General features: G+C 62.8%; 392 protein-coding genes, 22 tRNA genes, 5 pseudogenes and 1 riboswitch (2 of these 420 cut by a window edge). Of the genes and pseudogenes, 167 read left to right on the plus strand and 252 right to left on the minus strand.

Going from position 1 to position 459,230, the window contains the following annotated elements; genetic code table 11:
• The 3 genes from fadA to ACQKPS_RS12695 all read right to left on the minus strand — a co-directional run.
• Positions 1 to 190 carry the 5' end (the start) of an acetyl-CoA C-acyltransferase FadA gene (fadA, locus tag ACQKPS_RS12685; protein ID WP_003248768.1) on the minus strand. Its footprint begins 986 nt before the window's first position, so the window shows 190 of its 1,176 coding nt (coding positions 1-190); its start codon is at positions 188 to 190; the stop codon falls past the left edge of the window.
• Positions 191 to 221: 31 nt separating this feature from the next.
• Positions 222 to 2,369, minus strand: coding sequence for a fatty acid oxidation complex subunit alpha FadB (gene fadB, locus ACQKPS_RS12690; protein WP_176506123.1), 2,148 nt, complete (start codon positions 2,367 to 2,369; stop codon positions 222 to 224).
• 471 nt (positions 2,370 to 2,840) lie between these two features.
• Positions 2,841 to 3,278: a hypothetical protein gene (locus tag ACQKPS_RS12695; RefSeq protein ID WP_254480805.1), complete on the minus strand. Its 438-nt coding sequence runs from the start codon at positions 3,276 to 3,278 to the stop codon at positions 2,841 to 2,843.
• Positions 3,279 to 3,388: 110 nt separating this feature from the next.
• Between ACQKPS_RS12695 and ACQKPS_RS12700 the strand changes: the two genes are divergently transcribed.
• Entirely contained in the window at positions 3,389 to 3,829 is a 441-nt protein-coding gene (locus tag ACQKPS_RS12700) for a universal stress protein (protein ID WP_065862000.1), read from the plus strand.
• Positions 3,830 to 3,885: 56 nt separating this feature from the next.
• Here the strand turns inward: ACQKPS_RS12700 and ACQKPS_RS12705 are convergent, their stop codons facing one another.
• Complete coding sequence (locus ACQKPS_RS12705) at positions 3,886 to 5,814, minus strand: ATP-binding cassette domain-containing protein (protein ID WP_313202136.1); 1,929 nt, start codon at positions 5,812 to 5,814, stop codon at positions 3,886 to 3,888.
• Between the two features lie 222 nt (positions 5,815 to 6,036).
• Between ACQKPS_RS12705 and ACQKPS_RS12710 the strand changes: the two genes are divergently transcribed.
• Positions 6,037 to 7,965, plus strand: a complete 1,929-nt coding sequence (locus tag ACQKPS_RS12710) for a transglycosylase SLT domain-containing protein (protein WP_427604318.1) — start codon at positions 6,037 to 6,039, stop codon at positions 7,963 to 7,965.
• Between the two features lie 63 nt (positions 7,966 to 8,028).
• On the opposite strand, the gene ACQKPS_RS12715 is transcribed toward ACQKPS_RS12710, so the two are convergent.
• A complete protein-coding gene (locus ACQKPS_RS12715; protein ID WP_427604320.1) occupies positions 8,029 to 8,832 on the minus strand; it encodes an MOSC domain-containing protein in 804 nt (267 codons plus the stop codon).
• 56 nt (positions 8,833 to 8,888) lie between these two features.
• On the minus strand, positions 8,889 to 9,824 hold the full coding sequence (locus tag ACQKPS_RS12720; RefSeq protein WP_254480809.1) for a chemotaxis protein CheV: 936 nt from the start codon (positions 9,822 to 9,824) through the stop codon (positions 8,889 to 8,891).
• Between the two features lie 350 nt (positions 9,825 to 10,174).
• Here ACQKPS_RS12720 and ACQKPS_RS12725 point away from each other — a divergent pair, with 350 nt between their 5' ends.
• The 3 genes from ACQKPS_RS12725 (at position 10,175) to ACQKPS_RS12735 (ending at position 12,600) form a co-directional block, all read left to right on the plus strand.
• Positions 10,175 to 10,684, plus strand: coding sequence for a histidine kinase (locus tag ACQKPS_RS12725; RefSeq protein WP_427604322.1), 510 nt, complete (start codon positions 10,175 to 10,177; stop codon positions 10,682 to 10,684).
• Positions 10,685 to 11,053: 369 nt separating this feature from the next.
• Positions 11,054 to 11,944 (plus strand): sensor histidine kinase, encoded by an 891-nt coding sequence (locus tag ACQKPS_RS12730; protein WP_427604324.1) that lies wholly within the window; start codon positions 11,054 to 11,056, stop codon positions 11,942 to 11,944.
• Positions 11,941 to 12,600 carry a response regulator gene (locus ACQKPS_RS12735; RefSeq protein WP_254480812.1) on the plus strand — a complete coding sequence of 220 codons (660 nt, stop codon included), beginning with the start codon at positions 11,941 to 11,943 and terminating at the stop codon, positions 12,598 to 12,600. Before ACQKPS_RS12730 ends, ACQKPS_RS12735 begins: the two co-directional genes overlap by 4 nt.
• Here ACQKPS_RS12735 and yegS read toward each other — a convergent pair.
• The gene (yegS, locus tag ACQKPS_RS12740) at positions 12,584 to 13,471 is read right to left on the minus strand and encodes a lipid kinase YegS (RefSeq protein WP_254480813.1); all 888 of its coding nucleotides are present in this window, start codon (positions 13,469 to 13,471) and stop codon (positions 12,584 to 12,586) included. The two genes, ACQKPS_RS12735 and yegS, sit on opposite strands and share 17 nt — an antisense overlap.
• Positions 13,472 to 13,777: 306 nt before the next feature.
• Between yegS and ACQKPS_RS12745 the strand changes: the two genes are divergently transcribed.
• Positions 13,778 to 15,232, plus strand: a complete 1,455-nt coding sequence (locus ACQKPS_RS12745; protein WP_254480814.1) for a mannose-1-phosphate guanylyltransferase/mannose-6-phosphate isomerase — start codon at positions 13,778 to 13,780, stop codon at positions 15,230 to 15,232.
• 51 nt (positions 15,233 to 15,283) lie between these two features.
• Positions 15,284 to 16,531, plus strand: a complete 1,248-nt coding sequence (locus tag ACQKPS_RS12750) for a glycosyltransferase family 4 protein (protein ID WP_427604327.1) — start codon at positions 15,284 to 15,286, stop codon at positions 16,529 to 16,531.
• Here the strand turns inward: ACQKPS_RS12750 and ACQKPS_RS12755 are convergent.
• Together ACQKPS_RS12755 and moaB are read right to left on the minus strand one after the other, a co-directional pair.
• Complete coding sequence (locus ACQKPS_RS12755; RefSeq protein ID WP_283724097.1) at positions 16,520 to 17,746, minus strand: molybdopterin molybdotransferase MoeA; 1,227 nt, start codon at positions 17,744 to 17,746, stop codon at positions 16,520 to 16,522. The two genes, ACQKPS_RS12750 and ACQKPS_RS12755, sit on opposite strands and share 12 nt — an antisense overlap.
• Positions 17,730 to 18,269, minus strand: a complete 540-nt coding sequence (gene moaB / locus ACQKPS_RS12760) for a molybdenum cofactor biosynthesis protein B (protein WP_054883470.1) — start codon at positions 18,267 to 18,269, stop codon at positions 17,730 to 17,732. The genes ACQKPS_RS12755 and moaB overlap by 17 nt, the downstream gene beginning before the upstream one ends.
• A 168-nt stretch (positions 18,270 to 18,437) precedes the next feature.
• Here moaB and ACQKPS_RS12765 point away from each other — a divergent pair, with 168 nt between their 5' ends.
• Together ACQKPS_RS12765 and ACQKPS_RS12770 are read left to right on the plus strand one after the other, a co-directional pair.
• Positions 18,438 to 18,659 carry a YgdI/YgdR family lipoprotein gene (locus ACQKPS_RS12765; protein ID WP_027596642.1) on the plus strand — a complete coding sequence of 74 codons (222 nt, stop codon included), beginning with the start codon at positions 18,438 to 18,440 and terminating at the stop codon, positions 18,657 to 18,659.
• Between the two features lie 81 nt (positions 18,660 to 18,740).
• Positions 18,741 to 18,817: transfer RNA gene (locus tag ACQKPS_RS12770), tRNA-Pro, on the plus strand.
• A gap of 65 nt (positions 18,818 to 18,882) precedes the next feature.
• Here ACQKPS_RS12770 and ACQKPS_RS12775 read toward each other — a convergent pair.
• The 3 genes and pseudogenes from ACQKPS_RS12775 to ACQKPS_RS12785 form a co-directional block, all read right to left on the minus strand.
• Positions 18,883 to 19,650 (minus strand): methyl-accepting chemotaxis protein, encoded by a 768-nt coding sequence (locus tag ACQKPS_RS12775; RefSeq protein ID WP_409520109.1) that lies wholly within the window; start codon positions 19,648 to 19,650, stop codon positions 18,883 to 18,885.
• A 165-nt stretch (positions 19,651 to 19,815) separates the two neighbouring features.
• Positions 19,816 to 20,499: pseudogene (locus ACQKPS_RS12780) on the minus strand (methyl-accepting chemotaxis protein); the annotation flags it as partial.
• Between the two features lie 189 nt (positions 20,500 to 20,688).
• Positions 20,689 to 22,452 carry an ABC transporter transmembrane domain-containing protein gene (locus ACQKPS_RS12785; protein WP_427604330.1) on the minus strand — a complete coding sequence of 588 codons (1,764 nt, stop codon included), beginning with the start codon at positions 22,450 to 22,452 and terminating at the stop codon, positions 20,689 to 20,691.
• A 203-nt stretch (positions 22,453 to 22,655) separates the two neighbouring features.
• Here ACQKPS_RS12785 and ACQKPS_RS12790 point away from each other — a divergent pair, with 203 nt between their 5' ends.
• Positions 22,656 to 22,829, plus strand: coding sequence for a PA1571 family protein (locus tag ACQKPS_RS12790; protein ID WP_254480820.1), 174 nt, complete (start codon positions 22,656 to 22,658; stop codon positions 22,827 to 22,829).
• 56 nt (positions 22,830 to 22,885) lie between these two features.
• Here the strand turns inward: ACQKPS_RS12790 and pdxB are convergent, their stop codons facing one another.
• From pdxB to rlmM, 3 genes are all read right to left on the minus strand, one after another.
• Positions 22,886 to 24,028 (minus strand): 4-phosphoerythronate dehydrogenase PdxB, encoded by a 1,143-nt coding sequence (pdxB, locus tag ACQKPS_RS12795; protein ID WP_427604332.1) that lies wholly within the window; start codon positions 24,026 to 24,028, stop codon positions 22,886 to 22,888.
• Positions 24,029 to 24,088: 60 nt separating this feature from the next.
• Positions 24,089 to 24,331 carry a sulfurtransferase TusA gene (tusA, locus tag ACQKPS_RS12800; RefSeq protein WP_054883466.1) on the minus strand — a complete coding sequence of 81 codons (243 nt, stop codon included), beginning with the start codon at positions 24,329 to 24,331 and terminating at the stop codon, positions 24,089 to 24,091.
• Positions 24,332 to 24,716: 385 nt separating this feature from the next.
• A complete protein-coding gene (rlmM, locus tag ACQKPS_RS12805; protein WP_427604334.1) occupies positions 24,717 to 25,781 on the minus strand; it encodes a 23S rRNA (cytidine(2498)-2'-O)-methyltransferase RlmM in 1,065 nt (354 codons plus the stop codon).
• Between the two features lie 220 nt (positions 25,782 to 26,001).
• Here rlmM and acnA point away from each other — a divergent pair, with 220 nt between their 5' ends.
• Complete coding sequence (acnA, locus tag ACQKPS_RS12810) at positions 26,002 to 28,743, plus strand: aconitate hydratase AcnA (protein WP_427604336.1); 2,742 nt, start codon at positions 26,002 to 26,004, stop codon at positions 28,741 to 28,743.
• 294 nt (positions 28,744 to 29,037) lie between these two features.
• Positions 29,038 to 30,603, plus strand: coding sequence for a methyl-accepting chemotaxis protein (locus ACQKPS_RS12815; RefSeq protein ID WP_254480824.1), 1,566 nt, complete (start codon positions 29,038 to 29,040; stop codon positions 30,601 to 30,603).
• 135 nt (positions 30,604 to 30,738) lie between these two features.
• On the opposite strand, the gene ACQKPS_RS12820 is transcribed toward ACQKPS_RS12815, so the two are convergent.
• The 5 genes from ACQKPS_RS12820 to ACQKPS_RS12840 form a co-directional block, all read right to left on the minus strand.
• Positions 30,739 to 31,623: a pseudouridine synthase gene (locus ACQKPS_RS12820; protein ID WP_313203108.1), complete on the minus strand. Its 885-nt coding sequence runs from the start codon at positions 31,621 to 31,623 to the stop codon at positions 30,739 to 30,741.
• Between the two features lie 50 nt (positions 31,624 to 31,673).
• The gene (locus tag ACQKPS_RS12825) at positions 31,674 to 31,982 is read right to left on the minus strand and encodes a transcriptional regulator (protein WP_254480826.1); all 309 of its coding nucleotides are present in this window, start codon (positions 31,980 to 31,982) and stop codon (positions 31,674 to 31,676) included.
• Between the two features lie 70 nt (positions 31,983 to 32,052).
• Positions 32,053 to 32,484, minus strand: a complete 432-nt coding sequence (locus ACQKPS_RS12830) for a D-Ala-D-Ala carboxypeptidase family metallohydrolase (RefSeq protein WP_254480827.1) — start codon at positions 32,482 to 32,484, stop codon at positions 32,053 to 32,055.
• A 107-nt stretch (positions 32,485 to 32,591) separates the two neighbouring features.
• The gene (locus tag ACQKPS_RS12835; RefSeq protein WP_254480828.1) at positions 32,592 to 32,831 is read right to left on the minus strand and encodes a glutaredoxin family protein; all 240 of its coding nucleotides are present in this window, start codon (positions 32,829 to 32,831) and stop codon (positions 32,592 to 32,594) included.
• A 76-nt stretch (positions 32,832 to 32,907) separates the two neighbouring features.
• The gene (locus ACQKPS_RS12840; RefSeq protein ID WP_176507776.1) at positions 32,908 to 34,116 is read right to left on the minus strand and encodes an ammonium transporter; all 1,209 of its coding nucleotides are present in this window, start codon (positions 34,114 to 34,116) and stop codon (positions 32,908 to 32,910) included.
• A gap of 323 nt (positions 34,117 to 34,439) precedes the next feature.
• Between ACQKPS_RS12840 and ACQKPS_RS12845 the strand changes: the two genes are divergently transcribed.
• From ACQKPS_RS12845 to ACQKPS_RS12870, 6 genes are all read left to right on the plus strand, one after another.
• Complete coding sequence (locus ACQKPS_RS12845) at positions 34,440 to 34,754, plus strand: DUF883 family protein (RefSeq protein ID WP_254480830.1); 315 nt, start codon at positions 34,440 to 34,442, stop codon at positions 34,752 to 34,754.
• Between the two features lie 9 nt (positions 34,755 to 34,763).
• Positions 34,764 to 35,138, plus strand: a complete 375-nt coding sequence (locus ACQKPS_RS12850; protein WP_152955821.1) for a phage holin family protein — start codon at positions 34,764 to 34,766, stop codon at positions 35,136 to 35,138.
• On the plus strand, positions 35,135 to 35,464 hold the full coding sequence (locus ACQKPS_RS12855) for a hypothetical protein (protein ID WP_254480831.1): 330 nt from the start codon (positions 35,135 to 35,137) through the stop codon (positions 35,462 to 35,464). Before ACQKPS_RS12850 ends, ACQKPS_RS12855 begins: the two co-directional genes overlap by 4 nt.
• Positions 35,465 to 35,567: 103 nt before the next feature.
• Positions 35,568 to 36,899 carry a deoxyguanosinetriphosphate triphosphohydrolase gene (locus ACQKPS_RS12860; protein WP_254480832.1) on the plus strand — a complete coding sequence of 444 codons (1,332 nt, stop codon included), beginning with the start codon at positions 35,568 to 35,570 and terminating at the stop codon, positions 36,897 to 36,899.
• Positions 36,900 to 37,176: 277 nt separating this feature from the next.
• Complete coding sequence (locus ACQKPS_RS12865) at positions 37,177 to 37,797, plus strand: response regulator transcription factor (RefSeq protein WP_313203104.1); 621 nt, start codon at positions 37,177 to 37,179, stop codon at positions 37,795 to 37,797.
• An 8-nt stretch (positions 37,798 to 37,805) separates the two neighbouring features.
• Complete coding sequence (locus ACQKPS_RS12870) at positions 37,806 to 41,405, plus strand: transporter substrate-binding domain-containing protein (protein ID WP_427604342.1); 3,600 nt, start codon at positions 37,806 to 37,808, stop codon at positions 41,403 to 41,405.
• Positions 41,406 to 41,443: 38 nt separating this feature from the next.
• Here the strand turns inward: ACQKPS_RS12870 and ACQKPS_RS12875 are convergent, their stop codons facing one another.
• Positions 41,444 to 41,788 (minus strand): YggL family protein, encoded by a 345-nt coding sequence (locus ACQKPS_RS12875; protein ID WP_054883451.1) that lies wholly within the window; start codon positions 41,786 to 41,788, stop codon positions 41,444 to 41,446.
• A gap of 187 nt (positions 41,789 to 41,975) precedes the next feature.
• Here ACQKPS_RS12875 and dacB point away from each other — a divergent pair, with 187 nt between their 5' ends.
• Positions 41,976 to 43,439, plus strand: coding sequence for a D-alanyl-D-alanine carboxypeptidase/D-alanyl-D-alanine endopeptidase (gene dacB / locus ACQKPS_RS12880; protein ID WP_254480835.1), 1,464 nt, complete (start codon positions 41,976 to 41,978; stop codon positions 43,437 to 43,439).
• Between the two features lie 134 nt (positions 43,440 to 43,573).
• Here the strand turns inward: dacB and ACQKPS_RS12885 are convergent, their stop codons facing one another.
• Together ACQKPS_RS12885 and rlmKL are read right to left on the minus strand one after the other, a co-directional pair.
• A complete protein-coding gene (locus ACQKPS_RS12885; RefSeq protein ID WP_254480836.1) occupies positions 43,574 to 45,967 on the minus strand; it encodes a sensor domain-containing diguanylate cyclase in 2,394 nt (797 codons plus the stop codon).
• A gap of 94 nt (positions 45,968 to 46,061) precedes the next feature.
• The gene (rlmKL, locus tag ACQKPS_RS12890; RefSeq protein WP_254480837.1) at positions 46,062 to 48,254 is read right to left on the minus strand and encodes a bifunctional 23S rRNA (guanine(2069)-N(7))-methyltransferase RlmK/23S rRNA (guanine(2445)-N(2))-methyltransferase RlmL; all 2,193 of its coding nucleotides are present in this window, start codon (positions 48,252 to 48,254) and stop codon (positions 46,062 to 46,064) included.
• Between the two features lie 562 nt (positions 48,255 to 48,816).
• On the opposite strand from rlmKL, the gene rmf reads away from it, so the two are divergent.
• Positions 48,817 to 49,032 (plus strand): ribosome modulation factor, encoded by a 216-nt coding sequence (gene rmf / locus ACQKPS_RS12895; RefSeq protein ID WP_079227119.1) that lies wholly within the window; start codon positions 48,817 to 48,819, stop codon positions 49,030 to 49,032.
• A gap of 153 nt (positions 49,033 to 49,185) precedes the next feature.
• On the opposite strand, the gene ACQKPS_RS12900 is transcribed toward rmf, so the two are convergent.
• On the minus strand, positions 49,186 to 50,208 hold the full coding sequence (locus tag ACQKPS_RS12900; protein WP_427604346.1) for a quinone-dependent dihydroorotate dehydrogenase: 1,023 nt from the start codon (positions 50,206 to 50,208) through the stop codon (positions 49,186 to 49,188).
• A 127-nt stretch (positions 50,209 to 50,335) separates the two neighbouring features.
• On the opposite strand from ACQKPS_RS12900, the gene ACQKPS_RS12905 reads away from it, so the two are divergent.
• The 4 genes from ACQKPS_RS12905 to ACQKPS_RS12920 all read left to right on the plus strand — a co-directional run bounded on the left by ACQKPS_RS12905 (position 50,336) and on the right by ACQKPS_RS12920 (position 55,216).
• Entirely contained in the window at positions 50,336 to 51,538 is a 1,203-nt protein-coding gene (locus tag ACQKPS_RS12905) for a CmpA/NrtA family ABC transporter substrate-binding protein (protein ID WP_427604348.1), read from the plus strand.
• An 11-nt stretch (positions 51,539 to 51,549) separates the two neighbouring features.
• Entirely contained in the window at positions 51,550 to 52,125 is a 576-nt protein-coding gene (locus tag ACQKPS_RS12910) for an ANTAR domain-containing response regulator (RefSeq protein ID WP_254480840.1), read from the plus strand.
• Positions 52,126 to 52,328: 203 nt separating this feature from the next.
• Positions 52,329 to 53,540 (plus strand): nitrate/nitrite transporter, encoded by a 1,212-nt coding sequence (locus tag ACQKPS_RS12915; RefSeq protein WP_427604351.1) that lies wholly within the window; start codon positions 52,329 to 52,331, stop codon positions 53,538 to 53,540.
• 8 nt (positions 53,541 to 53,548) lie between these two features.
• Positions 53,549 to 55,216: a protein kinase domain-containing protein gene (locus tag ACQKPS_RS12920; RefSeq protein WP_427604353.1), complete on the plus strand. Its 1,668-nt coding sequence runs from the start codon at positions 53,549 to 53,551 to the stop codon at positions 55,214 to 55,216.
• A gap of 92 nt (positions 55,217 to 55,308) precedes the next feature.
• On the opposite strand, the gene ACQKPS_RS12925 is transcribed toward ACQKPS_RS12920, so the two are convergent.
• From ACQKPS_RS12925 to ppsA, 8 genes are all read right to left on the minus strand, one after another.
• Positions 55,309 to 56,346, minus strand: coding sequence for an OmpA family protein (locus ACQKPS_RS12925; protein WP_054883443.1), 1,038 nt, complete (start codon positions 56,344 to 56,346; stop codon positions 55,309 to 55,311).
• Between the two features lie 110 nt (positions 56,347 to 56,456).
• Complete coding sequence (gene sigX, locus ACQKPS_RS12930) at positions 56,457 to 57,023, minus strand: RNA polymerase sigma factor SigX (protein ID WP_033696348.1); 567 nt, start codon at positions 57,021 to 57,023, stop codon at positions 56,457 to 56,459.
• A gap of 112 nt (positions 57,024 to 57,135) precedes the next feature.
• The gene (locus ACQKPS_RS12935) at positions 57,136 to 57,960 is read right to left on the minus strand and encodes a mechanosensitive ion channel family protein (RefSeq protein ID WP_054883442.1); all 825 of its coding nucleotides are present in this window, start codon (positions 57,958 to 57,960) and stop codon (positions 57,136 to 57,138) included.
• 2 nt (positions 57,961 to 57,962) lie between these two features.
• A complete protein-coding gene (locus tag ACQKPS_RS12940) occupies positions 57,963 to 58,226 on the minus strand; it encodes a CrfX protein (protein WP_427604356.1) in 264 nt (87 codons plus the stop codon).
• A gap of 93 nt (positions 58,227 to 58,319) precedes the next feature.
• A complete protein-coding gene (locus tag ACQKPS_RS12945) occupies positions 58,320 to 59,315 on the minus strand; it encodes a zinc transporter ZntB (RefSeq protein ID WP_254480844.1) in 996 nt (331 codons plus the stop codon).
• Between the two features lie 27 nt (positions 59,316 to 59,342).
• On the minus strand, positions 59,343 to 59,834 hold the full coding sequence (rraA, locus tag ACQKPS_RS12950) for a ribonuclease E activity regulator RraA (RefSeq protein ID WP_254480845.1): 492 nt from the start codon (positions 59,832 to 59,834) through the stop codon (positions 59,343 to 59,345).
• A gap of 115 nt (positions 59,835 to 59,949) precedes the next feature.
• Complete coding sequence (locus ACQKPS_RS12955) at positions 59,950 to 60,942, minus strand: alpha/beta fold hydrolase (protein WP_254480846.1); 993 nt, start codon at positions 60,940 to 60,942, stop codon at positions 59,950 to 59,952.
• A 102-nt stretch (positions 60,943 to 61,044) separates the two neighbouring features.
• The gene (gene ppsA, locus ACQKPS_RS12960) at positions 61,045 to 63,420 is read right to left on the minus strand and encodes a phosphoenolpyruvate synthase (RefSeq protein ID WP_283725084.1); all 2,376 of its coding nucleotides are present in this window, start codon (positions 63,418 to 63,420) and stop codon (positions 61,045 to 61,047) included.
• Between the two features lie 191 nt (positions 63,421 to 63,611).
• Between ppsA and ppsR the strand changes: the two genes are divergently transcribed.
• Positions 63,612 to 64,430, plus strand: coding sequence for a posphoenolpyruvate synthetase regulatory kinase/phosphorylase PpsR (gene ppsR / locus ACQKPS_RS12965; RefSeq protein ID WP_054885785.1), 819 nt, complete (start codon positions 63,612 to 63,614; stop codon positions 64,428 to 64,430).
• Between the two features lie 90 nt (positions 64,431 to 64,520).
• Here ppsR and ACQKPS_RS12970 read toward each other — a convergent pair whose 3' ends face one another.
• Positions 64,521 to 69,386: an NAD-glutamate dehydrogenase gene (locus ACQKPS_RS12970; protein ID WP_427604359.1), complete on the minus strand. Its 4,866-nt coding sequence runs from the start codon at positions 69,384 to 69,386 to the stop codon at positions 64,521 to 64,523.
• Between the two features lie 274 nt (positions 69,387 to 69,660).
• On the opposite strand from ACQKPS_RS12970, the gene ACQKPS_RS12975 reads away from it, so the two are divergent.
• From ACQKPS_RS12975 to ACQKPS_RS12990, 4 genes are all read left to right on the plus strand, one after another.
• Positions 69,661 to 70,014 (plus strand): hypothetical protein, encoded by a 354-nt coding sequence (locus tag ACQKPS_RS12975; protein WP_400730198.1) that lies wholly within the window; start codon positions 69,661 to 69,663, stop codon positions 70,012 to 70,014.
• Between the two features lie 130 nt (positions 70,015 to 70,144).
• Positions 70,145 to 70,855, plus strand: a complete 711-nt coding sequence (locus ACQKPS_RS12980) for a FadR/GntR family transcriptional regulator (RefSeq protein ID WP_283725087.1) — start codon at positions 70,145 to 70,147, stop codon at positions 70,853 to 70,855.
• A gap of 104 nt (positions 70,856 to 70,959) precedes the next feature.
• Positions 70,960 to 72,153, plus strand: coding sequence for an L-2-hydroxyglutarate oxidase (gene lhgO, locus ACQKPS_RS12985; RefSeq protein ID WP_427604362.1), 1,194 nt, complete (start codon positions 70,960 to 70,962; stop codon positions 72,151 to 72,153).
• Positions 72,154 to 72,196: 43 nt separating this feature from the next.
• Positions 72,197 to 73,528, plus strand: coding sequence for an MFS transporter (locus ACQKPS_RS12990; protein WP_427604363.1), 1,332 nt, complete (start codon positions 72,197 to 72,199; stop codon positions 73,526 to 73,528).
• Between the two features lie 58 nt (positions 73,529 to 73,586).
• Here ACQKPS_RS12990 and ACQKPS_RS12995 read toward each other — a convergent pair whose 3' ends face one another.
• A complete protein-coding gene (locus tag ACQKPS_RS12995; protein WP_427604365.1) occupies positions 73,587 to 74,792 on the minus strand; it encodes a phospholipase effector Tle1 domain-containing protein in 1,206 nt (401 codons plus the stop codon).
• A 174-nt stretch (positions 74,793 to 74,966) separates the two neighbouring features.
• Here ACQKPS_RS12995 and ACQKPS_RS13000 point away from each other — a divergent pair, with 174 nt between their 5' ends.
• From ACQKPS_RS13000 to ACQKPS_RS13040, 9 genes are all read left to right on the plus strand, one after another.
• Complete coding sequence (locus tag ACQKPS_RS13000; RefSeq protein ID WP_027919334.1) at positions 74,967 to 75,926, plus strand: AAA family ATPase; 960 nt, start codon at positions 74,967 to 74,969, stop codon at positions 75,924 to 75,926.
• Positions 75,927 to 75,929: 3 nt separating this feature from the next.
• Complete coding sequence (locus tag ACQKPS_RS13005) at positions 75,930 to 76,874, plus strand: DUF58 domain-containing protein (RefSeq protein WP_254480853.1); 945 nt, start codon at positions 75,930 to 75,932, stop codon at positions 76,872 to 76,874.
• Positions 76,875 to 76,887: 13 nt separating this feature from the next.
• Positions 76,888 to 77,382 (plus strand): DUF4381 domain-containing protein, encoded by a 495-nt coding sequence (locus tag ACQKPS_RS13010; RefSeq protein ID WP_027919336.1) that lies wholly within the window; start codon positions 76,888 to 76,890, stop codon positions 77,380 to 77,382.
• Positions 77,375 to 78,451 carry a vWA domain-containing protein gene (locus tag ACQKPS_RS13015; protein WP_283725092.1) on the plus strand — a complete coding sequence of 359 codons (1,077 nt, stop codon included), beginning with the start codon at positions 77,375 to 77,377 and terminating at the stop codon, positions 78,449 to 78,451. The genes ACQKPS_RS13010 and ACQKPS_RS13015 overlap by 8 nt, the downstream gene beginning before the upstream one ends.
• Positions 78,448 to 80,166: a tetratricopeptide repeat protein gene (locus tag ACQKPS_RS13020; RefSeq protein ID WP_427604369.1), complete on the plus strand. Its 1,719-nt coding sequence runs from the start codon at positions 78,448 to 78,450 to the stop codon at positions 80,164 to 80,166. The genes ACQKPS_RS13015 and ACQKPS_RS13020 overlap by 4 nt, the downstream gene beginning before the upstream one ends.
• Entirely contained in the window at positions 80,163 to 81,788 is a 1,626-nt protein-coding gene (locus ACQKPS_RS13025) for a BatD family protein (RefSeq protein WP_254480856.1), read from the plus strand. Before ACQKPS_RS13020 ends, ACQKPS_RS13025 begins: the two co-directional genes overlap by 4 nt.
• Before the next feature lie 408 nt (positions 81,789 to 82,196).
• Positions 82,197 to 83,435, plus strand: coding sequence for an exonuclease SbcCD subunit D C-terminal domain-containing protein (locus ACQKPS_RS13030; protein WP_254480857.1), 1,239 nt, complete (start codon positions 82,197 to 82,199; stop codon positions 83,433 to 83,435).
• The gene (locus ACQKPS_RS13035; RefSeq protein WP_427604372.1) at positions 83,432 to 87,076 is read left to right on the plus strand and encodes an SbcC/MukB-like Walker B domain-containing protein; all 3,645 of its coding nucleotides are present in this window, start codon (positions 83,432 to 83,434) and stop codon (positions 87,074 to 87,076) included. The genes ACQKPS_RS13030 and ACQKPS_RS13035 overlap by 4 nt, the downstream gene beginning before the upstream one ends.
• Positions 87,073 to 87,666, plus strand: coding sequence for a glutathione S-transferase (locus tag ACQKPS_RS13040; RefSeq protein WP_254480859.1), 594 nt, complete (start codon positions 87,073 to 87,075; stop codon positions 87,664 to 87,666). The genes ACQKPS_RS13035 and ACQKPS_RS13040 overlap by 4 nt, the downstream gene beginning before the upstream one ends.
• Positions 87,667 to 87,704: 38 nt before the next feature.
• Here ACQKPS_RS13040 and ACQKPS_RS13045 read toward each other — a convergent pair whose 3' ends face one another.
• From ACQKPS_RS13045 to ACQKPS_RS13095, 11 genes are all read right to left on the minus strand, one after another.
• On the minus strand, positions 87,705 to 87,881 hold the full coding sequence (locus tag ACQKPS_RS13045) for a hypothetical protein (RefSeq protein WP_176510170.1): 177 nt from the start codon (positions 87,879 to 87,881) through the stop codon (positions 87,705 to 87,707).
• Between the two features lie 123 nt (positions 87,882 to 88,004).
• Complete coding sequence (locus tag ACQKPS_RS13050; protein ID WP_254480861.1) at positions 88,005 to 89,135, minus strand: lactonase family protein; 1,131 nt, start codon at positions 89,133 to 89,135, stop codon at positions 88,005 to 88,007.
• On the minus strand, positions 89,101 to 89,391 hold the full coding sequence (locus ACQKPS_RS13055) for a DUF5629 family protein (RefSeq protein ID WP_254480862.1): 291 nt from the start codon (positions 89,389 to 89,391) through the stop codon (positions 89,101 to 89,103). The genes ACQKPS_RS13050 and ACQKPS_RS13055 overlap by 35 nt, the downstream gene beginning before the upstream one ends.
• Positions 89,392 to 89,458: 67 nt before the next feature.
• Positions 89,459 to 91,834: an efflux RND transporter permease subunit gene (locus ACQKPS_RS13060; protein WP_427604627.1), complete on the minus strand. Its 2,376-nt coding sequence runs from the start codon at positions 91,832 to 91,834 to the stop codon at positions 89,459 to 89,461.
• Between the two features lie 20 nt (positions 91,835 to 91,854).
• Entirely contained in the window at positions 91,855 to 92,895 is a 1,041-nt protein-coding gene (locus ACQKPS_RS13065) for a WD40/YVTN/BNR-like repeat-containing protein (protein ID WP_427604375.1), read from the minus strand.
• Positions 92,896 to 93,064: 169 nt separating this feature from the next.
• Positions 93,065 to 95,722: an aminopeptidase N gene (gene pepN / locus ACQKPS_RS13070; RefSeq protein ID WP_427604377.1), complete on the minus strand. Its 2,658-nt coding sequence runs from the start codon at positions 95,720 to 95,722 to the stop codon at positions 93,065 to 93,067.
• Positions 95,723 to 95,735: 13 nt separating this feature from the next.
• Positions 95,736 to 96,566, minus strand: coding sequence for a DUF2797 domain-containing protein (locus ACQKPS_RS13075; protein ID WP_427604379.1), 831 nt, complete (start codon positions 96,564 to 96,566; stop codon positions 95,736 to 95,738).
• A complete protein-coding gene (locus tag ACQKPS_RS13080) occupies positions 96,563 to 96,823 on the minus strand; it encodes a YeaC family protein (protein ID WP_054885767.1) in 261 nt (86 codons plus the stop codon). The genes ACQKPS_RS13075 and ACQKPS_RS13080 overlap by 4 nt, the downstream gene beginning before the upstream one ends.
• 13 nt (positions 96,824 to 96,836) lie before the next feature.
• On the minus strand, positions 96,837 to 97,703 hold the full coding sequence (locus ACQKPS_RS13085) for a rhomboid family intramembrane serine protease (protein ID WP_313203084.1): 867 nt from the start codon (positions 97,701 to 97,703) through the stop codon (positions 96,837 to 96,839).
• Complete coding sequence (locus tag ACQKPS_RS13090; RefSeq protein ID WP_427604381.1) at positions 97,700 to 98,671, minus strand: metallophosphoesterase; 972 nt, start codon at positions 98,669 to 98,671, stop codon at positions 97,700 to 97,702. Before ACQKPS_RS13090 ends, ACQKPS_RS13085 begins: the two co-directional genes overlap by 4 nt.
• A complete protein-coding gene (locus ACQKPS_RS13095) occupies positions 98,671 to 99,561 on the minus strand; it encodes an NAD(+) kinase (protein WP_054885764.1) in 891 nt (296 codons plus the stop codon). The genes ACQKPS_RS13090 and ACQKPS_RS13095 overlap by 1 nt, the downstream gene beginning before the upstream one ends.
• Positions 99,562 to 99,649: 88 nt before the next feature.
• Here ACQKPS_RS13095 and ACQKPS_RS13100 point away from each other — a divergent pair, with 88 nt between their 5' ends.
• Both ACQKPS_RS13100 and cybB read left to right on the plus strand, forming a co-directional pair.
• Positions 99,650 to 100,585 carry a DUF1853 family protein gene (locus ACQKPS_RS13100; protein ID WP_427604383.1) on the plus strand — a complete coding sequence of 312 codons (936 nt, stop codon included), beginning with the start codon at positions 99,650 to 99,652 and terminating at the stop codon, positions 100,583 to 100,585.
• A 142-nt stretch (positions 100,586 to 100,727) separates the two neighbouring features.
• Positions 100,728 to 101,273 (plus strand): cytochrome b561, encoded by a 546-nt coding sequence (gene cybB, locus ACQKPS_RS13105; protein ID WP_427604385.1) that lies wholly within the window; start codon positions 100,728 to 100,730, stop codon positions 101,271 to 101,273.
• Here the strand turns inward: cybB and ACQKPS_RS13110 are convergent.
• Positions 101,264 to 102,154: a 1-aminocyclopropane-1-carboxylate deaminase/D-cysteine desulfhydrase gene (locus ACQKPS_RS13110; protein WP_254480870.1), complete on the minus strand. Its 891-nt coding sequence runs from the start codon at positions 102,152 to 102,154 to the stop codon at positions 101,264 to 101,266. The genes cybB and ACQKPS_RS13110 overlap by 10 nt on opposite strands.
• Positions 102,155 to 102,207: 53 nt before the next feature.
• Positions 102,208 to 104,244, minus strand: a complete 2,037-nt coding sequence (locus ACQKPS_RS13115; protein ID WP_427604386.1) for an FAD-dependent oxidoreductase — start codon at positions 104,242 to 104,244, stop codon at positions 102,208 to 102,210.
• A gap of 185 nt (positions 104,245 to 104,429) precedes the next feature.
• On the opposite strand from ACQKPS_RS13115, the gene ACQKPS_RS13120 reads away from it, so the two are divergent.
• Positions 104,430 to 105,548 carry a nitrilase-related carbon-nitrogen hydrolase gene (locus tag ACQKPS_RS13120; protein ID WP_254480872.1) on the plus strand — a complete coding sequence of 373 codons (1,119 nt, stop codon included), beginning with the start codon at positions 104,430 to 104,432 and terminating at the stop codon, positions 105,546 to 105,548.
• A gap of 4 nt (positions 105,549 to 105,552) precedes the next feature.
• Positions 105,553 to 106,593 (plus strand): AraC family transcriptional regulator, encoded by a 1,041-nt coding sequence (locus tag ACQKPS_RS13125; protein ID WP_254480873.1) that lies wholly within the window; start codon positions 105,553 to 105,555, stop codon positions 106,591 to 106,593.
• Positions 106,594 to 106,817: 224 nt separating this feature from the next.
• On the opposite strand, the gene ACQKPS_RS13130 is transcribed toward ACQKPS_RS13125, so the two are convergent.
• The 21 genes from ACQKPS_RS13130 to leuC form a co-directional block, all read right to left on the minus strand.
• The gene (locus tag ACQKPS_RS13130) at positions 106,818 to 107,642 is read right to left on the minus strand and encodes a DUF2242 domain-containing protein (protein WP_254480874.1); all 825 of its coding nucleotides are present in this window, start codon (positions 107,640 to 107,642) and stop codon (positions 106,818 to 106,820) included.
• A gap of 188 nt (positions 107,643 to 107,830) precedes the next feature.
• Positions 107,831 to 107,907, minus strand: a tRNA-Asp gene (locus ACQKPS_RS13135).
• Positions 107,908 to 108,047: 140 nt separating this feature from the next.
• Positions 108,048 to 108,124 (minus strand) — tRNA-Asp (locus ACQKPS_RS13140).
• Positions 108,125 to 108,224: 100 nt separating this feature from the next.
• Positions 108,225 to 108,301, minus strand: a tRNA-Asp gene (locus ACQKPS_RS13145).
• A gap of 67 nt (positions 108,302 to 108,368) precedes the next feature.
• A tRNA-Val gene (locus ACQKPS_RS13150) sits at positions 108,369 to 108,444 on the minus strand.
• A gap of 148 nt (positions 108,445 to 108,592) precedes the next feature.
• Positions 108,593 to 109,363: an SDR family oxidoreductase gene (locus tag ACQKPS_RS13155; RefSeq protein ID WP_165837365.1), complete on the minus strand. Its 771-nt coding sequence runs from the start codon at positions 109,361 to 109,363 to the stop codon at positions 108,593 to 108,595.
• The gene (locus tag ACQKPS_RS13160) at positions 109,363 to 110,574 is read right to left on the minus strand and encodes an O-succinylhomoserine sulfhydrylase (RefSeq protein WP_197894945.1); all 1,212 of its coding nucleotides are present in this window, start codon (positions 110,572 to 110,574) and stop codon (positions 109,363 to 109,365) included. Before ACQKPS_RS13160 ends, ACQKPS_RS13155 begins: the two co-directional genes overlap by 1 nt.
• 15 nt (positions 110,575 to 110,589) lie before the next feature.
• Positions 110,590 to 112,095, minus strand: a complete 1,506-nt coding sequence (gene purF / locus ACQKPS_RS13165) for an amidophosphoribosyltransferase (RefSeq protein ID WP_054885754.1) — start codon at positions 112,093 to 112,095, stop codon at positions 110,590 to 110,592.
• 42 nt (positions 112,096 to 112,137) lie between these two features.
• On the minus strand, positions 112,138 to 112,695 hold the full coding sequence (locus ACQKPS_RS13170) for a CvpA family protein (RefSeq protein ID WP_054885753.1): 558 nt from the start codon (positions 112,693 to 112,695) through the stop codon (positions 112,138 to 112,140).
• A gap of 130 nt (positions 112,696 to 112,825) precedes the next feature.
• Positions 112,826 to 113,497 (minus strand): SPOR domain-containing protein, encoded by a 672-nt coding sequence (locus ACQKPS_RS13175; RefSeq protein ID WP_254480875.1) that lies wholly within the window; start codon positions 113,495 to 113,497, stop codon positions 112,826 to 112,828.
• 4 nt (positions 113,498 to 113,501) lie between these two features.
• Entirely contained in the window at positions 113,502 to 114,788 is a 1,287-nt protein-coding gene (folC, locus tag ACQKPS_RS13180; protein WP_254480876.1) for a bifunctional tetrahydrofolate synthase/dihydrofolate synthase, read from the minus strand.
• Entirely contained in the window at positions 114,788 to 115,681 is an 894-nt protein-coding gene (gene accD / locus ACQKPS_RS13185; RefSeq protein ID WP_054885750.1) for an acetyl-CoA carboxylase, carboxyltransferase subunit beta, read from the minus strand. The genes folC and accD overlap by 1 nt, the downstream gene beginning before the upstream one ends.
• A 222-nt stretch (positions 115,682 to 115,903) precedes the next feature.
• Positions 115,904 to 116,524, minus strand: coding sequence for a phosphoribosylanthranilate isomerase (locus tag ACQKPS_RS13190; protein ID WP_254480877.1), 621 nt, complete (start codon positions 116,522 to 116,524; stop codon positions 115,904 to 115,906).
• A 60-nt stretch (positions 116,525 to 116,584) separates the two neighbouring features.
• Entirely contained in the window at positions 116,585 to 117,439 is an 855-nt protein-coding gene (gene truA / locus ACQKPS_RS13195; RefSeq protein ID WP_254480878.1) for a tRNA pseudouridine(38-40) synthase TruA, read from the minus strand.
• A 97-nt stretch (positions 117,440 to 117,536) separates the two neighbouring features.
• Positions 117,537 to 120,239 (minus strand): FimV/HubP family polar landmark protein, encoded by a 2,703-nt coding sequence (locus ACQKPS_RS13200; protein WP_254480879.1) that lies wholly within the window; start codon positions 120,237 to 120,239, stop codon positions 117,537 to 117,539.
• A 72-nt stretch (positions 120,240 to 120,311) separates the two neighbouring features.
• On the minus strand, positions 120,312 to 121,316 hold the full coding sequence (locus ACQKPS_RS13205; protein ID WP_254480880.1) for an aspartate-semialdehyde dehydrogenase: 1,005 nt from the start codon (positions 121,314 to 121,316) through the stop codon (positions 120,312 to 120,314).
• A 161-nt stretch (positions 121,317 to 121,477) separates the two neighbouring features.
• Complete coding sequence (gene asd / locus ACQKPS_RS13210) at positions 121,478 to 122,590, minus strand: aspartate-semialdehyde dehydrogenase (RefSeq protein WP_254480881.1); 1,113 nt, start codon at positions 122,588 to 122,590, stop codon at positions 121,478 to 121,480.
• 63 nt (positions 122,591 to 122,653) lie between these two features.
• A complete protein-coding gene (leuB, locus tag ACQKPS_RS13215; protein WP_254480882.1) occupies positions 122,654 to 123,736 on the minus strand; it encodes a 3-isopropylmalate dehydrogenase in 1,083 nt (360 codons plus the stop codon).
• Positions 123,737 to 123,790: 54 nt separating this feature from the next.
• The gene (locus tag ACQKPS_RS13220) at positions 123,791 to 124,555 is read right to left on the minus strand and encodes a class I SAM-dependent methyltransferase (RefSeq protein ID WP_254480883.1); all 765 of its coding nucleotides are present in this window, start codon (positions 124,553 to 124,555) and stop codon (positions 123,791 to 123,793) included.
• Positions 124,556 to 124,675: 120 nt separating this feature from the next.
• Positions 124,676 to 125,320, minus strand: coding sequence for a 3-isopropylmalate dehydratase small subunit (gene leuD / locus ACQKPS_RS13225; RefSeq protein WP_254480884.1), 645 nt, complete (start codon positions 125,318 to 125,320; stop codon positions 124,676 to 124,678).
• A complete protein-coding gene (gene leuC, locus ACQKPS_RS13230) occupies positions 125,317 to 126,750 on the minus strand; it encodes a 3-isopropylmalate dehydratase large subunit (RefSeq protein WP_254480885.1) in 1,434 nt (477 codons plus the stop codon). Before leuC ends, leuD begins: the two co-directional genes overlap by 4 nt.
• A gap of 131 nt (positions 126,751 to 126,881) precedes the next feature.
• Here leuC and ACQKPS_RS13235 point away from each other — a divergent pair, with 131 nt between their 5' ends.
• Both ACQKPS_RS13235 and ACQKPS_RS13240 read left to right on the plus strand, forming a co-directional pair.
• Positions 126,882 to 127,760: a LysR family transcriptional regulator gene (locus ACQKPS_RS13235; RefSeq protein ID WP_254480886.1), complete on the plus strand. Its 879-nt coding sequence runs from the start codon at positions 126,882 to 126,884 to the stop codon at positions 127,758 to 127,760.
• 62 nt (positions 127,761 to 127,822) lie between these two features.
• Positions 127,823 to 131,119 (plus strand): PAS domain S-box protein, encoded by a 3,297-nt coding sequence (locus tag ACQKPS_RS13240; RefSeq protein ID WP_254480887.1) that lies wholly within the window; start codon positions 127,823 to 127,825, stop codon positions 131,117 to 131,119.
• A 44-nt stretch (positions 131,120 to 131,163) separates the two neighbouring features.
• On the opposite strand, the gene ACQKPS_RS13245 is transcribed toward ACQKPS_RS13240, so the two are convergent.
• From ACQKPS_RS13245 to gltX, 12 genes are all read right to left on the minus strand, one after another.
• On the minus strand, positions 131,164 to 131,607 hold the full coding sequence (locus ACQKPS_RS13245) for an Hsp20 family protein (protein ID WP_176510198.1): 444 nt from the start codon (positions 131,605 to 131,607) through the stop codon (positions 131,164 to 131,166).
• Between the two features lie 222 nt (positions 131,608 to 131,829).
• Positions 131,830 to 132,801 carry a tRNA dihydrouridine synthase gene (locus ACQKPS_RS13250; RefSeq protein ID WP_254480888.1) on the minus strand — a complete coding sequence of 324 codons (972 nt, stop codon included), beginning with the start codon at positions 132,799 to 132,801 and terminating at the stop codon, positions 131,830 to 131,832.
• 51 nt (positions 132,802 to 132,852) lie between these two features.
• Complete coding sequence (locus ACQKPS_RS13255) at positions 132,853 to 133,287, minus strand: acyl-CoA thioesterase (protein WP_176510200.1); 435 nt, start codon at positions 133,285 to 133,287, stop codon at positions 132,853 to 132,855.
• 43 nt (positions 133,288 to 133,330) lie between these two features.
• The gene (locus ACQKPS_RS13260; protein ID WP_254480889.1) at positions 133,331 to 134,158 is read right to left on the minus strand and encodes an alpha/beta hydrolase; all 828 of its coding nucleotides are present in this window, start codon (positions 134,156 to 134,158) and stop codon (positions 133,331 to 133,333) included.
• A gap of 24 nt (positions 134,159 to 134,182) precedes the next feature.
• Positions 134,183 to 134,722, minus strand: coding sequence for a TetR/AcrR family transcriptional regulator (locus ACQKPS_RS13265; protein WP_254480890.1), 540 nt, complete (start codon positions 134,720 to 134,722; stop codon positions 134,183 to 134,185).
• A gap of 172 nt (positions 134,723 to 134,894) precedes the next feature.
• Positions 134,895 to 134,970: transfer RNA gene (locus ACQKPS_RS13270), tRNA-Glu, on the minus strand.
• A gap of 42 nt (positions 134,971 to 135,012) precedes the next feature.
• A tRNA-Ala gene (locus ACQKPS_RS13275) sits at positions 135,013 to 135,088 on the minus strand.
• A 64-nt stretch (positions 135,089 to 135,152) separates the two neighbouring features.
• Positions 135,153 to 135,228: transfer RNA gene (locus ACQKPS_RS13280), tRNA-Glu, on the minus strand.
• Between the two features lie 42 nt (positions 135,229 to 135,270).
• Positions 135,271 to 135,346, minus strand: a tRNA-Ala gene (locus ACQKPS_RS13285).
• 53 nt (positions 135,347 to 135,399) lie between these two features.
• Positions 135,400 to 135,475 (minus strand) — tRNA-Glu (locus ACQKPS_RS13290).
• A 72-nt stretch (positions 135,476 to 135,547) separates the two neighbouring features.
• Positions 135,548 to 135,623: transfer RNA gene (locus ACQKPS_RS13295), tRNA-Ala, on the minus strand.
• A gap of 287 nt (positions 135,624 to 135,910) precedes the next feature.
• A complete protein-coding gene (gene gltX, locus ACQKPS_RS13300; RefSeq protein ID WP_254480891.1) occupies positions 135,911 to 137,392 on the minus strand; it encodes a glutamate--tRNA ligase in 1,482 nt (493 codons plus the stop codon).
• Positions 137,393 to 137,534: 142 nt separating this feature from the next.
• On the opposite strand from gltX, the gene ACQKPS_RS13305 reads away from it, so the two are divergent.
• Positions 137,535 to 138,590, plus strand: coding sequence for an HlyD family secretion protein (locus ACQKPS_RS13305; protein WP_427604397.1), 1,056 nt, complete (start codon positions 137,535 to 137,537; stop codon positions 138,588 to 138,590).
• A 49-nt stretch (positions 138,591 to 138,639) separates the two neighbouring features.
• Positions 138,640 to 140,130 carry an MDR family MFS transporter gene (locus tag ACQKPS_RS13310; protein WP_427604629.1) on the plus strand — a complete coding sequence of 497 codons (1,491 nt, stop codon included), beginning with the start codon at positions 138,640 to 138,642 and terminating at the stop codon, positions 140,128 to 140,130.
• Between the two features lie 132 nt (positions 140,131 to 140,262).
• Here ACQKPS_RS13310 and uvrB read toward each other — a convergent pair whose 3' ends face one another.
• Positions 140,263 to 142,278: an excinuclease ABC subunit UvrB gene (gene uvrB, locus ACQKPS_RS13315; RefSeq protein WP_176510205.1), complete on the minus strand. Its 2,016-nt coding sequence runs from the start codon at positions 142,276 to 142,278 to the stop codon at positions 140,263 to 140,265.
• 287 nt (positions 142,279 to 142,565) lie between these two features.
• On the opposite strand from uvrB, the gene ACQKPS_RS13320 reads away from it, so the two are divergent.
• Together ACQKPS_RS13320 and ACQKPS_RS13325 are read left to right on the plus strand one after the other, a co-directional pair.
• Positions 142,566 to 143,762 carry an amino acid aminotransferase gene (locus ACQKPS_RS13320; protein WP_283725120.1) on the plus strand — a complete coding sequence of 399 codons (1,197 nt, stop codon included), beginning with the start codon at positions 142,566 to 142,568 and terminating at the stop codon, positions 143,760 to 143,762.
• Positions 143,763 to 143,824: 62 nt separating this feature from the next.
• Positions 143,825 to 143,900 (plus strand) — tRNA-Asn (locus tag ACQKPS_RS13325).
• A 171-nt stretch (positions 143,901 to 144,071) separates the two neighbouring features.
• Here ACQKPS_RS13325 and ACQKPS_RS13330 read toward each other — a convergent pair.
• From ACQKPS_RS13330 to ACQKPS_RS13345, 4 genes are all read right to left on the minus strand, one after another.
• Complete coding sequence (locus tag ACQKPS_RS13330; protein WP_427604400.1) at positions 144,072 to 144,632, minus strand: DUF1285 domain-containing protein; 561 nt, start codon at positions 144,630 to 144,632, stop codon at positions 144,072 to 144,074.
• 10 nt (positions 144,633 to 144,642) lie between these two features.
• A complete protein-coding gene (locus ACQKPS_RS13335; protein WP_254480895.1) occupies positions 144,643 to 145,248 on the minus strand; it encodes a DUF4823 domain-containing protein in 606 nt (201 codons plus the stop codon).
• Positions 145,249 to 145,314: 66 nt separating this feature from the next.
• Positions 145,315 to 146,283, minus strand: coding sequence for a GTP 3',8-cyclase MoaA (locus ACQKPS_RS13340; protein ID WP_427604402.1), 969 nt, complete (start codon positions 146,281 to 146,283; stop codon positions 145,315 to 145,317).
• Positions 146,284 to 146,391: 108 nt separating this feature from the next.
• Positions 146,392 to 147,027 carry a TetR/AcrR family transcriptional regulator gene (locus ACQKPS_RS13345; RefSeq protein ID WP_110638337.1) on the minus strand — a complete coding sequence of 212 codons (636 nt, stop codon included), beginning with the start codon at positions 147,025 to 147,027 and terminating at the stop codon, positions 146,392 to 146,394.
• Positions 147,028 to 147,098: 71 nt separating this feature from the next.
• Between ACQKPS_RS13345 and ACQKPS_RS13350 the strand changes: the two genes are divergently transcribed.
• The gene (locus ACQKPS_RS13350; protein ID WP_427604403.1) at positions 147,099 to 148,232 is read left to right on the plus strand and encodes an aminotransferase class V-fold PLP-dependent enzyme; all 1,134 of its coding nucleotides are present in this window, start codon (positions 147,099 to 147,101) and stop codon (positions 148,230 to 148,232) included.
• Positions 148,233 to 148,757: 525 nt separating this feature from the next.
• Here the strand turns inward: ACQKPS_RS13350 and ACQKPS_RS13355 are convergent.
• The 12 genes from ACQKPS_RS13355 to ACQKPS_RS13410 all read right to left on the minus strand — a co-directional run bounded on the left by ACQKPS_RS13355 (position 148,758) and on the right by ACQKPS_RS13410 (position 158,554).
• Positions 148,758 to 149,540: a TatD family hydrolase gene (locus ACQKPS_RS13355; protein ID WP_427604405.1), complete on the minus strand. Its 783-nt coding sequence runs from the start codon at positions 149,538 to 149,540 to the stop codon at positions 148,758 to 148,760.
• 29 nt (positions 149,541 to 149,569) lie between these two features.
• The gene (locus tag ACQKPS_RS13360; protein WP_427604407.1) at positions 149,570 to 150,556 is read right to left on the minus strand and encodes a DNA polymerase III subunit delta'; all 987 of its coding nucleotides are present in this window, start codon (positions 150,554 to 150,556) and stop codon (positions 149,570 to 149,572) included.
• Positions 150,549 to 151,181 carry a dTMP kinase gene (gene tmk, locus ACQKPS_RS13365; RefSeq protein ID WP_254480900.1) on the minus strand — a complete coding sequence of 211 codons (633 nt, stop codon included), beginning with the start codon at positions 151,179 to 151,181 and terminating at the stop codon, positions 150,549 to 150,551. The genes ACQKPS_RS13360 and tmk overlap by 8 nt, the downstream gene beginning before the upstream one ends.
• A 9-nt stretch (positions 151,182 to 151,190) precedes the next feature.
• Positions 151,191 to 152,318: an endolytic transglycosylase MltG gene (gene mltG, locus ACQKPS_RS13370; protein WP_427604409.1), complete on the minus strand. Its 1,128-nt coding sequence runs from the start codon at positions 152,316 to 152,318 to the stop codon at positions 151,191 to 151,193.
• Positions 152,319 to 152,322: 4 nt separating this feature from the next.
• Positions 152,323 to 153,138 (minus strand): aminodeoxychorismate lyase, encoded by an 816-nt coding sequence (gene pabC / locus ACQKPS_RS13375; protein ID WP_427604410.1) that lies wholly within the window; start codon positions 153,136 to 153,138, stop codon positions 152,323 to 152,325.
• The gene (fabF, locus tag ACQKPS_RS13380) at positions 153,138 to 154,382 is read right to left on the minus strand and encodes a beta-ketoacyl-ACP synthase II (protein ID WP_176507626.1); all 1,245 of its coding nucleotides are present in this window, start codon (positions 154,380 to 154,382) and stop codon (positions 153,138 to 153,140) included. Before fabF ends, pabC begins: the two co-directional genes overlap by 1 nt.
• Positions 154,383 to 154,555: 173 nt before the next feature.
• Positions 154,556 to 154,792 (minus strand): acyl carrier protein, encoded by a 237-nt coding sequence (gene acpP, locus ACQKPS_RS13385; protein WP_016391229.1) that lies wholly within the window; start codon positions 154,790 to 154,792, stop codon positions 154,556 to 154,558.
• Between the two features lie 203 nt (positions 154,793 to 154,995).
• Entirely contained in the window at positions 154,996 to 155,736 is a 741-nt protein-coding gene (fabG, locus tag ACQKPS_RS13390) for a 3-oxoacyl-ACP reductase FabG (RefSeq protein ID WP_054883751.1), read from the minus strand.
• Positions 155,737 to 155,751: 15 nt separating this feature from the next.
• Entirely contained in the window at positions 155,752 to 156,690 is a 939-nt protein-coding gene (gene fabD / locus ACQKPS_RS13395; protein ID WP_427604413.1) for an ACP S-malonyltransferase, read from the minus strand.
• 126 nt (positions 156,691 to 156,816) lie between these two features.
• Positions 156,817 to 157,827, minus strand: coding sequence for a phosphate acyltransferase PlsX (gene plsX / locus ACQKPS_RS13400; protein ID WP_186604072.1), 1,011 nt, complete (start codon positions 157,825 to 157,827; stop codon positions 156,817 to 156,819).
• 3 nt (positions 157,828 to 157,830) lie between these two features.
• Positions 157,831 to 158,013: a 50S ribosomal protein L32 gene (gene rpmF / locus ACQKPS_RS13405; protein ID WP_003247154.1), complete on the minus strand. Its 183-nt coding sequence runs from the start codon at positions 158,011 to 158,013 to the stop codon at positions 157,831 to 157,833.
• 13 nt (positions 158,014 to 158,026) lie between these two features.
• Positions 158,027 to 158,554: a YceD family protein gene (locus ACQKPS_RS13410; RefSeq protein WP_027919446.1), complete on the minus strand. Its 528-nt coding sequence runs from the start codon at positions 158,552 to 158,554 to the stop codon at positions 158,027 to 158,029.
• A 96-nt stretch (positions 158,555 to 158,650) separates the two neighbouring features.
• On the opposite strand from ACQKPS_RS13410, the gene ACQKPS_RS13415 reads away from it, so the two are divergent.
• On the plus strand, positions 158,651 to 159,229 hold the full coding sequence (locus tag ACQKPS_RS13415) for a Maf family protein (protein ID WP_254480904.1): 579 nt from the start codon (positions 158,651 to 158,653) through the stop codon (positions 159,227 to 159,229).
• A gap of 39 nt (positions 159,230 to 159,268) precedes the next feature.
• Here the strand turns inward: ACQKPS_RS13415 and ACQKPS_RS13420 are convergent, their stop codons facing one another.
• From ACQKPS_RS13420 to rluC, 3 genes are read right to left on the minus strand one after another with little or no spacing between them, the layout of a single operon-like run.
• Complete coding sequence (locus tag ACQKPS_RS13420) at positions 159,269 to 160,303, minus strand: S49 family peptidase (RefSeq protein WP_254480905.1); 1,035 nt, start codon at positions 160,301 to 160,303, stop codon at positions 159,269 to 159,271.
• 2 nt (positions 160,304 to 160,305) lie between these two features.
• Entirely contained in the window at positions 160,306 to 160,986 is a 681-nt protein-coding gene (locus ACQKPS_RS13425) for an HAD family hydrolase (protein ID WP_313203198.1), read from the minus strand.
• Positions 160,976 to 161,932 carry a 23S rRNA pseudouridine(955/2504/2580) synthase RluC gene (gene rluC, locus ACQKPS_RS13430; RefSeq protein ID WP_103449704.1) on the minus strand — a complete coding sequence of 319 codons (957 nt, stop codon included), beginning with the start codon at positions 161,930 to 161,932 and terminating at the stop codon, positions 160,976 to 160,978. The genes ACQKPS_RS13425 and rluC overlap by 11 nt, the downstream gene beginning before the upstream one ends.
• 801 nt (positions 161,933 to 162,733) lie before the next feature.
• On the opposite strand from rluC, the gene rne reads away from it, so the two are divergent.
• Positions 162,734 to 165,979 (plus strand): ribonuclease E, encoded by a 3,246-nt coding sequence (rne, locus tag ACQKPS_RS13435; protein WP_427604417.1) that lies wholly within the window; start codon positions 162,734 to 162,736, stop codon positions 165,977 to 165,979.
• Between the two features lie 186 nt (positions 165,980 to 166,165).
• On the opposite strand, the gene murB is transcribed toward rne, so the two are convergent.
• The 8 genes from murB to ACQKPS_RS13475 form a co-directional block, all read right to left on the minus strand.
• Positions 166,166 to 167,185, minus strand: a complete 1,020-nt coding sequence (gene murB, locus ACQKPS_RS13440; RefSeq protein ID WP_427604419.1) for a UDP-N-acetylmuramate dehydrogenase — start codon at positions 167,183 to 167,185, stop codon at positions 166,166 to 166,168.
• Positions 167,182 to 167,646, minus strand: coding sequence for a low molecular weight protein-tyrosine-phosphatase (locus tag ACQKPS_RS13445; RefSeq protein ID WP_427604421.1), 465 nt, complete (start codon positions 167,644 to 167,646; stop codon positions 167,182 to 167,184). The genes murB and ACQKPS_RS13445 overlap by 4 nt, the downstream gene beginning before the upstream one ends.
• Positions 167,646 to 168,410 (minus strand): 3-deoxy-manno-octulosonate cytidylyltransferase, encoded by a 765-nt coding sequence (kdsB, locus tag ACQKPS_RS13450; RefSeq protein WP_313203193.1) that lies wholly within the window; start codon positions 168,408 to 168,410, stop codon positions 167,646 to 167,648. The genes ACQKPS_RS13445 and kdsB overlap by 1 nt, the downstream gene beginning before the upstream one ends.
• Positions 168,407 to 168,592 carry a Trm112 family protein gene (locus tag ACQKPS_RS13455; protein ID WP_003247142.1) on the minus strand — a complete coding sequence of 62 codons (186 nt, stop codon included), beginning with the start codon at positions 168,590 to 168,592 and terminating at the stop codon, positions 168,407 to 168,409. The genes kdsB and ACQKPS_RS13455 overlap by 4 nt, the downstream gene beginning before the upstream one ends.
• 43 nt (positions 168,593 to 168,635) lie before the next feature.
• The gene (gene lpxK, locus ACQKPS_RS13460; protein ID WP_427604424.1) at positions 168,636 to 169,637 is read right to left on the minus strand and encodes a tetraacyldisaccharide 4'-kinase; all 1,002 of its coding nucleotides are present in this window, start codon (positions 169,635 to 169,637) and stop codon (positions 168,636 to 168,638) included.
• Positions 169,637 to 170,071: an ExbD/TolR family protein gene (locus tag ACQKPS_RS13465; protein ID WP_085675533.1), complete on the minus strand. Its 435-nt coding sequence runs from the start codon at positions 170,069 to 170,071 to the stop codon at positions 169,637 to 169,639. Before ACQKPS_RS13465 ends, lpxK begins: the two co-directional genes overlap by 1 nt.
• Complete coding sequence (locus tag ACQKPS_RS13470) at positions 170,068 to 170,703, minus strand: MotA/TolQ/ExbB proton channel family protein (RefSeq protein WP_016391244.1); 636 nt, start codon at positions 170,701 to 170,703, stop codon at positions 170,068 to 170,070. The genes ACQKPS_RS13465 and ACQKPS_RS13470 overlap by 4 nt, the downstream gene beginning before the upstream one ends.
• Before the next feature lie 220 nt (positions 170,704 to 170,923).
• Positions 170,924 to 173,140, minus strand: coding sequence for a DNA internalization-related competence protein ComEC/Rec2 (locus tag ACQKPS_RS13475; RefSeq protein WP_427604426.1), 2,217 nt, complete (start codon positions 173,138 to 173,140; stop codon positions 170,924 to 170,926).
• Between the two features lie 142 nt (positions 173,141 to 173,282).
• On the opposite strand from ACQKPS_RS13475, the gene ACQKPS_RS13480 reads away from it, so the two are divergent.
• Complete coding sequence (locus ACQKPS_RS13480; protein ID WP_427604428.1) at positions 173,283 to 173,909, plus strand: DUF2062 domain-containing protein; 627 nt, start codon at positions 173,283 to 173,285, stop codon at positions 173,907 to 173,909.
• Here the strand turns inward: ACQKPS_RS13480 and ACQKPS_RS13485 are convergent.
• From ACQKPS_RS13485 to ACQKPS_RS13495, 3 genes are all read right to left on the minus strand, one after another.
• On the minus strand, positions 173,793 to 174,572 hold the full coding sequence (locus ACQKPS_RS13485) for an ABC transporter permease (protein WP_176507639.1): 780 nt from the start codon (positions 174,570 to 174,572) through the stop codon (positions 173,793 to 173,795). The two genes, ACQKPS_RS13480 and ACQKPS_RS13485, sit on opposite strands and share 117 nt — an antisense overlap.
• A complete protein-coding gene (locus ACQKPS_RS13490) occupies positions 174,569 to 175,501 on the minus strand; it encodes an ABC transporter ATP-binding protein (protein WP_254480915.1) in 933 nt (310 codons plus the stop codon). The genes ACQKPS_RS13485 and ACQKPS_RS13490 overlap by 4 nt, the downstream gene beginning before the upstream one ends.
• A 144-nt stretch (positions 175,502 to 175,645) precedes the next feature.
• Positions 175,646 to 176,269, minus strand: coding sequence for a glutathione S-transferase (locus tag ACQKPS_RS13495; protein ID WP_254480916.1), 624 nt, complete (start codon positions 176,267 to 176,269; stop codon positions 175,646 to 175,648).
• A gap of 203 nt (positions 176,270 to 176,472) precedes the next feature.
• Between ACQKPS_RS13495 and ACQKPS_RS13500 the strand changes: the two genes are divergently transcribed.
• The 6 genes from ACQKPS_RS13500 to ACQKPS_RS13525 all read left to right on the plus strand — a co-directional run bounded on the left by ACQKPS_RS13500 (position 176,473) and on the right by ACQKPS_RS13525 (position 184,606).
• A complete protein-coding gene (locus tag ACQKPS_RS13500; RefSeq protein ID WP_254480917.1) occupies positions 176,473 to 178,920 on the plus strand; it encodes an acyl-CoA dehydrogenase in 2,448 nt (815 codons plus the stop codon).
• A 78-nt stretch (positions 178,921 to 178,998) separates the two neighbouring features.
• On the plus strand, positions 178,999 to 179,409 hold the full coding sequence (locus tag ACQKPS_RS13505) for a PA2817 family protein (RefSeq protein ID WP_254480918.1): 411 nt from the start codon (positions 178,999 to 179,001) through the stop codon (positions 179,407 to 179,409).
• 186 nt (positions 179,410 to 179,595) lie between these two features.
• Entirely contained in the window at positions 179,596 to 180,147 is a 552-nt protein-coding gene (locus tag ACQKPS_RS13510; protein ID WP_427604431.1) for a fimbrial protein, read from the plus strand.
• Between the two features lie 63 nt (positions 180,148 to 180,210).
• On the plus strand, positions 180,211 to 180,933 hold the full coding sequence (locus ACQKPS_RS13515) for a fimbrial biogenesis chaperone (RefSeq protein WP_427604433.1): 723 nt from the start codon (positions 180,211 to 180,213) through the stop codon (positions 180,931 to 180,933).
• 30 nt (positions 180,934 to 180,963) lie between these two features.
• Positions 180,964 to 183,465, plus strand: a complete 2,502-nt coding sequence (locus ACQKPS_RS13520) for a fimbria/pilus outer membrane usher protein (protein ID WP_427604435.1) — start codon at positions 180,964 to 180,966, stop codon at positions 183,463 to 183,465.
• Positions 183,466 to 183,529: 64 nt separating this feature from the next.
• Complete coding sequence (locus ACQKPS_RS13525; RefSeq protein WP_427604437.1) at positions 183,530 to 184,606, plus strand: fimbrial protein; 1,077 nt, start codon at positions 183,530 to 183,532, stop codon at positions 184,604 to 184,606.
• 46 nt (positions 184,607 to 184,652) lie between these two features.
• Here ACQKPS_RS13525 and ACQKPS_RS13530 read toward each other — a convergent pair whose 3' ends face one another.
• The 5 genes from ACQKPS_RS13530 to ACQKPS_RS13550 all read right to left on the minus strand — a co-directional run bounded on the left by ACQKPS_RS13530 (position 184,653) and on the right by ACQKPS_RS13550 (position 196,493).
• Positions 184,653 to 188,627 carry a sugar-binding protein gene (locus ACQKPS_RS13530; protein ID WP_427604439.1) on the minus strand — a complete coding sequence of 1,325 codons (3,975 nt, stop codon included), beginning with the start codon at positions 188,625 to 188,627 and terminating at the stop codon, positions 184,653 to 184,655.
• Between the two features lie 14 nt (positions 188,628 to 188,641).
• Positions 188,642 to 189,154 carry a hypothetical protein gene (locus ACQKPS_RS13535; RefSeq protein ID WP_254480924.1) on the minus strand — a complete coding sequence of 171 codons (513 nt, stop codon included), beginning with the start codon at positions 189,152 to 189,154 and terminating at the stop codon, positions 188,642 to 188,644.
• Between the two features lie 146 nt (positions 189,155 to 189,300).
• Positions 189,301 to 192,216, minus strand: a complete 2,916-nt coding sequence (locus ACQKPS_RS13540; RefSeq protein ID WP_254480925.1) for a hypothetical protein — start codon at positions 192,214 to 192,216, stop codon at positions 189,301 to 189,303.
• A 31-nt stretch (positions 192,217 to 192,247) separates the two neighbouring features.
• Positions 192,248 to 194,551 carry a hypothetical protein gene (locus tag ACQKPS_RS13545; RefSeq protein ID WP_427604442.1) on the minus strand — a complete coding sequence of 768 codons (2,304 nt, stop codon included), beginning with the start codon at positions 194,549 to 194,551 and terminating at the stop codon, positions 192,248 to 192,250.
• Between the two features lie 136 nt (positions 194,552 to 194,687).
• On the minus strand, positions 194,688 to 196,493 hold the full coding sequence (locus ACQKPS_RS13550; protein ID WP_427604444.1) for a hypothetical protein: 1,806 nt from the start codon (positions 196,491 to 196,493) through the stop codon (positions 194,688 to 194,690).
• Between the two features lie 210 nt (positions 196,494 to 196,703).
• Here ACQKPS_RS13550 and ACQKPS_RS13555 point away from each other — a divergent pair, with 210 nt between their 5' ends.
• The 4 genes from ACQKPS_RS13555 to ACQKPS_RS13570 all read left to right on the plus strand — a co-directional run bounded on the left by ACQKPS_RS13555 (position 196,704) and on the right by ACQKPS_RS13570 (position 207,692).
• Entirely contained in the window at positions 196,704 to 201,692 is a 4,989-nt protein-coding gene (locus ACQKPS_RS13555) for an RHS repeat-associated core domain-containing protein (RefSeq protein ID WP_427604446.1), read from the plus strand.
• A 153-nt stretch (positions 201,693 to 201,845) separates the two neighbouring features.
• Positions 201,846 to 203,810 (plus strand): hypothetical protein, encoded by a 1,965-nt coding sequence (locus ACQKPS_RS13560; protein ID WP_427604448.1) that lies wholly within the window; start codon positions 201,846 to 201,848, stop codon positions 203,808 to 203,810.
• A gap of 155 nt (positions 203,811 to 203,965) precedes the next feature.
• Positions 203,966 to 206,158 carry an autotransporter outer membrane beta-barrel domain-containing protein gene (locus ACQKPS_RS13565; protein ID WP_254480930.1) on the plus strand — a complete coding sequence of 731 codons (2,193 nt, stop codon included), beginning with the start codon at positions 203,966 to 203,968 and terminating at the stop codon, positions 206,156 to 206,158.
• Positions 206,159 to 206,312: 154 nt separating this feature from the next.
• Positions 206,313 to 207,692, plus strand: a complete 1,380-nt coding sequence (locus tag ACQKPS_RS13570) for a hypothetical protein (protein ID WP_427604450.1) — start codon at positions 206,313 to 206,315, stop codon at positions 207,690 to 207,692.
• 53 nt (positions 207,693 to 207,745) lie between these two features.
• Here the strand turns inward: ACQKPS_RS13570 and ACQKPS_RS13575 are convergent, their stop codons facing one another.
• The 6 genes from ACQKPS_RS13575 to ACQKPS_RS13600 all read right to left on the minus strand — a co-directional run bounded on the left by ACQKPS_RS13575 (position 207,746) and on the right by ACQKPS_RS13600 (position 211,039).
• A complete protein-coding gene (locus ACQKPS_RS13575; RefSeq protein WP_427604452.1) occupies positions 207,746 to 210,184 on the minus strand; it encodes a hypothetical protein in 2,439 nt (812 codons plus the stop codon).
• Positions 210,185 to 210,474: 290 nt separating this feature from the next.
• A tRNA-Gly gene (locus ACQKPS_RS13580) sits at positions 210,475 to 210,550 on the minus strand.
• A gap of 86 nt (positions 210,551 to 210,636) precedes the next feature.
• Positions 210,637 to 210,712: transfer RNA gene (locus ACQKPS_RS13585), tRNA-Gly, on the minus strand.
• Positions 210,713 to 210,715: 3 nt separating this feature from the next.
• Positions 210,716 to 210,791, minus strand: a tRNA-Glu gene (locus ACQKPS_RS13590).
• A 92-nt stretch (positions 210,792 to 210,883) separates the two neighbouring features.
• Positions 210,884 to 210,959 (minus strand) — tRNA-Gly (locus tag ACQKPS_RS13595).
• A gap of 4 nt (positions 210,960 to 210,963) precedes the next feature.
• Positions 210,964 to 211,039, minus strand: a tRNA-Glu gene (locus ACQKPS_RS13600).
• 267 nt (positions 211,040 to 211,306) lie between these two features.
• Here ACQKPS_RS13600 and ACQKPS_RS13605 point away from each other — a divergent pair.
• Complete coding sequence (locus ACQKPS_RS13605; protein WP_427604454.1) at positions 211,307 to 212,074, plus strand: hypothetical protein; 768 nt, start codon at positions 211,307 to 211,309, stop codon at positions 212,072 to 212,074.
• Positions 212,075 to 212,201: 127 nt separating this feature from the next.
• On the opposite strand, the gene ACQKPS_RS13610 is transcribed toward ACQKPS_RS13605, so the two are convergent.
• On the minus strand, positions 212,202 to 212,684 hold the full coding sequence (locus tag ACQKPS_RS13610; protein WP_254480934.1) for a GAF domain-containing protein: 483 nt from the start codon (positions 212,682 to 212,684) through the stop codon (positions 212,202 to 212,204).
• Positions 212,685 to 212,686: 2 nt separating this feature from the next.
• The gene (locus ACQKPS_RS13615) at positions 212,687 to 213,574 is read right to left on the minus strand and encodes an ATP-binding protein (protein WP_254480935.1); all 888 of its coding nucleotides are present in this window, start codon (positions 213,572 to 213,574) and stop codon (positions 212,687 to 212,689) included.
• A 76-nt stretch (positions 213,575 to 213,650) separates the two neighbouring features.
• Here ACQKPS_RS13615 and ACQKPS_RS13620 point away from each other — a divergent pair.
• Positions 213,651 to 216,004 (plus strand): annotated as a pseudogene (locus ACQKPS_RS13620) (response regulator).
• Here the strand turns inward: ACQKPS_RS13620 and ACQKPS_RS13625 are convergent.
• Both ACQKPS_RS13625 and msrB read right to left on the minus strand, forming a co-directional pair.
• Entirely contained in the window at positions 215,994 to 216,482 is a 489-nt protein-coding gene (locus ACQKPS_RS13625; protein ID WP_427604457.1) for a glutathione peroxidase, read from the minus strand. The pseudogene ACQKPS_RS13620 and the gene ACQKPS_RS13625 overlap by 11 nt on opposite strands.
• A 2-nt stretch (positions 216,483 to 216,484) precedes the next feature.
• Entirely contained in the window at positions 216,485 to 216,886 is a 402-nt protein-coding gene (gene msrB / locus ACQKPS_RS13630) for a peptide-methionine (R)-S-oxide reductase MsrB (protein WP_313201725.1), read from the minus strand.
• Between the two features lie 165 nt (positions 216,887 to 217,051).
• On the opposite strand from msrB, the gene ACQKPS_RS13635 reads away from it, so the two are divergent.
• Positions 217,052 to 218,263 (plus strand): pyridoxal phosphate-dependent aminotransferase, encoded by a 1,212-nt coding sequence (locus ACQKPS_RS13635; protein ID WP_012313392.1) that lies wholly within the window; start codon positions 217,052 to 217,054, stop codon positions 218,261 to 218,263.
• 246 nt (positions 218,264 to 218,509) lie between these two features.
• Positions 218,510 to 219,397 (plus strand): protease HtpX, encoded by an 888-nt coding sequence (gene htpX / locus ACQKPS_RS13640; protein ID WP_003259721.1) that lies wholly within the window; start codon positions 218,510 to 218,512, stop codon positions 219,395 to 219,397.
• 50 nt (positions 219,398 to 219,447) lie between these two features.
• Here the strand turns inward: htpX and ACQKPS_RS13645 are convergent, their stop codons facing one another.
• The gene (locus ACQKPS_RS13645) at positions 219,448 to 220,095 is read right to left on the minus strand and encodes a thiopurine S-methyltransferase (protein WP_427604460.1); all 648 of its coding nucleotides are present in this window, start codon (positions 220,093 to 220,095) and stop codon (positions 219,448 to 219,450) included.
• A 101-nt stretch (positions 220,096 to 220,196) separates the two neighbouring features.
• Between ACQKPS_RS13645 and ACQKPS_RS13650 the strand changes: the two genes are divergently transcribed.
• A complete protein-coding gene (locus tag ACQKPS_RS13650; RefSeq protein ID WP_427604462.1) occupies positions 220,197 to 220,949 on the plus strand; it encodes a DODA-type extradiol aromatic ring-opening family dioxygenase in 753 nt (250 codons plus the stop codon).
• Positions 220,950 to 221,037: 88 nt separating this feature from the next.
• Here ACQKPS_RS13650 and ACQKPS_RS13655 read toward each other — a convergent pair.
• Positions 221,038 to 222,754 (minus strand): annotated as a pseudogene (locus tag ACQKPS_RS13655) (DEAD/DEAH box helicase).
• A gap of 336 nt (positions 222,755 to 223,090) precedes the next feature.
• Entirely contained in the window at positions 223,091 to 223,846 is a 756-nt protein-coding gene (locus ACQKPS_RS13660) for a spermidine synthase (RefSeq protein ID WP_254480941.1), read from the minus strand.
• Between the two features lie 116 nt (positions 223,847 to 223,962).
• Here ACQKPS_RS13660 and ACQKPS_RS13665 point away from each other — a divergent pair, with 116 nt between their 5' ends.
• Positions 223,963 to 225,309, plus strand: coding sequence for a class II 3-deoxy-7-phosphoheptulonate synthase (locus tag ACQKPS_RS13665; RefSeq protein WP_254480942.1), 1,347 nt, complete (start codon positions 223,963 to 223,965; stop codon positions 225,307 to 225,309).
• On the opposite strand, the gene ACQKPS_RS13670 is transcribed toward ACQKPS_RS13665, so the two are convergent.
• Entirely contained in the window at positions 225,290 to 226,510 is a 1,221-nt protein-coding gene (locus tag ACQKPS_RS13670; RefSeq protein ID WP_254480943.1) for a winged helix-turn-helix domain-containing protein, read from the minus strand. The genes ACQKPS_RS13665 and ACQKPS_RS13670 overlap by 20 nt on opposite strands.
• Before the next feature lie 84 nt (positions 226,511 to 226,594).
• Complete coding sequence (locus ACQKPS_RS13675; RefSeq protein ID WP_027919490.1) at positions 226,595 to 226,813, minus strand: DUF1127 domain-containing protein; 219 nt, start codon at positions 226,811 to 226,813, stop codon at positions 226,595 to 226,597.
• 96 nt (positions 226,814 to 226,909) lie between these two features.
• Between ACQKPS_RS13675 and ACQKPS_RS13680 the strand changes: the two genes are divergently transcribed.
• Entirely contained in the window at positions 226,910 to 227,761 is an 852-nt protein-coding gene (locus ACQKPS_RS13680; RefSeq protein WP_254480944.1) for a LysR substrate-binding domain-containing protein, read from the plus strand.
• A gap of 3 nt (positions 227,762 to 227,764) precedes the next feature.
• Here the strand turns inward: ACQKPS_RS13680 and ACQKPS_RS13685 are convergent, their stop codons facing one another.
• Positions 227,765 to 228,514, minus strand: a complete 750-nt coding sequence (locus ACQKPS_RS13685; RefSeq protein WP_186602221.1) for a sulfite exporter TauE/SafE family protein — start codon at positions 228,512 to 228,514, stop codon at positions 227,765 to 227,767.
• Positions 228,515 to 228,627: 113 nt separating this feature from the next.
• On the opposite strand from ACQKPS_RS13685, the gene ACQKPS_RS13690 reads away from it, so the two are divergent.
• The 3 genes from ACQKPS_RS13690 (at position 228,628) to ACQKPS_RS13700 (ending at position 230,665) form a co-directional block, all read left to right on the plus strand.
• On the plus strand, positions 228,628 to 229,584 hold the full coding sequence (locus ACQKPS_RS13690) for a LysR family transcriptional regulator (protein WP_254480945.1): 957 nt from the start codon (positions 228,628 to 228,630) through the stop codon (positions 229,582 to 229,584).
• A 55-nt stretch (positions 229,585 to 229,639) separates the two neighbouring features.
• Complete coding sequence (locus ACQKPS_RS13695; RefSeq protein ID WP_054883704.1) at positions 229,640 to 230,095, plus strand: MarR family winged helix-turn-helix transcriptional regulator; 456 nt, start codon at positions 229,640 to 229,642, stop codon at positions 230,093 to 230,095.
• A gap of 141 nt (positions 230,096 to 230,236) precedes the next feature.
• Positions 230,237 to 230,665, plus strand: coding sequence for an organic hydroperoxide resistance protein (locus ACQKPS_RS13700; protein WP_152958037.1), 429 nt, complete (start codon positions 230,237 to 230,239; stop codon positions 230,663 to 230,665).
• Between the two features lie 74 nt (positions 230,666 to 230,739).
• Here ACQKPS_RS13700 and efp read toward each other — a convergent pair whose 3' ends face one another.
• Together efp and earP are read right to left on the minus strand one after the other, a co-directional pair.
• Positions 230,740 to 231,309, minus strand: a complete 570-nt coding sequence (gene efp / locus ACQKPS_RS13705) for an elongation factor P (protein WP_054883702.1) — start codon at positions 231,307 to 231,309, stop codon at positions 230,740 to 230,742.
• Between the two features lie 48 nt (positions 231,310 to 231,357).
• Entirely contained in the window at positions 231,358 to 232,491 is a 1,134-nt protein-coding gene (gene earP / locus ACQKPS_RS13710) for an elongation factor P maturation arginine rhamnosyltransferase EarP (RefSeq protein WP_254480946.1), read from the minus strand.
• 131 nt (positions 232,492 to 232,622) lie between these two features.
• Here earP and ACQKPS_RS13715 point away from each other — a divergent pair, with 131 nt between their 5' ends.
• A complete protein-coding gene (locus ACQKPS_RS13715; protein WP_254480947.1) occupies positions 232,623 to 233,009 on the plus strand; it encodes a hypothetical protein in 387 nt (128 codons plus the stop codon).
• Positions 233,010 to 233,011: 2 nt separating this feature from the next.
• Positions 233,012 to 233,482 (plus strand): GreA/GreB family elongation factor, encoded by a 471-nt coding sequence (locus ACQKPS_RS13720; RefSeq protein ID WP_254480948.1) that lies wholly within the window; start codon positions 233,012 to 233,014, stop codon positions 233,480 to 233,482.
• Between the two features lie 67 nt (positions 233,483 to 233,549).
• On the opposite strand, the gene ACQKPS_RS13725 is transcribed toward ACQKPS_RS13720, so the two are convergent.
• Positions 233,550 to 234,482: a LysR family transcriptional regulator gene (locus ACQKPS_RS13725; RefSeq protein ID WP_254480949.1), complete on the minus strand. Its 933-nt coding sequence runs from the start codon at positions 234,480 to 234,482 to the stop codon at positions 233,550 to 233,552.
• A gap of 118 nt (positions 234,483 to 234,600) precedes the next feature.
• On the opposite strand from ACQKPS_RS13725, the gene ACQKPS_RS13730 reads away from it, so the two are divergent.
• From ACQKPS_RS13730 to ACQKPS_RS13740, 3 genes are all read left to right on the plus strand, one after another.
• Complete coding sequence (locus ACQKPS_RS13730; protein ID WP_254480950.1) at positions 234,601 to 235,350, plus strand: 3-oxoacyl-ACP reductase family protein; 750 nt, start codon at positions 234,601 to 234,603, stop codon at positions 235,348 to 235,350.
• Between the two features lie 49 nt (positions 235,351 to 235,399).
• Positions 235,400 to 236,581 (plus strand): MFS transporter, encoded by a 1,182-nt coding sequence (locus ACQKPS_RS13735; RefSeq protein ID WP_254480951.1) that lies wholly within the window; start codon positions 235,400 to 235,402, stop codon positions 236,579 to 236,581.
• A gap of 118 nt (positions 236,582 to 236,699) precedes the next feature.
• On the plus strand, positions 236,700 to 237,080 hold the full coding sequence (locus ACQKPS_RS13740) for a hypothetical protein (protein ID WP_054883694.1): 381 nt from the start codon (positions 236,700 to 236,702) through the stop codon (positions 237,078 to 237,080).
• 60 nt (positions 237,081 to 237,140) lie between these two features.
• Here ACQKPS_RS13740 and ACQKPS_RS13745 read toward each other — a convergent pair.
• A tRNA-Ser gene (locus ACQKPS_RS13745) sits at positions 237,141 to 237,230 on the minus strand.
• Between the two features lie 290 nt (positions 237,231 to 237,520).
• On the opposite strand from ACQKPS_RS13745, the gene ACQKPS_RS13750 reads away from it, so the two are divergent.
• From ACQKPS_RS13750 to ACQKPS_RS13760, 3 genes are all read left to right on the plus strand, one after another.
• Complete coding sequence (locus ACQKPS_RS13750) at positions 237,521 to 238,210, plus strand: crotonase/enoyl-CoA hydratase family protein (protein ID WP_254480952.1); 690 nt, start codon at positions 237,521 to 237,523, stop codon at positions 238,208 to 238,210.
• Positions 238,211 to 238,310: 100 nt separating this feature from the next.
• A complete protein-coding gene (locus ACQKPS_RS13755) occupies positions 238,311 to 239,030 on the plus strand; it encodes a lysophospholipid acyltransferase family protein (protein WP_254480953.1) in 720 nt (239 codons plus the stop codon).
• A gap of 96 nt (positions 239,031 to 239,126) precedes the next feature.
• Positions 239,127 to 240,098 (plus strand): magnesium and cobalt transport protein CorA, encoded by a 972-nt coding sequence (locus ACQKPS_RS13760; protein ID WP_254480954.1) that lies wholly within the window; start codon positions 239,127 to 239,129, stop codon positions 240,096 to 240,098.
• A gap of 32 nt (positions 240,099 to 240,130) precedes the next feature.
• Here ACQKPS_RS13760 and ACQKPS_RS13765 read toward each other — a convergent pair whose 3' ends face one another.
• On the minus strand, positions 240,131 to 240,865 hold the full coding sequence (locus ACQKPS_RS13765) for an amidotransferase (RefSeq protein ID WP_283724431.1): 735 nt from the start codon (positions 240,863 to 240,865) through the stop codon (positions 240,131 to 240,133).
• Positions 240,866 to 241,343: 478 nt separating this feature from the next.
• On the opposite strand from ACQKPS_RS13765, the gene ACQKPS_RS13770 reads away from it, so the two are divergent.
• Positions 241,344 to 242,144: a c-type cytochrome gene (locus ACQKPS_RS13770; RefSeq protein WP_254480955.1), complete on the plus strand. Its 801-nt coding sequence runs from the start codon at positions 241,344 to 241,346 to the stop codon at positions 242,142 to 242,144.
• A gap of 115 nt (positions 242,145 to 242,259) precedes the next feature.
• Here ACQKPS_RS13770 and ACQKPS_RS13775 read toward each other — a convergent pair whose 3' ends face one another.
• The 4 genes from ACQKPS_RS13775 to ACQKPS_RS13790 all read right to left on the minus strand — a co-directional run bounded on the left by ACQKPS_RS13775 (position 242,260) and on the right by ACQKPS_RS13790 (position 245,528).
• Positions 242,260 to 242,592 (minus strand): ribonuclease E inhibitor RraB, encoded by a 333-nt coding sequence (locus ACQKPS_RS13775; protein ID WP_085675483.1) that lies wholly within the window; start codon positions 242,590 to 242,592, stop codon positions 242,260 to 242,262.
• A 174-nt stretch (positions 242,593 to 242,766) separates the two neighbouring features.
• Entirely contained in the window at positions 242,767 to 243,003 is a 237-nt protein-coding gene (locus tag ACQKPS_RS13780) for a hypothetical protein (protein WP_054883686.1), read from the minus strand.
• A gap of 131 nt (positions 243,004 to 243,134) precedes the next feature.
• Complete coding sequence (locus ACQKPS_RS13785) at positions 243,135 to 245,192, minus strand: LTA synthase family protein (protein ID WP_254480956.1); 2,058 nt, start codon at positions 245,190 to 245,192, stop codon at positions 243,135 to 243,137.
• A gap of 144 nt (positions 245,193 to 245,336) precedes the next feature.
• Positions 245,337 to 245,528, minus strand: coding sequence for a PLDc N-terminal domain-containing protein (locus tag ACQKPS_RS13790; protein ID WP_176507326.1), 192 nt, complete (start codon positions 245,526 to 245,528; stop codon positions 245,337 to 245,339).
• A gap of 123 nt (positions 245,529 to 245,651) precedes the next feature.
• Between ACQKPS_RS13790 and ACQKPS_RS13795 the strand changes: the two genes are divergently transcribed.
• Entirely contained in the window at positions 245,652 to 246,590 is a 939-nt protein-coding gene (locus tag ACQKPS_RS13795; protein WP_254480957.1) for a ZIP family metal transporter, read from the plus strand.
• Between the two features lie 55 nt (positions 246,591 to 246,645).
• On the opposite strand, the gene ACQKPS_RS13800 is transcribed toward ACQKPS_RS13795, so the two are convergent.
• Together ACQKPS_RS13800 and ACQKPS_RS13805 are read right to left on the minus strand one after the other, a co-directional pair.
• Positions 246,646 to 247,176, minus strand: a complete 531-nt coding sequence (locus ACQKPS_RS13800) for a hypothetical protein (RefSeq protein WP_254480958.1) — start codon at positions 247,174 to 247,176, stop codon at positions 246,646 to 246,648.
• 60 nt (positions 247,177 to 247,236) lie between these two features.
• Positions 247,237 to 247,767, minus strand: coding sequence for an ankyrin repeat domain-containing protein (locus ACQKPS_RS13805; protein ID WP_427604473.1), 531 nt, complete (start codon positions 247,765 to 247,767; stop codon positions 247,237 to 247,239).
• A gap of 268 nt (positions 247,768 to 248,035) precedes the next feature.
• Between ACQKPS_RS13805 and ACQKPS_RS13810 the strand changes: the two genes are divergently transcribed.
• Positions 248,036 to 248,308, plus strand: coding sequence for a DUF3509 domain-containing protein (locus ACQKPS_RS13810; protein WP_054883680.1), 273 nt, complete (start codon positions 248,036 to 248,038; stop codon positions 248,306 to 248,308).
• 125 nt (positions 248,309 to 248,433) lie between these two features.
• On the opposite strand, the gene ACQKPS_RS13815 is transcribed toward ACQKPS_RS13810, so the two are convergent.
• The 3 genes from ACQKPS_RS13815 to aroC all read right to left on the minus strand — a co-directional run bounded on the left by ACQKPS_RS13815 (position 248,434) and on the right by aroC (position 251,288).
• Positions 248,434 to 248,970: an oxidase gene (locus ACQKPS_RS13815; RefSeq protein WP_254480960.1), complete on the minus strand. Its 537-nt coding sequence runs from the start codon at positions 248,968 to 248,970 to the stop codon at positions 248,434 to 248,436.
• Positions 248,967 to 250,124: an MFS transporter gene (locus ACQKPS_RS13820; protein WP_427604475.1), complete on the minus strand. Its 1,158-nt coding sequence runs from the start codon at positions 250,122 to 250,124 to the stop codon at positions 248,967 to 248,969. The genes ACQKPS_RS13815 and ACQKPS_RS13820 overlap by 4 nt, the downstream gene beginning before the upstream one ends.
• Positions 250,125 to 250,196: 72 nt before the next feature.
• Positions 250,197 to 251,288, minus strand: coding sequence for a chorismate synthase (gene aroC, locus ACQKPS_RS13825; RefSeq protein WP_283724439.1), 1,092 nt, complete (start codon positions 251,286 to 251,288; stop codon positions 250,197 to 250,199).
• 160 nt (positions 251,289 to 251,448) lie between these two features.
• On the opposite strand from aroC, the gene ACQKPS_RS13830 reads away from it, so the two are divergent.
• Together ACQKPS_RS13830 and ACQKPS_RS13835 are read left to right on the plus strand one after the other, a co-directional pair.
• Complete coding sequence (locus tag ACQKPS_RS13830) at positions 251,449 to 252,411, plus strand: alpha/beta hydrolase (protein WP_427604478.1); 963 nt, start codon at positions 251,449 to 251,451, stop codon at positions 252,409 to 252,411.
• Positions 252,412 to 252,514: 103 nt separating this feature from the next.
• The gene (locus tag ACQKPS_RS13835; protein WP_254480964.1) at positions 252,515 to 253,303 is read left to right on the plus strand and encodes a hypothetical protein; all 789 of its coding nucleotides are present in this window, start codon (positions 252,515 to 252,517) and stop codon (positions 253,301 to 253,303) included.
• Positions 253,304 to 253,340: 37 nt separating this feature from the next.
• Here ACQKPS_RS13835 and prmB read toward each other — a convergent pair whose 3' ends face one another.
• A complete protein-coding gene (gene prmB, locus ACQKPS_RS13840) occupies positions 253,341 to 254,249 on the minus strand; it encodes a 50S ribosomal protein L3 N(5)-glutamine methyltransferase (protein WP_254480965.1) in 909 nt (302 codons plus the stop codon).
• Positions 254,250 to 254,430: 181 nt separating this feature from the next.
• On the opposite strand from prmB, the gene ACQKPS_RS13845 reads away from it, so the two are divergent.
• From ACQKPS_RS13845 to ACQKPS_RS13865, 5 genes are all read left to right on the plus strand, one after another.
• Positions 254,431 to 255,021 (plus strand): cysteine hydrolase family protein, encoded by a 591-nt coding sequence (locus ACQKPS_RS13845; RefSeq protein WP_054883673.1) that lies wholly within the window; start codon positions 254,431 to 254,433, stop codon positions 255,019 to 255,021.
• 88 nt (positions 255,022 to 255,109) lie between these two features.
• Complete coding sequence (locus tag ACQKPS_RS13850) at positions 255,110 to 255,430, plus strand: hypothetical protein (RefSeq protein ID WP_254480966.1); 321 nt, start codon at positions 255,110 to 255,112, stop codon at positions 255,428 to 255,430.
• A 100-nt stretch (positions 255,431 to 255,530) separates the two neighbouring features.
• Complete coding sequence (locus tag ACQKPS_RS13855) at positions 255,531 to 256,091, plus strand: Smr/MutS family protein (protein WP_254480967.1); 561 nt, start codon at positions 255,531 to 255,533, stop codon at positions 256,089 to 256,091.
• A gap of 69 nt (positions 256,092 to 256,160) precedes the next feature.
• Entirely contained in the window at positions 256,161 to 256,706 is a 546-nt protein-coding gene (gene folE / locus ACQKPS_RS13860; protein WP_103449647.1) for a GTP cyclohydrolase I FolE, read from the plus strand.
• Positions 256,707 to 256,764: 58 nt separating this feature from the next.
• Positions 256,765 to 257,130: a glutaredoxin domain-containing protein gene (locus ACQKPS_RS13865; protein ID WP_427604482.1), complete on the plus strand. Its 366-nt coding sequence runs from the start codon at positions 256,765 to 256,767 to the stop codon at positions 257,128 to 257,130.
• Between the two features lie 122 nt (positions 257,131 to 257,252).
• On the opposite strand, the gene ACQKPS_RS13870 is transcribed toward ACQKPS_RS13865, so the two are convergent.
• Positions 257,253 to 257,855: a glutathione S-transferase family protein gene (locus ACQKPS_RS13870; protein WP_254480969.1), complete on the minus strand. Its 603-nt coding sequence runs from the start codon at positions 257,853 to 257,855 to the stop codon at positions 257,253 to 257,255.
• Between the two features lie 147 nt (positions 257,856 to 258,002).
• On the opposite strand from ACQKPS_RS13870, the gene ACQKPS_RS13875 reads away from it, so the two are divergent.
• Positions 258,003 to 259,193, plus strand: coding sequence for a benzoate/H(+) symporter BenE family transporter (locus ACQKPS_RS13875; RefSeq protein WP_254480970.1), 1,191 nt, complete (start codon positions 258,003 to 258,005; stop codon positions 259,191 to 259,193).
• A 106-nt stretch (positions 259,194 to 259,299) separates the two neighbouring features.
• Here the strand turns inward: ACQKPS_RS13875 and ACQKPS_RS13880 are convergent, their stop codons facing one another.
• From ACQKPS_RS13880 to ACQKPS_RS13890, 3 genes and pseudogenes are all read right to left on the minus strand, one after another.
• Positions 259,300 to 260,181 carry a methyl-accepting chemotaxis protein gene (locus ACQKPS_RS13880; protein ID WP_409519864.1) on the minus strand — a complete coding sequence of 294 codons (882 nt, stop codon included), beginning with the start codon at positions 260,179 to 260,181 and terminating at the stop codon, positions 259,300 to 259,302.
• Positions 260,161 to 261,237, minus strand: a pseudogene (locus ACQKPS_RS13885) (HAMP domain-containing protein); the annotation flags it as partial. The gene ACQKPS_RS13880 and the pseudogene ACQKPS_RS13885, both read right to left, overlap by 21 nt.
• Positions 261,238 to 261,354: 117 nt before the next feature.
• Positions 261,355 to 262,752 (minus strand): PLP-dependent aminotransferase family protein, encoded by a 1,398-nt coding sequence (locus ACQKPS_RS13890; RefSeq protein WP_427604484.1) that lies wholly within the window; start codon positions 262,750 to 262,752, stop codon positions 261,355 to 261,357.
• A 164-nt stretch (positions 262,753 to 262,916) separates the two neighbouring features.
• On the opposite strand from ACQKPS_RS13890, the gene ACQKPS_RS13895 reads away from it, so the two are divergent.
• A complete protein-coding gene (locus tag ACQKPS_RS13895) occupies positions 262,917 to 264,077 on the plus strand; it encodes an MFS transporter (protein ID WP_427604485.1) in 1,161 nt (386 codons plus the stop codon).
• Between the two features lie 19 nt (positions 264,078 to 264,096).
• On the opposite strand, the gene ACQKPS_RS13900 is transcribed toward ACQKPS_RS13895, so the two are convergent.
• Positions 264,097 to 264,858 carry an SDR family oxidoreductase gene (locus tag ACQKPS_RS13900; RefSeq protein ID WP_254480974.1) on the minus strand — a complete coding sequence of 254 codons (762 nt, stop codon included), beginning with the start codon at positions 264,856 to 264,858 and terminating at the stop codon, positions 264,097 to 264,099.
• Between the two features lie 173 nt (positions 264,859 to 265,031).
• Here ACQKPS_RS13900 and ACQKPS_RS13905 point away from each other — a divergent pair, with 173 nt between their 5' ends.
• The 3 genes from ACQKPS_RS13905 (at position 265,032) to ACQKPS_RS13915 (ending at position 267,614) form a co-directional block, all read left to right on the plus strand.
• Positions 265,032 to 266,033, plus strand: coding sequence for an NADP-dependent oxidoreductase (locus ACQKPS_RS13905; protein WP_254480975.1), 1,002 nt, complete (start codon positions 265,032 to 265,034; stop codon positions 266,031 to 266,033).
• Positions 266,034 to 266,223: 190 nt separating this feature from the next.
• Positions 266,224 to 267,066 carry a 3-deoxy-8-phosphooctulonate synthase gene (kdsA, locus tag ACQKPS_RS13910; protein WP_212632639.1) on the plus strand — a complete coding sequence of 281 codons (843 nt, stop codon included), beginning with the start codon at positions 266,224 to 266,226 and terminating at the stop codon, positions 267,064 to 267,066.
• A 158-nt stretch (positions 267,067 to 267,224) separates the two neighbouring features.
• Positions 267,225 to 267,614, plus strand: a complete 390-nt coding sequence (locus ACQKPS_RS13915) for a hypothetical protein (protein ID WP_283724448.1) — start codon at positions 267,225 to 267,227, stop codon at positions 267,612 to 267,614.
• Positions 267,615 to 267,650: 36 nt separating this feature from the next.
• Here the strand turns inward: ACQKPS_RS13915 and pyrF are convergent, their stop codons facing one another.
• Complete coding sequence (gene pyrF / locus ACQKPS_RS13920) at positions 267,651 to 268,352, minus strand: orotidine-5'-phosphate decarboxylase (protein ID WP_313201749.1); 702 nt, start codon at positions 268,350 to 268,352, stop codon at positions 267,651 to 267,653.
• 185 nt (positions 268,353 to 268,537) lie between these two features.
• Between pyrF and ACQKPS_RS13925 the strand changes: the two genes are divergently transcribed.
• Positions 268,538 to 268,705, plus strand: a complete 168-nt coding sequence (locus ACQKPS_RS13925) for a DUF2897 family protein (protein WP_254480977.1) — start codon at positions 268,538 to 268,540, stop codon at positions 268,703 to 268,705.
• 73 nt (positions 268,706 to 268,778) lie between these two features.
• Here the strand turns inward: ACQKPS_RS13925 and ACQKPS_RS13930 are convergent, their stop codons facing one another.
• The 11 genes from ACQKPS_RS13930 to ACQKPS_RS13980 all read right to left on the minus strand — a co-directional run bounded on the left by ACQKPS_RS13930 (position 268,779) and on the right by ACQKPS_RS13980 (position 282,187).
• A complete protein-coding gene (locus tag ACQKPS_RS13930; RefSeq protein ID WP_254480978.1) occupies positions 268,779 to 269,108 on the minus strand; it encodes a ComEA family DNA-binding protein in 330 nt (109 codons plus the stop codon).
• A gap of 117 nt (positions 269,109 to 269,225) precedes the next feature.
• Positions 269,226 to 271,235 (minus strand): polysaccharide biosynthesis protein, encoded by a 2,010-nt coding sequence (locus tag ACQKPS_RS13935; RefSeq protein WP_254480979.1) that lies wholly within the window; start codon positions 271,233 to 271,235, stop codon positions 269,226 to 269,228.
• Positions 271,236 to 271,276: 41 nt separating this feature from the next.
• Positions 271,277 to 272,281: an MraY family glycosyltransferase gene (locus ACQKPS_RS13940; protein ID WP_254480980.1), complete on the minus strand. Its 1,005-nt coding sequence runs from the start codon at positions 272,279 to 272,281 to the stop codon at positions 271,277 to 271,279.
• The gene (locus ACQKPS_RS13945; protein WP_254480981.1) at positions 272,281 to 273,210 is read right to left on the minus strand and encodes a UDP-glucose 4-epimerase family protein; all 930 of its coding nucleotides are present in this window, start codon (positions 273,208 to 273,210) and stop codon (positions 272,281 to 272,283) included. The genes ACQKPS_RS13940 and ACQKPS_RS13945 overlap by 1 nt, the downstream gene beginning before the upstream one ends.
• Positions 273,211 to 273,254: 44 nt before the next feature.
• A complete protein-coding gene (locus tag ACQKPS_RS13950; protein ID WP_302329824.1) occupies positions 273,255 to 274,364 on the minus strand; it encodes a glycosyltransferase family 4 protein in 1,110 nt (369 codons plus the stop codon).
• Positions 274,361 to 275,506: a glycosyltransferase family 4 protein gene (locus ACQKPS_RS13955; RefSeq protein ID WP_254480982.1), complete on the minus strand. Its 1,146-nt coding sequence runs from the start codon at positions 275,504 to 275,506 to the stop codon at positions 274,361 to 274,363. Before ACQKPS_RS13955 ends, ACQKPS_RS13950 begins: the two co-directional genes overlap by 4 nt.
• Positions 275,503 to 276,399 carry a GDP-mannose 4,6-dehydratase gene (locus tag ACQKPS_RS13960; protein ID WP_254480983.1) on the minus strand — a complete coding sequence of 299 codons (897 nt, stop codon included), beginning with the start codon at positions 276,397 to 276,399 and terminating at the stop codon, positions 275,503 to 275,505. The genes ACQKPS_RS13955 and ACQKPS_RS13960 overlap by 4 nt, the downstream gene beginning before the upstream one ends.
• The gene (gene gmd / locus ACQKPS_RS13965) at positions 276,399 to 277,430 is read right to left on the minus strand and encodes a GDP-mannose 4,6-dehydratase (protein ID WP_254480984.1); all 1,032 of its coding nucleotides are present in this window, start codon (positions 277,428 to 277,430) and stop codon (positions 276,399 to 276,401) included. The genes ACQKPS_RS13960 and gmd overlap by 1 nt, the downstream gene beginning before the upstream one ends.
• A gap of 245 nt (positions 277,431 to 277,675) precedes the next feature.
• Positions 277,676 to 279,076, minus strand: coding sequence for a TolC family outer membrane protein (locus ACQKPS_RS13970; protein ID WP_254480985.1), 1,401 nt, complete (start codon positions 279,074 to 279,076; stop codon positions 277,676 to 277,678).
• Positions 279,073 to 280,398: an HlyD family type I secretion periplasmic adaptor subunit gene (locus ACQKPS_RS13975; protein WP_283724454.1), complete on the minus strand. Its 1,326-nt coding sequence runs from the start codon at positions 280,396 to 280,398 to the stop codon at positions 279,073 to 279,075. Before ACQKPS_RS13975 ends, ACQKPS_RS13970 begins: the two co-directional genes overlap by 4 nt.
• A gap of 13 nt (positions 280,399 to 280,411) precedes the next feature.
• Entirely contained in the window at positions 280,412 to 282,187 is a 1,776-nt protein-coding gene (locus ACQKPS_RS13980; protein WP_254480987.1) for a type I secretion system permease/ATPase, read from the minus strand.
• Between the two features lie 566 nt (positions 282,188 to 282,753).
• Between ACQKPS_RS13980 and ACQKPS_RS13985 the strand changes: the two genes are divergently transcribed.
• The 16 genes from ACQKPS_RS13985 to ACQKPS_RS14060 all read left to right on the plus strand — a co-directional run bounded on the left by ACQKPS_RS13985 (position 282,754) and on the right by ACQKPS_RS14060 (position 303,909).
• A complete protein-coding gene (locus ACQKPS_RS13985) occupies positions 282,754 to 283,635 on the plus strand; it encodes a hypothetical protein (protein WP_427604632.1) in 882 nt (293 codons plus the stop codon).
• A 17-nt stretch (positions 283,636 to 283,652) separates the two neighbouring features.
• Entirely contained in the window at positions 283,653 to 285,101 is a 1,449-nt protein-coding gene (locus ACQKPS_RS13990) for a DUF4214 domain-containing protein (RefSeq protein WP_427604492.1), read from the plus strand.
• A gap of 144 nt (positions 285,102 to 285,245) precedes the next feature.
• The gene (locus tag ACQKPS_RS13995; RefSeq protein ID WP_427604634.1) at positions 285,246 to 287,705 is read left to right on the plus strand and encodes a glycosyltransferase family 2 protein; all 2,460 of its coding nucleotides are present in this window, start codon (positions 285,246 to 285,248) and stop codon (positions 287,703 to 287,705) included.
• Entirely contained in the window at positions 287,705 to 290,155 is a 2,451-nt protein-coding gene (locus ACQKPS_RS14000) for a glycosyltransferase family 2 protein (RefSeq protein ID WP_427604494.1), read from the plus strand. Before ACQKPS_RS13995 ends, ACQKPS_RS14000 begins: the two co-directional genes overlap by 1 nt.
• A gap of 3 nt (positions 290,156 to 290,158) precedes the next feature.
• Positions 290,159 to 291,202, plus strand: a complete 1,044-nt coding sequence (gene galE, locus ACQKPS_RS14005; RefSeq protein WP_283724456.1) for a UDP-glucose 4-epimerase GalE — start codon at positions 290,159 to 290,161, stop codon at positions 291,200 to 291,202.
• A 23-nt stretch (positions 291,203 to 291,225) separates the two neighbouring features.
• Entirely contained in the window at positions 291,226 to 293,010 is a 1,785-nt protein-coding gene (locus tag ACQKPS_RS14010; protein ID WP_427604496.1) for a glycosyltransferase family 2 protein, read from the plus strand.
• A gap of 5 nt (positions 293,011 to 293,015) precedes the next feature.
• Positions 293,016 to 294,302 (plus strand): glycosyltransferase family 4 protein, encoded by a 1,287-nt coding sequence (locus ACQKPS_RS14015; RefSeq protein WP_283724458.1) that lies wholly within the window; start codon positions 293,016 to 293,018, stop codon positions 294,300 to 294,302.
• Between the two features lie 109 nt (positions 294,303 to 294,411).
• Positions 294,412 to 295,548, plus strand: a complete 1,137-nt coding sequence (locus tag ACQKPS_RS14020) for a polysaccharide pyruvyl transferase family protein (RefSeq protein ID WP_427604498.1) — start codon at positions 294,412 to 294,414, stop codon at positions 295,546 to 295,548.
• A 117-nt stretch (positions 295,549 to 295,665) separates the two neighbouring features.
• The gene (locus ACQKPS_RS14025) at positions 295,666 to 296,847 is read left to right on the plus strand and encodes a hypothetical protein (RefSeq protein WP_427604500.1); all 1,182 of its coding nucleotides are present in this window, start codon (positions 295,666 to 295,668) and stop codon (positions 296,845 to 296,847) included.
• Positions 296,848 to 296,881: 34 nt separating this feature from the next.
• Positions 296,882 to 297,982: a dTDP-glucose 4,6-dehydratase gene (gene rfbB, locus ACQKPS_RS14030; protein ID WP_283724461.1), complete on the plus strand. Its 1,101-nt coding sequence runs from the start codon at positions 296,882 to 296,884 to the stop codon at positions 297,980 to 297,982.
• Positions 297,979 to 298,881 (plus strand): dTDP-4-dehydrorhamnose reductase, encoded by a 903-nt coding sequence (gene rfbD / locus ACQKPS_RS14035; protein ID WP_283724462.1) that lies wholly within the window; start codon positions 297,979 to 297,981, stop codon positions 298,879 to 298,881. The genes rfbB and rfbD overlap by 4 nt, the downstream gene beginning before the upstream one ends.
• 11 nt (positions 298,882 to 298,892) lie before the next feature.
• On the plus strand, positions 298,893 to 299,774 hold the full coding sequence (rfbA, locus tag ACQKPS_RS14040; protein ID WP_283724463.1) for a glucose-1-phosphate thymidylyltransferase RfbA: 882 nt from the start codon (positions 298,893 to 298,895) through the stop codon (positions 299,772 to 299,774).
• Positions 299,774 to 300,322 (plus strand): dTDP-4-dehydrorhamnose 3,5-epimerase, encoded by a 549-nt coding sequence (gene rfbC / locus ACQKPS_RS14045; RefSeq protein ID WP_283724464.1) that lies wholly within the window; start codon positions 299,774 to 299,776, stop codon positions 300,320 to 300,322. The genes rfbA and rfbC overlap by 1 nt, the downstream gene beginning before the upstream one ends.
• Positions 300,323 to 300,409: 87 nt before the next feature.
• Positions 300,410 to 301,342 (plus strand): GSCFA domain-containing protein, encoded by a 933-nt coding sequence (locus tag ACQKPS_RS14050; RefSeq protein ID WP_427604503.1) that lies wholly within the window; start codon positions 300,410 to 300,412, stop codon positions 301,340 to 301,342.
• A 456-nt stretch (positions 301,343 to 301,798) separates the two neighbouring features.
• Positions 301,799 to 302,911, plus strand: coding sequence for an acyltransferase family protein (locus ACQKPS_RS14055; protein WP_427604505.1), 1,113 nt, complete (start codon positions 301,799 to 301,801; stop codon positions 302,909 to 302,911).
• Positions 302,912 to 302,964: 53 nt separating this feature from the next.
• Entirely contained in the window at positions 302,965 to 303,909 is a 945-nt protein-coding gene (locus ACQKPS_RS14060) for an NAD-dependent epimerase/dehydratase family protein (protein WP_254480999.1), read from the plus strand.
• A 41-nt stretch (positions 303,910 to 303,950) separates the two neighbouring features.
• Here the strand turns inward: ACQKPS_RS14060 and ACQKPS_RS14065 are convergent, their stop codons facing one another.
• From ACQKPS_RS14065 to mtnA, 18 genes are all read right to left on the minus strand, one after another.
• On the minus strand, positions 303,951 to 305,570 hold the full coding sequence (locus ACQKPS_RS14065) for a glycosyltransferase family 4 protein (RefSeq protein WP_427604507.1): 1,620 nt from the start codon (positions 305,568 to 305,570) through the stop codon (positions 303,951 to 303,953).
• Positions 305,567 to 308,452 carry a glycosyltransferase family 4 protein gene (locus ACQKPS_RS14070; RefSeq protein ID WP_427604509.1) on the minus strand — a complete coding sequence of 962 codons (2,886 nt, stop codon included), beginning with the start codon at positions 308,450 to 308,452 and terminating at the stop codon, positions 305,567 to 305,569. The genes ACQKPS_RS14065 and ACQKPS_RS14070 overlap by 4 nt, the downstream gene beginning before the upstream one ends.
• Positions 308,453 to 308,470: 18 nt before the next feature.
• Positions 308,471 to 309,856 carry a class I SAM-dependent methyltransferase gene (locus ACQKPS_RS14075; RefSeq protein WP_427604511.1) on the minus strand — a complete coding sequence of 462 codons (1,386 nt, stop codon included), beginning with the start codon at positions 309,854 to 309,856 and terminating at the stop codon, positions 308,471 to 308,473.
• A 174-nt stretch (positions 309,857 to 310,030) separates the two neighbouring features.
• Positions 310,031 to 311,239 (minus strand): ABC transporter ATP-binding protein, encoded by a 1,209-nt coding sequence (locus tag ACQKPS_RS14080; RefSeq protein WP_283724469.1) that lies wholly within the window; start codon positions 311,237 to 311,239, stop codon positions 310,031 to 310,033.
• 1 nt (position 311,240) lies between these two features.
• A complete protein-coding gene (locus ACQKPS_RS14085; protein WP_254481004.1) occupies positions 311,241 to 312,041 on the minus strand; it encodes an ABC transporter permease in 801 nt (266 codons plus the stop codon).
• Between the two features lie 105 nt (positions 312,042 to 312,146).
• A complete protein-coding gene (locus ACQKPS_RS14090) occupies positions 312,147 to 313,343 on the minus strand; it encodes a glycosyltransferase family 4 protein (RefSeq protein ID WP_254481005.1) in 1,197 nt (398 codons plus the stop codon).
• Between the two features lie 21 nt (positions 313,344 to 313,364).
• Positions 313,365 to 314,729: a phosphomannomutase gene (locus tag ACQKPS_RS14095; protein ID WP_427604515.1), complete on the minus strand. Its 1,365-nt coding sequence runs from the start codon at positions 314,727 to 314,729 to the stop codon at positions 313,365 to 313,367.
• Between the two features lie 138 nt (positions 314,730 to 314,867).
• Positions 314,868 to 316,310, minus strand: coding sequence for a mannose-1-phosphate guanylyltransferase/mannose-6-phosphate isomerase (locus ACQKPS_RS14100; RefSeq protein ID WP_427604517.1), 1,443 nt, complete (start codon positions 316,308 to 316,310; stop codon positions 314,868 to 314,870).
• Positions 316,311 to 316,632: 322 nt separating this feature from the next.
• Positions 316,633 to 318,078 carry an MBL fold metallo-hydrolase RNA specificity domain-containing protein gene (locus ACQKPS_RS14105; RefSeq protein ID WP_427604519.1) on the minus strand — a complete coding sequence of 482 codons (1,446 nt, stop codon included), beginning with the start codon at positions 318,076 to 318,078 and terminating at the stop codon, positions 316,633 to 316,635.
• 101 nt (positions 318,079 to 318,179) lie between these two features.
• On the minus strand, positions 318,180 to 318,443 hold the full coding sequence (locus ACQKPS_RS14110; protein WP_254481009.1) for a lipopolysaccharide assembly protein LapA domain-containing protein: 264 nt from the start codon (positions 318,441 to 318,443) through the stop codon (positions 318,180 to 318,182).
• Positions 318,444 to 318,465: 22 nt separating this feature from the next.
• Positions 318,466 to 318,762, minus strand: a complete 297-nt coding sequence (ihfB, locus tag ACQKPS_RS14115) for an integration host factor subunit beta (protein ID WP_167058638.1) — start codon at positions 318,760 to 318,762, stop codon at positions 318,466 to 318,468.
• 315 nt (positions 318,763 to 319,077) lie between these two features.
• A complete protein-coding gene (rpsA, locus tag ACQKPS_RS14120; protein ID WP_012313291.1) occupies positions 319,078 to 320,754 on the minus strand; it encodes a 30S ribosomal protein S1 in 1,677 nt (558 codons plus the stop codon).
• 124 nt (positions 320,755 to 320,878) lie between these two features.
• Positions 320,879 to 321,565, minus strand: a complete 687-nt coding sequence (gene cmk, locus ACQKPS_RS14125) for a (d)CMP kinase (RefSeq protein WP_054886603.1) — start codon at positions 321,563 to 321,565, stop codon at positions 320,879 to 320,881.
• Positions 321,562 to 323,769, minus strand: a complete 2,208-nt coding sequence (locus ACQKPS_RS14130) for a bifunctional prephenate dehydrogenase/3-phosphoshikimate 1-carboxyvinyltransferase (protein WP_254485609.1) — start codon at positions 323,767 to 323,769, stop codon at positions 321,562 to 321,564. Before ACQKPS_RS14130 ends, cmk begins: the two co-directional genes overlap by 4 nt.
• 169 nt (positions 323,770 to 323,938) lie before the next feature.
• A complete protein-coding gene (pheA, locus tag ACQKPS_RS14135) occupies positions 323,939 to 325,033 on the minus strand; it encodes a prephenate dehydratase (RefSeq protein WP_254481010.1) in 1,095 nt (364 codons plus the stop codon).
• On the minus strand, positions 325,033 to 326,118 hold the full coding sequence (gene serC, locus ACQKPS_RS14140; protein ID WP_283724473.1) for a 3-phosphoserine/phosphohydroxythreonine transaminase: 1,086 nt from the start codon (positions 326,116 to 326,118) through the stop codon (positions 325,033 to 325,035). The genes pheA and serC overlap by 1 nt, the downstream gene beginning before the upstream one ends.
• A gap of 260 nt (positions 326,119 to 326,378) precedes the next feature.
• Entirely contained in the window at positions 326,379 to 329,141 is a 2,763-nt protein-coding gene (gene gyrA / locus ACQKPS_RS14145; protein ID WP_254481012.1) for a DNA gyrase subunit A, read from the minus strand.
• A 299-nt stretch (positions 329,142 to 329,440) separates the two neighbouring features.
• Entirely contained in the window at positions 329,441 to 330,517 is a 1,077-nt protein-coding gene (mtnA, locus tag ACQKPS_RS14150; RefSeq protein WP_254481013.1) for an S-methyl-5-thioribose-1-phosphate isomerase, read from the minus strand.
• A gap of 112 nt (positions 330,518 to 330,629) precedes the next feature.
• On the opposite strand from mtnA, the gene ubiG reads away from it, so the two are divergent.
• The 3 genes from ubiG (at position 330,630) to ACQKPS_RS14165 (ending at position 332,890) form a co-directional block, all read left to right on the plus strand.
• A complete protein-coding gene (gene ubiG / locus ACQKPS_RS14155) occupies positions 330,630 to 331,328 on the plus strand; it encodes a bifunctional 2-polyprenyl-6-hydroxyphenol methylase/3-demethylubiquinol 3-O-methyltransferase UbiG (RefSeq protein ID WP_085675431.1) in 699 nt (232 codons plus the stop codon).
• A gap of 2 nt (positions 331,329 to 331,330) precedes the next feature.
• Positions 331,331 to 332,002, plus strand: coding sequence for an N-acetylmuramic acid 6-phosphate phosphatase MupP (gene mupP, locus ACQKPS_RS14160; RefSeq protein WP_054887174.1), 672 nt, complete (start codon positions 331,331 to 331,333; stop codon positions 332,000 to 332,002).
• Positions 332,003 to 332,149: 147 nt separating this feature from the next.
• The gene (locus ACQKPS_RS14165) at positions 332,150 to 332,890 is read left to right on the plus strand and encodes a YciK family oxidoreductase (RefSeq protein ID WP_427604526.1); all 741 of its coding nucleotides are present in this window, start codon (positions 332,150 to 332,152) and stop codon (positions 332,888 to 332,890) included.
• A 144-nt stretch (positions 332,891 to 333,034) separates the two neighbouring features.
• On the opposite strand, the gene ACQKPS_RS14170 is transcribed toward ACQKPS_RS14165, so the two are convergent.
• The 7 genes from ACQKPS_RS14170 to ACQKPS_RS14200 all read right to left on the minus strand — a co-directional run bounded on the left by ACQKPS_RS14170 (position 333,035) and on the right by ACQKPS_RS14200 (position 340,805).
• Positions 333,035 to 333,820 carry a TenA family transcriptional regulator gene (locus tag ACQKPS_RS14170; RefSeq protein WP_313201775.1) on the minus strand — a complete coding sequence of 262 codons (786 nt, stop codon included), beginning with the start codon at positions 333,818 to 333,820 and terminating at the stop codon, positions 333,035 to 333,037.
• Positions 333,821 to 333,857: 37 nt separating this feature from the next.
• Positions 333,858 to 336,314 (minus strand): EAL domain-containing protein, encoded by a 2,457-nt coding sequence (locus ACQKPS_RS14175; RefSeq protein WP_427604528.1) that lies wholly within the window; start codon positions 336,312 to 336,314, stop codon positions 333,858 to 333,860.
• A 156-nt stretch (positions 336,315 to 336,470) separates the two neighbouring features.
• Positions 336,471 to 338,303, minus strand: coding sequence for an ABC transporter ATP-binding protein (locus tag ACQKPS_RS14180; protein WP_427604530.1), 1,833 nt, complete (start codon positions 338,301 to 338,303; stop codon positions 336,471 to 336,473).
• A complete protein-coding gene (locus ACQKPS_RS14185) occupies positions 338,296 to 338,928 on the minus strand; it encodes a DsbA family protein (RefSeq protein WP_176507388.1) in 633 nt (210 codons plus the stop codon). Before ACQKPS_RS14185 ends, ACQKPS_RS14180 begins: the two co-directional genes overlap by 8 nt.
• A 3-nt stretch (positions 338,929 to 338,931) precedes the next feature.
• Positions 338,932 to 339,864, minus strand: a complete 933-nt coding sequence (locus ACQKPS_RS14190) for a rhodanese-related sulfurtransferase (RefSeq protein ID WP_054886396.1) — start codon at positions 339,862 to 339,864, stop codon at positions 338,932 to 338,934.
• A 109-nt stretch (positions 339,865 to 339,973) separates the two neighbouring features.
• Entirely contained in the window at positions 339,974 to 340,270 is a 297-nt protein-coding gene (locus ACQKPS_RS14195) for a BolA family protein (protein WP_176507390.1), read from the minus strand.
• 10 nt (positions 340,271 to 340,280) lie between these two features.
• Positions 340,281 to 340,805 (minus strand): DUF2059 domain-containing protein, encoded by a 525-nt coding sequence (locus ACQKPS_RS14200; RefSeq protein WP_027918170.1) that lies wholly within the window; start codon positions 340,803 to 340,805, stop codon positions 340,281 to 340,283.
• Positions 340,806 to 340,958: 153 nt separating this feature from the next.
• Between ACQKPS_RS14200 and ACQKPS_RS14205 the strand changes: the two genes are divergently transcribed.
• Positions 340,959 to 342,353 (plus strand): class II fumarate hydratase, encoded by a 1,395-nt coding sequence (locus ACQKPS_RS14205; protein WP_254481019.1) that lies wholly within the window; start codon positions 340,959 to 340,961, stop codon positions 342,351 to 342,353.
• A gap of 72 nt (positions 342,354 to 342,425) precedes the next feature.
• Here the strand turns inward: ACQKPS_RS14205 and ACQKPS_RS14210 are convergent, their stop codons facing one another.
• Together ACQKPS_RS14210 and pap are read right to left on the minus strand one after the other, a co-directional pair.
• Complete coding sequence (locus ACQKPS_RS14210) at positions 342,426 to 343,379, minus strand: DMT family transporter (RefSeq protein WP_427604533.1); 954 nt, start codon at positions 343,377 to 343,379, stop codon at positions 342,426 to 342,428.
• A gap of 117 nt (positions 343,380 to 343,496) precedes the next feature.
• The gene (gene pap, locus ACQKPS_RS14215) at positions 343,497 to 344,990 is read right to left on the minus strand and encodes a polyphosphate:AMP phosphotransferase (protein ID WP_254481021.1); all 1,494 of its coding nucleotides are present in this window, start codon (positions 344,988 to 344,990) and stop codon (positions 343,497 to 343,499) included.
• A gap of 106 nt (positions 344,991 to 345,096) precedes the next feature.
• Between pap and mnmC the strand changes: the two genes are divergently transcribed.
• The 5 genes from mnmC (at position 345,097) to ACQKPS_RS14240 (ending at position 352,328) form a co-directional block, all read left to right on the plus strand.
• Positions 345,097 to 347,064: a bifunctional tRNA (5-methylaminomethyl-2-thiouridine)(34)-methyltransferase MnmD/FAD-dependent 5-carboxymethylaminomethyl-2-thiouridine(34) oxidoreductase MnmC gene (gene mnmC / locus ACQKPS_RS14220; protein WP_254481022.1), complete on the plus strand. Its 1,968-nt coding sequence runs from the start codon at positions 345,097 to 345,099 to the stop codon at positions 347,062 to 347,064.
• Positions 347,065 to 347,199: 135 nt separating this feature from the next.
• Positions 347,200 to 348,987, plus strand: a complete 1,788-nt coding sequence (locus tag ACQKPS_RS14225) for an N-acetylglutaminylglutamine amidotransferase (RefSeq protein WP_254481023.1) — start codon at positions 347,200 to 347,202, stop codon at positions 348,985 to 348,987.
• Positions 348,988 to 348,990: 3 nt separating this feature from the next.
• The gene (gene ngg, locus ACQKPS_RS14230; protein ID WP_427604536.1) at positions 348,991 to 350,736 is read left to right on the plus strand and encodes an N-acetylglutaminylglutamine synthetase; all 1,746 of its coding nucleotides are present in this window, start codon (positions 348,991 to 348,993) and stop codon (positions 350,734 to 350,736) included.
• A gap of 124 nt (positions 350,737 to 350,860) precedes the next feature.
• The gene (locus ACQKPS_RS14235; RefSeq protein ID WP_254481025.1) at positions 350,861 to 352,045 is read left to right on the plus strand and encodes an osmoprotectant NAGGN system M42 family peptidase; all 1,185 of its coding nucleotides are present in this window, start codon (positions 350,861 to 350,863) and stop codon (positions 352,043 to 352,045) included.
• 55 nt (positions 352,046 to 352,100) lie between these two features.
• The gene (locus ACQKPS_RS14240) at positions 352,101 to 352,328 is read left to right on the plus strand and encodes a YheU family protein (protein WP_013971435.1); all 228 of its coding nucleotides are present in this window, start codon (positions 352,101 to 352,103) and stop codon (positions 352,326 to 352,328) included.
• Positions 352,329 to 352,379: 51 nt separating this feature from the next.
• Here the strand turns inward: ACQKPS_RS14240 and csrA are convergent, their stop codons facing one another.
• Together csrA and ACQKPS_RS14250 are read right to left on the minus strand one after the other, a co-directional pair.
• Positions 352,380 to 352,568 (minus strand): carbon storage regulator CsrA, encoded by a 189-nt coding sequence (csrA, locus tag ACQKPS_RS14245; protein ID WP_254481026.1) that lies wholly within the window; start codon positions 352,566 to 352,568, stop codon positions 352,380 to 352,382.
• Between the two features lie 128 nt (positions 352,569 to 352,696).
• A complete protein-coding gene (locus ACQKPS_RS14250; RefSeq protein ID WP_427604539.1) occupies positions 352,697 to 353,506 on the minus strand; it encodes an SDR family oxidoreductase in 810 nt (269 codons plus the stop codon).
• Between the two features lie 203 nt (positions 353,507 to 353,709).
• On the opposite strand from ACQKPS_RS14250, the gene ACQKPS_RS14255 reads away from it, so the two are divergent.
• Positions 353,710 to 353,862, plus strand: coding sequence for a DUF3309 family protein (locus ACQKPS_RS14255; RefSeq protein WP_012271016.1), 153 nt, complete (start codon positions 353,710 to 353,712; stop codon positions 353,860 to 353,862).
• A 53-nt stretch (positions 353,863 to 353,915) separates the two neighbouring features.
• On the opposite strand, the gene ACQKPS_RS14260 is transcribed toward ACQKPS_RS14255, so the two are convergent.
• The 3 genes from ACQKPS_RS14260 to ACQKPS_RS14270 form a co-directional block, all read right to left on the minus strand.
• Positions 353,916 to 355,580, minus strand: coding sequence for a cation acetate symporter (locus tag ACQKPS_RS14260; RefSeq protein ID WP_254481029.1), 1,665 nt, complete (start codon positions 355,578 to 355,580; stop codon positions 353,916 to 353,918).
• Positions 355,577 to 355,888, minus strand: a complete 312-nt coding sequence (locus tag ACQKPS_RS14265) for a DUF485 domain-containing protein (protein ID WP_054886409.1) — start codon at positions 355,886 to 355,888, stop codon at positions 355,577 to 355,579. The genes ACQKPS_RS14260 and ACQKPS_RS14265 overlap by 4 nt, the downstream gene beginning before the upstream one ends.
• A 215-nt stretch (positions 355,889 to 356,103) precedes the next feature.
• On the minus strand, positions 356,104 to 356,964 hold the full coding sequence (locus tag ACQKPS_RS14270) for a glycine betaine ABC transporter substrate-binding protein (protein ID WP_254481030.1): 861 nt from the start codon (positions 356,962 to 356,964) through the stop codon (positions 356,104 to 356,106).
• Positions 356,965 to 357,161: 197 nt separating this feature from the next.
• Between ACQKPS_RS14270 and ACQKPS_RS14275 the strand changes: the two genes are divergently transcribed.
• The gene (locus ACQKPS_RS14275) at positions 357,162 to 358,724 is read left to right on the plus strand and encodes a beta (1-6) glucans synthase (RefSeq protein ID WP_254481031.1); all 1,563 of its coding nucleotides are present in this window, start codon (positions 357,162 to 357,164) and stop codon (positions 358,722 to 358,724) included.
• Positions 358,725 to 358,766: 42 nt separating this feature from the next.
• Here ACQKPS_RS14275 and ACQKPS_RS14280 read toward each other — a convergent pair whose 3' ends face one another.
• Complete coding sequence (locus tag ACQKPS_RS14280; RefSeq protein WP_254481032.1) at positions 358,767 to 359,120, minus strand: hypothetical protein; 354 nt, start codon at positions 359,118 to 359,120, stop codon at positions 358,767 to 358,769.
• Between the two features lie 189 nt (positions 359,121 to 359,309).
• On the opposite strand from ACQKPS_RS14280, the gene ACQKPS_RS14285 reads away from it, so the two are divergent.
• Both ACQKPS_RS14285 and ACQKPS_RS14290 read left to right on the plus strand, forming a co-directional pair.
• Complete coding sequence (locus tag ACQKPS_RS14285) at positions 359,310 to 360,608, plus strand: serine/threonine protein kinase (protein ID WP_254481033.1); 1,299 nt, start codon at positions 359,310 to 359,312, stop codon at positions 360,606 to 360,608.
• Positions 360,609 to 360,684: 76 nt separating this feature from the next.
• A complete protein-coding gene (locus ACQKPS_RS14290) occupies positions 360,685 to 361,428 on the plus strand; it encodes an MlaA family lipoprotein (protein ID WP_409519865.1) in 744 nt (247 codons plus the stop codon).
• Positions 361,429 to 361,447: 19 nt separating this feature from the next.
• On the opposite strand, the gene ACQKPS_RS14295 is transcribed toward ACQKPS_RS14290, so the two are convergent.
• Positions 361,448 to 362,596, minus strand: a complete 1,149-nt coding sequence (locus tag ACQKPS_RS14295; protein WP_313201784.1) for a patatin-like phospholipase family protein — start codon at positions 362,594 to 362,596, stop codon at positions 361,448 to 361,450.
• A gap of 63 nt (positions 362,597 to 362,659) precedes the next feature.
• Positions 362,660 to 363,595 carry a lipid A biosynthesis lauroyl acyltransferase gene (locus ACQKPS_RS14300; RefSeq protein WP_427604542.1) on the minus strand — a complete coding sequence of 312 codons (936 nt, stop codon included), beginning with the start codon at positions 363,593 to 363,595 and terminating at the stop codon, positions 362,660 to 362,662.
• A gap of 111 nt (positions 363,596 to 363,706) precedes the next feature.
• Between ACQKPS_RS14300 and minC the strand changes: the two genes are divergently transcribed.
• From minC to ACQKPS_RS14335, 7 genes are all read left to right on the plus strand, one after another.
• Positions 363,707 to 364,471, plus strand: coding sequence for a septum site-determining protein MinC (gene minC / locus ACQKPS_RS14305; RefSeq protein ID WP_254481037.1), 765 nt, complete (start codon positions 363,707 to 363,709; stop codon positions 364,469 to 364,471).
• A gap of 100 nt (positions 364,472 to 364,571) precedes the next feature.
• Positions 364,572 to 365,384, plus strand: coding sequence for a septum site-determining protein MinD (minD, locus tag ACQKPS_RS14310; protein ID WP_054886417.1), 813 nt, complete (start codon positions 364,572 to 364,574; stop codon positions 365,382 to 365,384).
• A 3-nt stretch (positions 365,385 to 365,387) separates the two neighbouring features.
• Positions 365,388 to 365,642, plus strand: coding sequence for a cell division topological specificity factor MinE (gene minE, locus ACQKPS_RS14315; RefSeq protein WP_003252572.1), 255 nt, complete (start codon positions 365,388 to 365,390; stop codon positions 365,640 to 365,642).
• A 151-nt stretch (positions 365,643 to 365,793) separates the two neighbouring features.
• Positions 365,794 to 366,429: an RluA family pseudouridine synthase gene (locus tag ACQKPS_RS14320; RefSeq protein ID WP_019472567.1), complete on the plus strand. Its 636-nt coding sequence runs from the start codon at positions 365,794 to 365,796 to the stop codon at positions 366,427 to 366,429.
• A 44-nt stretch (positions 366,430 to 366,473) separates the two neighbouring features.
• On the plus strand, positions 366,474 to 367,763 hold the full coding sequence (locus tag ACQKPS_RS14325) for a M18 family aminopeptidase (protein ID WP_254481038.1): 1,290 nt from the start codon (positions 366,474 to 366,476) through the stop codon (positions 367,761 to 367,763).
• A gap of 186 nt (positions 367,764 to 367,949) precedes the next feature.
• Entirely contained in the window at positions 367,950 to 368,117 is a 168-nt protein-coding gene (locus ACQKPS_RS14330) for a hypothetical protein (RefSeq protein WP_165837385.1), read from the plus strand.
• A 44-nt stretch (positions 368,118 to 368,161) separates the two neighbouring features.
• On the plus strand, positions 368,162 to 370,315 hold the full coding sequence (locus ACQKPS_RS14335; RefSeq protein ID WP_254481039.1) for a mechanosensitive ion channel family protein: 2,154 nt from the start codon (positions 368,162 to 368,164) through the stop codon (positions 370,313 to 370,315).
• 4 nt (positions 370,316 to 370,319) lie between these two features.
• Here ACQKPS_RS14335 and ACQKPS_RS14340 read toward each other — a convergent pair whose 3' ends face one another.
• A complete protein-coding gene (locus tag ACQKPS_RS14340; protein ID WP_254481040.1) occupies positions 370,320 to 371,033 on the minus strand; it encodes a UTRA domain-containing protein in 714 nt (237 codons plus the stop codon).
• A gap of 318 nt (positions 371,034 to 371,351) precedes the next feature.
• Here ACQKPS_RS14340 and ACQKPS_RS14345 point away from each other — a divergent pair, with 318 nt between their 5' ends.
• The 6 genes from ACQKPS_RS14345 to ACQKPS_RS14370 all read left to right on the plus strand — a co-directional run bounded on the left by ACQKPS_RS14345 (position 371,352) and on the right by ACQKPS_RS14370 (position 376,638).
• Entirely contained in the window at positions 371,352 to 372,416 is a 1,065-nt protein-coding gene (locus ACQKPS_RS14345; RefSeq protein WP_254481041.1) for an ABC transporter substrate-binding protein, read from the plus strand.
• 145 nt (positions 372,417 to 372,561) lie between these two features.
• Complete coding sequence (locus ACQKPS_RS14350; RefSeq protein ID WP_254481042.1) at positions 372,562 to 373,368, plus strand: alkaline phosphatase family protein; 807 nt, start codon at positions 372,562 to 372,564, stop codon at positions 373,366 to 373,368.
• Positions 373,365 to 374,195: an ABC transporter permease gene (locus ACQKPS_RS14355; protein WP_313201788.1), complete on the plus strand. Its 831-nt coding sequence runs from the start codon at positions 373,365 to 373,367 to the stop codon at positions 374,193 to 374,195. The genes ACQKPS_RS14350 and ACQKPS_RS14355 overlap by 4 nt, the downstream gene beginning before the upstream one ends.
• The gene (locus tag ACQKPS_RS14360; protein ID WP_103449557.1) at positions 374,185 to 374,979 is read left to right on the plus strand and encodes an ABC transporter permease; all 795 of its coding nucleotides are present in this window, start codon (positions 374,185 to 374,187) and stop codon (positions 374,977 to 374,979) included. Before ACQKPS_RS14355 ends, ACQKPS_RS14360 begins: the two co-directional genes overlap by 11 nt.
• A 1-nt stretch (position 374,980) precedes the next feature.
• Positions 374,981 to 375,970 (plus strand): ABC transporter ATP-binding protein, encoded by a 990-nt coding sequence (locus ACQKPS_RS14365; protein WP_254481044.1) that lies wholly within the window; start codon positions 374,981 to 374,983, stop codon positions 375,968 to 375,970.
• Positions 375,971 to 375,984: 14 nt separating this feature from the next.
• On the plus strand, positions 375,985 to 376,638 hold the full coding sequence (locus ACQKPS_RS14370) for an HAD family hydrolase (protein WP_254481045.1): 654 nt from the start codon (positions 375,985 to 375,987) through the stop codon (positions 376,636 to 376,638).
• A 66-nt stretch (positions 376,639 to 376,704) separates the two neighbouring features.
• Here ACQKPS_RS14370 and ACQKPS_RS14375 read toward each other — a convergent pair whose 3' ends face one another.
• On the minus strand, positions 376,705 to 377,667 hold the full coding sequence (locus ACQKPS_RS14375; protein ID WP_254481046.1) for an NAD(P)H-quinone oxidoreductase: 963 nt from the start codon (positions 377,665 to 377,667) through the stop codon (positions 376,705 to 376,707).
• Between the two features lie 144 nt (positions 377,668 to 377,811).
• On the opposite strand from ACQKPS_RS14375, the gene ACQKPS_RS14380 reads away from it, so the two are divergent.
• Positions 377,812 to 379,893: a carboxy terminal-processing peptidase gene (locus ACQKPS_RS14380; protein WP_313201791.1), complete on the plus strand. Its 2,082-nt coding sequence runs from the start codon at positions 377,812 to 377,814 to the stop codon at positions 379,891 to 379,893.
• A 113-nt stretch (positions 379,894 to 380,006) separates the two neighbouring features.
• A complete protein-coding gene (locus ACQKPS_RS14385; RefSeq protein ID WP_254481048.1) occupies positions 380,007 to 380,942 on the plus strand; it encodes an EAL domain-containing protein in 936 nt (311 codons plus the stop codon).
• 3 nt (positions 380,943 to 380,945) lie between these two features.
• Here ACQKPS_RS14385 and ACQKPS_RS14390 read toward each other — a convergent pair whose 3' ends face one another.
• The 8 genes from ACQKPS_RS14390 to ACQKPS_RS14425 all read right to left on the minus strand — a co-directional run bounded on the left by ACQKPS_RS14390 (position 380,946) and on the right by ACQKPS_RS14425 (position 386,302).
• A complete protein-coding gene (locus ACQKPS_RS14390) occupies positions 380,946 to 381,314 on the minus strand; it encodes a hypothetical protein (protein WP_254481049.1) in 369 nt (122 codons plus the stop codon).
• Positions 381,311 to 381,649, minus strand: coding sequence for a helix-turn-helix domain-containing protein (locus tag ACQKPS_RS14395; RefSeq protein ID WP_254481050.1), 339 nt, complete (start codon positions 381,647 to 381,649; stop codon positions 381,311 to 381,313). The genes ACQKPS_RS14390 and ACQKPS_RS14395 overlap by 4 nt, the downstream gene beginning before the upstream one ends.
• A 185-nt stretch (positions 381,650 to 381,834) precedes the next feature.
• Entirely contained in the window at positions 381,835 to 382,455 is a 621-nt protein-coding gene (locus ACQKPS_RS14400) for a Fic/DOC family protein (protein WP_427604549.1), read from the minus strand.
• The gene (locus tag ACQKPS_RS14405) at positions 382,452 to 382,622 is read right to left on the minus strand and encodes a YhfG family protein (protein WP_254481052.1); all 171 of its coding nucleotides are present in this window, start codon (positions 382,620 to 382,622) and stop codon (positions 382,452 to 382,454) included. The genes ACQKPS_RS14400 and ACQKPS_RS14405 overlap by 4 nt, the downstream gene beginning before the upstream one ends.
• Before the next feature lie 79 nt (positions 382,623 to 382,701).
• Positions 382,702 to 383,142 (minus strand): YkvA family protein, encoded by a 441-nt coding sequence (locus ACQKPS_RS14410; protein WP_054886433.1) that lies wholly within the window; start codon positions 383,140 to 383,142, stop codon positions 382,702 to 382,704.
• Positions 383,143 to 383,422: 280 nt separating this feature from the next.
• Positions 383,423 to 384,178, minus strand: coding sequence for an FKBP-type peptidyl-prolyl cis-trans isomerase (locus ACQKPS_RS14415; protein ID WP_027918134.1), 756 nt, complete (start codon positions 384,176 to 384,178; stop codon positions 383,423 to 383,425).
• Between the two features lie 251 nt (positions 384,179 to 384,429).
• Entirely contained in the window at positions 384,430 to 385,362 is a 933-nt protein-coding gene (gene pcaQ, locus ACQKPS_RS14420; protein ID WP_054887254.1) for a pca operon transcription factor PcaQ, read from the minus strand.
• A 10-nt stretch (positions 385,363 to 385,372) separates the two neighbouring features.
• Entirely contained in the window at positions 385,373 to 386,302 is a 930-nt protein-coding gene (locus tag ACQKPS_RS14425; protein WP_254481053.1) for a helix-turn-helix transcriptional regulator, read from the minus strand.
• Between the two features lie 294 nt (positions 386,303 to 386,596).
• On the opposite strand from ACQKPS_RS14425, the gene ACQKPS_RS14430 reads away from it, so the two are divergent.
• The 4 genes from ACQKPS_RS14430 to ACQKPS_RS14445 all read left to right on the plus strand — a co-directional run bounded on the left by ACQKPS_RS14430 (position 386,597) and on the right by ACQKPS_RS14445 (position 390,556).
• On the plus strand, positions 386,597 to 387,937 hold the full coding sequence (locus tag ACQKPS_RS14430; protein WP_254481054.1) for an MFS transporter: 1,341 nt from the start codon (positions 386,597 to 386,599) through the stop codon (positions 387,935 to 387,937).
• A gap of 157 nt (positions 387,938 to 388,094) precedes the next feature.
• Positions 388,095 to 388,805: a fumarylacetoacetate hydrolase family protein gene (locus ACQKPS_RS14435; protein WP_427604553.1), complete on the plus strand. Its 711-nt coding sequence runs from the start codon at positions 388,095 to 388,097 to the stop codon at positions 388,803 to 388,805.
• Between the two features lie 17 nt (positions 388,806 to 388,822).
• On the plus strand, positions 388,823 to 389,581 hold the full coding sequence (locus ACQKPS_RS14440) for an SDR family oxidoreductase (protein WP_427604555.1): 759 nt from the start codon (positions 388,823 to 388,825) through the stop codon (positions 389,579 to 389,581).
• Positions 389,582 to 389,605: 24 nt separating this feature from the next.
• Positions 389,606 to 390,556: a 2-hydroxyacid dehydrogenase gene (locus tag ACQKPS_RS14445; protein ID WP_427604557.1), complete on the plus strand. Its 951-nt coding sequence runs from the start codon at positions 389,606 to 389,608 to the stop codon at positions 390,554 to 390,556.
• A gap of 56 nt (positions 390,557 to 390,612) precedes the next feature.
• On the opposite strand, the gene nirD is transcribed toward ACQKPS_RS14445, so the two are convergent.
• The 3 genes from nirD to ACQKPS_RS14460 all read right to left on the minus strand — a co-directional run bounded on the left by nirD (position 390,613) and on the right by ACQKPS_RS14460 (position 397,630).
• The gene (gene nirD, locus ACQKPS_RS14450; protein WP_427604559.1) at positions 390,613 to 390,975 is read right to left on the minus strand and encodes a nitrite reductase small subunit NirD; all 363 of its coding nucleotides are present in this window, start codon (positions 390,973 to 390,975) and stop codon (positions 390,613 to 390,615) included.
• A complete protein-coding gene (gene nirB / locus ACQKPS_RS14455; RefSeq protein ID WP_427604561.1) occupies positions 390,975 to 393,524 on the minus strand; it encodes a nitrite reductase large subunit NirB in 2,550 nt (849 codons plus the stop codon). Before nirB ends, nirD begins: the two co-directional genes overlap by 1 nt.
• Positions 393,525 to 393,829: 305 nt before the next feature.
• Complete coding sequence (locus ACQKPS_RS14460; RefSeq protein ID WP_254481060.1) at positions 393,830 to 397,630, minus strand: bifunctional nitrate reductase/sulfite reductase flavoprotein subunit alpha; 3,801 nt, start codon at positions 397,628 to 397,630, stop codon at positions 393,830 to 393,832.
• A gap of 338 nt (positions 397,631 to 397,968) precedes the next feature.
• Between ACQKPS_RS14460 and map the strand changes: the two genes are divergently transcribed.
• Complete coding sequence (gene map / locus ACQKPS_RS14465) at positions 397,969 to 398,745, plus strand: type I methionyl aminopeptidase (protein ID WP_254481061.1); 777 nt, start codon at positions 397,969 to 397,971, stop codon at positions 398,743 to 398,745.
• Between the two features lie 79 nt (positions 398,746 to 398,824).
• On the opposite strand, the gene ACQKPS_RS14470 is transcribed toward map, so the two are convergent.
• The 4 genes from ACQKPS_RS14470 to ACQKPS_RS14485 all read right to left on the minus strand — a co-directional run bounded on the left by ACQKPS_RS14470 (position 398,825) and on the right by ACQKPS_RS14485 (position 399,325).
• Positions 398,825 to 398,901 (minus strand) — tRNA-Asp (locus ACQKPS_RS14470).
• Between the two features lie 13 nt (positions 398,902 to 398,914).
• Positions 398,915 to 398,990, minus strand: a tRNA-Val gene (locus ACQKPS_RS14475).
• Positions 398,991 to 399,159: 169 nt separating this feature from the next.
• Positions 399,160 to 399,236 (minus strand) — tRNA-Asp (locus ACQKPS_RS14480).
• 13 nt (positions 399,237 to 399,249) lie between these two features.
• Positions 399,250 to 399,325 (minus strand) — tRNA-Val (locus tag ACQKPS_RS14485).
• Between the two features lie 216 nt (positions 399,326 to 399,541).
• Between ACQKPS_RS14485 and rdgC the strand changes: the two genes are divergently transcribed.
• The 3 genes from rdgC (at position 399,542) to sugE (ending at position 401,926) form a co-directional block, all read left to right on the plus strand.
• The gene (gene rdgC, locus ACQKPS_RS14490; RefSeq protein ID WP_099815954.1) at positions 399,542 to 400,462 is read left to right on the plus strand and encodes a recombination-associated protein RdgC; all 921 of its coding nucleotides are present in this window, start codon (positions 399,542 to 399,544) and stop codon (positions 400,460 to 400,462) included.
• An 85-nt stretch (positions 400,463 to 400,547) separates the two neighbouring features.
• Positions 400,548 to 401,513 carry a bile acid:sodium symporter family protein gene (locus tag ACQKPS_RS14495; RefSeq protein WP_254481062.1) on the plus strand — a complete coding sequence of 322 codons (966 nt, stop codon included), beginning with the start codon at positions 400,548 to 400,550 and terminating at the stop codon, positions 401,511 to 401,513.
• A 95-nt stretch (positions 401,514 to 401,608) separates the two neighbouring features.
• Positions 401,609 to 401,926 (plus strand): quaternary ammonium compound efflux SMR transporter SugE, encoded by a 318-nt coding sequence (sugE, locus tag ACQKPS_RS14500; RefSeq protein ID WP_254481063.1) that lies wholly within the window; start codon positions 401,609 to 401,611, stop codon positions 401,924 to 401,926.
• A 9-nt stretch (positions 401,927 to 401,935) separates the two neighbouring features.
• Here the strand turns inward: sugE and ACQKPS_RS14505 are convergent, their stop codons facing one another.
• The gene (locus ACQKPS_RS14505; RefSeq protein ID WP_427604565.1) at positions 401,936 to 403,813 is read right to left on the minus strand and encodes a 1-acyl-sn-glycerol-3-phosphate acyltransferase; all 1,878 of its coding nucleotides are present in this window, start codon (positions 403,811 to 403,813) and stop codon (positions 401,936 to 401,938) included.
• A gap of 266 nt (positions 403,814 to 404,079) precedes the next feature.
• Between ACQKPS_RS14505 and ACQKPS_RS14510 the strand changes: the two are divergent.
• Together ACQKPS_RS14510 and ACQKPS_RS14515 are read left to right on the plus strand one after the other, a co-directional pair.
• Positions 404,080 to 405,144 (plus strand): annotated as a pseudogene (locus tag ACQKPS_RS14510) (methyl-accepting chemotaxis protein); the annotation flags it as partial.
• Positions 405,136 to 405,999 (plus strand): methyl-accepting chemotaxis protein, encoded by an 864-nt coding sequence (locus ACQKPS_RS14515; RefSeq protein WP_409520094.1) that lies wholly within the window; start codon positions 405,136 to 405,138, stop codon positions 405,997 to 405,999. The pseudogene ACQKPS_RS14510 and the gene ACQKPS_RS14515, both read left to right, overlap by 9 nt.
• Before the next feature lie 174 nt (positions 406,000 to 406,173).
• On the opposite strand, the gene ACQKPS_RS14520 is transcribed toward ACQKPS_RS14515, so the two are convergent.
• From ACQKPS_RS14520 to ACQKPS_RS14530, 3 genes are all read right to left on the minus strand, one after another.
• On the minus strand, positions 406,174 to 407,007 hold the full coding sequence (locus tag ACQKPS_RS14520) for an amidohydrolase family protein (protein ID WP_427604567.1): 834 nt from the start codon (positions 407,005 to 407,007) through the stop codon (positions 406,174 to 406,176).
• Positions 407,008 to 407,028: 21 nt separating this feature from the next.
• Positions 407,029 to 408,303, minus strand: coding sequence for an MFS transporter (locus ACQKPS_RS14525; RefSeq protein ID WP_254481067.1), 1,275 nt, complete (start codon positions 408,301 to 408,303; stop codon positions 407,029 to 407,031).
• A 139-nt stretch (positions 408,304 to 408,442) separates the two neighbouring features.
• Positions 408,443 to 409,174 (minus strand): GntR family transcriptional regulator, encoded by a 732-nt coding sequence (locus ACQKPS_RS14530; RefSeq protein ID WP_254481068.1) that lies wholly within the window; start codon positions 409,172 to 409,174, stop codon positions 408,443 to 408,445.
• 149 nt (positions 409,175 to 409,323) lie between these two features.
• Here ACQKPS_RS14530 and ACQKPS_RS14535 point away from each other — a divergent pair, with 149 nt between their 5' ends.
• Complete coding sequence (locus ACQKPS_RS14535; RefSeq protein WP_427604569.1) at positions 409,324 to 410,502, plus strand: MFS transporter; 1,179 nt, start codon at positions 409,324 to 409,326, stop codon at positions 410,500 to 410,502.
• 214 nt (positions 410,503 to 410,716) lie between these two features.
• Positions 410,717 to 414,193, plus strand: a complete 3,477-nt coding sequence (locus ACQKPS_RS14540) for a hybrid sensor histidine kinase/response regulator (protein ID WP_427604571.1) — start codon at positions 410,717 to 410,719, stop codon at positions 414,191 to 414,193.
• Here the strand turns inward: ACQKPS_RS14540 and rmuC are convergent.
• Both rmuC and ACQKPS_RS14550 read right to left on the minus strand, forming a co-directional pair.
• Positions 414,165 to 415,538 (minus strand): DNA recombination protein RmuC, encoded by a 1,374-nt coding sequence (gene rmuC / locus ACQKPS_RS14545; RefSeq protein WP_427604637.1) that lies wholly within the window; start codon positions 415,536 to 415,538, stop codon positions 414,165 to 414,167. The two genes, ACQKPS_RS14540 and rmuC, sit on opposite strands and share 29 nt — an antisense overlap.
• Positions 415,539 to 415,689: 151 nt before the next feature.
• Entirely contained in the window at positions 415,690 to 416,052 is a 363-nt protein-coding gene (locus tag ACQKPS_RS14550) for a sel1 repeat family protein (protein ID WP_427604573.1), read from the minus strand.
• Positions 416,053 to 417,008: 956 nt separating this feature from the next.
• Here ACQKPS_RS14550 and ACQKPS_RS14555 point away from each other — a divergent pair.
• The 3 genes from ACQKPS_RS14555 (at position 417,009) to ACQKPS_RS14565 (ending at position 419,376) form a co-directional block, all read left to right on the plus strand.
• The gene (locus tag ACQKPS_RS14555) at positions 417,009 to 417,233 is read left to right on the plus strand and encodes a hypothetical protein (RefSeq protein WP_254481071.1); all 225 of its coding nucleotides are present in this window, start codon (positions 417,009 to 417,011) and stop codon (positions 417,231 to 417,233) included.
• Between the two features lie 248 nt (positions 417,234 to 417,481).
• Positions 417,482 to 417,964, plus strand: coding sequence for a hypothetical protein (locus ACQKPS_RS14560; protein ID WP_254481072.1), 483 nt, complete (start codon positions 417,482 to 417,484; stop codon positions 417,962 to 417,964).
• 146 nt (positions 417,965 to 418,110) lie between these two features.
• Complete coding sequence (locus ACQKPS_RS14565; RefSeq protein ID WP_254481073.1) at positions 418,111 to 419,376, plus strand: OmpP1/FadL family transporter; 1,266 nt, start codon at positions 418,111 to 418,113, stop codon at positions 419,374 to 419,376.
• Positions 419,377 to 419,418: 42 nt separating this feature from the next.
• On the opposite strand, the gene ACQKPS_RS14570 is transcribed toward ACQKPS_RS14565, so the two are convergent.
• Positions 419,419 to 420,348 (minus strand): LysR family transcriptional regulator, encoded by a 930-nt coding sequence (locus ACQKPS_RS14570; RefSeq protein WP_254481074.1) that lies wholly within the window; start codon positions 420,346 to 420,348, stop codon positions 419,419 to 419,421.
• A 114-nt stretch (positions 420,349 to 420,462) separates the two neighbouring features.
• On the opposite strand from ACQKPS_RS14570, the gene ACQKPS_RS14575 reads away from it, so the two are divergent.
• On the plus strand, positions 420,463 to 420,723 hold the full coding sequence (locus ACQKPS_RS14575) for a DUF2798 domain-containing protein (protein ID WP_254481075.1): 261 nt from the start codon (positions 420,463 to 420,465) through the stop codon (positions 420,721 to 420,723).
• A 385-nt stretch (positions 420,724 to 421,108) separates the two neighbouring features.
• Here ACQKPS_RS14575 and ACQKPS_RS14580 read toward each other — a convergent pair whose 3' ends face one another.
• From ACQKPS_RS14580 to cobO, 15 genes are all read right to left on the minus strand, one after another.
• Positions 421,109 to 421,660 (minus strand): glutathione peroxidase, encoded by a 552-nt coding sequence (locus tag ACQKPS_RS14580; protein WP_254485611.1) that lies wholly within the window; start codon positions 421,658 to 421,660, stop codon positions 421,109 to 421,111.
• A gap of 46 nt (positions 421,661 to 421,706) precedes the next feature.
• Positions 421,707 to 421,829 (minus strand): hypothetical protein, encoded by a 123-nt coding sequence (locus tag ACQKPS_RS14585; RefSeq protein ID WP_302329825.1) that lies wholly within the window; start codon positions 421,827 to 421,829, stop codon positions 421,707 to 421,709.
• A complete protein-coding gene (locus ACQKPS_RS14590) occupies positions 421,826 to 423,028 on the minus strand; it encodes an MFS transporter (RefSeq protein ID WP_427604577.1) in 1,203 nt (400 codons plus the stop codon). The genes ACQKPS_RS14585 and ACQKPS_RS14590 overlap by 4 nt, the downstream gene beginning before the upstream one ends.
• Positions 423,029 to 423,091: 63 nt before the next feature.
• Positions 423,092 to 423,496 carry a MarR family winged helix-turn-helix transcriptional regulator gene (locus ACQKPS_RS14595; protein ID WP_254481076.1) on the minus strand — a complete coding sequence of 135 codons (405 nt, stop codon included), beginning with the start codon at positions 423,494 to 423,496 and terminating at the stop codon, positions 423,092 to 423,094.
• Between the two features lie 42 nt (positions 423,497 to 423,538).
• Complete coding sequence (locus ACQKPS_RS14600) at positions 423,539 to 424,651, minus strand: glycoside hydrolase family 5 protein (protein WP_427604639.1); 1,113 nt, start codon at positions 424,649 to 424,651, stop codon at positions 423,539 to 423,541.
• 210 nt (positions 424,652 to 424,861) lie between these two features.
• The gene (locus ACQKPS_RS14605; protein WP_254481077.1) at positions 424,862 to 425,590 is read right to left on the minus strand and encodes an adenosylcobinamide-GDP ribazoletransferase; all 729 of its coding nucleotides are present in this window, start codon (positions 425,588 to 425,590) and stop codon (positions 424,862 to 424,864) included.
• Position 425,591: 1 nt separating this feature from the next.
• A complete protein-coding gene (locus tag ACQKPS_RS14610; protein WP_427604580.1) occupies positions 425,592 to 426,149 on the minus strand; it encodes a histidine phosphatase family protein in 558 nt (185 codons plus the stop codon).
• A complete protein-coding gene (gene cobT / locus ACQKPS_RS14615) occupies positions 426,146 to 427,201 on the minus strand; it encodes a nicotinate-nucleotide--dimethylbenzimidazole phosphoribosyltransferase (RefSeq protein WP_427604582.1) in 1,056 nt (351 codons plus the stop codon). The genes ACQKPS_RS14610 and cobT overlap by 4 nt, the downstream gene beginning before the upstream one ends.
• On the minus strand, positions 427,198 to 427,719 hold the full coding sequence (gene cobU, locus ACQKPS_RS14620) for a bifunctional adenosylcobinamide kinase/adenosylcobinamide-phosphate guanylyltransferase (RefSeq protein WP_254481080.1): 522 nt from the start codon (positions 427,717 to 427,719) through the stop codon (positions 427,198 to 427,200). Before cobU ends, cobT begins: the two co-directional genes overlap by 4 nt.
• Position 427,720: 1 nt before the next feature.
• Positions 427,721 to 429,175 (minus strand): cobyric acid synthase, encoded by a 1,455-nt coding sequence (locus ACQKPS_RS14625; protein ID WP_254481081.1) that lies wholly within the window; start codon positions 429,173 to 429,175, stop codon positions 427,721 to 427,723.
• The gene (gene cobD, locus ACQKPS_RS14630; RefSeq protein WP_427604585.1) at positions 429,172 to 430,164 is read right to left on the minus strand and encodes a threonine-phosphate decarboxylase CobD; all 993 of its coding nucleotides are present in this window, start codon (positions 430,162 to 430,164) and stop codon (positions 429,172 to 429,174) included. Before cobD ends, ACQKPS_RS14625 begins: the two co-directional genes overlap by 4 nt.
• A complete protein-coding gene (gene cbiB / locus ACQKPS_RS14635; protein WP_427604587.1) occupies positions 430,157 to 431,065 on the minus strand; it encodes an adenosylcobinamide-phosphate synthase CbiB in 909 nt (302 codons plus the stop codon). The genes cobD and cbiB overlap by 8 nt, the downstream gene beginning before the upstream one ends.
• Positions 431,062 to 431,712, minus strand: coding sequence for a 5,6-dimethylbenzimidazole synthase (gene bluB, locus ACQKPS_RS14640; protein ID WP_254481084.1), 651 nt, complete (start codon positions 431,710 to 431,712; stop codon positions 431,062 to 431,064). Before bluB ends, cbiB begins: the two co-directional genes overlap by 4 nt.
• On the minus strand, positions 431,709 to 433,004 hold the full coding sequence (locus tag ACQKPS_RS14645) for a cobyrinate a,c-diamide synthase (RefSeq protein ID WP_427604589.1): 1,296 nt from the start codon (positions 433,002 to 433,004) through the stop codon (positions 431,709 to 431,711). The genes bluB and ACQKPS_RS14645 overlap by 4 nt, the downstream gene beginning before the upstream one ends.
• Positions 433,001 to 433,612: a cob(I)yrinic acid a,c-diamide adenosyltransferase gene (cobO, locus tag ACQKPS_RS14650; protein WP_254481086.1), complete on the minus strand. Its 612-nt coding sequence runs from the start codon at positions 433,610 to 433,612 to the stop codon at positions 433,001 to 433,003. The genes ACQKPS_RS14645 and cobO overlap by 4 nt, the downstream gene beginning before the upstream one ends.
• A gap of 118 nt (positions 433,613 to 433,730) precedes the next feature.
• A riboswitch (cobalamin riboswitch) is annotated at positions 433,731 to 433,949 on the minus strand.
• A 166-nt stretch (positions 433,950 to 434,115) separates the two neighbouring features.
• Here cobO and ACQKPS_RS14655 point away from each other — a divergent pair.
• Positions 434,116 to 434,694: a hypothetical protein gene (locus tag ACQKPS_RS14655; protein WP_313202698.1), complete on the plus strand. Its 579-nt coding sequence runs from the start codon at positions 434,116 to 434,118 to the stop codon at positions 434,692 to 434,694.
• A 78-nt stretch (positions 434,695 to 434,772) separates the two neighbouring features.
• Here the strand turns inward: ACQKPS_RS14655 and ACQKPS_RS14660 are convergent, their stop codons facing one another.
• From ACQKPS_RS14660 to ACQKPS_RS14685, 6 genes are all read right to left on the minus strand, one after another.
• Entirely contained in the window at positions 434,773 to 437,316 is a 2,544-nt protein-coding gene (locus tag ACQKPS_RS14660; protein WP_427604592.1) for a dermonecrotic toxin domain-containing protein, read from the minus strand.
• A 119-nt stretch (positions 437,317 to 437,435) separates the two neighbouring features.
• Complete coding sequence (locus ACQKPS_RS14665; RefSeq protein WP_254481089.1) at positions 437,436 to 437,969, minus strand: C40 family peptidase; 534 nt, start codon at positions 437,967 to 437,969, stop codon at positions 437,436 to 437,438.
• A 135-nt stretch (positions 437,970 to 438,104) separates the two neighbouring features.
• Positions 438,105 to 438,743 carry a C40 family peptidase gene (locus ACQKPS_RS14670; RefSeq protein WP_313202701.1) on the minus strand — a complete coding sequence of 213 codons (639 nt, stop codon included), beginning with the start codon at positions 438,741 to 438,743 and terminating at the stop codon, positions 438,105 to 438,107.
• Between the two features lie 127 nt (positions 438,744 to 438,870).
• Positions 438,871 to 439,578 carry a DnaA regulatory inactivator Hda gene (gene hda, locus ACQKPS_RS14675; RefSeq protein ID WP_003252443.1) on the minus strand — a complete coding sequence of 236 codons (708 nt, stop codon included), beginning with the start codon at positions 439,576 to 439,578 and terminating at the stop codon, positions 438,871 to 438,873.
• Positions 439,579 to 439,731: 153 nt separating this feature from the next.
• Positions 439,732 to 440,805 carry an AI-2E family transporter gene (locus ACQKPS_RS14680; RefSeq protein WP_254481091.1) on the minus strand — a complete coding sequence of 358 codons (1,074 nt, stop codon included), beginning with the start codon at positions 440,803 to 440,805 and terminating at the stop codon, positions 439,732 to 439,734.
• Between the two features lie 12 nt (positions 440,806 to 440,817).
• Positions 440,818 to 441,888 (minus strand): DUF2066 domain-containing protein, encoded by a 1,071-nt coding sequence (locus ACQKPS_RS14685; protein WP_254481092.1) that lies wholly within the window; start codon positions 441,886 to 441,888, stop codon positions 440,818 to 440,820.
• A 255-nt stretch (positions 441,889 to 442,143) separates the two neighbouring features.
• On the opposite strand from ACQKPS_RS14685, the gene purM reads away from it, so the two are divergent.
• The 4 genes from purM (at position 442,144) to ACQKPS_RS14705 (ending at position 444,926) form a co-directional block, all read left to right on the plus strand.
• On the plus strand, positions 442,144 to 443,202 hold the full coding sequence (gene purM, locus ACQKPS_RS14690) for a phosphoribosylformylglycinamidine cyclo-ligase (protein WP_254481093.1): 1,059 nt from the start codon (positions 442,144 to 442,146) through the stop codon (positions 443,200 to 443,202).
• Complete coding sequence (gene purN, locus ACQKPS_RS14695; protein ID WP_254481094.1) at positions 443,202 to 443,855, plus strand: phosphoribosylglycinamide formyltransferase; 654 nt, start codon at positions 443,202 to 443,204, stop codon at positions 443,853 to 443,855. The genes purM and purN overlap by 1 nt, the downstream gene beginning before the upstream one ends.
• Before the next feature lie 8 nt (positions 443,856 to 443,863).
• Positions 443,864 to 444,574 carry a DUF3108 domain-containing protein gene (locus tag ACQKPS_RS14700; protein WP_176509897.1) on the plus strand — a complete coding sequence of 237 codons (711 nt, stop codon included), beginning with the start codon at positions 443,864 to 443,866 and terminating at the stop codon, positions 444,572 to 444,574.
• 169 nt (positions 444,575 to 444,743) lie between these two features.
• A complete protein-coding gene (locus ACQKPS_RS14705) occupies positions 444,744 to 444,926 on the plus strand; it encodes a hypothetical protein (RefSeq protein ID WP_427604597.1) in 183 nt (60 codons plus the stop codon).
• 46 nt (positions 444,927 to 444,972) lie between these two features.
• On the opposite strand, the gene ACQKPS_RS14710 is transcribed toward ACQKPS_RS14705, so the two are convergent.
• The 7 genes from ACQKPS_RS14710 to ACQKPS_RS14740 form a co-directional block, all read right to left on the minus strand.
• Positions 444,973 to 445,512 (minus strand): DUF2058 domain-containing protein, encoded by a 540-nt coding sequence (locus tag ACQKPS_RS14710; protein ID WP_054885556.1) that lies wholly within the window; start codon positions 445,510 to 445,512, stop codon positions 444,973 to 444,975.
• Positions 445,513 to 445,538: 26 nt separating this feature from the next.
• On the minus strand, positions 445,539 to 446,372 hold the full coding sequence (gene mazG, locus ACQKPS_RS14715; RefSeq protein ID WP_427604599.1) for a nucleoside triphosphate pyrophosphohydrolase: 834 nt from the start codon (positions 446,370 to 446,372) through the stop codon (positions 445,539 to 445,541).
• 106 nt (positions 446,373 to 446,478) lie between these two features.
• A complete protein-coding gene (relA, locus tag ACQKPS_RS14720) occupies positions 446,479 to 448,719 on the minus strand; it encodes a GTP diphosphokinase (protein ID WP_054885558.1) in 2,241 nt (746 codons plus the stop codon).
• A gap of 96 nt (positions 448,720 to 448,815) precedes the next feature.
• Positions 448,816 to 450,174, minus strand: coding sequence for a 23S rRNA (uracil(1939)-C(5))-methyltransferase RlmD (rlmD, locus tag ACQKPS_RS14725; protein WP_254481097.1), 1,359 nt, complete (start codon positions 450,172 to 450,174; stop codon positions 448,816 to 448,818).
• Positions 450,175 to 451,074, minus strand: a complete 900-nt coding sequence (gene cysM / locus ACQKPS_RS14730) for a cysteine synthase CysM (RefSeq protein ID WP_427604602.1) — start codon at positions 451,072 to 451,074, stop codon at positions 450,175 to 450,177. It abuts the gene before it with no gap.
• A gap of 86 nt (positions 451,075 to 451,160) precedes the next feature.
• The gene (locus ACQKPS_RS14735; RefSeq protein WP_427604603.1) at positions 451,161 to 452,552 is read right to left on the minus strand and encodes a histidine kinase sensor domain-containing protein; all 1,392 of its coding nucleotides are present in this window, start codon (positions 452,550 to 452,552) and stop codon (positions 451,161 to 451,163) included.
• A 3-nt stretch (positions 452,553 to 452,555) separates the two neighbouring features.
• The gene (locus ACQKPS_RS14740; RefSeq protein ID WP_427604605.1) at positions 452,556 to 453,272 is read right to left on the minus strand and encodes a response regulator transcription factor; all 717 of its coding nucleotides are present in this window, start codon (positions 453,270 to 453,272) and stop codon (positions 452,556 to 452,558) included.
• A 193-nt stretch (positions 453,273 to 453,465) separates the two neighbouring features.
• On the opposite strand from ACQKPS_RS14740, the gene ACQKPS_RS14745 reads away from it, so the two are divergent.
• The 4 genes from ACQKPS_RS14745 (at position 453,466) to ACQKPS_RS14760 (ending at position 458,187) form a co-directional block, all read left to right on the plus strand.
• Positions 453,466 to 456,225 carry a response regulator gene (locus ACQKPS_RS14745; RefSeq protein WP_254481101.1) on the plus strand — a complete coding sequence of 920 codons (2,760 nt, stop codon included), beginning with the start codon at positions 453,466 to 453,468 and terminating at the stop codon, positions 456,223 to 456,225.
• Positions 456,226 to 456,327: 102 nt separating this feature from the next.
• Positions 456,328 to 457,317, plus strand: coding sequence for a 2-hydroxyacid dehydrogenase (locus ACQKPS_RS14750; protein WP_427604608.1), 990 nt, complete (start codon positions 456,328 to 456,330; stop codon positions 457,315 to 457,317).
• A 31-nt stretch (positions 457,318 to 457,348) separates the two neighbouring features.
• Complete coding sequence (locus tag ACQKPS_RS14755) at positions 457,349 to 457,786, plus strand: hypothetical protein (RefSeq protein ID WP_254481103.1); 438 nt, start codon at positions 457,349 to 457,351, stop codon at positions 457,784 to 457,786.
• On the plus strand, positions 457,783 to 458,187 hold the full coding sequence (locus ACQKPS_RS14760) for an META domain-containing protein (protein ID WP_054885566.1): 405 nt from the start codon (positions 457,783 to 457,785) through the stop codon (positions 458,185 to 458,187). Before ACQKPS_RS14755 ends, ACQKPS_RS14760 begins: the two co-directional genes overlap by 4 nt.
• A 33-nt stretch (positions 458,188 to 458,220) precedes the next feature.
• Here ACQKPS_RS14760 and ACQKPS_RS14765 read toward each other — a convergent pair whose 3' ends face one another.
• Positions 458,221 to 458,685 carry a TlpA disulfide reductase family protein gene (locus ACQKPS_RS14765; protein WP_254481104.1) on the minus strand — a complete coding sequence of 155 codons (465 nt, stop codon included), beginning with the start codon at positions 458,683 to 458,685 and terminating at the stop codon, positions 458,221 to 458,223.
• Positions 458,686 to 458,770: 85 nt separating this feature from the next.
• Here ACQKPS_RS14765 and arsC point away from each other — a divergent pair, with 85 nt between their 5' ends.
• On the plus strand, positions 458,771 to 459,124 hold the full coding sequence (gene arsC, locus ACQKPS_RS14770; protein WP_283723627.1) for an arsenate reductase (glutaredoxin): 354 nt from the start codon (positions 458,771 to 458,773) through the stop codon (positions 459,122 to 459,124).
• Positions 459,121 to 459,230, plus strand: partial view of an NAD(P)H:quinone oxidoreductase gene (gene wrbA, locus ACQKPS_RS14775; RefSeq protein ID WP_283723626.1) — the 5' portion only. It continues 496 nt past the right edge of the window; 110 of the gene's 606 nt are visible here — the first part of the coding sequence; it begins with the start codon at positions 459,121 to 459,123; its stop codon lies beyond the right edge, outside the window. The genes arsC and wrbA overlap by 4 nt, the downstream gene beginning before the upstream one ends.

Raw genomic sequence — 459,230 nt, forward strand, 5'->3', positions numbered from 1 at the left:
GGTTGACACAGCCCCAGATCACATCTTCGACTTCTTTCGGGTCGACCTTGCCGTTGCGTTCCAGCAGCTTGCTGATCAGGTGCGCAGACATGTCTTCGGCGCGGGTGTTGCGGTGCATGCCACCCTTGGAGCGGCCCATGGGGGTGCGACCGAAGTCGACAATCACCACGTCTCTTGGATTCAGGCTCATATCAAATCTCTCGCTCTAGCTCGTTGACCACTCAGTTGAAGAAGCGCTGGCCGTTCTTGGCCATTTCACGCAGCTTCGCGGTCGGGTGGTACAGCGGCCCAAGGTCGGCGTACTGGTCGGCCAGGGCAACGAATTCAGCCACACCGATCGAGTCGATGTAGCGCAGCGCACCACCTCGGAAGGGAGGGAAACCGATGCCGTAGACCAAGCCCATGTCGGCTTCGGCGGCGGTCTCGACGATGCCGTCTTCCAGGCAACGCACGGTCTCCAGGCACAACGGCACCATCATCCAGTTGATGATGTCTTCGTCGCTCACTTCACGCTGCTCGAAGACGATCGGCTTGAGCACATCCAGCACGGTCGCATCGAAGACTTTCTTCGGCTTGCCGCGTTTGTCGGTCTCGTAGGCATAGAAGCCCTTGCCGTTCTTCTGGCCCAGACGGTTGGCCTCGTAAAGGGCGTCGACGGCCGAGCGGCGCTCGTCCTTCATGCGGTCGGGGAAGCCTTCGGCCATCACGTCGCGGCCATGGTGGCCGGTGTCGATGCCGACCACGTCCATCAGGTAGGCCGGGCCCATCGGCCAGCCGAACTTCTCCATGACCTTGTCGATGCGCACGAAGTCGACGCCAGCGCTGACCAACTTGGCGAAACCGCCGAAGTACGGGAACAGCACACGGTTGACCAGGAAGCCCGGGCAGTCGTTGACCACGATCGGGTTCTTGCCCATCTTCTTGGCGTAGGCCACGGTGGTCGCGACTGCTACTTCACTGGACTTCTCGCCACGGATCACTTCCACCAGCGGCATCATGTGCACCGGGTTGAAGAAGTGCATGCCAACGAAGTTTTCCGGGCGCTTGAGCGCCTTGGCCAGCAGGTTGATGGAAATGGTCGAGGTGTTCGAGGCGAGAATCGCGTCCTCTTTCACCTGGCCCTCCACTTCGGCCAGTACCGCCTGCTTGACCTTCGGGTTCTCGACCACGGCTTCGACGACGATGTCGACGTTGGCGAAGTCGCCATACGACAGGGTCGGGCGAATGGCGTTGAGCGCCTCGGCCATTTTTGCCGGGGTCAGGCGGCCTTTCTCGACGCGATTGCCGAGCAGCTTGGAGGCCTCGTTCAGGCCCAGCTGGATGGCTTCCTCGCGGATGTCCTTCATCAGGATCGGGGTGCCCTTGACCGCCGACTGGTAGGCAATGCCGCCACCCATGATGCCGGCGCCGAGCACGGCAGCCTGCTTCACGTCGTGGGCGATTTCGTCATGGGCCTTGGCCTTGCGCTTGAGTTCCTGGTCATTCAGGAACAGGCCGATCAGGCTTTCGGCAACCGAGGTCTTGGCCAGCTTGGCGAAGCCCGCGGCCTCGACTTCCAGGGCCTTGTCACGGCCGAAGTTGGCGGCCTTCTGGATGGTCTTGATGGCCTCGACCGGCGCCGGGTAGTTCGGGCCGGCCTGGCCAGCGACGAAGCCCTTGGCGGTCTCGAAGGCCATCATCTGCTCGATGGCGTTGAGCTTGAGCTTTTCCAGCTTGGGCTGGCGCTTGGCCTTGTAGTCCAGCTCGCCACTGATGGCTCGCTTGATCAGGTCCAGCGCACCGGGCAGCAGCAGCTCAGGGGCGACCACGGCATCGACGGCGCCCACTTTCAGGGCGTCTTCGGCACGGTTTTCCTTGCCGGCGGCGATCCACTCGATGGCGTTGTCCGAGCCGATCAGGCGCGGCAGGCGCACGGTACCGCCGAAGCCTGGGTAGATGCCCAGCTTGACTTCGGGCAGGCCGATCTTGGCGCTGCTGGACATGACCCGATAGTCTGCTGCCAGGCACATTTCCAGGCCGCCGCCCAGGGCGATGCCGTTGATGGCCGCCACGGTCGGCACTTCGAGGTCTTCGAAGGCGTTGAAGATGCGGTTGGCTTCCAGGTTGCCGGCAACCAGTTCGGCCTCGGGCAGCTTGAAGTTGTCGACGAATTCGGTGATGTCGGCGCCGACGATGAACACGTCCTTGCCACTGCTGACGATCACACCTTTCACCGAGGCGTCGGCCTTGATGGCGTCGACGGCCTGGCGCAGCTCGTCCAGGGTCAGGCGATTGAACTTGTTGACGGACTCACCCTTGAGGTCGAACTTCAGTTCGACGATGCCGCTTTCAAGAGCCTTAACCGTGATGGCTTTACCTTCGTAAATCATCAACTGATCTCCACGATATGGAAGCTGAACTGTACACGCCGATCGCTGGTGGAAGAGTAGGTCTTGCCGCCCTTGCCCCAGGCACACCCGTCAGCGCGCTAGTCGGGATTCTGTATGAGCGGTATGACATACAAACGCTCAATTCATACGCCCGTTTGATTTGGGTATGCACACATTCACCGAAAAGATCGGCGTTGTCAAATGCTCAGGAACAGGGTGAAAACGCGACTTTGCGGTCATTTTGTATCGCCGATGGGTAAAACATGATGACAGTGATTACCGATCATTCATGTGAGCGATTGACCACAAGCAAACTACGGGCGCTGCATTTATTTCATGCACACGGCCAGGGAATGGCTACACTGCCACTGGATTCAGGAATTTCCCGGCCTGCCTGGCCTTTTCTGCGTGGCAGAAACGACAAAGCGGCAACCTGTTAGCTACCGGGTTGCCGCTTTGTCGTTGTGGCTATCAAGCCAGGGTGTCGAAGGCGTGGGCAATATCCTGCAATACAGATTTATCCCCGCGCTCGCTCCAGTACAGGGCAAGCATGCGCTTGTCAGCCTCGACCTTGTAGACGGTTGCCGGCAGGCGCATGAACACTTCGTTAAGGCGCGGCTCTTCGCAGGCTTCCTTCCACTGGTTCCACCAGACACCAGGGCTGACCTGCCAGTAGCACCAGCTGTCTTCACGCCCGCGACTGCGCCCACGGTGATATTGCGGGCACGGGCTCGGCGGCGCCTGCTCGAACCAGTGTGGCCACTGCTGGGGGGCCAGCTGCATGGCCAGGCCCATGCGCCGCGCCTCCAGGCGCAGGCTCATCTGCTGCCCCTGTTTGCGCGACAGGCGCAGCCAGGACAGCGGACTGAGAATCAGCGCAAGGATTGACACCACTAGCCATACCGTCATATCAGTAGATTCCATAAAGCGTTGCAAAAGAGCGGGTTAGTCGGTATTCACGGATGACCTGCCGGAAAGCGACCATACTTCTACTATCGCGATTGTCAGGAGTGCAGCCCATGTCCTACGAACATCTTCTGGTCGCCGTCGACCTCACCGAGGAATGCGACCCGGTGATCAAGCGTGCCATGAAGCTCGCCGAGCCCACAGGCGCCAAGGTGTCGCTGGTGCATATCGTCGAACCGATGGCCATGGCCTTTGGCGGCGATGTACCGATGGACCTGTCGCAACTGCAACAGCAGCAGTTCGACCAGGCCAAGGAGCGCATGGACCGCCTGTTCAACAAGTATCCCGACATCAATCGTGGCGACTCGCACCTGACCTACGGCCAGCCGCGCCAGGAAATCCACCAGCTGGCCAAGGAGCAGAAGTGCGACCTGATCGTGGTCGGCAGCCACGGCCGGCATGGCCTGGCCTTGCTGCTGGGTTCCACTGCCAATGACGTGCTGCATGGGGCGCCATGCGATGTGCTGGCGGTGCGTTTGCAGAAAAAAGAATGATTTAGCCTGTACCGGCCCCTTCGCGGGTTTACCGCGAAGGGGCCAATGAAGGCTGATCAGCCTTCCAGCTCAGCCCACCGCTCCACCAGCGCATCCAGCTCAGCTTGAAGCTTCTCGATCCTGGCCAGCACTGCCGAGGTCTCGGCAATCGGCCGCTGATAGAAGCCAGCAGCGTTCACCTCTTCCTGCGCCTCGGCCATGCGTTGTTCGACCTCATCGATCTGCCCCGGCAGCATTTCAAGCTCGCGTTGCAGCTTGTAGCTGAGCTTTTTCTTCGACGTATCGGCAACCGGCGCAGCTGGCGCAGGCGCAGCCACTTCCACCGGCTTTTCGACCACGGCACTGTTGAGCTCGGACTTGCCGCCCTTGCTCTCGGTCACGCCGAGCAGCTTCGCCGAGCCGCCCTGGCGGATCCAGTCCTCATAGCCACCAACATACTCGCGCACCTTGCCCTCACCTTCGAATACCAACGTACTGGTGACGACGTTGTCGAGGAAGGCCCGGTCGTGGCTGACCATCAGCACGGTACCCTTGTAGTTGGACAGCACCTCTTCCAGCAACTCGAGGGTTTCCACATCCAGGTCGTTGGTCGGTTCGTCGAGCACCAGCAGGTTGGCCGGCTTGCTGAACAGCTTGGCCAGTAGCAGGCGCGCCCGCTCGCCTCCGGACAGCGCCTTGACCGGCGTACGCGCGCGCTGCGGGCTGAACAGGAAATCGCCCAGGTAACTCAGCACATGGCGGTTCTGACCATCGATCTCGATGAAGTCACGGCCTTCGGCGAGGTTGTCGATGACGGTCTTTTCCAGGTCGAGCTGGTGGCGCATCTGGTCAAAGTAAGCCACTTCCAGCTTGGTGCCGCGCTCGACCTTGCCTGCGGTGGGCTCCAGGTCACCGAGCATCATCTTCAACAGGGTGGTCTTGCCGGTACCGTTGGCACCCAGCAGGCCGATACGGTCCTGGCGCTGCAGGACCATGGAGAAGTCCTTGACCAGCAGCGGGCCATCGGGATGACGGAAGCTGACGTTCTCCAGCACCATCACCTGCTTGCCGGATTTGTCCGCCGCTTCGATCTGGATGTTCGCCTTGCCCTGGCGTTCGCGGCGCTCGCTGCGCTCGACGCGCAGGGCCTTGAGTGCACGCACACGGCCTTCGTTACGGGTACGACGGGCCTTGATGCCCTGGCGAATCCACACCTCTTCCTGGGCCAGGCGCTTGTCGAACAGCGCATTGGCGGTTTCTTCGGCGGCCAGCGCGGCCTCCTTGTGCACCAGGAAGCTGGCGTAGTCGCCGTTCCAGTCGATCAGGCCGCCGCGGTCCAGTTCGAGAATGCGCGTGGCAAGGTTCTGCAGGAAGGAACGGTCGTGGGTGATGAACAGTACAGCACCGTTGAAACCGCGCAGGGCTTCTTCGAGCCAGGCGATGGCCCCGATGTCCAGGTGGTTGGTCGGCTCGTCGAGCAGCAGCAGATCGGGCTCGGACACCAGCGCCTGGGCCAGCAGCACGCGGCGGCGCCAGCCACCGGAGAGCTCGGCGAGGGTCTTGTCGGCGGGCAACTGCAGGCGGCTCAGGGTGCTTTCCACCACTTGCTGCAGGCGCCAGCCGTCGCGGGCTTCCAGCTCGTGCTGAACGTGCATGAGCTTTTCCAGATCTTCATCGTTCTGGATGTTCTGGCTCAGGTGATGAAACTCGGCGAGCAACTCGCCGACGCCATCCAGGCCTGCCGCGACCACATCGAACACCGTACGCTCGTCGGCAACCGGCAGCTCCTGTGGCAGCTCGCCGATCTTCAAGCCAGGGGCGCGCCAGATCTCGCCATCGTCGCCCTTCTGCTCGCCCTTGACCAGGCGCAGCATGCTCGACTTGCCGGTGCCGTTACGGCCGATGATGCACACCCGCTCGCCACGGGCGATCTGCCAGGACACTTTGTCCAGCAGCGGCATCGCGCCGAATGCGAGGGACACATCGCTGAATTTGAGCAGGGTCATGTTCGTCTCCAGAAAGCGGGCGCGCATTCTACCTGACTTGGCCCTTGCCGGCATTAAGTACACTGCCGTACAGGGGCTTGGCGACGCCCGGTCAGTGTTAATGCCTGGTTACAAGCACAGCGCTATCACCCGCCGCCGGCAAACGGCTAAGCTAAGGCAATCAGATTTCAACAGTGCTGGCTTCGCCGTCACTTCCCCATGGTTCAACTGCCCGGACGTATCATGCGCAGCCGCCTGTTACAGATTGCTTCCTGCCTGCTGCTCACTGCCGCCACCGCCAATGCGGCGCAGGCCATCGACCTTTCTTTGCAACGCCAATATTACGACGAGGCCAAACGTGCGCTGGCCAAGGGTGACAAGGGGCCCTACCTGCGCTACGCCGAACAGCTGCGGGACTACCCGCTCACGCCGTACCTGGCGTATGACGAACTGACTGCGCGCCTGAAGACTGCCAGCAACGAGGAAATCGAGGGTTTCCTGGCCAAGCACGGCGACCTGCCCCAGGCCAACTGGATGAAACTGCGCTGGCTGCGCTGGCTGGCCGAACGCGGCGAGTGGAACACGTTCGTCAAGTACTACGACCCCAAGCTCAACTTCACCGAGCTGGACTGCCTCAACGGCCAGTACCAGTTGAGCCACGGCCAGCGCGCCGAAGGCTTCGCCAGTGCGGAAAAGCTGTGGAACGTCGGCAAGACGCAACCGGCTGCCTGCGACACCTTGTTCGGCATGTGGGCCGCGGAAGGCCAGCTGACCGAGGCCAAGCGCTGGAACCGCGCCAAGCTTGCAGCCCAGGCGCGCAACTACGCACTGGCCAACAACATGGTGCAAGGCCTGACCACGCTCGGGCCTCAGGGCCGGCTGCTGATCGACGTGGCACAGAAGCCGGAACTGCTCAACCAGCCGTCGCGCTTCATGCCGGCCACCGAGGCCATGTCCGACGTGGTCAGCCTCGGCCTGCGCCGCCTGGCCCGGCAAGACCCTGACCGGGCCATGGCGCTGCTCGACGACTACGCCCAACGCATGCATTTCTCTCGTGACGAGAAGGTCGCCATCGCCCGCGAGATCGGCCTGACCCTGGCGCGCCGCTACGACCCGCGCGCGCTCGACCTGATGACCCGCTACGACCCCGAACTGCGCGACAACACGGTGAGTGAATGGCGCCTGCGCCTGCTGCTGCGCCTCGGCCGTTGGGAAGACGCCTACGAGCTGACCCGGCGTCTGCCGCAGGACCTGGCCGGCAGCAACCGCTGGAAATACTGGCAGGCCCGCACCCTGGAGCTGGCCCAGCCGAACAACCCGCAGGTTCCATTGCTGTACAAGAACGTGGCACGCGAGCGTGACTTCTATGGTTTCCTCGCGGCTGACCGGGCCAAAACGCCTTATCAGCTGAACAACCGGCCACTGCTGCTGAGCCCGCAACTGGTCAACAAGGTGCGCAACACCCCCGGCATCCAGCGTGCCCTGGAGTTCCACGCGCGTGGCCAGGTAGTCGAAGGCCGCCGCGAGTGGTACCACGTCAGCCGTCACTTCAACCGCGACGAGATGGTCGCCCAGGCACGCCTGGCCTACGACATGCGCTGGTACTTCCCGGCCATCCGCACCATCAGCCAGGCGCAGTACTGGGACGACCTGGATGTCCGCTTCCCCATGGCCTACCGCGATACCCTGGTGCGTGAAGCCAAGGTGCGTGGGCTGCATTCGAGCTGGGTGTTCGCCATCACTCGCCAGGAAAGCGCCTTCATGGAGGATGCCCGTTCCAGCGTCGGTGCCAGCGGCCTGATGCAGGTGATGCCGGCCACCGCCAAGGAAACCGCACGCAAGTTCAGCATCCCGCTGGCCTCGCCGCAGCAGATGTTCAACCCGGAGAAGAACATTCAGGTCGGTGCGGCCTACCTGAGCCAGGTGCACGGCCAGTTCAACGGCAACCGGGTGCTGGCGTCGGCGGCCTACAACGCCGGTCCGGGGCGTGTGCGACAGTGGCTCAAGGGCGCCAAGCACCTGAGCTTCGACGTGTGGGTGGAATCGATCCCGTTCGACGAAACCCGCCAATATGTGCAGAACGTGCTGTCGTATTCGGTGATCTACGGGCAGAAGCTCAACGTGCCACAGCCGCTGGTGGACTGGCATGAGCGGTACTTTGATGACATGTGATCAGTGCTGAACCTTCACCGGCCTCTTCGCGGCGGTTCGGCGCCGCGAAGAGGCCAGGACAGGTTATTCGAGCACTTCGACTTCCATTCCCACTTCAAGCCAGCCACTGCCATCCACGGCCAGGTTCTGCCCGAACAGGATGTCGCCTTCCTTCTCGCGGAAAGTCTTCAGGGTCGTCAACGGCTCACGGTCAGCACTGCGTTCCCCGGTCGCCGGGTCGAGGGTGGTGAAGATGCACCGGACACTGGGTTTGAGCACTCGAAACTCCAGCTCGCCAATGCGGATCCGCTTCCAGCCGTCCTCGGCAAACGGCTCAGCCCCCTGCACCACCAGGTTTGGCCGAAAACGCAGCATTTCCATGGGCCGGCCAATCCGCCGGTTCAAGTCATCCAGCGAGCCTTGCCCGATCAGCAACAATGGAAAGCCATCAGGGAACGCCGCACGGTCGCTGTTCAGGCCGTAACCATTGGGCAGGTAGCGTGCCCGCTGCTCTGGGCAATGCACCAGGCGCACCGACTTGCCAAGCCATTGCGACAGCCAGGCAGCCACCTCGTCACCTGCGTCCGGCACACGCAAGGTATCGCGCCAGATGGTCACACCGCGCAGCGAATCGTCGGCGGCAGGTACCGCCACTGGCAACGGCGCCTGCCCGGGCAGCTCAAGCAGCAACTCACCCGTCTGGCTCGCGCTGGCCTTCAGCTGGCCCAGTTGGGGCCAGGCACGCTGAGTGAGGAAGCGTCCATTCTCTTCCTCGACTATCATCCAGCGTCGGTCGCCCTGCAGCCCTAGCAGCCCCACCGGTGAACCCTGCAAGCATTGCGCCTGGCCCGACTTCACCGGGTATCGATACAACTCACTGAGAAACATCCCTGCCCGCCTCATGCCTTGTCAAAAGCCAAGCTTATACCTGGCTGGCCGTGGGATCACGCGTGGCCGCCATCCAGCAGCAGGCGCTGCTTGACCACATCGACCAGGCGATCGGGCTGGAACTTGGAGAGGAAATTGTCACAACCGACCTTTTTCACCATCGACTCGTTGAAACTGCCCGACAAGGAAGTGTGCAGCACCACGTAGAGCTTGCGCAGGCGCGCATCGCTGCGAATCTCGGTGGTCAGCCGATAGCCGTCCATCTCGGGCATTTCCGCATCGGTGAAGACCATCAACAGCTTCTCGCAGACGTCCTCCCCCGCGTCGGCCCAGCCCTTGAGCAGGCGCAAGGCTTTCAGGCCATCACTGGCCACGTGCAGCTTCACCCCGAGTTGCGACAGGGTATCGCGCAGTTGCGCCAGGGCCACGCTGGAGTCATCCACCAGCAGCACTTCACGGCCACGGGCGCGCGCCAGCACCGGGTCGGCCAGTTTGTCGCCGGAGACCCGGGCGTTGTAAGGGACGATCTCGGCCAGCACTTTCTCCACATCGATCACTTCGACCAGCTTGTCATCCACTTTGGTGATGGCGGTCAGGTAGTGCTGGCGCCCGGCACTTGAAGGCGGCGGCATGATGGATTCCCAGTTCATGTTGACGATGCGATCGACGCCACCCACCAGGAACGCCTGCACCGAGCGGTTGTACTCGGTGACGATGATGGTGCTGTCCGGCCCTGGCTGCAGCGGGCGCATGCCGATCGCCTGGGACAGGTCGATCACCGGCAGGGTCTGCCCACGCAGGTTGACCACCCCACAGACGAAGGCGTGGCGCTGCGGCATCAGGGTCAGCTTTGGCAGTTGCAGTACTTCCTGCACCTTGAACACGTTGATTGCGAACAACTGGCGACCGGCAAGGCGGAACATCAGGATTTCCAGACGGTTCTCACCCACCAGCTGCGTGCGTTGGTCTACCGTGTCGAGAATGCCAGCCATTGGAAAACCCCCAGGTTTATGTCGAAAAATAGGAAATGATCCGTCCTGTATCGGCGCTTTTCTGCGTATCTTGACCCCGGCGAAAAAATGCCCTGCAGGGCGATTGATATCACATTAGCATCATGCTTTACTGCGGCGTGTCCTGCTTGGATCCATTTCAACGCAACCTGTCGCACCCTAGGCGCCATCAGGGAAACCCCTAGTAGCAATCAGGTGCAACCTGATGTTCGCGATATCCTTTAGCCATTAATGTGACGCCATTCTCACTGCATGAATGGAGTCAGGCTTTTGCTAGCGATCGATATGGCGTGGCCATCCCCTGCTCCAGCCCAACGCGCCGGAGTGACTTGATGGACAGCAGCGTCTCCAACTTCGACACCCTGCAGGACTTCCTGCTGGATGCCCAGGTCTTGCTGACCCAGTCCCAGGAATGCCTGCAGCATCTGGAACTGATCAGCAATGACCCGGACGCCTGTCAATGCCTGAACAGCACCCTCCAGACCCTGGCCCGACGCGCCAGCGCCCTGGGCCTGCTAGAAGTCGCCCACTACGCCAGCGTCCTGCACCGACTGCTGGCGCCGGCGTGCAAGCAGCAGTGCCTGGACCACGCCGTTCTGCCAGCGCTCAATGCCTGCCTGACCTTGCTGGCCTGGCAACTGGAACTGATCGATGTGCGCACCGGCCGCCTCGCGCTCGATGCCTGCGAGCAGGTAACGTTGCTGAGCGAACTGGCAGTTGCCCTGAATCAGCCGTTGCCGCAAACGTGTGCGTCCTGCAACGAAAACGCCAGTAACTGCTTGCATCCGCGCACCACCGTTTCGGGCAGGTCATCAGCCAACGGCCCCGCGCAGCACCACTAGGCAGCTGGTTCAACCCGCCCAAAGAGGCATGACTTGCGGGGGTTAATTCTTGCGTTCATCCCGGTGCACTTGCGCCGTCTGTTGCTGGTTGAACCTGTGGTGGTCATCACAGGACCGGGAGGTGGCATTTTGATACTCAATTTGCCTGCCCCGCACCGCTCCCGAGCCCGGAAATGCTTAGGTTTCAAAGCATTGCCCAGCGCGACCAAATTGAACCGAAGTGTTAAGATGCGCGCACACAAATGCTGGCCGGCTCCCCCTGTTTCGCATCAGGCCGCCCTCGCCATTTGTTGCAAGCACAGTTCCAGAACCTCTGCCAAGAGGTGTGCACAGCCCCCATCAGCAAGACTTCAGTGGCTTCTCAACTCTATGTCCCCACGCTTGAAGATATCTCTGCGTTGCCGTTCACGCACCACATTGCTGCGCTGGGTGACGGCAATGCTGTGCGTGGTGTCCCTGCTTGCCAACCTGGCGCTGTATGCTGGCGGGCAAGGCATGCCGGCCAGCCTGTTGTTGCTGCAGCTGGTGGCCACGCTTGGCGTCTGCTGGCACCTGAGCCACGGTGCCAAGTCGATCAGCCTGCGCCCGGCGGAGCTGGCCGGGCGCATGCTTCAGGTCCAGGAGACAGAGCGCCAGCACCTGAGCCGCGAACTGCACGACGACATCGGGCAGCTGCTGACTGCTGCCAAGATGCAGCTGGATTGGCTGCAACGCCGTGTACCGAGCGACTTGCAGGCGCACTGTGGCAGCTTGCGCAGCACCCTCGAAGACACCTTGAGCAAAGTGCGCGACGTTTCCGCCCTGCTCAACCCGCGGCAACTGGCCAGCCTCGGTCTTGAGGCCAGCCTGCGGGCACACCTGGTACGCACCTTGGCAAACACCGAAGTGCACTGGAGCCTGGAATGCCATCAACGCCTGGGCGGCATTTCCGAAGAAGTCGCCATGGCGGCGTTTCGCATCACCCAGGAGGCAGTCACCAACATGCTGCGCCATGCCCGGGCTCGCAACCTGACCATCCGCCTGCAGCGCAGTGCTGCAGGGCTTGCCCTGTCGATCCAGGATGACGGCCAGGGCTTCGTCCCGGTTGCCAATCCGGCCGAGGCCGGCCAGCGCGGCATGGCCGGCATGCAGGAACGCGCCACCGCCCTCAACGGCAGCATCGCGATCACCAGCCAGCTCGGCCTGGGCACGACGATCGACGTGCTGTTCCCGTGGCCACCCCGTATTCATGAACGCGCCAGGACTACCGCTTCAACATGACCTGTAGATTGCTGCTGGTGGATGACCACTCGCTGATCCGTGCCGGGGTTCGCGCCCTGGTATCCGACATCCCAGGCTACACCGTGGCTGGCGAAGCCGATGATGGCGACCAGTTGCTCGAGCAGGTTCGGCAACTGGCACCCGACATCGTCCTGCTGGACATTTCCATGCGCTCGACCAGCGGCCTCGATGCCCTCACCCAACTTCGCGCCACGGGTAACCCCTGCAAGGTACTGATCCTGTCCATGCACACCGACCCGGACCTGATCATGCGGGCGCTGGAAGGTGGTGCCCACGGTTACCTGCTCAAGGATGCCACGGCGACCGAGCTGGAGCAGGCCTTGGCCGCGCTGCGCAATGGCGAGCGCTACCTCAGCCCGGCCATCGCCCATACGGTGATCAACCAGGCGCTGATGCGCGCGCAACACGGCAAGCAACCCGGCCTCGACCGCCACAACCTCACCGCACGGCAACTGGAGATCCTGCGCCTGATCGTACGCGGCAAGTCCACCCGCGAAATCGCCGCTGGCCTGGGCCTGTCGATCAAGACCGTGGAAACCCACCGCTCGCAGATCATGAAGCGCCTGCAGATCTACGACGTGGCCGGCCTGGTACTGTTCGCCGTGCGCGAGAAAATCATCAGCCTGGACGACTGATCAGCGGTGAATTCAACGGCAGGTGCAGGCGCAGCGCACCTGGCAACGCCGCAAAGCGCAGGCTGTCGGCCTGCAGCGGCTCGCCATCGAGGTTGATGTCCAGCCCCTGCGAACAGGTGATCTCGACCCAGGGCAAACGCGCCCGCACGAACAAACCTTCACCCGCCAGCAAATCACGAAGGGCGCCTACCATTTCCTGGGGTGCTGGCAGGATGGCGATATCGAGCAGGCCATCATCGACTTGCGCTTCCGGGCACAATACTTGTCCGCCACCGGCCTGGCGACCGTTGCCGATCCCCAACGCCAGCAGGTCGCCCTGCCACTCGAAGCCCGGCCCTGACAGCTCGACCGAAGCGGCTTGCAGCTCGCTGAAGCGCGACAGCCCGGTGAACAGATAGGCCGCAGCGCCGAGCATTTTCTTCAGGTCTTCAGAAGTATTGGCGGTCACCTGGCTGCCGAAACCGCCTGTGGCCATGTTCAGGAACAATTGATCGCCCACTTGGCCCAAGTCGATCGGCCGTGGCGGCAGCTCCAGCAGCGCCAAGGCCTCGGATGGCTCAAGGGAAATGCCGGCGGCCCTGGCGAAGTCGTTGGCCGTTCCCAGCGGCAGCAGCGCCAGGCTGGCTTCGCTGCGTGCCCGGCCCATGGCTTCGGCGACGTCGCGCAAGGTGCCGTCACCCCCGCCAGCGATCACATGGCTGTACCCGGCCGCCAGCGCTTCGCCTACCAGCCGCTGGGCATCGCCACCTTCCCAGGTCACCCGCACATCCAGCGTCCAGCCACGTTCGCGCAGGGCGCTCACGGCGTGGCGCACCGCTTCGTTCATGGCCTGCTTGCCATGCAGGATCAAGATTGCCTTGCGCTGTGGCATGACGCGTCTCCAGGGGGTTGGCTCAGTCCAGATCTCGACCACAAAGTCTGCCCAAATACTTCATGCCACCGCTAAAACAGCTCTGTATCGGGGATGACATTGCGCATGGTCGAACAAAAAACGACCAGAGTCACATAAATATCATTGAAAGCTTTTTCCATGAGGCGCATGATCGACAAAAATTTGGCCTTCATGGACGAAGCTGTAGTGAAAAGTCGTTTTTTTGACTTTTCCGCCAAAACCGTGACAGGTCGCAACGTTTCCCTTCACTGCGCTGCACCCAGCGCCCAGAGTCGAGGCTGTGAAATGAGCGTTCTGATCCCCTGCATCATCGCCGGTGGTGCCGGCACCCGCCTGTGGCCGGTTTCGCGCGAAGCCATGCCCAAACCCTTCATGCGTCTGCCCGACGGCCAGAGCCTGCTGCAGAAGACCTTTGCCCGCGCTGCGGCGTTACCGGGCGTCGAACGGGTACTGACGGTGACCAACCGCGAAGTGTTCTTCCGCACCCAGGACGAATACCGCCAGGTCAACACGGACAACCTCGCCCTCGATTACCTGCTGGAAACCAACGGCCGCAACACCGCTCCCGCCATCGCTGCAGCCGCGCTGCATTGTGCCAGGCACTATGGCCAGGACAGCGTGCTGCTGGTGTTGCCAGCCGACCACCTGATCCAGGATGCCGACGCCTTCGCCAACGCCGTCGAACACGCCCGGCTATTGGCTGACGATGGCTGGCTGGCCACCTTCGGCCTGCTGCCCAGCCGCGCCGAAACCGGCTTTGGTTACATCGAGCAAGGCGAGGCGATCGGCAAGCATGCGCATCAGGTCACCTGCTTCGTGGAGAAGCCCGATGCGCTCACCGCCCGCGAATACCTCGAAGGCGGCCGTCACTTGTGGAATGCCGGCATGTTCTGTCTGCGTGCGGGCACCGTGCTTGCCGAATTGCAGGCGCATGCCCCGGACCTGCTGGCCTGCGTGGCCTGCTGCCTGGAACAGAGCGCGACCAAGCAGGGCGACAAGGCACTGCAGGTGGAATTGGACCCGAACAGCTTTGCCCTGGCCGAGGACATCTCCATCGACTACGCCTTGATGGAGCGCTCCGACAAGGTTGCCGTGGTGCCTTGCGAACTGGGCTGGAGCGATATCGGCAGCTGGGAAGCAGTGCGCGACCTGCGCCACACCGACGACGACGGCAACCACTGCAATGGTGAAGCCGTGCTGCACGATGTGACCAACTGCTACATCGACTCGCCAAAGCGCCTGGTCGGCGCGGTCGGCCTGGATAACCTGATCGTCATCGACACCCCCGACGCCCTGCTGATCGCCGACGCAGCGCGCAGCCAGGAGGTCAAGCTGATTGCCCAGCAGCTCAAGCACCAAGGGCATGAGACCTATCGCTTGCACCGCACCGTCATTCGCCCCTGGGGCATGTACACCGTGCTCGAGGAAGGCCCGCGCTTCAAGATCAAGCGGATCATGGTGCGCCCTGGCGAATCGCTGTCGCTGCAGATGCATCATCACCGCAGCGAGCATTGGATCATTGTCAGCGGCATGGCCTGCGTGACCAACGGCGAAGAAGAATTTCTGCTCGACACCAACGAGTCGACCTTCATCAAGCCAGGCCGCACCCACCGCCTGACCAACCCCGGTGTCATCGACCTGGTGATGATCGAAGTCCAGAGCGGCGAGTATCTGGGCGAAGACGACATCGTGCGCTTTACTGATATTTACGGACGCGTCCCGGCGGCAGCCATCGGCTGAAAGCTGGCGGGCGCGTTTTTTGTCCGCAGCCTTCAGCGAGGTTTCCGCTTCATGCGCATTCTCTGGACTCTGCCCTACCTGCCGTGGCCTACCACCAGTGGCAGCAAGACCCGGCAATATCACCTGCTGCGCGCCCTGGCGCAGCAAGGCCACCGGATCACCTTGCTGGTGCAGTCGAAAATCCCTTTGTGCGATGCCGCCCGCGAAGCCCTGGAACCCTTGCTCGAGCGCCTGATCGTGCTGCCCCGGCGTCCCTTGCACAGCCCGCTGAACCTGCTCGCCTCGCCGATCATCGACTACCCGATGCGGGCCATCATCAATGGCCTGTCGCCTGGCTTGCGGCGCCAGTTCGAGCAGCTGCTGGACGAACCCTGGGACGTTATCCAGATCGAGCACAGCTACAGTTTCCAGCCTTTCGAAAAAGCACTGCAGGCCCGCGAGCTGCCCTACATGCTCTGCGAGCACAACCTGGAATCAGTCACCGGCGCCGCCTGCCACGACCGCCTGCCGCTGTGGCTGCGCCCGCTCAATGCCTTCGACCGTTGGCGCTACCGGCGCTGGGAGCAGCGCGTGCTGCGCCAACCCACCGAGGTGGTGGCCGTGAGCCCGCATGATGCCGAGTTGATCAGCCAGGTCAGCGGCCGCCCGGTAAAGGTGGTGGTCAACGGCGTCGATTGCGACTATTACCAGAACGTCCACCCGGCCCTGCACAGCCAGCGCCTGCTGTTCGTTGGCAACTTCGAGTACGCCGCCAACGTGGAGGCGATCGAATGGGCCCTGGAAGAAATCCTGCCCCAAGTGTGGCTGAGCAATCCGGCGGTACGCCTGGCCATCGCCGGGCATGCCCTGCCAGCAAGCTGGAAACTGCGCTGGAACGATCCACGTATCGAATGGGTCGGCTATCGCCCGGACCTGCGCGAATTGCAACGCCGCTCCGCGCTGTTCTTCGCCCCCTTGCGCTATGCCGGGGGCTCCAAGGTGAAGATCCTCGAAGCCATGGCCGCCGGGCTGCCGGTGATCAGCACAGGCAAAGGCGTCTCAGGGCTGGTCGCCAACAACGGCGAGCATTACCTGGGCAGTGACGACGGCGACCAATTGGCGCTGCTGGTTACGCAATTGCTCAACCAGCCATGGCGCATGTGCCAATTGAGCGAGGCCGGCCGACAGTTCGCGCGCAATCGCCACGACTGGAGCGTGGCCGCCCAGCAACTGGAAACGGTGCACATGCGCCTTACCCAGGCAGCGACGGCCGACGCCACTCAAGGTGCTGGCGCCTGGCTGGGTCGCTCAACCGAGTAGTTCGCTCAGCGGGATGAACGGCACGTTATCGCCAGGCTTCGGCGTGCTGCCTTCACGCACCTCCACCAACCCCTCTGCCCAGGCCGCACTGCGCAGCACACCGGAGCTCTGGTTCTTGTAGATGCGCACCTGGCCTTGGTCGATGCGCGCACGCAAGTATTCGCGGCGCGTGCCGGCCTTGGTCCATTCGAACCCGGCCGGTACCTCGAAGCGCAGCGGCGTGACATCAGCCACACCCTGGCGGCGCAGCAGGTAGGGCCGCGTCAACAGGCCGAAGGTGACCAGGGTCGACGCCGGGTTGCCGGGCAGGCCGAGCACCGGCACACCGCGGTAATGGCCGAATGTCAGCGGCTTGCCAGGCTTGATCGCCAGCTTCCACAACGCCAGTTCCCCCGCTTCGCGCAGTGCGGCACCGAGGTAGTCGGCCTCGCCCACAGAAACCCCGCCAGTGGAGAGGATCAGGTCGACATCGCCCAAGGCACCCAGGCACTCGCGGGTACGTTCCAGGTTGTCGGGGACAATGCCCATGTCGCGCACTTCGCAGCCCAGCCGCTGCAGCCAGCTGACCAGCAGACGCCGGTTGCTGTTGTAGATCTGCCCTGGGCCCAGCGGCAGGCCAGGCTCGACCAGCTCGTCGCCAGTGGACAGCACCGCCACCCGCACCCGTCGCACCACCTGCAGCTCAGCATGGCCCAGGGTCGCCGCCAGGCCCAGTTCTATCGGCCCGAGCCGTGTACCGGCGACCATCACCTGCTCGCCCTTGCGGGTTTCCTGGCCCTGCGGGCGAACGTTCTGGTCAAGCGTCAGCGCTTCGAGGAAGCGCACCCGGCCGTCTTCCAGCACCTCGGTGTTTTCCTGCATTTCGACGCAGTCGGCACCCGCCGGCATCGGCGCACCGGTGAAGATCCGTGCGCATGTGCCGGGCTGCAAAGGTTCAGGCGCGTGCCCGGCGAAGATTCGCTGGCTGACCGGCAAAGGCTCGCCCTGCAGGTCGGCCAGGCGCAAGGCGTAACCGTCCATGGCACTGTTCGGCCACGGTGGCAGGTCAAGCGTGGCCACCAGCTCGGTGGCCAGCACGCGGCCTTCGGCTTCGGCCAGCGGGACGCGTTCGGTTTGCGTGATTGGCGCAGCCTCGGCCAGCGCCAGCAGGCGCTCCAGGGCTTGCTCCACCGGCATCAGTGGCCGGGCAGCGGGTGCATCAGCCACGGCTGTCACAGGCCGCTGCCTGTTTCAGGTGGGCGACGAAATTGCACGGACGATGGCGGGCATCCAGCTGCTCGGCGAGGATGCCGTCCCAACCGGTGCGTACGGCATTGGTCGAACCCGGCAGGCAGCACACCAGGGTGCCATTGGCCAGGCCGGCCAGGGCCCGCGACTGAATGGTGGAGGTGCCGATATCGGCCACGGAAATCTGCCGGAACAGCTCGCCAAAACCTTCAACCTGCTTGTCCAGCAGGCAGGTGACAGCCTCCGGTGTACTGTCACGGCCGGTAAAGCCGGTACCACCGGTAATCAGCACCACCTGCACGCTGTCGTCGGCGATCCAGGTGGCGACCTGGGCGCGGATCTTGTACAGGTCATCCTTGAGCAGCACGCGCGCGGCCAGGTTGTGGCCCGCGGCGGTAAGGCGCTCGACGAAGGTTTGCCCGGAGGTGTCGGTTTCGAACGTGCGGGTGTCGCTGACCGTCAGCACGGCAATGTTCAGCGCCACGAAGGGGGTATCTGCCTTGGCTTTCATGTGTGTCCGTCGCAGGGGAAAATGATGCGCGCAGTTATATCACAGGCGGCCGTGCAAGCAGGCACAGGTCAATAACCCTGGCTTGTCGCTATGCTGGAATGTAAAAGGAACTTGCGTGGACGCCCTGCGTCATAAAGTCATCTTGCACCATCGCACTGGAGAAACACGATGATTCAACGGACCCTTCCCGCCTTCTTGCTCGCCCTGGGCCTTGGCGCCCTCGCCGGCTGTGCGTCGCCGACCGTGATCACCCTGAACGACGGCCGTGAAATCCAGGCAGTGGATACCCCCTCCTTTGACGAGGACTCCGGTTTCTACGAATTCGAACAGCTCGACGGCAAGCGCACGCGCCTGAACAAGGACCAGATCCGTACCGTCAAGGAACTCTGATCCACGTGCCGTTTTTGGCATAAGCCCTTTGAACTACAAGGGCTTGCACGCCAAAATGCTATGCAGTAGGATTTTGTTCATCGGAGTGTAGCGCAGCCAGGTAGCGCGTCTCGTTCGGGACGAGAAGGCCGCAGGTTCGAATCCTGTCTCTCCGACCAGATCCGCAACAAATAGCCCGCCTCGCGCGGGCTTTTTGTTGCGCGTTGTTCGCCCCCGGCAACCATCAGGCGGTCAGACGCGAAGTAACTTCACCCAGCTGCCCCGACAAACCATGCAGGCGTTGCCCCGCCTGTTCGGTATGCTGCACGGCCTCTTGGTTGGCCGTGGCAATCCGGGTGATTTCGATCAGGTTGCGCGAAATATCCTCGGCCACGCTGGTCTGCTCCTCGGCCGCCGTGGCGATCTGCCGGTTCATGTCGCGGATCGCCTCCACCGCCATGGTGATGCGCTGCAGCATCTGCCCGGCCTGCTGCACCTGCTCGGCGCCCTCCTCGCTGCGTTGCTGGCCGCTTTCGATGGCCTTTACTGCCTCGACCGCACCCGACTGCACGGCTTCGATAATCTGATGAATTTCGGCGATCGACGCCGCAGTACGCTGGGCCAGGCTGCGCACCTCGTCGGCGACCACGGCAAAGCCACGCCCGGCCTCACCCGCACGGGCCGCCTCGATGGCGGCATTGAGCGCCAGCAAGTTGGTCTGTTCGGCGATGCCACGGATCACCTCCAGCACTTTGCCGATGCGTGAGCTGTCGTTCTCCAGATTGCGGATGACGGCGGCGGTTCCGGCGATCTCACGATTGACCACACCAATGGTGTCGATGGTCTGCTGCATCACCTGCTCGCCCGCCTGGGCGCTGTGGTCGGCCTCGTCAGCGGCACGAGCAGCATCCGCGGCGTGGCGGGCCACTTCCTGGGCGGTGGCAGACATCTCGTGCATGGCGGTGGCTACCTGATCGGTGCGTTGGAACTGGTCGTGGGTGCCACGGGCCATGTCACCGGCAATGTTACGCAGCTGGCCACTGGCGCCCTCCAGCTCCTGGGCATTGTCCTTGAGGCGGCCAACGGTGTCGGCCAGGAAGTCGCGCAGGGTATTGGCAGCACGCGCCAAGCGGCCCAGTTCGTCTTCGCGACGGCTGTCAACGCGGGCGGCGAAGTGGCCCTGGCTGAGTTGCGCCACGTATTCGATCAGTTGGCGGATCGGCTCGATCAGGCTGCGGTTCAGCAACCACAGGCTGAGCAGGCCGACCAGTAATGCCGACCCCAGCATTACCAACACGCCCAGCCACACGGTGCGTTCGGCACTGGCATTGATCTTGGCAGCGCGGTCACGGGCCTCGGCGCGCAACTGCTCGACCAGCGCGCTCATCTGCTCACTGGCCGCCCGGTCGACCCCCTTCACCGCCTGGTCACCGGCTACTGGGTCGCCACCGGCGGCCAGGAAGGCCTGACGCCCTTGTGCGTAGGCCTGGCCGAGCTGGCGATGGCTATCACGCAACTGCTGCAGCGGTGCCTTCAGCTTATCCTCGCTGCTGTCGATCAGTTGCCCGAGCAATTGCTGAACCTGCTGCTCACGGGCCTGGAACTGCTGCCAGTACTTGTCCAGCTCGGCAGGCTGGCGGCCGCGCAGCAGTACGTTTTTCCATTCCTGCACCTGGATCTTGAACTGCAGGTTGGCTTCATCGATCAATTGCGAAGCCCGCAGCGGCCCGTCCACCAGTTCGCCATAGCCACGCACGCTGGAGGACAGGAACTGGAAGCACACCAGGGCGATCAGCAGCATCGCCGCCAGGCTGCTGCCCAGCAGGGTAAGAATTTGCACTCGGAGTGATTTACGCAACATCGCGGATCTCGGGAACAAGGAATAAGGAAACGGCGCGCCGTTGCAGCGCCGCGACAGACATCCTTGTCCTCGTTCGCAGGCCAAAAAAAAGCTGCCATCAATCGATAGCAGCCAGGTCGAGCACTTACGCAACAGTTGCGATCCATACTCTCAGGCAATTGCTACAGAAATGTTACAGCTACACGACACCTAGCCCGTGGTGAACTGCAACTCGGCCAGGCGAGCGTACAACGGGCTTTGCTCGATCAGCTGCCGGTGGGTGCCGACCGCGACCACGCGACCCTTGTCGATCACCGCGATGCGGTCGGCGTGCTGCACCGTGGCCAGGCGATGCGCGATGACCAGCGTGGTACGCCCGGCCATCAGGCTCGGCAGGGCTTGCTGGATCAAGTGTTCGCTTTGCGCATCGAGGGCGCTGGTGGCTTCGTCGAGCAGCAGGATCGGCGCATCCACCAGCAGCGCCCGGGCAATTGCCAGGCGTTGCTTCTGGCCACCGGAAAGGCCAACGCCGCCCTCGCCCAGCAGCGTCTGGTAACCCTGCGGCAGTTGCCGGATGAACTCGTCGGCATGGGCGCCATGGGCCGCCGCCTCGACCTCGGCCAGTGTCGCCTCGGGCCGGCCGTAGCGGATGTTGGCCTCGACCGTGCCGCGGAACAGCGACGGGTTCTGCGCCACCAGGGCGAACTGGCGGCGCAGGTCGTCCGGGGCCAGCGCCGTGATGGGTTGGCCATCGAGGACGATGCGCCCCTGTTGTGGGTCGTAGAAGCGCAAAAGCAGGTCGAACAAGGTCGACTTGCCCGCCCCCGACGGCCCCACCAGCGCCACGGTCTGGCCGGGTTCGATGGTCAGGCTGAGCCGGTCGATGGCCGCAACCGAGGGTCGCGAGGGATAGGCAAAGCTCACGTGCTGCAGTTCGATGCGTCCATTGGCACGCTGCTGTGCCAGCGTTACGGGAACTTCTGGGGCCAGGATCGTGCTGCTCGCCGCCAGCAGCTCGGCGATGCGCTCGGCAGCCCCTGCGGCGCGCTGCAGCTCGCCGATCACTTCACTGAGCGTACCAACGGCACTGCCGACAATCAGGCTATAGAACACGAACGCCGCCAACTCGCCTGCGGAAATGCGCCCGGCGATCACATCCATGCCGCCTACCCACAGCATCACGCCTACCGCCCCCAACACCAGCACGATCACCAGCGTGATCAGCCAGGCACGTTGGGCAATACGTTGCCGGGCCACGGCAAACGCAGCCTCCACCGTACCGGCAAACAGTTCTCGGTCGCGTGCCTGGTGGTTGTATGCCTGCACGGTCTTGATCTGCCCCAGGGTCTCTGCCACATAGCTGCCTACATCGGCCACCCGGTCCTGGCTCTGCCGCGACAGGCTGCGCACCCGCCGGCCAAACAACAGGATCGGTGCCAGCACCAGCGGCAGTGCCACCACCACGATGCTGGTGAGCTTGGGGTTGGTGATGAACAGCAGGACCACGCCACCGATCACCATCAGCGCATTGCGCAGGAACATCGACAGCGACGAGCCGATGACCGACTGCAACAAGGTCGTGTCGGCAGTCAGCCGCGACTGGATTTCAGCGCTGCGGTTGTCTTCGAAAAAGCCCGGATGCAAACCCACCAGATGGTCGAAGACCGCGCGGCGGATGTCGGCAACGCAGCGCTCGCCGATCCACGACACCAGATAGAAGCGGCTGAACGTACCTGCCGCCAAAGCCAGCACCAGCACCAGGAACAGGCCGATGGTCTGGTTCAACTGGTGTGCTGAACGGGTCATGAAACCCTGGTCGACCAGCAGGCGGATACCCTGGCCCATGGACAGGGTGATGCCGGCGGTGACGATGAGCGCCAGCAGGGCCAACAGCGCCTGGCCACGGTAGGGACGCATGAACTGCCAAGCCATGCGCAGGGCACGGCGTTGGCGAAAGGAAGCCGAATCGGGCATGACAGGAACCACGAAAGCAGGAATAGGAAGACTACCACTCATCCACGCATGCAGTGCCTATAGCCCATCGTTCTAACAGGCCTCTGGAGCTTTGCTGCGCTTTCTGCTGGACTGTGCAGGCCTTGGTGCACACGATAACTTTTGTAACAGGCCAGTCACGGCGCAGGTTTAACCTGGGCCTGAACCTGATGAGGAGATATTCAATGAGCTTGCAACATGGCAGCGACACCGTGAAACCGCAGAACAAGCCACAACCCAAGGCCTGTGGTTCGATCATCGACGCCCAGGGCCGCGAGATCGAGATCACCGAGCAGATGATCCAGCAGGCCTGCAAGGCCCTGGAAGAAAGCCGCGTGAAGAAACGTCACCACGGCTGAAGCGCGGACTTTTTGAAACCCGGCTTGATGCCGGGTTTTTTATGGGTTGGCCGTGCTCAGGCCAGCACGCCACCCAGGGCATTGACCACCTGCGCCAGCTGCGGCGCTTCGCCCCGCACGCGCACCGCCAGCCCTTCGATCTCCCGGCGCGGTGGATACTGCTTGCGCAGCTGGTCGAACGCCGCCCGTTGCTCGGCCACATCGTCACTCAAGCTGCGACGGAAGTCGGCATCGTCACGTCGCGGGTCATATACCGCCCGGCACAGCGTCGCCAGGGCCCAGGCAGGCTCTGCAGTGCCGTCCAGCTCGATTTGCGCCAACGGCGCAGGTGGCAGCAGGTCGGCCAGCTGGACCTTTTCCGCCTCGCCCAGGTGACGGCACAGGGCCTGATAGATCTGCGCCGTGCCACGCTGGCGGCCATCCAGGCTATAACCGGCAATATGTGGCGTGGCCAGGGTGCACAGGTCTGCCAGTTGCAGGTCGACCTGCGGCTCGCCTTCCCAGACATCGAGCACTGCGTGCACGTCTTCGCGATCCAGCAGCAGCTCGCGCAGCGCTGCATTGTCCACCACAGGCCCGCGGCTGGCGTTGATCAACCACGCACCGGGGCGCAGCTGCGCCAGCTGCGCTGCACCGAGCAGGTGCCAGGTTGGATATTCACCGCCGCGCTGCAACGGGGTGTGCAGGCTGATCACGTCGCACTGCTCAAGGATCGTCGCGAGGCTGACGAAGTCGCCGCCCTCGGTGGCCTGGCGCAACGGGTCACAGACCAGTACCTTCCAGCCCAGGCCATGCAACACGCGCACCAGGCGGCCACCGACTTCGCCGGCGCCGACCACCCCATAGGTGCGTTGCGCCAGTACCGCGCCGTCCAGGTCGGCCAGGGTCAGCAGGCTGCCGAGGACGTAGTCGACCACCCCACGGGCATTGCAGCCCGGCGCGCTGCTCCAGTGGATACCGGCTTCGGCGAAGTAGTCGAGGTCCAGGTGGTCGGTACCGATGGTGCAGGTGCCAACGAAGCGCACCTTGCTGCCTTCGAGCAGCTGCCGGTCGACCTTGGTCACCGAGCGCACCAGCAGCACATCGGCGTCCTTGACGCTGGCGGCGTCGAGGCTGCGGCCGGGGTAACGGCGGATCTCGCCGAAACCTGCGAAAAAGGCATCGAGCAGCGGGATATTCTCGTCGGCAACTATCAGCATGGCGCTCTCCTGTCTGGGGAGCGCAGTGTAGGCGCTACGCGAGGCGTGTTCCAGCGCGGTTCAGTCGGCTTTCTTGCGGATCCAGTACAGGTAGGTGCCGGCTTCTTCCTGCTGCCCGAGCAATTCGTGGCCGAGGAAGTTGCAGAACTTGGGGATGTCGCGGCGGGTCGACGGGTCGGTGGCGATGACCTTCAGCAGGCCGCCGGCAGCCAGGTTGCGTACGTGCTGGTGCAGCATCATCACCGGCTCCGGGCAGTTCAGGCCGGTCGCGTCGAGAATGGCATCGGGGGTGAAATCAGTCATGGGGGGCTCCGCAAATGATCGCTATTGTGGCGCATCTGGATGGGCTGACCAAGAGGTGGGCGCTGGTGCATGCCTTGAGTGGTGCGTGGGCGTTGAGATCGAGCGCCGCCCGCGCGGCGCATCGCGGATAAATCCGCTCCTACATTTGTTGCAACGTGGCCATGTCTGTGAGGCCATGGTTGTCAGCCTTGTTGGCATCACGGGATATTGAGGCGGGCATTGATGCCGCCTCGCATGTCCTGAGGCATGTACCAAGGCGGGCAACCATGGCCTGTCAGGTTCGGCACGTTGCAACAAATGTAGGAGCGGATTTATCCGCGATGCGCCGCGCGGGCGGCGCTCGATCTCCGAGGCACTGCACCACTCAAGGCATGCACCTGACACCTCAACGCGGTTTCAGATCCAACCTACGCAGGTGGCAAGTCACTTCCTCACGGTCGTGATACAGCTGCTTGCAGGCAATCGATACCCTGATCTTGCGCGCCTTGAACGTCGCCTCCATACGGTCCAGCAACCGACGCACCTCGGCATAACGCTGCTTCATCGGCAACTTCAGGTTGACCACCGCCTCACGGCACAACCCCTCCCCCAGCCAAGTCTCGATCAGCGAGGTGGTCCGCGCCGGCTTCTCGACGATGTCGCAGACCATCCAGTCCACCGGATGCTTTGGCTGCCAGGTGAAACCGTCCGCCATCAAGTGCTCTACCAGCCCGGTCTCCATCAGGCTTTCAGCCATCGGCCCATTGTCGATGGCCGTGACCAGCATGCCGCGACGCACCAATTGGTAAGTCCAGCCGCCCGGCGAAGCGCCCAGGTCGACACCCTTCATGTCGTCACCAAGGCGCTCATCCCACTGCTCACGCGGAATGAACTGGTGCCACGCCTCTTCCAGCTTGAGGGTCGAACGGCTCGGCGCCTCACGCGGAAACTTCAGCCGCGGGATGCCCATCGGCCATAACGCGCTGTTGTTCGCCTCGGCCACGCCGACGAACACCCGCCGGCCGCTGATGAAGGTCAGCAGCAGACGCGGCAGCCCGGCGTTGTCCGCCAGGCGACCTGCTTTTTCCAGGGCCTTGCGCAGCGGTACTTCGAACTTACGGCAAAAGGTCGACAGTTCCTTGCCTTCGTTACTGTCCAGCACTTCCAGCCACAGGCTACCGAAAACCGGCTGTTCGGCCAGATGTGTCAACAGCACGCTGATGCGATCGGTCTCCGGCAGTTCGATATAGGTGCCTCGCGCCCACTGGCGCGGGAAGATCAGTTGCGTAAAGCGCAGCTGTGCCATCAGGCGTTCGGCACCTTCGGCCTCGGCGCAGACGAACTCGGCACAAGCGCTCTGCGGTTTGCCCTTGGCATAACCGGCCACACCCAGCCGGGCGGCGTGTTCGCTGATCTCGGCGCAGACCTCACCCTCGAAACCGGGCCGGCAATGCATGAACAGGGTATTCATCTCTCACTCCACTACGGCTGACGCACCACGGGCGCCGGCAGGGCGGCGATGATAAAGGAAGATCGGAACCTGCGACATGCCCCGCCGGTCCAGAAAAGAGTCAGGGGCAGCAAACAGAGCTAACCTGACCCTTCAGCCAGGCCCGTGCCGTGCGGGCCGAAACAGCGCGGTGGCACCGGCCATCCAGCCGTGCCGGGCCCCGCCGCACAAGGAGTTGGCAATGCCCTCGCTCGATAGCCTGAACACCCTCAAGACCCTCCAGGTGGCTGACCGCACCTACCATTATTACAGCCTTGCCGAAGCCGGCCGGCAGCTGGGCGACCTGCAGCGCCTGCCCATGTCGCTCAAGGTGCTGCTGGAAAACCTGCTGCGCTGGGAAGACGGCAAGACCGTCGGCACCGAAGACCTGCGCGCCCTCGCCGGCTGGCTGCTGAACCGCCGCTCCGACCGCGAAATCCAGTACCGCCCGGCGCGGGTGCTGATGCAGGACTTCACGGGCGTGCCAGCAGTCGTCGACCTGGCCGCCATGCGCGCCGCCATGGCCAAGGCCGGCGGTGATCCTCAGCGGATCAACCCGCTGTCGCCGGTGGACTTGGTCATCGACCACTCGGTGATGGTCGACCGCTATGCCACGCCACAGGCCTTCACCCAGAACGTCGACATCGAAATGCAGCGCAACGGCGAGCGTTATGCCTTCCTGCGCTGGGGCCAAAGTGCATTCGACAATTTCCGTGTGGTACCGCCGGGTACTGGCATTTGCCACCAGGTCAACCTGGAATACCTCGGGCGCACGGTATGGACCCGCGACGACGATGGCCGCACCTATGCCTTCCCCGACACGCTGGTTGGCACCGACTCGCACACCACCATGATCAACGGCCTTGGCGTACTTGGCTGGGGCGTCGGTGGCATCGAGGCGGAAGCGGCCATGCTCGGCCAGCCGGTGTCGATGCTGATCCCGGAAGTGATCGGCTTCAAGCTCACCGGCAAGCTGCGCGAAGGCATCACCGCCACCGACCTGGTGCTGACCGTGACGCAGATGCTGCGCAAGAAAGGCGTCGTGGGCAAGTTCGTCGAGTTCTACGGCGACGGCCTGGCCGACCTGCCGTTGGCCGACCGTGCGACCATCGCCAACATGGCACCTGAGTATGGCGCTACCTGCGGCTTCTTCCCGGTCGATGAGGTGACACTGGACTACTTGCGTCTCTCCGGTCGCCCAAGCGAGACGGTGCAGCTGGTCGAACAGTATTGCAAGGCCCAGGGCCTGTGGCGCCTGGCGGGGCAGGAACCGCTGTTCAGCGACACGCTGGCCCTGGACATGCATGACGTCGAGGCCAGCCTGGCCGGGCCCAAGCGGCCACAGGACCGGGTTGCCCTGGGGCAAGTAAACCAGGCCTTCGACCACTTCATCGAGCTGCAACCCAAACCGCTGGCCAAAGAGGTTGGGCGCCTGGAGAGTGAAGGAGGTGGCGGTGTGGCGGTCGGCAACGCCGATCAGGCCGGCGAAATCGCCTACAGCCATAAAGGCCAGACCTACACCCTGCGTGACGGCGCCGTGGTCATCGCCGCGATTACTTCGTGCACCAACACGTCCAACCCCAGCGTGATGATGGCGGCCGGCCTGGTGGCGAAAAAGGCCTTGGAAAAAGGCCTGCAACGCAAGCCATGGGTCAAGAGTTCACTGGCCCCTGGCTCCAAAGTGGTGACCGATTATTACCAGGCGGCGGGGCTCACCCCTTACCTCGACCAGCTTGGCTTCGACCTGGTCGGCTACGGCTGCACCACTTGCATCGGCAACTCAGGGCCATTGGACGAAGCCATCGAAAAAGCCATCGCCAGCGCCGACCTCACGGTCGCTTCGGTCCTCTCGGGCAACCGCAACTTCGAAGGCCGCGTGCACCCGCTGGTCAAGACCAACTGGCTGGCCTCGCCTCCGCTGGTGGTGGCCTACGCCCTGGCCGGCAGCGTGCGCGTCGACCTTACCCAGGATGCGCTGGGGACGGGCAACGACGGCAAGCCCGTCTACCTGCGCGATATCTGGCCCAGCCAGCAGGAAATCGCCGACGCCGTGGCCAAGGTCGACACGGCCATGTTCCACAAGGAATACGCCGAAGTCTTCGCCGGCGATGCGCAATGGCAGGCCATTGATGTACCGCAGGCGGCGACTTACGTCTGGCAGGACAGTTCTACCTACATCCAGCACCCACCGTTCTTCAACGATATTGGCGGGCCGCTGCCCGAGATCAAGGACATCCACGGTGCACGCATCCTCGCCCTGCTCGGCGACTCGGTGACCACCGACCACATCTCCCCGGCCGGCAACATCAAGGCCGACAGCCCCGCCGGGCGTTATCTGCGCAGCAAGGGGGTGGAGCCTCGGGACTTCAATTCCTACGGCTCACGGCGCGGCAACCACGAAGTGATGATGCGCGGCACCTTCGCCAATATCCGCATCCGCAACGAGATGCTGGCTGGCGAGGAAGGTGGCAACACCGTGCATGTGCCCAGCGGTGAGAAGCTCTCGATCTATGACGCCGCCATGCGTTATCAGGCCGAGGGGACGCCGCTGGTGGTCATCGCCGGCCAGGAATATGGCACTGGCTCCAGCCGTGACTGGGCCGCCAAGGGCACCAACCTGCTGGGGGTCAAGGCGGTGCTGGCGGAAAGCTTCGAACGCATCCATCGCTCCAACCTGGTGGGCATGGGCGTGCTGCCACTGCAGTTCAAGGCCGGGCAGGATCGCAAGCAATTGGCGCTGACGGGCAAGGAACAGATCGACCTGCTGGGGCTGGACGGCGCACAGATCAGACCAGGCATGAGCCTGCCCCTGCGCATTACCCGTGAGGATGGGCAACAGCAGCAAATCGAAGTGCTGTGCCGGATCGACACGCTCAACGAAGTGGAATACTTCAAGTCAGGCGGGATCCTGCACTATGTGCTGCGGCAGATGATTCGCAGCTGATCGTCTCAGGGAAATGCAGCGCCTGTGAGAAGAGCGCCGCCCGTGCGGCGCTCGTTCTACGCTGCAAAAACAACGTTCCCCACCGGGCAGTAGCACTTTGATGGCCGGTCAGTCATCATGTCGGCAAATTGTCACCAAATGGTCACAAAAACCGGCAACTGCGGCGAACACCACCGACCGCCTAGCGCACCCGCGCGTGCAGCCAATTGCCCCAGATCAAGTAAATTAAATATCCATTCAACAAAACCAATGGCTTGCCGATATCTGTCGAAAGCCTTACGGACTATTCAGCTCATGCGTAACAACCAGCCGATTACCCAAAGGGAACGGACCTTCCCTGCCCAACAACGGTTGATCTCTACCACCAATGCCAAGGGTGTGATCACCTACTGCAACGATGCATTCGTCGAGATCAGCGGTTTCACCCGCGAGGAGCTGAATGGCGCACCCCACAACCTGGTGCGCCACCCGGACGTGCCGACGGCGGTGTTTGCCCACATGTGGCAAACCCTCAAGCAAGGCTTGCCGTGGATGGGCATCGTCAAGAACCGTTGCAAGTCCGGCGATCACTACTGGGTAAACGCCTACGTCACGCCGATTTTCGAGAACAACCAGGTCGTTGGCTTCGAGTCGGTGCGGGTCAAGCCTAGCGCCGAGCAAATCCGCCGTGCCGAAGCCCTGTACCAGCGCATCAACGACGGCAAGTCTGCCATCCCGCGCCGCGATCGCTGGCTGCCGGTGCTGCAGGACTGGCTGCCGTTCATCCTGGTCAGCCAGGTCGGTTTCCTGATTGGCAACTGGCTCGGTCACTCGTGGGGCTTCGCATTGGCCGCCGGCCTGTCGGTACCGCTCGGCCTGCTCGGCCTGAGCTGGCAACAGCGTGGCCTGAAGCGCCTGCTGCGCCTGGCCGAACAGACCACCTCCGACCCGCTGATCGCTCAGATGTATACCGACAGCCGTGGGGTACAGGCACGCCTGGAGATGGCCATGCTCAGCCAGGACGCGCGCATGAAGACCTGCCTGACCCGCCTGCAGGACAGCGCCGAGCACCTCAGCGACCAGGCGCGCCAGTCCGACGCCTTGGCCCACAAGAGCTCCTCGGGCCTGGAGCGCCAGCGCGTGGAGACCGAACAGGTCGCCGCCGCCGTCAACCAGATGGCTGCCACCACGCAGGAAGTGGCCAACCACGTGCAACGCACCGCAGACGCCACCCAAGAAGCCAACCGTCTGACCAGCCAAGGTCGGCAGATCGCCGGGGAAACCCGCGATGCCATCGAACGCCTGTCGACCGCCGTCGGCGAAACCGGCCAGACCGTGACCCAGCTGGCCAAGGACAGCGACGAGATCGGTGGCGTGGTCGATGTGATCAAGGGCATCGCCGACCAGACCAACCTGCTGGCGCTCAACGCTGCAATCGAAGCGGCCCGTGCCGGCGAGATGGGCCGCGGTTTCGCCGTGGTCGCCGACGAGGTACGCCAGCTGGCCCAACGCACCGCCGAATCGACCGGGCAGATCCACGGCCTGATCGCCAAGCTGCAACAGACCGCCAACAACGCCGTACTGACCATGGAAACCGGCCACCGCCAGGCCCAGGAAGGCGTTGATCGCGTCATGCAGGCCGACCAGGCACTGGTCGGCATCAGCGAAGCCGTGGCCAATATCACTGACATGGCAACCCAGATCGCCGCCGCTACCGAAGAGCAGACGGCAGTGGCCGACGAGATCAGCCGCAACATCAGCACCATCGCCGAACTGGCCGACCAGACAGCCGAGCAGGCGCAGCATTCGGCGCTGCTCAGCGAAGAGCTGACCACCACTGCCGGCAGCCAGTACTCGTTGGTCGAGCGCTTCAACCGCTAGTTCCGGCCTGCGCGGCTACTGTGGGGGCAACCTGTGGGAGCGGGCTTGTCCCGCGAACACCGGCAAAGCCGGTGCCATGCAACGCGCCGACTGCTTCGCGGGACAAGCCCGCTCCCACAAAAATGGCCGCGAGAGCTACCAGTCCAGCGTCAGCCGGCTTTCGAAGCAGCGCTCCTCACCGGTCAACGGGTCGGCAAACCGCAAGCGCTGCGCCAGCAGCTTCAACGGCCGCTGATAGTCGTCCTCTTCATCGAGCAATTCGGGATAGAACGGGTCGTTGCAGATCCCCGCCCCCAACGCCGCCATGTGCACACGCAGCTGATGCGTCTTGCCCGTTATCGGCGACAGGCCGTAGCGCCACCACTCACCATTGGTCTCCAGCACATCGGCGAAGGTCTCGCTATTGGCCTCCCCTGGTACTTCCTGCATGCGAAAGAACGGCTCGCCATGCACCAGCCGACTCTTGTGCACCAAGGGGAATGCATGCTGCGGCAAGGCGGCAGCGATGGCCTGATAGTGCTTGTCGATCCGCCGCTCCGGGAACAACCGTTGATACGCGCTACGCGTCTGTGGATTGGCGGAAAACAGCACCAACCCGGCAGTGTGCCGATCGATGCGGTGCAGGGGCACCAGATGCGGGTTGTCCAGGCGTCGGATCAGGCGCCGCAAAAGGGTCTGCTCGACGTATTCCCCGGTGGGCGTCACCGGCAGAAAGTGCGGTTTGTCGGCCACCACCAGGTGTTCATCGACATGCAGGATGGTCTCCTGCACCGGAATCGGTCGCTCGTTGGGCACCTCACGGAAATAGTGAACGCGCATGCCGCGACGGTAGGGCAAGTCGGCGGCAATTGCCCTGCCTTGGGCATCGAGCACCCGCCCCCGAGCGAAGCGGTCAAGCCACTGCGCACGCTCGATCGCCTTGAAATGGTCGCACAGGCAATCGAGTACCGTGGCCCAGTTGCCGGGTGGCAGGCAGACCGTGCTGGCTTGCTGGTGGGCGGGGTCGAAAGGCGTGATCATGGCAGGGCTCGGGCAATCAAAGCCGCACATTATCCCCCAAGCCCGGCGCCTCAACCAGCCTCGACCATCCCCTCGCTGTGGGCCTTCAACCAGCGCAATACCTGCACCGGCTCCCAACGCCCGGGGTCATAGAGCGCATAGACCAGGCCCTGGTAACCCACCACATCCAGCCCGCGATGGTAACCGGCACGCTGGAACAAGGCTTCGATTTCTGCAAAGCAGGTATTGAAATGCACCTTTGCGAAGGGCGTGCGGTCATCGGTGACCAGGCCTTCGAGGCGCAATTCCAGCACGGCGTCGCACACCCGTTCCACCGGCATGCGGTTGACGCTGTACTTGAGTTGCTCGACATTGAGCATGATCCACCTCGATACTGTATTTATATACAGCATACGAAGAGTGGCACCGCTGCGTCAATCGGTTGCAACGCTACTGCAAGCCTGGGAGGTAGCCCGTACCCTTGCGAATGGTCAGCACCTGACGGCGCGGCACGGCCGCCGATACCGACAGGTGAACCCAGCTGTCGAACTCCAGAATCAACTGGTCGAACGCCAAGTCAGTCTGGCTGACCTGCCTGACCACTTCCCGGCTGTCGATGCCCAGCACCGTGAAATCCGCAGCCAGGCCTTTAACGTGCTGGCTGCCTGGCGCCCCGCCGACGCGCATATTGACCGCCTCGCTGCGGTATCCGCTGCTGACGATGACGGGGCGCCCGAAAATTCCCCGGACCTGCTCAAGCACCTGGCAAAGCAGGCGCAGATTACCCAGGACTTCAGGCGTAGGGGTATTGTCCAGCCCCGCTCTCGCGGCAATTTGCGAAGTAATCAGTTCTTCCAGGGCGAAATGTGGCGTGATCAGCATGACGAGGCTCTCGATGACAATGCAAAAGTACCGATGACCATTCAACGGTGCGGCATCATCATTTCTGGCCTGAGGCCATGCACGAGGGCAAAGATTCCCCCTGCCCGTCATGGGTGGAGAAAAGCCACTACCTGTTCGGCATCGAAGGGCCAAGGCAGCTCTGCCGAAGTGTCGCTGCGCCGCAACACCGGAATGATCAAACCGTACCGTTCGAACAACGCCTGGTCATCGGCGATATCGACCAACTCGATCAGCAAGCCGTGTTCAACAAAGGGCATCAGCACGGCTTCGGCCACTTCGCACAAGTGGCACCCGACGGTACCGAAGAGCTGGCATTCAGGCAGCATGGGGGGCAAGACCCGATTTGGCTGTAGGAAGAAACTTATTCTAAGTCCGTCCTGCCCCCTCTGCACCTGACCCCGCTCAATCCTGGCTGGTGGCGCCGATCCGGTGCAGCGACAAGTCTGCGCCCTGGAACTCCTGTTCATGGCTCAGCCGCAGGCCATGCACCTGGCGAATCAGGCCGTACACGGCAAAACCACCGATCAGTGCGACCAGGACGCCTGCCAGGCTGCCCAGCAGCTGGCTGACCAGGCTGACCCCGCCCATGCCACCCAATGCCACCTGGCCAAACACACCGCAGGCAATGCCGCCCCACAGGCCGCAAAGGCCGTGCAGCGGCCAGACACCAAGGACATCGTCGACCTTCCAGCGATTCTGCGCAGCGGTGAAACTCCAGACAAACAGTACGCCCGCCACCAGCCCGGTAGCCAACGCGCCAACGGGGTGCATCAGGTCAGAGCCGGCACAGATCGCCACCAGCCCGGCCAGCGGCCCGTTATGCAGGAAGCCCGGGTCGTTGCGCCCGGCCAGCAAGGCTGCCAGGGTGCCGCCGACCATGGCCATCAGCGAATTGATCGCTACCAGGCCACTGACACCTTGCAAGGTCTGGGCACTCATCACGTTGAAGCCGAACCAGCCGATGATCAGGATCCACGAGCCCAGCGCCAGGAAGGGAATGCTCGACGGTGCGAAGGCCACCAGGCGGCCGTCGCGGTAGCGCCCCCGCCGAGCGCCCAGCAACAGCACCGCCGCCAGCGCCAGCCAGCCGCCCATGGCATGCACGACCACCGAGCCGGCAAAATCATGGAACGGCGCCCCAAAGCGGGCCTGCAGCCAGGCCTGCACGCCGAAGTTGCCATTCCACACTACGCCCTCGAAAAAGGGGTAGATGAACGCAACGATCAACGCCGTGGCGCATAGCTGCGGCGCGAAGCGCGCACGTTCGGCGATCCCCCCCGAGATGATCGCGGGAATCGCGGCGGCGAAGGTCAGCAGGAAGAAGCATTTGACCAGTGCATAGCCGTGGTCGGTAGCCAGTTGCGACGCCGGCTGCAGGAAATTCACGCCATAGGCGATCCAGTAGCCGATGAAGAAATACACCAACGCGGAGATGGCGAAATCGCTGAGGATCTTCGACAGCGCGTTGACCTGGTTCTTGTGGCGCACGGTGCCCACTTCGAGAAAGGCGAAGCCGGCGTGCATGGCGAGCACCAGAATGGCGCCCATCAGGATGAACAGGGTGTTGGAGCCGTGGACCAGGGAGTCCATCGCGCTGTGCATGTTTTCCATGAAAGAGGCAGACCTGCTGAAAAAAAGCACCAGGACAGTTCAAGAACCTGCATCCCTGCACCGAATCGGTGCCAGCTTTTGCCCTGTTTTGCCGAACCGGGCGCGGCCTGCGTGGTTTTTTCTTGGGTTTGTCGTGGATTGGGTTAAGGTTTATCGGTATCCGCCCAGGGTCGACGCCCTGGTTCGGCGCACCGCTGCGGGCGACGCCCCGCGTTGTGGCAAATTTCAATAGCAAGGCCCATACCAGCGGCGCTACTGAACCTTCCAGACACCCGGTCACTCGAATGACCTACATACCTGCACACCTTCATAGGGAGAGCCCCATGGCCAGCAAATCGGCAAAGACTGCACAAGAGATATTGATGGCTGACTTCCAGGCCTTGGTTCGCGATACCGAGCGCTTGCTGGCCGATACCGCCAACCTGGCGGGCGACCAGGCCGATGAACTGCGCGAGCAGATCCACGAGCGCCTGACCCAAGCCCGTGAAACCTTGCAACTGACCCAGGATTCAGTGCGTGAGCGCGGCCAGGCAGCGCTCGGTAGCGCCGAACAGTACGTCCAGGAGAACCCCTGGCAGGCCATTGGTATTGCCGCAGGCGTCGGCCTGCTGATCGGCCTGCTGGCCAACCGGCGCTGAGGAGTACCCATGGAGAATGACAGCATTGGCACCAGCGCTTCCGGCAAACGCCTGGGCGCGGCACTGCTGGGGCTGCTGCACAGCCACATCGAACTGTTCGGCATCGAACTGCAGGAGCAGAAAGCACGCACCCTGAGCCTGCTGCTGTTCGCCGGCCTGGCACTGGTGTTCGCACTACTGCTGCTGACGGCCTTGTCCGGCTTGCTGCTGGTGCTGCTGTGGGACAGCTATCGGCTGGCTGGCATCATTGGTTTGTGCGTCTTCTATGGCGCGGCTGCGCTGTATTGCGGCCTGCGCCTCAAAGCGGCTGTGTTCGATGAGTCTTCACCCTTTGGTGCGACCCTCGACGAACTGGCCAAGGACCGGGAGCGCCTGTTGCCATGAGCCTGCCTGAACTACCAAACACCCGTAATCCAAGGGAGCTGCGCAAGGCGCTGCTACGCCTGCGCATGGAAATGCACCGCCAGGAGATCCGCCATGAATCCGGCCAGCTGCTGCAACCCTTGCAGCGCCTGCGCGGCATGGGCGGCTCGCTGCATGGCGGGTTGGGTATCAAGCACGCGCCGTTGTGGGGCATCGGTGCCGTCGTGGCGCTGGGCTTTCTGACCGGCAAAGGGGTACGCAGCGGTAACCTCGGCCGCCTGGTCCGGCTGGGAACCAGCCTGCTGCCACTGGTACGCCTGTACCTGCAAGGCAACCGTCGCCCTTGAACGTCGTGACCGGCCCCTGCGCCAGGGCCGGTCACGATCGTCCCCTTGCACGCCTGCTCGCGACGCTGGAAGCTATCCCCTTCGATCGACAGGAGACCGCGCCTTGGACTGGCACACCCTGCTCACCCGCGAACGCCTTGGCAAAGCGCTCTATAGCGCCGAAGAACTGGGCCGCAGCCCGTTTCACAAAGACCATGACCGGATCATCTTCTCAGGGGCCTTTCGCCGCCTCGGGCGCAAGACCCAGGTCCACCCCGTAACCAGCAACGACCATATCCACACGCGCCTGACCCATTCCCTGGAGGTCAGCTGCGTAGGCCGCTCACTGGGCATGCGCGTCGGCGAAACACTGCGCAGCAGCCTGCCCGAGTGGTGCGAGCCCAGTGACCTCGGCATGATCGTGCAGTCGGCCTGCCTGGCTCACGACATTGGCAACCCACCGTTCGGCCACTCCGGTGAAGACGCCATCCGCCACTGGTTCCAGCAGGCCGCCGGGCGTGGCTGGCTGGACGACATGAGCGACGACGAACGCGCCGACTTCCTCAATTTTGAAGGCAACGCGCAAGGTTTTCGTGTGCTCACCCAGCTCGAGTACCACCAGTTCGATGGCGGCACCCGGCTCACCTACGCCACCCTTGGCACCTACCTCAAGTACCCTTGGACTGCACGGCATGCCGATGCCCTCGGGTACAAAAAGCACAAGTTCGGCTGCTACCAGAGCGAACTGCCACTGCTTGAACAGATTGCCCGCAAGCTCGGCCTGCCGCAGCTCGAAGAACAACGCTGGGCGCGCCATCCGCTGGTGTACCTGATGGAAGCGGCAGATGACATCTGCTACGCCCTGATCGACCTGGAGGACGGCCTGGAGATGGAGCTGCTGCACTACGCCGAAGTCGAGGCGCTGCTGCTCGACCTGGTCGGCGATGACCTGCCGGAGACCTATCGTCAGCTTGGCCCTGGCGACTCCCGACGACGCAAACTGGCCATACTGCGTGGCAAAGCGATCGAGCACTTGACCAATGCCGCTGCCCACGCCTTTGTCGAGCAGCAGCAGGCACTGTTGAGCGGGCGCCTGAGCGGTGACCTGGTCGAGCACATGCACGGCCCGGCCAAGCGCTGCGTGCTGCAGGCCAAGGATATGGCGCGAAACAAGATTTTCCAGGACAAGCGCAAGACGCTGCATGAAATTGGCGCATACACCACCCTGGAAATCCTCCTCAACACGTTCTGCGCTGCCGCTCTGGAACAACATGGCGGCCGCACGCCATCGTTCAAGAGCCGACGCGTGCTGGACCTGATCGGTAACAATGCCCCCAACCCGCACGACTCCCTGCACCAGGCGTTCCTGCGCATGATCGATTTCATTGCAGGCATGACCGACAGCTATGCAAGTGATATGGCTCGGGAAATGACCGGGCACTCAAACCCGAGCTAAGGGCGAGGCGTCGCCCGGCACAACACCGAGCGACGCCCATGTTTAAGAAACGTCCTACAAACACCACTGCCTTATAAACAACGGGTACACAAAAGAACAAAAAGTATGCGAATTGTCTGTGACGACGAAGTAAATTTTTACACTTCGTAGCTCAATTTGTATTCCGCTGTAAGCCGTTTCCCATATATATCGAATTACCCTTCCACTTGCCCCCGGCGACTTGCAACTGGGGTAAGGTGCAACCCTGCCTCCGCCATTCGCCGCAGGGAAATTGAACATGAATAGCGTATTTATCGTCGATGACCATCCAGTCATACGCCTTGCTGTCCGTATGTTGCTGGAAAACCAGAACTACAAGGTCGTGGGTGAATCGGACAATGGCGTGGATGCCATACAGATGATTCGTGATACCCAGCCAGAATTGGTGATTCTCGACATCAGCATTCCCAAACTGGACGGCCTTGAGGTGCTTTCGCGCTTCCAGACCATGGCCCTGCCGCTGAAGATTCTGATACTCACCGCACAGACTCCGGCATTGTTCGCGATGCGCTGCATGCATTCCGGCGCCGCAGGCTATGTATGCAAAGAGGAAGACCTGAGCGAACTCCTCAGCGCGATCAAGGCGGTGCTGGCTGGCTATAACTATTTCCCCAGCCAGGCGATACACAGTGATCACGCAACAGCTGACACCGACCTGCAACTTTTCCGACTCGTTAACGACCGAGAACTGATGGTCCTGCAACTTTTCGCCCAAGGCCGCAGCAACCAGGAGATCGCCAAAGGCATGTTCATCAGCAACAAGACCGTCAGTACCTACAAGAAGCGGCTCATGCAGAAACTGCAGGTCGACACCTTGGTCGACCTGATTGAAATGGCTAAACGCAACGCGCTGGTCTGAGGTCCTCGATGGTGCATCTGATCACTTGCCTGGGGCTCGTACTGGCCTTGGCCTGCGAGCTGGCGCAGGCTTCATCCCATGAGGTCGAGCCCTATACCCTGCTGGCCCGCTCTTCGGCGATGCCTCTCAACCCGCCACTGACCGAGCAACAACAGAAGTGGCTGGAGGGCCGGCATACTCTGATCCTGGGCACCTCGGCGCCTGACTACCCGCCCTTCGACATCACCAGTGGCGGGCAGATTTATCAAGGCCTCACTGCGGAATATGCGAGCCTGATCGGCAGAGCACTGAACCTGCCGGTCAAGGTCATGCGCTACCCCCACAGGCAGGCGGCGCTGCAGGCGCTCAAACGTGGCGAAATCGACCTGCTCGGCAGCGCCAATGGTTATGAAGCAACAGCCGAAGGCGTCACGCTTTCGCACCCTTATGCGGTTGATCAACCTGTGCTGGTCACCCGCGAAGATGAAATGCGTGCCCTCAATGGCGGTCTGCATGGCATGCGCCTGGGCATGCTCTACCACTACCTGCCGCAGGAGGTAGTCCAGGCTAGCTACCCCAATGCCGAGGTGCTGGTTTTCGGCTCATCCACCCAGGCCCTCAACGCCGTGGCCTTTGGTCAGGCGGATGTGTTCGTCGGCGATACCATTTCGACCCATTACCAGCTCAATCGCGGGCATCTGCCACGATTGCGCATGGCCAGTTTCGGTCAACACGAGCACTTCGGTTTCAGTTTCGCCATGCGCGCCGAGGATGTGCAGCTCAAAGAGCTGGTCAATGCAACCCTCGACCGCCAGTCAAGCTCGGTGCAGGCCAGTATTCTCAAGCGCTGGAGCGCGGGCAGTGAACTGCTGCTGAGCAATCGCCAGCTGCAGTTGACGGCAGACGAGGAGCAGTGGCTGCGCAGCCATCCGGTGATGCAGGTGGCGATTGACGAAACGGCAGCTCCCCTTTCCTATTTCGATGGCAACGGCCATTTTCGCGGAATAACCGCCGACCTGCTGGACCTGATACGCCTGCGTACCGGTCTGCGCTTCGAGGTACAAAGGGCCAATGGCATTGCCGACATGCTCGCACGGCTTGAAGACGGGCGTGTAGACATGATTGCGGCCCTTGCCAGCGACGGCATCAACGACAAACGCCTGCATTTGAGCCGGCCGTACCTCGAAAGCCCCCACGTACTGGTTACCCGTACCCATGACGACCGGTTCAGTTCACTGGAGCAGTTGAACAAACATCGTATCGCCATCTCCCGCTACAGCAACATGGACGACCTGCTGTCGACCCACTTCCCGCAGATCGGCTGGATCGAGACCGAAAGCCCCTATTATTCGGTAGCGCTGCTCAACAGTGGCGCCGTCGATGCCGTGATCACACCCTTGATCGATGCCAACCACGCCCTTGCCGTCAATTCCAACCTGGTCATACGCAGCACGGTGGGCAGCGAGCCAGCCAACTTCGCGATGGCCACCCGCGAACAGGACAGAGCACTTGCCAGCATGCTCGACAAGGCCCTGCTGAGTATCTCGCCGGAAGAACTGGGGGTGATCAACAATCGCTGGCGCGGCTACGACGTGCATGAAGATGCCAGCTGGCAAGGCTTGCGACGCCTGATCCTGCAAGTGCTGCTGGGGACAGGCGTGCTGCTGTTGCTGGCGCTGCTGTGGAACGCTCGCCTGCGCGGGCAGATCAAGCAGCGTCAACGCGCCGAACGTGCGCTGAGCGATCAGTTGGAGTTCATGGGGGCACTGCTCAATGGCACCCCGCACCCCATGTACGTGCGCGACCGTGAGGGCCGCTTGCAAAGCTGCAACGCCAGCTACCTCGAAGCCGTCCAGTCCAGCCAGGAAGTCGTGCTTGGCAAACGCCTGGAAGAGAGCCTGTTCGCCGATGCCGAGAACACCCGCCAGATCCAGGCCGATTACCAACAGGTGATGGCTGCCGGCGTGCCGCTGATCATTGACCGCCCCCTGCGCCTCAAGGATCGCGAAATGACCCTTTACCACTGGATCCTGCCCTACCGTGATTCACTGGGTGAAGTACAAGGGATCATTGGCGGCTGGGTCGACATCAGCGAGCGGCGCAAACTCGTTCAGGAACTACGCGAAGCCAAGCGCCTGGCCGACGACGCCAACCGCGCCAAGAGTACCTTCCTGGCCACCATCAGCCACGAGATCCGCACGCCGATGAGTGCGGTCATCGGCATGCTCGAACTGGCGTTGAAGCGCTCACTGCAAGGGCAAGTGGACCCTACTTCGCTGGAAGTCGCCCACCAATCGGCCAGGGATTTGCTCGGTCTGATCGGCGATATCCTGGACATCGTGCGTATCGAGTCCGGCCACCTGTCCCTCAATCCAGAGGCCGTCGATCCGGCAGCGCTTGTCGAGTCGGTCGGCCGTGTCTTCCACGGGCAGGCGCGCCAGAAAGGCCTGGCCCTGGACATCAGCATCAGCGCTGAAGCCCGTGGTCATGCCTTGCTCGACCCGCTGCGCTTCAAGCAGATCCTGTCCAACCTAGTCAGCAACGCCATCAAGTTCACTGAGCAGGGCCAGATCAACATCACGCTCGGCTTGCGCGACGAAGGCCCGGGCGCGCACCCGACGCTGGAACTGGAAGTGCGCGACAGCGGCATCGGCATCAATGGCGAAGACCTCCAGCGCCTGTTCAACCCGTTCGTCCAAGCCAACCCGCATAGCCAGGGTGCCCGCGCCGGCACTGGGCTCGGCCTGGCTATCTGCCATAGCCTGTGCGAGATGATGGGTGGCAACCTGAGCATCAAGAGCCTCCCGGACTTTGGCACGCAAGTTCGCCTGCTGCTGCCGCTTGAGCGCGTCGACGCCCCGGCACCTCAGGGGCGGGAGGCCGAGCAGGTGGACATCCCGGACAGTCGCCTGAAAGTGCTGGTGGTCGACGATCACCCAGCCAACCTCTTGCTGATGGCACAGCAACTGGGCTACCTGGGGCTAAGCCATGCCAGCGCCAGCGACGGCCGCGAAGGCCTGGAAAAATGGCGCCGTACGCCGTTCGACGTGCTGGTGCTCGATTGCAACATGCCGCACATGAGCGGCTACCAATTGGCCACCGCCGTGCGCAGCGAAGAGCGCCAGAGCGGGCGACCGCGCTGCGTCATTCTGGGCTACACCGCAAACGCCCAACCCGAAGTCAGGCAAAAGTGCCTCAGCGCCGGCATGGACGATTGCCTGCTCAAGCCCATCAGCCTGCGTACACTCAGCCAATGCCTGGCCAAGATCGTGCCCAGACCACACCCAGCCATCGAGCCATTGTTCAACCTGGCGGGCCTGGCCGGCATCGTCGGCAACAACGCCAGAAGCCGAACCCGCTTTCTCACTGCCGTGCACACAAGCCTGCAGGACGACCTGGCAATGCTCATGAGCCTCGATCCCCAGCATCAGGCCGACGAGATTCGCGAGCAGGCGCACAAGATCCTCAGCGCGGCACGGCTGCTGGAAGCAAGGCGCATGATGACGGCCTGCGAGGCCCTGGAGGAAGAAACGTCGTCTGCCGGGTGCATCAGACTGCAACGGCAGGTACTGGCTCGGCATATGCGCCGAGTGGAGAAAGCGCTGGCCAGGGAACTGGCCAAGGCTTGACTGAGCGGCGCCCGCGCGGGGCGCCACTCATGCACAGGTCAGGAAGCCGGGTTGATCGGCTTTTCCGGATACCAGGCGTCCAACAGCGGGCTGACTTCGATGTTGGTCAGTTCGCTGCGGCCTTTGAGCCAGGCTTCGACAGTAGCACGCTGCTCTTCGCTGACCGAGCCGCGCTTGGCCGAGCACACCAGACCGAAGTCATCGCCGCCAACGTAATCGAGGCCGTTGGCATCCATGGCTTCAGCCAGGAAGGCGTCGAGGAAGGCATCGATGGCTTCGTCGGACAGGTCTTCCTTGAAACCCAGGTTCAGTTCGAAACCCAGCTCCTGGAATTCATCAACGCACAGCTTCTTGCGCAGACGACGGGAACGGTTGGTAGCCATGAAACAATCCTCTTGAGTATTAACGCGCGGCACTTTACCAGTTTCCACGCTACAAAGGCGCTTTTCCGTCGAACGTGGCGCATGAGCGCTGCGCTTGGGGCATAATGCGCTCTATATTTCATCCTGGGGTGATCATCTCGTACAGCCCCATTGTCTTTTTCCCTCGTCCGCAGGGTATTTAATCCATATGATCAAAAAGCTCCGCCCCCTCGTTCTCGCTGGCCTGCTGCTGCCGCTGGCATTGCCCAGCCAGGCAGCTGCCGTCAATACCTCCCTGCCGCCGAAAGTCCAACAAGCGCTCAAGGCCAACAAGCTGCAGGACAGCGCACTGTCGCTGGTCATGCTGCCACTTAACGGCCCTGGCCCGGCGACCGTGTTCAACGCCGATGTATCGGTCAACCCGGCCTCGACCATGAAGCTGGTCACCACTTATGCCGCCCTTGAGCTGCTCGGCCCCACCTTCCAGTGGAAAACCGAGTTCTACACTGACGGCACCCTGAGCAACGGTGTGCTCAATGGCAACCTGTACCTCAAGGGCGGCGGTGACCCCAAGCTGAACATGGAAAAGCTCTGGTTGCTGATGCGTGATCTGCGCGCCAATGGCGTACGCACCGTTACCGGCGACCTGGTGCTGGACCGCAGCCACTTCGTGCAGCCCAACCTGCCGCAGTTCGACGATGACGGGGGTGACGTCAACAAGCCGTTCCTGGTCAAGCCGGATTCGCTGATGATCAACCTCAAGGCCCTGCGCTTCGTTGCCCGTAACGACGGCGGCAAGGTCACCGTTGCCGTCGAACCACCGATCGCCAGCATCCACATCGACAACCAGGTCAAGGCCGTGGCCTCCAAGCAGTGCAGCGGCGACGTGCGCTACAACCCGGTGCAGCAACCCGACGGCATCAGCGTGACCGTCACCGGCCAGCTGGGCGATGGCTGCAATTCGCAGACCTACCTGTCGCTGCTTGACCACCCGACCTACGCGGCGGGTGCCGTGCGGGCGATCTGGAACGAGCTGGGTGGCAGCATCCAGGGCCGTGACCGCATCGAAAACGTGCCCAAGAGCGCTCGCCTGCTGGCCCGGGCCTTCTCGCCAGACCTGGTGGAAGTGATCCGCGACATCAACAAGTACAGCAACAACACCATGGCCCAGCAGCTGTTCCTGAGCCTGGGTGCACAATTCCGTACCGACGCCGATGGCGACGATGCCCGGGCCGCACAACGCGTGGTGCGCCAGTGGCTGGCGAAAAAGGGCATCACCGCACCGCACCTGGTGATGGAAAACGGCTCCGGGCTGTCACGCGCCGAGCGGGTCAGCACCCGCGAAATGGCAGCGCTGCTGCAAGCGGCGTGGAACAGCCCTTACTCGGCCGAGTTCATCAGCTCGATGCCGCTGGTGGGCATGGACGGCACCATGCGCAAACGTCTCAAGCGCACCGCCATGACCGGTGAAGGGCACATCAAGACCGGCACCCTGAATACCGTGCGAGCGATTGCCGGCTTCAGCCGCGACAGCAATGGCAATACCTGGGCGGTGGCAGCGATCCTCAACGATCCGAAGCCATGGGGTGCCTCGCAGGTGCTCGACCAAGTGCTGCTGGACCTGTATCGCCAGCCGAAGCTGAACAACAGCGCGACGGCTGCAGCACCTTGATGCTTCGATAACCTGCACTGGCCTCTTCGCGGGCAAGCCCGCTCCCACCGAGATACCACAATGCCTGAAGCCTGTGGTGCACCTGTGGGAGCGGGCTCACCCGCGAAGAGGCCGGTACGGGCAGCAAATAAACCTCAGGTCAACTCTGCCTCAACCCGGTCGCGGCCTGCCTGCTTGGCTGCATACACCCCCGCGTCCGCCCTCAGCAACAAGGCATCAGCCCCCTCCCCTTGCCGCCACCCGGCCACGCCAAAGCTAGCAGTCACCTTGCCCACCCCTTCGACCGGCACACTGCGCACGCCTTGCCACAGCTCCGTGGCCAGCGTCCGCGCCTGTTCGACATTGCTTCCAGGGCACAGCACCATGAACTCCTCCCCACCCAACCGGCAGAACACATCGGTGCGGCGCAAGCGCTGGCCAATGCGTTGGCACAGGCTGCGCAGCACACGGTCACCCACGGCATGGCCGTACTGATCGTTGATCCGCTTGAAATGGTCGATGTCGAGCATGATCACGGCCAAGTCCTGTGCATCCCGCTGGGCACGATCCAGTTCGACCTTGAGTCGTTCCTGGAAATAGCGGCGGTTATGAATACCGGTCAGCGAATCGGTGACCGACAGCGCCCGTAACTCTTCCTCCACCCCTTTGAGGTCCGAGATATCAGTGAGATAGCCATGCCACAGCGTGCAACCATTTTCGCCGACCTCGGGCGTTGCCTCGCCGCGCACCCAACGCAACCCGGCCCGCGGCAGGCGTACCCGATACTCTTCGCGCCATGGCGACAGGTGTTCGGCCGAATAGCGCACCGAACGGCGCACGCGCTCCAGGTCGTCGGGATGAATGCGCTCGAATACCGCCGAGGCATCCTCGCGCAGCAGCTGCAGGTCGACCTCGTAGATGTCGAACAGCCCCTGGCTGGCATAGGGGAAGCACGAGTGGCCATCGGCGTCCAGCCGGTACTGGTAGATCCCGCCCGGCACCTCCGCGCTGAGCTTCTCCAGCAAACGATCTCGCAGGGCCAGGGCCTCGTGCACCCGGCGCCGCTCGGTGACATCGATACAGATCGCCAGGTAGCCGACCCAGAGTCCCTGCTCGTCGAGCACGGCAGTCACCAGCATGTTGGCCAGCAAATGGCTGCCATCCTTGCGCACCAGGGTCCACTCGCCTGGTTCACCGCCGCTGTCCTGGATGGTCTCGGCGAACATTGCCTGGCCTCCGGCGATGTGCCGCCCATAGCGCTGGCTTAAAGCACGGGCACGCTGGCTGAGCTCTTCGGGCATCACCAGGTCCTCCAGGTGCAGGTGCCCGATTGCTTCGCTGGCCGAATAACCCAGCATGCGTTCGGCACCGGCGTTGAAGGTGCTGACTTCGCCTCTGAGGCCGGTCGCGATGATGGCCACCTGGGTCGCTGCATCCAGTACGCTACGCAACTGGTTGTGGGTCTCACGCAACGATTGCTCGCTGACCCGCAGCTCCGCCGTACGTTGTTCGACCAGGGTCAAGGCACGCTGGCGCTGGCTGAACAGGTTGTACAGCAGAACACTCAGCAGCAGGCTCAACAAGCCGCCCAGCAGACCCACGGCGAAGGCAGCAGTGGACGGGTTGGCCCGCAGGAATGCCTGGCTCGGGCGAATGTCGAGCTGGAAATGATGGTCGGCCAGACGCAGCAGCTGCGTGCTGACCATGGCCAGTGCCGCCACCGGATTTTGCGAATCGAACAACACTTCATGGCCTTCCCGCCCGCTCGGGTCGATGATGCGCACCACCAGATTGTCATCTTCAGCGATGGGCAGGCCTTCGGTGACCAACTGGCGCATGTTCAGCAAGGCCATGACATATCCCGCTGGCGGGTCATCCGGCCATGCAGCACGGAATACCGGTGCGACCATCAACAGCCCACGGCCAAGGTCCGGGGCGACACTGAGCATGTCCAGCGGTTCGGAAACCGCCATGCTGCCTGGCAGCATGGCGCGCGCCAAGGCCTGCTCGCGGGCCGGCTGGCTGCGCAGGTCGAGCCCGTAGGGTTGCCCCTGCATATGCTCGGCCTGGGTATAAAGCACCGGGTAGTAATAGGCTCGCCGTGGCGAAGGGCGCCAGTTACCAGCGCCATCCACCTCACGGATCAGGTAATCCTGCCCCAGCCAGGCACTGGCCTGGCGTTCGAACTCGCGCCGCTGCCCGCCCTCGACCCGCGGCGCCCAGGAATACGCCTGGGTCCGCTGCAACAAGGGGCGGGCATAGCCATCGAACTCGCTCGGGGTGATTTCATTGGCATAGGTGAAGAAACGCCGCAAGCCATCCAGGCGTTGCTCCTGGTCGTCGAAACGCTCGGCTATACGGCTATGGCGCTCGCTGGCCATCAGTTCGAAGCGCTGGCGCAACTGCTGCTTGTAGAGCGCCTGCGCGGCCAGCGCGAGGCCAGCCGAGAGCAGCACGCCGGCCACCAACGCGACCAGCGCCACCGCCCAGGCAGCCATTGCCTCGCTGCACAGGCCCAGCACCTTCGCACGCACGCCCCACTTCGACATAGAGAGATCTCATCACGTCAGCGTCCTGCGAAACTTCTGGCCCTGTGCTGAGTTATAGCTATTGGCCATTAGGCGCGCAATGCGCCTCGTCGAATTAACGCAACTGCAGGCGCCAGGCGCGGTGGATCCGGTTGTTGCGAGCGAAGTCCGGGTCCAGGGTCTGGGCGCTGATTTCCTCCACGGCATAGCGCGTACTGACATGCTCATCGAGCTGGAACTTGCGGAAGTTGTTGGAAAAATACAGCACGCCACCCGGTGCCAGGCGGGCCATGGCCAAGTCGAGCAATTGCACATGGTCGCGCTGTACGTCGAACACCCCTTCCATGCGTTTGGAGTTGGAGAAGGTCGGCGGGTCGATGAAAATCAGATCGTAGCTGTCGCGGTTGGCTTCCAGCCAGGCCATCACATCGCCCTGCTCCAGGCGGTTACGTTCGGAGAAGCCGTTCAACGCCAGGTTGCGCCGTGCCCAGTCCAGGTAGGTTTTCGACAGGTCGACACTGGTGGTGCTGCGGGCCCCGCCTTTGGCCGCGTGCACGGTCGCCGTGGCGGTATAGCAGAACAGGTTGAGGAAGCGTTTGCCAGCCGCCTCGCGCTGGATGCGCATGCGCATCGGGCGGTGGTCGAGGAACAGCCCGGTGTCGAGATAGTCGGTAAGGTTGACCAGCAGCTTGACGCCACCTTCGTTCACCTCCTGGAAGCGGCCTTCGGTGGCCTGACGCTCGTACTGGCGCGTGCCGCTCTGGCGCTCGCGGCGCTTGAGCACCACTCGCTGCGGGTCGATGTTCAGTGCCTGGGGGATCGCCGCCAGGGCGTCGAGCAGGCGTGCCTGGGCCTTGTCCGGGTCGATCGAGCGCGGGGCTGCGTATTCCTGCACGTGCACCCAATCCTGATAGAGGTCGACAGCCAGGGCATACTCAGGCATGTCGGCATCGTACAGGCGGTAGCAGTCGACCTGCTCGCGGCGAGCCCACTTGCCAAGCTGCTTGAGGTTCTTTTGCAGGCGGTTGGCGAACATCTGTGCGCCTTCCGACAGGCGTGCCGGCTCGCTGGCAACAGCCGCTGGGCGGCGGGCCTCGCCATTGTCGGCCTGGGCCTCGCGGCGCTCACCAGTGACGAACTGATCAGGCTGAACCTTGAACAGCAGCAGCTTGCACGGCAAGGCGCCGTTCCAGAAGGCATATTGCTTGTGGCTGCGGATGCCCATGCGCTTGCCCAGCTCCGGCGCGCCGGTGAACACCGCTGCTTCCCAGCCCATGCAGGCCTGGCGCAGGCGCTCGCCAAAGTTCTGGTAGAGGTACAGCAGGCTGGCTTCGTCACCCAGGCGCTCGCCGTACGGGGGGTTGCTGATGACCAGGCCTTTCTGGTTCTGGTCCGGGCGTGGCTCGAAGGTGCTGACTTCGCCTTGGTAGATCTTCACCCAGTCGCCCAGGCCGGCACGCTCGACGTTGTTGCGCCCCGGCTGGATCAGCCGCGGGTCGGCTTCGTAACCGCGAATCCACAGTGGCGGCTTGGCCAGGCCGGCTTGCGCACGGGCCAGGCCCTCTTCGTGGACCTTGCGCCAGGTGGCCGGCACATGGCCGAGCCAGGCACTGAAGCCCCAGCGCTCACGCTTGAGGTTGGGGGCAATGTCGGCAGCGATCATCGCCGCCTCCACCAGGAAGGTACCGACACCGCACATCGGGTCGGCCAGGGCGCCGCCTTGGGCAGCAATGCGCGGCCAGCCGGCGCGGATCAGCACCGCAGCGGCCAGGTTTTCCTTCAGCGGCGCGGCGCCTTGCTGCAGGCGATAGCCACGCTGGTGCAGGCTGTGGCCGGACAGGTCGAGCGAGAGGATTGCCTCGCCACGGTCCAGGCGCAGGTGCACGCGGATATCCGGGTCGACCTTTTCCACCGATGGGCGCAGGCCCTCACGGTTGCGCAGCTTGTCGACGATCGCGTCCTTGACCTTGAGGGCACCGAAGTGGGTGTTGTCGATGCCCGAACCATGGCCACTGAATTCCACGGCCAAGGTGCCGTCGGCAGCCAGGTGGTCGGCCCAATCGACGGCGTGCACACCATCATAGAGGTCGTCGGCATTCTTCATCGGGAAGCGCTTGAGCACCAGCAGCACGCGGTTGGCCAGGCGTGACCACAGGCACAGGCGGTAGGCGGTTTCCATGTCGGCGGCGCCGCGAATGGCCGAGGTGTGCTCACGCACATCATCCAGGCCGAGGCCTCGGGCCTCTTCGGCAAGCAGGCCTTCCAGGCCTTTGGGGCAGGTGAGATAGAGTTCGAAACGGTCCGACATGAGTATTCCAGCGCCTTGGGCTATGTAAGTGACGAGGCGACGCATCGCCTTGCCGATGTTTGCCCGAACGCCCTTCCAGCAAGCGTCCGAGTGGCCTCCCCGCTGCGTCATCGCAACCGAGGGGCCGGGCCGCCTGATCGATCTGCCGCTCGCCAAGTGGCAAAAACAGCTTAGATCATCAGGCAGTACCAATAATTTCCGTCGACGTCGCGGGCCGTGTGACCCTTCGTCGCATTACCAAATATTTCTGCCGTGCCGCCGCAACGCTGGCGAAATGACGCCAAGGTTCGGCAAACCCTGATCATAGCGGGCTCAACGCCAAACAAGGTTGAGTCGCATTTATTTACTTATCCCCTCACCCTCGGAAAGGTTACGTGCTTATGACAAATTGATCATTCCCACCGTGACCTGCATTCGTTAGAACTGGTCTCAGGCCGCTTCGCAATGAGGCGGCACCTTCAGCTCGCCACGCCGGCAGCGAGCGCAAAACCGGCAGAAAGACTCTGCCCGGCCTCGGAGAGGCCGACGGGACATTACAGTCAACAAGTGAGGGCAACACCCTATGAGAAGACTTAAGCGTGATCCGTTGGAAAGAGCATATTCACGTGGCTACCAATACGGGGTCACCGGCAAATCCCGCGAACTTTGCCCCTTTACACTTCCTTCAGTTCGCCAAGCCTGGATCAACGGCTGGCGCGAAGGTCGCGGTGATAACTGGGACGGAATGACTGGCACCGCTGGCATCCATAGACTCAACGAAAATCACGCCGTTGGCTGAACGAGGACACTGAATTCGAATTACCCATGCGCGCCCTATCCGGGCGGCGGGCTTCGGCCCAGGGGCCCCTTTGAAGGGGCCCTTTTTTATGGGCCCGATCTTACATCAACGCTGGATTCTTCGCGGGTTGACCCGCGAAGAGGCCCGGTCAGGTCAACGTGGCATCGCAGCAATGGCGTCCACCGCTTCACGAATCAGCGCTGGGCCTTTATAGATGAAGCCCGAGTAGATCTGCACCAGGCTCGCACCTGCGGCGATTTTCTCTGCTGCATGGCGACCTTCGGTGATGCCACCGGCGGCGATGATCGGCAGCTTGCCACCCAGCTCCCCCGCCAGCACCTTCACGATGTGCGTGCTCTTCTCCAGCACTGGCGCACCCGACAGGCCGCCGGCTTCGCCACCATGCTCCAGCCCTTCGACGCCTTCGCGGCCCAGGGTGGTGTTGGTCGCGATCACCGCATCCATCCCCGACGCCAACAGCGCGCTGGCGACCAGTGCGGTTTCCTCGTCGCTCATGTCCGGGGCGATCTTGATCGCCAGCGGCACGCGCTTGCCGTGCTCGGTGGCCAGCTGCTCACGGCGCTCGGCCAGGGCATCGAGCAGTTGCTTGAGCGAGTCACCGAATTGCAGGCTGCGCAGGCCCGGGGTATTTGGCGAGCTGACGTTGACGGTGATGTAGCTGGCTTCGGTATAGACCTTGTTCAGGCAGATCAGGTAGTCGTCGACCGCACGCTCGACCGGGGTATCGAAATTCTTGCCGATATTGATGCCCAACACACCGTCGTAACGCGAAGCGCGCACGCGCGCGAGCAGGTGATCGACGCCCAGATTGTTGAACCCCATGCGATTGATGATCGCCGTCGCCTGCGGCAGGCGGAACAACCGCGGCTTGGGGTTGCCCGGCTGCGGACGCGGGGTCACGGTGCCGATCTCGACGAAGCCGAAGCCCAGCTGGGCAAAGCCGTCAATGGCCGCACCGTTCTTGTCCAGGCCCGCCGCCAGCCCCACCGGGTTGGCGAAGTTCAAGCCCATCACGGTCACCGGCAGCGCCGCCGGCTGCTTGCACAGCACACCGTTGAGCCCAAGCCGGCCACCGGCGCCGATCAGGTCCAGGGACAAGTCATGGGAGGTTTCCGGGGAAAGCTTGAACAGCAGCTGGCGGGCCAGGGTATACATGGGCGGGCAAGGCTCGGGGTAAGTGAGGCAGCGATTATAGCCAGCGCGCGCCTGGCATGACAGGGGCTTGGCACATGGGTTGCTACTTCGTTTGCCTACAGCCTATTCAGTACGGGCGAGGACCTTCGTGAATACCCCACCTCTAGCCTGGGTAAACGGCAGCGACGCGCCGGAAAAAACCAGCCTCAACATCGGCTACATGGCCCTGACCGATTGCGCCTCGGTGGTGGTCGCCGCCACCCAGGGCTTCGCCCAGCAACACGGCCTGACCCTCAACCTGGTACGCCAGGGTTCCTGGGCCGGCCTGCGCGACAAGCTGGCCAGCGGCGAGCTGGATGCCGCCCATTGCCTGTACGGCCTGGTCTATGCCGTGCACCTGGGCATCGGCGGTGTACCGGCCAGCGACATGGCGGTGCTCATGGGGCTGAACCAGAACGCCCAGGCCATCAACCTGTCACCCGCCTTGCAGCAGCAGGGCGTGACCAGCCCTGAGGCACTGGCGCAGCGGGTGCACCAGCAGGGCGCACGGCTGACCTTCGCCCAGACCTTCCCCACCGGTACCCACGCCATGTGGCTGTATTACTGGCTGGCCAGCCAGGGCATCCACCCGCTGCACGACGTCACCAGCGTGGTGGTGCCACCGGCCCAGATGACGGCGCACATCCAGGCCGGGCGCATCGACGGCTTCTGCGTCGGCGAGCCTTGGGCTGCTGCCGCCGTCAGCCAGGGTCAGGGCTTCACCCTGGCCACCAGCCAGTCGATCTGGCCCGACCACCCGGAGAAAGTACTGGCCTGCACCCGCGCGTTCGTCGAGCACTGCCCCAACAGCGCACGTGCACTGGTCAAGGCAGTACTCGCTGCCAGCCGGTTCATCGAGCAGAGTCCGGAGAACTTGCGCAGCACCGCGCAACTGCTCAGCGGCAGCGTCTACCTCGACACACCGGTCGAAAACATCGAGCCGCGCCTGCTGGGTGACTATCAGGACGGTCTGGGCAACGCCTGGCATGACCGGCACGCCCTGCGCCTGTTCGATCAAGGCCGCGCCAACCTGCCCTACCTGTCCGATGGCATGTGGTTCATGACCCAGTTCCGCCGCTGGGGCCTGTTGCGCAATGACCCCGACTACCTCGGCGTGGCTCGCCAGGTGCAGCAATTGCAGCTGTACCGCGAAGCCGCTGGCGCACTCGGCGTGTACTGCCCCGACTCGGCCATGCGCAGCAGCCTGCTCATCGACGGCACGCGCTGGGATGGTACCGACCCCTATGCCTACGCCCGCAGCTTCCGCCTGCACGCCCTGGGCCCGGCGCCCGATGCCCGAGTCGGTCTGTGAGGGCCATCACCATGCTGCGCATCCTGCTGATCGACGACACCCAGAAGAAGCTTGGCCGCCTCAAGGCCGCATTACGCGAAGCCGGGTTCGAGGTGATCGAGGCGCCAGACCTGACCATCGACCTGCCCGCCTGCGTCGAAACGGTGCGCCCGGACGTCATACTGATCGATACCGACTCACCTGACCGTGACGTGATGGAGCAGGTGGTGCTGGTCAGCCGCGACCAGCCACGGCCCATCGTGCTGTTCACCGACGAGCACGACCCGACCGTGATGCGCCAGGCGATCCAGGCCGGGGTCAGCGCCTACATCGTCGAAGGCATCCAGGCGGCGCGGCTGCAGCCCATTCTCGATGTCGCCATGGTGCGCTTCGAGAGCGACCAGGCACTCAAGGCCCAGCTGTTGGCCCGCGACCAGCAACTGGCAGAGCGCAAGCGCATCGAGCAGGCCAAGGGGCTGCTGATGAAGATGAAGGACTGCAACGAAGAACAGGCCTACACCTTGATGCGCCGGCAGGCCATGAGCCGGCAGCAGAAACTCATCCAGGTGGCCGAGCAGATCATCGCCATGCATGAAATGCTCGGCTAGCCCTGCAGGTGCCTGCCCCCCGAAAGTATCGACAAAGCCGCCAGATGAAAAGTTGGCCCAGCTCTTGCTGAACATGATCCACCGGTAGCCAACGGCGGTTGCCTCATAAAACTCCCGACAAAGACGTCGCTCTCCGCTCCACGCCAGTGGGCCGGGCAGCGGCGTCTTTTTCGTTTCCGCTGCATTGCCGAGTGAGGTGTTCGATGAGTACCAGCTTCTGGAAATCCGGGCATGTGCCCACGCTGTTCGCCGCGTTCCTGTATTTCGACCTGAGCTTCATGGTCTGGTACCTGCTTGGCCCGCTCGCGGTGCAGATTGCTGCAGACCTGCAACTGAGCACCCAGCAGCGCGGCCTGATGGTGGCCACGCCGATCCTTGCCGGTGCAGTGCTGCGCTTCGTCATGGGCGTGCTGGTTGATCGCCTGTCGCCAAAGACCGCCGGCCTGATCGGCCAGACGATGGTCATCGTCGCCCTGGCCGGCGCCTGGTACCTGGGTGTGCACACCTATGAGCAAGCCCTGCTGCTGGGCGTGTTCCTCGGTGTTGCCGGCGCCTCGTTCGCCGTGTCGCTGCCGCTCGCCTCGCAGTGGTACCCGCCACAACACCAGGGCAAGGCCATGGGCATCGCCGGCGCAGGCAACTCCGGTACGGTATTCGCTGCCCTGCTGGCCCCGGTGCTGGCTGCAGGGTTTGGCTGGAACAACGTGTTCGGCTTTGCCGTGCTCCCGCTGTTGCTGACCCTGGCGCTGTTCGCCCTGCTGGCGCGCAATGCCCCGCAGCGGCCCAAGCCAAAGGCAGCGGCCGACTACCTCAGCGCCCTGGGCGACCGTGACAGCTGGTGGTTCATGTTCTTCTACAGCGTCACCTTTGGCGGCTTCATCGGCCTGGCCAGCGCCCTGCCCGGCTACTTCAGCGACCAGTACGCCCTGAGCCCGGTCACTGCCGGCTACTACACCGCCGCCTGCGTGTTCGCCGGCAGCCTGATGCGCCCGCTGGGTGGCGCCCTGGCCGACCGTTTCGGCGGCGTCCGCACGCTGCTCGGCATGTACAGCGTGGCTGCCGTCTGCATCGCGGCAGTTGGCTTCAACCTGTCGAGCGCCACAGCCGCCCTGGCACTGTTCGTCAGTGCCATGCTCGGCCTCGGCGCCGGCAATGGCGCGGTGTTCCAGCTGGTACCGCAACGCTTCCGCCAGGAGATCGGCGTGATGACCGGGCTGATCGGCATGGCCGGTGGCATCGGCGGCTTCCTGCTGGCAGCAGGGCTTGGCGCCATCAAGCAGCACACCGGCGACTATCAGCTAGGCCTGTGGTTGTTCGCCAGCCTCGGCTTGCTCGCCTGGTTCGGCCTGCACGGGGTCAAGCAACGCTGGCGTACCACCTGGGGCTCGGCAGCGGTTACCGCTGCGCGGGTCTGAAGACGACCATGAACCTGCAGCTCAGCTTCGCCCAGGCCAGCGCCACCGGCCCCCGCAGGGAGAACCAGGATGCCCTGCGCCTGGTCACGCCCGCGCCGGAGCTGGCCGCCAGCAAAGGCTACCTGTTCGCCCTTGCCGATGGCGTCAGCCAATGTGCCGACGGTGGCCTTGCCGCTCGCGCCAGCCTGCAGGCGCTGGCCATGGACTACTACGCGACGCCCGCGACCTGGGGCGTGGCCCAGGCCCTCGACCGCCTGTTGCTGGCACAGAACCGCTGGTTACGCGCCCAAGGCAGCCAGCCGCTGCTGACCACACTCAGCGCCCTGGTGCTGCGCGGGCGCCGTTTCACCCTGGCCCACGTGGGCGATTGCCGGGCCTATCGCTGGCACGCCGGGCGCCTGCAATGCCTGAGTGAAGACCACGTCTGGGACCAGCCCGGTATGCAACATGTGCTCAAGCGCGCACTAGGCCTGGACCAGCACCTGCTGGTCGACTACCTGGACGGCGAGCTGCAAGCGGGCGAGTGCTACCTGCTACTCAGCGACGGCGTGTGGGCCAGCCTTGGCGACCAGCACATTCAGGCCGTCCTGCGCGAGCAGCCCGACCTGCAGTCGGCCGCCGACACCCTGGTGGCCAGCGCCCATCACAACGGTAGCCAGGACAACGCCAGCGCCTTGCTGGTGCGGGTCGATCAGCTGGGCACGGCCGACCTCGGCGACACCCTGTTGCAACTGCAGCAATGGCCATTGCCTGGCCCGCTGCGCCAGGGCCAGGCGCTCGATGGCTGGCAGGTCGAAACGTGCCTGGCACACAGTCGCCAAGCACTGCTCTACCGCGTGCGCGATGCCAACGGCCAAGCCTGGCTGCTGAAAACCTTGCCCGCCGAGCGTGAACAACAACCTGGTGCCGCTCAGGCCCTGCTACTGGAAGAGTGGTTCCTGCGCCGGGTTGCTGGCCGACACTTCCCCGAACTGCATGCCGCCAGCCAGCGCCAGCACTTGTACTACGTGATGCGCGAACACAGCGGCACGACCCTCGCCGCGTACCTGGAAGCACATGGCCCATTAGCGCTCGCACAATGGCTGGAAATCGCCCGTCAGCTGCTTCAGGCCGTCGGCGTGCTGCACCGACGAAACCTGCTGAACCGCGACATCAAACCGGAAAACCTGCACCTGGGCGATGACGGCCAGGTACGCTTGCTGGACTTCGGCCTGGCGTATTGCCCGGGCCTGTCCCAAGAGCCGTTGCACGAATTGCCCGGCACGCCATCGTACATCGCCCCGGAAGCCTACCAAGGCCAGCCACCGAGCCCGCGCCAGGACCTGTATGCCGCCGGCGTCACGCTCTATCACCTGCTGACCGGGCATTACCCTTATGGGGAGATCGAGGCCTTCCAGCGCCCACGCTTTGGTCAGGCCATGAACCCCTCCCGCTATCGCCCCGACCTGCCCGAATGGTTGCAGCACAACCTGCTGCAGGCCGTGGCGGCAGACCCGGCGCATCGCTTCGAGACCGCCGAGCAATGGTTACTGTTGCTCGAACGCGGCGATCGTCAGGAACTGCCCAGCCGCCCTCGCCCGCTGCTGGAGCGTGAGCCGTTGAAGGTATGGCGCACCTTGGCCCTGCTGTCGCTGGTGCTGAATGTGATGCTGCTGTTCGCCCTGCTCAAAGGTTGAACGCGCCTGGGCGGAGGATGCGATGGCTGCATAAATGACAGGCAAAGAAAAACCCGGCCGAGGCCGGGTTTTTCATTGAAGCTTCAAACCAATTACTTGGCCTGGGCTTCTACCTGAGCTTCAACGCGACGGTTGATAGCGCGGCCTTCTTCGGTGGCGTTGTCAGCAACCGGACGGGTTTCGCCGTAGCCAACCGACTGAACGCGGCTGGATTCAACACCGTACTGCTGGGTCAGAACCTGCTTGACAGCATTGGCACGACGCTCGGACAGCTTCTGGTTGTAGGCGTCTGGACCGACGGAGTCAGTGTGACCTTCAACCACGGTGGTGGTCTGTGGGTACTGCTTCATGAAGTCAGCCAGGTTCTTGATGTCGCCGTAGCTGTTTGGCTTGACGACCGACTTGTCGAAGTCGAACTTGACGTCCAGCTCAACGCGAACGACTTCGGCAACAGCCGGGCAGCCATCAGCGTCAACGGTAACGTTGGCTGGGGTGTCTGGGCACTTGTCGACGTTGTCGCAAACGCCGTCGTTGTCGGAGTCGGAGCAGACTTCAGCAACTGGAGCCGGAGCAGCAGCCACTTTGCCACCGCTACCACCGAAGTTCAGACCAACACCAACGGTTGGGCCCCACTCGGTGTTGCCGTCGTCGATGTTGTACATGGCTTCAACGCCGGCACGGGCGAAGAACATGTCGGTGATGTACCACTTGGCGCCAGCGCCAACGTTGGCGAAGGTGGAGTGGTCACGGCCGCTACGAGTGGCCTGGCCCAGGCTCTCGTGAGCGAAACCTGCGGAGACGTACGGACGCAGAGCGTCGCCAACGGTACCGAAGTGGTAGGTAGCGTCCAGCTTGGCCTTGGAACCTTTGATGTCTTTGTTGAAGACTTCGCCACGAGCGTTGTGAGTCTCGTTGTAGCCCAGGTCCAGGGATACGTCGTCAGTCAGGAAGTAACCCAGACGAACACCAGGGTTGGTGCCGTCGTTCTTGAAGTTACGTTCGCTGTCGTAGTACTGCTTGGTCACGTTGCCTTCGACTTCGACCGCGCCTTGGCCCTGAGCCAGAACGCCGAACGAAGTAGCTGCGACGAGCGAGCCAATGGCCAAGCCCAAGGTGTTTTTCAATTTCATCCGTTAAATCCCCATCTGGTGATAGTTAAGCAGTCCCACCAACATCCGGGGGACAACTCGACGGCAAGTCTAGCAGAACTCGCCGATCCGTTAGAGATATTTGCAGAGGCCTAAGTTTCATCCAGCCCTGCAAATTTCTCGCGAAGCTTGTCTAGCGCGCGCTTGTAGCGCATTTTTGTTGCGCTCAGGCCCATGTGCATGATATCGGCGATTTCCTGAAATTCCAGTTCCGCGACAAAACGCAGCACCAGAATTTCCCGGTCAATCGGGTTCACATGCACCAGCCACTTGTCCAGCCCGCCTTTTTCTTCCGGCTTCGGAGCCTTCTCTTCGGACGCCTCTTCTACAGGGTCCAGGCTCAAGGCATCCATCAACCGGCGTTTACGACGCTCCTTGCGGTACTGGGTAATGCATTCGTTGTAGGTAATGCTGTAGAGCCACGTCTTGAACTTGGACTTGCCTTCGAAGTTCTTCAGACCGTAGAGCACCTTCAGCATCACTTCCTGACAGACATCATCAGCGTCGCGGTCGTTCCCCAGATAACGCGCACAGACGTTGAACAGGGTCCGCTGGTAGCGCCGCATGAGCTCTTCATAGGCGCGGGTCACGTGATACAGCTCTTCATGCGAACGCGCCACCAACTCCTCGTCGGTGAGTTCGCGGGGGTCGTAACGCATGGGCGGCGAATGAACTTTATTCAAAACGGATCTGGCCGACAGTCAGGTCAATGTCGCCGCTCAACCCTTGGGGCTGATTTTGCGGCGGCATACATTAACAGCTTTTGTGCGGTTAGCGGCTATTGACTCGCTGCTCAAGGAGCTCGCGATTGGACAGCGACACCAGTTCGCCCTCATCGGTCAACAGCGTCGTCTTGACCGTGCCGATCTCTTCGATCATTCCTTCAACCTCTCCAATCCGCACCTGCTGGCCGACCTGGTAGAGTTCACGAACGTAGATGCCGGCGAGGATCTGCCCGGCGATTTCGCGGCTGCCAAGGCCCATGGCTAGCGCAACGGCCAGACCAACGGTAATCAGCCCGATCACGATCACGTGGTTGAGCAGGTCGGTCTTGACCTCCAGCTGGCTGATCGCCACCGAGATGCTGATGATGATCACCAGCCCCTGGGTGATGCGCCCCAGGCCTGCGGAATATTCCAGCCCGATCCCCTCGGCCGCACCGCGCACCAAGCCGTTGGCCACCTGCGCCAGCAGCACGCCGGCCAGCAGCACCAAGGCTGCGCCGAACACCTTGGGCAGGTACAGGGCGAGCATGTCCAGGGTCGCCGAAACCCGCTCCAGGCCCAACGACTCAGCGGCCGAGACGAGGAAGATGAGCAACACGAACCAGTAGACGATCTTGCCGATCAAGGTCGAGATCGGCACCTGGATGCCAACCCGGCCAAGCATCTTGGTCAGCCCGGTACCGGCCATGAGGCGGTCCAGGCCGAACTTGGCCAGGAGCTTGGAAAGCAGTGTGTCGAGCAGCTTGGCCACCACGAAACCGAGCAGCACCACGACCAGCGCGCCGAACAGGTTGGGGATGAAGTTCGCTACCTTGGTCCATAGGGCGGTCATGGCAGTGACCAGGCTCTGGGTCCAGAGATCGAGTTCCATATTCAATCGGCCTTATCTGCTTTGCTGCCATCGGCAGCGTTGCGGGGAGAGTGTCGACGCACCGGCGCAACGTGCGCCGAGCCATTGTTCACGGCGATCAGCAGCGCCTGGCTCCAGCGGCCAAGCAGGCTGAACAGATCACCAGCACCGACCTGGCGGTTGGCGGTTTTCAGCACGCGCCCCAGGCACGCGGCATCGTCTCGCTCCTCACTGGAGGGCGACGCCTTGAGCAGGTCACGCAGTGATTCTTCAAACGGATCGTGCATGGGCACCTCGCGCAATGTCACTCAGAGACGAGGTAGCCGGGCGATGGGTCACACATCGCAGTGGAACGAATGTTTCGTGATGACCCGGCATGTTCATACCCAGCGCAACCGCCGGAACAACCACCACTGCCCGACCGCCAGGCCGAGCACGACGATGCAGGCAAGCAGGAAGCCATAAGGGTTGCTCGCCCCCGGAATGCCGCCGACGTTGATGCCGAGCAGACCGGTGACGAAGCTCATGGGCAGGAAGATGCAGGTGATGATGCCGAAGCGGTACATGGTCCGGTTCATCCGCTCGCTGCGTCGGCGGTCTTCGCTCTCCAGCACCAGTGCTGCCCGCTCGCGAGTCAGCTCCAGCTCTTCGAGGTAGCGGATGAGGCTGTTGTTCAGCTCGTTCCAGTAATCGCTGTCGGCATCGCAGAACCAGCTCCATTTGCTGCGCGACAGTTGGGCATAGATCTCACGCTGTGGTGCCAGGAAGCGGCGCAAGCCCGCGGCGCGGCGGCGAATCTGCTGCAGGCTGCCGTGCTCCGGTGTGTACCGTTCGTCGGATTCAACCTTCTCCTCTTCAAGATCGACCAGTTCCGAGAGGTCGCTGACCAGGCTCTGGACCTTCTCGGTCAGCAACTCGCCCATCAACAGCAGTAGCTCGGAGGCCGATTTCGGCCCCCTGCCCTCTTCCAGCTGCTGAAGGATTTCATCGCTGGCACGCAATGGCCGCAAACGCAGCGAAATGACGCGCTGGGCCTGGGCATGAATGCGTACCGAAACCATGTCCTCGGGCTCGGCGCCCGGGTTGAGGTTGACCCCGCGCAGGAACAGCAACATCTGCTCACCGGCCTGCGGCAACAGCCGTGGCCGGGTGTTTTCTTCCAGCAGCAGGTCGCAGGCGAATTCGCTCAGGCCACTGTCCTGCAGCAACCAGGTGCGGGTTTGCGGATGACTGCGATCCCAGTGCAGCCACAGGCTTTCCTGTGGTTGCAGCTGCAAGCCGTCCAGCTCGGTCCGGGCAATCGAACGCGCGCCACCTTTACCATCGAGCACCAGGGCATGCACCAGCCCCCACTGCGCGTTGTCTTCCTCGAACATCAAAGCTCCATCAGCGCGTACCGCGCGTCACTCCGGCATTTTCAGCGGGCTTGGCGAAATGATCACGCCATTGTTGTCGGCATACAGGTATTCGCCCGGGCGGAAGGTGACACCGGCAAAGGTCACGGCCACGTTAAGGTCGCCGATGCCGCGCTTGTCGGTTTTCATCGGGTGGCTGGCCAGCGCCTGCACACCGACGTCGGTCTGGATCAGTACGTCGACGTCACGCACGCAACCGTAGATCACCAGACCTTCCCAGCCGTTCCTGGCTGCCTTTTCGGCGAGCATGTCACCGAGCAGCGCACGGCGCAGCGAGCCACCCCCGTCGACCACCAGGACCTTGCCCTTGCCATCGAGCTCGACCTGCTCCTTGACCAGCGAGTTGTCCTCGAAGCACTTGATGGTGACGATCTGGCCACCGAAAGAGTCGCGGCCACCGAAGTTGCTGAACATGGGTTCGAGCACCTGCACCAGGTCGGGGTAGGCGTCACACAGGTCGGGCGTTACGTAATGCTGCATGGGAAGCTCCTGTCAGTCACAACGAAAGCGGGTATCGGCCAAGGCTACACCGTAGAAGCTGTTGCAGTCATCCAGGACTGAGCGGTCGTGTTTTGCCTGTGCCGGCGAAGTAAATTCAGCTGACAGGCAAAGGCTCGCGTACCAGCGTCGATTCATGCACCGGCAGCAGCGGATCGCGCAACCAGCGCTCAACCAACGGCCAGACCTGCACCTGCGCCGCCTTGCTCACCAGCATGTCGACATGGCCAAAGGCCTCGAACCCCTCTTCACGGCCCAGACGCAGGAACTGCTTGCGCTCCCCGCCAAGCTGATCGAACAGCTTGCGGCAGGCCCACACCGGGTCCTGAAAGTCCCCCGCGCCGGCCACCGCCAGCAACGGTACATCCACATCGGCCAGCCCCGCCCACCAGTCGTTCTGCTTGTCGCCAAAGCGCCCGAACAGGCCATGCCAGCGCATGCTCTCCAGCGCCAGGCCGATTGGCTCGTCCTCCGGCCCACGCTTGAAGCGCGGCCCGGAAATCTGCCCCCAACGCTTGAGCAGCAGTTTTGCCCCCCAGGTCAGCGGAGGCACCTTGAGTGGCCAATAGACCCGGCTGACCTGGGTGCCGAAAAGCGCAACGCTGGCCACCTGTTCAGCCTTTATAAAGCCGCCACCCAAGGCTGCCACCAAGGTCGTTCCACCCAGGGAGTGGCCGACCCAGTGCGGCGCCTGGCCAGCCTGCTCGCGCACGAATGCACCGATCAGCGGCAGGTCGTCGCGGGCATAATCGGCCACGCTGTTGTGCTTCCAGTTGCGGTTACGCGGCGACAGCCCGTGGCCGCGCATCTCCGGGATCCATACGTCGAACCCGGCCCGAGCCAGATAGGCCCCAAGGCCGATGCCCTTGGGCGAATACCAGAAACGCCGGTTGGAGAAACTGCCATGCAGCAGAATCACCGGCACACCCTGGGGTCGGCCTTGGTCAGCCAACCCCAGGCGGGTCACGGCCAGTTCGACGCTGGGGTCAGGGCCGTTGCCGGCCTTGATACGGTACACGTCTTCGCTGAGGTCGCCGCGGCGCTCGGCACTGAGCAAGGCCACGGGAAAAAGGTTGCTGCTGCTTTGCATAAGGTTGCTTGGTGCACAAAAAAGGGCGGGATCCATCACTGGAGCTCGCCCTGGAAAAAACCAGGCGGAGGCGCGCCAGACGCGCCCCCGCAATTTACCGCATCAGGCCGCGCCCTGGCCTTCGGCCAGGAAGAACCAGGTCTCCAGGACCGAGTCCGGGTTCAGCGACACGCTTTCGATGCCCTGTTCCATCAGCCACTTGGCCAGGTCCGGATGGTCCGATGGGCCCTGGCCGCAAATGCCGATGTACTTGCCGGCCTTGTTGCACGCCTGGATGGCGTTGGCCAGCAGTTTTTTCACCGCCGGGTTACGCTCGTCGAACAGGTGAGCGATGATGCCCGAGTCACGGTCCAGGCCCAGGGTCAGCTGGGTCAGGTCGTTGGAGCCGATGGAGAAGCCGTCGAAGTACTCGAGGAACTCTTCGGCGAGGATGGCGTTGGACGGCAACTCGCACATCATGATCACGCGCAGGCCGTTGTCGCCGCGGGCCAGGCCGTTTTCGGCGAGCAGGTCGACGACCTGGCTGGCTTCGCCCAGGGTACGCACGAACGGCACCATGATCTCGACGTTGGTCAGGCCCATCTCGTTGCGCACGCGCTTGAGCGCACGGCACTCGAGCTCGAAGCAGTCGCGGAACGACTCGCTGATGTAGCGCGAGGCGCCGCGGAAGCCCAGCATCGGGTTTTCTTCTTCCGGCTCATACAGCTTGCCGCCGATCAGGTTGGCGTACTCGTTGGACTTGAAGTCCGACAGGCGCACGATGACCTTTTTCGGGTAGAAGGCGGCCGCCAAGGTGCTGATGCCCTCGACCAGCTTCTCGACATAGAAACCGACCGGATCGTTGTAGCCGGCGATGCGCTTGTCGACGCTTTCCTTCAGCTCGACGGGCAGGCCGGCATAGTTCAGCAGTGCCTTGGGGTGCACGCCGATCATGCGGTTGATGATGAATTCCAGGCGTGCCAGGCCCACGCCGGCGTTGGGCAGCTGGGCGAAGTCGAAGGCGCGGTCCGGGTTGCCGACGTTCATCATGATCTTGAACGGCAGCTCCGGCATGGCGTCTACCGAATTCTGCTTGACGTCGAAGCCCAGCTCACCCTCGAAGATGAAGCCGGTGTCGCCTTCAGCGCAGGATACGGTGACGCCCTGGCCGTCTTTCAGCACCTGGGTGGCATTGCCGCAACCGACCACGGCCGGGATACCCAGCTCACGGGCAATGATCGCCGCGTGGCAGGTGCGCCCGCCACGGTTGGTGACGATGGCGCTGGCGCGCTTCATCACCGGTTCCCAGTCCGGGTCGGTCATGTCGGAAACCAGCACGTCGCCGGGCTGCACTTTGTCCATCTCGGACACATCGTTGATCACGCGGACCTTGCCGGCGCCAATGCGCTGGCCGATGGCGCGACCTTCGACCAGCACGGTGCCCTTCTCTTTAAGCAGGTAACGTTCCATGACGTTGGCGCTGGCGCGGCTCTTCACGGTCTCAGGGCGAGCCTGGACGATGTACAGCTTGCCGTCATCACCGTCCTTGGCCCACTCGATGTCCATCGGGCGCTGGTAGTGCTGCTCGATGATCATCGCCTGCTTGGCCAGTTCGTTGACTTCGTCGTCACTCAGGCAGAAACGGGCGCGATCGGCACGGTCGACCTCGATGGTCTTGACCGAACGGCCGGCCTTGGCTTCGTCGCCATAGACCATCTTGATCGCCTTGCTGCCCAGGTTGCGGCGCAGGATGGCCGGGCGACCAGCCTGCAGGGTTTGTTTGTGCACGTAGAATTCGTCAGGGTTGACCGCACCCTGCACCACGGTTTCACCCAGGCCGTAGGCGCCGGTGATGAACACCACGTCACGGAAGCCCGACTCGGTGTCGAGGGTGAACATCACGCCGGCTGTGCCGGTTTCCGAACGGACCATGCGCTGCACGCCGGCGGACAAGGCTACCAGCTTGTGGTCGAAGCCCTGGTGCACGCGGTAGGCGATGGCGCGGTCGTTGAACAGCGAGGCGAACACTTCCTTGGCCGCGCGGATCACGTTGTCGACGCCACGGATGTTGAGGAAGGTTTCCTGCTGGCCGGCGAACGAGGCGTCGGGCAGGTCTTCGGCAGTGGCCGAGGAACGCACGGCCACGGCCATGTTGTCGTTGCCCTGGGACATTTCGGCGAAGGCGGTGCGGATTTCTGCATCCAGGCGGGCCGGGAAATCGGCCTCCATGACCCACTGACGGATCTGCGCGCCGGTCTTGGCCAGGGCGTTGACGTCATCCACGTCGAGGGCATCGAGTGCCGCATGGATCTTGTTGTTCAGGCCACTCTGTTCGAGAAAGTCACGGTACGCCTGAGCCGTAGTGGCAAAGCCGCCCGGCACCGACACACCGGCACCAGCGAGGTTACTGATCATCTCGCCCAGGGATGCGTTCTTGCCCCCCACATGCTCCACATCGTGGACGCCGAGCTTATCGAGGGAAACTACGTACTCTACCAAGGTGATCTCTCCACTAACTGTATTGGAAAAGCTCAAGGGCGCCCGCCTGCCTTCGTTGACTGGGCCGGACGCTTGTGGCCTGTACCTGGAATATAGGTTTGCAAAATATGGCAGAATTGCTGACAGCCGCATTCGGCAAACCGAACTTATCATATCCAAGAAACGTCATCAGCTTAAGGCCCAGATCGCAAATGAAACGAACCGCGTTCTTCATCTCCGATGGCACCGGCATCACCGCCGAAACCCTGGGCCAGAGCCTGCTCGCTCAATTCGAAAGCATTCCGTTCAATAAATTCACTCGTCCGTACATCGACAGCCCGGAAAAAGCGCGGACCATGGTGCAGCAGATCAATGCCGCCGCAGAGCGCGATGGCATGCGGCCGATCATCTTCGACACCATCGTCAATCAGGACATCCGCGAGATCCTGGCGACGTCGAACGGCTTCATGATCGACATCTTTTCTTCGTTTTTATCCCCGCTCGAGCAGGAACTGACGGCCCATTCGTCGTATTCCGTCGGCAAATCGCATTCCATTGGTGGCAATTCCAACTACATGGAACGCATCGAGGCGGTGAATTTCGCCCTGGACAACGACGACGGCGCGCGCACCCACTACTACGACAAGGCCGACCTGATCCTGGTCGGCGTATCACGCTGCGGCAAGACGCCCACCTGCCTGTACATGGCCATGCAGTTCGGTATTCGCGCCGCCAACTACCCGCTGACCGAGGACGACATGGAGCGCCTGCAATTGCCGGCGGTGTTGAAGAAGCACCACAGCAAGCTGTTCGGCCTGACCATCGACCCCGACCGCCTGACCGCCATCCGCCACGAGCGCAAGCCCAACAGCCGCTATTCGAGCTTTGCCCAGTGCGAATTCGAGGTGCGCGAGGTGGAGAACCTGTTCCGCCGGGAGAACATTCCCAACATCAATTCGACGCATTTCTCGGTGGAAGAGATTTCGGCGAAGATCCTGGTGGAAAAAGGCGTGGAGCGCAGGTTCAAGTGAGCCTGCCCCGGCCTCTTCGCGGCGGTTCGGCGCGAAGAGGCCGGGACAGGAATACAAAAAAAGCCCCGGCATAATTGCCGGGGCTTTCTTTTAGGACGGCAGCACCGCCGCCTGCCCACTCAACGCCAGGTCGACCAACTCGCGGTTGGCCACCGCATACATCGCATAGTCGGTGCCGGTGGCGTTGCGCAGGTCGTCGAGCATTGCGCGCCAACGCTCGACCATCACCCGGTGCTGCTCGGCCCACAGCGCCACCCGGGCGTCCATGTCTTCCGGCGCATCGGCCATCTGCAAGACCGAGATGGTGATTGCCCGCTGCTGCAGGTCGATGTCGTCACGGAACGCCTCGCGGGCCAGGGCCTGCCAGTTGTTTTCCACCGGCAGGTTGCTGATTTCCTGCAGGTACCAGGTCAGGTCCAGCGCGCTGCCCACGGCGAAGAACGCCTTGGCCACCTGCGCCGGGTCATGCCCCGTCACGTCCGAGGCCTCGATGATCGGCAGCAGGGTGTACAGGTGGGTGGTACCGGCAACCATGCGCGCCAGCAATTCTGGCACGCCGGCGTCGACGAAGCTCTGGTAACGCACCATCCAGCGCTCTCGGGTCGGGCCTTCCAGCAGCTCGTCGAGCTTGAGCCCCAACTGGGCGATCTTCGGCCCGAAGTGCGCGCTGTCACGCCCGGCATCCTGCTCGTTGCGGCGGCTGCGCAGGAACCAGCGGGTGGCGCGGCGGCCCAGGCGCATCAGCTCGTCCATCAGGGTCAGCTGGATCTCCGCCGGCACCTGATAGTCCAGCGCCTCGATCTGGCGGAACCAGTGCGGCAGGTGGAAGATGTCACGCACGATCACATAGGCCCCGGCGACGTTGGCCGGGCTCATGCCGGTCGACTCCTTCAGGCGCTGGACGAAGGTGATGCCCATGTTGTTGACCAGGTCGTTGGCGATCTGGGTGCTGACGATTTCGCGCTTCAGGCGGTGACGGCGCATGGCGTCGGCGAACTTGCTGACCAGCGACGGCGGGAAGGCGGTCTCCATGTCGCGGGTCAGGTAGTCATCGTCCGGCACCAGCGACTTGAGCAACTGCTCCTTGAGGTCGATCTTGCTGTACGAGATCAGCACCGACAGCTCGGCGCGGGTCAGGCCCTGGCCAGCCGCCAGACGCTCGGCCAGCTGTTCCTCGGACGGCAGGAACTCGATCGCGCGGTCCAGCTTGCCACGGCTTTCGAGGTCGGCCATCAGGCGCTTGTATTCAGCGATCCGCTCGCGGGCGCGGCGGGCTGCCAGCGACAGGGCCTGGGTCTGCTTGTAGTTGTTGCCCAGCACCAGGCCAGCCACTTCGTCGGTCATGCTGCCGAGCAACTGGTTGCGCTGCTTCTCGGTCATGTCGCCACCCTGCACCACTTCATTGAGCAGGATCTTGATATTGACCTCGTGGTCGGAGCAGTCCACGCCACCGGCGTTGTCGATGAAGTCGGTGTTGGTGGCACCGCCATGCAGGCCGAATTCGACACGACCGAGCTGGGTCATGCCAAGGTTGCCGCCCTCGCCTACCACCTTGCAGCGCAGTTCGTTGCCGTTGACCCGCAGGGCATCGTTGGCCTTGTCGCCGACATCGGCATGGCTCTCAGTGCTGGCCTTGACGTAGGTCCCGATACCGCCGTTCCACAGCAGGTCGACCGGCGCCTTGAGCAGCGCGTGCAGCAGCTCGGTCGGGGTCAGGCGGTCGGCTTCGATGGCGAAGCGTTCCTTCATCTGCGGGCTGATGGCGATGCTCTTGGCGCTGCGTGGGAAGATCCCGCCGCCTTCGGACATGATGCTGATGTCGTAGTCGCTCCAGGCCGAGCGCGGCAGGTCGAACAGGCGCTTGCGCTCGACGAAGCTGGTGGCCGGGTCCGGGTTCGGGTCGATGAAGATGTGCAGGTGGTTGAACGCCGCCACCAGTTGCAACTTGTCAGACATCAGCAGGCCGTTGCCGAACACGTCGCCGGCCATGTCGCCGATGCCGATCACGGTGATCGGGTCCTGCTGCACATTGATGCCGCGCTCGCGGAAGTGGCGCTGCACGCCGACCCAGGCACCACGGGCGGTGATACCCATCTTCTTGTGGTCATAACCGGCCGAGCCACCCGAGGCGAACGCGTCGCCGAGCCAGAAGCCGTAATCGATGGCAATGCCGTTGGCGATGTCGGAGAAGGTCGCGGTGCCCTTGTCGGCTGCCACCACCAGGTACGGGTCGTCGTCATCGTGACGCACCACGTTGGCCGGCGGCACCACGCCGCCGTCCTTGAGGTTGTCGGTGATGTCGAGCAGGCCGGAGATGAAGATGCGATAGCACGCCACGCCCTCGGCAGCGATCTCGTCGCGGGTACCGCCCAGCGGCAGCCGGCGCGGCAGGAAGCCACCCTTGGCGCCGACCGGCACGATCACCGAGTTCTTCACCTGCTGGGCTTTGACCAGGCCCAGCACTTCGGTGCGGAAGTCTTCCTCGCGGTCCGACCAGCGCAGGCCGCCGCGGGCGACATTGCCAAAGCGCAGGTGCACGCCCTCGACCCGTGGCGAATAGACGAAGATCTCGAACTTCGGCACGGGCTTGGGCAGCTCGGGAATCAGCTTGGGGTTGAACTTGAAGCTGAAGTACGACTTGTTCTGGCCGTTGCCATCCGGCTGGTAGAAGTTGGTGCGCAGGGTGGCCTTGATCAGGTCCAGGTAGCGGCGCAGGATGCGGTCCTCGTTGAGCACCTGAACATCGTCCAGGGCGGTGAGGATCGCCTGCTCCAGGCGTTGCTGCTTGTCGTCCAGGTCTTCAGCGGTGAGCTTGCGCGCCAGGTAGAAGCGGGTCTTGAACAACCGGGTCAGCTCGCGGGCGATCTCGGTGTGGTTGTTCAGGGTGCTGGCGATGTAGCCAAGGTCGAAGCCCAGGCGGATCTGCTTCAGGTAACGGGCATAGGCACGCAGCAACGCCACGTCGCGCCATGGCAGGCCGGCGGTGAGCACCAGACGGTTGAAGGCATCGTTCTCGGCGTCGCCCTTGACGATGTGGATGAAGGCATCCTGCAGGATGTCGTTGAGCTGCTGGATGTCCAGGTCCAGGCCTTCGCTGTAGGTGAAGGCGAAGTCGTGGATCCAGAACTCGCGCCCGCTGGTGTGGCGCAGGCGGTATGGGAATTCGCCGAGTACGCGCAGGCCAAGGTTTTCCAGGATCGGCAGCACGTCCGACAGCGCCAGCGGGGTATCGGCATGGTACAGCTTGCAGTGCAGCAGGCGGTCGCCGAGGCGGGTCAGCGGCTGGTAGAAACTCATCGCCAGCGGCTTGTGCTCGGACAGCGCCACCACGTGCTGCAGGTCGACCACCGCCGAATGCGCCGGGAAACGCTCGCGGTAGCCAGCCGGGAAGCCTTTGGGGAAGTCAGCCAGGATGTTGGTGCCCTGGGCTTCGCCGAAGTTCTCGATGACCAGCGCCGAATAGTCGTCGTGCCACGAGCGGCAGGCCTGGATCACTTCGTTTTCCAGTTGCTGCGGGTCGATGTCGATGCGGTTCTTCGGGTCGACCCGCAGAATCAGCTGCACGCGCGCCAGAACCGATTCGGAGAAGAAGGTCCAGAACTCGCAGTCGCTGGCCTTCAGGCGCTCCATCAGCACCTGCTGGATCTTCTGCCGCACTTCGGTGGAATAGATCTCGCGTGGCACGTAGGCCAGGCAGTAGCAGAAGCGCCCGTACGGGTCCTTGCGCAGGAACACGCGGATCTTGTTGCGTTCCTGGATCTGCACGATCGACATGACGGTGTTGAACAACTCGTCGATCGGGGTCTGGAACAGGTCGTCGCGTGGCAGCACTTCGAGCACCTGGGCCAGTTCCTTGCCCAGGTGCGCTTTCGGGTCGAAGCCGGACCGGCGTTCGACTTCGGCGACCTTCACGCGGATGTAAGGGATGGCATGCACGCTCTCGCCGTACACCGACGACGTGTACAGGCCCATGAAGCGGTGTTCCTTGATGACCTTGCCGTCCGCATCCAGCTGGCGGATCGACACGTAGTCCGGGTAGGCCGGGCGATGCACGCGGCTGGGCAGCGCGGCCTTGGCGAACGACAGCAGCAGCGGCTCGTTGAGGTAGGCCACGGCGTAGTCTTCGATGCGCAGTTCTTCCGCCGTCAGGCCCACCCGCAGGCGGCGTGGCAGGCCGAGGAACGACTGCTCGTCGTAGTCCATCTGGCCACCGTCGCTGTCGGCCTGGACGGTGAATTCCTCGTAGCCGAGGAAGGTGAAGTGGTTGTCCAGCAGCCACTCGAGGAAGGCCTTGACCTCGCCCTTTTCATGCTGGGCCGGGCCGTAGGCGGTGTTTTCCACCTCGGCGACGATGTCGCGCAGCTTGGCTTTCATCGGCTCGAAATCAGCCACCGCCACGCGCACTTCGGCCAGCACCTGCTCGATCTCGCGGGCCAGCACGGTCAGTTCCGCGGCATTGGCGCAGCGGTCGATCTCCAGGTACATCAGCGACTCATGGCGCACGCCTTCGCCCTGGGTGCCCTTGGGCAGCAGTTCGAGCAGTTCGCCCTTGGCACCCCGGCGCACGCTGAGCACGGTGGTCTGCAGGGTGTGGATGCTGTAGCCGCGGCGGTTGAGCTCGGTGCGCACCGAGTCGACCAGGAACGGCAAGTCGTGATGCAGCACTTCGACCACGGTATGGGTCGACTGCCAGCCATTGCGCTCGTAATCAGGGTTGTACACCCGCACTTGCGGGTATTCGGGGTCGAAGCGCTCGATGATGCGCCACGCCGAGAGGGTACAGCCGGCAAGGTCCGAAAGCCTGCGCTGGGTGAGTTCGTCCAGAGAGATGATGCCGAAGAACTGCTCGGCGAACAGCGCCACTTGTGGCAGGGACTGTTCGCTGATGTGCTGCGCCAGGGCCGCTTGCAGTTGGTGCTGGAAGTCGGCTTTGCTGGCTGCGGTGAAGAACGCCATCTGTGGTACTCCGCTTGGGCTTTGTAATAGTTGAAGCGTCGCGAATGTCCGCCATGTACGGATCAACGATAGCCAACCCATGGCAAGCCGGACGGTAAAAACCAGACGTTGAACGTGGCAGGCACGTCCAGGGCTCGCCGAAGCTTAACGACTGAGCGGTCATTGCCGCTTGCGAGGCTGCGACAATTTCGGTCAAGGGCTGGTAACTTTACGTTTATGGATGGCCGCAAGGCTGTCAGAATTCCCTATCAATTCCCTGGACCGAGTCGTCGCCATGCAGATCCACACCGCCGTGCTGTTCGCCACCCCTTGCGATGACGAGGAAGACAACATGGCGACCTTGTGCTGCCACAGCGACAAGGGGCAGATGTTCTTGCTAACCCGTTATCCGGATGAGGACACCGTCGACCTGACCCTGGATGACGAGCCTTCGACGCTGGATGGGTTGAAGGTGACCTTGAGCGCGCAGCGTCTGCTGATCGAAGTGGCGGCCGGGGATCGTGATGCGCTGAAAGGGGATGAAGCGCTGGAGATCGTGCTGACTTCGGCGGGGACTGATCTCGAGGAGGTGGCGCTGACCTTGAAGAACATCCTGGATGGCACTGGCACCTTCGTCAGCGAGCTCTGAGTCCTCCTGTTCCGGCCCTTTCGCGGCGGTTCGCCGCGAAGAGGCCTGGCCTGCAAGGCAGATGCCCCATTGACACCCTGCCCTCACAACAGGCATTGTCTGACAACCTGATAACTAGGCAACCGTTTCCATGCTAGAGCTCCAGCGCCCCGACACCCTGGTAGACCGGGTCGTCAGCGCCATCCGTACCGAGATCGATTCCGGCCGCCTGGCCGCCGAATCGCGCCTGCCCACCGAACAGCAACTGGCCGAACAGCTGAATGTCAGCCGCTCGGTGGTGCGCGAGGCCGTGGCGCAGCTCAAGGCAGACGGTGTGCTGATCGCCCGGCGCGGGCTCGGTTCCTATATCTCGCAAACGCCCGCCGGTACCGTCTTCCGCTTCCCTGGCAGCCATGGCCGCACGCCTGACCTTACGCAGATGTTCGAAATGCGCCTGTGGATCGAAACCCAGGCTGCCGCCATCGCCGCCCGCCGACGTGATGAGCAGGACCTGGCGCACATGGCCAAGGCCCTGCAGGAAATGCTCGACAAGCGCAGCGACTATGCCACCGCCTCGGCCGCCGACGTGGCCTTCCACCGGGCGATTGCCGAAGCCAGCAAGAATGATTACTTCGTGGCCTTCCACGACTTCCTCGGCGGCCAGCTGGCCAGCGCACGGCGCACCGCCTGGGAAAACTCCGCCGCCCATTCGGTGGGCGGTTCGGCCGAGGCCAACCGCGAGCACCAGGCACTGTACCAGGCGATCGCCGATGGCGACCGCCACGCGGCCGCAGCCTGCGCCGAAGCGCATCTTCGCGCCTCGGCCAAGCGCCTGAAGATAGACCTGCCCGCCCTCGACTGACCCCCGGAGAAACTGACGCGGCCTGATGCGGGCCGTTTTGCGCACTACTTAGTCTGACAACCTGATAAGCAGATCCACCGACAAGAACACCAAGGTACCCCTGCATGACTTATGACTACTGCATCATCGGCGGCGGCATCGTCGGCCTTGCCACCGCGATGGCCCTGCTCGAACAACGCCCGGGCGCATCCCTGCTGATCCTGGAGAAGGAAGCCAGCCTCGGCCGCCACCAGACCGGCCACAACAGCGGGGTGATCCATGCGGGCATCTACTACGCGCCTGGCAGCCTGAAGGCCGAACTGTGCAAGCGCGGCGCCCAGGCGACCAAGGACTTCTGCACCGAGCACGGCATTGCCTTCGAGGTCTGCGGTAAGCTGCTGGTGGCCTCCAACGACCTGGAAGTGCAACGCATGCAGGCGCTGTACGAGCGCTCGCAACAGAACGGCCTGAAGGTCGAGCGCCTGGATGCGGCTGCACTGGCCGAACGTGAGCCGAACATCGTCGGCAAGGGCGCGCTGTTCCTCGATGCCACCGGCATCGTCGACTACACCCAGGTGTGCAACGCCATGGCCAAGGTGATCCGCCAGGCTGGCGGCGAAGTGCACCTGTCCACCCGCGTGCGTGCCATCCACGAGCACGCCGACCATGTCGCCGTAGGCACCGACAGCCACGCCTGGCGCGCACGCCAGCTGGTGGCCTGCGCCGGCCTGCAGTCCGACCGCCTGGCGCGCCTGGCCGGGGTGAAGATCGACCACCAGATCATTCCCTTCCGCGGTGAGTACTACCGCCTGCCGGCCAGCAAGAACCAGATCGTCAACCACCTGATCTACCCGATCCCCGACCCGGAACTGCCATTCCTCGGCGTGCACCTGACGCGCATGATCGACGGCAGCGTCACCGTCGGCCCGAATGCCGTGCTCGGCTTCGGTCGCGAGAACTACCGCAAGTTTTCGCTCAACTGGCGCGACGTCGCCGAGTACGCCAGCTTCCCGGGCTTCTGGAAAACCCTGTGGAACAACCTCGGCTCTGGCACCACCGAAATGAAGAACTCGCTGTTCAAGCGCGGCTACCTGGAACAGTGCCGCAAGTATTGCCCGTCGCTGCAAGTGGAAGACCTGCTGCCCTACGAGGCGGGTATTCGCGCCCAGGCAGTGATGCGCGACGGCACCCTGGTGCATGACTTCCTGTTCGCCGAGACCCGGCGCATGGTGCATGTCTGCAATGCCCCGTCGCCGGCTGCCACCTCGGCCATTCCGATCGGCCAGATGATCGCCGCGAAGATCCTCAAGGCCCGCTGAAATCTGCTTCACCCACAACTACAAAGACAATAAGGAACCCCCCATGTCGGTACATGAGGCGGCCCCGGCCGCGCACGAGACCCCGCAACAGCAACGCAAGCGCCTGCGCAAGGTGGCGGCGGCGACCATCTTCGGCTCGATGCTGGAGTGGTACGACTTCTATCTCTACGCAACGATGGCCGCGATCGTGTTTTCAAAGATCTTCTTTGATGCCAGCAACCCGGCGGTGGCCTCGCTGCTCGCCTTCTCCACCTTCGCCATCGGCTTCATTGCCCGCCCCTTCGGCGGCATTCTGTTCGGCTATCTGGGCGACCGTTTCGGGCGCAAGCACGTGCTGGTGATCACCTTCTGCATGATGGGCGTGTGCACGGCGCTGATCGGGCTGATCCCAAGCTACGCCAGCATCGGCATCTGGGCACCGATCCTGCTGGTGGTGATCCGCATCATCCAGGGCCTGGGCGCGGGGGCCGAGCTGTCCGGCGCGGCGGTCACCTCCTATGAACATGCCAGCGAAGGCAAGCGCGGCAGCCAGGGCGCCTGGCCGGCGCTGGGGCTGAACCTGGGGCTGCTGCTATCGTCGCTGACGGTGTACCTGCTGACCATGAACGGTAACGAATTCCTCCTGGCCGGTGGCTGGCGCATCCCGTTCATCGCCAGCATCGCCCTGGTGGCGATCGGCCTGTGGGTACGCAAGAGCATCCCGGAAACACCGGACTTCAAGGAGCTGGACAAGGCCGACAGCAGCAAGCCACAGGTGTCGCCATTGAAGCTGTTGTTCAGGAACGACCTCAAGGGCCTGGCCGTGGTGTTCTTCGTGGCCATCGGCTACAACGCCCTGAGCTACATTTTCAAGACCTTCTCGCTCGCCTACCTGACCCAGTTCAAGGGTGTGGAGGCGCATGTCACATCGCTGTCGGTGACCATCGCCAGCCTCGTAGCCATCTTCGCCGTGCCGTTCTTCGGTTGGCTGTGTGACCGTTGGAGCAGCAAGACCGTGCTGATGCTTGGCGGGGTCCTGTCGGCACTGTTCGCCTACCCGTTCCTGCAGCTGCTGGGCACTGGCGAGCCCACCCGGATCTACATCGCCATCGCGATCGGCACCGGCATCCTCGCGCCCATGATGTTCGCCCCGCAAGGTTCGTTCCTCAGCCGCCAGTTCCCGACCCAAACGCGCTCCTCGGGCTTCGGTACGGGCCGTGAGATCGGCACGGCGGTAGCCGGTGGCCTGGCACCGCTGGGCGGCCTGGCCCTGGTGGCCGGCTCGGCGACCCACTCCACCGACGGTGTGGCGCTGATCCTGGCAATCGCCGGGGTGCTGGTAGTGGTGTTCGCCCTGTGCGACCAGGGCCGCAAGCACTCCAGCTCAAAAAACTGAAGGTAGTTCCTGCCTCATCATCCGGCGGGTGATGAGGCAGGTTCTGTCGCCGCCCCCTTCAGCCAACAGGGTTCTCATGCACCACCCTGCCCCCCTGCGCCGGCCGGTCGACAAACAGTACATCCAGCCCGCTGCTGTGCAGCCCCTTCACTGCGTTCCAGTGTGCCGAGGCATGGACATACCTTGCTTGCAGCAACGCCTCCTCTTCAGCGGACAGCCCCTCCCCGCCGTTCAGCACATGGTCGTGCAGCGTGCCACTGATCCCCCGCAACTCATCCGGCAGCCGGTGCGCCTCGACATCGCCCAACGGCAGAAATGGCACGCCATTGCGCAACCCCAGCTCGCGCATGATGCTCAGGTAGACACGCGACAGGTGGCCACGCACTTGCCGCTCCCGATAAACCGCCGCATACACCTGTTTCTGCGCGTCATCCCGCTGCGCCCGGCCTCCGTTCAGCGGCACTTCCCACGTCAGCACACTCGCCTTGGGGTCGCCAAGGTCGGCGAGCAAGGCCTGGGCCTGGGCAAAGGCCTTGGTTCGTTCGGCCGACGTTTTCTGCGTCACTTGGCTCGAGAAGGGCTTGTTCAGCGACACCTGCTCGAGCATCGACTCCGGGTAGCCGCCACCGATGTCGGAATGCGCGCCTGGTACGATGATGTCATTGCCGCTGCGCACCAAGGCAAAGTTGTGCCGCTGCTCATCCCTGGCTACCAGTTGCACCACTTGTCGGGCAATGCCCTCTGGCAACCCAAGGCAGAGGTCGCCCAGGCGCGCGGCGGCGGGATCGAAGCAACCTCGCAGCGGTTCGACGATGGCCGCCACCGTGTCGAACAGGCCAATGAAGTTGATCAGCCGCGCCCGCTGCAGCTCGGCCGGCAGCCCTTCAGCACTGCCCAGCCGGTTGGCCAACTGCCTGGCCGCCGCCGCGCCGCGACTGAAACCGAACAGGTCGAACTCGACCCGCTCGGGCGCAGCCAGCAAGCGCAACTGCTCGGCAACCGCGGCCAACGCCTGGCCTACACGCGCCTGCACCCCCGTTGCGCCTCGGCCGGTTGCCTGTGCATACATCGAATCCGCCGCCCCCGTGGTCGTACCGACGCCTTCCACATACAGCCTGATGAACGTTTGGTCAGCCACGCGCCCTTGCGGATAAAGCCCATGCAACAGGGCAATGTTACTGGGCGGCTGGGCGGCATTGCCCTGGTTGTTGCCCGTCCCGTCAAAGAAAATACCCACTCGCACACCGCTGTATGACTTGCCCATGGTCAGGTTCCTGTTCGCCTTGAAAGCGACAGAAAGCGATACATTGTCCAGGGAAAACATCAGCGAACCCCGCAATGCCTGCGTGCAGATTTCGACGCGGCACAACGGATAGATTAAAGTATCCCCCCTGCCAGGCTGCCCGCACCCCTGGCGCATATCCAGGAACCGCCGCCGATGGAACACCGTGAAGCGCTGATCGCGCTACGCACCTTTCTTTCCTCTCAGATCCTAGGCCAGGAGAAACTGGTCGAGCGGCTGTTGATCGTGCTGTTGGCCGACGGCCACATGCTGGTCGAAGGGGCTCCGGGGCTGGCCAAGACCAAGGCCATCAAAGAGCTGGCCGAAGGCATCGAGGCGCAGTTCCATCGTATCCAGTTCACCCCCGACCTGCTCCCCGCCGACATCACCGGCACTGAAATCTATCGCCCGGAAACCGGCAGCTTCGTGTTCCAGCAGGGGCCGATCTTCCACAACCTGGTGCTGGCCGACGAAATCAACCGTGCCCCGGCCAAGGTGCAGTCGGCGCTGCTCGAAGCCATGGCCGAACGCCAGGTCAGCGTGGGCCGCAGCACCTACGACCTGTCGCCGCTGTTCCTGGTGATGGCCACGCAGAACCCGATCGAGCAGGAAGGCACCTACCCGCTGCCCGAAGCCCAGCTCGACCGCTTCCTGATGCACGTGAAGATCGGTTTCCCCGATGCCGCCGTCGAACGCCGCATTCTCGCCCAGGCCCGTGGCGAAGCACTGGGCGGCGAAGTGAAGCCCGAGCGCCGGGTCAGCCAGCAGGCGATCTTTGCCGCGCGCAAGGAAATCCTCGGCCTGTACATGGCCGACGCCGTGGAGGAGTACCTGGTGCAGCTGGTGATGGCTACCCGCACCCCGGCCAAGTTCGATGCCGAGTTGGCCGACTGGATCGCCTACGGTGCCAGCCCGCGCGGCTCGATCGCGCTTGACCGCTGCGCCCGTGCCCATGCCTGGCTGGCCGGGCGCGACTTCGTCAGCCCCGAGGACATCCAGGCGGTGCTGTTCGATGTGCTGCGCCACCGCATCATCCTGTCGTTCGAAGCCGAAGCCGCGGGGATCGATCAGGACCGCGTGGTCCAGCGCATTCTCGACGTCGTGGCCGTCGCCTGACCCATGCCCACCGCGCTGCAGGCCGAACCCGGCATCCGCATCGGCCTCGCCGAACTGATCGACATGCGCCACCGCGTGCGCGAAATCCAGTTGTTTTCCCGCCCTGGCCAGCGTAGCCCGCTGGTCGGCCTGCACCATTCCAAGCTGCGCGGGCGTGGCGTGGACTTCGACCAGGTGCGCGTGTACCAGGCCGGTGACGATGTGCGCAACATCGACTGGCGCGTGACCGCACGCACCCAGGAGCCGCACACCAAACTGTTCCATGAAGAGCGTGAACGGCCGATATTCATCCTCGTCGAGCAGAGCCAGCGCCTGTTCTTCGGCTCGGGGCTGATGTTCAAGTCGGTGCTTGCCGCCGAAGCTGCCGCGCTGTTCGGCTGGGCCGCGCTGGGCCACAACGACCGTATCGGCGGGCTGGTGTTCGGTGACAACGAGCACCACGAGATCAAACCCCGGCGCAGCAAGCAGAGCCTGCTGCAGCTGCTCAACCGCCTGGCCAAGGTCAACCAGGCCCTGCACACCGAAGCCGCGCCCCAGGCCGACAGCCTTGGCCTGGCCCTGCGCCGCGCCCGCGAGGTGCTGCGCCCTGGCAGCCTGGCCATTGTCATCTGCGACGAACGCTCGCTCAGCGCCCAGGCCGAGCAGCACCTGGCCATGCTCTCGCGTCATTGCGACCTGCTGCTGATGCCGGTCTCCGACCCGCTCGACCACGCCCTGCCCGCGGCCGGCCTGCTGCGCTTCGCCCAACGCGGCGCGCAGTTGGAGCTCGACACCCTGGACGCCAACCTGCGCCAGGCTTACCGTCAACAGGCCGAAGCGCGCATCGAGCGCTGGGAGCTGATGGCGCAGAAGCTGCGCGTGCTGCTGATGCCGCTGAGCACCCAGAGCGAGATGATCGAACAACTGCGCGAGTACCTGAACGCCCAGCGTCCACGGGGTGATTCATGATGAGGGGCGTCCAATGAACCCGCTGGACCAGCTGCAACCGCTGATCGCACCGCCGGCGATCGGCCTGTGGCCGCCGGCACCGGGCTGGTGGCTGTTGCTTGCGCTGCTGCCGCTGCTGGTCTGGGGCCTGTGGCGGTTGCGCCGCTGGCGCCCTGGCAAGCGCCCGGTAGTGCGCGCCGAGCTGCCGCTCGACCCGGTGCGCCTGGAAGCCCTGGCCGAACTCGCCCGCCTGCCACGCCCCTACGACGGCGCACCGGCCGGCGCCTGGCTGCAGCAGATCAACGCCCTGCTCAAGCGCCTGTGCCGCAACCACTACCCCGGCGCCAACAGCCATACCTTGAACGGCCGCCAGTGGCTGGCCTTTCTCGACAACCGCTGCCCGGCCGCCGGCCTGACCCGCTGGATGGTGCTGGTCGAAGGCGCCTACAAGCCGGAGTGCAAGCTCGACGACAAGGCCATCGTCGGGCTCAGCCAGGCGGTCGAAACCTGGATTCGCAAACATGTTTGAACTGGCCTGGCCGTGGATTTTCGTGCTGCTGCCGTTACCGTGGCTGGCGCGCGTGCTGCTGCCCGCCGCCGACAGCGGCGAGCCGGTGCTCAAGGTCGGCTTCCTCGACGAACTGGAGGGCCTGGCCGGGCGCCGTGCACGGCTTAACCTGCCGACCCTGCGCCAGCAGGCACCGTATGTGGTGATTTGGCTGTTGCTGCTGCTGGCCGCCGCGCGCCCGCAATGGCTTGGCGAGCCGGTACCGGTGGCCTCCAGTGGCCGCGACCTGCTGGTGGCGGTGGATGTCTCGGGCTCGATGGACTTCCCCGACATGCAGTGGAAGGACGAAGACATCAGCCGCCTCGACCTGGTCAAGGCCTTGCTCGGCGACTTTCTGCAAGACCGCGAAGGCGACCGTGTAGGCCTGATCCTGTTTGGCAGCCAGGCCTACCTGCAAGCCCCGCTGACCTTCGACCGGCGCACCGTGCGCACCTTCCTCGACGAGGCGCAGATCGGCATCGCCGGCAAGAACACCGCCATCGGCGACGCCATCGGCCTGGCGGTCAAGCGCCTGCGCCAGCGCCCGGCGCAAAGCCGGGTATTGGTGCTGGTCACCGATGGCGCCAACAACGGCGGGCAGATCCACCCACTGACAGCCGCCCGCCTGGCTGCCCAGGAAGGCGTGCGCATCTACACCATTGGTATCGGCGCCAACCCTGAGGCCAGCGGTACGCCTGGCCTGCTCGGCCTGAACCCGAGCCTGGACCTCGACGAAGCGTCACTCAGGGAAATCGCCGAAATCACCCACGGCGCCTACTTCCGCGCCCATGATGGCGCTGAGCTGAACGCCATCGGTGACACCCTCGACCAGCTTGAACCGGTGGCCCAGCAGCCAACCCAGGCGCGTACGGCCAAAGCCCTGTATGCCTGGCCGCTGGCCTTGGCCCTGCTGCTCAGCGTGCTGCTGGTGGTGGCGGTGCAATGGCCCGACAACCTGCTGCACAAGGTGCTGCGCAAACCCCGCTTCCTGCAGCCCCATCCGGAATGGCGCCAGCGCCTGAAACGCCTGCGCCTGAGGAAACGGCGATGATCGATCTGTGGCCACAATGGTTGCGCCCGCTCTGGCTGCTGGTCGTGCCCCTGCTCGGCTGGCTGCTGTTCAAGCTCTGGCACCGGCGCAAACGTGCCGGGCGCTGGCAGATGATCCTGCCGCCCGCATTCCACCCGGTGCTGCTCGGCGGTGGCAGCGGCAGCAACAGCAAGCTGCCCTGGGTGGCCCTGGGCCTGGCCTGGTTGCTGGTGGTGCTGGCCCTGCTCGGGCCGAGCTGGCAGCGCCTGGAAGAAACCCGCCAGCGCCCCGCCGACCCGCTGGTGATCCTGCTCGAACTGACCCCGCAGATGCTGGCCGAAGACGTGACGCCCAACCGCCTGGAACAGGCCCGGCGCAAGATCCTCGACCTGCTCGAACACCGCAACGACAGCCAGACCGCGCTGATTGTCTATGCCGGCAGTGCGCACACGCTGGTGCCGTTGTCGGATGACCTCGGCACCACGCGCAACCTGCTGGAAGCCATCGACCCATCGATCATGCCCAAACCGGGCCAACGCGCCGACCTGGCCGTGCAAAAAGGCCTCGCCCTGCTGGCCCAGAGTGGCCTCGGCCAGGGTCGCCTGCTGCTGGTCGGCTCGGCGCTGAGCGCAGCGGAGCGCCAGGGCATCACCCAGGCCCTCGGCCGCCAGGGCCCGAGCCTGCTGATGCTTGGCATCGGCACCGGCGACGGCGCGCCGGTGCGCCAGGCCAATGGCGAATACCTCAAGGATGACCAGGGGGGCATCCTCCTGCCGCGCCTCGACAGCGCCAGCCTCAAGGCCTTCATCAGCGGCACCGGCGGGCGCTACCGCCATGCCCGCATCGACGACCTCGACCTTCGCGGTCTTGGCCTGTTCGACAACCCGCGCCGCCTGAGCGACGCCGGCCAGACCCTGCAGCTGGACAGCTGGGCCGACCAGGGCTACTGGCTGTTGCTGCCGTTGTTGTTGCTGGCCGCCTGTGCCGGGCGCCGCGGCTGGCTGTTCTGCCTGCCGCTGCTGCTGGCCCTGCCCCAACCGAGCCAGGCCTTCGAGTTCAACGACCTGTGGCTGCGCCCCGATCAACAGGGCCAGGCGCTACTGCGCAAGCAACGCCCGGCGGACGCTGCCCGGCATTTCCAGGACCCGCAATGGCGCGGCATGGCGCTGTACCAGGCCGGCGACTATGCCGGTGCCGCCGAGGCCTTCGGCCAGGGCGACAGCGCCGCAGCCCACTACAATCGAGGCAATGCCCTGGCCCGCAGCGGCGAGCTGGAAGCCGCCCTGGATGCCTACGAACAGGCCCTGGAGCGCCAGCCCGACCTGCAGCCGGCACTGGCCAACCAGGCCCTGGTGCAGCAACTGCTGCAGCAACGCGAGGCCCAGGCCAAAGAGCAACCGGCCAACAGCGACGCCCAAGGCACCCCGGGCAGCGAAACCGAAGGCAACAGCAGCTCGGCCAGCAGCCCTGCCCAAGGTACGCCGGGCGGGGAAGAACAGGCCAGCGCCGAACAACCCGCTGAAGGCAGCAACAACAGCCAGGCGGCGCCTGGCAACCAGAGCGGCGATGACGACAGCATCACCCTGCCGCCGCAGCGCCCGGTATCGACCAGCCTCGATGCCGAACAGCGTCAGGCTCTGGAACAATGGCTGCGCGAGATCCCCGACAACCCGGCGGAACTGTTGCGGCGCAAATTCTGGTATGAACAGCAATTGCATCAGGAAAACACACGATGAGTCGCTTCGGCGTCTTTGTTCTCGGCCTGTTGTGGGCCGTCACGGCCCAGGCCCTGCCCACGCTGCAGGCCAGCGTCGACCGCACGCGCCTGGAGGCCGGCGAAACCCTCGAACTGACCCTCGAAAGCCAGGACGTGACCCAGTTCGGCAAGCCCGACCTGCGTGCCCTGGAAGGCGACTTCGAAGTGCGCGGCACGCGCCAGTTGAACAGCTTGCACACCCTCGACGGCGAAACCCGCGCCAGCACCCGCTGGATCATCACCCTGCTGCCCCGGCGCAGCGGCAGCCTGCGTATCCCCGAACTGCAACTGGGCCAGTCGCACAGCCAGGCCATCGACCTGCAAGTGCTGCAGGCCGACAGCAGCCGCCCGGAAGTCGCCTCGCAAGTCTTCGTCGAAGCCACCCTGGACAGCAACGAGGTATACGTCCAGGCCCAGGCCGTGCTGACCCTGCGCATCTACCACTCGGTGTCGCTGTACGACGACAGCAGCCTGAGCCCGCTGCAGCTGGAGAATGCCAAGGTCGAGCCGCTGGGTGAGTCGCGCACTTACGAGAAGGAAATCAACGGCGTGCGCCACGGGGTGATCGAAACCCGCTACGCGGTGTATCCGCAGCAGAGCGGGGACCTGGACATCCCGCCGCTGACCTTCACTGCCACCGCGGCCGACAACAGCCAGCAACCTGCCGGCACCGCCCGGGTCGGCCGCCAGGTGCAGGTCAGTTCGCTGCCGCTGCGCCTGGCCGTGCGCCCGATCCCCGCCGCCTGGCCGGCCAACGCGCCCTGGCTACCGGCGCGAGACCTGAGCCTGGAGGAACACTGGAACCCGGACCCGGCGAGCCAGCAGCCTCAGATTGGCGACTCGCTGACGCGCAGCATCACCCTGCGCGCCGAAGGCCTGTCGAGCACCCAACTGCCACAACTGCCCGCCACCGAGATCGTCGGCCTGCGCCGCTACCCGGACCAGCCGGTGCTGCGCAACGAAATCAACGAACGCGGCATGACTGCCAACCGCGAAGAGCGTGAAGCGCTGGTGCCGACCCACAGCGGCAAGCTGGCCCTGCCGGCCGTGGAAGTCACTTGGTGGAACACCCGCGAAGACCACCTGGAACACAGCAGCCTGCCGGCGCGTACACTGGACGTACAAGACAACCCGGCGCTGAGCGCCGACACCCCGGTTGGCGACCTTGGCGGTGCGAATCAGCTGCTCTGGCCCTGGCAGCTGGCTACCTTGGTGTTTGCATTAACCACGGTGCTGGGTTTCGCCCTGTGGTGGCGTGCCCGCTCACAGCCAGCGGTGCTGCGAGCGGCGCAGAACGGGCCGAGCCCGCGGACCTTGCTGGATGACCTCAAACGCGCCTGCCAGGCCAACGACCCGCAGGCTACGCGCCAGGCGCTCGATGCCTGGGCGCGGCAGCAGCCGGAGACCCTGGCCGAGATGGCGGCGCGGTTCGTGCCGTTGTCGGATGCGCTGGATGGGTTGAACGGGGCGTTGTATAGCGAGAGTGGGCAGTATTGGCAGGGGGAGGATCTGTGGCGGGCTATCGGGACTATACCGCCGGCGGAGCAGGTGTTGTTGCCTGCTGGGGAGAGTGGGAGCTTGCCGCCGCTTTATCCGAAATGAGGGTTGGGTTTTAGAGGTGCATGCCTTGGGATCTTCAGCGCCCTTGAGATCGAGCGCCGCCCGCGCGGCGCATCGCGGATAAATCCGCTCCTACATCTGTTTCGGGCCAGTCACTCCTGTGAGGTCACCGCTGACCGCCTTGGTTGTAGGGCTCAAGACATGCGCCAAGGCGGCCAACCATGACGTAACAGGTTCGGCACGTTGCAACAAATGTAGGAGCGGATTTATCCGCGATGCGCCGCGCGGGCGGCGCTCGATCTCACAGGCGCTGAATGTCTCTCGCCAAGCATTTGGCAGCCCTCACGCAATCGTGATTCGGACCAATCTTGGGTTACCATACCGCCCTTGCGCAACGCCCACCTTCCAAGCCAAGCCCTCGCTTGCTGACTCGACACCAACAGGTCATCCATGCGTCTGTTTCACACCTCCGACTGGCACCTGGGCCAAAGCCTGCACGGCCAGGAACGCGACTTCGAACACGCCTGCTTCCTCGACTGGCTGCTCGGCCAGCTGCGCCTGCGCCAGCCGGACGCACTGCTGATCGCCGGCGATATCTTTGATACGGTCAACCCGCCGGTCAAAGCCCAGGAGCGGCTCTACGACTTCATCGTCCAGGCCCATGAGCAGCAGCCGAAACTGGACATCGTGATGATCGCCGGCAACCACGACTCCGGCTCGCGCATCGAACTGCCCGCCGCGCTCATGCGCCGCCTGCGCACCCACGCGCTGGGCCGGGTGCACTGGCTCGACGAAGGCCAACTGGACGCCGAGCGCCTGCTGATCCCGCTGACCAACGGCCGTGGCAAGGTCGCCGCCTGGTGCCTGGCCCTGCCCTTCCTGCGCCCGGCCGAAGTGACCGGCCCTCAGCTGGGCGACGACTACCTGCAAGGCATCACCCAGGTGCACCAGCAACTGATTGGCGCGGCGCAGAACAAGCGCAAGAAGGACCAGGCGCTGATCGCCATCAGCCACGCCCACATGGCCGGTGGCGCGGTGTCCGAAGACTCCGAGCGCAGCCTGATCATCGGCAATGCCGAGGCACTGCCAGCCAGGCTGTTCGACAAGTCGATCAGCTACGTGGCGCTCGGCCACCTGCACAAGCCGCAGAAGGTCAACCGCGAAAACCGCATCCGCTACAGCGGCTCGCCGATCCCGCTGTCGTTCGCCGAAATCAATTACCCGCACCAGGTGCTGGAAGTCGAACTCGAGGGCAGCGAGCTGGTCAGCGTCGAGCCGCGCCCGGTGCCGCGTGCAGTGGCCCTGCAGCGGGTCGGCCCGGCGCCGCTCGGCGAACTGCTCGAACAACTGGCCGAGCTGCCGGTGATCGACCTGCTCGAAGACCCCAACCGTCAGCCTTGGCTGGAGGTGCGGGTGGTTCTCGACGAGCCGCAACCCGACTTGCGCCAGCAGATCGAAACCGCGCTTCAGGGCAAGGCCGTGCGGCTGATCCGCATCAGCGCCGAATACGCCGGCCGCAACAACAGCGAAGACGACGACCTGCAATTCGTCGAGTTGGCGCAGATGACCCCACAGGACCTGTTCAGCCGCGCCTGGGAACAGGCCTACGGCAACCCCGTCGACGAGCAGGCCCTGGCCGATTTCGCCCTGCTGCTGCAAGACGTCCAGCTGGAAGAGGAACAGCCATGAAGATTCTCGCCATCCGCCTGAAGAACCTGGCATCCCTGGCCGGCCCGGTCGATATCGACTTCACCGCCGAGCCGCTGGCCAGCGCCGGCCTGTTCGCCATCACCGGGCCGACCGGCGCCGGCAAGAGCACGCTGCTCGATGCCCTGTGCCTGGCCTTGTTCGGCACCGTGCCGCGCCTGAGCGACATCGGCCGCGAAGCCAAGGTGCCGGACGCCGACGGCGAAATCCCCACGTCCGACCCGCGCAACCTGTTGCGCCGGGGCACTGGCAGCGGCTTTGCCGAAGTCGACTTCGTCGGCATCGACGGCCACCGCTACCGCGCCCGCTGGGAGGCCAACCGCGCCCGCGACAAGGCAAACGGCAAGCTGCAGCTCAGCCGCCAGAGCCTGTATGACCTGGACAGCGAACAGCTGCTGGGAAGCGCCAAGAGCGAGTACAAGCAACTGATCGAAGCCCGTCTGGGCCTGAATTTCGAGCAGTTCACCCGCGCCGTGATGCTGGCGCAAAGCGAGTTCGGCGCCTTCCTCAAGGCTGACGACAAAGATCGCAGCGAGCTGCTGGAAAAGCTCACCAACACCTCCATCTACACCCGCCTCGGTCAGCGCGCCTTCAGCAAGGCACGGGAAACCGCGGAAACCCACAACGCCCTCAAAGAGCGCGCCAGCCACCTGCTGCCGATGGCCGCCGAAGCGCGCGCCGAACTCGACCAGCGCCTGGAGCAGGCGTTACAGCAGTTCAAGGCCGACCAGGCCAGCGAGCGCCAACTTGAGCAGCAACGTCACTGGCTCAATGAACAACACCAGCTGCAGGCCCAGCACGGCGAAGCCAGCGCCGCCCTGCAAGCCGCCGAACAAGAATGGCAACTGCTGGCCGAGCAACGCCTCGACCTGCAGCGCCTGGAACGCCTGGCGCCGCAACGCCATCAGTTCCACCGGCAGCAGATGCTCGGTGCGCAACTGGCACCACTCGCGGCGCAAATCGCCGAGCAACAGCGCCAGCAAACCGAGTTGCAAACGCGCGCAGGTGAACTGGAGCAGGCGCAGCTGGCGTCTCGCGAGGCCCTGGCGCAGAGCCAGGCCTTACACAGTGAAAATGCCCCGCGCCTGCGTCAGGCCTTCGCCGGCCAAGACAACCTGGCACGTCTTGATCAGCAACAGGTGGAGTTGCATGCGACCTGTCAGCAAGCCGAACAGCAAGTCGCCGAAAACCAGCAGCTGCTGCAGCAAACGGAAGAACACCAGCAGCGCAGCGAGCAGCAACTGGCGCAGATCGACACCGCGCTGGCTGACAGCCAGCACTTGGCCGGGCTGGCCAATGCCTGGCAGGCCTACCTGCCACAACTCAAGCAGGTGATGCTGATCGGTGGCCGCCTGGCCAAGGGCCGCGAGGAGCTGCCTGGCCTGCAGGCCCAGGCCAGCCAGGCCAATGTTCAGTTGCAGGCCCAGCGTGAGCACTTCGAGCTGCTGTTCCGCGAAGCCAAGGCCGAGCCCCAGGCTCTGGCCGAACAGATCGACCTGCTCGGCAACATGCTGCAGGACAACCGCAAACAGCAACGCGCCGTCGAAGAACTGTCCCGCCTGCATGGCCGTGAACTGGAACTGCGCCAGCAGCTCGATGCCCTGCGTGAGCGTCAGCAGCAGGCCATGCAGCAACGTCAGCAACTGATCGGCGAAGGCACGGCGGCCAAGGCCGAACTGGAAGCCGCCGAACAGGCGCTCAACCTTACCCGCCAATTGCTGGACCGTCAGCGGCTGGCACGCAATACCAGCGTCGAAGAATTGCGCGGCCAGTTGCGCGACGGCGAGCCCTGCCCGGTGTGCGGCAGCGCCGAGCACCCGTTCCATCAACCTGAGGCCCTGCTGCAGAGCCTCGGTCGCCATGACCAGGCTGAAGAAGAAGCCGCACAGAAACAGGTCGAAACCCTCAATAGCAGACTGGTCGAACTGCGCACCCAGCTCGGCGTGGTCAACGCTCAGCTCAAGGACCATCAACAGCAACAGCAGCAGCTTGGCGAACAGTTGCAACCGCTGGTGGCGCAGGTGCAGGCGCACAGCCTCTGGCCCGCCCTTGCCCCACAGGACGACAAGGCCCGCAGCGCCTGGCTGGACAGCCAGCTACGGCGCCTGGATGAAGAAATCGGCAAGGACGAGAAGCGCCAGAGCGCCCTGCTCGCCCTGCAGAAGGATGCCGCTCGCCTGAACCAGCAACTGCAGGCGGCACAGCAGGCCCAACAGCAGGCCCAGCGCCATCTCGACCAGCAGCACCAGGCCCTGGCCAGCGATGAACAACAGCTTCAGCAGGGCCTGGACGGCCTGGCCAACGTGCTGCCGGCTGATGTGCTCCAAGCCCTTGGCGATGACCCGGCCAACGCCTTCCTGGCCCTCGACCAGCAAATCGCCCAGCGGTTGCAGCAACTGGAGCAGCGCAAGGACGAGCAGGAAGAACTGCAGGCACGCCAGGTGCAACTGGACAAGCTGCGCGATCAGCAGCAAGCCCGCGAGCAAACCCTGGCACTCGTGCAACAGCAGCTCGCAGCCCTCGAAAGCCAACGTCAGCAGGCCCAGGCCGCACTGGCCGAGCTGCTCGGTGGGCAGGCCAGCGCCGAAGCCTGGCAGCAGCACATGGACAGCCAGCTGGAGCAGGCCCGCACCCATGATGCAGACACCGCCCAGCGCCTGCAGGACCTGCGCAACCAAGGCGTGCAACTGGCCAGCGAACTCAAGGCCAACACCCAGCAGCAGCAGGCGCTGGAAAGCGAGTACCAGCAGCTGCAGGGCGATATCGCCCAGTGGCGCGCCGAGCATCCAGAGCTGGACGACGCCGGGCTGGATCGCCTGTTGGCTATCGACGACGCCCAATTGGGCGAGCTGCGCCAGCGCCTGCAACTTGCCGAGAAGGCTGTGGAGCAGAGCCGTGTGCTGCTCCAGGAACGCGACCAGCGCCTGCAGCAACACGCCGCGCAGATGACCGTCGAATCGTCGGTCGAAGACCTTGAGCAAGCGCTCGGCGAACTGCGCGAGCGGTTGGCCGGCCATGAGCAGCAATGCGCCGAATTGCGCGCGCAGCAGGCCGACGATCAGCGTCGCCAGCAGGCGAGCCAGGCGCTGGCCGGGGAAATCGAGCAGGCCCACCAGCAATGGCAGCGCTGGGCGCGGCTGAATGCGCTGATCGGCTCGGCCTCCGGCGACGTATTCCGCAAGATCGCCCAGGGCTACAACCTCGACCTGCTGCTGCACCACGCCAATGCCCAGCTGCGCCAGCTGGCGCGCCGCTACCGCCTCAAGCGCGGTGGCAGCGCCCTGGGCCTGCTGGTGCTGGACACCGAAATGGGCGACGAACTGCGTTCGGTGCACTCGCTGTCCGGCGGTGAAACCTTCCTGGTCTCGCTGGCACTGGCCCTGGGCCTGGCATCGATGGCCTCGAGCACCTTGCGCATCGAGTCGCTGTTCATCGATGAAGGTTTCGGCAGCCTTGATCCTGAGTCGCTGCAACTGGCCATGGACGCCCTCGACGGCCTGCAGGCGCAGGGCCGCAAGGTCGCGGTGATCTCCCACGTGCAGGAAATGCACGAGCGCATTCCGGTGCAGATTCAGGTACGCCGCCAGGGCAATGGCCAGAGCGACGTGGAGGTGTGCGGGTGATCCTCTATTCGTTCCGCCGCTGCCCATGGGCCATGCGTGCGCGCCTGGCGCTGCGCTATGCCGGTTGTGCAGTGGAGATCGTCGAGGTAGCGATGAAGAACAAGCCGGCTGCGCTGCTGGCCTTGTCGCCCAAGGGCACGGTGCCGGTACTGGATACCGGCGCCGGGGTACTGGAAGAGAGCCTCGACATCATGCGCTGGGCGCTCGAACAACACGACCCGCAGGATTGGCGCCTGCGCGCCGACCCGGCCGCCGCGCAGCATGCCGAGGCGCTGATTGCCCGCAATGACAGCACGTTCAAGGCGCAGGTAAACCTGTACAAGTACGCCGAGCGCTACCCTGAGTATTCACGCGAGCATTATCGCCAGCAGGCCGAAGCCTGGCTGGCGGAGCTGGAACACTTGCTCGAAGGCCGGCCGTACCTGCTGGCCGATCATCCGAGCCTGGCCGATGCCGCCCTGTTGCCCCTGATGCGCCAGTTTGCCGGGGTCGAACCGCAGTGGTTCGCCGAGGCGGCTTATCCGCGGCTGCGGAGCTGGCTGGAGGGCTGGTTGGCTTCGGACCTGTTCAAGGCGGTGATGGGTCGGTAAGCGCTTCAGGCTCCCACAGGGGCCTGGCAAGGTTTCAATCAGTGGCTGTGCTTGCCGCTCAAGGCCGCATGGAAATTGGCGCTCTGGCGCAGGTACTGCTCGGTGTAGCTGTGGGTGGACGTGGCCTTGCGGGTATCGGCATGGGCATGGGCCGGCAGCACGACGGAAGCGGAAATGGCAGATGCGGCAATCACAGGGAAGAGATTGAAGTTCATGATGGCTGACCTCGACAGGTGTGGTTTGACGTTCAGCCGCTTGGGCCTTGAGCCAAACTTACGCCGCTGAGGTCAGCCGCAGAAATTCATTGCGCTGGTAGGCGTTATCACCGCCATCGATAGTCAGTCGATGAACTTGAGGTCCGAAGGCGCATCCTGGGGCAAGGTCTGTACCGTCTCGCCAATCTTGCCGCTGCGCGGGTCGCGGCGCATGACCACGATCTGGTTGCTCTTCTGGTTGGCCACCAGCAGGAAGTTGTCGCTCGGGTCCAGGGCGAATTCCCGCGGGTGGTCGCCTTCGACCGAACGGCGCTGCAGCAAGGTCAGCTGGCCGTCATCCTTGCCCACGCTGAACACCACGATCTCGTTCACCGTGCCGCGATTGCTGACATACAGGAAGCGCCCGTCCGCCGACAGGTGCAGCCCACCGGAAGCCTTGGCGGCGGCATCCTGCTGTTCGGTCAGCGGCAAGCGCTGGCGTTCCAGCAAGGCATCGTCCCTGACCTCGAACATCACCACCTCACCACTCATTTCCAGCGTCAGGTACGCATGCCGGCCCTTGGCATCAAACAGCAGATGACGCGGCCCGCTGCCCGGAGGCAAATCAACCGCAGCGGGGATCGCCGGGCTCAACGGGTGATCGACGCTGGCGCCGTCGTAGCGATAGATGAACACCTTGTCGGCGCCCAGGTCGCAGGCATACAGATGCTGGCCATCCGGTGACAGCACCAATGAATGCACATGGGCGCCGGCCTGGCGCTCGGGATTCACGCCGCTGGGCTTGTGCCGCAACTGCTGCACCACGTCCTTGAGCTTGCCGTCCCTGGTCACCGGGATCACCGCCAGGCTGCCGCCCGGGTCGGAGGCGACAGCGTAGTTGGCGACGAACAGATAGCGCTGGTCACGGCTCAGGCTGGCATGGGTCGGCTCGTCGCCACGACTGGCCACCTGGTTCAGCGGTTTGATCTCGCCCTTGGCACTGACGCTGAAGCTGCTGACATGGCCATTGGGGGTTTCATTGACCGCGAACAGTTGGCGCTGGTCGGCCGACAGCACCAGCCACGACGGGCTGACGCTCTTGACCACCTGTTGCGGCGTCGGGTCGATCTGCCCCGTCTTGCTGTCGAAGGCGTAGCGGTAGATGCCCTGGCTCTGGCCGTCGGTGTAGCTGCCAACCAGCAACGTGGCGGCGTGGGAGGTGATCGTCAGGCTCATCAGGCTAGCGCTCAGCAGGCTGGTCCAGATCCGCTTCATCGTCGTCTTCATCCGGGGCGCGAAAGGCACTCATACAGACTAGACGATGCTCGCCCTGAGCATCGGCGAGTTGCCATTGATCATCGGCACCGACGGCGGCAGCGATCTGCTCGGGGGTGAAAGACCAGCGACGCAGCTGGCGACCGTCCATGCACTCGATGGTCAGGCCGGTGTCGTCGCAAGTGAAGTCGAAGGCGTGCAGGCCGTCGATCAGGAGCATGTCGCAGGTTGCGAGGGCAGTGGCGAGGGGGGACATGGGGATACCGATCAGAAATGAACCGGCAGTATAACCCGAGGGCCGCGCTGCGGCCCTCGGCGAGATATCAATGGGCGAAGATCGACCCCCCCTCCTTGCCCACCATCTTCTCGGGTTTGATCAGGAACCGCGCCAGCGCCGGCAGCAGCCACAGCGCGCCGAACATGTTCCACAGCAGCATGAAGGTCAGCATCAGGCCCATGTCGGCCTGGAACTTGATCGCCGAGAAGATCCAGGTGCACACGCCAATCGCCAGGCACAGGCCGGTGAACAGCACCGCTTTACCGGTCGAGCGCAGGGTCTGGTAGTAAGCCTCCTGCAGCGGCAGGCCAGCACGCAGGAAGCTTTCCAGGCGGCTATAGATGTAGATGCCGTAGTCCACGCCGATGCCCACGCCCAGGGCCACCACCGGCAAGGTGGCGACCTTGACGCCGATGCCCATGAAGGCCATCAGCGCGTTGCCCAGCACCGAGGTCAGCACCAGCGGCAGGACGATGCACAGGGTCGCGGCGAAGGAGCGGAAGGTGATCATGCACATCACCGCCACGCACAGGTAGACCAGGATCAGGATGGTCAGCTCGGCCGACTTGATCACCTCGTTGGTCGCCGCCTCGATCCCGGCGTTACCTGCCGCCAGCAAGAACTGCAGGCCCTCCTTGTCGTGGCTGTCGGCGAACGCCTTGGCCACTGCGGTAACGCGTTCCAGGGTCTCGGCCTTGTGGTCGTTGAGGAACACCAGCACCGGCGCCAGCGAGCAATCGGCGTTGTACAGGCCGTCGGCGCGGGCGATGGAGTTGTTGAGGATGTCCGGGTTGCGCGACAGCGTCTCCCACTTCAGGCTGCCCTCGTTCATGCCCTTGATAACTTGCTTGGACACGGTCACCAGAGAGATCGCCGACTGCACGCCGGGGGTGTTCTGCATGGTCCACATCAGCTCGTCGATCGGCGCCATGGTCGAGTGGATCGAGCAGCTTTCCGGCGGCGTCTTGACCATGATCACCAGCACGTCGGAACTGGTCGAATAATTGCTGATGATGAAGTTGTTGTCCTGGTTGTAGCGCGAATCCGGGCGCAGCTCCGGTGCGCCCTGGTCGAGGTCGCCGATCTTCAGGTTCTGGCTGTACCACAGGCCGCCGGCGAAGGCGATCAATGCCAGGATGATGGACACCGGAGCCACCTTGGCGCTGGCGAAGTTCGACAGCAGGCGCCAGAACGGGTGCTCGCGGGTCGCGTCCTTCTTGCTGCGTTCGATGGCCTTCTTGCTGATGCCAACGTACGAGATTGCCACCGGCAGCAGGATCAGGTTGGTGAACACGATCACCGCCACACCGATGGACGCGCCGATGGCCAGTTCGCGGATCACGCCGATGTCGATGATCAGCAAGGTGATGAAGCCCACGGCGTCGGCGAGGATGGCGATCATCCCCGGCAGGAACAGCTGGCGGAAGGTGCGCCGGGCGGCGGTCAGGGCATTGTCCGCGTCACTGGACTGCAAGGCGATGCCGTTGATCTTCTGCACGCCGTGGGAAATGCCGATGGCGAAGATCAGGAACGGTACCAGCATCGAGTACGGGTCCAGGCCGAAGCCCACGGCATGCATCAGGCCCAACTGCCAGACCACCGCCACCAGGGTGGTGATGAGCACGGCGATGGTGCTGCGGATGCACCAGGTGAACCAGTACAACAGGACCCAGGTGATCACCAGGGCCACACCGAAGAACATCGCCACCATGACCAGGCCGTCGATCAGGTCGCCGACCTTCTTGGCGAAGCCGATGATGTGGATCTTCACGTTGGGGTTCTGTGCCTGGAACTTGTCGCGGATCTTCTCTTCCAGCTGGTGCGAGAACTGCTGGTAATCCAGCTTGACCTGCTTGCCAGGGTCCTGCGGGTCGGGGAAGCTCTCCAGCAGTGGCACGTCGACGATGCTGGACTTGAAGTTGTTGCCCACCAGGCGCCCGACCTGGCCAGACTTGAGCACGTTGTCGCGCAAGGTGTCGAGGCTGTCCTGGGAGCCGTTGTAGGTATTGGGGATGACTTCGCCCCCGGAGAAGCCCTCCTCGGTGACCTCGCTCCAGCGCACGCTCGGGCTCCACAGCGACTTGAGGCCGGCGCGGTCGACCCCGGGGATGTAGAACACCTCGTCATGGATCTGCCGCAGCGTTTCCATGTAGTCCTTGTCGAAAATGTCACCTTTGACCGCCTCGACCGAGATACGCACGGTGTTGCCAAGGTTGGCCAGGTCGTTGCGGTGCTCCATCATCTGTTCGATGAACGGGTGCTGCAGCGGGATCATCTTCTCGAAGCTGGTCGAGGGGCGGATCTGCGTGGCCTGCCAGAACAGGAAGATGCTGACCAAAAGGCACAGGGCGATGACCACCGGGCGGTTGTTGAAGATCAGGCGTTCAAGCAGCGTGGCCTTGTCCTGATGGTGCGGGTGCATGGTAATGCTCTCCCTGCTGGTCATGGACGCACCTCCTTGGCAGCCGACTCCGCACCTTCGGCGTTGGCCAGGTGCACACCACCCTGCCCCACCAGCAGCAAACCACCATTGGCCAGGCCACTGACACCGGCCAGGGCGATGCGGTCGCTGCGGTTGAAGACGCTGAAAGTCTGGCCATCATCGGTGCTGCGCAGCACGCTGCCGCCATTGCCGACCAGCACCAGGCTGCCATCTTCGACAAGCGTAGCGCCTGCCAGGCCGAATTCGAGCTCACCACGGCCAGCCTTGAGCGTGATCGGCTGCCAGCTGTCACCGAAGTCGGTGGAACGGAACAGGTTGCCGCGCAGGCCATAGGCCAACAAGGTATTCGGCTTGCCGGTAGCGATCACACCGAACAGCGACCCCTCGTAGGGGCCCTCAACCTTGGCCCAGGTCTGGCCATCGTCGCTGGAGCGGTACATGCCGCCCTGCTCGCCGACGATGAACAGCCCGGCATCGCGCACCCGGGTGATGCCGTTGAGGTGGAGTTGGTCGGGGTTGTCCAGGCGTTCGCCGATGTCCTGCCAGTGCTGGCCGCCGTCACTGGTTTCCAGCAGCGCTCCGTAGGCCCCCACGGCAAAGCCGTGCTGGGCGTCGAGGAAGGTGATGTCGAGCAGCGGCGCTTCACGGGACAGGTCTTCGAACTGCTTGCTCCAGGTGGCGCCACCGTCGCTGCTGGCGAGGATCTGCGCATCATGGCCGACCGCCCAGCCACGCTTGTCGTCGAGGAAGAACACGGCGGTGAGCAGCTGCCGGGTGGGTACCCGGGCCTGGGTCCAGGTGCTGCCCTGGTCGTCGGAGAACAGAATGTGACCGCGATCACCGACCACCACCAGGCGCTTGCCGGCATGGGCGGCGCCGATCAGCAGGCTCTGGCTGGCCTTGGCTGACTCGGTCGAGTATTCGTCGGCCGCAGCGGCCTGCGCGCTGTCAGCCCACATCCCCAGTGCCAGCGCCAGCATCGCGCCGGCCGCCAATGGCCAGGCACCACGCCTGGCCTGCGTCATCACCCGCTGCTTCATGACCATCCCCTGTTGTGTTCTTCTTGGTGGGTCTGTGCTGTGAAAAGCCTGTTTTAGAGGCTTGGGGGGATCGTATCGGGGAAGGTTGCGCGATTACAACGAACGGGACGTTATGTTTTGTTAACCGGAAAAAACTGGGGCCGCGTTGCGGCCCCAGGATCCACCAAGCTTAAGCCAGGCTCTTGCTCACCACTTCATACACATCACTGGACAGCTCACCGGAAGCAAGAATCCGCTCCAGCTCGCCCTTCATCAGCACCTGGCGCGCAGCGTCATACTTGCGCCAGCGGGTCAGCGGCGCCAGTTGACGCGAAGCGATCTGCGGGTTCAGCGCATTCAGCTCGATCACCAGGTCGGCCAGGAAGCGATACCCCGAACCGTCGGCGGCATGGAAGTTGATCAGGTTCTGCCCGGCAAAGGCACCGATCAGCGCCCGCACCTTGTTCGGGTTCTTCAGGGTGAACGCCGGGTGCTGCATCAGCGCCTTGACCCGCGCCAGCCCGCCCGGCAGCGTGCTGGCTGCCTGGACGCTGAACCACTGGTCCATGACCAGTGGGTTGTCCTTGAAGTGCTCGGCAAAGCTTTCCAGCACCCTGGCACGCTCGGCCTCGAACGGCGAGTTGACCAGCACGGCCAGCGCGGTGAGGCGCTCGGTCATGTTGTCGCAGTGTTCGAACTGCTCCAGGGTCGCCTCCAGCACCTGCGGCTTGCCGCTCAGCATCAGGTAAGACAGGGCGATGTTCTGCAGGCTGCGGCGGGCGAAGTGTTCGGCAGCGGCCACATAGGGGGTGCTGCGCGACACCTCGCGGTTGGCCTGGTAACGCGCCCACAGGGCGTCGAACAGCTGCTCGGCGATCTGCTGGCGGGCGAACTCACGGGCGGCGTGGATGGCATCGACGTCGGCCACCTCGCTGATCTCGGTCAGGTAGGCCTCGCCTGGCAGCGAGAGCATCTCGGCGACCATGGCGGGGTCCAGCGCCTCGTTGCCCAGCACGGTGCCGAGCGCAGTGATCAGGCGCTGGTCGAGCTTCAGCGCTTCGCCGCGCTGGTGCTGGCCAATCAGCTCCTGCAGCACCTGCACCGACAGCTGCTGGCCCGCTTCCCAGCGGTTGAAGCCGTCGCTGTCGTGCTGCATGAGGAACATCAACTGGTCGCGGTCGTACGGGAAGCTCAGCTTGACCGGCGCGCTGAAACCGCGCAGCAGCGAAGGCAGCGGCTTGGCCGCGATGCCCTGGAAGGTGAAGGTCTGCTCGGCTTCGGTCACCGACAGCACGCGGCTGGTACCGTCAGCCGAGCCTTCGCCAGCCAGTTGCAGCGGCAAGTCGTTGCCCTCGGCATCGAGCAGGCCCAGTTCGACCGGGATCACGAACGGCAGCTTCTCGGCCTTGTCCGGGGTCTGCGGGCAGCTCTGGCGGAAGGTCAGGCTGTAGGTCTGCGCGGTGGCGTCATAGGCTTCGCTGACCTCCAGGCGCGGCGTGCCGGCCTGACTGTACCAGCGCTTGAACTGGGTGAAGTCGACGCCGTTGGCGTCTTCCATGGCCTTGATGAAGTCGTCGGTGGTCACGGCCTGGCCATCGTGGCGTTCGAAGTACAGGTCGCTGCCCTTGCGGAAGCCCTCGGCGCCCAGCAGGGTGCGCACCATGCGCACGACTTCGGCGCCCTTCTCGTACACGGTCAGGGTGTAGAAGTTGGAGATCTCGATGAAGCTGTCCGGGCGCACCGGGTGGGCCATGGGGCCGGCATCTTCGGCGAACTGATGGGTGCGCAGGTAGGCGACGTCCTCGATGCGCTTGACCGTGCGCGAGTTCATGTCAGCGCTGAACTCGGCATCGCGGAACACCGTGAAGCCTTCCTTGAGCGACAGCTGGAACCAGTCGCGGCAGGTCACGCGGTTGCCCGACCAGTTGTGGAAGTACTCGTGGGCGACCACACCTTCGACACGCTGATGGGCAGCATCGGTGGCGGTTTCGGCGCGGGCCAGTACGCAGCTCGAGTTGAAGATGTTCAGGCCCTTGTTTTCCATGGCGCCCATGTTGAAGTCATTGACCGCGACGATCATGAAGATGTCCAGGTCGTACTCGCGACCGTACACCTCTTCGTCCCAGCGCATGGACTTCTTCAGGCTGACCATGGCGTGTTCGCACTTGTCGATGTTCTCAGGCTCGACGTAGATGCGCAGGGTCACGTCGCGGCCGGACTGGCGGACGAAATTGTCCTCGACGCACCACAGGTCACCGGCCACCAGCGCGAACAGGTACGCCGGTTTCTTGAACGGGTCTTCCCAGGTCGCCCAGTGGCGGCCATCTTCTGCCGGCCCGCTGTCGATCGGGTTGCCGTTGCTGAGCAGCACCGGGTAGCGATGCTGCTCGGCGATCACCGTGGTGGTGAAGGTGCTCATCACGTCCGGGCGGTCGAGGTAATAGGTGATCTTGCGGAAGCCCTCGGCCTCGCACTGGGTGCAGAACATCTTGCCAGACTTGTACAGGCCTTCCAGCGCGGTGTTGCGCTCCGGGTGGATCTTCACGCTGGTATCGAGGGTGAAGCGCTCGGCCTTGGGGTGAACGGTCAGGCTGTCGGCGTCGAGCTGGTAGTCGCCCGCCTGCAGCTCCTGGTCGTCCAGCGAAGCGCGCAGCAGCTCCAGCTGCTGGCCGTCCAGCTTCAGCGGCGGCAGGCCGGCACCGCGTGCCGGGTTGCGGCGCATGACCAGTTGCGCGTGGACCAGGGTGTGGTCCTCGAACAGCTCGAAGGTCAGGTGCGTCTCGTCGATCAGGTACTCGGGCGCCTGGTAATCCTTGAGGTAGATCACTTGCGGTTGTTCGGTACGCATGTGCAGGTCCTTTTTACTGGAGCACGGCCAACTGGTAGGCCGTGTACTTGCGAATATTGATCACGCCGGTATCGAAGATCAGGTACTGACCCTTGATACCCAGCAGCGTGCCTTCGGCCACCGGATCCTTGTCCAGGTTGAAACTGACGATTTTCTTCGGGTAGGCCTCGACCGGATAGCGCATCTGCACCACTTCGGCGTCGGGCAGTGGCTGGATAGCTTGCAGGCCAAAGCGGTCCTGCAGCGCGCGCAGGCCCTCGGCACAGGCATCGAAGATACCTTCGCGGATGGCCGGCAGGTCGAGTACCTCGGCGTCGCCCTTGAGCAGCGTGCGCCAGTTGGTGCGATCCGGCACCTGGCTGCGCAGTATGTCTTCGACCAGGCCCGATTGCTGGCGGGTAGCCACGCGCATGATCGGCAGGGCCTGGATGGCGCCCTGGTCGAGCCAGCGGGTGGGCAGCTGGGTGGCCCGGGTGATGCCGACCTTGATCCCCGACGAGTTGGCCAGGTACACCACGTGGTCGGTCATGCAGAACTGTTCGCCCCACGCCGGTTCACGGCAGGTGCCGGCGTCATAGTGGCACCTTTCCGGGGCCATGATGCACACGTCGCACTGGGCCAGCTTGGTCATGCACGGGTAGCAATAACCCTGGCTGAAGCTGGTCTTGGTGCGCTTGCCGCAATGGCTGCAGTGAATGGCGCCAAGGTATTCCAGGCGCACGCGCTGGCCGATCAGCGGGTTGACCGGCACCTGGGTGTCATCCAGGCGGAAGCTGTATTGCACCACCGGAGCCTGCAGGCTGACCGCCATCTTGCTCAAAGAGCCACGAGCGAGTTCGATCAATGTACCGAGTCCGACTTGAACAGAATGTTGGCGATGGGTGCGGACTTCGACGCGCATTCCTGCGGGCCCATGTAGCCGGTACGCTGCTCTTCGGGCAGGTTCTTCATCTCCCAGGCGATCACCGCCTGCAACGACAGTTCTTTCTGCTCGGCGGTGAGTTTGCGCCCGTCCGACCATTTGCCGATTTCCACGGCGAGTTTCAGGCTCTGGTAGATTTCCGGGGTGATGTTTTCGATCATTTGCGCGAAAGTGGACATAGTGTCTCCTGATTCAAGCCGACAGTTTACGCCGGGCCAGCGCCCCGCCCAAGAGCCCGGTCAGGCATCCGATGAGCAGCCCGCCGACGTGGGCGGCATTGGCGATCTGGCCGAAGCCAAGCTGGCCGACCACGCCGGTCAGGCAGATCACCAGCCAGATCAGCATCATCACCAGCACGCCCTTGGGCAGGTTGAAATAGGGGTTGGGCGCCAGCCACTGGTACAGCCAGACGTGGCCGAGCAGACCGTAGAGCACGCCGGACAGGCCGCCGAACAGGCTCGGGCCACTGGTGGAGTGCTGGGCCAGGTTGGACACCAGGCTGAACAGCAGGGTCAGGCCGAGCAGCAGCCAGGGGCCCTGGCGCAGCTCGATGCGCTTGCCCAGCTCCCAGTACCACAGGCCGTTCATGGCCAGGTGCAGCACGCCGAAATGCAGCAGCATGGGCGAGACCAGGCGCCACCACTGGCCTTCGGCGAGGCCTTGGGCCAGCGGCGTGAAGTGCAGGTAGTCGCCCTGGACGCGGAAGTCGAGGAAGGTGAACCAGCTGATGACGTTCAGGTTGTCGCCCAGGCTGGTGAGGCCGGCGACGATCAGGCAGAGGACGAGGACCGTGGCGGTGACCTTGCAGGCTTTGGCCTGGTCGGCCAGGGAGGGCTGTGTGGGGGCCATCGCGGATAAATCCGCTCCTACGTCAGCATTACCGTCGGGAAAGCGCTGGTAGAGCTCGCGCACGTCGGCAACCAGGGTGTCGGGGGCCCAGAGCACCTGCTCCTCGCCCTCCTCGCTGACCCGGTGCGGTACCTGCAGGCGCTGCAGCAGGTGGACGAAGCCGCTGAGGTCGACCGACAGCGGCAGGCGCATCACTTCGATGATTTTCATTGGTTGGCCTGGGGGCGTTCGACGTCGACCCAGACGAACTTGTGCGGGTCGATGCGGGTTTCATCATCCAGCCGGTAGGCCGCCAGCTTGCCGTACAGCACCGCGCTGTAGTCCAGGCACGCCAGGTTGGCGCGGATCGGTGCCGGGCGGCCGCTGCGCCAGTAGTGGCCGACGAACAGCAGGGGTTCGTCCTCGGCGTAGCGCAGCAGGGCATTTTTTTCGCTGTGGCTGAGTGGCGTACGGGCTACGTCTTCGGGCAGCGCATCAGGCTGGAAGACGATGTCACCGTAGGTCTGCGGGTCTTCTTCCCAGAACTTGGTGCGGAAGAAGGCGCGGGTCAGGCCGTCGCCGCCGGTCAGGGTCAGGCCGTCCGGCAGGCGCATGTCGGTGCCGCGCAGCAGGCGGTTGCACACGGTGGCGGCAAAGCTCCCGGGCACCGCCGACGCCTGGATGAAGTGCTCGTCGATACGCCCGCCCGGGTACTGCTGGCGCAGCGGTTCGATCAGCCGCGGGTCCCAGCAGGCGTGCACCAGGCGGAAGCGCCCGGCATCGACGAACAGCGGCAGGTCATAGAACCACTGCACGAAGTCGTGCCAGTCGCCCGGGTGATGGGCGAACTGGGTCAGGGTCTCGTCGATCAGCCGGGCGTGGCGCGGGGTGTGTTCGCGCACGAACGACTTGCCGCTGCCGGGCAGTGCCGGGGTGACCCAGCCCAGCGCGTTGTACTCGTGGTTGCCCATGATGCAGAACGCCTGGCCGGCCTCGACCATGTCATGGACGATGTGCAGCGCCTCGCGGATGCGCGGGCCACGGTCGACGATGTCGCCCAGGAACAGCGCCTGGCGCCATGGATGACGCCAGACCCCGCCGACACGTTTGTAGCCGAGGGCGTCGAGCAGGCGTTCGAGGGTCAGTGCACAGCCGTGCACGTCGCCGATGATGTCGAAACTGCGCGCCGGATCGAGCATCAGTCGTCCCTGCCTCCCAGGCGGCTGCCCCAGCCGAGTTTGGTGCGGCACACCTCATAGTAGTTGTGGTCGAGCGGGTGGATCAGGCGCAGCTTCTGCGGCTTCTTGCTGACCGTGATGGTGTCGCCCGGCGCACAGGTGAAGTGGTTCTGGCCGTCGCAGGACACTTGCGGGTAAATCTGCAGCTCCTTGGACACCACGATCTTCAGCTCACTGTTGCCGTCGACCACGATCGGCCGCCCCGACAGGGTGTGCGGGTACATCGGCACGATGACGATGGCGTCGAGCTTGGGGTGCATGATCGGTCCGCCCGCCGACAGGGCGTAGGCGGTGGAACCGGTCGGAGTGGCGACGATCAGGCCGTCGGCCTTCTGGCTGCAGACGAACTGGCCGTCGATGTAGATCTCGAACTCGATCATCCGCGTCGACTTGCCCGGGTGCAGGACCACGTCGTTGAGCGCATCGCCCTGGCCGATGGCCTCGTGATGGCGGCGCACCTCGGCCTGCAGCAGGAAGCGGTTTTCCACCAGGTAATGGCCATCGAGCACTTCGGCAACCTTCTGCTCCAGCTCGTCCGGGCGGATGTCGGTGAGGAAGCCCAGGTTGCCGCGGTTGATGCCCAGCACCGGCACATTGTGCCGGGCCAGGGCGCGGGCGGCGCCGAGCAGGCTGCCGTCGCCACCGACCACGATGACCAAGTCGCAGACCTCGCCCAGCAACTTTCGCGTGGAGGTTTGCAGGCCGTGGCCGGGCAGTACTTCGGCAATGGTGTCCTCGAGAATCACGTGCAGGTGGCGCTCGAGGAGGAATTTTTTCAGTCGGCGAATGGTGTCGAGCACCTGCGAGCTGCCAAGGCGGCCGATGATACCGATATTGCGAAATTGCTCCATGGGGCTCCTGCAAGGCTCTGCGGCGGGTGACGATGTCGCGATTATGGGCGAAACGACCGGGTAGCGGCAAACCGGCTATGCTCGCAGCATGACGCCTTTCGCCGAGCTCCATGAGCTGCCCCGTCGCTTGCGCCGCCCTGCCGTGCGCGACCTGGCGTGGACCCTGCTGTCGCCCGCGCTACTCAGCGCCCCGCCCTGCCCCCAGCGCCATCCGCTGGCGGGTAGCGCCTGGGCGGCCGATCCGCAGCGCCTGCACGAATGGTTGCGCGCACTGGATGCGGATGACCTGCCCTTGCGCGACTGGCTGGCAAGGATCACCAGCCGGCGCCTGGGACTGTACTACGAAGGCCTGTGGCAGTTCGCCCTGAAACAAGCGCCCGGGGTCGAGCTGCTGGCGTCCAACCTGGCGATTCGCACAGGGGGACGGACCCTGGGCGAGCTGGACATTCTGCTGCGCGATAGCGAAGGCACGCATCATCTGGAGCTGGCCATCAAACTGTACCTGGGGCCGACCGTGGACCACGGGCGCGACCCGGCGCACTGGCTCGGGCCTGGCTGCCATGATCGGCTCGGCAGCAAACTGGCACACCTGGCCGGGCACCAGCTGCCCATGTCGGCGGACGCGCAGAGTCGCGAAGCACTGGCTGCCTTAGGGGCCGATCAGGTGCACGCGCACCTGTGGCTGGGTGGCTATCTGTTCTATCCGTGGCCGGGGCACGCCGAGCCGCCTGCGGGTGCCAATCCCCGGCATTTGCGCGGGCGCTGGGCAAGGCGAAGCGACTGGCACACGGCGGCGGATGAACACTGGCAACCATTGGCGCGGCATGCCTGGCTGGCGCCAGCGCGGGTCGAGGCGGACGAATGCTGGACGGTGCAGCGCTTTGGAGACTGGCTGAGGCAGCTGGACGAGCATGCACCGGCGCAGTTGCTGGTCAGGCTGGAGCCTGATGACGAGGGCGCCTGGCAGGAAGCCGAGCGCTTGTTTCTGGTGGCTGACAGTTGGCCGCATCTGCCAGGAAATTGAGGTTGCCTGTGCCCGCGAAAGGGCCGCCACTGACAACACAAATTTCACCGACCTGGCGCAAAACTATATTCCCGGATAGCGATTACAGTTACCCCAGAGCGCCAGCAAGAGCGCCATTCCAACCTGATGACGAGGACCGATCATGGTTTCATCCACCCCCGCGCCCCATTACGCACGCCTGTCCATCGCCCTGCATTGGCTGATGGTGCTGTTGTTGGCCGCCGTGTACGCCTGTATCGAATTCCGCGGCCTGTTCCCCAAGGACAGTGCCGAACGCAACCTGATGAAAGACCTGCACTTCATGCTTGGCCTGAGCGTGTTCGTGCTGGTCTGGCTGCGCCTGGCCGTGCGCCTTAGCCGCCCGACCCCGCCGATCATGCCCAAGCCACCCGCCTGGCAGACCGGCCTTGCCCACCTGGTGCACCTGGCGCTGTACCTGATGATGATCGGCCTGCCAGTAGCCGGCTGGCTGATCCTCAGTGCCGCCGACAAACCGGTGCCATTCTTCGGTCTGGAACTGCCGCACCTGATCGGCCCAGACCCGGACCAGGCCAAGTTCATCAAGGGCTGGCATGAGCGGGTGGCAAGCTGGGGTTACTGGCTGATCGGGATACATGCACTGGCCGGGCTCTACCACCACTACGTGCAGCGCGACAACACCCTGCTGCGGATGCTGCCCTACAAGTAACCGCGCCGGCCCTGCAGGCCACCGGTGTGGACGAAGATCAGGCGGGTACCGGGCGCGAACAGCCCGGCCCCGACCTGATCACGCAGGGCCAGCAAGGCCTTGCCGGTATACAGGGCTTCGAGTGGCACACCACTGCGCCGCTCACTCTCGGCGATGAAGGCCAGCAACTCATCATCGAACTTGCCAAAGCCACCTCGGCTGGCGTCATGCAACTGGTAGCCCTGCGAGCCAGCCAGTGCAGCGACTGTCTGCGGCACGCCGTGATCCAGCGGCACCGCCAGGGCACCATGCACCGCGTGCTCGCCTGCCTCGGCAAGTACCAGGCCGGCCACTGTCGTGCCGGTACCAGCTGCCAGCCACCAGGCGTCGTAGCCAGACCACCCCAGCGCTGACAGCTGCCAACGGGCTTGCTCGACGATCAGCGCACACCCTTCGGCACCCGCCGTCCCGCCGCCACCCTCGGGAATACAATGCCAGCCTGGATAACGAGCCTGCCAAGGCTCCCAGAAGCCCGGCTCATGGCGGGCCCGATAACCGCCGTAGCCCAGCCAGTGCAATTGCATGCCCAGGGCTTGCAGGTCGCGTACCGTCGGGGTGTCTTGCGGGTGGCCGCGCAGCAGGCCGGCGGTGGCGAAGCCGAAGCGTTTGCCTGCGGCAGCCAGGGCGTGCAGGTGGTTGGAGTGGTTACCGCCGAGGCTTACCAGGCCAGGGGCGCCTGCGCCATGGGCATGCTGCAAGTGGTGGCGGAGCTTGAACCACTTGTTGCCGCTGATCAGAGGATCAATCAGGTCCAGGCGCAGGATGGCGGCTTCAACCTTGGCTTTTGTCAGCCAAGGGAGAACCAGGTGCTGCAGCGGCGGTTGAGGTAGATGAAGGTACATGGCGCGCAGTTTATCAGTGAAACCCCTGGGGGCGCGTTGCGCCCCCGGCGATCTCACAGTTCGGCAGCGAGTCGCGAGCCTTGGTTGATCGCCCGCTTGGCATCCAGTTCGGCCGCCACATCGGCACCGCCGATCAGGTGCACCGATTGCCCCGCCGCAACCAGCCCGTCATGCAGCTCGCGCAACGGCTCCTGCCCGGCGCAGATCACCACGTTGTCCACGGCCAGCACCTGCGGTTCGCCTTCACCCATACGAATGTGCAGGCCAGCATCGTCGATCTGCAGGTACTCGACGCCATTGAGCATCTGCACCTGCTTGTTCTTCAACCCGGTACGGTGAATCCAGCCCGTGGTCTTGCCCAGCCCGTCGCCGACCTTGGTTTTCTTGCGCTGCAACAGGTACACCTGGCGCGCCGGCGCATGCGGCTCGGCCGTGATCCCGGCAACGCCACCGCGTGCCTCCAGGCGGGTATCGATCCCCCACTCCTTCCAGAACGCCTCGCGGTCCTGGCTGCTGGCCACGCCCTGATGCACGAGGTACTCGGAAACGTCGAAACCGATGCCACCGGCGCCAATCACCGCGACCGACTTGCCCACCGGCTTGCGCTCGATCAGCACGTCCAGGTAGCTGAGCACCTTGGCATGCTCGACACCCGGGATGGCCGGGGTACGCGGCGCGATACCGGTAGCCAGGATGATTTCGTCGTAGCCACCCGCTACCAGCGCCTGCACATCGACCCGGGTATTGAGCCGCAGATCGACGCCGGTGCTTTTCACCTTGTTGCGGAAGTAGCGCAAGGTCTCGTGGAACTCCTCCTTGCCCGGTACCCGCTTGGCCACGTTGAATTGCCCGCCAATCTCGCTGGCGGCATCGAACAGCGTCACTTCATGGCCACGCTCGGCCGCGACGGTGGCCGCTGCCAGGCCCGCAGGGCCAGCGCCGACCACGGCGATGCGCTTCACGGCACGCACCGGCAGATAGTTGAGCTCGGTTTCGTGGCAGGCGCGCGGGTTGACCAGGCAGCTGGTGAGCTTGCCACCGAAGGTGTGGTCCAGGCAGGCCTGGTTGCAACCGATGCAGGTGTTGATCTCGTCGGCACGCCCTGCGGCCGCCTTGTTGACGAAGTCGGCGTCGGCCAGGAACGGCCGGGCCATGGAAACCATGTCGGCATCGCCCTCGGCCAGCACCGCTTCGGCCACTTCCGGGGTATTGATACGGTTGGTGGTGATCAGCGGAATGTTCACCGCGCCGCGCAGCTTGGCGGTGACCTTGCTGAACGCCGCACGCGGCACCTTGGTGGCAATGGTCGGGATGCGCGCCTCGTGCCAGCCGATACCGGTATTGATCAGCGTCGCGCCGGCCTGCTCGATGGCCTTGGCCAGCAGCTCGATCTCGTCCCAGGTGCTGCCGCCCTCGACCAGGTCGAGCATCGACAGGCGGAAGATGATGATGAAGTCTGGCCCTACGGCCTCGCGCACACGGGTGACGATCTGCACCGCCAGGCGCATGCGGTTCTCGTAACTGCCACCCCAGCGGTCGGTGCGCTGGTTGGTATGGGCGGCGAGGAACTGGTTGATGAAGTAGCCTTCAGAACCCATGATCTCGACGCCATCGTAGCCGGCACGCTGGGCCAGCACGGCGCAATTGACGAAGTCGGCGATCTGCTTCTCGATGCCCGCTTCATCCAGTTCCTTCGGCTTGAACGGGTTGATCGGTGCCTGGATAGCGCTGGGCGCTACCTGACGCGGGCTGTAGGCATAGCGCCCGGCATGCAGGATCTGCAGGCAGATCTTGCCCCCGGCTTCATGTACGGCCTGGGTAACGATGCGGTGCTTGTCGGCTTCTTCCTCGGTACTGAGCTTGGCCGCGCCGGAGTACACGCCGCCTTCATCGTTCGGGGCGATACCGCCAGTGACCATCAGGCCGACGCCACCACGGGCGCGCTCGGAAAAATACGCCGCCATGCGCTCGAAACCGCCCGGGCGCTCCTCGAGGCCGGTGTGCATCGAGCCCATCAGGGTGCGGTTGCGCAGGGTGGTGAAGCCCAGGTCGAGCGGGGCCAGTAAATGCGGGTAGCGGTCGGCGGCCATGGAAAGGTCCCCAGTTGGCGTGATCACGGAGTGCGGGTACCTCAGAGGGCCCCGTCGTTTATCTGCCTGCGACATTAAACAGCCGTTTGAACGGGCTCAATGATCGAAACTGACAACTTATTGATCCTCCCGCGCAGCGGGACTACCCTAGGGAACCCTCGATTCCCAAGGCGCTGTACCGCTTGATGCGAAAACTCCTGGCAGGCGCCCTGGCGCTGGTAATGATCACCGCCCTGTGCGGCTACGGTTTCTGGACCCAACAGCGCCCGGAAGGCCATTACCTCTCCGATCTGCGCATCGAACTGGCGCTCAACCATGGCGTGCCCGGCGAGCACGGCAACCTGCTCGGCATCGAGCCGTTGCTGTTCCCTAGCGACTACCAGAGCCTGCAACGGCTGCACCGCAAGCTTTCCGCCTACCTGGAACAGGCGCGCGCCAAGGGCCTGGTTGGCCCCCGCACGGTCGTGGTGCTGCCGGAACACATCGGCACCTGGCTGTGGGCACGGGGCGAAAAGAACGAGCTGTTCCAGGTCACCCGCAATCGAGACGCCGAGCAATGGCTGGAGCTGAGCAACCCGCTGCGCTATGGCCTGGCCATGCTGAGCGCCAATGGCGATGACCGCCGCGCCGATGCCCACCTGCGCATGAAGGCCCGCCAGATGGCCAGCGATTACCAGCAGCTGTTCGGCGGCCTGGCCAAGGAATTCGGTGTGACCCTGGTAGCAGGCTCGATCGTGCTGCCTGCCCCCTATGTCGAACAAGGTGTGCTGCACATTGGGCAAGGGCCGCTGTTCAACAGCAGCCTGGTGTTCGCCGCGGATGGTTTGCCGCTAGGCCAACCGCAACATCAGCAATACCCCGACAGCGAGACACGGCGCTACATCCATCACGGCCGGCATTTCCCGCTGCAAGTCCTGCAGACCCCCGCCGGGCGCCTTGGCGTGCTGATCGGCAGCGACAGCTGGTACCCGGAAAACCAGCGCCAGTTGCAGCAACAACAGGCCCAACTGATCGCCAACCCGGTATTTCTCAGCGGCAAAGGCAGTTGGGATACCCCCTGGCGCGGCAATCGCCACCAGGACGCCGCTGCCGAACTGCCCCTGCAACGTGGCGAGGTCAGCGAGCAGGCCGCCTGGCAACGCCTGACCCAGGCCGCAGGTGACAGCACCAGCAGCATGAGCGTGTTCATGCGTGGGCAATTCTGGGAACAAGGCAGCGACGGCCAAGGCTTCGCCCACCAGGCAGGTGAATTGCTGGCAGGGCCTCCCAGCCGCGGCGCACGCCTGCTGAACCTGTGGCTGTAGGCACATGAGCCGCCCCCGCGTGCGCCTGGGCGACCTTTCGGTGGGTTTCGTCCAGCCCCTGGCCGAAGCGCTGCGCGAGCAAGGACATGATCCGGCGCCGCTACTAAAGCAATACGGGCTCGATACCGCACGCCTGGCCGAAGCGGGCGCACGCTTGTCGATCCCGCGCTACATGCACCTTGGGCATGCGGCCATCGCGCTGTGTGGCGAGCCAGCGCTGGGCCTGCGCATGGGGCGTCGCAGTCGCCTGGCCCAGGCCGGGCTGGCCGGCGTCACGGCAGCCCAGGCTCCGACCCTGGGCGAGGCAGCGCGTACACTGCTGCGCTTCGAGCCACTCTACGCGGCGAATTACCGTGGCCACTCCAGCTATCAGGAAGACCCCCAAGGCGCGTGGCTGCGTTTCTACTCGATCAGCCCCTACAACGATTACAACCGCTTCGTGGTCGATTCGCTGCTGGCGGGCTGGCTGGCGCAGCTTGCCACCCTGGCTGGGATCCCTGTACAGGCCGAGCGCCTTGAAGTCGAATTCGATGCCCCCGACTACGCGGCCGCGTACCAGCCCCTGTGCAGCACACCGGTGCAGTTCGGCTCCAGCGCCAACCGCTTGCGGCTGAGCCGCAGCACGCTCGAGCAGGCCAACCCACAGCATTGCCCGAGCACCTTCAGCCACCTGCTGCACCTGTGTGAAACAGAAATGCTCCAGCGCACTCGCGTGCGCAGCCTGGGCGAGCGCATTACCCATCTTCTCGGCCCGCTGCTCAATGGCGGCCGTGAACCTGACCTCGAGGAAGTGGCGCTGCGCTTGCAACTGCCCACCTGGACACTGCGGCGCAAGCTGGCGGAAGAAGGCACGCGCTTTCGTGACCTGCTCAACGACACGCGACGCGACCTTGCCGAAGCCTACATCCGCGATACGGAGTTGGCCTTTGGCGAGATCGCTTATTTGTTGGGGTTTGCATCGGCAGAGGCCTTCCAACGCGCATTCAAGCGCTGGACGGGCCTTACGCCGGGGGAGTTTCGCCGCAGCCAGCGGCGGGCAGGTTAAAGCTCCGTGGCGTCGTCTGCCGGTTCTGGCGGATCCAGTTCGTAAGCCTGAAACTCGAGCAGCTCTTCCTGATAGTCATCCATCGTCCTGCGTCCTCTTCTCATCTGTCTTCGTTGGTCATGCCTTCAACCTAAGCGGCCCGGGTGAAGGAATGATGACAAGCTTATGAGTGGTAAACGTAGCAGGTGTTCAGGAAGTTATCGCCGGGCATCTGTAACAGCGAATTAAAGCGACGCCGGTGCCTCCTGCGCAGGCTGCGCGTCTTGCTGCACCTGAATCGGTGCGGCCTCCGCTGGCGGTGCCACCGGTTGCGAGGCCTGGCTATCATCGACCACGGGTTTGGCCGCGGCTTCAGTGGCAGGTACAGCCGCCGCAGGTGCGGGAGCAGCTTCAACCAATGGCGCAGCCGCCGGTGCTGCAACGGCCGGGGCTGCCGAGGCCTGCTCCGGCAAACCCAGGTCAGGCGCCGGCTTCTCAGGCTTTGGCGCAGGCGCTTCGACCTTGGCCTTGGCGACCTTCTTCGGCTTGGGCAGGAAGCTTTCGACCAGGGCGAAGTAGCGGTCATAGAACTGCGCCGCCGTCACCGTCTCGCTGGCGACCTTGACCATCGAGTCGTCGCTGGAGCCGATCGGCATGGATACCGAACCGAGCACGCCAACACCCAGGCTGGCAGAGCTATTGGACTTCTTCAGGCTGTAACGGTCCTGCAAGGCGTTGGCGAACATCGTCGAACGCTTGTCGTCGTTGACGTCTGGCGCACAGGTCACGTTGAAACTGATCTGCAGGTGGTTTTCGCTGTTCTGCTGGAAGCTCTTGTTGCCCATCACCTGGTTGGCGCCACTGCTGGTGATGATGTAGCCCTGGCTGAGCAACGCACGGCGAGCCGCTTCGCAGGAACCGGCATCGGTCACCGGGAAGCTGCGCGAGTAAGTGCCCGAGTCGTCGAAGTTCTCGTGCTCGTAGATGGCGGCTTTTTTCGAAGAGCAACCGGTCACGCCCGCCAGCACCAGGGCCAGCCCGAGCGCACCAAAGACGGAGGATCTGGTCATTGCGAATTCCGGGTAAGTCAAAAGAGGCCTATTGTGCATCACTGCAGGCAAGCACAGGAACCGTTGATCGGTGAAGAGTGTGTCAGGTTCGTGTAAATCTGGTGCCGGCATGGCCCAGAAACGAAAAAAGCGACCCGAAGGTCGCTTTCTCGTTGCTTCAAGGCGTTCAAGGGGCCTTGAGGCGAAGATGGCGCAGCGGACGGGACTCGAACCCGCGACCCCCGGCGTGACAGGCCGGTATTCTAACCGACTGAACTACCGCTGCGTATCATTCAGGCTTGCGCCCGATTGAAACCTGGGTCTACCCTTCCGGCGCGATGGCCTCAGGGCAGGCACAAAAAAAGCGACAGGTGATCGCTTCATTTGTGTTTGCTTCGAGGCGTTCTAGGGACCTCGAAACGAAGATGGCGCAGCGGACGGGACTCGAACCCGCGACCCCCGGCGTGACAGGCCGGTATTCTAACCGACTGAACTACCGCTGCGTATCGTTCAGGCTTGCGCCCGATTGAAACTGGGATCAGCCCAAGGCGTTTTGCCTTGTGGCTTCAGACCGGTGCCAGGCACCCGTCTGTTACTGAAAAATGGCGCAGCGGACGGGACTCGAACCCGCGACCCCCGGCGTGACAGGCCGGTATTCTAACCGACTGAACTACCGCTGCGCAGTGCGTTTCTCTCCGGCTATCGGCTTCATCAGAAGCGTCCAGCGCTAGAAACAATCTCAGGAAGTGGTGGGTGATGACGGGATCGAACCGCCGACCCTCTGCTTGTAAGGCAGATGCTCTCCCGGCTGAGCTAATCACCCTCGCGATGTTGCTTGTTGCGTTTGCTTCGCTGAGGCCGCGAAATTTACGCAGGTGCCGATGCTAAGTCAATAGCCCCGTTGAATTTTTTTCAAAAAAGGCAAAAACGGAAAAGGGACCTTTCGGTCCCCTTCGCTTACCACTGCTTGCTCAGGTGTAGATCATCTTGCGGGTCATGCCGCCGTCGACCACGAACTCTTGGCCGGTGACGAACCCGGCCTGGCGCGACAACAGCCAGGCGACCATGGCTGCCACATCCTCCACCGTGCCGACCCTGCCCGTCGGGTGCTGGGCATGGTCGGCCTCGGTCAAGGGTTCGGCACGGCGCTGGGAAGGGTCACGGGCATCGATCCAGCCCGGGCTCACCGCATTGACGCGGATCTCCGGGCCCAGGCTCATGGCCAGGGCATGGGTCAAGGCCACCAGTCCCCCCTTGCTCGCCGCGTAGGCCTCGGTGTCCGGCTCGGACTGCCGGGCACGCGTCGAGGTCAGGTTGACGATCGCACCATTGTGCGCGCGCAGGTACGGCGCGCAATGCTTGGCCAGCAACATCGGGCCATTGAGGTTGACCGCCAGTACCCGGTTCCACTGCGCCAGGCTCAAGCTTTCGAGGGTCTGGTTGTGCGGGTTGGCGATCGCCGCGTTGCACACCAGCGCATCCAGGCGCCCGAACTGGCCGAGCACTTCGGACACCCCGGCGCTGACCTGGGCCTCGTCGGCCACGTCCATTGTGATGAACCAGGCGTTTTCGCCCAGGGCCTTGGCCACCTTGGCCCCGCGCTGGCGGTCAAGGTCGCTGAGCACCACTTGCCAACCTTCGCAGATCAGCCAGGCGGCAATGCCCAGGCCGATGCCACGGGCAGCACCGGTGACCAGGGCAACCCGACCATTATGGCCTGGTACACCGCCGCGGATTTCCATCAGAGAGCCGCCAGCCCACGGGCGAGGTCCGCCTGCAGGTCAGCCACGTCTTCCAGGCCCACGGCAACCCGGATCAGGCTGTCGCGAATGCCCGCCGCTTCACGCTCCTGCGGCGTCAGGCGACCGTGAGAAGTGGTAGCCGGGTGGGCAATGGTGGTCTTGCTGTCACCCAGGTTGGTGGTGATCGAGATCACCCGGGTAGCGTCGATGAAGCGCCAGGCGCCTTCCTTGCCACCTTTGACTTCGAAGCTGACCACCGCACCGAAACCGCTCATCTGGCGCTTGGCCAGCTCATGCTGCGGGTGGCTTGGCAGACCGGCGTAATGCACCTTCTCCACGCCCTCCTGCTGCTCGAGCCATTCGGCCAGGACCTGGGCGCTCTCGCAGTGCGCACGCATGCGCAGCTTGAGGGTTTCCAGGCCCTTGGTGAAGATCCAGGCGTTGAACGGGCTGAGGGTTGGCCCAGCAGTGCGCAGGAAGCCCACCACTTCTTTCATCTGCTCGGCACGGCCGGCGACCACACCGCCCATGCAACGGCCCTGGCCGTCGATGAACTTGGTGGCCGAGTGGAACACGATGTCGGCACCCAGCTTGAGCGGCTGCTGCAAGGCCGGAGTGCTGAAACAGTTGTCCACCACCAGCATGGCGCCACGGGCGTGGGCGATTTCGGCCAGTGCGCTGATGTCGACCAGCTCGGCCAGCGGGTTGGACGGGGACTCGACGATCAGCAGCTTGGTGTTGGCCTTGATGGCCTTTTCCCAGCCCGTGAGGTCGACCAGTGGCACGTAGTCCACCTGCACACCGAAGCGCTTGAAGTACTTCTCGAACAGGCTGATGGTCGAGCCGAACACGCTCTGCGATACCAGTACGTGGTCGCCGGCACTGCACAGCGACATGACCACGGCGAGGATCGCCGCCATGCCGGTGGAGGTACCCACGGCCTGCTCGGCGCCTTCCATGGCCGCCAGGCGCTCTTCAAAGGCACGCACGGACGGGTTGGTGTAGCGCGAGTAGACATTGCCCGGCGTTTCGCCGGCAAAACGCGCAGCGGCATCGGCCGCCGTGCGGAACACATAGCTGGAGGTCAGGAACAGCGCTTCGCTGTGCTCGGCCTCCGGTGTACGGCTTTGACCGGCGCGCACCGCCAGGGTGTCGAAACCGACACCCTCGAGGTCACTGTCCAGTCGCCCGGCATCCCATTGATCCGTCATGCCGTCGCTCCCAAATCAGTTGTTGTAGAGGTCGATGATCGCGCTGACCGCCTGGTTCTTGACCTTGGCCAGGTCATTACGGGCCTGTTCGATGCGGTCAAGGTAGGCTTCGTCGATGTCGCCGGTGACGTATTCACCGTTGAACACCGCGCAATCGAAGTGATCGATCTTGATCTTGCCGCCACCGACCGAGTCGATCAGGTCCGGCAGGTCCTGGTAGACCAGCCAGTCGGCGCCGATCAACTCGGCCACCTGCTCGGTGGTACGGTTGTGGGCGATCAGTTCGTGCACACTCGGCATGTCGATGCCGTAGACGTTGGGGTAGCGCACCGCAGGGGCTGCGGAGCAGAAGTAGACGTTCTTGGCGCCGGCTTCACGGGCCATCTGGATGATCTGCTTGCACGTGGTGCCGCGCACGATCGAGTCGTCCACCAGCATCACGTTCTTGCCGCGGAACTCCAGCTCGATGGCGTTGAGCTTCTGGCGCACCGACTTCTTGCGCGCGGCCTGGCCAGGCATGATGAAGGTACGGCCGATGTAGCGGTTCTTGACGAAGCCTTCGCGGAACTTCACGCCCAGGCGGTTGGCCAGCTCCAGCGCGGCAGTACGGCTGGTGTCCGGGATCGGGATGACCACGTCGATATCGTGCTCAGGGCGCTCGCGCATGATCTTGTCGGCGAGCTTTTCACCCATGCGCAGACGGGCCTTGTACACCGAGATACCGTCGATGATCGAGTCCGGGCGGGCCAGGTAGACGTGCTCGAAGATGCACGGCTGCAGCTTCGGTGCATCGGCGCACTGCTTGGTGAACAGCTGGCCTTCCTCGGTGATGTACACCGCTTCGCCCGGCGCCAGGTCGCGGATCAGGGTGAAGCCGAGCACGTCGAGGGCGACGCTTTCCGATGCAATCATGTATTCCACGCCTTCGTCGGTGTGACGCTGGCCGAATACCACCGGGCGGATGCCGTTCGGGTCACGGAAGCCGACGACACCGTAGCCGGTGATCATCGCAACGACGGCGTAGCCGCCGACGCAACGGCTGTGCACGTGGGACACCGCGGCGAACACGTCTTCTTCGGTCGGCTGCAGCTTGCCACGCACGGCCAGCTCATGGGCGAACACGTTCAGCAGCACTTCCGAGTCGGAATTGGTATTGACGTGGCGCAGGTCGGACTCGTAGATCTCCTTGGCCAGCTGCTCGACGTTGGTCAGGTTGCCGTTGTGTGCCAGGGTGATGCCATACGGCGAGTTGACGTAGAACGGCTGGGCCTCGGCCGAAGTCGAGCTGCCCGCAGTCGGGTAGCGCACATGGCCGATGCCGATGTTGCCGACCAGGCGCTGCATGTGACGCTGCTGGAAGACATCGCGCACCAGGCCATTATCCTTGCGCAGGAACAACCGGCCGTCGTGGCTGGTCACGATACCGGCAGCGTCCTGGCCGCGGTGCTGGAGGACCGTAAGCGCGTCATACAGCGCCTGATTGACGTTCGACTTACCGACGATACCGACGATGCCACACATGCGACGCAACCCCTACTTTGATAAAACTTGAACGAACAGCACTCAGGGCTTTGCCGGCCCGAGCAACTGCTCCTTGAATGGAAGATCAGCCGGAGCGCTGATCACCCCACTTGAAGACCACTGATGGGTGAAACCCAGGATCAGGTTTTTCGACCAGTCAGCGACCAATAGAAACTGTGGTATCAGGCGTGATTCCTGCCACCAGCTGTCTTGCTGCACCGGCCCCAGGCTGAGCAGGCCAACCGCTACCACCACCAGCAAGCCCCCGCGCGCGGCACCAAAGGCCATGCCGAGGAAACGATCGGTGCCGGACAGCCCGGTCACGCGGATCAGCTCGCCGATCAGGAAGTTGAGCATGGCGCCTACCAGCAGGGTGGCGACGAAAAGAATGGCGCAGCCGGCGATGGTGCGCATCGACGGCGTCTGGATATAGCTCTCAAGGTACACCGAAAGCGAACCACCGAACATCCAGGCGACCGCCCCTGCGACGATCCAGATGAGCAGGGACAAGGCCTCCTTGACGAAGCCGCGCTTGAGACTGATCAGTGTGGAGACGGCGATGATCGCGATGATCGCCCAATCAACCAGGGTAAAGGCCACGGTGCTGCCTGCAGACGTTTGAGGCGGCGCATTTTACCAGAGCAAAAGGCTGGGAGTAAGCGGAATGTCAGGTGGATCGGCGGGTCAGGTTTTCAGGCCTGCGCCGAGCCTCTGAGAGGCCGCCGCCGCTTCAGCCTTTTTCAGGCTGGAAGCGCGTCACGAAGCCATTGAGCTTCTGCTGGCGGTTGATCACGTCTTTCAGCTTGTCTGCCTCGGCACGCTCGATCAACGGCCCGACATACACCCGGTTCATGCCGCCGGCCGAACGGATATAGGCGTTGTAGCCCTGGCTGCGCAGGGTCTTTTGCAGGTTCTCGGCGCCGGCCCGGCTGGACAGGCTGGCCAGCTGGATAGACCAGCTTACCGGCAGGCCATTGACGTCGATCTTCGACGGTGCAGGCGCGGGTGCAGTCGCCACTGGCGTGGCCGGCTTGGCAGCGGCTGCTGGCGTTTGCACTGTCGCCTGCGGCTTGGGCTGGGCTTGTACCGGGGCCTGGGCCTGCGGCGACGGCGTGATCGGCTGGCTCGGCGCCTTCACTGGCGCCGTCGACTCGCTGACCACCACTGGCGGCTGCTCGGGCTGTTCGGGCTGCTCAGGCAGCGGCTGCGGCTCAGGCACCGTTACCGGCTCAATCTTGACCTCCGGCAGGGTCGGCATGGCCGGCGCCTGCGGGGCGTCGACCTGCACCTGGCGCATCTCGTCCTGGCGGCTGAACAGCATTGGCAAGAAGATCACCGCCAGCGCCACCAGCACCAACGCACCCACCATGCGCTGCTTCATCCCTTTGTCCAGCACTGCCATCTAGTCACCCCTCCAGGGCCTGCCGCTCCAGCCATTCCAGGGCCTCGGCGACACAGAAAAACGAACCGAACAGCAGAATCTGATCATCCGCCGTCGCCTGCGCGCATTGCCCCTCAAGGGCTGCACCGACGCTGGGGTAAGACTTCACCGCAGCGCCGTGGTTCGTCAAGGCAGCAGCCAATTCGGCAGCCGGACGGCTGCGCGGGGTTTGCAGCGGCGCCACCGCCCACTCGTCGACCAAGCCGTGCAGCGGCGCGATGACACCTTGCAGGTCTTTGTCGGCGAGCAGGCCGAACACTGCCAGGCGCCGCCCCTTCACTGGGCGCGCAGCCAGGCGGCGGGCCAGATATTCGGCGGCGTGCGGGTTGTGCCCGACATCCAGCAGCAGCTCCAGGGCCCTGCCCTGCCAAGTCAACTGGCGACGGTCGAGACGACCGGTGATGCGGGTGTCGAGCAAGGCCTGGCGGATCTGCCCGGCCTCCCACGGCAAGCCCATCAGCAGGTAGGCCTGCAGGGCCAGGGTAGCGTTTTCCATGGGCAGGTCGAGCAGCGGCAGGCCGTGCAACGCTACTGGCTTGCCATCTGCAGTGACGCCGCGCCAGTCCCAGCCACCTTCGCTGCTGGCCAGATCGAAATCACGGCCGCGCAGGAACAGCGGCGCCGCCAGTTCGGCGGCCTTGTCCAGCAACGGCTGCGGCGGGTCGAGGTCTCCGCACAGCGCCGGCTTGCCCTGGCGGAAGATGCCGGCCTTCTCGAAGGCCACCCGCTCGCGGGTATCGCCCAGGTATTCGACATGGTCGACACCAATGCTGGTCACCAGCGCCAGGTCGGCATCCACCACGTTCACGGTGTCCAGGCGGCCACCGAGCCCCACTTCGAGCACCACGGCATCCAGCTGCGACTGGTAGAACAACCAGAACGCCGCCAACGTGCCCATTTCGAAGTAGGTCAGGGAAATCTCGCCCCGCGCCGCCTCGACGGCGGCGAAGGCCTCGCACAGGCGCTCATCGCTGGCTTGCTCCCCATCGATCAGCACCCGTTCGTTGTAGCGCAACAGGTGGGGCGAACTGTACACCCCCACCTTCAGCCCCTGGGCCCGCAGCAGCGAGGCCACGAAGGCGCAGGTCGAGCCCTTGCCGTTGGTGCCGGTCACGGTGACCACCCGTGGCGCCAGCTTGCCCAGCGCCAGCCGGGCAAACACCTTCTGCGACCGCTCCAGGCCCATGTCGATGGCCGAGGGGTGCAACTGCTCGAGGTAGGCGAGCCACTCGCCCAGGGATCGTTGTTTCATCACGCGACTGCAGCGACCTCACGGGCCTGTTCCGGGGTCTGCTGGCCGGTCATCTGTGCCAGCAGGCGAGCCAGACGCGGGCGCAGTTCGCCACGGGAGATGATCAGGTCGATGGCGCCATGCTCCAGCAGGAACTCGCTGCGCTGGAAGCCTTCCGGCAGCTTTTCGCGTACGGTCTGTTCGATCACGCGTGGGCCGGCGAAGCCGATCAGGGCCTTCGGCTCACCGACGATGACGTCGCCAAGCATTGCCAGGCTGGCGGAAACGCCGCCGTAGACCGGGTCGGTCAGCACCGAGATGAACGGGATACCTTCTTCGCGCAGGCGTGCCAGCACGGCCGACGTCTTGGCCATCTGCATCAGCGAAATCAGCGCTTCCTGCATGCGCGCACCGCCGGAGGCGGAGAAGCAGACCATCGGGCAGCGGTTTTCCAGGGCGTAGTTGGCGGCACGCACGAAACGCTCACCGACGATGGCCCCCATGGAACCGCCCATGAACGAGAACTCGAAGGCGCTGACCACGATCGGCATGCCCATCAGGGTACCGCTCATGGAGATCAGCGCGTCTTTTTCGCCGGTCTGCTTCTGCGCACCGGCCAGGCGGTCCTTGTACTTCTTGCCGTCACGGAACTTCAGGCGGTCGACCGGCTCCAGCTCGGCACCGAGTTCGGCACGGCCTTCCGGGTCGAGGAAGATGTCGATGCGGGCACGTGCGCCAATGCGCATGTGATGGTTGCACTTGGGGCAGACATCCAGGGTCTTTTCCAGCTCCGGACGATACAGCACGGCCTCGCAGGCCGGGCACTTGTGCCACAGGCCTTCCGGCACCGAGCTCTTCTTCACCTCGGAACGCATGATCGAAGGGATCAGTTTGTCGACTAACCAGTTGCTCATGCTTTATTTCTCCAGTATTGGCGGACGGGGACCGGACTGGCCGGCCATGCCCTGCCCTTGAGCTCAAATTCTTCTATGAAACGATGACGGCCCGGCCACAGGGGCTGCCTGCGTACCGCGCCGTCTTCAATCTGTCGTTTGGCCACACGGCTTGCCGCTGGCCGCCCCGCAGGGCTGCGAAACCTATGGACGATGGCGCGCCGCCAGCCGTCACATCTGCCGTCACGCCTGTTTCACCGCACGCATGAAGGCTTCGATCTTCGCTGCATCCTTGATGCCCTTGGCCTGCTCGACACCACCACTGACATCCACCGCATACGGCCGCACCTGGGCGATCGCCTGGCCGACGTTGTCGGCCGACAGCCCGCCCGCGAGGATGATCGGCTTGCTCAGCCGCGCCGGGACCAGCGACCAGTCGAAGGCCTCGCCGGTACCGCCCGGTACACCGGCCACGTAAGTGTCGAGGAGAATGCCGCGGGCGCCGGCATAGAGCTGGCAGGCGGCCTCCAGGTCATCGCCCGGGCGCACCCGCAGCGCCTTGATCCAGGGGCGATGATAGCCTTCGCAATCAGCCGGGGTCTCGTCGCCGTGGAACTGTAGCAGGTCCAGGGGCACCACCTCGAGGATCTCGTTCAGCTCGCAACGCGAGGCGTTGACGAACAGCCCGACCGTGGTCACGAACGGCGGCAGCTCGGCAATGATCGACCGCGCCTGGCGTACGTCCACGGCACGCGGGCTCTTGGCATAGAAGACCAAACCGATGGCATCGGCGCCCGCCTCGGCGGCCGCCAGCGCGTCTTCGATGCGGGTAATCCCGCAGATCTTGCTGCGAACGTTGCTCATGGACAGCAAACCTTGAGTGAGTGGTGAAAGGCCCGATGGTAGCAAATGACTGCTGACGCGTCAGTCGGCGAGCGCCTCGTAACCGGTCAAAAAGTGTGGGCCGATGTAACGCTGTGGCAGCTGGAATTCTGCCGGGTACTCCACTTGCACCAGGTACAGGCCATAGGGGTGCGCAGTCACCCCGCCTTCACGGCGGTTGCGCCCCTCCAGCACTTCACGGGCCCACTCGACCGGACGCTCACCCGCCCCGATGGTCATCAGCACGCCGGCGATATTGCGCACCATGTGATGCAGGAAAGCGGTGGCACGCACGTCCAGCACGATCATCTGGCCATGACGGGTCACGCGCAGGTGATGGATGTGCTTGATCGGCGACTTGGCCTGGCACTGGCTGGCGCGGAACGCGCTGAAATCATGGGTACCGAGCAGGTACCGGGCGGCCTGGGCCATGCGCTCGACGTCGAGCGGGCGGTGGTTCCAGGTCACTTCCTCGGCCAGGTGCGCGGGACGGATCGGGTCGTTGTAGATCACATAGCGGTAGCGCCGGGCACAGGCCTTGAAGCGCGCATGGAAGTCCGCCGGCATCGGCCGCGACCAGACCACGCTGATGTCGTGGGGCAGATTGAAATTGGTGCCCAGGGTCCAGGCGCGCTCGTCACGTACGGCGCGGGTATCGAAATGCACGACCTGCCCGCAGCCGTGCACGCCGGCATCGGTGCGCCCGGCGCAGATGACGCTGATCGGCTCGTCGGCCACCTTCGACAGCGCCTGCTCCAGGGCCTGCTGGACGCTGGGCACGCCGCTGGCCTGGCGCTGCCAGCCGCGATAGCGCGAGCCTTTGTATTCCACACCCAGGGCAATGCGGGTGAAGCCTTCGGCGGCCGATTCGGAGGCGGCGGTGTCGATGATGTCCAAGAGCGTGAAACCTGTGGGTAATACGGAATGGCGGGATTATAACGACAACGGCAGCCGTGTAGGGCTGCCGTCGTGGCCGTGGCGGGTTGGCGCGCGGTCAGACCAGGCGCGAGAGCATCTCTTCGGCTTCCTGACGCTGGCCGTCATCACCGTCCTTGACCACTTCGTCGAGGATGTCACGAGCCCCTTGATGGTCGCCCATGTCGATATAGGCACGCGCCAGGTCGAGCTTGGTCGCGACTTCGTCGGCACCGGAGAAGAAGTCGAAGTCCAGGTCATCCAGCGGCTCGGGTTCGGCTGCGGCGTCCTCGGCGGTGAAGTGTTGCTCCAGGGACGGCGACTCCAGGCTCTGCGACAGCTTGTCCAGCTCGGCGTTGACGTCGTTCAGCTCCGAGGCAAAGCTCTTGGCCGCCGGCGAGTCGTCCTCCAGTGACAACGACAGATCGAAGTCTTCCGGCAGTTCCAGCTCGGAAATCGGCTCGAACTCCGGAAGCGTGTCGAAGGCTGCCAGTTCGGCGGCGACATCCACCGGTTCGTCTTCCGCTGCAGCCGGGGCAACCGGGGCAGCCGCCTCGCCACTGTCAAGGTCGAAATCGGACAGGTCGAAATCCGCCAGGTCGTCGACGCCCTGCGGCTCGGCCTGGGCTTGGGCCAGCAAGGCTTCGAAATCGGCATCGGCGTCGGTTTCCGGCGCCGGGGCTTCCGGTTCAGCGGGCACCTGCGCTTGCGCCAATGAAGCCTCATCCAGCGTCGGCGGCTCAAGATGATCATCCAACGGCAGATCATCGCCGAGGCTGAGGTCGAAGGCGCTGTCCAGGTCGTTGTCATCGAGCACCGAGGTCTCGGTGAAAGCCTCGGCGGCGGCTTCCAGGTCAGGCTCGCTTGCCGGCTCTGGCTCGACCACTGCCTGCGGCTCAGGTTCTGCTTCAACTGGCGCTTGCGGCTTTTCCTGCAGCAACTCCTGGACATACTGCTCGTCCATTTCCGCAGCCAGTGCCGCAGCCCCCGCGCCAACGGCGGCAGCGAGCCCCAGCATGGCCGGGTAGCGCTCCTTGAGGCTGTTGACCTGCGCCGTGTTCGCTTCGCTGCCAGGCAGCTTGCGCTCCTGCTCGACGAAAGCGCTGTGGTCGCCCTGGCGAGCGTAGACGTCCATCAGCTTGAGGCGCAGGGTGTCGTTCTCCGGCTGCGCCGCCACTGCTGCTTCCAGCAGGTCGGCCGCGTGGTTCAGGCGTCCACGCGACAGGCTCAGATCCACCTCGGCCAGCAATTCGGCATTCGGGTCCTGTACCGGCTCGGGCTCGGCAACCGCGGCCACAGGGGCGGGGGCGGCCGGTTTTTCCGCAGCCACGGCAGCGGCAGCAGAAGCCGCCACCACGGCAGGCGACAGGGTGACGCTCGGCGCGGACACTTCCAGCCCATCGAAGCTGCTCGGTGGCAGGTCGAGGTCCGGGCTGCGCTCGCCTTCCTCGGCCAGTGCGCGGGCCATGCGCAGGTGTTTTTCCGCTTCTTGCTGAGCCTTGCGCTTGCGCGCCAGCAGCAACAGCAGGAGCAACAGCACGAGGAACGCGGAGCCGGCGATCAAACCCAGCACCACAGGGTTGCCCAGCATCTCGTCGAAAGCACCTGGCTGCGCAGGGGCAGCCTCGTCGGCGGGAGCTGCTGCCGGAGCCGTGTCGACTGCTGCCGGGGCCGGCGCGACCACAGGCTCGGCCGGGGCCGAACCTGCCGCAGGTGGCTGTGCAGGTGCCGGCTCACCCGGCAAGGCGCCCGCAGGCGGTGCTTCAGTTGCCGCGCCCTGGGCTTCGAGGCGCGCCAACTGGTCATTCTTCAGCTGGATCAGCTTCTGCAGCTTGTCCATCTGACTCTGCAGGTCACTCACCCGGCTTTTCAGTTCTTCGTTGTCACGACGGCTGGTATCCAGGCTTTCCTGGGCCACCGCCAGCTTGTCGCTGATGGCCTTGGCGCTGTTGCCGCCAGGCTGCGTGCCGGGGCTGACCAGGCGCAGATTGTCGCCCTGGGCGATACGCTCGGGCGCGGCATCGGCGGCACCGCGGCGGGTGGCATCCAGCTGCCGGGCACGCGGCCCCAGGCGCCGGCCTTCACGCCAGGCGGCGTACTGCTCGGCCACTTCGCGATTGGCTTCGCCCTGGGGAATGCTCTGGATCTGCTGCTGGTCGGGCAGGCGCAGGACCTGGCCCACCTTCAGCTGGTTGATGTTGTTGCCGATGAAGGCATCCGGGTTGAGTGCCTGGATGGCAATCATGGTCTGCTGCACCGAGCCACCGCCCTGGGTATTGCGGGCAGCGATCTGCCACAGGGTGTCGCGGCGCTTGGTCGTGTAGCTGCCCGCGCTGCTGGTGGCCGGGTTGACGTTGCCGGCAGCAGGCTGCTGGCCCTGGGCCTTGGCCTGGTCGAGCAGCACGCTGTAGTCACGCAGCAGGCGGCCCTGCGGCCACATCACCTGGACCAGGAACTTGACCACCGGGCCAGGCAGTGGCTGGCTGGAAGTAACCCGCAACACGCTCTTGCCGTTGGGGTTGATCACCGGGGTGAAGGTCAGGTCTTCGAGGTAGCCTGGAAGCTCCACACCGGCCTTGCTGAACTCTTCCGGTGGCGCCAGGCTCGGCGCCACTTCGGCTGCGGTGAGGTCGCGCACGTCGAGCAGTTCGATCTCGGCGTCCAGGGGCTGGTTCTGCGCCGACTTCAATGTCAGTTCACCCAACCCCAGGGCATTCGCCATGCCAGACGTCAGCGCCGACGCTGCCGCCATGGCCAGAACCAGTTTGCGAATTCGAAGCATGACCTCTTCCCTTGTATGAATCGTCCCAAAAACCTGCGTGAGGCGTGGGACAAAAGTGCTCGCCAGTATCTTTTACACCATGTGTTTAATCAACAATTGCGCCACCTGTACGGCGTTCAAAGCAGCGCCCTTGCGCGCATTGTCGGTGGTCAACCAAAGGTTGAGCTGCTGCTTTTCGTCAATTCCATGGCGTACACGACCAACATAGACCACGTCTTGGCCGACTGCGTCACCGACCGGGGTCGGATAATCGTCGTTTGCCACCAGCTCGATGCTTTCGGCCTGTTCCAGTGCCTGGTTGACCTGGCCCAGATCGACCGGGCGACGGCTCTGTACCGCTACACTGAAGCTATCGCCGAAAAACACCGGGACTTGAATGCAGCTCACAGAAATCTTCAGCTCCGGCAGGCCCAGCAGCACGCGAAGTTCGCCCACCAGGCGACGCTCCACGGCAGTATGACCCTGCTCGTCGACGCCCCCGACCTGGGCCAGCACGTTAAAGGCCATCTGGCGATCGAAGAAGCGGGGCTCCAGCGGGCGGGCATTGAGCAACTCGGCGGTTTGCCGGGCCAGTTCGCTGACCGCTTCACGGCCTTGCGCCGACACCGCCAAAGCAGCCATGACCTGCACCCGCTCGATATCCAGTTGGCCCTTGAGCGGTGCCAGGGCAACCGCCAAGGCCACGGCGGCGCAGCTGGGGCTGGTGATACGCGCTGGCAGGCTCAGTTTGGCGACGCTGTCACCATTGGCCTCCGGCACCACGGCGAGGGCATTTTCCAGGCCACCGGAAAGGTCGATGACCGTGCAGCCGGCCTGCTCGGCCTTGCTGGCAAAGCTGCGGCTGACGGCCGGGCTGGTGGCGAAAAAGGCCAGCTTGACCTGGGCGAAGTCGAAACTGTCGACCTCACGCACCTTGAGCTTCCTGCCGGCGAACATCACGCTGCTGCCCGCCGATTCCATGCTGGCCAGCAGGTGCAGGGTGCCAACCGGGAAGGCCAGTTCTTCGAGGATCTGCACGAGGGTTTCACCGACGCTGCCGGTGGCGCCGACGACGGCGATATCCAGGGGAGTGGTCATGGTAGGGATCCTTTTGCTGAAACGGCGGGGGCGGCACTTTACTTGGATTGTAGGCGTTTGTCTGTGCTGGCCTCTTCGCGGGTTCACCCGCGAAGAGGCCAGTGCAGGCATAAAAAAACCCGCGCTGTCGCCAGCGCGGGTTTTCGGTGCAGCCCAAGCGATCAACGCTCCAGCAGGATCCGCAGCATGCGGCGCAGCGGTTCGGCGGCGCCCCACAGCAGCTGGTCACCCACGGTGAACGCGCCCAGGTACTGCGACCCCATGTTCAGCTTGCGCAGGCGGCCAACCGGGATGTTCAGGGTACCGGTCACCTTGGTCGGGGTCAGCTCTTGCATGCTGATCTCGCGCTGGTTCGGCACCAGTTTCACCCACGGGTTGTGCTGGCTGATCAGGCCTTCGATGTCGGCCAGAGGCACATCCTTGTTCAGCTTGATGGTCAGCGCCTGGCTGTGGCAGCGCATGGCGCCGATGCGCACGCAAATGCCATCGACCGGGATCGGGCTCTTGAAGCGGCCGAGGATCTTGTTGGTTTCGGCCTGGGCCTTCCACTCTTCGCGGCTCTGGCCGTTCGGCAGCTCCTTGTCGATCCAGGGGATCAGGCTACCAGCCAGCGGCACGCCGAAGTTCTCGGTCGGGAACGCATCGCCACGCATGGTTTCGGCCACCTTGCGGTCGATGTCGAGGATGGCGCTGGCCGGGTTGGCCAGGTCATCGGCAACGGCTGCATGGGTAGCCCCCATCTGCTTGATCAGCTCGCGCATGTTCTGCGCGCCGGCACCGGAAGCTGCCTGGTAGGTCATGGCGCTCATCCACTCGACCAGGCCGGCTTCGAACAGGCCGCCCAGGCCCATCAGCATCAGGCTGACCGTGCAGTTGCCGCCGATGTAGTTCTTGGTCCCGGCGTCGAGCTGCTGGTCGATGACCTTGCGGTTGACCGGGTCCAGCACGATCACCGCATCGTCCTGCATGCGCAGCGACGAAGCGGCATCGATCCAGTACCCCTGCCAGCCGGCTTCACGCAGCTTGGGGAACACCTCGTTGGTGTAGTCGCCGCCCTGGCAGGTCAGGATCACGTCGAGGGTCTTGAGTTCTTCAATCGAATAAGCGTCCTTGAGCGGAGCAATATCCTTGCCCACGTTCGGGCCCTGGCCACCCACGTTGGATGTGGTGAAGAACACTGGCTCGATAAGGTCGAAATCCTGCTCCTCCAGCATCCGCTGCATGAGCACGGAACCGACCATACCGCGCCAACCGATCAGACCTACACGTTTCATCGCAACTACACCTTTGCTAAAAGTGGGCCGCCACCTCGAGTTTTTGGTGGCGGGCCAGAGAGATTACAGATTCCGCAGCGCTGCGACTACTGCGTCGCCCATTTCCTGCGTGCCTACTTTGTTGCAGCCGGCCGACCAGATGTCGCCGGTACGCAGGCCCTGGTCCAGCACGATGCTGACCGCCTTTTCGATTGCCTCGGCTGCCGCCTGCTGGTTGAAGCTGTAACGCAGCATCATCGACACCGAGAGGATGGTCGCCAACGGGTTGGCGATGCCCTGCCCGGCGATGTCCGGGGCGGAACCGTGGCAAGGCTCGTACATGCCCTTGTTTTCGGCGTCCAGAGAGGCCGAAGGCAGCATGCCGATGGATCCGGTCAGCATGGAAGCCTCATCCGACAGAATGTCACCGAACATGTTGTCGGTCACCACCACGTCGAACTGTTTCGGTGCGCGGACCAGCTGCATGGCAGCGTTATCGACGTACATGTGGCTCAGTTCGACGTCCGGGTAGTCCTTGGCCACGTCTTCGACCACTTCACGCCACAGCTGGCTGGAGGCCAGGACGTTGGCCTTGTCCACCGAGCACAGCTTCTTGCCACGCACGCGGGCCATGTCGAAGCCGACCCTGGCGATACGGCGCACTTCGCTTTCGCTGTAGGGCAGGGTGTCGTAGGCCTGGCGCTCGCCACCTGGCAGCTCGCGCTGACCGCGCGGGGCACCGAAATAGATGCCGCCAGTCAGCTCACGGACGATGAGGATATCCAGGCCCGAAACGATTTCCGGCTTCAGCGAAGACGCATCGGCCAGTTGCGGGTAGAGAATGGCCGGGCGCAGGTTGGCGAACAGGCCCAGTTGCGAACGGATTTTCAGCAAGCCGCGTTCCGGGCGGATGTCGCGTTCGATCTTGTCCCACTTCGGGCCGCCTACGGCGCCCAGCAGCACGGCGTCGGCCTTGCGGGCGCGCTCCAGGGTCTCGTCAGCCAACGGTACGCCGTGCTTGTCGATGGCGGCGCCGCCGATCACGTCGTGCTCGAGGCTGAAGCCGAGCTGGAACTTGTCGTTGGCCAGCTCCAGCACCTTGACCGCCTCGGCCATGATTTCCGGGCCAATGCCATCACCTGGGAGAATCAGAATCTGCTTGCTCATGCTTTCCTCTATCCATTCACGCGGTGCGGCCAAGCGGGCCTCACCGAAAAGTGCTTATCGCTCGGCCCACAACACCAGCACATCGGTGCTGAACGAGCCGTCGGCCTCGATCTGGTAATACTGCCGTACTTCTGCGCCCATGGCTTGCTGCAATTGGAGAATGGCAACGCGCATCGGCTCGGGGGTGCGCATGCGCTCGACCCAGCTGCTGAATTCCAGGCGCAGTGGCTGGCGCGTGTGGCTGCGCACGTGCAGGCCGGCTTCGCTGACCTGGCGCTGCCATTCGGCGGCCGAGTAGTCGCGCACGTGACTGGTGTCGCGCAGCACTTCCACGGCCTGCAGGTAGGTGTCGAGCAAAGGGCTGCCCGGCGACATCACGTCGATGAACGCTGCCACGCCGCCCGGCTTGAGCACCCGGCGCACTTCGCGCAGGGCCACGCCAAGGTCGCTCCAGTGGTGCGCCGAATAGCGGCTGAAGACGAAGTCGAACGAAGCGTCGGCAAACGGCAAGCGTTCGGCCGCACCGCATTCGGTGGTGATATTGCCCAGGCCGCGCTCGCTGGCGGCGCTGGCAACCACGTCGAGCATCGATTGCGAGAGGTCGTAGGCGACCACTTCAGCAACCAGGGGCGCGATGTGGAAACTGACATGACCGGCACCGCAGCCCAGGTCCAGCACGCGGGCAGCGCCCTGCCCCGCCAGCGCGGCCTGCAACAGGGCGAATTCGCTGCCCTGGGCGTGCACGGCGCTGCTGAGGTAGGCGCTGGCCTGTTCGCCGAACTGGCGCTGGACCACATCGGTGTGGGTGGTGCTGGTCATGGGTATCGATCCTTGGGTGGTGTGTTGCCTTCACCGGCCTTTCGCGGATGAATCCGCTCCTACAAGGATCACGCACGGTCTGTAGGAGCGGATTTATCCGCGATGAGGCCAGCCGCTCAATCAGGCATCCCGGAACAACCAGGGCTGCGCGGCACGGTGCTTCTGTTCAAAAGCCTTGATCGCGTCACTGTCCTGCAGGGTCAGGCCGATGTCGTCCAGGCCATTGAGCAGGCAATGCTTGCGGAACGCGTCGATTTCGAAGTGCAGCACCTTGCCATCCGGGCGGGTCACCGCCTGCGCCTGCAGGTCGATGGTCAACTGGTAGCCCGGGCTGGCTTCGACCTGCTTGAACAGTTCGTCGACTTCCTCATCGCTGAGGATGATCGGCAGCAGGCCGTTCTTGAAGCTGTTGTTGAAGAAGATGTCGGCGAAGCTCGGGGCGATCACGCTGCGGAAGCCGTATTCGTCCAGCGCCCAAGGCGCGTGCTCACGGCTCGAACCGCAACCGAAGTTCTCCCGTGCCAGCAGCACGCTGGCCCCCTGATAACGCGCGTGGTTGAGCACGAATTCCTGGTTCAGTGGGCGCTTGCTGTTGTCCTGGTACGGCTGACCGACATCCAGGTAACGCCATTCGTCGAACAGGTTGGGGCCGAAGCCGGTGCGCTTGATCGACTTGAGGAACTGCTTGGGGATGATCTGGTCGGTGTCGACGTTGGCACGATCCAACGGCGCGACGAGACCGGTGTGCTGGGTAAAGGCTTTCATGCTGCGCTCCCTTGGATCAACTCGCGGACATCGATGAAATGGCCAGTCACCGCGGCGGCGGCGGCCATGGCCGGGCTGACCAGGTGGGTACGGCCACCCGCGCCCTGACGGCCTTCGAAGTTGCGGTTGGACGTGGAAGCACAGTGCTCGCCGCTTTCCAGGCGATCCGGGTTCATCGCCAGGCACATCGAGCAGCCGGGCTCACGCCATTCGAAGCCGGCTTCGAGGAAGATCTTGTCCAGGCCTTCACGCTCGGCCTGGGCCTTGACCAGGCCCGAACCCGGCACCACCAGCGCCTGCTTGACCGTTGCGGCCACCTTGCGGCCCTTGGCGATCTCGGCGGCGGCGCGCAAGTCTTCGATGCGCGAGTTGGTGCACGAACCGATGAATACGCGGTCGAGCTTGATGTCGGTAATCGCCTGGTTGGCGGCGAGGCCCATGTACTTGAGGGCGCGCTCGATCGAACCACGCTTGATCAGGTCTGGCTCGGCAGCCGGGTCCGGCACGCGCTGGTCAACGGCCAATACCATTTCCGGCGAAGTGCCCCAGCTGACTTGCGGCTTGATCTGCGCAGCATCGAGCTCGACCACGGTGTCGAACACGGCATCGTCGTCGGACACCAGGTCCTTCCATGCCTCGACGGCACGCTTCCAGTCCTCGCCCTTGGGCGCATACGGGCGACCTTCGACGTAGGCGATGGTGGTGGCGTCGGTCGCTACCAGGCCCACACGGGCACCGGCTTCGATGGACATGTTGCAGATGGTCATGCGGCCTTCCATGGACAATTCGCGGATGGCGCTGCCAGCGAACTCCATGGCGTGGCCATTACCACCGGCCGTGCCGATCTTGCCGATCACGGCGAGGACGATGTCCTTGGCGGTGACGCCGGCTGGCAACTGGCCTTCAACCCGTACCAGCATGTTCTTCATCTTCTTGGCGACCAGGCACTGGGTGGCGAGCACATGCTCGACCTCGGAGGTGCCGATGCCATGGGCCAAGGCGCCGAAAGCGCCGTGGGTGGAGGTGTGCGAGTCACCACAGACCACGGTCATGCCTGGCAAGGTGGCGCCCTGCTCCGGGCTGATGACGTGGACGATGCCCTGGCGTTCGTCGTTCATCTTGAATTCGACGATGCCATATTCGTCACAGTTTTCATCGAGGGTCTGCACCTGCAGGCGCGACACCTGGTCGACGATGGCTTCGATGCCGCCCTTGCGCTCTGGCGTGGTCGGCACGTTGTGGTCCGGGGTGGCGATGTTGGCATCGATGCGCCACGGCTTGCGATTGGCCAGGCGCAGGCCTTCGAAGGCCTGGGGCGACGTCACTTCGTGAATGATATGGCGGTCGATGTAGATCAAGGACGAGCCGTCATCACGGCGCTTGACCTCATGGGCTTCCCAGAGTTTGTCGTAGAGCGTTTTGCCAGCCATCAGACTGTTCCTCATCAGCGTCTTTCTATGCCAAAGACCCCTTGGCTTGTACGGACGATGCTATGGGGTTAGATTGAATAACTCAAATTCATAATTTTTATGCTTTGGATAACCAAAAGGAATCCTGAACCGTGGACCTGGCCAACCTCAGCGCCTTCATCGCCATTGCCGAGACCGGCAGCTTCTCGGGCGCCGGCGAACGCCTGTTCCTCACCCAACCGGCGATCAGCAAACGCATCGCTGGCCTGGAACAGCAACTGGATGTACGCCTGTTCGACCGCCTGGGTCGCGAAGTGACCCTGACCGAAGCCGGCCGCGCCCTGCTGCCCCGCGCCTACCAGATCCTCAACGTGCTCGATGATACCCGACGGGCGCTGACCAACCTCAACGGCGAGGTGAGCGGTCGCCTGACCTTGGCCACCAGCCACCATATCGGCTTGCATCGCCTGCCGCCGCTGCTGCGGGCATTTACCCGTCAATACCCCGCCGTAGCGCTGGACATTCAGTTCATGGACTCGGAACAGGCCTACGACGAAATCCTCCATGGCCGCGCCGAAATCGCCGTCATCACCCTCGCCCCCGAGCCTCACCACCTGGTCAAGGCCGTTCCGGTCTGGGACGACGCCCTGGACTTCGTGGCGGCGCCCGAGCATCCGCTGGCCAGCAACCAGGCGGTGAACCTGGCCGATGTCGCCCGGCACCCGGCGGTATTTCCCGGTGGCAATACCTTCACCCACCATATCGTCCAGCGCCTGTTCGAAAGCCAGGGCCTGACACCGAACATCGCCATGAGCACCAACTACCTGGAGACCATCAAGATGATGGTGTCGATCGGCCTGGCGTGGAGCGTGCTACCCCGGACTATGCTGGATGATCAGGTTGCACCCATCGCCTTGCCCGGCATACAGCTGTCGCGCCAGCTAGGCTACATTCTGCACACGGAGCGAACGCTATCGAACGCTGCCAGGGCCTTCATGGCCCTGCTCGACAGCCACGCAGGGTCCGCCTGACCGGTCGTCAGCTCGGCATTTCCAACTTCATGGACGCGTCACACGCCAAAGGTCTGGTACCAATGCCCAAATCAGCAAAACGTTTTCCGCGTCTGCCGCGCATCCCAGCGGCCGACCCGCAGGAATCGGAACAGGCCTGGCAGAATGCCCCGCAGCTGCTGGCCGCCCTCAACGGCGCACGCCTGGGCGCCTGGCTGTGGGATATCGACACCGGCAGGATCAGCTGGTCAAGGGGCACCCAGGCGCTGTTCGGCTTCGACCCGCAACGCCCGCTGCCGAACGACATCGATTACCTCGACCTGCTGCCGGAAGAAGACCGTGCGCGCACGCGGCAACTGTTCCACGCGGTGGTCAATGGCGAGCCGGTGGAACAAGCCATGCGCCATCGCATCCGCTGGCCGGATGGCACCCTGCACTGGCTGGAGATCAACGGCAGCCTGACCCATGACCCTCATGGCCGACGGCAGATGATCGGGGTGATCCGCGAAATCACCCGTCAGCGCGAACGGGAAACCGCGCTGATCAACTCGGAAAAGCGCTTCGCCACACTGTTCCACCTGAGCCCCAACGCCATTTTGCTGAGCCGCCGCCAGGACGGCATGATCATCGAGGTCAACCAGCACTTCGAAGACATGTTCGGCTGGCCCGGCGGCCAGGTGATCGGCAAGACCAGTATCGAGCTGGGCCTGTGGGTGAACCCCGAACAACGACACCAGGTCATCGAGGCCACCCGCGGCAACCACGGCCCGGCGATCATGGAGGTGCAGTTCCGCGCCAGCACCGGCAAGCTCCACGACGGCATCTTGTGCACCCAGAGCATCGAGATGGAGGGCGTGACCTACCTGATCAGCACCTTTGTCGACACCACCGAGCGCAAACGCGCCGAACAGGCCCTGAAGGACAGTCAGGAACGCCTTGACCTGGCGCTGGACTCGGCGCAACTGGGTACCTGGGACTGGCACATTCCGAGCGGCATGCTCTACGGCTCGGCCCGCGCCGCGCAATTGCACGGGCTGGACCCGGTGCCGTTCCACGAGTCGTTCGATTCGTTTTTCGAAGGCGTGCCGGAGCACGAACGCTCCAGCATGCGCCAGGCCTACCGCAGCCTGCGCGAAGGCCCGGCGGGTAATTACCAGATCACCTACCGCGTGCAGCTGGAAAACGGCACCTCGCGCTACATCGAGAGCCGTGCTCGCCTGTATCGCGATGAGCAGGGCAACCCGTTGCGCATGGCCGGTACCTTGCTGGATATCACCGAGCAGGTGGAGCGCGAACAGCGGCTGAGCGCCTCGGAAGAAAAGTTCGCCAGCCTGTTCCAGGTCAGCCCCGACCCGATCTGCGTGACCCGCCAGGACACCGGCCAGTTCATCGAGATCAACCCGGCCTTCACCCAGACCTTCGGCTGGAGCGCCGAACAGGTGATCGGCCGCACCGCCGAAGAGATCGGCCTGTGGGCCGAGTCGATCGAACGCGCCCAGCGCATCGAGCGGGTGATCCGCGAGCAGGCACTGAGCAATGTGGCGGTGGTGGTCAACCACCGCAATGGCGCGCCACTGACCTGCGTCATCGCCAGCCGCCTGATCACCGTCGATGACCAGCCGTGCAGCGTCACCACGCTGCGCGACATCACCCAGCAGCAGCGCGCCGAAGCGGCGCTCAAAGCCAGCGAAGAGAAGTTCGCCAAGGCCTTCCACTCCAGCCCGGACGCCATCACCATCACCGAACGCCGCAGCGGCCGCTACCTGGAGGTCAACGACGGCTTCTGCCGGCTGACCGGCTACAGCGCTGACGAAGTGATCGGCCGCAGCGTCTACGAAATCGGCATCTGGGCCGACGACAAGCAACGCAGCGCACTGCTCAGCGAACTCAAGGAGCGTGGCCGGGTGCACCACCGGGAGATGCTCGGGCGTAACAAGCGCGGCGACATCCTCACCGTGGAGGTGTCGGTGGAGCCGATCAGCCTGAACGAGACGGACTGTCTGCTGCTGACCGCCCGCGATGTCAGCCAGCTGAAGAACGCCCAGGCGCAGATCCGCCACCTCGCCTACCACGATCCGCTGACCAACCTGCCCAACCGCGCCTTGCTGATGGATCGCCTGAGCCAGCAGATCGCCCTGCTGCGCCGCCACAACCTGCGCGGCGCGCTGCTGTTCCTCGACCTCGACCACTTCAAGCACATCAACGACTCGCTCGGGCACCCGGTGGGCGACACCGTGCTGAAGATCATCACCGCTCGCCTGGAGGCCAGTGTGCGCCTGGAAGACACCGTGGCGCGCCTGGGCGGCGATGAGTTCGTGGTGCTGCTCAGCGGCCTGGAAGGCAGCCGCGAGGCCGTGGAAACCAAGGTCCGCGAACTGGCCGACACCCTGCGCGAACTGCTGGCCGAACCGATGTCGCTGGATGGCCAGCGCCTGCAAGTGACGCCGAGTATCGGCGTGGCATTGATCCCCGACCACGGCACCACGCCGGCCGACTTGCTCAAGCGCGCCGATATCGCCCTGTACCGGGCCAAGGACTCCGGGCGCAATACCACCGAACTGTTCCACACCACCATGCAGAAGGCCGCCAGCGAGCGCCTGCGCATGGAAAGCGACCTGCGCCTGGCCCTGGCACGGGGTGAACTGGCCTTGCATTTCCAGCCCCAGGTCGATGCCCGCGACAATCGCATCGTCGGTGCCGAAGTGCTGCTGCGCTGGCATCATCCGCAACTGGGCCAGCAACCGCCGGCGCAGTTCATCCAGGTGCTGGAAGAAAGCGGCCTGATACTGGAAGTTGGCAGCTGGATTCTCGACGAAGCCTGCGATGCCTGCGCACACATGCTCGAAGACGGCCTGATCGACGCCAATGATTTCAGCCTGTGCGTGAACATCAGCCCGCGGCAGTTCCGCCAGAACGATTTCGTCGAGCGGGTACTGCGCAGCCTGGATGACTACCGCCTGCCACGGCAGATGCTGAAGCTGGAGATCACCGAAGGCATCGTCATCCAGAACCTGGAAGACACCATCAGCAAGATGCGTGAACTCAAGCGCTACGGCGTGAGCTTTGCCATGGACGACTTCGGCACCGGCTATTCCTCGCTGACCTATCTCAAGCGCCTGCCGGTGGATGCCTTGAAAATCGACCAGACGTTTGTCCGCGACGCGCCGGATGACCCCAACGATGCCGAGATTGTCCGTGCCATCGTGGCCATGGCCCGCAGCCTGGACCTGGCGGTAATTGCCGAAGGGGTGGAACTGACCGAGCAACTGGCGTTTCTCGAACGCCTGGGCTGCTATCTGTACCAGGGCTACCTGCACAGCCGGCCGCTGCCGCTGCCGGAGTTCAGGCAGATGTTGCTGGAAGCACCGGCGGATTACTGAAACGAAAAAAGGGCACCCGAAGGTGCCCTTTCTTCACACTGAACTCAGTTCAGCGCAGGCTGGTCGCCATTGATCGGGATGCGCTTGGCCTTGGCTTCTTCCGGCACGATGCGCAGCAGGTCGATGCTGAGCAGGCCGTTGGCCAGGCCAGCCGACTTGACCTCGATATGGTCGGCCAGGCGGAACGACAGCTTGAAGGCACGCTGGGCAATGCCCTGGTGCAGGTAAGTCACTTCAGCAGTGCCGTTCTCGCGTTTGCCACCGGTTACGGTCAGGACACCCTTTTCGACTTGCAGGTCGAGGTCCTGCTCCTGGAAGCCGGCTGCGGCAACCACGATGCGATAGTGGTCATCGCCATGTTTTTCCACGTTGTAGGGAGGGTAGCTGCTACCCGCCTCATTGCGCGCCGCAGACTCGAACAGGTCGTTGAAACGGTCGAAGCCAACGGAATGACGGAACAGTGGAGCGAGAGAGAAAGCGGTAGTCATGGTCATAAACTCCTGAGTTTCAGCAAGTAAAGTCACTGCGCGACCCGACTTCGGCATCGCGTACTCAAGAGATAGGGGCTACAAGAAAGCTTTCAAGGGGTGCCCTGAAAAAATCTGTTTGGAGCTGATGGCCCTTTCGCGGGTGAACCCGCTCCCACAGGGATTTCACAGGTCCCGAGGGCAGCGCTGTACCTGTGCGGGTTTACCCGCGAAGAGGCCGGATCAGGCGACACAAGACTCGAAGGAAGTCACCTCGACCCCAAGCAACCGGCTGATGCGGGCGCAATCGTCTTCTCGGCGCAACTCGGCAAACAGCACCACCGCCTCGGGATAACTACGGGTCAGCATCGCCAGCCACTGCTTCATCCGCCCCGGCGCATAGCGCGGCGACAGCTTGGCCTGGGCCTGGCGCCAGAATTCGCGCAACAACGGCAGCAGCTCAACCCAGCTCATCGGCTGGTATTGCTGCCCGTCGCGCGCCGCGGCGATCTGCAGGGCCAGGTCCGGGCGCGACACCAGCCCGCGCCCCAGCATGATGTCTTCGGCACCGCTGACCTCGCGGCAACGCCGCCAGTCGTCAACGCTCCAGATTTCGCCATTGGCAAACACCGGCACCCGGACCACATCCTGCACCCGCGCTACCCACTCCCAGTGGGCGGGTGGCTTGTAGCCTTCGACCTTGGTCCGCGCATGCACCACCAGGTGCGCCGAACCGCCCTCGGCCAACGCCGTGGCACATTCCAGCGCCCCGTCCGGGCTATCGAAACCCAGGCGCATCTTGGCAGTGACCGGGATGTGCGCGGGCACCGCACGGCGCACTTCGCGAACGATGGCATGCAACAGCTCCGGCTCCTTGAGCAGCACTGCGCCGCCACGCGACTTGTTCACGGTCTTGGCCGGGCAGCCGAAATTCAGGTCGATGACCGGCGCCCCCAGCTCGCAGGCCAGCGCGGCGTTCTCCGCCAGGCACACCGGGTCCGAGCCCAGCAACTGCACACGCATCGGCACGCCAGCGGCCGTGCGTGCGCCCTGGCGCAGCTCAGGGGCGAGCTTGTCGAACGAGGAGGCCGGCAGCAGGCGGTCGCACACGCGGATGAACTCGGTGACGCACCAATCGATGCCGCCCACTCGGGTCAGGACGTCGCGCAGGATGTTGTCGACCAGCCCCTCCATGGGGGCCAGGGCAATTTGCATGTCGGGGTCTCGGCGTAAAAAGGCGGCAGTCTAGCAAAAAAAACCGTGGCTTCAGTTGCCGATCAGCGCCGGCCCGTAACCCTCGAGAAATTCGGCCGGCATGCGCTTGGGCTTGCCGCTGGACAGCTCGATGCAGGCGAAGGTGGTCTGTGCACGCAGCAAGGTCACACCATCACGTGGACGCTTGAGCTGGAAGCGCCGGGTCATGCGCAGGCGCTGGTCCCAGTCGATGATCCAGGTGGCCAGTTGCAGCTCATCGTCCTCGTAGCCCGCAGCGAGGTAGTCGATCTCGTGGCGCACCACCGCCATGGCCCGGTCCAGGCGCCGGTACTCGGCCAGGTCCAGGCCCAGACGCTGGGAGTGGCGCCAGGCGCAGCGCTCCAGCCAGGTGACGTAGACCGCGTTGTTGGCGTGGCCGAGGCCGTCGATGTCCTCGCTGCCGACACGCAGGTCGATGATGAATGGCGCTTCCAGGTCCCAGCTCATGCCCGCTCCCAATCTCAATGAACGGGCCGAGTGTAACGGATGTTCAGGCACTCTGCCGCGTAGGCTCACGGGCCAGAAGCTCCAGCACCGCCTCGCCCAGACGCGGGTCAGCCAGCAGGCGCTGATGCCCACCCTCCTCCAGTAACATCAGTCGGCTGTCGAACCAGGCCTTGTGGATGAGCTGCGCCTCACCCGCGGGCACCAGCGCATCATCCGCCGCATGCACCACCAGCCCGGGCAGCTCCAGCTGGTAGCCACTGACATCGAGGCGAGCGATCTGCATGCCGACATCGCGCTCGACCTGGCGAATGAACGCCGCCCTGGCCCGCGCCGGCAGCCCAAGGCGCTGGGCAAAGCCACGCAAGACACCCAGCAGCTGTGCAGGCGCCGCAATGCTCACTGCGGCCTCGGCACGCAGCCCCATCTGCAGCGCCAGCAACACGCTGGCGCCGCCCATGGAGTGACCGATCACGGCACGTAGCGGCGGCAACTCGGCGGCCGCTTCCAGCAGCGCCCGGGCAAACAGCACCACATGCGCCTGCTGGCCGGGCGAGCGACCGTGGGCCGGGCCCTCCAGCGAGACCACCGTGTGCCCGGCCCGCACCAGCGTTTCGATCAACGCCGCGAACTGGGTCGGGCGCCCTTCCCAGCCGTGCATCAGCAACACTGTCGGCCCTTTGCCCCAACGCAAGGCCGACAAGCCGAAGCGCAAGGTGATGCGCTCGGCACTGGCCAGCAGCGGCAGCTCCCATTGCCGTGGGGGCAGATTGCGCGGGGTCATGAAGGCACGGCGCATCTTGCCGGCGACATGCTCGGGGGCCAGTCGACCCAAGGTGCCATTTACGCCACGAATCCAGCTCAGGGTAGTCATCGCCTTGCTCCAGGACCAGGGGTATCAGAGAACTGCCGACTTGGCGGCACGTAGAATGCGATCGGACAACTCGCCCGGGCCCAAGGCCCGCGCCAGGGCCAGGCCACCGATCATCAGGGCCAGGTCAGCCAAGGCTTTGTCGGCGTCTTCCGGGCGGTCGACCATCGCCGCCGTCATCAGCTCGATATGCTCGGCCAGCACTTCACGGAAGGCTGCCGGCAGACGCTGCATCTCGCCGAGCGAGTTCGGCAGCGGGCAAGCATGCACCTCGGCGTCACGGTGCTTGCGCGACAGGTAGAAGGCGCTCGCCAGGGCACGGCGCCCTTCGCCATCCAGGTTCGGGTCTATCTGGGCGAGCAAGGCACGCCGTTCGCCCAGCAACTGGCGGAAGGCTTCGAGCATGAGTTCGTCCTTGCTCGCGAAGTGCGCATAGAACCCCCCCACGGTCAGGCCTGCCGCGCCCATTACCTGGCCGACGCTCGGCTCGGCCGGGCCATGCTGGATCAACGCGCTGCGGGCTGCTTCGAGAATGCGTTCGCGGGTCTTGCTCTTCTTGTCGCTCATTGGCCGGTTGCCGATCAAAATATTATGATCGAAATATTATTCTCATAATATTTTTTGGCAAGCAGAATTTGCCGCCGCTTGTCGGTAGCAGCATTTTTTCGGCGGAAGAAAAACAAAAGGCCCATTCAATAATCGAATGAGCCTTAAAAGTCCCGCAAAACGCGGGTAAAAATGGCGTCCCCTAGGGGACTCGAACCCCTGTTACCGCCGTGAAAGGGCGGTGTCCTAGGCCACTAGACGAAGGGGACGTAACCTTCGCGAAGGTCCGACGCATCGAACCCTGGCAGAATTGGTGGAGCTAAGCGGGATCGAACCGCTGACCTCCTGCATGCCATGCAGGCGCTCTCCCAGCTGAGCTATAGCCCCGAAACAAAAGACTCATTCAATATGCGAACGAGCCTTTTAAAGTCCCGCAAAACGCGGGTAAAAGTGGCGTCCCCTAGGGGACTCGAACCCCTGTTACCGCCGTGAAAGGGCGGTGTCCTAGGCCACTAGACGAAGGGGACGTAACCTTCGCGAAGATTCGACGCATCGAACCCTGGCAGAATTGGTGGAGCTAAGCGGGATCGAACCGCTGACCTCCTGCATGCCATGCAGGCGCTCTCCCAGCTGAGCTATAGCCCCGGATTTCTAGCCTCTCGGCCCAGCGACATCCTGAAACATCGCTTGTGTAAAACTGGCGTCCCCTAGGGGACTCGAACCCCTGTTACCGCCGTGAAAGGGCGGTGTCCTAGGCCACTAGACGAAGGGGACGAACCTTCTTACCTTCAAGACCCGGTTGCTGGACCCGGTCTTGCTTGACAGCCTTGGCCATCAAACGGAATTTGGTGGAGCTAAGCGGGATCGAACCGCTGACCTCCTGCATGCCATGCAGGCGCTCTCCCAGCTGAGCTATAGCCCCACAATGTCGCTCTGAACAGAAGCGCTGGCTGGGTGCCTGGCGTTTCGTTTTCGTTCATCGCTGTGGACGGGGCGCATATTAAGATCGGATTGCAGGGCTGTCAAACTAAATTTTGAAAATATTCAAAATTTTTTTCACAGATAACAATCACTTACCGCCCTGCCCCGTGCAAACCTGAACATCGAGCCTTGTAGGAGCGGGTTTACCCGCGAATGCTGCGGTGAATGCATCATCGTATTCGCGGGTGAACCCGCTCCCACAGGTTCAGTTATCGCTGCGCAAGGCTATCAGGCGATGTTCGCCAGCAGCTTTTCCCATTCCTTGTTTTCTTTCTTCGACACACCGCCGAGCAGGTCCAGGGCCTGGCGCAGACGGTAGCGGGTCAGGTCGGGGCCAAGGATTTCCATGGCGTCGAGCACCGACACCGAGCTGGCCTGGCCGGTAATGGCGGCGAACATCAGTGGCATGGCGTCACGCAGCTTCAGCTCAAGCGCTTCGACCACGGCCTGGATGCAGCCGGTGATGCGCTCTTTCTCCCACTGGCGCAGGCCTTCCAGTTTCCACAGGATCAGCTGCATCACCTGGCGCACCTGGTCGGCGGACAGCTTCTTGCTTTCGAACAGCTTGGCATCGAGCTTGAGCGCGCCCTCGAAGAAGAAACCACCCAACGGGGCGATCTGGCTGAAGGTCTCGACCCGGCCCTGCACATGCGGGGCGATTTTCATCATGTAGTCGCTGTTGAATGCCCACTTCTGCACACGTGCGGCGAATTCTTCTACCGGCAGCTCGCGCAGCCACTGGCCATTGAGCCAGGACAGCTTCTCGATGTCGAAAATCGGGCCACCCAGGGAGATACGCGACAGGTCGAAGTGCTCGACCATCTCGGCCAGGGAGAACTTCTCGCGCTCGTCCGGCATCGACCAGCCCATGCGGCCCAGGTAGTTGAGCATGGCCTCGGGCATGAAGCCCATGCGCTCGTAGAAGGTCACCGACGTCGGGTTCTTGCGCTTGGACAGCTTGGACTTGTCCGGGTTGCGCAGCAGCGGCATGTAGCAAAGCTTCGGCTGCTCCCAACCGAAATACTCATACAGCTTGATCAGCTTCGGTGCCGACGGCAGCCACTCTTCGCCGCGCAGGACATGGGTGATGCCCATCAGGTGGTCATCGACCACGTTGGCCAGGAAGTAGGTCGGCAGGCCGTCATTCTTCATCAGCACCTGCATGTCCATGCGGTCCCATGGAATTTCGACGTCGCCACGAAGCATGTCCGGAACCACGCAAACACCTTCGCTCGGCACCTTCATGCGGATCACATGCGGCTCGCCAGCGGCCAGGCGGCGCTGCACCTCTTCGGCGCTCAGCAGCAGGGCACGGCCGTCGTAGCGCGGGGTTTCGCCCCGGGCCATCTGCTCGGCACGCATCTGCTCCAGCTCTTCGGCGGTGCAGAAGCAGTAGAAGGCGTGGCCGGCATCGACCAGCTCCTTGGCGTACCTGGCGTAGATCTCGCCACGCTCGCTCTGCCGGTACGGACCGTGCGGGCCACCGACATCCGGGCCTTCGTTCCATTCGATGCCGAGCCAGCGCAGGGCGTCGAAGATCTGCTGCTCCGACTCGCGCGTGGAGCGCAGTTGGTCGGTGTCTTCGATACGCAGGATGAACTCACCGCCGTGCTGCTTGGCAAAGCAGTAGTTGAACAGGGCGATGTAGGCGGTGCCGACATGGGGGTCGCCAGTGGGCGATGGCGCGATACGCGTGCGAACGGTGGTCATGAGAGTCTCGAACGAAAGATGAAACAAAGGCGGGATGTTAGCAGGGAGCAGGCACCGGGCTCCAGCAATGGCGCGAACGTCACTTGTCGACGGGCCATCTGCCGCTGTTAAATTTATTTACATTTCTGGAACGATAGTCCCCATGCCTGCCCAACTCAAACGCCGCCTGGCGATCTTCTTCACCCTGGTGGCCCTCATCGCCCTCGCCTTCCTGGCCGAGTGGTATTTCAAAGGCCGCTTCTTTGAGAGCACCGACAATGCCTACGTGCAGGGTGAAATCACCCGTATCTCCAGCCAGCTCGGCGCACGCATCGACGAGGTCCGGGTCGACGATAATCAGCACGTGAACAAAGGCGACCTGCTGGTGCGTCTGGAGGCAGCCGACTTCGAGCTGGCAGTAGAGCGCGCCCGCGCCGCCCTCGCCACCCGCGAGGCCGAATATGCCCAGGCCCAGAGCCGGCTGACCCAGCAAGGCAGCCAGATCGCCGCAGGGCAGGCGCAGGTCGCCGCCAACCAGGCCACGTTCGACCGCGCGCGCCTTGACCTGAGCCGTGCCGAAAAGCTGCGAAAGCCCGGCTTCGTCTCCGAAGAGCGGGTGACCACCCTGTCAGCAGACAGCCATGTGGCCGGTTCCCAGGTCGACAAAGCCCGTGCCGACCTGCAAAGCCAGCGCCAGCAGGTCAACGCCTTGACCGCCGACCTCAAACGCCTCGACGCGCAAATCGCCAATGCCCGCGCCGACCTGGCCCAGGCGGAACTGAACCTGACCCGCTGCGAGATTCGCGCGCCACTGAGCGGCACCATCGGCCAGCGCAATGCCCGCAATGGCCAAGTCGTTCAGGCCGGCGCCTACCTGTTGTCGATCGTGCCCGATGAGAACATCTGGGTGCAGGCCAACTTCAAGGAAACCCAGATCGGCAAGATGCATCCCGGTCAGCGCGCCGAACTGCTGTTCGACAGCTACCCCGACACCCCGATCGAAGGCCGCGTCGACAGCCTGTTCGCCGCGTCCGGCGCGCAGTTCAGCCTGCTGCCGCCAGATAACGCCACCGGCAACTTCACCAAGGTGGTGCAGCGCATTCCGGTGAAGCTGACGTTCGCTGCCGACAACCCGTTGCATGGGCGCATTCGCCCCGGCATGTCGGTCACCGCCACCGTCGACCTGCGCAACGAAGACGCAGGCCACGATGGCCGGTGATCAACTGCTCCGCCCGACTGCGGAGCCGACCCGACGCGACTGGATCGCGGTGATGAGCGTGATGCTGGGGGCCTTCATGGCCGTGCTGGATATCCAGATCACCAACTCCTCGCTCAAGGACATACAGGGCGCGCTTTCAGCGACGCTGGAGGAAGGCTCGTGGATATCCACCTCCTACCTGGTGGCGGAAATCATCATGATTCCGCTGACCGCCTGGCTGGTGCAGCTGCTCTCGGCGAGGCGCCTGGCGGTGTGGGTGTCTGGCGGTTTCCTGGTGTCCTCGTTGCTCTGCTCGATGGCCTGGAACCTCGAGAGCATGATCCTGTTCCGTGCCCTACAGGGTTTCACCGGCGGCGCGCTTATTCCGCTGGCATTCACCCTGACCCTGATCAAACTGCCTGAGCATCACCGTGCCAAAGGCATGGCCATGTTCGCCATGACAGCCACCTTCGCCCCGTCGATCGGCCCCACCCTTGGCGGCTGGCTGACCGAAAACTGGGGCTGGGAATACATCTTCTATATCAACATCCCGCCCGGGCTGGTGATGATCGCCGGCCTGCTCTATGGCCTGGAGAAGAAAGAAGCGCACTGGGAACTGCTGAAAAGCACCGATTATGCGGGCATCGTCACCCTCGGCGTGGGCCTGGGTTGCTTGCAGGTCTTCCTTGAGGAGGGCCACCGCAAGGACTGGCTGGAGTCGAACCTGATCGTCGGCCTGGCGACCGTCGCCGTGATCAGCCTGACCACCTTCGTCATCCTGCAGCTGTCCAAACCGCAGCCCCTGATCAACCTGCGCATCCTCGGCAACCGCAATTTCGGCCTGTCGAGCATTGCCAGCCTGGGCATGGGCGTGGGGCTTTACGGTTCGATCTACCTGCTGCCGCTGTACCTGGCACAGATCCAGGGCTACAACGCCCTGCAGATCGGCGAAGTGATCATGTGGATGGGCATTCCGCAGCTGTTTCTGATTCCGCTGGTGCCGCAAATCATGAAGGTGGTGTCGCCCAAGCTGCTGTGCGCCCTCGGCTTCTGCCTGTTCGGTGTCGCCAGTTTCGGCTCGGGGGTGTTGAACCCGGACTTTGCCGGGCCGCAGTTCAACCATATCCAGATCATCCGCGCCCTCGGCCAGCCGATGATCATGGTGACCATTTCGCTGATCGCCACGGCGTATATCCAGCCGCAGGATGCCGGGTCTGCGTCGAGCCTGTTCAACATTCTGCGCAACCTGGGCGGCGCGATCGGCATCGCCCTGCTGGCAACCTTGCTGGATGCGCGGACCAAGGTGTATTTCGATTACCTGCGGGAGTCGGTGGTACCGAGCAATCCGCAGGTGGCGGAGCGGCTGGCGCAATTGGCGGAGCGATTGGGCAGTGACAGTGCGGCGTTGGGCAAGCTGAGCGAGATTACCCACCAGCAGGCGCTGATCATGGCCTACAACGATGCCTTCCACTTTGTCGGGATCGGGCTGGCGGTGAGCATGGTGGCAGTGCTGTTGACCCGGAAGCTGCCGGAGGGGTTGAAGGCTGGGGAAGCCCACTGAGATTTGTATTGCCTGTACCGGCCTCTTCGCGGGTGAACCCGCTCCCACAGGGATCTCACAGCACTTGAGAGCTATGTAATACCTGTGGGAGCGGGTTTACCCGCGAAGAGGCCGGTACAGTAAGCAAAGAAATCAGCTGGTGATCAGGCGCTCGCGCAACTGGGTAATCTCGTCCCGCAGCTGCGCGGCAGCTTCGAATTCGAGGTCGCGGGCAAGCTGCATCATCTTCTCTTCCAGCTGCTTGATGCGCTTGGTGATCTCGCCCGGCGTTCGCAGCTCGGCCTCGTAACGGGCGCTCTCCTCCGCCGCCTTGGCCATGCCCTTGCGCTTCTTGCTGCGCGCGCCGGGCACGGTGGCGCCTTCCATGATGTCGGTGATGTCCTTGACCACACCCTTGGGCACGATGCCGTTGGCCTGGTTGAACGCGATCTGCTTCTCCCGGCGCCGCTCCGTCTCATCGATGGCGCGCTGCATGGAGCCTGTGATGTTGTCGGCATACAGGATCGCCCGGCCATTGAGGTTACGTGCGGCACGGCCAATGGTCTGGATCAGCGAGCGCTCGGAACGCAGGAAGCCTTCCTTGTCGGCATCCAGAATGGCCACCAGCGACACCTCAGGCATGTCCAGGCCCTCGCGCAGCAGGTTGATGCCCACCAGCACATCGAAGGTGCCCAGGCGCAAGTCACGGATGATCTCAACGCGCTCCACCGTGTCGATGTCCGAGTGCAGGTAGCGTACCCGCACATCGTGGTCGGCCAGGTAGTCGGTGAGGTCTTCGGCCATGCGCTTGGTCAGCGTGGTCGCCAGCACCCGGTCGCCCTGGGCGACGCGCTTGCGGATCTCCGACAGCAGGTCGTCGACCTGGGTCAGCGCCGGGCGCACTTCAACCTGTGGGTCGACCAGGCCGGTCGGGCGCACTACCTGCTCCACCACCCGGCCGGCATGCTCGGCTTCATAGGGGCCAGGGGTGGCAGACACGAAGATGGTCTGCGGGCTCACAGCCTCCCACTCGTCAAAGCGCATCGGCCGGTTATCCAGTGCCGACGGCAGGCGGAAGCCGTATTCGACCAGGGTTTCCTTGCGCGAGCGGTCGCCCTTGTACATGGCGCCCACCTGGGGAACGCTGACGTGGGACTCGTCGATCACCAGCAGGGCATCGGCCGGCAGGTAATCGTAGAGCGTGGGCGGCGGCGCGCCGGCCGGGCGCCCGGACAGGTAGCGCGAGTAGTTCTCGATGCCGTTGCAGTAACCCAGTTCGAGGATCATTTCCAGGTCGAAACGGGTGCGTTGCTCCAGGCGCTGGGCTTCGACCAGCTTGTTGGCCTTGTGCAGGTACTCGAGCCGGTCCTGCAACTCTTCCTTGATGCCCTCCACCGCCTCCAGCAGGGTTTCCCGCGGGGTCACGTAGTGGCTCTTGGGGTAGAAGGTGAAGCGTGGCAGCTTGCGGAAAACCTCGCCGGTCAGCGGGTCGAAGGCGGCGATATTCTCGACCTCGTCATCGAACAGCTCGATGCGGATGGCCTCGAGGTCGGATTCGGCCGGGAAAATGTCGATCACATCGCCACGCACACGGAATGTGGCGCGGGCGAAGTCCATCTCGTTGCGGGTGTATTGCAGGTCGGCCAGCCGGCGCAACAAGGCGCGCTGGTCAAGCTTGTCGCCCCGGTCGACGTGCAGGACCATCTTCAGGTAGGTCTCGGGGCTGCCGAGGCCGTAGATGCACGACACGGTGGTGACGATGATCGCATCGCGCCGTTCCAGCAGCGCCTTGGTCGCCGACAGGCGCATCTGTTCAATGTGGTCGTTGATCGAGGCATCCTTCTCGATGAAGGTGTCCGACGACGGCACGTAGGCCTCTGGCTGGTAGTAGTCGTAGTAGGAGACGAAGTACTCCACCGCGTTGTTCGGGAAGAACGCCTTGAACTCGCCATACAACTGCGCCGCCAGGGTCTTGTTCGGCGCCAGCACCAGGGTGGGCCGCTGCACCTGCTGGATGACATTGGCGATGCTGAAGGTCTTGCCCGAGCCGGTCACCCCCAGCAGGGTCTGGTGCGACAGGCCTGCGTCGATACCCTCGACCATCTGGCGGATGGCCTCGGGCTGGTCGCCGGCCGGCTGGAAACGGGTGACGAGCTGGAACTCGGACATGACGGACCTCGCGGTAACGCAGTAACTGTAAATTTAGCCAGTAGTCTATACCCAAATGCGCCCGCCTGGGGCCGGAATCAAGGCCAAGCTGTGAGTGCGCATTACGGTGGACCGGGCATTTCGACCAATGGTCGAAAAATATTTGCGCAAATCGCCGGAAAAGCTGCGCCCGACTGTCGCAGTGACCGGGCGGTATCACTATACTGACTCCCCGTTTGTGCACCGCTTCAGTGCATTCGGCTGGAGCGTGTACGCCCTATCACTCTCCAATCAGAGCCGAAGTAACAATGAGCCTGTTTTCCGCTGTCGAGCTGGCACCCCGCGACCCTATCCTGGGCCTCAACGAAGCATTCAACGCCGACCCTCGTACCGACAAGGTCAACCTGGGCGTAGGCGTGTACTGCAATGAGGAAGGCCGCATTCCGCTGCTGCGCGCCGTGATCGAAGCCGAAACCCAGCGTGCAGCCCAGCACGCCTCGCGCGGCTACCTGCCGATCGATGGTATCGCCACCTACGACCAGGCCGTGCAGAAACTGCTGTTCGGTGCCGAATCGCCCCTGCTGGCCGCTGGCCGCGTGGTCACCGTGCAGGCTGTAGGCGGCACTGGCGCTCTGAAGATCGGCGCCGACTTCCTCAAGCGCATTTCGCCGAATGCCGTGGTTGCCATCAGCGACCCGAGCTGGGAAAACCACCGTGCGCTGTTCGAAAGCGCGGGTTTCCCGGTGCAGAACTACCGTTACTACGACGCACCGAGCAACGACGTCAACCGCACCGGCATGCTCGAAGACCTCAACGCCCTGCCATCCGGTTCGATCGTCGTGCTGCACGCCTGCTGCCACAACCCGACCGGCGTAGACCTGACCCTGGACGACTGGAAGAATGTTCTGGAAGTGGTCAAGGCCAAGGGCCACGTGCCATTCCTCGACATGGCCTACCAGGGCTTCGGTGACGGCATCGGCGAAGACGCCTTCGCCGTGCGCCTGTTCGCCGAATCGGGCATGGAGTTCTTCGTTTCCAGCTCGTTCTCCAAGTCGTTCTCGCTGTACGGCGAGCGCGTCGGCGCACTGTCGATCGTCACCGCCTCGAAAGACGAAAGCACCCGTGTCCTCTCGCAGGTCAAGCGTGTGATCCGCACCACCTACTCCAACCCGCCGACCCACGGCGCGACCATCGTCGCCACCGTGCTCAACAGCGCCGAGCTGCGCCAGATGTGGGAAGCGGAGCTTGGCGAGATGCGCGAACGCATCCACGGCATGCGCAAGCAGATGGTATCGCTGCTGGCCGAATACGGCGCCAAGCGCGACTTCAGCTTCGTCGGCCGCCAGGTGGGCATGTTCTCCTACTCGGGCCTGACCGTTGAGCAGGTTACCCGCCTGAAGAACGACTTCGGCATCTATGCCCTGGACACCGGTCGCATCGCCGTCGCCGCGCTGAACCAGAGCAACATTCACGTGGTTACCAAGGCCATCGTTGAAGTGCTGTAACTGATTGATTTGTCAGGGGGAGGCTTGACTTCCCCCTGGCAATCGGTAAGATACGCGCAGATTCCGCGATAGCTCAGTCGGTAGAGCAAATGACTGTTAATCATTGGGTCCCTGGTTCGAGTCCAGGTCGCGGAGCCAAACACTGAGAAAGCCCCTGTATGCGCAAGCATCAGGGGCTTTTTCGTTGTCTGACGGAAGATCTTCAGCCAGGCATCTCAGGCCCCACACATCACTGCCTGACCGGCGCCCGGCGGCACAGGGTGCAAACGGCCAATCAGAAGGAAAAGCAGCAGGCCAGCCGGCACGCTCTCAGCAATTGCGCCCGATCGGATAGAACACACCATGGCTCCACACCCCGAGCCACTCCTCGCCATCGATCACCCGTGGCACCGCCAGGTCGACCAACTGGTAGAACACATTGCGGTGGATCAACGCCTCGAGATTGCTGCGCATCAGCACATAAGGCGACGGCTCCTGGGTATCAGGATCGATTTCAACCCGCAACGGGTGCTGCGGCCCTGCCTCGGCCTGATCCTCGACATTGCTGGTAAAGCGCAGCACCTGTGCCTCACCACTGCCGAGCACCTCAAGCGACACGGCCACGAATGGAGCATCATCGACGCGGATGCCGACCTTCTCCACCGGGGTAATCAGGAAATAATCATCGCCATCGCGGCGTATGATCGTCGAAAACAGACGAACCATGGGCTTACGCCCGATGGGCGTACCCAAGTAGTACCACGTCCCATCGCGGGCAATACGCATGTCGATATCGCCGCAGAAATCCGGGTTCCACAGATGCACCGGCGGCAGCCCCTTGTGCTTGGGAACTTGCGCCAGTAGATCGTTGGCCTTGCCGGAATCCGTCATCGCCCTGCCCTCACTCGCTCATGCCCAGAAGGCTACGAGCGTACTCGCGCATCGGTGCTCCAAGCAAATCCTGGGGCGACTGGTCGTGGAACGTCAACAAACCGCCGCGGCTCTTGATCCGCACCGTGTCGATCAGGTATCGCGTATTGGTCTCGATCAGCATCATCTGGACGACACCGGTGTCCCAACCCACGCGGTCGACGGCCTGCTCGTCATACCATTCATCGCCGTTGCCGATGCGGTCATCCGTGCGAGCGAAGCGGGTATACAGGACATAGTCGGCGCCCACCGAGCGGGCCTGGGTGATCGCCTCTTCGAGCCCAAGCGGCCCTTGCGCGCGACGCACCAGCGGGAAGTACTCGATGAAGCTCTTGAATGCCTCTTCGGCCACTACATTCTGCTTCGGCAACGGCCCCTTGCCTGGCGGCATGAACGCGCCTTGGCCGATGAAGATGAACGAATCAGGCTGCAGGCGAATCGACAAGCTACGACGGGTATCGCTGTGGTCCAGCAAACCGGCATCGCTCATGTGGTAACGGACGCCCTCGCCCATATCGCTGACATTCATGCAACCGCCCAACGCCATCAGCGTCAGCAGCAAGACCAGGCTACGCATCTTTCCTCCAGTGGCCGGTGACGAAAAACCGGCGAATAGCCGGCGGATGCAGCTTTTGCGCCAGCTTCAGCCGCCAATCACCTTCATCACCATCACATCACCTGAAAACGCCAGTTCCTGCTTGTCTGCCAAGGCTTTTACCAGTAGCCGCTGCAAGCCAGGGAGCGCCTGATGACGGGGTTTCTCCAGCAGGTCGCCGACATAGTGACGATTGCCGGAGGACAGGCAGCCGTGCAGCCAGCCGGTCGAGGACAGGCGCAGACGCGAGCAGGTAGGACAGAACGGCACGCTTTCATTGGCTATGACGCCGAAATGGCCTTGCCCCGGGATCTGGTAGCGCAGCGCCGTAGCATCCAGCGGTGCGTCGACCTGCTGGTAGGCATAACGGCCGCCGATCACATCGAGCAATGCCTCGAGCCCGACAAACTGCTGCAGGAACGCGTTGTTGTCCCGGGCCAGGTGGCCCATGCGCATCAGCTCGATGAAACGCAGCTCGAACCCCCGCGCCATGCAGTAGTCGAGCATCGGCAGCACCTGATCGAGGTTCTGCCCACGCATTGGCACCATGTTGACCTTGATCCGCATGCCCATGGCGCTGGCCTGGTCCATGCCTGCCAACACGCTGGCCAAGTCACCGCCACGGGCGATGCGGCGGAACGCGTGGGGATCGAGGGTATCGAGCGACACGTTCAAGCGGCGAATACCGGCTGCCTGCAGTCGTGGCAGCTTGCGGGTGAGCAGTTGCCCGTTGGTGGTCAGCGTGATGTCGTCAAGGTCGAGCTTGGCTACCGCCGCCAGAAAGGCATCCAGTCGAGGGCTGACCAGCGGCTCGCCTCCGGTAATGCGCAAGCGCTCGATACCAGCAGCTTCGATGAGGTAGGCCACGCCCCGCGCCAAGGCATCCGCCGACAGTTCATCCTGGGTTGCTACCAGGCGCTTGCCGTCCGGCACACAGTAGCTGCAGGCGTAATTACAGGCAGCCGTCAGGCTGACGCGCAGGTTGCGAAAACGCCTGCCTTGACGATCGACGATCATGGATGACTCCGGCATGGATGAATCGGGGCTGGCAAAACTTGACTCATGGTTCAAGTTTTTGCAAGTCCCCTTTTACACCCCAGTTTCACCCGGTGACGACAAGTACCTTCAGTTAGCCGCTTCCGGATCACGCTTGCGCTTGTTGCCCATGCGCACGCCGATATCCATGAGGAACTGGAAGAAGCCTTCCTGATCTTCCAGCACGTTGCTCCAGAACGGCGAGTGGTACAGCGCCACGGCGCCATGTACCAACGCCCAGGCGGCGCAGTAGTGGAAGTACGGCGGCACGTCTTCAAGCTTGCCTTCGCTGATGCGGCCCTTGATCAGCTGGGTCAGGCGGTCGAAGTTGGAAGCGCGGATGCTGTGCAACTGCTCGACCATTTCCGGTACCTGGTTGCCCTTGACCACCTTTTCTTCCAGACGGTCGAACAGCCGGTAGCGCTGCGGGTCGCGCATGCGGAACTCGAAGTAGGCGCGCGACAGCGCCTCCTTGTCGCGATCGACATCGGCCGAGTGCAACAGCGCGTTCAGGTCACGCTCATAGTCGAGCATCAGGCGCAGGTAGATCTCCGCCTTGGACTTGAAGTGCTTGTAGATCGTGCCTTTGCCGATACCCACGGCGTCGGCGATCATCTCGACAGTGACGCTGTCTTCACCCTGTTCGAGGAACAGCTTCAACGCGGTATCGAGGATTTCCTGTTCGCGACGGCGAAACTCACGGACCTTACGAGGTTCTTTCTGCATAGGAAGGACTGGATGACAGTGAAGCGGTTTATTATGCCTAACTTGCAGCAAATTGCACGGATCATCCAACCATGTCTATGTTTCTCGATGAGTTTGCCCAGGCGCCGGGGCTGCGTTACCTGAACCATGCGGCCATCGCGCCCTGGCCACGCCGGGCCAGCGAGGCCGTGGCACGCTTTGCTCAGGTCAACGTGCGCCTGGGTGCGAGCGACTACCCGGCATGGCTGGCCACCGAACGCAGGCTGCGGGAAAGGCTGGCACGCCTGGTCAACGCCCCATCCCAGGCCGATATCGCGTTGGTGAAAAACACGTCAGAGGCGCTTTCGCTGGTCGCGTTCGGCCTCGACTGGCAAGCCGGTGACCAGGTGGTGATCAGTGACGAGGAATTTCCCTCCAACCGGGTCGTCTGGGAAGCCTTGGGCGCGCGTGGCGTCGAGGTAACCAAGGTGAGCCTCGCCGGGCCTGACCCTGAAGCGGCACTGCTCGCGGCCTGCGGGCCGCGTACACGCCTGCTGGCAGTGAGCGCCGTGCAGTTCGCCAGCGGCCTGCGCCTGGACCTGCACCGCCTTGGTGAGGGATGCCGGGCACGTCATGTCCTGTTCTGCGTCGATGCCATCCAGCAGATTGGCGCCCTGCCTTTCGACGTGCAGCACGCTCAATGCGACTTCGCCATGGCCGACGGCCACAAGTGGATGCTGGGCCCCGAGGGCATGGGCCTGTTCTATTGCCGCGCGGCACTGCGCCCGCAGTTGAAGCTGCATGCTTATGGCTGGCATATGCTCGAACAGCTGGGCGACTTCGACCGCCGCGAGTGGCAGCCGGCACGTAGCGCAAGGCGTTTTGAATGCGGCAGCCCGAACATGCTGGGTGCGTGCGCACTGGAGGCCAGCCTGTCATTGCTGGAGGAAATAGGCATGGCGGAGGTTGGCCGGCACTTGCAACTGCGGGTCGAGCAACTGCTTCAGGGCCTGGCCAGTATTCCCGGCGTATACCTGCATAGCCCCGTATCCCCTGAAAAACGTGCGGGTATCGTCACTTTCAGCCTCCTGGGACAGGACAGCACGGCTGTCTATCGAAGCTTGATGGCGGAGCAGACGATCTGTGCTCTGAGAGGTCCAGGTATACGATTTTCGCCACATTTCTATACCAGTGAGCAGCTGATCGACGAAGCTGTCCAGCAAATACGGCGTTTGGCCATGCGCTGAGGGAGGAAGGGATAGCGGGCGTATTCCAAATCTGTTTAAAAAACGAACAGAGAAGCACTGGCACTGCGCCAAACCTGACCAATACTTGAAGTGTTGGCGCGGCGCATCCCCCCCAAGTGGCGCGCCAATAAAGGTGCCCAGGGACCGCGTACCTTTGTTTTACTCCTAATGGTCTTAACCCGGATTCCCCCCCCAGAACCCGGGTTTTTTTTGCCTGGGGAGAAGCAGGAAGATTGCAATTGGGCCGGGAAGTGCCTGCCTTGGCATCTTCTGCGCCTGCAAGATCGAGCGCCGCCCGCGCGGCGCATCGCGGATAAATCCGCTCCTACATTTGTTGCAACGTGGCCATGCCTGTGAGGCCATGGTTGTCAGCCGGTTTGCACGGCTCAAGCCATGCGCCAAGGCGGGCAACCATGGCCTATCAGGTTCGGCACGTTGCAACAAATGTAGGAGCGGATTTATCCGCGATGCGCCGCGCGGGCGGCGCTTGATCTCTGCGACAACGCCAACCTCGAGCCCTACCCCTCAGGCCACTCTTGCCAACGGGAACAGGCGCTTGAAATTGCCCGTGGTCTGCTCTGCCAACTGCTGGTAGCTGACCCCACGCAACGACGCCACATACTCCGCCACCTCCCGCACATACTGCGGTAGGTTCGGCTTGCCACGATGCGGGATCGGTGCCAGGTACGGCGAGTCGGTTTCAACCAGCAGGCGATCGACCGGCACCTGCCGCGCCACCTCGCGCAGAGCATCGGCATTGCGGAAGGTAACAATACCGGACAACGAGATGTAGTAGCCCAGGTCCAGTGCCGCCTTGGCCATCTCCCAGTCTTCAGTGAAGCAGTGCAGCACGCCCGCCTGCGGCAGGTTCGCTTCACGCAACAGCGCCAGGGTATCGGCCCGCGCCGCACGGGTATGCACGATGACCGGCTTGCCGGTCTGGCGCGAGGCCTCCAGGTGCAGGCGGAACGATGCCTGCTGCAACGCGGCGGCTTCCGGCTCGTAGTGGTAGTCCAGGCCGGTTTCGCCAATCGCCACCACATGCGGGTGCGCCAACTCGCGCAGCAGCCATTCCAGCGCAGGCGTCTCACCCGGCGCCAGGTCCAGCGGGTGCACGCCCACCGAGCAGTCGACATCGGCGTACTGCTCGCTCAGCGCCTTCACCGCCCCGGCATTTTCGGCGCTGACGCCAATGCACAGGAAATGCCCGACCCCCCGCTCGCGCGCTGCCTGCAGGGCAGCATCGAGGGAGCCCTGATGGGCGCTCAGGTCAAGACGGTCGAGATGGCAATGGGAATCTACGAGCATGGGAGGCGGCACACATGAAAGATGAAAAGTCAGCGGGAACCGGGCAGCTGCACCCAGTGGCCCAGCAGCGCTTCCAGCAGCAATACACGATTGAGGTTGGCCTTGCCGAGCACCTTCTGGCGCTGTTCGAGGATCCAGGCCTGGACCTCCAGCACCTTGCCCTGACGAGCCTTCTGCGCGAGGTACTGCACCACCTTGCGCATGTCGGCCAAGCCCAACCCCGCTTCATCCTGGGTCAACTGGTAGCGCAGGATCAAGTGCGACCAGTCGCAAAACCAGTCGAACAGCAACAGCAGCGGCACATTGCTCCAGGCCTCGGCCAGCTGACTGGGCGATTGCTGCTGCTTGAGCAGCTTCTTCACCCCGTCGGTCACCAAGGCCCGTTGCTCACGCACACCTTGCGCTTGCAGGCTGACCGCCATCAGCGGCGAACCGGCGGCGAGGGTCAGCAGCTCTTCGCGCTCGGCCTCGTCGCTGTCGGGCAACGCCGTGGCCAGCCATGCCTGGCTCTGCGCCAGGCTGGGCTGTGGACAGACGACTTGCTGGCAGCGGCTCTTGATCGTCGGCAACAGGCGGCTGGGCTGATGACTGACCAGCAGCAGCACGGTATCGCCCGAAGGCTCCTCCAGGCTTTTGAGCAAGGCGTTGGAAGCGTTGACGTTCATCGCCTCGACCGGCTCGATCAGCACCACTTTACGCCCGCCCAGCTGCGCCGTCTGTACCACGAAAGACACCAGTTCGCGCACCTGATCGACCTTGATCGGCGTGTCGGCCTCCTCCGGCTCCAGCACGAAGTTATCCGGGTGGCTGCCAGCCTTGAGCAACAGGCACGACTTGCACTGCCCGCAGGCATCCAGCGCCTGCGGCTGCTGGCACAGCAGACGCGCCATCAGCCGTTCGGCCAGGGCGCGCTTGCCGATGCCCTGCGGCCCGTGCAGCAGATAAGCGTGGGCGTGGCGGGCGCGCCCGGCCAGCTGCTGCCACAGCGCCTGCTGCCAGGGGTAGGCCTCAGCCACGGCAACGCTCCACGATGCCCGGCAGCAGCGCGTCGATGGCGCGCTGCACGGCCTCCAGTGGCTGGGCAGCGTCAAGCAGGCTGTAGCGTTGCGGCGCGCCGTGGGCGCGTTGCAGATAGGCTTGGCGCACGGCCTCGAAGAAGGCCAGGCCTTCCTGCTCGAAACGGTCCAGGCGACCGCGGGCGGCAGCACGGGCCAGGCCGACGTCCACCGGCAGGTCGAAGACCAGGGTCAAGTCCGGACGCAGGTCCGCCTGGACGAATTGTTCCAGCGCAGCGATACGCTCCACCGACAGCCCGCGGCCGCCGCCCTGGTAAGCGTAGGTGGCATCGGTGAAACGATCGCAAAGCACCACCGCGCCACGGGCAAGCGCCGGGCGAATCACTTCGGCCAGGTGCTGGGCACGGGCAGCGAATACCAGCAGCAATTCGGTGTCTGCGGCCATCACTTCAGCGCTGGGTGCCAGCAACAGTTCGCGGATTTTTTCAGCCAGCGGCGTACCGCCAGGCTCGCGGGTCAACACCACGTCCAGGCCCTGCTCGCGCAGGCGTGCAGCCAGGTAATCGCGATTGGTGCTCTTGCCCGCGCCTTCGGGGCCTTCAAGTGTAATAAACAAGCCGCTCACTGGCAGTCCTTAATGTTGTTCGTCGGGCGTTGGCGTGTCGGCCGGCGCGGCCTCGCTGGCAGGGTCCTGCTCGACGGGTTCGGCCGCGTCTGCAGGCGCACTTTGCGACGCCGGGCTGGACCGGTAATCCGCACGACGCTTGAGCTGAAACTCACGCACCGCCGAGTTGTGATCGTCCAGGTCATCGGAAAACACGTGGCTGCCATCGCCACGGGCAACGAAGTACAGGCTGGTGCCATCGGCCGGGTTGAGCGCGGCATGAATCGCCTCGCGCCCGACCATGGCGATCGGTGTCGGTGGCAGGCCGGTCATGGTGTAGGTGTTATAGGGCGTCGGTTCGCGCAGGTCGGCGCGGGAAATCTTGCCGTTGTAGCGCTCACCCATGCCGTAGATCACCGTCGGGTCGGTCTGCAGCATCATGCCCAGGCGCAGGCGGCGGACGAAAACCCCGGCGATTTGCCCGCGCTCCTGGGGAATGCCGGTTTCCTTCTCCACCAGCGAGGCCATGATCAAGGCCTGGTAGGGGTCACGGTAAGGCAGGTCAGTGGTGCGCTCGGCCCACTCCTTGGCCAGTACTTCGTCCAGGCGCATGTAGGCCTGCTGCAGCAGCTCGACGTCACTGGTGCCGCGGACGAAGCGGTAGGTGTCAGGGAAGAAGCGGCCTTCGGGGAACACACCGGTGTGGCCGAGCTTGTCCATCACTTCAGCGTCGGAAAGGCCATCCAGGGTGTGCTTGAGCTTTTCATGCCTGGCCACCGCCGAACGCACCTGGCGGAAGGTCCAGCCTTCGACCAGGGTCAGGTTGTATTGCACCACATCGCCACGGCGCCAGACGTCGAACAGTTGTTCCACGGTCATGCCGGGGGTGAGGCGATACTCGCCGGTATGCAACTGCGTGCCGGCCATGTTGAAGCGCCAGTACAGCCGCAGCCAGACGGCGTCATCGAGCAAGCCTTCGGCCTGCATGCGATAGAACATGCGGTTGGGGTTGGTGCCACTGGGCACGTCGAGCAGGCGCTCTTCGGCCACATGCAGGGGCTGCCCCAGCACCGAGTTGATCTTCCAGGCCGACCAGCCCAGGGCCAGGCCGGCGAGGATCAAGCCCATTTCCAGCAGCAGCAGGAATTTGCGTCTCACGAATTCAGGTATCCAGTAACGTACGGGCAACGGCCTGCAGTTTACGGGTGAGCGGGCCCGGCGACCAGTTCAGGGCGGCAATTGCGCGCACGGGCCAGACGCCGTAGACACTGTTGCAGACAAACACTTCGTCCGCCTGTTGCAGTTCTTCGAACGCGATATCCCGCACCTGCACCGGCATGCCCAGCCGTTGCGCGTGTTCCAGCAAGGCACCTCGCATCACGCCGGCAACCCCGCAACGGCTAAGGTCGGCCGTGAGCAGCACGCCACTGCGCACCAGGAACAGGTTGCTGTATACACCTTCGACTACTCTGCCCTGCCCGTCACGCATCAGGCCTTCGGCATGCTCGCTGTCCTGCCATTCGGCACGGGCCAGCACCTGCTCCAGGCGATTGAGATGTTTGAGGCCGGCCAGCAACGGTTGCTCCGCAAGCCGGGTCTGGCAAGGGAACAGCCGCACGCCGTGCTCGGCATGTTCGACAGGATAGCCGGGCAGCGGGCTGCCCTGGAGGACCCGCCGCGGCGCAACGCCGGCAACCGGCGCGTAGCCACGCTGGCTGTCGCCGCGGGTGAGGACCAGCTTGGCGACACCGTCACCGAGCTGACTGGCGAAGCGCTGGATTTCATCACGCACCAGCGCCAGGTCGACGTCGATCATCAGCCGCTGGCAGCCCAGTGCCAGGCGGGCCAGATGGCCGTCCAGCAGACTGGGCCGCCCAGCGCGCACGGCGATGGTCTCGAACAGGCCATCGCCGTAGGCCAGGCCGCGGTTCTGCAAATTGATCGCAGTCGCAGGCTGGCCGTCGATCCAGCTGTGCATCAATCGGCGAACCGGCGGAACACCAGCGAACCGTTGGTGCCACCAAAGCCGAACGAGTTGGACAGCACCACGTCGATCGGCATGCTGCGCGCCTGGTGCGGTACGAAGTCGAGGTCACAGCCTTCGTCCGGCTCATCGAGGTTGATGGTCGGCGGTGCCATCTGGCTGTTGATCGCCAGCACGCTGAAGATCGCCTCAACTGCACCGGCGGCGCCGAGCAGGTGGCCGGTCATCGACTTGGTCGAGCTGACCGCCAGCTTGTAGGCATGCTCGCCGAACACGCGCTTGATCGCCGCGACTTCAGCAATATCGCCGGCCGGGGTCGAGGTACCGTGGGCGTTGATGTAGCTGACCGCTTCTGGCTGGATGCCGGCATCGCGCAGGGCGTTGGCCATGCAACGGGCAGCACCTTCACCGCTGTCAGGTGGCGAGGTCATGTGATAGGCGTCACCGCTCATGCCGAAACCGACCAGCTCGGCATAGATGGTCGCACCACGGGCCTTGGCGTGCTCCAGTTCTTCGAGTACCAGGGCACCGGCACCGTCGGACAGCACGAAGCCGTCACGGCCCTTGTCCCACGGACGGCTGGCACGGGTTGGTTCATCGTTGCGGGTCGACAGCGCACGGGAAGCACCAAAGCCGCCCATGCCCAGGCCACACGCAGCCATTTCGGCGCCACCGGCAATCATCACGTCGGCTTCACCGTAGGCGATGTTGCGCGCGGCCATGCCGATGCAGTGGGTGCCGGTGGTGCAAGCGGTGGCGATGGCGTAGTTCGGCCCCTGCAGCCCCAGGTGGATCGACAGGAAGCCGGAGATCATGTTGATGATCGAACCGGGCACGAAGAACGGCGAAATACGGCGCGGGCCTTGCTCGTGCAAGGTACGGCTGGTTTCTTCGATATTGGTCAGGCCGCCGATACCCGAGCCCATGGCTACGCCAATGCGCTCACGGTTGGCGTCGGTGACTTCCAGGCCGGCATTACGCACCGCCTGAAAACCGGCCGCCAGGCCGTACTGAATGAACAGGTCGAGCTTGCGGGCCTCTTTCGCCGACAGATACTGCTCAACCTCGAAGCCTTTCACCGAGCCGCCAAAACGGGTGGAGTAGGCAGACAGGTCCGTATGCTCGATCGGACCAATGCCACTGCGGCCAGCCAGAATGCCCTGCCAGGTGCTCGGTACATCGGTACCCAGTGGCGACAGCATGCCCATACCGGTGACCACGACGCGTCTACGCGACACAGTACTCTCCTTTTCTAATCACAGAGTTTCTTGCCATTGCATTCAAGCGATGGAATGAAATGGCAACAAGCTCTCGTAGCGAGCGAAACGACGGCGCTGGCTCGCAAAGAAAAAACCGCACGCCGGCAAAGGCAGTGCGGTTCTTCTCGACAAGAAGCGTCGACTACAACGTCTTAGGCCTTGTGGCTGTTGACGTAGTCGATTGCAGCTTGAACGGTAGTGATCTTCTCGGCTTCTTCGTCAGGGATTTCGGTCTCGAATTCCTCTTCCAGAGCCATCACCAGCTCAACGGTGTCAAGCGAATCGGCACCCAGGTCATCGACGAAGGAAGCTTCGTTCTTCACTTCCTCTTCCTTGACGCCCAGTTGCTCGGCGACGATTTTCTTGACGCGTTCTTCGATGGTGCTCATACCTAGTTTTCACTCCTAATGGACATATGTCAGGCAGCTGGCCGGTGACCAAGTTTATAGAAAGACGTTCGCTTTTCAAGCGGAACGCACCTCCCCTTGAGCCACCGCACCCGCTGCCTGGAATCTGGTTGCAGCTTTATAACGGATTTTAGGCTCGCAGTATGACTCTTTTTTGAAGCAATCCGTCACATTGCGTTGCAGTTTTACATGTACATCCCGCCGTTGACCGGCACGGTAGCGCCGGTAACGTAGCCAGCGCCGTCCGATGCCAGGAACGAAACCACCTTGGCGATTTCGTCAGCCTGGCCCAGGCGGCCCAGCGGAATCTGGGTCTGCAGGGCTTCGCGCTGCGCTTCTGGCAGTTCGCGGGTCATGTCGGTGTCGATGAAGCCCGGGGTCACCGAGTTGACGGTGATGCCACGCGAGCCCACTTCACGCGCCAGGGCGCGGCTGAAGCCTTCGAGGCCGGCCTTGGCCGCCGCGTAGTTGGCCTGGCCGGCGTTGCCCATGGCACCGACGACCGAACCGATGCTGATGATACGACCCCAGCGCGCCTTGGTCATGCCACGCAGCACGCCCTTGGACAGACGGTAGAGGCTGTTCAGGTTGGTGTCGATCACGTCGAACCACTCGTCGTCCTTCATGCGCAGCATGAGGTTGTCGCGGGTGATACCGGCGTTGTTGACCAGAATGGCCGGTGCGCCGAACTGCTCACCGATGGCGGCCAGCACGGCCTCCACCGACTCGGCGCTGGTGACGTTCAGTTCCATGCCAGTGCCGGCGATGCCATGTTCTTTCAAGGTGGCGGCGATGCGCTCGGCACCGGAAGCCGAAGTGGCGGTGCCGATCACGGTCGCGCCCTGGCGGCCCAGCTCGAGGGCGATGGCTTGGCCAATACCACGGCTGGCGCCGGTGACCAGTGCAACTTTACCTTGCAGGCTCATGCAAGCTTCTCCAAATCAGGCCAGCGCCGCACGGGTGGCGGCGACAGCGTCAGGGGTATTGAGGTTGTAAGTGGTCACGCCGTCGGCACAACGCTTGTTCAGGCCAGCCAGGACTTTGCCCGGGCCGCACTCGACCAGGTTGACCGCGCCATTGGCAGCCAGGGTCTGCACGCACTCGACCCAGCGTACCGGCTGATACAGCTGTGCCAGCAGGTCCTGCTTCAGGGCGTCGAGGTCGGCAGCGATGGCGGCGGTGACGTTCTGCACCACCGGGATCTGCGGGGCCTTCCATTCGATAGCATTGACCGATTCGGCGAAACGCTCGGCGGCCGGCTTCATCAGGGCGCAATGCGACGGCACGCTGACCGCCAGCGGCAGGGCGCGCTTGGCCCCCTTGGCCTTGCACAGCTCCATGGCGCGATCGACCGCAGCCTTGTTACCGGCGATGACCACCTGGCCTGGCGAGTTGAAGTTCACGGCGCTGACCACTTGGTCTTCGGCCGCTTCGGCGCAGATTTCCACCACGACGGCGTCATCCAGGCCCAGGATCGCCGCCATGGCACCGTGACCGGCAGGCACGGCTTCCTGCATCAGCTGACCACGACGCTCGACCAGGCGCACGGCGTCTTTCAGCGACAGGGCGCCCGCAGCGACCAGGGCGCTGTATTCGCCCAGGCTATGGCCGGAAACGAACGCCGGTTGTACGCCGCCCTCTTCCAGCCACAGGCGCCACAGGGCGATGGAAGCGGTGAGGATCGCCGGCTGGGTCTTGTCGGTTTGGTTGAGTTGTTCTTCCGGGCCTTCCTGGACCAGCTTCCACAGGTCGTAGCCCAGAGCCTCGGAAGCCTCCTTGAAGGTCTCGATGACCACCGGCTTATCAGCGCCGAGTTCGGCGAGCATGCCCAGCGACTGGGAACCTTGACCGGGGAAGACGAATGCGAGGGATGCAGACATTGAACAAGCCCTTATGATCTTGTCATCGGATAGGTGCGCCGGGCCTTGGGCCGGGCGCGGAATCTGAAAACTTGGATGGAAATACAGACCAAGCGGTCACATTTAAGCACTTCATCGGCGAAATGCCTAAGGCAACAAATCTTCGAGGCGACCATGCAGCCGCTGCGGGAGGTTTTCCTGGATCTCGATCAGCGCCCGCTGGATCGCGCTCTGGAAGCCCTGCACGCCTGCCGAGCCATGGCTCTTGATGACGATGCCCTGCAGGCCAAGGAAGCTCGCGCCATTGTGCCGCGCTGGCGCCAGGTCGGCCTGCAGGCGCTTGAGCAACGGCATCGCCATTGCCCCTGCCACCCGCGACAACGCGCCGCCCTTGAACAGCTTTTCGATACGGGCGCCGATCATGGTCGCCAGGCCTTCGCTGGACTTGAGCAGGATGTTGCCGACAAAACCGTCACACACCACCACATCCGCCTCACCGCGGTACAGGCCATCACCTTCGACGAAGCCGACATAGTTGAGGCCACGGGCGTTCTGCAGCAAGGTGGCCGCCAGCTTGACCTGCTGGTTGCCCTTGATGTCTTCGGTACCGATGTTCAGCAGCGCCACGCGTGGCCGGTGAATACCCAGGGCCTGGGCAGCCACGGAGCCCATGACGGCGAACTGGTAGAGATTTTCCGCACTGCAGTCGACGTTGGCGCCAAGGTCGAGCAGCTGGCAATAACCAGCCTGGGTCGGGATCGCCGCGACCATGGCAGGCCGATCGATACCCGGCAAGGTCTTGAGCACGAATCGCGACAGCGCCATCAGCGCCCCGGTATTGCCGGCACTCACGCAGGCCTGGGCCTTGCCGTCACGCACCAGTTCGAGGGCGATGCGCATCGACGAATCCGGCTTGCCGCGCAACGCCTGGGATGGCCGCTCGTCCATACCGACTACCTCGCTGGCGGCGACAATCTGCAAGCGCGCGCGATCCGCAGCCGCAAGGCCGCTGACAAGATCTTCAAGGAGGGAGGGTTGACCGACGAGGGTCAGGTGCAGCGAGGGGGTAGCTGAAAGGCAGGCAATGCTAGCCTGGACAATGCTGCGGGGACCGAAGTCCCCGCCCATTGCGTCGATCGCGATGATCTGAGCGGACAAGGATTACTCGTCAGCGCCCTTGTCGACCACTTTGCGGCCACGGTATACGCCTTCTGGCGAAACGTGGTGACGCAGGTGCACTTCACCGGTGGTCTTTTCTACCGACAGCGCGTTTTCCGACAGGGCGTCGTGGGAACGGCGCATGTCACGGGCAGAGCGGGATTTTTTGTTCTGCTGAACAGCCATAATTGATTAACTCCTAAACGTTTGGGTCACGCTTTAACTGCGCCAAAACACTGAACGGGTTGGACCGCGATACCTCGTCCTTGCTCGATTCGGGCTCGTCTGCGCCCGCCGGCTGCTGGCATTCTTCCGGATGGTGAGCAGGCACGATAGGCAAGGCGAGCAGCAGCTCCTCCTCGACCAAGGCCTGCAGATCCAAAGGATCTTCGCCCAGTTCCAGCACGTCATAGCCTTTCGGCAACGACTGGGTATTCGCACCCTCCTTCACCACGGCGTAAGTACATTCGCTGTGGATCGGCAGGGTGACCAGCTCAAGACAACGCTGGCAAACCATTTTGACTTCGACGTCCAGCTCGCTGTGGATAACCACCACGTGCTGTTCATCTCGTTCAAAATCGAACTTCGCCTGCACCGTACCGACATCGTCGGAAAGCGGGTCGCAGAGTCTTTCCAAATCAGCGAGTTGCAGCGTACCAGTGATGGATACGCCTCGGTCGGCTAATTTGCGCGGGTCAACGTGAGGTGGAATCGGGTCATTCAACATAGGCGCAGCATTCTAGGGATGCCCCCCGCCCCTGTCAAAGGAAATTAGGCGGCATCTCACATGTTAGAATCGGGTTCAACTGACCAGGAGTCTATCATGCTGCCTCTGTTGCTGGCTTCCAGCTCTGCCTACCGGCGCGAACTGCTCGCGCGCCTGCGCCTGCCCTTCACCTGGGCAAGCCCCGACCTAGACGAGCGACGCCTGGCTGACGAGCCCGCCGTGGAGCTGGTGAAACGCCTGGCCAGGCAAAAGGCCGAAGCGCTGGCCGGCAGCCATCCGGGGCACCTGATCATCGGCTCCGACCAGGTCGCGGTATTGGGCGAGCAGATCCTCGGCAAGCCGCACACCTTTGATCGCGCCTGCGAGCAGTTGCTCGAAGCCAGCGGCCAGCAGGTGACCTTCCTGACCGGGCTGGCGCTGCTCAATACCGCAACCGGGCACTGCCAGGTCGACTGCGTGCCGTTCACGGTCATCATGCGCGAGCTGGATCGGGAGCGGGTGGAGCGCTATGTGCAGGCGGAGCAGCCGCTGGATTGCGCGGGGAGCTTCAAGGCGGAAGGTTTGGGGGTGAGTTTGTTTCAAAGCACCCACGGGTGCGATGCCACCAGCCTGATCGGGCTGCCACTGATTCGGCTGGTGGATATGCTGACCCGGGAAGGCGTGGTAATACCTTGAGACACCAGGGGGCCGCTGCGCAGCCCCGACAATCTCGAATCAGCGCAACTGCGGCCCCTGGAACCCCATCCACATGGCCAGGTGTTCAGCCACGCTGGCACCAATACGCTTGGAGAAGCGATCGAACGGCGATTCCTGCACGGTGTAATCGACCAGGTCCTTTTCACCCACGATCTCACGCGCCACATAGCTGGCACTGCCCAGCCCATCCACCAGCCCCAGCGCCTTGGCCTGCTCGCCCGACCAGACCAGGCCACTGAACAGCTCCGGATGCTCCTTGTCCTTCAGGCGCTCGCCCCGCCCCTGCTTGACCATGGCGATGAATTGCTGGTGCGTGGTATTGAGCACCCCCTGCCAGAACGCACGCTCCTCAGGTTTTTCAGGCGAGAACGGATCGAGGAACGCCTTGTGCTCGCCAGCGGTGTAGGTACGACGCTCGACACCCAGCTTCTCCATGGAGCCGACGAAGCCGTAGCCGGCCGCTGTTACACCAATGGAGCCGACCAGGCTGGCCTTGTCGGCATAGATCTCATCCGCCGCACTGGCGATGTAATAAGCACCGGAAGCCCCCAGGTCGGCTATCACTGCATACAACTTGGTATCCGGGTGTTCAGCACGCAGGCGACGGATCTCGTCATACACATAGCCTGCCTGCACAGGGCTGCCACCCGGACTGTTGATGCGCAGGACCACCGCCTTGGTCTTGGGGTCCTTGAACGCATCGCGCAGGCTCTTGACGATATTGTCGGCGCTGGCCGCTTCCTGGTCGGCAATCACCCCGCGCACTTCAACCAGGGCTGTGTGATTACCACTGCGCGACGCGGCCTTGTCCACATCCATGAACGGCAGGAACAGGGCGAGAATGCCGAACAGGTAGATAAAGGTCAGGAGCTTGAAGAAGATCCCCCACCGCCGGGACCGACGCTGCTCCTGGACACCGGCCAGCAAGGTCTTTTCCAGCAACTTCCAGCTCTTCTGCTCGACACGAGCCTCTTCGCGCTGCGCTTCACGCGCTTCGCGGGCGAGGCGCTCCTCTGCGGTCTCGTTAACCGGCGCTTTCCACTCGTCAGCCATGCTCACCTACCTTGGAATTGGACTTGCCTGGAACCAGCCAGCCACTCGCGCAGCTGGGAAAAATGATCAATGCAGACTTGCGGACCGAACTCGGCCAGCGCTTGCAACGACATCGCACCGTAGCCCACCGCCACCGAATGCATGCCGGCATTGCTGGCCATTTGCAAGTCGAATGCCGAATCTCCGACCATCAGCGCCCGACCAGGTTCGACGCCGCAATGCCCGAGGATTTCTTCAAGCATGAGCGGGTGAGGCTTGCCACGGGTTTCGTCGGCGGCACGGGTGACGTCGAAGAACTGCTCCCAACCATTGGCCTTGAGCACCCGATCCAGGCCGCGGCGCGCCTTGCCGGTCGCGACTGCCAGGCGATAGCCCTCGGCACGGAAGGCATCCAGCGATTCGACCACACCTTCGAACAGCGGCGAAGGTTGTTGATCCAGGGCCATATAAATGTCGGCGTAGTGCTGACGGAAGGTTTCGACCTGCTGCGGCTCGAGGTGTGGATACAGCGTCGAGATCGCCTCCCCCAGCGCCAGGCCGATGATGCCCTTGACCGCACCCTCAGGGCTTGGCGCCTCGCCGGCACGCTCGGCAGCGGCATTCATCGCCTCGACGATGCGGCCGATGGAGTCGGCCAGGGTGCCGTCCCAGTCGAAGATCAACAACTCATAGTCACGACGCACTCAAACGCTCCACGGTCTTCGCCCAGACTTCATCCACAGGTGCTTCGAGTTTCAGCTCGCCGCCATCGGGCAGCGGCACGGTCAATGCGTAGGCATGCAGGAACAGGCGCTTGCCACCCAGCTCGCGGATCTCGCGGCTGAAATCCTCGTCGCCATACTTGCTGTCACCGGCGATCATGTGCCCGGCATGCAGGGTATGCACGCGGATCTGGTGGGTGCGACCGGTGATCGGGCGCGCCTCGACAATGGTGGCGAACTCGCCGAACCGGCGCAGCACGCGGAACAGCGTCAGCGCCTCCTTGCCCTCGTCGTTGACTTCGACCATGCGCTCACCGGAGCGCAGGTTGCTCTTGAGCAGCGGCGCATTGACCTGCTTTTTCGAGGTTGGCCAGTGACCGCGCACCAGCGCCATGTAGCGCTTGTCCACGCCATCCCCCCGCAAGGCAGCATGCAGGTGGCGCAGCATGCTGCGCTTCTTGGCAATCATCAGCAGGCCAGAGGTGTCGCGGTCCAGGCGGTGCACCAGCTCCAGCTCCTTGGCGTCCGGGCGCAGCTGGCGCAGCGCCTCGATCACGCCGAAGCTCAGGCCGCTGCCACCGTGCACGGCGATGCCGGCTGGCTTGTTCATCACGATCAGCGCCTTGTCTTCGTAGACGATGGCGGCTTCCAGGCGCTGCAGCAGGCCCTGGGCCACCGGCGCCGGCTCGTCACGCTCGGGCAAGCGGACGGGCGGCACGCGCACGATGTCGCCGGCCTGGATCTTGTACTCTGGCTTGACCCGCCCCTTGTTGACGCGCACCTCACCCTTGCGCAGGATGCGGTAGACCAAGGTCTTGGGCACGCCCTTGAGCGCCGTGATAAGGAAATTGTCGATGCGTTGGCCGGCAAGTTCCGGCGCGACTTCGATCAGCTGAACGCCGGAAGTCGGAGGGGTATTGGTCGTCATGGAGGGGATCATAACAATTATTTATGGAATTGAAGCACTTAATCATTACTGCTATAGTCGCGAACGCCGCCAAAAGCGGCAGGCCAGTGAAACCAGGCCCTGGGCCGGTTCCTGACCTAAGCAGTTCTCCAGGACGCGAGGCCGTCCTACGGGGTTTTCGCCAGTTTACCGAATTGCCTGGAATCGCCACCAGCGCTGTGTAGAGAAGACCGAAAAAAAACGACAAGTGTGGTTTTTCACCTGCTTCCCGATTCTTTTCGCTGCACCTCTGCCCGCCCCCGTCGCTTCCACGCAACGCAAGGCGAATGCTTCGGAAATACCTGCCTTGGACATGTAATGGCGTCAGCTTCCCGTTCGAAGCTGGCGAAAAATGCAACCCGTTGCGGATTCAGCGCGCGGCAGCACCCGAATTATCAGGGATACGTGCAGGGTGGAGATGCACAGCCCTCGGACCGTGTAGCACCGCGTCCGGCCACCGGCCCACTGAACGGCCGGCGAGCGGATAAGGTCCTGAACAGATGCCTCCGGGCGTCCACGGCTGACGGTTGATTCCTCCTCCTGACTGAGTGCACGAGGCCCGCTTGGTTGATTCGGATACCCATTCGAAGCCACCGGGGCCTGGTAGGCACCGCAGCAAACAGGACGCGTCGTCGCGACAACGGCAGGCTGGGCAACCGGCTGGTGCCGAACGTTGCTCGACACGGGGGTGGCCCGGCCACCCTTTGCGCACCTTGGCACCGACCATGAGAAGTCGTGTGTGCCGCACGCCGTTTCCGGCAGCCCGGAAACCGACGGTACAACATGAAAAGAATGCTGATTAACGCAACTCAACCTGAAGAGTTGCGTGTAGCCCTGGTGGACGGCCAACGTCTCTACGACCTGGACATCGAGTCCGGCGCGCGCGAGCAGAAAAAGGCCAACATCTACAAAGGCAAGATCACCCGGATCGAGCCCAGCCTCGAAGCCGCCTTCGTCGACTTCGGCTCCGAACGTCACGGCTTCCTGCCGCTGAAGGAAATCTCCCGCGAGTACTTCAAGAAGGCCCCTGAAGGCCGGGTCAACATCAAGGAAGTCCTGAGCGAAGGCCAGGAAGTCATCGTCCAGGTCGAGAAGGAAGAGCGCGGCAACAAAGGCGCCGCCCTGACCACCTTCATCAGCCTGGCTGGCCGCTACCTGGTGCTGATGCCCAACAACCCGCGTGCCGGTGGCATCTCGCGCCGCATCGAAGGCGAAGAGCGCAACGAACTGCGTGAAGCCCTGAACGGCCTGACCGTACCAGGCGACATGGGCCTGATCGTGCGCACTGCCGGCCTTGGCCGCAGCAGCGAAGAAATGCAGTGGGACCTCGACTACCTGCTGCAGCTGTGGACCGCCATCAAGGAAGCGTCCCAGGACCGCGCCGCCCCTTTCCTGATCTACCAGGAAAGCAACGTCATCATCCGCGCCATCCGCGATTACCTGCGCCAGGACATCGGCGAAGTGCTGATCGACAGCATCGATGCCCAGGAAGAAGCCCTGACGTTCATCCGCCAGGTGATGCCGCAGTACGCCAGCAAGGTCAAGCTCTACGAAGACAGCGTGCCGCTGTTCAACCGCTTCCAGATCGAAAGCCAGATCGAGACCGCCTTCCAGCGCGTCGTCGACCTGCCGTCCGGCGGCTCGATCGTGATCGACCCGACCGAAGCCCTGGTGTCCATCGACATCAACTCGGCACGTGCCACCAAGGGCAGCGACATCGAGGAAACCGCCCTGCAGACCAACCTGGAAGCGGCCGAGGAAATCGCCCGCCAGCTGCGCCTGCGTGACATCGGCGGCCTGATCGTCATCGACTTCATCGACATGACCCCGGCGAAGAACCAGCGCGCCGTAGAAGAGCGTGTACGCGAATGCCTGGAAGCCGACCGTGCCCGCGTGCAGGTTGGCCGCATCTCGCGCTTCGGCCTGCTGGAAATGTCCCGTCAGCGCCTGCGCCCATCGCTCGGCGAAAGCAGCGGCATCGTCTGCCCACGCTGCTCCGGCACCGGCATCATCCGTGACGTCGAGTCGCTGTCGCTGGCCATCCTGCGCCTGATCGAAGAAGAAGCCCTGAAAGACCGCACGGCCGAAGTGCGCGCCCAGGTGCCGATCCCGGTAGCAGCCTTCCTGCTCAACGAGAAGCGCAACTCGATCACCAAGATTGAACTGCGCACCCGCGCCCGCATCATCATCCTGCCGAACGACCACCTGGAAACCCCGCACTTCGAAGTCCAGCGCCTGCGCGACGACAACCCGGAAGTGCTGAACAACCAGTCCAGCTACGAAATCGCCGCCTCCGAAGCCGAAGAAGCGCCGCAGCCGACCGCCACCCGCACCCTGGTTCGCCAGGAAGCTGCGGTGAAGACCGCCCCGGCCCGCGCCAACGCCCCGGTACCGAGCGCCGCCGAAGAGCAACCTCAGGCGGCCGCACCGGCAGCCCGTGCGCCGAGCGCACCTGAGCCAAGCCTGTTCAAAGGCCTGGTGAAGTCGCTGGTCAGCCTGTTCGCCGGCAAGCAAGAGCCTGCCGCCGCTCCGGTCGTCGCTGCCGCTGAAAAGCCGGCCGCCGAGCGCAGCCAACGCAACGAAGAGCGCCGCAACGGTCGCCAGCAGAGCCGCAACCGCAACGGTCGTCGCGATGAAGAGCGCAAGCCGCGTGAAGAGCGTGCCGAGCGCGCCCCACGTGAAGAGCGTCAACCGCGCGAAGAACGTGCTCCGCGTGAAGAACGCGCACCTCGCGAAGAGCGCGCTCCGCGTGAAGAACGTGCACCTCGCGAAGAGCGCGCCCCACGCCCGCCACGTGAAGACCGTCGTGGCAACCGCGGTGAAGAACGCGTACGCGAACTGCGCGAGCCGCTGGACGCCGCACCCGCCGAACGTGAAGAGCGTCAGCCGCGTGAAGAACGTGTAGCCCGCGAGGAGCGTGCCCCACGTGAAGAACGCGCACCGCGTGAAGAGCGTGCCCCTCGCGAAGAGCGTGCCCCGCGTGAAGAGCGTGCCCCTCGCGAAGAGCGTGCACCGCGTGAAGAGCGCGCCCCGCGTGAAGAGCGCCAGCCTCGCCCACCGCGCGAAGAGCGCCAGCCTCGCCCGGCCGAACAAGCCGCAGAGCAGGCTGCCGAGCTCGCCGAGGAGCAACTGCCGAACGAAGAGCTGCTGCAGGATGAGCAGGAAGGTACCGATGATGAGCGTCCGCGTCGTCGCTCCCGTGGCCAGCGTCGCCGCAGCAACCGTCGTGAGCGTCAGCGCAATGCCAATGGCGAACTGATCGAAGGCAGCGAAGAAGAAGGCAGTGAAGAACAGCCGCAACAGCACCAGGCCACTGCGCTTGGCGCCGATCTGGCTGCCGGCCTGGCCGTCACCGCCGCTGTCGCCAGCAGCCACATCAGCGCCACTGCAGAGGCTGAAGCCAACCAGCAGGCCGAACGCGCCAGCGCCGAAGCTGTGACCACTGAAAACCGCGAAGTCGCCCAGCCGACCGAGCAGGCTGAAGGGGTTGCCCAGGCCGAGGAAGCTGTCATCGCCCCAGTGGTCGAGCAGCCCGTCAGCGGCCCCGTCGCCGTGGTCGAAGCCGGCGTCGAGCCAGTGGTCGAAGTCGCACCACAGCCGGTGGTTGAGGAAGCCCCTGCCGCTGCCGAGCCAGTGATTGTTGCTGAAGCACCGGTCGAAGCGCCTGTAGCTGAAGAAGCGCCAGTTGCCGAAGCCGCAGTCGTCGAGGCCGGTGAAGCCGAGAAGGCCCAGGTCGTGGTCGAGCAAGCCCCCGTTGTCGAGCAGCCAGCGCCTGTCGCCGATGCCCAGCCAGAAGTGGCTGCAGAACCTGCGCCGGCAGTCGTCGAAGCCGCACCGGTAGTTGTCGAGCCAGCCCCTGTGGAACAAGCGCCGGCCGCCACCGTAATGCTGCCAAACGGCCGCGCCCCGAACGACCCACGTGAAGTGCGTCGCCGCAAGCGTGAGGCCGAGGCTGCTGCCAAGGCCGCCCAGGAAGCTGCCCAGGGCGTGCTGGAAACCGCCGATGAGCACAAGCCTCATCACGGTTGATAGCCGACGCTGAATGAAAAAGCCCCGCCAGTGCAAACTGGCGGGGCTTTTTCTTGGCTATCTGTTTGTCAGCACCGGCCTCTTCGCGGGGCAAGCCCGCTCCCACAGGTATTGCGATAGCGCAGGCTCACGGGGCACATGTGGGAGCGGGCTTGCCCCGCGAAGCGGCCAGTACAGCCACAGCAATCAGTAGAGGTTGGGCTCCATCTCCAGCGCCACCCCGAAGCGCTCCAGGATGTCCGCCTGAATCCGCTGCGCCAGCGCATGCACTTGCGCCCCGCTCGCCTGGCCATAATTGACCAGCACCAGCGACTGCAACCGATGCACCCCGGCATCTCCCTCGCGATAACCTTTCCAGCCCGCTTGCTCGATCAACCAGCCCGCAGCCAGTTTCACCTGGCCGTCAGCCTGGGGATAAGCGACCACACCCGGATACTGGGCACGGATGCGCTCCACCTGCTCAGCCGACACGACCGGGTTCTTGAAGAAGCTCCCGGCATTACCCAGCTCGGCGGGGTCCGGCAATTTCTCGCGACGAATGCTGCAAATTGCGTCACTGATCGCCTGCGCGGTCGGTTGTTCGACGCCCTGCTCCGCCAGGCGCTGGCGCACCGGGCCGTAGTCCAGATGAGCCTGCAGCTCATGACTGAGGGCAAAGCGTACTCGCAGAATCAACCAACGCCCCGGGTTGCGCTTGAACACGCTGTCGCGGTAACCGAAAGCACAATCCTCCAGGCTGAAATCGCGCAGCTCGCCGGTTTCCCGGTCCAGCGCAGTCAGGCCGGCGAACACATCCTTGATCTCGACCCCGTAGGCGCCGACATTCTGCATCGGCGCAGCCCCCACGGTGCCGGGGATCAGGCTGAGGTTTTCCAGGCCGCAGTAGCCTTGCGCCAACGACCATTGCACGAATGGGTGCCAGGGCTCACCCGCTTGCGCTTCGACCACCACACGGTCGCCATCGTCGCTCATGACCCGTCGACCACGGCTGGCCATGTGCAACACCACTGCGTCGATATCGCGGGTCAGCAGCAGGTTGCTGCCCCCCCCGATCACGTGCACCGCCAGCTCGCGCTGGCGCGCCTGAGCCAGCGCCTCGCGCACGTCTTCATCGCTGTGCGCCTGGGTGAAATAACGGGCTTTCACATCGATGCCGAAGGTGTTGAAGGGCTTCAGCGAAACCTGTTCCTGCCAAACCGCTGTCATAGCCGCCCCTTGATTTCCACGACCAGCTCGCGGCACGCCGCCTCGATCAGGTCGAGCACCTGCTCGAAGCCCTCGGCACCGCCATAGTAAGGGTCCGGCACCTCGTCCAGCGCCGCGCCATAGCGGCGAAGGAACAGGTCGAGTTCACCAGCGGCGTCGTGTGGGCGCAGCGCGCGCAAGTGGCCAAGGTTGCTTTCATCCATGGCCAGGATCAGGTCGTACTCGGCGAAATGCGCCGGCTTGACCTGCTGGGCACGTTGCTTCGACAAATCATAACCACGCGCCAGCGCAGCCTTGCAGGTGCGGCTGTCCGGGGCCTTGCCGACATGCCAGTCGCCGGTACCGGCAGACGCCACATGCACCTGCTCAGCCAGGCCGGCCAGCTGCAACTGATGGCGCAGCACGCCTTCGGCGGTGGGCGAGCGGCAGATATTGCCGAGGCAGACGAACAGGATGCGCATCAGGCCTCCAGCAAGCGCCGTACGCGCTCGAGGTCTTCAGGGGTATCGACACCCACGGCGGGCGCTTCGATAGCGTCCTCGACGTGAATGCGCACGCCATGCCACAGCGCACGCAGCTGCTCCAGGGCCTCGGTCTGCTCGAGCCAGCACGGGCCCCAGCTGACGAAGTCCTGGAGGAAACCGACACGGTAGGCGTACATGCCGATATGGCGGCGATACGGCACGCCTTCCGGCAGCACGTTACGATCCTTGGCAAAGGCATCACGGGCCCAAGGCAGCGGCGCGCGGCTGAATGTCAGGGCCAGGCCGTTCTTGTCGCTGACCACCTTGACGGCATTGGGGTTGAATACCGTTTCCGGCTCATGGATCGGCTCGGCCAGGGTGGCGATACCCGCTTCCGGGTGGGCAGCCAGGTTGGCGGCCACCTGGTCGATGATCACGGGCGGGATCAGCGGCTCGTCACCCTGCACGTTGACCACGATGGCGTCAGCCGCAAGGCCCAGGTGCTCGGCCACCTCGGCCAGGCGGTCGGTGCCCGATTCATGGTCGGCGCGGGTCATCAACACTTCGGCGCCAAAGGCCTGGCAGGCTTCGAGGATGCTGGTGTCATCGGTGGCGATGACCACACGGCTGGCACCGCTCTTGCGCGCCTGCTCCCAGACGTGCTGCACCATCGGCTTGCCAGCAATCGGCAGCAATGGCTTGCCTGGCAGGCGCGTGGAGCGCAGCCGGGCAGGAATGACCACGGTGAAATTCACGCTCATTTGTCCAGGCGCTCGTCATCGGTCAGGGTGCGCGCCTCGCTTTCCAGCATCACCGGGATGCCGTCGCGGATCGGGTAGGCCAGGCCCGCGCCCTTGCTGATCAGCTCGGTCTTGTCGGCGCTGAGCTTGAGCGGGCCCTTGGTGATCGGGCAGGCCAGGATATCGAGCAGTTTGGTGTCCATGGTAGCGTCCTTGAGGCCGGATGGCCGGAAATTGAAGAAGGGCTCAGGGCTTGCGCAGCAAGCGCTGCAGCTTGCTGTCGAACCAGGCGCCGAAGGCCGGCGTGGGCTGTGCCTCGACAGCCAGGTACCACCAGTCATCGGCAGCGAAGGCCCGGCATTTCACCGCATCCTTCTCGGTCATGACCAGCGGCAGCGGCGGGCTGAATGCCAGGCTTTCGGCGCTGAACTGCGCATGGTCGGCAAAGGGATGCGGCACCGGTTGCCAGTTTAGCCCCAGCAGGGTATTGAAGAAACGTTGCGGGTTGCCGATGCCGGCGACCGCGTGCAGGCGCTGGCCTGCCGGGAAATGATCAAGCCCACGGCGCTCACCGCTACGCAGGTTGACCAGGGCGGACGGCTGCAGGCTGAAAGCGAAACCTTCGGCGCAGTCTGCACTGGCGCCGTTGAACAGTACGGCGTCGGCATCCTGCAGGCGCTCGGCAGGCTCGCGCAGCGGCCCGGCCGGCAGGCAGCGGCGGTTGCCCAGCCCGCGGGCGGCATCGATCAGCACCAGTTCAAGGTCACGGGCCAGGCGGTAGTGCTGCATGCCATCGTCACACAGGATCAGGTCCAGTGGCTCGCTGGCCAGCAGCGCCTGAACAGCGGCGCAGCGGTCAGGGTCGATCATCAGCGGCACGCCGGTGCGCTGGACGATCAGCAAGGGTTCGTCACCGGCCTGTTCGGCTGGCTGGCTCGCCTCTACCCGCCACGGGAAGTGTGGCGGCCTGGCACCGTAGCCACGACTGACCACACCGACCTTGAGGCCCTGGCGGCGGCAATGCTCGATCAGCCAGAGGATCATCGGCGTCTTGCCGGTACCACCCACCGTGATGTTACCCACCACGATCACCGGTACCGGCGCGCGGTAGCTGGCACTTTCACCGCTGAGAAAACGCGCACGCTTGCGCGTCACCACGCGCCGGTACAGCGCTTCGAGCGGGCGCAGCAGCGCCAGGGCCGGATGCCCGGCGTACCAAGCGGCGAGCAAGCGGTCGGCGAGCGCCATCAAGGTGTCCCCTGGGCGGCCTCGACGGTGGTCATGCGCAGGTGGCTGAAACCGAGCTTGCCGGCAGCATCCATTGCGGTGATCACGGCCTGGTGCGGGGTCTTGCCGTCGGCGCTGATGGCCAATGGCAACTTGTTGTCACCGCCGGACTCGCGCTCGATGGCCTCGGTCAGGGTCGCCAGGTCGCTCTTGGGCAGCAAGTGGTTGTTCACCGAATACACGCCATCGGCGCTGATGGTCACTTCCACCAGCTTGCCCTGGTCCGCAGGCGCCTGCTCGGCGCTGGCCGCTTCGGGCAGCTCGACGCGCAACTGCGTCTCGCGTGTGAAGGTGGTGGTGACCACGAAGAACAGCAGCAGGACGAACACCACATCGATCAGCGATGCGAGGTTGATGTCGACGTTCTCGCGCTGGCGATTGCGCCGGAACTTCACGCCTTGCCTCCGGCCACTTCCACTTCGCGGTCGCCCTGGATGACTTCGACCAGCTTGATCGCCTCCTGCTCCATGCCCACCACCAGCTCATCGATGCGGCGCAGCAGGAAGCGGTGGAAGAACACGGCTGGGATACCGACCATCAGGCCGGCTGCGGTGGTGACCAGGGCCTTGGAGATACCACCGGCCAGCACGGCGGCATTGGCGGTCATCTGCGAGCCCATGAAGGCGCTGAAAATGTCGATCATGCCCAGCACGGTGCCCAGCAGGCCGAGCAGCGGCGCCATGGCGGCGATGGTGCCGAGGGTGCTGATGTAACGCTCGAGCTCGTGGATGACGCGCGAGGCGGCTTCCTCGATGCACTCTTTCATGATCTCGCGGCCATGGCGCGAGTTGGCCAGGCCCGCCGCGAGGATTTCGCCGAGCGGCGAGTCGGCGCGCAGGGCCTTGAGCTTGTCACTGGTGAGTTGCTTGTCCTTGATCCACATCCACACCTGGCCCAGCAGGTGCGGCGGGGTAACGCGGCTGGCGCGCAGGGTCCACAGGCGCTCGACGACGATAGCCATGGCGGCGATGGAACTCAGAATGATCGGCAGCATCATCCAACCACCGGACTTGACCAATTCCCACACAGTAAACGCCCCTCTGGAAAAAGGCCGCCACTCTAACATACGAGCGCGGGGGGCTCATCTGCCGAAGGTCAGGGAAATCACCTTCAGACGGGGCCGGCCTCTTCGCGGCGGTTCGGCGCCCCGATAAACCCACACACAGTTATTGCGCTGTTCTCAGGCTGTGCGCAGCACCTGTGAGAGCGGGTTTATCGGGGCGCCGAACCGCCGCGAAGAGGCCAGATCAGCCAGCGCCCATATCGCGCCAGAAACGTCGCTGCCGGCGCACACCTTCAACTTCACCTTGCCCACCCAACACCACCCGCAAAGCCCCGTCCACCGCCGTGTCATACACCACCACCCCATGCCGCCGATAACGCTCGACCACCTGCATATGCGGGTGCCCGAAGCTGTTGTTGCGCCCCCGCGAAATCAGCACCCCGCGCGGTGCCGTGGCGCGGATGAAGGCCTCGCTTGAAGAGGTACGGCTGCCATGGTGCGGCGCCTGCAGCCAATCGATACCGGGCGCTGCGGTATCCGCCAGCCATGCCCGCTCGGCGCCGGCCTCCATGTCCCCCGCCAGCAACATCCGCTCGCCTTGTGCCTCGACCATCAGCACGCAGGAACGGTCGTTACTGCTTTGCCCGTCCGCCCAGCGCCATAGCGAAAAATGCACGCCGTCCCATATCCATTGCTCGCCACTGGCACAAGGTTGCAACTGCACGTCAGCCAGCGCTTCACCGCCAATTGCCCGCTCGACCGGCAGGCTGCGCAAGATGGCCGCAGCGCCTCCCGCATGGTCGGCATGGGCGTGGCTCACCAGCATCAGGTCCAGGCGGTCAACCCCCAGCTTGCGCAGGGTCGGCAACACCACCCGCTCACCCAGATCAGTTTCGCCCTTGGCCGGCCCGGCGTCGTAAAGCAGGGTGTGATGCTGCGTGCGCAACAGCACCGCCAAGCCTTGACCGACGTCCAGCTGCCAGACTTCAACCTGCCCATGCGGCACCGGCTCCCTCGGCACCCACAAGGCCAGCAGCATGACCCCGCCCAGCCCACGCAGTGGCACACCGCGAGGCAACAGCAACAGTAACGCCCCCAAACCCACCAGCAACCAGGCCCACACCGGCAGGGCCGGCGGTATCCAAACCGGCCGCCACCCTGCCATCAAAGCCAACAGGCGGAACAGCATATCCAGCAAGCCACCTGCGGCCCACAGCAGCCCCTCGCCAATGCCCGCCAGCGGCAACAGCAGCGTACCGAGCAATGCCAGTGGCAACACCGCCAGGCTGACCCAGGGCACCGCCAACAAGTTTGCCGCAGGCGCACTCAGGCTGACCGGCAAGCCCGTGGCCATCAATACCGGAAGCAAGCCGACGGCGATCACCCACTGGGCTCGCGTCCACGCCTGCCAGGGTCGCCAGCCGCCAAGCCGCGCCGCAAAGCTGTAGATGAGGATGGCCACCGCCGCGAACGACAGCCAGAAACCAGCGAGCAACGCCGCCAGCGGCTCGGCCAGCAACACCAGGTTCAACGCCAGCAACAACGGCAACATCGCCCCCAGCTGGCGAAAACGCAGGCGCCACAGCAACACCACTGCCAGCATCAGACAGGCACGCTGCACCGGCACACCCGCCCCGGCCAGCCAGCCGTAGCCCAGCGCCGCAGCCAGCGCCAGGCCGCACGCCCAGGGCAACCAGGGCCAACCGCGCGGCCAGATGCCCCAGCGCGCCAGGCCCGCAACCAAGGCATACAACAAGCCCGCGACCAAGCCGATGTGTTGCCCGGAAATCACCAGCAAGTGCACCGTGCCGGTAGCCTGCAAGGCTTGCCATTGCTCGCGGGCCAGGCCCGCCCCGTCGCCGAGCACCAAGGCGACCAATGCTGCTTCCTGCCCCTGGGCATCGACCTTCAGCAGGCGCTCGCGCAGTGCATCCCGCCACCCCGGTGCCACCGCGTGCACCCGCTGGCCCGCCTTGACCGTACCCGTGGCGCCGATGCGCCGGGCCAACAGCTGCGCCTCGCGATCCGGGCCATGCGGGTTCAGCAACCCGGCCGGGCGCTGCAAGGTCACCGCCACGCGCCAATGCTCGCCGGCCCGTATGGCCGGGCCTTCGAACCAGCTCAGTTGCAGGCGCCGAGGCAGCCCGGCGCGGCGCGAATGCGCCTGTGCCAGCTCGAAGCGTACGCCCTGTGCGGTACGTGTCGGCAACCCGACAACCTGGCCTTCCAACCATAGCGTGCGGCCATCCAGGCCCACTGCCAGGCGGTCGTCCAGCGCCTGCTGGGCCGACCAGCAAGCCCAGCACAGCCCCAACAGAAAGCAGCCCAGCGGCCGCAGCCTGGTAAAAAAGCAGGCCAGACCACCCAGCGACAGCAGTAGCAGCCACCCGACCGACGGCAATGCGGGCAGAAAACCCAGGCACAACAACCCGAGCGCGAGCGCAAACATCCCTGTGCGCATGAGGTAGAGCTCCAGAAGCGGAATCGCTTACTGAGGCATAGACGAAAAGCCGGCATGGCCCGCTCAACAATTGTCACAAACTCTAAACGAGGCTGAACGCGAATCGAGGCATACTGCCCGGATCAACGCTCCGGGAGCCTACATGCCGCGCCGACTTTTCAAACGCTACATGCCGGACCCGACCAGCATTCGGGAACACAAGTCCTTACGCTTTTTCGGCAAGCTGCTGCATGACCCGAACCTCTGGCACCTCAACCGCCACTCGGTGGCGCGGGCCATGGGTGTGGGCCTGTTCGCGGCATTGATCCCCATCCCCATGCAGATGCTGCTGGCCGCGGCGCTGGCGATTCCGGTGCGCGGCAACCTGCCGATCGCCGTCAGCCTGGTCTGGCTGACCAACCCGCTGACCATGCCACCGGTGTTCTTCGTCACCTACATGACCGGCGCCTGGCTGATGCAGATCCCGCCGCGCTCGCTGCCCGACGAGCTGACCTTCGAATGGATCACCGACCAGCTGGCCACGCTGTGGCAGCCATTTCTGCTGGGTTCGGTGGTGTGCGGGGTGGTGCTCGGCGTGCTCGCCTACTTCGCCACCCTGCTGTACTGGCGCTGGTGGATTGGCCGGCAGTGGCGCCGGCGCAAGCAACGGCTGTCAGGCGCGCATGCCGCGGCCGCTGACCAGCAGGCGGACGCACAGCACATAGAGCACCGCGGTGGCCACCAGCATGAAGGTGATCGCCGTGCCAATACTGATGTCCGACACCCCTAGAATGCCGTAGCGGAACGAGTTGACCATGTGCAGTACCGGGTTGGCCAGCGAGACGGTCTGCCAGAACGGCGGCAGCAGGTTGATCGAGTAGAACACCCCGCCCAGGTAGGTCAGCGGCGTCAGCACGAAGGTCGGAATGATCGAGATGTCGTCGAAGTTGCGCGCGAACACCGCGTTGACGAAGCCCAGCAACGAAAAGATGGTCGCAGTCAGCAGCACCACGATCACCGTCACGCCCAGGTGATGCACCTGCAGGTCGGTGAAGAACAGCGACAGAATGGTCACGATCACCCCGACCGCCAGCCCCCGCAGCACCCCACCCAGCACATAGCCGACCAGGATGGTGTGCGGCGACACCGGCGACACCATCAGCTCCTCGATCGAGCGCTGGAACTTGCTGCCAAAGAAGCTCGACACCACGTTGCCATACGAGTTGGTGATGACCGACATCATGATCAGGCCTGGCACGATGTACTGCATGTAGGTGAAGCCACCCATGTCGCCAATCTGCCGGCCGATCAGGTTACCGAAGATGACGAAGTACAGGACCATGGTGATCGCCGGCGGCAGCAACGTCTGCGGCCAGATACGCAGGAATCGCCGCACTTCGCGGTAGACGATGGTCTGCAGGGCGACCCAGTTGGTGCGCAGTTCCACACTCATACGGCCACCTTCGACAGGTTTTTTTCCACCAGGGACACGAACAGCTCCTCGAGTCGGTTGGTCTTGTTGCGCAGGCTCTGCACTTCGATGTTCTGCAGCGCCAGCTGGCCGAACAGCGCGGTGATGCCGCTGTCTTTTTCCACCTGCACCTCCAGGGTGTGCGGAGTCAGCAGCCGGCACGGGTAGCCCTGCAGCACAGGGGCCGTGGCCAGGTCCTGCTTGAGGTCGAGGACGAAGGTCTCGACATGCAGCTTGCCCAGCAACTGGCGCATGCTGGTGTTCTCGACGATGGTGCCGTGGTCGATGATGCCGATGTTACGGCACAGCTGCTCGGCCTCTTCCAGGTAATGGGTGGTAAGGATGATGGTGATGCCCTTCTGGTTGAGCTCGGTGAGGAAGCTCCACATCGAACGGCGCAACTCGATGTCCACGCCAGCGGTGGGCTCGTCGAGAATCAGCAGGCGCGGCTCGTGGATCAGCGCACGGGCGATCATCAGCCGGCGCTTCATGCCGCCGGACAGGGAGCGCGAAGGCACGTCACGCTTGTCCCACAGGCCCAGCTGGGTCAGGTACTGCTCGGCGCGCTCCTTGGCCACCTTGGCCGGGATGCCGTAGTAACCCGCCTGGGTCACGACGATGTCGAAGCACTTCTCGAACTGGTTGAAGTTGAACTCCTGCGGCACCACGCCCAGGCAGCGCTTGAGCGCCGAAGGCTCACGGTCGAGGTCGTGGCCGAACACGTTGACCGTGCCGCTGGTCTTGTTGACCAGGGTCGAGAGGATGCCGATGGTGGTGGACTTGCCGGCACCATTGGGGCCGAGCAAGGCGAAGAAGTCGCCTTCGGCGACATCGAGGTCGATGCCCTTGAGGGCCTGGAAGCCGTTGCCGTAGGTCTTGGTCAGCTGTCGGATGGACAGGGCGGAACTCATAGCGGGTCACTTACCGAAGAATTAGGTTCAGGACACGCCAGGGCAGGTCACTGGCGCAGTGAGTGCGGCCATGGTGCAAGGCCCGGCCGCACATGTACAGTCATGTGTATTGATAGTGACTATCGAAACAGCCGTGGTGTTCGATCAGGTCAGTGCGGTCATTACGGCGGCCTGATAAGCCGGGCGGGCCTTGAGGCGCTCATACCAGGCTTCCAGGTGGCGCATGGCCGGGCGTTCGATGGGCATTTCGAACCAGGCGTAGACGAAGCTACCCAGTGGGATGTCGCCCATGCCGATCTGGTCACCGGACAGGTACGGTTGTTTGGCCAGGGTTTCATCGGCGATGGCCAGTAACTGGGCGCATTGTTTGTGTGCGGCGTTGATCGCCACCCAGTCGCGCTGATCTTCCGGGGTGCGCAACAGGCCCCAGAACAGTGGGCGGAAAGGGCCGGCGAAGGATGAGGTGGTCCAGTCCATCCACTTGTCGGCCAGGGCGCGCTGGCGGGGGGCTTGCAGGTACCAGCCCTGCTCGGCGCCGTACTCGGCGCACAGGTAGCGGACGATGGTGTTGGACTCCCAGAGGGTCAAGTCACCATCTTCGAGCATCGGCACCAGGCCGTTGGGGTTGCGGGCGCGGTAGTGCGGCTCGTTGACCACGCCGAAGGCGCCACCGGCATCGATCGACTCGAAATCCAGGCCCAATTCATGGGCGATCCACAACGCCTTGCGCACATTGCTCGAATTCTTGCGGCCCCAGATCTTCAGCATGGCAACGTCCTTATGAATGCGGAGGTGGGACAGTCTACTCCAGAGTTTTGTCACCTGTACCCGCGAAAGGGCCGGTACAGGCAAACAATGAACTGAAACTCCAACCGCCACACCCTGTCACTGTTCTGACCCTGCCGCTCGCAGCGTAGCGTCTAAGCTCTGTGGGACGGCTCAAGCCCCCCTGGTTCCAAGGAGGACCGATTATGTTGCTGTTGTGGCTGGTAGTGCTGGTGATCGGCGCGGCATACCTCACGCACCGGCGCCTGGCGCCCTTGCAGATTCTCGGCATCATGGCGGCCTACGTGCTGCTGATGGGCATCTTCAGCAGCGCCCCCGGCTGGCTGCTGACGCTCATCTGGATCGTGCTGGCACTGAAAATCGCCCTGGTGGCCCTGCCAGACTGGCGCCGCAAGGTGTTCACCGGCCCGGTGTTCAACTGGTTCCAGCGCACCCTGCCGCCGATGTCACAGACCGAGCGTGAAGCGATCGACGCCGGCACCGTGTGGTGGGACGGCGAACTGTTCAGCGGCCGCCCCGACTGGCGAACCCTGCTCAGCTATCCGGCACCGAAGCTGACCGAGGAGGAACAGGCTTTCATCGATGGGCCGACAGAAGCGTTATGCGCCATGGTCAGCGACTGGCAGATCGGCCAGGACCTCGACCTGCCGCCCGAGGCCTGGGACCATATCAAGCAGAACGGCTTCTTCGCCCTGATCATTCCCAAGGAATATGGCGGCAAAGGCTTCTCCGCCTACGCCCACTCCCAGGTAGCGATGAAACTGGCCACCCGCAGCGGTGACCTGGCGTCCACTGTCATGGTGCCCAACTCCCTCGGCCCTGCCGAGTTGCTGTTGCACTACGGTACCGACGAGCAACGCAACCACTACCTGCCACGCCTGGCGCGTGGCGAGGAAATCCCTTGCTTCGCCCTCACCGGCCCGCTGGCCGGCTCCGACGCTGGCGCCATGCCCGACACGGGGGTGGTCTGCAAGGGTCAATGGCAAGGCGAAGAAGTCATCGGCCTGCGCCTGAACTGGGAAAAACGCTACATAACCCTGGGCCCGGTCGCCACCCTGCTGGGCCTGGCCTTCAAGGCCTACGACCCGGATCACCTGCTGGGCGAACAGGAAGAACTGGGCATCAGCCTGGCGTTGATCCCTACCGACACTCCCGGCGTCGAGATCGGCAAACGTCACCTCCCCCTGGGCGCCGCGTTCATGAACGGCCCCAACAGCGGCAAGGACGTGTTCGTGCCGTTGAGTTTCCTGATCGGCGGCCAGGCCATGCTCGGCAAGGGCTGGATGATGCTGATGAACTGTCTGTCGGTCGGCCGCTCGATCTCCCTGCCTGCCGTCGGCACCGGCGCTGCCAAGTACACCAGCCTGGTCACCGGCCAGTACGCCAGTATCCGTGAGCAGTTCAACGTGCCGCTGGCGGCCTTCGAAGGCATCCAGGAATCACTGGCGCGCATCGGCGGCAACGCCTGGCTGATGGACAGTGCCCGCCTGCTGACCGCCAAGGCCGTGGACCTCGGCGAAAAACCCTCGGTGCTGTCGGCGATCCTCAAGTACCACCTCACCGAGCGCGGCCGCGAATGCATCCAGCACGCCATGGACGTTCACGGCGGCAAGGGCATCATCATGGGCCCGAACAACTACCTGGGGCGCAACTGGCAAGGAGCGCCGATCTTCATCACCGTCGAGGGCGCCAACATCCTCTCTCGCAACCTGATGATCTTCGGCCAGGGCGCCATCCGCTGCCACCCGTTCGTACTCAAGGAAATGGCCCTGGCCGGCCGCGAGGACCGCGACCAGGCACTGCGCGAGTTCGACGACCTGTTGATGAAACACATCATGTTCGCTGCCGGCAACGCAGCCAGCACGCTGGTGTTCAACCTGGGGCTGGGGCGCCTGGAAAAGGTGCCGGGCGATACCCTGAGCCAAGGCTACTTCCGCGCCCTTAATCGCCAGGCTGCTGCTTTTGCGCTGCTGGCCGACCTGTCGATGATGCTGCTGGGCGGCGCGCTCAAACGCCGTGAACGCCTGAGCGCCCGGCTTGGAGATGTGCTGAGCTACCTGTACCTGGCCAGCGCCGCGCTCAAGCGCTATCACGACCTCGGCTCACCGGAACACATGCAGCCCTTGCTGCGCTGGGCCATGGAAGAAAGCCTGGGCCAGGCGGAAAAGGCCCTGGACCGTCTGCTCGACAACTTCCCCAACCGCTTTGTCGGCTGTGCGCTGCGCGTGCTGGTCTTCCCCTTCGGCCGCCGCCATACCGGCCCCAGCGATGAACTGGATGCCGAGGTGGCGGCATTGATCGGCCGCAGCAAGGGTGATCCCGCACTGGAAGCGCTACTCGCCGGCTGCTTCAGGCCACAGGCTGAAGGTGACCCGGTGGCGGCGCTGCAACGGGCCTGCGACTTGCTGGATGAAGCCGCGCCGCTACACAAGGCGCTGCATCAGGCAATCAAGGAAGACAAGGTGCGGCCAGCACCCGGGCAGTCAGTGATCGATGCAGCCGTTGAGGCCGGTGTATTGCAGCCTGACGAAGGACAACGGCTGAATGCGGCGGAACAGGCTCGAAGGGCAGTGATCGATGTGGATGCCTTCGACAAGGCACAGTTGCTGCCAGAGCAAGGCAAGGTGCGCTGAACCCAGGGGCCGCTTTGCGGCCCCATCACCAACGGACGTATACTCCGCGCCCGTTTCAATCATCCCGAGGACCACCTCATGGTCAATCCCCACCTGGAATACCACCTGCAACTGCTGAACCACCTGCGCACCATCCTGGTAGCCCTCGGTGAGGCCGAACAGGTGCCGGAGGAAAGCCACGCCCTGTTCCTCGAACGCTTCGATGAACTGCTGACCTTGCTGCCGCAAGAACCGCTGGAAAGCCAGTACCTGGGCCAGGACCTGCTCTGCCAAGTCATCCAGCGCTACCCGCAGATCGCCCACCTGGTGCCGCGAGACCTGTTGTGGTTCTTTGGTGGTGACTGCCTGCACTACATGCCCGACGAAGAGCTGGAGCTGTACCAGCAACTGGAAGAGCGCCGATACGAAGCCGAGCAAAATGATGAACCCTTCGACTGGCACGCTGAAAAGCAGTTGTTGAACACGCCGAATCAGGCCCCAGGCCACTAAGCCCGACGAATAGCCGTACCATAAGTGCGGCCATCCTACTTTCCACGTCCTAATCACGAAAAGTACTACAGCCCCGCATAACGCATATCCATAGCCTGTCGTGGTCACGAAAGCACTCGGTTCATTGCCTTTCGCTGACCTGTGGAGAGCCTCCGCAGCCAACACTTCAACTGTATGGATATATCAATGAAAAAGCTCACACTGGCGCTTGCTCTGGCACTTTCAGCCGGCACGGCAATCGCTGCAGACGAAACAGGACAGATCGAGTTCACCGGCTTTATCAACCCGGGTGGCACTTGCCCGATCGACCTGGTCAACCCGGGCCTGGGAGATGTCCCATGGGTCTCGTTGGGCACTCCCAATGCCAACAAATTTGAGAACACAGGTGATACCAGCGAGGAAGTAGCCTTCGCCTTGCGGGTCACCCCTGGCGGTGGCTGCTCGCTTCCGGCCAACCCGACAGCCAAGGTCAAGTTCGAGCCTCTACACGGTATCGTTGGCCCAAGCGCCGACCTCTACGGCATTCGCCAGGGTGGCAGCGCGGCCACCGGCGTTGGTATCGCTATCAAAGACGATACCCACGCGAAAATCACGCCGAATACCGAGTCCAAAGAATACGACCTGTTCCAGAACTCGCCAACCGACATGCTGTTCTACGCGAACTACGAGTCGATTGTCGACACGGTCACAGACGGCCTGGCCCAGACCCAGGTGAAATTCACCGTCGCCCTGCCTTGATCAAGTTGCCAGGTGCCGTGCGCACCTGGTTCCTGCCGCCTGGATTTCATTCGGTCACTCCTCATGTCACTCTTCTCCCGCACGTCGGTGCGCCTGGGCTGCCTGTTGGCACTGGCCTGCACGCTTGGCAACGCCCATGCCGCCCTGACCATCAGCAGCACCCGCATCGTCTACAACAGCGACAAGCGCAGCGCATCAGTGGTCATTGCCAACCCGGGCAAGCAACCCTACGCAGCCCAGACCTGGGTCAATACCGCAGCAGATGACACCACTACTGCAGTGCCCTTCGCCACCGCCCCGACCCTTTTTCGCTTGAACCCCGGCAAGGAACAGACCGTTCATATCAGCGGGTTGCCCAACGATCTGCCGCAGGACCGCGAATCGCTGTTCTTTTTCAACCTGCAGGAAATCCCCCAAGCGGTCAGCGAGCAGCGCAACGCCCTGAACGTTGCCTTGCGCACCCGCATCAAGCTGTTCTACCGACCAAGCCAGGTCAGTGGCGACCCTGTTCGCCAACTGAAAGAACTGCAAGTCCACAGGACCATGGTTGACGGCGTTGCGCACCTGCGCATCCTCAACCCCACGCCCTACCACTACACCTTCAACCGCCTGGAAGCGGTCAACGGCAAGCAAAACCGCCCGCTGGCCAACGCCGACATGCTCGCGCCCCTGAGCGAACAGCTGTTTGCCCTGCCCATCACAGCCAAGCAGGTCCTCGTCAGCATCATCAACGACTACGGCGGCACCAGCGAGCCCATGACCCTGCCTGTACTCGACGCGCCCTGACACCGACCGGCACGCTCCAGGAGCACCCGTATGCCCAATTTCCCACTTTGCCGTGGCCGCCATCGCTTGCGCCGCGCTTGCCTGCTGCTGGCGGCCCTGCCGGCTGCAGCGGCCTTTGCCGAGCCGGAAACACCCGGCGAAATCGAATTCCAGGCCGGCTTCATGTTCCAGCACCCGGACCAACCGGCCAACAGCGCGCAACTGGCATTACGTCAACTGGCGAGCACGGTTGACCTTGCACCCGGCATCTACCAGGTCGAGCTGTCGGTCAATCTCGAATACGTGGGCCAGCGCGAAATCGCCTTCGCGCTCGACAGCAGCGGCGACCGGTTGCAGCCTTGCCTGTCGCCCACCTTGCTCGGTGAGCTGGGCCTGCGCCTTGACGCCTTGCCGGACCCTGCCCTACTCGAACAGCTTTGCCTCGACCTGCCAGCCGTGGTCCCGGGTGCCCGCGTGGACTTCGACGACAGCCGACTACGGCTGGCGGTGTCAATCCCGCAAATTGCCCTGCGCCGCGACATCCGTGGGCAAGTCGACCCCGCGCTGTGGGACAGCGGCATCACCGCTGCCTTCGTCAACTATCAGGCTTCGACGCTGCAGGGCCAGAGCCGCGGGCAAGGGCGCTTCGACAGCCACGATCTGTACCTGAACAGTGGTGTGAACCTGGCCGACTGGCGCCTGCGCAGCAGCCAGACATGGCGCCAGGACAGCCAGGGCCACCGCGAATGGACCCGGGCCTACACCTATGCGCAAACCGACCTGCCCGGCACCTGGGGTAACCTGACGATCGGCGAAACATTCACCGACAGCGATGTATTTCGCGGCATACCGGTAACAGGCGTACGCCTGTCTTCGGACTTCGACATGCTGCCCGACACCCATCGCAGCTATGCACCGACCATCCGCGGCGTGGCCCAGACGCGGGCCAAGCTGGAGATCTGGCAAAACGGCTACCCGCTCTATTCCACCTATGTCAGCCCAGGCCCTTATGCCATCGATGACCTGGCAGTCGGCGGCGCCGGCGAACTGGAAGTGGTGTTGACCGAGGCCGACGGCCAGGTCCGCCGCTTCATTCAACCGTATGCCAACATCGGCAACCTGCTGCGTCCAGGCGTGACCCGCTACAGCACCACCGCAGGCCGCTACAACCCCACCGGCGACCTGCAGACGCCACAGTTCTGGCAAGGCACAGCAGCACTCGGCACTGCCTGGAACACCACCCTGTATGGCGGCCTCATGGCCAGCGAGGGCTACCGAGCAGAAGCCCTGGGCTTTGCCCGCGACCTGGGCAGCCTGGGTGCGGTGTCATTCGACATCACCCACTCCAACAGTGAGTTTGCCAACGCCCAGACCCGCGACCTCAACGGCATGAGCTACTCGTTCAAGTACAGCAAGGCATTCGCCGCCGGCACCAACCTGCGCTTCGCCGGCTATCGCTATTCCACTGAAGGTTACCGCGACTTCGACCAGTGGGTACGCCAGCTCAGCCACGACCAGCAGTTTCGCGGCGGCCAACGTCGGCGCCTGGAGGCCTCGCTGTATCAGACATTTGGCGAGCGCAGTTCGGTGAGCCTGAACCTGACGCAGCAGGACTACTGGCAGCGTCAGGATGTGGAGCGCCAGTTTCAGATCAACCTCAGCACCTCGCACGGCGGTATCAGCTACTACCTGTATGCCTCACAGTCCCTGGAGGACAACGGCTATGGCAAGGACCGCCAGATCGGCCTGAGCCTGTCGTTGCCGTTGGGATTCGGCCGCAGCAGCAACATGAGTATGAACATGCAGCACTCACGCAACGGCACTCGGCAGCAAACCAACCTGACCGGCAGCTACGACGAGCAGCTGAGCTACAGCCTCAGTGCCAGCCGCAATGAACGCCAGCAGCACGACTTCACGGTCGGCACCGGCTATCAGACGCCGCACGCCACCCTGGGTGCCGGGCTGAGCAAAGGCGAGGACTACCACAGCCTGTCACTGCACGCCAACGGCGCCCTGCTGGTGCACGCGGACGGCATCGAGGCGGGGCCTTACCTGGGTGAAACCATGGCACTGGTGGAAGTCCCCGACATCGCCGACGTTGGCCTGCAAAACGCCGCTGCCGTTCGCACCAACGCCAAAGGCTATGCACTGCTTCCGTACCTGCGGCCCTACAAGAACAATTCACTGGTGCTGGACACCGACCGCCTTGGGCCAGACGTGGAAATTGACAACGGTACCGCGCAAGTCGTCCCCCGCCGTGGCGCAGTGGTAAAAGCCACGTTCCAGGCCCGCCGGGTTAATCGCATGGTGCTCACGACCGTGCTGCCCAATGGCCAACCCCTGCCCTTCGGTGCCCAGCTGATCGATGCTTCGGGCGAAGTGCTGGGCATGGTTGGCCAGGCTGGCCAGGCCATCCTGACCACCAGCCTGGAGGCACAACAGCTCAGCGCCCACTGGGGCGATGAAGCCGCCGCCCGTTGCAACGTAGATCTCGACCCGTCAAGCATGCTCGAAGCCGACGGCTACCGCCTGCAAACCCTGACGTGCATCTGACCTTCCCATCTCGTAACACGCCGCGTGGCGAATACGCTCGCCACGCGGCATCAGGAACACACCCATGAAACTTCTTCGATACGCCATGTGCATCGGCTTGCTCGCTGCCCCCGGGCTAGCCTTCGCAGACGAGAACAACTTCTGCAAATGGAACGGCGCAGGCCCTCAACCCATGGAGTTCGTGCGCGACCTTTCCACACTTCATATCGCCAAGGATGCACCGCTAGGCAGTGTGATCGCCGAGATCACGGATGGTTACACGATTGTCAAAGGCGGCACCAACCTGACGCTATCGTGCCTCTCAGACGGTAACCCTCCGTCGCCCATGCAATTCAAGTTCGTTGCCGTTGCACCGATTTTTCCAACCCCCTTGCCACCGTTCGAAGACGGCCACGTGTTCAAGACCGACGTCGACGGCATCGGCGCCCGCGTGAAGCTTTCAAGGCCGTTCAACGGCGGAGCCAGCAACCGCTACTGGCCGGATCAAGGTCATACGCTGGTGCCCTTCAGCGCCAGCCTCACACAGGCGACCGGCTTCTTTGCCGATGTCACCAGGCTGCTGTACAACGACATAACCTTGATAAAAACCGGTGACATCCCGCCAGGCCAGCACGACGTCGATACCCTGCTGTTCCGCGCCATGTACGACTTCCAGGGCATTGGTGAAGTTTTCAACTACACGGTAAGGGCCAAAGTGATCCAGGCGCAGTGCCAGATCATCGGCGACCCGGTAAAGCCCAACCCGGTAGACTTGGGGTCGTGGGAGCTCAGCGATTTCACCGGCCCGCCATTCACCACCAGCACCACAGCCTTCGAGATTGCCCTGACCAGTTGCCAGACCGACCCGAGTGGCCTCACCCAGGTATCCATCGAACTGGACCCGACCAATGGTTCACGGCCGCTCGACCCGGCCAACGGAATCATGAGCCTGAGCAATGATGCGAGCGACGACGCCGGTATTGGCATTCAGGTGGTCAAGGAGGATGGCAGCCCGCTGCCGTTGAGCCGTGAGGTGACCTTGCTGCCGATCAGCCCTGGCAGCATGGCCTTGAAGTTTGGTGCCCACTTCATTCAGACCGACACAAAGGTCAGGGCCGGTGAAGCCAAAGGCGCGGTGAATTTCACCTTGCGTTACCGCTAAAGTCCCCCCGGCGCCTTTTGCAGGCGCCGGGGGCGAAGGTCGAGCATCAGTTGCTTAGGGTACCGCTCAAGATGTCCTTGGCATCGTAGTAATAGTGCTGAACTTTACCGTCACGGGTCGCAGTGATCAGCTGGTTCAACGCGTTGTAGGTCATCGTCAGGCCCTGAGCATCATCGGTCATGTTGCCGTAGTCGTCGTATTTCAGTTCGAACGTTTGCGGTTGGCCGCCTGCTGCAAGATGGACGAAACCGGTGAGTTGCGCCGGATCGGCAGTATTCTTGAACTGATACTGTGTCCTGTGCAGCTTCATGTCGGTATCCGTGGTGGTCAGGGCAATGATGTTGTTCACCGCGTCGAAGCCGAATACCTGCTCATAAATCCTGTTACCCCATGAATCTTCAGGCGGCTGCTCCGGCATGGTGTCCTCATCCTTGCCCTTGCACTGGTATTCCGTCAGACGATCACTGGTGTCGTACAGATAGCGTTCGTCGCGCAGCACGCGTTCGCTTCCCTCTGGCCCTTCGGTCAAGGTGCGCTGGCTCATGCCGTCGACATCGTTGTAGCACTGGTGCAAGGTCTGTATCGAGTCGCCAAAATCGAAGGTACGACGGGTTTCCAGCTCGAACTCGTTGTACTTGAGCGATGTGATCAGTTTGCGACCCCCTTCCTCGGTGGTATAGGACTCGGTACGGCCAAAGTCGTCGTACGTGAAGGTGGCCTTGACACCCGCCAGACTCGTGGATTCGAGCCTGCCATATTCGTCATACTCGTACGTCTGCTCCTGCTTGCGAACATCGCTATAACTTTCCAGCCTCCCGAGCAGGCTGTAGCGGTACTTCATTTCGAACGGCTCTGCCTCACCGTCGAGGGTCCGGGTTTCGGTGTCTACTTCCCCTGTTGTGAAGTAAGTGCGATGCACCTTTTGGCCCGGCACATCGAAATCGGTCAAGCGAGCATTTTGCAGGTCAAATTCATATACCGCCTTGTCCTGCTCGATGCCATTGATCTTGCGCTCGACAGGCTCTTCACCCAGGGCCGGTTCATAGTCATATTCAATCACGTCGAACTGGGCAGGGTCGCGTTTGTACTTGGTCGCTTTCCACGGCTGGCGTTCACCTTGCCGGTACTCGAATGTCTGCTTGCGCCCACCGGTCGTCTCGCTGTCCCGTCGGCCAAGGCCATCGAAGGTCTGCAGGCCAAGCACCTTGCCTGCAACCGAGATTTTTGTAGGCAGGTCATCCGCACTGTGGCTGGCATACTCGCGTGTGACCACATCCCCGCTCGGTAGCTGATGGGTAATCAGGCGATCAAAAATGTCATAGCGGTATTCGTTGATGCGCAGCTTGCTCAAGCCGACGGTTTCCTTGGCCGACCGGCCCACACCATCGTACTCGGTCACGGTCAGGCTGTTCGGCTTGCCCTTGAGATCGAAGCGCTCTACCCGTACCGGTTTTTCGAACACGTTGAGCCAGGTTTCGGTAACGCCGGTCTTGTTGCCTTTGGCGTCCTCGCGCCAGGCGTACTGCACCGGCCCCTCCTGGTAGCGCGCGTTGCCGATGGGGTCAGTCTGCTCAACGGTCTTGACCCCGTCCGGGGAGGTCACGCTCAACTGTTGGCCCCAGTCATCTTGAGCGAATGTGCTTTTCAGCTTGAGTAGCTTTTTCTTGAGCCAGTCGATTGCGGTCTCACTGGCGAGCTCGCCGAATACCGTATAGCTGGCCTCATAGCGCAGGTGGAGTTTGTCTGTGCCCAGCCCCATCAGGTTATCCTTGTCCTGGCGATACTCCTCGATCGGCCGCTGCAGGCCGTCGAACAGCGTGCGGGTTTCCACGTCCTTGACGTCCCAAGCCTGCTGGCTGGCCTGTTGCCGCAATTCGGCGCGCACCGTCGCGCACAGCGCTTCGTACAACTTCGCGTACCGCTCCGAACCCGAAAGAGGGGCCAGTACGGTGCTCAGTTTTTCGAGCAACGGCTCATACTCCTCCTCGTATAATTCAGCGCACAGGTGATAAACATAGCGGCGTTCGGCCTCATAATCCTTACCGGGTGCCACGATTTCCCGCACGGTTTGCCGCAAGGTGTTGTACTCGTAGCGGATCTCAACGCCCTGGTCATCACTGTTGAGCAGTGGCAGGTCGTGCAACACCGAGTGCTCGGTGGTGATGTCCTTGTAAAACCCGTCGAAGCCGGTCAATGTCTCTTTGGTCTGCAGCACCATCTCGCCTGCGCGGGGGCTGGCGACATAGGCAGCATTGCGGCTCGGTCGTCCCTTGGGGGCATAGGGTAGCAAGTCGTACGCGTAGGTCGAGGTAGTGGCTTTCCCGGCCATGGTCGTGACCTTGCTGACAACCCGGCCAAACTTCCAGGGCTGGGCTGTTGATTGCTCATACTCATAAACCGTGCGTTGCCATTCGGTTTCCGAGCTGCCTTTTTCCACGAGTGTTTCGTAGTCCATGACATACCAAGGGTCCAGGCCTGGGCGATCACCGCCGGTCAAGGCTGGCAGGGTCTTGTAGAAATAACGGTTGATGACGGTGGCAGCCTTGCCAGCCGTCGACGGGGCTGGGATGACATGCTTTTCCTTAAGATGGCGAATGAAGCCCTCCGGGTCTTTGGGGTGACCGACCTGCTCGTCAGGCGCATACCAGACGTACTCTTCCTTCACGCCCTGTTGCTTTGCTTCCTCTTCGTTTTTGCCAACGAACTTCACACGCGACAACAGATTGCCCTGGTTATCGTATCGCGTGCGCTCGACCTCCGCGAGGCGATTGGGCGTTGTACCGCTCAGCCACCATAGACGGCTGGTCTCCAAGGGCAACTGGAAATTGCGCGGCAAATCCTTGAACGCGATGAACCTGTCTTCATCATCTTTCAGTTTGTAGTGCAGTGCAGTCTGCCTTACACACTTGCCCTGTGTAGTCTTCTCCAGCGTCGACAAGTGGAACTGGTTGAAGCGACGCTCGATGCTGCGTACGGGTTGATTGTCGAGGTACAGCGACTCCACCGAGCCGTAGCTGTAATCGCCGACGTACTGATAGAGCGCATCCTGCGCGTCACCCTTGGTCCAGTCGATATCCAGGCCGTAACCAAGGAAGTTGTGCTTGACCGGCTTCTCGGGGTCGTTCGGGTAGGTGTAGCGCACATCCTCAACGGGTTGGCCATGCCCTGGGTCTGTTTCATGGTGCGTAACGCGCGGTAACGTCTTGAGCGTGCTTTTCGTCGGGAACAGGTGACCTTCGTCCAGGTACTGCACCGTTTCCACTGCGTTAGTCGGCGTCTCCACACGGGTGATGCAGTGGAAGTCGTTTTTCTTCTCGTACTTTATCCGCCAGCTGCCACGCTTCTGCGGGTTTGGGTCGGACGGCAGGACAATGCGTTCAACCACCCCCTCGGCCCCCAAGCCGAACTCATATTCTGCCAGCCCGCCACCCAGGCCATCCGGGTAACCCAGCACCGTGAACGATGAGCCGCCACGCTTGATCTGCAGCACCGGTTCGCCATCATCCTGGTAAACGTAATGCAGCCGCGGGCTACTGTCGTAAGACTCGTAATCCAGGCGTACGCCATGCCCTTCCTGCGAATAAATGTGCACGGGTACGGCAAGAGAGTTGCGCACCTCGAGAATTTCAACCAGGCCCGAGCGATGCACCACCCGCCAGGCACCGTTGCCATGGCGATACAGGTGAAAACTCTCCAGCTTCTGCTCGCTCATGGTCAGGCGCTGGGTGACTTTATCCTCGCCATCGACCTCGAATGTTTCACCGCTGCTCAAGGTGATCACATTGTTGCTCGGCGAAAACTGGGTAAGTTGCAAGTTCCAGCCCATGCCATAACCGGAATCCTGGCGGTTTAACGGGCTGAAGAAAAGGCGCAAAGGGAACGCCGGGCCTTGCAGGTTGTTGCATTTGATGTCTGGCAATTCAATCGTCATGGTGTACTGACCGGTGCGGGGGTCTACACCGTTGCGTAGGTAACTCATGAAGTTGAATGCATTGGATGAAACCGCTGTTGATGCGCTCATGACAGCCTCCCGAATTAATGATCAACTTTCACGCACGACAGCTTGCCTTCGATATTGCCGCCTTCATCGTGAGACCGCTCCAGCATCACGCCTCCTAGATCAACAATATCCTTGTCAGGGCGACCCCTGAGGCCGTCTATTGATATCCATCCCGTCGTTGTTGGCTGCCGTGTAGTACGCAGATAAAAAATCCAACGCGTTTGTGAATCGGGCCTACATTCGCCGGGTTTCAACTGTTCCGCATCAGACCTCAATTGAAAAAGAACCGCCGAAGGTGCATTCTCTACACGAAAGAACGAATGTACGTCATTATGACACTCGGTATCAGAAGTCCTAAGGTTATAGACTCTCTCGGAACCGGATGACTCGATAGGTATCGCACACTGCTGCCCATTAGGCTCACCATTTACCAGCTCTTGCGCAAACATGATTCTACCCGTAGCAGTGGGCGCTTCGGAAACCAACGCGCCCTTACAACCCGATAATCCAAACACTAGTGCCGCAAGCCACAAAAGTTTGATATTCATAAGTACGATCTCCTTAACGTAACGTAAAAACCACGGACAGCCATTGCGCTTCAGGCCTGGACCGCGCCGATACCCTCACTACGCCCACGGAAGTTATAGATGTGCTCGTAACAGGCGGCGCACATACATCCAGCCAGTTACTGCAATTAATCTTTATTCCTAACCAAAGCCCAGGACACCACGTTGCGATCACCCGACTGCCCTGTGGGGCCGTAGGAAAACTCGATATGGTGCGCATTACCGTATTCATCGACAAACTTGATAACCATCGGCTCCGCCAAGTATGCCTGCTCACCCAACGGCTTGTACGGTATGTCATCCAGGCGGTCATTGCAGATAACCGCCATCCCGCTGCTGAACGCGGTGGACTCAACGTCATTCCCCCACACTTTCACCTTGTACCCCAACACCTCATCAAGGCCTTCGTCAAATTCGACAATCCGCGTATTCTCTTCATCCTCATCAGGTGCTGGCTCGACTTTTTTCAGCCGATCGTCAAAAATGAAACCGGTGTAGCTGGCCATGATTTCATAGCGGTTTTCACTCTCCCAACGGATCATCGAAAAATTGACCTTCTCCTTGTCCTTCCATTCAGCAGTTTTATTAAGGAATTCCGCCGTTACGAAGTCGGCATTCAGGTATCGGAATTGCCAGTAATCCCTTGATCGGTACTCAAGGTAGTATTCATCTCCCGGCCTCCCTTCGGGCCCGGGCTCTATACCCTTCACTCGCCTGCGTTCGATCTTGTAGTTCTCAAGCTGGTGGCTCGGCAACGGCAATACGGTTACTTCCGCGGTCCCAGTGAGTGGGTTAATTTGCAAAGACGTATATTCACCGCCACCGTCCTTGGTGAACCTGGCATAGAACTTGTTAGACTTCGCGCTCGGATCGTTGACATGCAAGAAGCGGGTTACATACGACGTCGTCCCTGGTGTCTTCAGGCGCCGCTCATACGGGTCGTCTTTGACCCCCGCCTGACTGTACAGTTTGAATTTATTCCGCAGCGTACGGGTTGCGTACCTCTGATCGTCTTCAATTCCTTCGCTGGCCTCGGGCAATGGAGGCACGCGGTCATTGGACGCGAGTTCGACCAGTTCCATGCTGGCCTCCTCGGTACGTGACAATTGGTATTCCTCAGTGCCCACAGGGTTTGTTTCCACCACGATGTCGAATTGCTGCTGCATATACCGGTTGCCATACACAATTTGCCGGTTGGCGGGTAGCGACACATCGAACTTCATGATCGTGCGCCAACTACTCTCCTCAGCCAGCGTGGATATCTGCAGCGCGTTGTATGCACCACTGAACAGAACGCCTTCGTGCTCCAGATCGCATACCACCGCATCCACCCCCGACGAAACGTTTGCCGAAGCCGTGTAGAGCCCCTGCGCATTGACCGTTCCGTCCCCCAGCGCCCGCCAGGCCAATGCCGCACCCGGGAGAAAATCATCGGCATCAAAGCTGAACTGCACCGCTTCCCCTGGCTTGACCCGTTGCGCGGTTTTGCCGGTAGCCTGCGAACTGGCTTGGCCAGGCGCTGATTTCAGCCGCAACGCGTAGTGCGCGTTAAGCAGCAGCACACCTGCACGCACCTGATCCCCCTGTTCAACCTGAACCTGCTGCAACGCGATCGGCACCTTGCGCCGGGCACTGGAGGGCGTGAACACGGTGCCAGCCCCACTGGGTTGCAACGCCCCCAACTCAGGCGCCAACAATGTCCACGACAAGCTTGCACCACTGGCATGGCTCCCGTTCAGGGTCAGCGACGGGAGGGTAGACGGGAGGGTTTCCAGGCGTTGGGCAAGCTCGATGGCCTCGTGCGTGACCAATACCCGGGCGCTGGCGCTCACCGTCTCTTTTGTGTTTGCGAGTTCGTAATCGGCGGTCACCACCACCGTCAGCGTTTCGTGCCCCATGTCCGACGCGCTGGCGGCGCGGTACAGGCCGGTGTCCGAGATCACACCATGCGCGACAGCACGATGGCTCTTGATGCTAGTGGCCCTCCATGCGCTGGCGACCAGCTTCTTCCCTTTCGCATCAAGCAGGTCGAACTGCAGGGTCCCCCCCGGGCGCAGCGTGCCGGTGGACGGTGAAACCGTCAGCATCGCGTGATGGGGCGTGATGCGGCCAAACACAGCAAGGTCCTGGGGTGTATCCCGGCCTACCTCGGAAAACACCTGCTGGCCTGGGAACAGCAGGCTGTTGAGCACCTCCAGGCGCTTGTCCGTGACGTGCTCCAGCAGGTTGCTGGCAACCACCAAGGTGGCTGAGTACATGTCCTCGCCACTGCCATCGCGGTCATTCGGGATCAGGTACGGGAAGCGGCTGTCAGGTCGCTGCCCATCGCTGTCATTGCCAGCCAGACGGATGAACGCCAGCACCGCGCCATCGCCATAGTTGTCGGCGTGCCTGAGGGCGGCACCAGGCGCCGCCTGGGTATACAAAATGAAACTTCTGGGTGCCAGTGCCGTATAACCGTGATAATCGATAAAGCCCAGTTCGAATACCGTTCGGTGCTCCGGCAACTGAGCAAACCAGGCCTCCAGCTTCCGGCTCAGCGCATCTGCCGCAGCCCCTTGCAACAGATTGCTGTTGAAGCGCGCTCCTTTGGCCAGGTCCAGTGTGACCCGCCCACGGCGGTCGACCTTGCCTACGGCCAGCTTCAGGTCGACTTCCATTTCCAGGTAGTAACCCATGCCTTCGGTCAGGTCACCCTGTGCCTGGTCGCTGTCGCTCAGCGGGTTGCGCTTGCCCAGGCTGCCGCCAATGATGTTCATGGTCAGCATGGCTTTGGAATCATGCATCGACGCGGTGTGGAACGACAGGCGCGGGGCGCCGAACTCGATCAAGTGCAACTGAATATTCCAGCCCAGCCCGCTTTCGTCCGGCACTTCGCCGTTGAACAGCGGCAGAAAGCGCAACTCGTGCAGCCGGCTGAGGTATTGCTGGTTCAGCACGTGGTTGAGCCGGGACCGGTTGAATGCGGTTACCGCGCCCCAGCCCAGGGTAATGTTCTTGCCTTTCATGCCCGCGACAATATCGTCGCGTGAGTAGCCAGCCATGATGCTGTCCTCCAGGTTGACCTATGTTCGATCAGTGCTGCTTGCCGTTCGCCGGCGGGGGAGTAAGGAAGGCCCGAACGCCTGTGTGTTCTTCCAACGGCAGGGGCAGGATGAGGTAGCCCTCCAGGGTCCCGACGGGCTCGAGTACGTACTTGGCGCGAAGCAATGCAAAGCGCTCGGTGGCATACACGTCAGGTTTGTACAGACCCTGCCCGTCGAGACTGCCCGGCATGCCGGGGTGCAACGACCAGGTCACGCCCTCGATTGGCTTCCCGCTGAGCCGAGCCTGCAATTGCACGCCGAACGGCGGTTGCTGATCGGGGTCAATGAGCACTTCAAGGACAGGCGACTTGTGCTCGACCAGGATCAGGCTGCTGGTACTTTCGCCGCTCTCACTGGTAACCATCACCTCATCGACGGTAAAGGTAATGTCAGGCGCAGGTTCGCCAGGCGGCGTGTAGGTGTTGGTCGGGCCAACAGCGCCGGGATCAATGCTCCCTCCTCCCTGCTCATCGGCAATCAAGGCCCACTTGTACGTGCTGCCATCCAACGCGCCGGCAGTGAGTGCGACCTGGAAATCTTCATGGGCATTGGCGTGAGTGACATGAATCAGAGGATTGAGGGTTACGCCCTTGGTCAGCACGGTGACCTTGGCAACACTCTCGGCGTTCGTTGCCGGGTCAGTGGCAATCACCAGCACTCGGGTTTCCAATGGCCCCATCTTGCCCTCACTCGGTGCGGTGTATTCCCCCGTAACGGGATCGATGTCGCCCCACTCTCCGGAACTGCCAGGCAAGGCCACCCTTGACCATTGAACATTGGGGGTCTCGGTATCCAGCTGGAAAGGAAACTTCTCACGAGGTTTGAGCAGCACGCTCTGCTCTTTGATCGAGAATTGCACAGGCTGGCTGCTTACCGATGCGAATACCGCCAGATTGTTGGGTGCTTCGACCTGCGCCTGCGTACTGGCAAAGTGCCTGATGTCGGCCAGATGAAACTGTTCCATCAACTTCTCAGGGCTGCGCGCACTTAGCGTGGGCGCGATTGCACGATAGATCCCGCGGGTGATGGCGTAGGCAATGAACTCGTGAATCTGGGCGAGTTCGTCCGCGCCGATATCCCCAGGCAATCCGGAAACCAGCTCGACTTCTGCCTCTTTACGCAGGGAGGCAAAATACCGCCCGCGGGTCAGGTGCTGTTGCTCGCTGTCATGGAACAACTGGAATTGATGAGCCAGGTTGAGTCTGAACGTCGGGGTATGGGTTTGCCTGTCGGCACTCCCGCTCCGCCAATAGGTAAACGTGACCGCAAACTCTTGCTGCCAACCCAGGCGAGGCTCGTCTTCGCGGAAATCGACTTCCAGCCCCACGCCTTTCAGTTCAAATGCCTGTGACTCGAACTGGAACGCACTGCTTTGGTAATCTGCGGGAGGGATGCGCAAGGTGCCGGCTGTAGCTTTCATCACCGCCAACTTGCCGCCGCTGCCCTGCTGTTGATATTCGAAGGCTCCCCCCTCGAGCAGATGCTCCACGGCGTAGCCCAGTGCTGCACGTTCCATGCTTTGAAGGTTGACCAGCAGGGTGCCCCGGCCGGCCTTGGCGATTTCTTCCGGGAGCGGAAAAGGAAAGTCACCACCAGGTAGCGGCGTCTGGCCACCTTCGCCGTGTGCTAACGCAACCAGCAACAGCAGCGCCACACGTTTGCCGTCGGCGCTGACCCAGGTCGAAGGCACAATCTTCCGGCTTGCAAGGAAGGGGTTTTCAGTTGATACAGGGGTACCGGCGATCACATAACGCACCCGCTCAGGGTAGTCCTCGGCAATTGCCTTCAACTTGCCCTCAAAAAAACGACCGCCTGCCAGTTGTTCCTGGTCACCTTCCGCCAGGTTGAATCGGTATTCCTCCCCTGCACTGGTATCCATCAGCAAACGCCCACCGTCATCCACCAAAAGCTGACGCGAATGCAACTGGGCAGGGTCCAACAGATCAAACCGCGACAGCGAGCGGACTTTGTAGGGCTCCTCGACAACCGTGCGGGTTCCGCCTTCAACGTCCATGGACCAGCTGATAACTGGCCGCTGCGGGTTACTGAAATTTACATTGACCTTTGCAGCGCCTAGACGCAAGCCACTCAAATAGTGAAAGACCGGCCTGTTATAAATCTGGAAGTTACCTTCGATCGCGCCGAGATCCTCGCCGTTGCGCCACCGAAACAAATGCGCCTCCGCCAGGCCGGGATCCAGTTCGGTGATATCCACCGCAGCAATCACGTCCCAGCCAAGCAGTTCTGGATAATTCCACATCCAGTCAACAATATCTTCAACCGTCTCTGCCATGATGAATATCCTCTTGAAAATGGCATACCCTGCCGGTCGCATGCAGTGCTTGACTGCCACGTGGCAATTGAAAGTTAAATAGGCTTGCGGCGTCGGGCTATCGCACACCGCGCTTCACTCATACGAACAATGGCGCTCAGTCCAATAACCTTTTAGTCAGGTTCGGAAACTCTTTATACGACAGCCCTCCGTCAAAGCTGACCCTCACGTTAATTGTAAACGTTGAAGGGAAATCGAAGGACGCCAGGTCAGCTTTTCTGAATGATGCGGTTATCTCTTCCGCCTTCACCTCTTCTTCTGTTACCGCGACGGCATCCCTGATGTTAAAAGTCTTATTGACGCCCTCCACCTTACCGACCGCCTCGATGCTGACGTTCTGGCCTTTTTCCATAAAAATCCAAAACTTCAGAAGCAGTGGCAAACCCTTGGCTTCGTCTACGGCATCCCGAGATATAGCACTCCCGAACCCCGGCGTTTCGATAGTCCTCCATCTCATGCTGTCAAGGTCCCTTATATTGAGTCGAAGAACCGGTGATTGCCGCGGCTTGCCCCCGCCAAACTTGACGTCGTAATGAACTTTCACTGTCTTTCCCAGGTTCGCGGCCATGTAGGCTTTGGGCACCATGTAACGCAGCGATGAGCCAATCGGGGTCGTACTGCTGAACGTTTCATGGCCCTCCCAGAACACGGTGAATTCAGGCTCCGGGGGTAGGTCCTGATCACTCGGCAGAATGATCTCCGTGCCTTGGAAAAGGGCGTCTCCGCCTATCTCCGCCAGCAGCGGATCCGTATCGTCGGGCGTTGCATCTTTCACGCTGGCAGCCGCAAGTTTCAGGTCCGCCTCCACCTTTAGCTCGAGCGACTTGGAGCGACCATCTTTGCCAACCACACCGAACTGGTAGCTGAGGCTGATGTCCTGGTCACGCCGGTCGCGCAGCCATTGTTGCGAAAGGTGGAACTCAAGCCGTTTGCTGTCAGCGGAACTGGGGTCCAGCTGAATAGCTTGTATGGAGGACGGTAACGCTTCGATATACAACACCACACCGGCCCCCGCGAGCATGTCCTCATGGTAGGGGATCTGCACAAAAATGCCGTCAGGCCAGTCATCGGGATCCAGAGCATCCCCCACCAACGTCTTGATGACTGGCGGCGCCAGCAGATCCGGTGCGGGCAGCACTTCCCGAACCGGGAAGTTGAGCTGCACCGGTGACGTGCTTTCGTCCGCGACATCCTTGTAGGCAATACGGTAATACATTCTGCCGTTCAAGCCTTCTGCAGACTTCAACACGCTATTGGGCAGCACAGCCAATATCGCCTGGCCCACCTGTTCTGATGCAACTTCTTCGGTGAACTCCCAGTCAACGAAGGGGTCATCGACGCCATCGAAGTACGCCTGGTAAATGAACGTGACCTTGTCGCCCTCCGCCATGGCCTGATATGGCAATACGGCCAACATGGCGTCGGCGCTGCCCAACGCCTTGAGGTCAACGTGCAACTCATGGGACTGTTGCAGTTGCAGGACAGGCAACTCCACGGCCCCTCCTCCCTGGTCTTCATTGTCGACAGTGAAGAAGAGCCTGAGTGATTGCGCTACAAGGTCGTCGTTTTCCACCGTGTAGAACGAATAGAAAACCTGCCCACCTCCTTTCATCGGCTGCAAAACGCCGTTGGGTATAAGCATTAGGAATCTCTTCTGATCATCGAGATCATCGATAGTCTGTTTTGCCATCAACATGTCACTTGGCGTACCGTCATCTGCGCACCCACGAAAGTTCGGGGCCACGTCTTGTCCAAGCTCAATCCCTGGGTAGGTGATATAGGTTGGAAGTTCATCAATACCCAAGCTTTTCAAGTCCAAATTACCGCCGGACAGCATCGGCACCTCAGGCTTAGGCATTTCGCTATCTGTCGGGATCTCACGTGCTGGCAGGTCGGCTTTCATCAATATTCACCCGTAGTCGTCCGGTTCATGCCGGCTGGTTTGCAACTACGCTACTCGCCCGGCGCAACCTCGAAAACTGACAAAACTGCTAGGTGCGACATGCCGCTGCGGCTGATACGGTTTGCCAGACGCTTGTGAAACTTTCCATCTTTCTTCAATGGCCATCTGCCAGCTAGGGCACATGAGCGCTTGACAGCCTGGATACCCATCATGATTGCGAAACTCTCCGACGATCTTTTTCTCCAATCCAACGCCATGAACTTCATGAGTTTTCTCACGAACGGCGTCGACGCTCGCACCGGGCAATATTCAATGAGGCTCGAACTCCCCCCTGTGCACGCCAATGGCCTGAGGGATATCGACTTTCCCTTGGTAATGTTGTTCAACAGCATGAGCAATCAGGACACCGGCTACGGCACCAACTGGCAATTGCAGCACACTCGCTTTACGCCCGCTGACAGCATGCTGACACTGGCCAGCGGTGAAACTTACAAGGTCACCGCTGACGATCCAGAGACCGGACAGTTGCTGATGCGCGAGAAGAAACTGGACAGTTTCCATCTTTACCGCCACGGTGACGGTTACCGCATCGTGCACCGGTCGGGGCTGGTCGAGGTCCTTGGGCTGGAAGGAAGTGGTAGCAACAGGGCCTTTGTTCCGAAGCAGGTCGTATCGCCTCTTGGGCATGTCCTGCGGCTGCGCTATGAGCATGTCAGTGGCGGTTTCATGCGTTTGAAAGCCATACACCAGGCCGATGGCGAGCCGGTGTTCAGCACTGAACTCGGCATCGATAACATCTTGTCCCTTAACTATTTCCCTGACGCCCTCGGCGGCCCGGGTGCGTCATACAAAATGCACCTGACCGGGGCCGAACGCACGGTCAAGAGAATCGAGTTGCCCACTCATGACCAAGGGGCATGGGACTTCGACTACCAGCAACTGCAGGGCCTTTGGTGCATGCAAAAGGTCACCACGCCCAATGGTGGCGAGGAGCAAATACTGTATCTCGACGAGGGGCACCTCTATACATTCAAGGACGGTAACGGCCAGACGACTGTGGGGCAAATCCCCCGTGTGACCCACCATCTGGTTACACCCGGCCTTGGGCAACCGGCAATCGACACTCGATATACCTACCCAAACGACCCCGACGACCCGAAGCAATACAACTTCCTCGGTTACACCCTGGACATTGACTGGGCACGCGAGAACCAAACTGGCCTGGACGCGATGTATCAGCATATCGGCGACTACAGTTACGGCTCAGTGGAAACCCTGTACAAAGATGACAAACCGGTGCGCTCCATCGAACGGCGCTTCAACCAGTTTCATTTGCAAACGCTGGAAAAAACCACCCAAGGCAACAAGGTTGCGCAAACGGCCACCCTTTATGGAAAGATGTTGAAGGGTGTGCCATTTGATGACCAGCCGCGGACATTCCAACTCGCCACCCAAACCAGCCGCCTTTGGTATCGCAAGGGCAATAGCCCGCTGAGGGGCGCTGTCATTGAGTCCACACGCTACGATGGCCAAGGCAACGTGCTGGAAATAACCAAGGCCAATGGCGTCAAGGAAATCAATACCTGGTATCCGGCTGAAGCAAGCCCAGGCCACCCAAAAGATCCTGAGGGCTTCGATCGCCATCTGAAGGAGCGCAGGATTATCCCTGCCGGCAACGATGGCGACACGCTGGTGCAACGCTATACCTATGCCACCCGCGATGCGCTGGTGACCCCCGACTACCCTGACCTGCAGCCTTGCCATCTTGTCGACAGTGAAACCCTGGTGGCGGTAGACAGCAAGGGCAATGAAACCGAGCTGGAAAAAGTCCAGTACAGTTACACCGATGACCTGACCAATCCGTTCCAGCATGGCCGGGTCAGCATGCGCACGACCCTGCGCGATGCCAACATGATCATGAGCACATTCGAGTACACCCATCTCGACACGCTTGCGCTGGTGCGGACCACTGAAACGACCATGGGCCTGTGGGATGCTCAAACGGCCACTCAGGTAAGCCTGGAGTCGACCCGTACCGGCCTGCTTCACGAACAGCACGATCAGGATGGCATCGTCACCCGTTACGAATACGACCTGCTGGGCCGAGTGACACTTGAATCTGTCACCTCGGCTGATGGCGAATTTCCGGCCGAGCGCAGTTATGCCTACTATCTGCGTGGTGCTACAGATAACGCAAATGCGGAACCGCCTGGGCAGAAGTTGACGGACGCGCTCGGCACCATCACGCGAACCTATGTGGATGGCCTGGGCCGCCCGGTGCGTGTTGCACGCGACAAGATCGACAACGAAGCGCCGAAACGCCTGCACGATACCCATGCCTTGAGCTACGACGAATGGGGCAACAAGGCCAGCGAAACCAGGCATGACTGGTACCTTGGCAAGCAAAAATCGCGGGTGACCCGCTACCAGTACGATGACTGGGGCCAGCTCACGCGCACCATCAATCCCGAAGGCACCAGTCTGCACGAGGAAATCAATCCGATTGGTACTGTTGAGCATACTACCGGGGCAGTGATCCGCCGTTGGACCAGCGGCAGTGACGGGCAGGTTGCGTCCAGGGTAGAGACGTGGATGAACCTGTTCGACAAGCCGGTGCGCACCCAGCGCATGGACAGCGAATGGAAGGCTCTGCCCGGGCATGCCCGGCTGCAGGCCTATGACGGCTTGGGGCGTTGTACCAAAGATACCAACGAGCGTGGCTACAGCACCGTCTATACCTACGATGCCTACGACCGCGTGACCAGCACCCTGCTACCGGACGCCACTCTGCTTGAGCAGGCCTACGCAAGCCACAGCACCGAAGCACTGCCCATTTCGCTGACAGTCACGCCAGAAGGCAAGATCGCGGAACGCAAGCAGATTGCCAGCCAGCAGTTTGACAGCCTGCAACGCCTGGTCTCGCGCACGATGGGCGAACGTACCGAGACATACGCCTTCACAGGTGGCCGCAGTCAGCCCGATAGCTACACAACGCCGGCAGGCGCCACGATCAAGTACGAGTACGACCTGGCGTTGACCCTGGCGCCGAAGACTAGCCTGCTCGCCAATGACGATTTCAATTTCAAGTACAACCCGATCACAGGCAACCTGCTGGAAGCAAGCAACACCATCGATAATGAGAGCGGGAAGCGAAGCTACGGTTATAACGAGGTCGGGCAGCTGACGTCTGAAACGTGGACAGGCCCGGACGGCAAGAAGTGGAAAACTTCGCAGGACATTTCGTCAACAGGCCTGCCCCACTCCCACCTCCAGGCAAATAATGTCGAAACCACCTACGAATACGACGATCACCTGCGCCTGGAATCTTCGACTCAGGGCCTGGTGAAGGTGGGCTACCAGTACGATACACAGGGCCGCCCCTGGAAGATCACCACCGAGGATACCGCCAGCGGCGGCGCAACCCAGGTCACCGAAATCGAATACGACGACTATGGCCACGAAAACAAGCGGACCGAGACCGTCGCCGGCCAACCGACCCGCATCGTCACGCAGCTGTGGGGCAAGGATGACCTGCTGGATGAGCGCACGGTCAAGCACGGCGATGAGGTCCAGTTGCATGAGGTCTTTATATACGACCCCCGCCAGCGCCTGACGACCCATCAATGCAGCGGCAGCCAACTGCCCAAGGATCCGTTTGGTCAACCCTATACCGAGTTGACCATGCCCCTGGATGGCTACAACAACATCAAGACCACCCAATACAAGCTTGAGGGCATCGAGCAGTTGCAAAGGGCTGCCTATAGCTACCGCAAAGCCGACCCGTGCCAACTGGAAAGCATCAGCTACATACCCACCGGGCCGAAACTCACATTCAGCTATGACAAGAATGGCCACATGCGATATGACCAAGGGGGCTTTGTTCCGGAATATAACGCCCGCGGTCGACTGACGGCTGTAAAGGACGAGAACGGCAAGTCTCTTGCAAAGTACCGCTACGATGCACTCAATGAACTCTATGCCAGCGAAGGCGCCGACGAAGTGGAACAGCTGCTGTTCTTCGAAGAGAACCGCCTGTCGGTTGCCGTGCGCGGCGCACAGGTTACCCACCTGCTGTATGCGGCAGAGCAACCCGTGGCGCAACAGCTCGCTGGCGTCGCTGACGACACCACGCTACTGCAAACCTCTGCCAGCGGCAGCGTGCTGTGTGAATTGCGCAAGGGCAAGATGACCACGTTCAGTTACGCGGCCTATGGCGACTCCAGCCCATCCGCGCAGGGCATGCTCGGCTACAACGGCGCAATGCGGGATGCAGCCACAGGCTGGTACCTGATGGGTCAGAACTACCGCCGGCCTTTAGACGTGGGACTGGGGCGCTGGCTGCTTCCTGACTCGCTGAGCTTCTTCGACGGTGGCCCGCTCAACCCGTATGTCTACTGCGACGCTAACCCGGTCGTCTTCCGCGACCCTACCGGCCATGCTGCCGAAGGCTGGGGTGGCGGTCGCCTGCGGCGTCCCGACGAAGACAACCCCCATGCGTTTACCGGGGGTAACAGCGCCGGCGGCAATTCACTTGACGCCTGGCTAAGCATTGGGATCTCCGCCGTATTCCTGGTGCTTGGCGTGATCAGCTTCGGGTCGGCCTTGCCTGCGGCCTTTGCCACCGGAGCAACGGTGGCGGCCATTATTTCTGCCGTCTCGCTCGGTGCGGCAACAATAATCGAGACCGTGGCACTGGGGCTGGTCATCGGTGGCTACGTCACTGAAAGTGACGGGCTGATGAGAGCAGGGCAGTTTGCGACATATGGCGGCATTGCGATTGGCGCGCCGGCTTCGCTTATTCAGGCTTACAAGGCGCTGCGTGGGATTGCCAAGTGGATTAAGGGTTGGGGTAAACCGCCGGCTACGCCTAGGGGGAGTGTGTCGTCCATGGGGTCGGCGGGGAGTGTGTCGTCCACGGGGTCGGCGGGAAGTGTGCCAACCGGGGGGCCAAAGACGAATCTGGGAAAAGCTATGGCTTCGAGCAGTGGACTGCCAGAGCCAATATTTGTAAACCCGGCGGCGATGCAACAACCTTCACCAACAGCGGGAGTTACAGAAACTATCAATCCAGTTTTTATCAATCCGATGAGCGATCCCAGCTCAAGATACTTGCTAACTCGAACCAACACCCACATGGCTATCAAAAGGCGTCCCTTTATCACTAGCCCTATACGAAGAACTCAAAGCTTCCACTACTAATATTTCAATACTGTCAGCTGCAAGCCAACTTGCAGCTGAGGTCTCCATCACCTCTCGGCGTTAAATTTTATTGCACGTGGTCGCTACCTACCTGCAATGAAACACCGGACACGTACAACCTGTAGTGAACTTCCCAAACAGGAGTCATCACCCATGGCCAAATCAGCCAACGTTTCAAGCAAAGAACAAGCTCGCCAGGCATTCGAACAAGCCCGCGTTAAAAGGCTTGCAATGCTAAACGTCGATTTATCGCCCCCGCGTGTCACATCGATTGTCGACGCAGCGGACGGTACATTGGCCAGGGCGGCAGTGGATGACGATCTTCCTGTTGAGGTTGATAAATGGCTGAATGTGTTCCCCGAAGACGCTGTTCAATTGCAGCTGTTTATCGATGGCAACTGGGTCAATGTTGGCCAACGCGAAATCGTTGGCGATTCGCCGATTTTTCCGCTGGAGCTCAAGCTGCCAAAGTCCTACTTGGCCGCTGACGCCACGCTGGAACTGCGCTACAAACTGATCGTGGACAACCCACCTGATGAATCGCCTGCCATCACTTTGCGCGTCGACCGCACGCCCCCGTGGGGCACGTCTTTGCCCCCCGCGTTGGTCATTGCCGACGACCCTGTCACCGACGACTATCTGGTTGCTCACCCCAAGGGCCTCGAAATCGAACTGGAAGCCTACGCGGGGCAGAAAGCCAACGACAAAGTTGCCGTGTTCTATCTCAACCACCTTCCGCAAGACCCTGCGGACCTGCCCCCCCCCGTCTTATATGTGGATGTACCGGCCGATCGCATAATGTTCATCCCGCCCGCTGTGATCGAGGAGGTGGGTAATGGCGGTTGTTACGCCTTGTACATCCTTTGGGATATCGCCGGTAACGAAAGCAAGCTCGCCACCTACAAAACCGTGACAGCCGCCTTGGGCAAGCTTCCGACAGGCCTGGGCGACCCCGTGGTCCCACAAGCCGCAGGCGGCAACCCGATCGACCTGATAGATGCAATACGTGGGGTGGTCGTGGAAATACCCGAATTCGAAAATGGCGAACATACAGACGTGTTCGTCGTGGAATGGGGCGACCAAAAATTCGAGTACACGGTCGGCGGGCCGACACCTTATCTAGTGCCGGTGCCCAGTGAAGTGCTGAAAGCCGCCTATGGCGCGGCAACGGGCGAGCTCGAAACAATCGTCAGCTACCGGGTAAGGCGCGGAGGGCATTCCATACCGACTCCACCAGAGCCCGGCAAATCGACCAAGATCAAAGTCGACTTCAGCTACATCGGGCCGGTACGCCCCGAACCGGACCCTGAATGGCCAGACCCGGTAAACACCGATTTGGTCCCATGCAAGGTGTTTGCGGAGGGCTCGACCACACCCAACGAGCTGCCCCGTGGTCACGATAATAAGGATGCAGAGTTTGAATTCGAGCTTTACACGCCAGCTAACAATGGCGAGCTGATCGAATTTTTCTGGGATGGCGTACATGTCGTTGAAGCTGACTACACCGTAGACATCAGCGACACGTTCCCCATGAGAAAGCCATTACCGTGGAAATATATCAACGCCGCAGGCAACGCGGACAAGCTCCCCGCTCATTATGCAATCAGGGCCAAGGACTCCAATAACGCCCAACACTCCCCGCCCACCGAGGTGAACGTTAAAGCGGTCATCGTTGTTGCACCCAAACCTGAGTTTTTGGACCTGAGCGAGACTGGTCGTTTGGTCTGCGAATCGCTGAAGGACCCAGATGATGATAAGGCCCCCCCCGCCTTCCGACTGAAAGTGCCGGACCTGAGCAGATTCAACCTGCAGCCAGGCACCGAGATAACACTGACCTGGCAACCTTACTGGGGTGAAAGTGGCGACACGCCGCTCCCCGATGAATATGTAAAAAATGAAACCGTAAACATTGATGATGACCATCAGGTAACCGGTTTTGTCTGGCGCATCGAGCCTTACGAGGATCACATTCTGCCAATCTACGAAGATGTGGATGGCCGCCGCAGAGGCCGAGGAAAAGTATTCTATTCGTTCGATTACCAAGGTGAAAAAGTGGGCTCGGAGCCGTTTGAAACGGTGGTAAGCATCGCCACGCCCGGTGGAACATGTCCAATTTGATACTGGTTATTCACCGGGTGCATATAGCTTTTGCACCCGGTTTCCAGCCAACTCAGTCAATGCTTTATCAGAATTTTCCTACATATAAAAAAGATCATTCCGGCTAAGTTAGCAGCTGTTTCCATCTGCACACACTTATGTTCGAGGAAGAGACCATGATTACCGCCCGCCCTCACCCTGGCCGATATTCAGCGATTGCCGTAGCCATTGCATCGGCCAGCGCCTTGTTGCTGTTCAGCGGTGCCGTCGAGGCTGCCATCCCCATTACCAAAGATACCGTCATCGATGGCACTACCCAGCCCGACAGCTACCACGTGTTTGGCGTCAAACTTACCGTCAACGGCGCTGTCACCAAAGAGATCGACGGCGAGAAAGGCTCCACACTTGAGGTGAACGGCGCCACCGTGACCGGCGCCGCCGGTGCCAGCGGCATGACGCTGGACGGCACCACCGCCACCCTTCGCGACAGCACGGTAAGCGGGCCCAAAAGCCAGGGCATCAGTGCACGCGGTGGCTCGCAAGTCACCGCTGTGAACAGCCACATCAGCGGCGCGCTGCGTGGCGCCACGCTTAACGCAAGCAGCATGACGCTGGAAAACAGCGAACTGCGGGGCACCAATAGCACCGCTCAGGGTGCCGTACTGATGGGTGGCACCCTGACTGCACGCAACAGCATCATCAGCGGCGGCCAGGAAGGCATCAGCGTTACCAATGTGCGCGGCCAGGCCAGCGGGCCGAGCAGTGTTGTGCTCGATGCCACCCAGGTCATCGGCGAAAGCGGCTCGGCCATCGTGGTCGGTAACGGCTCCGGCAACCCGGTCAACGCCAGCATCGATATCCTCAATGGCTCCACCTTGAGCGCTGGCAACGGCCCTCTGGTGTCGGTTGCCGCTGACGGCAACGCTACGCTGCTGGTCAATGCCAGCCACCTGGAAGGCGACATCGTTGCCGAACAGGGCGGGCGCGCCGACCTCACTCTGGAAAACGGCAGCACCCTCAAGGGCAACCTGGAAAACATCGAGAAGCTGGCCATCAACAGCCAGGCCGAATGGACAATGACCCGCGATGCCCAGCTCAATGACCTGGCCATGAACGGCGGGGCGATCCGCTTCGGCGCGGCAGCAGGCGACTTCCACACCCTGTCGGTGGCCAACCTGGAAGGCAACGGCACGTTCATCATGGATGTCGATTTCGGCACGGGTGAAGCCGATCACCTGGAAGTCACCGGGCATGCCACCGGCGACCATCAACTGCTGGTCAGCAGCAGCGGCAGCGACCCGCAGTCCGAAAGCAGCCTGCACCTGGTACACACAGCCAGCGGCGACGCCCGCTTCTCGCTGCAAGGTGGGCCAGTGGACCTGGGCGCCTACTCCTACGACCTGAAGCAGAGCGAAGACGGCAACGACTGGTATCTCGACACCGCCACCCGTACCGTCAGCCCCGGCACGCAAACCCTGCTGGGGTTGTTCAACAGCGCGCCAACCGTGTGGTACGGCGAACTCACGACCCTGCGCAGCCGCATGGGTGAAATCCGCCGCGATACCGGCAAGACCGGAGCGTGGATGCGCAGCTATGGCAACAAGTTCAATGTGTCCTCCAGCGCTGGCACGGGCTACCAGCAAACCCAGCAAGGCCTGTCGTTCGGTGCCGACACCCCCCTACCGCTGGGCGATGGCAACTGGCTGGCCGGGGTAACCGCAGGTTACAGCAACTCGGACCTCAACCTGCCCCGCGGCGCCTCGGGCAAGGTCGACAGCTACCATGTCGGTGCCTACGCGACCTGGCTGCAACCGCAAAGTGGTTACTACCTGGACGCGGTAGCCAAGTTCAACCGCTATCAGAACCAGGCCGATGTCCGCCTGAGCGATGGCAAGCAGGCCAAAGGCGACTATGACAGCAACGGGCTGGGGGCCTCCGTGGAGTTCGGCCGCCACCTGCGCCTGGCCAATGACTACTTCATCGAACCCTACGGGCAGCTCTCGGCAATGGCCGTGCAAGGCCAGAACGTCACCCTGGACAACGGCATGCGCGGCCATGGCGACAGTGCCCGCTCTCTGCAGGCCAAGCTGGGTTCGGTGGCAGGCCGCAACTTCGACCTTGGCCAGGGCCGCAGCGTGCAGCCTTACCTGAAGGCGGCAGTGGCCCACGAGTTTGCCCGGAACAACGACGTCAAGGTCAACGGCAACACCTTCCACAACGACCTGTCCGGCTCGCGCGCCGAGTTCGGTACCGGTGTATCCGTGGCCTGGGCCGAGCAATGGCAGATGCACGCCGAGTTCGACTACAGCCACGGCGAGAAGATAGAACAGCCCTGGGGCATCAGTGCCGGGCTGCGTTACAACTGGTAGTACACAAACATGGGGGAGGCACGCTTGCCTCCCCTTTTTTTTGAGGGATTACGCCATGAAAGGTTCCAGACACCCCGCTTCCCCACCGGCAGCCGACACTGCCAGACCATCAGCTAACACAACCCCAACACTCCCGCTTCCCAGAATTCTGCAGTTGCTGCCCAATATCACCGATGGCCAGCATAACCTGCTGCCGATAGACGCCACGAGCGAGCCGTTGCGGGTAGAGTTCGAGATGTGGAAAAACTCCGAACCCTCACCGCAATTTCCGGAAACGCTCACCCTTTACTGGGATGACACCGAAGTGGATAGCAGAACCTGGGAAACCGAGGTCCTGCCAGAGGAACTGTTCATCCTGGTGCCGGTCGAGCGCATGGGCGACGGCCTGCACACTCTGTATTACCACGTGAAGCTGGGCGATGGTAACGATGCCACGTCTATTGTGCAGACCGTTACCGTAGACAAAACCCCCCCCGTGCTGCCCGCCATGAGCTACATCACCTTCCCGCCAGAAGTCGTCTCGGCCGGTGTGACCGACAAGTACCTGAGGGAAAACGGCGATGAGCTCAAAGGTACCACCACGGCCTACGAAGGGGGCAACGCCGGCGACCTGCTTATCTGGTATTGGGACACGGTGCCTGGTGGCCCGGGCGAAGTCGGCCGCAAGATCTTGAGCAAGGCAGAAGCCGGCCAGCCGCTGCAGATCAGCATCCCGGGCGACGCCATCCGGCTCAAGGACGGCCCGCATTTCGCCTATTTCAGTATTCAGGACCGTGCCCAGACGGGCGTGCAGAGGGGCAAGGACCAACCCTTGATCGCCAAAGCCACACCTGGACCACGTACCCTCCCCCCACCCACCCTCAAGGAAGCCGAGGGCGGCGCCAATGCCAGCACACTGCGGCCCAACATGGCCACATCCGGCGCAACCCTGCAAGTCACCGACAGCGAGGAAATCATCGACCCAGGCGAAACCATCGAGGTTTTCTGGGGCTTGCCCGGTTCGCGCGGCGCCTTTTCGACCAGAACACCGATCGAACCAGGCAAGCGTGCTTATCACATACCGCCCGACAAGGTGGCCGAACAAGCGGGCTACACCCTGACCCTGTATTACAAAGTCTTGCAACTCGACGGCGAGTGGGCCCCCTCAAACCCGCACACGTTGAAAGTCGATAGGGTAACCGACATGCCGACACTCAGATGCGACAAGACCAACGGCGGATACCTCAGCGCCAAGCAGCTGGTGGATAGCCTGGCAAAGGTAAGCGTCATGGCGTGGCCATTCATTGCCATGGGCCAGCTTGTCAGGCTGGAACTTTATGGGCTTGATCGTAGCACCGGTGAGAATCTGCGGCGGCCAATCGGGACCACAGCGGTTTCCAGCACGACTGGCGAAGTGCAGATCGGCACCTTCAGCAAAGCCGACGTCGACTATTTCGCTCGGCTCCAGCCGCTGCACATTCTGGCTTACACCACGTTCGACAATTCACTTACCTGGCGACCCTTTGGCGAGCTGAAACCCATGCTGACTGAATGACCAAAAAAAGCGCGTGTCGGGCATACCGACACGCGCACTTTGGCGATCGAGGCTCAGTTCATGGGGCGAATTTCACGCATGATCTCACCGGCTGAAGAAACTTCCACCGTGCCGGGCAGGGCGCGGGCTTTCTCGGCAAGGGGGAGCGGGAGGATCAGGTAGCCGTCGAAAACAAAAGCACCAAACTCAGTTGCTACGGTTGCTCGCGAATAGAGCAATACGAAACGCTGGCTTGACGCGGTATCGGCCTCATACAAGCCGCTGTCGGGGTGAATTTTGCCTGGACCTTGCAACACCTCCCACTTCGCCGGAAGTTCTTTGTTGTTAACCGTAGCCTGGCATTGCACGGTATTTGTATCGGTATTTACCGTGGGCACAATCACATTGACGGGGTCTGACTTACGATTGACGATGTAGCTGGTCGCGGACTCCTTGCCGTTGGTCACGGTCACCTCATCCACTACAAAAATGGTGTCAGGGTCATCGCCGAAATTGCTCGAGGGCGTATAAATGACCGTGCGACCTGTCGTTTTATCGAGTGTGCCTTGCGTTCCCGTTTTTTTGATACTCCAGGTCAACTGCTCAGCATCGCCCAAGACACCCGCCTTGAGTTTGCGCGTCTGCTTCAAGGTCGATTGGATCAACGGGTTCACGATCAGTGGGTCTTTGAGCACGGTGATCAAGGCAGCAGAGCGATTTTTTGTTGTCTTATTTTCAGCCACGACCCGCACGTGCGTGAACAAGCCTTCAATGAAACCCTTATCAGGTGCAGTATAGAGCCCGTCAGGTGAAATGAAACCCGCTTCCTCAGGGCTTCGCGGGTCATCCACCCGCCAATCAATTTGATCCTGCTCGGGTAAGACCTTGAATGGGTGCTGCTCGCCTGCAGCGACGGTGACGTTCAGCTTATCAAGGGTGAAATTTGTGAGCACTGGACTGATTTCACCAACAACGACAGGATTACGATCAATCAGCCTGACGGACGTTATCTTGATAGCCTCGCCAAAATTGAACTTTATCAATTCAACAAGCGGACCTGTATCTGCGGGAGCGTAAAACTGGCGGGCGAGTAATGCACTCAATTGCTGCTTAGCCATCTCTGAATATCCGCCACGGTCGAACTTGGCTTTTACTCTACTGGCAAGGTACTTACCCCTGTCCCAAGGGTCGAGTTCTTCACTGAATTCTGGCGCTTGCCGGGATGAATCTTCAGTAACTCGCTTATTCTCGGTGGCGCTTGCCGCTTGTTGATCCGTAACCCCAATCAGCTCAACGTGGGGCGCTGTGCTAAAATCGCCGCTATAAACCACCCTAGCCACATATTTATGTTGCTCAGCCAAAGGAAAGAACTCACCAACACCCTTGAGGAAATCCTCATGTTTATCGTCCGAAAGGTAAAAGAAAAACGCCTTCGTTCCAGTGAATTTTGAAAAAACGACACCGATGTGGGCGTTTACGTTCAGGCCTTCCACCGTGAGACCCCCTTCATTCAAGGTGAGCGTCAGTGGCTCCCCCCCTGGAAGATCCATTGCATCGACAGCCCATTCGCTCTGGCAAATCAACGGAAGCAGTTGACCAATATCCATTTCGTCTTGGAAAGTGCTGGCTGGTACTTTCAGCGCCCCTCTTTTCAACCCCGCCTGCCGATACCGCCCTTTCTCATCTTTTACCAATTTAAAATCTGTACCATTATAGGCGCTCACCACACCCTTTTGTATCAACGGCAGAAGCACATAATCTTGGTTGAATATAATGCGCGCTGATATACCCCCACTCAACATGTACTGAAAGTTCTCATCAGGTAGCACACCTGAAGGCGCCCCCTCAACCTGCATAAACGTCAACACAGCGCCTTCATCTTTAACGGATGGATGTTTCTGGGTGCGCAGCAGGACTTTGCTGGGCTGAAACCAAGGGATGGAACCTCTATCAATTTTTCCAAACGGGTATATTCGCTTATCGTCTTCCAACCTGCCGAACAAAATCTTGAAAAAATCACCGCCCGGATTCTCATCGCTGTCCTCGTCCGTTGAGGTCAAGACAAAATCATCACTGTTTTTCAGGTCAAAGAACAAACTATCGTCTTTCCCCACGACTACCGGCGCATCAGGCAACATTAAATTAAGTAGCAACTCCGGCCCTTGCGCCGGACTTATATATTCAATCGACTGAGCTTGCCAATTACCGTTGATGAATTTTTCCTCTATTTGGTTCCCACCCAGCACCTGCATTTTCAGGTTCGCCTTGGAGTCGTTCAGGCCCGTCGACTCAAAATACAGGCGGGGTTCACTTAACAAGAAACTTTCGATTTTAGTACGCCATTCTCCCCCCGCCCCAGAAATGACCCCGCTTACAGGGGGAAGAAAACTGGATGAATTAAAGCGACCAATAAATACCTGAAGCAAGAGCTGATTGGTTTTGTTTCTATCCGTCGCTCCAATCATTGCCCAGCCTAATGGATCATACGTTGCCACTTGGCTATCAGTAGACATATCTCGTCCGCCCTCGGTGTTAGGAATGGATGCGCACACATCACAATGCGGCGCGCACAGATCAGTCTTTACCCGTTGTCGACTCGTGGCTACTGGCAGATTTGACAGGTTACTTAGCTACTTCTGGCGTGTAGCATTCCTCTAGGAGGCGGGTCTGACAGGCCTGATCACATCGGCTGATCACATCGGCGTATCGCGTTGGAGATAGAGTATTAATTTGAGGGCTTCGAGAGCTTGGCAGGAACGAAAAGCAAAAAAAAGCCACTCTCGAAAGAGTGGCTTTTCTAGATTGGAGCGGGAAACGAGACTCGAACTCGCGACCCCGACCTTGGCAAGGTCGTGCTCTACCAACTGAGCTATTCCCGCAATGTGAAGCTTTACCGCTAATCGGCGTGAGGCGCCTTGACGACCCCCACCACCACTGCACCGTGCGAACGCCACAGTATTTAAACTGGAGCGGGAAACGAGACTCGAACTCGCGACCCCGACCTTGGCAAGGTCGTGCTCTACCAACTGAGCTATTCCCGCATTTGGCGTCCCCTAGGGGACTCGAACCCCTGTTACCGCCGTGAAAGGGCGGTGTCCTAGGCCACTAGACGAAGGGGACACACAACACTTTTCAGTGCACCAGCACCTGAACCTCACGATCCAGACTGGATTTTTATTTCCTGCCGCGCCGTTAAGCGTTGCCGGAGAATTTGGAGCGGGAAACGAGACTCGAACTCGCGACCCCGACCTTGGCAAGGTCGTGCTCTACCAACTGAGCTATTCCCGCAATTTGGCGTCCCCTAGGGGACTCGAACCCCTGTTACCGCCGTGAAAGGGCGGTGTCCTAGGCCACTAGACGAAGGGGACACGCTGCTGGCATTGCTGCCTGCTTTCACTCCCTGCCGCGTTTCGCTGTGTGCTTTACGCTGCAAGTGGCGCGCATTCTATGGAGGGTTCGGACAGGCGTCAACCCCTTTGTAGAAATTTATTTAAATCAATGACTTCCGGGCTGGTTGGGGTGCAGATGCGGATGGCGTGGCCGATATAGAGAAAGGGATTGCCTGTGCTGCTATTCGCCCCTTGGCAAACTCACTACACTCAAAGCTGTAATTCTTCTTCAATGAGGCGTTAACGGTGACACCACTTCTGATCACTCTGCTCATCGTGGCGGGTATCGCGTTGCTGATCGTGATCGGCTACCTCAACAACGTGGTCGAAAACAGCAAGCTTGAACGCGCGCGGCTGAAAATCGAACTCGCCGACCGGGTGCGCCGCTGCGGCGAAATCACCGAGACCTTCCCGGGCCAGTTCATGACCCCAGCGCTCAAGCTGCTGCTGGCACGCCTGGAGCTGAACCTCAACCAGCGGCAACTGGCGCTGGACAAGCACAATGCGCAACTCAAGGCACGCGTCGCCGAACTCGAAGGGCTGATTGCCCAAGGCGAGCGCATTCCGGTGAACAACCCGCCCTGCCCGATCCAGACCGAGGCCAAAGCCAAGGATGTGCGCTTCCTGCTTGAAGCCCTGCACACCCAGATCGTCAAAGGCACCCAGGAAAACGTCCTGCAGACCAACGAAGGCAAGCACTGGGTCAGGGAAATCCGCCACATGCTGGTGCTGCTGCACATCGAGTTCTTCAACAACCTCGGCCAGCAGGCCCTGCAGCAGGAGCAGCCCGGCCAGGCGCGCCTGGCGTTCGAGCGCGGCGTGCAATACCTGCGCAAGCAGCCGGAACCGAAGGTGTATGAAGAGCAGCTGACCTATCTGGAGAAACTGCTGGCGCGGGCCAATGCCCAGGTATTGGACAAGATGGAACCGGCGGAGAACGAGCAGAACGAACTGACCCAGGGGCTCAAGACCGATGACGAAGAGACCTGGAAGAAGCGCGTGATCTACGATTGATCCGTTGACCTGTACCGGCCTCTCGCGGCTAAAGCCGCTCCTACAGGTGTTGCACTGCCCTCAGGTCGGGTGCGATCCCTGTAGGAGCGGCTTCAGCCGCGATGGGGCCGGTACAGGCAACGCAACATCAGCAGTCGGTCAGCTCCAGAAAGATCGCCACCAACCTCTCCAGCCCCACCTGATCCGCCTCACTGAAACGCGCCAGTTTCGGGCTGTCCAGGTCCAGCACCCCAATCAACCGCCCGTCCTTCACCAGCGGAATCACCAGCTCGCTGTTGGACGCGCTGTCACAAGCGATATGCCCCGGGAACGCATGCACGTCCTCGACCCGCTGGGTCTGCCGGGTGGCTGCAGCCGCGCCGCACACGCCCTTGCTGAACGGTATGCGCACACAGGCCACCTGCCCTTGGAACGGGCCGAGCACCAGCTCTTCGTTGCGGTTGAGGTAGAACCCCGCCCAGTTCAGGTCGTCCACCTGGTTGTAGAGAAACGCCGAAAACTGCGCGGCATTGGCGATGAAGTCGCGCTCGTCGGCAAACAGCGCCTGTACTTGCGCGGCCAGCAGGTTGTAGCCGTCGAGGCCTGCGCCACTGGCATTGAGGTCGATCATGTTTACTTTTGCTCCAGCAATTGCAGCCCGACCCAGTAGCGGGCGAACTGATAGGCACAACGGCCATTACGGTTGCCGCGCCCGGTTGCCCAGCGCACGGCGAGAATGTCCAGGGCTTCGTCACGCTGCCAGGCCAGGCCTGCAGGGCGGGCCAACTGGCCGATCCAGTGTTCGACCACGTCAAGGAAATGTTCCTGGCTGAACGGGTAGAACGACAGCCACAGGCCGAAACGGTCGGACAGGGCGATCTTGTCCTCCACCGCTTCGTTGGGGTGCAGTTCGCCGTCGACCATCTTCCAGTTTTCGTTGTCGCTCTGTTTTTCCGGCACCAGGTGGCGGCGGTTGGACGTCGCGTACAGCAGCACGTTGTCCGGGGCCTGCTCCAGCGAACCGTCGAGCACGCTCTTGAGCACCCGGTAGTCGCCTTCTCCGGCTTCGAACGAGAGGTCGTCGCAGAACAGGATGAAGCGCTGTGGCAGCTTCTGCAGCTGCTCGACGACGCGCGGCAGGTCGGCCAGGTGGTCGCGTTCGATTTCGATCAGGCGCAGCCCGGCGCCCGCATGCTCGGCCAGCAGGGCACGTACCAGCGACGACTTGCCGGTGCCACGCGAACCCCATAGCAAAGCGTGGTTGGCCGGCATGCCGTTGATGAACTGGTGGGTGTTGCGGCCCAGCTGGTCACGTTGCTTGTCGACACCGATCAGGTCGCTCAGGCGGATGTCCAGGCTGACTTGCAGCGGCATCAGGTAGCCTGTGCGGCCATCACGCTGCCAGCGCGCAGCCAGGGTGGTGCTCCAGTCGATCTGCGGGCGCGGCGCCGGCAACAAGGGTTCGAGACGCGCCAACACCGACTCGGCGCGTTCCAGGAAAGCATTCAAGCGAGCGTCCATGACGACTCCTAGCAAGACAGGTGAGATTTAAAGCTGAATGTGTGACAGGCCCGCCAGCAGCCGGGGCTGATCGGCTATGCTTGCGCAGCGCAAGGGACGTAAACCGGCTCGGGACTCATGGATATCAAGTTCACCAATCGCCTGTCATACAAGCAAGCCCGGTTGACAGTCCTGGTCGGCTTCATCCTGGGAACATTGCTCAGTCTCATCCAGATCGGCATCGATTATGCCAGCGAAGACGCATCCATCAACCGTGAAGTGCGGGCGTTGCTGCAAATCAGCCACAACCCGGCCTCGCGCATCGCCTACAACATCGATGCAGAACTGGCCCTGGAGCTCACCCGCGGCCTGCTCGAATCGCCGGCGGTCATCCGTGCGCGGCTGATCGACAACAACGAAACGGTGCTGGCCGATGTCGAACGGCCACGGCTCGAGGACCGCTACCGGCCGCTGAGCGACTTTCTGTTCGGCGAAAAGCGCCAGTTCAAGGAGCGCCTGTACCTGACCCACATGCCCGATGAATACCTCGGCACACTGTACCTGGACGTCGACACCTACACCTTCGGCAGCCGCTTCCTCGACCGCGCCGGGGTCACCCTGCTCAATGGTTTCGCCCGCAGCCTGGTGCTCACCGGCATCCTCCTCGCGCTGTTCTACATGATGCTGACCAAACCGCTGGTCACCGTGATCGCCGCCCTCACCGGGCGCGACCCGCGCCAGCCTGGGCAAACCCGGGTGGACTGCCCGCCCGGCCACGAACAGGACGAGATCGGCGTGCTCGTCCGGGTCGCCAACCAGCAGTTCGTCAGCATGGCCACCGAGATCCAGCAGCGGCGCACTGCGGAGAACCGCCTGACCCAGTACCTGAATGAACTGGAAGACATCGTCTCGGCCCGCACCGAAGAGCTCAAGGCCAGCAACAATCGCCTCAGCCAGTCCAACCAGGAGCTGGAAGAAGCCCGCCAGCGTGCCCTGGACATGGCCCAGGCGCGTGCCGCGTTTCTGGCCAACATGAGCCACGAGATCCGCACCCCGCTCAACGGCATGCTCGGCATGATCGCCCTGGCCCTGGACAGCCCGCTGGCCGGCGAACAGCGCCAGCAGCTGTCGATTGCCCACGACTCGGGCAAGGTGCTGGTGGAATTGCTCAACGATATTCTCGACCTGTCCAAGTTCGATGCCGGGCAGCTGGAACTGGAGCGTATCCCCTTTGACATGGGCGCCATGGTCGAGGACACCGCCAACCTGCTGTCGCAGAACGCCGCGCAGAACGTTGAGCTGACCTGCCTGATCGCTGGCGACTTTCCGAGTTCGGTGCTCGGCGACCCCACGCGGGTACGCCAGGTGGTCAGCAACCTGTTGTCCAACGCCCTCAAGTTCACCCGCTTCGGCCGCGTCGACGTGCGCCTGGCGCGCATCGTCGGCGGTGTACGCCTTGAGGTACGCGACACCGGCATCGGCATTCCCGAAGCGGCCCAGGCACGGATCTTCCAGCCGTTCACCCAGGCCGGTGCCGGCATCACCCGCCAGTACGGGGGTACCGGGCTGGGCCTGGCCCTGACCCGCAACCTGTGCAAGGCCATGCAGGGGCACCTGCACATCCAGTCCGAGCCTGGCTTTGGCAGCCGCTTCAGCGCCGAGCTGCCGTTGCCCACCCACACCGAGGCCATCGCACCGGCCGCCCTGCAGGGCAAGGTCGTCGCCCTCAGCGACGCCGGCAGTGGCCTCAGCGAGCTGCTGCAGGGGCTGCTGCCGGGCTGGGGGCTGGACTACCAACGGCACGACAGCCGCGCAGCGCTCGACGGCAGCATCGACCTGCTGATCACCGACGACCTGGAGCAGCTGTTACAGCTGCGCCCGGCACTGAAGGCGCCGATCCTGCTGGTGACCGCCTATGGCAACTTCCTCCCTGGAGAGCAATCGGCACAACTGGCCCCGCTGCACCAGCTGGCCCGGCCGTTGGCACGCAACGCGCTGTATCAGACCCTGCGCCGCACCTTGCAAGGGCATGCCCCGGAACACCCACTGGCCACCCCGCTGCTCACGGCCACCGAGGGCCGTGCGCGCATCCTGCTGGTGGAGGACAACCCGGTGAACCAGCTGGTGGCCAAGGGCATGCTGGCCAAGCTCGGCTGCCAGGTGGAAATCGCCACCCAAGGCGTCGAGGCCCTGGAATGGCTGGAGCGCGAAGACTTCGACCTGGTGCTCATGGATTGCAACATGCCGGTGATGGACGGCTACGAGGCCAGCCGGCGGATTCGCCAGAGCGGGCGTTGGCCGGAGCTGCCGATCGTCGCCCTGACCGCCAACGCCATGCCCGAAGAGCGCGAGCGCTGCCGCGCGGCGGGCATGAGCGACTATCTGGCCAAGCCGTTCCGCCGCGAAGAGCTATTGGCGCTGATCGACCACTGGGTACCGCTCAGCGGCTGAGCAGGCGCTCGATGTCGGCTTGCAGCGCCTGTGGCTTGGTGGTCGGCGCGTAGCGCGTGACCTTGCCGCTGGCCGGGTCGAGCAGGAACTTGGTGAAGTTCCACTTGATCTTCTGCGTGCCGAGCAGGCCAGGGGCGCGCTGCTTCAGCTCGACGAACAAAGGGTGGGCGCCGGGGCCATTGACGTCGATCTTGCGAAACAGCGGGAAACTCACGCCGAAATTGGCCTCGCAGAACTGCGCAATGTCCCGCGCATCACCCGGCTCCTGCTTGCCAAACTGGTTGCAAGGGAAGCCCAGCACCACCAGGCCACGTTCGCGGTAGTCCCGCCACAGCTGCTCCAGGCCCTGGTACTGCGGGGTGAAGCCGCACTGGCTGGCGGTGTTGACCACCAGCAGCGCCTTGCCAGCGAAGTCGCCGAGCTTTTTCTGCTCACCGCCCAGGGTCACACAAGGGATGTCCAGCATCGATCCGGCCATTCTCAGGCTCCGTCACGGGGTTTGAAGTCCAGGCACACCGAGTTGATGCAGTAGCGCAGGCCGGTCGGTGGCGGGCCGTCGGGGAACACATGGCCCAAATGGGCGTCGCACCGGGCGCAGGTGACCTCGGTGCGGATCATGCCGTGGGAGGTGTCGCGAATCTCGACCATCGCGCTTTCTTCGATCGGCGCATAGAAGCTCGGCCAGCCGCAGCCGGAATCGAACTTGGTCTGCGAGTCGAACAGCGGCAGGTCACAGCAGATGCAGTGGTACACGCCGGCACGGCGTTCGCTGTTGTACTTGCCGCTGAACGGCCGCTCGGTGCCTTTGAGGCGGCACACCTGATACTGCGCGGGGTCGAGCATTTCGCGCCATTCTTCAAGTGTCTTGTCGATCTTTTGCATAAGTGAACCTCGGCAGGCTGAATTTCACCTCGCGCCGTCTTTTCCGTAACGCGGGTGGCACGTATATTAGTTGGCTTCGTGTGCAAGGCCTCCAGTCTGGCACCCGCTTCCTGCCCTTTCAAACCTTTCGAAATGGCAGTGCGTATTCTCAATCGGGATCCCATCATGCAGTTCAGCAAATCGAACAAGCTCGCCAATGTCTGCTACGACATTCGCGGCCCGGTGCTCAAGCACGCCAAACGCCTGGAAGAGGAAGGCCATCGCATCCTCAAGCTGAACATCGGCAACCCGGCGCCGTTTGGCTTCGAAGCGCCGGACGAAATCCTCCAGGATGTGATCCGCAACCTGCCGACCGCCCAGGGCTACAGCGACTCCAAAGGCCTGTTCAGCGCGCGCAAGGCGGTGATGCAGTACTGCCAGCAAAAGGAAATCGAAGGCGTCACCATCGAGGACATCTACCTCGGCAACGGTGTGTCCGAGCTGATCGTGATGTCGATGCAGGCGCTGCTGAACAACGGCGACGAAGTGCTGATCCCGGCCCCTGACTACCCGCTGTGGACCGCTGCCGTGAGCCTGGCCGGTGGCAAGCCGGTGCACTACCTGTGCGACGAGCAGGCCGACTGGTTCCCGGACCTGGAAGACATCAAGGCCAAGATCACCCCGAACACCAAGGCCCTGGTGATCATCAACCCCAACAACCCGACTGGCGCGGTGTACTCCAAGGAGCTGCTGCTGGGCATGCTGGAGCTGGCCCGCCAGCACAACCTGGTGGTGTTCTCCGACGAGATCTACGACAAGATCCTCTACGACGAAGCCGTGCACATCAGCACCGCTTCGCTGGCCCCGGACCTGCTGTGCCTGACCTTCAACGGCCTGTCCAAGTCGTACCGGGTGGCGGGCTTCCGTTCCGGCTGGCTGATCATCTCCGGGCCCAAGCACCACGCCCAGAGCTACATCGAAGGCATCGACATGCTGGCCAACATGCGCCTGTGCGCCAACGTGCCGGCCCAGCACGCCATCCAGACCGCCCTGGGTGGCTACCAGAGCATCAACGACCTGGTGCTGCCGCCGGGCCGCCTGCTGGAGCAGCGCAACCGCACCTACGAGTTGCTCAATGACATTCCGGGCGTCAGCTGCGTGAAGCCGATGGGCGCGCTGTATGCGTTCCCGCGGATCGACCCGAAGGTCTGCCCGATCCTCAACGACGAGAAGTTCGCCCTCGACCTGCTGCTGTCGGAAAAACTGCTGATCGTCCAGGGTACGGCGTTCAACTGGCCGTGGCCGGACCACTTCCGCGTGGTGACCTTGCCGCGGGTGGATGACCTTGAGGCGGCGATCGGGCGGATCGGTAATTTCCTGCGGACCTATTCGCAGTAATTGAAGGCCCTGGGGGGGGCGCTTTGCGCCCCTTTCGCGACACAAGGCCGCTCCTACAAGCAGCCCCTGCAATCTCGCAGAATGTTTCTTACATCCTGCAACGCTCTATCTCACAGTCCGCGCAGAAACCTCTGCCATACTCCGCCGTACACAGTTTGAAATAGTCGCCCGATTGAAACCCGGCGACCGGCACCTTATATACCCCGCAGTAAGCAACAACTCATCCGTCAGGAGAACGTAACAACCATGATGCGCATTCTGTTGTTTGTAGCCACCAACCTCGCGGTGGTGCTGGTTGCAAGCATTACCCTGAGCCTGTTCGGTTTCAACGGGTTCATGGCCGCCAACGGGGTTGACCTCAACCTCAGCAGCCTGCTGGTGTTCTGCGCCGTGTTCGGCTTCGCCGGCTCCCTGGTTTCGCTGTTCATCTCCAAGTGGATGGCGAAGATGACCACCGGCACCCAGATCATCAGCCAGCCGCGCACCCGCCACGAGCAGTGGCTGCTGCAAACGGTCGAAGAGCTGTCGCGCGAGGCCGGCATCAAGATGCCCGAAGTGGGTATCTTCCCGGCCTACGAGGCTAACGCCTTCGCCACCGGCTGGAACCGCAACGACGCGCTGGTAGCCGTGTCCCAGGGCCTGCTGGAGCGCTTCTCGCCCGATGAAGTGCGCGCCGTGCTGGCCCACGAAATCGGCCACGTAGCCAACGGTGACATGGTCACCCTGGCGCTGGTGCAGGGGGTGGTGAACACCTTCGTGATGTTCTTCGCCCGCATCATCGGCAACTTCGTCGACAAGGTGATCTTCAAGAACGAAGAAGGCCAGGGCATCGCCTACTACGTGGCGACCATCGTCGCCGAGCTGATCCTGGGCATTCTGGCCAGCATGATCGTCATGTGGTTCTCGCGCCGCCGCGAGTACCGTGCCGACGAAGCCGGTGCGCAACTGGCCGGTACCGCCGCGATGATCGGCGCACTGCAGCGTCTGCGCGTGGAACAGGGCCTGCCGGTGCACATGCCTGACACCATGAAGGCCTTCGGCATCAATGGCGGCCTCAAGCACGGCCTGGCTGGCCTGCTGATGAGCCACCCGCCACTGGAAGACCGCATCGAGGCCCTGCGCCGCCGCGGTTGATCCAACCGGTAAAGAAAAGGGCGACCTCCGTCGCCCTTTTTCGTTTTCACTCAAAACTGCACGCGGTACACCCGTTCGACCAGGCTCTTGACCCCCGCCTCCTGGAACCTCGGGCTTTCGCCGATCACCTCCTGCTCGTCAAGCGCCTCAACCTGCCAACCGGCAAACCCGCGCCTCACTTCATCGTCAGCCACCGAAAACGGCGGCCCGGCCAGCAGTTCCTGCTGGTAATCCAGGGTCAGCAGCAGCCCGGCACCGGCCGGCAATGCCTGTGCAAGCAAGCGCATGTAGTGCGCACGCATTTGCGCTGGCAAGGCAATCAGTGCGGCGCGATCATAGAGCGCCACGCAATCCGCCACATCTTCCACGCGCAAAGCGAAGAAGTCGCCGCACCAAAGCTCCACATCACCGCTGCGCCAGACTTCGAAGGCCCCCTGCTGCGCGACCTGTGGCTCCAGCCCATGCTCACGAAAGAAGGCCTCCACTGCCTGGCGTGACAACTCGACGCCCAACACCCGGTGCCCCTGCCCCGCCAGCCAAGCGAGGTCCAGGCTCTTGCCGCACAGCGGCACCAGCACACGGCTGCCCGGCGCGAGCTGCAACTGCGGCCAATACTTCTGCAGAAAAGGGTTCACCCGTGCTTGATGAAAACCGATCTGGTTGTCGGCCCACCGCTTCTGCCAGAACGCTGGTTCCATGATTACTCCCGATTTTTAGATGGTTTGCCGGTAAAACTTGGTTTGGATTTCGATCGGTAGTTGATCGAAGATGATTGCATCTTAACCTTCAGGACCCCGCCATGCTGCCCAGCCTGTTCATTTCCCACGGTTCTCCCATGCTCGCCCTGCAACCGGGCGCCAGCGGGCCGGCTTTGGCCGGGCTGGCCAACGCGCTGCCACGGCCGAAGGCGATCGTGGTGGTGTCGGCGCATTGGGAAAGCCATGAGCTGCTGGTGACCAGTGGCGCGCGACCAGAGACCTGGCACGACTTCTACGGCTTCCCGCCGGCGCTGTATGCGGTGCAGTATCCGGCGCCTGGCGAACCCGACCTGGCCAGCCGGGTGGCTGAACTGTTGCAGGCGCGCCTGGACCCGCAACGACCGTTCGATCATGGCGCCTGGGTGCCGCTGTCGCTGATGTATCCGGATGCGAGCATTCCGGTCATCCAAGTATCGCTGCCCAGCCGGGCGGGGCCCGGGTTGCAGGTCAAGGTCGGCCAGGCGCTGGCTGGGCTGCGAGAGGAAGGCATCCTGCTGATTGGCTCCGGCAGCATTACCCACAACCTCGGTGAACTGGACTGGCACGCCGGGCCGGATGTGATCGAACCCTGGGCGCTGGCGTTTCGCGACTGGGTGGTGGAGCGGCTGCAGGCAGACGACCAGGCGGCGCTGCTGGACTACCGGAAACAGGCGCCGTTTGCGGCACGCAACCATCCCAGCGACGAGCATTTGCTACCGCTGTTCTTTGCCATGGGGGCCGGGGACAGGTTCGGGATTGTGCACCAAGGCTTCACCCTGGGGGCGCTGGGGATGGACATCTACCGGTTCGACTGAAGATAGCCGGGGCGCTTCGCAGCCCCCAAAAATGGCACAGGCAAAAAAATCCCCGACCTGGGCCGGGGATTTTTTCATTGCATCAGGATCAGTCTTCGCGATAACGGCGCAGCTTCAGCTGCTTGCCGGCTACGCGAGTGTCCTTGAGCTTGGACAGCAGCTTCTCAAGGCCATCTTCCGGCAGCTCGATCAGGCTGAAGCTGTCGCGTACCTGGATGCGGCCGATGGCGTCACGGGCCAGGCCACCTTCGTTGAGGATCGCGCCCAGCAGGTTCTTGGCAGCGATACCGTCACGGGCACCCAGGGCGGTACGGCAGCGCACGCGGCCTTCGGCCAGCGGCAGTGGCGCACGACGCTCACGGTCACCACCGCGCTCGCCACGATCGCTGCGCTCACCACGCTCGGTACGCTCGCCACGTGGGGCGAAGCTTGGTACCAGCGGCTGCTCGCGCTCGACGGTCGCCAGGTCCAGCGCCTGGCCGTTGGTGGCCTTGCGCAGCAGGGCCGAAGCCAGGGCGCGTGCGCTGCAGCCGAGGTCGGCAGTCAGGCGGTCGAACAGTTCGCCATGGGTGGCTTCTGCTTCGGCAACCAGCGGCGCCAGGCTGTTGGTCAGCTTCTTGATGCGGGCGTCCAGCACAGCCTGGGCGTTCGGCAGGCGGGCTTCGGCAACCTTCTGCCCGGTCACGCGCTCGATCACCTGCAGCATGCGGCGCTCACGCGGAGTGACCAGCAGCAGCGCACGGCCATCGCGGCCGGCACGGCCGGTACGGCCGATACGGTGCACGTAGGATTCCGGGTCGTACGGCATGTCGACGTTGAACACGTGGGTGATGCGCGGTACGTCCAGACCACGGGCAGCGACGTCGGTGGCGACGACGATGTCCAGGCGGCCATCCTTCAGCGAGTCGATCACCCGCTCACGCTGGTTCTGGGCGATGTCACCGTTCAGCGCGGCAGCCTTGTAGCCCTTGGCTTCCAGCGCGGCGGCCAGGTCCAGGGTGGCTTGCTTGGTGCGCACGAAGGCGATCAGCGCGTCGAACTCTTCGACTTCCAGCAGACGCAGCACAGCCGGGATCTTCTGGTCGGCGTGGACCATCAGGTGGGCCTGCTCGATCGCGGTGACGGTCTGGGTCTTGCTCTGGATCTTGACGTGCTTGGGCTCGCGCAGGTGGCGTTCGGCGATCGAGCGGATCGACGACGGCAGGGTGGCGGAGAACAGCACGGTCTGGCGGCTGGCCGGGATGGCATCGAAGATCACTTCGAGGTCGTCCATGAAGCCCAGCTTGAGCATTTCGTCGGCTTCGTCCAGTACCAGGTACTGCACGGTGGACAGGACTTTCTCGTCACGACGCAGGTGGTCGCACAAACGGCCCGGGGTGGCGACGACGATTTGCGCGCCGTTGCGAATGGCACGCAGCTGTGGGCCCATCGGGGCACCACCGTAGACGGCCACGACATTCACGCCTGGCATCTGCTTGGCGTAGGTTTCGAAAGCGGTAGCAACTTGCAGCGCCAACTCACGGGTTGGCGCCAGGATCAGGGCTTGCGGTTCGCGCTTGCTCACATCGATCTTGTTGAGGATCGGCAGGGCGAAGGCAGCGGTCTTGCCGGTGCCAGTCTGCGCCTGGCCGATCATGTCGTGACCGGCGAGGATGATCGGGATCGATTGCTGCTGAATGGCCGACGGCTCTTCGTAGCCGGTAGCCAGTACGGCAGCAACAATGTTCTGATTAAGATCGAGAGCGGCGAAGCCGCCGGTTTCCTGGGTCATGGGTCTGCCTCTAAGTGCATCCGCAAAGACCCATGCTGCAAAGCTGCACATGCCTTGAAAGACCGGAACGGTCACCCAGGCAGCTTTGTCGGCGGGGATTTGCGAAAACGATTGAAAAAGAAAAACTTGAGAAGGTCCGCCTAGCGGACGTGCAGCCGAAGCTGGACTCGGAGGATTTGCACCACCTGATTTTGAGGTCCGCTAAAAGACCGGCGCGTACTATACCCGAATTAATGCCGGGGAGTGAGTAAATTTTTCTGGCCCAACGGCCAGTATCGGGCCATCAGGCGCAGGCAGCTGAATCGGTTTTCTTCCGGGGATCCGTGCTGGCATCTTCTCGGGTTTACCCGCGAAGCAGGCGACGCGGTGCTCAGGTAGCCGGCCGAATCTCGCGTATCAGCCCTTCCAGGCTGTACCCCAACCGCGGCGCCAAGGCCTCGGCACGCGCCCGCAAACCATCAAGGTCCAACACCTGCTCCAGGTCCGCCGGCACCAGCAAGATCACATTGCCCTCCTTCACCGGCAGCTCCCAGTAATGCCGGTGGTACAACCCGCGCAGCAGCGCCGCGCCCAACGGCTTGCCGTCGTCATTGGCCCACTGGTTGATGACCAGCCAGCCGCCAGGGTTGAGCTGCTTCTGGCAGTTCTCGAGGAAATTCCACGCCAGGTGCCCGACACCCGGCCCATGGTCGGTGTACAGGTCGACAAACAGCAGGTCGGCCTGCTCTGCGGTGGGCAGCAACTCCAGCGCGTCGCCAATCCTCACGTACAGCCGAGGGTCGTCATCCAGCCCCATGTATTGCATGGCCAGGCGCGGCACGTCGGCACGCAGCTCGATGGCCTCGATGTCTTCCAGCGGCAGGAACTTCATGCAGGCCTGCGTCAGGGTACCGGCGCCCAAGCCAAGAAACAGCGCACTTTCCGGCTGCTCATGGCACAGCGCACCGACCAGCATGGCGCGGGTGTAGTCGTACTCCAGCCAGCTGGGGTCAGCGGTGAACACGCAGCTCTGCTCGATGGCATCGCCGAACTCGAGGAAGCGGTAATCCTCCACCTCGTACACGCTGATGACACCAAAGGCATCCTCGACCCGGGCCAACAGCTTCTCTTCCCGCTCCGTCGCCATCTACCTGCCACCTACCCGCGCAAAACGCGCATTGTCCGCCAACGCCCCGGATGCAACAAGCGCGGCGCCGCTGTTACCATGGCAGGCAGCCTATAACAGATAAAACCGAGCCTGTGATGAACCGACCGTGGAGCCCCGACAGCTGGCGTGCCCTGCCGATCCAGCAGCAACCGACCTACCCCGACGCCGCGCACCTGCACAAGGTCGAGCAGACCCTGGCCAGCTACCCGCCCCTGGTGTTCGCCGGCGAGGCCCGCGAGCTGCGCCGGCAGTTCGCTGAAGTTACCGAGGGCCGCGCGTTCCTGCTGCAGGGTGGCGACTGCGCCGAGAGCTTCGCCGAGTTCTCGGCAGCGAAGATCCGCGACACCTTCAAGGTACTTCTGCAGATGGCCATCGTCATGACCTTCGCCGCCGGTTGCCCGGTGGTCAAGGTCGGGCGCATGGCCGGGCAGTTTGCCAAGCCGCGCTCCTCAGGCGATGAAACCATCGGCAACGTCACCCTGCCGGCTTACCGTGGCGACATCGTCAACGGTATCGGCTTCGACGAAAAGAGCCGCGTACCGGACCCGGAGCGCCTGCTGCAGGCCTACCACCAGGCCACCGCCAGCCTCAACCTGCTGCGCGCCTTCGCCCAGGGCGGTTTCGCCGACCTGCACCAGGTGCACAAGTGGAACCTCGACTTCATCGCCAATTCGGCGCTGGCCGACAAATACCACCAGCTGGCCAACCGCATCGACGAAACCCTGGCGTTCATGCGCGCGTGCGGCCTGGACAGCGCGCCGCAACTGCGCGAAACCAGCTTCTTTACCGCCCACGAGGCGCTGCTGCTCAACTATGAAGAAGCCTTCGTGCGCCAGGACAGCCTGACCGGCGACTATTACGACTGCTCCGCGCACATGCTGTGGATTGGTGACCGCACCCGCCAGCTCGACGGTGCCCATGTCGAGTTCCTGCGCGGTGTGCATAACCCGATCGGGGTAAAGGTCGGCCCGAGCATGAACCCGGAGGAGCTGATCCGCCTGATCGACACGCTCAACCCGGCCAACGACCCCGGCCGCCTCAACCTGATCGTGCGCATGGGCGCCGGCAAGGTCGGCGCGCACCTGCCAGGGCTGATTCGCACCGTCGAGCGCGAGGGGCGCAAGGTGCTGTGGAGCTCCGACCCGATGCATGGCAACACCATCAAGGCCAGCAGCGGTTACAAGACCCGTGATTTCGCGCAGATCCTCGACGAGGTGAAGCAGTTCTTCCAGGTGCATCAGGCCGAGGGCAGCCATGCCGGCGGCATCCATATCGAAATGACCGGGCAGAACGTGACCGAGTGCATCGGCGGCGCCCGGCCGATCACCGAAGATGCCCTGTCCGACCGTTACCACACCCACTGCGACCCACGGATGAACGCCGATCAGTCGCTGGAACTGGCCTTCCTGATCGCCGAAACCCTCAAGCAGGTGCGGCGCTGAGCAAAGCCTGACGCAACTGGCTGCCCTCAGCCCGAGAGCAGTTCAGTTGCACCCGCTGCAGGCCCAGCCACTGGGCCAGGCGCAGCAGATTAGCCGCCAGGGCCTTATAGCCCTCCTCGTCCAACTCTGCCGTCTGCGCGTGCACGGCATGCACCGCCAGTTGCCCAAGGGCGCGCTCGGCGCGCAGGTCCAGGCGTGCGGCGATGCGTTCACGGTGCAGGAACGGCAGCACGTAGTAGCCGTATACCCGTTTGTGCGCCGGGGTGTAGATCTCCAGGCGGTAGTGGAAATCGAACAACCGCTCGGTGCGGTTGCGCTCCCAGACCAGTGAATCGAACGGCGACAGCAGTGCGCTGGCCTCGACGCGTCGGGGAATGCGCGGTGTGCCGGCGCAGTAGGCGAGTTGCTTCCAGCCCTGCACCTCGACCGGCTGCAAGCGGCCATCGGCGACCAGCTCATCGAGCGCCGCCCTGCCCTGGCCGGGTTCAAGGCGAAAATAGTCGCGCAGGTCGCGCTCGGTAGCGACGCCCAAGGCCGTGGCGGCATGCAGCATCAGGCCTTGGCGGGCCTCGGCTTCGTCTGGCAATGCCAGGTCGAGGATCGCCTTGGGCAGGACCTTTTCCGGTACATCGTAGAGCCGCTCGAACCCGCGGCGCCCCGCCACCGTCACTTCACCGGCGGCGAACAGCCATTCCAGCGCGTGCTTTTCTTCACTCCAGTCCCACCAAGGGCCGGCACGCTCCTGCCGGGTGGACAGGCTGCCAGCGCCCAGCGCGCCTTGTTCGCGCACGGCGGCCAGTACGCGGGCGATCACGTCCTGGCGCTCGCGGCCGAACCGCGCGAGCTGGCGGTAGATGCCACGGCCATCGGCGGCATGGGCCATGCGCCAGCGCAGCAGGGGGTAGAGGTTCAGGGGTAACAGCGAGGCTTCGTGGCCCCAGTATTCGAACAGCTGGCGCTGGCGGCCACGGCCCCAGGCGAGCTGGTCGAGCAGTTCCGGCGGGTAGTTGCCGAGGCGGGAGAACAGCGGCAGGTAATGGGAACGGACCACGGCGTTTACCGAGTCGATCTGCACCACGCCCAGGCGTTGCAGCATGCGCTTGAGCGTCGGCAGCGTCGGTGGGGCGTCAGGTTGTTTGCCGAATCCCTGGGCAGACAGTGCCAGGCGGCGGGCCTGGTGGATGGACAGTTTGAGCGCCAAACCTAGCCTCCTTGTGGTGGGTCTACCGGCCTCATCGCGGCTTTAAGCCGCGATGAGGCCGGTAGACCCACCGACAAAGTTAGCTCATTTGCGCAACGGGTCATCCCAGAAATGCCGTTCGGCCTCTTGCTGGATGTCTGCCCGGCTCAAGCCCAGGTCATGCAAGGTCGCATCACTCAGGCTGGCCAGCTCCTGGCGCTGGCGGTACAGCTGCAGCCACCGGGCCGGACGGTCCAGGGCCACATGCCACAGGTGGTTCAGGGAAAAGGCAGGTTGCTGGATGCTGCTGACATGACCTTTCATCGTGAAGCCCTCCGTGTTGATGGCTTCAGTCTCCGCCCAGGCTTAAGATCAATCCAACGAATGTTTCTGATGCCATGCATCTCGGAGATTGATGCAATGTCCCAGTACCAAAGCCTCGATGCCGACGTGCTGCGCACCTTCGTCGCCATCGCCGAACAAGGCGGCTTCACCCGCGCCGGTGAAGTGGTCAACCGCACCCAGTCGGCGGTGAGCATGCAGATGAAACGCCTGGAGGAAGACATCCTGCAGCGCCAGTTGTTCGAGCGTGACGGCCGTCAGGTCCGGCTGACCGCCGAGGGCCAGGTGCTGCTCGGCTACGCCCGGCGCATCCTCAAACTGCATGGCGAAGTGTTCAACACCCTGCGCATGCCACACATGGTCGGGCTGGTGCGCATCGGCACGCCGGACGACTACGCCATGCGCTTCCTGCCGACCATCCTCTCCAGCTTCGCCCAGGCCTACCCGCTGGTGCAGGTGGAGGTGCATTGCGACTCGTCCAGGCAACTGATGCTGCGCCAGGACCTGGACCTGACCATCGTCACCCGCGAACCGGGCAACGAGGTTGGCCAGTTGCTGCGCCAGGAACGCCTGGTATGGGCTGCCGCCGAAGGCTTCTGCCCGCAGGAACAAAGGCCAATGCCCTTGGCGCTGTTCAACACCGACTGCTTCTGCCGAGCCTGGACCTGCAACGCCCTGGAGGCCCAAGGCATCGACTACCGCATCGCCTACACCAGCCCCAGCCTGGCGGCGATCTTTGCCATCGTCACCGCGGGGTTGGCAGTGACCGCGCAATTGCAGAGCCTGATCGGCAGCAACCTGCGCATTCTCGGCGAGAACGAAGGCTTGCCGCAGTTGCCGGTGGCCAACGTGATGCTGCTGCGCAACAGCCAAAGTCAGTCGCCGATCACCGACTGCATGGCCGACTACATCATCGAGGGGTTCATGTGACGCCTACACCTCGAAGCCCAGCATCACCGCGCACACCACCAGGAACACGCAGAACATCGCCCGCAGTGCTTTCTCGGGCAGCGCATGCGCCAGCCTCACTCCCCAGCTGATGCTCAGCAGCCCGCCGACTGCCAGGGGAATGCCTACGCTCCAGTCAACGCTGTGGTGCACCCCATAGGTCACCAGGGTCACCAAGGTACTCGGTGCCGCCAGCGCCAGCGACAGGCCCTGGGCCACCACCTGGGTGGTACCGAACACACTGGTCAGGATCGGCGTGGCCACCACGGCACCGCCAACGCCGAACAGCCCGCCCATGGTGCCGGCAAAACTGCCCAGCACACCCAGCCATGGCCAGGCATAACGCAGCTCGGCGCTGGGCGGCGAAACCTTGAGGAACATCCGCGCCACGTTCCAGATGGCCAGTGCCACCAGGAAGCCGACAAAGCCCAGGCGCATCGAGTGGGCATCGATACCCACCGCCCAGACCGAGCCGAGCCAGGCGAACAGAAAGCTGCACAGCGAAAGCGGCACGGCATGGCGCAGCTCTATGCGGTTGCGCTGGTGATAACGCCACAGCGCCAGCAGCACGTTCGGCACCACCATGACCAGCGCCGTGCCTTGGGCCAGCTGCTGGTCGAGGCCAAACAGCACGCCCAGTGCCGGGATGGCGATCAGCCCGCCGCCGATACCGAACAACCCACCCATGGTGCCCAGACCGGCGCCCAATACGATATACAACAACCACTCGATCATCAGGGCCTCATCCGCCTGCGTTGGTAATGCGGGCATGCTAACCATTGCGCTCTGGCGGGGAAACGCACAGCAACGCACAATGGCTATGCGTTTCTTGCAAAAGCGAAATGAGCATGAACCCCGATACCCTGACCGACCAGTTGAGCCTGTTTCTTGATGTGCTGGAGAGCGGGAGCTTTTCTGCTGCGGCTCGCCGCCATCCACTGACCCCGTCCGCCGTGGCTCGGCGCATCGACAACCTGGAGAGCGCCGTCGGTAGCCGCCTGTTCACCCGCAGCACCCATGCCGTACGCGCCACCCCGGCCGGCAATGCCTTCGCCGAACGCGCCCGGCGCATTCTCGAAGAGCTGCGCCTGGCCCGCGCCGAGGCCGTTTCGCTGAGCAGTGCCCCGGAAGGCTTGATCCGCATCGATGCCCCAGCGGCCTTTGGCCGCCGTCACCTGGCGCCGGCAATCGCCGATTTCCTGGTGGCCTATCCGGGCCTGGACGTGCAATTGCGCTTGATCGACAGTTTCGTCGACCTGCACGGCAGCCACCTGGGCGAGGTGGACCTGGTGCTGCGCGCCGGCCCCCTGGCCGATACCCGGCTGGTCGCCACCAAGCTGGCGCACATGGTGCGCATCGCCTGCGCCAGCCCGGCCTACCTGGCCAGCCGCGGCATGCCCAGCTGCCCCAGCGAGCTGCCCGGCCACGATGGCCTCGACTGGGACGGCCTGGCGCCACCGTTCGCCTGGCGCTTCGCAGTCGACGGGCAGATGCGCCTGTACCGCCCGGCGCGCATGCGCATGGCTGCCAACAACGCCGAGACCCTGCTGTTCGGCGCCCTCGCCGGCCTCGGCATCGCCCATCTGCCTACCTGGCTGATCAGCGACTACCTGCTGCGCGGCGAACTGCTGCCGCTGTTCTGCGACAGCGGCCTGCCTGACGCCGAAACCAGCGGCATTTATGCATTGCGCCTTGAACATGAAACGAACTCTCGCAGCCGTTTGCTGCTCGAATTTCTCAAGAGCCGCTTCAGCCCGGTTCCCCCTTGGGACCTGGCGCTGCGCAGTGAACTGCGCTGGCAGTAAGCGCCCCAACCTTCAGCGTGCTAGATTTCTCCATTGATGACATTCAAGGACCTGCATGAACGCCAACACTCAAGCCTCTTGTGACGAGCTGCTGCTGGACAACCAGGTCTGCTTTGCTCTGCACTCCACCTCGTTGCTGATGACCAAGGTCTACAAACCTCTGCTGCAAGCGCTGGGCCTGACCTACCCGCAGTATCTGGCCATGCTCGTGCTGTGGGAGCAGGACGGTCTTACCGTAGGCGAAATCAGCCAGCACCTGCTGACCGATCCCGGTTCGCTCACGCCCCTGCTCAAGCGCCTGGAAAGCGAAGGCCTGCTGCAGCGCAACCGCAGCCGCGAAGATGAGCGTGTGGTGCTGGTGCAACTGACCGACAAGGGCCGCGCCCTGCAGCAGCAGGCCCGGGAAGTGCCCCAGTGCATTCTCAAGGCCAGCGGCCGCAGCCTCGAACGCCTGCAACAGCTGCAGACTGACCTGCTGGAACTGCGCGACAGCCTGCAAAAAAACCTCTGACGGCTACGCTGTGTGTTGCCCGTTCCGATGAACGGTGAATTTTTATCTTGCGCGCTAACTAATTGCGCGCTAATTTAAATCCCGTACCCACATGACGCCACCTGATCACCAGGGGCGCACAGCACACTAGCGAGGCTCAAGATGCAAAAGGTCACTCCGCTGTACATCGCAGAAGCCACTTCCACCGGCGGTCGCGACGGCAAATCCCGCTCCAGCGACGGCAAGCTGGAGGTCAAGCTGAGCACCCCCAAGGAGCTCGGCGGCGCCGGTGGTGACGGCACCAACCCTGAGCAGATGTTCGCCGCCGGCTACTCGGCCTGCTTCATCGGCGCACTGAAGTTCGTTGCCGGCCAGGAGAAGAAGGCCCTGCCCGCGGATGCCTCGATCACCGCCAAGGTCGGCATCGGCCAGATCCCCGGTGGGTTCGGCCTGGACATCGACCTGAACATCAACCTGCCGGGCCTGGCCCAGGCTGACGCCGAAGCGCTGGTGGAAAAGGCTCATAAGGTCTGCCCTTACTCCAACGCCACCCGCGGCAATGTGGATGTACGCCTGCACGTCACTGTCTGAAGCACGCGCTCCCACAAAATCACAGGCACAAAAAAACCCGGCCAAGGCCGGGTTTTTGCGTTTCGCAAGAAGGCTTACTTCTTGGAGCGGCCTTTGAAGCTGTTGTCGCGAGTATCGATGTCGATGAACTCGCCGATTTCGATGAAGTCAGCAACCGAAATCTCGGTACCGTTCTTCAGCTTGGCAGGCTTCATGACCTTGCCCGAGGTGTCGCCGCGAGCAGCGTTCTCGGTGTACTCGACCTGACGGCTGATGGTGGTCGGCAGTTCAACCGATACCAGGCGGCCTTCGAAGAACACGGCTTCGCAGACGTCTTCCATGCCTTCTTCGATGTACGGCAGAACGGCTTCGATGTCCTCGGCGTTCAGCTCGTACATGGTGTAGTCGGTGGTGTCCATGAAGGTGTATTCGTCACCGTTGATGAACGACAGGGTCGCTTCTTTGCGATCCAGGATCACGTCGTCCAGCTTGTCGTCTGCACCGTAGACGGTTTCGGTCTTGTAGCCGGTGAGCAGGTTCTTCAGCTTGGTCTTCATGATCGCGCTGTTGCGACCCGACTTGGTGAACTCGGCTTTCTGAACCAGCCACGGGTCGTTGTCGATCCGCAGTACGGTACCGGGTTTCAGTTCTTTACCAGTTTTCATTACGAAGTATCCGAATCTGGATGGATTTATAAAAATCGAGGCCGCATATCATAGCCAATTTCGGTAAAACTGTACCAGCGCCTTGGCAAGGTCCGGCCGAGCGGCCTGGCGAGTGGCCCAATCAGCGGCGTGCTGCTGCAGTTCCGCCCAGTGTTTACGGGCCTCTTGCCAGGCCGCGTGCATGTCGCGGTCCATGTTCCAGGCACGCCAAAAGGCCATCAGCGCGTCGCTGGCGGCGTCCGACAAGCCCTGCCGATAATGCGCGAGGAAGGCTTCGAGCTTTTCCCAGTGGGCATTTTCCTCCTGCACATAGATGTGCCACAGCATCGGCCGGCCGGCCCACTGGGCACGGACGAACGAATCTTCCCCGCGCACCGCGTTGAAATCGCAGCTCCACAGCAGGCGGTCATAGTCATCCTGGCTGACGAACGGCAGGATCTGCACGGTCAGGGTGCCGCGCTGATGGACATCGCCGGCCTGCAGTTGCGCCTCCCCCAGCCAGGCGCCCAGGTCGCCGAGGATGCGCCCTTGCGGGACCAGCAGGTGAACCGGCTGGGCATCCTCGGCCAGCGCATCGAGCCAGCGCCCCACCTGCCCGTTTTCGTAGGCGAACAGCGACATCAGCAGCGCGCCAGGCTGCGCCTGCACGCCCAGGCCGTGGAGGAACTCCGCTCGCGCCTCGGCCGACCGCTCGAAGGCCTGCCGGCGTGGCAGCAGGCTGGCCTCACGCAACAGCCCACCGGTCTTGTCAGTGAACCCAGGGAAGAAGAATACCTTGCGCAAGCCATTGGGCTGGGGCGATGGCAAGCCATGGCAGCCTTCGACCCAGCCCTCGGCACTGAGGTATTCGAGGTTCAGCCACAGCACCGGCGCCGTGCGTGCGCGCATCGCTTCGACGTAAGCGGCCGGCAACTGGCAAGCAAAGGCACCGATCACCACGTCGGCCGGCTCTGCGGGCTGCCATTCGGCAGGCCAGACACGCACCTCGACCCCCTGCTGCCATTGCTGCGCGGCACCGGCATCGGCGCCCGGGCACAGCGGCACGAAGGCATTCAGGTCGTCCACCCACAGGCGCACCGCCAGGTCGTGCTCGGCCACCAGTTGCCGGGCCAGGCGCCAGGTCACGCCGATATCGCCATAGTTGTCGACGACGCTGCAGAAAATGTCCCAGGTGGTTTTCATGTGCCCTGCCTCGCCCTGCGCGAAAACCGCGAATTCTGCGGATAAATTGTCGCCGACAAAAGCACCGCACGGAAAAAACCCCGGCACCGTGCGACAATGGCCCCCTTCGCCCGCCCAGCCAGGAGGCCGTCATGCCCCGCCACCGTGAACTGAAGATCACCCTCAAACCGCTGCAACTGATTATCTGCGTGGCCTTTGGCCTGTGGCTCGGCGCCGTGGCGATCGCCCTGAGCCTGTGGCTGGCCCTGCAGCTGTGGCCAGAACAGGTGGAGCCGGTGGCCCAGGCGGTGGCGCCGGCCTACAGCAAGCCTGCACCGGCACAGCCGGTGGACGCGCAAAGCGAGATGTTCGAGCGCTACAAGGACATCCTGCACAAGCAGGAAATCCAGCAGGCCGCCGAGGCAGCCCAAGGCAACCCGCGCAACCTCAACAGCCCCAAGTGCCAGTTCTGGCTTGCACAGAACCGTACCGCGCCGACCGACAAGAGCCAGGCCAACGTGCTGGAGTTCTGTTACTGACCATGGACAAGGCCACCCTGCTCACGCGCATCGTCGCGGCCCTGGAAACCGACATGGAGGTATTGCGCCGCGCGGCGCAGACCGCCTACGAAGCGGCCACCGCCGAAGAGAACATCGCCGAGAACAAGTACGACACCCTGGGGCTGGAGGCGTCCTACCTGGCCACCGGGCAGGCGCGGCGCACGGCCGAGATACGCCAGGCGCTGCTGACTTACCAGCAGTTGCGGTTGCGCGAATATGACCCGGCGCGAGGGGTGCAAGTGAGCAACCTGGTGACCCTGGAGGATGAGGATGGCGGGCAGCGCTTGCTGTTCCTTGGGCCTGAGGCGGCGGGATTGAAGATTGGCGAGGGGGATGAGTTGGTGACCGTGATTACCTCGCGCTCGCCATTGGGACAGCAACTGGTGGGCAAGAAGATCGATGACGAGGTGAAGCTTGGGCCCCAGCTTTTCTACATCATCGATATTGCCTGATCTGTCTCTTCGCGGGTTCATCGGGGCGCCGAACCGCCGCGAAGAAGCCGGCACAGGCGATAACGTTCTAGGCCAAGGCATCGAACCGCCCCGCCAACCCCCGCTCGGCAAACTGCTCCACCACAAAGTCGATGAACGCCCGGGTCTTGCCCGGCAACAGCTTGTGCTCGGCGTAATACAGGCAGATATGCCCATCATCCACATACCAGTCCGGCAGCACCCGCTGCAGCTGCCCGGCCTCCAGATAAGGCACGGCGAACGGCAAGCTGACCAGGGCAATCCCCAGCCCTTGCTGCGCCACCGCGCAGGCCGCATCCGAATCGCTCATGGTCATCGCCTGGCGCAATAGCAACGGCTGTTGTTCCTGCCCGCGACTGGTCAAGGGCCAGGAACGTACCCGCCCAGTCTGTGGGGAGCGGATCAGAATCCCGTCGTGGCGCTGCAGCACCTCGGGGCTGTCGATAGCGGCATGCCGGTTCAAGTACGCAGGCGCCGCCACCAACACCCGATGCGCCGGGGTCAGCTTGCGCGCCACGACCCCCAGCGGCAGCTCAAAACCACCGCCTATGGCGGCATCGAAGCCCTGGCCGATCAGGTCGACCTGGCGGTTGTCGAAATGCCAGTCGGGGGTGATCGCCGGGTAACGCCGCAGAAACTCGCCGAGCAGCGGCAGCACGTACAAGCGGCCGAACACGGTGCCCATGCTCACCCGCAGCAGCCCGGCCGGCTGGCCCTCGGCGCTGGCCAGGTTGGCAACGGCGTACTGGATGGTGCGGAAGCTGTCGCTCACCTCGCCCAGGAATCGCTGCCCGGCTTCGGTCAGGGTCAGCTTGCGCGTACTACGCTGGAACAGCCGCACCCCGAGGCGCGCCTCCAACTGGGCAACGTGCTTGCCTACCGCCGCCGGGGTGATGCTCAGGCGCCGGGCTGCCTCGGCGAAACTGCCCACCTCGGCACTTCGGATGAAGCACTCGAGGGCGTTGAAAGATTCCATGGCCATTGATTACCAACCAAAGGTTTACTCTGCTGATAGTGATTGCCATCTTATCAGCAGGTAATCAACGGTCGATACTGCGTCCATCCAAGGCATTCGGCCTTGCTTCCAGCAGGAGATCAGCATGTCCAAGCAACTTACCCTCGAAGGCAAAGTCGCCTTCGTCCAAGGCGGCTCGCGCGGTATCGGCGCAGCCATCGTGCGGCGCCTGGCCCGTGAAGGTGCGCAGGTAGCCTTCACCTACGTCAGTTCCACCGGCCCGGCCGAAGCGCTGGCCGAAGAGGTCAAGGCTGCTGGCGGCCAGGCCCTGGCGCTGCGCGCCGACAGCGCCGACGCCGCCGCGCTGCAACTGGCGATCGACGACGCCGTGAAGGCTTTCGGCCGCCTCGATATCCTGGTCAACAATGCCGGCGTGCTGGCGGTTGCGCCGCTGGCCGAGTTCGACCTGGCAGACTTCGACCGCACCCTCGCAGTCAACGTGCGCAGCGTGTTCGTCGCCAGCCAGGCCGCAGCCCGCTACATGGGCCAGGGCGGGCGCATCATCAACATCGGCAGCACCAACGCCGAGCGCATGCCGTTCGCCGGTGGCGCCCCCTATGCCATGAGCAAGTCGGCGCTGGTCGGCCTGACCAAGGGCATGGCCCGCGATCTGGGGCCGCAGGGGATTACCGTGAACAACGTGCAGCCGGGGCCGGTAGACACCGACATGAACCCGGCCAGTGGCGAGTTCGCCGAGAGCCTGATTCCGCTGATGGCGATCGGGCGGTATGGGCAGGCGGATGAGATTGCCAGCTTCGTGGCGTACCTTGCCGGGCCTGAGGCGGGTTACATCACCGGAGCCAGTTTGTTGGCCGATGGTGGGTTTGCCGCCTGATAGACTGGGGGCCTCGCGCCCCCTTTTTACCCTTCGACACGAGAGACACATGAGATCCCCATCGCTCAGCCGCGCCCTGATCCTGCTGATGGCCACCGCCACCGGCCTGGCCGTGGCCAGCAACTACTACGCCCAACCGCTGCTGCACAGCATCGCCCAACAGTTCGGCCTGAGCACTGCCAGCGCCGGCAGCATCGTCATCGCCGCGCAACTGAGCTATGGCGCCGGCCTGCTGCTGCTGGCACCTTTGGGTGACCTGTTCGAGCAGCGCCGGCTGATCGTGGTGATGACCGCCATCTCCACCTTGGGCCTGGTCATCAGCGCCTGCGCCCCGAGCCTGCCCTGGTTGCTGCTCGGCACCGCGCTCACCGGCCTGTTCTCGGTGGTTGCGCAGATCCTCGTGCCAATGGCGGCGACCTTGAGCGAGCCGCATCAGCGCGGCCGTGCGGTGGGCACCTTGATGAGCGGGCTGCTGCTCGGCATCCTGCTGGCGCGCACCGCGGCCGGTTTCATGGCCGAGCTGGGCGGCTGGCGCAGCATCTATGTGCTGGCCGCCGTGCTGATGGCACTCACAGCGCTGGCGCTGTACCGCAACCTGCCCGAACACCATAGCCATGCCGGCCTGAAATACCCGGCGCTGATCGGCTCGGTGTTCCGCCTGTTCATCGAAGAGCCGGTGCTGCGCCTGCGCTCGCTGCTCGGCCTGCTGGCGTTCAGCCTGTTCGCGCTGTTCTGGACACCCCTGGCGTTCCTGCTGGCACGCGAGCCCTATCACTACTCCGACGCAGTCATCGGGCTGTTCGGCCTGGCCGGCGCCGCGGGTGCACTGGCGGCCAACTCGGCCGGGCGCCTGGCCGACCGTGGCAAGGGCTCGCTGGGCACCACCGTTGGCCTGGCGGCGCTGCTGCTGTCATGGGTCCCACTGGGTTTTGCCGAAAGCTCGTTACTGGCTTTGCTGGTCGGCGTGCTGGCCCTGGACCTGGCCGTGCAGCTGGTGCACGTCAGCAACCAGAATGCCGTGATCGCCTTGCGCCCTGAAGCACGCACGCGGCTGAATGCCGGCTACATCACCTGTTACTTCATCGGCGGTGCGCTAGGCTCGTTGCTGGGCACGCAACTGTTCCAGCGCCAAGGGTGGATGGGCATCGTGGTGGCAGGGCTGGTGATCGGCACGCTGGCCTTGGTGGTATGGGGCCTTTCGCAGCGCAAAGCCGCCGCGCAACTGGCCTGAAGCCATCAACGGAGGTGACAACCGGCCGCATTACCCTCCGTCGCCTGGCCGTTGACTTGCCTGCCCCGGCGGCGCTCAGTAAGCGCTGGTCAAGACCTTTCACTGACAGGACGACTCAATGACAAGACTCACGGTGCAATCCGGCGATTTCTTGCAAGGTGAAGGCGAGTTTCGCAATGGATCGCTCACACTCAAGACCCCGCGCAGCCCTTCACCCGGCGAGCGTATCTCACTGGCACGCATCGCTGACCTGCGCCTGGCCAGCCTGGAATCCAGCCGCAGCCTGGGCACCGCCCTCGGCTGGGGTGTGGCCGGGGCGCTGGTGGCTGGCCCGGTGGGCCTGCTGGCCGGGCTCTGGCTGGGCGGCAAAGAGGAAGAAGCCACCTTCCTGGCCACCTTCAAGGATGGGCGCAAACTGATGGCCATCACCGACGGCAAGACCTGGTCGAAGATCGACGACACCTGGCGCCAGCATCGCCGACCGCCACCTGCCGATTGAGCTGCGGCCAGAATGCAAAAAGCCCCCGAGCTTTTCAGCACGGGGGCTTTTTGCAGAATGTGGCGGTGAAGAAGGGATTTGAACCCTTGATACGATTTCTCGTATACACACTTTCCAGGCGTGCTCCTTCGACCACTCGGACACTTCACCGTTTTCTCTTCAAGGCTTTCACCCCGTCGAGGCGCGCTAATTTAGTGGAAGAGCTTTTCTTTGGCAAGCATTTTTTTCAAATTTTTCATGCATTTAAGCCAACCCGCTGAAAACCCGAGGTTGCCAGGGCAAAGCGGCCAATCTGGCCAGCGCTTTTACTCGCCGCAAACGCTGCACCCTCGCCCCACAAGGCATTGCAGCCCGACGCTGACTGGCCGGTCAGCCTTGCTGCTTTACCTGGCTCGCGGTGCTGGGTAACGTCTTCGCCACGTCACCCTAAGGATTGCGCCATGAGCGAGCTGATTACCTACCACGCCGAAGACGGCATCGCCACCCTGACCCTGAACAACGGCAAGGTCAACGCCATCTCGCCGGATGTCATCGCGGCCTTCAATGCCGCCCTCGACCGCGCCACGCAGGAACGCGCCGTGGTGATCATCACCGGCCAGCCAGGCATCCTCTCGGGCGGCTACGACCTCAAGGTGATGACGTCTGGCCCGAAAGAGGCCGTCGCCCTGGTCACCGCCGGTTCCACCCTGGCCCGCCGCCTGCTGTCGCACCCGTTCCCGGTGATCGTCGCCTGCCCCGGCCATGCCGTGGCCAAGGGCGCCTTCCTGCTGCTGTCGGCCGACTATCGCATCGGCGTCGAAGGGCCGTACAAGATCGGCCTGAACGAAGTGCAGATCGGTATGACCATGCACCACGCCGGCATCGAACTGGCACGCGACCGCCTGCGTCGCTCGGCCTTCCACCGCTCGGTGATCAATGCCGAGATGTTCGAGCCCAAGGATGCCCTGGATGCCGGCTTCCTCGACAAGGTAGTGCCAGCCGAGCAGTTGCTTGAGGTCGCCCAGGGCGTCGCCCGCGAGTTGAAGAAGCTGAACATGCTGGCGCACAAGAACACCAAGCTGAAGGCGCGCAAGGCGCTGCTGGACAACCTCGACGAGGCGATTCTGCTCGACCAGGGCCACATGGGCTGACCTGTACCCGCGAAGAGGGCTGCACAGTCTCACACCAGGGTTTGCCCCGGCCAGTGCACAGCCGTACACTGCGTCGCGACTGTCTGGTGTGAGTCGTACCATGCTTTACTCGCTTCGCATGTTCCTGCTGGGGCTGCATTTTCTGCTGGTGGGCGTCATCGGCCTGCTGATCGGCCTGCTGCGCCCCTTCAACCGCGACAACAGCCGCGTCTTCGCCCGCCTCTACAGCGTGCCAGCCACCTGGCTGATGCGCATCAAGGTCAAGGCCGAAGTCGGCCCGCTGTGGGACCAGCCGCCCGGCTGCGTGATCGTCGCCAATCATCAGTCCAACTTCGACCTGTTCATCCTCGGCCATGTGGTACCGCAACGTACCGTCGCCATCGGCAAGAAGAGCCTCGGCTGGATCCCGCTGTTCGGCCAGCTGTTCTGGCTCGGTGGCAATGTGCTGGTCGACCGTAAAAACGCCTACCAGGCGCGCAAGGCCATGCAGACCACCACGCGCATCCTGCAAGACGACACCTCGATCTGGATCTTCCCGGAAGGCACGCGCAACCCCGACGAACAGCTGCTGGCATTCAAGAAAGGCGCCTTTCACATGGCCGTGGAGGCCGGCGTGCCGATCGTCCCGGTGTGCGTCAGCCGCTATGCCCGGCGCCTGAGCCTGAACAGCTGGCGGCGGCGGACCGTGATCGTGCGCTCGCTGCCGCCAATCGCCACCCGCGGCCTCAGCCAGCAGGACCTGCCAGCGCTGATCGAACAGTGCCGCACGCAGATGCAGCAGTGCATCGATAACATGGAAAATGAACTGGCAAAGGCCTAGGTTGCTTTCAGCGCGGGCAACCTCGCGCCGCCAGTTGCCCTACGGCCAACTACAGCCCAAGCTGTAGCCCGTGTACAACCGAACAAGTGGATAACCATGGGTCGAGTCGTGGCATCGGCGGTGTATGCCGCCGGCAGAAAGGTCACCAACATCAATATCGACGAAGGCAGCGAGTGGGCGCGCAAGCCGGGGCACTTCGTGTGGATCGGCCTGGAAGAGCCCAACGCCGAGGAACTGGCCAACTTGCAGTGCCAGTTCAACCTCCACGAACTGGCCATCGAGGATGCGCTGGAAAAACACAGCCGGCCCAAGCTGGAAACGTTCGGTGACGCGCTGTTCATCGTCACCTATTCGCCGGTCCGCCACCAAGGCAAGCTGGAGTTCATCGAAACCCACATATTCGCCGGCAACGGCTACATCATCACCTGCCGCAATGGCCACTCGAAATCCTACGCGCTGGTGCGCCAACGCTGCGAGGCGCGCCCGCTGCTGCTGGAACATGGCGAAGACTTCGTGCTGTATGCCCTGCTCGACTTCGTCACCGAGAACTACCAGCCGGTCAGCGAAGCCATTCACGGCGAGATCGAGGAGCTGGAACAGAGCGTCCTGAGCACCACGCTGCAGGAGGAGGATATCCGGCGCCTGCACGGCCTGCGCCGCGACATCCTGCGCCTGCGCCGCTACGTGGCGCCGATGGTGGAAATCAGCGAGGAACTGCAGCGCCTGAGTTTCCCGTTCATCGACAAGAACATGCGCCCGTACTTCCGGGACGTCCAGATCCACGTGACGCGACAGATGGAGGACCTGGCCGGGATTCGCGACATCGCCAGCCAGACCATCGAGATCGGCATGCTGCTGGAATCGTCACGGCAGAGCATCGTGCAGCGCAAGTTCGCCGCGTGGGCGGCGATCCTGGCCTTCCCCACGGCGATTGCCGGGATCTACGGGATGAACTTCCAGAACATGCCGGAGCTGGGCTGGCACTATGGCTACTTCGCAGTGCTGGGCGTGATCTCGCTGGGGTGTACGGGGTTGTTTGCCAGCTTCAAGAAAGCCGGCTGGCTTTAGATTGCCGGGGGCGCTTTGCGCCCCAGGGTTTATCAGGCAGCGCTGTCGCTGGCCTTGGCCGGCTGCTGGATGAAACGCATCATCCACTCACCCACCAGGTCGCCCTGGTGCTCGGTCGCCAGGCTGGCAATCGCCTTTTGGTACACCTCGTCCCCGAGGTACTCCTGACGCGCATCGAGCAGCGCCCGCGAGTAATCGTGGACGAACTCCGGGTGGCCCTGGAAGCACAGCACCTGGTCGCGGATGTGGTATGCCGCATTCGGGCAGAAGTCGCTGGAGGCAATTACCGTGGCGCCTTCCGGCAGCTCGGTGACCTGGTCTTGATGGCTGATCAGCAAGGTCAGCTCGGAAACCTCCGGGTCCATCCACGGCGCATGCGCCGCCAGCGAATAGCGGTGCACACCCACGCCCCAGCCCTGATCGGCCCGCTCGGCCTTGCCACCCAGGGTCAATGCCAGCAGTTGGTGGCCGAAGCACACACCCAGCAGCTTCTCGCCACGCTCGTAGAGCTTGAGCAGGTAAGCCTTGAGCGTCTGGATCCAGGGGTCGCTGCCGAACGAGTCAGCCTTGCTGCCGGTCACCAGGTACGCATCGAAGCGTTCGCCGTCGGGCGGGTACACGCCGTTCATCACGTTGTACACACGAAACTCGGCTGCGATCGGCTGACGCGAGAAGAGCTGCTCGAACATCCTTCCGTAGCCCTGGTACTGCGCGGTCAACTCCGGTCGCAGGACATCGGTTTCAAGGATGCAGATGCGTAACGACATAGGGATAGTCCTGAACGACATGGGTGGAAATCTGGTGTAGAGACTGACGCGAAAGCCACGTACAAGCAAGTAGGCTGCACTGACGAACGGTCACATTTTATCGAATAGCCAAGGGTGGATCTGCGGCTGTCTAGGCAGAGCGTGCCAGCGCGATGGCTAAAGGCCTCATAGCTAATCGGCATCGTACCAAGTCCACTTAGAACAAAGCGTTCTCGGCGATGGATGACGTTCGCCCCGTAGGTGGTTTATATCCACTTACATGAGGCAAGCAGACCCGACAAGGAAGCCACCGGGTATTCAGGAATAACAACAAGAAGGCGGTCCGCCATGTTCAGACAATCGAAACTTCGCCAAGCCGGGCTCATTCTCTTCGCCACGACTTTGCTGCTGATTCTTCCCAACCTCACGCGGTTGTTCGGCTGACAGCGTCAATGCATCGCTTGGGTTAATCTTCCGGTTTTCTGGTCGGAGATTATCCATGCGTCATTGCCTGGCCCTGCTAGCCCTGTTGTTGAGCCTGCCGCTGCCGGCGGCACAGTTGCACCTTGAGCTGGGTGACAGCACCCGGCAATGGTCCAGCGACGAACTGTTGCAGCACCCTCAGGCCCGCGATATCGACATCGATCAGGACGTTTCCTACAAGCGGCCCATGCATTTTCGCGCCGTGCCCCTGGCAGCGCTGCTGCAAGGGGTCAAGCCCGACGACCATCTGCAGGCAGTGGCACTGGACGGCTTTGCCGCGGAAATGCCAGCCGGGCCGCTACTGCAGCAGGCGCCGGCACGCGCCTGGCTGGCAGTCGAGGACCCGGCCAAACCGTGGCCTGCGCTGGGTGACGGCAAGCCGAGCGCCGGGCCGTTCTACCTGGTCTGGACCGACCCGCAGGCCAGTGGCATTCGTCCCGAGCAATGGCCCTTCCAGGTCGCCACGATTCGTCGCCTGGCGCCAGTCGAGCAGCGTTTTCCGGCGCTGCTACCAGACCCGAAACTGCCGGCCAACGACCCCGTGCGCCAGGGTTTTGCCCTGTTCCAGCAGAACTGCCTGGCCTGCCATCGGCTCAACGGTGCAGGGGATGCGCAGTTTGGGCCGGACCTGAACGTGCCGCACAGCCCGACCGAGTATTTCCAGCCTGAGTACCTGCGCAAGTACATTCGTGACCCGCAGAGCTTGCGACAATGGCCGCAGGCGCGGATGCCGGGGTTTGCCAAGAGTGTGTTGAGTGAGCAAGAGCTGGATGCGTTGCTGGCTTATCTGGGGCATATGGCCGTGCGCAGGCCCTGAATTCAGGTGGCCTTCTTCGCGGGCACGCCAGCTCCCACAGGGATATCACCAGGCCTGAGGGCAGTGGTATCCCCGTGGGAGCGGGCGTGCCCGCGAAGAAGGCGACACGTGCCTTTCAGGCAATCGGCCTTTCCTGCTTGACGCCCCACCCCTCGACTTCGCCGCCACAGGGTGAAACCACCTGCTCGAAGGCCTCCTCGAAATCACCAATCCCGCCATAGGTGGCATACATGACTTTGCTCAGTTCCAGGTGCCACGCGCCATCGTCCAGTTCACGCACCTGAGCATTCAACGATTCGCCACGAAACTGCCCGGCTGCCCGTCGCGCGCCGGCTTCATCTGGAAATACTGCGTAGAACTCGATGGGGTGGATGCGGGTAAAGTCGAAACCGCCAGCTTTCATCTGGCGCAGGACATTGCTGCTGATATCGTCGTTCAGGCTGCTCATGAATCGTCCTCCCGAATAATGCGATGGATAGACTTTCCGTGCACTACGCACCTGCCGGCACTGCCGACAGATCGAGCTGATGCAAGACGCGAATTGAATGGGTACAGGCCCGCAGAAAAGGCCGGTACCTCTCACCAGCGTAGTGCCTGCACCGGCACCACGCCAACCGGTGATTCAGGGCGCTTCGTGGATACTGGTGATGATCACGCCGGTCTGCTCCTTGAGCCAGCGTGCAGTGGGGGATGGGGCGCGGTCCTGGAAGTCGTTGAGGTCCAGCTCATCCATGACCGGAAACAGATGCGAACGGATGGCGCGGGCCGCCTCCTCTTCGCTGGGGCACTGTTCACCGTGCAGCAGCAAGGTGGTTGGCTCGCCTTTCTGATCGGCAAAGATGACTTCCCACTCTTTCATTGACTAGCCCTCTTAATCAAAGAACACCCGGTGAGTGACGCCTGTAGATGCAGACCTTGGCCTCAGGCTTTCGTTCCGGCAACAAAAAGGGCCGCATGGCGGCCCTTTTGTTCAGTGACTGCTTCTGACGCTTACTTCTTTGGCGTACCGTGGACGACACCGGCGGTGTTGTCCAGCAAGCTCTTGGTCGCCGTCTGGATGAAGGCCTCGAGCTGCTGCAGCATCTGCGGCTGCTCCGGGCTTTCGATCAGTTCGGCCTTGAACTCGCTGCCCAGCTGGTAGCGGTACATGCGCGGGCTCATGTCCTTGGACTCGATGAGCAGGTGATCGCCCTTGACCAGGCCGACGATCTGCTCGCTGCCCGATGGCTTGATCATGCCGATGCCCGGGTCACCTTCAGGCAGGTTGAGCAGGTCGCGGCCCCAGCACTGGTGACGGGTTTCGCCACCCAGGCGGCCCATGATGGTCGGCACGATGTCGACCTGGGTACCCACGGTGTGGTTGACCGCACCGAACTTCTCCTGGATGCCCGGCGCGATCAGCAGCAGCGGCACGTTGAAGCGGCCCAGGTCCAGCTCGGTGACCTGCTGCTGGTTGCCGAAGCCGTGGTCGCCGACGATCACGAACAGGGTGTCCTTGAAGTACGGCTCTTTACGCGCCTTCTCGAAGAACTGGCCCAGCGCCCAGTCGGAATAACGCATGGCGGTCAGGTGCTCGTCCAGGCGGCCCTGGCCGGTGACCTTCTCCACCGGCAGGTTGCTCGGCAACGCGTACGGCGTGTGGTTGGACAGGGTCTGCAGCAGCGCGTAGATCGGCTTCTTCTGGTCGTGCTTGGCCAGTTCCTCGTTACCGCGGTCGAACATGTCCTGGTCGGACACGCCCCAGGTCGGGTCGGAGAACACCGGATTGACGAAGTCGTTACGGCCGATGAAGGTGGTCATGCCCTGGTTGCCAAAGAACCCGGACTGGTTGTCCCAGGCGAAGTCGCCGTTGTAGACGTAGACGTCGTCGTAGTCGCGGGCACTGAGCAGTGCCGGCAGGCCCGACAGCTTATGGCCACCCTCAGGGGTCTGCATCAGGTATTCGAAGCCTGGCAGGTTGGGGAAGCAGGCCATGGTGGCGAACATGCCCTGGTGGGTATGGGTGCCGTTGGAGAAGAAGCGGTCGAACAGCAGGCCTTCCTTGGCCAGCTTGTCGAAGTACGGGGTGATGTTGTTCGGGCTGCCCAGCGCACCGACCGAGTGGCCGGCGAAGCTTTCCATGAGGATCACCACGACGTTCTTGATCGGCAGGGTACGGTCGGCCGGCGGCACGAAATCGCGGCGCACGGCGGCCTCGTCGGCATCGACCAGGGTGTCGTTGGCGGTCAGCAGCTGCTTGCGCACGGTCTCGGTGGCCAGCTCTTGCTTGAGCACCGGCTTCCAGATATTGGCGCGGTCTTCGCCGAAGCGGCTCTTGGCTGCGTCGATCAAGGTCAGAGTACCGTTCAGGCCTAACTGGTTGACAAAGTTGGAGTCGGTGGTGAATGCATCACCCCATCGCATCGGCGGGCCCTGGCGCAGGGTGCCACGGGCAGCGACCACTGCCACCAGTAGAAGCACCATGAACACCGCCACGCGGGCGTACCATGGCGCCACACGCTGTTCGCCATTACCCCGGGTCAGGCGGTCGATGCCCTTGAACAGCAGGCTCAGCAGCCAGGTGCCGAAGGCCCAGGCCAGCAGGTAGCGAACCACCGGGAAGCCGTACCAGAGCATGCTCAGAACGGTCTTCGGGTCTTCCTTGATGTACTGGAAGACCAGGCCGTTGAGACGCTGGTGGAATTCACGGTAGAAGTCCATCTCCATCAGGCCAAGGAACATCACCACGCTCGAAGCGAGGGTCAGCCAGAAACGGAACAGCCCGCGGCGGGCCATCAGCCAAGGGCTCAACATCGCCAGCAGCAGGGGAATGCTCAGGTACACCACCACCCGCAGGTCGAAGCGCAATCCGTTCAAGAAGCCTTCGGCGACAGTCGAGTAAGGGGTGTCGCCGATCATGTCGCTGTTGTAGACCAGCAGCGCCAGGCGCACCAGGCTGAGCATCAACATGATCACCAGGCCGCTGAGCAGCGTATAGGCCAGGTGCGATTTCAAGGTCGGCGTGAACGCTCGCGCGCCCTGTTGCCTCAAGGCATCCGTGTTAGCCATGAATGGGAAGGTCCTAGGATTGCGGTTTGCGGAGGTGGCGTTGGGGCTGGCCCAACGCAAGCATTATGCGGGAGCGGATTCTGTTTAATCCAATGTGAAAATTTTGTCACGTCACTATTGCTGATTTTGTCTGGGACGCCGCTTTCACAGACGCACATTTCCCCGCGGCCCGGCAATCGCCCAGATCACAAGGCCGATCACCGGCAGCAGGGCTATCAGCAGAATCCACAACACCTTGATCCCCACCTCGCTGCCGCTCTTGATCACATTAAGGATTGCCCAGATGTCGAGGGCGAGAATAATCAGGCCGACCAGGCCATTGAAGGTAGAGCCCATGCCACGTTCTCCTTGAAAGGCTGTTGTTCAGCATAGTCTTCTATCGGCGCAATAGAAGTGAATCCTTGGCGTGCCGTGCAGGTCACTACCTACACTGCAAGCATTCCTGCATTCGAGGTTCCCATGCCCCCTGCTCACAGCCAAAGCGCCACCCCACCCTCCCTGCTGAACGCCTGGCGCGAGCAATTGCTCAGCAGCCCATGGCTCAGCGCGGGCCTGGGCGTGAGCCTGCTGGCGGTCGTCGTGCTGCTGGTGGCCAGCTTCTGGAACGCCATCAACGGCGACCACGCCGACAACCTGCACCTGGCTGCGCTCGGCGGGCTTTCCGGTTTTGCCGCTACCGCCCTGGGTGCGGTGCTGGCGGTAGTACTGCGCGATGTCAGCGCACGCAGCCAGGATGTGATGCTCGGCTTTGCCGCCGGCATGATGCTCGCTGCCAGTTCGTTCTCGCTGATCCTGCCGGGCCTGGATGCTGCCCGCGCAATTACCGGCAATGGGCCGGCAGCGGCGTTCACCGTGGTGCTGGGCATGGGCCTGGGCGTGCTGCTGATGCTCGGCCTCGACCGCTTCACCCCACATGAGCATGAGAGCACCGGCCCTTGCGGGCCGGAATCCGAGCGCATCAGCCGGGTCTGGCTGTTCGTGCTGGCGATCACCTTGCACAACTTGCCCGAAGGCATGGCGATCGGAGTGAGCTTCGCCAATGGCGACATGAACATCGGCCTGCCGCTGACCAGCGCAATCGCCATTCAGGACATCCCCGAAGGCCTGGCCGTGGCCCTGGCCCTGCGAGCAACCGGGCTGTCGAACCTCAAGGCTGCGCTGGTGGCGATTGGTTCGGGGCTGATGGAGCCCTTGGGCGCGGTGATCGGCCTGGGCATCTCCACCGGCTTTGCCCTGGCCTATCCGATAAGCATGGGGCTGGCGGCGGGGGCGATGATCTTCGTGGTATCCCACGAGGTGATTCCCGAAACCCACCGCAATGGTCACCAGACGTCGGCGACCCTGGGGCTGATGGGTGGGTTTGCGGTGATGATGTTTCTCGATACCGCGCTGGGTTAGATGGGTCCGCCGGTGGATTTTTGGTGTCGGCGCTCGATCTTCCAGGCGCCGCAAATCAAACGTGAACCGCGACCTTCAACGCCTCCAGTGCCGGCTCGACCTTGATCCCCAGCACTGCCCCGAGCTCCAGCACCCGCTCCAGGTCGTGCTGGCCAACCATCACCATCTGCAGCTCGTCATCGAGCAACTGGCTGAAGTTGAGCAACACGTAGCCACCAGCTTCCTTGTTCAACGCCCCCATCTGCACCTGAATGCGGTTGAGCGCGGTCAGTGGCTCGGTGCGCGCCAGTTGCTTGGGCTTGAGGGTGAACGGCACGCTCTGGTCGAATGAATCGCTGATGCGCTGGAACAGCTCCTGGTAGCTGTCGGCCTGGAACACCACGGTATCGGGCAAGCTGCCGAGCACCACCCACTCACCCAGCGGGATCGGGAAGCTGTCGTCGTAGTTGATGTCCGGGTTGGCGGCGAGGAAGGCAGCGGGGTCGGCGTAGGCCTGCGCGGCCTCGTCGGCGATGCGCTCGATATCTTCATCGCGCATGCAGCCGGCGCCGACGAGGCTGATGAATTCGAGCAACTGGTTTTTCATGAAAGGGGGCCTGCGACGGGTGAAAAGTCGCCAAGGATAGCCGCAAATGCCCCCGGGCGGTTAGCCGGCCAGCGCTTGCAGGCGCGCAGCAGCCTCAACCGCGCCCATGGTCTGCGCTGCCATCAGCGCCGTGGCGCCACGGGCGTCCTGGTGCGCCGGGTTGGCGCCCTGGGCGAGCAGGTAGTCGAGAATCTCTGTGCGGTTGAACATCGCCGCCAGCATAAGGGCGGTGCGCCCATCCTGCGCGGCAGCATCCACAGGTACACCGCTTTCCAGTAACAGACGAATCATCGCCAGGTCACCCTTGAAGGCCGCACCGGCGATGGGCAGCTGGCCGTTGTCGTTGGCGATCAACGGGTCAGCACCCTGGGCCAACAGCACCCGCACCGCTTCATGATGGCCGTGGTAGCTGGCCAGCATCAGCAAGGTATCGCCCTTGTGATTGCGCAGGTTGGCCGGCAGCCCACTGGCCAACAGGCGACCAAGCATCTCGGCGTCGCCCTGGCGGGCACGTTCAAAGACCTGCCCGGCAAATGCGGCGGTTTCGTCCTCGGTCATAGCGGTGGCGGTGGCGGTGGTTTGAGCGGACATCGGGAACCTCCTGGCATAAATGATTGCCCAAGTCTTTGTCAGGCATGCCACTGCGGTCAAAGGTTCAGATTCTATTGGGCCGATAGCAACAAGCCGCGCCGTGCAAAATGCACTGTGCAAAATGCACGACCATGCAGCCTGCACGATACCAGTTCTGGAAAATTTCCGTAACGCCCTGTATTTATTGGGTTTTTCCCATTGCCGAGTTCTGGCACGGTCACTGCAACAATCAACTCACGTCTGCACCCCCAAACAGTCAGGAGTTGATATGGACCTCATTCAGGAAAAATTCGTCTCGGTATTCCCGGCCTACCAGGTCGCTACCCAGCCCCGCCCTGACGGTGGCGTGCTGCTGACCCTGCGCGCCGCCGATGGCAAAGTGACCCGCCGCGTGCTGACCTACGGCCAACTGCACAGTGCCGAGCAGCTCTCTTGGGCCATCAGTGCCATCCGCCGTGACCTGGCCGAGCAGGCCAGTGAACTGCCAGTGATTTCCATGCTGCAAAGCCAGCAGCGGTTTGCGCTGCCGACTTACCGCTGAGGTTTTGTCTGTACCGGCCCTATCGCGAGCTTTGCTCGCTCCTACAGGGGTATCGCATTGCCCATAGGGATGGCGGGGTACCTTTGTAGGAGCGAGCGCAGCTCGCGATAGGGCCCGGTCAGACACTAAAGCTCGTCGATCCCAAGAAACGCCCGGGCAGTCTCATCCCCGGTAAACCTAGATTCAACCCCCTGCTCACTGCCAAACAGGCGCAAGGCCAGGCAGAACGGAGTCTCCCCCAGTTCGACCCAGCGTCGCGTCCCTGCCGGCACCACCAGCTGGTCTCCCTTCTCACACAGCAGCGCATAAACGTACTCGCCGAGGCGCAGACCGACTTGCGCGCGGCCGCTTACCACGTTGAACACTTCGTCGCTGGCGTGCACATGCTCGTCACGCACATCCACCTGGGCCGGGTCGAGGCCATCACGGTTGAGCAGCGAGAACGCCGCACTGCCATGGGCCGTCATCAGCTGGTCGAGGTGTTCACGGCAGGTTTCGAGCACTTCAGCCTCGCTACTGCCCGGACGCACGCGCAGCGCCAGAGGGCTGTGGCTGAAGCGCACGCCCTGCTCGGCCAGGGTCGCGGCAATGTCGTCGGGGTGGGTCAGCACCTTGTTCGGCAAGCCTGGGCTGGACGGGTGGAAAACACAGAGGATGCTCATCGGCTGCTGGTCCTGGTCGATTTCGAACGAGTGGCAATGATAACGGCTGCCGCCAACGCTGCGGCGCTGGCCATACCAAAGGTGAAGGACGGCCCCAGCAGTTTCCAGCTGTAGCCCGAATACAAGGCGCCCAGCGCACCACCGGTACCCGACAGCGCCGCGTACAGTGCCTGGCCCTGGCCTTGCTGGCGGGCACCGAAACTGGCCTGCACGAAGGCGATGGACGCGGCGTGAAAGCAACCGAAAGTGGCCGCGTGCAGCAACTGGGCGAACACCAGCACTGCCGGCTCACTTGCCAGGTTGCCCAGCAGCAGCCAGCGCAGCGCCGCCAGCAGGAAGCTGACCAGCAGCACCCGCTGCACGCTGAAGCGGGCAAACAGGCGGCTCATGACCATGAACATCAGCACCTCGGCCACCACCCCCAGGGCCCACAGCAAGCCGATGGCACCGCGGCTATAGCCCAGATGTTCGAGGTGCAGGGTGAGGAAAGTGTAGTACGGGCCGTGGCTGAGCTGCATCAACGCCACACAGATATAGAAGGCGATCACCCCCGGCGCGGTCAACTGGCGCAGGAAACCACCCGCCTCACGTCGCTCGCCCTGCTCTACCGGCTGAGCGTTGGGCACCCACAAGCTGGCGGCGACGATACCGGCCATGATGATCACCAGGGCCACCGGGTAGATGTCCAGGCTCAGCCATTCGAACAGCCGCCCCAGGCCGACCACGGTGAGGATGAAGCCGATCGAACCCCACAGGCGCACCTGGCTGTAGCGCGAGGTCTGCCCGTGCAGGTGGGCCAGGGTGATGACTTCGAACTGCGGCAGCACCGCGTGCCAGAAGAACGCATGCAACGCCATCACCAGCGCCAGCCAGGCGTAGCTCTTGCCGAAGAAGATCAGCGAGAAGGTGGCCAGGGTCGACAAGGCGCCCAGGCGCACGATCAGCAGGCGCTGGCCGCTACGGTCACCGAGCCAGCCCCACAGGTTGGGGGCAACGCAGCGCATCAGCATGGGGATGGCCACCAGCTCGCCGATGCGGGCCGGGGAGAAGCCCAGGTGGTCGAAGTACAGGGCCAGGAACGGGGCGGTGGAGCCCAGCAGGGCGAAGTAGAACAGGTAGAAGCTGGACAGGCGCCAGTAGGGGATCGGTTGCATCGGGTGGGCCTTGTGCTATGCCTGTGCCGGCCTCTTCGCGGGTTTACCCGCGAAGAGGCCAGGCCTGGCAGATCAGAGTTGGCCCAGCACCGGGGTATCGACCTTCACATCGGCATTCTGCGCACGGTGGCGCAGCAGGTGGTCCATCAGCACGATGGCCATCATCGCTTCGGCGATCGGCGTGGCGCGGATGCCGACGCACGGGTCATGGCGGCCCTTGGTGATCACGTCGACCGGGTTGCCGTCGACGTCGATGGAACGCCCGGGGGTGGTGATGCTGGACGTCGGCTTCAACGCCAGGTGGGCGACGATCGGCTGGCCCGAGCTGATACCACCGAGGATGCCGCCGGCATTGTTGCTGAGGAAACCTTCGGGGGTCAGTTCGTCACGGTGCTCGGTACCGCGCTGGGCAACGCTGGCGAAACCGGCGCCGATTTCCACGCCCTTCACCGCGTTGATGCTCATCAGCGCGTGAGCCAGTTCGGCGTCGAGGCGGTCGAAGATCGGCTCGCCCAGGCCCGGCATCACGCCTTCGGCTACCACGGTGATCTTGGCACCCACCGAATCCTGGTCGCGACGCAGCTGGTCCATGTAGGCCTCGAGCTCGGGCACTTTGCTTGGGTCAGGGCTGAAGAAGGCGTTTTCCTCCACCGAATCCCAGCCCTTGAACGGGATTTCGATCGGGCCCAGCTGGCTCATGTAGCCACGCACCTGAATGCCCTGGGTGGCCAGGTATTTCTTGGCAATGGCACCGGCGGCCACGCGCATGGCGGTTTCCCGCGCCGAGCTGCGACCCCCGCCACGGTAGTCGCGGATACCGTACTTGTGGTGGTAGGTGTAGTCGGCGTGGGCCGGGCGGAACAGGTCCTTGATGGCCGAGTAGTCCTTGGACTTCTGGTCGGTGTTGCGGATCAGCAGGCCGATCGAGCAGCCAGTGGTGCGGCCTTCGAACACGCCGGAGAGAATCTCCACTTCATCAGCTTCCTGGCGCTGGGTAGTGTGCCGGCTGGTACCGGGCTTGCGCCGGTCGAGGTCGTGCTGCAGGTCGGCGAGGGAGATTTCCAGGCCAGGCGGGCAACCATCGACAATGGCGACCAACGCCGGGCCATGGCTTTCGCCAGCGGTGGTGACAGTGAACAGCTTGCCGTAGGTATTACCGGACATGGACGCTCCGCGAAATCTGCCTGAGATGAACGAAAGCGGGCAGTATACAGATGGATTGCTTGCCTGTGCGGGCCTCTTCGCGGGTTAACCTGCCAGATACAGCTGGCGAACCTTCCCGCAAACACTGGGTCAAACCGTCATCTCACCACTGTAGTACCGCATGATGTCGCGCCTCGTCGCCTTCTTCCTCCTGCTGTGCAGCAGCCTGGCCCAGGCCGCTGCCCCGACCGTGCTGCAACGCCCCATCGACCTGGACACCGGCCAGGGCGTGCTGCACGGTAGCCTGCTGTTGCCGCAACAGGCCACGCCACCGCCGGTGGTGCTGATCATCGCCGGTTCCGGCCCCACCGACCGCGACGGCAACAACCCGGCCTCGGGGCGCATCGACAACCTCAAACGCCTGGCCCTGGTGCTGGCCAACGAGCACATCGCCAGCGTGCGCTACGACAAGCGCGGGGTGGCCGCCAGCCAGCCGGCCACGCCCGATGAGCGCGACCTCAGCGTGCAGCGCTACGTCGACGACGTGGTGGCCTGGAGCCGCAAGCTCAAGGCCGACCCACGCTTCGGCCCGCTGATCCTGGTCGGCCACAGTGAAGGGGCGCTGATCGCCAGCCTGGCCGCCGAACGTGCCGGCGCCAGCGCGGTGATCACCCTGGCCGGCATGGGCCGGCCACTGGCGGACGTGCTGCGCGAACAACTGGCCCAGCGCATGTCGCCCGCTTTGCTGGCCGGTGGCAGCGCCCTGCTCGACCGCCTGCAGGCCGGGCAAACCAGCCTGGACGTGCCAGCACCGCTGCGCCAGGTGTTCCGCCCCAGTGTGCAGCCCTACCTGATCACCCTGCTCCAGCAGGACCCGGCGCAGGCCTTCGCCCGCTTGCCGATGCCGGCGCTGATCGTCCAGGGCCGCAATGACGTGCAAGTCGACGTGGCCGACGCCAAACGCCTCAAGGCGGCCAAGCCAGATGCCCAGTTGGTGCTGATCGACGGCATGAACCACATGCTGCGCATCAGCCCCAAGGACATGCACCAGCAGCGTGACAGCTACCTCAACCCGGAATTGCCACTGGCCCGGGAGCTTGGCGAGCGGGTGGTCAGCTTCATTCACCAGTTGCCTTCGGCCTGACCCTCAAACATCGGCAAAACCTGCCGATAACGCGGTATTGGTGCTGAATCGGGCCGTTTTGCGGCCCTTTCCGGCACCCGCCCGTATCTGAGGAAATGCCTTGATGACCGATGCCCCCGCCGCCGTCGAACCGGCCGAAGAGCCGCACGCCCCGGAACCTGCTGCCCTGCCCTGGGCCGACCTTGCCGTCGAACATTTCCAGCTGCTGCGCCTGGCGCCTTTGCCCACCGACCGCAGCAGTGGTGCGCGGCCATTGCGCTTCGTCGAGTTCGCCTACGCCGAGCGCCACGACCAGGCGCACAGCCTGCTGCGCATGGAAATCCGCCTGCCGGGGCAGAAAGTACGCAAGGAGCAGAACCAGCTGGATGTGCGCGTGGACCACGCCGAGCGCCTGGTGACCCTCGGCAGCGACAGCGGCCTGCAACTGGAGCCGCTCAACCGTGGCCTCGGCCGCTTCATGCTTGGCCAGGCCGTGCAGTGGCTGCAGCGTCGCTGGTCGAACTACCGGGTCGAAGGCATGGCCTTGCCGAACAAGGATGCGCTGAACGAAGACACTCGCCTGCGCCGCGACCGTTTCATCACCGCCAGCGGCATGGAAGTGGAGTACGCCGACCCGCAGCACCTCAAGGGTCGCACCCTCGACACCACGGTGAGCCAGCTCAAGGGCGGCTGGAATACCGAGAAGGTGCAGCAGCTGGCGATTCTCGATACGGCGGCGATGCTGCAACAGGCCGAGCAACTGTTGCTGGAAAAAGAGGGGCAGCTGCGCGAACGCGATGAACGGGTGGCCAAGTACCGTCGCGAAGACAGCGGGCTGCGCTTTACCATCACTTGCCTGGTGGCGTTTGCCGTGTTCCAGGCCGGGTTGCTGATCTGGATCGCCACCCGCTGAACAGCCGGGGCCGCGTTGCGGCCCTGGCGGGCCAGCCTCAGACGCGGGCCTTGAACAGTGCCTGATGCTGGCGGCACTGCTCGGCGGTCAGCATGAACACGCCATGCCCGCCACGCTCGAATTCCAGCCAGGCGAAGTCGACTTCCGGGTACAGCGCCTCGACATGCACCTGGCTGTTGCCAACCTCAACGATCAACAAGCCTTTCTCGGTCAGGTGGTCGCCCGCCTCGGCCAGCATCCTTCGCACCAGGTCCAGGCCATCCTTGCCGCAGGCCAGGCCCATTTCCGGCTCGTGGTGATATTCGGCCGGCATGTCGCCGAAGTCCTCGGCATCGACGTACGGCGGGTTGGACAGGATCAGGTCGAAACGCTGCCCCGGCAGGCCGGCAAAGCCGTCACCCTGCACGGTGAACACGCGCTCGTCGAGGCCATGGCGCTCGATGTTCTGGTTGGCGACCTCCAGCGCGTCGAACGACAGGTCGGCCAGCACCACCTCGGCTTCGGGGAACACTTCGGCAGCGACGATACCGATACAGCCGGAGCCGGTGCAGAGGTCGAGGATGCGTGCCGGCTCCTGCGCCAACCACGGCTCGAAGCGCTTTTCGATCAGCTCGCCGATCGGCGAACGGGGCACCAGTACGCGCTCGTCGACGATGAACGACATGCCACAGAACCAGGCTTCGCCCAGCAGGTAGGCGGTCGGCACGCGGTCTTCGATGCGGCGCTTGAGCAGGTGCTGCAGGCGTACCCGCTCATCATCCTCCAACTGGCAGTCCAGGTAGCTATCGGCAACTTCCCAGGGCAGGTGCACGGCGCCCAGCACCAGCAGGCGGGCCTCGTCCCAGGCATTGTCGGCGCCGTGGCCGAAGAACAGCTCGTGCTCATGGAAGCGGCTGACCGCCCAGCGGATATGGTCGCGCAACGTGCGCAGACGAGATGTGATCACGGGGTACTCCTAATTCAGACCGTACAAAAGTCTAACAGCCCCACCCGCACATTTGTTCCCCGCAATACGCCGGCGGCAAGCCACAGGCCAGTAACCACGCCGTTTGCGATGTCAACCATTCCCATTGGCGCCAAGGCAAGGGAGAATAGGTATACAAAAGCCCTGACCCAAGGAGCCCTTGATGTCCGTTCCAACCACGATGTTCCGCCTCACTGGCCGCGATTACCCGCCGGCCAAGCTGAGCCAAGCCAGCCTGATCATCATCGATGCGCAGAAGGAATACCTGAGCGGTCCTCTGCAACTGTCGGGCATGGACGAGGCCGTGGCCAACATCGCCCGGTTGCTCGACGCCGCCCGCAAGGCCGGCCGTCCGATCATCCACGTTCGCCACCTCGGTACCGTTGGCGGGCGCTTCGACCCGCAGGGCCCGGCCGGCCAGTTCATCCCGGGCCTGGAGCCACGCGAGGGTGAAATCGTCATCGAAAAGCGCATGCCCAACGCCTTCAAGAACACCAAGCTGCACGACACCCTGCAGGAACTGGGGCACCTGGACCTGATCGTGTGCGGCTTCATGAGCCACTCCAGCGTCAGCACCACCGTACGCCGCGCCAAGGACTATGGTTATCGGTGCACCCTGGTGGAAGACGCCTCGGCAACCCGCGACCTGGCGCTCAAGGACCAGGTGATCCCCGCCGCCCAGATCCACGCGTGCGAAATGGCCGTGATGGCCGACAACTTCGCCTGTGTCGCCCCTACCGCCAGCCTGATCTGAGCTGACGTTGCGATGACCGCCCGGCAGCCGGGCGGAACCCAAGGGCCGGGCCCAGGTCGAATTCCGGATGTCCACAGAGGAAACTGGAATGAAGCTCAAAGGCAGTTTCGACGCCAAGCGCCTGCGCCCGCGTGAACCGCGTAACTGGGGTGCGCGTATTGCCGCCGGCCTGTCGGCCCTGATCGCCACGCTTGGCGTGTTGCTGGCCATGGCCGGCATCGCCGGGCTGCTCGGCAACTACCCCGCCCTTGCCGAACTCAACGCCAACCGCCCGCTGGCCAGCATCCTCGCTGCGGCGGGGCTGTTACTGCTGTACCTTGGCGTGCGCTTCTGGCGACGCAGCCGTATCCGCCTGCGCCGCGGACGCGAGCTGAACCTGTCGCCACACCTGATGAAGAAGCATGACTAGGGTTTGTGCTGCCGGCCTCTTCGCGGGCGCGCCCGCGAAGAGGCCGGTACTGACGCCACAAGGCTGATCGCGTAAACTACGCCGCCCACGTGGAGGCACCATGCAAGACGACGATTTTTCCCTGTTCAGCGCCGAAGTGCGCGGCGTCAAGCCGATCAAGCACGACCGCGCTGACGTGGGCAAGCCGAAAACCGACCGCAAACAGCTGGCCGGCCTGCGCCAGGCGGCTACCGTGCGCAGCGACCAGACCTTGGTGATCGACGGCCTCTCTGACCAGTTCGTCATCGACGTGGGCGCCGAAGACGAGCTGATGTGGCGCCGCGATGGCGTGCAGGAAAGCCAGATCCGCAAGCTCAAGCTTGGCCAGATTGCCTTCGAGGGCAGCCTCGACCTGCATGGCATGAGCGTGGAGAAGGCCCGTGAAACCCTGTGGGCCTTCATCGCCGAAGCCACCAAGCTCGAAGTGCGCTGCGTGCGGGTGACCCACGGCAAGGCCGCACGCCTGGACGGCAAGCGCCCGATGATCAAGAGCCACGTCAACACCTGGCTGCGCCAGCACCCGCAAGTGCTCGGTTTCACCTCGTGCCAGGCCCGCCATGGCGGCACCGGCGCGGTGTATGTGATGCTCAAGCGGACCATGATGGAAGGCCGCGACGAGTAACGCCGTGCTTGCAGCGCCGCGCGCGGCGCCGTACCCTTCATTTTTGCGATTTTTCCCACAGGTAGATACATGTCCCTGGAACAGAACTACACCGAGATCCTCAGCCAACTTGGCGAGGACGTCTCCCGTGAGGGCCTGCTCGACACGCCCAAGCGGGCTGCAAAGGCCATGAAGTACCTTTGCCGCGGTTACGAGCAGACGCTGGAAGAAGTCACCAACGGCGCGCTGTTCACCTCCGACAATAGCGAGATGGTGCTGGTCCGGGACATCGAGCTGTATTCGATGTGCGAACACCACATGCTGCCTTTCATCGGCAAGGCCCACGTCGCCTACCTGCCCAAGGGCAAGGTCCTGGGCCTGTCGAAGGTGGCGCGCATCGTCGACATGTTCGCCCGCCGCCTGCAGATCCAGGAAAACCTCAGCCGCCAGATCGCCGAGGCCGTGCAGCAAGTGACCGGCGCAGCAGGCGTAGCGGTGGTCATCGAAGCCAAGCACATGTGCATGATGATGCGCGGCGTGGAGAAGCAGAATTCGACCATGCTCACCTCGGTGATGCTGGGTGAGTTCCGTGAAAACGCCTCGACTCGCAGCGAGTTTCTCAGCCTGATCAAGTGATCGGCGCACGACCCGAGCCGGCCCCCAGGGGTCGGCTTTTTCATTTCAGGAGTAGCCCATGATCGTCAAAGCCCTGCGGGTCGGCCTCGGCCAGCTCATCGTGTTCGGCGACTGGATCAGCCGCCCGGCCAGGCAAAAGCGCGATGCGGCAGCCCAGGCGCGGGTCGAGCAAGAGGCCAAGGGCCTCGCGCTGTACCAGTTCCATGCCTGCCCGTTCTGCGTGAAGACCCGCCGCACCCTGCACCGCCTGAATGTGCCGGTGGCGCTGCGTGATGCCAAGAACGACGAAGTACATCGCCAGGCGCTGCTCGAAGGTGGCGGCCGGGTGAAAGTGCCGTGCCTGCGCATCGAAGAAGCGGGCAAGGTGACCTGGATATATGAATCCAAGGCCATCATTGCCTATCTGGACAAGCGCTTCGCGTAAGCCTGATTTATCGGTGTAGCCTTCTTCGCGGGGCAAGCCCGCTCCCACAGGATGATCACAATCTTGAAAATTGTGAGGGCCGTGTGGGAGCGGGCTTGCCCCGCGAAAAGGCCGGACCTGCCTTACTCGACCATCGGCACATGCCGCGGATGGCTGGCCACCCGCTCAAGCCAGGCACGCACTGCCGGGTAATCGGTCAGGTCGAACCCGCCCTGATGCGCCACATGGGTGTAGGCATACAGCGCCACATCGGCAATCGAGTACTGCTCCCCGACCAGGTACGGCGTCATCTGCAGCTGCCGCTCCATTACCTTCAACGCCTTGTAGCCGCCCTTGTGCAGCTTGCGGTACTCCTCGACGCGCTCGTCCGGCAAGCCCAGGTAGAACTGGATGAACCGGGCCACGGCAATGTACGGCTCATGGCTGTACTGCTCGAAGAACTGCCACTGCAACACCTGGGTGCGCAGGCGCGGCTCGCTGGGCAGGAATTCGCTGCCGTCGGCCAGGTAGTTGAGGATGGCGTTCGACTCCCACAGGCAGGTACCGTCCTCGAGCTTGAGCACCGGCACCTTGCCGTTGGGGTTCATGGCCAGGAACGCTGGCGTTTCGGTCTCGCCCTTGAGGATATCCACCGGCTGCCATTCATACGGGCGGTCAAGCAGGCTGAGCATCAGCTTGACCTTGTAGCAGTTGCCTGACTGGTAATCACCATACACCTTGAACATCGCCCGTCCCCTTCCCATGCAGTTGCGAAAACTCGCCCAATAGTTGGCGACTGTACGGCTAAAAGCAATGCCTGCTGTATGGCAAGGATCAATTCTGCCCGCGTTAGTCTGAAAAAACTGCTTACACATGGACAAGGACCCAACCCCATGACCGATGCCACCTCCGCACGCCTGCGGCCCCTGGCAGACTCCTCCCCGTCGGCGGTAGTCGCCGGCTTCATTGCCATGCTGACTGGCTACACCAGTTCGCTGGTGCTGATGTTCCAGGCCGGCCAGGCGGCCGGCCTGACCAACGCGCAGATTTCTTCGTGGATCTGGGCGCTGTCGATCGGCATGGCGGTGTGCAGTATCGGCTTGTCGCTGCGCTACCGCACACCGATCACCGTGGCCTGGTCCACCCCCGGTGCGGCGCTGCTGATCACCAGCCTGGGCGGGGTCAGCTACGGCGAGGCCATCGGTGCCTACATCACCTGTGCGGTGCTGGTGGTGATCTGCGGCCTGACCGGCAGCTTCGAGCGCCTGGTCAAGCGCATCCCGGCGTCGCTGGCCTCGGCCTTGCTGGCCGGCATCCTGTTCAAGATCGGCAGCGAAATCTTCGTGGCCGCCCAGCACCGCACGCTGCTGGTGCTCGGCATGTTCTTCAGCTACCTGCTGGTAAAGCGCCTGTCGCCACGCTACTGCGTGCTGGCCGCCTTGCTGGTGGGCACCGCATTGTCCGGCGCCCTCGGCCTGCTCGACTTCAGCGGCTTCAAGCTGGAAGTGGCCACCCCGGTGTGGACCACGCCAAGCTTCTCGTTGGCCGCGACCATCAGCATCGGCATTCCGCTGTTCGTGGTGGCGATGACCTCGCAGAACATGCCGGGCGTGGCCGTGCTGCGCGCCGACGGCTACCAGGTGCCCGCCTCGCCGCTGATTTCAACGACAGGTCTGGCTTCGCTGCTGCTGGCGCCCTTCGGCTCGCACGGGGTCAACCTGGCGGCGATCAGTGCGGCGATCTGCACCGGGCCGCATGCCCATGAAGACCCGGCCAAGCGCTATACCGCGGCGGTGTGGTGCGGGATTTTCTATGGCATTGCCGGTACGTTCGGCGCCACCTTGGCGGCCTTGTTCGCGGCGTTGCCTAAGGAGCTGGTGCTGTCGATTGCGGCGCTGGCGCTGTTCGGTTCGATCATGAACGGGCTGACCGTGGCCATGAGCGAGGCACGGGAGCGTGAGGCGGCGCTGGTCACCTTCATGGTGACGGCTTCGGGGTTGACCCTGTTCTCGATTGGTTCGGCGTTCTGGGGGATCGTGGCGGGGGTGTTGACCTTGCTGATCCTCAACCCTCGTAAGGCCTGAGGAATGTCATTGCCTGTACCGGCCTCTTCGCGGGCACGCCCGCTCCCACAGGGATATCACTGAGCTTGTGGGAGCGGGCGTGCCCGCGAAGGGGCCGGTACAGCGATCACAACCTGAAATGGCCGACCATGCCTTTGAGGTCATTGCCTAGCTGGGCCAGCTCGATACTGGACCGGGCATTGTCCTGCATCGCCAGCGCCGCCTGATCGGCACTGCCACGGATCTGCGTCACGCTGCGGCTGATCTCTTCGGCCACCGAGCTCTGCTGCTCGGCCGCCGCCGCAATCTGCTGGTTCATCTGCTGGATCAACGACACCGCCGCCGCAATACTGCCCAGTGCGCTCTCGGTCTGCAGCGCATCGGCCACGGCCAGGCGCACCAGCTCGGTACTGCCGCGGATCTGCGCCACCGACTGCTGGGCATTGCCGCGCAGGCTGGCCACCAGGCGCTCGATTTCCTCGGTCGACTGGCGGGTACGCCTGGCCAGTGCCCGTACTTCGTCAGCCACCACTGCAAAACCACGGCCCTGCTCACCTGCCCGGGCAGCCTCGATGGCCGCGTTGAGCGCCAGCAGGTTGGTCTGTTCGGCCACGCTCTTGATCACCTCCAGCACATCGCCAATGGTATGGATCTCGGCACTCAGGCTGTCGATGCCAGCGCTGGCGGTGTCCGCTGCCGTGGCCAGTTGCTCGATGCGCTGCATGCTCTCGCGCACCACGCGCTGGCCGGCGTCAACCTTGTCATCGGCGGCCTGCGCCGCCTGTGCGGCCTCTTCGGCATTGCGTGCCACATCGTGCACGGTGGCCGTCATCTGCTGCATGGCCGTAGCCACCTGCTCGGTCTCCTCTTTCTGGCTGCCGACTTCGCGGTTGGTCTGCTCGGTGACTGCCGACAACGCCTGGGCGCTGCCGGCCAGTTGCTCGATGCCCTGCTGCAGGCCGCTGACCACGCCAGACAGCCCGGCGGCCATCTGTTGCATGGCCTGCATCAGCTGGCCGACTTCATCGCTGCGCGGCGCCTCGCTGTCCAGGCTCAATTCGCCGGCGGCGATGCGCTGGGCACGGCCGATCACGCGCTTGAGCGGGCCAACCACGGCGCGGGTGATCAGCCAGGCGGCGAGCACGCCCACCAGCAACGCCAGCCCAGTGGCCAGGGCGATGGCCAGGCGGTTGCGCGCCAGCTCAGCTTGCATGGCTTGCTGATCGACTGCATAGGCCTGGTCGACCCGGCCCGTGACCTGCTCGGCACGCGCCTGCAGCTGCGCCTTGATGCCTTGCTCCTTGCCCAGCAGGTCGGTGTATTCGTTGAGCTTGTCGGAGAAGCTGGCAATATGCCCGGCCACTTCGCCGAGCACACTCTGGTAACCCGCATCAGCGACGGCCGCCTTGAGCTGCTCGACCAGCTGCGCCGCTTCGACCGTCTGGGCGATGCGGCCTTGCTCCCCCTCCTCGCCCTTGCGGTTCCTGTCCAGACGCACCCGCGCTTCGTCCATGGCCTGCAGCATCAGCCGCGACACCTGCGCCACCTGCCCTGCCTGTTCGAGGAACTCGCCACCTTGCTGGCCCTGGGACTGCTTGAGGGTGTAGGTGCCATCGTCGGCCAGGCCGGCCTGCAGCACATCGAGGTTGTTGGCCACGCTGGACACCGACCAACTGGCCATGTCCAGCGCCAGCTCCTTGGCCTGTACCGCTTCGACGAAGGCTTCGAAGGCCTGGCCGTAAGCGGCCAGGTCAGCCTCGGCCGCCGCCAGTGCTGGCAGGCTGCGGGCGCGCTCGGCAAGGTTTTGAAGGCCGCTGCGCAAGGCCTCGGCCTCCTTGATGTCGGAGCGCAGGGCAAAGGCCTGCTCGTGCTGGCGCAGCCGCAGCAGGTCGGTATTGATCTGGCCCAGCTGGCGCAGGCCGTCGAAGCGCTGGCCAACACTGTGCAGCGCGGCGATGCCGATGGCCGCCACCGCGACGGTCAGCAGCAACACCAAGGCAAACCCCAGGCCCAGTTTACGGGCCATGCCCAGGTTGGCCAGAACACCGTGCCTGCTCGTCGCCATCGCCGATCCCCCTTCACCGTGCAAGGTTTTGCCGAGGGCCAAGCGTGGCAACGTTATTGCCCTGCTCACAAGGGGTTGGCGGAAAAATGGTGTCAAATGGCTATGAGCGTGTCGCGATCAGTTAGCTGAAGGTCGCCCTGCGTGCTGAAGGAAGCCCTGGGCGCGGGTGTCCTGCCCGTAGGCGACATTGATACGCAGCCAGTCGCTGCCAGCGCCCTGGTAGTCGAAGGCACTGCCCGGGGTCAGCAACACCGCATGCTCCAGCGCCAGGCGTTCAAGGCTGGCGTAGTCACGCCCAGGCACTCGCGCCCAGACGAACATGCCGCCATACGGCTCGCAGAACACTTGCCAGCCGTACTGCTCCAGCTGCCCGAGCAAACTGGCCATGTGCTGGCCCAGCCGCACCCGCAGGCGCTGCACGCTCTTGCGGTAGCTGCCGTTGGCCAGCATCTGCCCGACCACCTGCTCGGCAAAGCGCGAGGTGCCAATGCCACTGACCATCTTCAGTTCAGCCAGACGCGCCAGCAGCTGCGCATCGGCCACCAGGTAGCCGACCCGCAGCGAACTGCTCAGGGTCTTGGAAAAGCTGGCCAGGTAGATCACCCGCTGCTCGCTGTCGAGTGTGGCCAGGCGGGTGGCCGGGCCTTCCTGGAAGTCGGCGTAGATATCGTCCTCGATGATGCGCAGGTCGTGCTCGCGGGCCAGCTCAAGCAGGCGATAGGCAACCTTGGGTGTGAGACTGGTGCCGGTGGGGTTCTGGTACAGGCTGTTGATGAACAGGCAGCGTGGGCGGTGCTCGGCCAGCAGGCGTTCGAGCACCGCCAGGTCAGGGCCGGCCGCAGTGCGCGGTACCGGCAGCATGTGCACCTGATGCTGGCGTAACAGGTTGTAAAGGTTGTAGTAGCCAGGGTTTTCCACCAGCACGGTGTCGCCGGGGCGCAACAAGGTACGCACCAGCAGGTCGAGACCATGGCTGGCACCTTGGAGAGTGAGAATACGTTCGGGGCTGGCAGCGATGTCCAGCCGCGCCAGGCGCTTGTGCAGGTGCAGCCGCAGGCTGGCCAAGCCCAGCGGCGGGCAATAGTCGAACAGGTCCTGGGGGTTGCCGCGGCTGACCTGGCGGATCGCCTGGGCCAGTTCGACGTCTGCGCGCCAGCTATTCGGCAGCCAGCCGCAGCCGAGCTTGAGCAGTTGGTCGTGGCCTTCGCGGAACTGGCGCCAGCTGCCATCGCCTGCTTCGCCCCAGACCGGCGGATTGTCGCTTTCCAGGGTGTCTTTGCGCTCGGCAACGAAAAAGCCGGTACCGTGGCGCGCCTCCAGCCAGCCGCTGGCAACCAGGCGGTCGTAGGCTTCGATCACGCAGGAGGCACTGACCGACTGGTTGCGGGCCAGAGTACGGATCGACGGCAGGCGGGCACCGGGGCGCAGGCGCTGCTGTTCGATCCAGGCTTGCAGGTGGTCGGTGAGTTGCTGCACCAGGGGGGTGGGGCTTTGGCGGTCGAGGGTGAAATGCATGGTGGCGGGTGTTTGCTTATTTTGAGCGAACAGTTAAGCACAAATGGGACTTGGGTGTGCCTTGTTGGGTGTTTGGTCTGAGGGCAATGTCTCCTGCACCGGCCCTTTCGCGGGTAAACCCGCGAAAGGGCCGGTGCAGCCAATCAAGAACCTGGACGGTACCCATGCCCTCGCGCCACTCCCCCGCCCTGCTGGCCTTCGCCCTGTGCCTGATCACCCTGGCAGTCAACCTGCAGGCTCCGCTCTACATCACCTACGCCGACCTCTCGGGCCAAGGCGCCGCTGCCACCGCAGTGGCCTTTTCCGGTTATGTGCTGGGCGTGCTGCCGGTGCTGCTGGCCCTGGGTGGACTGGCTGACCGGGTCGGCCGACGGCCACTGATCCTCACCGCGCTCGCGCTGTCGATGGTTGCCACCCTGCTCATGCTGTTTGCTGCAAGCCTGCAGACCCTCGGCGTGGCACGCTTTTTCCTGGGCCTGGGCACCGGCCTGGCCTCGGCGACGGCAACCGCCTACATGACAGAACTGATGGGCGCCGACAGCAGTGGGCGTGCTGCCAACTGGGTCACCGCCAGCACCTCGCTGGGCTTTGGCCTGGGCGCAGCGCTGACCAGCCTGTTCCTGCTGCGGGGCCCGAGCCTGACGCCCGGCAGCTTCCACCTGCAATTGCTGCTGGGCGCAGTTGCAGTGCTGCTGGTCTGGCGCTTGCCCGACCCGCGGCCGGCACAGCGCAGTGCCATGCTGCGCCTGCCCTGCTATCCCCAAGGCAGCGTGGTGTATGGGCTGGCCATTCTGCTGGCCTGGGCCTGCGTCGGGCTGGTGATCGCCCTGCTGCCCGGGATCCTGCGCCAGCACAGCTTGAGCGCCTGGTCGGGGTTCTCGACTTTCTGCGTGATCAGTTGCGGCCTGCTGTTCCAGCCCCTGGCTAGGCGTATGTCGAGCCAGGCAGCCACCTTGCTCGGCCTGGCCATCCTGCCATGCAGCTATGCCTTGCTGGCCTGGGGCGCCGACAGCGGCCGCTTGTGGGCGGTACTGGCCGGCGCGGTGGCGGCCAGCAGCGCCTGCTATGGGTTCATCTACCTCGGCGGGCTGTCGGCGGTGAACGAACTGGCCGGGACCGAGAAGACACGCGCCAGCGCCGGGTTCTTTCTGCTGGCCTACCTGGGTTTCAGCCTGCCGGTGATTCTCACCGGCGTGCTTAGCGACCGCCTGGGGTCAGGGATGGCCTTGCTGGGGTTTGGCGGGGTGTTGCTGCTCGGGTGCATGGCCGCTGCCGGGGCGCTGCGAGGCACGCGGCACTCTGTGCGCCCCGCCAGCAGCCTTTGAGCCCCGGCCCGCCCGTTGCTCAGATGGCGGTGGCGCCACCGTCCACCGTCAGGCTATGCCCGGTGGTAAACGCCGCCCCGTCACTGCACAGATACAGCACTGCACTGGCAATTTCCTCGACCTTGCCGATCCGCCCCACCGGGTGCATCGCGGCGGCAAATTCGGCCTTGCGCGGGTCGGCCTCGTAGGCGCGGCGGAACATGTCGGTGTCGATCACCGCCGGGCACACAGCATTCACCCGGATACCCTTCTTGGCATATTCGATGGCCGCCGACTTGGTCAGGCCGATCACTGCGTGCTTGGAGGCGGCGTAGATACTCATCTTTGGCGCCGCGCCCAGGCCCGCCACCGAGGCGGTGTTGACAATCGCCCCGCCGCCCTGGGCCAGCAGCAGCGGGAGCTGGTACTTCATGCACAGCCACACGCCCTTGACGTTTACGCCCATGATCGCGTCGAACTCGGCCTCGCTGCCCTCGGCCAGGCGCCCCTGTTCGATTTCGATGCCGGCATTGTTGTAGGCATAATCGAGCCGGCCATAGGTTTCGATGGCCCGCTCATGCAACTGGCGCACCTGGGCGTCCTGGGTCACATCACAGGCCACGAACAGCGCTTCGCCACCCGCCTGGCGAATCAAGGCCACCGTGGCCTCGCCACCGACCGGGTCGAGGTCGGCCACCACCACCTTCAGGCCTTCGCGGGCAAAGGCCTGCGCTGTCGCCCGGCCGATGCCCGCCGCGCCACCGGTGACCAGGGCTACCTGGCCGGAAAAGGTCATGCTCATTGTCTGCTCCTGAGGGGAATGGATGGGCTCAGAGTCTAGTCAGCCCACCGCCCGGCTGGGCAGCATCATCAGGGCAACGGTTGGGCTACCATGCTTACCAGTGATTTTGCGGACCAACCTGCATCAGCGGGTTAAATTGACCGCTGTGCCTCATTGCCCATAAGGAACCTGCCATGACCCAGACCAACCGCCGCTTCCTGCTTGCCAGACGCCCGGTCGGCGCCGTGCGCCGTGACGACTTCACTTTCGAGAGCGTGCCTGCCGAAGCCCCCGCCGCCGGGCAAATCCAGGTGCGCAACCTGTACCTGTCACTTGACCCGGCCATGCGCGGCTGGATGAACGAAGGCAAGTCATACATCCCGCCCGTGGCCCTTGGCCAAGTGATGCGCGCCCTGGGCGTCGGTGAAGTGGTCGCCTCCAACCACCCGGACTACAAGCCCGGCGACCATGTCAGCGGCGCCCTCGGCGTGCAGGACTACTTCACCGGCGAACCCCAGGGCCTGCACAAGATCGACCCCAGCCTCGCCCCACTGCCCCGCTACCTCTCGGCCCTGGGCATGACTGGCATGACCGCCTACTTCGCCCTGCTCGAGGTCGGCCAGCCGAAGGCCGGCGACACCGTGGTCATCTCCGGTGCGGCCGGCGCGGTGGGCAGCATCGTCGGCCAGATCGCCAAGCTCAAGGGCTGCCATGTGGTCGGCATTGCCGGTGGCGCGCAGAAGTGCCAGTACCTCAAAGACGAACTGGGCTTCGACGGCGTGATCGACTACAAGGCCGAAGACCTGCTGGCCGGCCTGAAGCGCGAATGCCCCAAAGGCGTGGATGTGTACTTCGACAACGTTGGCGGTGAAATCCTCGATGCCGTGCTCACCCGTATCAACTTCAAGGCGCGCATCGTCATCTGCGGCGCCATCAGCCAGTACAACAACAAGGAAGCCGTCAAAGGCCCTGCCAACTACCTGGCGCTGCTGGTGAACCGTGCGCGCATGGAAGGTTTCGTGGTGATGGACCACGCCAAAGACTATGGCAAGGCGGCCCAGGAGATTGCCGGCTGGCTGGCGACAGGCAAGGTCAAGAGCAAGGAGGATGTGGTCGAGGGGCTGGAGACCTTCCCCGAGACATTGCTCAAGCTGTTCAGCGGTGAGAATTTCGGCAAGTTGGTGTTGAAGGTTTGAGATTGAGGTAAGCCTGTGCCGGCCCTTTCGCGGGGCAAGCCCGCTCCCACAGGTACCCCACCAGCTTCGAATCCTGTAGCGGGCCTGTGGGAGCGGGCTTGCCCCGCGAAAGGGCCGGCGCAGGCAACGCAGATCTTGTAAGATTGCCCCTCGCCACTGAAACCAGTGACAAGGATTTGCAGAGATGACCATGATCAAGATCACCCCCACCATCGAGTGCTCCAACACCGCCCCATTCGTCCTCTTCGGCGGCATCAACGTGCTCGAGTCCGAGGACCTGGCTTTGACCGCTTGCGCCGAGTACGTCCGGGTTACCGAGAAACTGGGCATCCCTTACGTGTTCAAGGCCAGCTTCGACAAAGCCAACCGCTCCTCGATCCACTCCTACCGTGGCCCAGGCATGGAAGAAGGCCTGCGTATCTTCGAGAAGGTCAAAGCCGAGTTCGGCGTGCCGATCATCACCGACGTGCATGAAATCTACCAGTGCGCGCCAGTGGCCGAAGTGGTCGATGTGCTGCAGTTGCCAGCTTTCCTCGCCCGCCAGACCGACCTGGTAGTGGCTCTGGCCAAGACCGGCAAGCCGGTCAACATCAAGAAGCCGCAATTCCTCAGCCCTTCGCAGATGCAGAATATCGTGCACAAGTTCAAGGAAGCCGGTAACGACCAGCTGATCCTGTGCGACCGCGGTACCTGCATGGGCTACGACAACCTGGTCGTGGACATGCTCGGTTTTGGCGTGATGAAGCGTACCTGTGACGACTTGCCGATCATCTTCGACGTGACCCACGCCCTGCAGAACCGCGACCCGTCCGGCGCTGCTTCCGGTGGCCGCCGCGAGCAGGTGGTGGACCTGGCCCGTGCTGGCATGGCGGTTGGCCTGGCCGGGCTGTTCCTGGAAGCCCATCCGAACCCGGACCAGGCCAAGTGCGATGGGCCGAGTGCACTGCCGCTGGACAAGCTGGAGCCGTTCCTGGCACAGATCAAGGCGCTGGACGATCTGGTCAAAGGCTTCCAGCCGCTGGTTATTGCCTGATTCGCGTGCAATGAAAAAGGGCCGGTATGCGCGCGCATACCGGCCCTTTTTCATTGTTTCCCGCGGCTAAAGGCGTAGCCCCTGCCCTGCAACGCTGCAAACTGGCGCTCGTGCTCAAACTCAGGTATTGATGTGCGCGCGTTCATGAGGAGATCGTTGTGGAGTGGTACGAATCGTTGTTTCTGCAGGCCTGTGCCCAAGTCATGACCCAGGCCAAAATAGCCCAGCACCGCGCCCCGCAAGGTGCGCTGAACCTGAATGTCAGCAGCATCCATGAGCTGGTGGAGGCTTACCAGCGTGGTGTGGCCCTGGCGTTCAACCCCAAAGAGCTGCAACAGCACTTCGCCGAAGGCGCGGATTGCGCACTGCTGGTGCTGACAAGCGAACATCAGTTCGCCAGCACGTTGCAAGACATCAAGCGCCAGCACGATGTCGTACTGAGTGCCACGCTCGGCACCAACGTCCGCTCCAGCGATTTTGCGACCTACCATGTCGACGTCGCGCTTATACGCGCGACAAAAGCCGGCGCCATGGACATTGCCCACTAAGCAAAAGGGCTGCCCGAGAGCAGCCCTTCAACCCGATCAGCCGCGAATTTCTGCCACGACTGCCGCCAGCGCCTGGGCCGGGTCTGCCGCCTGGCTGATCGGACGGCCGATCACGAGGTAGTCGGAACCTGCATCCAGCGCCTGACGCGGGGTGAGGATACGGCGTTGGTCATCCTGTGCACTGCCTGCAGGGCGAATGCCCGGGGTCACCAGCTGCAGCGCCGGGTGCGCAGCCTTCAGCGCCGGGGCTTCCAGGGCCGAGCACACCAGGCCGTCCATGCCCGCCTTTTCGGCCAGGGCTGCCAGGCGCAGTACCTGTTCTTGCGGATCCACGTCCAGGCCGATACCAGCCAGGTCCTCACGCTCCATGCTGGTCAGCACCGTCACGCCGATCAGCAACGGCTGCGCGCCGCTGCGCTTGGCCAGCTCTTCGCGACAGGCGGCCATCATGCGCAGGCCCCCGGAGCAATGCACGTTGACCATCCACACGCCCATCTCGGCGGCGGCCTTGACCGCCATGGCCGTGGTGTTGGGGATGTCGTGGAACTTGAGGTCGAGGAACACCTCGAAGCCCTTGGCGCACAGGGTTTCGACAATGCCCGAAGCACTGCTGGTGAACAGCTCCTTGCCAACTTTCACCCGGCACAGGGCGGGGTCGAGCTGGTCAGCCAGCTTCAGGGCGGCGTCACGGGTAGGGAAATCCAGGGCGACGATCAGGGGCGTCTGGCAGGCGGACATGGTCGGGGTTCTCTTGGCAAGTCGTAAACGGCGCGCATTGTAAACGAAGTGGCACAGGCTTTGGGGGCCGCGGGTCAACGGAATTGGCCGGGCAAGGCACGGTGCCTATAATTGAACCAACGGAACCGGCTATTGCTCAATATTTGTACAAGCACCGCCCCATCATGCTGACAGGAGAACACACGATGCCTTGGTATGCCTGGCTGATACTCATCATAGCCCTCGGCTCGATCGTCGGCGGCCTGATGATGCTACGCGACACGGCCAAAAAGCTGCCCCTGACCGAGGAGCAACTGCGCAAGGTGCATGAACGCAATGCAGAGGCCGATGCCAAGGATGCCCAGAACCGGTAGACAGGGTAACTGTTGCCCATGCATACAGTAAGAGCGGCCTTGTATCGCACAAAGACCGCTCTGCAATCGTGTGTTATTCCACGCTTAGTTTGTCTCGGTTACGCTCAAGCAGCGCGTTACCGATACCTTTGATCTCCAGCAGCTCATCCACTGACGCAAATGCCCCGTTGGCCTCGCGATAGGCCACAATCGCTTCGGCTTTCGCCTTGCCTATGCCGTTGAGCTCTCTTTGCAAGGTTGCAGCGTCGGCCTGGTTGAGATTCAGCAGTGCTGACCCGGTGATCTTCTGGCTCACCATCGGCACCGGCTGGGTAACGGGTGTATCCGTCGGCGCGGCGGTGACCGAAAATGCGAGGCCGGCGAACAGTGGCAGCAACAGGTAGGAAAGAACGGTATTACGCATACAGACACTCCTTCGGATGGTTTGACGAGGCAGCGGTTCCTTGGCTGCCTGCTCAAAGTAACGATCCGAAAGGGGCCTGCGAAGCGGTTGAATCCCGGTTTGCTGTAGGAATCAGGGTTACCTGTCCTTGTTCTGCTGCTGATACAGCCAGTCAACGATCTCGCCTTCTGGCGAGTAACCACTGACCAGCTCGCGCAACAGATGCCGGATCCGGCTGAAGTCATCGTCTGCCACCGCCTTGAGCAACACCGCCAGGCGCTCACGCAGCACCTCCCAGGGCAGGAAGTCTTCGTTGGCGGTCATGATCATGGGGTGCGCCGTCGGCGAAACATCATCCCCGATCAGCAGCTCCTCATACAGCTTCTCGCCGGGCCGCAAGCCGGAAAACTCGATGGCAATATCGCCATTGGGGTTGCCAGGGCTGCGCACGCTCAGGCCCGAGAGGTGGATCATCTTCTCGGCCAGCTCGACAATTTTCACCGGCTCGCCCATGTCCAGCACGAACACATCCCCCCCCTGGCCCATGGCCCCGGCCTGCACCACCAACTGCGCGGCTTCGGGAATGGTCATGAAGTAACGGGTGATCTTGGGGTGCGTGACAGTGAGCGGCCCACCGGCCTTGATCTGCTGATGGAACAGCGGGATCACCGAACCCGAGGAACCCAGCACGTTACCGAAACGTACCATCGTGAAGCGGGTCTTGTTGACCCGTGAAATCTTGCTGCTGTCGCCATACATCACCGGCGCAGCTTCGCGGCTGAGCGCCTGCAGGATGAGTTCGGAAAGGCGCTTGGTGCTGCCCATGACGTTGGTCGGGCGCACAGCCTTGTCGGTGGAAATCAGCACGAAGTTGGCAACGCCTGACTGCAACGCCGCCTGGGCGGTGCACAAGGTGCCGTAGACGTTGTTGAGGACGCCCTCGGCCATGTTGTGCTCGACCATCGGCACATGCTTGTAGGCAGCCGCGTGGTAGACCGTGTCGACCTTCCAGGTACTCATGATGTCGACCAGGTGCTGCTGGTTGCGCGCCGAGCCGAGGATCGGCAACAGGCGCACCGACAGCGATTCACGGGAGATGCGCTGCTCCAGCTCACTGAGAATGCTGTAGAGGTTGAACTCGCTGTGATCGAACAGCAGCAACGTCTTGGGCTTGAGACCGATGATCTGCCGGCACAGCTCCGAGCCGATCGAGCCTCCGGCCCCGGTCACCAGCACCGTCTGACCCTTGATGCAGCGGTCAAGCAGTTCGTCCTGCGCCGGCACCGGGTCGCGCCCCAGCAAGTCGGCAATGTCGACGTCCTGAATGTCATCGACCTTGACCCGGCCGCTGGCCAGGTCGGCAAAAGCCGGCACGCTGCGAACGTGAAGCGGGAAAGGCTCGAGGAAGGCCAGGATTTCCTTGCGCCGGGCGCGGGAGGCACGGGGCAAGGCCAGGAGGATCTCCTGGGCGCCGCACTCCTTGATCATCTGCTGCAGGTGCTTGGGCTTGTACACCTGCAGGCCGGAGATGACCCGGTTGGCAAGATCACTGTCATCGTCGATGAACGCCACAGGGCGCATCGCTCGGCCCATGCGCAATGCCGCCAGCAATTGGTTACCGGCGGTACCTGCACCGTAGATGGCGACCTTGACCAGGCCATCGTCGCGGTTGGCAAAGGGGATCTGGTGATTCCCGGTGAACCAGTCACCGAGAAAGAACTGGCGCATGATCAGGCGCAAGCCACCGATGATGACCAGGCTCAGCCACCAGTAGTTGAATATGATTGAACGCGGCACCACCTCCTTGTGGTTGCTGTACCAGTACACCACCACGGCCAGAATCAACGACGACAGGGTGACAGCCTTGATGATGGTGACCAGCGCGTCGTTGCCGAAGTAGCGCATTACCGCGCGGTACATGCCGAAACGGATGAACAACGGCACAGCCACTACCGGTGCGGCAAGGAACAGCCAGGTATGCTCCAGGATCGGGTTGTACATTTCATCGATGCCAAGGCGCACGATGAACGACAGCCACAACGCCAGCCAGATGAGCAGTATGTCGGTGCACACTTGAATCAGGCGCTTCTGCCGCCGTGACCGATTCACCAGGAACTGGCGCAGCCTGTCTTTGTTTGCATCGCTCATCCAGCTCTCCTCAACGTGCCATGCCCGCTTGCTCGAACATGTTATTCCTGCTTCCCGGCATGGTATTTGATCGCCAGCAGTATAAGAGGGAAATAGGCCACTATGGTTCCCGTCGCACCGTCCAGCCCTAGCGCCACCACCGCCAGCGCCACAGGCATCAACCACCCGAGGTTGATGGCCGCTACCGACAGGCTTACCCGCCGGTGGCTGCCATGCTGGCGTGATGCATACTGATAGGCGTGGCTACGATGCGCCTCATAGACGCGCTCGCCGCGCAACAGTCGGCGCACCAGGGTGAAGGTGGCGTCGACCACGAATACACCCAAAAGTATTAACCACCCCCAGAATAGTAGCGGGTTTATCCAGGCTGCCTGCAAAGCCAGCAGACCCAGCACGATTCCCAGGAAGCCACTGCCAGCGTCGCCCATGAAAATACGCGCTGGCGGGAAGTTCCAGAACAGGAAGCCGGCCACCGTGGCAGCCAGCAACAGTGGCAGCCACAGCGCCTGCGGATAGCCGCCGACCAGATACAGCAGGCAAGCGCCGATGCAGACACAGATGGCTTCGATGCTGGCGATGCCGTCGATGCCGTCCATGAAGTTGTACAGGTTGAGCAGCCATACCAGGTACAGCATCCCGAGCATTACACCTAACCAGGCGCTGTCCAGTGACCATCCGAACACCATCAGCGGCGGCATGCCCCCCAGCCAGAACAGCCCCCAGCCTGCAGCCACGAAGTGGCCAAGCAGGCGCCATCGGGCAGCGATATGGCCGTGGTCGTCCATGAAGCCAATCACCGCCACCAAGCCCCCAGCGCCAAACAGGCCGACCAGTAGCGCGGGGGCCACTACGCCAGCCCAGCCCAGGGCAAGCGCGCCCAGCAGGAATGAGACGACGAACGCCAGGCCGCCACCACGCGGCGTCGGAAGAGAATGCGAGCTGCGCGCATTGGGAATATCCAGAAGGCTGCGCGCCAAAGCATAGCGGCGCAGGCCTGCCGTCATCGCCAACGCGGCCGCGCCTGCCAGTAAAATCAGCCAGATCATCAATTTTGAGCGTCCAGGAAAGCGCGAGCGGTCAGGTTGAGCCCTTGCTCCAGGGTGAAGGGCGGGGTCCAGCCAAGCAGTTGATGATTTTTACCAATGTCGACCTGCAACGAGCCTAACAGGCGTTGGGCCAGATCACCTCGCCCCAGCACCCGCGCCGCCATGTGCAGCAATACAGGCGGCACTGGCAGCAACCGCGCCGGGCGGCCCAGCGCCTGGCCGATGGCCCGCAACAACTGGCTCAGGGTGACGTCCTGGCCATCGCTGGCGAGGAACACCTGGTTGGCCGCCTGCGGGTGATCCAGGCAGGTCACCACCAGATCGACAAGGTTCCCGACGAATACCAGGCTGCGGCGGTTTGGCAACGCACCGAGCGGCAGCGGCACACCCCGCTGCACCCAGCGCAGCATGCTGAGGAAGTTGGCCTTCACGCCCGGTCCGTAGACCAGCACCGGCCGTATCACCACCACTTCCATGCCTGTGGCCGCCGCCAGTAGTTGCAAGCCCTGTTCGGCTTCATGCTTGGACACCCCATAGGCGTCTTGTGGCGCCGGCGTATCGTCAGCGCGCAGAGGCTGGCCGGGCTGGCTGAGTTCACCGTTGACCTTGATCGAACTGATGAAAATGAAACGGCGCACCCCTGCAGCGGCGGCTTGCCGGGCGAGAACGAGGGTGCCATCGACGTTGACCCGGCGGAATTCGGCTTGGCTGTCGTTGCCGTTCTCCTGCATGACGTGCACGCGGGCTGCGGCGTGTACGACCGTGTCGACACCCGCAAGCACAGGTGCCCAGTCGGTGGTGGCAGCCAGCTCGGCATCACGACGCGACGGGGCGCGGACATTGAAAGTGCCCAGGGTGCCGAGCTGGCGGCACAGGGCGCCGCCAACGAAACCGCTGGCGCCAGTGACAAGAATCGTTCGTCTACCCATGAAAATTATTCTTATCTAGAGGCTGAAGCAGGCAAGCCTGAGGACTACAGCAGGCTACGGTACAGGTCGGCATAGGCTGCCGCCATGGCCGGCGCGGTGAAGATCGCTTCGTAACGTTCCAGGGCCTTTGACCCCATGGCCTGGGCCATGCCAGGGTCGTCCCAGAGGCGTTGCATGGCATGGGCGAGCGCCGGGGCGTCACGCGGTGGCACCACCAGCCCGGTCTGGTCGGCTAGGTTGATGAACGTGGTTCCCGAGCCCATCTCGCAGGAAATCAGAGGCTTGCCGTACATCGCGGCTTCCAGCAGCGAGATGCCGAACGACTCGGAACGCAGGTGCGAGGGAAACGCGAAGGCGTAACAAAGCTCGAGCAGGGCAGCTTTGTCATCGTCCGGCAGGCCACCGAGAAAATGCACATTGCACAGACCAAGCTCTGCAGCCTGCTGCTTCAACTCGGCCTCGAGAAACCCGCCGCCCATGATGACCACCGGCAAGCCGTTGATTTTTGCCGCTTGCAGCAAGTAGTCCAGGCCCTTGTAGTAACGCAGTGCGCCAACGAACAGGAAGAAGCGCTCCCCCAACCGCTCACGCCAATAGGCAAGCTTGCTGGCCGAAGCCTGCGGGTACGTGGCACGGTCCAGCCCGTAGGGGATGATCGAGACCTTGTTCTGGAAACGCGTCAGCACCGGGCTGTGCGCCGCGTAGTTGGGCGACGACGCCACCACTCGGTCGACACTGGAGAAAAACCGGTGCATCAACGGCTGATACAGCTTGAGCAGCCACTTCTGCTTGACGATGTCCGAGTGGTAACTGACCACCGTCGGCTTGTTCAGGCGCGCCAGGAAATGCACCAGGTCCATGTACGGCCAGGGGAAGTGGTAATGCACGATATCTGCCTGACGCGCCAGTTCGGTAAAGTCTTTCAACGCTGACAGCGAAAACCCGGTGGAGGCAAGGTGCAGGTCGAGTTTTGATCGGTGAGTGAGGTGGCTGGCCACCGGCTCGTTGCGCGCAGCCCCGCGGTTGCTGAGGTAGAGCACTTCGGAATCGATACCGTGGGCGCGCGTGCCTTCGGCGATCTGGAAGATGACCTGTTCGATACCGCCCATGGAGTCGGGATAATAGGTTTTGAAAAAGTGCAGTACCTTGATCATCGTCCGTTGCTGACCTTCTGATAGACCTCGATGGTAGCCTGGGCACAACGCTCCCAAGAGAAGCCGGCCGCATGGCGTAGGCCCTGTTCCACCGCTGCCAGGCGCCAGCTATCGTCTTCCAGCCCTTGGCGCAGCAGCGCGCTCAGGCCATCCACGTCGTCCGGTGCGCACATCAGCGCGGCCTGCCCTGCCACTTCGGGTAACGATGAGCTGTTGGAGCACACCACCGGTACACCCGAACTCATGGCTTCGAGCACCGGCAGGCCGAAGCCTTCGTAGTGCGAGGGGAAGGTGAACAGCCGCGCGCCGGCATACAGCAGGGGCAGGTCTTCGCTGGCCGCGAAACCCAAGTAGCGCGCCCAGCCCTGTTGCTGTGCCTGGGCGATACGCTGATGAATGGCTTCGCTACGCCAGCCATGGTAACCGGTGAGAATCAAAGGCCAGCGCTTGCGCAGCGCCAGCGGCAGCTTGCCGTAAGCGTCCAGCAGGGTGTCGAGGTTCTTGCGCGGCTCGATGGTACCGACAAACAGGCTGTAGCCACCCGCCTCCAGGCCATGGCGAGCCAGCGTTTCGCGCAGGGCCTCGGCGCTACGCGGAAAGAACTCTGGCGAACTGGCCAGGGGCACCGCATGGATGCGCTCGATGGGCCAGGCGAAATAATCGGCCAGCTCCTGCCGCGTGTAGTCGGAATCGGTGATCAGCGCATCGGCACGTTCGAGCGTGAGTTTCAGCTCTTTTTGCAGGTAGCGCGCGATCTGCGGTGCATGGCAATGCGCCCAGGTAAACGGCGACAGGTCGTGGAAGGTCGCCACGCTGCGCCCGGCGAACGGCGGCAGATAATAATTGGGGCTGTGGTAGAGATGATCCTCATGCCCCTTCAGCGCTCGCTTGCGCAGGTACGGCATCAGCCGCCGGTAGGCCTCGACGGCCACGGCGTTCTTCTGAACGAAGCGCTTCAGACCATGCACCGCATCGGACTGCTCGGCCGCGGTGGGCAAGGCCGGCAGAAAGCGCCGACCGGCAAAGAAGCGCAGGTCGGTGATTTCGCTACTGCGCTGCAGCCGCGTGGCCAGCTCGAAGGTATACCGCCCAATGCCGGTCAGCGGGAAGCGGACTGGCTCGACGGAGAGAATGAGCTTCATTTACCCGCAAGCATCCAACCCAGGGTTTCGTCCAGCGACGGGGTTTCCCAGCCTGGAACCAGAGCGCGCAGCCGACTGTTGTCGCCGCAGAGGGTCTTGACCTCGTTGGCCCGCACGAACGCCGGGTTGACCTGCACGTCGATGGCATGGCCGGTAATGGCCGAGCACTTGGCGATGACTTCGCGCAGCGAATGGGTTTGCCCGGAACTGACGTTGACCGTCTGCCCGAGCGGACGCGCCTCGATCAGGCCGCGATAGGCCTGCACCACGGCACGCACATCACTGAAGTCGCGCCACACATCGAGGTTGCCGAGTTCAATGGTGCCCGCCTTGCGCTGAAAGTGCGAGACGATCTTGGGCAGCAGGAAGTTCTCCGCCTGCCCGACACCGGTGTAGTTGAAGGGACGTGTAATGACGATCGGCAGGCGATCGAACCAGAGGCGGGCCATGTATTCCATGGCCAGCTTGCTGACCGCGTAATCGTTGGCTGGCGCCGGCAAGGTCTGTTCGTCGAGCATCCCTTCGGAAACATTGCCATAAACGTTGGCACTGCTGGCAATCAACACACAGTCTGGTGTTTTGCCACAGGCCGCGATGGCTTCGAGCAGGTTGCGTGTACCCACCAGGTTGACCTGGTAGAACGCGTCGGCTGCACCGTGCCCGACAAAAGCGATGGCAGCCAGATGCACGATGACATCCGGCTGCAGTTCGGCCAGCAATGCACGCAGGCCAGGGCCGTCGGTCAGGTCGACCTGATGGTAATCAGGCGCCTGCAACGGCTGGCTGCCGGTCCCTATGACTTCATAACCACGGGCTCGCAACTCGGCTGCCATATAACGGCCGGTGAAGCCCTGAATCCCTGTGATGAGCGCGCGCTTGCTGGCCATTTGCATCAGAACGAGAACCCTTTTTCGTTACGACGCAGGTCGGCTTCGACCATCATGCGGCACAGCTCTTCGAGGCTGGTCTTCGGCTCCCAACCCAGGACTTCCTTGGCCTTGGCCGGGTTGCCGATCAGCAGCTCGACTTCTGCAGGGCGGTAGAATTTCGGGTTGATCACGACCAGTACCTTGCCACTGGCGGCGCAGGTGCCCTGCTCGGCTTCGTCCTTGCCGCTCCAGGTAATCTCGATGCCGGCGGCCTTGAAGGCCATCGAAACGAAGTCACGCACGGTTTCGGTGCGGTTGGTGGCGAGCACGAAGGTGTCTGGCACGTCAGCCTGCAGCATGCGCCACATGCCTTCGACGTATTCCTTGGCGAAGCCCCAGTCACGCTTGGCGTCGAGGTTGCCCAGCTCGAGCTTGTCGAGCAGGCCCAGCTTGATCTTGGCCACCGAGTCGGTGATCTTGCGGGTCACGAACTCACGGCCACGCAGCGGCGACTCGTGGTTGAACAGGATGCCGCTGGTAGCGAAGATGCCGTACGACTCGCGGTAGTTGATGGTCATCCAGTGGGCGTACAGCTTGGCCACACCGTAGGGGCTGCGTGGGTAGAACGGGGTTTCCTCGACCTGTGGGATGGCCTGGACCTTGCCGAACATTTCAGAAGTGGACGCCTGGTAGAAGCGTACCTTCGGGTTGACGATGCGAATGGCTTCGAGCAGGTTCACCGCGCCCAGGCCGGTGATCTCGGCAGTGGTCACCGGCTGTTCGAAGGAAACGCCCACGAAGCTCTGCGCGGCGAGGTTATAAACCTCGGTGGCTTCGGTGGTCTGCAGCAAACGGATGCTGGCCGACAGGTCGGTCAGGTCGTATTCGACCAGATGCAGGTTAGGGTTGGTGTGGATGCCCAACTCTTCTATACGCCAGAAATTGACCGAGCTGGTGCGGCGGTAAGTGCCATAAACGGTGTAGCCCTTCTCCAGCAGCAGTTCCGCCAGGTAGGCGCCGTCTTGACCAGTGATCCCAGTGACGATTGCTTTCATGCGACTTAACCAACTCCGATAGTGCCGTGCGGGCATGTGTGATTGTCAGACCGGCGCGGGCTGTTCCTGCCACGCGCATTAAGGTTCGATGACGAAGTATACATCTGTTGGGCGGCGTACTCGACTTGGAAAAAGCCGCTGAGCGTCAAGTAGGAAGACGTTGCCGGTAATTAACGTGTGGGAAATTTCTGAAAGTGCCCAGAGGAAGGTGCGTGACAAAAGCGTCGCCAACCCCACCTCGCCCATCATCGCCCAGCATCCAGCAATGCCACATCACCTCCCGGCAAGCTGGTCTCAGGCACCGGGCTAAGCCAAACATTGACATGGTCGACGCTGTCCTGGTTCAACTCCCCCGCCCAGCGATTGAGCAGGAACAAATTGGTGATGAAGTCATACTGCGACTTCAACAGGTCACGCCGGGCCTTGAACTCGTTCTGCACCGCCGTTAGCACATCTACCGCGTTGACCACACCGAAGGTAAAGGCCTTCTGCGCCGCCAGGCTCGACTTCTGCGCCGACGACAGGGCATTGCGGTTGGCGCGGATTTTTTCGACGCTGGATTTGGCGGTGAGGTACGCCGTGGTGGTTTCTTTCACCACCTGCCGGCGAATGCCTTCGAGCTGCTCTTCCGCCGCCAACTGCTCATCGTACAAGCCACGCACCCGCGCCGAGGTGGAGCCACCGCTGTAGATCGGGATCTTCAACCCCAGCGAAGCCACATAACTGTCACTGCGCGGTGCCTGGGTGTTGTCGTAACCCTGGTCGCTTTGCTGGGCGCTAAGGCTCAGAGCAAGCTGCGGATAATGCTCGCCCTTGCCCTCGCGCACAGCCGCATTGGCCGCGTCGGCGCCGCTTTGGTACGACTTGAGCAATGGGTTGGTTTCCACGGCCTGGGTAATCCAGCTCTGCAACGGCCGCGTCGGTGCCTCCAGGGCCACGTCATTGCGAACCCGGCTGAGTGGCTCGTTGATCGGCCGGCCGACGATCTCGGCCAGCGCCTCACGGCTGACCTGCACCTGATTGCGGGCATCCACCTCCTGCGCCGCCAGCGAATCGACCCGCGCCTGCATGTCAAGCTTGTCGGTGATCTTGGCCATCTGCCGGTCGAACATCATGCTCACCCGGTCCAGGTTCTTCTGGGTGGCTCGGCGCTCAGCCTGCACCAGCGCCAGTTCGTCGTCAGCAGCCAGCGCCACGAAGTAGCGCTTCGCCAAGTCGACAGTGGCCTCGGCCAAAGTATCTTCTGCCTGCTGGCCCTTTTGCGCCTTGACGCTCTTGGACTTCTGGTATCGCTCCCAGGCCGGCTTGTTGTACAAGTACTGGGTGAGGCTGAGCGAGTAACTTTCGTTATTGTAGATGTCGCGCGTCAGCTCATTCTTGCGCAACACGCGGCTGGAGTTGGCGTTGGCCGACACCTGAGGCAGCAACTGCCCGAGGGCTTCACGCTGCTGCTCGGCCGCTGTTCGCGCTCGGGCATAAGCGATGAGCACGCGGGGATCTTCCAGGCGGGCCTCGCGGTAGAGGCCAGCAAGGTCCAACGTGTAGGTCGACGCCGAAACGCCCTTCGGACCTGGGTTTTCAACAGCCACCGCCTGCCAGGCGGCCACGCACATCAGTACACCGGGTAGCAAACGCAACACAATCACTCCTCGATCAGCGATTCGGCAAACATGTTGCGCGCCGGCTTCAGCAGGTACTGCAGCATGGTGCGGTCGCCTGCGTTGATGAGGACGTCAGCCGGCATGCCAGGTTGGAGCTTGCGACTGCCGAGCTTTTTCATACCGTCTTCGGTGACCTTGACGCGTACCAGGTAGTACGGGTCGCCGGTGCGCTCTTCGGTGAGGCTGTCTGCCGAAATGCGCGTAAGGGTGCCTTCGATGACCGGCGTGGTCGCCTGATTGAAGGCGCTGAAGCGGATGTCCGCTGTCTTGCCCAACTCCAGGCGATCGATGTCCTTGGTCGCGACCTTGGCTTCGATCACCAGCTCGGACGAAGCAGGGACGATATCCAGCAACGGCGTGGCGGGGCTGACAACGCCGCCGATGGTATGAACTTTCATATCCAGCACCATGCCGCTTTCAGGCGCACGGATCACAACGCGGGACAAGCGATCGCGCAGCGCTGCTTCCTTCTCTTGCAGGTCGAAAACCTGGGCCTGCACATCAGAAAGCTCATTGGCCACGTCAGAGTCGAACTTTTTCTTCAACTGAACGATCTGCAGGTCGGTTTCGCCGATTTGTAGCTTGGTCTTGGTAATGCTCGACTCGTGGTCGGCGATTTCAGTCTTGAGCATGTCCAGCTTGCGCTCCTGCTCGAGCAGGCGCTGGTTGTCAACGAAGCCTTCGGCCAGCAGCTCCCTGAGCTGCTTGATTTCACCGCTGTAGGACTTCTCCAGGCCGCGCTTGGTACGGATCATGTCGTTCAGGCCGACGATCTGCTGCTTCATCTGCTCGATGCGTTCGCGGTTGACCGAAATCTCGCCCAGCAGCGAGTCACGACGCGCCTTGAACACCTGCTGCTCACCGACCAGCGCCTCGGTGGCACGATCAGAATCGGTACCCTCCATGGCCACAGACGGGATCGCCTGCAAGCCATCGCGCTCAGCACGCAGGCGCGCTTCCTTATAGCGGGCGACGATCAGTTGGTTGCGAGTGGACTCGTACTCAGAGCTCAGCTGGCTTTCGTCCAGCACGATCAGCGGGTCCCCCTTCTTGACCAGGTCGCCATCGCGGGCGTACAGCTCTTTGACGATGCCCCCCTCGAGGTGCTGCACGGTCTTGCGGTAGTTCTGCACGGTGACCACACCTGAGCCATGCACCGCGTTGCTCAGCGGTGCAACCGCCGCCCAGGTACCGAAAATGCCGAAGGTGACGAAGACGATGGTCAAGCCGATGCGACGGATGCCTCGATCGGAAATGGGCATATCGTCGAAATTATGTTCGAACGTGGTGATCGCTTTACTGCTCATCAAAGAAATCCTTTCACGCGCCAGTGCCGGCGGTACTCACGGGCGCAGCGGCAGTAGCCGCAGGGTTTTGCTCGGCCGCCGGCATGGCGACGCGCGACTGGTTCTTGGCTTGCTGCGCGGCCAGTTCGGCGATGACACGGTCGCGCTCCCCATACATCGAAATGGTGCCCCCGGCCATGACCAGAATGCGATCCAGGCGGGAGAGGATGTTCGGCCGGTGTGACACGATGAATACCGTGGCCCCGCCTTCCTTGAGCTTTTTGAGTGCAACGCCCAAGGCGCGCTCACCCACATCATCCAGGTTGGAGTTCGGCTCGTCGAGCACGACCAGCCGGGGGTTGCCATAGACCGCACGGGCCAGGCCGATGCGCTGGCGCTGGCCACCGGAAAGATTGATACCGTCGCTGCCGATGATGGTGTCGTATCCATCAGGGAGCATCAGGATCATCTCGTGTACGCCAGCCAATTGCGCCGCCTGCACCACTTTTTCCGGGTCGACCTTGTCGAAGCGGGCAATGTTTTCGCTGATGCTGCCTTCGAACAGCTCGATGTCCTGTGGCAGGTAGCCAACATAGGGGCCAAGGGCTTGCTTGTCCCAGCTGGCGATGTCGGCACCGTCGATGCGCACCACACCGTGCTGGGGCGGCCAGATGCCCAACAAGGCGCGCACCAGCGTGGATTTACCGGCCGCGCTCGGGCCCACTATGCCAACGATGGAACCGGCCGGGGCGACGAAGCTGATGCTACGGATGACCGGCGCCTTGGCGCCAGGCGGTGCGACGATCAGGTTCTCGACCTGAATGTGACCTTCGGGTGCCGGCAGTGGCATGCGCTCTGGCTCGTTTTTCAGATCGTCCATCACTTTGTTCAGGCGGTCGTACTGCACCTTCGCGGCCACGAAGCCCTTCCAGCTGCCGATCATCTGATCGATAGGCGACAGCGCCCGACCCAACAGCAGGGAACCCGCCATCAGCAGGCCTGGGTTGATTTCATGGGTAACGACCAGATAGGCGCCGATGGCCAACATGATCGACTGCGACCACGTACGGAATGTCTTGGAAATCGAACTGACGATACCGCCCTTATCACTGGCCTGGGACTGCAACATCATGATGTTGCGCTGACGCTTGGCCCAGCGGTTCATCAGAGTTTCCAGCATCCCCATCGATTCGATGACTTCGGCATTGCGCAAGGTCTTGGTGGTCACCACGTTGGACGCGACGTTTTCTTTGTTCGCGGTGGCCAGAGCCTGGCCGGTGACGCGATGGTTCACTACCGCCAGAATCGTCAGCACCGCGCCGCAAGCCAGCGTCATCCAGCCGAACCATGGATGGAAAAGGAACATGACGATGGTGTAGATCGGGAACCAGGGGGCGTCGAAGAAAGCAAACAGACCCGAGCCGGTGAAGAACTGGCGCAGTGATGTCAAGTCATTGAGCGACTGCGGCGTGGCGTCGGCCCCTCCGCTGTTGAGAGCCCGCTTGAAGCTTGCCCTGTATACGTCGCGACTGAGCATCACATCCAGGCGGTTGCTGATACGTACCATGATGCGTGCTCGCACCCACTCCAACGCACCCATGGTGACCACCAGCACTGTCAGGATCAGCGTCAGCATGAGCAGCGTGGACGTGCTGCTGGAAGGTACGACGCGGCCCGACACCTGAATCATGAAGAAGGTGGGCACCAACATCAGCGCATTGACGAAGAAGCTGAAGAAACCGACCGAAAGGAAGCTGCTTTTACAGGCTTTGAGGGCGGATTGCAGATTATTTTCGGATAGTGAACTCATTGGTATCCATACACGTAGTAAGACGAAGCGGTCGGCAGTGTACCACTCGAGGGGAGCCGGCAGCGTGCCCGATTGGCAGAACCGCTGCTTGCACGACCGACGAAACGCATTGTTTATGAAAAAATACTGATCTGCGTCAATAAAAAGTCATTAACTGCGACGAACCGTTACTTGCGCATCACAACGCCACCACCCCCGTTCATGAAATCGACAAACGGCAAGGCGACCTGCGACAGCTCGCCACACCCTTAAAAGAACGACAAAAAACTGACGAAATGCGATTAAATCGCCGTAACTCATTGATTTTTCTGATTTAAATCACATGGAACAAGCGTTCAGGATTACCTGTTCGCGCACCGCAGGCTTGCCCCGTTACCCCCAAAACGAGGATTTAGTTCAAAATTTTGATGAAATTTATTTTACCCATGTCGGTTGACAAGATTTTCACATCACTGCATCTTCGCCCCCTCGTAGGGAAACCTTTACGGGTTGGTTTTAGTACGCACGGGTTTGAGCAAGTGAGCTACCGGTGTTTGGTTTAAAAGGAGCTTAACAACGCCATGACTATGCCCTCGCAGCCTCTCGACGGTCTAAAAATCAGCTCTCGCGTGACGCTGCTGGAGCCGGGGATGTATATCTTCCGTTATGCTTCGCAGCCGCCTGCCGACAAACCGGTGTGCATCGCCCTGCAACAGGCGCCACTGGGCAAAGGTTCCATCGACTTCTTCCCCGCCGAAGGCGTCAGCAAGAACATGCTGACCAAGCTCGGTGACACCATCGTCGCCCGCGTCAAAGCCGGGGTGACCACCGTACTGATCACCGAATACCACATGTTCGACGACGTGATCGAGCCGGTCGACCTGCGTATCGACCGCATCGACACCTCGCCTGCGATCATGCGTACCTACGCCGTGGTGGCCGGCGCCGAACCTGCACCCGCCATCAAGAACCAGCCTGCCCCTACCCCCTTCGAGCTCATCGCGCACCTGCAACGTACGGGTGAAGTGGTTTCGAGCGAAGGCTGGGTCGGCGCGCCAGACAGCGACGAATTCATCGAAAGCTTCGCCATCAACTGGCCAAACAAGCCAGCTGGCGTCGACCTGCTGTATACCTGCATGGTCGCCGGCTCCGGCCCCAGCCGCAACGTGTCCACCGGCACTTTCGTCGGTGTGCGTGGCGAGGGCCTGCCCCTGATCTGCGCAGGCTTCAGCCTCGTTGGCCCGCTGCGCAAGCATTACGAACTCACAGGCCACATCGTGTTCGGCAACGCCGAGCCCCAGCGCCTGGTCACCAATCAGATGATGCATGGCCCCACCGGCACCGAGCCGTTGGTGGCGCTGCATATCGCCGTTACTCCCGTTACGAAGATGAACGCTGCCCGCTCTAAGTCTCCGTGGGAACACTCTGCGCAACCGCAGAAAATCAGTGCAGCAAGCCAACCGGCTTGAAGTAACAGGAATACATCATGCAATACGATAGCCCAGTCTCGTCCACCGAGTTCCAGACCTTCCTGGCAGCTACCACCCTGTCCGACAGCACTGTCGAGGCCATCAGCTCCCTGCTGGGCCTGGACGCGGAAGGCGCAACCGTCAACGTCGCCAGCTTCGACGGCGTTAACCTGGAGCTGCCAGCAGGCGGCGCAGTAGACGTGGTTACCGGCGAAATCGCTGGTGTTGCCACCGACCTGGTTACCCTTGACCTGTCCGCAGCTGAAGCAGCCGGCGCCCGCGCTTACATCCTGGAAAGCGACGCCAGCCTGAACGTTACCCTGCAAGGTCAGTCGGGCGATGTTGCTCCTGCCGCATTCGCTGCCCTGGCTGCCGACGTTGCAGTAAGCGCTGACGCCAACGCCGAAATCGGCCTGGTTGTCACCACTGGCAACGGCAACGACGTGATCACCGTAAACGGCGACCAGAACACCTACATCGACGGTGGCGACGGCAACGACACCATCGTTACCGGTAACGGCAACAACACCGTTATCGCTGGCGCTGGCAACAACAACGTCAAAACCGGTTCGGGCAACGACACTGTCGTCCTGAGCGGTGCAGACCACACTGACATCGTCGACACTGGCGCTGGCTACGACGTCGTTCAGCTGGACGGCTCGCGTGATGACTACGCGTTCGCTACCCACGCCAACTTCAACGTCACCCTGACCGGCAACCAGACCGCCTCGATCTCGAACGCCGAGTTCCTGACCTTCGTCAACGGCGAAGAAGTCGAGACCGTAGCCCTGGCCCACAGCGCTGATGAAGCTGCTGCGCTGCGTCTGTACCAAGGCGTGCTGAACCGTGACGCTGACCTGGATGGCGCCAAGGCCTTCGTGGGCCAAGTCAACGCTGGCACTTCGCTGAACGACATCGCCAACGAGTTCCTGAACTCGAGCGAATTCACCGGCGCCAACAACGCTACCGATGTCAACGAGCTGTATCAGGCTCTGCTGGGCCGTGCCGCTGACGACGAAGGTGCAAGCACCTGGACCAACCTGCTGGCCGAAGGCGGTTCGCTGGCTGACGTAGCCGCTGCCATCGCTGTTTCCAGCGAAGCTCAGGCTCTGGACGCTTCGAACGGCGACTTCATCCGTGACCTGTACACCAACGTACTGGGCCGCGCCGCCGACCAAGAAGACCTGGACTTCTGGGTCAACTCGCTGTTCAACGGTGCAAGCCGTGCCGATGTTGCCAAAGACATCGTCACCTCGGACGAAGCTGGCGCCAAAGCCAACAACGACTTCGTCGAGTCGCTGTACAACTCCGCACTGGGCCGCGCTTCGGAAGCCGGTGAGAAGGAGTACTGGACCGCTCAGATCGAAGCGGGTGCTTCGCACGCTGACGTGGCCCTGGGCATCGTTGGTTCCAACGAAGCTGTTGCAAACATCGACAACGTCGTTGTACTGCACGGCCAAGTGTAACTAGCCCTGCTGTAGCGAGCGTACGCCCGGCCGCAAGGCCGGGAGTATGCAAAAGGGGGCGACTTTCGGGTCGCCCCTCTTTTTATTTTTTGTAGTCAAGCCAAGCTTATGTCCAGACTCCTCGACCATGGGCGAGAAACGCTCATGGACATGTTCCACCGCCATCGCCAGGCCAACGAGCCTGACCTTGCGGCTGCCGCACTCGAGCGCGCCTTGCACACCGCCGAGTACCGGCCGGAGGCACTGGTGTGGAAAGGCATCGCGGCACTGCCGCAGGCGCCTGAGCTGGCGTTTTTATTCTTTGCAAATGCCGCCCAGGCACTCCCTGACCGGGCCGATATCCACGCCCTGATCGGGCGCAGCCTGCTGGCGCAAAATCACTTCGAACTGGCCACGCGCTACCTGACCACCGCGTGGAAAACCCAACCCAACGACCTGGCCCTGCGCCTGACGCTCTGGGAGGCCCGCAGCCACTCGGAAACGCCGGCCGAACTGCTTCGGATGATCCTTGCCCACTTGCCCGAGATCCACACCGGCAAGGAACTGGCGTCGGTGCTCAAGCTGCTGGCCGGCCTGGCCGATGCCCCCCGCACGGTGGGCGTTGTGCGCTACCTGCCGGAGCAACGGGAAATCCAGGGTTGGGCCATCGACCTGGCCAACCTGCAAGCCCCTGCGACGCTACAGGGCGAGGCCAACGGGGTCACCTTCACCACCCAGGCCAGCGCTGTGCACCCACTGCTCAGCAGCGCTGGGCTGCCAGGCACCCATGGCGGCCTGCGCTTGAGCGTGCCGAACCCGACCCCGGCGGTGCACCTGCAATTTGCCAACGGTACCCCCCTGCTCGGCAGCCCGGTGTATGCCATGCCGGTGTTCGTGCCGCCTGCCAGCGTCAACGGCGGCGGCGAACAGCAGCCGGTGGACGTGCTGATCCCCGTGTACAACGGCCTCGACGAAACCCTGGAGTGCATCAACAGCGCACTTGAGGCGCGCAAGCGCAACCGCACCCCGCACCGGCTGGTGGTGATCGAAGACAAGACGCCCGTACCCGCCCTGGCCAAAGCCCTCAAGGTGCTGGCCGCCAAGGGCAGGATCACCTTGGTGCACAACACGGTGAACCTCGGTTTCATCCGCAGCATGAACCGCGCCATGGCCCTTAGCCCGAACAAGGACGTGGTGTGGCTGAACGCCGATACCCGGGTGCACGGCGACTGGCTCGACCGCCTGCGTCAGATGGCCTACAGCGATGCCCGCATCGCCTCGGTGACGCCATTCACCAACAACGGCGAGCTGATGAGCTTCCCCCAGAGCCAGGTGAGCCACGCCATGCCCAGCGCCAAGGCGCAGGCCGAACTGGATGAACTGGCCCGCCAGGCAGGCAGCTCACCGATGGAGATCGAAACCGGTTGCGGTTTCTGCCTGTACATCAAGCGCGCCGCGCTGGACGAAGTGGGCTACCTGGACGAAGCGCACCTGGCCCGCGGCTACGGCGAAGAAACCGACTGGTGCCTGCGCGCCCGCGGCCTCGGCTGGCGACACATGGGCGCGCCGAACGTGTTCGTCGCCCACCAGGGCGGTATCTCGTTCGGCGCCGAAAAAACCCTGCGCGTGGCACACAACAACGCCATCCTGCGCAAACGCTACCCGGACGCCTCGGCCCGCTACAACACCTTCACCCTGCGCGACCCGATCAAGCCGGCCCGCGACGCCCTGCAGCGTGCCCGCCTGGCCAGGCTGGCGAGCCTGCCAGCCAACGCGCGCGGTGCCTGCTGGCCCACGGGGGTAGACAAAACCCTGCACCTGCACGACGGCTCATACCCGGACGCCGGATTCAGCCTGGCTTGGCACTATGACAGCCATCGCACCTGGGTGACCCTGGACGCGCCCCTGCAACCCCTGCCGCTGCGCCTGGATTTCGACCTGCCGGGCGAGCTCGACGCACTGCTCGACGCATTGCGCCTGTTGCCCGTGGACATACTGGCATTCGAACACCTGGCGCGCTGCCCGCTGGCGCTGTGTGATGTGCCCGCCATCCTCGGCCTGCCCTACCGCATCACCTGCCGCGATGACCGCCTGCTGGCACCGGCCGACGACTACGACTGGCAGCGCTTCGCCCGCGAAGCTGCGAGCGTGCAACTGCCATGGCAAGCCCTGCGAGGCGCCCAAGACGCTGCCAACTGGGCCCTGCCCACGGCGACCCGGCGCCAGGCCACGACAACCGGCTCCCCACAGGTACTTTTGATAGGCGATGCCCTGAGCAGCCCCGCCATCGCCCAACGCTGGCTGGCACTGGCCAGGCAGATCATCCGCGAGCAACTGCCGTTGGTATTGCTGGCAAAAGACGACACGCCCTGGCTCAAAGCGCTGCAGGCGACCAACGCCGTGCACCGGCTGCCGGCACTGCACGGCTTCAGCCTGGCCGAACGCGCCCGCGCCGCCGGCTGCGATGCTGTGCTCAGCCTGGATGACGCCCCCGGCGCAAGCTGGCAAGCACCGCGTCTTGCCGACGAACTCGGCGTCGCCCTGTTCGCCAGCCCCGGGCCGCTCGCCACCGAAGCCGGCGCCCACGCGCTGGCCGCCCTCCCCTATTCAGTAGGCCAAGCCTGATGACCCAAGATTTGCTGGAAAAGCCCCAGGCGGGCCAGCCCCACATTGCCCTGCAGGCGTTCAAAGGCGCCATTCTGGGCCTGCATGGCGACGTGTTACAGGGCTGGGCCATGGACACCGCGCAGCCCGAACAACGCCCGGTGGTGGAAGTATTCATCGATGGCGCCGCCGTCGCCCTGGCCCGAGCGGACCAATACGAACCCCAGGCACCAGCCGGTGACCAGTACCACGGTTTCACCGTGCAACTGCGCCAGAACTGGCTGGCAGAAGCCCGGGTGATCACCGCCCGTATCGCCAACCAAGCCTTTGCCCTGGACGGCGATATCGTGCTGCCAGCCGCCCCCACCCAGGACACCGCAGCCATCGCCTCGCAAGTGTGGCACACCGGCGGCCTGCGCGTGGGCGGCTGGTCGTGGGACCCGCAAGCACCGCGCCGCCACGTCGAAGTGACCGTGCGCGAAGGCGACCGGGTTATCTGCACTGCCACCTGCAATGTGCACAACCAGGCCCTCGCCTACCGCGACACCAGCGACCATGGCTTTGCCATTGACCTGCCGTGGGAGTTGGCCGATGGCAAGGTCCACATACTGGATATCATCAACGACCTAGGCCAACCGCTGGCCGGCAGCCCGATCCGCGTATGCTGTAGGCCGGAAGGTATCGAAGGGCTACTGCGCAAACTCGACCCCGCCCATGACGCGGCAACCGTGGCGCTGCTGACTGAAGTGGCCAAGGAACAAAGCCTGCTGCTGCCCAAAAGCGCCGGCTGGCAGCACTACCCGCAATGGTTCGAGGCGTTCCAGCGCCTTGAAGGCCTGGAGCGCCCGCCCCTGAACGCCAAGCTCGGCCTGCTGCTGATCAGCGAAGGTAATGGCGCACTGGAACAAGCCAGCCTGGCGAGCCTGGGTGAGGACCGTGCGCACCTGCATCAGACCGCCACTGCGACACCGGCTGACCTGCATGACGCGTTGCAGCGATTGCTGGCGGCCGGGTGTGACCGCATTTTGCCGATGATGGCCGGTGACCGTTTAGCACCGTTGGCCTTGCCTCACCTCAGTGCGCTGCTGGATGACGGCAGTGCCTGGGCATTTGCCGACTGTGACCGCGATGGCCCGGAAGGTGAACGCAGCCTGCCGTGGCTGAAGCCGGTGTGGGATATCGATCTGTTCATTGGGGCGGATATCTTCACGCCGGGCGCCATCTTCGGTGTAGGCATTGTCGAGCAGGCACTCGCGCTGCTGGCAACGCGGGCCGAACCCGCGAACATCGGTTGGTACGAGCTGACAGTCGCGATCGCACTGGCCACCCAGAACAGTGACGCCAGCGTCGTGCACTTGCCGCGAGTGCTTTATCACCGCGCCAGCCATGCGCCGGCCAGCCCGGAGCAGGCCGAGCCTTCGCCGCAACGACTGAGTGCAGTCGAATGGTTGTGTCAGTCGCTGGCGGCTGGCACGAAGGTGAGCCGCGTGCCGGATTACCCGGCACTGCTGCGTGCCCATTGGCCGCTGCCAGAGCAACTACCGCGGGTGAGCCTGATTGTGCCGACGCGGGATCAGTACAAGTTGCTGCATGCGTGCATCGAAGGGTTGCTGAACGATACCGATTATCCGGATATGGAAATCATCGTTGTCGACAACCAGTCGAGCGATCCCGATACCTTGGCCTACTTTGAGGACATCAAGGCACGGGGCGTGACTGTTTTGGAGCACCCCTACCCGTTCAACTATTCGACGATTAACAACCGAGCAGTGAGTTTTGCTACGGGTGAGTTGATTGGGCTGGTGAACAACGATATCGAGATTATCGAAGGGGACTGGCTTAAAGAGATGGTTGCTCAGCTGTATCGTCCAGACGTTGGCGCAGTGGGTGCGAAGTTACTATGGCCGAATCGCATGGTGCAACACGGTGGCGTAGTGGTGGGAATCAATGGCTTGGCCGCACATGCGGGCAACAATCTGGAACAGCGTGACGCCGGCTATTTGGGGATGAACCAGATAACCCGCCGGCAGAGTGCCGTTACCGCTGCATGTATTTTGCTACGTAAATCGGTATTCGATGACGTGAACGGCTTGGATGAGCACGCCTTTCCCGTAGCTTTCAATGATGTGGACTTGTGTTTGCGGATCCAGCAGCGAGGGATGCATCTGGTCTGGAGTGCGTTCGCCCAGTTGATCCACGCAGAATCAGCCAGCCGCGGTAAAGATCAGTCACCGGAAAGACGAGCTCGCGCAGAGCGGGAGCAGACAGGATTTGTCGAACGATGGTTTACTCGGGGCTACCGAGATAATTGCTATCACTCAGCGTTGAGCTCAGATTATCTGAGCGGCCCCTATGGAGGCTTGGCACTCCCTCCCTCCAGCACTGGCCAAGCCCGCCTAGCCAGATCTACTGCCCACTTCAAGGACACAGATGACTTCGCCAGAAGTCAAAGGCTTCAGTTAAAGGAATAATGTATGAAGAAAACCATCTTGGTAACCGGAGGCACCGGTTACATTGGCTCCCACGCGGTGCTGGCTTTGCTGGAAAACGGCTATGATGTTGTAGTGCTCGACAACCTTAGCAACAGCCTGGCTAACGCATTACAGCATGTCGAAAAAATTTGTGGTAAACGGCCTGAGTTCGTGCGAGGCGAAATTGGCGATCGCGAACTGTTGGACAGTCTTTTTAGACAGTTTTCCATTGACTCGGTGTTCCATTTCGCAGGGCTGAAGGCAGTAGGCGAAAGCGTCAAAGAACCTGGAAAATACTATGAAAACAACGTAGCAGGTACGCTCACGCTGCTCAAGGCCATGGAGAAAAATAGCATCTTCAATATTGTATTCAGTTCCTCCGCAACCGTGTACGGCAACCCCTCGAACATGCCAATCAGTGAGCAGGTAGAACTTGGCCGGCCAACTAACCCTTATGGCCGAACCAAGCTGATCATTGAGGACATGCTAAGGGACTTCCGTGCATCCGACGCGCGCTGGAACATCGCATTGCTGCGCTACTTCAACCCGATTGGCGCTCATGAGAGCGGGTTGCTGGGCGAGCATCCGCAAGGCATTCCGAACAATTTGCTGCCCTATATAAGCCAAGTGGCAATTGGAAACCTTCAAGAGCTGAAGGTCTTCGGCAACGATCATCCGACACCAGATGGCACGGGAATTAGGGACTACATTCATGTGGTCGATCTGGTAGACGGCCACCTGAAAGCCCTAGATTTCATCTGCGAACACAAAGGTCTGCATGTCTGGAATCTTGGGACCGGCAGCGGATACAGCGTGATAGAAATCATTAAATCGTTTGAGCATGTCACAGGGCAGCCTATTCCTTATACCATCGTACCCCGGCGCGAAGGCGACGTAGCGGAAAGCTGGGCGGACCCAGGTAAGGCAAAGCGTGAATTGAATTGGGTAGCGACACGCAAACTACAAGACATGATTCGCGACACGTGGCGCTGGCAAGTTAACTATCCCACTGGCTACGCCTACCCAGCGTCCGCCGAAACAGCATAAATATTCACCGTAGGGAACAACCAGTGAATACCAAAACCGTGGCACCTGAGCCCAATAAAACGAAATCCGCTAGCAGCGCGCCCGTCGTGCTACGTGACATCCAGTCGCAGCCAGTAACATTGGAGTCAAACGATGCCTCGAACAGATTCATCATTAAGCTGGATGAAATCGAGAAATCCAAGGGCCATGTCAATCTAAGTCTTTGGTCTACGCAGTCTGGGCTGCAATTCTGCCTCGCGACATCAAGCCAAGCGATCCCATGTGAAGTCAGCAGCGTTGTGCGATCTGACGTAGAAGCAACATTGGGAAGTGGCTCAAGCCTGAAGGCTTCTGGTTACCGCGTTAGCGCAGAACTTCCAAACCCGGTAAGTGAAGAAATCTACCTGACGTTCAATTCCGAAGGGAAACTCTATATCTACAAACTCCCCTTCAAGAAAACCCTTGGCGACTCTTGCGATATATCCGAACTGGAGTTGGAAGATTCGACACAGGCCCAAGCGCACATTGACCTGTGCGGAGCCATTCCCGGCAAGGTAGGCGGACTGGCAGGATGGAGCATCGCCAAACCTGGCGTTACCCTCTGGCTAGTTGATAGCAAAGGTAATAAGAAAGACCTTTCTACTTGTCTGCGTTTTCACCGTGAAGACATAGCGAAAATCTTCAGTGATGAGTTCTCATCACAAATCATCTATGGCGGATTCGTAACAGACTGGCCGTTCCCTCAAGAGTTGGGGGATCAGATTGGGATCGTCGAAGAGGAAGCTGGAAGATTCAAGCTCATTGCCCTGAGTCCCTGGAAAACCGTCGCCGATGATCCTGTCAACTTCGCAAAATTTTCGTTTTCGCTGGTGACGCCTGCTCAAGATTTCAACACGCGCCTCAACCAATGGGAGGGAGACGTGATTAACTCTATGATTTTCGAGCGAAATCTCGAAAATCAAAGAACCGAGCGGCCAGCTACAACCTGGCATTTCGGTAGTCTGGTGCGCAACGAAATTAAAACTAGCGTTATCATACCTTTGTATGGCCGCTGGGACTTCGTTGAACATCAACTGAGTGCATTCGCCAAGGACCCTGCCTTCAAGAAAGATGTTGAAATTGTTTACGTCATTGATGATCCATCTCTTATCAATGCATTCGTCAACGAAGCAGAATCGCTTTTCAAGCTCTATCAAGTCCCCTTCTCCATTGTATGGGGACACCGCAACAGAGGGTTCTCTGGCGCTAACAACCTTGGCGTAAAGCACTCGCACGGTAATACACTGATCCTGCTGAACAGCGATGTTTTTCCACGTCATACCGGCTGGACAGAACAGCTCTCCCAGAGCCTCGATGACAATCCTGACTTCGGGATGATAGGCGCGAAACTATTGTTCCCCGATGGCAGTATTCAGCATTGCGGCATGCAGTTTGTTTACTCCCAAAGCTGGAGTGTGTGGCTCAACAAGCACCCGCTGGCCGGTCTTGATCCGTCCCTCGATCCCGCGACAGTCCTTACTGAAAAGCCTGCCATCACTGGCGCATGTGTGGCAATCAAACGAAACACCTACGAGAAGATCGAAGGCCTGGATGAAGGTTATCTCATCGGCGATTTCGAAGATTCGGACCTGTGCCTTAAAGTTCATTCCGAAGGTTTGAAAATCGGTTATTTGCCATCTGTAGTACTGACACACTTGGAGCGGCAATCCTTCACCTTGCTTGGCGATGTCTCCTACAGGACGCTGGTAGTCAGGTTCAATGCCTGGCGCCACACCAAAAAATGGGGCAAGCAAATTGAGCAGATCATGAACAGGTTCGCGTCGGAGTAGACACCATGACCAAAGAACGCATTTTAGTGTTGGCGCACGGCCACCCCGACTTCAACTTGGGCGGGGGAGAAATTGCCGCCTATAACTTGTTCAAAGCCTTCAAAGCACAGCCGAATGTGGAGAACGCTTGGTTTATTGGCAGAGTTGACCGTGGCAACGGCCCAACCGGCAGCTTCAGCCTGCGCCGAGAGGATGAATACCTTTGGGAACAGTCCTTAGGCAACTCTTTCCTGATCAAGGCCGCCAACGCTCATGCAGTATGGCACAGCTTCCGCGCAATGATCGCGGCCTTGAAGCCGACCAAGATCTTTGCCCACCACTATTTCCACCTGGGACTTGAGTACTTCCGGATCATCAAGCAGGAGCTTCCTGACGCTCAACTGATCGTTACGCTCCACGAATACATGGCCATCTGTCATCAGCAAGGCCAAATGGTCAAAGCCGGTAGCAAAAAGCTTTGCTATGAATCCTCGATCGATGATTGCCATCGCTGCTTGCCAACGTTTAGCCGTGAGCAGTTTTGGTTACGCGAAATGTTCATCAAGGAACACTTCGAATTCGTGGACCATTTTGTTTCTCCTTCTGAGTTCCTGCGTCAGCGCTACATCGCATGGGGTATTGATCCTCAGAAAATCAGCGTCATCGAGAATGGACAAGAGGAAGCTGAACCGCTGCCAGCCAGGTCAACGACCTCACAGCGCAATCGCTTCGGCTTTTTTGGACAGATCAATGAGTTCAAAGGCGCAGACCTACTGCTGGAAGCGATTTCCAGACTCACGCCGAAGCAGAGAAAGCATCTGGTCGTCGAATTCCATGGTGCCAATCTGGAACATCAGTCGCATGAATTTCAGCAAAAAATCAAGGCTCTGATGGATCCATTGATAAAAGAGGGCTGTGTCCGCTGGGCCGGTCCTTATCAGGCGTCACAGCTCAAGGGCAGGCTGGCGAAAGTTGACTGGGTACTCGTCCCTTCAATCTGGTGGGAAAACTCACCAATGGTCATCCAGGAAGCGTTCATTCATGGGCGACCTGTCATCTGTGCAAACATCGGCGGCATGGCTGAAAAGGTCACCCACGGAGTGAATGGTTTACACTTCGAGGCACGCAATCCGATTGATCTGGCCGACACGTTGATAGAAGCTGCGACCTCGGAGGGATTGTGGGAGCATTTGCAGGAAGGCATTGAAAGACCGATCAGTTACACTGAGTGCGCTGTCCAGCACCTTGAAATCGTAACGCAGAGCAACCTTACGAGCCGGAGAATCCCTGTTAGCGCATTGTCAACGGCATAAGCGCCCGCAGGTGAAGCGAAACGACTCAAGTCGTTTCGCTCAAATCTGGATGTAACTCAGTGGAAATCAAGGCATTTTCCCACTGTGCAATATGACAACGGAGACCAGCATGCCAAGCATTTTTACTTTTGGCCTGAACGAATCGGTGCCGGCATCTCACAGTATCCCTACAAAAGAGCTGTATAATCTGGTAGGCCACAATACTGGCAATCTGGCCTTCCATTACGCCATTAATCGTCTTATTGGCAGCGTTCCAAGAACGGCGTCTTGGAGTTCCAGTCCCGAATTCGTGAATTCCCTTGGCGAAATTGGCATCATGCCATGCGCCAACCAGCTTGGCCCCCACATGAATATGGGGGGAATGGCAAATGCCTTCAAGCAGTTCAATGCCAAGTTCCTGGCCATTGGCCTTGGCGCTCAGGGTGGCGTCGGCCACAATGATATCCCCGAGCTTCCAGAAGGCACGTTGGCCTGGCTGGATGCCTTGGTTGCCCACGCGCCATCAAACCATCCGAACATTACCGTACGTGGCGATTACACCTTGCGAGTACTGGAGCATTATGGCTTCGGTGACAAAGCAGTGTCACTGGGTTGCCCGTCGTTATTCATCAATAAATCTGCCGATCATGGCGTTAAACTACAGCAACGCTATAAAGCAAAGATCAGCAAGGTCGCAATAGCCGCAGGGCATCCCAACTGGAATGCATTGAGCGCATTGGAAGCATCATTGGTGCGCATGATGGAAGACACCAATGGCATGTACATTGTACAAGCGACAGATGAAGCTGTGGCTCTCTCGCGTAACGACTTCGACTTGGTAAGCCCCGAATACATTACCAAAACGAAGAACTACCTGAAGCTAAACCTGTCTGACGACCAGTTCATTCAATGGATTCGCAAATACTTTATATCGTTCTATAATATTCCAGCCTGGATGGAATATCTGAGACGTTTTGACTTCATTGTTGGGGCTCGTATTCATGGTGTCATGCTTGCCATACAGGCTGGGGTACCAGGACTTTGCATTGCTCACGACTCGCGAATTCGAGAGCTATGCGAAAAATGCAAAATCCCTTACGTGATGGCAAATGACGTGAAAGAAGGTATCACTCTACAAGATCTTCCTCATCTGACCGAGTTTGATGGGATAGCCTTTGATCAGAACAGGGCAGCCATCGCCGAAGAGTATCGAAAATTCTTCGAAAACAATGGCTTGCCTCTGCGCCAAGGCAATATTTTGCTCTGATTTACTCTTAGCAGTCAGCAGGAACGGCGGCCATCTTGCCTTCAAGGGAGTATCCGCCACCTCATCTTCACAATGGACACTTGAAGTCCAACATCCGAAGTCAGAGGAGGCTGAGCGATGTTTAAAGTGCTAAAAGCGCTGATATTGGCGGTTTTACTCCTACCTCTCGCGGGCCTATGTGCTTCATCGCCAATTAAGATTGAAGTTCAGTCAAAAACTCCAGAGATAGTTTTCAAGTGGAGCAAGGATCGTTGCTTTGACGAAAATATACCGGATTCCGCCGCAAGAGCATTTCGATCTAGCGATGGTTTGGTCAATCTTTATGCGACACACTTCAGAAACGTACCGCTCAAAGGTCTCATGTTAGATGACGTGAAACCTGCGTGCCACACACAGTTCGCAGCAGCCCCCGACCCCAACCCTGAAAACTATGGTGCACGGATCTGGCTGCAAACTTTCTACAGCGCTGACTCTGGCAAAAATATCTACAGTCTTGCCAGTTCCGATTATCATGGAAAGTGGTTTGGAAACTGCACGCGAAAAAAAGCATCAAACCACGACTGCTGGATGAGCGCAATAGTTCTAGCACATTCCTCAGATGGAGGGCAGAGCTTTTCGATGGCCTCTCCACCGAACCATGTTATTGCTAACTCTGTAGAAAAGTACTCATCCGACCAGAAGGGAGGTGCCGGCTTCCTAACAACCTCCAACATCGTAAAAATCGATCAGTATTATTACTCTTTATTTTATGCAGCCGCTTTCAAAAGCCAGCCAGGCGGTAATTGTTTAGCAAGAACAGACAATCTTGCCGACTCAAAATCATGGCGCGCTTGGAATGGTAATACATTTGAGCAACCACTCTACAACGGGCCCCAGTCCCGGCATGCCGGAGCCGGGTGTGTGCCCTTGGCAAATCTCCCGTATAAAATTCGCAGTCTGATATGGCATGCACCCAGTCAAGGCTACATCGCCACTTTCGAGGTCACACATCGAGCCAAAGGTCTTTCACCACGATCAGACGTTACCTTTAGCTTTGCCTGGTCCAGTAATTTAAAGGACTGGAGCGATCCTGTTGCGATCATGACATTGGAGGGAGCGAGTAACTGCAACTCTGCTCAAGTCGCAGGTGCTTACCCATCCATCATCGACAGTCAATCTTCAGACGAAAATTTTGGAACTGCCAGTGGTCGCGCTTACCTTTACTACACTAAATTCAATTTAAAATCTAATTGCCTTCTAACGTTAGACAGAGATTTAGTCAGGGTCCCAATTCGGATACTCTCTACGTCCAGCCGCTAGCGCAGGCCAACCCACTACTTTCACGAGATAAAAAATGATCCTAGTAACAGGCGGAGCTGGCTTCATCGGTTCGAACTTCGTTTTACAATGGTGCAACAATGGTGATGAGCCAGTACTTAACCTCGACGCGCTGACCTACGCCGGCAACTTGGCCAATCTACAATCACTGGTAGGCAACACTCAACACCGGTTCGTCCACGGCAGCATTTGCGATTCGCAGTTGTTGGCCAAACTTTTCGCCGAGCACCAACCCCGCGCCGTCGTTCATTTTGCCGCCGAATCGCATGTAGACCGTTCTATAACCGGCCCTGAAGCCTTCGTGGAAACCAACGTGGTAGGTACCTTCCGCTTGCTCGAAGCGGCACGTACGTACTGGAACAGCCTCGAGGGAGCCAAAAAGAATGCCTTCCGCTTTCTGCACGTCTCCACCGACGAGGTATATGGCACACTCGAACCCAACGATCCTGCCTTTACTGAAACAACACCGTACGCCCCCAACAGCCCTTATTCTGCCAGCAAGGCTGCCAGCGACCACCTCGTGCGTTCTTACTTCCATACTTACGGCATGCCGGTGCTGACAACCAATTGCTCGAATAACTATGGGCCCTTCCACTTCCCGGAAAAGCTCATCCCATTGATGATTGTCAACGCGTTGGCTGGCAAAGCCTTACCAGTATATGGCGACGGGCAGCAAATCCGTGACTGGCTGTACGTTGAAGACCACTGCTCTGGCATCCGCCGCGTATTGGAGGCTGGTACGTGCGGCGAAACCTACAATATCGGTGGTTGGAACGAGAAAGCCAACATCGATATCGTAAACACGGTTTGTAGCCTGCTCGACGAACTGGCTCCTCCCGCCTCGCGACAGGTGATACATCAGCAGACAGGCAAAAAGGTGGAGCATTACGCAGAACTGGTCACTTACGTGACTGACCGCCCTGGCCATGACCGCCGCTATGCAATCGACGCTCGTAAGATCGAACGCGAACTGGGTTGGAAACCAGCCGAAACCTTCGACACCGGTATCCGCAAAACTGTGGCTTGGTACCTGGCCAATCAGGATTGGGTAAAAGACGTCATCAACGGCAGCTACCGTGACTGGGTAACGCAGCAGTATGGAGGCGAAAAAGCGTGAAAATCCTGCTTTTAGGAAAGAACGGTCAGGTCGGCTGGGAGCTACAACGCGCATTGGCTCCACTAGGTCAAGTAATCGCCCTGGATCGCAACGGCAGAAATGGCCTCTGCGGCGACCTTACCGACTTGCAAGGCCTGGCGACCACTGTCCGCCAGCTCGCACCCGATGTCATCGTCAACGCCGCAGCGTATACGGCGGTCGACAAGGCAGAAAGCGAACAGGCATTAGCGACTTTGATCAACGCAGAGGCTCCCGGTGTGCTGGCTCGCGAAGCAGCATTACTTAATGCATGGTTGATCCATTACTCCACCGACTACGTATTTGACGGTAGTGGCGAGGACCGCTGGCAAGAAGATGCATTTACGCGACCGCTTTCGGCCTACGGGCGTAGTAAGCTGGAGGGGGAAATCGCCATAACCACGAGCGGAGCCCGCGCCGTGGTACTGCGCACCAGCTGGGTCTATGCAGCACGCGGCCATAATTTTGCCAAGACCATGCTGCACCTGGCTGCCGAACGAGATGTCCTCAACGTGGTTGCGGACCAGTACGGCGCACCTACCGGCGCGGAACTGATCGCCGATGTGACTGCGCTTATACTACGCAAACTTGATGACCAGCATGGGGATAGTCAGCTCGCAGGCACTTATCACCTGGCGGCGGCCGGCGAAACGACTTGGCACGGCTTTGCCCAGTTCGTATTGTCGGATGCCAGCCGTAAAGGCATTCCACTGAAGGTGACCGCCGAGCAGGTCGGGGCAATCAGCACCGAGGCCTATCCGCTCCCCGCGCCACGCCCACGCAATTCTCGTCTGGCGTTGGGTAAGATCGAAAAGACCTTCAACCTCAAGATGCCGCCTTGGCAGCAAGGCGTACAACGCATGCTGGACGAAATCCAGTAATAAGGACACTCATGGCTCGTAAAGGAATTATTTTGGCTGGTGGTTCGGGTACACGCCTGCATCCAGCCACACTGTCGGTTTCGAAGCAGCTGCTACCAGTGTATGACAAGCCGATGATCTACTACCCGCTCAGCACCCTCCTGCTAGCGGGCATTCGCGATATTCTGGTTATTTCCACACCGCAAGACACCCCGCGCTTCGAACAACTTCTGGGGAACGGTAGCCAATGGGGCCTAAACCTTTCCTATGCCGTACAACCCAGCCCCGACGGATTGGCTCAGGCCTTCACCATTGGCGCCAACTTCATCGGCAGTGATCCGTCAGCGCTGGTATTGGGCGACAACATCTTCTACGGCCATGACTTTCAATCGCTATTACTCAATGCAGGGCGGGTAGAGTCCGGCGCATCTGTTTTCGCCTATCACGTTCAAGATCCTGAGCGCTATGGCGTAGCTGAGTTCGATACATCTGGGCGCGTACTCTCGCTGGAAGAGAAACCCAAGATACCTAAATCCAATTACGCGGTCACCGGGCTGTACTTCTATGATAATCAGGTCGTGGACTTGGCGCGCAGCCTGAAACCTTCCGCCCGCGGTGAACTGGAAATTACCGACCTCAACAACTTGTACTTGCAGCGGGCACAACTGCGAGTGGAGATCATGGGCCGAGGCTACGCCTGGCTCGATACCGGCACACACGACAGCCTACTGGATGCCAGCCAATACATCGCTACCATGGAGCGTCGCCAGGGTCTAAAGGTCGCCTGTCCTGAAGAGATTTGTTTCCGCGCGGGCTGGATCGACGCGGAACAGCTTGAACGCCTGGCGCAACCGTTGCTCAAGAATGGTTACGGTCAGTACCTGAAAAACCTGCTTAAAGAAAAGGCATTCTGATGCACGCGACTCCTTTGGCAATCCCCGATGTATTCCTATTCACCCCCAAGGTGTTCGGAGATGAGCGTGGCTTTTTCTACGAAAGCTTCAACGCAAACGTCTTCAATGAAGTCACCGGTCAGCAATGCCACTTTGTTCAGGATAACCACTCTCGTTCGGTGAAAGGCGTACTGCGAGGTCTGCATTACCAGTTGCCACCACATGCCCAAGGCAAGCTGGTGCGCGTGGTACAAGGCGAGGTATTCGACGTTGCAGTAGACATTCGCCGTTCCTCACCTACTTTTGGTAAATGGGTCGGAGCGATACTGTCGGCAGACAACAAAAACCAGTTGTGGATTCCGCCAGGGTTCGCACACGGCTTTGTCACGTTGAGCGAAACTGCCGAGTTTCTCTACAAAACTACTGATTTTTACTCACCTGCTAGCGAACGATGCATTGCTTGGGACGATCCAGACATTGGAATCGACTGGCCAATCGAGTTCGCGCCTTCATTGTCTGCCAAAGATACTGTAGGTGTTTCAATCAAAAAATGCGACCTATTTGAATGATTTTCTCCTGAGCCGGGCGCAGGACTGACTGCGCTCACGCTCTGAAGATTCCTTTTAAGCATTCCAAGCCACCTCAGGACGCCAGCCATGAAATTCAGTGGGCAAGATGCCTTTGAAACCGCCAAGAAAAACCTAAATCGGTTAATGCAGCAATGGACCGTTTCTCGAAGCGATTACCCGACTGTACCTCATACTCCAAAATTCAAGCTACCGGTCAGCGGCAAGTATTTCACAATCGGCTCATGCTTCGCTCGAAACGTTGAAAACTCTTTGAGAACAGCAGGAATAGAGGTCCTCAGCACAGTTGAAAAACTACCAGGCGATTTTTTTGAAATCGGTGGTGAAGCACGCTCAGGATTCCAAAACGTTTATACACCCGGCTCTATTTTAGAAGCGGTTAGACTTGCCACTACGCAGACTCCGTACAATGCTATTGTAGGCACCAGCGATAAATCAATTGACCTACTGACTTCCGGCTTGAAGCCGATGGATCTTGATACAGTCAAAAATATCAGAGACAGTCTCGTCAGCATGTATCAGAGGCTTCCTGAGGCGGATGCACTTATCCTCACGCTTGGATACAACGAATCCTGGTATCACATACCATCAGCTAGCTATATAAACCGCACCCCTTCACATGTCACTCTAAGAAGATCAATTAATGATTTTGAATTCGAACTATTAGACTATTCGACCTCACTAAACCTTATCGAACAAGCCGTCAATCTGGTTGGTGAAGTTGCGCCCAAATGCAAAATTATACTTACTGTCTCGCCAGTACCATTGAGCGCAACATTTTCAAGCAAAGATATCGTATCCGCTAACCAGCTTTCAAAAGCTACACTTCGTGTTGTAGCCTCAACACTCGCCGACAAGTACAGCCAGGTTGATTACTTCCCTAGCTACGAAATTATTATGAATTCCGAGCGCGCCAAGACATTCCTTGACGATGGTATTCACGTGAAACCAGAAGCCGTTGACAATGTAATTCGGCAATTCAAAAAAATATATCTTAGCTAAAATTCAGATCAAAGCCAGCGGGCTATCAGCACCACCAAACTTCTGCCAGCCCGCTTTTACCTTTTCCACTGAACCACAATTTCAATTGCCGCACTACGAGTTCAACTCTCAACCAAAGCAAAATTCCGAGGGCATCTAAATTTCAAGCTTCGCAGAAACTAGTCTTTATCCACAAACCACCCTCTAGACAACCGATCCAGGCCTCACACTATCACTGCGCAATGCCCAGGACGCTGCTAATGATGCCGAACTAAGCATCAAGCATTGACCGGCCATTGAAGGCGTGAGCCGCCCGCTGACTCTGACAGTTCCAATCAACAGCACGTATGGGCAGTGATTGGCCACCCAACCTCGATTCCCGCAGTTCATGCCAAACTGCGCCCCTGGCCGGGGGCTCTCATTGACAGGCCTTGGTAGCGATGACAGCATTTCGTTTTTCCTGCCTGTGATGCGTGAATGACTGCTCCTGCCGCTCCAGCCGAACGGCTTTATACCCTGGACACCCTGCGCGGTGTCGCCGCGCTCAGCGTCGTCTTCTGGCATTGGCAACATTTCTTCTACGTTGGAGACAGCCCATCGGGGTTCGATGGCACACGCCAGCCGTTCTTCGCCTCGCTGCCTGCGCTGTACCAGTACGGCGGCCTGGCGGTTCAGCTGTTTTTCTCCATATCTGGGTTCGTGTTCTTCTGGCTGTTCTCGCAGGGCATTGCCACAGGCAAAGTCACCTGGCGCAGCTTTGCCGTCGACCGTTTCAGTCGCCTTTACCCGTTGCATCTGCTGACGCTTGGCGCGGTCGCCGCGCTGCAGCTCGCTTACACCAGCAATCATTCCAGCTTTTTCGTCTACCCCCTGAACGATGGCTACCATGCCGCGCTCAATCTCCTGCTCGCCCCAGCGTGGGGCTTCGAAAAGGGCTGGTCGTTCAATGCACCGATCTGGTCGGTATCGATTGAAGTGCTGCTGTACTTCTCGTTTTTTGCCATCTGCCTTACTGGCCGGTGGCGCTGGCTGCTGGCTACTGCCGCCTTTGGCCTGGGTCTGATGCTCTACCCAGGCAGTTATAAAATTGGCAGCGGCTTGCTGTGCTTCTATATAGGTGGCATCACCCAGGGCTTGCTCTGGCAACTGAGGCGTTGGGTTGGCACCGGCAACGCGCTGCTGTGCTGTAGCTGCGTTGCGCTGGTTGCCTGGCTGGTGCAGCTGTATGCCTTGGACGCGGTCAACACCTACCTGATCATGTGCGTGTGTTTCCCTGCCACCTTGGCCATGTTGGCAGCAGCAGGGCTGTACTGGCCGGGGCTGTTACGCGGTACCGCTTGGGTAGGTGATATCAGCTATGCCTCCTATCTGCTGCATTTTCCGTTGCAGATCGTCTTTGCCCTGATGTTCGACCGACTGGGCTACACCAGGGAGATCTTCTATCAAGGATGGCTGATGCTGCTGTTCTTCAGCGTGCTGGTGCCGTTGAGCCTGGCTTGCCACCGATGGTTCGAGCGCCCCGCGCAGCGCTATCTGCGAAACAGCCGGTTGGCAGGCCGCAGCCAGGCAGCTAAACACGCGGCAACCTGATGCGAGTCAATCGCCACTCAGCGACTCCCCTCTTTCTTTAGCATGGAACCCGTATGCAGACGCACTTGAAGCCAGATGCACTTATCCTGATCACCGGAGGTGCCGGGTTTATCGGTTCTCACCTGACCGATGCCTTGCTTGCCAAAGGCTACTCGGTGCGGGTGCTGGACAACCTTTCGACTGGCAAGCGCACCAACCTGCCGATGTCGCACCCAAAACTACAACTGATTGAAGGAGACGTCGCCGATGCAGCGCTCGTGGCACGAGCGATGGAGGGCTGTGCTGCTGTAGCGCACCTGGCAGCGGTCGCTTCGGTCCAGGCATCGGTGGACGACCCGGTACGCACCCATCAGAGTAACTTCATCGGCACGCTGAACGTGTGTGAAGCCATGCGCGTTGCCGGCGTGCAGCGCGTGGTCTTCGCTTCCAGCGCAGCGGTCTATGGCAACAATGGCGAAGGAGCATCCATCGCCGAAGGCACACCCAAGGCGCCGTTGACGCCTTATGCCGCCGACAAGCTGGCCAGCGAGCATTACCTGGACTTCTACCGCCGCGCACATGGGCTGCTGCCCGTGGTGTTCCGCTTCTTTAACATCTATGGCCCACGGCAGGACCCGTCTTCACCCTACTCGGGTGTCATCAGCATCTTTGCCGAGCGCGCGCAGAAAAGGCTGCCGATAGCGGTATTCGGTGACGGCGAGCAGACTCGCGACTTTTTCTTTGTCGGGGATCTAGTGAAGGTACTGGTTCAGGGTTTGGAAATCGCCCATGTAGAAGAAGGCGCCATCAATGTCGGCTTGAACCAAGCCACTTCGCTCAACCAGATTCTGGCTGCACTGGCCAGCGTGTTAGGCGGCCTGCCCGAAGTGAGTTTCCAGGCTGCCCGACCAGGCGATATAAAGCATTCACGAGCGGACAACCAGCGTTTGCTCAACTGTTTCAAAATGCCGCAGGCAACCACGATCGAAGCGGGGCTGGCGCAACTGCTCGGGCGCTGAGACGCTGGCGGAACATGCCAACAGGCATGCTCCGCCCCGGCTCAAGCGTGGCTTTCAACTCCCGCCCCGCCTGGATCGCGGGCGTAGTCCAGCAGGTATTCCAGGCCCAGGGCAACCTGCGCACCGCCGCGCACCAGCAACGCAGATTCGGTATTACGCGCCACCAGCAGGTGGCGCTCGTCCACCACCACCTGCTTGCCCAGCGCACGGTAAGCTTCGATAAGTTTCATCGCCGCATCCGGGTCCTGCGATGTCGGCCCCGCCACCCACAATACATCGGCCTGCTCAGGAGAGATCCAGTTGGCAGGAATACAGCACGGTTGGCTGGCAGGCTGCGGCCGGTTGGCGGGCACGGGGCACAGCGCCTTGATCACGTCGCCAAAGGTACTGGCCGATGGTGTGCCATGGCACGCGATGAGTTGCGGGCCCTGTATGCGTTCGACACCAGGGCCTGCCAGCAGCGCCTCGATACGGTCGACCTGCAATTCGAAAGCGTATGCTTGTATACGTTCACGGCCAGCTTTGCTGTGTTCAACCAGTACCTCCGGTTGCTCGATGTAGCGCAACAGGCATTGTGCAAGCCCTTGGGCATCGCCATGCTCGAACAGCTGCCCTGTCACCCCGTCATCCACCAGCTCAGGGATACCGCCGATACGCGAGCCCACCACTGCCAGGCCGCAAGCCATGGCTTCGGTAATGGTTACGGGTTGGTTTTCCGGGCACACCGAAGGCAGCACAAACACGTGCGACTGGGCGAAGCGCTCGGCTATGCGGGCATTAGGCAGGCGCCCCCAGAACTTGGCTGAAACCTCCGGTGCATTGTCACGTAGCTCGGCCTTGTAGGCCTCGAGCATATGGCCGTCGCCGACCATATCGACGTGCACCCGCCCACGCGGCAACAATGCCAGTGCCTTAAGCAGGGCCGGCACACCTTTGTGCCCCCCCATGTAACCTGTGAACAATACGTTCAGACGGGGCCCCGGCGCTGGGGGCGAAGTCGCGCTGAATCGCTCGAGTTCGATACCGTTGGCAATCACGTTCATGCGTTCGGCAGGCAGCCCGTTGGCGATGTAGGCATCGGCCAGGTAGCGGCTGGGGGAAATGAAATGGTCAACAGCATCCAGCTGCCAGCGCAGGTAGTCCTGACGCATGCGCTGGGGCAGTAACTGGTTACCGTTCCAGATATGCGAATGGCATTGATGGCATTGAGTGCTGTCGTGGCACAGCTTGTCTTGGGTGGTGATCCGCGTGCTGTTCATGCAGAACCCCCAGTGATCGTGCAGCGTCAGCGCGATGCGAATGCCATGTGCCCGCGCCAGCTGCAAGATGCCCAACGAAAGACCTGCCATGTGGTGCGCATGGATGACATCTGGGCGCCACTGCGCGATCAAGCGCAGGAAAATCCGTTCTACGCCTGCATGCGCGACGTTGTTGCCCGTAGGTGCGAAGTCCAGATAGGTCAGCGATACCCGGGTTACCGGCATGCCGTCAACGCTGTCCTGCTCGATCGGGTAGCCCGGTAACCCGCGGCTATTGTCGCCTGCCAGCACCCGGACCTCGTGGCCACGCGCAGCCAGCGCGCGAGCCTGATGGTGCGCGATGATCTCTGCCCCGCCAATTACATGGGGCGGGAAGAAGTTGGAGATGACAAGAACCTTCATTGATCGGCCTCTGGCGCCACTAGCGGGTACACATAGCCATGGTAACCTGGCAACTCGATCGTGGCCTCGGCAGGCAACCCCAACGCCTGGCCTGCCACATCATCGATACCCTGCTCTACCAGCAGCAAGCCTTCGCCTGCCCCGCCGAGCAGTGCCCTCAATGCTTGGCATGTAGCCTGGTCGGCAGCCTGGCTGGCCGACAGGACGATGAGGTCGATGGCAATATCGTTATCACGCAACTCGGCTTGCAATGCTGGCAACGCTACCGCAATAGATGCATCGATGATGCTGACGTTGCCCTGACGGCTCAATTGGCCGGTCGCTTCGCGTGCTGCGATCTGCCAGGCCCGAGTTGCATGGTGCCCAAGCAAGTCACCCAGCCACGGCGCATGCTCGCCGAGCAGCAGGGCACACTCGGCCGGGCGCCGCGCCAGGAGGCAGGCCAGCGCCAGCTGGCCAGGGTCGTCCACCAAGGCGACCTTGGGATCGATCAGCAGGTGCTGCCACTGGCGCGGCAACGGTGTGTTCAAGTGGCGGCTGGCGTGGCTGGCCAACTGGCGCAATAGCGCGCGTGCGTAACTACGCCACGTCAGGATAGGCCGGGCCACGGCTTCAGCGGCCAGTTGCAGGTACCCCTGCGAATCGCTGGCCAATGCATGGATCTGCGCGGCCAATGCATCAGGGTCGGTCATGTCGACAGTGCGGCAGCCACCTTCGACCGCCAGTTCAGCCATTACCCCGCCGTTGTGGCAAATGCACGGTCTTGCATGCCAGAGCGACTCGACAATGGGCATGCCGTACCCTTCGACCAGCGAAGCATAAACACTGACGTGAGCCTTTGCGTAATAGTCGTTAAGCGTCGCGTCGTCCACCACACCATGCCAGGCAATGCGCGGGTCGGCAGCACTGGCGGCATTTACCGCCTCCACGATGTGATCGGCGCCGGCATAGCGATTGCCGATGAGGTCCAGTTGCCAATCCAGCTCCGGATAGTCACGGGCCAAGCGGCTGACGGCCTCTAGCAGCACCTTATGGTTTTTGCGCGGCTCGAGGGTGGACACGCAAAGGATGCGCAGTGGTTCACCGGCACGCGGCACCGACGCTGGAGTGGTGGCGCGCGGGGACGCGGTGAGTTCGCCGGGGATCCAGCAGGTTTTCACCTTGGCATTAGGGGTAATGCCCTCACGCTCCCAAAAAGCCTGCAACTGGGTACCCGCATCGGGTGAAATCGGCAGCACACGATCAGTTTCCGCCAAGCCACGCATATAAGCGGCATGGTTATCGCGGATGACAGTGTCGGCAACCCATTCGGGGTGCGTGACCGGGATGGCGTCGTAGAAGATCGCCGCGACGTTCAAGCCCAGCTGACGGGCTGCAGCACGGCGTGCCGGCCCCTGTCGCTCAAAAACGATTTCGCTTTGCAGCAACCAGCCCCCGCGCAATCTGCGGGCGCCCACGCTGGCCAGCGTCTGCCGGCGGTGTGCCGGCGACCGTGGCAGCACATAGTGCTCCGGGTCAGGCTTGGGTCCGCCATAGAGGGCAAGGTTGGCGTACTCGCCTTCGGTCGGGAGCACATACTCGCGCAAGGTCTCATCCCAGGTCACGAATAGCGGCTCGCCAAAGTCCTGCAACTTGCGTGTCAGGCTGCGCACCACTCTGGCTACTCCAGTGTTAGCCGTGTCGCGCAGGCAGGCACTGGTATCGATGACCATCCGGGGCACTGGCAGATCCCTCACGGGCCTCAAGCTGCCAAGCAAGTCAGCGTAGGCCTGGATTGTGCGTTGCCAGGTAAACGTCCGCTGGAAGGTGTCCAGGTGCCCTTCCCACTCGGGGTCGGCCAAGGCTTCACCTGCGAGAACCTGCAGGGCCTTTTCCGCCATTTCCTGCTCGTTGGCACACAACTGGCGAGGGTCGGCGACAACCTCCGGGTGGGCACCAATATTGAGTACCAGCACCGGTTTGCGCAGTTGCTGCATCTCAGCCAATGGCAAGTTGAAACCTTCCCAGCGGGAAACACTGAGGCCCAACTGGGCATTGGCCATCAACGCGGACAGTTCGGCATCACTTGGGTGGCCCAGTGGCAAGATATATCCCTTGAGGTCTGCTGGCAGCTCGAGTTCTTCTGCAGTTGCCAAGACACAGAACCGCGCCTTTGGATGCACGGCAATGATTTGCCGGGCGATCGGATACAGGCCTTCGCTATTCTTGTAGTTGCCGACTTCCCAGCGCCCGAGGTTGACGATCACCGGGCCGTCAGCGGCTTCGCTCTCACTCTCCACACGGGCAACCTGGTGACCCTGTTGCCACAGGCTCTGATTCACACCACCGGTCAAGTGGTCGGCGCCCAGGTGGATCATGGCGATTTCCACATCAGGGCCTGCATCGGGCAGGCTCTGGCTGCGTGAAACGAAATGGCTGATTGGGGTAACCACACGGGCTTCAGGCAAGAACTCCCGACGCTGAGCGCGCAGGCGCTCCTGCACGACCCGAGCCGGGCCCTGCATGTCTTCGTAGGGTACGCCGCCGCAATCGAGCGCGACTGTTGGCACGCCCCATTCGCGGAATACAGCAATAGACGCATAGAACGGCCAGCCGCCGATCAGCGCGACAGTGCCATCAACATCGCGCCCGGCAGGTGCGAACAGCCGGCGGTTGGCCCGCAACCACTCGGCGGTAACTTGGTCCAGTTCAGTGTAGGGCCCCTGATGCTCAGGTGGCGTGTGGACATCGTCGGTAATTCGGCGCAGCACGTCATGGTTGGCACGCTGGGCAACGAAGGTGATATGCCAGCCCGCAGCTTTGAGCCCTTGGGCCAGCAACAGCAGTACACGGTCGACGCCGAACCTGAACAGCAGGCGTTCATTGCAAATAATCAGATGCATGGGGTCACTCCAAGCCGATCAAGGCACATAACCAATGGCCGCGTAGTCCTGGGCACCGAACAGCAAAGCGTTGAGCGGGCCGGAAATCGCAGGGTCATTGCCCTGGAGCAACAACGAAGAGTCAGCGGGATGCCGTCGATCGATATCGACACGCTCGAACCCACGCGCCTGCAGCAGGAATGCAACCAGCGCCGGGGGCAGTGGATTTCGGTGCGTCGGGTCAACGTAAAAGTTACAAGCGCCGGTAATCAGGTTTTCAGGGTTCGGTGTTTCGAACAACACCGCGCCCCCTGGGCGCACCACACGAAGCGCTTCATCGATCAGACGGATAAATACATCCAGCGGCAGGTGCTCGATGATATGGAACGCGGTGAGCCCCGACAGACTATTGTCTGGCATGGCGGCAAGGTACTGCAGAGCATCGCCCATATACACCTCAAGGCCTGCCTGCTTGCATTGGTCGATCATGGCACTGTTGGAGTCGACGCCGATGGCGGGGATGCCCTGCTCCTTGAGCAACTGCAACCACTCACCGCGGCCACAGCCTAGGTCCAGCACGGGGTGCGAGAGCCACTGCGGGTCGATCGTGAAGTAATCGAGGTTGCGCTTGAGCCGCTCGCGGATCATTTCCGATGAACCGCGGAAATGGGCTTCGAACTCCAGGTAGAGCTCTGCCGGCATGCCCGGGGCCTCACCCTGCACCGAATGCGCTTCGCCACTCGCGACAGCTGCCGGTCGCGCCTGCAGCTCGGCAATGGTCATGGTCTGCTGGCGCACCAGTTGCTCCAGCCGGTGCATTCGTTCAATCAGATACTGCTCGTTCTGCTGGATCGCCAGGCCGTAGGTATAAAGGCTCTGGTTGGCCTGATCCTGCATTTGCACGCCAACATTTCGCAGGCGCGCGTTCCCATCCGCAATGTGCCATTCCAAGGCGTTCAGCCGCTCGGGCACGTGACGCATCACGGCAAGCACGTGCAACAGGCGCAGCGCACCGGGGATGCGTACCACAATGGCACGGGCCAACGTGATGAAAAGGTTTTTTAACGTGGCACCACCCGGGCGCTGGCGTGCACGGGTAAGAAAGTTCATCACCCGCGGGTGGCCAAAGTAGCGGCCCACCAAAGGCAAGCCTCTCAGCCTGCGGTAAAGGCTCGGAGGGGGTGTCTGGGCCTGCGGGGGCTCATCGTTGGCTGCAGGGATGGCCACGACTTCGGGCTCCACCTGAGGCTGCGGCCCGGCCGGCAACACTCCTTCAAGATCGATCAGTTCGAAGCTGCGCACGATGTCATTGGGTACGTCAGTAGCCAGGTTCGTACTACCGGAGCGGGTAGTGAAGCGCTCGTACTCGCGACGATTGACTTCAGCTTGGATCGTTTTCTGCAGTTTTTTGAGGTCGATAGTCATTATTCGTGTTCAATCTGCTTGGTAGCCAGCGCCTGAAGGGCAACGCCCCGGCACTGGCTGAATACGTTACGGGAACACCGGAGGGCGCGATTCTACGCAGGACTTCTTGCCACCGTCGAGCAAGCGCACCGGGCCAACGCGCCACTTTATGGGCGCGCAAGGCCTGTGGTGAAGTCAGTCAAGCTTGAACTCTGCCTGCAGGGCACAAACGCCGGCGAAATGCTTGTAGCTGCTGTTTCCTATCACGTTGAATACCACCGCCTTGTCCCACCAGTCGAAGTTATCCTCAATGTGGTCGGCGCCACCGTGCAAGGCAAGGGTCAGGCTGTAACTGCCTGGTCCTACATTGAACGCCGGTATGGTCACAGTCAGGTGTTGCTCCTTGCCTGCGTCGACACCCAGGTCGCGCAATTCGCCACGTAGCCAGGTATTGGTGCCGAAAATGTCATAGCCGGTGCGGTCCTTGAACATGAAGCCCACCGACAGGTCATAAATGGGTTCGTTGCTCCGGATCTTCAGGCTCAACGTCAGTGGCGCCCCCACTTCAAGCATGGTCGCCGCACGGCCATTGCTGCTGAGTGTGAGTTCTTCGATGCGCGCCTTGCCGTTGCCGGAGCGGCCCGCATATGGGGCATTGACCGCTTGGGCCTGCAACGAGCCCTCTTCCTTCTTGGCGATCAACGCATTGTAATAATCCAGGACTTCGTCAGGGCGCCCATCCATGAGCATCTTGTGATCGCCCAGCAAGATCGCACGGTCACACAGGCTTTTGATGGCCCCAGGGTCGTGGGAAACAAACAGCAGCGTCGTTCCCTGCTCGCGGAACTCACGGATTCGGGCAAACGATTTGTGCTGGAAATAGGCATCCCCGACCGCAAGGGCTTCATCGACAATCAGCACTTCAGGGCGCACTGCAGTCGCTACACTGAACGCCAGACGCACGAACATGCCGGAGGAATAGGTTCGTACGGGCATATCGAAGTAATGGCCGATTTCGGCAAAGGCTTCGATTTCCGGCATCAGAGCAATGATCTGCTCGCGCTCCAGCCCTTGCATCCGCCCGGCCAGGGCAACGTTCTGACGCCCGGTAAATTCCGGATGGAAGCCCATGCCCAGCTCCAGCAAGGCTGCGATCCGGCCGGTTGTGGTGATCGTGCCTTCGGTCGGCATGGCAGTGCCGGTGATCATCTTCAGCAAGGTGCTTTTGCCAGCACCGTTTACCCCGATGATCCCAACCGATTCACCTTGCCCCACCTTGAAGCTGACGTTTCGGATAATCCAGTTCTGATCGCGTTTACACAGCCCGAGCCAAGTACCCAGCGCATGCCAGCGACCTTTGAGTTTCGGGTAGGCCTTGCCTACCTGTTCAACAAGAATAGTCATATCAGATCTGATCTAGCAGGTCGTTGTAGCTGCGTTGGTACAACACCACAGCCAAGAGGAAAACGACAGCAGCGAAGCCCAGCGGGTAGGCCAGCTGCGACAGGCCAACCGGTTCGCCCAACAGTGCTTTCTGTGCCGTGAGCACCAGTGGGAAGATCGGGTTCCACGATAGCAGTGCTTGCACGTGCTCGGACAAGATGCTCAATGGATAAACGATCGGCGTCGCCCAGAACAATGCCTGGAAGAACACATCGCTCAACTGGCCGATATCACGGAAGAACACATTCAGGGTGGCCAGCAAGGCGCCTACGGCGATGCCAAGGAAAACCGTGGTCAGCAGGACCGGAACCAGCACCAGGGTACTGGCCATCATCGGAAACGCGGAAACGGCCATGAACAGCACCACCAGCACCAGGAGGATGAAGCTGTTGAGCGCAGCCGTGGCGATAACCGGGATAAACAGGATGAACTTCGGGAAGCTGGACTTCTTGATCAGGTTGGCATGTTCGAGGAATACACCCTTACCTCGCTGCACTAGCTCCAACAGCAGGTTCCAGGTGATCAGGCCAGCGCACAGGTAGATGCTGTATGCATACTGGTGCTCAATGCCGGGCATCCGCGCCTGCATCAGGCGTGAGAAAATCACGGTGTAGATGAACACCATGAAGATAGGCGGAACCACCAACCACAGCGCGCCAAACGTCGACCCGGCATACCGGCTTTTGATTTCGCGTAAGGTGATCGCAAAGATCAGCCCTCGAAAGCGCAGTACGTCTTTCAATAACGACAGCGGCGTATTCATTATATTTGACTCACCCTCTTCATAAGCTTCCTGATTCAACGCAACATCACCCTACGTATCGGGTATCGACCGCGTGGGCTCTAATGAATGTCGCGATGGCTTCTCCTATGGGCCAACAGCCCTATAAATAGCAGATGTTTCTTGTGCGCAGCGCTGCCAGGAAAATGCCTGGCTTCGCAGCCGACCGGCCTCGGCCAGCGCCGCGCGCGTCTGTTCATCGCTGAGCAGCAGCTCAAGGTTCGCGGCCAGATGATCGATATCTCCGCGCCCGGTCAGCAGTGCACTGCCTTGGGTGAACTCAGCCATTGAGGTTTCTGCCGTGCAGATCACCGCAACCCCGCTTTGCATGGCTTCAAGCACTGGCAGGCCGAACCCTTCGTACAAGGATGGGTAGGCGAACGTGGCCGCCCCTGCATACAACGCTGGCAAGTCACAGCTGGGCACGTAGGACAACTGCCGCAGGCCATGGCTGATCTGGAGCGCCCTGATACGGTCGGTCAGCACCTGGTTGTGCCAACCCGGCGCACCTGCCAGGACGAGGGGATATTCTTTGCGCAGCCCCTCGGGTAGCCGGCACCACGCCTCGATCAAGGTATCAACACCCTTGCGCGGCTCCAGTGTGCCCACGAACAGTACATAACGACCGTGTTGCAGGCCATAGCGTTGCAACGTCGGAAGCGTTTGCTCTGCCGTTTGTAAGCGATAGGAATCGGCTGCGCCGAGATAGACGGTCCGCACCTTTTCCGGGCTTACCCCGAAATCACTGATCAATTCATCACGGATGACATTTGAATCCGTGATGAGGCAGTCCGCCCGTTCCAGCGTTCGCGGTAACCTGCTGGTGATCCATTCCACCCGCTTGCGAGGGTGGAATTGTGGGTAATGCAGGAACGACAGGTCATGGATGGTAGCCACACTAGGCCCAACATGGGGTTTGAGTATGAAATTGGGCTCGTGATAGACGTAGTGCCGCCGCTCCCCTACGCGGTAGCGGCGACGGGCATCAAGCAGAAGCTCTCGCGCACGATACGTGAACGTCCAGCCCTTCAGCGTATTGCGCACATGCAACTGAAGCCCCTGAAGCGCACTGCGCTGTTCGCCGCCCTCTGCAGGCGTTGAATAACGTTCACTCGCCTCGGTACAAGCGGCCAGGGCAGTTCGCGCGCTGCAAAAACGGGCCCCTTGGAAACACTCGATGGTTTCGATGTCCTCCGCCAGCAGGTGTTCAAGCAGCTTCAGTGTGTAATTACCAATACCCGTCAACGGAGGGATAAGGGACTCGGTGTTGAGCAAAAGCTTCATCTGGTACGTATTCCGAAAAGCCTACTGATTGGCAATCAACCGGGCGATTTCCTGGACACGGCTTGCAACAACAGCGCTGTCACCACAGCTTTCGACATTCAGGCGCAGCAACGGCTCGGTATTTGACCCACGCAGGCTAAAGCGCCAGTCGGCGAACTCGACGCTGATGCCATCGGTACGGTCGACACTCGGCTCCTGCGGCATGTAGAAGGCCAGGATTTTCTCGATGGTGCCCTTCACATCGGCCACTTCGTAATTGATCTCACCACTGCACGGGAACGCAGCGATCCGCTCGTCCACCAGCTGCGCCAGGCTCTTGCCGGTCATGCTCATCAGCGCGGCCACCAGCAGCCACGGGATATTGCCGCTGTCGCAGTAGAAGAAGTCGCGGAAGTAGTGATGGGCACTCATTTCGCCACCGTACACCGCATCTTCGGCGCGCATACGCTCCTTGATGAAGGCGTGCCCGGTCTTGCTCTGGATGGCTTGCCCCCCTGCGGCGCTGACTTGCTCGATGGTGTTCCAGGTCAGGCGCGGGTCGTGGATGATCTTGCTGCCTGGGTGCTTGGCCAACAGCATTTCGGCCAGCAGGCCGACCACATAGTAGCCCTCGATGAAGCGGCCCTGATTGTCGAAGAAGAAGCAGCGGTCGAAGTCGCCGTCGAAGGCGATACCCATGTCGGCACCCGTATCGAGCACGGCCTGGCGGGTCAGGTCGCGGTTCTCTGGCAACAGCGGGTTGGGGATACCATTGGGGAAGTTGCCGTCGGGCTCACCGTTGATGATGGTGATGTCCAGCGGCAGGCGCGCCTTGAGCAGCTCAAGCACCGGGCCGACGGCGCCGTTGCCGGGATCGGCCAGCACTTTCAGAGGCTTGAGTGCTGCGAGGTCAACATAGGTCAACAGGTGGTCAATGTAGGCGGTCTTGTCGAACGCTTCACGGACGTTGCCCGGGGTGGCGGCCAAGGTGCCGAGATCACCGGCCTCGACGCGCTGGCGGATGTCGTTGAGGCCGGTGTCGCCGCTGATCGGGCGCGACTGCTCGCGCACCAGCTTCATGCCGTTGTAACCCTTGGGGTTGTGGCTGGCGGTGACCATGATGCCGCCGTCGGCCTGGTAGTGGCTGGTGGCGAAGTAGACTTCCTCGGTGCCGCACAGACCGATGTCGATCACATCGGCGCCGCCTTCGGTCAGGCCTTTCATCAGGGCACGGGATAGGCCAGGGCTTTCCAGGCGCATGTCGCGACCTACCACGTAGCTGCGCCCGCCCAGCTGGGCCACCAGGGCACGGCCGATGCGATAGGCAATGTCGTCATTGAGGTCGGTCGGCACTTGGCCGCGGATGTCATAGGCTTTGAAGCAGCGGGTCTGGATAGGTGCGTACATACATCTCTCTCGGTGCGGTGCCGCGTAACCGTGCACTGACGTGAAGGGGGATGGCCGGCGAATGGATTGCCGCATGAAAATCGGCCCCCCGGTGCCTCGACGAGGCACGCATGGGCCGATCAGAAAGACCTGGTTTCTTCAGCCGTCGCAACGACCGTACTTGTCCTCGAAGCGGACGATGTCGTCTTCCCCTAGGTAGTCGCCACTCTGTACTTCGATCAGGACCAGGTCTATGACACCTGGATTTTGCAAACGGTGCTTGTGGCCAGCACGGATGAAGGTGGACTCGTTGGTATTGAGCATCAGCTCCTGCTCATCGTTGACCACCAAGGCCATGCCGCTGACCACAATCCAGTGCTCGCTGCGATGATGGTGCATTTGAAGCGACAGCGAGGCCTTGGGCTTGACCACGATGCGCTTGATCTTGAAGCGCTCGCCGTCTTCCAGGGTGGTGTAGGTACCCCACGGGCGGTGCACCGTCTGGTGCAGCATGTGGGCCGCGTGGCCGTCACTCTTCAGGCGCTTGACGATGTGCTTGACGTCCTGCGCATGGTCTTTATGGGCAATCAGCAGCGCATCCGGGGTGTCGACCACCAGCAGGTCCTGCACGCCGACCAGGGCCGCCAGGCGGTCCTCGGTGCTGACGTAGTTGTTGCTGGCGTCGTAGGCCATCACCTCGCCTTCGAAGCGGTTGCCGTGCTCATCGGGTGGGGTCAGTTCGCTGACTGCATTCCACGAGCCGATGTCGCTCCAGCCGATGTCGCAAGGGATGGTCGCGACCTTGCGCGAGCGCTCCATCAGCGCGTAGTCGATGGAGATGTCCGGGACCTTGGCGAAGCTGTCGGCGTCCAGGGCCAGGCAGCTGTAGCCCTTGGCGCTGGAGCGGCGCGAGGTTTCGAGGGTGTGGCCGACAGCTTCAAGCACGTCTGGTGCGTGAGCCTTGAACTCTTCGATGACCGCACCAACCTGGAAGCAGAACATGCCAGCATTCCAGAAGTAGTTACCGGCTGCCACATAGGACTCGGCGGTCTTCTGATCGGGTTTTTCAACGAAACGCTCGACCTTGAGGCCACCATCCAGTACGCCACCGGCAGTGGCCTCGATGTAACCGAAGCCGGTTTCCGGATATTGCGGCTTGATGCCGAAGGTCACCAGCCAGCCTTTTTCGGCCAGGTGCACGGCTTTGCCCACGGCGTCGGCGAAGGCGGCTTCGTTCTGGATCAGGTGGTCGGCAGCCAGTACCAGCATGTAGGCCTGCGGACCGTGAGTCTCCTGCAATTGCAATGCGGCGGCCGCCACAGCGGCGGCTGTGTTGCGGCCAAAAGGCTCGAGGATGTAGCCCTGGGCATGGCCTTGAGTATTGACGGATCGGTATTCGTCTTCGGTCTTGAACAGAAGCTCACGATTGGTGACCGTCAGTACTTCGACCACACCGTCCAGGCGAGCAGCGCGCTGGAATGTCTTCTGGATCAGGTTCTGCCCGTCTGGCAGGGTCATGAACGGCTTGGGGTGAGCCTCACGGGATACTGGCCACAAACGGCTGCCAACGCCACCGGATAGAATTACCGGGATCAATTCCATAATCGAGTCCTTAACGGCCACTTGAAGTCATCAACCTCAGGGAACCTGCATGTGTCTTATCTACCACTGCTGCGACAACCCGCGACAGCGCTTAAATGTACGCGCCCAGCGTATTTATTCCCTGGCCATCCATAGGCTCAAGACGCAAGCTTCGCCCAGTAGAATACCAGAGATTTTTCCGTGTAGCTTGCCCCCCCGCCGCAACAAATGCGGCCTCCAGCGGGGGTTGGGGGGGTAAGCTGCCTTGACCTGTTAACGTCATGAAACAAACCGTGGCGGGCATCAGACACCATCACTCGTCAATGTTCAGTGAAAGCCTGGATCAATCAGCAATAAAAATGTCCGCCGGTCGGCTCAGTTGGGCAAGCCTCAGTTCCAATCGCTGTTTAAGCGCCTCTTTGGCACGCCGCTCGCCATGCACTAGAACAATCTTCTTCAATGCATACGGTATACCTTCGACAAATTTTACCAGCCCACCCTGATCGGCATGCCCGGAATAGCCCGCCAGTGTGATCACTTTGGCGCGAATCTCGTACATCCGCCCGTCCAGATCGATCTGAACGAAACCTTCCGCCCCCTCACTGGCCTGGATCACCGCCCCTGGCGTGCCCTTGGCCTGATAACCGACGAACATGACTTCATGCCGCGGGTCGCCAAGCATGGCCTTGAGATAATTGACGATGCGCCCACCGGAGCACATGCCATTGCCAGCAATGACAATGGCCGGCCGCCCAGTGCTCTTGAGGTAATTGACTACCTGCTGGTGCCTGGCGTGGGTATCGATGCACAGCAGCTGCCCGAACCCGAGCGGCGCCCTGCCCTCGCCCAACCGCTGGCGGGCTTCGGCATTCCAGTAATCGTGAAGTTCGCCATATACCTGTGTAATCCGCTGCGCCAATGGCGAGTCGAGGATTATCGGCAAGCGTGACCAGTCCAACGCCAGCGGGTCTACCTCGGCCGCCCGGCCCCGCTCGGGTGACAACTGCTTACGGTGCAGAATGTCCTCGATCTCATACAACAGCTCCTGGGTGCGCCCCAGGCTGAACGCCGGAATTAGGATAGTGCCGCTGTCAGCCAAGGCCCTGTCGATCGCGGCCTCCAGCTCCACCTGTCGCCCGGAACGGCCGCTGTGCAGTCGATCACCATAGGTGCTCTCGAGCACCAGGATATCCGCGCGCTCCGGCGACTTGACCGCTCGTAAAAGCGGGTTGCATGGAGCACCAAGGTCTCCAGAGAACACGACACGGGTACTGGGTTCGCGCCCTGGGTATCGCAAATCGCACTCGACATAGGCCGAGCCGAGCAGGTGGCCTGCACGCTGCAAGCGCACATTGCAGCTGACTGCTGCGCAGTCGATGACAGGGTGCCATTCATCAAAAGGAATCGCCACGATCAACCGCTGCAGCAGCGCCAAGTAGCGTTCGACCTGTTGCGGGTCGGCACTGATGCCCAGTTTGTAAGCATCCTCCAACACCAACGGCAGCAACTTGGCAGAGGGTTCGCTACAGAGGATAGGGCCTCGAAAGCCCGCAGCCAGCAAGGCGGGAATACGACCGACATGATCGAGATGGACATGGGTGACGACCAGCGCCTGGATGCCGGCGATATCGAAAGCGATAGGTGAGAGTTCGGCGCCTGGCGCAGCTTCACGCCCCTGCTCAAGGCCGCAATCGATCAGCAGGCTGGTGGTCGCATCGAGGTGCAACTGGTGACACGAGCCGGTCACGCTTCGGGTGCCGCCATGATGGGAAAGGCTGGGGAATCTCATTCGGTGCACGCTCGCCGAGGCCGGAAATGAAGCGGCTATTACTCCACTTCGGCCGAGAAATGCACAGGTGATACTTTCCTATACCTCCGTAGGAATTTTCATCAGTTTCCGTTGAGGACAGCCTGACGCGCGGTTGCGCGGATCTTGCGCTTGCTGCGCTGAACGCCGTAAGCACCCAGCAGCGGGCCCACTGCCAGGCCCAGCACCAGCGCCGCCAGCACCGGTACTGCCACCGGCATCGCCGGAGCCGCCCATCCAAACAGCATCAGTGCCACCGGCTGCTGGTTCTCCAGCACGAAGAACAGCACCACAGCCGCCAATAGCAGCACGAACAACGCCGCCAGGGCGCGCTTGAGGTTACGCATCAGATTGCTCCTTTTTTATAACTCAAAGGTGCTCGTGCTCTTCTTCATTGACCCGGTCACGCAGCTCTTTGCCCGGCTTGAAGTGCGGTACGAACTTGCCTTCGAGCTCCACCGATTGACCGGTCTTGGGATTGCGGCCCACCCGAGGTGCACGATAGTGCAGGGAAAAACTGCCAAAACCGCGGATCTCGATGCGATCGCCAGTGGCCAGGCATTGGGACATCTGTTCAAGCATGGTCTTGATGGCCAACTCCACGTCCTTGGACGAGAGCAGCCCCTGATGGGTGACAATACGTTCGATCAGCTCCGACTTCGTCATATTTTTCCCTTCGTTATCAAGCAGCTAGATCATCGCTTAATCAGTTTGTAGCACGCTCGGAGGGATTTGAACAGGGTGGTTCTTGACTTAATAAAAAAATTCAAGATTGAAAGGAAAAGAAATATGTCGCGGTGGGGCTGGGAAGTGCATGGTTTGAGGGGTGTGGTGGTTTTGATATCGAGCGCCGCGCGGGCGGCGCTCGATATCAAAAGCGCAACATCACTCACGGCGAACACCCCGCAGCCCAAACACATTTCCAACACACAAAAAAAAGGGTGGCCCGAAGGCCACCCTTTTTTACCGATCAAACAGAACTCAGTTCTGCTTGGCCATAGCTTCGCGCAGCAGCGCGGCCATGGTGGTGTCGGCAGCCGCTTCCGGAGCGTTTTTCAGGCTCTGGATGGCTTCGCGCTCTTCAGCGTCGTCTTTCGACTTGATCGACAGGCTGATGACGCGCGATTTGCGGTCAACGCTGATGATCTTGGCTTCGATCTCTTCACCTTCCTTCAGGACGTTACGCGCGTCTTCAACGCGGTCACGGCTGATTTCGGAAGCTTTCAGAGTGGCTTCGATGTCGTCGGCCAGGGTGACGATGGCGCCCTTGGCGTCAACTTCTTTCACGATGCCCTTGACGATAGCGCCCTTGTCGTTGACAGCAACGAAGTTGGAGAACGGATCGTCTTCCAGCTGCTTGATGCCCAGGGAGATGCGCTCGCGCTCTGGGTCAACCGACAGGATGACGGTTTCCAGCTCGTCGCCCTTCTTGAAACGACGTACGGCTTCTTCGCCGGTTTCGTTCCAGGAGATGTCGGACAGGTGAACCAGGCCGTCGATGCCGCCGTCCAGACCGATGAAGATACCGAAGTCGGTGATCGACTTGATGGTACCGGTGATCTTGTCACCCTTGTTGAACTGGCCGGAGAAGTCTTCCCATGGGTTGGACTTGCACTGCTTGATGCCCAGGGAGATACGACGACGCTCTTCGTCGATGTCCAGAACCATGACTTCCACTTCGTCGCCAACCTGAACGACTTTCGACGGGTGGATGTTCTTGTTGGTCCAGTCCATTTCGGAAACGTGTACCAGACCTTCAACGCCTTCTTCCAGCTCAGCGAAGCAGCCGTAGTCGGTCAGGTTGGTAACGCGAGCCTGTACACGGGTACCTTCTGGGTAACGTGCAGTGATAGCGACCCACGGATCTTCGCCCATCTGCTTCAGACCCAGGGAAACGCGGTTGCGCTCACGGTCGAACTTCAGAACGCGTACGTCGACTTCGTCGCCAACGTTAACGATTTCCGATGGGTGCTTGATGCGCTTCCAGGCCATGTCGGTGATGTGCAGCAGGCCGTCGATACCGCCCAGGTCCACGAATGCGCCGTAGTCGGTGAGGTTCTTGACGATACCTTTGACTTGCTGGCCTTCCTGCAGGGTTTCCAGCAGGGCTTCGCGCTCGGCGGAGTTCTCGGCTTCCAGCACGCTGCGACGGGAAACGACAACGTTGTTGCGCTTCTGGTCCAGCTTGATGACCTTGAATTCCAGCTCTTTGCCTTCCAGGTGGGTGGTGTCGCGCACTGGGCGGACATCAACCAGGGAGCCCGGCAGGAACGCACGGATGCCGTTAACGTCGACAGTGAAGCCGCCCTTAACCTTACCGTTGATAACGCCCTTGACCACTTCTTCGGCGGCGAAAGCTGCTTCCAGAACAATCCAGCACTCGGCGCGCTTGGCTTTTTCACGGGACAGTTTGGTTTCGCCAAAGCCGTCTTCGACCGCGTCCAGCGCAACGTGAACTTCGTCACCGACCTTGATGGTCAGCTCGCCAGCTTCGTTGTAGAACTGCTCGAGCGGGATGACGCCCTCGGACTTCAGGCCAGCGTGTACGGTAACCCAGTCGCCGTCGATGTCGACAACGATACCGGAGATGATGGCACCCGGCTGAAGATTGAGGGTTTTCAGGCTTTCTTCAAAGAGTTCTGCAAAGCTTTCGCTCATTTTAATTCCTGTAGATTCGGGCGAAACAGACGCCCATCGCCACATTCCAGACAATGTGGGTTTGTTTTAAGTAAAGGAAAGCCGGCAGGACGTTGACTGGTGCCCCCGCCTGCTCTCCTGGCTATCAGACCAAGTCGCGCTGGGCGAGCTCGCTCCTGATACGTTGCAACACCTGCTCGATGGACAACTCGGTAGAATCCAGCTGAATGGCATCGGCCGCTGGCTTGAGCGGGGCCACTGCACGCTGGGTGTCACGTTCATCACGCGCACGAATCTCATCTAGCAGACTCGACAGACTAACATCTTCGCCCTTGCCCTTCAACTGCAGGTAGCGGCGACGGGCGCGCTCCTCGGCACTGGCGGTGAGGAACACCTTCAGCGGCGCGTCCGGGAACACCACGGTGCCCATGTCGCGGCCGTCTGCGATCAGGCCTGGCATTTCCCGGAACGCCCGCTGGCGCTCCAGCAGCGCATCACGCACCGCGGGCAGCGAGGCGACCATCGAAGCACCGGCACCGACGGTTTCGGTACGGATGACCTGGCTGACGTCTTCACCCTCGAGAATGGTCTGTTGAAGCTTACCGGGCTGGGCGGCGATGAACTGCACATCCAGATGGGCGGCAAGCTTGGTCAGCAGCTCTTCGTTGGTCAGGTCGACGCCGTGATTGCTGGCATTGAAGGCCAGCAAGCGGTAGAGCGCGCCGGAATCCAGCAGGTGCCAGCCGAGCTCGCGAGCCAGCAGCCCGGCGACCGTCCCTTTACCGGAGCCGCTTGGGCCGTCGATGGTGATGACCGGTGCCAGGCTATTCACGCTTTGCCCTCTTCGGCGACGCGGATGCCGACGTCGGCACACAGCTTGAGGAAGTTCGGGAACGAGGTGGCGACGTTGGCGCAATCATGGATGCGGATCGGCGCACTGGCGCGCAGTGAGGCAACGCTGAAGGCCATGGCGATACGGTGGTCACCGTGACCGTGCACTTCGCCACCGCCGAGCTGGCCGCCGTCGATGATGATGCCATCCGGGGTCGGCTCGCACTTGATGCCCAGGGTGATCAGGCCGTCGGCCATGACCTGGATGCGGTCGGATTCCTTCACCCGCAGCTCTTCGGCGCCACGCAGCACGGTACGACCTTCGGCGCAGGCAGCGGCAACGAACAGCACCGGGAACTCGTCGATGGCCAGCGGTACCAGCTCTTCAGGGATGTCGATGCCCTTGAGCCTGGCACCACGCACGCGCAGGTCGGCCACTGGCTCGCCGCCGACTTCACGCTGGTTCTCCAGGGTGATGTCGCCGCCCATCAGGCGCAGGATGTCGATCACGCCGGTACGGGTCGGGTTGATGCCGACGTGCTCGAGCACCAGTTCGGAGCCTTCGGCAATCGATGCAGCCACCAGGAAGAATGCCGCCGACGAGATGTCTGCCGGCACTTCGATACGGGTGGCGGTGAGCTTGCCACCGGACTGCAGCGAAGCGACCGGGCCGTTGCTCTCGACCGCATAGCCGAAGCCGCGCAGCATGCGCTCGGTGTGGTCACGGGTCGGGGCCGGTTCGGTGACGGTGGTCTTGCCTTCGGCGTACAGGCCGGCCAGCAGCAGGCAGGATTTGACCTGGGCACTGGCCATCGGCAGCGTGTAGGTCAGCGCCTTGAGCTTGCTACCGCCACGAATGGTCAGCGGCGGACGGCCGTCAGGGCCGGTCTCGACCACGGCGCCCATTTCGCGCAGCGGGTTGGCTACGCGGTTCATCGGGCGCTTGGACAGCGAGGCGTCGCCGGTCATGGTGACGTCGAACGGCTGGCCGGCCAGCAGGCCGGAGAGCAGGCGCATCGAGGTACCGGAGTTGCCGACGTAAAGCGGCCCCGGTGGCGGCTTGAGGCCGTGCAGGCCGACGCCGTGGATGGTCACGCGGCCATGGTTCGGGCCTTCGATGACCACACCCATGTCACGGAATGCCTGCAGGGTCGCCAGGGCGTCCTCGCCTTCGAGGAAACCTTCGACTTCGGTCGTGCCTTCGGCCAGCGAGCCGAGCATGATGGAACGGTGGGAAATCGACTTGTCGCCCGGTACGCGGATTCGCCCGGTCAGGCGGCCACCCGGTTGGGCCAGGAAAATCAGATCGTTGGCGTTCATAGCGTCCACATAGGCCCGGCGGGCCAGGATTTTACTGAAATGCTCGCGGGCAACGCGTGCACGAGTGAAAACACCCAGCAGCTGGTGCCCGTCCCCAGCATCGACTGCGTCGCGTAAAGCGTCGAGGTCGCTGCGAAATGTATCCAGGGTGCGCAGGACTGCCTCGCGGTTGGCGAGGAAGATGTCGTGCCACATGGTCGGGTCGCTACCGGCGATCCGCGTGAAATCGCGGAAACCTCCCGCAGCGTACCGGAAGATGTCGAGGTTTTCATTGCGCTTGGCCAGCGAATCGACCAGGCCAAAGGCCAGCAGGTGCGGCAGGTGACTGGTGGCAGCCAGCACTTCGTCATGGCGCGCCACCGGCATGTGCTCGACATCGGCATCCAGCGCACGCCACAAGCGGTCGACCAGGGCCAGGGCGGCGGGGTCGGTCTCCTCCAGCGGCGTGAGGATGACCTTGTGCCGACGGAAGAGGGTGGCATTGGAGGCCTCTACTCCGCTCTGCTCGGAACCGGCGATGGGGTGGCCGGGCACGAAGCGCGGCAGGCGGTCACCGAAGACGGCACGCGCCTCACGCACGACGTTGCCTTTGGCGCTGCCGACATCGGTGATGATCGCATCGCCGAGGTCGAGTTGAGCCAGGCGGGCCAGGACCTTTTCCATGGCCAGGATCGGCACGGCGAGCTGGATGACGTCGGCGCCAATGCAGGCGGCAGCGAGGTCTTCTTCGCAACGGTCGACCACGCCCAGCTCGACAGCCAGCTTGCGCGACGGGGCATCCAGATCGACGCCGACCACTTCGCGGCACAGGCCGCTTTCACGCAGGCCCTTGGCAAAAGAGCCACCGATCAGGCCGAGGCCGACCACGACCAGGCGATCGATGATTGGCGCGGATTTGGTTTTTGCTGCATTTACCACTGGTGCGAACCCTGTTCAGAAATCTAGGCAGTTCTGCGAGACCATTGGGGCGGCGTGCCGCCCATCGCGAATAAATCCGCTCCTACAGGAGCGGCTTCAGCCGCGATGGGGCCCAGAGCGGCCCCAACACCTCAGATCAAAGCACTGCCTTCGGATAGGAACCCAGCACCTTGAGCGCCACGGCCTCCTGGCTGATCTTCTCCAGTACCGCCTTGATCAGCGGGTCGCGGTGGTGGCCGACGAAGTCGATGAAGAACACGTAGGTCCACTTGCCGCTGCGCGACGGGCGGGTTTCGATACGGGTCAGGTCGATGCCGTTCTCATGGAAGGGCACCAGCAGCTCATGCAGCGCACCTGGCTTGTTGCTCATCGAGACGATGATCGAGGTCTTGTCGTCGCCGGTCGGCGGCACTTCCTGCTGACCAATCATCAGGAAGCGCGTGGAATTGTCCGGGCGGTCTTCGATCTTCTCGGCCAGGCGAGTCAGGCCATACAGGTTGGCCGCCATATCGCCGGCGATCGCCGCCGAATTCCACTCGCCCTTGACCCGCTTGGCCGCCTCGGCGTTGCTCGAAACAGCCACGCGCTCGACATTCGGGTAGTGCGCGTCCAGCCACTTGCGGCACTGGGCCAGTGACTGGGCGTGGGAGTAGATGCGGGTGATGCTGTTGGTCTTGGTGTTCTCACCCACCAGCAGGTGATGGTGGATGCGCAGTTCGACTTCGCCGCAAATCACCATGTCGTGCTCGAGGAAGCTGTCCAACGTGTGGCTGACAGCGCCCTCGGTGGAGTTTTCCACCGGTACCACGCCGAAGTTGACGGCGCCAGCCGCGACTTCGCGGAACACTTCGTCGATGGCAGCCATCGGGCGGCTGACCACGGCATGGCCAAAGTGTTTCATGGCCGCGGCCTGGGTGAAGGTGCCTTCAGGGCCGAGGTAGGCCACCTTGAGCGGCTCTTCCAGGGCCAGGCACGAAGACATGATTTCGCGGAACAGACGCGCCATCTCTTCGTTGCCCAGCGGGCCCCTGTTGCGCTCCATCACGCGCTTGAGCACGGCAGCCTCACGCTCGGGGCGGTAGAACACCGGCTTTTCGCCTTCAGCCAGGGAAGCAGTCTTGACCCGCGCCACTTCTTCGGCGCAACGGGCGCGCTCGCTGATCAGCTCGAGGATCTTCTCGTCGAGGCTGTCGATGCGTACGCGCAGGGCTTTGAGTTCCTGTTCGGACATCAGCCGTGCTCCTTCTCGAATTCGGCCATGTAGGCCACCAGCCCTTCCACCGCCTCCAGGCCCAGGGCGTTGTAGATCGAGGCACGCATGCCGCCAACCGAGCGGTGGCCCTTGAGGTTGAGCAGGCCACGGGCGTCAGCGCCGGCGAGGAAGGCCTTGTCCAGGCGCTCGTCAGCCAGGCGGAACGGCACGTTCATCCACGAACGGGCGTTGTGGCTGATCGGGTTGGTGTAGAACTCGCTGGCGTCGATGAAGCCGTACAGGCGGTCCTTCTTGGCGCGGTTGCGCTGCTCCATGGCCTCGACGCCACCCTGCTCCTTGAGCCACTGGAACACCAGGCCCGAGAGGTACCAGGAATAAGTGGCCGGGGTGTTGTACATCGAGCCGTTGTCGGCTGCGATCTTGTAGTCGAGCATGGTCGGGCAGCTGCTGCGGGCACGGCCGATCAGGTCTTCACGGACGATCACAACCACCAGGCCGCTCGGGCCGATGTTCTTCTGCGCGCCGGCGTAGATCATGCCGTACTGCGAAACGTCGATCGGGCGCGAGAGGATGTCGGAAGACATGTCGACCACCAGCGGAACGTCGCCGGTTTCCGGAACCCAGTCGAACTGCAGGCCGCCGATGGTCTCGTTGGACGCATAGTGGACGTAAGCGGCGTTCTTGGTCAGCTTCCACTCGTTCTGGCCCGGAATGGCCAGGTAATCGTACGGCTTGGCGCTGGCGGCAACATTGACGTTGCCAAAGCGGCGCGCTTCTTCGATAGCCTTTTTCGACCAGATACCGGTTTCGACGTAGTCGGCAGTGCCGTTTTCCGGCAGCAGGTTCAGCGGAATTTCTGCGAACTGCTGGCTGGCACCGCCCTGCAGGAACAGGACCTTGTAGTTCGAGGGGACGGACAGCAGGTCACGCAGGTCCTGCTCGGCCTTTTCGGCGATGGCCACGTAGTCGTCGCTGCGATGGCTCATTTCCATCACCGACAAGCCCTTGCCGTTCCAGTCCAGCATTTCGGCCTGGGCACGCTGCAACACAGCGTCAGGAAGCGCGGCAGGGCCTGCGCAGAAGTTAAAGGCTCGTTTGCTCACATCCACTCTCGCTCTGCCAAATAGAACAAAATCTTAACTTGCGGGCCGCACACCACCCTTGTGGGAGCGGCCTTGTGTCGCGAATGGGCTGCAAAGCAGCCCCGGCAATCCATGCGTTGACGCTGGAATCAGGGGGCCGCTTCGCGACCCTTTCGCGACACAAGGCCGCTCCCACAAAGGGCAGATTCCACAACCGCGTTGCCTGCTGTAATCAGTCAAACGGGGCGACCTTGGTCGCCCCGCTCGGGTTTCACGCTTGCTTATTCCTGCGGAGCCTCTTCGGCGCCTGCAGCTTCATCATCCGGCGTATCGGCTACGACGCCCTCTTCGTCCGTCTCGATCACTTCATCGAGCTCATCCTCGGACGGCTCCTGGATACGCTCCAGGCCCACCAGCGTTTCATCGGTGGCCAGCTTGATCAGGGTCACACCCTGGGTGTTACGACCCAGGCTCGACACTTCACCGACCCGCGTGCGCACCAGGGTACCCTGGTCGGAAATCAGCATGATCTCCTCGCCTTCCTGCACCTGGATGGCGCCGATCAGCAGGCCGTTGCGCCCCTTGGTGCCCATGGCGATCACGCCCTGGCCGCCACGCCCGCGACGCGGGAACTTGGACAGCGGGGTGCGCTTGCCGAAGCCACGCTCGGAAGCGGTGAGGATCTGCGCCCCGGATTCCGGGATCAGCATCGAGATGATCCGCTGGCCCTTGCCCAGCTTCATGCCGCGCACGCCGCGGGCGGTACGGCCCATTTCGCGAACCACGCTCTCGGCGAAGCGGATGACCTTGCCGGCGTCGGAGAACATCATGACTTCCTTGGCGCCGTCGGTGATCGCCGCAGCTATCAAGGTGTCGCCTTCCTTCAGCTTCAGGGCGATCAGGCCGCTGGAGCGCGGTCGGGCAAACTGTGCCAGCGGGGTCTTCTTGACGGTACCGGAAGCGGTGGCCATGAAGATATAGGCGCCCGTCGGCTCAGCGACCCACTCAGGGGTGTCGCCGTCTTCCTCGTCGATTTCTTCCGCTTCGACGATTTCGCCTTCGATGACACCCTCGTCACCGTCTTCCAGCTCTTCTTCCGGGTCGGCGTTCTGCTGCAGGGCCTCCAGGTCGATCTGCAGCATGGCGGTGATGCGCTCACCCTCTTCCAGCGGCAGCAGGTTGACCAGCGGGCGGCCACGGGCAGCGCGCGAGGCCTCAGGGATGTCGTAGGTCTTCAGCCAGTACACCTTGCCCTTGCTGGAGAACAGCAACAGGGTGGCGTGACTGTTGGCGACCAGCAGGTGCTCGATGTAGTCCTCGTCCTTCACGCCGGTGGCCGACTTGCCCTTGCCGCCGCGGCGCTGGGCCTGGTAGGCGGACAGCGGCTGGGTCTTGGCATAGCCGCCGTGGGAGATGGTCACCACGCGCTCTTCTTCCGGGATCATGTCGCCGTAGTTGAGGTCGTGACGGGCATCGAGGATTTCGGTGCGACGGGCATCGCCGTATTCGGCACGGATCGCTTCGAGTTCTTCGCGGATCACTTCCATCAGGCGCTGGGCACTGCTGAGGATGCGGATCAGCTCGCCGATCTGCTCGAGAATTTCCTGGTACTCGGCCAGCAGCTTCTCGTGCTCCAGGCCGGTCAGGCGGTGCAAGCGCAGGTCGAGGATGGCCTGGGCCTGTTCCGGCGACAGGTAATACTTGCCTTCACGCAGGCCGTACTGCTCCGGGAGGTCTTCAGGGCGGCAGGAATCGGCGCCGGCGCGCTCGACCATGACCTGCACGGCACTGGATTCCCACGGTGTGGAAACCAGCGCTTCCTTGGCTTCGGACGGCGTCGGCGAGGCCTTGATCAGGGCGATCACCGGGTCGATGTTGGACAGCGCAACCGCCTGGCCTTCAAGGATGTGGCCACGCTCGCGGGCCTTGCGCAGCTCGAACACGGTGCGACGGGTCACCACTTCGCGGCGGTGACGGACGAACGCTTCGAGCAGGTCCTTGAGGTTGAGCAGGCGCGGACGACCGTCGACCAGGGCGACCACGTTGATGCCGAACACGCTCTGCAGCTGGGTCTGCTGGTAGAGGTTGTTGAGCACCACCTCCGGCACCTCGCCGCGGCGCAGCTCGATGACGATGCGCATGCCGTCCTTGTCGGACTCGTCGCGCAGCTCGGTGATGCCTTCGATCTTCTTCTCTTTGACCAGCTCGGCGATCTTCTCGATCAGGCGGGCCTTGTTCAGCTGGTACGGCAGCTCGGTGATGACGATCTGCTGGCGGCCACCGACCTTGTCGATGTCTTCGATTTCGGAGCGGGCACGCATGTAGATACGGCCACGGCCGGTGCGGTAGGCCTCGATGATGCCCTGGCGGCCGTTGATGATGCCGGCAGTCGGGAAGTCCGGGCCGGGGATGAACTGCATCAGTTCATCGACGGTGACGTCCGGGTTGTCGATCAGCGCCAGGCAACCGTCGATGACTTCACCGAGGTTGTGCGGCGGGATGTTGGTCGCCATGCCCACGGCGATACCGCTGGAACCGTTGACCAGCAGGTTGGGGATACGGGTCGGCATGACTGCCGGGATCTGCTCGGTGCCGTCGTAGTTGGGCACCCAGTCGACGGTCTCTTTGTGCAGGTCGGCCAGCAGCTCGTGGGCCAGCTTGGTCATGCGCACTTCGGTATATCGCATGGCTGCGGCGTTGTCGCCGTCGACCGAACCGAAGTTGCCCTGGCCGTCGACCAGCAGGTAGCGCAGCGAGAAAGGCTGGGCCATACGCACGATGGTGTCGTAGACCGCAGTGTCGCCGTGCGGGTGGTACTTACCGATCACGTCACCGACCACACGGGCGGATTTCTTGTACGGCTTGTTCCAGTCGTTGCCCAGTTCGCTCATCGCATAGAGAACGCGACGATGCACGGGCTTCAAGCCATCACGCGCATCGGGCAGCGCTCGCCCGACAATCACGCTCATCGCGTAGTCGAGGTAAGACTGTCTCAGTTCGTCTTCGATATTGACCGGGAGGATTTCTTTGGCCAGTTCGCCCATGAGAAGCCTGATTCCTTTTTCTGGTGAAACTTCGCAGCTCCATCAAGGGCCGAACGAAGCTCGCCGCCGCAACGCATAGGGGTGCGACGACTTACGACAAATCAATGAGTTGTTGCATGGATCTGCGCAATGAAGGCCGCCTTCGTGGGCGGTCTTGGAAACTGCCGGATGTTATCACAAAGGCGGGGCGGTGGGGAGATATGGCAGGTTGCTTCAAGCCGGTGTGAATCTTGAGAATTTCATCACCTGTGCCGGCCCTTTCGCGGGTTTACCCGCGAAAGGGCCGGCACAGGAGAAAATCAATGCAACCGCTTGCGACACATCAACTGCGCCAGTTTGGCAGTATCCGGCCGTTCGACGATGCCGCGTTCGGTGACGATCACGTCGACCAGGTCGGCCGGGGTCACGTCGAATACCGGGTTGAACGCCTCTACCGGCGGCGCCACACGGGTACCGGCGTAGTCCAGCAACTCATCGGCCTCACGCTCCTCCAGCGGAATGTCCTCGCCGGTGGCCAGGTTGAGGTCGATGCTGGTGCTGGGCGCCACCACCATGAAGCGCACGCCGTGATGCATGGCACTGACGGCCAGCTGGTAAGTGCCGATCTTGCTCGCCACATCGCCATTGGCGGCGATGCAGTCGGCGCCCACCACCACCCAGGTGATGCCCTTGGTCTTCATCAGGTGGGCCAGCGCCGAATCGGCACACAGCGTCACCGGAATGCCCTCGTTGGCCAGCTCCCAGGCCGTCAGGCGCGAGCCCTGCAGCCAAGGTCGGGTCTCACCGGCATACACCCGCTCGACCATCCCCTCCAGATGACCGGCGCGAATCACCCCGAGCGCCGTGCCGATACCACCACTGGCCAGGGCGCCGGCATTGCCGTAGGTCAGCAAGGCCTGCTCGTTGCCCTGATGGCGCCGGATCAGCTCGATACCGTGCTGGGCCATGGTCAGGTTGGCTTCGCGGTCACTTTCATGGATGGCGATCGCTTCGGCTTCCAGGGCGGCCAGCACGTCTTCGGTGCCACGCACCCGCAGCAGGCGCTCACGCATGCGGTTCAGCGCCCAGAACAGGTTGGCCGCGGTGGGCCGGGCTTCGGCCAGGCTGAGGAAGTCCTCTTCCAGGTCCATTTCCCAATCACCCCCCTGAGCCAGGCGCTCTTCCAGGGCAAGGACCAGACCATAGGCGGCAGCAATTCCGATGGCGGCGGCACCACGCACGGCCATGTCGCGGATCGCCGCTGCCACCTGCGCGACATTGTCGCAGGTCAGCCAGCGTTCTTCCGACGGCAGCAGGCGCTGGTCGAGCAGGTGCAGGGCGCCGCCTTGCCAGCGCATCCCGGTCACCTTCTCCGCCGCCAAAAGTCGCTCGCGCATTGCCTCTCCCCGTCGTTCGGATATCAAAAGCCGGCGATTATAGCGACCCTCGGCCGCAGACGCTCGGGTATACTGCGCCCCATTTGAAGTGCAAGTTCCAGAGGATTGTTCAATGAGCAACGTCGACCACGCCGAAATCGCCAAGTTCGAAGCCTTGGCCCACCGCTGGTGGGACCGTGAAAGCGAGTTCAAGCCGCTGCACGACATCAACCCGCTGCGCGTCAACTGGATCGACGAGCGCGTCGGCCTGGCGGGCAAGAAGGTGCTGGACGTCGGCTGCGGCGGTGGCATCCTCAGCGAGGCCATGGCCTTGCGCGGCGCCTCCGTCACCGGCATCGACATGGGTGAAGCACCGCTGGCGGTCGCCCAGCTGCATCAGCTGGAATCAGGCGTCGAGGTCGAATACCGGCAGATCACCGCCGAGGCCCTGGCCGAAGAGATGCCCGAACAGTTCGACGTGGTCACCTGCCTGGAAATGCTCGAGCACGTACCCGACCCTTCGTCGGTAATCCGCGCCTGCTACCGCATGGTCAAGCCCGGTGGCCAGGTGTTCTTCTCGACCATCAACCGCAACCCGAAGGCCTACCTGCTGGCCATCGTCGGCGCCGAGTACATCCTCAAGATGCTGCCGCGCGGCACCCACGACTTCAAGAAGTTCATCCGCCCGTCCGAGCTCGGCGCCTGGAGCCGTGTCGCCGGCCTCGAGGTCAAGGACATCATCGGCCTGACCTACAACCCGCTGACCAAGCACTACAAGCTCAGCAGCGACGTTGACGTCAACTACATGATCCAGACCCTGCGCGAGGAATGACCATGCGTTTGCGAGCAGTACTCTTCGACATGGACGGCACCCTGCTCGACACGGCGCCGGACTTCATCGCCATCTGCCAGGCCATGCTCGCCGAGCGCGGCCTGCCGGCCATCGATGACCAACGGATCCGCGACGTGATTTCCGGCGGCGCCCGCGCCATGGTTGCGGCCACCTTCGCCATGGACCCCGAGGCCGAAGGCTTCGAGGCCCTGCGCCTGGAATTCCTCGAGCGCTACCAGCGCGACTGCGCCGTGCACAGCAAGCTGTTCGACGGCATGGGCGAGCTGCTGGCCGACATCGAAAAGGGCAACTTGCTGTGGGGCGTGGTAACCAACAAGCCGGTGCGCTTCGCCGAGCCGATCATGCAGCAACTGGGCCTGGCCGAGCGTTCTGCGCTGCTGATCTGCCCGGACCACGTGAAGAACAGCAAACCCGACCCGGAACCGCTGATCCTCGCCTGCAAGACGCTGGATCTGGACCCTGCCAGCGTGCTGTTCGTCGGCGACGACCTGCGCGACATCGAGTCCGGTCGCGACGCCGGCACCCGCACGGCGGCGGTGCGCTATGGCTATATTCATCCAGAGGACAACCCGAACAACTGGGGCGCCGATGTGGTGGTGGACCACCCGCTGGAACTGCGCAAGGTGATCGACAGCGCCCTGTGCGGCTGCTGACTCGTAACGACTGACGACAGCCACACCCTGTGGGAGCGGGCTTGCCCCGCGAACACGGGCGCCCGTGCCATGCACCGCGGCGCCTGCTTCGCGGGCAAGCCCGCTCCCACAGGGCCCGCGTCAGCCCATAGAGATAGGGAATATTCAATGTTCGACTACACCGCCCGCCCCGGCCTGCTCGCCGGCCGCGTCATCCTGGTCACCGGCGCCGGCCGCGGCATCGGCGCAGCTGCTGCCAAGGCCTACGCCGCCGTGGGCGCTACCGTGCTGCTGCTGGGCAAGACCGAGGCCAACCTCAACGAGGTCTACGACCAGATCGAGGCCGCCGGCCACCCGCAGCCCGTGGTGATCCCGTTCAACCTGGAAACCGCCCTGCCCCATCAGTACGACGAGCTGGCGGTGATGATCGAGGAGCAGTTCGGCCGCCTCGACGGCCTGCTCAACAACGCCTCGATCATCGGCCCGCGCACGCCGCTGGAGCAGCTGTCGGGCGACAACTTCATGCGCGTGATGCACATCAACGTCAACGCCACCTTCATGCTCACCAGCACCTTGTTGCCATTGCTCAAGTTGTCTGAAGATGCCTCGGTGGTGTTCACCTCCAGCAGCGTCGGGCGCAAGGGCCGGGCCTACTGGGGTGCCTACGGGGTGTCGAAGTTCGCCACCGAAGGGCTGATGCAGACCCTGGCCGACGAGCTGGAAGGCGTGGCGCCAGTGCGCTCCAACAGCATCAACCCCGGCGCGACGCGCACGGCGATGCGGGCCCAGGCGTATCCGAGCGAGAATCCGCAGAACAACCCACTACCGGAAGAGATCATGCCGGTCTATCTGTACCTGATGGGGCCAGATAGCAAAGACGTGAACGGGCAGGCGCTGAACGCGCAGTAAGGCTCGAGATTGCCGGGGCCGCTTTGCGGCCCTTTCGCGGCACAAGGCCGCTCCCACAGGTACAGCGCAATCATTGCCGGTTGCGCTGTACCTGTGGGAGCGGCCTTGTGCCGCGAAAGGGCTGCGCAGCAGCCCCAATGGTCCTCAACCAGCAGCCAAGGCCGGGCGCAGGCGCCCTTGCTGGCGCCCTTCCAGTTGCATGCACCGCTCCAGGAACAGGTACATGCAGTCATAGCTCTTGCAAATGGCCCTGCGCAGCTCGGTGCGCAGCCCCAGGGTCGGGTTCTCGCCCGCCAGCGTGCAGATGATCTCCAGCGCTTCCCACGGGTGTGCGTCATCGTACTGGGCATGCATCTTCAACCATTTCATCGCCCGCTTGCGCTGATCCTCCGGGAAACCCATGGCGTAGGTGTCCTCAGCGCAGACCACCGCCGACCACTCGCCTGTCGCCCCTTCGATCGCGTAGTTGGTCGCCGCCATGGCAATCGCCAGCGATTCGGTGGTGCACACCCGCCAGCACCAGTCGTTCAGCCCGTTCAGCTCTGGCGGTACCTCCTGCGCTTGCAGCTCGTGCAGGTGCACGCCATGGGCATGGCACCAGTTGACCCAGTAATCGGCATGGTTGAGCTCGACGCGTATATTGCGCATCAGCCAACGCCGCGCCATGTCTTCGCCAGGGTGGCGGGCATAGCGGGTCTTGGTCAGGTTATGGGCCATGTACAGGGAAAACTGTTCGACCACCGGCCAGCCACCGATCAGGTACTGGCGAATGGTCGACTGGCGCAGCTGGCCATCACGCAGACGCTGGTAGAACTCATGTTCGACCACCCGGCGCTTGCTTTCGCGGCAATCCTCGATCAGCTGCTGGGCCCACAGGGGGTAACTGGCCGGGTCCATCAAGGGCCCGATACGTACGAATGCATCCATCACTTTCAGCTCCTTGATCCTTGTGATTTAGCGGACGTGTTCAGCGAAAAGTACCTGGCGCCCGATGCAGCAAGGGCCGCGCAGCAATCCGTTGGCGCTGCAGACTGTCGCAGGTGAACACCTGCGGTCGTTCAATCAGATAGCCCTGGGCGTAATCCACGCCGATCTCCTGCAAGGCCTGCTCGATCAACGGTGTTTCGACGAACTCGGCGATGGTCCGCTTGCCCATGACGTGGCCGATGTGATTGATCACCTCGACCATGGCACGATTGACCGGGTCGTCGAGCATATCTTTGACAAAACTTCCGTCGATCTTCAAGAAGTCGACAGGTAAATGTTTCAAATAGGCAAATGACGACATCCCGGCACAGAAGTCATCCAGCGAGAACTTGCAACCCAGCCCCTTCAATTCATTGATGAAGCGGATTGCACTGCCCAGGTTGGCGATGGCACTGGTCTCGGTGATCTCGAAGCAGATCATGCGCGGCGGAATGGCATATTCGACGAACAACCGCTGCAGATACTCGAGGAACTTGTCGTCGCCGATGCTCGTTCCCGAAAGGTTTATCGCGCACATGGCCAGCGGCCCCTCACGCCCTTCATCCAGGCATTGGCGGATGACCTGGAACACGTTGCGCACCACCCAGCGGTCCAGCGCCGTCATCAGGCCATAGCGCTCGGCGGCCGGGATGAAACTGTCGGGGAGGATGGTGCGCCCGCTTTCGTCATGCAGGCGCAGCAGTATCTCGATATGGCCCGGACCCTCGATGTCTTTCAGCGCGGCGATTTCCTGGCAATAGAGGCAGAAGCGGTTCTCCTCCAGGGCCACGTGCAGGCGCTGGATCCAGGCCATCTCGCCAAAGCGCATGGACAGCTCGCTGTCGTCGGCGTGGTATACCTGTACCCGGTTACGGCCCTTTTCCTTGGCCATGTAGCAGGCCATGTCGGCAGCTCGCAACGAGGCCTCCAGTGTGCCCGGCACCTGCGCGATGTGCACCAGGCCGATACTGACAGTGGTCACGAACGGCCTGCCCTTCCACACGAAGTGCAGGCTCTGCACAGCCTGGCGCAAGTTCTCGGCGATGCGCTCGGACTGTTCGGACGGGCAATTTTCCAGCAGCACGCCAAATTCATCACCGCCCAGGCGCGCCAGGGTGTCGCCTTCGCGCAACCCTGACTGCAGCACCGCGCAAATGTGCCTGAGCAGCTCGTCGCCCGCCGCATGGCCACTGGTGTCGTTGACCAGCTTGAACTGGTCGAGGTCGAGGAACATCAGGGAATGTCGCCCGGCCTGACGCACCAGGCTATTGAGCGCCTGTTCCAGGCGGTATTCGAATTCGCGACGGTTGGCCAGGCCAGTCAAGGCATCATGGGTGGCTTGCCACGACAGGTTGGCGATGTACTGGCGTTCCTGGGTCATGTCGTGCAGCACCAGCACGATGCCCGCCACCTGGTCGTTGTTGATGATCGGCGAGCCGACCAGGTTGACCGAGACCGTGCTGCCATCAAGACGCTGGATCAGCCGGGCATGCTCGGCGCCGCCCTTGAGGCTGCCGCTGAGCACCTGTTCGACCAGCGTGCTGCCTTCACCCTCCTCCTGCTCGTCGAGCAGGCTGAACAGCGCCCCCAACGGTAGCCCCAGGGCCTGCCCGGATTGCCAGTGGGTCAACTGCTCGGCAGCGGGGTTCATGTAGCCGATATTGCCCTCCACATCGGCGGTGATCACCGCGTCACCAATCGCCTCGAGGGTAATCTGCGCCCGTTCCTTCTCCTCCCGCAGGGCATTGGCGAAGGCCTGGCGCTGGGCCAGCAGCTTGCTCGAACGGCGCCAGGCAAAGGTGATGAGGAACAGCGCAGTCAGCAGGTTGGTGACCAGCAGCACCCGCAGCAGCATCCGCGAGCCTTCGCCCAACGCATCGCTGAATGCCTTGGCGGCCGGCGTGACGCCTTCGTTGATCGCGACGATGCGGGCTTTCCAGTTGTCGAGCTGGGCAGCGCTGACCTGCCCCGCAGCAAAACCGGCGTGCATTTCGCTGGCCAGCATATCGAGCTTGATCAGGTAATCATCGCCGATGTTCCAGTAATCGATCGCCGTCTGCATGTAGCTGACCTGGCGGAAATTACGGTAGAACCAGATGATCCGGTCGACATCGTCCGGGTGGTTGCCCCCCTGCAGCACAGCCTGACGGGCACCTTCCAGGTCCGGGCTGGCCTGGTCGAGCAATTCACGCAGTTCGTGGTCGCCCTGGGGCACCGTCATGACCTGGCGATAGCGCTGATAGGTACGCTCGTCGCGGTCATCGGCATACAGGTTGAGGTAATAGATGGCGTCTTTCTGCGCCTTGGACCAAAGGCTTTCACCGGCGACGTAGGCACGCACCGCCGACAACGCATAAAGGCTGAGGCTACCCAGCAACACCTGGAACACGACAACGGCGATGAAGGGCCAGATGATACCTGCCAACCTAGGCGCTTCTTGTGTGCGATTTCCCTTCATTTAGTCCCTGTCGCAGAGCAGATAAGACTTTGAATCAACCCAGACAAGCACAGCGTAGGCCATTTGCCATCTGAGTGGAGGGGAATTTTGGGGGGAGTTCGCCGAGGGATGGTCGGCGCCTGATAAATCGAGCGCCCCACCACAAAACCCAAGCCGTCAGGTCTGCTGCAGATGCCCATACAGCTTGGCATACAACCCACCCTCGGCAATCAGCTGCTGATGGTCGCCATCCTCGGCCACATGGCCACCGTCGAATACCAGCACGCGGTCGGCCTGTTTCACCGCCGACAAGCGGTGCGCGATGATCAGCGTGGTCCGGCCATTGAGGAAGCGCGCCAATGCCTGGTGCAGGTTGTACTCGGTGGCAGCATCCAGCGCCGAGGTGGCTTCATCGAGAATCACTACCTTGGGCTCGGCCAGGACCATGCGGGCGATCGCCAGGCGCTGGCGCTGGCCACCGGACAAGCGCACACCCGAGCGGCCGACCACGCTGTCCAGCCCTTGCGGCAGGGCGGCAATGGTGGCGTCGAGCTGGGCGATGCGCAGTGCCTGCCAGCACGCGTCGTCAGTGCATTCGCGGCCCATGGTCAGGTTGGCGCGCACGCTGTCGTTGAACAGCGAGGGGTGCTGCAGCACCACCGCGACATTCTCGCGCAGGGTCTCAAGGCCGATTTCCTGCAGGCTGGCACCGCCAAAGCGGATGGTCCCGGCCTGCGCGCTGTACAGGCCCAGCAGCAACTGCACCAGGGTACTCTTGCCGCCCCCACTGGCACCGACGATGGCCACCTTCTCACCGGGGGCAATGGCCAGGTTCAGCTGGTCCAGCACCGGCTCGTCGGCATAGGCAAAGCGCAGGTCGCGCACCTCGATACCCACCGTCTCGCGGCCGCTGAACGGGTCACAGGACGCCGGGTACTGCGGCTCGTCGGCCCGCGACAGCAGCTCATTGAGCCGGCTCAGCGCACCGCCGGCGGCGTAGTAGGCATATTGCAGGTTGAGCAGCTGTTCCACCGGGCCGATCATGAACCACAGGTAGCTGAACACCGCCAGCATCTGGCCGATCGACAGGTCGGAAAACAGCACGGTCAGCATCGCCGCCGCACGGAAGATATCGATACCGAACTGGAACAGCAGACCACTGGCGCGGCCGCTGGCATCGCTCTTCCATTGCGATTCCACGGCATAGTCGCGCACTTCACGGGCCCGCAGGCCAAGGCGGCCGAGGAAATAGCCCTGGCGGTTGCCGGCACGGATTTCCTGGATGGCATCCAGGGTCTCCGACAACGCCTGGGTAAAGCGCGAGGTGCTGTCGTTCTCGAGTTTCTTCAGGTGCTTGACGCGTTTGCCCAACTGCACGGTGAAGTAGATCACCAGCGGGTTGAACAACAGGATCAGCAACGCCAGTTTCCAGTGCATCCAGATCAGGATCGCCGCCGTGCCGGTGAGGGTCAGCATGGCCACCAGGAAGCGGCTCAAGGTCTCGCCGACAAACTTGTCGAGGGTATCCAGGTCAGTGACCAGGTGCGTGGTCACGGTGCCGCTGCCGAGGCTTTCATATTCCTTCAGCGAGATGCGCTTGAGGCGCTCGATCAGGCGAATGCGCAAACGGTAGACGATGTCCTTGGCCAAGCCGGCGAACAGCTTGGCCTGCACCACGTTGAAGGCCAGCGCCGCCAGGCGCAGGCACAAGGTGGCCACCAGCATCAGGCCGATGTAGCCGGCCGCCACCTGCCAGGCGCTTGGCAGCAGGTGGTTCATCCATTTCAGCGCGGCATCGCCGTGCCCGAGCAGCACTTCGTCAACCAGCAACGGCAACAGCAACGGGATCGGCACGGCACAGCAGGCTGCCAGTACGGCGACCAGGTTGGCGGTCCAGAGGTTTTTCTTGTGATGCAGGGCCAGGCGACGGATTTCCGCCCAGCTCAGGCGATCGGACACAGCGGCGGGCTTCCCTGGCACAGGGTCGGGCGACCCTGGCAGATCAAGCACAGACGGCCTGCTGTAGCCAGCGGCCAAGCAGCGGTTGCAGGCTGTCCAGCGGCTGGTAGCCGTTGGTCAGCAGTGCCAGCTGGCCGTTGCGCTCAGCCAGCAGGGTCGGGAAGCCGGCGATGCCAAGGTCCTGCACCCAGCTGAAGTCCGCGCTGGTGGCGGCGCGAATGTCATGGCTGGTGAACTGCTGGGCGAAACGCTCGCGGTCGAAGCCGGCCTGTTCGGCCAGTTCGACCAGTTGCGGGGCGCGAGTGACATCCACGCCCTGCTCGTAGAAAGCGCGCTGGATCAGCCCCAGCAGCGGCCAGACACGCTCGGCATCCAGCTCGCGGGCCGTGACCAGGGCGCGGCAGGCAGGCTCGGTGTCGTAGACAAAGCCGTCAGGCATGGCGCCATCGAAACGGAACGGCTGCCCGGTGGCCTCGGCCACCGCCTGCCAGTGCTCTAGGATGTACTTGCGGGTCGAACCATCCAGCGCGCTGCCGCCTGTGCGCAGGCCGCCCGGCACCAGGCGGGTACTGACGCCCGCCTCGGCGGCCTGTGCGATCAGGGCCGCAGCCACTGGTGCGAAACCCCAGCACCAGGAGCACATCGGGTCCATCACATAGATCAGGCGGGCGGTCATGGTTCAAGCCTCGGCTTTGTAGTTGTAACCAATCGGGTGCGGCTGGTTGCGGGCCTTGGCCAGCTCGATCTGCTTCTGCCGGTCGATGGCGCTGCGGCGGGTCTTTTCGCTCAGGGTGTCCCAGCAATGCGGGCAGCTCACGCCTGGCGAATAGTGCTCCGATTCGCGGTCCTTGGCATCGACCGGGTGGCGGCAGGCATGGCACTGGTCGTACTCGCCTTCGCTCAGGTCATGGCGCACCGTGACGCGGTTGTCGAAGACGAAGCAGTCGCCGTCCCAGAGGCTCTCTTCCTGAGGCACTTCCTCGAAGTATTTCAGGATGCCACCTTTAAGATGATAGACCTCCTCGAAGCCTTCACCGAGCATATAGCTGGACGCTTTTTCGCAACGGATGCCGCCGGTGCAGAACATCGCGACCTTCTTGTGCTTGCTTGGGTCGAAGTTGGCCTTGATGTACTCTGGGAATTCGCGGAAGGTCTCGGTCTTCGGGTCGATGGCGCCCTTGAAGGTGCCGATGGCCACTTCGTAGTCGTTGCGGGTATCGATCAGCAACACTTCCGGGTCGCTGATCAGGGCGTTCCAGTCCTTGGGCTCGACATAGGTGCCGACGGCCTGGTTCGGGTCGACGCCCGGCACGCCGAGGGTGACGATCTCTTTCTTGAGCTTGACCTTGGTGCGGTAGAACGGCTGCTCGTCGCAGTAGGATTCCTTATGGTCGACATCAGCCAGGCGCGGGTCGTTGCGCAGCCAGGCGAGCAAGCCGTCGATGCCCTCGCGCGTGGCCGAAACGGTGCCGTTGATGCCTTCATGGGCCAGCAGCAAGGTGCCTTTGACGCCGTTGTCGAGCATGGTCTTGAGCAGCGGCTCTCGCAGCTCGACGTAGTCTTCCAGGGTGACGAACTTGTACAGCGCCGCCACGACGATAGCTTGGGACATGAAATCGGTTCTCCAGGTGGTCACCCTCGTAAGGGGCGGACCGGAATGACAAATAAAAACGCGCCGGCAAGCGGCGCGTGGTGCAGTCTAACAGAATGCCGGAAAGGATTCAGTGCCCGCCGCCAGCACACACCGGTGAGGCAGGTGCCACACCCACCTTGGCCCACTCTTCGGCCGTGTAGGTGTGAATCGCCAGGGCGTGGATCTCGCCCATCAGCTCGCCCATGGTGGCGTAGACCTTCTGGTGGCGCTTGACGCTGTTGAGCCCGGCGAACTGCTCGCTGACGATCACTGCCTTGTAGTGGGTTTCCTGGCCACGGCTGTGCATGTGGCTTTCGTTGTGCACTTCAAGGTGTTGCGGGGCCAGCGCGGCCAGTTGCTGCTCGATGCGGTGCTGCATGCTCATTGGGTGTGACTCACTTCTTGGCCGGGGCTGCGGCCTTGCCAGCGTTCGGGTCCAGCTCCTTGGTCATGTCGTCGAGCAGCTTGTTGACCACAGGCACCGCCGGTTCCAGGCTGGTCTGGGTCAGCTGGGCGGACTGCTGGGTGACCTTGGGCATTTCACGCAGGACTTTCTTGCCCAGCGGCGACTCGTAGAACTTGACCAGGTCCTTGAGCTCCTGCTCGGTGAAGGTCTGGGTGTACAGGTCAACCATCTTCGGCTTCAGCTTGTTCCAGCCGATGGCGTTGTCCAGGGCAGCGTTGGCCTTGGCCTGGTAGCTCTCGAGCACCGGCTGCTTGGAGGCCGGCGCCTTGGTCTGGGCGAAACGCTGGGCGAACATCTGCTGGACCTGCATGTACACCGGAGTGCCCAGCTTGTCGGCATTGGCCAGGGTCAGGAATTTCTCGGCGGCAGCATTGTGGCTGGCGGTGGCAGCGAGTACCTGGCCGCTGGCACAAGCCAGGGCGACGGCAGCACAGAGGACACGGAGACGGGTCATTGCATTTCCTTCAGGAGGGGGAGGCGGTACCTCAGAGAAGAGCATTCTGCTCCCGCAAGGGCGCAGCGCTCAAGTGGCACGACGAGCGAATGAACCGCTCGCACGCATGAGGGCCTAAACTGCTGATTCTGACTGACAAGGAGTGAACGCAGCATGAGCCGTATCGAGACAGACAGCCTGGGCCCGGTCGAAGTTCCTGAGGACGCCTACTGGGGCGCGCAGACCCAGCGCTCGCTGATCAACTTTGCCATTGGCAAGGAACGCATGCCGCTCGCGGTGCTGCACGCCCTGGCGCTGATCAAGAAAGCCGCCGCGCGGGTCAACGACCGCAATGGCGACCTGCCCGCCGACATCGCCCGGCTGATCGAACAAGCCGCCGACGAAGTGCTCGATGGCGAACATGACGACCAGTTCCCGCTGGTGGTCTGGCAGACCGGCAGCGGCACCCAGAGCAACATGAACGTCAACGAGGTGATCGCCGGGCGCGCCAACGAGCTGGCCGGCAAAGGCCGTGGCGGCAAGGCGCCAGTCCATCCCAACGATCACGTCAACCGCTCGCAGAGCTCCAACGACTGTTTCCCCACCGCCATGCACATCGCCGCCGCCCAGGCGGTACACGACAAGCTGCTGCCGGCGATCGCCGAGCTGTCGTCGGGCCTGGCCGAGCTGTCGGCGCGCCACGGCAAGCTGGTCAAGACCGGCCGCACGCACATGATGGACGCCACGCCGATCACCTTCGGCCAGGAGGTGTCGGCCTTCGTCGCCCAGCTCGACTACGCCCAGCGCGCCATCCGCGCCACCTTGCCGGCGGTGTGCGAGCTGGCGCAGGGCGGCACCGCCGTCGGCACCGGGCTGAACGCTCCGCATGGTTTTGCCGAGGCCGTGGCCGCCGAGCTGGCCGCCCTCTCCGGCCTGCCCTTCGTCACCGCCCCGAACAAGTTCGCCGCCCTTGCCGGCCATGAACCGCTGACCAGCCTGGCCGGTGCGCTGAAGACCCTGGCGGTGGCGCTGATGAAGATTGCCAACGACCTGCGCCTGCTCGGTTCCGGCCCGCGAGCCGGGCTGGCCGAAGTGCGCCTGCCGGCCAACGAGCCAGGCAGCTCGATCATGCCCGGCAAGGTCAACCCGACCCAGTGCGAGGCGCTGTCGATGCTGGCCTGCCAAGTATTGGGCAACGACGCGGCAATCGGCTTTGCCGCCAGCCAGGGTCATCTGCAACTGAACGTGTTCAAGCCGGTGATCATTCACAACCTGCTGCAATCGATCGAGCTGCTGGCCGATGGCTGCCGTAACTTCCAGCAGCATTGTGTGGCCGGGATCGAGCCGGATGCCGAGCAGATGGCGGCGCATCTGGAGCGCGGCCTGATGCTGGTGACGGCGCTGAACCCGCACATTGGCTATGACAAGGCGGCGGAGATAGCCAAGAAGGCCTACAGCGAAGGCAAGACCTTGCGTGAGGCGGCGCTGGAGTTGAAGTACCTGACCAACGAGCAGTTCGACCAGTGGGTAAGGCCAGAGAACATGCTGGCGCCCGGTGGCAAGGGCTGATTGATGTAAAGCCTGTGCCGGCCTCTTCGCGGCGGTTCGGCGCGAAGAGGCCGGCACAGGCAACCCTGCAATTCAAGCCAGTCGTGCCCTTCTGGCCCGCCACCCGGCCACCAGCGATGGCCCCAGCGCCACCAGGGTCGACCCCGCCACCACCGTCACCGCACCTATATAGCCCAGGGTGTTGATGTCTTCGGCGTGCACGTACTCAGGCCACACCATGGCCGCCAGCGCCACCGCGACAAAGGTCACCAACGGTGTCAGCGCCAGCGTGGCACTCACACGCGACGCCTCCCAATGCGCCAACGCCTCGGCAAACGCGCCATAGGCCACCAGGGTGTTCAGGCAACAGGCCAGCAACAGCCACCCCTGCACCGGGCTCAATTGCAGCGCCTCCAGTGGATGCACCCAAGGCGTCAGCAGCGCCGCACAACTCAGGTAGATGACCATCATCACCTGCTGCGAATGCCACACCGTCAGCAGCTGCTTCTGGCTCAGGGCATAGAACACCCAGATGCTGGTGGCCAGGAGAATGGTCAGGACACCCGTGGTGTAAGTGCCCAGCGAGGTCAGCAGCTCTTCCAGGCGCTGATTGAAGAACAAGCCGAAACCGAACAACAGCACCAGCAGGCCAATGCCCTGGCCCAGGCTGAAGCGCTCCTTGAACACGAACACGCTGGCCACCAGCAACAGCACCGGGCCGATCTGCACCACCAGCTGGGCAGTGCCCGGGCTCAGCAGGTTCAGACCGATCAGGTACAACACATAGTTGCCCATCAAGCCGAACACGGCGACCACGACCAGGGCCCTGCCTTTGGGCGCCAGCTTGCGCAGCGATGGCAGGCGCCGCTGGGCGGCCAGCCAGGCGAACAGCACGCCGCCGGAGACCAGCAGGCGATACCAGGTGACGGTCATCGGGTCGACCACCTGCAGCACCTGCTTGAGCTTGATCGGCAGGATGCCCCAGAGCAGCGCGGTCAGCAGTGCCAGAAACAGGCCGTAGCCCCAACGGCCGGAAGTTGTGTGCATACAGTCCTCGAATGTGCCCTTGGTGGGGGTAACCGGATTCTAAGGGCTTGGAGCACCGCGCCGGAGGAAAATGCCGGGAAATAAATTCATCGGGTCATTCCACGGCGGCATGCCTGGCTATTTCTTGTCCTTGGCGAACGCTGCCTCCAGGGCTTGGTTGATCGTGCGCAGCACCTTCACCCGCGCCCAGCGCTTGTCGTTGGCTTCGACAAGCGTCCACGGTGCGATCTCGCTGCTGGTGCGGTCGACCATGTCGCCCACGGCCTGGGCGTAATCGTCCCATTTGTCGCGGTTGCGCCAGTCGTCTTCGGTGATCTTGTAGCGCTTGAACGGGATCTGCTCGCGCTCTTCAAAGCGCTCCAGCTGGGTCTGCTGGTCGATCGCCAGCCAGAACTTGACCACCACCACGCCGGCATTCACCAGTTGCTCTTCGAAGTCATTGATTTCGCTGTAGGCACGCATCCAGTCGGCCGGGGTGCAGAAGCCCTCCACCCGCTCCACCAGCACCCGGCCGTACCAGGAGCGGTCGAAGATGGTGAACTTGCCGCGCGCCGGGATGTGCCGCCAGAACCGCCACAGGTATGGCTGCGCACGCTCTTCTTCGGTGGGCGCGGCAATCGGCACGATGCGGTACTGGCGTGGGTCCAGCGCGGCCGCCACCCGGCGGATGGCGCCGCCCTTGCCGGCAGCATCGTTGCCTTCGAACACCGCCACCAGGGCATGCCGGCGCATGCGCTTGTCGCGCAGCAGGCCGGCCAGGCGGGCTTGCTCGGTGACCAGCTGCTCCTGATAGTCTTGCTTGTCCAAACGCACGCTCAGGTCCAGGGCACCGAGCAGGCTGCGCTGATCGATGCTCCGGCCCAGCGGGGCGACGTTACCCTGGTGCTTGCCCTTGGGGTTGTTGGCCAGCGCCGCCTGCAGGCTTTCCAGCAGGATGCGCCCCACCGCCAGGCTGCGGTAGTTCGGGTCGACGCCTTCGACGATATGCCACGGCGCGTAGTCGCGGCTGGTGCGGCGCAGCACGCGTTCGCCGAAGCGCACGAAACGGTCGTAGGTTTCCGACTGCTGCCAGTCCAGCGGGCTGATCTTCCAGCTGTGCAGCGGGTCGTCCTTGAGCGATTTCAGGCGCGCCTTCATCTGCTTCTTGGACAGGTGGAACCAGAACTTGATGATCAGTGCGCCTTCGTCGCAGAGCATCTGTTCAAGCCGTTCGGCACCGGTGATGGCCTGGTCGAGCACGGCGTCCTTGAACTGGCCATGGACCCGCCCCTGCAACATCTGGCTGTACCAGTTGCCGAAGAACACGCCCATCCGCCCTTTGGGTGGCAACGCCCGCCAGTAACGCCAGGCCGGTGGCCGGGCCAGTTCTTCATCGGTCTGCTGGTCGAAGGTGAGCACGTCGATCATGCGCGGGTCCATCCACTCGTTGAGCAGCTTGACCGTTTCGCCCTTGCCGGCGCCTTCGATGCCATTGATCAGCACGATCACCGGGAAGCGCGCCTGCTGCTTGAGTTCGTACTGCGCCTCAAGCAGCGCTTCGCGCAAGGCAGGCACTTCTGCGTCGTAGGTTTCCTTGTCGATGCTGTGACCGATTTCTGCGGATTCAAACATGCACTGGCTCCTTCATTGGATAAGCAAGACTAGCGGATTTGCGTAGCGCCTGCGCAAACCCGGCAGATGGCATAAAATCCGCACATCCGCTGCAACCGAGCCAACCATGTCCACCCTCCTCCAGCATGCCCAGATCGACTGGGACGACCAGGGCCGCCCCCACTCGCGGCAGTACGACGACGTCTATTTCTCCAAGAATGAAGGCACCGACGAAACCCGCTACGTGTTCCTCGAACAGACCCGCCTGGCGCAGCGCTTCGCCGCCCTGGCCCCACACGGTTGCCTGGTGATCGGCGAGACCGGCTTCGGTACCGGCATGAACTTCTTCTGCGCCTGGCAGCTGTTCACCGAACAGGCCCATGCCGATGCGCGCTTGCATTTCATCAGCGTCGAGAAGTACCCGCTCGGCCGCGACGACATGGCCCGCGCCGCGCGCCTGTGGCCGGAGATGGCGGCCTTCACCGAACCCTTCCTGGCGCAATACGTGGCGGTACACCCAGGCTTCCAGCAGTTCAGTTTCGACAACGGCCGGGTCACCCTGACCCTGCTGATCGGCGACGTACTGGCGCAACTGCCGCAGCTCGACGCCAGCATCGACGTGTGGTTCCTCGACGGCTTTGCCCCCGCGAAGAACCCTGACATGTGGACCCCCGAGCTGTTCGCCCAATTGGCCCGGCTGGCCCACCCCGGCACCGCGCTGGGTACCTTCACCACCACCGGCTGGGTACGCCGCGGGCTGATCGATGCTGGCTTCACCATGAAGAAAATCCCAGGCATCGGCAAGAAGTGGGAGGTGATGAGTGGCGAATACACCGGGCATCCATCGCCGGCCATCGCCGCGCCCTGGTACGCCCGCCCCGCCCCTGTGGCAGGCCCGCGCCAGGCACTGGTGATCGGTGCCGGCCTGGCGGGCAGTGCCAGCGCCGCCAGCCTGGCCGCACGCGGCTGGCAGGTCACGGTGCTGGAGCGCCACGCGGCGCCCGCGCAGGAGGCCTCCGGCAACCCGCAGGGTGTGCTGTACCTGAAGTTGTCCGCCCATGGCACCGCCTTGTCGCAGATGATCCTGGCCGGTTTCGGCTTTACCCGGCGCCAGCTCGAACGGTTGCAGCGTGGCAGCGATTGGGACGCCTGCGGTGTGCTGCAGCTGGCCTTCGACAGCCAGGAAGGCGAGCGCCAGGCCAAACTTGCCGAGGCGTTCGACAGCAGTCTGCTGCGGGCGCTGGGGCAGGCTGATGCCGAAGCGATTGCCGGGGTGGCGCTGCCTGCGGGCGGCCTGTTCTACCCGGAGAGTGGCTGGGTACACCCGCCCGCGTTGTGCCAGGCGCAGCTGCAGCACCCGAACATTCGCGTTCAACTCCATCAGGACGTGGTCGAGCTGCGCAAGGCCGACGGCCTCTGGCAGGCCTGGGATGGCGAGCGTTTGCTGGCCAGCGCGCCGCTGGTGGTACTGGCCGGGGCCGCCGATGTGCGCCGCTTCGCGCCTTGCGCGCAATTGCCGCTCAAGCGCATTCGCGGGCAGATCACGCGCCTGCCCGCCACTGAAGCCAGCCGTGCCTTGCGCACCGTGGTCTGTGCCGATGGCTACGTCGCACCGCCCCGGGGGGATGAGCACACCTTGGGCGCCAGTTTCGACTTCCACAATGATGACCTGACACCGACCGTTGCCGAGCACCAAGGCAACTTGGCGTTGCTGGATGAGATTTCCACCGACCTGGCCTCACGACTGGGCGCGGCGGCACTAGACGCCGAGCGACTGCAGGGCCGGGCAGCGTTTCGGTGTACCAGTCCGGATTACCTGCCGATTGTCGGGCCGGTAGCTGACCCGGCGCTGTTTGCCGAGGCGTATGCCGTGCTCGGCAAGGATGCGCGGCAGGTGCCGGAGGTGGAGTGCCCGTGGCTGGACGGGCTGTATGTGAACACTGGGCATGGATCGCGAGGGTTGATCACCGCGCCGTTGAGTGGCGAGCTGATTGCGGCCTGGGCCAGTGGCGAACCGCTGCCGTTGCCACGGGTGGTGGCCGAGGCCTGCCATCCGAACCGGTTCATCCTGCGCAAGCTGATTCGCGGAAAATGAAACACTGGGGGCCGCTGTGCGGCCCTTGCTTATAACAGATTGATCTAAAACTCCCACAAACCGCACAGGTCAGTTCCTTACAGGGTGCCCTAATCCGGGGCACTCATTCCCCAACGGAAAAACCGGTAAGGACCTATGTGCGGATTAGCAGGAGAGTTGCGTTTCACCCCCATCGACCAAGCCCCTCGCCCAGCCGACCTGGCTGCGGTAGAGCGCATAACCCACCACCTGGCGCCCCGTGGCCCCGACGCCTGGGGCTTCCATAGCCAAGGCCCGATCGCCCTCGGCCACCGCCGCCTGAAGATCATGGACCTGTCCGACGGTTCGGCGCAGCCGATGGTCGACAACACCCTGGGCCTGTCACTGGCCTTCAACGGCGCCATCTACAACTTCCCCGAGCTGCGCCAGGAGCTGCAGGCGCTGGGCTACAGTTTCTGGTCCGACGGCGATACCGAAGTGCTACTCAAGGGCTACCACGCCTGGGGCGCGGCCTTGCTGCCCAAGCTCAACGGCATGTTCGCCCTGGCCATCTGGGAGCGTGACAGCCAGCGCCTGTTCCTGGCCCGTGACCGCCTGGGCGTCAAACCGCTGTACCTGTCGCGCAACGGCGAGCGCCTGCGCTTCGCTTCGACCCTGCCGGCGCTGCTCAAGGGTGGCGACATCGACCCGATGATCGACCCGGTAGCGCTCAACCATTACCTCAACTTCCACGCCGTGGTGCCTGCACCGCGCACGTTGCTGGCCAATGTGCAGAAGCTCGAGCCCGGGACCTGGATGCGCGTCGACCGCCACGGCGAGGTCGAGCGCCAGACCTGGTGGCAACTGCACTACGGCCCCAACCCGGACGAGCGCGACCTCGACCTGGAAGGCTGGACCACCCGCGTGCTCGACGCCACCCGCGACGCCGTGGCCATCCGCCAGCGCGCCGCCGTGGACGTCGGCGTGCTGCTCTCTGGCGGTGTCGATTCCAGCCTGCTGGTCGGCCTGTTGCGCGAGGTCGGCGTGGACGACCTGTCGACCTTCTCCATCGGCTTCGAGGATGCCGGCGGAGAACGCGGTGACGAGTTCCAGTATTCCGACCTGATCGCCAAGCATTACGGCACCCGCCACCACCAGTTGCGCATCGCCGAGCACGAGGTCATCGAGCAGTTGCCCGCGGCCTTCCGTGCCATGAGCGAACCGATGGTCAGCCACGACTGCATCGCCTTCTACCTGCTGTCGCGGGAAGTGGCCAAGCACTGCAAGGGCGTGCAGAGCGGCCAGGGCGCCGACGAACTGTTCGCCGGCTACCACTGGTACCCGAAGGTGAACGGTGCCGAGGATGCCTTCGCCGCCTACCGCGACGCCTTCTTCGACCGCAGCCATGACGAGTACCGCGACACGGTCCAGGCCCCTTGGCTGCTGGAGACCGACGCGGCCGGCGACTTCGTCCGCGAGCACTTCGCCCGCCCCGGCGCCCCTGAAGCGGTGGACAAGGCCTTACGCCTGGACAGTACGGTGATGCTGGTCGACGACCCGGTCAAACGGGTCGACAACATGACCATGGCCTGGGGCCTGGAGGCGCGCACGCCGTTCCTCGACTATCGCCTGGTCGAACTGTCGGCGCGCATTCCGGCACGCTTCAAGCTGCCCGACGGCGGCAAGCAGGTGCTCAAGCAAGCCGCACGGCGGGTGATCCCCCACGAGGTGATCGACCGCAAGAAAGGCTACTTCCCGGTGCCGGGCCTCAAGCATCTGGAAGGCGCAACGCTCGGCTGGGTGCGCGACCTGCTGACCGACCCAAGCCAGGACCGTGGCCTGTTCAACCCGGCCATGCTCGACCGCCTGCTGAGCAACCCGCACGGCCAGCTCACCCCGCTGCGCGGCTCCAAACTGTGGCAGCTGGCAGCCCTGAACCTGTGGCTCAGCGAACAAGGAATCTGACCGATGAAAACCCACGAAATCGCCTACGGTCAGCGCCTTCTGCGCGGCCAGCCGCCGTCCTACGAACGTTTGCAGGCGCGCCTGGCTGGCGACGGCAGCGAGCCCCACGACCAGCCGCGTGTACTGCACTGCGGTTGGGGGCGTCTGCTGATCGGCCACACCTACCCGGACCCAGCCAGCCTGGCCGCCGCCTTGCAGGAGGAGCGCCCCGGCGAGCGCGACATCGCCCTGTACGTGGCTGCCCCCCAGCAGTTGCTGGCCCAAGCACCCCAGCAACTGTTTCTCGACCCCTCCGACACCTTGCGCCTGTGGTTCACCGACTACCGCCCGGCACAACGGGTGTTCCGTGGCTTCCGGGTGCGCCGGGCGCAAAACCCCAGCGACTGGCAGGCGATCAATACCCTGTACCAGGCGCGCGGTATGCTGCCGGTCGACCCCGAGCGGGTCACCCCCCGCCACCTTGGAGGCCCGGTGTACTGGCTGGCCGAGGATGAGGACAACGGCGCGGTGATCGGCAGTGTCATGGGCCTGAACCACAGCAAGGCGTTCGACGATCCCGAACACGGCAGCAGCCTGTGGTGCCTGGCCGTGGACCCTCAGTGCACCCGTCCGGGGGTTGGCGAGGTGCTGGTGCGCCACTTGGTCGAGCATTTCATGAGCCGCGGCCTGGCCTACCTCGACCTGTCGGTGCTGCACGACAACCACCAGGCCAAGCGCCTGTACGAGAAACTCGGTTTCCGCAACCTGCCGACCTTCGCGGTCAAGCGCAAGAATGGCATCAACCAGCAGCTGTTTCTCGGGCCCGGCCCAGAAGCTGGCCTGAATCCTTATGCCCGCATCATCGTCGACGAGGCGTTGCGCCGCGGTATCGAGGTGCACGTCGACGATGCCGCTGCCGGCCTGTTCACCCTCAGCCTGGGCGGGCGCCGGATTCGCTGCCGCGAGTCGCTGAGCGACCTGACCAGCGCCGTGACCATGACCTTGTGCCAGGACAAACGCCTTACCCAGCATGCCCTGCGCAACGCCGGGCTGCAGGTGCCGGCGCAGCAGCTGGCCGGCAATGCCGACGACAACCTGGCGTTTCTCGACGAGCACGGCGCGGTGGTGGTCAAGCCTGTGGATGGCGAGCAGGGCCAGGGGGTGGCGGTCAATCTCACCAGCATCGAAGAAGTGACACAGGCCGTGGAAAGCGCCCGCCGCTTCGACAGCCGGGTGCTGTTGGAGAGCTTCCATGCCGGCAGCGACCTGCGCGTCCTGGTGATCGGCTATGAGGTGGTAGCCGCAGCGATTCGCCACCCGGCCCAGGTGATCGGTGACGGCAAGCACAGCATTCGTCAGCTGATCGAGGCGCAGAGCCGTCGGCGCCAGGCGGCGACCGGTGGCGAAAGCCGCATCCCGCTGGACGACGAGACCGAGCGTACCCTGCACAGTGCCGGGCATGCCTATGACGATGTGCTGCCCGCCGGCCAGCGCCTGGCGGTGCGGCGCACGGCCAACCTGCATACCGGTGGCACTTTGGAAGACGTCACCGACCGCCTGCACCCGGTGCTGGCCGATGCTGCGGTGCGTGCGGCACGGGCGCTGGAAATCCCGGTGGTGGGCCTGGACTTCATGGTCCGCGATGCCGAGCAGCCGGAATACGTGATCATCGAAGCCAACGAGCGGGCCGGGCTGGCCAATCATGAGCCGCAGCCGACGGCCGAGCGGTTTGTCGATTTGCTGTTCCCGCATAGCCGGCCTTTGGCGTAACACATCAATGCCCTCTTCGCGGGTAAACCCGCTCCCACAGGGATTTCACCCCCCCTGAAAGCGTCGCAGTACCTGTAGGAGCGGCTTCAGCCGCGAAGAGGCCAGCACAGGAAACGAGGAATCCATGTCCGATCGAATCCCCGAACCCGACCTCGATTACATGAAGCGCGTCCTGCTGGAGATGCTCGCCATCCCCAGCCCGACCGGTTTTACCGACACCATCGTGCGCTACGTGGCCGAACGCCTGGACGAACTGGGCATCCCCTTCGAACTGACCCGCCGCGGCACTATCCGCGCCACCCTCAAGGGCCGGCAAAGCTCGCCTGACCGCGCCGTCTCGGCCCACCTCGACACCATCGGCGCCAGCGTGCGCCAGTTGCAGGACAACGGCCGCCTGGCCCTGGCGCCGGTGGGCTGCTGGTCAAGCCGCTTCGCCGAGGGCAGCCGGGTCAGCGTGTTCACCGATACCGGCGTGTTCCGTGGCAGTGTGCTGCCACTGATGGCCAGCGGGCATGCCTTCAACACCGCGGTCGACCAGATGCCAATCAGCTGGGAACACGTCGAGGTACGCCTGGATGCCTACTGCACCACCCGCGCCGACTGTGAAGCACTGGGCATCGCCATCGGTGACTTCGTTGCCTTCGACCCGCTGCCGGAATTCACCGAAAGCGGCCACATCAGCGCTCGCCATCTGGACGACAAGGCCGGCGTGGCCGCGCTCCTGGCCGCACTCAAGGCGGTGGTGGAAAGCGGCCGCCAGCCACTGATCGACTGCCACCCGCTGTTCACCATCACCGAGGAAACCGGCTCCGGCGCCGCCGCTGCCCTGCCCTGGGACGTCAGCGAGTTCGTCGGCATCGACATCGCCCCGGTCGCCCCCGGCCAGGCCTCCAGCGAGCATGCGGTGAGCGTGGCCATGCAGGATTCTTCCGGACCGTACGATTACCACCTGTCCCGCCACCTGCTGAAGCTGGCCGGCGACCAGGACGTGCCGGTGCGCCGCGACCTGTTCCGCTACTACTTCAGCGATGCCCACTCGGCCGTCACCGCCGGGCATGACATCCGCACCGCGCTGGTGGCGTTCGGCTGCGATGCCACCCATGGCTACGAACGTACCCATATCGACAGCCTGGCCGCGCTCAGCCGCCTGCTTTCGGCCTACCTGCTCAGCCCACCCGTGTTTGCCAGCGACTCGCAACCGGCCAATGCCTCGCTGGAGCGCTTCAGCCACCAGCTGGAGCACGATGCACAGATGGAGAGCGACACCCGGGTGCCGGCCGTGGACAGCCTGGTAGGAAACAAAAGCTGATGGCCGTGGAATCGCGTAGCATGCAGACCATCATGAACACGACTGTGCGCTGCCCATGCTGATCCCCTACGACCAACTGCAAGCTGAAACCCTGACCCGCCTGATCGAAGACTTCGTCACCCGCGACGGTACCGATAACGGTGACGATACCCCGCTGGAGACCCGCGTGCTGCGGGTGCGCCAGGCGTTGGCCAAGGGCCAGGCGTTCATCCTGTTCGACCCGGAGAGCCAGCAGTGCCAGCTGCTGGCCAAGCATGATGTACCCCGCGAGCTGCTCGACTGAATGGCCCGGCCTCTTCGCGGCTTTAGCCGCAAAGAGGCCGGCTCAGGCTGATCAGGGCTGATCAGCCTTGCGCGCCAGCGCCGCCTTGATGCGCCGATAGACCTCGGCCCGGTGCACCGGCACCTCGCGCGGTGCATCCACACCAAAGCGCACCATGCCATTGCGCGTTTCCACCACCTTGATCCGAATATCGTCACCAATGGTGATGACTTCACCGATTTCACGCGTGATCACCAACATGTCCCGGCCCTCTCACAACAGGAAAAGACCGCAGAGTGCTTAGGGATATTCCTCTGGACAATACTTTGCGCGCAATTCAGAGCAAGCCTACGCAGGCGGGTAATTTCTCCTACAGATAATTCCTACAATCAACGCGGCTGCGCCTTGGCCCGCATTTTTACCGCCATGTCCGCCATCTCATCGTACAGCTGCTCCGGCGCCTGGCGTTTGAGCTGCCAAGCCTGGCGCCCGGCCGCATGAGGGAGAATGAGGAACTCACCCGCCGCGACTTGCCGGTGGATGTAGTCGGCGATATCCGCCGCGCTGATTGGCGAGCCTTCCAGCAGCTTGCCGACCTGGGCTTTCATCGCCGGGTTGGGCCCGCGGAACGAGTCGAGCAGGTTGGTCTGGAAGAACGACGGGCACACGCAGTGCACCGCCACCTCAAGCTGGCGCAACTCCACCAAGAGGCTCTCCGAAAGTGCCAGCACCCCGGCCTTGGCCACGTTGTAGTTGCTCATGCCAGGCCCCTGCATCAGCGCCGCCATGGAAGCGACGTTGATGATGCGCCCCTTGCTGCGCTCCAGCTGCGGCAGGAACGCCTTGCACCCCTTGACCACGCCCATCAGGTTGACCGCAATCTGCCAGTCCCAGTCTTCCAGCGACAACTCGGCGAAGAAGCCGCCCGAGGCGACGCCGGCATTGTTGACGATCACATCGATGCCGCCGAACTTCTCTTCGCAGGCCTGGGCCAGGGCGGTGAGCTGGCTATAGTCGCGCACGTCGCAGCGCTGGACGAAGCCCTCGCCTCCTGCGGCCCGGACCAGCGCCAAGGTTTCGCGCAGGCCCGCTTCGTTGACATCGGCCAGCGCCAGGTGCCAGCCCTCACGCGCCCAGCGCAGGGCGATCTCGCGGCCAAGGCCGGAGCCGGCGCCAGTGATCATGATGCGGTTTTGCATGGTGGCACGCCTTGTTCTGACAGGTTGTGCAACGAGTCTAATCAAGGCCTTGGCTAGAGGCAGGATTCATCAGGATAGTGAATGGACGGGCATGACCGTGTGGGCAGTACACAAATGGAATCTTTCACAAGCGGCAACAGTCCGAATTTACAAGAGGCCAGCAGTCCGAGGCCCTTGACCTTCAACCACGCAAGGACTCCGTCATGACCACGATTCTCATCATCATCCTGATCCTTCTGCTGATTGGTGGCTTACCGGTATTCCCGCACTCGCGCAGCTGGGGCTACGGCCCGTCCGGCATCGTTGGTGTGGTGCTGGTGATTCTGCTGGTGCTATTGCTGCTAGGCATGATCTAGCCGCAGCCCATGAAAAAAACCGCGCCTGAGCGCGGTTTTTTTTTGCAGGTGGATCAGTGCGAAACCGCGCCGGAAGCGCCCAGGCCGGTCTGCGAGCGGACGAACTGCGGGAAGAACTTGGCACGTTCGTCATCTGCTGCCTTGGACTTGTCGGTGATCGAGAAGAACCAGATGCCGATGAAGGCGATGATCATCGAGAACAGCGCCGGGTATTCATACGGGTAGATGGCTTTCTCATGGCCGAGGATCTGCACCCAGATGGTCGGGCCAAGAATCATCAGCGTAACCGCGCTCACCAGGCCCAGCCAGCCGCCGATCATGGCGCCGCGGGTGGTCAGTTTCTTCCAGTACATCGAGAGCAGCAGTACCGGGAAGTTGCAGCTGGCGGCGATGGAGAACGCCAGGCCGACCATGAAGGCGATGTTCTGCTTCTCGAACAGGATGCCCAGGCCGATCGCCAGCACGCCAAGGGCGATGGTGGTGATCTTCGACACGCGGATCTCGTCCTTGTCGTTGGCCTTGCCCTTGCGCCAGACGCTGGCGTAAAGGTCGTGGGAGACCGCCGAGGCACCAGCCAGGGTCAGGCCGGCGACCACCGCCAGGATGGTGGCAAAGGCCACCGCCGAGATGAAGCCGAGGAACACGCTGCCGCCCACGGCATCGGCCAGGTGCACCGCCGCCATGTTGTTGCCGCCGATCAGGGCGCCAGCGGCGTCCTTGAAGTCCGGGTTGGTGCTGACCAGCAGGATCGCGCCAAAGCCGATGATGAAGGTCAGGATGTAGAAGTAGCCGATGAAGCCGGTGGCGTACAGCACGCTCTTGCGGGCTTCCTTGGCGTCACTGACGGTGAAGAAGCGCATCAGGATGTGCGGCAGGCCAGCGGTACCGAACATCAGCGCCAGGCCCAGGGAGAACGCCGAGATCGGGTCTTTGACCAGGCCACCCGGGCTCATGATCGCCTCACCCTTGGCGTGCACCTTGATCGCTTCGGAGAACAGCGTATTGAAGTCGAAGCCGACGTGTTTCATTACCATCAGGGCCATGAAGCTGGCACCGGACAGCAGCAACACGGCCTTGATGATCTGCACCCAGGTGGTGGCCAGCATGCCGCCGAACAGCACATACAGGCACATCAGGATACCCACCAGGATCACCGCGACGTGGTAGTCCAGGCCGAACAGCAACTCGATCAGCTTGCCCGCGCCGACCATCTGAGCGATCAGGTAGAACGCCACCACCACCAGCGAACCGGAGGCCGACAGGGTGCGGATCTCCTTTTGCCCGAGGCGGTACGAGGCAACGTCGGCGAAGGTGTACTTGCCGAGGTTGCGCAAGCGTTCGGCAATCAGGAAGAGGATGATCGGCCAGCCGACCAGGAAGCCGATCGAGTAGATCAGGCCATCGTAGCCAGAGGTGAACACCAGGGCCGAAATACCCAGGAACGAGGCCGCCGACATGTAGTCGCCGGCAATCGCCAGGCCGTTCTGGAAGCCGGTGATCTTGCCACCGGCGGCATAGTAGTCAGCCGCCGACTTGTTGCGCTTGGAGGCCCAGTAGGTAATACCGAGGGTGAAGGCGACGAAGGCCACGAACATGGCGATCGCCGGGACGTTCAGCGGTTGTTTCTGCACCTCGCCGGTCAGGGCATCGGCGGCCCACACGGCGGGTGCGAAGGCTCCGCAGGCCAGGATGGCCAGGGCTTTGGCGTGGCGAATCATTGTTGCGCCTCCTTCAGGATGGCCTTGTTCAGCTCATCGAATTCACCGTTGGCGCGGCGCACATAGATGGCGGTCAGGACGAAAGCCGAGACGATCAGGCCGACGCCCAGGGGAATGCCCCAGGTAATCGACGAGCCAGGGCTGAGCTTGGTGCCCAGAATCTGTGGACCGTAGGCGATCAGGAGGATGAAGGCGCAGTAGAGGCCGAGCATGATCGCCGAGAGAATCCAGGCGAACCGTTCACGTTTGCTGACCAGCTCCTTGAAGCGCGGGCTGTTTTGAATCGAGAGGTAAATGCTGTCGTTCATTGTTTTTGTCCTAGCAGCACAGGTAGGGAATGGAACCCACACCCTTACTTTATGCAGCTGCTGGACGCCAACCAGACGACCTTAGTATTAGATGCAACGGTGTTTTACCGATTGCGTAACAAAGTGATGGCCCATCGCGGATAAATCCGCTCCTACAGGGATCTCTGTAGGAGCGGATTTATCCGCGACGAATCAAAACTGGCCCCAAAGGGTTGTTACTTGCCAGTCCACTCCTTTACCCGGTCCGGGTGCTTGGCCACCCAATCCTTGGCCGCTGCCTCAGGCTTGGCACCTTCCTGAATCGCCAGCATCACCTCGCCAATTTCATCCTTGGACTGCCAGCTGAACTTCTTCAGGAACTCCGCCACTTCCGGCGCCTTGGTCGCCAGTTCCTTGCTGCCGATGCTGTTCACGGTCTCAGCCGCGCCATATACGCCTTTCGGGTCTTCGAGGAACTTCAGCTTCCACTTGGCGAACATCCAGTGCGGCACCCAGCCGGTCACTGCAATCGACTGCTGCTTGGCATACGCGCGGCCCAGTTCGGCGGTCATGGCCGCGCCGGAGCTGGCCTGCAACTTGTAGCCGGTCAGGTCGTAGTCCTTGATGGCCTGGTCGGTCTTGAGCATCACGCCCGAGCCTGCATCGATACCGACGATCTTCTGCTTGAAGCTGGTATCGGTCTTGAGGTCGGCGATGCTCACCGCCTTGACGTACTCGGGGACGATCAGGCCGATCTTGGCGTCCTTGAAGTTCGGGCCGTAATCGACCACGTTGTCCTTGTTCTTGGTCCAGTACTCACCGTGGGTGACCGGCAGCCAGGCCGAGAGCATGGCGTCGAGCTTGCCGGTGGCCACACCCTGCCACATGATGCCGGTGGCCACGGCCTGCAGCTTCACGTCGTAGCCGAGTTTCTGCTTGATCACTTCTGCGGCGACGTTGGTGGTCGCCACACTGTCAGCCCAACCATCCACGTAACCAATGCTGACTTCTTTGGCCATGGCCTGTGCAGCGCTCATGGCCAATACCAGGGCGGTGCCCACACCCAGGAAACGGCGCATTCTTGTTAAAGTAGCCATCAAAAGCATCCCCTCGTCAGGTCTTGGAGATTGCATCATCTTCCTGCAACAAAGCGCGACCTGCTCCCACTGCGACCTGTACCGCACCATAGGCGACAGCACTGTGCCATTAGCGGCATCGAGTTACACCGCCCTGCGCGATCCTTGCATGCCAACGGTTTGGCGTCAGGCTACTATCTAACGTTTTGCGCCTGACGATGGACCGCCCGATGCCTGATGCCTCCCGCCTGCTGCCGTTGTACCTGCTTGCCTGCCTGCTCGCCCTGCTCGGGCTGGGAGCGCTGTGGTACGGGCTGGGCAAGCCGGTGCAGTTGCCCGACGCGGCCAGCCCCACGCATAAGTTGCAGTGTGCGTCGTACACCCCGTTCGACAAGGACCAGTCGCCCTTCGACCAGCCTTTTCGCCTGCGCCCGGCGCGCATGGATGCCGACCTGGCGTTGCTGGCCGAGCGATTCCAGTGCATCCGCACCTATTCGATGACCGGCCTTGAGGCAATCCCGGCGTTGGCGCGCAAGCATGGGCTGAAGGTCATGCTCGGCGCGTGGGTCAACGCCAACCCGGTCGACACCGGCAAGGAAGTGGACGCACTGATTGCCGCCGCCAATGCCAACCCGGACGTGGTCAGCGCAGTCATCGTCGGCAACGAGGCGCTGTTGCGCAAGGAAGTGACCGGCGAGCAGCTGGCTGCGCTGATTGCAAAGGTGAAAAGCCAGGTCAGTGTGCCGGTGACCTATGCCGATGTCTGGGAGTTCTGGTTGCAGCACCCGCAGGTGGCGCCGGCCGTGGACTTCCTGACCATCCACCTGCTGCCCTACTGGGAAGACGACCCACGCGGCATCGAGGATGCCCTGGCCCATGTTGCCGACGTGCGCCACGTGTTCGGCAACCGTTTCGCGCCCAAAGACATCTTCATCGGCGAAACCGGCTGGCCCAGCGAAGGTCGCCAACGCGAGACCGCAGTACCGAGCCGGGCCAACGAGGCGCGTTTCATCCGTGGTTTCGTCAGCCTGGCCGAGGCCAATGGCTGGCACTACAACCTGATCGAAGCCTTCGACCAGCCGTGGAAGCGAGCCAGTGAAGGCGCCGTGGGCGGCTATTGGGGGCTGTACGATGCCGACCGGCAGGACAAAGGCGTACTTGAAGGGCCGGTCAGCAACTTGCAGTACTGGCCGCAGTGGTTGCTGGCGAGTGCACTGTTGATGGCAGCCACGCTGCTGATGGCCGGGCGCCCCGCGACACCGCTGGCGGCCTTGCTGCTGCCACTGTTGGCCGCGTTTGGCACGGGCTGCCTGGGGCTGTGGGGCGAGTTGATGCGCACCCATGCGCGGTTTGCCGGGGAATGGCTGTGGGCGGTGGTGCTCGCCGGGTTGAACCTGCTGGTGCTGATGCATGCGGCCCTTGCCCTGGCATGTCGCGACGGCTGGCGTCGGCGGCTGTTCGACTACGTGCAGGCTCGGGCGGGCTGGCTGTTGCTCGCGGCCGGTTTTGCAGCGGCGGTAAGCATGCTGGCGATGGTGTTCGACCCGCGCTACCGCAGCTTCCCCAGCGTGGCGCTGGCATTGCCGGCGCTGGTCTACCTGCTGAGGCCGGTGGCGGCGCGGCGAGCGGAGGTGGCATTGCTGGCCTTCATCATCGGGGCCGGGGTGCTGCCGCAGCTGTATCGGGAAGGGCTGCAGAACCAGCAGGCCTGGGGCTGGGCGGTGGTCAGTGTGTTGATGACTGCAGCCTTGTGGCGCAGCTTGCGGTTGCGTCTGGCTTGATATTCTGGGGCTGCTTTGCAGCCCCTGTCAGCCCCGGCTCGGTTACCGGACCAGCCGCAACCCCGCCAGCACCACCACGAACACCGCAATGCTGGCGGTATACAGCACCAGCGCAGGAATGCCGAACACCAGCGCCAGCACCGCCAGCCACCAGCCGGCGCGCCCCGCCACCAGCTGCGCCAGCAAGGCCAGCGCCAACCCGGCCCAGGCCAACAGCTGAAAATGAATGCCCAGCCCCAACAGCGAACGCACCTGGCATTGCCAGTAGTCGCCCGGCGTCGAGCACAACCCTACCCACTGCCCATCTTCCATCAGCCCATAGCGCACGCCATAACTGGCGGCGAGCCAGAGGGTCAGAAACATCAGCAATAGAGCGCCCGGCAGCGATCGAGACATCCCATTCTCCAATAGCGGTAATCGAAATCATCCATGATCGCCCAAGGCCTGTTGTAAGGCAAAATCACAACCCTGCAGCTATGTTGCAGATAACAAGCACACCAAAGGCCACCGCGCTCGGCAACTTTGCCCAGGCACCCGTGGTCCTAGCCTGCGTACTGCACGACCTTGATCCTTCTGGGGGACTACATGCTTCGATCTTGGCGCCTTGCCGCCCTTCTTGGCGGCCTGCTCATGGCTGCGGCCGCTTCGGCGCGGGATATCGACGCCGCCAGCTACGGCTACCCCTTGACCAACCCGTTCGAGGCGACCATCGCCACTACGCCACCGGAGCAGCGCCCGACCCTGCCCAGCGACGATGACATCGACCAGTCCGACTACAGCCTGAACCTGCGCCCTGAGCGCGAGTTCTCCCTGCCCGACAACTTCTGGGCAGTGAAGAAGCTCAAGTACCGCCTGGCACGCCAGGACCACGAGGCGCCGCTGATCTTCCTCATCGCCGGTACCGGTGCGCCCTACTCCAGCAGCATCAACGAATACCTCAAGAAGTTGTTCTACCAGGCCGGCTACCACGTGGTGCAGCTGTCGTCGCCGACCAGCTACGACTTCATGAGCGCCGCCTCGCGCTTCGCCACCCCCGGGGTCAGCCAGGAGGACGCCGAGGACTTGTACCGGGTGATGCAGGCCGTGCGTGCCCAACACCCGCGCCTGCCGGTCAGCGAGTACTACCTGAGCGGCTACAGCCTGGGTGCGCTGGACGCTGCCTTCGTCAGCCACCTCGACGAAACCCGCCGCAGTTTCAACTTCAAGCGCGTGCTGCTGCTCAACCCGCCGGTCAACCTGTACACCTCGATCAATAACCTCGACAAACTGGTGCAAACCCAGGTCAAGGGCATCGACCGCAGCACCACCTTCTACGAACTGATGCTGGCGAAGCTCACCCGCTACTTCCAGGACAAGGGCTACATCGACCTCAACGACGCCCTGCTGTACGACTTCCAGCAGTCGAAACAGCACCTGTCCAATGAACAGATGGCCATGCTCATCGGCACCTCGTTCCGCTTCTCGGCGGCCGACATCGCCTTTACCTCCGACCTGATCAACCGCCGCGGCCTGATCATTCCGCCGAAGTTCCCGATCACCGAGGGCAGCAGCCTGACGCCGTTCTTCAAACGGGCGCTGCAATGCGACTTCGACTGCTACATGACCGAGCAGGTGATCCCGATGTGGCGCGCCCGTACCGATGGCAACAGCATCCTGCAGCTGGTCAACCAGGTCAGCCTGTATGCACTGGAGGACTATCTGCGCAACAGCGACAAGATCGCCGTGATGCACAACGCCGACGACGTTATCCTCGGCCCCGGTGATATCGGCTTCCTGCGCAAGGTGTTCGGCGATCGCCTGACCCTTTACCCCCATGGCGGCCATTGCGGCAACCTCAATTACCGCGTCAACAGCGACGCCATGCTGGAGTTCTTCCGTGGCTAACAAATTCCTCCTCGCCACCGCGCTGCTCGTCGCCGCCGGCAATGCCCTGGCTGCGGAAATCGCACCACGGGCCAGCGTGGTCGAAGCCGACCCGCAAGTCACCCAGGCGCCGCTGACACCAGAGGCCGACGGCTTCATCGACCCGCTGCGCGAACTGAAATTCAACCCGGGGCTCGACCAGCGCGAATTCGAACGCTCGACCCTGGAAGCGCTGAACGTGTACGACCCGCTGGAGTCGGTGAACCGGCGCATCTACCACTTCAACTACCGCCTCGACCAATGGGTGCTGCTGCCGCTGGTCAACGGCTACCAGTACGTCACGCCCAGCTTCGTGCGCACCGGGGTGAGCAACTTCTTCAACAACCTGGGTGACATACCGAACCTGTTCAACAGCGTGCTGCAGCTCAAGGCAAAACGCTCGGCGGAGATCACCGCGCGGCTGATGTTCAACACCATCATCGGCGTGGGCGGCTTGTGGGACCCGGCCACCAGCATGGGCCTGCCGCGCCAGAGCGAGGACTTTGGCCAGACCCTGGGCTTCTATGGCGTGCCGGAGGGGCCGTACCTGATGCTGCCGGTACTCGGCCCGTCGAACCTGCGCGACACCAGCGGACTGGTGGTGGACTATGCCGGCGAGCAGGCGGTCAATTACCTGAACGTGGCCGAAGCCAGCGAGCATCACCCGGAAATCTTCGCCTTGCGCGTGGTGGACAAGCGCTACACCACCAAATTCCGCTATGGGCAGCTCAACTCGCCGTTCGAGTATGAAAAAGTGCGTTATGTGTACACCCAGGCGCGCAAGCTGCAGATAGCCGAGTAAGAGGCAGGTGAAGGCAATATCAAATGCCCAGGAACTGGCACAACTCGCGCTTCTTGGCCAGGGCATCGCGCCGCCCCAGTTCGATCAGTTCGCTGCAATAGCTGGCCTCGAACAGCAGATAGCTCAACACCCCTGCTCCGCTGGTCCGGGTCGCCCCCGGACCGCGCAGGAACAGGCGCAACGCCGCCGGCAACTCGCGCCGGTGCCGCGCCGCAATCTCGTCCAGCGGTTGGCTGGGCGCTACCACCAGCACCTCGATCGGCGCCAGCCCCAGGCGCCGTGCATCCAGGTGCGCCGGCAACAGCCGGCTGAGGTGGTTGAGCCGCTGTAACAGCTCGATATCGTCTTCCAGGCTGTCGATGAACGTGCTGTTGAGCATGTGCGCGCCAATCTGCGCCAGGCTCGGCTGCTGGCCGCTGAACACGCGCTGGGTCGGCAACGGCGCCGCCGGGCGCTGCGGGTTGCCGCTGACCCCGACCACCAGCACCCGGCTGGCGCCCAGATGCAAGGCCGGGCTGATCGGTGCCGACTGGCGCACCGCGCCGTCACCGTAGTACTCGTCGCCCAGGCGCACCGGGGCGAACAGCAGCGGGATCGCCGCGCTGGCCAGCAAATGATCGATGGTCAACGGCGTAGGTACGCCGATGCGGCGGTGGCGCAGCCAGGCGTCGATGGTGCCGCGCCCCTGGTAGAACGTCACCGCCTGGCCGCTTTCGTAACCAAAGGCGGTCACGGCGACCGCCCGCAGCTGCTCTGCGGCGATGGAATGGCCAATGCCATCCAGGTCCAGGTGCGATTCCAGCAGGCCGCGCAGGGGGCTGCTGTCGAGCAAGGCGACCGGCACCTGCCCGCCCAGGCCCAACAGGCTGTGGCCGACAAAACGGCTGGCCTGGCGCACCACACCGGGCCAGTCGCTGCGGATCACCAGGCGGCTGCGGAAGTTTTGCCAGAAAGTGGTGAGGCGCTGCACGGCGTCATTGAAACGGGTGGCGCCACTGGCCAGGGTGACGGCGTTGATGGCGCCGGCCGAGGTGCCGACAATGACCGGGAACGGGTTATGCGCACCGGGCGGCAGCAGTTCGGCGATGCCGGCGAGGACGCCGACCTGATAGGCGGCGCGGGCGCCACCGCCAGAGAGGATCAGACCGGTTACCGGGGATGGCGCCATGGATTCCTTCCTGGATCAGCTGTTTTCAGGCCCGCGAAAGGGCCGACACAGGCAACAAAAGGCCTAGCGTTTTTTCTTGTCGTACAGCCGCGGTGCACCCTCAGGCCGCGACTTGAAGCGCCGATGCGCCCACAGGTACTGCTCTGGGCACTCGCGCAGCACACCCTCGACCCACTGGTTGATGCGCAGGCAATCGGCTTCTTCGCTCTCGCCGGGGAAGTCTGCCAACGGCGGGTGGATCACCAGACGGTAGCCGCTGCCATCCTCCAGGCGCTTCTGGGTGAACGGAATCACCTGGGCCTTGCCCAGGCGGGCAAACTTGGTGGTCGCGGTGACCGTGGCTGCCGGGATGCCGAACAACGGCACGAAGATGCTCTGCTTGGTGCCGTAGTCCTGGTCCGGTGCGTACCAGATCGCCCGGCCCGAGCGCAGCAGCTTGAGCATGCCACGCACGTCATCACGTTCCACGGCCAGCGAATCGAGGTTGTGTCGCTCACGGCCACTGCGCTGGATGAAGTCGAACAGCGGGTTGCCGTGCTCGCGGTACATGCCGTCGATGGTGTGGGCCTGGCCGAGCAGCGCGGCGCCGATTTCCAGGGTGGTGAAGTGCACCGCCATCAGAATCGCGCCCTGGCCGGCCTGCTGCGCAGCCTGCAAGTGCTCGAGGCCTTCGATGTGGGCCAGGCGCGCCAGGCGAGCCTTGGGCCACCACCAGCTCATGGCCATTTCGAAGAAGGCGATACCGGTGGAGGCGAAGTTGGCCTTGAGCAAATGCCGCCGTTCGTCGTCGGACAGCTCAGGGAAACACAATTCAAGGTTGCGCGCGGCAATGCGCCGGCGCTCGCCGGCCACGCGATACATCAGCGCGCCCAGGGCAGCGCCGAGCCACAGCAGGGCACGGTAGGGCAACTGCACCACCAGCCACAGCAGGCCCAGGCCCAGCCACAGGCCCCAGAATCGCGGGTGGAGGAAATAGGGTCGAAAACGCGGGCGTTCCATTGAAGCTTCCGGCAAGACAAAGGCCGAGCATTCTACATCGGATCGGCACCGGTTGCGGCCAACCGGTCTTATCGTTATAAGTCAGGGCACTTTTTTCGCAACAAGCCGTCTATGCAGACCATGAGCCCAAACCCCACACCCGACACCGCCTCCGTGTTCCAGCTCAAGGGCAGCATGCTCGCCATCACTGTGCTGGAACTGGGGCGTAACGACCTGGAAGCCCTCGACCGCCAGCTGGCGGCGAAAGTGGCCCAGGCGCCGAATTTCTTCAGCAACACGCCGCTGGTGCTGGCGCTGGACAAGCTGCCAGCCAACGAAGGGGCGATCGACCTGCCTGGGCTGATGCGTATCTGCCGCCATCATGGCCTGCGTACCCTGGCGATCCGCGCCAACCGCATCGAGGACATCGCCGCGGCGATCGCCATCGACCTGCCGGTACTGCCGCCGTCTGGCGCCCGTGAGCGGCCGCTGGAGCCCGAACCCGAGGTAAAAAAGGCCGAGCCCGCCCCTGCCCCGACACCGGAGCCTGCGGTTTTGCCAGAAGTGCGCCCGACCCGCATCATCACCGCCCCCGTGCGCGGCGGCCAGCAGATCTATGCCCAGGGTGGCGACCTGGTGGTCACCGCCTCGGTCAGCCCGGGTGCGGAACTTCTCGCCGATGGCAACATCCATGTGTACGGCGCCATGCGCGGCCGCGCCCTGGCTGGGATCAAAGGCAATACCAAGGCACGTATCTTCTGCCAGCAGATGACCGCCGAAATGGTCTCGATCGCCGGCCAGTACAAAGTGTGCGAAGACCTGCGCCGCGACCCGCTGTGGGGCGCTGGCGTGCAAGTCAGCCTGTCCGGTGACGTGTTGAACATCACCCGTCTTTAACGGATACTTGCCGTCATTTTTAGAGCAACTTTTTCATCTGTTGCCGTTTATTTGCATATTGCTGGGACACCTGTCCCGACTTATTTAGGGGTGAAACACCTTGGCCAAGATTCTCGTCGTTACTTCCGGCAAGGGGGGTGTGGGCAAGACCACCACCAGCGCCGCCATCGGCACCGGCCTCGCACTGCGCGGCCACAAGACTGTCATCGTCGACTTCGACGTGGGCCTGCGTAACCTCGACCTGATCATGGGCTGCGAGCGCCGCGTGGTGTACGACTTCGTCAACGTGGTCAACGGCGAAGCCAACCTGCAGCAGGCCCTGATCAAGGACAAGCGCCTGGAGAACCTTTTCGTGCTGGCCGCCAGCCAGACCCGCGACAAGGACGCGCTGACCCAGGAAGGCGTGGAAAAGGTGCTGATGGAGCTGAAAGAACAGTTCGATTACGTCATCTGCGACTCCCCGGCCGGTATCGAGAAAGGCGCGCACCTGGCGATGTACTTCGCCGACGAAGCCATTGTCGTGACCAACCCTGAAGTGTCCTCGGTACGTGACTCGGACCGCATGCTGGGCATCCTGTCGAGCAAGTCGCGCCGCTCCGAGAACGGCGAAGAGCCGATCAAGGAACACCTGCTGATCACCCGTTACCACCCCGAGCGCGTGGAAAAGGGCGAAATGCTCAGCATCGCCGACGTCGAAGAGATCCTGGCGATCAAGCTCAAGGGTGTGATCCCCGAGTCGCAGGCTGTGCTAAAGGCCTCCAACCAGGGTATCCCGGTCATCCTCGACGACCAGAGCGATGCCGGCCAGGCGTACAGCGACACTGTCGACCGCCTCCTGGGCAAAGAGAAACCCCTGCGTTTCGTCGAAGTGCCGAAGCAAGGATTCTTCGCGCGCCTGTTTGGAGGCAAGTAAACCATGAACCTTTTTGACTTCTTTCGTGGCAGACAGAAACAGACCAGCGCGTCGGTAGCGAAAGAGCGTCTACAGATCATCGTGGCGCATGAGCGCGGCCAGCGCAGCGAACCGGACTACCTGCCGGCGCTGCAGAAAGAACTGCTGGAAGTGATCCGCAAATATGTGAACATCGGCAACGACGATGTGCACATCGAGCTGGAAAACCAGGGCAGCTGCTCGATTCTGGAGCTGAACATCACCTTGCCTGATCGCTGATCCGGCTAAAAGCTGGGGCTGCTCTGCAGCCCATTCGCGGCACAAGGCCGCTCCTACAGGGGTTACGCGATCCCTGTAGGAGCGGCCTTGTGCCGCGAATGGGCCGCAAAGCGGCCCCGCTGTTTTTCCCCGATATAACCGAGATCAAGCAATGCCGCTGTCGAACATCCAGATCCTCCATGAAGACGCCGCCATCCTGGTGATCAACAAACCGACCCTGCTGCTGTCGGTACCCGGCCGCGCCGAGGACAACAAGGACTGCCTGATCACCCGCCTGCAGGAAAACGGCTACCCGGACGCGCTGATCGTGCACCGCCTGGACTGGGAAACCTCTGGCATCATCCTGCTGGCCCGCGATGCCGACAGCCACCGCGAGCTGTCGCGCCAGTTCCATGACCGCGAAACCGAAAAAGCCTACACCGCGTTGTGCTGGGGCCAGCCGGCACTGGACAGCGGCAGCATCGACCTGCCCCTGCGCTACGACCCGCCAACCAAGCCTCGGCATGTGGTGGACCATGAACAGGGCAAGCATGCGCTGACGTTCTGGCGCATCGTCGAGCGTTGCGGGGACCACTGCCGGGTCGAGCTGACGCCGATCACCGGGCGCTCGCACCAGCTGCGCGTGCACATGCTGTCAATCGGCCACCCGCTGCTGGGTGACCGCCTGTATGCCAACCCCGAGGCGCTGGCGGCCCATGAACGGCTGTGCCTGCATGCCTCGATGTTGAGCTTCACCCATCCGGTCAGCGGTGAGCGATTGAAGTTCGAGTGCCCCGCCCCCTTCTGAAGGTAACTGCGCTAAACTCGCGCCACTGCTGTCTGGAGTGAGTTATGCGCGAAGCACTGAATACCGGCCTGATCGAATTCCTCAAGGCCTCCCCGACGCCCTTCCATGCCACCGCCAGCCTGGCCCAGCGCCTGGAGGCGGCCGGTTACCAGCGCCTGGACGAGCGTGACAGCTGGGTCACGGTGCCCGGCGGCCGTTACTACGTAACCCGCAACGACTCCTCGATCATCGCGATCAAGCTGGGCAAGCAGTCGCCGCTGCACAACGGCATCCGCATGGTCGGTGCGCACACCGACAGCCCTTGCCTGCGGGTCAAGCCGCAGCCTGAGTTGCAGCGCCAGGGCTTCCTGCAGCTGGGCGTGGAAGTGTACGGCGGCGCACTGCTGGCGCCGTGGTTCGACCGCGACCTGTCGCTGGCCGGGCGCGTCACCTTCCGCCGCGACGGCAAGGTAGAAAGCCAGCTGATCGACTTCAAGCTGCCGATCGCGATCATCCCCAACCTGGCGATCCACCTGAACCGCACCGCCAACGAAGGCTGGCAGATCAATCCGCAGCATGAACTGCCACCGATTCTCGCCCAGGTGGCCGGTGACGAACGCATCGACTTCCGCGCCGTGCTCACCGAACAACTGGCCCGCGAGCACGACCTCAACGCCGACGTGGTGCTGGATTACGAGCTGAGCTTCTACGACACCCAGGACGCCGCGCTGATCGGCCTCAATGGCGACTTCATCGCCGGCGCCCGCCTGGACAACCTGCTGTCGTGCTATGCCGGCCTGCAGGCGCTGCTCGGCGCCGACAGCGACGAGACCTGCGTGCTGGTGTGCAACGACCATGAAGAAGTCGGCAGTTGCTCGGCCTGTGGCGCCGATGGCCCGATGCTCGAACAGACCCTGCAGCGCCTGCTGCCGGACGGCGATGCCTACGTGCGCACTGTCCAGCGCTCGCTGATGGTCTCGGCCGACAACGCCCACGGCGTGCACCCCAACTATGCCGACAAGCACGACGGCAACCACGGGCCCAAGCTCAATGCCGGGCCGGTGATCAAGGTCAACAACAACCAGCGCTACGCCACCAACAGCGAAACCGCCGGGTTCTTCCGCCACCTGTGCATGGCCGAGGAAGTGCCGGTGCAGAGCTTCGTGGTGCGCAGCGACATGGGCTGTGGTTCGACCATCGGGCCGATTGCCGCCAGCCACCTGGGGGTGCGTACGGTGGATATCGGCTTGCCGACCTTTGCCATGCATTCGATCCGCGAGCTGTGTGGCAGCCATGACCTGGCGCACCTGGTGAAAGTGCTGAGCGCCTTCTACCGTAGCCGCGAGCTGCCTTGAGATTGATGTAGCCAGGCCTGGCCTTTTCGCGGGTAAACCCGCTCCTACAGTCCTGTGGAGGACCTTGTGGGAGCGGGTTTACCCGCGAAGAGGCCGAGCCTGAAAACAACTGCCCAGGATCAATCCGCCTTCTGCCCAACCCGCTATGCTTGTTGTATGGCCCCCCAAGCAGAAGGACCGCTGCCCATGTCCCCTTTCCTTTCACTGTTCGTGCCGGTGTTCCTGTTCCTGATGCTACTGACCATCGGCTTCAGCATGCGCGAGCGCAATATCGGCGTGCTGATGATGTGGATCGGCACCTTGGGCATCTTTGGCCTAACCTGCTGGACGATCCTGGAGAAACTGCCGACATAAACCTCTACACTCGGTCAATCGTTTGACCTGAGGTAGATTTCCCGGTGCCAGCCTTCCTGCGTTGCCTAGCCCTGCTGCTGTTCCTCTTCATGTCCCCGGCCCAGGCGGCCGGCCTGCCCGGCCTGCTGGGCTCCAGCGCCCCCGCTCAGCCGGAGGCAACCGAGCCGCTGGCCAATTCACTGGACGAGGTGATCAAAAACCTCGAAAACGACCAGCAACGCACCAAGCTGCTGGCCGACCTGAAGAAGCTGCGCGACGCCACCAGGCAATCGCAACCTACCGTCGAACAGGGTGTTCTGGGCCTGATCGGCAGCGCCCTGCACGACTTCGAAAAGCAGTTCAGCGGTGACGCCAGCCCGTTCCAGCGCTGGTCGCAGGAAATCGAACAGGCACAGGCCGAACTGACCGAACTGATCGTGCCGGTGCATCAATGGCCGGCCATCCTGTTCGGCTTTGCCGCGGTCATCGCGGTGTGGAGCTTGCTGGCCTATGCCTTCAACTGGGTTGGCCACCGCGTGCGGGTGCGTTTCGGCCTGACCGAGGAGCTGCCGCAACACCCCCGTACCTGGGACCTGGTGCGCTTCGCCCTGCGCAAGCTGGGGCCGTGGCTGGTGGCACTGATCTTCACCGTGTACCTGAGCTTTGCCCTGCCCCCTTCGCTGGGCAAATCGCTGGCGATGGTGCTGGCCTACGCGCTGGTGGTGGGTACCTGCTTCTCGGCCATCTGCGTGATCGCCTTCTCGCTGCTCGACGGCCCCCATCGCCACCGCGCCTTGCACATCCTGCGTCATCAGGCCTTCCGCCCGCTGTGGCTGATCGGCAGCTTCGCCGCCTTTGGCGAGGCCATGAGCGACCCGCGCATGCTGGTCGCACTCGGTACCCACCTGGCCCACGCCCTGGCGACCCTGGCCAATGTCATCGCGGCGCTGTCGTCCGGCCTGTTCATCCTGCGCTTCCGCCGGCCCATCGCCCACCTGATCCGCAACCAGCCCCTGGCCCGGCGCCTGACCCGGCGCACCCTGAGCGACACCATCGAGATCCTCGGCAGCTTCTGGTTCGTGCCGGCACTGATCCTGGTGGCCATTTCGCTGTTCGCCACCTTCATTTCCGCCGGTGACACCAGCACCGCCCTGCGCCAGTCGTTGATGTGCACGGTGCTGGTGGTGGTGTGCATGGTGCTCAACGGCCTGGTCCGCCGCCACGCCGCCAACCCCAAACGCGCCAACAAGCGCCAGGCGGTGTACGCCGAGCGCCTGCGCAATTTTGCCTACCTGCTGGTGCACCTGTTCATTTGGCTGGTATTCATCGAACTGGGCTTGCGCGTATGGGGCCTGTCGATGATCGGCTTCGCCGAGGGCGAAGGCCATGACGTGAGCGTGCGCCTGCTGGGCCTGGCCGGTACGCTGATCGTCGCCTGGCTGGTATGGATCCTTGCCGACACCGCCGTCCACCATGCCCTGGTGCGCTCGCGCCGGGGCCTGGCCAACGCCCGTGCACAGACGATGATGCCGCTGATCCGCAACGTGATGTTCGTGGTGATCTTCATCATTGCGGTGATCGTCGCTCTGGCCAATATGGGCATGAACGTTACGCCGCTGCTGGCCGGTGCCGGTGTGATCGGCCTGGCCATCGGTTTTGGCGCGCAGTCGCTCGTGGCCGATTTGATCACCGGCCTGTTCATCATCATCGAAGACTCGCTGGCGATCGACGACTATGTCGATGTCGGCGGCCACCTGGGCACGGTCGAGGGCCTGACCATCCGTACCGTACGCCTGCGCGATATCGACGGTATCGTGCATACCATTCCGTTCAGCGAGATCAAGAGCATCAAGAACTACTCCCGTGAGTTCGGCTACGCGATCTTCCGTGTCGCCATCCCGCACAGCATGAACATCGACCAGGCAATTACGCTGATCCGCGAAGTGGGGCAGAAACTGCGTAACGACCCGCTGATGCGCCGCAATATCTGGTCGCCGCTGGAGCTGCAGGGTGTGGAAAGTTTCGAGTCAGGCTCGGCAATCCTGCGGGCACGCTTCAAGACCGCGCCGATCAAGCAGTGGGAAGTGTCGCGGGCGTTCAACCTGGCGCTCAAGCGCCAGCTCGATGAAGCCGGGCTGGACCTGGCCACGCCGCGCCTGTCGGTACAGGTAGTGACTGCCGGTGGCGGTGGCGTGGCAGGGGCCGGCGCCTCCAGCTAACGCTCTAGCCGGCCTGTGCGCGGATACGGATGGCATCGTGCCGCCAATACTCCAGGTCGCAGTCGATCAGGTGCCCATGCTGGTCACTGTTGACCCGGGTGATATGCAGGCCCGGGCTGCCGGCCGACACCTTCAGCGCCCCCGCCGCCGCCACCGGCAAGGCAGTCGGCAGGATCTCGAAGCACACCTGCCCGTAGCGGATGCCGTACACCCGCCCGTAGATCTCGGTCAGCGACTGCGCCAGGTCCTGCTCGAGGATCCCCGGAAAGTACCTCGGGTTCAGGTAATGCTCGGCATACAGCACCGCCCGCCCATCGATGCGCCGCAACCGGCAGATTCGCACCACGCTGGACAGCGCCGGCAGTTGCAGGCGCGCGCAGATCGCCGCCGAGGCCGGCTGAAGACGCGCCGAGAGCAACTCGGTGCTGGCCTCCCTCCCCTGATCCCGCACCATCGCATGAAAGTGGCTACGCTCGATCAGGTCGTAGGTCAGGCGTTGCGGTGCAACGAACCAGCCGCGCCGTTCTTCGCGGTAGATCAGGCCCTGGGCTTCCAGCTGCACCAGCGCTTCGCGCAGGGTGATGCGTGTGGTGGCGAACACCTCGCTGAGCTTGCGCTCGGCCGGCAGCTTGCCGCCCGGTGCAAGCAGGCCGTGCTCGATCTGCTCCTGCAGGGCATGGCAGATGGCTGTTACCGCGCGCGGGGGCGTCGACTGCATCAAAAGGTTACCTATCTGGACTAGTCCAGCCCCATAACGAGGCCTCTGGAGAATAGTGCAAGCCTAGGCAGGGCTGATGAACATCCTGTGACAAAGGCCTTGGCCAGGTCCTGCCAGAAACGCGCCAAGCCAGCATATCCGCGGCCATCGGGTGGTCTACGCTGTAGCGTCAAGGCCGTGTACAGGCTCTGCCCTACATCAAACTGTCATGCAAGCGGCCTACCTTGGCTCAAGCTTTGCTGACCTAGACCAACGGTCAGCAAAAACCGCTTCACTCATAACAACGATCGCTAAAGGCACCCACCCAAGGAGCTTCGGATGAAAAAGTTGTTCATGGCGTCACTGCTCGGTTCGGCCATTACCCTGTGCACCTCGGCGATGGCCGCAGGCCCCGACCTCAAAACCCTGGAAGACGCCGCCCGCAAGGAAGGCAACGTCAACAGCGTGGGCATGCCCGATGCCTGGGCCAACTGGAAGGGAACCTGGGAAGACCTGGCCAGCAAGTACGGCCTCAAGCACAGCGACACGGACATGAGCTCGGCCCAGGAAATCGCCAAGTTCGAAGCCGAGAAGGACAACGCCAGCGCCGACATCGGCGACGTCGGTGCCGCCTTCGGCCCGATCGCCGCCAGCAAGGGCGTGACCCAGCCATACAAGCCAAGCACCTGGGACCAGGTACCGGAGTGGGCCAAGGACAAGGACGGCCATTGGGCACTGGCCTATACCGGCACCATCGCCTTCATCATCAACAAGGACCTGGTCAAGGAAGGCGATCGCCCGACCAGCTGGCACGACCTGGAAAAAGGCAAGTACAAGGTCGCCATCGGTGACGTCAGCACCGCAGCCCAGGCTGCCAACGGCGTACTGGCCGCAGCCATCGCCTACAAGGGCGATGAAAGCAACCTGGCCCCAGGCCTGCAGCTGTTTACCAAGCTGGCCCAGCAGAAGCGCCTGTCGCTGGCCAACCCGACCATCCAGACCATCGAGAAGGGCGAGGTCGAGGTTGGCGTGGTGTGGGACTTCAACGGCCTGAGCTACCGCGAGCAGATCGACCCCAAGCGTTTCGAAGTGCTGATCCCGTCGGACGGTACGGTGATCTCCGGCTACACCACCATCATCAACAAGTACGCCAAGCACCCGAACGCGGCCAAGCTTGCACGTGAATATATCTTCAGCGACGCCGGGCAGATCAACCTGGCCAAGGGCCATGCGCGGCCGATCCGTGCCGAGCACCTGAAGCTGCCGGAGGATGTGCAGGCCAAGCTGCTGCCCAACGAGCAGTACAAGGCCGCGCAGCCGATCAAGAATGCCGAGGTGTGGGAAGCGACTTCGAAGAAGCTGCCGCAGATGTGGCAGGAGCAAGTGATCATCGAGATGGAGTAACAGGCTAGCTTTTGTAGTGCCTGATCCGGCCCTTTCGCGGGCGCGCCCGCTCCGACAGGGACCGCACATGCCTTGAAAGCTGTGCTGTACCTGTGGGAGCGGGTTTACCCGCGAAGAAGCCAACGCGGATTTGACTGGAGCCACCATGCAACACAACGTCATCCTGGTCCTGCTCGACGGCCTCAACTACCAGGTCGCCCACCACGCCATGGGCCACCTGCACGCCTATGTCGAGGCCGACCGCGCCGCGCTGTACCGTATGGAATGCGAATTGCCGTCGCTGTCACGGCCGCTGTACGAGTGCATCCTCACCGGCGTCGCACCGATCGACAGCGGCATCGTGCACAACAACATCAACCGCCTGTCGAACCAGCGCAGCGTGTTCCACTACGCCCGCGAAGCCAACCTGGGCACGGCGGCGGCGGCCTATCACTGGATGAGCGAGCTGTACAACCGCTCGCCCTTCGACCCCCAGCGCGACCGCCACACCCACGCGCCGAAACTGCCGATCCAGCACGGCCTGTTCTACTGGGACGACCGCTACCCCGACTCTCATCTGCTGGCCGACGGCGAATACCTGCGCCGCCGCCATGCACCGAATTTCCTCCTGGTGCATCCGATGAGCATCGATGACGTCGGCCACCGCCATGGCCTGGACAGCAGCCAGTACCGCAATGCCGCGCGCAGCGCCGACATCCTGTTGTCCGACTACCTGCCGCTCTGGCTGGAAGAGGGCTATCAGGTGCTGGTCACCGCCGACCACGGCATGAACAACGACCGCTCGCACAACGGCCTGCTGGCCGAAGAGCGTGAGGTACCGCTGTTCGTGTTCGGCGATGCCTTCAGCCTCGACCCGGCTGCCAAACCACTGCAGACCGAATTGTGCGGGACCATCTGCGAGCTGCTCGGGGCGGCGCACGACAAGTCGGTTTGCCGGGAGTTGCTCAAGTGAACCGTGGCCGCTACCTGGCCCTGCTCTGCCTGCTGCCGTTCGCCGTGTTCTTCGTGGTCTTCCAGATCGCCCCGCTGGCCTGGGTGGCGATCAACAGCCTGCAATCGGAAGCAGGCTGGGGCATGGACAACTTCAGCAAGGTGTTCGCTTCGAAGTTCTACCTGCAGGCGTTGCAACGCAGCCTGGAGATCAGCTTCTGGTCGAGCCTGTTCGGCATCGTCATCGCCACCCTCGGCGCCTATTCGCTGCGCCAGGTCGACTCCAAGCTGCGTGACTTCGTCAGCGCCTTCGCCAACATGACCAGCAACTTCGCCGGGGTGCCGCTGGCCTTCGCCTTCATCATCCTGCTCGGCTTCAATGGCGCGTTGACCCTGCTGCTGAAGCAGATCGGCCTGCTGGAGGACTTCAGCATCTACTCCAAAAGCGGGCTGATTCTGGTCTACACCTATTTCCAGATCCCGCTCGGCGTGCTGCTGCTCTACCCCGCCTTCGACGCCCTGCGCGAAGACTGGCGCGAGTCGGCCGCGCTGCTCGGTGCCAGCCACTGGCAGTTCTGGCGGCATATCGGCCTGCCGGTACTGACCCCGGCGCTGCTCGGCACCTTCGTCATCCTGCTGGCCAACGCCCTCGGCGCCTACGCCACCGTGTATGCCCTGACCACCGGCAACTTCAACGTGCTGCCGATCCGCATCGCCGGCCTGGTGGCCGGCGACATCAGCCTCGACCCGAACCTGGCCAGCGCCCTGGCGATGGTGCTGGTTGGGCTGATGACGCTGGTGACGGTGGTTCATCAATGGCTGCTCAAGAGGAGCTACCATGCGCGCTGAAAAAACCTCCGCCGGGCTCTACCATCGGCTGGTGGTGTACCTGCTGTTCCTGATCCTGCTGCTACCGCTGGCCGGCACCCTGCTCTACTCATTGGCCACCAGCTGGTCGGCAAGCCTGCTGCCCAGCGGCCTGACCTTCAAGTGGTACGTCGCGCTGTGGAGCGAACCACGCTTCCTGGCCGCGTTCGGCCAGTCGCTGCTGGTGTGCGTGGGCGCGTTGCTGCTGTCGGTGGTGCTGATCCTGCCGCTGCTGTTCGTGGTGCACTACCACTTCCCGAAACTCGACGCACTGATGAACATCCTCATCCTGCTGCCCTTTGCGGTACCGCCGGTGGTGTCGTCGGTGGGCCTGCTGCAGCTCTATGGCAGCGGCCCGATGGCGATGGTCGGCACGCCGTGGATCCTGATCGGCTGCTACTTCACCATCGCCTTGCCGTTCATGTACCGGGCCATTACCAACAACCTGCAGGCAATCAACCTGCGCGACTTGATGGACGCCGCCCAACTGCTCGGCGCCAGCACCTGGCAGGCCGCCCTGCTGGTGGTGCTGCCGAACCTGCGCAAGGGCCTGATGGTGGCGCTGCTGCTGTCGTTCTCGTTCCTGTTCGGCGAGTTCGTGTTCGCCAACCTGCTGGTCGGCACCCGCTACGAGACCTTGCAGGTGTACCTGAACAACATGCGCAACAGCAGTGGCCACTTCAACAGCGCGCTGGTGATCTCGTATTTCGCCTTCGTGCTGGTGCTGACCTGGGTCGCCAACCGCCTGAACAAGGACAAAACCTGACATGAGCTTCGTCAGCGTACAAAACCTGCAAAAAAGCTATGCCGGCAGCCCGGTTTTCCAGAACATCGACTGCCAGATCGAACGCGGCGAGTTCGTCACCCTGCTCGGCCCCTCCGGCTGCGGCAAGTCCACCCTGTTGCGCTGCATCGCCGGGCTGACCCCGGTGGACGGCGGCAAGATCCTCCTCGACGGCCACGACATCGTGCCGCTAAGCCCGCAGAAGCGCGGGATCGGCATGGTGTTCCAGAGCTATGCGCTGTTCCCTAACATGACCGTGGAGCAGAACGTTGCCTTCGGCCTGCGCATGCAGAAGGTCAAGGCCGATGAAAGCCAGCAGCGCGTGCGCGAAGCACTGGAGCTGGTAGAGCTGGGCAGCTTCGCCGGGCGCTACCCGCATCAACTGTCCGGTGGCCAGTGCCAGCGTGTGGCCCTGGCCCGTTCGCTGGTCACTCGCCCGCGCCTGCTGCTGCTCGACGAACCGTTGTCGGCACTGGATGCGCGCATTCGCAAACACCTGCGTGAGCAGATCCGCGCGATCCAGCGCGAACTGGGGCTGACCACCATCTTCGTCACCCATGATCAGGAGGAAGCGCTGACGATGTCTGACCGCATTTTCCTGATGAACCAGGGGCGCATCGTCCAGAGCGGCGATGCCGAAACCCTCTACACCGCGCCGGTGGACCTGTTCGCCGCCGGTTTCATCGGCAACTACAACCTGCTCGATGCCGACAGCGCCAGCCGCCTGCTGCAACGGCCGGTGGCCGGTCGCCTGGCGATCCGACCCGAGTCGATCACCCTGGGGCTGGACGGTGAACTGGACGCCGAGGTGCGCAGTCACAGCCTGCTCGGCAACGTCATCCGCTACCGGGTGAACGTGCGTGAGGTGGAACTGGTGGTCGACGTGCTCAACCGCTCGCCTGAGGACCTGCATGCAGACGGCCAGCGGGTCTCCCTGTCGATCGACCCCACGGCGTTGCGTGAAGTGGCTTAAGGAGAATCATCAAGATGGCACTGGCAATTTTCGATCTGGACGAAACCCTCATCCATGGCGACTGCGCTTCGCTGTGGAGCGAACAGATGGCCCGGCTGGGCTGGGTCGACGGCAAGGCGTTCCTGCGCCGCGACCATGAACTGATGGAGGCCTACGGCAAGGGCCACCTGCGCATGGAAGACTACATGGCCTTCAGCCTGGAGCCGATTGCCGGGCGCACGCTGGAAGAGGTCGAGCACTTGGTGGAGCCGTGGGTCGAGGAGGTGATCGAGCCGATCATCTACGGCGACGCCTGCCGCTGCATTGCCGAGCACCGCCAGCGAGGCGACCGGATCCTGATCATTTCCGCCTCAGGCACGCACCTGGTGGGGCCGATTGCGGCGCGGCTGGGGGTGGATGAGTACCTGGCGATCGAGCTGGAGGCAGTGAACGGGGTGTATACCGGCAACACCCATGGCGTGTTGACCTACCGCGAGGGCAAGATCACCCGCCTGCTGGAATGGCTGGATCAGGAGCAGGAAAACCTGGAAGGTGCAAGTTTCTATTCTGATTCGAGGAACGACCTGCCGCTGTTGCTGAAGGTAGATCATCCGCATGCGGTGAACCCGGATGCGGTGTTGCGGGAACATGCCGAGAAGAATGGCTGGCCTATCCTGAGCTGGTCCTGAAGATTAGTGTTGGCCCTTTCGCGGGCACGTCGGGGCGCCGAACCGCCGCGAAAGGGCCGGGCCTGCTTACGCCAGGCTCGGGTCGATGACCATCACCAGCTTGCCGGACACCTGGTTGCTCTCAAGCTCGGCATAAGCCGCCTGGGCAAACTCCACCGGGTAGGTATCGACCAGTTGCGGCGACAGGCGCCCTTCGGCGAACAGCGGCCACACCTGCTGCTGCAATTCGCGCAGCAGCTCGGCCTTGAAGCCGTCATCACGGTTGCGCAGGGTCGAGCCGGTGATCTCCAGGCGTTTGCCCAGCACCTGGGCCAGGTCCAGTTCGAACTTGCGCCCACCCATCAGGCCGATGATCACCCAACGCCCGTCACGGGCCAGCAGCTTGAGGTTCAGCTCACCGTAGCTGGCCCCCACCGGGTCCAGGATCACGTCGAACGGCCCAATGCCTTCCAGCGCGTCGAGGTTCTGGTTACGCACCACGCCCCCCGCGGCGCCCAGCGCCTCACAGTAGTCCAGGCGGTCCTGGGAACCGACACTGACCCATACCGGGCTGCCGAAGGCCTTGCACAACTGAATCGCCGCCGAGCCCACACCGCTGGCGCCCGCATGCACCAGCACCTTCTCACCGGCCTTCACCTTGCCCAGCTGGAAGATGTTCAGCCACGCCGTGGCATACACCTCTGGCAGCGCCGCCGCTTCATGCAGGCTCAGGCCTTCTGGCACCGGCAACACATGACGCGCATCGACCACCACTTCTTCCGCCATGGCACCGCTGGCCAGCAGCGCGCAGACGCGGTCGCCCACACGCCAGTCAGCGCCGGCACCGACCTCCTCGATCACCCCGGCGCACTCCAGGCCCATGTAGGGGCTCGCGCCTGGCGGCGGTGGATACAACCCTTTCATCTGCAACAGATCGGCGCGGTTCAGCCCCGCTGCAGCCACGCGAATGCGCACTTGGCCCGCGTCACAGGCCGGGCGTTCGGCCTCGACCCAGGCCACATGTCCGTCAACGCCTTGCAATGCCTTCACAGTGCCTCCATAGTTGATTCACAGACTGAGCCTGAGGAGCCCGCTCCTCAGGCTTTTTTGCAGTATTTGCCCGGCTCTGATGGAACCGGCGAACGGATAAGACGGCCTACTATGCGTGATCAATTGCCTCCACGTCGAATCAGCATGAAGCATTTCCTTCCAAGCACTGCCCTGGCCCTGATGGTTGGCCTGGGCAGCCTCACGCTCGGCGGCAATGCGGCGGCCGCCAACAAGTGGGACAGCCTGCAGCCGGACCGCGACGAAATCGTCGCCAGCCTCAACGTGGTGGAGCTGCTCAAGCGTCACCACTACAGTAAGCCGCCGCTCGATGACGCCCGTTCGGTGATCATCTACGACAGCTACATCAAGCTGCTCGACCCGGCCCGCAGCTACTTCACCGCAGCCGACATCGCTGAATTCGACAAGTGGAAGACGCAGTTCGACGACTTCCTCAAGAGCGGCAACCTTGACCCCGGCTTCACCATCTACAAGCGTTACCTCGACCGCGTCAAGCAGCGCCTGGACTTCGCCCTGGCCGAGCTGGCCAAGGGCGTCGACAAGATGGACTTCACCACCAAGGAAACCTTGCTGATCGACCGCAAGGATGCCCCGTGGGAGAAGGACCAGGCCGCGCTCGACGAGCTGTGGCGCAAACGCGTCAAGGACGAGGTGCTGCGCCAGAAGATCGCCGGCAAAGAGCCGAAGCAGATCCAGGAAACCCTGACCAAGCGCTACAAGAACCAGCTGGCGCGCCTTGACCAGACCCGCGCCGAGGACATTTTCCAGGCCTACATCAACACCTTCGCCCAGTCCTACGACCCGCACACCAACTACCTGTCGCCGGACAACGCCGAGAACTTCGACATCAACATGAGCCTGTCGCTCGAAGGCATCGGCGCGGTGCTGCAGAGCGACAACGACCAGGTCAAGATCGTACGCCTGGTGCCGGCAGGCCCGGCCGCCAAGACCAAGCAGGTGGCACCGGCCGACAAGATCATCGGCGTCGCCCAGGGCAACAAGGAGATGGTCGACGTGGTCGGCTGGCGCCTGGACGAAGTGGTCAAGCTGATCCGTGGCCCGAAAGGCTCGGTGGTGCGCCTGGAAGTCATCCCGGCCAGCAATGCGCCAAGCGACCAGACCAGCAAGATCGTCTCGATCACCCGCGAGGCCGTGAAGCTCGAAGAACAGGCAGCGAAGAAGTCGGTGCTCAAGCTCAAGCAGGACGGGCGTGACTACAAGCTCGGCATCATCGAGATCCCGGCCTTCTATCTGGACTTCAAGGCATACCGTGCCGGTGACCCCGAGTACAAGAGCACCACGCGCGACGTGAAGAAACTGCTCACCGAGCTGCAGAAGGAAAAGGTCGACGGCGTGGTGATCGACCTGCGCAACAACGGCGGCGGCTCCCTGCAGGAAGCCACCGAGCTGACCAGCCTGTTCATCGAGAAAGGCCCGACCGTGCTGGTCCGCAACAGCGACGGCCGCGTCGATGTGCTCGAGGATGAAAACCCAGGCGCCTTCTACAAAGGGCCCATGGCGCTGCTGGTCAACCGCCTCTCCGCCTCGGCCTCGGAGATCTTCGCCGGCGCCATGCAGGACTACCACCGTGCGCTGATCATCGGTGGCCAGACCTTCGGCAAAGGCACCGTGCAGACCATCCAGCCGCTCAACCATGGCGAGCTGAAGCTGACCCTGGCCAAGTTCTACCGCGTTTCCGGGCAAAGCACCCAGCACCAGGGCGTGCTCCCGGACATCGATTACCCGTCGATCATCGACACCAAGGAAATCGGCGAGAGCGCCCTGCCTGAAGCCATGCCATGGGACACCATCCGCCCCGTGGTCAAGCCTGCAGTCGACCCGTTCAAGCCGTTCCTGGCCGACCTCAAGGCCAAACATGACGCACGCAGCGCCAAGGATGCCGAGTTCACCTACATCCGTGACCGCCTGGCCCTGACCCAGAAGCTGATGGACGAGAAGACCGTCAGCCTCAACGAGCAGGAGCGGCGTGCCCGCCACGATGAGGTCGAAGCCAAGCAATTGGCCATGGAGAACATTCGTCGCAAGGCCAAGGGCGAGGAGCCGCTCAAGGAGCTGAAGAAAGTCGACGAGGACGCCCTGCCGGAAGAAGATGACAAGACCAAGCCGGAAGATGACGCCTACCTGGCCGAGACCGGTCGCATCCTCATCGACTACCTGAGCGAAAGCACCAAGATGGCCAAGAAGTAAACGACCGATGATGGCAGATTAATGTGATCCGTCATCAAACAGTCATGGCACTTTCGTGAAATAGAGGGGCCGGGCATGCAAATGCCCGGCCCTTTCATTTTCAGGATACCGTCATGACCGTCGCCGAACAGCTCAGTGCCTTGAGTGTCATTCTGGCTCAGCGCAGCATTCACAGCTTGTTCCAGCCGATCGTCTGCCTCAGCGAGCGGCGGGTCTTCGGCCATGAAGCCTTGAGCCGCGGCCCGTCCAACAGCCCGCTGCATTCGCCCTTGAACCTGTTCGCCATCGCACGCCAGGCCGGTCAACTGACCGAACTGGAGGCCGCGTGCCGGGAAAGCGCATGCCGGCGCTTCAGCGAACAGGGGCTCGACGGTAAGCTGTTTCTCAACATCTCTCCCGAATCGCTGCTGGAACCGCACTACCCTTCCGGGCGCACCCTCAAGCTGCTCGAGCAAGTGGGTTTACCACCCAGCCGGGTGGTGATCGAGCTTACCGAGCAGACCCCTACCGACGACTTTCAGCTGTTGTCCAACGCCTTGCACCATTACCGCGACATGGGCTTCTCCATCGCCCTGGACGACCTCGGTGCGGGCTATTCAAGCCTGCGCCTGTGGTCGGAGCTGCGTCCCGAGTACGTGAAGATCGACCGGCACTTCATCGATGGCATTCACCGCGATTCGCTCAAGCGCGAATTCGTCGGCTCCATCCTGCAGATTGCCAGGGCCTCGAAGGCGCAGGTGATCGCCGAAGGGATCGAGCTGCCGGAAGAGCTGGCGGTATTGACCGAGATGGGCGTGGACCTGGTACAGGGCTACCTGATGGGAAGACCGCAGGAGATGGGGGCGCGAGCGAATCAGCAGCTAGTGGCTCCAGTGCTGCCCGCTGCGCTGGTCGAGCAACCTACGGTGGGGCTGAATGCGACGCTTGGCCAGGTCATGGATTTGTTTGGCCGCTATGGTGACCTGAAGGAACTGGATGTACGGGATGCCGATGGCAACCCTTGCGGCGTGATCCATCGGCATGCACTGCCTGCACTGGCCCCTCGATAATGTTCAAGCTGTTTCGGGATAGCTGTACTCGAACACCCTGACCACCTCGGAGGCATGCCAAGACGCCGCCTCCATGCCATCCACCGGCCCCGTGAAACGCCCCAGGCGCTCCACGCACTCGAAAAAACCGGTGCGCGGCAGACGGCTGGCACCCTGGCTGATCACCAGCGAGCTGCGCAGTGGCTGCTCGGCACGGGCATCGAGCACCGCCAGGTACTCCAGCGCAGCGGTGAGGGTCTGCATGGCCGGGCTGGGCAATTGCAGGCGCTCGATCAATGCACGGTAGGTGAGCAAATGGCGTTGACGGCGGGCCAGGTCAAGCTCGTCCAGCAGGTTTTGCCAATGCTGTCGGCTGATCCTGACCTGGCTCATGACGGCTCGCTCCAGCCGGCCACCCCCAGATGCCAGGCCAGGGCGCGGCGGATTGCAGCATCCGGCTGGCGCTCACCCGATTCGATCATGGCCAGGTATGCCGGGCTGACGCCGACATTACGCGCCAATTGCTCGGAGGCGATGCCTTTGGCCTGGCGCAGTTGCGCCACTTCGCTGAACGCTGGCAGGCTGGCTGCAGGCGCGCTTTGCTGCGCTGATTCGGCAACCGCCTCGGCGGGCGCTTCCCCGGCTGCCTTGAGCAGCGCCTGGTACTGCTCCCAGGGCACGACGGCATACTCGGGTTGACCGTCCCGGCTAATGACCTGAATACCCATTACAACCCCCTTACGTAAGGATTACCGTTTTCGCGCCTGCTACAGGCTTTCGACCAATAGCGAAAGGCAATCGGGCTGCTCCCCTTTCGTTATATCCCATTGTAAGAGATTTCCGATCAGCGTGCCCAACCTCAGTGCAGGGAGCGCGATTCTGATGTGCTGTTCAAATCTGATGCAGGCGACGCCTACTGAGAGCAATCGTCGTCTTCCCGAATCGGTTGACCAATGCACCGATCAAATATGTGGGCCAAGTGTCCATCATCACCAAGGTAAGATTGGATATTGGCTGCGACCCACTCTTCACTGTTCACACGATCCCAGTTGATGGTGAACCCCGCATTCACGATGATCCACTCAAAAAGGATACGCTGAGTGCGCCCATTGCCCTCCCTGAACGGGTGAGCGACGTTCAATGTGCCATAGGCTTCGGCCACTGCATTGATCAACTGGTCGCGCGAACAATCTTCGAACCATCCCGCTGCAGCCATTTTCGAGAATTCCTTCCTCGATTCTGGTTCTATGAATTCAGGACTACAAAACCTTGTGCCGCCTTTGCTGATTGCAGCAGTACGCAGCTTTCCGGCCCAGCTGTAGATCTTCGAGAAAAGCGCGTAATGAATTTGCCTGAGAGGCTCCAGGCTGTAGGGGGGAGGCACGAACTCTAGAGTGGAAGCTGCGATTGCGCTGAGATAACGCTCGGCATCCTCAAGGTCTTCAAAATCGCGCAGGTCGAGCAGGTTAATGAGTGCGTCTGTGCCCGGATAGCAATCCGAGTCTTGTTCAACACCGTACTTGTCCCGTCTCAAGCCTTGACCAGCCGCACAGCCTTTAGCGCAGCAGCTCGAGTTGGCAACTTGATCTCACCATCATCTTTAGAGGCGCAGAATCCTTCAAGTCGAAGGCTGGCTGCATAGTTGGCTTTGCGATGCTTGGCAAACCAGGCTTTCTTGGCTTCCAGACTGAGCTTTTCCATATCTTGGACCTTACGGTTACGTGCTCTCAGATTGTAGCTGATCAACGCGCCCATTTGGGCAACTGCATTCCCCGCACTCTCAGTGCGTATTGCGCTCCAGGCGCAGTGCTTCCGGGGTGTCGGGCAGGCGTTCGACCACCCGCAGGCGCTCAGGCGCCTGGCTGTCGCGCCAGGCCTTGAAGCGCGCCAGCTCATCGGCCACGGTCTTCAGGACCCAGCCGAGCACGGCGATGTCATCGAGAAAACCGACACCCAGAATCCAGTCGGGAATGGCGTCGATGGGGCTGACGAAGTACAGCAGGCCGGCGACGATGGTCACCAGTGCCTTGGGACTGATGGCGCGGTATTCCCCCCGCCACCAGGCCAGGCACAGCGACTGCAGCAGCTTGACGTCATCGCGCAGCTGGCCGATGCGCGGGCCTTTGCGGGCTACTGCGAACAGCAAGGCGGGTAACCGGCCACGGCTGAGCAGGCGCTCGGCCAGAGGCAGGAAACGGGCGAAATTCCAGGGTGCGCTCATGAGGCCTCCAGCAGGGGAAAGGTTATCCACATTTATTGTGGATAACCTTGTGAACAGGGCGAAGTTTGTGACGGCGGGCGCCCACAAGGCAAGGGTCCCGCTCAGATCGGGCGTTTTTTACGCAGTCGTTTCAGATCTGCAAACAATCTGCGTCAGAAGCTTCCGGCTTCTTCACACTGCACTTGCTCGGACAATAGCCGCCGCACGAGGTTCGCCGAATGAGCCTTCACAAACGACAACGCCCCGTCAGGACGGGGCGTTGTGCAGGTACCAGCCGTTGTTACTTGGCAGGTGCTTCGGCCGGGGCTTCAGCTTCGGGTGCTTCGCCACCCTGCAGCTGGGCCGGGTCCTTGATGGCGATCAGTTCCAGGTCGAACACCAGCACCGAATTGGCCGGAATCAGCGGGCTTGGGCTTTGGGCGCCGTAGGCCAGCTCAGCCGGGATGAACAGTTTGTACTTCTCGCCAACGTGCATCAGCTGCAGGCCTTCGACCCAGCCTGGGATCACACCGCTGACGGGCAGGTCGATCGGGCTGCCACGCTCTACCGAGCTGTCGAACACCTTGCCATCGATCAGCTTGCCTTCGTAGTGAACGGTGACTACGTCGGTCGGCTTTGGCTGCGGGCCGTCGGCCTTCTTCACGACTTCATACTGCAGGCCAGAGGCGGTGGTAACCACGCCAGGCTTCTTGGCGTTTTCCTCGAGGAATTTCTTGCCAGCACTGGCAGCTTCTTCGCTGGCCTTGGCCAGGCGCTCTTCGGCGCGCTTCTGCAGCGCGGTGAAGGCTTCTACCAGCTCTTCGTCCTTGATGCGTTGCTCTTTCTTGCCGACAGCGTCTTCGATGCCGAGAGCGACCGCTTTCGAATCAAGGTCCTCCATGCCTTCCTGAGCCAGGCTCTTGCCCATGTTCAGGCCGATACCGTAGGAGGCCTTCTGTGCCGGCGTTTTCAGCTCGGGGCTGCTGGCTTGTTGATCACAGCCAGCCAGTACCAGGCCTACCAGGGCAACCGCAGCCGCCAGACGATGCTGTTTCATGCTATTTCCTTGTTCATGCGCCATAAGGGCAATCAGGGTAAAGCCGCGAGCTTATCAGGCGGCCATCACCAATGGCTACCGGCATAGGAGCGGGTTTTCGTAAGGAAGTTCAGTAGGTAAAGGCTTCTTCATGGAAGCTTTACAGCCATTTGCCAGTATTGACCCTTTGTGTTGGGTTTTCCTGGATTTTGTGGGTTTTTATTTCGGCGGGTTCTGAGGGGGGATGTCGGGATCGGGTGAAGGCAGGCACCTCAAGGATACCGCCCCTCCCGATACTGCTCGGCAAGCTCGCGCAGCACCTCACACACCCACTGCCCCGGCAGGCTCAGCGGCAAGGCGGCATTGCGGCAGATACCCACCGACCCGCCCGGTTCGCGCACGCCAAGGTCAAGCTCGGCCAGCTCGCCGCGGCGCAAATCGAGCAGCACCGCATCCCGCGGCGCCACCCACAACGCATCGCTGCCCAGCAGATAACGCCGGCTCAACGCCAACGACAAGGTCTCCAGCCGCTGCGCCGGCATCTGGATGCCGCACTGCACGAACAGGCTATCTGCATGCTGGCGAATGGTGGTGCCTGGCGGTGGCAGCACCAATGGATACTGCCCGACCCGCTGCCGCTCCACCGGTGCACTTGCCAGCAAAGGATGGCCGGGGCGCACCACCAAGGCCATCGACTCGCTATACAGGTGCTCGAATGACAGCCCTTGGATCTGCGGGCTTTCGGTCATGCGCCCGACCACCAGTTCCAGCTCGCCCAGGTGCAGTTGCCCGAGCAACTGCGCACTGACCCCGGTGACCACGCTGATCACCAACGCCTCATGGCGCTGATGCAGGCGGCACAGCACCTCGGGCATGAGCAGCCCCTCGACCGTCGACAGCACGCCGATGCGCACCTGCGACGGTGCCCGCGCCTCACCGCGCAAGCTGCTGACGCCATCACGCAGCGCCTGCACGCTAGGCCCGGCGTAACGCATGAAACGCGTGCCGGCCGGGGTCAGCTCGACGCCCTGGCGGCTGCGTTCGAACAGGCGCGCTTCGAGCAGGTCCTCGAGTTCCTTGAGGGTCTTGGAGATCGCCGGCTGGCTGATCGCCAGAATATCCGCAGCCCTGGCCAGGCTGCCCTGCCGGGCAATCTCCAGGAAACACAGCAGGTGACGGTACTTGATACGGGTGTCGAGGTTCATGCCGGCAAGCTTACCGCATCGCCACCTGCGGCGTATCCGGGTCGCGCTGCTGGCGGCGGAACTGCCCTGGCGGCAGGCCATGGATCTGGCGGAAGCGCCGGGAGAAGTAGGCTTCATCGGCGAAGCCACAGAGCCGCGCCACCTCGCCCACCGGGCGGCTGCCATTGAGCAGGTAGTTGCGCGCCGTGTGCATGCGCCGCTCCAGCACCAGCTCGCTGAAGGTCTTGCCGATTTCCTTGCGCAGCCAGTGAGTCAGGTAAGTTGGCGACAGGTAGGTGGCGGCGGCGACCTTCTGCAGGTTCAGATCGGGGTCATCGATATGCCGGCGCAGGTACTCGCTCATACGGCCCAGTGCAGCGCGGCGGCTGAGCTGCGCGGCGTTGCTCTCAGCCAGTTCGCGCAGCGGCTCGGCGTACAGGCCGCAGACTTGGCCAATCAGTTGCAACAACAGGCCCTTGAGCACTTCGCGGGTGCCGAAACGGCGGTTGGCATCCAGTGCGCGCATGCGTTCGAGGACCTGGCGCACCTCGGCGAAATCGGCTTCATCCAGACAGAAGTCGAGGTGTTCCTGGAAGCGGAACGGTGACAGCTCCGGGGCCTGCAGGATCGACACTTCTTCCAGGTCCATCGGGTCGCAGGCCAGGTGCGGCAGGAGGAACGTCTGGGAGAAATTGATCACCACGAAGTCGCTGTCGGCCGGGTGCGGGATCACATGCACGCGGTGCGGCAGGATGAAGGCCAACGTGTTGCGCTTGAAGGGGCGCTGCACGTTGCCGATGTGCTGCACCGTGTCGCCGCCGAAGTTGACCTGGATCTGGAAGTACTCGTGACGATGCGGCGCGGTCTCGGCGGGGCGGCCGCGCTGATCGCGGATGTAGAAATCCATCAGCTCGCTGCGCTGCTGCATGACGTAGGTCGGGACCTCGCGCTTGGGGGGCATGGGCAATCTCCGGGTTGCGGGGCTCTAAGTTGTACGATGTCCAAACTCCGCAATTTAAACCCTTCTGCAAAAACCTGCGCAACAGAAAATCCACGCAACCCGCCAAAACCGCGACATACAGCAAGAAGTCCGCGCAAAACCCCGACTGTGGATTTTCTTGGACAGCACCGCCCTACCCCGCCCGCTGTGAAAAAAACGATCTAAACCTGCCGTTGCATTCACATCGTTGTACGACCACCTTAAAAAAGGGACTGCAGCCCAACCTCTACCAACAACAACAAACGAGGTCGACTCATGTCGAGCACGCCTACCCCCCGCGCCGCGTCGTCATACGCGCTGGACGCGGCTCCTGCCCAGCGCCTGCCCACCCGCCGCCGCTGGTTCATGCTGTCGCTGCTGCTGCTGGCGACCATCATCAACTACGTCGACCGGGTGAACATTTCCATCGCTGCGCCGTTCATGGCCAAGGACCTGGGCCTGGACAAGGTCGAGATGGGCCTGATCTTCTCCGCCTTCGCCTGGACCTACGCCCTGGCCCTGGTACCTGCCGGCTTCATCGCCGACCGCTTTGGCTCGCGCCTGACCTACGGCGTGTCGCTGATCAGCTGGTCGGCGGTCACCGTGGCCCAGGGCCTGGCCAGCGGCTTCGCCTCGCTGTTTGGCCTGCGCCTGGCGGTCGGCGCCATGGAAGCCCCGGCTTTCCCGGCCAACAGCCGTGCGGTCACGGTGTGGTTCCCCGCCCGCGAACGCGGCTTGGCCAGCAGCATCTACGTGTGTGGCCAGTACCTGGGCACCGCGCTGTTCACCGGCGCGCTGCTGTGGCTGGCGACCACCTACGACTGGCGCCATGTGTTCTACAGCACCGGCCTGGTCGGCATCCTGTTCGGCGTGGTGTGGCTGTGGCTGTACCGCGACCCGCTGAACTGCAAGAAGGTCAGCAAGGAGGAACTGGCCTACATCGAGCAAGGCGGCGGCCTGGTGAAAAGCAGCCAGGAGCGTACACGCTTCGACTGGCGCCAGGTGGCCGAGCTGTTCCGCTACCGCCAGATCTGGGCCATCTGCCTGGGCAAGTTCGCCAGCACCTCGGCGCTGTACTTCTTCCTCACCTGGTTCCCCACCTACCTGATCGAAGAGCGCCAGCTGACCTTGATCAAGGTCGGCATCTTCGCCGTCATGCCGTTCATTGGGGCCACGGTCGGCATCCTGCTCGCGGGGATCGTTTCCGACCTGTTGATCCGCAAGGGCTACTCGCTGTCGTTCGCCCGCAAGCTGCCGCTGGTGGTGGGTTCGATGCTGGGCATGTCGATCGTGCTGGTGAACTTCACCGACTCCAATCTGCTGTGCATCGCCATCCTCACCCTGGCGTTCTTCGCCCAAGGCATCGCCTCGGCGTCGTGGGCGGCGGTGTCGGAGGTGGCGCCCAAGCAACTGATCGGCCTGACCGGCGGGATCACCAGCCTGGCGGCGAACATCGGCGGCATCGTCACGCCGATCGTGATTGGCGCGATCGTGCATGCCAGCGGCTCGTTTGCCATGGCGTTCTGGTTCATCGGTGGCGTGGCGCTGATGGGCACCCTGTCTTACTCGCTACTGCTCGGGAAGCTGTATCGGATCGAACTGAAGACTGCTGCCTGATCCGAGGAATGCTTTGGCTGCACTTGCCTCTTCGCGGGCGTGCCCGCGAAAGGGCCGGTACAGGTTACTTGGATAGTCCAAGCAGACCCCGCTTTCGTCCAACTTTGCCAGCCAGCCTCTGCCTTACGCTGGCCACTCCAGTAAGGAGGAGCCACCCATGACCTACCTGTTCAACCCGCCGCCCATCGTCAGCCTGCCGATCCGCGGCAGCGCTGCGCGCTTCCCGGTCGGCCGGGTGTTCTGCCTGGGCCGCAACTACCCCTGGCCGGAGACTTACGGCCCGGCGCCACAGGAGCCTGTGTTCTTCATGAAACCGGCAAGCAACGTCGTCGAGGCGCTGGGCGAACTGCCCTTCCCGCCGCAGACCGATGAGTTTTGCCACGAAATCGAGCTGGTCGCGGCCATCGCCAAGGGCGGCGCCGACATTACCCCGGCGCATGCCCTGGAACACGTGTTCGGCTTTGCCGCCGGCCTCGACATGACCCGCCGCGACCACCAGCGCAGGGCCAAGGTCGAGGGCCTGCCGTGGGAAGGCGCCAAGGTGTTCGAAGCCTCGGCACCGATGACTGCCATCGTCCCTGCCAGCGAATGCGCCTGGCCACTGGACGCCTCGCTGTGGCTGCAGGTGAACGGCCACGAGCGCCAACGCGCCCACCTGAGCCAGCAGACCTGGGCCTTGGCCGAGGTGATCAGCCGGCTGTCGCGCCAGCTGCCGCTGCGCCCCGGTGACCTGATCATGACCGGCAGCCCGCCCGGCGTGGCGCCGCTGAACCCGGGCGACACGATCCATGCCGGCATCGATGGCATCGGCGAACTGCACCTGCGCGTCGGCCCTCGCCCTGCCGGGCAAGCCGCCAACGCTGCCTGAACCCACTGGAGTCCTCTATGAGCCAAAACAACAAAGTCGCCCTGGTCACCGGTGCCGGCAGCGGCATCGGCCGCGCTGTCGCCCTCGCCCTGCTGGAAGACGGCTTCAGCCTGGTCCTCGCCGGTCGCCGCGCAGAGCCGCTGCAATCGGTCGTTGAACAAGCGCTGGCAGCCGGTGGTGAAGCCCTCGCCGTACCCACCGACGTACGCGATGAACAGAGCGTCGCAAAGCTGTTCGCCACCATCGAAGAGGTGCATGGGCGCCTCGATGTGATCTTCAACAACGCGGGCATCAATGCCCCCGCCGTGCCGGTCGACGAGCTACCGCTGGAGCACTGGCGCAACGTCATCGCCACCAACGTCGACGGCGTGTTCCTGTGCGCCCGTGCTGCCTTCAGCCTGATGCGCCGCCAGCAGCCACAAGGCGGCCGGATCATCAACAACGGCTCGATCTCGGCGCACACCCCGCGCCCGTTCACGGCCCCCTACACCGCCAGCAAGCACGCGGTACTCGGCCTGACCAAGGCGCTGGCCCTGGACGGCCGCGCCTACAACATCGTCTGCAGCCAGGTGGACATCGGCAACGCCCTGACCGAGCTGTCCGAGCGCATGACCCGGGGTGTGCGCCAGGCCAACGGCGAAATCGCCGCCGAACCGATGCTCGACGTACGCCATGTGGCCGACGCGGTGCGCTACATCGCCGCGCTGCCGCTCGATGCCAACGTACTGAACATGACCGTGATGGCCAGCAACATGCCGTTCGTTGGCCGTGGCTGATCCCTGTTTCTGATGGAGTGACCGATGAAACCCGAAGTCCTGCAATTGAGCCCGATCCTGATCCCACACATCCGTGAGCGCCTGGAACAGCTGTTCACCGTGCACCGCTACTACGAACAGGCCGACAAGGACGCCTTTCTCAGCCAGCATGCCGACAGCATCCGCGGCGTGATCACGGGTGGCCACACCGGCATCAGCCAGGCGCTGATGGCGCGTCTGCCCCACCTCGAAGTGGTCGCGGTCAATGGCGTCGGCACCGACGCGGTGGACCTGGCCTATGCCCGCGACCGTGGCATCCAGGTGACCGCGACCATCGGCGCCCTTTCCGAGGACGTCGCCGACCTCGCCATCGGCCTGCTGATCGGCCTGTGCCGAGGTATCTGCACCGGTGACCGCTTCGTCCGCGCCGGCCATTGGGCCACCAGCCCCACCCCGCTGGCACCCTTGCCACTGGCCCGCCAGGTGTCGGGCATGCGCGTGGGCATCGTCGGCATGGGCCGGGTCGGCCGCGCCGTGGCGCAGCGGGCGGCGGCGTTCGGCTGCCCTATCCGCTATACCGACCTGCAGGCGCTGGAGGTGCCTTATGATTTCGAGGCGGATCTGGTGCAACTGGCCAAGGACAGTGATGCGCTGATCCTGGCGGCCGCAGCCGACAAGGGCGAGGCGCTGGTCAACCGCGAGGTGCTGCAGGCGTTGGGCGCCGAGGGGTATCTGATCAACATCGCGCGCGGCAAGCTGGTGGATGAACCGGCGTTGATTGCGGCGCTGGAGGCAGGCGAAATCGCTGGCGCGGCGCTGGATGTGTTTGCCGATGAACCACGGGCGCCAGAGGCCTTGTTCGAGCGGGAGGATGTGGTGCTGCAGCCGCATCGCGCCAGTGCCACGGTGCAGACCCGCACGCGCATGGGCGAGATGGTGGTGGCCAGCTTGGTGGATGTGTTTGCCGGGCGTAAGCCGCAGGGGTTGGTGATCTGAGCCGCCTGTGCCGGCCTCTTCGCGGGCGTGCCCGCGAAGAGGCCGGCAACAGCATGTCAGGCCACCGCCAGCTCCACAGCACTACCATTCATCCGCACCGGCCACACCCGCAGCCGCTGCCCGGCGTCTTCCAGGCACGCCCCGCTTTCCAGGCTGAAGTGCTGCTTGTACAACGGCGCCGCCACCACCAGTTGCCCCTGCACGCTGCCGACCAGCCCACGCCCGATGATGTTGGCCCCCGAACGCGGGTCGCGGTTGTCCAGCGCGTACAGGCTCTGCTCCAGCTCGGGCAGGTAGAACAGCGCAACCTGCGCGCCATCAAGCCACACCACCACGCCGGAGTCGGCCACCAGGTCATCGGCCTGGCACACCGTCTGCCAGTTCTCCTGAGTTTTCACAGCAGCATTGGACAGGTTCATCAGACAGCCTCCTCGACGGTCGGGATCAGGTGCAGCGGTGCAGCCGGCCGGCGTTGTTCGCGTTCGCGCACGAACTGCACGTCCGGGTCGGCACGCTTGTCGTTGACGAAGGTGCGGAAGCGCTTGAGCTTCTCGGGGTCGTTGAGGGCATTGGCCCATTCGCATTCATACTGGTCGACCACGTGCTGCATCTGCGCCTCCAGCTCGGCGCCCAGGCCCAGGCTGTCGTCGAGGATCACCTGCTTGAGGTAGTCCAGGCCGCCTTCCAGGCTTTCGCGCCAGACCGAGGTGCGCTGCAGCTTGTCGGCGGTGCGAATGTAGAACATCAGCACGCGGTCGATCAGGCGCACCAGGGTTTCGTCGTCCAGGTCGGTGGCGAACAGTTCGGCGTGGCGCGGGCGCATGCCGCCGTTGCCGCAGACGTAGAGGTTCCAGCCCTTGTCGGTGGCGATCACGCCGATGTCCTTGCTCTGTGCCTCGGCGCACTCGCGGGTGCAGCCAGAGACAGCAAACTTGAGCTTGTGCGGGCTGCGCAGGCCCTTGTAGCGGTCTTCCAGGCGCAGGGCCATGCCGACGCTGTCCTGCACGCCGTAGCGGCACCAGGTGCTGCCCACGCACGATTTCACCGTGCGCGTCGATTTGCCGTAGGCGTGACCGGTTTCGAAGCCGGCTTCGATCAGCTCGCCCCAGATCAGCGGCAGCTCGTGCAGCTGGGCGCCGAACAGGTCGATACGCTGGCCGCCGGTGATCTTGGTGTAGAGATCGTACTTTTTCGCCACCTGGCCGATCACGATCAGCTTGTCCGGGGTGATCTCGCCACCGGGGATGCGCGGCACCACCGAGTAGGTGCCGTTCTTCTGCATGTTGGCCATGAAGGTGTCGTTGGTGTCCTGCAGCGGCACCAGCGCCGGGTCCATGATGGGCTGGTTCCAGCATGAGGCGAGGATCGAGCCCACAACCGGCTTGCAGATATCACAGCCGACAGGGCCCTTGCCATGGCGCTGGAGCAGTTCGTTGAAGGTGCGGATGCCCTCGACCCGCACCAGCCCGTAAAGCTCCTGACGGGTGTAGGCGAAGTGTTCGCACAGGCATTTGTCGACGCTGACGCCACGGGCGGTGAGTTCGTGCTCGAACACCTGCTTGAGCAACGCCGCACAGCCGCCACAGCCAGTGGCGGCCTTGGTGCAGCCCTTGACCGCGGCGAGGTCGCCGCAGCCGCTGTCGATGGCCGCACACACCGCGCCCTTGCTGACGTTGTGGCATGAGCAGATGGTTGCAGTGTCAGGCAACGCGTCGACACCGAGCGCAGGCGCACCACCGCTTTTCGGCAAGATCAGCGTTGCCGGGTCGGCCGGCAGGGCGATGCCGTTGTGGGCGTACTGCAGCAGGGTGTCGTAGTAGCTGTTGTCCCCCACCAGCACTGCACCGAGCACCCGCTTGCCGCTGGCATCCACCACCAGCCGACGGTAGGCGCTGTTGGCCTCGTCGATGAAGCGGTAGCTGCGCGAACCCGGCGTGGCGCCGTGGGCATCACCGATGGAGCCGACATCCACGCCCAGCAGCTTGAGCTTGGTCGACAGGTCGGCACCGGTAAAGGCGCTGGCAGCTTCGCCCATCAGCAGCGCTGCCAGGTTGCGCGCCATGCTGTAGCCCGGGGCGACCAGGCCGAACACGCTGCCGTTCCACGAGGCGCATTCGCCGATGGCGAAGATGCGCGGGTCGCTGCTGCGGCAGTGGTTGTCGATCACCACGCCACCCCGTGCAGCGATTTCCAGACCGCTGGAACGGCCCAGGGCATCCTGCGGGCGGATACCGGCGGAGAACACGATCAGGTCGGTTTCCAGGTGCTCGCCGCCGTCGAAATTCATGCGGTAACGGTAGGCTTCGCCTGCGCTGATCGACTGGGTGGCGCGCGACAGGTGCACCCGTACGCCCAGCGCTTCGATCTGCGCCTTGAGCGCGGTGCCGCCTTCGCCGTCCAGTTGCACCGGCATCAGCCGTGGGGCGAACTCCACCACGTGGGCTTCCAGGCCGAGGGACTTCAGGGCGTTGGCGGCTTCCAGGCCAAGCAGGCCGCCACCGACAACTACACCACGGCGCGCTTGGCCGGCAGCGGCGCGAATGGCATCGAGGTCGTCGAGGGTGCGGTAGACCAGGCGGGCGTTGCCGCTTGAGCCTTCGATCGGCGGCACGAACGGGTAGGAGCCGGTGGCCAGGATCAGCTGGTCGTAGCCGTAACGGCCCTCGGCAGTCACCACCTCGCAGCGCTCACGGTCGATTTCCAGCACCGCTTCGCCCAGGTGCAGGTGCACACCGCTGTTGCCGTAGTAGTCATGCCCGCACAGGGCCAAGGTCTCGGCACAGCTGCCGGAGAAATACGCCGACAGATGCACGCGGTCGTAGGCACGTTGGCGTTCTTCACCGAACACGTGCAGCTCGAAGCGCTCAAGCGCGCCGCGTTCGACCAGTTGCTCGACACAATGGTGGCCGACCATGCCGTTGCCGACGATGACCAGTCGCTCTCTTCGCCCGCTCGCTGTTGCCTTCATAAGCCGATCCTCGATCAAAAAAAAGGCGCCTGGAGCCGAAGCTCCAGGCGCCTTTGCCTGTATTCATCACGGTGGGTGGCCCGGGTTGATCGCCGTTGATCAGTGGGCGTTGTTGTCACAGGGATGAAGCAGGGACTGTGCCAATACTGTTCCCTGTGCTGGCCTCTTCGCGGGTGAACCCGCTCCCACAAGGGCCTGCACTGCCTTCAAGCACTGTACGGTACCTGTGGGAGCGGGTTCACCCGCGAAGAGGCCAGCACAGCCAATGCACATTTCAAGTGCAACGCTCACCATCGTGGGGCGCTTCAATACACATCACGCCGATAACGCCTGGCCTTGCCCAACGCCTCGACATAGGCATCGGCATCCACCCCGCCATGTACGGCAATCACCTCACGCAATGCTGCATCCACATCCTTGGCCATGCGCTGGGCATCACCACAGACATAGAAGTACGCCCCTGCTTCCAGCCATTGCCACAGCTGCGCGCCCTGCTCGAGCATGCGTTGCTGCACATAAATCTTCTCGGCCTGGTCCCGCGAGAACGCGGTGTCCAGGCGCAGATGCCCGCTCGCCTGCCAGGCCTGCAGCTGTGCCTGATAGTAGAAATCCGTGGCCGCATACTGCTCGCCGAAGAACAGCCAGTTACAGCCTTTCGCACCCCGTGCCTCGCGCTCTTCGAGGAAGGCACGGAAAGGCGCGATACCGGTGCCGGGGCCGACCATGATCACTGGCACGCTGTCGTCTTCAGGCAGGCGGAAATGCTTCGATACCTGCGGGAAGATTTCCACTTTCAATGCCTGAGCCCGGTCCGCAAGAAACGTTGAACACACCCCTTTGCGCTTGCCATAGCGCACGGTGGATACCGTGAGGTGGACCTGGTCCGGATGCGCCAAGGGACTGGAGCTGATCGAATACAGGCGCGGCTGCAACGGCTTGAGCAGGTCAAGCCAGGTGGCCACCGGCAACTGCTGGGGAAATGCACGCAGCACATCGACCAGCTGCCGGCCCCACAGCCAATCCTGCAGTTGCGCCTTGCACTCGGGTTGCAGCAGGTGCTGCAGCTCGGCGTAATGCGCGCTGAAAACCTGCAGTTGCTGCGGCGTGACCTTGGCAATCTCCAGGCGGGTTTCCAGGGCCTCGACCAGTGGCATCAGCGGCTGTCCCTTCAATTCCACCACCGCCTGGCCATCGAGCTGCATCAGCGTCAGCAGTTCCTCGACCAACGCCGGGCAGTTGCGTGGCCATACGCCCAAGGCATCGCCGGCGGCATAGGTGAAACCGCTGCCAGCCAGGTCAAACACCAATTGGCGGGTTTCCTTGCTGGCACCCGGGCCGTTGAGCAGTTGATTGGCAAGCAGTGCGGCCGACCACGGCCGCTGCTTGCTGTAGCCCGCGGCTGACGCAGGTTCACTGACCGGTGCCGGCGAGCTGGCGCTGCCGAGCTCCGCCAGCAGGGCTTCGAGCCAAGCGGCGAAGGCTTCATCGAAATCCGGTTCGCAATCGACCCGCTGCAGCACGCGGCGCCCGCCCAGTTCGGCCAGGCGCTGGTCGAGCTTGCGACCAAAGCCACAGAACTGGTCGTAGCTGGAGTCACCCAAGGCCAGCACGGCATAGGGCAGCTCCGCGTAGCAAGCGCCCTCCTCGCCCTGCAGGGCCTGCCAGAACGCCGTGGCGCTGTCGGGCGCGTCGCCGTCACCAAAGGTGCTGGTGATCAGCACCGCACTGGCGGCGCCTTGCAGCTGGCTGGGGCTGACCGCGTCCATGCAACTGAGCTCTACCTCCAGGCCAGCACCACGCAGGCGTTCGGCACAACGCTCGGCGAGCACTTCGCTATTGCCCGTCTGCGAAGCCCACAGCAATTGGTGGCGCGGCACGGCGAGGTCTGGCGTTGCGACTGGCTGCGCGAACTGCGCAACAGCGCTGTTCAGTTCAAGGGCATCGATGCGCGCACCGGCGACTCGCTCCAGGGCCACGGCACAGTGCTTGAACGCCGGTTGCAGCGATAGCGGGTCGACTGTATCGCAGGTCACGGCATTGATCGCCAACTGCTCACCGATCAGGTCGTTCCAGTGGAACGGCGCAAAGCAGTTGCCGGGCATGACCCGGTCGCTGATGCGCGCCGGCAACACCGCCTGGCCGCGCCGTGAGCGGATGGCGACCTGATCCTTGTCGGCGATGCCCAGGCGGGCAGCATCCTCGGGGTGGATCTCAACGAATGGCCCAGGCTCCAGCTTGTTCAGCGCCGGCACCTTGCCGGTCTTGGTCAGGGTGTGCCACTGGTGCTGCACGCGGCCGGTGTTGAGCACCAGCGGGTAGTCGGCGTTTGGCAGCTCGGGCGCCGGCAGCCAGTGCCGGGCGAAGAAGCGCGCCTTGCCACTGGCAGTGGGGAACGCCAGGGCAGGCGCCTGGCCCTCGGCATCGCGCAACAGCTGCTGGCTGGCGCCGTCGTTGAGGTAACGCAGCGGGCTGCGGTCATCTTCGCGACCCGGCGCGCAGGGCCATTGCCGGGGGCTGTGGCGCAATTGCTGATAGCCGATGCCGCGCAGGTCGTAGCCGGTCGCCGGGTTCCAGAAGCGCCGGAGCTCGTCGAATACCGCCTCGCCGTCGGGGTAATCGAAGGCCTCTGCGTAGCCCATGGCGCAGGCGACCCGGGCGATGATCTGCCAATCCGCCAGGCTTTGGCCGGGCGCCGGCACCGCCTGTGGCATCAGCGTCAGGTTGCGCTCGCTGTTGATCATCACGCCCTCGCCTTCGGCCCACAGCGCGGCGGGCAGCAGGATATCGGCGTAGCGGTTGGTCTCGGTGTCGAGGAAGGCGTCCTGGGCGATCACCAACTCGGCCTGGCGCAAGCCGTCGATCACCTGCTGGCGGTTGGCGACGCTGGCCACCGGGTTGCTGCAAATCACCCAGCAGGCTTTCACCTCGCCGGCCTTCATCTGCTCGAACAGCGCGATCGTGCCCTCACCCCCTTCGCTGCGCAGGCTGCCCGGTCGCAGGTGCCATTGTTGCTCGACGAAGGCCCGGTCCGCCGCCACCAGCGCCGAACGCTGGCCCGGCAGGCCCGGCCCCATGTAGCCCATTTCACGGCCGCCCATGGCATTGGGTTGGCCGGTCAGCGAAAACGGCCCGCTGCCGGGCCGGCAGATGGCGCCGGTGGCCAGGTGCAGGTTGCACAGGGCGTTGCTGTGCCAGGTGCCGTGGACGCTCTGGTTGAGCCCCATGGTCCAGCAGCTCATCCACGCCCCGGCCGTGCCGATCCATTCGGCTGCCTGGCGGATGTCGGCTTCGCTCAAGCCGGTGATGGCGGCCACGCGCTCCGGGGTGTAATCGTCGAGGAAGGCCGGCAGCTCGTCCCAGCCTTCGGTGTAACGGGCGATGAACGCGGAGTCGGTGTGGCCGTTGTGGTGCAGCAGGTGCAGCAAGCCGTTGAGCAGCGCCATGTCACTGCCGGGGCGCAGTTGCAGGAACAGGTCGGCCTTGTCGGCCGTGGCGGTGCGCCGTGGATCCACCACGATGAGCCTGGCGCCGGCCTTGAGCCGGTCGAGCAGGCGCAGGAACAGCACCGGATGGCAGTCGGCCATGTTCGCGCCGATCACCAGGAACACTTCGGCGCGCTCGAAATCCTGGTAGCTGCCGGGCGGGCCGTCGGCACCGAGCGACAGCTTGTAGCCGCTGCCGGCACTGGCCATGCACAACCGCGAGTTGGACTCGATATGCCGCGTGCGGATAAAGCCCTTGGCCAGCTTGTTGGCCAGGTACTGGGCTTCCAGCGACATCTGCCCGGACACATACAGCGCCACGGCGTCCGCACCGTGCTGGTCGATAATGCCGCGCAGGCGCTCGCCGGCCTGGGCAATGGCCTGGTCCATGCTGCTGCGCGCCGGCTGCTGGCTGCGTTGCTGGCGGACGTAGGCGTGCTCCATGCGCCCGGCTGCGGTCAGTGGCAGGTGTGCGGTGAGACCCTTGGTACACAGGCGGCCGAAGTTGCTCGGGTGCTGCTTGTCGCCACTGATCTTGCTGACCTTGCCGTCGGCAACGCTCATGACGATGCCGCAACCGACGCCACAGTAGGGGCAGACGCTGCGTACTTCACGGTTGGTCATGGGTGTTCTCCCCTTGCAGGAACGCAAAAAGGCGCCGGCTGCCCGGGCTTGCAGAGCAAGCGGGGCAACACGGCGCCTTTGTCGTGAATTGTTTGGGCTGTCGACGTTGATAGCCCTGGATGATGGTCAGTCAGCAATTAGTGGGCCAGCTGTGCCGGCCTCTTCGCGGGTAAACCCGCTCCCACAGGTACTGCACGGTCTTCAAGACTGTGGTGATCCTGTGGGAGCGGGTTTACCCGCGAAGAGGCCTGCACAGGCAGCGCACCACGCGGTGGCAAGCGTGCTACCCATGACGCTATGCTGGGGCACTTTCCAGCAAGAGCTACAGCCCGCATTCCATGTCCAAGGTGATCCTCAAGACCCCCGCCCAACTCGAACTGATGCGCAACGCCGGCCAGCTGTTGGCCCAGGTGTTCGCCGAACTCGACAGCTTCATCCGCCCCGGCATCACCACGATGCAGATCAACGACCGCGCCGAAGCCTTCATCGTCGACACCCTCAAGGCCCGCCCGGCGAGCAAGGGCCAGTACGGCTTCCCCTACTCGCTCAACACCTCGGTGGACCATGTGGTCTGCCATGGCATCCCCAAGCTCGATGAAGTGCTGAAGGAAGGCTCGATCATCAACGTCGACATCACCCTCGAACAGGGCGGCTACATTGCCGACTCGTCGAAGATGTACAGCATCGGGCCAATCAGCGAAGACGCACAGCGGTTGGTCGACATTACTTATGAGGCGCTATGGAAAGGCATCGGGCAAGTACGCCCCGGGGCAACGCTGGGAGATATCGGCCATGCCATCCAGGCACATGCCGAAGCGGCTGGCTACAGCGTGGTGCGCGAATACTGCGGCCATGGCATTGGCCAACAGATGCATGAAGGGCCTGAGGTGCTGCATTTCGGACAGCGTGGCATGGGCATGAAGTTGCAGCCGGGCATGGTGTTCACCATCGAGCCGATGATCAACCAGGGTGGGCGCGGGACGCGGACGCTGAAAGATGGCTGGACGGTGATCACCCGCGACCACTGCCTGTCGGCACAGTGGGAACATACGGTGGCGGTGACTGAGGAAGGGTTCGAGGTGCTGACACTACGGGAAGAAGAGCGTAGCCAGTAAACACTCAAACAAAAAAAGCGACCCTAAGGTCGCTTTCTTTGTGGCTTCCGGGTGTTCAGTGGGCCCTGGAAGCGGAATATGGCGCAGCGGACGGGACTCGAACCCGCGACCCCCGGCGTGACAGGCCGGTATTCTAACCGACTGAACTACCGCTGCGCTAATCAACGAGTGGTGGGTGATGACGGGATCGAACCGCCGACCCTCTGCTTGTAAGGCAGATGCTCTCCCGGCTGAGCTAATCACCCATTCGTCTCGGTGAGGCGCGCATTCTACGGACGAACCAGCAGCCTGGCAAGCCATTGAAGCAATTTTTTTGCGAAATCATCGATCGCAGATTTCAGGCACAAAAAAAGCGACCCTAAGGTCGCTTTCTTTGTTACTTCCGGGTGTTCAGTGGGCCCTGGAAGTGGAATATGGCGCAGCGGACGGGACTCGAACCCGCGACCCCCGGCGTGACAGGCCGGTATTCTAACCGACTGAACTACCGCTGCGCTATACATCGAGTGGTGGGTGATGACGGGATCGAACCGCCGACCCTCTGCTTGTAAGGCAGATGCTCTCCCGGCTGAGCTAATCACCCTTCGTCTCGGTGTGGCGCGCATTCTACGGAGGGGCTGCTACCCTGGCAAGCGTTTTTTTATTTTTTTTCAAAAAAAACTCCAAGCCTTTCAAAGACCTAGCGCAGCCGGGGCTTTTCTTCCTTTATCGGGTCCTGCTGGCCCTCTGACAGGGTTGGCCTCGGAGCACTGCTCGGAGAATAATGCCCGCCTTATGCATTAAGGAGAGATTGCCCCCCATGTGGTTCAAGAACCTGCTGTCCTACCGCCTGACCCAGGAAGTACCGTTCGAGCCTGAAGCGCTGGAAGCCGCGCTGGCCACCAAGCCAGCCCGCGCCTGCGCCAGCCAGGAGCTGACCACCTACGGTTTCATCGCGCCGTTCGGCAAGGGTGAAGACGCTCCCCTGGTGCACGTCAGCGGCGAATTCCTGCTGGTTGCCGCACGCAAGGAAGAACGCATCCTGCCGAGCAGCGTGGTCAACGATGCCGTGAAGGAGAAGGTCGAAGAGATCGAGACCGAGCAAATGCGCAAGGTCTACAAGAAAGAACGCGACCAGATCAAGGACGAGATCATCCAGGCCTTCCTGCCGCGCGCGTTCATCCGCCGCTCGATGATCTTCGCCGCCATCGCCCCGCGCCTGGGGATGATCCTGGTCAACTCGGCCAGCGCCAAGCGCGCCGAAGACCTGCTGTCGACCCTGCGTGAAGTGATGGGCTCGCTGCCGGTGCGCCCGGTGACCGTGAAGATCGCACCCACTGCGACCATGACCGACTGGGTCAAGTCGCAACAGGCGGCTGAAGGTTTCTACGTGCTGGACGAATGCGAGCTGCGTGACACCGCCGAAGACGGCGGTATCGTCCGTTGCAAGCGCCAGGACCTGACCAGCGAGGAGATCCAGCTGCACCTGAGCACCGGCAAGGTGGTCACCCAGCTGGCCCTGGCCTGGCAGGACAAGCTGTCGTTCGTGCTCGACGACAAGATGGTGATCAAGCGCCTGAAGTTCGAAGAGCTGCTGCAGGAGCAGGCTGAACAGGACGGTGGCGAAGAGGCCGCGCAGCAGTTCGATGCCAGCTTCCAGCTGATGATGATGACGTTTGCCGAGTTCCTGCCGGCGCTGTTCGAAGTGCTCGGTGGCGAAGAGATTCCGCAAGGGGTCTGATGTGGTTTGATAGACCTCTTCGCGGGCTTGCCCGCGAAGAGGCCAGTGAAATTCACAAAGCTATAAATAGAAAAGGAATTGCCCCATGCGCGCCCTCGCCGCCCTCAGCCGCTTCGTCGGCAACACCTTTGCCCTGTGGGTGCTGGTGTTCGCCGTGCTGGCCTTCCTGATGCCCCAGTGGTTCATCGCCCTCAAGGTTGCCATCGTGCCACTGCTGGGGTTGGTGATGTTCGGCATGGGCCTGACCCTCAAGCTCGACGACTTCGCCGCCCTCGCCCGCCAGCCCTGGCGTGTGGCCCTGGGCGTGGTCGCGCACTTCGTGATCATGCCGGGCATGGCCTGGCTGCTGTGCCAGCTGTTCCACCTGCCGGCGGAAATCGCCGTAGGTGTGATTCTGGTCGGCTGCTGCCCGAGCGGCACGGCGTCGAACGTGATGGTCTGGCTGTCCAAGGGCGACCTGGCGCTGGCGGTGGCGATCGCTGCGGTGACCACCCTGCTCGCCCCCCTGCTGACCCCGGCGCTGATCTGGTTCCTGGCCTCGGCCTGGCTGCCGGTATCCTTCATGGACATGTTCTGGTCGATCCTGCAATTGGTGATGCTGCCGATCGTGCTCGGTGTGCTGGCCCAGCGCTTGCTGGGCGCGCGGGTGCAGGCGGCGGTACAGGTGCTGCCACTGGTGTCGGTGGTGAGCATCGTGATGATCGTCTGTGCGGTGGTGGCGGCCAGCCAGGCCAAGATCGCCGAATCAGGGTTGCTGATCATGGCGGTGGTGGTGCTGCACAACACCTTCGGCTACTTGCTGGGCTACCTCACCGGCCGGCTCTGCAACCTGCCGCTGGCCCAGCGCAAGTCGCTGGCGCTTGAGGTGGGCATGCAGAATTCTGGGCTGGGGGCGGCGCTGGCAGCGGCGCATTTCTCGCCGCTGGCGGCGGTGCCGAGCGCACTGTTCAGCGTCTGGCACAATATCTCCGGGGCGCTGCTTTCGACCTGGTTCCGCAGGGTCGAGGAGCCATCGGCCGCCCTTGAACAGGTTGAGCCAGCCAGGCATTGATGTGTACCCTGATGGCCACTGTGAGGACGACCTCACGACGCACCGCGTGACCATTCCGGGGACGGCCCCATCATTCGCAACGATGGAGAAGCATCATGTCCTGGATCATCCTGTTCTTCGCCGGCCTGTTCGAGGTCGGCTGGGCCGTCGGCCTGAAATACACCGACGGCTTCAGCAAACCGCTCCCGACCATACTCACTGTCGCCGCCATGGCCATCAGCCTGGGCCTGCTGGGCCTTGCCATGAAGGAACTGCCGCTGGGCACCGCCTATGCCATCTGGACCGGCGTCGGCGCCGTAGGCACGGTGATCGCCGGGATCATCCTGTTCGGCGAGTCGATGGCCCTGGTACGGCTGGTCAGCGTGGCGCTGATCGTTACCGGCCTGATCGGCCTGAAAGTCAGCGCCAGCTGATACCCCTGCTTAGCGCAGGCCACCGCGCAAACGGCTGACCTGCTCACGCAGGGCCTCTGGCTGCGCCGCCTCCACCGGGATGGCGGCGCCTGCCACGATGGTCACCCGCGACCACAGGCGCTTGAAGAAGCCCTTGGCCGGGTCGCGGCTGAAGAAGCTCCCCCACAGGCCCTGCAGCGCCAAGGGAATCACCGGCACCGGGGTTTCTTCGAGGATGCGGCTGACGCCGCCCTTGAACACGTCGATTTCGCCATCACCGGTCAATTTGCCTTCCGGGAAGATACACACCAGCTCACCGTCTGCCAGGTACTCGGCGATACGCGCAAAGGCCCGATCGTAGGTGGCCTGGTCTTCGTTGCGCCCGGCAATCGGAATGGCACCCGCCGTGCGGAACACGAAGTTGAGCACGGGCAGGTTGTAGATCTTGTAGTACATGACGAAGCGGATCGGCCGGCGGATCGCCCCGCCCAGCAGCAGCGCATCGACGAACGACACGTGGTTGCACACCAGCAACGCCGCGCCTTCATCGGGGATGCGTTCGAGGTCGCGGTGCTGCACGCGGTACATCGAATGGCTGAGCAGCCAGATCAGGAAGCGCATGGTGAACTCGGGCACGACCCTGAAGATATAGGCATTGACCAGCACGTTCAGCAGCGACACCACCAGGAACAGCTGTGGGATGCTCAGCTTGAACACACTCAGCAGGAAGATGGTGAAGATCGCCGAGACCACCATGAACAGCGCATTGAGAATGTTGTTGGAGGCGATTACCCGCGCCCGCTGGTCTTCGGCAGTGCGTGCCTGGATCAGCGCGTACAGCGGCACGATATAAAAGCCGCCGAACACGCCGAGGCCAACGATGGACACCATGATCCACCAGGCCTGGTGCATGCCCAGCAGCGCCAGCCAGTCGTGCGGCTGGGCGCCGGCCGGTACGTCACCTGAATGCCACCACCAGAGCAGGCCGAACAAGGTCAGGCCGAACGAGCCGAACGGCACCAGGCCGATTTCCACCTTGCGCCCACTGAGGCGTTCGCACAGGAGCGAACCGACGGCGATGCCGACCGAGAACAGGGTCAGCACCAGGGTCACTGCGGTCTCGTCGCCGTGCAGCCACGCTTGGGCGTAAGTCGGGATCTGCGTCAGGTAGATGGCGCCGACGAACCAGAACCACGAGTTGCCGACGATCGAGCGCGACACGGCCGGGGTCTGCCCCAGGCCCATGCGCAGGATCACCCACGACTGCTTGAAGATGTTCCAGTCCAGCGCCATCTGCGGCGACGCCGCCGCGGCCCGGGGAATCCAGCGGCTGGCCAGGTAGCCGAGCACGGCGGTGCCGACCACGCCACCTGCCACCACCGTGGCATAGCTGTCATTGGCCATCATCACCCCGGCGCCAATGGTGCCGACCAGGATGGCCAGGAAGGTGCCCATCTCCACCAGGCCGTTGCCCCCCACCAGCTCTTCTTCACGCAGGGCCTGGGGCAGGATCGAGTATTTCACCGGGCCGAACAGCGCCGAGTGGGTGCCCATGCCGAACAGCGCCACCAGCATCAGCGTGAGGTGGTTGGTGACGAAGCCGATGGCGCCGACCGCCATGATGGCGATCTCGGCCAGCTTGATCGCGCGGATCAGCGCGTCCTTGGCGAACTTCTCGCCGAACTGCCCGCCCAGCGCCGAGAACAGGAAGAACGGCAGGATGAACAGCAGCGCGCAGAGGTTGACCCAGATCGAACGGTCGCCGTCGCCCAGGCTGAGCTTGAACAGAATGGCCAGGATCAGCGACTGCTTGAACAGGTTGTCATTGAAGGCACCCAGCAGCTGGGTGACGAAGAATGGCAGGAAACGCCGCTTGCCGAGCAAGGTGAATTGCGAGGGGTGACTCATCGTCCTTGTTCCTGAGTGTCTTTTGTCATTGGAGGCACGCGAAGCGCTGCAAGCCACAAATCTGCATGGGAAAGCAACCGCCTGGCAGGGAACACCGGACAATTCAGGAACCCGCTCACAGTTTGATATCACAGTGATATTAATTTTTCGCCAACCACTGTTCAGATTTTGTTACACATGCCGATAATTCATATAGATGACTATATCTGACAGAAGGAACAGACCTCAGGTCTCCTCCAACGCATAAGAAAAGGAGCTCGGCAGTAATGTTTACCTGGTTTGGCGACCTCAGGATCGCCCACAAACTCTTTCTCGGTTTCGGCCTGGTGCTGTGCCTGACACTCGTGCAGTCGCTGATCAGCTGGGACGGCCTGGGCAGCCTGGTACGGCGCAGTGAGGTGGTCAGCGATGTATCGCGCCTCAACGACGCCCTCGGCGACCTGCGCGAAGCGCGCTTGCGTCATGCCATGGCCAACGGCGCCCCCGCCGAGAGCAAACAGCTGCAAGTTGCGCTGGAGGCGTTCAAGCCGACACTGGCAAAGCTGCGCGAGGTGATGGTCAGGGCGCAGGCCCATGCGCTGATCAACACTGCCGACCAGGCACTGCAGAGCTACAGCGGCAACCAGGCCGCCAGTTTCCGCTCCTATGAAAAGATGCGCGCGGCGCAGAAGGAAATGGGCGTCCTGGCCACCCAGTCGTTTGCCAGTATCGAGCAGATTCGCAATCAGGTGCGCGCTTTGCCCGATGCCGAGCAGCGTTTCGTGCGCATCGAGGCCATCAACCAGATACGCGAAAACCTGATCCTGCTGCGCTATCACGTTCGCGGTTATACCGGTAACACCAACGCCGAGACCGAGAAACTGATGAACGCCCAGATCGCCACCACGGTGAACGATCTGCCTGGGCTGGTCGCCCGCTTCAACGGCAATTTCCCGCAGCAGTTCCAGCAGCTGGAGCAGCAGGTGCAGGCCTATGCGAAGGCCGTAGAGGCGTTCCGTGGCGAGGTCAGCCACCTGGTGGAATACCGCGCCGACATGGCCAACGATATCGAGACCCTCAATGGTGTCATCGGCCAACTGCTGGACGACCAGGCGGTGCTGGTCGCCAAGGACAGCCACTTCGCCCGCACCCTGCAGATCGCCACCACCCTGCTCGCCTTGCTGCTCGGCGCCCTGGCTGCCGTGTTGATCGCCCGGCAGATCAGCCAGCCGCTGCGCCAGGCACTCAAGGCCATGGAACAGGTGGCTGCCGGTGACCTCAGCGAACAACCGAGCAGCCGCCGCCGCGACGAAGTCGGCCAACTGCAGAACGCCCTGCAGGGCATGACCCGCAACCTGCGTGAACTGATCGCCCAGGTGCGCGATGGTATTTCGCAGATTGCCAGCGCCACCGAAGAGCTGTCGGCAATCACCGAGCAGACCAGCGCCGGCGCCAACAACCAGAAGGTCGAAACCGATCAGGTGGCCACGGCCATGCAGGAAATGGCTGCCACCGTGCACGAAGTCGCCCGCAATGCCGGCGAGGCCTCTAACGCCGCCAGTGCCACTGACGAAGAAGCCCGTGAAGGTGACAGTGTGGTCAGCCGCGCCGTGGCCCAGATCAGCCGCCTGGCCAGCCAGGTAGAAGCCACGGGTGAAGCCATGGGCGCGCTGCGTACCGAGAGCCAGCGCATCGGCAAGGTCATGGACGTGATCAAGGCCGTGGCCGAACAGACCAACCTGCTGGCGCTCAATGCGGCCATCGAAGCGGCCCGGGCCGGTGAAGCGGGCCGTGGTTTCGCCGTGGTGGCAGATGAAGTGCGCAGTCTGGCTCAGCGTACCCAGGCATCGACACTGGAGATCGAATCGGCGATCGGCAGCCTTGAGCAAGGCACCCGTTCGGTGAGCGAGCTGATGGAGCAGAGCCAGAGCCTGACCGAAAGCAGCGTGGCGCTGGTGCGTGAGGCCGGGGTGGCGCTGGAGGGGATTACCCAGCGGGTATCGGGTATTCAGCTGATGAACCAGCAGATCGCCGCGGCTTCCGAGCAGCAGAGTGCGGTGGCTGAAGAGATCAGCCGCAGCGTGGTGACCGTGCGGGATATTTCCGAGCAGACGGCTGAAGCCAGTCAGCAGACTTCGGCGTCCAGTGTGGAGCTGGCGCGGTTGGGCGGGCAGTTGCAGCAGATGATCAGCCGGTTCCGCTTCTGACCAATAAAAAGCCCCGCTGCCTGTGAAGGTGGCGGGGCATCTTTCAGAGTGACTGTGCCTGTGCCGGCCTCTTCGCGGGTAAACCCGCTCCCACCGGTACTGCACAGGGCTCAGGCTTCGTGCGATCCCTGTGGGAGCGGGTTCACCCGCGAAGAGGCCGGCACAGGCGTCAGATCATTCGAAGCCGAACAGCGCCTGTGCGGTATCCACCAGCAGCGCCCGGCGCAATTCAGCCGAGCAGCCCAAGGCATCGAACTGCTCGACAACCTTGCCAAAGCTCACCGCTGACTCATGCTGGGTATGCGGCCAATCGCTCCCCCACATCAACCGTTCGGCCCCATAGTGGGCCTCAAGCGCGCACAGGGCCTGCCGTGCAAACGCCAGGTTCTGCTCCGGCGTACCTTCCAGTCGATAGATCCCGGACACCTTGACCCACACCTTGCCCTTGCCGCCCAGCGTCAGCAGCTCGGCAAAACCCGGTTGCCCAAGGCCCAGGCGGGCATCGGGCCGACCGAAATGGTCGACCACGATGTTCAGCCCATAAGGCTCCAGGGCCTGCACCAACGTCGGAATGTCCGCCACCTGGCGGTGCAGCTCGAGGTGCCAGCCCTGTTCGCCGATGCGCTCCAGCAGGGGCCGCCATTCGGCCCCCGTCAGGTCTGGCAGGCCCTGGCCCATGAGATTCAGGCGCACGCCCCTGACCCCGAGCCGATCCATCTCTTGCAATGTCTCGCGCTCGACGTCCCGGTCAAGCATCACCACCCCGCGCAGTTGCCCCGGCACGGTCTTCAGGGCATCGAGCAGGTAGCGGTTGTCGGTACCCAGGAAGCTGGGCTGTACCAACACGCCATGGCTGAAACCATGGGCCAGCAGCTGGCCCAGGTAGTCACCCAGCGGCGCATCGTAGCTGGGCGCGTAACGCCGCTCGCTGGCCAGGTTCAGCCCACGGCTGAACACGTGGGCATGGCTGTCGATGGCGGTAAGGTGTGAAACAGGAACGTCGGGCATGGTCATCACAGGACAGTCAGGTTACTTGGCGATAGCGCCAGCCATTTCCGGCGCTGGCGTGGCCTCGAGGTTGCGGCCACGGGTTTCCGGCAGGCACAGCGCGGCGAGCATGGCCACGCCGTAGGCGATGCCGGCATCGATACCGATTGCGCTACCCAGCGACATGGATTCGCTCATGTGGCCGACCAGGAACGGGAACACCGCCGACAGCACGCGGCCGAAGTTGTAGCAGAAGCCGACCCCGGCACCGCGCACATCGGCCGGGTACAGCTCGTTGAAGAACGCCCCCAGGCTGGCCGGGATGCCGGCGGCGAAGAAGCCCAGCGGGAAGCCGAGGAACAGCATCTGGGTATTGCTCAGCGGGAAGAACACATAGGCCTGCACGGTCAGCACGCAGCACAGCGCGAACAGCAGGATGTTCTTGCGACGGCCGATGCGGTCGATCAGCATGCCGCTGGCCACGCAACCACACCAGAAGGCGAAGATGATAACGGCCAGGTAGCCACCGGAGTTCAGTACCGACAGGTTGCGTTCGGTCTTGAGGAAGGTCGGCAGCCAGGTCATGACGGCATGGTAGCCACCGTGCGCCCCCAGGCCCAGCACGCCGCCGAGCAGGGTCACGCGCAGCAGCTCCGGGCGGAAGATGCCGGCCATCGATTTGAAGAAGCTGCCAGGGATGGCCTTGTCCTTTTGCAGTCGCTGGAAGCTGTCCGGCTCCGGCACGTTGCGGCGCACCCAGATGATCAGCAGCGATGGCAGCAGGCCGACGAAGAACATCACCCGCCAGGCGTACTCGGCTGGTACCAGCGAGTAGATCAGGGTGAACAGCCCCACTGCCAGGCCCCAGCCTACGGCCCAGGCGCTTTGCACGGTGCCCATGACCTTGCCGCGGTATTTCGGGTTGATGGTCTCGGCCATCAGCACCGCACCGGCCGCCCATTCGCCCCCGATGCCGAAGCCCTGCAGGGCCTTGACGAACAGCAGCGGGTAGAAGCCGGTGACGAACGCCGAAAGGAAGGTGAAGAACGAGAACCAGAGGATCATCCATTGCAGGGTCCGCACACGGCCATAACGGTCCGAGAGGGTGCCACCGAGCCAACCACCGAGCGCCGAGGTCACCAGGGTCACACCGCTGATCAGGCCGGCGTCGCCCTTGGTCAGCGAGAACGCGGCGATCAGCGCGGGAATGGCCAGGCCGAACATCTGCACTTCCAGCGCATCGAGCGACCAGCCGCCGAAACAGGCCCAGAACGTCTTGCGTTCCCGTGAAGTGATCTGGCGATACCAGCTGAACATGGTTGTTATCCTTCTTAGTCGTGTGTGTTACGGCCGGGCGTGCCAAAGCGCTGGCAGGCTGGCGACCGGACAGGCGAAGCCACTGCGCCGTGGCAGAACGGCGCAGACGGGTATCGGGCGAAGCAGCCGGGTTAACTGCTCAGCGAATGTCGACGCGGTAGCGGAAGTGCTGCGCGTGGCCGCGTGAGCGGCGCCATTCCAGCGGTTTGCCGGCGTAATCGCGGGCCAGGCGCTCGATCACCACCACCGGGCTGTCGACCGGCAGTTGCAACAAGCGGCCGTGCACCGCATCGACCGCTTCAGCGGTCAGGGTTTCCTCGGCATAGGCGACCACCTGGCCGCACAGCTCTTCATAGATCGGGTAGAGCAGCGGGCCTTTGCTATCCAGCTCGACGTCGAGCAGGGGTTGGAAGGTCTGGCGCGGCAGCCAGATTTCCTCGGCAAGCACCGGCTGGGCGCCGAGCAGACGGGTACGGACAATGCGAATGACCTCGGCCTCGGCGGCCAGGCCCAAGGCTTGGGCAACCGCCGAAGGGGCCGGTACCGGCTCGATGGAGAGGATGCGGCTTTCCGGCACCAGCCGCTCGCCGTTGGCGCTTTCGAAACGGAAGAAACGGAACAGCGAAGACTGGAACTGCGGGCGGCGGATGAACGTGCCGCGGCCCTGCTGACGCTCCAGCACGCCTTCGGCGACCAGCACGTCGACGGCCTTGCGCACGGTGCCGACAGACATGTCGAACTCGGTAGCCAGGGCGGCTTCGGTGGGAATGGCCTCGCCCGGGCGCCAGCGGTTGTTGGCAATCTGCTCGATCAGGTGATCGCGCAGTTGTTGATAGCGGGGTAGTCGAGCATCACCGGACAGTGGGTGCATGGGTCGGCTCTCGTCTTGTTATGTAAACATATATATGAATTTTGCGAGAGTATTCCCCGTGGGGTACGGGCTGTCAATCCTCCGCTGGTCGCCGCTGCTCGCCTCACTTATCCTCAGGCATCGGAAATTCCCATGACAAGGACGTGGTAATGCTCGCCGCCCTGAAAGGCTATCCCTCCAGTGTCCGCCTGCTGCTGGCCACAACGTTCACGCTGACGGTCGCACGCGCCCTCACCCTGCCCTACCTGGTGGTCTACCTGGCCGACAATTTCCAGCTGCCAGTCGGCCAGATCGGCCTGCTGATCGGTGGCGCGCTGATCGTTGCTTCGCTACTGAGCCTGTACGGCGGGCATCTGGTCGACACCCTGCGCAACCACACTCTGGTCAGCGCCAGCACGCTGGTCTTCGCCCTCGCCTTCGTGGTCGCCATCGCCAGCCGCTCGGTGTGGCTGTTCTTCACCTGCCTGGTGCTGATCAACCTGGCCCTGGCGGTGGTCGACATCGCCGCCAAGGCCGGCTTCTGCGCACTGCTGCCGGTGGAGCAACGGGCCGAGGTGTTCGCCATCAAGTACACCCTGAGCAACGTCGGTTATGCCGTCGGCCCGCTGCTGGGCGTGGCCATGCTGGAGCTGGACGACCACCTGCCGTTCATTGCCTCGGCACTGACCGGCCTGGGCATGTGCCTGGCTTACTGGCGGCTTGGCGACCGTGGCCTGCAGACCAGCGCACAGGAGCAGCCGAGCGCAGGCTTCAGCCAGGTGGCGCTGGGGCTGGCGCGCGACCGGCGGCTGGTGTGCTTCACCTTGGGTGGCGTACTGAGTGCGGTGGTGTTCGGCCAGTTCACCGCCTATTTGTCGCAGTACCTGGTGGTGACCAGCAGCGCCAGCGAGGCGGCACGGCTGGTCGGCTATCTGGTAACCACCAACGCGGTGACGGTGATAGCCCTGCAGTACCTGATCGGCCGGCGCATCGGCCGCCAGCAGCTGATGCCCTGGCTGCTGGCCGGCATGGCGCTGTTCATCGCCGGGCTGCTCGGCTTTGCCATGGCCGGGTCGGTCGTGGCCTGGTGCCTGGCGATGCTGGTGTTCACCCTCGGTGAAATCATCGTCATACCCGCCGAGTACATGTTCATCGACCTGATTGCCCCGGAGCACCTGCGCGGCGTGTATTACGGGGCACAGAACCTGTCCAACCTCGGGGCGGCGCTGGGGCCGGTCATGGTGGGATTCGCCCTGGGGCGGTGGTGGCCGGGGGTGGTCTTCTACCTGCTGGTGATGTCGGTGATACTGGCGGGAGTCTTCTACTGGCTGGGCACCCGTCGGGGTTGATGTTGCCTGCTCCGGCCTCTTCGCGGGTAAACCCGCTCCTACAGGGACCGCGTCGCTTTCGGCACCTTTGCAATACCCGCGAAGAGGCCAATGCAGGCAAAAGACGAAGCTGCGACGACTCGCCGCTGCGACCATCGTCGGCGCTGACGAACCGCCGGCCGCGTGCCAGACTGACTGATCGGGACCGCGTTATCTTTCTTGCTCCGGAGTTTTCATGTCGTTGTCCAGCGGGCTGATCGCCGTGGTCGCCCTGGCCTATATGGCCGTCATGTTCGCCATCGCCTTCTACGGCGACCGCCGCAGCACGCCGTTGCCGCCGCGCCTGCGTGCCTGGGTGTACAGCCTGTCGCTGGCGGTGTACTGCACCAGCTGGACGTTCTTCGGCGCGGTCGGCCAGGCCGCCGAACAGCTGTGGGCGTTCCTGCCGATCTACCTCGGGCCGATCCTGCTGCTGATTTTCGCACCGTGGGTGCTGCAGAAGATGGTGCTGATCAGCAAGCAGCAGAACATCACCTCGATTGCCGACTTCATCGCCGCCCGCTATGGCAAGTCGCAGTCCCTGGCCGTGGTGGTGGCGCTGATCTGCCTGGTCGGCGTACTGCCTTATATCGCCCTGCAGCTCAAGGGCATCGTCCTCGGCGTCAACCTGCTGATCGGTGCCAACGCCGACGCCACCGGTACCCGGGTGCAGGACACCGCGTTGGTGGTGTCGCTGGTGCTGGCGCTGTTCGCCATCGTTTTCGGCACACGCAGCCTGGACGTCACCGAGCACCACCGCGGCATGGTCCTGGCGATCGCCTTCGAGTCGCTGGTCAAGCTGCTGGCATTCCTGGCGGTGGGTGTCTTCGTGGTGTTCAACCTGTATGACGGCTTCGACGACCTGCTCACCCAGGCGCGCCAGTCGGTGCAACTGGACAGCTACTGGCAGGAAACCATCAACTGGCCGTCGATGGTGGTACAGACCGCCGTGGCGATGATGGCGATCATCTGCCTGCCGCGGCAGTTTCATGTCACCGTGGTGGAGAACATCGAACCCCAGGACATGCGCCTGGCGCGCTGGGTGTTCCCGATGTACCTGGCCCTGGCAGCGCTGTTCGTGGTGCCGATCGCCCTGGCCGGGCAGATGCTGCTGCCGGGCACGGTGATATCCGACTCCTTCGTGATCAGCCTGCCGCTGGCCGAAGCCCACCCTAGCCTTGCCCTGCTGGCCTTCATCGGCGGCGCTTCGGCCGCTACCGGCATGGTCATCGTCGAGGCGGTAGCGCTGTCGACCATGGTCTCCAACGACATGCTGCTGCCCTGGCTGCTGCGGCGCAATAATGCCGAGCGGCCGTTCGAAGCATTCCGTCACTGGATGCTCTCGGTGCGCCGTGTGACCATCGTGGTGATCCTGCTGCTGGCCTATGTCAGCTACCGCCTGCTCGGTTCCACTGCGAGCCTGGCGACCATCGGCCAGATTGCCTTTGCCGCCGTTACCCAGCTGACCCCGGCGATGCTCGGCGCACTGTACTGGAAGCAGGCCAACCGCCGTGGCGTGTTCGCAGGCCTGGCGGCGGGCATCTTCCTGTGGTTCTACGCCCTGGTGCTGCCGATCATCGCCCATAGCCTGGGCCTGTCGCTGGGGCTGTTCCCGGGCCTGGCCTGGCTGCATGGCAACCCCCTCGACCTGCCGATCAGCCCCTTGACCCAGGGCGTTGTGCTGTCGCTGGCGGGCAACTTCACGCTGTTTGTATGGGTGTCGATGTTGTCGCGCACCCGCGTGTCTGAACACTGGCAGGCAGGCCGCTTCATCGGCCAGCAGACCAGCGCCCGGCCCAGCAGCAAACCGTTGCTGGCCGTGCAGATCGAAGACTTGCTCACCCTCGCCTCGCGCTTCGTCGGTGAGGAGCGCGCGCGGCAAAGCTTCATCCGTTTCGCCTACCGCCAGGGCAAGGGTTTCAACCCCAACCAGAACGCCGACGGCGACTGGATCGAGCACACCGAACGCCTGCTTGCCGGCGTGCTCGGCACCTCCTCGACACGTGCCGTGGTCAAGGCCGCCATCGAAGGCCGCGACATGCAGCTTGAAGATGTGGTGCGCATCGCCGACGAAGCCAGCGAGGTACTGCAGTTCAACCGCGCGTTGCTGCAGGGTGCCATCGAGAACATCAACCAGGGCATCAGCGTGGTCGACCAGAACCTGCATCTGGTGGCATGGAACCGCCGTTACCTGGAGCTGTTCAACTACCCCGAGGGGCTGATCAGTGTCGGCCGGCCGATCGCCGACATCATCCGCTACAACGCAGAGCGCGGCCTGTGCGGCCCGGGCGAGGCACAGGTCCATGTAGCACGGCGCCTGCACTGGATGCGCCAAGGCCGCGCCCACTCTTCCGAGCGGCTGTTTCCCAATGGCCGGGTCATCGAACTGATCGGCAACCCGATGCCTGGCGGTGGCTTTGTGATGAGTTTCACCGACATCACGCCGTTCCGCGAAGCCGAACAGGCGTTGCGCGACGCCAACGAACGCCTGGAGCAGCGCGTGGCCGAACGTACGCACGAGCTGTCGCAACTCAACCAGGCCCTGTCAGAAGCCAAGAGCCAGGCCGAAGCGGTGAGCAAGTCCAAGACCCGCTTCCTCGCTGCGGTGAGCCATGACCTGATGCAGCCGCTGAACGCTGCGCGACTGTTCTCCGCCGCCCTGTCGCAGCAGGCCGAAGGCATGAACGAAGAGGCCCGGCAACTGGTGCAGCACATGGACAGCTCGCTGCGCTCGGCCGAAGAGCTGATCAGCGACCTGCTGGACATCTCGCGCCTGGAAAACGGCAAGATCACCCCCGATGCCAAACCCTTCGCCCTCAATGAACTGTTCGACACCCTTGGCGCCGAGTTCAAGGTGCTGGCCGCCGAGAAGGGCCTGGAATTCCGCTTGCGCGGCAGCCGCCTGCGGGTCAACAGCGACATGAAACTGCTGCGCCGGGTGCTGCAGAACTTCCTCACCAATGCCTTGCGCTACGGCAAGAGCCCGATCCTGCTGGGTGTACGCCGCCAGGGCGAGCACCTGCGGCTGGAGGTCTGGGACCGTGGCCCCGGTATCGCCGACGACAAACTGCAGGTGATTTTCCAGGAGTTCAAGCGCCTGGACAGCCACCAGACCCGCGCCGAAAAAGGCCTCGGCCTCGGCCTGGCGATCGCCGACGGCCTGTGCCGGGTGCTTGGCCACAAGCTTGAAGTACGCTCCTGGCCGGGCAAGGGCACGGTGTTCCGCGTCAATGTACCGATAGCCCATCAGGCTGCGGCGGCGCCAAGCGCTCCGCTGGAAACCGCAAGCCAGCCACTGGCCGGCTTGCAGGTGCTGTGCGTGGACAACGAGGACAGCATCCTGATCGGCATGAACAGCCTGCTCAGCCGTTGGGGCTGCCAGGTGTGGACTGCACGCAACCGCGCCGAGTGCGAAGCGCTGCTGGCCAAGGGCATGCGCCCGCATTTGGCGCTGGTGGACTTCCACCTGGATGACGGCGAAACCGGCAGCGGGCTGATGGGCTGGTTACGTGCGCGCCTGGGCGAGCCGGTGCCCGGCGTGGTAATCAGCGCCGACGGCAGCAAGGAAACCTTGGCCACCGTGCATGCCGCGGGCCTGGACTACCTGGCCAAACCCGTGAAGCCGGCGGCCTTGCGCGCCCTGCTCAATCGCCATCTGAGCCTGGTTCAGTAACCGCCTCGTCGGCCAGCGCCTCGTCTGACAGGGCCCGCTCGAGCAACTCGGCCGGCAGGCTCTTGCTGGCGCGGGCGCCGAGCAACTTGAGCTGTTCGCTGCGGCTGACCAGGTTGCCGCGCCCTTCACACAGCTTGTTGCGAGCGGCGGCGTAGGCCTTGTCGACCTGCTGCAGGCGGTTGCCCAGCTCGTCCAGGTCCTGGATGAACAGCACGAACTTGTCATACAGCCACCCGGCGCGCTCGGCGATCTCTCGGGCGTTCTGGCCCTGGCGCTCCTGTTTCCACAGGCTGTCGATAACCCGCAGGGTGGCCAGCAAAGTGGTCGGGCTGACGATCACGATCTGCCGGTCGAACGCTTCCTGGAACAAGTTGGGTTCGGCCTGCAGCGCCGCCGAGAAGGCTGCCTCGATGGGCACGAACAACAACACGAAGTCCAGGCTGTGCAGGCCTTCGAGGCGATTGTAGTCCTTGCTCGACAGGCCTTTGACGTGGTTGCGCAGCGACTGCACGTGCTGCTTGAGGGCAGCCTCGTCATTACTGCCGACAAATTGCTGGTAGGCGGTAAGGCTGACCTTGGCGTCGACCACCACCTGCTTGTCACCGGGCAGCATGATCAGCACGTCAGGCTGAAAGCGCTCGCCATCGGCACTCTTCAGGCTGACCTGGGTCTGGTATTCGCGGCCTTTCTCCAGGCCGGCATGTTCCAGCACCCGTTCAAGAATGAGCTCGCCCCAGTTACCCTGGGTCTTCTGTCCCTTGAGGGCCTGAGTGAGGTTGGTGGCTTCGTCTGACAACCGCAGGTTGAGTTGCTGAAGACGCTCCAGCTCCTTGCCCAGCGAGAAGCGCTCGCGGGCCTCTTGCTGGTAGCTTTCCTCGACACGTTTTTCGAACGCCTGGATGCGCTCCTTGAGCGGGTCGAGCAACTGGCCCAGGTGCTGCTGGCTGGTCTGGGCGAAGCGCTGTTCGCGCTCGTCGAAGATTTTCGTGGCCAGGTCGGCAAACTGGGCACGGAGGGTGTCACGGGCCTCCTGAAGGTCTTCCAGGCGCTGCTGGTGGCTGTCCTGCTGTTCGCGCAGCTCGGCCTCCAGGCGCGCGGCCTGGGCCTCCAGACGACGCAGTTCTGCTTCGCGAGTGGCGCGTTCGATGTGCCAGGCATGGGCCGCATCGCGGGCGTTGTCGCGGTCGATCTGCAGCAGTTCCAGTTCACGGCCCTGGGCGGCCAGCTGGGCCTGCTTGACGGCGTTGGCTTCGCTGAGGTCGCTGACTTCGTCGCGGCTGGCGTCCAGTTGCGCCTGCAGGCCAGCCTGCGCCAACTGCGCGCTGTTCAGGCGCTCTTCGAGCAGGGCCTGCTCACCGTGGCGCGCAGCCTGACGGCGCTGCACGTGCATGACCCACCCCAGGCAAGGCAAAGCCCCTGCCACCAAGCCCAGCAGAATGCTGGCCAGATCCACTGTCATGCGTACCCCGATCACACCATTGCGAGTTGGGTGCAGCTTACCAGCCTGCCCCGTCGGGCGCCTGCTTCGCCGCATCGGCCTCGAACAGCCGCGCATACTCCAGCTGCGCCCGCCGGTCCCCGGCCCGTGCCGCCTGACGTAGCAGTTCATGGCCGATGCGACGGTCCCGGGCATTGCCACAATCACGGCAGAGCATTTGCCCCAACCGGCTCTGCGCCACCACCACACCTTCGCGCGCGGGCTGCTTGAGCAGGTGCCCGGCAATGTGTTTGATCTGTGGCTTGTCACCCAGGCTCGGGCTATCGAGCAGCCAGAGGGCCACTTTCAGGGAAAACCGTTTGGGCGAAGGGGCTGGTGAGGCAACAGCGGGGCTGGCGAGGGATTTACCGCGAAACTTCATGACCGACAGGGATGGCAACTCGGAGGGGCGCGCAACTCTACTCCTTTTTTTTGTGCATGACCTGTCGATTTGCGGCGGATTGCAGTTTTTTTTCGATGATTTTTTCTTGACGTTTCCGAGTGGATGACTGGCTGGTCGGCAGGTGCCTATCGATTGTCGGACAGTTCTCTGAGGTGCTGGCACGCCCGTCCTAGAGCAAGCGCTCGGGACAATCCACAGTTCCTGTGGATAACTCGGTGGACAACCCCTCCAATGAGGCCGCAAACCCCCGAGAAATGGGGCTTTCGGTCAAACTGACGATTTTTTCACCAGCAAAAATTAGTGTTTTTTTTCATTGACTTAAGGGGCCAGTCAAGTCATTGGCGAGCGTGAGGAGCGCTGTTGCCAGCACGTTACAAGTCATGCCTCGAATGTGTACAAGTGCACTGAAAGCCTGCATATGGATGCACGAAATTGGCCCATCTGGCCGGTTTGACGCCGGTTACCCCCTCTTCCCATGAGGCGAAAGACACGCCATACTGCGCGGCTCGCCTGAAGAAACACGCAATGCTTGCAAAGGCCGCATATTTTCGCTAAGGTGCGCTCCGTTAGTACCCAAGCTGAAAGTCAATTCTGGCCAGAAGCGTCCTTGCAGCCCATCGCTCTCCCGAACGATCGCTGCTGAAACCAGGACCGGCCCCCTCGATGATTCTCTCGTCAGCACAGCGCTGTTCAAGCACGAATCAACCGGAAGATTGATCAGGATTCCACCCCGACGGCCTAGAACCTTGGCCCCGGTGTGCTGCCTGCCTTCTGAAGTACCTACCAGTCAGCCCAAGCGCCCACACTTTGATTGCGCTCTCTCTGGCTGCCCTGTTCCAGTCAGGTTCGTTCGTCCCTTAATAAAGGCGTCACTGGAACGTTTCTATCATGCACGGATCATAACCTCCGTGTTTAAAGCAGGAACCTCCAATAACATGCAAACTCATCCTCAAATTCAGGCTGCCATTGGCACCCTCTCCCAGGCTTTCTCGCCGTTGAAATGCCTTATCGTTGCCCCACGCAAGGGCAGCTTCAGCTTCACCCTGGTCGACGAGCACGGCATCGCCTGCCACACCGAACGCCTGTACCCTGAGCAGTACAGCCATTCGGAACCCCTGCAGGCGGTAATCGCCCGCACACGTCAATCGCTCACCGCGTGAGTGGCGTATATCGGGGCATTCACACCCTGAATGGCAACTGTCGCAAGCTGCCTGATCGTTCTGGTGCTAATTGCCGCCAGGCATATGGCAGCGGGCGGCAGGGAGCAATCGATTTAAAAACAGCCCTTTACGCCACGATTATCACACTACACTTCAACTCGAGCGGTCCTTACCGCTTCCGGCGGGCCTGACCAATCACCAGCTGCCAAGCTCCAGCGCCCGTCGGCCCTTTACTGATCGAGGGCATCATGGGTATCGCGGCGAATGAATTGTGTCAGTATGTGATCCGACCGACCCTGGTCTATCTGAATCGCCATTGCGCCAGCGCCGAGGCCCTTCTGCTCGGTATCGCGGCCAGCCAGTCAGCACTCGGTTCAGCTTTGCACGATCGGCGTGGCCATGGCCTCTACCGCATCGGCGAAAGCCGTCACCAGGCGATCTGGGATCACTTTCTCGCCCGTGATCCGGAGCTGGCCAGCCTGGTACGCGGCCTGGCCAGCCAGCACGCCTTTCTCGGCGGGCCGCACCTGGAACTCACGGTGAACCTGCGCTACTCCACAGCCATTGCCTGGATGCTCGTAGAGGAGCAGGCCACGCCACTGCCAGCGGCCGATGACTTGCTCGGCCTGGCTCGGATCTGGCGGCAGATTTTCCACCCCCAAGGTCGCCTGCGCGACTTTACCCAGGCTTGGTATTCATGCGTCGAGCAGAAATTGCCACAGGCATCTTAAGAAGCGTCCTACATCTTTGTTAGAAAAAATGGAATTTTGGTCGGATTGTCCTACAAAACGGCGCGATCTCCTGTAATTCAGGCTATAGCGCGGCGCGTGATTTGTTGGTAGCTTTTCGCCCCGGAGATCACAAGGAGTTTCTAATAATGAAAAAAGCAATGCTCAAAACCTCCCTCGGCGTAGCCGTTGCCCTGGCATCCAGCCAATTGTTCGCTGCCGGCTTCGCACTTAACGAACAAAGCATCAGCGGCATGGGTACCGGTTTTGCAGGTCGTTCTTCTTCTGCCGAGGACGCCAGCACGGTGTACGGCAACCCTGCAGGCATGTCGCGACTCAAACGCCAGGAAGTCACCGTGGGCGGAGCTGCCGTAATCGCCAAGACTGACATTTCCGGCCCAGGCAGCCGCCCACTGCCAGGCGAAACCGATGGTGACATGGTGCCGACCGTTGGCGTCCCGATGGGCTACTACGTGAAACCGATCGATGAGCATTGGAGCGTTGGCTTCGGTGTTTACGTGCCATACGGCCTGGTAACCGATTATGGCAGCGGCGACGCCGCTCGCTACTGGGGCAAGAAGAGCCACGTCGAGGTCATCACCTTCCAACCTACCGTCAGCTACGCCTTCAACGACAAGGTGTCGATCGGTTTCGGTCCGACCATCAACCGCATCAAGGGCGAGCTGGGCTCGAACACCATCAACCCGCGCTCCCCAGGCCTGAACGATGGCGAAGTGAAGATCAAGGGTGACGACACTGCCGTCGGTTACAACATCGGCATCCTGGTGCAGGCCACCGACCGCACCCGCGTCGGCCTGACCTACCACTCGATGGTCGACTACAAACTCGAAGGCGACACCAAGATCAACAACGCCCTGATCGGGCCTTTCAGCGGCAGCAAGTTCGACGCCACGCTGAAGATCAAGACGCCTGAGTCCGTGGACTTCTCGGTCACCCACGAACTGGACGACCAGTGGACCCTGTATGCCGGCAGCACCTGGACCCGCTGGAGCCGCCTGGAAAACATCACCGTCAACAACGACGTCCCGGCACCGCTGAGAGCCCAGTTCGGCACCATCACCGAAGAGCAGAACTGGCACGATACCTGGGCTCACGCCATTGGCGCCTCCTACAAGGTCAACAAGGAATGGGTGCTGCGCACCGGCTTCTCTGTCGACCAGTCGCCAACCAACAACACCGACCGCTCGCCGCGCATTCCTACCGGTGATCGCAAGGCGATCAGTATTGGTGCTGGCTGGAGCCCAAGCGACGACATGACCATCGACCTGGCCTATTCCTACCTGTGGGAAGAGGACACCAAGGTCAACCTGGCAAGCCCGACCAAGGGCCGCTACCAGGCCAAGTACGAGAACAGCGCACACGGTATTGGTGCCTCGCTCACCTACCGCTTCTGATTCGTACCGCAGCATGAACAAACCGCCCTCGTGGCGGTTTTTTCATGTCTGCACTTGCCACCTGTCGCCCAAGGACTCTCGCAGGTAAGCCATGAAGGCACGCACTTTTTCGGTCATGGCGAAACGATCGGCTACGCATATGTAGATATCCATAGGCTCAGTCTGGGCATAGGCCTGGCCGCTGTCGCTGTATTCGAACAGCGGTACCAGCGCACCGGATGCCAGATGCGGCGATACGATGAACTCAGCCAATCGGGTAATGCCGCCATCGTTGAGGGCCATCTGGGTCAGGGCATCGATGTCGTCGCTGATCAATACGCTGCCGAACTCCGCCTCGAAACGCATGCCGTCACGCACGAAGCCCCAACGCAGGAAGCGGCCGTCCACCGGGTAACGGAATACCAGGCAGCGATGATCACGCAATACCTCGGGACTGGTCGGCAAACCTGCGCTGGCGAGGTAACCCGGCGAAGCGCAGCAGATGAACGGGATACGGGCGATATGCCGTGCCAGCAACTGGTCTTCCAGTTGCGCAGTGATACGCAGGCTGACGTCCACATCTTCGCGGGCGTGATTGACCTTGCGATCAGTCGTCACCAACTCTATTGAAAGTAGTGGATGGCGAGCACTAAAGGCTGGGATCAGCGGCGCCAGCACGTGTCGTCCAAAGGCAGAGGTCGAAGCGATGCACAGCCTCCCCTGGGGCTCACTGTCAGGTGTGGTGATCGCTTGTTCGGCAAGGGCCAGGTCGCGCTCGATGTGCCTGACCCGTTCGTAGTACTGGCTACCGGCAGTCGTCAGCGCCATGCTGCGGGTGGTGCGACTGAGCAGGCGCACTTGCAGGTGGCATTCCAGGCGCGCCAGGTTCTGACTGACTGCAGCCGGGCTGAGGCCCAGGTTGCGGGCGCCCGCAGCGATGCTGCCGGCTTCGACCACCTTGATAAAGCTGCGGATGGCATTGAGCAGATCCATGGCAAGCACTTCGATTCGTAAGAATCTCTTTATAAAGAACTCAATCCAACAGGTCTACAGCCACTACCGGAGGCATTGGTAACCTGCGCCCTCAGCCAAGCTTCAGGAGATCGCATGAGCAATCTGACCCACACCCGCAGCCGGCGCAAACTGCGCCCGAGTGCTACACCGTACGTGTTCGCGTTCTACATGTCTTCGATCATGGCGCTGCTAATGTGCTTTGTGATCACGGCGGCGAATGCCGGGGTGAACGCGGAGTACTTGGGCAATGTGCTGAAGGCTTACCAATTGGCGATGCCGGTGGCATTTGTGTGCGTGCTGATGGTGAGGCCGGTGGTGTTGAAGCTGGTGGCGATTACGGTGCATCCGCATTGACCGCCATTTGATTGCATGAGGGCTGACAGGTGTTCGCCGATAGCCTTGCAGCGCCTGTGAGATCGAGCGCCGCGCGCGCGGCGCATCGCGGATGAATCCGCTCCTACATTTGTTGCAACGTGCCGAACCTGACAGGCCATAGTTGCCCGCCTAGGTGCATGCCTCAAGTCATGTGAGGCGGCATCAATGCCCACCTCGAAATCCCGCCCTGCCAACAAGGCTGATAACCATGGCCTCACAGGCATGGCCACGTTGCAACAAATGTAGGAGCGGATTCATCCGCGATGCGCCGCGCGGGCGGCGCTCGATCTCACAGGCGCTGAACCTGGTGCGACGAACACTTGTCAGCCTCTACGCGATCCCCTTTTCGCACTCCACGGATCTCTCAAGGCTGCGAAGCTATCGCCTTCTCGATCGCGGCCCTGAAGGCGGGATCGTCGGGCTTGGTCAGGCTCGAGAAGTTGCCGACCACCTTGCCCCGGCGATCCACCACGTACTTGTAGAAATTCCACTTCGGCGCACTAGTCTGGCTCGCCAGCTCGACAAACAGCGGTATCGCATCCTTGCCGCGAACCGCCTGGGTCTTGGTCATGGTGAAGGTCACACCGTAATTGGCGTAACAGACCTTCGCCGTCTTCTCGCTGTCGGCATCTTCCTGCTTGAAGTCATTGGACGGCACACCAAGCATTTCCAGGCCCTGCTCGTGGTACGCCTTGTAGGTCGCTTCCAGCCCTTCGAACTGCGGGGCGAAACCGCAATAGCTGGCTGTATTGACCACCACCAGCGGCTTGCCGCCGAAGCGCTGGCACAGGTCGACCTGCTCCTTGCCACGCAATTCAGGCAAACTGCCCTGCAACAGCGCCGGGCAATCGGCAGCCCAGCTGGAACTGGCGGCCAGCAGAACCAGCAACGGCGACGTCAACCATTGGGTACGCATCATTCATTCCTCCTGCAAGGCAATCCTTTAACTTGCAGGGTAGCGCTTAACAAACGCTCATGCCCAACTGCATCAACGCCATACCACCCCGCTGCCAGCCCCACCACACCAGCGCCAGCAACAACGCCGCCGCCGCCAGCAGCAGCCCGCGGGCCACATGACGTTTCATACCGCCCGCACCTGCAAGCGGGCGACCGGCCGTTCACGCACCGGCCAATTGAGCGCGGCAGCCAGCACGCTGAGCAGGATCGAAATCTGCCAGACCAGCTCGTAGTTACCGGTCTGGTCGTACACCACGCCCCCCAGCCAGCCGCCCAGGAACGCGCCCAGCTGGTGGAACAGGAAGACAATACCGCCGAGCATCGACAGGTTGCGCACGCCGAATACGGTGGCCACCGTGCCATTGGTCAAAGGCACGGTAGAAAGCCAAAGCAGCCCCATGGCGATACCGAACAGGTAAGCGCTGAGTTGAGTCACCGGCATCCACAGGAACAGCACGATCACCACCGCACGCAGCAAATACAATGCGGTGAGCAAGCGAGGCTTGGACATGCGCCCACCCAGCCAGCCGGCAGTGTAGGTACCGACGATGTTGAACAACCCGACCAGCGCCAGCACCGTGGTGCCGGTAGTCGCCGGCAGGTGCTGGTCGACCAGGTAGGCCGGCAGGTGCACCCCAATGAAGACCACCTGAAAACCACAGACGAAGAAGCCCAGGGCAAGCAGCCAGAAGCCGGAGTGGGAACACGCTTCGCGCAGGGCTTCGCCCAGGGACTGTTCCGCGCCATGGCTGGGCAGCGGGCGGTCACGCAGCAAGCCGACAAAGGGCACGATCAACGCCACCAGCAAGCCAAGCACCAACAGCGCCGACGACCAACCCAGCCATTCGATCAGGCCAAGGGTACCGGGAAGCATGGCGAATTGGCCGAAGGAACCGGCAGCGCTGGCGATGCCCATGGCCATGCTGCGTTTTTCCGCTGGCACGGCGCGGCCGACTACACCGAGGATCACCGAGAAAGAGGTGCCAGACAGGCCGATACCGATCAGCAGGCCCGCACTGAGCGACAGCGACCAGGCCGAATCGGCGGTGCTCATCAACAACAGGCCAGCGGCATAGAGAATGCCCCCTGTGATGACGACCCGCGCTGCCCCCAGGCGGTCGGCCAGCGCACCAGCAAACGGCTGCGCCAGGCCCCAGATCAGGTTCTGCAGGGCAATGGCAAAGGCGAACACCCCGCGGCCCCAGCCAAACTCGCCGCTCATCGGCGCCAGGAACAGGCCGAAACCGTGCCGCACGCCCAGGGATAGCGCCAGAATAAACGCGGCCCCCACAAGTACCCACCCGCTGGTTCGCCACACCGAAGTCATTGTCGTTATCTCCAGCACATCGCAAGGTTGTACGGGTATATACCCGCTTCTGGTTGTGGTAACTCAGGCAAGCCGCTCCAGCAAACGTATCAGCTCGTCACGCTGCCCTTCGCCCAGCTGCTCGACCAACTTCAACTGCGCCTGCTGCCAGGCAGGATGGGCCGCCCTCAGGCGTGCCGCACCCGCCTCGGTCAGCAATACCAGGCGGTTGCGCTGGTCATCGCCATCGGCGAGGGCCACCAGGCCTTCAGCCTCCAGCACGCGCAGGTTGCGACCCAAGGTACTACGCTCCAGGCCCATCGCCTCGGCCAGAGTGGTGATACTCGGGCGATCGAGCCGTTGCAGGTGACGCAGCAGGGAAAACTGGGCGACATTGATACCGAAGCCAGCAAGGGCCTCGTCGTAATGCCGGCTCACCCCGCGGGCGGCGCGACGCAGATGGGTACAGATGCATTCACTGGTCAACATGGGTACGTGTATATACCCGCATCTGGGTTGTTGCAAGAAATTTCAGTCTGCCAAGCGTCGCCGGATCGGCTCGAATTCCGCCGTGGCCTTGCGTGGCAAGGGGTCGGGTGTACCCTGTTCGATCGCTTGCCAATATCGCCACGGCACCTTTGCGGATCCCAGCTCGTAGTCCATGCCATCCCAGCTATCTTCGCGGAAGCTGTAGAACGCCCAGTGCAACCGATGCCGGTCCATGGCCGAGAGGACATCTTCCAGGTATTCGCTGCAGCCGGGCAGCCGGCGCATGCACCCGAATTCTCCCACGACCAGCCGGGAACGCGGCAGCCCCATACGCTCCATCCAGGCCAACGGCAGTTCGAGATACTGGCGAATCCGCTCACCATCCCATTGCTGGTTTTCGCCAGCGAACGGAGCCGGGCCGGGATAATCGATGGGGGCCTTGCGCAACAGGTTCGGCGCACTGGTGGCCGCATAGGGCTCATACATGTGCACGCTGTAGAGCACGCGATCATCCTGCAAGGGCGCCTGCCAATATCCGAAGGCGTCGGCGCTGGCGTACCAGCCCGCGTCGACCATGATCGGGGTCTTGGCATCCACCTCGCGTATCGCTGCAACCAGTTGCGCATAGAGCGCAGGCAGGTCACGCGCCCCTCCCCGCGCCTGTGCGTACCACTGCTGCATACGTTCGGCCGAGGCATGCTCGGCCAGGCCGCCCAGTTTCTCGGGTGCAGGCTCGTTGATCAGGTTATAGGCGGCGATGGCAGGATGGTCCTTCAATTCTCGGGCCAGATCTTGCCAGAAACGGCCTGCTTGCCGGGCGAAACCGTGGCTTTGCCAAAGACGATCATCGAACTGCCCCTGGTTGTTTTGTGACCAGCGCATTCCAGGCAATGACAGCGGTGCAATGACAACCTTGAGCCCCGCCCTGTGGGCGCGATCCAGGGTATCGCGCAGTTGCTTGAGATCGGCGGCAGGCAGCCGCTCGTACCGGTCCGCATTGCCCAAGAGGAAATCACGCTGCGCCGGCTTCCACTTGTCGTAAGACAGCCGTACCCAGCTCGCGCCATACGCACTCAATGCATCGAAGTAGGCCTGATCCGGCGGCAAGCGATTGAAGCTGTTGCCGCCGTGGCGCGGGGTATTCCAGAAGTCGATCAGGTCGGCTGCCGTAACGGGGGCGCTAGCGGTGACCAGTAACAAGGCCAGCAGGAGTCGTCGCATTGTCCATGCTTCGCGGTAAAGGGGAAACCGCGAGGATAGACAGGTACAGGAAAAGCGTCATTTGCTGAATTTTTTCCGCAGTTTTCCGAAAAATTACGGCACGTTTAACCGTAAGAAATTTCTCAACGCTCTGCAGGCCTGTTCTTAGATTGCCAAGCCCAGCAGCACAGCCAATTCAACAATCTCCAACATGGCGCCTGCGGTATCACCTGTGGTCCCACCCAGACGCCTGCACATCAACCGGCGCAACCCGATGAACACAGCGGTCGCTGCCAACATCGGCACGATCGCGCGCGTACCACCCACCAGCAAACACAACAGCAGACTGGCCAGCAGAACCCACACGGCCGAACGCCGCGGCAAGTGCTCGGCCAGCGCCTGCCCCAGCCCCCCGCGACGCACGTAAGGCGTGCCGAGAAACAATCCGAGCATCGCCGCCCGCCCCACCACCGGCGCCAGCAGCAATGCCATGCCCGGCCCCTGCTCCACCAGCACCCACAGGGCACAGAACTTCAGCAGCAACACCAGCACCAGTGTGACCACGGCGATGGGCCCGCTGCGCGGATCTTTCATGATCTCCAGTGTGCGCTCCCGGTCACCGAAGCCACCCAGCCAGGCATCGGCACTGTCGGCCAGGCCATCCAGATGCAACGCGCCACTGAGCGACACCCACAGCGTCAGCAACAGGGCCGCGTGCAACGGCGCCGCAGCACCTTGCAGCAGATCGCTGGCCAGCCACAGCAACAGACCGAACAGCAACCCTACCAGCGGGTAGCACAACATCGACCGGCCCATTTCACGGGGCTCGGGCATCCCCGGCAAACGCACCGGCAGGCTGCTCAGAAACTGCAGGGCAATCCAGAACGGCAGCATGTCAAAGCACCTCGAGCATTGCGCCATGTTCATCTACCGCCAGGCGCATCAGTGCGCCATGACCTACCTCGACCTGCAGCAACTGCTCCCTCGGCAGCCCGCGGGCACGCGCCAGCAGCAGCCGCATGACGCCGCCATGGGTGACCAGCAGCACGCGCTTGCCGGCATGCTGCTGGCGCAGGCGACCGACGGCTGACAGCACACGCTCGGCAAACGCCGCGACAGGCTCCCCGGCAGGCGGCGTGTAGCTGTACGGGTCGGCCCAGAAACGCCCAAGCTCGTCAGCCTGCGTTTGCATCACCTGCAAGGCACTGCGCCCTTCCCACTCGCCGAAATGCAGCTCTTGCAGATCGGCTTCGAGCTGAACCGGCATGCCCAGCCGCCCGGCAAAACGCGCACAGCGCTGCAACGGCGAACTGACCAGCACATCCCAGGGGCCAGCGCCTGCCAGTGCTGCGCGCATCTGGTCCCAGCCCTTGTCGGTCAAGGCATCGTCCAGGCTGCCGCGCAGGCCACCCCCTTGCTCGGTTTCACCATGACGCAGCAGGTCGAGGATCATGCCGGGCGGTCCGCCACCGCCGCTTCGGCGAAGGTCGCCATCTGCCCGTGCAGGGCGCAGGCCAGGCGCATCAGCGGCACCGCCAGAGCGGCTCCACTGCCCTCGCCCAGGCGCAGGCCCAGCGCCAGCAATGGCTGGGCCTGCAGCGACGCGAGCAGGGCCTTGTGCCCGGGCTCGGCGCCCTGGTGAGCGAACAGCAACCAGTCACGGCACTGCGGATTCAGGCGCACCGCCAGCAACGCCGCGACGCTGCAGATGAAGCCATCCACCAGCACGGCGATACCTTGCTGGGCGCAGGCCAGGTAGGCACCGGTCAGCGCAGCGATCTCGAAGCCACCGACACAGGCCAGCGCCCGCAGCGGCTCGTCGGCACGCAGGCCGTGCAGCGCCAAGGAGCGCTCGATCACGTCGGCCTTATGGCTAACACCAGCGCTGTCCAGGCCGGTACCCGGCCCGCTCAACTCATGTGCCGGGCAAGCCAGCAACGTGCTGGCCAGGGCGGCTGCGGCAGAGGTGTTGCCGATGCCCATCTCGCCGCCGATGAACAGCTGAGCGCCATTGGCCGCTGCACGCAAGGCGCTGTCACGACCCGCCTGCAAGGCAGCCTGCAGCTGGGCATCGATCATCGCCGGCTGGCGGGCGAAGTTGGCGGTGCCGGCGCCCAGGCGCAGGTGCAGCACCCCTGGCAGTTCCAGCTCAGGGTCGATGGTGCCCAGATCGACCACTTCAAGACTGGCCTGCAGTTGGCGCGCCAGCACGCTGATCGCCGCGCCCCCGCCTACGAAGTTGCGCAGCATCTGCCCGGTAACTGCCTGCGGGTAGGCCGAAATGCCCTCTTCGACCACGCCATGGTCGCCCGCGAAAATGGTGATGGCGACTTGATCCAGGGTTGGCCGCTCGCGGCCTTGCAGGCCAGCCAGCTGCACGGCCAGGCCTTCCAGTTCGCCGAGCGAGCCGGCAGGCTTGGTCAGCTGCTGCTGACGGGCACGGGCCTGGTCCATGGCGGCGTTGTCGAGGGGTTGGCAGGCATCACGCCACCAGGCTTGGTTCATAGAGCGGGTCCTTTGAGCATGAGAGGTAGGCCGGCCACGGTCAGCACCACGCGCTGGCAGCGCTCGGCAACGGCCTGGTGCAGCCAGCCGGCCAGGTCGACGTAACGCCGGGTCAGCTCGCCCATGGGCACCACGCCCAGGCCGGTTTCGTTGCTGACCAGAATCAGGGTGCCGGGCAAGTCCGCCAGGCAGTCGAGCAGCGCATCGCGCTCTGCGGCCAGGCGCTGCGGATCGTCAAGCATCAGCAGGTTGGTCAGCCACAAGGTCAGGCAGTCCACCAGCAGGCAGCGGCCTTCGGCGGCTTCTGCACGCAACACGGCAGCCAGGGCCAAAGGCTCTTCGATCAGCGCCCAGTCCTCAGGCCGACGCTGGCGGTGCAGGCGCACGCGCTCGTTCATTTCGCCATCGAGCGGCTCGCTGGTGGCGATGTAGGTAACTGGCAGGCCGCTGTCGCTGGCCAGCTGCTCGGCCAGGCGGCTCTTGCCCGAGCGGGCACCGCCAAGGATCAGGTTGCGCATCTCAGGCGACTCCGCAAAGGGTGCGCAGGTGCGCGGTATCCAGGTGATCTTCCACCAGGTCGGCCAGGCGCTCGATGTCACGTTCGCGCAGGGCCTCGTAATCGATGGTCTGCACATTTTCCAGCCCCGCCCAGCGCAGCAGCGCGGCACACGACTGGCTGCCCTCGAACAGGCCATGCAGGTAGGTGGCGAGGATCTGGCCATCGGCGCTGACAGCACCGTCACAACGGCCATCGGCAAGCTGCACCGACGGCCGCTCCAAGGCAGGCCCGGCAGTGACCCCCGCATGAATTTCATAGCCGGCGACCGGCGCATTTTCAAGACTCAGGGTCCCGGCAACGTTACGCAGTTGCTTGTCGGCTTCGAGCACCGTCGCGTAATCAAACAGGCCGAGCCCGGGGCTGGAACCGGCAGCGCCCTCCAGGCCAAGCGGGTCGTGCACTTCGCGGCCGAGCATCTGCAGGCCTCCACAGATGCCTATCAACTTGCCACCATAGCGCAGGTGGCGCTCGATGGCCTTGTCCCAGCCACGCTCGCGCAGTTGCGCCAGGTCGCCACGCACGCTCTTCGAGCCAGGCAGGATGATCAGGTCGGCGGCCGGGATAGGCTGGCCCGGGCCGATGAACTGCAGGTCGACCTGCGGATGCAGGCGCAGCGGGTCGAAATCGGTGTGGTTGCTGATGCGTGGCAACACCGGGACGATCACCTTGAGCAGCCGCTCCTGCTTGGCGCCCTGACGGATGTCGATGCCATCCTCGGCTTCCAGGTGCAGGTCGGTGACATAGGGCAGCACGCCCAGCACCGGTTTGCCGGTGCGTTGCTCCAGCCAGTCCAGGCCCGGCTGCAGCAGCGCGATGTCGCCACGGAAACGGTTGATGACGAAGCCCTTGACCCGCGCCTGCTCGCTCGGCGACAGCAGTTCGAGGGTGCCGACCAGATGGGCGAACACCCCGCCACGGTTGATGTCGGCCACCAGGATCACCGGGCAGTCGACCGCCTCGGCAAAGCCCATGTTGGCGATGTCACCGGCACGCAGGTTGATCTCGGCCGGCGACCCAGCCCCCTCGACCATCACCACCGGGTAGGCGGCACTGAGGCGCTGATGCGAGGCCAGCACCGCCTGCATGGCAATGGCTTTGTAGTCGTGATAGGCCACCGCATTCATGCTGGTGACCGCGCGCCCGTGGATGATCACCTGGGCGCCCGTGTCGCTGTTGGGCTTGAGCAGCACCGGGTTCATGTCGGTGTGCGGTGCCAGTCGGCAGGCCTGGGCCTGCACCGCCTGGGCGCGGCCGATTTCGCCACCGTCGGCGGTCACCGCGCTGTTGAGCGCCATGTTCTGCGGCTTGAACGGCACCACACCGACGCCCTGGCGCAACAGCCAACGGCACAAGGCGGTAACCAGCGTGCTCTTGCCGGCGTCGGAGGTGGTGCCTTGCACCATGAGGGTGGTCATGCCGTTTCCTTCTGGTAATCAGCCAGGGCCTGGGCCAGGCGCTGCTCGTCGGCAGCGCTTGCCGGCAGGCCAAGGCGTATGGCCGCAGGCTGCTCGAACAGACGCACGAGGATGCCGCGGCGGGCGAGAAAGTCATGCAACCGGGCTGCGCGCGTGCTGCGCACGTACTGGAACAGGTCGCAGCCGCCGCTGGGCGCCAGGCCGCAGCTCTGCAGCAGCGCCGCCAGGCGCCGGCTTGCCAGGGCGCAGCGTTCGATCTGCGCCCGATGCGCCGCCTGGTCGACAAAGCAGGCTTGCGCCAGTACCCGGGTCGGGCCGCTGATGGTCCACGGCCCGAGCCATTCGGCCAGGCGCCGCAGCAGGGAGGGTTCAGCCACCACACAGCCCAGCCGCACACCGGCCAGGCCGAAGAACTTGCCGAACGAACGCAGCACGATCAGGCCCGGGCGCTCGGCGCAATCCGCCACGCTGTGTTGCGGTGAGTTGTCCATGAACGCTTCGTCCACCAGCAGCCAGCCACCGCGTTCTGCAAGCCGCGCATGCCAGGCCAGCAGCCGTTCGCGTGGTACAAGCCGCCCGGTCGGGTTGTTCGGATTGACCAGCACCAGCACGTCGAGCTGATCGAGCTGCGCCTCGACCTGGCTTTCGTCCAGCTCGATCAGCTGATGCCCCGCTCGCTGCCAGGCATGCGGGTGCTCGGCGTAGCATGGCGTCAGCACACCAACGCGCCCCAGCGGGCGCAGCAGGGGCAAGGCCTGGATGGCCGCCTGGGAGCCTGCCACGGGCAGCAGTTGCCGCACACCGTAGTAGTGCCGCGCAGCGTCCTCCAGCCCGTCGTCGGTCTCCGGCAGGCGTGCCCAGGCTTCTGGCGCAATGGGGGGAATCGGGTAAGGCCAAGGGGCAATGCCGCTCGACAGGTCGAGCCAGTCCTCGCGGGCAATCCCGTATTGCCGCACTGCCCGCAGCAGGCGGCCACCGTGTTCAAGCATTCAGATAGGCTCCCAGGCAGATCAGCAGTACCCACAACCAGACGCCACGCTGCACCAGGCTCCAGCCGCGCTCGATGGCATCGGCATCGGCCATCGGCCCTTCACCCAGGCGCGGGCGCTCGTGCAGTTCGCCGTGGTACACCGCCGGGCCACCCAGTTCGACACCCAGCGCACCGGCACCCGAGGCCATCACCGGCCCGGCGTTGGGGCTGTCCCACAGCGGCGCCTGCTTGCGCCAGCAGGCCAGGGCCAGGCGCGTCCTGCCCAGCAGCGCGTAGGTCAGCGCCACCAGCCTGGCGGGAATGTAGTTCAGCACATCGTCGATGCGCGCGGCGCACCAGCCGAAACGCTCGAAGCGTTCATTGCGGTAGCCCCACATCGCATCCAAGGTATTGCTCAAGCGGTACAGCACGACCCCCGGCGCACCGGCCACGACAAACCAGAACAGCGCAGCGAACACCGCATCGCTGCCGTTTTCCAGCACCGACTCGGTGGCGGCGCGGGCCACGGCGGGTTCGTCCAGTTCGCGGGTTTCCCGACTGACCAGATAGCCGACACGACGCCGCGCCTCTTCCAGATCACCTTGGCGCAAGGCATTGGCCACCGGCAGCACATGCTCGCCGAGGCTGCGCAAGCCAAGGGCGCAATACAGCGCCAACACATCCACCAGCCAGCCGACACAGGGCAGCCAGGACAGGACCAGCGCCACCAGGGTCAAGGGCACCACGGCCAGGAACCAGGCGCTCACGCCGTGGCTGCGCCAGCCTCGTCCACCGGCATTCAGGCGGCGCTCCAGGCTCGACGCCAGGTTGCCGAAGCCCACCAGCGGGTGCCGGCGCCTGGGCTCGCCCAGCAGTGCATCGAGGGCCACGCCGGCCACCGTCAGCAGGGCCACGCTCATGGGCGTTCTCCCCATTGGTTCTCGAACAGCATGTCACTCAAAGGGCGTTCCTCGGCCCAGTTTTCCTGGACCAACATTGGCTGTGCGTAGAATTCGCTGACCGGCCCCAGGCACAACACCGCCACCGGCTTGGCGCCCGCGGGCATCCCCAGCAGCGCGGCCAGGGCTTGCGGGTCGAACAGGGACACCCACCCCAACCCCAGGCCCTCGGCGCGGGCGGCCAGCCACAGGTTCTGGATCGCGCAGGCCAGTGACGCCAGGTCCATTTCCGGCAGGGTGCGGCGGCCGAAAATGTGCGGCTCGCGGTTGTCCATCAAGGCCGCCACCAGAACTTCGGCACAGTCGCTGATGCCCTCGACCTTGAGCTTCATGAAATCATCCGAGCGTTGGCCCAAGGCTTCGGCAGTACGCACTCGCTCCTCTTCGACCAGGCCCTGGATGCGCCCGCGCAGCTCGCGTTGGCTGATGCGGATGAAACGCCAAGGTTGCATCAGGCCGACACTGGGCGCCTGGTGCGCAGCGGCCAGCAGACGGCCGAGCAGCTCAGGCGCGACCGAGCCACCGGCAAAGTGGCGCATGTCGCGGCGTTCACCGATCGCTCGGTAGATCGCGGCGCGCTCGGCCGCGCTGTAGGCGTGATCCGTCATGGTCGCAACAGCGCCGCCGCCGCATCAGGGTTGGATGGGAAATAAAAGTGCACGTAGGAGGCGGTCAGCCGGCCCAGCCGATACACCGCTTCGTTACCGCGCCCGCCGTTGGGGCTCAGGCCGCGGGCGATGGGCTCCAGCTCGGTGCTGGTCAGCGAATGATGATAGGTGTGTCCGCGCAAGGTGCCTTCCGGCAGTTCCACAGCCTGCAGGGCCAGGGCCGCCAGGCGCTTTTGCATGGTCGCCTCACCGGGCAGCAGGCCCAGCAGCTCGGCACGCTCGCCAGCGACATCGGTCAGCGCCTCGAGCAGATACAGCATGCCGCCACACTCGGCCAGCAAGGGCTTGCCCTGGGCATGATGGGCACGGATCGCCTCGCACATCGGCGTATTGGCGGCCAGCGCGTGGTGATGCAGCTCCGGATAGCCCCCTGGCAGGTACAGGCTGTCCACTGCCGGCAGTTCACGATCGTGCAAGGGGGAGAAAAACGACAGCTGCGCGCCCAGGTCGCGCAACAGATCGAGGTTGGCGCCATAGATGAAGGCGAACGCTTCGTCACGTGCCACGCCGATGCGCACGCCACTCAGTGACCCCGCGCACGGCTGCGAGGCCGGCGCGGCAAACACCACGGGCGGCGGCAAGGCAGCATCGCAGCTGGCGCCGAGCGCTTCGGCAGCCGCATCCAGGCGGGCATCCAGGTCGTTCAGTTCGCTGGCCTGGACCAGCCCCAAATGGCGGCTGGGCAGCTCGATGCCGCGCTCCCGCGACAGCCCACCATACCAGCGCAGGCCCTCGGTCAGGCTGCCTTCGAGCAGTTGCGCATGGCGCAGGCTACCGACCCGGTTGGCCAGCACCCCGGCGAACGGCAGGTCGGCCTGATAACGTGCCAGGCCCAGCGCCAGGGCACCGAACGTCTGGGCCATGGCCGTGCCGTCGATCACCGCCAGTACCGGCACGCCGAAGTGGCGAGCCAGATCGGCGCTCGACGGCGTGCCATCGAACAGGCCCATCACCCCTTCGATCAGAATCAGGTCGGCCTCTGCTGCGGCTTGCCACAGCAGGCGACGGCTTTCCTCGGCACCGATCATCCACAGGTCGAGCTGGTACACCGGCGCGCCACTGGCCCGCTCCAGGATCATCGGGTCGAGGAAATCGGGGCCGCACTTGAACACCCTGACCTTACGCCCAAGGTTGCGGTGCAGGCGGGCCAGGGCTGCGGTGACGGTGGTCTTGCCCTGGCCGGAGGCAGGTGCTGCGATCAGCACCGCCGGGCAGCTGCGCGTTGCACTCACAGTTCGACGCCCTTCTGCGCACGAATACCGGCCTGGAACGCATGCTTGAGCATGCCCATCTCGGTCACGGTGTCGGCCAGTTCGATCATTTCAGGCTTGGCCGCCCGGCCGGTGACAATCACATGCTGCATCGGCGGCCGGGCCTGGATGTCACCGAGCACCTGGTCGAGGTCGAGGTAGCCGTGCTTGAGGGCGATGTTCAGCTCATCGAGCACCACGAACTGCACACCGGGGTCTTGCAGCAGCTGACGCGAAACCGCCCACGCGGCTTCGGCAGCGGCGATGTCACGTTGGCGGTCCTGGGTCTCCCAGGTGAAGCCTTCGCCCATCACGTGGTAACGCACCTGCTCGGGGAAGCGGCGGAAGAACAGTTCCTCACCGGTGCTGTTGCGACCCTTGATGAACTGCACCACGCCGCACTGCATGCCATGGCCCAGGGCGCGAGCGAGCATGCCGAAAGCCGAGCTGCTCTTGCCCTTGCCGTTGCCAGTGAGCACCAGCAACAGGCCGCATTCATTAGGGGCGTTGGCAATGCGCTCGTCGATGACCGCCTTCTTGCGCTGCATGCGCGCCAGGTGGCGTTCGTCGCGTTCGGTGGATTCGCTCATGAAGGGTTCTCCGCAGGCTGTCGCCGCAGGCAAGCGACGACAGGAAATAGGCGGGCAAACGGAGAACGCGCAGGGGCCATGGCCGCAGCCACGGTGCACCGCGCATCACCCTCCGTGATGCCGTTGGCAGTTTCAGGCCGGTCTCCGGGCTCGTGAGCGGGCAATCGGCCCTGGCCTGCGCGCCTTCCCGGGTTCGTACCCAGTGGCTCTGCGCGGCCGCTACTCACCTACCGTTGCGGGGGCAGCGCCGGAATCGCGCCCTGCTGGCGACCACCGGCTTCCCAGTTTCACCCTGCCCAGTCGGGGCTGGCAGGGCACCTGAAACACGCCGCGAAGGTTAGAGGGTTGCACTGGGAGCGTCAATCGAACGCCGTCGATTAGCGTTGGCAAATTGGCCGGGGTCAATGGCCGATCCGCCAGGTTGTGCCAGACTGAAGACAGTGATATCACATAGCCACTAATTTGCGCCGAACGCCATTACAACGACAACAGGAGTGCGCAGCATGCAAGGCCAGATCATCAACAATCCGCGCCTGGAATTCCTCCGCCCGGTTCTGGAACGCTGGGTCGACTGCATCGACCGCTTCAATCAGTTCAACGGCGATGCCGAAGCGCCGTACTGGCATGGTACACAGGCCAATATCGGCATGCTTGCCGCAGCCGCCTGGCAGGCCGAACTGGCAGCGCTGCCACAGTTTGCCAGCAAGAAGCAGCGTGACGAGGGGGAACAGGAGGGACGCTGCGACCTGTCGATCTGCAGCGCCGACGAGGCGCTCTATATGAGCGTAAGCCAGCGCTGGCCAAGTATCGCCCAACTGGACATGACAGCGGCTCTGCAACAAACCGCCAACCTTGCCCGTCATGTGGCCTACCCCAGCCAATTGAAGGCCGGGGCGCTGTTCGTCACGCCCTGGAAGGCAGGCCAACATGCCAGCCCGGAACAACTGCAGGACCTGGTCGATGACCTGCAAAAGCACACGGCCTGCGCCATCGCCTGGTACTTTCCTTATGCCTATCGCAAGTTGCACAACGCGCTCGGCCAGTATTTCCCAGGGGTGGCGCTGCTGATGAAGCAGGCATGAGTTCAACGGCGGATCAGCGCCAGTACCCTGTCCGTTATTGCACAGGTGGTGGCTTTCGCCTGAACCCCGTTTGCGGCCTCAGGACGGGAAGAAGCGTGCGGCCACCGCAGCCGACCTGAAACGCGCACGGTAGGCGCTCAGGTCGAAAGGCTGCGCGGTGCGCAGGTCATGGATCACGCCCGAGGCCGGCTTGCCAACCTGCTTGAGGGTAACCTTGATGAACCGGTAGCGCTCACCGTAAACCTGCTCCAGGCCTTCGATGCGGAAGTAGTGGCCGGGCAGGAACAATGACTCGGCTTCGTCCCAGTACTGAGAGAAGGCACTGATTGGAACGGCATCGTGATACGTGCCGCTGGATAGTTCGAAGACCACCGAGCTGTCATCGAACACCCCCGGCAAACCTTCCGGCGCCTCGCTGCCGGGCAAGGAAGCGAACTCCGCAACCTTGTAGGGGTTTTCGGTGAACGACGTCAGGTCGGTATTCACCAGTACATCCCCCACCCGCAAATGGCCGTTGCGATAGTACTCGCCGCTGGTACCGCGCGAGCGGTTGCCACCACGGTACAGCTTGGCCTGGTTGTTCTTGGGCAGCAGACCCAAGGTGTCGGCGAGGTCCATGATGAAGCTGTCCTCATCACCGTACTGGTACGTCCCGGAGCGAAACACATCGTTCACCTTCGCCTCGTCGCTGGTGTAGTACTCGATCAGGGTGTTGAAGTATTGGTTTCCGTAACGATAGGAGTAATACCGCCGGCCCCGCACAGAAACGCAATCCAGCCCGCGCTCGTCTAAGTCCGGCGCGCGTCCGCGCTCCAGTTCGGCGATCGGCCAACGCTTCAGCAAGGCCTTTTGCCGCTGAAGTGCCAGCGCAGACATGCCCCTGCTTTGCGTGCCGTTGGTCAGGACGTAGGTATCCCAGAATTGCGAAGTGACACTCTGCATGCCTTCGACAGCCGGCGGCGCGCCAGCCAGAAGGCGTGGCGGTTGCAGCAGCTCCCACTCGCCGGCATCGTTGAGGCGCACCGGATGCAATGGGCCAAAGGCGAAGGGATTGTCCGCCGGCACCACCAGCCAGACCTGCAACTCACTGCTGAAGCGCACCCGATAGGAAAGGCCGTTGAGCACGATCCAGCAACTGCCATCCTCGTTTACACGGATACCGCGCAGGCGCCCCGCCTGCACGGTTTCACCGGTCCCCAGCACATTACTTTCCTGCCCCTCCACGGGCAGCGACGCGGCAGCGACGGCCTGCCAACCCTCCAGCGACGCGTTGGCCTCATGGGGCGGCGCCACGTATTCGAGCGAGGCAAAACTGGTCTGGAAGCCGATATCGACCATGTTCAGGGTGGCATATACGCTTTCCAGCATGGCCGAGCGCAGCGCGGCCCTGCGGCCCCGCTCATCGCTGGCATGCAACGCCTCGTCGACATCCAGCCCGACCTTGCCGATGCCAGCACCCAGCAGGCTCAGGGATACCGGCCAGCCCAGTGGCGCCAGGCCACCGAAGACACTGAGAAAGGCCGCCAGGTAACCACTGCACATGGCCTTGCGCAGCCTGGCGTTATCGCGCATCAGGTTGGCAGTACGGTGCATTTCGTCGGCTGCCTGTTGGGCCATCCAGGCAAACAGATCGCTGCCCAGTGGCTGCCTGAAGCCGTTCAATGCCGCCAGCGCCGCCTGGTCGGTTGACGCATTGGCTACCGTCAGCAGATTACCCCGAATCACCCGGCTGGCAGCCAGGTCGCGTGGGTTGGCGTGAGCGCCCGAGACGAAGCCGCCCAGCGTTTCAACACTTTGCAGTTGCGTCGACAGCCAGCTGGCCAGCTCCAGCTCCGAAGCGAAAGCTTTGAGCGCTTCGTCCGACCAGGGCATGTAAGCCAGCAGGCGGCCATTGCTCATTTCCAGTGCGAGCAGGCAGCCGCGGTCTTCTGGGCCGAACATATAACGGTACACCGGCAGGGGTGCTTGTGTGCCCCGCTCCAACACGGCCAGGCTTGGCAACGCACCTTCGGCTAACTCGCTGGAAACCATGGAACGCAGCCGCTGCGCATCTTGCGGTGAAATCCTGCCTGCTCGCGAGGCACCCATGGCCTGGCCCAGCAGATTGAGCTTCGCGAGCAAGGCAAAATGGCCGCCATGGGCCAGCCAGAACTGCTCGACCTGGTCCCGATACAACTGCGCGAAGTCCAGCGCCCACAGGTCTTTCTGCACCTCGCTACCGAGCATGGGCACTTCATTGCGCTCGTCAAAACTGCCAGCGTGCGGCCCCTGCCGGTAGAACCCGCCGCGCTGGTCGAGCTCGTCGGCGGCGTCCTGGAAATGCAAGTCGAAGCGGTCGATCACCAGCTCGGTCATGAGCAGCGACTTCTGCGGCGGCCCACTGTGCTGCCAACCGGTGAAACTGCGGTTGCTCGAACTTTCACTGTTGAACTGGTGCCACCAGACAAACCGCGGGTCCATGTCGCGGCCGGTGTGCTTGCGCAGAATCTGCGCTGCATGGGTCTTGGCCAGCAGGAAGAGATCCGGGTAGTTGCGGATCAGGTCATCGATCAACGCCACCAGCGGCCGCCCGGCATCGAGCGCATCGAGGCTGCGGATCATTCGTTGCTTGAGGTTGTTCATGGTCCACTCCAGACCTTGCCAAACGGGCAAGCATCGTTGCTCGTTCAGGCACGGGCGAAGTGGTAGAAGAATGCAGCCGCTCAGCCCGCATTGCGCAGGCCAGGCAAGCAATCAGCGTTTCAGGGATTCTGCGCCAGGCTGCCCTGGGGGATCACACGCTTGGCCTGCAGGTAGGCCTTGGCCCAATAGCTGTTGGACAGGTAATCCAGTCGCACCGTACCGCCCGTGCGGGGGGCATGGACGAAGCGACCTTCCCCGACATAGATGCCCGCATGGCTGACCTGTGAACCGCCGCCAGTAGCGAAGAACACCAGGTCACCCGACTGCAGTGAATTGATATCCACGGTCGGCGCGCGCATGACGATCATCTCGCGGGTCGAGCGCGGCAGACTGATGCCTGCAGCGTCGCGGTACACGTATTTGATGAGACCGCTGCAATCGAAGCCGGAGTCCGGGGTGTTGCCACCCCAGCGATACGGCGTGCCAACCAGGCCGATCGCACGCATCAACACGTCGTCGGCGAGCGGCGAGCCTTCAGGCTGGCTGTAGGTAATCTGTGGCTGCACCACAGGGGCCGGTACAGGGGCACGGCTGGAGCAGGCGGCAAGCAATGCCACCAGGGAAAGGAGTGCGAAGCGCGCCATCATCGCCATGGCCAGAACTTCCTGTCTGAAACCGAACGGCCGCAGCCGAAAAGAGTTGAGAAATTAGATTAGACGCTTTCTGTAAATGCGCACGGCGGCGAGCTTTTCAGCTACGCCGCCGTGGCAGGATATATCATTTTGACATCAGTTGCGCGCGATATTGGTGGTCGGCGCCATGGCCAAGGCACGCTTGGCTTCGATGAAGGTCTTGCTCCAGTAGCGATCACCGAGGCTGTCGATGCGCACACCACCGCTGCGGCGGCTGCTGGAGTGGATGAACTGGTTGTCACCCAGGTAGATGCCGGCATGGCTGACACGGCCACGGCCATTGGTGCTGAAGAACAGCAGGTCGCCTGGCTTGAGCTTGTTGCGAGCCACCTTGGGCGCATCGACGTTGATCATTTCGCGGGTCGAGCGCGGCAGGTTCATGCCGGCCTCTTCGCGGAACAGGTAGCCGATGAAACCGCTGCAGTCGAAACCGGAGGCTTCCGAGGTACCGCCGAAGCGGTAGCGGGTGCCGATCAGCGACATGCCGCGCTCGAGGATGCTGTCGGCCAGCACCGGGAGCTGATAGGGCTTGCTGCTGGAGAAGGCCTCCAGGTCATCTTCAGTGGCCTGCTCTTCTTCGCCGAAAACGGACGAAGGCGAAGCCTTGGCCTTGTTGACCGATTGCGAGGCAACCGGGGTGTGATCCTGGGGCTGGGAAGCCGGGCCGTGGGCCGCGCAGCCAAACAACAGGGTCACGAGTGCGAGTGGCACGAGGGGTGCGAAGCGCTTGAGCATGGGCACGACCGTGTCTGTAATCCTTTAGAAGGGTGAAACTATGCCCTCTATCATGGCCATTTGCAAATTTTATCGAAAAAGATGTGACTTTTTCGTTTTGCGCCTCGGAGCCCTGTGTTTACGGGCTTTACCAGCCGAGGGTTTCCTTCAGGAAGGGGATGGTCAGCTTGCGCTGGGCCTGCAGTGAGGCCTGGTCGAGACGTTCGAGCAGGTCGAACAGCGCGCTCATGCTGCGCGCACCGCGCGTGAGGATGAAATGGCCGACTTCGTCGGTCAGGTGCAGACCACGGCGCGAGGCGCGCAATTGCAAGGCGCGCAGTTTGTCTTCATCGGACAGGCCACGCATCTGGAAGACCAGCGCGAGGGTCAGGCGGGACTTGAGGTCAGGCAGCTTGATCGGCAGTTCACGGGGCGAGGCCGAGGCCGCCAGCAGCAGGCGGCGGCCGCTGTCGCGCAGGCGGTTGAACAGGTGGAACATCGCTTCTTCCCAGTCCGCCTTGCCGGCGATCACATGCAGGTCGTCGATGCACACCAGTTCATATTGGGCCAGGTAATCGAGCAGTTCCACGCCGCGATCGAGCAATTGCGCCAGAGGCAGGTATACCGCCGGTTCGCCGCGTTGCTGGAAGCGATGGGTGGCTGCCTGCAACAGGTGGCTGCGCCCAACGCCCTGCTTGCCCCACAGGTAGATGAGGCTCTCGGTCCAGCCGGCGTCGGCTTCGCACAGCCGCTCGACATAGCCTAATGCCGCAGCATTGGCGCCCGGATAGTAGTTGATGAAGGTGGCGTCATCGCGCAGGCGCACACCCAGGGGCAACTGGATCGGTGGTTTCATGCTCGCGGGCGGTCGGCAGGACCGCAGGGGGCCTTTGGTGAACAATGTGCAAAGTCTATACCCGCATTGCAGGGCGCACAATCATGCAGGCGGATTGCCCAAGCAAAATCAACGAGTTGCGCCACTTTGGGGCGACGCAACCAAGGCCTGCGGTCATAGATCCGGGTCGACATCGCCGGCGTACATGTCCGATTCCTTGTACAAGTCGTGCACATGGCGGAGCAGGACCATGATCACCGCCGCCACTGGCAACGCCAGCAACACGCCGGTGAAACCGAACAGTTCGCCACCGGCAAGGATGGCGAAGATCACCGCTACCGGGTGCAGGCCGATGCGATCACCAACCAGCAACGGCGTCAGTACCATGCCTTCGAGGGCCTGCCCGACCATGAACACGGCGACGATGCCAAGCATCGGATACAGGTCACCGCCAAACTGGAACACACCGGCCACCAACGCTGCGCCGATGCCAATGATGAAGCCCATGTAAGGCACGATGGCCGCCAGCCCCGCGAGCATGCCGATCAGCAGGCCCAGTTCCAGCCCGACCAGCATCAGGCCGGCCGAGTAGATGACGCCAAGCGCGAGCATCACCATCAACTGCCCGCGAACGAACGCCCCCAGTACCTCATGGCACTCACCGGCCAGGCTGACCACCTGCGGCTCGCGCTGACGCGGCAGCAGGCCGCGCAGCTTGGCCATCATCAAATCCCAGTCGCGCAAGAGGTAGAAGCCGACAACGGGGATCAGCACCATGTTCGCCAACCAGGCAATCAGAGCCAGGCTCGACGCGGTGGCATGGGACAGCAGCATACCGACGATATCGGTGGTCTGGCCCATGTGCTCGCCGATGGCGGCCTTGATCTTGTCGAACTTCCAGAACCCGTCGGCCAGGCCCAGGCGGCCCTGTACCCAGGGCAGCGCCACATGTTCGAGCCAATCGAGCATCTGCGGCGCCAGCTCGTACAGGCGCAGCAGCTGTTTGGCCAGCAGCGGCACCAGCACCAGCAGCAGGGCCATCAACAGCAAGGTGAACAGGCCGAACACCACCACCACCCCCCAGGTACGCGACAGGCCCACGCGTTCCAGGCGGTCGACCAGCGGATCGGCCAGGTAGGCCAGCAAGATGCCAACCAGAAACGGTGTGAGGATGTTGTGCAGGCTATAAAGAAGCACGGCGATCAGTAGCGCAGCACCCCAACCGATCCAGCGACGCACGTCAGTCATCGATAGCGCCCCTTACCAACGGAATCGCAGGCCGTCGAACGGCTTGGCGGCAACGGGTGCGGGTGTGCCTGGCTGGCCAGGTGCGCCCCCCGGCGTCGGCGCAGGTGTGGCCGGGGGCGGCGGCGCCTGCTCGGGCGGCACCTCCTGCAATTTGGCCAGGCCCAGTTGGGCACGCAGCTGCTCACGGTTACCGCTGACCGCATAGGTCAAGGTGCCGCCTTCGGCCAGCTGCAGGCGCGGGCCATAGGGCTCCAGGACACGGCTCAGCTCGGCATAGCGTTGCAGGTTCATGCCTTGCACCTGCAGCTGCAACTGGCTGCTGGCGCCGGGCTTGACCACATAGCGCGGCGCCAGGCGGCTGCTGACCGCCAGCATGACAGCGTCCGCCAGGGCCGCCTGGTCAGCGCCCTCGACATTGCCCTGCTCACGCTGGTCGCCCTGCCACAGCTGCCATTTACCTTGCCATTTGCCATCGGCCTCGTGGGCATGCACCGCCAACATCGCATCGGCGCCATAGCGCTCGGAGGCTTGTCGCAGGGGTGCCGGATCAGTGCCTTCGAGCTGCTGGGCATTGGCTACCAGCTGCTCTTGCAGATCGGCCAGCGGCAGCCGCAGCGGCAGGCCACGGTGCTGGGCCGCCCGGCGCAGCGGCTGGGCGCTGGCCTGGCCGTCGCCGACCAGGTTACTGCCTTCGGCGCTGTCGTTGAGCCACCAGCCGAGTATGGATGGCCGGTTGCTGCCCCACAGCGCCAGCCCGGCCTTGCGCAAGGCACGTTCGGTGCTGCCGGGGTCGAACTCGACCAGTACCGATTCTGGCGGCCCGGCCTCGGTACCGACCTGATTGATGATCTGTTGCGGGTCTTTGCGCAACCCGGCCAGCGCCGGGCTCTGCACCGCCTTGGGATCGCCGGTAAGGCGCAGCACCAAGGTATCGAAGGCCGTGGCAGTGGCTGCGGTACGCGCTTCGGCGCCCTGCCCTGCGAGCGGCTCGCGCACCTGATAGAGCCCGGAGACGGTTTCAGCCTGCGCAGTGATGCAGGCCAGTGCAAGGCACCCTGCTGCCAGATGATTGAAGAGTCGCATGGGGGATTCCTGTCCGATTGCGCTTGAAGCTTGTGGCTTGCAGCTTATACAGAAGGTGGCTTATCAACCACCCGCACACCTTTTTCAGCAATTTACCGCCCTGCCCGTCGGCCTGAGGATGGCCGCTGCCCGGCAACCCTGATAAAATCGCGCGCCTTCACAGACCACTGACGTTCCAGGCAGCCGCCGCTTCCCAGCCGGCCTTGGCCGTTATGGTCGTTTCTACGAATCCCTCCCTCTTAAAGGCCTGGATCAATGAGCAAGCAACCCTCCCTGAGCTACAAGGACGCCGGTGTAGACATCGACGCCGGCGAAGCACTGGTCGAACGCATCAAGGGCGTGGCAAAACGCACCGCACGCCCTGAAGTCATGGGTGGCCTGGGCGGCTTCGGCGCCCTCTGCGAGATCCCGGCCGGCTACAAGCAGCCGGTGCTGGTCTCCGGCACTGACGGCGTCGGCACCAAGCTGCGCCTGGCACTGAATCTGAACAAGCACGACAGCATCGGCCAGGATCTGGTCGCCATGTGCGTCAACGACCTGGTGGTCTGCGGCGCCGAGCCGCTGTTCTTCCTTGACTACTACGCCACCGGCAAGCTGAACGTCGATGTGGCCGCCACCGTGGTCACCGGCATCGGCGCCGGCTGTGAACTGGCTGGCTGCTCCCTGGTCGGCGGCGAAACCGCCGAAATGCCGGGCATGTACGAAGGCGAAGACTACGACCTGGCAGGTTTCTGTGTCGGCGTGGTGGAAAAGGCCGAGATCATCGACGGTTCCAAGGTTGCCACCGGCGACGCGCTGATCGCCCTGCCGTCCTCCGGCCCGCACTCCAACGGCTACTCGCTGATCCGCAAGATCCTCGAAGTGTCCGGCACCGACATCGAGAACACCCAGCTCGACGGCAAGCCGCTGACCGACCTGCTGATGGCCCCGACCCGCATCTACGTCAAGCCACTGCTGCAGCTGATCAAGAACACCGGCGCAGTCAAGGCCATGGCCCACATCACCGGTGGCGGCCTGCTCGACAACATCCCGCGTGTACTGCCGAAGAACGCCCAGGCCGTGGTTGACGTGGCCAGCTGGCAGCGCCCGGCGGTGTTCGACTTCCTGCAGGAAAAAGGCAACGTCGACGAGCACGAAATGCACCGCGTCCTGAACTGCGGCGTCGGCATGGTCATCTGCGTGGCCCAGGATCAGGTCGACGCAGCCCTGAACGAACTGCGCGCCGCCGGTGAGCAGCCTTGGGTCATCGGCCATATCGCCGAGGCTGCCGAAGGCGCCGCCCAGGTCGAACTGCAGAACCTCAAGGCACACTGATGCCGAGCAAGCCCTGCAATGTAGTGGTACTGCTGTCGGGTTCCGGCAGCAACCTGCAAGCCTTGATCGACAGCTGCCGCGCGCAGGACAGCCAGGTACGCATCGCCGCGGTGGTCTCCAACCGCGCCGATGCCTATGGCTTGCAGCGGGCCCAGGCAGTCGGTATCGACACCGTTGTGCTCGACCACACCCAGTTCGACGGCCGCGAAGCCTTCGATGCCGCGCTGATGGCGCACATCGACGGCTTCACCCCGGACCTGGTGGTGCTGGCTGGCTTCATGCGCATCCTCAGTGGCGGCTTCGTGCGCCACTACCAGGGTCGCCTGCTCAACATCCACCCGTCGCTGCTGCCTCGCTACAAGGGCCTGCATACTCACCGTCGGGCACTGGAGGCAGGCGACGCCGAACATGGCTGCAGCGTACACTTCGTCACCGAGGAACTCGATGGCGGGCCTCTGGTCGTACAGGCTGTAGTACCGGTGCTGTCTGATGACACAGTGGAAAGCCTGGCCCAAAGGGTTCACCATCAGGAACACCAGATCTACCCGCTGGCGGTGCACTGGTTTGCCCAAGGGCGCTTGCGCCTGGGTGAACAGGGTGCCTTACTGGATGACCAACCGCTGCCGGCCAGTGGTCACTTGATCCGACCCTAGGAGAATTTATGCGTCGTGCCCTGCTATTGGCTCTCGCCGTGCTCGCCCTGCCCCTTCAGGCAGCCGACCTGAAGCCGTTCTCGGCAAGCTACACCGCCGACTGGAAGCAACTGCCCATGAGCGGCACCGCCGAGCGTAGCCTGGTCAAGAACAAGGACGGCAGCTGGAACCTTGATTTCAAGGCCTCCATGATGATCGCCAGCCTGACCGAGCAAAGTACCCTGCGCCTGGACAACGACACCCTGCTGCCGCAAAAGTACCACTTCGAGCGCGGCGGCCTGGGCAAGGCCAAGACCGTCGACCTGACCTTCGACTGGAACGCCAAGAAAATCACCGGTACCGACCGCAAGGACGCCATCAACCTGCCGCTCAACCGCGGTGTGCTGGACAAGTCGTCCTATCAACTGGCGCTGCAGCACGATGTGGCTGCCGGCAAGAAGAGCATGACCTACCAGGTGGTCGATGGTGACGAGATCGACGCTTATGACTTCCGCGTCCTCGGCACCGAGAAGGTCACCACCAAGACTGGCCAGGTCGAGGCGGTAAAGGTCGAGCGCGTGCGCGACCCTAGCCAGAGCAAGCGCATCACCGAGCTGTGGTTCGCCAAGGATTGGGATTACCTGCTGGTGCAACTGCGCCAGGTCGAGACTGATGGCAAGGAGTACGTGATCGTGCTGCAGGATGGCACGGTCGATGGCAAGACGGTGAAGGGTAACTGATCCGCTACAGCCCGCAGTATCCGGAGCCCTGCCATGTGCGGGGCTTCTTTTTGCCTGGCTTTCATGAAACTTGTTTCATGCCGGTTTTATTTACTTAGCCTGCTAACAAACTCTATAAAGGGGTTGTGCGACACAGTGTCGCAGCCAACTCAAGCAGTGGAGTTTACCGATGACAGTCCAAGTAACCGAACGCGACGAATCGAAAATGTCCCACGAAGGCCTGGCCGCTGGCGTGCGGATCTGGGATGTGCACCAGCAAGGCCAGCTGGTAGGCATGTTCCACCAGGAACATGAAGCTCACCAGTATCGGGCAGAGCTCGAAGCACTGGAAATCCAGCGCACCACGCAATGACCCAGTCTTCCAATAGAAAAACCCCGCCGCGGCGGGGTTTTTCATATCACCACATCAGATCATCCGGGATCTTGTAGGCCGCGTACGGATCGTCTTCGTCCGCCTCCTCGACATGGGTATTGAGCAGCAGGATGCGGCTCGCGTCGCGCTCCTGAATCTTCACCGCCGCCTCGCGCGGGATCACTTCATAGCCACCGGCATGCGACACGATGGCCAGGGCACCGTTGCTCAGGCGGGTGCGCATCAGGGCATTGACGGCAATGCGCTTGACCTTCTTGTCGTCGACGAAGTTGTAGTAGTCCTCGGTGGTCAGCTTGGGCAGGCGGGTGGCTTCGATCAACTGCTTGATCTGCGCCACGCGGGCCTTCTGCTCGGCCTTTTCCTGTTGCTGGCGATTGAGCTCCTGGTCGCGCCGGGCCTTTTCGGCCATGGCTTCCTTGGCCATGCGCTGCTGGCTGTCGTCGACTTCGACCTGGCCTTTGTGCTCCATGCGCTTCTGTTTCTTTTCAGCTTTGTTGGTCTGTGAGACCTGTTTCTGGTTGACCAGACCGGCTTTGAGCAATTGGTCGCGAAGGGAAAGGCTCATGAATGTTCACTCACTTATGCAACAGCTCAGCCGCAGCTGGGCAGGTTCTTTTCCTGACGTTTGGCTTCACCCCACAGGGCGTCCAGCTCGTCAAGGTTACAATGTTCGATCGGCCGACCGCTGTCGCGCAATGCCTGTTCGATAAAGCGGAAACGCCGCTCGAACTTGCGGTTGGCGCGGCGCAGGGCGTTTTCCGGGTCTTGCTTGAGGTGCCGGGCCAGGTTAACGGCGGCAAACAGCAGGTCGCCGACTTCATCCTCGAGGGCATCGGCGTCGTTGTCGGCCATGGCCTGCAGCACTTCGTCGAGTTCCTCGCGCACCTTGTCCAGCACCGGCAATGCCGCTGGCCAGTCGAAACCGACGGTGGCTGCGCGCTTCTGCAGTTTGGCCGCCCGCGACAGCGCCGGCAATGCAGTTGGTACGTCATCGAGCAGCGACAGTTGTTCAGGTGTGCTTTTCTCGGCGCGCTCCTCGGCCTTGATCTCCTCCCAGCGTGACTTGACCTGGGCCTCGTTCAGGCTGGGGGTGTCCAGCGGCGCGTACAGTTCGCCGGTCGGGAAGACGTGCGGGTGACGACGGATCAGCTTGCGGGTGATGCTGTCGACCACGCCATCGAACTCGAAACGCCCTTCTTCCCGCGCCAGCTGGCTGTAGTACACCACCTGGAACAACAAGTCGCCGAGCTCGCCCTGCAGGTGTTCGAAATCGCCACGCTCGATGGCGTCGGCGACTTCGTAGGCCTCTTCGATGGTGTGCTGCACGATGCTCGCGTAGTTCTGCTTCAGGTCCCACGGGCAGCCGTACTGCGGGTCGCGCAGGCGGGCCATGAGGTGCAGCAGGTCTTCGAGGGTGTAGGTCATTTGAGCAGGTCCTTCGGGGGTGGCTGCATCGCGGATAAATCCGCTCCTACAGGCCTTGCGCAATTCCTGTAGGAGCGGATTCATCCGCGATACCAGCGCCGCGGTCTCAAGGGGTACGATTACGCCGCGTTTCGATGATGTTCGGCAACTGCGAAATCCTGCCCAGGAGGCGCCCCAGCGCATCCAGGCCGGGAATCTCGATGGTCAGCGACATCAGTGCGGTGTTGTCTTCCTTGTTCGAGCGGGTGTTTACCGCCAGCACGTTGATCTTTTCGTTCAGCAGTACCTGCGACACGTCGCGCAGCAAGCCTGGGCGGTCATAGGCGCGGATGACGATGTCGACCGGATAGGTCTGCACCGGGATCGGCCCCCAGCTTACCTGGATCATCCGCTCCGGCTCGCGCCCGGCCAGTTGCAGCGCCGAGGCGCAGTCCTGGCGGTGGATGCTGACGCCGCGGCCCTGGGTGATGTAACCAACGATGGCGTCGCCCGGCAACGGCTGGCAGCAGCCGGCCATTTGCGTGAGCAGGTTGCCGACACCCTGGATCTGGATGTCGCCACGCTTGCCGGTACGCGGCCCGGTGGGCTTGCGCGGCACCAGCTCGATCTGCTCGATGCGCTCGGGCTCGAGCAACTGCTGGGCGGCGTTGACCAGATGCGCCAGGCGCAGGTCGCCGGCCCCCAGCGAGGCGAACATGTCTTCGGCGGTCTTGACGTTGGTTTTCTCGGCCAGGCGTTCGAAGTCCACCTGCGGCAGGCCCAGGCGGCTGAGCTCGCGTTCGAGCAAGGTCTTGCCGGCAGCGACGTTCTGGTCACGCGCCTGCAGCTTGAACCAGTGGACGATCTTGGCCCGCGCCCGCGAGGTGGTGACGTAGCCGAGGTTGGAGTTCAGCCAGTCGCGGCTCGGGTTGCCGTGCTTGCTGGTGATGATCTCCACCTGCTCGCCGGTCTGCAGGCTGTAGTTGAGCGGCACGATGCGCCCGTTGATCTTGGCGCCACGGCAGTTGTGGCCGATCTCGGTGTGCACCCGGTAGGCGAAGTCCAGCGGCGTGGCGCCCTTGGGCAGGTCGATGGCATGGCCGTCCGGGGTGAACACGTATACCCGGTCAGGCTCGATATCGACCCGCAACTGCTCGGCCAGGCCACCGATGTCGCCCAGCTCTTCATGCCATTCGAGTACCTGGCGCAGCCACGAAATCTTCTCTTCGTAGTGGTTGGAGCTCGGCTTGACGTCGGTGCCCTTGTAGCGCCAGTGGGCGCAGACGCCGAGTTCGGCTTCTTCGTGCATGCCGTGGGTACGGATCTGCACTTCCAGCACCTTGCCCTCGGGGCCGATCACCGCCGTGTGCAGCGAGCGATAGCCGTTTTCCTTGGGGTTGGCGATGTAGTCGTCGAATTCCTTCGGGATGTGCCGCCACAGGGTGTGCACGATGCCCAGCGCGGTATAGCAGTCACGCACCTCCGGCACCAGCACGCGGACCGCACGCACGTCGTAGATCTGGCTGAATTCCAGGCCCTTGCGCTGCATCTTGCGCCAGATCGAATAGATGTGTTTTGCCCGGCCGCTGATGTCAGCCTTGACCCCGGTGGCCAACAGCTCGTTCTGCAGCTGGTTCATCACATCGCTGATGAAGCGCTCACGGTCCAGCCGACGCTCATGCAACAGCTTGGCGATCTGCTTGTACTGGTCGGGCTCCAGGTAGCGGAAGGACAGGTCTTCCAGCTCCCACTTGATGTGGCCGATACCCAGGCGGTGAGCCAGTGGCGCATAGATGTCGAACACCTCGCGCGCCACGCGCAGGCGTTTTTCGTCATCGGCGGACTTCACCGCACGGATCGCACAGGTACGCTCGGCCAGCTTGATCAGCGCCACGCGCACGTCGTCGACCATGGCCACCAGCATCTTGCGCAGGTTCTCGACCTGCGCCTGCGACCCCAGCACCAGCGACTGGCGCGGGCTGAGGCTGGCACTGATGGCGGCCATGCGCAGCACGCCGTCGATCAGTTTGGACACCACCGGGCCAAAGCGCTGGCCGACTTCGGCCAGGGTCACCTTGCCTTCACGTACCGAGCGATAGATCACCGCCGCGACCAACGAATCCTGGTCGAGCTTGAGGTCGGCGAGGATTTCAGCGATTTCCAGGCCGGCCTGGTAACTGGAAGTACCATCGGCCCACGAATGCTTGGCCGGGTTGCCCTTCTTTTCGATTTCCTGGGCGAACTCGCAGGCTTCTTTCAGCGCCACGCGATCCAGGGCCGAATCGACGCTCACCACATGATCCAGCCATGCTTCGAGATTGATACTGCCGTCTGTGTTGACCGGCTGGTGCACTCTCACCTGTACCATCTTTGTTTTACCTTTCCATACAGCGCACCACACGGGTGCACTGGCTATCACCGTGCAGCTTCGCTTCCGTGGAAGCCGCACCAAGGGGCCAGCTCGCTAGCCCGCTTCGAATAACGCCATGGCTTCGACATGCGCCGTCTGAGGAAACATGTCGAGAATCCCGGCCCTTTTTAACCGGTACCCCTGGCCGACCAGCACCTGGGCGTCTCGCGCCAGCGTGGCCGGGTTGCACGATACATACACCAAGCGCTTGGCGCTGAGGCGGGCGATGTCTTGCACCACCTCGTATGCACCGTCGCGCGGTGGATCCAAGAGTACCGCAGAAAAGCCCTCGGCGGCCCATCCGGCGCCTGCCAAAGGCTGCGATAAATCGGCCTGAAAAAACGCGGCGTTATGCACATCGTTGTTCCGGGCATTGGCCGCGGCCCGATCGACCATGGCCTGTACACCTTCAACTGCCACCACTTCACGTGCCTGACGCGCCAGCGGCAGGGCAAAGTTGCCGAGGCCGCAGAACAGGTCCAGTACCCGCTCGTCAGCTCGCGGAGCAAGCCAGGCCAGGGCCTGCTCGATCATCGCCGTGTTGACCTGGGCGTTGACCTGGACGAAATCGCCCGGGCGCCAGGCCAGTTCCAGCTGCCAAGGCTCCAGGGCAAAGCCCAGTTTCGCCTCGGCATCCACGGGTGCCGGCTCCCCTTCACCCTGCAGCCACAGCTGCGCCCTGGCCTCGCCGCAGAATGCCTGCAGGCGAGCCAGATCGTCCGCAGGCAACGGCGCCACATGACGCACGAGGACCGCTTCAGCGGTACCGCTGAACAGCTCCACATGGCCGATCGCCTGGGGCTTGCCCAGCGAGCGCAGCACGGTCGGCAAGTGGCGAAGAATAGATTGCAAAGGCTGTACCAGCACGGCGCAGTCATCGATGGCAACAATGTCCTGGCTGGCCTCGGCGCGGAAACCGACATCCAGGTGCCTGGCCTTCACGTCCCAGCGCACTGCCACCCGCGCCCGGCGCCGGTAGCCGAATTCCGGCCCGCTCAGGGGCGCGGCCCATTCTTCGGGCTGCACGCCGGCAACCCGTTGCAGTTGTTCGGCCAAGGTGCGCTGCTTGAGCGCCAACTGCGCATCGTGAGGCAAGTGTTGCAGGTTGCAACCGCCGCAACGCTGGTAGTGGCGGCAGGGCGCCTGGCGGCGTTCGGGGCTGGCTTGCAGCACGCGCTCCAGGCGCGCCTCGACGACCTTGCCACGGGCATTGAGCACCCGTGCCTCGACCGCTTCACCGGCCAGGGCGCCGCTGACGAACCAGGTACGCCCTTCAAGGAAGGCGATGCCGCGGCCGTCACCGGCCAGGCGCTCGATGTCCAGGCGCTGCTTCTTGCCCACGGGGACCTGGGGCGTGCGGTTGCCGCCGGCCGGCTGGAAGCGCAGGCCGCTGTTGCTTTTTTTCTTGGACATTTAGCTCGGGTCGAACAGGCCGGTGGACAGGTAACGGTCGCCGCGGTCACAGATGATCGCGACCATCACGGCTTTTTCCACTTCGCGGGACAGGCGCAGCATGGCTGCCACCGCGCCACCGGAAGAGACGCCGCAGAAAATGCCCTCTTCGCGCGCGAGGCGGCGAGTGGTGTCCTCGGCCTCCTGCTGGGACATGTCCATCACGCGGTCGACGCGGGTGGCATCGAAAATCTTTGGCAGGTACTCCTCGGGCCAACGGCGGATCCCCGGAATGGCCGAGCCTTCCATCGGCTGCAGGCCGACGATCTGCACCTTGGGGTTCTGTTCCTTGAGGTACTGCGAGCAGCCCATGATGGTACCGGTGGTACCCATGGAGCTGACGAAATGGGTAATGCTGCCTTGGGTCTGCTGCCAGATCTCCGGGCCGGTGCTGGCGTAGTGGGCGATCGGGTTATCGCCGTTGGCGAACTGGTCGAGGACCAGGCCGCGGCCTTCGGCCTGCAACTTCTCGGCGAGGTCGCGCGCGCCTTCCATGCCCTCCTCCTTGGTCACCAGGATCAGCTCGGCGCCATAGGCGGTCATGGCTGCCTTGCGTTCGGCGGTGGAGTTGTCGGGCATGATCAGGATCATCTTGTAGCCCTTGATCGCCGCCGCCATCGCCAGGGCGATGCCGGTATTGCCGGAGGTGGCTTCGATCAGGGTGTCGCCTGGCTTGATCTGGCCGCGCAGTTCGGCGCGGGTGATCATCGACAGCGCCGGGCGGTCTTTCACCGAGCCGGCGGGATTGTTACCTTCGAGCTTGAGCAGCAGGGTATTGCTGGTTTCGCCAGCGATGCGCTGCAGGCGAACCAGGGGCGTATTGCCGACGCAATCGGCGATGGTTGGGTACTGCAAGGTCATGGCGTATTTCACAATCCGGACGCAGGGGTGGCTATCATACCGGCAAACCTTTCCCGGCCATATCACGCAATCTGTGGTTGCTATAGCTACAAGCTATAAGCTGCATGCATTCGCGGGTGAACCCTCGAAGAAGCCGGCAAATGGATCGGCAAGCGCATACAAAGCCGCAACCCCTGCTTGCCATTTTCCGCCCATAGGATTCCGCCCTGGCGCTGGATGGCACTACGAGCAATGCTCAACCCCAGACCAAACCCGCCATCGCCAGGCCGCGAACCATCGAGCCGGGAAAACGGCGCGAAGATGCGTTCCAGATCTTCATCGGCCACACCGCCGCCTTGATCTTCCAGCCACAGATGCCAGTAGCCACCTTCGCGCTGCCCGCCCAGCCGTACCAAGCCATCTTCCGGCGAATGGCGGATGGCATTGCGCAGCATGTTCTCCAAGGCCTGGGCCAGGTGGTTGAGGTTGCCTTGCACCCAGCAATTGCCAGGCAGTTCACAGCGCAACCGCTCGGGCGGCCAGCCGCTTTCGTAGCTGGCGTCCTCGGCCAGCAGCTCCCAAAGTGCCTGGACCTGGATCGGCTCAAGGTTCATCGGCGCGCGTTCGGCTTCCTGCCAGGCCAGCTGCAGCGTGTTCTCGACCAACTGCTGCATGCAGTCGACTTCACGGCCCAGACGCTCACGCAGGCGCGTGAAGTCAGTCTCGCCATCGCAGGCCACGCGCAGGCGGCTCAGCGGTGTGCGCATTTCGTGGGACAGGTCGCGCAGCAGTTGCTGCTGCATCGCCACAGTACCTTGCAGGCGCTCGGCCATCTGATCGAAGGCTCGGGCCAGTTCACCCAGTTCGTCGTGGCGGGCCGTGGTACGTGAATCCAGGCGTGCCGAAAGCTGGTCGGCACGCCAGGCATTGGCCTGCTCGCGCAACTGGTTGAGCGGGACGATCAGCATGCGGTACAGGCCGACACACAGCAGCAAGGTGAACAGGCCAGGGATGATGCCATTGGTGACGACCTGCCAGAACACCCGGTACTGGCCAGGGTTGAAACGTTGCGGCAGCTCGATCACCAGCATGCCCTGCTGGGGCGCACCGGGGAACGGAATGCGCAACCAGGGTTGGTCGACGCTGCGCCGGCTCATTGGCCAGTCGACACCACGCAGGCGGGTCAGCCGCTGCATGATCTCGGGGCCAAGAATGGCACTGTCCAGTGGCCGCAGATTCAGGTCCAGCACACCGATCCAGCCATGTTCACGTTGGTGCATCGCCGCCACCCAGCGGTCCAGCCCTTCGCGTCCCCCGGTGCGCCAGGCCCTTTCGGCGTCGTTGGCATAGTCGCGCAACACCTGGCGCGCCGGCGGGTCGAGAAAGGCATTCTGGGTTTCCATATGGCGGCCCCAGGTGTAGCTGAGGCCGATCATCAACAGGCAAAAGCCCACCAGCAAGATGGCCAGCTTCCAGAACAGCGAATGGCGATCGAGCATGGCTTACTCCGCTTCGCCGGCGCTGAGCACGTAGCCCTTGCCCCACACGGTGCGTATCAGCCGCTCGTGGTAATCGATAGCCTTGAGCTTGCGGCGGATCTGGCTGATGTGCATGTCGAGACTGCGGTCGTGCCGCGAGTAGCCGCGCTGCAGAACCTGTTGATAAAGAAAGGGCTTGCTCAGCACTTCATCGACATTGCGATGAAGGATATCGAACAGGCGGTATTCGCTCGGCGTCATGCCGGCGTACTGGCCATTGAGACTGACATCACACAGGTTTTCGTCGAAGTACAACTCGCTTGCGGCAACCTCCCGCTGCGGCTGATGACGCCGCTCAAGAGCGACCCGGCGCAGGATCGCCTCGATCCGCACCTGCAGTTCGGCGATGCTGAAGGGCTTGGGCAAGTAGTCGTCGGCGCCGCGCTGGAAACCGCTGATGCGGTCGGCCTCGGCGCCCAGTGCCGACATCAGGATCACCGGCGTGGCGCTGCGCTGGCGCAGCCGGGCAAGGGCATCCAGGCCGTTGAGGCCGGGCAGCAGGATGTCCAGCAGCACCACGTCGAACGCTTGGCGGTCGGCCGCCTCCAGGCCATCCAGGCCGTTGCGGCACCAGGTGACGTGAAAACCTCCACGCTGCAGCTCTTCGTGCAGGTACGCCCCCAGGACCGGATCGTCCTCGATCGCCAGGATGCGGGAGGTGCAATTAGTTACAGGATTCATTAGCAACTGCCACCAATTCTCAGTTGCGCGATTATTGTGCATGCACTGCCTCCAGGCAACTGCCCGGCGACCAATGCCTGGCTCAGGCAACGAAATGACATGCAGAGGGTGCATTAGCGCTGCCAGCGGAGTAACTTTCCGCTTTGTTCCGTCGTTGCGACGACGGCGTCCAGGCACATCACAGGAGGCGAGTGTGCTCGATCGTTTGGGAATCAGAAGCCGAGTGCTGCTGTTGGCATTGCTGCCAGCCAGCCTGATGGCACTGGTGCTGGGCAGCTATTTCACCTGGCTGCAGCAAGACCAGTTGCGCACCCAGCTGCTGCAGCGCGGCAAGATGCTCGCCGAGCAACTGGCGCCGCTGGCCGCACCGGCCCTGGCACGGCAGGCACCTGCCCAGCTGGAACGCATCGCCGCGCAGACCCTGGAGCAGGCCGACGTGCGTGCCGTGGCCTTCCTCGCCCCCGACCGCAGCCGCCTGGCCCATGCCGGGCCGAGCATGATCAACCAGGCGCCCAGCGGCGGTACCGGCACGCAGTTGCTGCAGCGCACCGGCAACGACGCCACCCGTTACCTGATGCCGGTGTTCGGGCACCACCGTGATCTGGCCACCGATGCCGTACCGGCCGAAGCCGAGCGCCTGCTCGGCTGGGTCGAGATCGAGCTGTCCCACGACGGCACGCTGCTGCGTGGCTACCGCAACCTGTTCACCAGTGTGCTGCTGATCCTCGCCTGCCTGGCCCTCAGTGGCCTGCTGGCGATGCGCATGAGCCGTACCATCAATGACCCGATCGCACGCATCAAGCAGACGGTCAACCTGCTCAAGGACGGCCACCTCGACGAACGCCTGCCGGCCATGGGCAGCCATGAGCTGGACGAACTGGCCCGCGGCATCAACCGCATGGCCGAGACCTTGCACGGCGCCCACGAAGAGCTGCAGCACAGCATCGACCAAGCGACCGAGGACGTGCGCCAGAACCTGGAAACCATCGAGATCCAGAACATCGAGCTGGACATGGCGCGCAAGGAGGCCCTGGAGGCCAGCCGCATCAAATCGGAATTCCTGGCCAACATGAGCCACGAAATCCGCACCCCGCTCAATGGCATCCTGGGCTTCACCCACCTGCTGCAGAAGAGCGAGATGACCCCGCGGCAGCTGGACTACCTGAACACCATCGAGAAGTCCGCAGACAACCTGCTGGGAATCATCAACGAGATCCTCGACTTCTCCAAGATCGAAGCGGGCAAGCTGGTGCTCGACAGCATCCCGTTCAACCTGCGCGACCTGGTCCAGGACACCTTGACGATCCTCGCCCCCGCCGCTCACGCCAAGCAGCTCGAACTGCTCAGCCTGATCTACCGCGATACGCCGATTTCGCTGATCGGCGACCCCTTGCGGCTGAAACAGATCCTCACCAATCTGGTGAGCAACGCGATCAAGTTCACCCGCGAAGGCACCATTGTCGTCCGGGCGATGCTCGATGACGAACACGAAGACAGCGCCCAACTGCGCATCAGCGTGCAGGACACCGGCATCGGCCTGTCACCCCAGGATGTGCGTACGTTGTTCCAGGCGTTCAGCCAGGCCGACAACTCACTGGCCCGCCAGCCCGGCGGTACCGGCCTGGGGCTGGTGATTTCCAAGCGCCTGATCGAGCAGATGGGCGGCGAAATCGGTGTCGACAGCACGCCGGGCGAAGGTTCGCAGTTCTGGATCAGCCTGAGCCTGCCCAAGGCACACGACGACATCGAGGAGCAGCCGCTGCAACCGCTGCTGGGTCGCAGAGTGGCCATCGTCGACGGCCATGAGCTGGCGCGCCAGGCCCTGGAGCACCAGCTCGAGGATTGCGGCCTGAGCGTCAGCCTGTTCGCTTCCTACGACCAGTTGCTGCAGGGCGTGAAGGCCGGCTTCCAGGCTGGCATGCCCTTCGAGTTCGCGGTGCTTGGCGCCAACCTCGGTACGCTTTCACCGGAACAGCTCGGCCAGTACAACCAGCAACTGGAGCGCCTGCACTGCCAGTGCGTGGTGCTCTGCCCGACCACCGAGCAGGCGCTGTATCACCCCTTCCTGCCCAACGGCCATGGCCAACTGCTGTCCAAGCCGACCTGCACGCGCAAGTTACGCCGCCTGTTGCTGGAACTGGTGCAACCGCGACGGCTGCAGGCCGAACCGGGGTTGCCCGGCAGCGGCCAGCGCCGGGCAAAGATTCTGTGCGTCGACGACAATGCCGCCAACCTGTTGCTGGTACAGACGCTGCTCGAGGACCTGGGCGCCGAAGTGCTGGCGGTCGACAACGGCCATGCCGCCGTGCAGGCGGTCCAGGCTGAGCCTTTCGACCTGGTGCTGATGGACGTGCAAATGCCCGGCATGGACGGCCGCGCCTGCACCGAGCAGATCCGTCTGTGGGAAAAGACCCAGAGCGGCAACCCGCTGCCGATCGTCGCCCTGACCGCGCATGCCATGGCCAACGAGAAACGCGCGCTGTTGCACAGCGGCATGGACGATTACCTGACCAAGCCGATCAGCGAGCGGCAGTTGGCCCAGGTGGTGATGAAATGGACCGGGCTGAGCCTGGGCGCGTCGCCACTGGAGCATGCCAGCGAGCCACTGGGTGACGGCCATGAGCTACCCGTGCTGGACCCGGACGAAGGCTTGCGCCTGGCTGCCGGCAAGCCAGACCTGGCAGCCGACATGCTGGCCATGCTGCTGGCGTCGCTGGAAACCGACCGCCAGGCGATTCGCTCCGCTCGCGAGGCCGATGACAGCGCTACGCTGATCGAGCAGGTGCACCGGCTCAACGGTGCCTCGCGTTACTGCGGTGTGCCGCAGTTGCGGGCGGCCTGCCAGCGCAGCGAGACCTTGCTCAAGCAGGACAGCCCGCAGGCCCAGCAGGCGCTGGATGAGCTGGATGCAGCGATCAACCGGTTGGCGGCGCAGGCGCGGCTGAGCGCTTGACGGGATGTTTTTGGCGCCTGTGAGACCGAGCGCCGCGCGGGCGGCGCTCGGTCTCACAGGCGCCACAAAACCCAAGACATGCACTACAAAGGACTCCCCACCATGCGCGTTCTGTTGTTCAGCAGCCAGCACTACGACCAGGATAGCTTCACCCAGCCCGCCCGTGACCGCGCCCTGAACCTGCACTTCCAGCCCACCCGCCTGACCCTCGACACCGCACCGCTGGCCCAGGGCTACGAGGTGGTCTGCGCCTTCATCAACGACGAGCTCGACGCCCAGGTGCTGCAGCGGCTGGCCGCAGGTGGCACGCGGCTGATCGCCCTGCGCTCGGCCGGCTACAACCACGTCGACCTCGCGGCGGCGCAGCGCCTGGGCCTGGCAGTGGTGCGTGTGCCGGCCTACTCGCCGCATGCAGTGGCCGAGCATGCCGTGGCCTTGATCCTGGCGCTCAACCGCCGCCTGCACCGGGCCTACAACCGCACCCGCGAAGGTGATTTCACCCTGCACGGGCTGACCGGCTTCGACCTGCATGGCAAGACTGTCGGCGTAGTCGGCACTGGCCAGATCGGCACCGCCTTCGCCCGCATCATGGCCGGTTTCGGCTGCCAGTTGCTGGCCTATGACCCCTACCCCAACCCGGAACTGCTGGCCCTTGGCGCGCGCTACATGGCCTTGCCCGACCTGCTGCGCGAGGCGCGGATCATCAGCCTGCATTGCCCGCTGACCGAGCACACCCGGCACCTGATCAATGCACAAAGCGTGAGCCAGTTGCAGCCGGGCGCCATGCTGATCAACACCGGCCGTGGCGCGCTGGTCGACACACCGGCACTGATCGACGCCCTGAAAAGCGGCCAGCTCGGCTACCTGGGCCTGGACGTCTATGAAGAGGAAGCCCAGCTGTTCTTCGAGGACCGCTCCGACCTGCCGCTGCAGGATGATGTGCTGGCACGGCTGCTGACCTTCCCCAACGTGATCATCACCGCGCATCAGGCATTCCTGACCCGCGAGGCCCTGGACGCGATCGCCGCCACCACCCTGGACAACATCATCCGCTGGGCGGCGGGTAATCCGCAGAATCTGGTCAGCGGTTGATGCTAGGATACGCGGCATTTCTGGAGGACCCATGGTCGAGCACGATTTCCGCTATACCCTTTTCAACCCGCAACACACCCTGATCGAGTGCCGCGCCCTGGTTCCGGGCCGCTATCAGGTAACCGGCAACGGTGGCTCGATGCACAAAGGCGACGTCCTGATCGTGACCCTCAAGGGCAGCAAGGACCTGGCCATGCGCCTGACCGTCGAGAGCGTGCGCCACCTGATCAATCCACGTGGCCAATGGGTAGCCGTGGCCAGCGGCCCGGTGTTCAACGAGCTGGAAATCCTCATCTGGAAGGTCGAATGCGACAGCTGCGACGCGGTGCTGGACTTCGAGTTCGCCGTCGACGCCAAACTCGGCAAGGCGGCCCGTCAGCCGGCTGCCAGCGCCCGTGTTGCCGAGCTGGGCTGGGCCAGCCGTGGCGACAAGCACCTGTGCCCGCGTTGCCAGGAGAGCGCCGAGTGAAGAATCTGCTGACCGGCGTGCTGATTGCCACCGGCCTGCTCGGCTGTGCTGCCGAACCTTCGAAGCTGCAGCAGGAACGCAGCTACGTGCTGGAGTGGATTGGCGAACGTCCGCTGATCGACTACAGCCACCTGACCCTGACCCTGGCCAGCGATGGCCGCGCCTACGGCAATGCCGGCTGCAACCACTGGTTCGCGCCGTACACGCTGGACGGTGAGCACCTGAGCTTCGGCAAGGTCGGCAAGACCCGCAAACTGTGTGCACCGGCGTTGATGGAGCAGGAAAAGCGCTTCCTGCAGGCACTGGAGACGGTGCAGCGCTGGGATGTGTCGCCTATCGAGCAGTTGCGCTTCTGGCCTGAAGAAGGCAAACCCCTGCGCTTCTGGCCCGAAGAAGGCTGAAAACGTTGGGGCCGCTTGGCGGCCCCTCCTGCATCAGGCGCCTTTCAGGGCCTTGATCTTGGCCTGCAGCCCTTCCAGGGTCTGCTCGCCCATCAGTTGTTCACGCACCTTGCCCTTGTCATCGATGATGTAGGTCACCGGCAGCGCCTCGCTGCGTGGCAGGTCATAACGCTCGGCAGGGTCCTGGGCCAGCACGGTGAAGCCGATGCCCAAGGCCTCGGCTGCCTGCTTCAGCTCAGGCCCTTGCAGGCCATCGAAGTTCACCCCGACCACCTTGACGCCATCGGCAGCCCACTGCTTGGCCGCCTGGTTCAGTTCAGGTACCTCGGTACGGCACGGGCCACACCATTCGGCCCAGTAATTGAGCACCACCCAGTGCCCGTCGATCTGCTCCGCCTTAACCGTCTTGCCATCTTGGTCCACGCCGTAATCGGCACCGCAACCACCGAGCAAAAGGCTCGCGGTGATGGCCAGTACTGCTGCCAGACGCCTTGCCATGGGTCAATCCTTCTCGAAGTTTCAAGCAAATAGGACAGTCGCTGCGGTTAGAATAGCTGCCACACCCAGCTGGATGCGACCCGACATGACTGACTTGACGCTCTATCATAACCCGCGCTGCTCGAAATCCCGCGGCGCGCTGGAACTGCTTGAACAACGCGGCCTGGCACCGACCATCGTGCGCTACCTGGAAACCCCGCCCGATGCCGCCACCCTCAAGGCCCTGCTCGGCAAACTGGGCATCGCCCCCCGCCAGCTGCTGCGCAGCGGTGAAGACGAATACACATCCCTTGATCTGGCAAACCCGACGCTGAGCGACGCGCAGCTGATCGACGCCATGGTGAACCACCCCAAGCTGATCGAACGCCCGATCCTGGTCGCCGGTGACAAGGCCGTGATCGGCCGCCCGCCGGAGAAGGTGCTGGAGATCCTGCCGTGAGTGCGCCGTACGTTCTGGTGCTGTATTACAGCCGCCACGGCTCGACCAGTGAGATGGCCCGGCACATCGCCCGCGGTATCGAGCTGGCCGGCATGGAAGCACGCCT

The sequence above is a fragment of the Pseudomonas sp. NPDC086566 genome (assembly GCF_050280885.1).
Lineage (GTDB): Bacteria > Pseudomonadota > Gammaproteobacteria > Pseudomonadales > Pseudomonadaceae > Aquipseudomonas > Aquipseudomonas vlassakiae.

Bases quoted from the DNA above. Each gene is read 5' to 3' on its own strand.
- fadB (WP_176506123.1), bottom strand. From the start codon at position 2,369: ATGATTTACGAAGGTAAAGCCATCACGGTTAAGGCTCTTGAAAGCGGC.
- ACQKPS_RS12695 (WP_254480805.1), bottom strand. From the start codon at position 3,278: ATGACGGTATGGCTAGTGGTGTCAATCCTTGCGCTGATTCTCAGTCCG.
- ACQKPS_RS12700 (WP_065862000.1), top strand. From the start codon at position 3,389: ATGTCCTACGAACATCTTCTGGTCGCCGTCGACCTCACCGAGGAATGC.
- ACQKPS_RS12705 (WP_313202136.1), bottom strand. From the start codon at position 5,814: ATGACCCTGCTCAAATTCAGCGATGTGTCCCTCGCATTCGGCGCGATG.
- ACQKPS_RS12710 (WP_427604318.1), top strand. From the start codon at position 6,037: ATGCGCAGCCGCCTGTTACAGATTGCTTCCTGCCTGCTGCTCACTGCC.
- ACQKPS_RS12715 (WP_427604320.1), bottom strand. From the start codon at position 8,832: ATGTTTCTCAGTGAGTTGTATCGATACCCGGTGAAGTCGGGCCAGGCG.
- ACQKPS_RS12720 (WP_254480809.1), bottom strand. From the start codon at position 9,824: ATGGCTGGCATTCTCGACACGGTAGACCAACGCACGCAGCTGGTGGGT.
- ACQKPS_RS12725 (WP_427604322.1), top strand. From the start codon at position 10,175: ATGGACAGCAGCGTCTCCAACTTCGACACCCTGCAGGACTTCCTGCTG.
- ACQKPS_RS12730 (WP_427604324.1), top strand. From the start codon at position 11,054: ATGTCCCCACGCTTGAAGATATCTCTGCGTTGCCGTTCACGCACCACA.
- ACQKPS_RS12735 (WP_254480812.1), top strand. From the start codon at position 11,941: ATGACCTGTAGATTGCTGCTGGTGGATGACCACTCGCTGATCCGTGCC.
- yegS (WP_254480813.1), bottom strand. From the start codon at position 13,471: ATGCCACAGCGCAAGGCAATCTTGATCCTGCATGGCAAGCAGGCCATG.
- ACQKPS_RS12745 (WP_254480814.1), top strand. From the start codon at position 13,778: ATGAGCGTTCTGATCCCCTGCATCATCGCCGGTGGTGCCGGCACCCGC.
- ACQKPS_RS12750 (WP_427604327.1), top strand. From the start codon at position 15,284: ATGCGCATTCTCTGGACTCTGCCCTACCTGCCGTGGCCTACCACCAGT.
- moaB (WP_054883470.1), bottom strand. From the start codon at position 18,269: ATGAAAGCCAAGGCAGATACCCCCTTCGTGGCGCTGAACATTGCCGTG.
- ACQKPS_RS12765 (WP_027596642.1), top strand. From the start codon at position 18,438: ATGATTCAACGGACCCTTCCCGCCTTCTTGCTCGCCCTGGGCCTTGGC.
- ACQKPS_RS12775 (WP_409520109.1), bottom strand. From the start codon at position 19,650: ATGGCCCGTGGCACCCACGACCAGTTCCAACGCACCGATCAGGTAGCC.
- ACQKPS_RS12785 (WP_427604330.1), bottom strand. From the start codon at position 22,452: ATGCCCGATTCGGCTTCCTTTCGCCAACGCCGTGCCCTGCGCATGGCT.
- ACQKPS_RS12790 (WP_254480820.1), top strand. From the start codon at position 22,656: ATGAGCTTGCAACATGGCAGCGACACCGTGAAACCGCAGAACAAGCCA.
- pdxB (WP_427604332.1), bottom strand. From the start codon at position 24,028: ATGCTGATAGTTGCCGACGAGAATATCCCGCTGCTCGATGCCTTTTTC.
- tusA (WP_054883466.1), bottom strand. From the start codon at position 24,331: ATGACTGATTTCACCCCCGATGCCATTCTCGACGCGACCGGCCTGAAC.
- rlmM (WP_427604334.1), bottom strand. From the start codon at position 25,781: ATGAATACCCTGTTCATGCATTGCCGGCCCGGTTTCGAGGGTGAGGTC.
- acnA (WP_427604336.1), top strand. From the start codon at position 26,002: ATGCCCTCGCTCGATAGCCTGAACACCCTCAAGACCCTCCAGGTGGCT.
- ACQKPS_RS12815 (WP_254480824.1), top strand. From the start codon at position 29,038: ATGCGTAACAACCAGCCGATTACCCAAAGGGAACGGACCTTCCCTGCC.
- ACQKPS_RS12820 (WP_313203108.1), bottom strand. From the start codon at position 31,623: ATGATCACGCCTTTCGACCCCGCCCACCAGCAAGCCAGCACGGTCTGC.
- ACQKPS_RS12825 (WP_254480826.1), bottom strand. From the start codon at position 31,982: ATGCTCAATGTCGAGCAACTCAAGTACAGCGTCAACCGCATGCCGGTG.
- ACQKPS_RS12830 (WP_254480827.1), bottom strand. From the start codon at position 32,484: ATGCTGATCACGCCACATTTCGCCCTGGAAGAACTGATTACTTCGCAA.
- ACQKPS_RS12835 (WP_254480828.1), bottom strand. From the start codon at position 32,831: ATGCTGCCTGAATGCCAGCTCTTCGGTACCGTCGGGTGCCACTTGTGC.
- ACQKPS_RS12840 (WP_176507776.1), bottom strand. From the start codon at position 34,116: ATGGAAAACATGCACAGCGCGATGGACTCCCTGGTCCACGGCTCCAAC.
- ACQKPS_RS12845 (WP_254480830.1), top strand. From the start codon at position 34,440: ATGGCCAGCAAATCGGCAAAGACTGCACAAGAGATATTGATGGCTGAC.
- ACQKPS_RS12850 (WP_152955821.1), top strand. From the start codon at position 34,764: ATGGAGAATGACAGCATTGGCACCAGCGCTTCCGGCAAACGCCTGGGC.
- ACQKPS_RS12855 (WP_254480831.1), top strand. From the start codon at position 35,135: ATGAGCCTGCCTGAACTACCAAACACCCGTAATCCAAGGGAGCTGCGC.
- ACQKPS_RS12865 (WP_313203104.1), top strand. From the start codon at position 37,177: ATGAATAGCGTATTTATCGTCGATGACCATCCAGTCATACGCCTTGCT.
- ACQKPS_RS12870 (WP_427604342.1), top strand. From the start codon at position 37,806: ATGGTGCATCTGATCACTTGCCTGGGGCTCGTACTGGCCTTGGCCTGC.
- ACQKPS_RS12875 (WP_054883451.1), bottom strand. From the start codon at position 41,788: ATGGCTACCAACCGTTCCCGTCGTCTGCGCAAGAAGCTGTGCGTTGAT.
- dacB (WP_254480835.1), top strand. From the start codon at position 41,976: ATGATCAAAAAGCTCCGCCCCCTCGTTCTCGCTGGCCTGCTGCTGCCG.
- ACQKPS_RS12885 (WP_254480836.1), bottom strand. From the start codon at position 45,967: ATGTCGAAGTGGGGCGTGCGTGCGAAGGTGCTGGGCCTGTGCAGCGAG.
- rlmKL (WP_254480837.1), bottom strand. From the start codon at position 48,254: ATGTCGGACCGTTTCGAACTCTATCTCACCTGCCCCAAAGGCCTGGAA.
- rmf (WP_079227119.1), top strand. From the start codon at position 48,817: ATGAGAAGACTTAAGCGTGATCCGTTGGAAAGAGCATATTCACGTGGC.
- ACQKPS_RS12900 (WP_427604346.1), bottom strand. From the start codon at position 50,208: ATGTATACCCTGGCCCGCCAGCTGCTGTTCAAGCTTTCCCCGGAAACC.
- ACQKPS_RS12910 (WP_254480840.1), top strand. From the start codon at position 51,550: ATGCTGCGCATCCTGCTGATCGACGACACCCAGAAGAAGCTTGGCCGC.
- ACQKPS_RS12915 (WP_427604351.1), top strand. From the start codon at position 52,329: ATGAGTACCAGCTTCTGGAAATCCGGGCATGTGCCCACGCTGTTCGCC.
- ACQKPS_RS12920 (WP_427604353.1), top strand. From the start codon at position 53,549: ATGAACCTGCAGCTCAGCTTCGCCCAGGCCAGCGCCACCGGCCCCCGC.
- ACQKPS_RS12925 (WP_054883443.1), bottom strand. From the start codon at position 56,346: ATGAAATTGAAAAACACCTTGGGCTTGGCCATTGGCTCGCTCGTCGCA.
- sigX (WP_033696348.1), bottom strand. From the start codon at position 57,023: ATGCGTTACGACCCCCGCGAACTCACCGACGAGGAGTTGGTGGCGCGT.
- ACQKPS_RS12935 (WP_054883442.1), bottom strand. From the start codon at position 57,960: ATGGAACTCGATCTCTGGACCCAGAGCCTGGTCACTGCCATGACCGCC.
- ACQKPS_RS12940 (WP_427604356.1), bottom strand. From the start codon at position 58,226: ATGCACGATCCGTTTGAAGAATCACTGCGTGACCTGCTCAAGGCGTCG.
- ACQKPS_RS12945 (WP_254480844.1), bottom strand. From the start codon at position 59,315: ATGTTCGAGGAAGACAACGCGCAGTGGGGGCTGGTGCATGCCCTGGTG.
- rraA (WP_254480845.1), bottom strand. From the start codon at position 59,834: ATGCAGCATTACGTAACGCCCGACCTGTGTGACGCCTACCCCGACCTG.
- ACQKPS_RS12955 (WP_254480846.1), bottom strand. From the start codon at position 60,942: ATGCAAAGCAGCAGCAACCTTTTTCCCGTGGCCTTGCTCAGTGCCGAG.
- ppsR (WP_054885785.1), top strand. From the start codon at position 63,612: ATGAAACGAACCGCGTTCTTCATCTCCGATGGCACCGGCATCACCGCC.
- ACQKPS_RS12970 (WP_427604359.1), bottom strand. From the start codon at position 69,386: ATGGCGTTCTTCACCGCAGCCAGCAAAGCCGACTTCCAGCACCAACTG.
- ACQKPS_RS12975 (WP_400730198.1), top strand. From the start codon at position 69,661: ATGCAGATCCACACCGCCGTGCTGTTCGCCACCCCTTGCGATGACGAG.
- ACQKPS_RS12980 (WP_283725087.1), top strand. From the start codon at position 70,145: ATGCTAGAGCTCCAGCGCCCCGACACCCTGGTAGACCGGGTCGTCAGC.
- lhgO (WP_427604362.1), top strand. From the start codon at position 70,960: ATGACTTATGACTACTGCATCATCGGCGGCGGCATCGTCGGCCTTGCC.
- ACQKPS_RS12990 (WP_427604363.1), top strand. From the start codon at position 72,197: ATGTCGGTACATGAGGCGGCCCCGGCCGCGCACGAGACCCCGCAACAG.
- ACQKPS_RS12995 (WP_427604365.1), bottom strand. From the start codon at position 74,792: ATGGGCAAGTCATACAGCGGTGTGCGAGTGGGTATTTTCTTTGACGGG.
- ACQKPS_RS13000 (WP_027919334.1), top strand. From the start codon at position 74,967: ATGGAACACCGTGAAGCGCTGATCGCGCTACGCACCTTTCTTTCCTCT.
- ACQKPS_RS13005 (WP_254480853.1), top strand. From the start codon at position 75,930: ATGCCCACCGCGCTGCAGGCCGAACCCGGCATCCGCATCGGCCTCGCC.
- ACQKPS_RS13010 (WP_027919336.1), top strand. From the start codon at position 76,888: ATGAACCCGCTGGACCAGCTGCAACCGCTGATCGCACCGCCGGCGATC.
- ACQKPS_RS13015 (WP_283725092.1), top strand. From the start codon at position 77,375: ATGTTTGAACTGGCCTGGCCGTGGATTTTCGTGCTGCTGCCGTTACCG.
- ACQKPS_RS13020 (WP_427604369.1), top strand. From the start codon at position 78,448: ATGATCGATCTGTGGCCACAATGGTTGCGCCCGCTCTGGCTGCTGGTC.
- ACQKPS_RS13025 (WP_254480856.1), top strand. From the start codon at position 80,163: ATGAGTCGCTTCGGCGTCTTTGTTCTCGGCCTGTTGTGGGCCGTCACG.
- ACQKPS_RS13030 (WP_254480857.1), top strand. From the start codon at position 82,197: ATGCGTCTGTTTCACACCTCCGACTGGCACCTGGGCCAAAGCCTGCAC.
- ACQKPS_RS13035 (WP_427604372.1), top strand. From the start codon at position 83,432: ATGAAGATTCTCGCCATCCGCCTGAAGAACCTGGCATCCCTGGCCGGC.
- ACQKPS_RS13045 (WP_176510170.1), bottom strand. From the start codon at position 87,881: ATGAACTTCAATCTCTTCCCTGTGATTGCCGCATCTGCCATTTCCGCT.
- ACQKPS_RS13050 (WP_254480861.1), bottom strand. From the start codon at position 89,135: ATGAAGCGGATCTGGACCAGCCTGCTGAGCGCTAGCCTGATGAGCCTG.
- ACQKPS_RS13055 (WP_254480862.1), bottom strand. From the start codon at position 89,391: ATGTCCCCCCTCGCCACTGCCCTCGCAACCTGCGACATGCTCCTGATC.
- ACQKPS_RS13060 (WP_427604627.1), bottom strand. From the start codon at position 91,834: ATGCACCCGCACCATCAGGACAAGGCCACGCTGCTTGAACGCCTGATC.
- ACQKPS_RS13065 (WP_427604375.1), bottom strand. From the start codon at position 92,895: ATGAAGCAGCGGGTGATGACGCAGGCCAGGCGTGGTGCCTGGCCATTG.
- pepN (WP_427604377.1), bottom strand. From the start codon at position 95,722: ATGCGTACCGAACAACCGCAAGTGATCTACCTCAAGGATTACCAGGCG.
- ACQKPS_RS13080 (WP_054885767.1), bottom strand. From the start codon at position 96,823: ATGTCCACTTTCGCGCAAATGATCGAAAACATCACCCCGGAAATCTAC.
- ACQKPS_RS13085 (WP_313203084.1), bottom strand. From the start codon at position 97,703: ATGAAAATCATCGAAGTGATGCGCCTGCCGCTGTCGGTCGACCTCAGC.
- ACQKPS_RS13090 (WP_427604381.1), bottom strand. From the start codon at position 98,671: ATGCTCGATCCGGCGCGCAGTTTCGACATCATCGGCGACGTGCACGGC.
- ACQKPS_RS13095 (WP_054885764.1), bottom strand. From the start codon at position 99,561: ATGGAGCAATTTCGCAATATCGGTATCATCGGCCGCCTTGGCAGCTCG.
- ACQKPS_RS13100 (WP_427604383.1), top strand. From the start codon at position 99,650: ATGACGCCTTTCGCCGAGCTCCATGAGCTGCCCCGTCGCTTGCGCCGC.
- cybB (WP_427604385.1), top strand. From the start codon at position 100,728: ATGGTTTCATCCACCCCCGCGCCCCATTACGCACGCCTGTCCATCGCC.
- ACQKPS_RS13110 (WP_254480870.1), bottom strand. From the start codon at position 102,154: ATGTACCTTCATCTACCTCAACCGCCGCTGCAGCACCTGGTTCTCCCT.
- ACQKPS_RS13115 (WP_427604386.1), bottom strand. From the start codon at position 104,244: ATGGCCGCCGACCGCTACCCGCATTTACTGGCCCCGCTCGACCTGGGC.
- ACQKPS_RS13120 (WP_254480872.1), top strand. From the start codon at position 104,430: ATGCGAAAACTCCTGGCAGGCGCCCTGGCGCTGGTAATGATCACCGCC.
- ACQKPS_RS13125 (WP_254480873.1), top strand. From the start codon at position 105,553: ATGAGCCGCCCCCGCGTGCGCCTGGGCGACCTTTCGGTGGGTTTCGTC.
- ACQKPS_RS13130 (WP_254480874.1), bottom strand. From the start codon at position 107,642: ATGACCAGATCCTCCGTCTTTGGTGCGCTCGGGCTGGCCCTGGTGCTG.
- ACQKPS_RS13155 (WP_165837365.1), bottom strand. From the start codon at position 109,363: ATGGAAATCCGCGGCGGTGTACCAGGCCATAATGGTCGGGTTGCCCTG.
- ACQKPS_RS13160 (WP_197894945.1), bottom strand. From the start codon at position 110,574: ATGACGGATCAATGGGATGCCGGGCGACTGGACAGTGACCTCGAGGGT.
- purF (WP_054885754.1), bottom strand. From the start codon at position 112,095: ATGTGTGGCATCGTCGGTATCGTCGGTAAGTCGAACGTCAATCAGGCG.
- ACQKPS_RS13175 (WP_254480875.1), bottom strand. From the start codon at position 113,497: ATGGCAGTGCTGGACAAAGGGATGAAGCAGCGCATGGTGGGTGCGTTG.
- folC (WP_254480876.1), bottom strand. From the start codon at position 114,788: ATGAAACAACGATCCCTGGGCGAGTGGCTCGCCTACCTCGAGCAGTTG.
- accD (WP_054885750.1), bottom strand. From the start codon at position 115,681: ATGAGCAACTGGTTAGTCGACAAACTGATCCCTTCGATCATGCGTTCC.
- ACQKPS_RS13190 (WP_254480877.1), bottom strand. From the start codon at position 116,524: ATGAGCAACGTTCGCAGCAAGATCTGCGGGATTACCCGCATCGAAGAC.
- ACQKPS_RS13200 (WP_254480879.1), bottom strand. From the start codon at position 120,239: ATGCTTCGAATTCGCAAACTGGTTCTGGCCATGGCGGCAGCGTCGGCG.
- ACQKPS_RS13205 (WP_254480880.1), bottom strand. From the start codon at position 121,316: ATGACCACTCCCCTGGATATCGCCGTCGTCGGCGCCACCGGCAGCGTC.
- asd (WP_254480881.1), bottom strand. From the start codon at position 122,590: ATGAAACGTGTAGGTCTGATCGGTTGGCGCGGTATGGTCGGTTCCGTG.
- leuB (WP_254480882.1), bottom strand. From the start codon at position 123,736: ATGAGCAAGCAGATTCTGATTCTCCCAGGTGATGGCATTGGCCCGGAA.
- ACQKPS_RS13220 (WP_254480883.1), bottom strand. From the start codon at position 124,555: ATGACCAGCACCACCCACACCGATGTGGTCCAGCGCCAGTTCGGCGAA.
- leuD (WP_254480884.1), bottom strand. From the start codon at position 125,320: ATGAAAGCCTTTACCCAGCACACCGGTCTCGTCGCGCCGTTGGATCGT.
- leuC (WP_254480885.1), bottom strand. From the start codon at position 126,750: ATGGCTGGCAAAACGCTCTACGACAAACTCTGGGAAGCCCATGAGGTC.
- ACQKPS_RS13240 (WP_254480887.1), top strand. From the start codon at position 127,823: ATGCCCAAATCAGCAAAACGTTTTCCGCGTCTGCCGCGCATCCCAGCG.
- ACQKPS_RS13245 (WP_176510198.1), bottom strand. From the start codon at position 131,607: ATGACTACCGCTTTCTCTCTCGCTCCACTGTTCCGTCATTCCGTTGGC.
- ACQKPS_RS13250 (WP_254480888.1), bottom strand. From the start codon at position 132,801: ATGCAAATTGCCCTGGCCCCCATGGAGGGGCTGGTCGACAACATCCTG.
- ACQKPS_RS13255 (WP_176510200.1), bottom strand. From the start codon at position 133,287: ATGAGCTGGGACCTGGAAGCGCCATTCATCATCGACCTGCGTGTCGGC.
- ACQKPS_RS13260 (WP_254480889.1), bottom strand. From the start codon at position 134,158: ATGACTACCCTGAGCTGGATTCGTGGCGTAAATGGCACCTTGGGTCGA.
- ACQKPS_RS13265 (WP_254480890.1), bottom strand. From the start codon at position 134,722: ATGAGCGACAAGAAGAGCAAGACCCGCGAACGCATTCTCGAAGCAGCC.
- gltX (WP_254480891.1), bottom strand. From the start codon at position 137,392: ATGACCACCGTTCGCACGCGTATCGCGCCATCGCCCACTGGCGACCCC.
- ACQKPS_RS13305 (WP_427604397.1), top strand. From the start codon at position 137,535: ATGCCTGCCCAACTCAAACGCCGCCTGGCGATCTTCTTCACCCTGGTG.
- uvrB (WP_176510205.1), bottom strand. From the start codon at position 142,278: ATGTCCGAGTTCCAGCTCGTCACCCGTTTCCAGCCGGCCGGCGACCAG.
- ACQKPS_RS13320 (WP_283725120.1), top strand. From the start codon at position 142,566: ATGAGCCTGTTTTCCGCTGTCGAGCTGGCACCCCGCGACCCTATCCTG.
- ACQKPS_RS13330 (WP_427604400.1), bottom strand. From the start codon at position 144,632: ATGACGGATTCCGGCAAGGCCAACGATCTACTGGCGCAAGTTCCCAAG.
- ACQKPS_RS13335 (WP_254480895.1), bottom strand. From the start codon at position 145,248: ATGCGTAGCCTGGTCTTGCTGCTGACGCTGATGGCGTTGGGCGGTTGC.
- ACQKPS_RS13340 (WP_427604402.1), bottom strand. From the start codon at position 146,283: ATGATCGTCGATCGTCAAGGCAGGCGTTTTCGCAACCTGCGCGTCAGC.
- ACQKPS_RS13345 (WP_110638337.1), bottom strand. From the start codon at position 147,027: ATGCAGAAAGAACCTCGTAAGGTCCGTGAGTTTCGCCGTCGCGAACAG.
- ACQKPS_RS13350 (WP_427604403.1), top strand. From the start codon at position 147,099: ATGTCTATGTTTCTCGATGAGTTTGCCCAGGCGCCGGGGCTGCGTTAC.
- ACQKPS_RS13355 (WP_427604405.1), bottom strand. From the start codon at position 149,540: ATGCTCGTAGATTCCCATTGCCATCTCGACCGTCTTGACCTGAGCGCC.
- pabC (WP_427604410.1), bottom strand. From the start codon at position 153,138: ATGCACAGCTGGATCGACGGCCAGCCTGCGACTGCGATCAATTTGCAG.
- acpP (WP_016391229.1), bottom strand. From the start codon at position 154,792: ATGAGCACCATCGAAGAACGCGTCAAGAAAATCGTCGCCGAGCAACTG.
- fabG (WP_054883751.1), bottom strand. From the start codon at position 155,736: ATGAGCCTGCAAGGTAAAGTTGCACTGGTCACCGGCGCCAGCCGTGGT.
- fabD (WP_427604413.1), bottom strand. From the start codon at position 156,690: ATGTCTGCATCCCTCGCATTCGTCTTCCCCGGTCAAGGTTCCCAGTCG.
- rpmF (WP_003247154.1), bottom strand. From the start codon at position 158,013: ATGGCTGTTCAGCAGAACAAAAAATCCCGCTCTGCCCGTGACATGCGC.
- ACQKPS_RS13410 (WP_027919446.1), bottom strand. From the start codon at position 158,554: ATGTTGAATGACCCGATTCCACCTCACGTTGACCCGCGCAAATTAGCC.
- ACQKPS_RS13415 (WP_254480904.1), top strand. From the start codon at position 158,651: ATGCTGCCTCTGTTGCTGGCTTCCAGCTCTGCCTACCGGCGCGAACTG.
- ACQKPS_RS13420 (WP_254480905.1), bottom strand. From the start codon at position 160,303: ATGGCTGACGAGTGGAAAGCGCCGGTTAACGAGACCGCAGAGGAGCGC.
- rluC (WP_103449704.1), bottom strand. From the start codon at position 161,932: ATGACGACCAATACCCCTCCGACTTCCGGCGTTCAGCTGATCGAAGTC.
- rne (WP_427604417.1), top strand. From the start codon at position 162,734: ATGAAAAGAATGCTGATTAACGCAACTCAACCTGAAGAGTTGCGTGTA.
- murB (WP_427604419.1), bottom strand. From the start codon at position 167,185: ATGACAGCGGTTTGGCAGGAACAGGTTTCGCTGAAGCCCTTCAACACC.
- ACQKPS_RS13445 (WP_427604421.1), bottom strand. From the start codon at position 167,646: ATGCGCATCCTGTTCGTCTGCCTCGGCAATATCTGCCGCTCGCCCACC.
- kdsB (WP_313203193.1), bottom strand. From the start codon at position 168,410: ATGAGCGTGAATTTCACCGTGGTCATTCCTGCCCGGCTGCGCTCCACG.
- ACQKPS_RS13455 (WP_003247142.1), bottom strand. From the start codon at position 168,592: ATGGACACCAAACTGCTCGATATCCTGGCCTGCCCGATCACCAAGGGC.
- lpxK (WP_427604424.1), bottom strand. From the start codon at position 169,637: ATGGCGCTCGCCGACCGCTTGCTCGCCGCTTGGTACGCCGGGCATCCG.
- ACQKPS_RS13475 (WP_427604426.1), bottom strand. From the start codon at position 173,140: ATGCGCACAGGGATGTTTGCGCTCGCGCTCGGGTTGTTGTGCCTGGGT.
- ACQKPS_RS13480 (WP_427604428.1), top strand. From the start codon at position 173,283: ATGCCGCGCCGACTTTTCAAACGCTACATGCCGGACCCGACCAGCATT.
- ACQKPS_RS13485 (WP_176507639.1), bottom strand. From the start codon at position 174,572: ATGAGTGTGGAACTGCGCACCAACTGGGTCGCCCTGCAGACCATCGTC.
- ACQKPS_RS13490 (WP_254480915.1), bottom strand. From the start codon at position 175,501: ATGAGTTCCGCCCTGTCCATCCGACAGCTGACCAAGACCTACGGCAAC.
- ACQKPS_RS13495 (WP_254480916.1), bottom strand. From the start codon at position 176,269: ATGCTGAAGATCTGGGGCCGCAAGAATTCGAGCAATGTGCGCAAGGCG.
- ACQKPS_RS13500 (WP_254480917.1), top strand. From the start codon at position 176,473: ATGTTGCTGTTGTGGCTGGTAGTGCTGGTGATCGGCGCGGCATACCTC.
- ACQKPS_RS13505 (WP_254480918.1), top strand. From the start codon at position 178,999: ATGGTCAATCCCCACCTGGAATACCACCTGCAACTGCTGAACCACCTG.
- ACQKPS_RS13510 (WP_427604431.1), top strand. From the start codon at position 179,596: ATGAAAAAGCTCACACTGGCGCTTGCTCTGGCACTTTCAGCCGGCACG.
- ACQKPS_RS13515 (WP_427604433.1), top strand. From the start codon at position 180,211: ATGTCACTCTTCTCCCGCACGTCGGTGCGCCTGGGCTGCCTGTTGGCA.
- ACQKPS_RS13520 (WP_427604435.1), top strand. From the start codon at position 180,964: ATGCCCAATTTCCCACTTTGCCGTGGCCGCCATCGCTTGCGCCGCGCT.
- ACQKPS_RS13525 (WP_427604437.1), top strand. From the start codon at position 183,530: ATGAAACTTCTTCGATACGCCATGTGCATCGGCTTGCTCGCTGCCCCC.
- ACQKPS_RS13530 (WP_427604439.1), bottom strand. From the start codon at position 188,627: ATGAGCGCATCAACAGCGGTTTCATCCAATGCATTCAACTTCATGAGT.
- ACQKPS_RS13535 (WP_254480924.1), bottom strand. From the start codon at position 189,154: ATGAATATCAAACTTTTGTGGCTTGCGGCACTAGTGTTTGGATTATCG.
- ACQKPS_RS13540 (WP_254480925.1), bottom strand. From the start codon at position 192,216: ATGGCTGGCTACTCACGCGACGATATTGTCGCGGGCATGAAAGGCAAG.
- ACQKPS_RS13545 (WP_427604442.1), bottom strand. From the start codon at position 194,551: ATGGCAGAGACGGTTGAAGATATTGTTGACTGGATGTGGAATTATCCA.
- ACQKPS_RS13550 (WP_427604444.1), bottom strand. From the start codon at position 196,493: ATGAAAGCCGACCTGCCAGCACGTGAGATCCCGACAGATAGCGAAATG.
- ACQKPS_RS13555 (WP_427604446.1), top strand. From the start codon at position 196,704: ATGATTGCGAAACTCTCCGACGATCTTTTTCTCCAATCCAACGCCATG.
- ACQKPS_RS13560 (WP_427604448.1), top strand. From the start codon at position 201,846: ATGGCCAAATCAGCCAACGTTTCAAGCAAAGAACAAGCTCGCCAGGCA.
- ACQKPS_RS13565 (WP_254480930.1), top strand. From the start codon at position 203,966: ATGATTACCGCCCGCCCTCACCCTGGCCGATATTCAGCGATTGCCGTA.
- ACQKPS_RS13575 (WP_427604452.1), bottom strand. From the start codon at position 210,184: ATGTCTACTGATAGCCAAGTGGCAACGTATGATCCATTAGGCTGGGCA.
- ACQKPS_RS13610 (WP_254480934.1), bottom strand. From the start codon at position 212,684: ATGATCGACCTCAATGCCAGTGGCGCAGGCCTCGACGGCTACAACCTG.
- ACQKPS_RS13615 (WP_254480935.1), bottom strand. From the start codon at position 213,574: ATGGACGCTCGCTTGAATGCTTTCCTGGAACGCGCCGAGTCGGTGTTG.
- ACQKPS_RS13625 (WP_427604457.1), bottom strand. From the start codon at position 216,482: ATGGCCGGATCGATGCTGGACATCCCTTGTGTGACCCTGGGCGGTGAG.
- msrB (WP_313201725.1), bottom strand. From the start codon at position 216,886: ATGCAAAAGATCGACAAGACACTTGAAGAATGGCGCGAAATGCTCGAC.
- ACQKPS_RS13635 (WP_012313392.1), top strand. From the start codon at position 217,052: ATGCAGTTCAGCAAATCGAACAAGCTCGCCAATGTCTGCTACGACATT.
- htpX (WP_003259721.1), top strand. From the start codon at position 218,510: ATGATGCGCATTCTGTTGTTTGTAGCCACCAACCTCGCGGTGGTGCTG.
- ACQKPS_RS13645 (WP_427604460.1), bottom strand. From the start codon at position 220,095: ATGGAACCAGCGTTCTGGCAGAAGCGGTGGGCCGACAACCAGATCGGT.
- ACQKPS_RS13650 (WP_427604462.1), top strand. From the start codon at position 220,197: ATGCTGCCCAGCCTGTTCATTTCCCACGGTTCTCCCATGCTCGCCCTG.
- ACQKPS_RS13660 (WP_254480941.1), bottom strand. From the start codon at position 223,846: ATGGCGACGGAGCGGGAAGAGAAGCTGTTGGCCCGGGTCGAGGATGCC.
- ACQKPS_RS13665 (WP_254480942.1), top strand. From the start codon at position 223,963: ATGAACCGACCGTGGAGCCCCGACAGCTGGCGTGCCCTGCCGATCCAG.
- ACQKPS_RS13675 (WP_027919490.1), bottom strand. From the start codon at position 226,813: ATGAAAGGTCATGTCAGCAGCATCCAGCAACCTGCCTTTTCCCTGAAC.
- ACQKPS_RS13680 (WP_254480944.1), top strand. From the start codon at position 226,910: ATGTCCCAGTACCAAAGCCTCGATGCCGACGTGCTGCGCACCTTCGTC.
- ACQKPS_RS13685 (WP_186602221.1), bottom strand. From the start codon at position 228,514: ATGATCGAGTGGTTGTTGTATATCGTATTGGGCGCCGGTCTGGGCACC.
- ACQKPS_RS13690 (WP_254480945.1), top strand. From the start codon at position 228,628: ATGAACCCCGATACCCTGACCGACCAGTTGAGCCTGTTTCTTGATGTG.
- ACQKPS_RS13695 (WP_054883704.1), top strand. From the start codon at position 229,640: ATGAACGCCAACACTCAAGCCTCTTGTGACGAGCTGCTGCTGGACAAC.
- ACQKPS_RS13700 (WP_152958037.1), top strand. From the start codon at position 230,237: ATGCAAAAGGTCACTCCGCTGTACATCGCAGAAGCCACTTCCACCGGC.
- efp (WP_054883702.1), bottom strand. From the start codon at position 231,309: ATGAAAACTGGTAAAGAACTGAAACCCGGTACCGTACTGCGGATCGAC.
- earP (WP_254480946.1), bottom strand. From the start codon at position 232,491: ATGAAAACCACCTGGGACATTTTCTGCAGCGTCGTCGACAACTATGGC.
- ACQKPS_RS13715 (WP_254480947.1), top strand. From the start codon at position 232,623: ATGCCCCGCCACCGTGAACTGAAGATCACCCTCAAACCGCTGCAACTG.
- ACQKPS_RS13720 (WP_254480948.1), top strand. From the start codon at position 233,012: ATGGACAAGGCCACCCTGCTCACGCGCATCGTCGCGGCCCTGGAAACC.
- ACQKPS_RS13725 (WP_254480949.1), bottom strand. From the start codon at position 234,482: ATGGCCATGGAATCTTTCAACGCCCTCGAGTGCTTCATCCGAAGTGCC.
- ACQKPS_RS13730 (WP_254480950.1), top strand. From the start codon at position 234,601: ATGTCCAAGCAACTTACCCTCGAAGGCAAAGTCGCCTTCGTCCAAGGC.
- ACQKPS_RS13735 (WP_254480951.1), top strand. From the start codon at position 235,400: ATGAGATCCCCATCGCTCAGCCGCGCCCTGATCCTGCTGATGGCCACC.
- ACQKPS_RS13740 (WP_054883694.1), top strand. From the start codon at position 236,700: ATGACAAGACTCACGGTGCAATCCGGCGATTTCTTGCAAGGTGAAGGC.
- ACQKPS_RS13750 (WP_254480952.1), top strand. From the start codon at position 237,521: ATGAGCGAGCTGATTACCTACCACGCCGAAGACGGCATCGCCACCCTG.
- ACQKPS_RS13755 (WP_254480953.1), top strand. From the start codon at position 238,311: ATGCTTTACTCGCTTCGCATGTTCCTGCTGGGGCTGCATTTTCTGCTG.
- ACQKPS_RS13760 (WP_254480954.1), top strand. From the start codon at position 239,127: ATGGGTCGAGTCGTGGCATCGGCGGTGTATGCCGCCGGCAGAAAGGTC.
- ACQKPS_RS13765 (WP_283724431.1), bottom strand. From the start codon at position 240,865: ATGTCGTTACGCATCTGCATCCTTGAAACCGATGTCCTGCGACCGGAG.
- ACQKPS_RS13770 (WP_254480955.1), top strand. From the start codon at position 241,344: ATGCGTCATTGCCTGGCCCTGCTAGCCCTGTTGTTGAGCCTGCCGCTG.
- ACQKPS_RS13775 (WP_085675483.1), bottom strand. From the start codon at position 242,592: ATGAGCAGCCTGAACGACGATATCAGCAGCAATGTCCTGCGCCAGATG.
- ACQKPS_RS13780 (WP_054883686.1), bottom strand. From the start codon at position 243,003: ATGAAAGAGTGGGAAGTCATCTTTGCCGATCAGAAAGGCGAGCCAACC.
- ACQKPS_RS13785 (WP_254480956.1), bottom strand. From the start codon at position 245,192: ATGGCTAACACGGATGCCTTGAGGCAACAGGGCGCGCGAGCGTTCACG.
- ACQKPS_RS13790 (WP_176507326.1), bottom strand. From the start codon at position 245,528: ATGGGCTCTACCTTCAATGGCCTGGTCGGCCTGATTATTCTCGCCCTC.
- ACQKPS_RS13795 (WP_254480957.1), top strand. From the start codon at position 245,652: ATGCCCCCTGCTCACAGCCAAAGCGCCACCCCACCCTCCCTGCTGAAC.
- ACQKPS_RS13800 (WP_254480958.1), bottom strand. From the start codon at position 247,176: ATGAAAAACCAGTTGCTCGAATTCATCAGCCTCGTCGGCGCCGGCTGC.
- ACQKPS_RS13805 (WP_427604473.1), bottom strand. From the start codon at position 247,767: ATGTCCGCTCAAACCACCGCCACCGCCACCGCTATGACCGAGGACGAA.
- ACQKPS_RS13810 (WP_054883680.1), top strand. From the start codon at position 248,036: ATGGACCTCATTCAGGAAAAATTCGTCTCGGTATTCCCGGCCTACCAG.
- ACQKPS_RS13815 (WP_254480960.1), bottom strand. From the start codon at position 248,970: ATGAGCATCCTCTGTGTTTTCCACCCGTCCAGCCCAGGCTTGCCGAAC.
- ACQKPS_RS13820 (WP_427604475.1), bottom strand. From the start codon at position 250,124: ATGCAACCGATCCCCTACTGGCGCCTGTCCAGCTTCTACCTGTTCTAC.
- aroC (WP_283724439.1), bottom strand. From the start codon at position 251,288: ATGTCCGGTAATACCTACGGCAAGCTGTTCACTGTCACCACCGCTGGC.
- ACQKPS_RS13830 (WP_427604478.1), top strand. From the start codon at position 251,449: ATGATGTCGCGCCTCGTCGCCTTCTTCCTCCTGCTGTGCAGCAGCCTG.
- ACQKPS_RS13835 (WP_254480964.1), top strand. From the start codon at position 252,515: ATGACCGATGCCCCCGCCGCCGTCGAACCGGCCGAAGAGCCGCACGCC.
- ACQKPS_RS13845 (WP_054883673.1), top strand. From the start codon at position 254,431: ATGTCCGTTCCAACCACGATGTTCCGCCTCACTGGCCGCGATTACCCG.
- ACQKPS_RS13850 (WP_254480966.1), top strand. From the start codon at position 255,110: ATGAAGCTCAAAGGCAGTTTCGACGCCAAGCGCCTGCGCCCGCGTGAA.
- ACQKPS_RS13855 (WP_254480967.1), top strand. From the start codon at position 255,531: ATGCAAGACGACGATTTTTCCCTGTTCAGCGCCGAAGTGCGCGGCGTC.
- folE (WP_103449647.1), top strand. From the start codon at position 256,161: ATGTCCCTGGAACAGAACTACACCGAGATCCTCAGCCAACTTGGCGAG.
- ACQKPS_RS13865 (WP_427604482.1), top strand. From the start codon at position 256,765: ATGATCGTCAAAGCCCTGCGGGTCGGCCTCGGCCAGCTCATCGTGTTC.
- ACQKPS_RS13870 (WP_254480969.1), bottom strand. From the start codon at position 257,855: ATGTTCAAGGTGTATGGTGATTACCAGTCAGGCAACTGCTACAAGGTC.
- ACQKPS_RS13875 (WP_254480970.1), top strand. From the start codon at position 258,003: ATGACCGATGCCACCTCCGCACGCCTGCGGCCCCTGGCAGACTCCTCC.
- ACQKPS_RS13880 (WP_409519864.1), bottom strand. From the start codon at position 260,181: ATGCAGGCCATGCAACAGATGGCCGCCGGGCTGTCTGGCGTGGTCAGC.
- ACQKPS_RS13890 (WP_427604484.1), bottom strand. From the start codon at position 262,752: ATGCATTTCACCCTCGACCGCCAAAGCCCCACCCCCCTGGTGCAGCAA.
- ACQKPS_RS13895 (WP_427604485.1), top strand. From the start codon at position 262,917: ATGCCCTCGCGCCACTCCCCCGCCCTGCTGGCCTTCGCCCTGTGCCTG.
- ACQKPS_RS13900 (WP_254480974.1), bottom strand. From the start codon at position 264,858: ATGAGCATGACCTTTTCCGGCCAGGTAGCCCTGGTCACCGGTGGCGCG.
- ACQKPS_RS13905 (WP_254480975.1), top strand. From the start codon at position 265,032: ATGACCCAGACCAACCGCCGCTTCCTGCTTGCCAGACGCCCGGTCGGC.
- kdsA (WP_212632639.1), top strand. From the start codon at position 266,224: ATGATCAAGATCACCCCCACCATCGAGTGCTCCAACACCGCCCCATTC.
- pyrF (WP_313201749.1), bottom strand. From the start codon at position 268,352: ATGTCCGCCTGCCAGACGCCCCTGATCGTCGCCCTGGATTTCCCTACC.
- ACQKPS_RS13925 (WP_254480977.1), top strand. From the start codon at position 268,538: ATGCCTTGGTATGCCTGGCTGATACTCATCATAGCCCTCGGCTCGATC.
- ACQKPS_RS13930 (WP_254480978.1), bottom strand. From the start codon at position 269,108: ATGCGTAATACCGTTCTTTCCTACCTGTTGCTGCCACTGTTCGCCGGC.
- ACQKPS_RS13935 (WP_254480979.1), bottom strand. From the start codon at position 271,235: ATGAGCGATGCAAACAAAGACAGGCTGCGCCAGTTCCTGGTGAATCGG.
- ACQKPS_RS13940 (WP_254480980.1), bottom strand. From the start codon at position 272,281: ATGATCTGGCTGATTTTACTGGCAGGCGCGGCCGCGTTGGCGATGACG.
- ACQKPS_RS13945 (WP_254480981.1), bottom strand. From the start codon at position 273,210: ATGGGTAGACGAACGATTCTTGTCACTGGCGCCAGCGGTTTCGTTGGC.
- ACQKPS_RS13950 (WP_302329824.1), bottom strand. From the start codon at position 274,364: ATGATCAAGGTACTGCACTTTTTCAAAACCTATTATCCCGACTCCATG.
- ACQKPS_RS13955 (WP_254480982.1), bottom strand. From the start codon at position 275,506: ATGAAGCTCATTCTCTCCGTCGAGCCAGTCCGCTTCCCGCTGACCGGC.
- ACQKPS_RS13960 (WP_254480983.1), bottom strand. From the start codon at position 276,399: ATGCAAATGGCCAGCAAGCGCGCGCTCATCACAGGGATTCAGGGCTTC.
- gmd (WP_254480984.1), bottom strand. From the start codon at position 277,430: ATGAAAGCAATCGTCACTGGGATCACTGGTCAAGACGGCGCCTACCTG.
- ACQKPS_RS13975 (WP_283724454.1), bottom strand. From the start codon at position 280,398: ATGAGCAGTAAAGCGATCACCACGTTCGAACATAATTTCGACGATATG.
- ACQKPS_RS13980 (WP_254480987.1), bottom strand. From the start codon at position 282,187: ATGAGTTCACTATCCGAAAATAATCTGCAATCCGCCCTCAAAGCCTGT.
- ACQKPS_RS13985 (WP_427604632.1), top strand. From the start codon at position 282,754: ATGCCCTCGCAGCCTCTCGACGGTCTAAAAATCAGCTCTCGCGTGACG.
- ACQKPS_RS13990 (WP_427604492.1), top strand. From the start codon at position 283,653: ATGCAATACGATAGCCCAGTCTCGTCCACCGAGTTCCAGACCTTCCTG.
- ACQKPS_RS13995 (WP_427604634.1), top strand. From the start codon at position 285,246: ATGGACATGTTCCACCGCCATCGCCAGGCCAACGAGCCTGACCTTGCG.
- ACQKPS_RS14000 (WP_427604494.1), top strand. From the start codon at position 287,705: ATGACCCAAGATTTGCTGGAAAAGCCCCAGGCGGGCCAGCCCCACATT.
- galE (WP_283724456.1), top strand. From the start codon at position 290,159: ATGAAGAAAACCATCTTGGTAACCGGAGGCACCGGTTACATTGGCTCC.
- ACQKPS_RS14015 (WP_283724458.1), top strand. From the start codon at position 293,016: ATGACCAAAGAACGCATTTTAGTGTTGGCGCACGGCCACCCCGACTTC.
- ACQKPS_RS14020 (WP_427604498.1), top strand. From the start codon at position 294,412: ATGCCAAGCATTTTTACTTTTGGCCTGAACGAATCGGTGCCGGCATCT.
- ACQKPS_RS14025 (WP_427604500.1), top strand. From the start codon at position 295,666: ATGTTTAAAGTGCTAAAAGCGCTGATATTGGCGGTTTTACTCCTACCT.
- rfbB (WP_283724461.1), top strand. From the start codon at position 296,882: ATGATCCTAGTAACAGGCGGAGCTGGCTTCATCGGTTCGAACTTCGTT.
- rfbA (WP_283724463.1), top strand. From the start codon at position 298,893: ATGGCTCGTAAAGGAATTATTTTGGCTGGTGGTTCGGGTACACGCCTG.
- rfbC (WP_283724464.1), top strand. From the start codon at position 299,774: ATGCACGCGACTCCTTTGGCAATCCCCGATGTATTCCTATTCACCCCC.
- ACQKPS_RS14050 (WP_427604503.1), top strand. From the start codon at position 300,410: ATGAAATTCAGTGGGCAAGATGCCTTTGAAACCGCCAAGAAAAACCTA.
- ACQKPS_RS14055 (WP_427604505.1), top strand. From the start codon at position 301,799: ATGACTGCTCCTGCCGCTCCAGCCGAACGGCTTTATACCCTGGACACC.
- ACQKPS_RS14060 (WP_254480999.1), top strand. From the start codon at position 302,965: ATGCAGACGCACTTGAAGCCAGATGCACTTATCCTGATCACCGGAGGT.
- ACQKPS_RS14065 (WP_427604507.1), bottom strand. From the start codon at position 305,570: ATGAAGGTTCTTGTCATCTCCAACTTCTTCCCGCCCCATGTAATTGGC.
- ACQKPS_RS14070 (WP_427604509.1), bottom strand. From the start codon at position 308,452: ATGCATCTGATTATTTGCAATGAACGCCTGCTGTTCAGGTTCGGCGTC.
- ACQKPS_RS14075 (WP_427604511.1), bottom strand. From the start codon at position 309,856: ATGACTATCGACCTCAAAAAACTGCAGAAAACGATCCAAGCTGAAGTC.
- ACQKPS_RS14080 (WP_283724469.1), bottom strand. From the start codon at position 311,239: ATGACTATTCTTGTTGAACAGGTAGGCAAGGCCTACCCGAAACTCAAA.
- ACQKPS_RS14085 (WP_254481004.1), bottom strand. From the start codon at position 312,041: ATGAATACGCCGCTGTCGTTATTGAAAGACGTACTGCGCTTTCGAGGG.
- ACQKPS_RS14090 (WP_254481005.1), bottom strand. From the start codon at position 313,343: ATGAAGCTTTTGCTCAACACCGAGTCCCTTATCCCTCCGTTGACGGGT.
- ACQKPS_RS14095 (WP_427604515.1), bottom strand. From the start codon at position 314,729: ATGTACGCACCTATCCAGACCCGCTGCTTCAAAGCCTATGACATCCGC.
- ACQKPS_RS14100 (WP_427604517.1), bottom strand. From the start codon at position 316,310: ATGGAATTGATCCCGGTAATTCTATCCGGTGGCGTTGGCAGCCGTTTG.
- ACQKPS_RS14105 (WP_427604519.1), bottom strand. From the start codon at position 318,078: ATGAGATTCCCCAGCCTTTCCCATCATGGCGGCACCCGAAGCGTGACC.
- ACQKPS_RS14110 (WP_254481009.1), bottom strand. From the start codon at position 318,443: ATGCGTAACCTCAAGCGCGCCCTGGCGGCGTTGTTCGTGCTGCTATTG.
- ihfB (WP_167058638.1), bottom strand. From the start codon at position 318,762: ATGACGAAGTCGGAGCTGATCGAACGTATTGTCACCCATCAGGGGCTG.
- rpsA (WP_012313291.1), bottom strand. From the start codon at position 320,754: ATGAGCGAAAGCTTTGCAGAACTCTTTGAAGAAAGCCTGAAAACCCTC.
- pheA (WP_254481010.1), bottom strand. From the start codon at position 325,033: ATGTCCGAACAGGAACTCAAAGCCCTGCGCGTACGCATCGACAGCCTC.
- gyrA (WP_254481012.1), bottom strand. From the start codon at position 329,141: ATGGGCGAACTGGCCAAAGAAATCCTCCCGGTCAATATCGAAGACGAA.
- mtnA (WP_254481013.1), bottom strand. From the start codon at position 330,517: ATGCGCGAGCGACTTTTGGCGGCGGAGAAGGTGACCGGGATGCGCTGG.
- ubiG (WP_085675431.1), top strand. From the start codon at position 330,630: ATGAGCAACGTCGACCACGCCGAAATCGCCAAGTTCGAAGCCTTGGCC.
- mupP (WP_054887174.1), top strand. From the start codon at position 331,331: ATGCGTTTGCGAGCAGTACTCTTCGACATGGACGGCACCCTGCTCGAC.
- ACQKPS_RS14165 (WP_427604526.1), top strand. From the start codon at position 332,150: ATGTTCGACTACACCGCCCGCCCCGGCCTGCTCGCCGGCCGCGTCATC.
- ACQKPS_RS14175 (WP_427604528.1), bottom strand. From the start codon at position 336,314: ATGAAGGGAAATCGCACACAAGAAGCGCCTAGGTTGGCAGGTATCATC.
- ACQKPS_RS14185 (WP_176507388.1), bottom strand. From the start codon at position 338,928: ATGACCGCCCGCCTGATCTATGTGATGGACCCGATGTGCTCCTGGTGC.
- ACQKPS_RS14190 (WP_054886396.1), bottom strand. From the start codon at position 339,864: ATGTCCCAAGCTATCGTCGTGGCGGCGCTGTACAAGTTCGTCACCCTG.
- ACQKPS_RS14195 (WP_176507390.1), bottom strand. From the start codon at position 340,270: ATGAGCATGCAGCACCGCATCGAGCAGCAACTGGCCGCGCTGGCCCCG.
- ACQKPS_RS14200 (WP_027918170.1), bottom strand. From the start codon at position 340,805: ATGACCCGTCTCCGTGTCCTCTGTGCTGCCGTCGCCCTGGCTTGTGCC.
- ACQKPS_RS14205 (WP_254481019.1), top strand. From the start codon at position 340,959: ATGAGCCGTATCGAGACAGACAGCCTGGGCCCGGTCGAAGTTCCTGAG.
- ACQKPS_RS14210 (WP_427604533.1), bottom strand. From the start codon at position 343,379: ATGCACACAACTTCCGGCCGTTGGGGCTACGGCCTGTTTCTGGCACTG.
- pap (WP_254481021.1), bottom strand. From the start codon at position 344,990: ATGTTTGAATCCGCAGAAATCGGTCACAGCATCGACAAGGAAACCTAC.
- mnmC (WP_254481022.1), top strand. From the start codon at position 345,097: ATGTCCACCCTCCTCCAGCATGCCCAGATCGACTGGGACGACCAGGGC.
- ACQKPS_RS14225 (WP_254481023.1), top strand. From the start codon at position 347,200: ATGTGCGGATTAGCAGGAGAGTTGCGTTTCACCCCCATCGACCAAGCC.
- ngg (WP_427604536.1), top strand. From the start codon at position 348,991: ATGAAAACCCACGAAATCGCCTACGGTCAGCGCCTTCTGCGCGGCCAG.
- ACQKPS_RS14235 (WP_254481025.1), top strand. From the start codon at position 350,861: ATGTCCGATCGAATCCCCGAACCCGACCTCGATTACATGAAGCGCGTC.
- ACQKPS_RS14240 (WP_013971435.1), top strand. From the start codon at position 352,101: ATGCTGATCCCCTACGACCAACTGCAAGCTGAAACCCTGACCCGCCTG.
- csrA (WP_254481026.1), bottom strand. From the start codon at position 352,568: ATGTTGGTGATCACGCGTGAAATCGGTGAAGTCATCACCATTGGTGAC.
- ACQKPS_RS14250 (WP_427604539.1), bottom strand. From the start codon at position 353,506: ATGCAAAACCGCATCATGATCACTGGCGCCGGCTCCGGCCTTGGCCGC.
- ACQKPS_RS14255 (WP_012271016.1), top strand. From the start codon at position 353,710: ATGACCACGATTCTCATCATCATCCTGATCCTTCTGCTGATTGGTGGC.
- ACQKPS_RS14260 (WP_254481029.1), bottom strand. From the start codon at position 355,580: ATGATTCGCCACGCCAAAGCCCTGGCCATCCTGGCCTGCGGAGCCTTC.
- ACQKPS_RS14265 (WP_054886409.1), bottom strand. From the start codon at position 355,888: ATGAACGACAGCATTTACCTCTCGATTCAAAACAGCCCGCGCTTCAAG.
- ACQKPS_RS14270 (WP_254481030.1), bottom strand. From the start codon at position 356,964: ATGGCTACTTTAACAAGAATGCGCCGTTTCCTGGGTGTGGGCACCGCC.
- ACQKPS_RS14275 (WP_254481031.1), top strand. From the start codon at position 357,162: ATGGACCGCCCGATGCCTGATGCCTCCCGCCTGCTGCCGTTGTACCTG.
- ACQKPS_RS14280 (WP_254481032.1), bottom strand. From the start codon at position 359,120: ATGTCTCGATCGCTGCCGGGCGCTCTATTGCTGATGTTTCTGACCCTC.
- ACQKPS_RS14285 (WP_254481033.1), top strand. From the start codon at position 359,310: ATGCTTCGATCTTGGCGCCTTGCCGCCCTTCTTGGCGGCCTGCTCATG.
- ACQKPS_RS14295 (WP_313201784.1), bottom strand. From the start codon at position 362,596: ATGGCGCCATCCCCGGTAACCGGTCTGATCCTCTCTGGCGGTGGCGCC.
- ACQKPS_RS14300 (WP_427604542.1), bottom strand. From the start codon at position 363,595: ATGGAACGCCCGCGTTTTCGACCCTATTTCCTCCACCCGCGATTCTGG.
- minC (WP_254481037.1), top strand. From the start codon at position 363,707: ATGCAGACCATGAGCCCAAACCCCACACCCGACACCGCCTCCGTGTTC.
- minE (WP_003252572.1), top strand. From the start codon at position 365,388: ATGAACCTTTTTGACTTCTTTCGTGGCAGACAGAAACAGACCAGCGCG.
- ACQKPS_RS14320 (WP_019472567.1), top strand. From the start codon at position 365,794: ATGCCGCTGTCGAACATCCAGATCCTCCATGAAGACGCCGCCATCCTG.
- ACQKPS_RS14325 (WP_254481038.1), top strand. From the start codon at position 366,474: ATGCGCGAAGCACTGAATACCGGCCTGATCGAATTCCTCAAGGCCTCC.
- ACQKPS_RS14330 (WP_165837385.1), top strand. From the start codon at position 367,950: ATGTCCCCTTTCCTTTCACTGTTCGTGCCGGTGTTCCTGTTCCTGATG.
- ACQKPS_RS14340 (WP_254481040.1), bottom strand. From the start codon at position 371,033: ATGCAGTCGACGCCCCCGCGCGCGGTAACAGCCATCTGCCATGCCCTG.
- ACQKPS_RS14345 (WP_254481041.1), top strand. From the start codon at position 371,352: ATGAAAAAGTTGTTCATGGCGTCACTGCTCGGTTCGGCCATTACCCTG.
- ACQKPS_RS14350 (WP_254481042.1), top strand. From the start codon at position 372,562: ATGCAACACAACGTCATCCTGGTCCTGCTCGACGGCCTCAACTACCAG.
- ACQKPS_RS14360 (WP_103449557.1), top strand. From the start codon at position 374,185: ATGCGCGCTGAAAAAACCTCCGCCGGGCTCTACCATCGGCTGGTGGTG.
- ACQKPS_RS14365 (WP_254481044.1), top strand. From the start codon at position 374,981: ATGAGCTTCGTCAGCGTACAAAACCTGCAAAAAAGCTATGCCGGCAGC.
- ACQKPS_RS14370 (WP_254481045.1), top strand. From the start codon at position 375,985: ATGGCACTGGCAATTTTCGATCTGGACGAAACCCTCATCCATGGCGAC.
- ACQKPS_RS14380 (WP_313201791.1), top strand. From the start codon at position 377,812: ATGAAGCATTTCCTTCCAAGCACTGCCCTGGCCCTGATGGTTGGCCTG.
- ACQKPS_RS14385 (WP_254481048.1), top strand. From the start codon at position 380,007: ATGACCGTCGCCGAACAGCTCAGTGCCTTGAGTGTCATTCTGGCTCAG.
- ACQKPS_RS14390 (WP_254481049.1), bottom strand. From the start codon at position 381,314: ATGAGCCAGGTCAGGATCAGCCGACAGCATTGGCAAAACCTGCTGGAC.
- ACQKPS_RS14395 (WP_254481050.1), bottom strand. From the start codon at position 381,649: ATGGGTATTCAGGTCATTAGCCGGGACGGTCAACCCGAGTATGCCGTC.
- ACQKPS_RS14405 (WP_254481052.1), bottom strand. From the start codon at position 382,622: ATGGAAAAGCTCAGTCTGGAAGCCAAGAAAGCCTGGTTTGCCAAGCAT.
- ACQKPS_RS14410 (WP_054886433.1), bottom strand. From the start codon at position 383,142: ATGAGCGCACCCTGGAATTTCGCCCGTTTCCTGCCTCTGGCCGAGCGC.
- ACQKPS_RS14415 (WP_027918134.1), bottom strand. From the start codon at position 384,178: ATGAAACAGCATCGTCTGGCGGCTGCGGTTGCCCTGGTAGGCCTGGTA.
- pcaQ (WP_054887254.1), bottom strand. From the start codon at position 385,362: ATGAACCTCGACACCCGTATCAAGTACCGTCACCTGCTGTGTTTCCTG.
- ACQKPS_RS14425 (WP_254481053.1), bottom strand. From the start codon at position 386,302: ATGCCCCCCAAGCGCGAGGTCCCGACCTACGTCATGCAGCAGCGCAGC.
- ACQKPS_RS14430 (WP_254481054.1), top strand. From the start codon at position 386,597: ATGTCGAGCACGCCTACCCCCCGCGCCGCGTCGTCATACGCGCTGGAC.
- ACQKPS_RS14435 (WP_427604553.1), top strand. From the start codon at position 388,095: ATGACCTACCTGTTCAACCCGCCGCCCATCGTCAGCCTGCCGATCCGC.
- ACQKPS_RS14440 (WP_427604555.1), top strand. From the start codon at position 388,823: ATGAGCCAAAACAACAAAGTCGCCCTGGTCACCGGTGCCGGCAGCGGC.
- ACQKPS_RS14445 (WP_427604557.1), top strand. From the start codon at position 389,606: ATGAAACCCGAAGTCCTGCAATTGAGCCCGATCCTGATCCCACACATC.
- nirD (WP_427604559.1), bottom strand. From the start codon at position 390,975: ATGAACCTGTCCAATGCTGCTGTGAAAACTCAGGAGAACTGGCAGACG.
- nirB (WP_427604561.1), bottom strand. From the start codon at position 393,524: ATGAAGGCAACAGCGAGCGGGCGAAGAGAGCGACTGGTCATCGTCGGC.
- ACQKPS_RS14460 (WP_254481060.1), bottom strand. From the start codon at position 397,630: ATGACCAACCGTGAAGTACGCAGCGTCTGCCCCTACTGTGGCGTCGGT.
- map (WP_254481061.1), top strand. From the start codon at position 397,969: ATGTCCAAGGTGATCCTCAAGACCCCCGCCCAACTCGAACTGATGCGC.
- rdgC (WP_099815954.1), top strand. From the start codon at position 399,542: ATGTGGTTCAAGAACCTGCTGTCCTACCGCCTGACCCAGGAAGTACCG.
- ACQKPS_RS14495 (WP_254481062.1), top strand. From the start codon at position 400,548: ATGCGCGCCCTCGCCGCCCTCAGCCGCTTCGTCGGCAACACCTTTGCC.
- sugE (WP_254481063.1), top strand. From the start codon at position 401,609: ATGTCCTGGATCATCCTGTTCTTCGCCGGCCTGTTCGAGGTCGGCTGG.
- ACQKPS_RS14505 (WP_427604565.1), bottom strand. From the start codon at position 403,813: ATGAGTCACCCCTCGCAATTCACCTTGCTCGGCAAGCGGCGTTTCCTG.
- ACQKPS_RS14515 (WP_409520094.1), top strand. From the start codon at position 405,136: ATGACCCGCAACCTGCGTGAACTGATCGCCCAGGTGCGCGATGGTATT.
- ACQKPS_RS14520 (WP_427604567.1), bottom strand. From the start codon at position 407,007: ATGCCCGACGTTCCTGTTTCACACCTTACCGCCATCGACAGCCATGCC.
- ACQKPS_RS14525 (WP_254481067.1), bottom strand. From the start codon at position 408,303: ATGTTCAGCTGGTATCGCCAGATCACTTCACGGGAACGCAAGACGTTC.
- ACQKPS_RS14530 (WP_254481068.1), bottom strand. From the start codon at position 409,174: ATGCACCCACTGTCCGGTGATGCTCGACTACCCCGCTATCAACAACTG.
- ACQKPS_RS14535 (WP_427604569.1), top strand. From the start codon at position 409,324: ATGCTCGCCGCCCTGAAAGGCTATCCCTCCAGTGTCCGCCTGCTGCTG.
- ACQKPS_RS14540 (WP_427604571.1), top strand. From the start codon at position 410,717: ATGTCGTTGTCCAGCGGGCTGATCGCCGTGGTCGCCCTGGCCTATATG.
- ACQKPS_RS14550 (WP_427604573.1), bottom strand. From the start codon at position 416,052: ATGAAGTTTCGCGGTAAATCCCTCGCCAGCCCCGCTGTTGCCTCACCA.
- ACQKPS_RS14555 (WP_254481071.1), top strand. From the start codon at position 417,009: ATGCAAACTCATCCTCAAATTCAGGCTGCCATTGGCACCCTCTCCCAG.
- ACQKPS_RS14560 (WP_254481072.1), top strand. From the start codon at position 417,482: ATGGGTATCGCGGCGAATGAATTGTGTCAGTATGTGATCCGACCGACC.
- ACQKPS_RS14565 (WP_254481073.1), top strand. From the start codon at position 418,111: ATGAAAAAAGCAATGCTCAAAACCTCCCTCGGCGTAGCCGTTGCCCTG.
- ACQKPS_RS14570 (WP_254481074.1), bottom strand. From the start codon at position 420,348: ATGGATCTGCTCAATGCCATCCGCAGCTTTATCAAGGTGGTCGAAGCC.
- ACQKPS_RS14575 (WP_254481075.1), top strand. From the start codon at position 420,463: ATGAGCAATCTGACCCACACCCGCAGCCGGCGCAAACTGCGCCCGAGT.
- ACQKPS_RS14580 (WP_254485611.1), bottom strand. From the start codon at position 421,660: ATGCGTACCCAATGGTTGACGTCGCCGTTGCTGGTTCTGCTGGCCGCC.
- ACQKPS_RS14585 (WP_302329825.1), bottom strand. From the start codon at position 421,829: ATGAAACGTCATGTGGCCCGCGGGCTGCTGCTGGCGGCGGCGGCGTTG.
- ACQKPS_RS14590 (WP_427604577.1), bottom strand. From the start codon at position 423,028: ATGACTTCGGTGTGGCGAACCAGCGGGTGGGTACTTGTGGGGGCCGCG.
- ACQKPS_RS14595 (WP_254481076.1), bottom strand. From the start codon at position 423,496: ATGTTGACCAGTGAATGCATCTGTACCCATCTGCGTCGCGCCGCCCGC.
- ACQKPS_RS14605 (WP_254481077.1), bottom strand. From the start codon at position 425,590: ATGCTGCCGTTCTGGATTGCCCTGCAGTTTCTGAGCAGCCTGCCGGTG.
- ACQKPS_RS14610 (WP_427604580.1), bottom strand. From the start codon at position 426,149: ATGATCCTCGACCTGCTGCGTCATGGTGAAACCGAGCAAGGGGGTGGC.
- cobT (WP_427604582.1), bottom strand. From the start codon at position 427,201: ATGAACCAAGCCTGGTGGCGTGATGCCTGCCAACCCCTCGACAACGCC.
- cobU (WP_254481080.1), bottom strand. From the start codon at position 427,719: ATGCGCAACCTGATCCTTGGCGGTGCCCGCTCGGGCAAGAGCCGCCTG.
- ACQKPS_RS14625 (WP_254481081.1), bottom strand. From the start codon at position 429,175: ATGACCACCCTCATGGTGCAAGGCACCACCTCCGACGCCGGCAAGAGC.
- cobD (WP_427604585.1), bottom strand. From the start codon at position 430,164: ATGCTTGAACACGGTGGCCGCCTGCTGCGGGCAGTGCGGCAATACGGG.
- cbiB (WP_427604587.1), bottom strand. From the start codon at position 431,065: ATGAGCGTGGCCCTGCTGACGGTGGCCGGCGTGGCCCTCGATGCACTG.
- bluB (WP_254481084.1), bottom strand. From the start codon at position 431,712: ATGACGGATCACGCCTACAGCGCGGCCGAGCGCGCCGCGATCTACCGA.
- cobO (WP_254481086.1), bottom strand. From the start codon at position 433,612: ATGAGCGAATCCACCGAACGCGACGAACGCCACCTGGCGCGCATGCAG.
- ACQKPS_RS14655 (WP_313202698.1), top strand. From the start codon at position 434,116: ATGCAAGGCCAGATCATCAACAATCCGCGCCTGGAATTCCTCCGCCCG.
- ACQKPS_RS14660 (WP_427604592.1), bottom strand. From the start codon at position 437,316: ATGAACAACCTCAAGCAACGAATGATCCGCAGCCTCGATGCGCTCGAT.
- ACQKPS_RS14665 (WP_254481089.1), bottom strand. From the start codon at position 437,969: ATGGCGATGATGGCGCGCTTCGCACTCCTTTCCCTGGTGGCATTGCTT.
- ACQKPS_RS14670 (WP_313202701.1), bottom strand. From the start codon at position 438,743: ATGCTCAAGCGCTTCGCACCCCTCGTGCCACTCGCACTCGTGACCCTG.
- hda (WP_003252443.1), bottom strand. From the start codon at position 439,578: ATGAAACCACCGATCCAGTTGCCCCTGGGTGTGCGCCTGCGCGATGAC.
- ACQKPS_RS14680 (WP_254481091.1), bottom strand. From the start codon at position 440,805: ATGACTGACGTGCGTCGCTGGATCGGTTGGGGTGCTGCGCTACTGATC.
- ACQKPS_RS14685 (WP_254481092.1), bottom strand. From the start codon at position 441,888: ATGCGACTCTTCAATCATCTGGCAGCAGGGTGCCTTGCACTGGCCTGC.
- purM (WP_254481093.1), top strand. From the start codon at position 442,144: ATGAGCAAGCAACCCTCCCTGAGCTACAAGGACGCCGGTGTAGACATC.
- purN (WP_254481094.1), top strand. From the start codon at position 443,202: ATGCCGAGCAAGCCCTGCAATGTAGTGGTACTGCTGTCGGGTTCCGGC.
- ACQKPS_RS14700 (WP_176509897.1), top strand. From the start codon at position 443,864: ATGCGTCGTGCCCTGCTATTGGCTCTCGCCGTGCTCGCCCTGCCCCTT.
- ACQKPS_RS14705 (WP_427604597.1), top strand. From the start codon at position 444,744: ATGACAGTCCAAGTAACCGAACGCGACGAATCGAAAATGTCCCACGAA.
- ACQKPS_RS14710 (WP_054885556.1), bottom strand. From the start codon at position 445,512: ATGAGCCTTTCCCTTCGCGACCAATTGCTCAAAGCCGGTCTGGTCAAC.
- mazG (WP_427604599.1), bottom strand. From the start codon at position 446,372: ATGACCTACACCCTCGAAGACCTGCTGCACCTCATGGCCCGCCTGCGC.
- relA (WP_054885558.1), bottom strand. From the start codon at position 448,719: ATGGTACAGGTGAGAGTGCACCAGCCGGTCAACACAGACGGCAGTATC.
- rlmD (WP_254481097.1), bottom strand. From the start codon at position 450,174: ATGTCCAAGAAAAAAAGCAACAGCGGCCTGCGCTTCCAGCCGGCCGGC.
- cysM (WP_427604602.1), bottom strand. From the start codon at position 451,074: ATGACCTTGCAGTACCCAACCATCGCCGATTGCGTCGGCAATACGCCC.
- ACQKPS_RS14735 (WP_427604603.1), bottom strand. From the start codon at position 452,552: ATGCTCGATCGCCATTCGCTGTTCTGGAAGCTGGCCATCTTGCTGGTG.
- ACQKPS_RS14740 (WP_427604605.1), bottom strand. From the start codon at position 453,272: ATGAATCCTGTAACTAATTGCACCTCCCGCATCCTGGCGATCGAGGAC.
- ACQKPS_RS14750 (WP_427604608.1), top strand. From the start codon at position 456,328: ATGCGCGTTCTGTTGTTCAGCAGCCAGCACTACGACCAGGATAGCTTC.
- ACQKPS_RS14755 (WP_254481103.1), top strand. From the start codon at position 457,349: ATGGTCGAGCACGATTTCCGCTATACCCTTTTCAACCCGCAACACACC.
- ACQKPS_RS14765 (WP_254481104.1), bottom strand. From the start codon at position 458,685: ATGGCAAGGCGTCTGGCAGCAGTACTGGCCATCACCGCGAGCCTTTTG.
- arsC (WP_283723627.1), top strand. From the start codon at position 458,771: ATGACTGACTTGACGCTCTATCATAACCCGCGCTGCTCGAAATCCCGC.